This window comes from Clostridium sp. 10cd* (assembly GCF_044336395.1).
GTDB classification, from domain to species: domain Bacteria; phylum Bacillota_I; class Bacilli_A; order Erysipelotrichales; family Erysipelotrichaceae; genus Clostridium_AQ; species Clostridium_AQ innocuum.
On record NZ_CP172347.1, the window covers coordinates 1556175 to 2017547 of the forward strand.

The following is a 461373-nucleotide window of genomic DNA, read 5'->3' on the forward strand; positions in this document are numbered from 1 at the left end:
ATATGGGGATAAGCTTTATTATGTAGTAGAGGCTTTTAATAAAAAAGATCAATTAACAGAGACTATTATAAGAAGTAATTTTGATGGAACCGAGGAAGAACAGCTTCTTTCTGTCACAAAAAGTGATGATGGTGAGGATGTTTCCTTTGCCTTTACAATACATAAGAATATTTTATATTATGCAGACAGCAACAAGGTACATGCTTATGACCTGTCTGATAACGAGGATGAAATATGCTTTGAATTAGAACCTGATACAAATATTGTAAATATGTTTTTTGAAGATGATAGTGTATATATAACTACAGAAATCTATAAGGATAAACAAGAAGTCATAAAGAATGCTATATTGAAAGGATCACTTACAGATTACAGTATGAAGCTCTGGCAGAAGGAGAAAAATGTTTATTATGCAAACAGCCAGTTTTTAATTGAAGTAGGTAATGGGGAAAAAGAAGGTGTCTTTTACTATGATGTTGCATCAAATAAGAAAAAGAAATTATTGGATACCTATTCTTTTAGTGCCTTTGTAAATGATGACTATATCGTATTATGCGATATTGACATGAAAAATCTTTATCTGTTTAACAGAAAAGGTGAATTGCTTGATAAGACAGCTTTAGAACATATGGAAGGATTGCCACAGGGAATCATCCATCACTCATTTTATTTTGCAAATGGAAATAAATTTTATAGGTATCCGATCAAAGAAGATAAATTCCAAAAGTATGTACAAATTGAATTAACATAAGGGGGTGCCTCATGTTATCGTTAAATGTTCAAAAGGTGACGAAGAATTATGGGAAAACGGTAGCCGTACGTGATATGAGCTTTGTGCTGCAACCGGGGGTTTATGGTATTATTGGACCGAATGGCGCAGGGAAAAGTACGCTATTACAAATGATTACAACGAATTTAACGCAATATGAAGGTACAATTTCTTATTGTGGAGATGAAATAAAAAAGATGGGCTCTACCTATCGCAATATTCTTGGCTATATGCCGCAAATAACAACGGGATACGGCGATTTTACTGCGAAGCAGTTTTTGTATTATATGGCAGCACTAAAAGGAATAAAGAAAGAGGAAGCGGAACAAAAGATAAAGGCATTAAGCAGTATACTTAACCTTGATACTTATCTGAACCGGAAAATTAAGGCCTACTCCGGAGGGATGAAGCAACGGTTATTTTTCCTGCAGGCGTTATTAAATGATCCAAAGGTACTGGTCCTCGATGAACCGACGGCAGGCTTGGATCCATTGGAGAGAATACGGTTGCGGAATTATATTTCTACGATTGCAAAAGATAAGATAGTTTTAATAGCAACGCATGTTATGCAGGATATTGAGACGATTGCAAAAGAAATTTTATTCATAAAGGAAGGGAATCTGTTATTCGAAGGTAGTATAACGGAGTTGATTGAACGCTTAAAGGGTAGGGTACAGGAAACATTGATTGCTGAAGATGTATGGGAGGAATTTCAGAGAACACATAAAATTACAAGGTCATTGCGTTTGGATACTGTATTTCATGTACGCTATATAGTTGATGAAGTCGGTGAAAGCTCTGTTCTCCCCTCACTTGAAGATGCTTATCTGTATTATATGGGATAATTTTTATGCAGCTTATACGATATGAGATAAGGAAGCTTACATCAAAGCGCAATCTGATCGTTGCCATCCTTCTTCTTCTTTTTGCGACATTCACCTTTCTGTATATGGAACAATTACAGAGCAATGATGTAATGGCGAAATATAAAGATGTTTATTTCAGCATAAATAAACAATTAAATGGCAAAAATCTGCAGGATAAAAAAGCATGGATAGAAAAAAAGCATACATTCTTCACACAAGTGAAGCAATATGAAGAGCAGCTTCATTTAACGGAGGCCTTTCAGGATGATACGGAAGCACAGAAGGCTGATGCAGATTTTCTATCAGAATATCAAAAATTACTGCAAACGGATATCTATACGGATTTGAATGCTCATTTACAGATATACCAGTATCTCCATACCTATTACAATCGTATAACAGAGTATCAAACATATCTGGATGGTATTCTGAAGAAAACGGATTTTCTCAAAAATAATCCCATGCATATTACGATATCGGATGAAAAGCTACAACAGTTGGAATTCACAAAAAGTACCTACGAAAGGCTTCGTAATACAAGCTTCAGTGACGAAGGCTTCCTTGTTTTTGAACGTTATGTGACAAGTTCTGTCTCTATCATGATTTGTTTTGCCTGGTTATTTATAGCGATTATCGTATTACAGAGCGATGAAAGTGCAGATATGACATCCTTGATAACAACTACGAAATATGGAAGGGTCGCATCACGCTTTTCTAAATGCATTGTTATCTTCATTACAGGTATTTTGCTTACGATCCTAATTGAAGGGGGATATCTGCTTCTCCTGCAGGGATTGTATGGCGGCATAAATTGGGAAGCATCCATTCAAAGCATACCTTCTCTGTATACAAGCGCATTTCAAGGAAATGTAGGTATGTGGTATGGTATAACATTTGCCATAAAAATCATTACAGGATTCACTTTAGCTATGATATTTGCATGTTTGTATCAATGCTTTCAGAAATTCTCTATTCTTTTAATGAGTGCATTGCTGGCCCTCTCTTATCTGCTTTTCCAGACTATTTCAGTCAACTCTATACTGCGTATCTTTCATTACCTCAATTTATATGAAATCAGTAATACACATACGTTTTATCAGGATTATATAGTATTTACATTTCGTTCTATTACAATATCATTAGCTGAACTCCTATGTATATGTATCATCATATGTATGTTACTTTTTACAGCGTTATTCCTGTTTTTACATAAAAAGGTCAGGATACCCAAATGGAATGCTCATTCGATTGCGTTTGTACAGCATACCAGTCTGTTGATACATGAAATTCAAAAAATCATTGTTAATAATAAATTCTTTATCATATGTGTCCTGCTGTGTGTTTATCAGGGGAATTATAGTTATACAATTGCCAGTCAGCGACAGGACTCTGTCATTGAGGATAAGGTGATAGAACTATATAAAGAATATGGCGGTGTACTGAATCCTGTTAAGAAGCGTAAAATTGAAAAACAATATAAGATGTATGAGGAGCAGGAAACAGAACTGGAAAAGCTAGCTGCAGAGAAAGATAGGGGAATGGCGGCATCGGAAGCAGATTACCAGGCTTTATTAAAAAAGAGTATGGATCAAATAAAAGACAAAGCGGCGTTCAAGATTTTTTATAAGGATTATCAGGATGGTGAGGTACTCGTTTATAAAAAGGGATATCAGGCTATTTTTGCTATGAATACACAAGAGCGGGATATTCAAATGAGTATTCTGCTGATTGCCTCCCTTATATTTGCTTTACATGGAATCTATACATTTGATCAGCAGAAAAAGGAGTATATACTGTATGAGACTACAAAAAAAGGCAGAAGGTCGAGGAATAGAGCTAAATTCATAGTTGTACTAATGGTGTCGGTATTCATGTATTTATTTTACAATCTTAGTGACGCACTTGCATTTCATCAACTATATCCGATGTTTCAATGGGATGCCCCATTACAAGCTGTAGTACCTGATGATTGGAGTATTGCATCTTCATTACCGCTTGAAATTTCATGTTTGCAGTATGCTTGTTTGCTGTATTTCATCCGGTGCTCGGGTGTAGTGCTCAGTGGTTGTATCGTAGCCCTAATATCTAAAAAGTGTGAAAATCCTCTTGTTAGCTGCTTTTTGAGTTTATTTATATTATTGTTTCCAATGATTCTTTATTATAACGGTGCTGATTTTATCTTGTATGTCACTGTCTTTGACTTGGTTCAGGGAAATCTCTTTCTATATCATAATTTCAATTTCATTAAGTATTTGGTGATTATACTATTTCTAGCGGGCTCATCTGTGAGGCGATTTTCATTGATACATTCAAAAAGGAAGCTTTAATATCGAGCAATATTCATCCATATGGATTTCCTGCACAGGCTTGTTTTGTGAAAGGTATATAAAATGCAATAAAAAATTCTTCCTGCAATATCGGCAGAAGGATTTTTTTTCGTATAGAAATTTTATAATAGAAGATTGATTTTCCAGAATGCTTTGGTTAACTGTGGTGTCGAAAAAACTTGATTATCGTGCATTTAAATCCACAATTTATTGATTTTTCGCCATAAAGCGATGAATTCATGCTATGATACAGATATCTAGTGATACATTGAAAAGAGCAAAACTAAAAAGCTTTCGCAGTATGTTGATTTATGTATCCTTTTTCTCAATTCGTATGTCTGAATTATGAAATTAAGGTATAATATATATAGAAGGCGGTGATATTTTGAAAAAAGCCATACCAATAGGAGTTAACGGTTATCAGAAATTACGGGTTGAAGATTATTACACAGTTGATAAAAGCAGGCACTGCCCGCCTGAGGCGTGATGATTGCGGAGTTTCTGGAAAGGAAAACAACTGTTACTCTGATTACACGACCAAGACGCTTTCACCGAAATATTGCCGATACCTTTGGTATCCGACAAAAGGCGCGCTAGTAGCGGGGAAGACAATCAATATGAGCAGGCGCTGCCCACCCATGGCGTGCTTTCAGATTTTTTCGATGTTACCAAGAATTCAGCTAGCATTTTTGAAGCTTCAGCAATTATGAAAACAGAGTATGCTTCCTATATAAATACGTATCCAACAATATTTTTATCTTTTGCGGATGCAAAAGAATCTAAGAGGAGGATAGTAAAATCTATAAAGGAGCAATTATTAAATGTTTATGATGAATATGCATGTGTTTTAGAAAAACTCAGTATGTTTGAAAAGCCTAAATTTGATTTGATTTTACGGGGATTATCTGATCTTGAAGACGAAAACTTGGAGCCAGTTGACCATGCAATCAGCTTTTTAATGAAAAAATGTCATCAATATTACAAAAAACGCGTTATGTTGTTTATAGACGAATAGGCGCTGCCCGCCCAAGGCGTGACACACCGTTTATTGAAGCCCATACACAGGGATTTTATAAAGAAGTGAGCGGTGCCTTATCAGCACTCCTGCATACGGCTTTGAAAACAAGTGATGATTTACAATTTGCTATGTTGACAGGCATACAGCGCGTTGCGAAAGAGAATACGCCTAAGGCGGGCAGAGGCCTCTTTTCTGATTTAAATAATCTGCTTGTATGTACAGTAAAGGATAAAGAATATGCAGAATACTTTGGATTTACAAAGAATGAGGTAAAAGACTTGTTAGCATATTATGATTTGAAGTATACGGATGAAGTACGCGCATTATATGACGGTTATAATATGGGAGGCGTAGACATTTTTAATCCCTGGTCCATTATCAATTACGCGGAACGTAAAGTATTGATGCCTTACTGGGTGAATACCAGTTCTAATAAAATGATAAAAGTGGCAATGAAAGATTGTGATGCTTCATTTAAAGAGGGATATGAAGAATTAATAAGGATCGGAACAGTTAGAACACTTGTAAATTTCGAAACATCTTTTTATGAGCTAAAGGAAACAAGCAGTTTATGGGGGTTGTTTGCGCCTCAGGCGGGCAGTGCCTGAATGCCGGATATCTAACCGTACAGGATACGCTTGATTCATTACTCGGAAGATATGAATTAAGAATTCCTAATAAAGAAATCATGAGTGAATTTAGTGCAATCACAGCACATTATCTTCATGTAGATGAGAATAGTATCGATGTTTTAACAGATAAACTCCCTCAAAAAGACTGGAAAGGGTTTTTGCGTGGATATCGTAAAATTCTGATGGATACTATAAGTTATTTTGATTTAATCAATGAGAATTCTTACCAGACGCTTCTATTAGGTCTTCTTATGCGGTTGGGAAATGCTTATGAAATTTCGAGCAATCGGGAGCATGGGGAAGGTAGGCATGACATTTTGTTAAGCAACAAAACCAGTGGAGAACCCTCACTGTTATTTGAATTGAAATATACAAAGGACGAAAATATTGACCTTACAAAATTGGCGAAGCTTGCATGTGATCAAATCATAGACAAGAAATATGATCACGATATGCAAAATGTTATTAAAGTAGGACTTGCGCATCGGGGAAAGCAGGTTGAGATGTACGTTCATGCGTGATATCAATAAAATACAGTATATACATGCATATCCTGTTTACTGAAGTCTTCCTGTGCGGCTTGCAGGAGGATTTTTACATATTAAGGAAATCATAGGCACTAAAGATAAGAATCAGCAATAAAACATCGTCTATGGAAACTATTCATATCTGAGCACCGCCTGCACAGTGCCGATCTTATCCTTTTTAGCATTTCCCATTTTACATGAAATATGGTAGAATAACCTATACCTGAGGTGATATTATGAAAACTTGGAAAGACTTTCTTTCATTTACCAATATAAGAGAACGCATTGCCAGTCTGCTGATTATGCTGATGCTGCTCAGCATTCTGTACTGCTCGATTTACAGTATGGGAATTTCGGTTGTCAGCCGGGCAGGCAGTATGCTGGTATCCTACCTGTTTCTCTATCTGATTGTTGTTGTGGCTGCCTATGTATATCTGATTGTCATGTTTCAGTTTATCCGTACCAAGCGAGAAGATATACGTACGCTTACGATGAAGGACTATATGTTTCCTCTCATTGGGGTGCAGACCCTGCTGTTTGTCGTAATGGTGGGGAGCAGCTGGCTTTCCTTTCAGCTGATGCTTGCGGATATGAGCAGTATCAATACCATACTGACTCCAATCATGCTTGTGCTGATGATGTTTTATATTCCGGTGCAGGTATTTGCCTGCTTTGCCATTTATGACGGGGCGCGGAATCCGTTTCTCATCATAAAGGATGCCTTTGTTAAGATCATTCGGCATTACCGTTCTTCCTTTTACAGTATGCTGGTCATCTTTTTAATTGCTTTTGCCTATACCTCGTTCATGAATGCCTTTTTCCAATATGGAACCCTGTTTGCTGTAAACAGCGGCGTCGTTGATATCATGACCCGCAGCAATCCATTCATGGATGCGATGGAGCTGGGACTTTCCCTGTTTGATAATATGCAGCTTCTTCCTGCCTTTCTTGTATCTGTTGTCTATGGTGTTGTCATGTGTCTGGTGCTGGTATTCTACTATACCTTTATGGTGTGCATATACGATGAGGATGTACACGTTTAAGCTTTTTACATACGATAAAGCAGGTGATTGTAATGCATAATGAATATGATATCCCATTTGTTGTAACACTGCACATGAAGAATACCTATGCTGTACTGCGTGTACATGTAATCAAAATTGAGGGGCAGCCCTATGTGCTGCTGCAGCTGGAACCGTTGATGAATTAACGGTTCTTTTATTTTGTAGAACAATTTCCATGTGGGCTCATATACTAGAATGTATAAGAAATGAATCGCTTATATGAAGAAGGAGGATAAAGATGAGCAAACGCTTATGGAACGTCTTTTACCGCATGCTGCCTGTCAGCCTTCTGGAAACGGCACAGCCGTGCATAGAAAATGCGAGCATGGATATTGTCATAGAAGAGAGGATGCGTGACGGTAGTGCCAGAGACATACGCAGAATGCGTCATGTCAAGGTCTGTCACTCTCAGAACGAATGCTGTTATTATGATGTACCCATCGATCCGGCTACCGGTATTGGAAAAATCACGATTTCCGATATCCAGGCAGTACAGCATGTCATCGTACAGACGGATGAAAGCGGACAGCAGATGATCAACGGAGATGAGGTGGATATCACCTATCTGGTGGATGAGGAAATTCAGCAGGAGGACTACGCCACAGTGATCTACACGAGTACGACCTCTCACCGCACAGTCCGCATCATCAATCAGCAGCTGGGTGAGACACAGCTGCATGTCGTAAAGAAATTAGTAGATATGAACGGGAACCCGCTGGAATTTCAGAGGGACATGGCATTTACCCTGCATGTCATGCAGAATGGGCAGGAGCAGTGTGTTACCCTGGATGCATCCAATGACTTTCAGGAAACCATCTGTGACCTGCTGCCAGGCTATACTATGGTTGAGGAAAGCGGATGTACAGGGTATCTGACCCGCTGGAGATTCAATGATGAGGGAGAAACCTCGGATGGCCGCTTTGATCTGCTACCGCAGGAAAATGAACTCGTCATGATCAATGAACTGCGTGCAGACACTGTATTGAAAATTGAAAAGTATATTCGTATGGAAAACGGACACCTGTACAAGCCGGGCTGTGGTGAGGTTTATCAGGTTCGCGTTATCTCTGACAGCGATGATCGTCTGATTGAGCTGAGCGAGGATAATGACTACTGTGCCATGCTTTGCGGACTGCTGCCGGGCTATTACGATATCAATGAGCTGAGTGATCCGATGGAAGCGAATCCGGTTTATATCGTAAATGGCCGTGAGGAGCAGTGCTATGCCAATGTAGAGCTGAATGACTGTGAGCAGGCATCGGTTATGATTATCAATTCACAGCAGAATATGGGACTTTGTGAAGGTATGACCTCACCGCTTCGTATCTGCAAGTTTATTCGCAGCTGTGACGGCAGTGTTTCCAAGCCGTCGAAGGATCTGCAGTTCATGGTCATGGTCAGCGGCTGCGGTATGAATGAAACCTTTAATCTGAATGCCAGCAACAACTTCTGCGTGGATATCGCGAATTTGTGCAATGGGGAATATGTCATTGAGGAAGTGAGCTGTAATACCGATTATACGACAAGCTATGTTATCAACGGGGGAAGAGAGAGTACTAGCGCCTGTATCCGCATCAATGGTGACAATGCCTTCTGTGTGTCCGTCATCAATGAGGAACGCAATGCAGGTACGGTCAGCATCTGCAAATATGTGCGCAATGAATTCGGTGATTTGATTAAGCCGCAGAAGCATCAGTGCTTTCATGTAACCCTCAGCTCCTACTTCTGTAAACGCTGCTTCGAGCTGAATGCGGATAACGACTGGTGCATGTGCTTCGATGATCTGCGCTTCGGCAGCTATGAGGTGCGTGAGGATGCACCGTGTGAGTATGAGGTCAGCTATCAGGTCAACTGCGGACGGGAGTGCCGTCATGCCCGCTTTGTTGTCGATGACTGCTGTGAAAATGAAATCCGCATCATCAACAGTGTTGCGAAGAGCAGCTGCGGTGTTTTGAAAATCTGTAAATTTGAAGAAACACGAAGCGGTGAGCTGGTCAAGCCGGGGCGTGATGAGGAATTTGAAGTCTGTGTGGAAAGTGCCTGCTTCAAGGAAACGTATCTGTTAAAGGCCGGAAACAACTGGTGTGTCATGCTGGAGGGTCTTGCGGCAGGAGAATACCGGATTACCGAGCTGGACAGCTATGATTATGATGTTTCCTATATCGTCAATCAGCAGGATGAATGCGATGCCATCGTGTATATGGATGGGTCCAATCAGGAGGTCAGCATCATCAACCGCCGCCGCAACAGCGGTATGCTGAAGCTGCGTGGTGTTGTTCGCTGCTGCAACGGGGACATGCAGCGTCCATCCAGAGGCATGCTTCTGGATATCCTGGTCGAAGGTAGAGAGTGCAGTGAGCACGTCTGTCTGCGTGCGGAAAACAACTGGTGTGTGATTCTGGATCAGCTGCCGCAGGGACGCTATCGTATTGTGCAGAAGGATAATCTGGGCTATCGCGTCAGCTACGTCATAGACGGCAACGAGGAAAGCTTCGGCAATGTCGAGCTGGGACAGTGCGATGTGGAGGTTCTGATTGTCAATCAGGAAAGCGACTGCACAGGAAGTGTCCGCGTTACCAAGTATATCGAGGATGCGCATGGAGAGCTGTTCATGCCGTGTCCGCAGGATGAATTCCGCTTCCTGTTACAGGGACAGGGCTTCAGCCGCACCTACCGCCTGTGTGCACGCAATGACTTCTGTGTATATTTCGATGATCTGATGGAGGGAAGCTATGAAATCAGTGAGGTCGATGAAAACTGGAATGTCCGCTACCGCGTCAACGGGGAAAGCTGCGAGCGTGCCTGCTTTACACTGGGACGTGATGATGAATATATCGACATCATCAACAGTGAACAGCGGCAGGGCGTTGTAACAATTGAAAAACGCATACGGGATGGAAACCGTATCGTGATGCCGGATGAGGATGCCGTATACCGTGTGCTGCTCAAGGGCAAGAACTGTCATGAGGTATATGAACTGCATGCCGGCAATGATTTCTGCATCTGCCTGAGCAATCTGGCCAACCAGCATTATGAGCTGCGTGAGCTGGGCGGCGGTAAGCATGTATATGACATCAACGGGGAATTGCATGAGAGCTGCTACTTCCTGTTCGAGGGAGAAAGCATGCATGTTACGATCATCAACGAAGAGGAGCGCTGCGGCTGTATGCTGCTGGAGAAGCGTATCGCGGATGCAGACGGTAACCTGGTCATGCCATCCTATGGTGAGTCCTTCTGTGCCATCGTGGAAAGCGATATGTGCACACAGAAAATCGAGCTGAACAGCGAAAATGATTTCTGTGTCCGCCTGTATGATTTGCCGCAGGGACATTATGAGGTACGTGAGGTTCCATGCGAGGGCTATGAGGTCAGCTGGCTGATCAATGATCTGCCGTGTGCGTCTGCCGTCGTGGATGTGTGTGATGAGGATGTCTGCATCACCATGGTAAATACACCGTGTCCAAAGGGCTGCATCCGTGTTGGTGCACTCATGGAGGAGGACGGCGTTCGCCGTGATCTGTGTCCGGGCGAAGAGGTACGTGTGGAAATCGTCAGCGAGCATTGCAAGGAAACACTCTGCCTGAACAGCCGCAATAGCTTCTGCGATGAATTGAAGAATCTGCAGCCGGGCTCTTATACACTGCGTGTGCTTGATGCCGGTGCGGTTCGCTTTGAAATTGAGGAGTGTGTATTCGAGGATGTTGTCTGCATTGAATTAAACGGGGAATGTGTAAGCGTCTGTGCTGTGATCAAGCAGCCGCGCCGCGCCGACATCACCGTTACCAAATGCATGGAAAACGGATTCAAAGAACGCTTTAAGCCGGAACGAAACGACACCTTCCGTATCCAGCTCCTGCATGATAAGGAAAAACAGGAATGTGTTCTGGACAGAAGCAATGACTGGACAGCGACCTTTTGCAGGCAGCCAAACGGCGCCTATGAAATCCGTGAGCTGGGGGATCATGAGGTCCGTTATCAGATCAATGAGGAGTGTCCGAAGGATAGCGGATACTTTGAGGTCAGGGATGAAGCTGTAAACATTACCGTGCTGAATGCAAGCGAGGCTATGGCGAAGCTGCATCTGGAGGCAGTCGTCAAGAATTGTGAGGATGATCTTACAGCGCCGTCAAAGGACATGGTGTTCCATATGCAGGTCAAGGGGAAGCATATGGATAAGACCTTCGTGCTGAATGAGCGCAATCACTGGCATCAGGCGGTGGAGCTTCCGCAGGCGGAATATCAGGTTATTCAGAAGGAGGATCCGCAATTCAAGGAGCTGTATTATCTGGTGGATGATGCACGCGAGTGCGATGGTACAATCGTGTTATGCAGTGATGTGCATGTACAGTCTGTCAATGTAATGAAATGTGCATTGGGAAGCATCACGCTTTCCAAGTACATGCGCGATGCATCCTGCGGCTGTCTGAAGAAACCGCAGCAGGAAGAGGAGTTTGAGGTGGACGTCAGGGGAGAAGCGTTCCATCAGATCATTACGCTGAACTCCTGCAACCGCTGGAAGGAAACGCTGGAGCATCTTCCGATGGGGGTATATGAGCTGCGTGAGCTGAATACAACGCATGATGTCAGCTATATCATCAACGGGGGTAAGGAAGCAGAGAGTGCTGTCATCAATGTGGAAGCGGAGAACGTGGATGTCAAGGTAATCAATGAGGAGAAGCAGCCGCATGAGGGAAGCATTGAGCTGTGCAAGCTCATTCGTGACACTGAGGGGTGTTACCGCTATCCATCCGAGCAGGACAGCTTCTGGGTACGCATCAAGGGAGAAGAGGAAACAAGCAGAGTTCTTCTGAATTACGCAAATCACTTCTATGCCAGCCTGCGCAATTTAAAGGACGGCTGGTATGAAATCATCGAAGAGAGTGGACAGGAGGGTGTTCGCTATGTCGTCAATAATGCGGCACCGCTTGCAAGGGGAATCGTTCATGTCATGCAGAATGCCAATACGGTGAATATCATCAATCCGCAGGGGACAGGAAACACCGGCAGCATCACGTTGAGCAAATATGTAGAGGATGCACAGGGACTGCTGAGCAAGCCGCAATCAGGCAGCTATCGCATCCATGTTTCCTCACCGGGCTATAACGAAATCTTCACATTATCCTCCAGAAACAGCTTTACGGAGACGATTGGACCGTTACCAAGCGCAACCTATGTCATCGATGAGCTGGATCATGAGGATGTCAGCTATATTATCGACGGCGGTTCTCAGGTGGATCGCGCCATTGTGGCAGTGAATGGCACTGCGCATCAGGTACAGGTCATCAATCGGGAGCAGGTAGCGGAAAGCGGCAGCATCACCATGGCCAAATATATCCGTCAGGATGGTATGCTGATGCGCCCGCAAAAGGATGCGTCCTATGTCTTCCTGGTATCCGGGCCTTCCTATAATGAGCTGATCACACTGGATGCCTCCAACCGCTGGATGCGCGTGCTTTCGGATTTGGCAGCAGGGGATTATGTCATCAGCGAAACGACGACGATGGATGCTGTCAGCTTCATCATCAACGGGGGGAATGAAGTGGACCGCGGTATCATCCATGTGGCAGGTACCAGCAATACCGTTCAGATTATCGATACACCGCAGGCATCCGGCAGGGGCAGTATACAGCTGGATAAATATATGCGCCGCAATCAGAATCTGGTGCGTCCGGATGAGGATTTTGTTTCCACCATTCATATCTCACGACCGGGGTACAATGAGGTCTTTACATTGAATCGTGAAAACAACTGGTCGCTGCTGGTAGATGCTCTGGAGGATGGCGTGTACGTCGTGGATGAGGTCGATGACCGCTATGATGTGAGCTACATTGTCAACGGTGCAAGTGAGGTTAACAGCGCTATTGTCAATGTGGAGGGCAACGTCAGTACCGTGCAGATCATCAATACGGTGAAGGAAGTCTTCGGCAGTATCCGCATCGAGAAGTTCATGCGGGTAAATGGCAAGCTGGAACAGCCGGCACAGGATTTTGTGACCCGGGTACATGTATCCAAGCCGGGCTACAATGAGGTATTTACCCTGAATGCAGCCAATCACTGGAGCATCCTTGTCAAGGATCTGATGGATGGCTGGTATGTGATCGATGAAGTGGACAGTGATGATCAGGTCACATATATTATCAACGGCGGCAGCGAGGTCGCAAACGGCATCGTGCATGTTGAGAAAAATTCCAATGAGGTGGCAATGATTGATGTAGCTGGGGGAAGCGGGGGCTCCATCACGCTCTCAAAGCTTATCCGCAACGCCAGCGGACAGCTCGTTTTGCCGAATGATACCCAGCGCTTTGTTGTTGCGGTAAGCGGTGCGGGAATGCAGACAAGCGTCGTTCTGCAGAAAAGCAACAGCTGGAAGACCACACTGCGTGATCTGGCAGCGGGAACCTATCAGATTTCTGAACAGAAGCCGGGCGGCTATGAGGTGACGTATATTGTAGATGATGCGCAGGAAAGCTCCACTGCTACGGTGGAGGTCGGCCGTGATGCGCACAATGTCAGCATCATCAACGCCCAGCGCAGCAGCTATGGAAAGCTGGAAATCACAAAATTCATCAAGCAGGCAAACGGTACGCTGATCCGCCCGGCGGATGGCGACCAGTATGTTGTGGAAATCTATAATATGACGACGATGCGCCGTGTGGAATTGAACTTCGGTAATTCCTTCACCTATGTGGTCAACGATCTGCCGAAGGGGACCTACAGCATCCGGGAAATCAATAATGATCAGTTCATCACAACCTATCGGGTAAACGGGGGAGCGGAAACCGATAGTGCTACCATCACCATGGGGGATGCTGTCAGCAATGTTGTGGAGGTTATCAATGAGCTGATTGTCAACCGCAGTACGATTGAAGTATTCAAGTATATGCTGGACGATGACGGCAACTATCTGCCGCCAAGTGCTCCGGACACGTTTAGATTCCGCATTCGCGGGGAAGGAATCGATCAGGTGTATGACCTGAATGTGGATAACAGCTGGCATCAGTCACTGACAACGTATCCAAGCGGTGCCTATGAGGTGCAGGAGCTGGATTCCTCCTATCCGGTACAGTATCTGATCAATTCGCCGGAGCTTGTGGATGAGGCGAAATTTACCGTACTGCCGGGAACAACCGTAGTGGTTGGTATTATCAACCGTACCAGTGGTGTACAGAACGGTTCCATGGAGCTGACCAAGCGGGTTCGCAACGCACAGGGGGAATTGCAGCGTCCGGCGGATTCCCAGTCCTATGTCATGCAGGTGTCCTCCGATTCCTTCAACCGTTTTGTGACGCTGTATAAGGACAATGATTTTACGGCGCTGCTGGAAAATCTGCCGTATGAGACTTATCAGATTCAGGAAACCAGTGGAAATGGAAGCGTCAGCTTTCTTATCAACAATGAAACGGAAACGACACAGGGCATACTGGAAATCATCAGCGATACAAGGAATGAAGTGACAATAATCAATACAGAAACACAGGCGTTTTATCGCAGCAATGCGGCAAATACCGTGAAAATTGTAATTGAATAAGAAGGGGAAAAGACCTTGAAAACAGGTCTTTTCTTTCATTTTGTATACATTTTCTTTCATGTAGTGAAAATAAGCGGTGCAAACTTTTCAATTCCCAAAATAATTACAAAATTCCCTTGAAATCCAACGAAAAATTGCTTAAAAATCCTAGTAAAATCAAAGATAAAGTTTTATAATAGAGAAGTAAGTTATGCAAGGAGGAAAACAAATGACTAAGAAATTTATGTCAATGGACGGTAATACTGCAGCCGCACATTGTGCGTATGCATTTACCGAACTATCTGCGATCTACCCGATCACTCCATCTTCACCAATGGCTGAGGTTGTTGATCAGTGGGCTACACAGGGTCGCAAGAATATTTTTGACAGTGTTGTAAAAGTTGCTGAACTTCAGTCCGAAGGTGGAGCAGCTGGTGCAGTACATGGTGCTTTACAGGCAGGATCTCTGGCTACAACCTTCACGGCTTCCCAGGGTCTGCTGCTGATGATTCCAAACATCTACAAGATGGTTGGTGAGTGTCTGCCAGGCGTTATCCACGTTGCAGCTCGTGCACTTGCTACAAGAGCACTGAACATCTTCGGTGACCATGAAGACATATATGCATGCCGCCAGAGCGGTGTATGTATGCTGGCTTCCCATTCTGTACAGGAAGCTATGGATCTGGCTGGTGTAGCTCATTTGGCTGCAATCAAGGGGTCCGTACCATTCATGCACTTCTTCGATGGATTCCGTACATCTCACGAAATTCAGAAAATCGAAGTTATGGATACAGATGTATTCAAGGAACTGGTTGACAAGGAAGCTCTTGCTAAATTCCGCAAGAACGCTTTAAATCCTCACACAAACCCGGTAACACGCGGTGGTGCTGAGAACGACGACATCTTCTTCCAGGGTGTGGAAGCAAGAAACAAACACTTCGATGCAATTCCTGACATCGTTGCTGACTACATGAAGAAAATCAGTGAAATCACTGGTCGTGAATATGCACCGTTTACTTACTATGGTGCAAGTGATGCAGAACGTGTAATCGTTGCTATGGGTTCTGTAACAGAGGCTGCTAAAGAAACAATTGATGCACTGACTGCTGCCGGAGAAAAGGTTGGTATGATCAAGGTTCACCTGTACCGTCCGTTCTCTGTAAAATACCTGCTGGCTGTACTGCCGGAAACAGTTAAGAAAATTGCTGTACTGGATCGTACAAAGGAAACAGGATCCATGGGAGAGCCTCTGTATCTTGACATCCTGTCTGCACTGAAGGATAAAGACATCGAAATCATCGGTGGACGTTACGGTATGGGGTCCAAGGATACACAGCCTTACCACATCAAAGCTGTCTTTGATGAACTGAAGAAGGATGAAATGAAGAACAGCTTTACCATCGGTATCGTTGATGACGTTACCAACCTGAGCCTGGAAGCAGATTCCAACTTCCACGTTCCAGCTGACTACACTTCTTGCTTATTCTGGGGACTGGGATCAGACGGTACGGTTTCTGCAAACAAATCCACTGTCAAGATCATCGGTGACAATACAGATCAGTATGCACAGGCTTACTTTGCATATGACTCTAAAAAAGCCGGTGGTGTTACCCGTTCTCACCTGCGTTTTGGAAACTCTCCAATCCGTTCCACTTACTATATCGGTAACGCAGACTTCATTTCCTGCTCACTGGATGCTTACATGTTCAAATATGACATGGCGAAAGATATCAAGGAAGGCGGAAGCTTCCTGTTGAATACTACCTTCTCCAAAGAAGAAATCGTTGAGCATATGCCGAACCGTATGAAGGCGCAGCTTGCTAAAAAGCATGCAAAATTCTACATCATCAACGCAACTAAAATCGCTCAGGAAATCGGTATGGGACGTAGAACCAACACGATTCTGCAGTCTGCATTCTTCGCACTGAATGAGCAGATCATGCCATACGATACAGCTGTTGAGCTGATGAAGGCAGCAGCGAAGAAATCCTACTCCAAGAAGGGTGATGCTGTTGTACAGCTGAACTACAAGGCAATCGATGCCGGTAAAGCCGGAATCGAAGAAATTACGGTGGATGCAGCTTGGGCTGATCTTCCATTTGATTCCAGCCGTAAGCTGACTGGTGACGAATATTTCGATAACCATGTTGCAGTAATCAACGGTCTGGAGGGCTATGATATGCCTGTCAGCGCATTCACAGGAGACTTCCTGCTGGATGGCTCTATCCGTAACAACGTAGCATTTGAAGAAAAACGTACCATTGCAGTACAGGTACCTACATGGCACCCGGAAAACTGTATCCAGTGCGGTATCTGTAGCTTTGTATGTCCGCATGCAACAATTCGTCCGTTCCTGTTAACAGAGGAAGAGGTTGCTGCAGCACCTATGGAATTTGAAACAATTACACCAATGGGTAAGGGTGTTGAAAACCTGAAATATCGTATCCAGGTTACTCCTGCAAACTGTGTAGGCTGTGGTCTGTGTGCGGTTGAGTGTCCTGGTAAAGCCGGTAACAAGGCTCTGGAAATGGTTGACATCAACGAAAAGCTTGGTGAAGAACCACTGGCAGATTACCTGTTCAAGCATACAGAATACAAGACTGAATTCTTCCCGGCTGATACCGTTAAGGGATCTCAGTTCATGATGCCTTACTTCGAAGTAAGCGGAGCTTGCCCTGGCTGTGGTGAAACTCCATACTATAAGCTGGTATCTCAGTTGTTCGGTCATGACATGCTGGTTGCGAATGCAACAGGATGCTCTATGATCTACTGTTCTTCCACTCCTTCCACTCCATTCGTAAATGACAGCAATGGTGAGGGTGTTGCATGGGCGAACTCTCTGTTCGAAGACAATGCGGAATTCGGATATGGTATGGCTCTGGCACAGAACTATAAGGAATCAAGAATCCTGAAGACAATGGAAGACAACATGGAAAATGTTGAGCCTGCTCTGAAGGAAGCATTTGCTAAATATCTGGAAGTACACGGTGACCGTGATGCGGAAAGAGAAATCGCTCCGACAATCAAGGAACTGGCTGCTAAATCTGATATCGCTATGGTAAAAGAACTGGCAGACGTTGACCTGGTTTCCAAATCTATCTGGATCGTCGGTGGTGACGGATGGGCTTATGACATCGGTTACGGCGGATTAGACCACGTACTGGCAAACAACCTGAACGTGAATGTTCTGGTTCTGGATACTGAGGTTTACTCCAACACTGGTGGACAGTCCTCCAAATCCAGCCAGGCTGCATCTATCGCCAAGTTCGCTGCAGGTGGTAAGACAACTGCGAAGAAGGACCTGGGACAGATCGCTATGGCATACGGACACGTATATGTAGCTGCAATCTCTATGGGAGCAAATAAAAACCAGACACTGAAAGCACTGAAGGAAGCAGAAAGCTATGATGGACCATCTCTGATCCTGGCTTACTCTCCATGTGCGGAGCACGGTATCAAGGGCGGACTTGCTAACCACCAGAGAACACAGGCAAAAGCTGTTGAGTGCGGATACTTCGATCTGTATCGTTATGACCCAAGAAAAGAAACTCCTCTGACAATCGACTCCAAGGAGCCTGATTACGAGAAGATGCTGGACTTCATGATGACAGAAACTCGTTACAGCCAGCTGCCTAAGGTAAAAGGTGAAACAGCGTACGAAATGTTTGAGAAAACAAAGAAAGACGCTATGAAACGTCATAAGAGATTACTTGCAATCGCAAAAGAAGAAATGTAAGAAATCATAAAAAGGATTGGATACGTCCAGTCCTTTTTTTCAAAAGAAAGAGGGGATGCACATGAAACTGCCTTTTCGTGATAAAGACGTTATACGATCCATACGACCCTGGATTTACCTGAGTACCTATATTCTTCTGCTTGGATTTCTCCTTGTGCATCTGCAGGACTTGAAAAACGGCTTTGATTTTGTATTATCCGTGTTTAAATCCCTGCTGTATGCCATTGTCTTTGCCTATGTTTTAAATCTGCCAATGAAGCATATTGAGGGCTTTCTGCTTCGCCATACAAAGCAGGATTCCTTTCTCCAAAAGAAAAAACGTGTCATTTCCATGATACTCACGTTTCTGCTTGCTCTGATTTTAATCATTCTTATCGGCAGTATCATCCTGCCTAGCATTATCGATTCTCTCATATCCCTTATGGAAAATCTAACCTCCTTCTTTACGAATATTGTGAAGAATATCGATGAGGTGCTGGCATATTTCCATATTGATTATCGAATCGAGAATATTACACAGGTTGAGCAGTTCATTCAGATGCCATGGGAGAAAATCGTTACCAACGTAATCAATCTGCTGTCCGGCAGTGCCAGCGGGATTTTATCAAGCGCTACCGGCTTTGTTTCCAGCTTTGCTGTCGGCTTTACGGGCTTTATGTTTTCCTTGTATCTGCTTAGCGGGAAAGAAAACTTCATACGCCAGATGCGCAAGGTGACAGCGGCCTTTCTCGGATATGGAAATTCAAAGATTGTTTTCCGCTATGCTGCACGTGTAAACCGGATATTTTCCAGCTTTATCGGCGGGCAGCTGACGGAGGCCTGTATTTTGTGGGTTTTGTATTATATCTTCATGCGGCTGTTTCAATTCCCGTATCCGGAGCTCATCTGTACACTGATTGCCGTTTGTTCCATGGTTCCGGTATTCGGCTCCATGTTTGCGATGAGTGTCGGAGCGATTATGATGCTGTCCAAGGATCCCTTACAGAGTGTATGGTTTATCATATTCTATCAGATACTCAGCTACTTTGAGGATAATGTCATTTATCCCCGTGTGGTTGGCAATTCCGTGGGACTCCCCGGTCTCTGGGTGCTGCTTAGTATTTTTGTTTTCGGGGATCTGTGGGGTGTCTTCGGTATGATTATGGCAGTACCGACTACAGCATGTCTGTATGTTTTCTTTACGGAATATGTGAATCACCGTTTGCGGAAGCAGAGGCTGATTGTAACAGAGGAAACCGTGTATCAGGAGGATGAAGAGGAGCATTCTGCATAAGATAAGGTTTGTGGAATCGGTATGCAAATCATCTCATTTCCGTCACGCAAAAGGTAGGAATTTCCTGATTTATCTGCTATAATTACATCAGTTTGAAAGTCAGGTGACACGGTGGCAAAGCAAAGAAAGAAAAAAAGAGGAATCAATCCGATTCGACTGCTGATCGTGGTTGCGATGGAGTTTCTGGTCATCCTGGGGCTGCTGATCATATGCGTGAAGGTTTTTCCGGACAATCCTATCCTTGCGCCCTTATTCAGTAAAAAGGCAGAGACACCCGTTGTTGTTCTTGATGCCGGACATGGCGGCTATGATGCGGGAAGTACCTTTGAAGAGCTGTATGAAAAGGATGTTACACTTGCCTTTGTAAAGGATATCGGTGCACGTCTGGAGGCAAACGGCTATCCGGTTCTGTATACAAGAAAGAGTGATGATGTATCCTGGCCGGCTAATGAAGTAGAGGATCTCAGTGAACGTGTTCGTATATCCAATGAGAGTGATGCCCGCCTGTTTGTTTCTATACATACCAATGCCGCAGAAGTCATAAATGGCTCCTATGGTTATGAAATTTGGGGGAAAATGAAGGAGCCGAGGGTGGAGGCTCTGTCGGAAAATATTTTAAAGGAGCTGGATTCTCTGGGCTATTCTCAGAATCGGGGTATGAAGGACCAGGATCTGTCTCCGATTCAGGTGCTGCAAAATAATAAGCTGCCCTCCATTCTGATAGAAGCCGGTTTTCTCGCCAGTGAGAACGACCGTCTGTATCTGATCGATGATGCAAAACGGAAGGTTTTTGCGGATAAAATAGCGGATGGCATTATCAAGACATTGGAGGATGAAAAGAAATCAAACAGCAATCCATGAAGCGTGGAGTGATTCCCGCAATCATGGATTGCTGTTTATATGGAATTTCGTCATACTATAGATAGAGGAGGGATGGAGTATGAACAAAGAACAGTTTGCGGAGAAAATCATCAGACTGCGCAAAAAGAAAGGGTATACGCAGGCGCAGCTTGCAGAGCTGTTGAATGTCAGCAATAAGGCGGTATCACGATGGGAGACGGCAGAGGGTTATCCCGACATCACACTGCTGAAGCCGTTGAGTGAGGCGTTGGGAATCAGCTGTGATGAGCTGCTGGGTGATACAAAGGGCTACAGTGATTTATCCCGCTATGATCTGCAGCGCTATCTTCCCTATGGCCTGACCCTGCTTGCACTGCTTCTGTATTATGTGTTTTTAAAGCTTCAGATTTCTCAGCTGCTGTCCTTTGCGGCGTTTCTGGGCATGATGGTATTCAGCAATGTGCTGATGATACAGCATACGGATAAAAGGGCTCTGCCATCACTGACACGCTGGAATCTGCTGCTTGCTTATTTTCCGCTTGTTTCCTTTCTGCAATATCTGTATATCCTGTATCTGTTTCTGCAATTGGGCTTTTCCAATATACTGGAGATTTTGGCAATGCAGACAGAGGAATTCCACCCATACAGCTTTTTTGTGAGCGGTTATGAAACCGGTGTTACCATATATCTACTGATGTATGTGGCAGCCCTGCTTGTGCTTGCGGTAGTGTATGGCTGCTTACGGCATACGTTCATTATGCGCTATGATATCAGCTGGAACGGCTTGCATAAAGGTGTCCATGGAAAAGAACAGGAGGAAAAGAATATCCTGTTTCGAAAATGGTCAGATAAAGGAGAAGCCGTTTTACGCATTGTGATGCCGCTGGCAGCTGGTTTGACACTCCTTGCTTTCGGTATCCTGCTGTTTCAGGAATATCGTTCTCTGATAACACAGTTTCATAATTCTGTTCCACCGGATTTCTCCGGTAATGATTATGCTTTAACAGTTTCCAATGAAGTGCTGGGCGCATGTCGCGGAAAGCTGCTTTTGCTTCTGTGCGGCTCCTGCCTGTTACAGCTGCTTGCGATTATGAAAAGCAAAAGAGTGCTGTATTACATTTCCAATGTCAGTGTGTTGTTCCTATACGGCGTGATTACACTTTTATTCACAACGATTGTGGATCGTTTCTATATAAAGCTTCCATTTGCATTTGCAATACCGGCGGGCATCGGTATGATCATGTGGTATTGCCGTGATATCCTGCAGAAAAAAGGAAAACATGGGACAGGGAATAAAAAAACATAGAAAAACATAATATCCAGCGGCTACTCACTTGCGGTGGCTTGGAAATAAAAGAAATTAAAACGATCAATCTCACTGTTTTCAGTTGTCATTGATCGTTTTACGTTTGTACAGTCTATTGATACTGATTAAGAATCCGAGTCACCTTGATCTGTTCTTCTCTCCTTGATGAGGAAAGAAATCTGATAGCCTTCTCCAATCAGAAGCAGCCCATAGATGATTGTGAGAAATAGCTGCTCATTTTGAAAAACACTGTAGGCAATCGGACTGAGGAACGCAAATACATCTGGCAGCCAGATCAAAAGGGTATAGACAATAACTGCAATTGTATTCAAAAGCAATACGATTCCGTCATATTTCTCCATAATATTGCGTATATAAAAGAATAAAAATAGCGTACAGATGACAGCTGTCAGCGTAAGCATATCCGTATACGTATCATACTGCATGAGGGATGCAGCCTGTATTCTCCAGCGTTCCTCCAGTATGCATACCGCAAGTATCAAATAAGGAAACAGAAACAGAATTGCTCGTTTAAGGGTAGACATAATATCGCCTCTTTCTGATTGTTTTATACAGTATAACATACTTTTCTCTTATATGGTATACGGAAGAAATTCATTAAAAGCTATCACAGTGCAGCAAAAGATAGCGCTACCACTGGAAAAAAGGGGCTAAATAAGGTACAATGAACATAAGAAAACAGGGGAGTGAAGCCGTAATGAAAGACGTTGTTCATATTATCGGGCACAAGAATCCGGATACGGATTCCATTGTATCGGCAATTGCATATGCACAGCTGAAGCAGAAGCTGGGAATCAATGCCATTGCCTGCCGTTTGGGAGAATTGAACCCGGAAACGGATTTTGTTTTGAAAAAGTTTCAGGTGCCGGAGCCGGTGTATATTCAAAATGCAAGAGTGAAGCTGTATGATGTGCCGTTTGATGAGCCGCTGCTGCTGAAAAAGGATGATACGATAAAGGAGGCGTGGGACCGCATGGGGATGCGTTCCACCAGTGCATTGTTCGTTGTGGATGAAGCACAGAAGCTGATTGGTGTTGTTTCTCTGTCGGATATGACAAATATTTTGATGAGTGACAAGGGGGAAAAGCCGATTTCCCTTATGAAGAACACCTCCTGCGAGAATATCCGCAAGGTTTTGCAGGGCGAGTTTCTGTATGAATGCGATGCATATCGGACGAATGGAAGAATCCATATACTATGCAGCCGCAATGCGGAATACAGCGATATCAGCTATCGGGATAGCATCGTCGTTGTAAATGATGATTTGAAGCTGCAAAAGCGCGCGTTGAGTGATGGGGCCGGCTGTATGATCCTGGTGGATGTGGATATCATTTCCCAGGGAATTATACGCATGGCGAAGGAAGCAAACTGTACGATTATCAAAACACCGCTGAATATGTTTCAGGTAGCCCGCAGCATGTATCGCTCACCAAGTGTGAAGCTGATTATGAAGCGTAAAATCATCAGCTTTAACAACCATGCCTATATTGATGATGTATACAAACAGATGTCGAAATCCAGATTTCGTTCCTATCCGGTTGTTAACAATCAGGGCGTGGTGCTGGGCTCGATTTCCCGCTATCACCTGTTGAATTATCAGAAGAAAAAATTCATCCTGGTCGATCATAACGAGCTTTCTCAAAGTATTGATGATTTGAAGGAGGCGGAGATTCTGGAGGTTGTGGATCATCATCGCATCGGTGATGTGGAAACGACAACACCGATTCGTTTCCGTAATGAAATCATTGGCAGTACAGTTTCCATTATTGCCCGTATGTACAAGGAAGCGGGTCTTGTTCCAGAGGTTAAAACAGCAGCGATTATGTGCTGTGCCATTATCAGTGATACAATGAATTTCAATTCACCGACAACGACACCGATCGATAAGGAGCTGGCAAGGGAGCTGGCTGCGATTGCCGGAATTGAGTTGGATGCCATGGCAAAGGAAATGTTCGGAGCTGTAGCGACGATTAAAGGCAGAACCATGTCTGAAATCCTGTACAATGATTTCAAGGAATATAATATTGATGGAAAGCGGATTGCCATCGGTCAGATCAATATTGCGGATGAGCAGGAAATCGTGAATGTACAGGATGAAATCCGTGCCTATATGGAAAAAATAAATGAAATCAATAAATTTGATCTGCTTATGATGTGCTTTACGGCCGCTGATGGCAGTGGAAGCAATCTGGTGTTCATCGGTACTCTGAGCTATCTTGTGGATGAGGCATTCAAGGAGGATATCATGGATGAGCTGTATTTTGTGGATGGCGTCATTTCACGAAAGAAGCAGATAATTCCAACGCTGTCCAAATGTCTGGAAAGCATGTAGGAATGCGGGAGGGCGTCCTTTTGGGAAAGGAACTCTCCTTTTTCTTCATAAGGGCTGCAGCGTTTACGATTTATACGAGAGCCGTGCAGCTTTGTGCAGTACGCGGATAGCTTGGGGACTTGCACGCAGGATAGCACAGAAAGACAGCGATACAAGGGAATACAAAAAAATTCCCAGTCCTCAAAAAGAAACAGACGCTTCTGATTCCAAACAGAAAGCAGTCGTCTTTTCTGTGCAAAAAAACAAATAGAGCTTGTGCGAACCTAGGGTTGATTGCTCTATTTGCTTTCATTACATCTGGACGCAGTTTTTACCGTTTCGTTTTGCAATATACAGTCGCTGGTCCGCCTCATTAAACAGCTCCTTCAAAGTGGCATGAACCTGGTTCTGATAGCAGCAGCCGATGCTGATGGTAAAGTGAATGGTGCCGGTATCTGCCGGTATTGTGCAGGCTTCACACGCATAGCGGATTTCCTCAGCCAGCTCATACAGCGTATGCTTGCTTAAAGAATCGATCAGAAGGATAAACTCCTCTCCCCCGAAGCGTGCTATGATACCATGGCGCTGCATCTGTTTCATTAGTACGGTTACCTGTTTGATAACAGCATCCCCCTGCATATGTCCGAAGGTGTCATTGATCTGTTTGAAATCATCGATATCCATCATCAGCACACCGATGGAATGGCCGGATTTCTTTGCATTTTCCAGCATATCCTCACCTAATTGCATCAAGGCACTGCGATTATAGATGCCGGTGAGATAATCGTAGCTGGATTTTTCCAGTGCATCCTCAAACTGACGGACATTATGCAGCGCAATGGCAATGTAATCTGCGAACACCTGTAATAAGCGTTGGTCTGTGCGGCTGAAATTCTCTATCTGATCTGATTTCATGCAGAACAGTGCAAGCATATCCCCCTGATAGGTGATAGGCTGTAAAAGCATGGAACGGGTATGTGCCTCATACAGGGAACCGAGACTAACGGCTGTCTCTTCGTCTGCGGAAAGGTTTAACAGCTTATGCGAAGTATATTCACGTGTGCAGGCTTCGAGAATGGGGTGTTCGGACAGCGGATAACAAATGTTGGAAAAAGAGCGGAACCGCTTCTGAGGCTCTTCATACAGCAGAATATCCCAATCATCAAAGGAGAAGATACGGGCGGCATGCTGTTCGATGACCTCAATGAGCTGCTTCCTGTTTAAACAGGAGGTTACCGTCTTTCCGAATTCAGTCATATCCAGCAATCGATCATACAGCACCTCATAGGAAAGCATACGGTTCTTTTCCCAGACATCTTCAATTTCCTGCCGGTACATATCATCAATAAATGCGGTATAGGTAATCATCAGCTCATGCGCTTTCTTTTGATACGCATAAGCTTTATCATATTCCTTCAGTCCTTCAAAAACGAGCGCGGTTTCTTCCAGTATCTGCCGCTTATAGCCGAGTACCTCATCCTTGTGACTGAGCAGATGCAGATAAGTTTCCTTTGCCTTCTGATAATCCTTTTGATACAGGTGATAGCGGGCCAAGGACAGGTGGACCTCATTGTTATCCAGATGGTCATTTTTTGAAAAATCATAGGTTTGAATCAGGTGTTCATACCACTGTCTGGCTTCTTCACGGCGATCATCGAGTAGGGCTGCTTCCATAAACTGCTTGTTATAGATGTCGGAATCATAATATTCACTTTTTTTCAGCTCCGGCATATAGGTTTGCAGCAGCTTGCGCATCTTATCGGTTTCTCTTGCACTTAAATATAGATTGGAGAGCAGATAAATGGTTACAATGAAATTACTGCTTCCGATGAAATCGCGCTTTTCGAGTGTTTCCTCTACCTGCTGAATGGCTTTTTTATAAAGGCCGAATTCGCGCAGAATGATAGCACCGTTATTCAGAAAGGCTGCATAATAAGACATGCGGCCGCCTTTTTCCGCCATGGGCATCGCGGTAGCGATTTCCCGATAGGCGGCTCCGTAATCCTCCTTCAGAATATTGGCAAGAACAGCATTGTTGGCCACGGTAAGGATACCGTCGCGCTCCTTGTAATCCGGCATTTTCATAAACAGCTCTCTGGCTTTCTCATTATAGGAAATCGCCAGGTCGATATCCTTGGAGTAGGTTGCATAAAACAGCATGGCATAGCCCAGAGGAACGGCATATGCATACTTCTGCTCCTTTGCAATATCCAGAAAGCGAAACAGGATAGGGTCCAGCTCTGTTCCCAGTCCCAGCTGCTCCAGCACCAGCTTTTTGAAATTTTCACAGATGCTTTCATCCTGCTTCAGGCGTTGTAAATAATTATCAAATGTTCTTTGGATTTCCTCTTTCATGCGATCACCCTCATATTATTTTGAAATGTTATATATATAATACAACATTCCTATTCCTTCGCATATGATTTTTTAAAAGAATTGTAAACATTCTGTAAATTCCTTTAACAAGGTTTACAGAAGTGCCACTTCCATGGTAAACTTATATGCAATAAGGGAGTAGTCAGCACAGAGCTTCTGTGTGAAGCCGGTCAACAAACCCGAAGAGTGTATCTCTTCTGGCCTGCATTCAGCGATTGACGAGACTTATAGAAATTTTCTATAGTCTCGTTTTTATTTTGAAAAAATGTCAAGACTATAGAAAAGAATCATAAACAGGAAAGTAGAGGTCTTGAGATTGAAACAGATGTATGAGAAAGACGTCGCCCAGGTAATGGAAGAGCTGGGGGCAGTAGAAACAGGTCTGCGCTGCGAGGAAGTCGCAGAGCGTCAAAACACCTATGGAAGAAATGAGCTGGAGGAAGTAAAGCCGGTGCATCCGTTTATCGTCTTCCTTTCTCAGTTTAAGGACCTGCTGGTTATCATTCTGATTGCCGCAGCTATCATTTCCATGGTAAGCGGAGAATTGGAGAGCACGATCGTTATTCTGGCGGTTATCACCATGAATGCTATTCTGGGGACCGTGCAGAGCATCAAGGCACAGAAATCACTGGATGCCTTAAAGCAGCTGTCCACACCGCATAGCCGCGTCCTGCGTGACGGCACGCTGATGGAGGTGTCCAGTCAGGAATTGACAGTGGGAGATATCCTGTTTCTGGAAGCCGGAGATGTTGTAGGCGCAGATGGACGGATCATTGAAAATCATTCCCTGCAGGTCAATGAAAGTGCACTGACCGGTGAGGTTGAGAGTGTGCATAAGGCCGTTGATACCATAACGGGGGAATGCGGTCTTGGAGATCAGAAAAACATGGTGTTCTCCAGCGGGCTGGTAACCTATGGACGTGCCCGCGTCGTTGTTACAGCGGTAGGAATGAAGTCGGAAATCGGTAAGATTGCGACACTGATGAATACAGCACAGGATCGTAAGACACCGCTGCAGAAGACACTGGATGATTTCAGTAAAAAGCTGAGTATTGCGATTATCGCCATCTGCATTCTTGTATTCGCCTTAAATGTATGGCAGGGGAATGCAGTTATGGATGCACTGATGTTTGCCGTTGCACTGGCTGTTGCCGCAATTCCGGAAGCACTGGCAAGCATAGTGACGATCGTGCTTGCCATGGGGACAAGCCAGATGGCAAAAGAGAATGCGATCATCAAGAACATCAATTCCGTGGAAAGTCTGGGCTGTGTGTCTGTTATCTGTTCCGATAAGACAGGAACCCTAACCCAGAATAAAATGACAGCACAGCAGGTATATCGAAATCATGAGCTGCTGCACGCAAACAATTTAAAGGAATCCTCACCGCTGGATCGTCTGCTGCTGCTTGGCTTTGCGCTGTGCTGTGATGCCACGACTAATGAACATCAGCGAATCGGAGACCCCACGGAGCTTGCTTTGGTAGATTTGCTGGAGCTGTATCGTATCGATGAACTGAAAACCAGAGAGAAATATCCGCGTATCGATGAGAATCCGTTTGATTCCGAACGGAAGCTGATGTCCACCCTTCATGTAATCGATGGGGAAAACAGATTGCTGCTGAAGGGGGCCTGTGATGAAATTCTGAAAAAAGCAACATATATACAGACGGAACAGGGCATCCGTGATATCACGGAGGACGATCGTGAACGTATCCTGAAAATGAATCATACCTTTGCGGATAACGGTCTTCGTGTACTGGGCTTTGCGACACGGCTTGTCGAAAAGGACCATATCGAGGTGGAGGATGAGAATCAGCTTATTTTCCTGGGACTGATTTCTTTAATGGATCCTCCGCGTGAGGAAAGCAGGGCCGCTGTTGAAAACTGTCAGCGTGCCGGTATCATTCCGGTAATGATTACCGGGGATCACAAGGTGACAGCACGCAGTATTGCCAAGGCACTTGGAATCTATAAGAACGGGGATCAGTGTGTGGATGGTACGGAGCTGAATGCCATGAGTGAAGAAGAACTGATGAATCGTCTGGAGCACATCCGTGTCTATGCCCGTGTTGCTCCGGAGCATAAGATTCGCATCGTCAACGCATGGCAGAAAAAAGGAAAGATTGCGGCAATGACCGGAGATGGTGTCAATGATGCTCCAGCCTTAAAGCAGGCGGATATCGGTATTGCAATGGGAATCACCGGTACCGAGGTCAGCAAGGATGCCGCCAGCATGATTCTGACGGATGATAACTTTGCGACTATCGTCAAGGCTGTTGCGACGGGAAGAAATATTTATGCCAATATCAAGAATGCGATCATCTATCTGCTGTCCGGTAACCTGTCCGGCATTATCTGTGTACTGGCAGCCTCCCTGTTATCTCTGCAGGTACCGTTTTTGCCGGTGCATCTGCTGTTTATCAATCTGGTGACAGACTCCCTTCCTGCTATCGCCATTGGAATGGAGCGCAGCACCAAGGATATACTGAAAGAGAAGCCTCGCAATCCATCCGTTGGTATTCTGACGCCGGCAACGATGAAGCAGCTGGGAATCCAGGGAATACTGATTGCCGTTGTGACAATGAGCGCGTATTTTCTGGGTCTGAAGGAAAGCTGGGCAATCGCAACGACCATGGCCTTCTCAACCCTGTGCCTGTCCAGATTGTTCCATGGCTTTAACTGTCGTTCTCAGCGTTCTCTGTATCGCATCGGTCTGTTTACAAATAAATATTCCATTCTGGCCTTTGTGATCGGATTCTGCTTTCTGAATGCAATTCTGCTGTGGCAGCCGCTGCATTCCTTATTCTCGGTAACGACGATAACCATGACACAGCTGTTTACAATTTATGGACTTGCCCTGATACCAACAGCGCTTATTCAGCTTGGCAGAATGCTGAGACACCGCTAATGATAGATATGCAACCAAGCTCTAAGGCAGTGACCGTCCGGTCACTGTCTTTTTACTAGACCTGCTTCATAGCACAGAATGAAAAGGAGCGCAGCTGTTTACACAATTTATAAAAACATGAGATTCCCGACTTTAAACATGTAGTATTCCTGATTCAGTTACGTGCAACACATAGGCAATGCCGTCGTACAAAAGAAAAGGAATCCTTTGAGGGAGCCGGACATAGAAGCTATGCTGATAACGATCTCTGGGAACATGTCAGGTTCGGATACCCTAGGAAATATCTGGAGAAACTGATGGGAAGCCGGCATTTTATCTTTGCCAAATTCAGACATGGCTGTCTGGAAAGCGTGAATGTGAGAAAAGCCGTTGTATTCTTCGTACTTTTGAGCATTGAGCCCGCCTATGCATAGCAGGATACTGGTATGTATGAAACGCTAGAGGGGAATGCCAGTATAGGGCTACTTACGTTCCATATAACATGTCATATGGACTGCTTTATCATCGGTAAAAGAAGAACAGCTTGACAACATGTTTTCTGTTCCCTTTGCCGTCTGCTATTTACATTTGTAAAAACGGCGCTATAATTATAACCATTGGAGGAATGGTATTATGCCTAGAATTGGTAAACGAATCCTGAAATCTTCACTGGCAGTATTTTTATGCTTTCTTATTTATCTGCTGCGAAATGAGGAGGGGATAGTATTTTATTCCTGTATTGCGGCTGTGTTATGCATGCAGCAGGATACATCCAATACACAGCGTGTTGCGGCCAACCGTGTTGTCGGTACTTTGGTCGGCGGATTCTGCGGAATGCTTGTGCTGCTGTTTGAAAAGCATATCCTGCCGGGGAATACGCAGCTTATGCAATATGCTCTCATATCCTTTATGATCATTCCGGTGATTTATATTACCGTGCTGCTGAAGAAAACCTCAGCCTCGTATATTTCCTGCGTGGTGTTCATGAGTGTTACCGTATCGCACGGTGCCGATGTGAATCCCTATCTGTTCGCGATCAATCGTATGATTGATACTCTGATTGGTATTGCGGTTGCCTATGGTATCAACTGCATCCACCTTCCTGTACATTTGCAGAAGGAGACGCTGTATGTATCCACACTGGATCACACGCTGCTGCAGGAAAATGAACAGCTTTCTCCCTATGCAAGGGTGAAGCTGCGTCAGCTGCTGGAGCAGGGGGCTGCCATCACTCTGGCGACGTCCCGTACACCGGCAACGCTGCTGCCCATACTGGAAGGCATTCCCTTGACACTTCCGGTTGTCGTCATGAATGGAGCTGCTCTATATGATTGCCGTACGCAGACCTATTCGCACAGTCGCTGCATGAAAAAGGAACAGGTGGCGCAGCTGCTGCAGCTGTTGGACGAGGAGGGAATGAATTGCTTTCAGCATGTCATCCTGCATCATATTCTGCATGTGTATTACAGTGATTTCCGCAATCCTCTGGAGGAGGAATATTATCATGAAATGCGCAGGCTGCCGTATAAGAGCTATGTGTACGAGCAAAAAGCACAGGCACATGCCTGTGTGTGTATAACGATTATGGATACCATACCACGCATACAGCAGCTGTATACGCGGATGCAGCAACAAAGCTATGCGGCTGATTTACAAATCCATATCCGGTTCAGTGAAGAGCATCAGGGATATAAGGTATTGGATATATACAGTGTGGATGCTACAAAGCAGGCTGCCGTCCACATTATACAAAGAGAGAGCGGTTTTGAGCGTCTCTGCGTGTTTGCCTCTCATCAACGGGATGCGGCACTGATCAGCAGTGCAGATGAGGCTTATACCGTATCTGAGGGGGATGCGGATATGCAGGAGCTCTGCTGTGTGCTGGGAAGCAGGGAAAGGGACAGTGTGATACGTGAGATAGAACGAAGCTATCACGGCCGTCGAAAAAGAAAATAAAAAGCAGAAACGACAATGCCTTCCCTTCCGTATCCATAACAGGAAATGGGAGGCGATGTAAGCTTTCTGTTTTTCTTTTTACAGGAAAGGCTATCGACGAAGACTGAAAGAGAGGACTTTTCAGAGGTTGTTTTCAAGCTCTACACAGAAGCGGTATGCATTTTCTGGAAACAGCAGAATATCGCGCCCGTCGTAACAGTGAATGCAAACCTTATCCTTCGCATATCCCACATTGAAGGTATCCTGCTGCTTGACGCTTTCAATCTCATCATAGCGCAGAAATCCGCCCCTTCCATTCCACAGCGATTTATGATAAATCAATCCGCTTTCATTCAGGATATATTCATTGTGCGGCGTATAAAATCCATAATAGCAGATCATAAAGAGGATCAGCAGCGTCCCTGCGACGATACCGATTTGAAACAACGCGTCAAAGGATATCGGCAGTATGGATATGAAAATAATGGTAATGATGATAAAATTCACAATCTGCTTACGGGAGCGAAAGTGAATTTCCCCCTGATATATCTCCTGTTCCATGGCCTGCCTGCCCCTTTGGTAAACTCTGTTTGCCCCCAGATAAAATATAATGAAATACAAGGGCCATAAAAATGTCGTAATGCGGAAAAAGAGTACATCCGCATCTAACAGCAGCCCGCATACGTGCAGGGCATTCATAAGCAGTGATGGAGTGAATCCGAGTGCCGGAATGACAAGAATTTCAAAATTGACATCAATGCCGATAACCTGCTGATAACAGGAGCGAAGCAGATAATAATAGGTGACGGCTCCAAGCAGACTCATTGCGAGGCTCATATAATTAAAGGTGCTTTCCTTCTGATACATTTCCTTATAGCCGTAAACGATCATGAATACCATAAACGCGAGGATTACGGATTTTGCAAGCTCCATATACAAGTCCTTCAGGGTATCCATCTGGCGTTCATCCAGCGGTGCCTTACCCTTGGTTTTCGCATATCGGATAATGTCGCGAAGCAGTGAAGTCTTCATCCTACAATTCCTCCTTGTCATAGTCGTCTTCCCAGAACAGATCATCCAGATGCTTATGCAGGGCAATGCAGATTTTAATGCACAGCTTGATGGTTGGATTGTAGCGTCCTGCTTCAATCAGTCCGATGGTCTGCCGTGTTGCGCCTACCTTGCCGGCAAGCTCCTCCTGGGACATATTCAGCTCCATGCGCGCCATTTTGATTTTTAGATTTTTCATAGCTGCACTCACCTGTTCCTTCTTCTACGTATATTATTATAGGAAAATCAGGCTGGAAAAGCAAGGAGATATGAAAAATATATCTTACAAATGCAAAATATATATTGCATTGAATGGTGATCTGTACTATAATGCAAATAGATTAAGGAGGGAAACAGTATGGAACTGCAAGTGCATGATCTGCATAAGAGCTTTGACGGAAGAGAAGTCCTGCATGGAATTTCCTTTTCCATATCAAGCGGCAAGGCATTGGGACTGCTGGGACGCAACGGTGCCGGTAAGTCTACGACGATTCGCATTCTAATGGATGTGTTCAAGGCAGATCAGGGAAATATGAGTATGAATGGCAAGACCTTTCATGCAAAGGATTACAATATCGGGTATCTGCCGGAGGAGCGCGGTCTCTATCCGAAGAAAAAGGTTTCCGAGCAGCTGATTTATCTGGCAACGCTGCGCGGCTTGTCTCACGGTGAGGCAAAGGCCAATCTGAAGAAGTGGCTGAAGCGGCTGGGAATCGAGGAATATGAAAACCGTGTTCTGGATACCTTAAGCAAAGGAAATCAGCAGAAGGTACAGCTGGCACAGACACTCATGTGCGATCCGGATATCGTCATTCTGGATGAGCCGTTTTCCGGACTGGATCCGGTCAATTCCCAGACGCTGAAGGAAGTCGTTCAGGAACAGATTCAGGATGGAAAGCTTGTGATTTTCTCCTCCCATCAAATGAATTATGTGGAGGAATTCTGTGAGGATATCGTTATCCTGCATCATGGAGATGTGGTGCTGCAGGGAAATCTGAAGCAGATCAAAAAGGAATACGGAAAGAACCGTATCGTAATTCGTGCATTATATCCAAAAAAGCAGGAGTTTCGTGAGCTGCTGGAAACACAGTGTCAGGAGCTGCTGCATATTTATGAGGAAAAGGACGGCGGCTTTATTATCGAGCTGCAGCCGAACGTCAATAAACGTGACGTGCTTACAAGAATGCTGGAGCTGGAGGTTGACCTTGAGGCATTCCAGCTGTATGAGGCGTCCTTAACTGATATTTTTGTATCAAAGGCAGGTGATGAGGAATGAGAGATTTCTTACTGGTTCTGAAATTTGAATTACAGACAATGGTACGCAAGAAGTCATTTCTGATTTCGACGGTGCTGGTAGCGGCTGCGGCTTTTGTCCTGTTGTCCATTCCACGTGTTTTCTCGGATGATAAGGGAACGGATGATACGGCATCAGAAAAGGATAAAACGATGCTGATTTATGATGGAAGCGGTATTTTGAAAAACCGTGAGCTGGCGGAAAAGAATTTCCCTGAATTTCAGATTTCCTATGCCAATTCCTTGTCCGAGGTAGAGGAAAAAGTGAAGAAAAGTGAGGCAGATGCCGGCTTTGAGGTGAAAACGCCGACCAGCTTCCAATATTATGTGAATAATTCCTCCCTGAATGATGCGAATTCCTCACGCTTTAAAACACTGCTTCAGCAGCAGTATCAGGCAAGTGAGCTGGCAAAGCTGAAGTATGATGCAGGTAAGGTTCAGGCGATTTATCAAACAGAGGTCATTTCGGATACGACGGTATTGGGAACGGACGGTATGAACAATTATTTCTATACCTATGTGCTGATTCTGGTGCTGTACATGATGATTCTGATTTACGGCAATCAGATCGGTGTCGGTGTGGCCAGTGAAAAAAGCAACCGTGCAATTGAAATACTGACAACGAGCTGTTCACCGAATGCTTTGATTTTCGGTAAGGTTATTGCGGGGGCGATTGCCGGTGTCGTACAGACAGCCATTATGCTTGGCTCCTTCCTGATTGCCTATCAGCTGAATGCGGATGTATGGGATCATATGCTGGATAAATTCCTGGATATCCCTGGTCTGGTGCTGGTTACCTTTGCCCTGTTTGGTATTCTGGGCTATCTGCTGTTCAGCTTCCTGTTTGGCGCAATCGGAGCTTTGTGCTCCAAGGTGGAAGAGGTCAACGGTGCCACTATGCCGATTCAGCTTCTGATAATCGCAGTCTTCATCATCAGCTTTATCACGCTGCAGAATCCGGATACGCTGCTTGCCAAAATCATGTGCTATGTGCCGTTCTCTTCCTGGATGTGCATGTTTATCAATGTGGCGATGGGAAGTGTATCCACAATGGAAATCGTGATATCTCTGGCTCTGCTAGCGGCTACTACGGTCGCAATGGGACTGCTTGGTGCCAGACTGTATCGCAGAGGTACGCTGTCCTACGGTAATTCCGTGAAGCTTAAAAATATCATGAAAATGGTAAAGCAAAAAGATTAGAGGCGTTGTCATTGGAATATATCATGTATGCCTTTCTGGCGATGGTGCTTTTGATGCTGCTGTGGGCACTGCGCCTATGGTACCGTATGCATCAGGAAGAGACAGTGTATGCTGTTTATAAGAAATCGGATTATATTTTCTGTGCTGCCTTTCTGTTACTTGGCATTTTAAATCTGTACGATGAGAGGCGGCTGCAGTATGGGAGCATCCTGATGGCACTTGGTATTCTGTATGGAATGAGAAGAAGCGGCATCTCACAGCATAACCTGTATGTGGACGGAAGAAGAATTCCTTTGCAGCCGGGGAAGCTCATCACACAGAAGGAACAAGATGGCTGTCTGCAGCTGTATTATGAGCTGGGTGTTCATTACGGCACACTGAATTTTTCAATCGATAAAAAAGAACAGATAACTCAGATTCTGAAGAATCAGGGATATTGAACATCATTGTATAGCGGCTGTGAACAGGAGGTTTCTCTTTCTATCATATAGGAAGAAGGCCTCTTTTTTCTGCTTGTATCTATAGAGCACATTCCGGCTTGAAATAGGAGCTTTTAGAGTTCGTAATCAGACTTATCAAAGCATTTTGTTTTTCTTCTGTTTGCATAGGGTTAAGATTTTGTAAAATGATGATGTTTGCACTGATGCCATGATAAACTATCAGGGAGGTGAAGTTATGATGACAAGCTGGGAACCGGTGGTGGATTACCTTCTGGAGAACATGCAGAAGCAGACATATAAAAAGGATGAGCGTCTTCCAAGCGAGCATGAGCTGGCACAGCGTTTTGAGCTGACAAGAATCGAAGTGCGAAAGGCCTATGACCGCTTAAAGGAAATGGGCTATGTATACTCTCGGCAGGGAAAGGGCAATTACTATGCGGGATATCTGGAAAAGGTGGAGCTTGTACTGTCCTCCACAGACAGCTTTTCCATGAAGATGAGTCCATTGGCAGGCCGTTTTTCTACACGCCTGCTAAGCTGTGAGCGCATCGCCTGGCACAAGGATATTCATGAGCGCTTAGCGGTGGTGCAGGGAGAGCCTGTCCTCTGTGTGAAACGGCTTAGATATCTGGATCATATGCCAGCGGCAATGCATATTTCCTATGTGCGGGAAAAAAGCTTTCCAAACATCAGGGAATGTCTTCAGAAAAATCCGAGCCTGTATGCATATTTTCAAGGCAGGGGTATTCAGGATATCGCCGCTGAGGATACACAGCTAACCATTTCCACACTGAATACGGAGGAGCGTCTCTACATGAAGGTCAGCGGTATCGTACCCTGTCTCATGCTGAAGGGCGTAAGTAGAGATTGTAAAACAAAGGAGATACTGGAGCTATCCACCATTATCTATCGGGGAGATAAGTTCATTTTCCGTCTGTGATTGTTGGAAATATAACAATTTGTTTACCCGGCATTCACAAATTTACCGCAAAAAAGCTTTATCATATGCATGTGCTGAGAAAGCATGAACAAATGATAAAAGGAGAAGAATCAGTGATGAAAAAGATGGTGAATCTATGCATGGCAGCGCTCTTATCCTGCAGTATGCTGGCAGGCTGCAGCTCTGGAAAGGATAACAGCGGTACCGGGGAGAAAAAGGATATTACGATTGCCTTTTTGCCGAATGAGGATGAAAATGCAGAACGTAGCAGTGAGGCTTTTCATATGCTGAAGGAAGAGGTACAGGCGGCTTTGGGCGATAACTACAATGTGAAAATCGCAAAGCTGGACAATTACAATGCGGTTATGGAGGCAATGGTATCCGGAACTGCACAGATTGCATGGGAAAGCGGGGCAACGTTTGCGGCTTCCTATATGAAGGATGATAAAATCCAGCCGATACTGTCCTATGGACCAAACGGCGATCCGGAAAAGAGTGGTTATAATGCCTATATTGCGACAAACAAAAAGCATGCGGCTGATTTTCAGGGAATGAGTCGGGATGAAAAGCTGAAATCACTGAAGGGAAAATCCTTCGGATTTGTATCTCCGACCTCTACCTCCGGATGTCTGGTACCAACAACGGCGTTCTGGAAGCTGTTTGGCCCGGATGGTGATAAAACCGTGTCCAAAAAAGAACAGATCAATATTAAGAATGCGGCTGATGGAGGTGTTTTCTCCGAGGTGCAAAACGGAGGAGATCATCAGGGGGCAGTTCAGCTGCTGGTGAATGACAAGGTATATGCCGGTGCTTTCTGCTGTACGTATGGCGACAGCTTTAAGGATCAGCTGGATATACTGGATACGACCTTTGTTCCAAACGGACCGCTCTGGGTAAATACCTCGGCACTGAATAAAGAGGAAATCAGTAAGCTGACGGATCACTTTGTAAACCTGACAGCGGATACCGCAAAAAACAAGGATTTCTTCGATCAGGAAAAGGGCTTCTTCTTTGAGGCAGAAGAGGATCCTGCGACCTTCAAATTCTTCAAAACCGATGTTTCCCGCTATCAGTTTATTCTGGATATGTATAAGGATCAGTAGGCGTACACAAAAGGTATGCTCCTTATGGGGGATATGAAATCAAATTGAAAAAAGGGAATCCAATGCTATTGTTTACGTCAATCGCACCGGATTCTCTTTTTCATACACCGCAGCTGTCAATGCTGTTTTACAGATGAAGGAAATGCATACAACAGACAGTATGGGAAAAGGAAACACGATGCCTTTCTTCGTTAAAGGAAGGATTACGAAGGCTTAACAGCCGCTTAACACACAACAGGCAAACCCGGGGTACAATAACCATGTGGTATAAAAAAGAAAAGGTGGTATCGTGAATGAGTGATATATTACGTGTTCAAAATGTTTCAAAGACATATGAAGACAATGCGGTTCAGGCCCTGCGTCATGCCAGCTTTGAAGTGCATGAGGGAGAGCTGATCTCGGTAATCGGACCAAGCGGCTCAGGGAAAAGTACATTGCTGCGCTGTATCAACCGGATGATTGATGTGAGTGAGGGCAGCATTCAGTTTCTCGATTAGAGGTAACGTGTGCAAATAAACGGCAGATCAAGGATATCCGCCGGAATATCGGTATGATTTTTCAGCACTACAATCTGGTCTATCGGTTGAATGTTCTGGAGAATGTACTTCATGGAAGACTTGGCTATTATCCGACATGGAAAAGTACGCTGGGAATGTATTCGCAAAAGGATATCGAGCAGGCCGCAAAGCTCTTGGAAATGCTGGGACTGGGAGATAAGCTGTATGATAAATGCTGTGATCTTTCCGGCGGACAGAAGCAGCGTGTCGGGATTGCGCGGGCTTTGCTTCAGAATCCGAAAATTATGCTTTGCGATGAACCGATTGCTTCTCTGGACCCGCAGTCAAGCAAGGTGATTATGGAGCATTTAAAGGCGATTACCACAAACATGAGGATTCCCTGCATTGTGAATCTGCATCAGGTGGATGTTGCCCTGCATTATTCGGACCGCATTATCGGTATGCATCAGGGAAGCATTGTTTTCAATGGAAAACCGCAGGAGCTGGGAAGTGATGTAATTGAAAAGATTTACGGAGTCCCTATGAATGAGCTGATCAGTAAGGTGGAGGAGGTGAAGGCATGAGCTATTTTACGAAAAAAAGACGGTCCCTGGGCATGTATGCTGCTGTCACCATTGCTTTGCTGGCACTGTGTACCTGGCGTCTGGAAATTGACTGGGGTCTCATTCTTGCGAACTTTCAGGTATCCGTTGTGCGCTTTACAAAAACGTATCTTCCAATGGACTTTTCACAGCTGCGGGAACAGCTGTATCAGCTTTGGATTACCGTTGTGATATCCATTGCCGGAGCGTTTGTCGGCATGCTTCTTGCCTTCTTCTCCTCTCTGGCTATCTCCAGCAAAACCTCCCGTTACCGGGTGCTGAAATATCTGGTCCGCGCTCTTGCGTCATTGACCAGAAATATTCCGGAGGCTGTCTGGGCGGTTCTGCTTCTGCCACTGCTGTGGTACGGTGATTTTCTCGGCTTCCTTGTCTTGTGTATTATCTCCTATGGCTTTTTAACCCGTTCCTTTGCGGATTCCATCGATGAAACAAATGCCAGCTGTATCAAGGCTCTGGAGGCAACCGGTGCCAATTACTGGCAGATTGTCGTTCATGCTGTGATTCCGGAAACCATGCCGTCTTTAATTTCCTGGACACTGTACGCGGCGGAAAACAATATCCGTAGTGCTACGGTCGTCGGAATGCTTGCGGGGGGCGGTATCGGGTATCTGATGAGTATTTATCAGGGAGGACTGTATATCGGCTATACGGGGTATCAGCTGATGGCATCCTGCATTCTGTTTATTATAATCACGGTGATTATCACGGATCAAATATCTGCACAGATTAGAAAGAGGATTATCTAATGGAAACATATACGCTGACCTCTCCTGCCGCCCCGACGCTGAAAAAAAAGAAAAAGGGACGCTATATCCTGCGCAGAAAAGATACCTCGCGCCTGTTGTCACGGAGTGTGGTGCTTATCTTTGCGTTTGTCTTTCTCTATTTTATCCTGTTCATCTGCCCCTATCGATGGGATCAGGTACGGCCGCAGCTGATTGCCACGTATCTAAGCAGCTTTCTGGATTTCACTGCCGTTACACAGAAAACGGCGATTGAGGTATTCACCAGTCTGATCAATACAATAGCACTTGCCTTTGTCACGACGATTATCGGAGCATGTATTGGATTCCTGCTGGGACTTATGGCAGCCCGGAATCTTTCACACCCATGGGTTTGCAGTATGGTACGCGGTTTTGCAGGGCTGATTCGTGCCGTGCCGACAATTATCTGGGTGCTGATCTTTATTTCCGGCTTCGGATTAACAGCTACCACAGCCATTGTGGGGATGAGCTTTCACAGTGTCGCCTACTTCATCAAATCGTATTCCGAAGCCTTTGAGGAGGTTGATCCTGGTGCGATGGAGGCGATGAAGGCAAGTGGAGGAAGCTGGTGGCAGATCGTATGGAGTGCTGTCATCCCGGTATCCTTTACAAAGCTTTTATCCTGGATTGCCATGCGCAGTGAAATGAATTTCGCAGCTGCGGTGATCATCGGTCCTGCTGTAGGTGTTCCGGGGACGATTGGCTCCATTTTGAATTCCTATCAACGAAGCGGCGGTTATGGTACCGTGGGGCTGTGTGTACTGGCAATCTTTATGACAGCGCTGCTGTTTGAAATCATCATCACCCTGTATAAACAGAAAAGTATCGTAAACGACTAGAAGCCGATACGTTCTGCAGAAGCATTATCAGGGAAAGAAATAAATCTGTATAGAAAAAAGAAGCTCTTTCGCTGCAGATTGCGACGCAGCTGAAAGCTTCTGATTTCAGAAAATCATGGCAGCACCGCACCGATTGCATGTCGGACATGCTGCCATTCTTTTTGTGTGATTGTACAATGCTCAGAGTCAGTCCTGCACTGCCTGCGGATGCTTTTTGATCCAGCGGCGATGGGAGGTATTTCGCTTGACCTCCAGAAATTTTTCTCCGGGGAAATGCAGTGGATTCTCTTTTGTTTCGGCATAGATTTTCAGAATATCCTCTGCATCCTCACGCAGGTATTCCAAATTCATGGAACCATACAGACGTGCAGGGATTACATACATGGGAAGCTGGATTTCATTTTTTCTTGCCATTTCCTGAGCATGGTGCATGGTATGCGGACAGAGCATCGCAATATCAAATTCCTCCTGGTGCTTTACGAGAAACAAGAGTGGCATGAAGGCCACCGATATTTCATCCTCCCACCCCTTGTCCTCAATGGCTTTTTTGATTTGTACAGAAATTACACTGGAAGACATGCCCCCACCGCAACAGATAACCATTCGTAACATAAGCTCCTCCTTTGTGTCGCTATCTAGCGACACAATTGTATCACGATATTTGAAAAAAGGAAAGCGTATTCAGTCAATATATACAAGCCCCTGAATTTATCGTATAATAGGAAAAGACAAAGATGAAGACGGATATTTCTGTAGCAAAGTAAGCAGGCAGTGTAGATATGCAAGTTGATAGGAGTGAAGGTATGATCAATCTGGATGAGGTGCTGACATTTACAGAGGCAGCGGATAAATGGGGACTGGCGGATGGAAAAACCATTCGCAAGGCAGTGGAGCGCGGACGGTTTGAGCCGCACGAAATTAAAAAGAGCGGGAATGTCTGGCTGACAACCTATGCGGCCATGCAGCGTGTGTTTGGAAGTCCGAGAACCTCTCCCTCCGTGTTGTATTATACAGAGCTTTACGAGAATACAAGAGAGCGTCTGGAGCGTTTTTTTGAAGAAGCTGGTCTTGCCCTGCAAAGAGGGGATATGATTTCCATCGTGGAAAGCAGGGAGCATCCTGAGCGGATATTCTGTATTTTAAAGACAGAAGAGGAGCTGGAGGGCTTGCAGCGGCGATTGAAGTATTTTATGAAGTCGTAGTGCTGATAGGTGAGAAAGAAAGGAAGGTCTGCAAGTGAGGATTCTTTCTCGATTGTGGATAAACATAAAACAGGGAGATTCAACATGATTGGTTTTATCAATAGAAACTGAATTCTCCCTTTTTCATATACCCTAAAGTAAGAAAGAGACCAAGTGAGCCTTTCTTTTTTTTGAATCAGCTTTGAAAATATCTGGTAATAAAGCAAGGTTTTATCCGAATTTTCGTTTCATAAGTATTCGTACCTGCACGATTGCATAAACAGCAGCATAAAGCAGCATCTGCAATGTGTATATGCCTGTTTCCCTCATGGGCACCTGTGTCCATTTTGCACTTTGGATACTGATATCGGAAACCGGAGGAAATACACAGGCAAATATTTCTGGCAGCTGCATATCCTGCAGCAGTGCGGAAAACGTCATGGCTGCTATGATGAGCATACAGGCAAGGGGCAGCGCCAGCTTCTGGTTGGAAACAATACGCGGGTGCAGCAGCGTAATCATCATCCCACCGCACAGGCCGGCACTGACATGCAGGTTGAAATATCCGAACAGCATATCCGCACGGATGGGATACAGTGTAAAGGCTGCCCCGTTGATCAGATAAAACAGACAGGGGATAAGGAGGATGAGGAAGCTGAAAAACAAATCGCACAGCAAAAAGAAAAACAGACGGCTGACGTAATACAGCAGTTCATTTCCCCTGCTTTGTAAAATCAATATCTGTTCCTCCAGGGCTTCCTGCTTCTGCATGGAATGTACGCTCCAGCCCATGATGGCGAAGGACAGCATGATGGTTGCCGCAAAGCTGCTGTAGGGATTGATTCCGTTCTCATTATAAAAGATACCGCAGAAGACAACGGTAACCACCAGCGGCATAACCAGCCTGGTTGAGGTCAGGGTTCTGCGTATATAGTATTGGTTTAATTCAAAGATTGTTTTCATGCCGAAGCTCATCCAGATGCCAGCCCTGCATCAGATACTGCTGAATGCAGGCATCGCTTTCCTCTTTTGCACAGACAAGCTTCTTTTCCTCCTGCTGTCTGCTGAAATGCATATAGACCTGTTCCATGACAGGAAGTGAAGCCATCGGCCGCAACACACCATCCTGCAGCTCATATACGATATCTGCCACCTCCTTGATCAGGCGCTGCTCATGCACGGCCATTAGGATACATACATCTTTTTTCTTCAGTGCCTCCATCAGTTCGATGAAGACCCTCTGAGAAGCGATATCCTGTCCGTTAAGTGGTTCATCCATCAACAGAATATCAGGGGTCTGCAGCAGTGCCTGTATCACTGCCACCTTTTGCAGGCTTCCCTTTGAAAGATACTGCATCGGTGTTTTCAACAGGTCATCCATAAAAAATTTATGCGTATATTCCCGAATGACAGCCAGTGCTGCATCAGCATCCATTCCCTGTATGGCACCCATATGCATCAGAAAATCACGGGCATTCATGCGGGTCGTGAAAAAATGATCCGGTATATACTGCAGAACAGCGTTTTTAAGCTGCAGCTCACCGCTGTCGATTCGTAAAAAGCCTGCCACAGCATTCAAAAGGGTGCTTTTTCCGCAGCCGTTGTGTCCGCAGATTGCAATGCATTTTCCGGGTATCAGCTGCAGCGAAACGTCCTGCAGAACCACATTGCTTCCAAAGGACTTGCTTATATGTATTATCTCCATCGTATCACTCTTTTCCATATACTGTTATGATAGCACAAAGGATAGGACTTGTCTGAAAAATACAGAAGCAAAATAAAAAAAGAACAGCAGCTGCCGTCCTGTATAAGCTTATTTCTCACTGATATCCTTCATTTTCTGAAGTCCGAAGATGATGGCACCGCCGATGATGAACCAGAGAATTTCAAAGGTTTCAAGGCTGAGGGGAGCCTGTGGAGTTTCCAGTGTCTGCGGTCCCATGATAATTGCATAGAAGGAGCCGAGCATCATTCCGATAATCAGAAAGACCATGATACTGCGGTGCTTTTCCAGCGCAAACTTAATCAGCCGCACAACGGTAATCACGCCGGTTATGATTCCCAATCCGAAGACAAACAAAATCGGTACATAGGAGAAATCAAATCCCATCAAGGCTTTGATTGCAGAAATAATAGGAACATACAGCCCAAAAATCAGCAGCAGTGTGGAACCGCTGATCCCTGGCAGAACCATTGCGGAGATCGCAAACATCGCAGAAATAAAGACGTAGACGATCAAACCGATATCCAGCTGAGCCAGATTGACACTGGAGCCGCTGCCTGCGACCGGATTGAAATAGGTGATCAATGCAACGACGGCGATACCGACAAGAAGCGCTATCATGCTTGCTGCATTGAGTCTCATGTTTTTCTTTTCTTCCCGAATCACGATTGGAATCGCGAACAGAATAAATCCCATAAACAGAGAGGATATGGCATAGATCTGTGTATGAAAGATGCTGGCGAGCACAGATACCGCCATCAGGAAGCCGACAATCCAGCCGATTCCCAGCTTCAGCAGAAAAATGACCGCCTCTTTTTTCTGCTGCATATTACCGCTCATCAGTGCATCCAGTGAACCGATGAATTTATCATAAAAGCCGAGCAGAAATGCAATCGTTCCTCCGGAAACTCCGGGAACACTATCTGCCAGCGCCATACAGAAGCCTCGAATAAAGTTTAATACCACTATGAAGTACCTTCCTTTCGTATCAAGGTTTATTATACTGTATATTTTGTAAAAGCCAACCGCTTTTTTATTAAATTTTCCTAAACAAAGGAAGGGAAAATATTTACCTGTGAGGAACCCTGTACGTTTTTTTACATAGTATGTCCAAAAAGGAGGTAGTTTCATGGCGGTAAGAATCTATGTGGATCAGGGGCATAACCCGGGGAATATCAATGCGGGGGCTAGTGGTAACGGGGTTGTGGAATCGGAGGTCACCTATTGGGTGGGAATCTATCTTGCAGGCTTTCTCTATGCAGATCAGCGCTTTGAAGTAAAGGTATCCAGACCGTTTCCGGATACAGTGCTTGGCTATGATCAGGCGAGCAGTCTGCGAGCAAGAGTAGATGAGGCGAATGCATGGCCGGCAGATTATTTTGTCAGTATTCATGTCAACTCCAATCCAAATCCTGCAATCAACGGCTCGGAGGTGTATGTATACCGGGAAAATTCCACTGCTTACGATCTGGGCGTCAATGTTTTGGAATCCATTGTCGATCTGGTGGGAACACGCTACAATCAGGTGCGGACCAATCCATCCCTTTATGTTCTGCGGCGTACAAGCATGCCGGCAATTCTGGTGGAGCTGGCGTATCTTTCCAATCTTCAGGATGCCGAAAAGCTGTTGAATGACCAGTATCTGTTTGCTTTTTCCATCTATATCGGAATTCTGAATTATCTGGGTTATTCCTATGATCCCTTTCCCAGACGCTGATGGAAGGAATTGAAAAAAAGAGTGCATTTCTCTTGCGTAAAAGTGGAGTTTCTGCTCACTGTGGAGTGTAAGAGGTTACAAGGTAAATAATGTAAATAAAGTAGGAAAAAGTTTTAAAAAGGTTAGTATTTGGGGAGAATTTAAGGTATAATTATGAATCGTTGAGAAGTGAGTGGTGAATGTATGGATATGAATGAATTACTGAAGGAATATAACGTAGAACTGGATGAAAAAAAGCAGGAGCTGTGTTGTGAGCTGCAGCATCCTCTTCTGATTAATGGAACAACAGGGAGTGGTAAAACATTCCTTTTATTAGCCCGTAATGCGTATCTAATGAAGGTTGAAGAGGTGGAACCGTCAGCTATTTTGAATATTGTGCATGATCCTGCCATTGCAAAGAGAATGGCGAAGGATTACCGCTATCTATACTGTGATGATGAACGGATGCCTTCCTTTGTGGATATGCACAGCTTTGCTTATCGGATTATCCGCTTCCATGATAAAATGATACAGCGGGAATCCTGTAAGGCGTATCGTGATATGGAGAAGGTGGTTCGCCGTCTGATTAAGGATATGTTTGCAATGGAGCTTACCGGTGTACAGCTGCGCCGTTTGATGCGGCAGATCAGCACCTGCCGTACTATGATGATGAGTGAGCGTGAAATTGCTTCTATCAGCTTTGAGGGAATTGATTTTCCGGCTTTTCTAAAGGCTTATGATAAATTTAAGAATGAGCGCAATATTTATGATCAGGATGATATTCTGTGTGAATGCGCCCGTATTTTAATGAGTACACCGGCCGTTTTGCAGACCTTTTCCTCCCGGTATCAGTATGTGCATATCGATGATGCACAGGAGCTCTCCTTTGTTGCCCATGTCATCATCAAGTTGCTGTTTTCGTCGAATTGTCAGATGATGATGCTGGCAGATCGTGATCAGTGTCTGGATTTTGATAAGGCGGCGTATCCGCAGGCACTGGACAGCTTTTCGGAAGCATATGTGCAGGCGCGCATTGAACAGCTGGAGGGAAACTGGCGCAATAATCAGACCATCAACGCTCTGGCAAATGAGTTTTATTATAAGAATGAGACAGCTATGAGCTGCAGCAGTGAGGAAACCTGCGAGGTGAAATTCAAGGGCTTTGCACAGCTGGAGCGGATGTATGAGTATGCGATGCGCATGGTGGTAGAGGATGAAAGTGATATTGCCTTCCTGTATCGTGACGGCGCAATGGCGATGCCTCTTGTGGAGCTGTTCATGCAGCATCAGGTGCCGTTTCACCTGCATGGAAGCGTAAAAAAGTTTTTGCAGGAGCCGGTTGTCAAGGATCTATGTAATATCATTGAGCTTCTGATCGATCCAAAGGATATGCGTGCCTTTTATGAGGTATATGAGAAGCTTGGCTTTGATATTTCAAAAAAGGTGCTGCTGGAGGTTGCGCAGCGTCTGCGGGATGATGAGCATGTGGATGTCTACCAGGCGATGATGGAAAGCAGCTATCGAGCTGCCGGAAAGAAAAAGCTGGCGGCTTCCATGGAGAATATCCGAACTGCCTCCACATTGGAAACACACACGATGATTACCTTTATTCTGGACAAGCTGGGGTATCGGGCACGTCTGCTGAAGGCGAATATCCTGATGAACGATTCCAATCTGCTGGCTCTGCGCGTGATTGCTGCTCGCTACAGTGATCCGGCACAGTTCCTGAATCGTCTGCGGGAAATGGGGGAATTCCTGTGTGAGCCAATCAGCCGTATCCAGATTCGCAGTGTAGCTTCTGCCAGAGGTATGGAATTCAGTCGTGTGGCACTGCTGGATTGTCTGGGATCGACTTTTCCAAAAGCCGGTCTGCAGGAGGAAGAGCTTCAACTGGAACGCCGTTTGTTTTTTACTGGGATCACCAGAGCCAAGCATCAGCTGGAGTTTTTTACAAGCAAGCGCTGTGATGTAACACGTCTGGAAATATCTCCATTCATATATGAGCTGCATGCGCCAAAGGAAGAAGAAGCAAAGGTGGCAGGGGAGCGACCTGTAGCACAGCCGAAAAAGCTGCGAGAGGGTGGCTTGCGTCGCGGTATGCGGATTACACATGCCACGCTTGGAGAAGGCCGCATTATGAAAATCAGCGAAGGCATGATGCAGGTACAGTTTCAAACAGAAAGCAAAACACTGAATATTCACCACTGTATCATGAATGAGCTGATTGATCTGGTATAAAAGAAGTACTGCTTAGCAGCTATGTTGAAAGCTAAAATAGGGAAGTCCTGCAAATGTCGTTGGCAGTAACGCAGGTCTTCCCTTTTCTGTACTTTTTACTCCAGATATTCAGAATAAGAATGTATATGCATGTGAGGGTCCTGCTGTTTTGAACAAAGGATTCTGCATACTGTAAAGGAATGGCTGTTTAAGCTTATAAGTAGGCGGTAACATGACCTTTTTTCAGCCTCTGCAGAAGAAAGATATACACTTTCAATGTGATATTTGTTCATGATTTGAGGCATTATAAAACATTCATTTCTTACAGGCAATCATCGATTGTGAAGATGCAGAGAGCTGTTTAGTTATCGTATCCAATAGGAATATGGAAGCTATTGTCAGGAAAGGACAGCCCTTTTTAGGTCAACAGGGTGTTGTATGCAAGAGGAAGCTGACAAAAAAGGGTTGTCAGTTATTACTGAAAGTAAAAAAAACCCATTATTCATGGGGTTACCTGTTATCATGGCGCCTTAAACAGGACTTGAACCTGTGACCTGCCGGTTAACAGCCGGATGCTCTACCAACTGAGCTATTAAGGCATTTCTTAAATGCTTAATTATAATACCATAGGTGTTTTGTTTTTGCAAGCTATAAAATCAATTTTCATGCAATTAAAGTCATAAAAAAAGGATGGAAACCGAAAATGATATTTCGGTTTCCAGTAACAGGAAGTCTTAACCCTTCAAGCCTCTGGACTGACGATCCATGTCCTCAATTACAATATCATAGATTTCCCCAAGGGTAGCGCAATATTTTAGCACATCCCAAGGTGCATTTGTATGAAAATGGATTTTGATGAGCTCAGCATCTCCAACAGCAAGCAGGCAATCTCCCTGAAAATTCTCCATGAAATAATCGTGTATGGAATCCTCACATAAATCATTTCCTTCAATCAGCAGCTGTGTGTCATAACGGTATTCCAGCATATGCAAATCTCCTTTCCTAAGCATGATTATATCATATCATAATGAGATGCAAAGCTGTGTAGTTTTTATTTTGAATGCAACAGGTGCTTCAAAATTCTTGGCATTTATGTTTATAATATAATATTTAATGATAAACGATAAAAATATATTGTAAAATATTAAAACTATGCTAGAATGTAATTATGGAGGTGTTCCTATGAAATTGAAACAACCTGTAAACTGGAAGCATACGACGTTTCTCTGGATACTGAGATTCATGCTGAGTGGTGTGGCTGTATCCATTGTTTTTCAATGCCTGAAGATAATTGAACTCTTTCAAATGCCGGAACAAAGTCTGCGGTTTATTCCATGGGAGGTCAACAATGTTGTGACGCTGGCTCGTCTATTGGCAGAAAGCGGACTCTTTTCCAGCAGATTTTATGCCGTTTTTGACTCCCTGCTTGCAATTACAAATGCCAGCATATATGCTCTTTTGCTTCTGTGGGGCATACAGGCAGTAAAGGAAGCCGCAAAGACAACACCGTTTTTAACAGATATATTGAAAAAATTAAAGATCAGTATACTGCTGCTGGCAGGCTTTCGTTTCCTTTTAGTCTTCCTGGAATTTCTTCTGGCTCTGATATACCAGCCGCCAATTGATTGGTCTAGCCTATTTTTCGATGTTGTTCGTAATCTTTTTGAAAGCCTGATCATGCTGGGAGCATTATGGTGTCTGATACATGTCTGGATGTATGGGGCAGCTTTGCAGCATGAGCTTGATGAAACAATATAAGGGGTCAGGATTATGAGAAAAAATAAGAATAGACTTATGAAGATATTGCTGTACTGTCTCGTCGTATGCGGGATCATCGTAATCAGCTTAAGACTATATACGATTTATACGATCTGCATATCTCCGGACTCCTTTTTCGAGCCTAATCTGCCGCGGGAGGAGCTTATTCTTGTTACTGGAAAAAGTCTGAGCAATGTACTTATGAGCGTGGAGCTTACCTCAGATAAAGCCGCCGCCCTGCTGGAAGCTATTGTCGGTTTACTTGCAGAGATTATACAAATTGTTATTTTAGCTCTTGCCCTACGCATCTTCCAGAGAAACTCTATTCATCGACCTTTTCAGGTGAATATGATAATCTGGTTACAGGGCTTCGCTATTCTCTATTGTATTCTTCCTATTGTGCAGGGACTGTTTATCATCTGCGTTCTGGGTTTGAATCAGGCAAATTTATATCCGAGGCTCATACTGTTTCAATTCCTTGATATCGGGTTACAGGTGTTACCGGGTTTAGCGATTATTGGTATTGCAAAGGTGTTCCGGTATGGATATAGCTTACAAAATGAAGTGGATCAGATTCTCTAGGAGGTGAATTATGGCAATTATATTAAGACTCGATCGTGTCATGGCAGATCGTAAGATATCGCTGAATGAGCTGGCAGATCAGGTAGGCATCTCCAATGTTAATCTTTCAAATTTAAAGCGCGGAAAGGTAAAAGCCATACGGTTTTCAACCCTCGATAAAATATGTGAGGTACTGGATTGCCAGCCAAGTGATATTCTGGAATATCAGCGAACAGAAGAGCAATAAATACAGATATGAAAAAGGAAATCCATCATGTCACCTTCTCAGCATCTGCGAATGTATGTGAATCGCAGATACTGTACCTGATAATGTGGACTTCCCTTTTTATTATTTCGTAGGCAGTTTGTGCATATGCCTGCTTTTATCGTGAGCAAGCAATAGCAGCACCATGCTCACCTCAAACAGTGTCATGAGGATATAAGGAAATTCATTTCCTGCATTATCCGCAGGATTGATGGCAAACAGGTGGATGCAGAGATTCCATGAGAAATGATATGTCATCGAGGATAAAAGATTTCCCTCACTCCACTGAAGCAGATACTCATATACAAAGCTTTCTGCGATACAGCCGATGAAGAAGGAAAGCAGAGGGACCTCTATGCCATTTTGATAGAAATAATGATAATGCCAGAGAAACCAGATGATACCGATACTGACAGGGACATGCCATTCCTTTTCCATACGTTCTCTCAAATAAGATCGTAAGTATCCACGCCATCCGATTTCCTCTGCAAAAAATGCCCATACAATGACAATAAACTGCAGATCATAATTCAGAAAATGTCCAGATGAAGAAGAACCTGCGAACAGCCTTGCGAGCAGCATGGGGGCAAGGGAAAACACGCAGGGGAACAGGAGTGCGGTGCCAGATTTCCAGCCTTTGAAATTCTTCTTAAAAAAACTCAGGAGCTGTCTGTTCTTCGATAGAACGAGAAGAGCGGCGATACTGGGAGAGGCTGCTTCCAGTCCGTAAAACAGAAGCTGTAATACAGGAAGCCCGGTATATCGCTGACACAATACAAAAAAGAAGGGCATGAGAAAAGTCAGTAAGAGAAACATGCATATGTCGTTTGTTTTCGTCTTCATCAGCACTCAGCCCTTCATGTTCGAATATCAGTAACTATTTTTAAACAATCTGGAAAATATAAAACTTCAGATACGAGGTTTCTTCCATTGTCCATAGGATAGGATGGTCATGATTCTGCTGTGTAACGGATACCTGCTTCAGGGTGACTCCTGCTTCCTGTGCAGATTCACGCAGCATCTTTTCAAAATTTTCTATTTCCATAAAACGGGAACAGCTGCAGGTGATGAGATAGCCGCCTCTTCCCAACAGCATCATAGCCTGTTTGTTAATGCGTTTATAGCCGCTGTAAGCATGGTCTATCGTTCTTCTGGATTTTGTGAAGGCAGGGGGATCCAGCACAATAATGTCGAACTGTCCCTCTTTACAGGTATCCAGGTATTTGAACACATCCGCTTTCACAAAAGAAATCCTGTTTTCGAGATGATTCAGCTTTGCATTGGCATATGCCTGATCCAATGCAGTCTGCGATACATCGACAGCGACAACCTGACAGGCATTTCCATACGCCGCATTTAATGCAAAGCCGCCGGTATGCGAAAAGCAATCCATGACACGTTTTCCATGTGCCATTTCACGAAGCAGAACACGGTTGGCTTTCTGATCCAGAAAATATCCGGTCTTCTGTCCGTTTTCAACATCCACATGAAGCTTTAATCCGTTTTCATCAATGATGGTTGTGGTTGGCAGCTTCATCTGCTTCCAGTATCCCTTTTCCAGAGGCAGACCTTCCTTGGCACGCACCCTGATATCATTGCGTTCGTAAATTCCTTTTACATCCTGTCCGTCTTCTCTTAATACTTCCAGCAGCACCTCATACAGCATATCCTTTCGCTGTTCCAGTCCATAGGAGCTGATCTGTGATACCAGAATATCATTATAGCGATCCACTGTAAGACCGGGAAGCTGATCGGCTTCTCCGAAAATCAGGCGGCAGTTGGTTATATTCTTACTTTCCAGCGTTTTGCGATACGCATACGCAAATTGGATTCTTTCTTTGAAAAATGCTCTGTCAAATGTATCTGCTGTATCCTTTGACAGTATTCTTACAGTGATATGACTGTTTCTGGACAGAAAGCCGGTTCCAAGATAGCGATCCTTGGTTGTTACGATGTCAACAAGTGCACCGTTTTCTATTTCCTCAGCAAGCTTAACAACATTATTCTTATACATCCACATCTGTCCGTTGTCCAGCCACTTTTCTCCTTCTTCGCTTATTGTAATCTTTGGATAATTTCTATTCATATAAATACCTCACTATTTCAATTCCCCTGTATTATATCATACATTCCGTTTCTGCTGTATGCTAAGCCGGCAGGTATTACCGTGTATGGTCATTTCTCTGTTTAAAAAGCCAGAGAGACATTGGAGGTTTCCGTATCATAAGATAACAGCATCCTCTTGCATGCTTTATTTGAAGGGAAAAGGATATAATCCTTGCAATTGAAAGGTAAAAACATTTAATCATGCTCGTTATGGATATAGCCATTTTTTATATAACGATCCTTGTTCTGCTTTTTGCAATACACAAAATAACTGCTTACAATGAAAAATATCTGCGCAAGGGTCATTGCAATACCGGTTCTTAAAATGTTGGATGGATGAAACATACTGCATAGTACAATACCGGTCACAAGCAGCCCCACGTATGCAACATAATCCTTTAAGACAATCTTTCTTTTCATGAGCAAATAGTAGAAAAGACATATGATAAATAAATCCATCAGACCGAATGAAGCTTTTACATCATACAGCAGCATATATATTTGTGAACATATTAAAATCACAGCGCATATAAATTTTTGATAGACATTTTTCATGCACAACTCCCTCGCTTTTCACTCATTCATATCGTATTCAAATAATTATAAGGATACTTCTTTGTGTATCTTTATTATAGCATAGCTATGATAAGGTATAGAAGGCAAATAAGCTTCACTTTTATTATTTGATTGAGATAGATAATTCATGACAGCTTAAAGGTATTATTAACGCTTAGAAAAATATGCAAATTTATGCGTGATATAGGGTACATTGATGACGCTGTCAATAGAGATGCTTAAATCAAGTTTTATAACGCTTAATCGAACGAAAGAAAGGTTAAATTTATGGGCTTGGTAAACACACTTTCAGGACTTCTGACTAAAAATAAAAATACTGAAATTTCAAAACAATCGTCAAAAACTCGTCAATCGTGTTATAAGCACTAAAAAAGCCCTTGTTTAGGGCTTTATCTGTCTATTGGTGACGCGTACGGGATTCGAACCCGTGAATGCTTGCGTGAAAGGCAAGTGAGTTAACCGTTTCTCCAACGCGCCATCATTTAATCGCGAATGCCAGTTAATAATACCACAAGAAGAATTAGTACGCAAGACTTTTTTTGAAAAAAACAAAAAAATTGAATGCTTACATAAAAAGCAGAATACCGTAGAAACTAATCAGATAAGGAGTAAGATTTATAAAGAAATAAAGCTTTTCAATATACCAGTATAACGCGTATAATATATGCGGTTAGATAAATGAGGTAGGAAGATGAAAAAGATATTATTTTTAACAACCGGTGGAACCATCGCATCCAGTTCCAGTGAAGAAGGTCTGGTGCCATCCCTGACAAGCGAGGAAATTTTGCATTATCTCGGTGAGCATCATGGTGATATTGAAATAACCTGTGAGGATTTGCTGCGGCTGGACTCCAGTAACATGCAGCCGGAGGAATGGCAGCTGATTGCAAGGCGCATTGCAGAGGCGAAAAGCGGGTATGACGGTATTGTTCTGAGCCATGGTACAGATACGATGGCGTATACAGCCGGGGCGCTTTCCTTTATGCTGCGCAATCTGGACATCCCCCTGATCATGACAGGAAGTCAGCTGCCGCTGCTTCATCCGCTGAGTGACGGTGTGGAAAATATTCGTGTGGCATTTACCGCTGTATGTGAGGATATTCAAGGTGTGTATGTATGCTTTAACAGAAAAATTATGCTGGCAACACGTGTTGTTAAGGTTCGTACGATGAATTTCGACGCCTTTGAGAGTGTAAACATAGAGCCGTGCGGACGGGTGGATGCCAGAGGTCTGCGTATAAACAGGCAGCTGCTGATTCATCCAACGAATGCGTTTGCTTTAGAGGATGAGCTGTGTAAGGAGGTCGTGCTGATCAAGCTGATACCGGGCATGAACCCGCTGCTGTTCGACAAGCTGGCGGAAATGGATATCCGCGGTATCGTCATCGAAGCCTTTGGTGCCGGTGGAATCAATTTTGTGCGTCGTGATTTGATCAGCAAGCTGGAAGAAATCGTCGCCCGCGGAATCAGTGTGGTCGTATGCAGTCAGTGTCTTTACGAATACAGTGACTTCTCTATCTATCAGACCGGTCAGAAGGTATTGCAGCACGGCGTGATTCAGGGCTATGATATGACAAGCGAGGCCTGTGTTACCAAGCTGATGTGGGCATTGGGAAAAAGTACGGATACAAAGGAAGTAAAGCGGATATTTGAAACCAATTATGTCAATGAGATAACATTGCCATAGGCCTGTGTGCTGTTTTGCTTAAGGATTCATGTTAAACAGAAGCTGTTATCAATCGATGACCCGTAGCTGGTTGAAGGCTTCTGTTTTCTTATGTCTGGCAAACAACATGAAAGCAGAGGCCGGCCTTTTATATTGCTTCTTTCTGTTTGATAAAAGGATGGCTGTCGCAGGGGAGTATGAGCTGAATTTCCCTTATTTTATCGGTTTTCAGCTATAGTAAGCTAAAATATAAGGATTGGTATCATTTAGTATTGAAAAACATATAAACTGGTACAATATATTAGTTGACAATTCATTGACAGAATGCTACGATATGCTTGGTGATAATGATGATAGAGAAAAGAAAAGCACCGGCGTTTCATTGCCCCCGCTGGGAAGAACTGCCGGATATGGATTTATATATGGATCAGGTCGTAACCCTGTTAAATGAATATCTGAAGCCGTTTCATGCGAAGGATCAGGAAAAGATGGTAACCTCCACCATGATCAATAATTATGTGAAGCACGGAATCGTTTCCCCGCCCGTCAAAAAGAAATATACGAAGAACCACGTTGCCTATCTGATGGTGGTCTGTATCTTAAAGATGGTGTATCGCATGGATGAAATCAGCAAGCTGATTCGTGTGCAGATTTACAAATATCCCATTGATCAGGCTTATAACTATTTCTGTGCTGAGCTGGAATGCTGTCTGAAATGCATTTTCGCCCATAAAAAAGTGCATCATGCGCCAAGTGATGATGAGGGAAGTCTTGTGGTCGACCTGATCCGTAATACCGTGCAGGCTGTGGCTTACACGATTTATGTACGGCACGAGCTGGAGCATCCCCAGATTATGATACAGGAGGAATCCGATACATAGGCGGCTTTCACAGTAATATGTGGAAGCTTTTTTCTTTTTTGTTTATTTCCTTCCATCAGCCGCATATAGTATAGCAAGAGGGATACCAAATGAACGAACTGCTTGTGATTGCCTGGCTGCTGCTTCCTGCTTCCGCTTTGCTGATACAATATTATCTGATACAAAAACGACAGAATTTGCTGTGGATCCTGCCGCTTTTGAGTCTGGCCGTCACCTTTTTTATCGGACTGGCGGCTGTATTGTATGCTTTTTTCCTGATTATATTTACAAAGGTTCTGATGGCAGAAGATCCGCATCAAAGCTGATGACCTCACTCGTTTTCATATCGAGAATATATTCATGGGAAACGATCCAGCGCCGGTTTTTATAATCCCGTGTCCGCAGATACAGAAAATCCGCATAAAAACGAAGATTGAAACCGATCTGATCCTGTGAATCCCCGTGCTCTATACGTACGAAGGAAGGCAGATTGATTAAAAACAGATTGCGTCTTGCCAGAACCTCGCATAGGGCGAAGCTGTTGTGCAGATGTCCGCTGATGAAAATGATATGCGGATGTACATCCTTCAGCATGTCCACCTGCAGGTGCTGCTGCGTACCGGTATGATCTTCACTCATCACATGAGTATCCTGCAGCGGCTGGTGTGCGATGATGCATACCGGCTTGTTTTTATCATCCTGCTTTAATCCGTTTAACAGCCAGTCCACCTGCTTTTTGGTGAGAATCATATCGTTCTTGCTTGGCCGCTCACTATTCAAAATATAAAAATGGATGCCTTCTACAAACCGGTCAAAATAAATACTTTCCGCATGCCGCGGCAGCAGCTTCCGGTATTCCGGATGAATGCGGTTTTGTGTGCGTGAAAACAGATTATAGAGATCGTGGTTACCCAATGCAGGCAGAATATGAATCGGGAATTCCTGCAGCTGCGTAAGCACCTGTTTCATCTGAAACGGATAGCCGTTATTTGTCAGATCACCGCAAATTGCCACATGGCGAACCTTGCGCTTCCATATATCCTCCAATGCGGCTTCCAGCTTCGCATTCTGTCTGGGGAAAGCGATGTGCAAATCTGACAGCAGCTCCATTTGCAGATAGCTTTTTTCGTTGCAGATCCGATTGGCAAAGGCCGTTCTTTTTTTATCCATAGCAAATCTCCTCCTGCTGTATATTGTGGACAGAAAACGCTCTTCTATAACGCATAGAGAAAAAGAATTACAGCTGTTGAACAGCTTTTCCACCGCTGAAAAATTACAATTTCTGTTTATATCTTTTTTCGCTTGTGATACTATAATACTGAACGAAAAAGAAAGTTGAGGTATGCGAAGATGGATTATGCAAAAGAAGCGCTGCGTCTGCATGCAGAGTGGAAAGGAAAGCTGGATGTCAATCCCAAAATGGAAATCAACACCAAGGATGATCTGAGTCTGGCGTATACACCGGGAGTTGCTGCTCCCTGTCTGGAAATCGAAAAGGACATCAACAAAAGCTATGAGCTGACCGGACGTGGAAATCTGGTAGCGGTTGTAACTGACGGGACGGCGGTTCTCGGCTTGGGAGATATCGGACCGGAGGCAGGGATGCCGGTCATGGAGGGGAAATGTGTTCTGTTTAAGGAGTTTGGCGGTGTGAACGCAATCCCTTTATGCATTAAAAGCAAGGATGTGGATGAAATCGTACATACAATTGCCCTTTTATCCGGCAGCTTTGGCGGCATCAATCTGGAAGATATCGCAGCACCGCGCTGTTTTGAAATCGAGGCGAAGCTGAAGAAGCTGTGTGATATTCCGGTATTCCATGATGATCAGCATGGAACTGCCATCGTTACCGCAGCTGCTTTGTTAAATGCGGTAAAGCTGACAGGCAAAAACATGGGGGATCTGCGCATCGTCATTAACGGTGCAGGCTCTGCAGGTATTGCGATTGCCCGCTTGCTGCTGAAAATGAATTTCGGTGATGTTATCCTGTGCGATTCCAAGGGGAGTGTATATAAGGGAAGAGAAGGCATGAATGCCGGCAAGAAGGAGATTGCTGAGCTGACGAACAAGGGACTGTTGAAGGGAAGTCTTGCGGATGCCATGAAGGGAAGCGATATCTTCATCGGGGTATCCGCTCCGGATGTGGTCAGTGAGGCTATGGTAGCCAGCATGAATGAAAAATCCATCGTCCTGCCAATGGCAAATCCAGTGCCGGAAATCATGCCGGACAAGGCTAAGCATGCCGGTGCCTTCGTGGTAGGAACCGGGCGCAGTGATTTTGCTAATCAGATCAACAATGTTCTGGCATTCCCTGGTATCTTCCGTGGTGCCCTGGATGTTCACGCAAGCGATATCAATGAGGAAATGAAGGTTGCCGCTGCATATGCGATTGCTTCCTTGGTACGTGATGAAGAGCTGAGCGTAGATTATATTATCCCAAGTGCTTTGAATAAAGAGGTGGGTGCTGTTGTAGCAGAAGCTGTTGCACAGGCGGCAAGGGAAAGCGGTGTAGCGCGCATATAATTGAATAGAGAATACGGTGACCAGTATGAAGTATAGAAATCGCCGTATTTTTTTTGGTAAGCAGGTGGAGGGAGCGTGCCGTCCGACGGATATGGGAGAATAAGCCTTCATCTGTAAAGCTCAGCCTGCGTTTTCTATTTCTATCATAAAAAAAGAGCTCCTATCAACCTGATGCGGAGTTCTTTTTCTATCTGTATGTTATGTAAAAAATATTATAGGAAATCGTGCCGATTTCCTATAATGGGTTAGAGCTGCGCTACTATGTTAAATCGTCCCGATTCCCATAATAGCATTATCACCCTATATAGTAGAATTGAAATATTTCATATTTCATTCTCCGGGTGTCATAAATCTCTAACCCATTATACCATGTTTTCTGCTATGACGTAGGCATCAAATTCTTCCGCACTCAAAAAGCCGAGTGCCACACAGGCTTCTTTTAAGGATATCCCATCCTGATAGGCTTTTTTTGCTGTTTTTGCGGCATTTTCATAGCCGATATGCGGATTCAGAGCAGTAACGAGCATCAGTGAATGCTGCAGATATTCCGCCATTTTTTCTTCGTTTGCCCGGATACCCTCTACACAGTGGATGCGGAAGCTGCGCAGACCGTCACTGAGCAGGGTGACGGATTGCAGGAAGTTATAAATAATCACCGGCATGAAGACATTCAGCTCAAAATTACCCTGACTGGCCGCAAAGCCGATGGCCGCATCATTTCCCATGACCTGTACGGCTACCATGGTCATCGCTTCACATTGTGTCGGATTCACCTTTCCCGGCATAATGCTGCTTCCTGGCTCATTTTCCGGTATCCGAATTTCCTGCAAACCACAACGCGGCCCGCTTGCCAGCCAGCGTACATCATTTGCCATCTTCATACAGTTTGCCGCCAGTGCCTTCAGCGCACCATGGGCAAAGCAGATATCATCCTTCGCAGACAGAGCGTGGAATTTGTTCGGGTCGCTGATAAATTGAGTAGCCAGCTGATCGCTCAGCCTTTCACAGACGAGATCGCCGAATCCCTGCGGGGTATTCAGTCCGGTACCGACTGCCGTCCCTCCAATGGCAAGCTTACGCAGGGAATCGATTGCCTTCTGCAGCATATCGATATTGTTCTCCAGCATGCCTCTCCATCCGCTGATTTCCTGTGAAAAGCGCAGTGGTGTCGCATCCTGCAGGTGTGTACGTCCGATTTTGATGATATGCTGATTCTCTTTTTCCAGACGCTTTAAAGCATGAATCATTTCCTCCAGCTGGGGCATCAGCTGTTTACGTAGTGCTTCAATCGCTGCGATATGCATAGCAGTAGGGAACGTGTCATTGGAACTTTGTCCCTTATTCACATCGTCATTTGGATGCAGCAGCTGTTCCCTTGCAATTTCATTTCCGCGATTGGCAATGACCTCATTCACATTCATATTGCTCTGTGTTCCGCTTCCTGTCTGCCAGACAGAAAGTGGGAAGTGAGCATCCAGTCTGCCGCATAAAATCTCATCACAGGCAGTGGCAATCGCATCCAGCTTACGCTCCTCCATACGGCCAAGCTCATAGTTGACCTTTGCGCAGGCCAGCTTCAGATGTGCAAAGGCACATATCATGCTCAGAGGGATTTTCTCATCCCCGATTTTGAAATTCTCATAGCTGCGCTGTGTCTGGGCTCCCCAGTATTTATCTTCCTCCACAGCGATTTCACCCATGGAATCATGTTCCATTCGTGTTTTCATAAGACGCACTCTCCTTTTTATCTCTACACTGATTTTATCATGTTCCGGTATGAAAAAAAGAGCCGGACAGGAAAGAGCGGCTCAGAAAGCTATGCACAAAAGTAAAAGACAGAGAAGCAGAAGTCCCGAAATACTGGTACCGATGATGCCCAGCACCAGACCGGCGATCGCTCTGCCTGCCGGACGTAGCACTCTGGCTCTGGCTCCCATGACAATAGCCAGAATTCCGCAAGCCAGAGAAACAAGCACAATCAGCATTCCCGGCAGCCACCGGAAAAAGGAAAACAGGATAGCAGGCACACAGAATGATACAGAAACAATGCCGAGAACCATGGATGCAATCGCTGTACGGATTGTCGCGCTGTTCATATCAAATCCATCCTTTCAATATAAAACGGGCCGTAGCCCGTTTAACCGCCAATCTGATAATCGTCATCCAGTACCTTGATTTGACTGTCACCGATAATGAAATAATGCGGATAATGATACAGCAGATTCTTATTCACAAAGGAAATGCTGCCCAGCAGAATATCCACAGCCTCAATGGATGTACGTGTCATAAGATCGGAAATAAAATTGAAATCTGTTTTCATGTCCTTGTAATGTGCATCGGAGAATGTGTAGATGGTGTTTTCCGGAATAAAGCCGGTTGCTCTACTCAGCGGTTTCACAATATTTCTTGCATAAGCCGGAGCACTGATTTCATAGCCGTTCATACTCAATGGGGTACCATATTCCACGATAGCCTTTAGAATACGCGCATTACCAATTACCTTTTCCAGAGAATCATCCTTGACATTGATGACAAATTTACGACCTTCGGCAAACTGATTGATATGATATTCGTTCTGAAAGAACAGATACATGTGATGATTCAGTGTCTTTGCGACATCCTCTCTCACCGGCTCATATCCAACCCAGCCTCCAAAATCATTTACATCTGCAATTTCGATTCCATACATAACCTGTTTCATATGAATTCTCCTCTCGTGTGTAGTTCTTATCTATATTATATACTGAAATGAATGTAAAAAACAGATTTTACGTACAAATTCTCCATGCTTTTCCTTATACAGAAGTGTTTACAGTCGCAAAGGTATGCCATCATATGCGAATTCCTTCGAAAAATACGGACTGCGTGGCATACAAAGCAGTATCCTACAGATACCCGGAAGTGGTCTTCCCAAACTGAATGTAACAGGTAGTAAATATTCCGCTAATAGTGCTCTCTGATTTTTTTACAAATTTCTATTATTTCCTATCCACATATGATAAAATTATACAAAGTAATACCAGTGCTTTTACAGAGTCTGCGTGCTGTATGCACAAGCGATAGCATAGGCTTTTGATAGAGAGAGAGGATATCGGGGATGAGTAGAAAACGGATTTGTGAGGATTGCGGAAATAAGTGCAATGATGAATATTGTCCGATTTGCGGAAGGAAAACAAAGGTATACAACGAAGCTTCCCGTCAGGAGGATACGCTGTATGATGCCGCAAAGTATCGTACCACGGCTGATACGAAAAAAGCGGAGAGTGGCGTGTTTGAAGAAAAGAAGGAGCGCATCGATGACAGTGAGCGTGTAAGGGAGCACCGCTATAATCATCCCAATGCGAAGAATTTGCGCCTGCGCATGGAAAAGGGCGGACATCCGTATTATGAGCATATCAAGGGAGGGGGGGCGCAGAAAAATATCCGTTTGGTTCAGCTGTTCAGCCTGCTGCTGATTATCGGTATCGTGGTTGCGGTTGCTGTGGTCGCTATGACCTCCTTTCGCGATGAGCCTTCGGCATTCACAGACAATGAGGACATTGGTGACAGCTTTGTGAGTGGAAATATTTCCAAGCATGAGGTGGAAGAGAAGGTTTCCCTGACCTGTATGGTAAAGGATTATGAATATGCCGAAGGTGTCCAGACGGTCATTGTGGAAAATAACAGTCCGTATTTTGTGAAAACGGATTTGATAAAGAACGGGGAACCGGTGGGATATTTGAATCTGCCTTCCCATTCAAAAACGGAGAATCTGATTTATGATGAAAATCTGTCCTCCTGTGAGAATAAAATCTACGGGGTGTATGAAATGGATATCGAAAAGCCGCAGGTAGCCTACACATTTACGGATACGTATGTGGAAGACTATACGCTGCAGGCAAGGATAGATGTAAAGGAAGCCATTGATGAAAAGCAGCTTGCCGTTCTCATGCGTTATCTGTATGCACAGGCCAGTGAATCCTTTCTGTATGAGCTGTATGAGGTGAACATCTATCAGGGCAATCGATACCTGTTCGATTCCTATTTTGACTTTACACGAGGAACCATCAAATTCAATTCCGTGGAGGCATCTTTTACTATGGAGGACATCGTTATCGAAAATTAGGACTTTTTCTAATAATGAAAACGTGGTAAGATAGTAAGGAATATGAAGGAGAAATAGGTTATGAAACATACAGTGCGTTTACAGGAAGAGATTTCAAAACATGTGTCCGCAAGAAAACATATTACAACACAGATCGAATACTTCTGCGACAGCGAAGAGGATACGAAGCATCTGACACAGAATATCACAGAGGTGCTGACAAAGCATCTTGGTGACAGCAGACTTGCCAAAATCACCTACGACTATCATCCGGCTGAGAAAAAAGTGGAAGTTGTGATTATCGAACACCAGTAAGAAGCTTTGCGATGTCTTGATGGCATCGTTTTTTTCTTTTCCTGGTGAATGCCATGGAAAGAAAAGGATCAAAAAAGCATTTCTTATGCACATTCCTACACGCAGTGGGATTCAAGCGAAAAGGAAGAGTGAATTCTATGAGGAAGAAGATTATCCGCTCCTTCATTTTATTGCGGCTTTACGGATTTTCCATTACCATATAGCATCCTTATACGAATTGTGCACCTGTTATCAATGATACACAATGTGCAATCGATGTTCCCTTATAAGCAGGTGGTTATATTGCTGAAATCGGTTGAAAGGAAGAATCCGGATAGGATGAAAAAAGTCGGTAAACTATACTGTTCCTTCATATCGGGGATGTATAGCCTATTAGCTATAAAAAAGAAGCTGTCATACAATTGAGAACCGATTTGATCTCTCCTGTAATCCAGCTTTCATGCTGTCGTATATTCCCAACACGGATAAGAAGCAGGAAGGAAAAGAGGCTGTTTCTCTTTTTATACTTTCTGCTTTTTATTACTGTTATTTTTGATAGACGTGCTCAATTTCTGCGACATACATGGTATGATAATCCTTCTGCGGATAATTCTTTTCAATCAAGGCGGCATCCAGGAAGCAGTCCTCCCGCATTTCCTGCGCATACAGCTTGCGGCATACAAGCACCGTGTTTGCTTCTGTGAAATAAGGTGCATCGTTTATGAATGCGGTATGCAGACCGGCTTTTTCTATCTTTTGCTCATCTCTGCCACTGACCGTGCCAAGATAGGAAAGTGTTTTGCGGTATTCCTCATCGTAAAAGGAAAGGGTAAAGCAGTCTTTCTGATCAATAAATTCCTTGGTATAGCGCTGCGGACGCAGAAATACGAAAGCAACCTTCTTGTTCCATAAAATTCCCATGCCTCCCCAGGAGGCTGTCATCGTATTGACAACACCGTCCCTTTCGGCACTGACCAGCATCCATTCCTTTCCGATCATCGTAAACGCATCACTGTGCAGCTGACTTGTCTGTATCTCTTTAAGCTCCATAATATCAGATCCTTTCTTTTCCATTATTATAGTGTATGCAGATTCCGTTTACAAGTTGAATATAGCGGGGAATCACTTGCAAAGCTGCGCTGTGTGCATTATGATAGCCTTATGAAAAGAGGGAATCTGTTTATGAACATAAGCTATATTACACACAGCTGCTTTCTGGTGGAGCTGGATAGCTGTTATCTGCTGTTTGACTATTACAGGGGCACGCTGCCGAGGATGAAAGAGGACAAGCCCCTGTATGTGTTTGCCAGTCATGCGCATGCCGATCACTACAGCACCAGGATTTTTAAGCTGAAGCACCCGTCTATTACATGGATTTTATCCAGTGATATCGCAGCTGCGCATCCCCATATACAGGTGGAAGCAGGGAAGTGCTATACAGTGAATGATCTGCAGGTGCGCACGCTTGCTTCTACGGATGAGGGTGTTGCCTTTCTGGTGACAGCTGAGGACAATTGCATCTATCACGCCGGTGATCTCAACTGGTGGGACTGGGGCGATGAAAATACGCCGCAGGAACATGCAGAGATGAAGGAGCGCTATTTCCGGGAGCTGCAAAGCATCAAAGGGATGCATTTTGACGTTGCCTTCCTACCGGTGGATCCCAGATTGAAGGAGCGTGCGCTGAAAGGAGCCCGGGCTTTTCTTCAATATGCCTCCTGCGATCTTCTGGTACCGATGCATTTTTGGAAGGATACTGCCGTCTTTACATGGCTGCGGCATTCAGAAATCCAGAACATAGAAGCCATGCAGCTCTGGCTGGGATTCCAGGAACTGGAAACGTTTACAAAAGTATAAGGTTTCTTCACCTTCCTGTGGAAGTTTTTTCTGAAGTATGCTACTATTGTACTATATAAACAATAGAAAAGGGAGTATGGATAATGGAAACAAAAGAAATCATCAAACATGCCTTAAAGGATTATCAGAATATTACCGGACTGCGCAGCTATGTGGTATATGACAATACGGTAATTCAGAGTGCTTCGGAGAAAAATTATTTCTGCAAGTGTTTGAAATCCAGCAGTAAGGCTTTGAAAAAGTGTGAGGAATGTACAGAGGAAACATATGAGAATGCGAGAAAAATCGATCATGAATGTGTGTATTCCTGTCATGCAGGTCTCATCAAATGGGCGGTACCGGTACAGCGTGGAGATTTCCACTGTGTTATCGTCAGTGAAGGTGTTCTCGCCATGAAACAGATGGAGGATGCTGATAAATGGGCAAAATATCTAAGCAGGGAGTATCAGCTGGATGAGAGTATGCTGCTGAAGAATTTTAAGGTCATTCAGACGATGGATGAGGATCAGATGAATGCTTCGATTGAGCTGTTAAAGGATTTGTTGTCCTATCACTTTGCCATGGCGGAAAAGCAGGCGTAGCGTTTCATTTTCATACAATGGAAGCGTGTATGTTCAGTCAGGGAATCGCTGAAGGGATAAACATACATGCAAAAGGGATCGATACCGTTTTCGATGATATCGATTCCTTTTTTGACTTTATGAGATGTATCCTGTCCATTTCCGGATAAGAAATTACGCATCCTTCAAGCTTGGCTGTTTTATTGCTTCGTGTCAATAGCTCTATGGAATATACGGAAAATATGGCATAAGAAATCATTTTGATATGAATCGCAGGATTCCCGAGACATATGAATGGCGAAAAGAAAGTGTATCCTTTATAATAAAGACAGCTACAATAATAGAGAAGAGGGTGATTTTATGACAATTACAAATCCATATATACTGGCAGCGATTGGAACCGGGTTCACATTTTTGATGACTGCCCTGGGCGCTGCGACAATCTTTTTGATCCGCAAGGAGATGAAGCAGGGAATGCAGTCTGCCTTTCTCGGCTTTGCGGCAGGTGTGATGATTGCGGCTTCTGTCTGGAGTCTTTTGATTCCCAGCATGGAACAGGCAAAGGAGCTGGGAATGCCGGAATGGCTTCCGGCAGGCGGCGGCTTTGTGTTAGGCGGTCTGTTTCTGCTGGCACTGGATAAGGCGCTGCCGCATCTGCATCCGGGAAGCGATGAACCCGAGGGACCGAAAAGCTCCCTGAAGAGGACGACGATGCTGGTATTTGCCGTTACGCTGCATAACATTCCCGAGGGCATGGCAGTCGGTCTGTCCTTTGCCTTATCCACATCGGCGGGGGCCTCTACAACACTGGCTGCCGCTATCGCATTGGCGATCGGAATCGGCCTGCAGAATTTTCCGGAGGGTGCCGCCATCTCCTTACCGCTGTACAAGGAGGGCTGCTCGCGTGCGAAAGCATTTCTTTACGGCGCATTGAGCGGTATCGTGGAGCCGATTGCAGGAATCGCCACGGTTGCTATCGTCGGCGGGGCCACCATCGCCATGCCATGGCTGCTGTCCTTTGCGGCAGGGGCAATGATTTATGTGGTGGTGGAGGAGCTGATTCCGGAAGCAAATCTGGATGCGCACTCCCATGCCGGGACCTACGGTGTCATGATCGGGTTTCTGATTATGATGATCATGGATGTTGCCTTGGGATAAAACGATTTCTAAATTATCGTAGGGTCCTGAAAAAAAAACAGCAAAAACGGGTCGCACTGACCCGTTTTTCTTTGTACTGTATCAGATATTTCTTGCAAGCTCGTAGGCATCCCAGATCGCATACATGATATTATGTACCCGGTTGGAATCTCCGATATTGTATACCGGGATATCCATATCCTTCAGTTCCTCATAAATCCTGTTGTTTGCGATATAGCCGATAGAGGTGATGATGCCGTCCGCAGGCAGCAGCTTTTCACCCTGCGGTGTAGAAATGACAACACCCTCATCGCTAGATTTCACTACGCTGGATTTGGTGTGCACATCGATCCTGTGGTAGGTAATCAGATCCTCCAGCATGAAATGATTCATATGCGGCAGAGCACCGGCTCCTCCCAGAATTTCATCCGCTATTTCCACAACTGTGACATGGCTGCCCTGCTGTGTCAGCCAGATTCCTGTTTCACAGCCGACAAGTCCGCCGCCGATGATGACAACATTGCCACTGATGTTTTTCTGTCCCAGCAGCACCTCGTCCGCGCTCGCAACTGGCAGAGGTCCTTCAACCTCCATATGTCTCGGTGTTGAACCGCTGGCACATACGATGACATCCGCATGATAGCTGTCGATTGTATCCGGAGTAACCTCATGATGATAGCGGACATCAACCTTCAGCAGCTCCAGCTGACGCTTGTAATAGGAAATCAGCTTGCGGTCATAGCGTTTAAAATGCGGAACACCGCCGGGAATCAGGTTACCTCCCAGCTGATCGCTTTTTTCACACAGAATGACAGAATGACCTCTGAGTGCACACACCCGTGCTGTTTCCAGTCCTGCAACACCGCCGCCGATAACGAGTACGGTTTTCTTTGTACAGGCTGCAGTAATGCCGTAAATTTCCTCACGTCCGCACGCCGGATTTACTGCACAGCAAATCGGACCATTGGCAATTCTTCCCAGACAGCCCTCATGACAGCCCAGACATGGCCGGATTTCATCCGTTCTTCCCGTTCTGACCTTTTCTGCGAACTCCGCATCCGCCAGCAGCGGACGTCCGTAGCTGATAATATCACAGCAATCCTTCAATGCCTCCACTGCCATATCCGGATCATCCATCCGCCCGGCTAAGATAATCGGTACGTCGACCTCTTTTTTCAGAATTCTTCCGAATTCGCGGTACATGCCGTCTTCAAAATACATCGGCGGGTGATTCCAGTACCAGGAATCATAGGTTCCAGCATCCACATTCAATGCATCATAGCCGGCATTAACCAGGATCTTCGCAGCTGCAATGCCTTCCTCGATATCCTTTCCGACCTCCGTGTATTCCTCCTGCGGCAGACCTCCCTGCCGAAGACCCTTCATACAGCTCTTCAGACTGTAGCGCAGCGATACAGGAAAGTCAGGTCCGCAGACCTTTTTGATTCCCCTGACAATCTCTGTGGCAACACGCAGACGGTTTTCCAGAGAGCCGCCGAATTCATCACTGCGTTTATTAAACAAAGCAATGGCGAACTGATCCAGCAGGTAGCCTTCATGCACCGCATGGATTTCCACACCGTCAAAGCCTGCCTTTTTCGCAATCGCCGCAGATTCGATGAAGCGCCTGATCAGATTCATGATTTCCTCTTTGGTCATTTCACGATGTGTGATACGCGGATCAAAGCGGTTGGTGTTTTCACTTGGAGCGATATGCTTTGCCGTAAAGCCGGGCAGGGCACTGCGTCCCAGACCGCCGGTCAGCTGTAGAAAAATCTTGGAGCCGTATGCATGAATGCGGTCATTCATGCTATAGGTACTGTGAATGAAAGCAAGCGGATTGCTTGTCGGGCATGGCAGACCGTTTGCGGGGATGCCCTCGATACTCATATCGACGGAGCAGATACCCGTGATGATCAAACCAACGTTGTTTTTTGCGCGCTCTACGTAATAATCCTGCAGGCGCTGGTTGAAGCCGCCGAAGGAATCCGCATACCCGACAGGCCCCATGGGTGCCATGGAAATCCTGTTTTTCAATGTACAGGAGCCAATGCCTGTTGGTTGAAACAACTCTCGATGATGTGTCATAAAGTCCTCCTTACCGAATACGTTCGGTCAATATCTAGTTTCATTCTAACAGGCAATGTAAGCGTTGTCAACACTTACCGAATACATTCGCTGAAAGGATTTGTATGTCTGTGTCAGGTATGATATAATCAACTGGAAATCGGGTGAAGAGGATACCGGAGAAAGCTTTTGAGGCGAATCGTCGTTACGGCATTTTCAGAATCTTGCTTTACCCACAGGAGGTCAGTTGGATGGAAAAAAAACAAACGCGGAAGGAACAGGCATTGCAGACGCGCTCCAATATACTTACTGTATGCACCGGACTGCTGCGTGAGCATACCTTTGATGAGCTTAGCATATCCATGATCTGCAGAGAAGCGGACATATCCGTGGGTGCCTTCTATCATCATTTTAAAACGAAATCCGACATCATTGTGGAGCTGTACCGCGATGTGGATGATGTCTTCGTGAACGATATTCTGCCTGTCTGCAGGCAGCTGCCGCCGCTGGAAGCGATTTTGCAGTATCTGTGTGAGCAATGCGGCTATGCGGAAACGATGGGGATTGACAGTATCAAAAATGTGTACAAGGCGCAAATCGACAATGGAAATACCTTTTTTGCGTCCAATGCACGCGGTCTGCCCGACGGTCTGCGCTGTCTTTTGCAGCGTGCGGTGAGGGAGTGCTGTCTGAAAACGGATACGGATATCGAAAAGCTTTTGGAGGAGCTGCTGATTATGAGCAGGGGGGTAATCTATTACTGGTGTATCCGAAACGGAGAAATCAATGTACGGGACTATATCTATCATATGGCAGAGGGATATTTGCAGGCATATCTTGCGAATCCGTCCATTTCTTTGTGATTATCATACAAAACAGGTATACATACGATGCGGATAGCACGAAATTCACAGAAAAATGAATAAAAAGTACAGAAATTTGAAAAAACTGTACTTTTTTTAAATTCTTCACGTATTCCTTAGTGATTTGTGTTAAAATATTGATAAATGATAAACGCTTACATATTTGTGTGAAGGAGGCAATTTATGACGTTCATGAGACAGGAACTGATTCAGGATATACGAAATGCAGCGGGATGCAAGCCAACTGCCGGGACACTTTACAAGGCAATCAACCGTGCGGTGCGCAAGCAGATGGCAAAGCTGGAGCCTGTTGTATCAAAGCGGAAGCTGTACTATATCTCCGCAGAGTTTTTGCTGGGAAAAATGCTGACAAGCAATCTGATTCATCTGCATGCTCTGGAGGATGTAAAGACTCTTGTCGGGGAATATGGCTGTACATGGAAGGAAATACAGGATATTGAGCAGGAGCCAAGTCTTGGTAACGGCGGTCTGGGAAGACTGGCCGCATGCTTTCTGGATTCCATTGCAGAGCTGAATCTGTGCGGGGACGGGATCGGTCTGTATTATCACTTCGGCCTGTTTGAACAGCGCTTTCTAAATCATAAGCAGACAGAGCTGCCAAACGCATGGATCGACACGGTCAGCTGGTTTGAAAGGGTGCCGGTTGATTTTCAGGTTAAGCTTCCATGCTGTACCCTGCAGCCCGTGCGCTATGATATGGATGTTATCGGCTTTGACGGGAAAAAGAACCGTCTGCATCTGTTTGATGTGGAAAGTGTTGAGGAGGGCATCGTTAAAGAGGGCATTCAGTTCGATAAAACAGATATCCGACGGAATCTGACGCTGTTTCTGTATCCGGATGACAGTGATGAGCAGGGCAGACTGCTTCGCATTTACCAGCAGTATTTCATGGTAGCCTGCGGTGCGCATATGATTCTGGAGGAACAGAAGCAGTTGGGGCATGATCTGCACAGACTGTATGAGCATGCCGTGATTCAAATCAATGATACCCATCCATCTCTGATCATACCGGAACTGATATATCAGCTGATGCAGGAGGGAATCCGTATGAAGGAGGCGGTGCGCATTGTTGAAAAAACGTGTGCATACACCAATCATACGATTCTGGCGGAGGCTCTGGAAACCTGGCCGATGTCCTATCTGGAAACCGTAGTTCCGCATTTGTGCGGCATTCTGCAGGCACTGGATACCGCAGCAGATCAGCGCTGCAGTGCAGCTGGTGTGGCATTGATCGATGCGGACAATCGCATGCATATGGCACATATGGATATTCATTTTGGAAAAAGCGTCAACGGGGTTGCGGCTTTGCACACAGAGATACTGAAGCAAAGCGAGCTGCATGCCTTTTATGAGCTGTATCCTAAAAAATTTAACAATAAAACCAATGGTATCACCTTTACACGCTGGCTGCATGCCTGCAATACACAGCTGTATACGTATCTGATGGAGCTGCTGCATATGGATTCCTGGCAGGATGAGCGCCTTGCAGAGCTGCATGCCTATGCACAGGATGCGGACGTCATTGCACATCTGCAGGACATTAAGCAGGAAAAGAAACGGGAATGGTGTACACATATCCGCAACAAGCAGAGGGTGGCAATCAATCCCAACAGTATCTTCGATACGCAGGTCAAACGGCTGCATGAATACAAGCGCCAGCAGATGAATGCGCTGTGGATTATTTATAAACTGAAGGAAATTCGCAAAGGAAATCTGCCAAAGCGGCCGATCACCTGTATTTTCGGAGCCAAGGCGGCACCTGCATATACGATTGCCAAGGATATCATTCATGTGCTGCTCTGTCTGCAGGATATCATTGAACACGATGCCAGGGTATCTCCGTATCTGCAGGTCTGCTTCATTGAAAATTACAATGTGAGCGAAGCGGAGCTGATTATTCCGGCAAGCGACATATCCGAGCAGATCTCACTGGCAAGCAAGGAAGCCAGCGGGACAGGAAACATGAAGTTTATGCTGAACGGTGCGCTGACGCTGGGAACCCGGGACGGTGCCAATATGGAGATTGCCGATCTGGTTGAGGAAGACAATATTTATATCTTTGGAAAAAGCAGTGAAGAGGTCATTGCGCATTATGAAAAGGCAGATTACTGTTCACGGGATTATTATGAACAGGATGCTCTGCTGCAGGAGCTGGTGGATTATCTGATCGGAGAGGAAATGCTTGCGACAGGAGATCGAAAATCGCTGCATCGCTTTTATCAGGAGCTGCTGAACAAGGACTGGTTCATGACGCTGCTGGATACCAGAGAGTATATAGCATGTAAGGAACAGATGCTGAAGGATTATGAGAACCGCAAGCTTTGGGGACGGAAAATGCTGCACAATATCGCATGCAGCTCCTTCTTCTCCAGCAAACGTACGATTGAGGATTATGACCGTGATATCTGGAACTTAGGATAGGAGGAATTATGGAGAGACAAACTGGAATTTTAATGCCTATTTCGTCATTGCCGGGAAATCAGGGAATCGGTGATTTCGGCAAACACACCTATCGGCTCATAGATGCCATCAGTAAACAGCATATCCGCATCTGGCAGATTCTGCCACTGAACCCTGTAGGCTATGGGAATTCGCCCTACCAGCCGTTTTCATCGTACGCAGGGGATGAAATCTACATCAGTGTGGATACACTGGCAGATTACGGACTGCTTAAGCAAAGCTCTATCCGCAATTATAATAAATTTTCAGAAAAGGTGGATTATGACGGGGTTCGTGCTTTCAAGGCACCGTATCTGAAAAAGGCATACAAGACCTTTTTGAAGATGCAGGATACCTTTGCTCAGGAATACCAGCTGTTTTGTTCCACTGCTCCATGGCTGTATCCATACGCTGTTTTCATAACGCTGAAAAAGCATAATCAGATGGCAAGCTGGACACAGTGGCCAAAGGAGCAGCGTGAATGGATTCGCAACCGCCGCTTTTCGTTGAAGGAGTTTGAAGAGGAAATCCGTTATGAACAGTTTCTGCAGTTCATCTTCTATAAGCAGTGGAATCAGGTAAAAGCATATGCGAACGCACATGGTGTGGAAATCATGGGCGATCTTCCGTTTTATGTCGGACTGGACAGTGCGGATGTCTGGCAGAATCAGGAGGATTTCCTGCTGGATCCGCAGGGAAATCCAAGTCATATCGCAGGAGTACCGCCGGATTATTTCAGTGACGACGGACAACGCTGGGGAAATCCAATCTATAACTGGAAGCAGATGAAAAAGGATCACTATGATTTCTGGATGGAACGGCTCGCCTGGAATCAGCAGCAGTATGATATCATCCGTCTGGATCATTTCCGTGCCTTTGATACCTATTGGAAAATACCGGCATCCTGTCCGACTGCAAAGGATGGAGAATGGATCATGGGACCATCCTATGAGTTTTTTGATGAGGTGTTCCGCCGATTCCCGGAAATCCGTCTAATTGCAGAGGATTTGGGCGATCTGCGCAGACAGGTTGGCAAGCTGCGTGATCATTACAACCTGATGGGCATGAATGTCATATCCTTTGAGCTGCAGCCTAAGCTTTTGAAGAAGCCGCGGAAAGAGCATATCGTTTTATATACGGGAACGCATGATAATGATACACTGGAGGGCTTTTATCAGCTATTGACACAGAATCGGCGTATCGCCTTGCGCAGATTTTTCCATAACTGCGGCTATGATAACCGAATGTTTCACGAACTGGTGATTCGCTATTGTCTGGATAGTGCCGCCGATGTGGTCATCCTGCCAATGAGTGATATTCTTGGCTTAAAGAGTGAGGGGCGCCTCAATACACCGGGAACGATCGGCAGTCCGAACTGGGAGTGGAAGGTGAAAAACCTCAAGGAATTTTATGCACTGCTGCCAAAGCTGGGAGAATGGATGCAAGCAGGCGGGCGCAGCTGATTGAGATAATCAATATATTGAACATGGAAGCTGAAAAAAGGGTATCCTGTCTGTCGTATGGATAGAACCGGATTGCCCTTTTCGTTATGATGATAGATATCTTCACTGTTTTTCTGTTTTCAATTCGTTTTACATACATACTGAATTCCTTTGAACAGGCTGTAGATCAGGAACCAAAAACGATACAGCATAAAAAGCTTTTTCATACATTTTAGATTTCATGGATGAAAAAGCTTTTTGTTTTATTGCTGCGTTAGGAAAAATATGCGAGCTGATAAGTATCAGCGATTCTGGTTTGGCGTCTGCCGGGAAGTGCCCTCATCCGAGGAGGAAGTGGTATTGTCAGCTTCTCCAAGTGTGACTGTAAAGGTCTTAGTGGAACGATCCCGCAGGACGGTAATTTTCATAGTTTCTCCAGCCTTGTGGGAATTTACCACGGTTTTAACATCGGAAATACTTTCTACGTCCTTGTCATCTACTTTTAAAATCTGATCGCCGGCCTGCAGTCCTGCTTTATCAGCTGCCTTACCTTCCACGACACTTGCGATATAGACCTGTGTGCTGGTATCGGAGCTGAATGGATTGTTGCTGGTACCCAGGGTCAGTGTAACTCCCAGAGATGCGCGTCCCTTTACATAACCGTTTTCAATCAGATTTGTGATAACATCCTTTGCACGGTCGATAGGAATTGCAAAACCAAGACCTTCGATATTGGAACCACTGGATTTGGCATTAACAATACCGATCAGTTCACCCTGATCATTGAACAAACCGCCACCGGAATTTCCCGGATTGATAGCAGCATTTGTCTGTAGAAGATGCATTGTCTGATTATCTATCGTCACTTCCCGGTCCAGTGCGGAAATGATGCCGCTTGTCACGGTGCCGCCAAGTTCACCAAGTGGGTTTCCAATCGCAACTGCGGTATCCCCGACTTCCAGCTTGGAGCTGTTGCCCAGTACAGCAGGCTTTAGGTTGCTTGCCTCGACCTTTATAACAGCCAGATCGGTGGAGGAATCATTGCCTATCAGTTTGGCATCGTAAGACTTTCCATCCTTGGTTGTTACCTTGATTTTGCTTGCACCGTCAATTACATGATTGTTTGTCACGATGTATCCATCCTTGCTAAGAATGACACCGCTGCCGGCACCTGACTGAACTGCCTGTTGGAAAAACTCATTCGTGGAAACGGATTCTGTTTTTATCTCCACAACGCTTTCCATGGCCTCATTCGCGATATCCTTGACTGACATACTGGTCGCGTTTGCTGTATTGCTTTTGGAAGAATTCGTTTTCTCAACTGCCTGATAAAGCACGGTTCCGTTTCCATTCGATTTGCTCAGCTGATATGCCAGTGTTGCTCCTCCAAATCCGCCTCCGATGGAAATCAGCAGACATCCGCTGATGATGCAGGCATTTTTGTGACGCTTCATAAACGATGGCTTTTTTTCCTTCTGCAAAGGTGCCCCTGCAGCTGCATCATCCATGTTCATTTCCGTGTTTTCTGATTTTTCATTGAACGAATTTTGTTTAACATCTTCCTCATTATGTTCTTCATATACTTCAAAGTCTTCCATATGTGTGTCCTCCTTTTATGCATAAGACTACAAGTGACATAGTCATTTTACGAGTCTTATTTTACAAAAACATTATCTCAGAAAAATATAGTAAATGTGTGAATTTCTTATGAATTCTGGATGGAATGTGTGAAAACATGCCGGAAAAAATCGAAAATAAAAGATTTTACAAAGAAAAACACGGAAACTTCCTTAACCATACAGACATGTTGTGCTATAATGAAAAGGGATTTTCTGAAAAGAAATGAATATCGTCTGTATTATGCGATTAACATAAGATAAGAAAAGTGAAAATGTCGGAGGGTAAAAACACATGGCTAAAACTACAAAAAAGAAAACATTAACAAAGAAAACAGCCAAGGCTGCAGCTAAGACAGAATCAAAGACAGCACAGGAACAGCTGAAGCTGACAGCGGAACCGGAAGCGAAGAAAATAACAGCAGAGAAGGAACCGGAAAAACTAACAACGAAAAAGATTGAAAAAATCACGACTGCGAAGGAAGCAGAAAAGCTGACTACAGCACCTGCACCAGAGAAAATCGAAACAAAGGAAACTGTGAAGCTGGAAACAAGTGCAGCAAAAACTACAGAAAAGGCTGAGGAAAAGAAGCCGACAGAAGCAAAAGCGGAGACTAAGAAAAAGCCGGCAGCGAAAAAAACTGCGGCAAAGAAAACAACGAAAAAAGAAGAAAGCAAAGAGGAAGCAGTAAAGGCAGAGGATAAACCGGTAAAGAAAGTTGCAAAGAAAACAGCAGCAGCGAAAAAAGCAGAGCCGACAGCGAAAAAGGCTGTGAAGAAGACTGAGGAAAAGAAGGCAGCAGCGAAAAAAGCAGCACCGAAAAAGGTAGATAAGGAAAAGCTGGAGGCTTATGCAGCACTGTCCCTGGATGAAGCAATTCAAAAGGCACAGGCAATGGGTGTGCAGCATGTATACGAGGACTATACAAGATTCCTGCTTGATGAGGCAGACAGTAAACAAATTGCGAAAAACATCATCGATGGAAATGCTCTTTCGGAAAAGGGCTTCACATTTGATAAGGACGGCTTTGATACGGATTTGATTTCTGTCGTTCTGGAAAAGGTAGCGGATACCATGGATGTAAAGGCTATGGATTATAAAGAACTGAAAAAGGATATCACGGCATGTCTGAAGGCTGAGATGACAGCAGATGCGGAAGCAAATGCTGCGGAATACCTGAAGGAGTTCAAGGTGTGTGAGAAGCTGCTGATGATCGGGCAGCGCAAAAACATTACAGATGCAGCGATCGTCAGTGATTTGATCGGTGCGGATGTGGATGCGTTTGTAGCACACTTCTTCCAGTTTGCATATGCAATTCTACCAGGCTGGCAGTATGATGATGTAAAATTCTATGAGGACTTTGCTTTTGCCGTGCTTTCCCAGTACAGTGATCTGTATGAGAAATATCAGTTGAATATCCTGCTGGATGTTGCGGACCTTTACATCAAGCATGGTGATTTCGGTCATGGTGATGAATGCTATGGCTATATCCTGCGTGACAACCAGATTAAGGACTATATTTATTACCGTTTTGCTTCTGTGTATGAAGACATCGACTTCAACAAGGCGAAGGCACTTGCCTATGAGTCCTTGCAGTATGTTGACGGACGTTATACGTACTACCAGAACATCATGGATATCATTAACAAATAAATGAAAGCTAAGACCGGGAATCGTATGATCTACCGGTCTTTCTTTATGCTGCTTTGCTGAAATCCGATGCAGATAGTGATTGCAGGATTTACGTTACGATATGGAGCTTACAAAACATGATAACATAATAGGTCATTTATAAATTTGGTGGGTGTTTCTCATGAGAGACGTTATACATGGATTTTCTGAGAGAATCCTGATGGGGAATATTTTTTTCTAAAAAATGAAGAAAATGCTTGACGTAAGGGAATATTATTTGTTATACTATACAGGCAGTTAGAAGTATGGCGCGTTGGAGAAACGGTTAACTCACTTGCCTTTCACGCAAGCATTCACGGGTTCGAATCCCGTACGCGTCACCATTTAAACCATACCTCACACATGAATTTGTGTGAGTTTTTATTTGTTGCATATAAAAGGCACACTCTGTATGGATGATTAAGAACCATCTTTTGCGTAGTGTGCTTTTTTATGTGCTTGCGTACGGGTTGGGATAATACATGATTTCTATTCTTTACTTTTTTAAACATAAAAACACAATAAAAATCTGATTATCCGCTAAAACACAGTATCTATCAGCATTTTCAAGGAAACAAACACATCAATTTACTACTTATTTACTACTAACGAATGAGCCTTGATACGCAAGTTTTCCTAGATATGCAAAGATATGGTACAGCATATCAGTATTGAAACAAGAAAAAATTGAATAACTCATAGATTATGGAACGCCTAAAATGACGTTCCTTTTCTATTTTCAGCCGTTCTTATTGGACGGCTTTTTTATTACCCAAAATGAAAGGAGCATTAGATTTATGAAAAAGACATTGAAACGATTGTGTACGGGCTTCTTAGCTCTTGCAACTGTCGTTACTGCTTTACCGACTACACCCGTTCATGCAGAAAGCAAGCAATACTGGACGGAAAGTGCAGAGCGTGTCGGTATCATTGAAAAAGTAATGAATGACGGTTCTATCGGTTCTACATTTAATGAGGGCATGATGAAAGTTGAGGGCGAAACTGCCTATTGTATTGACATTAACACAGATTTTAAGAATGGCTACAAGACCAGAGCTGACGCAAGCTCACGCATGAGTGCCGACCAGATTTCAGATGTGGCGTTATCCTTAGAGTATGTCAAACAGTATAGCGAAGCTCACAAGGAACTGAACTACAAACAAGTCTATCTGTTGGAACAATGTGTAGTCTGGCAGAGATTGAGCGTACATCTTGGCTGGCAATGTGATAACGTGCGAGCTTCTTATGATGAAATTCCAAAGGCAACGCAGGACGAAGTTTTCGCTGGTGCAAGAGCCTTTGTCAAAGAAAATAAAGGACGCTATGAATGTGGCGGTTATATCTACTCTGGCGAGGGGCAGGAATTGGGACAATTCTGGGCGAAGCTGAATGTCGGAAATGCGAAACTGCAAAAGACTTCCAGTAATACCAGCATTACAGACGGTAACGGGAATTACTCTATTGCAGGTGCGACCTATGGTGTCTTTTCTGATAAGGACTGCACGAAACAGCTTGCCACCCTTACGACTGATGAAAACGGAAATACAGATGTTGCAGAGGTAAAGGCTGGCACAGTTTATATCAAGGAACTATCCGCACCAGCAGGATATAAAGTGGATAAAACAATCTATCCATTAACAATCAAAGCTGGCGAAACAGCGACCTTGAAAGTATCAGATACACCCAAAGTAACAGACACTTTGATTGAGCTTTTCAAGATTGATATGGAAACACAGAAAGACAATCCGCAGGGAAACGCTTCTTTAGCAGGTGCGGAATTTACATGGAAGTATTATGCTGGCTTCTATAACAAAGACAATCTCCCTGCCGAAGCTACTCGTACATGGGTTACAAAGACAATCGCTGAAACAGACAGCGACGGAACAACCCACTACATCACAAAATTAGCGGACGCATACAAGGTATCTGGCGACAGTTTCTATATGCAGGACGGCAAGGCGGTTCTTCCACTTGGGACGCTAACCATAGAAGAAACAAAAGCTCCAAACGGCTACTTATTAGAGGGTGCATATATGCAGGCTGGCGATAAGTCCGAACAGATAAAAGGCTTATACCTTACACAGATTACCGAGGACGGCGACCTTGCCGTACTATCTGGAAGTAACCAGTTTTCCGTATCAGACAAGGTTATCCGTGGCGGTGTGGAAATTCAGAAACGAGATTTAGAAACGGGCGATACGAAGCCACAAGGAAGTGCCACTTTGAAAGATACTGCTTTTGACATCATTTCCTTAAATGACAATTCTGTTTTGGTTGAGGGCAAGCTATACAAGAAAAATGAAGTGGTAAAGACAATTCGTACCGATATTGAGGGTATCGCTTCTACTTCTGCCGACCTTTTACCTTATGGAAATTTCCGTATCGTTGAGAGTGAAGCTCCAAACGGATATTTGACAGACGGTGCAAAACCGATTGATTTTGCAATCACAGAAAACGGGAAAATCGTGGACTTAACCGACGAAGCCCACTCTATCTACAATCAGATTAAGCGTGGGGATATTGAGGGCGTGAAAATCGGAACAGGCACACACAAACGTCTTGCTGATGTTCCCTTTAGGATCACAAGCAAGACAACGGGCGAAAGTCATATTGTGGTAACTGATGATAACGGGCAGTTCTCCACTTCTTCTGAATGGGCTTCTCACAAGCACAATACCAACGCAGGAAAGACCAGCGAGGACGGTGTGTGGTTTGGAACTTCTGAACCAGACGATAGCAAGGGTGCATTACCTTATGATACTTATATCATTGAAGAAATGCGTTGTGATAGTAACAAAGGCTTTGAACTTATCCCACCTTTTGAAATTGTGGTATCAAGAAATAATCTTGTGATTGATTTAGGAACGCTGACTGATGAATACGAAAAAGAAATCTCTATCCATACCACAGCAACCAGCAAGGACGGCGAAAAGACTATCCTTGCAGGAAAAGAAGTAACAATCGTTGATACTATAAAATTGGACGGACTTACAAAAGGCACAAAATACCAGCTCAAAGGCTGGCAGATGTTAAAAGAAGAAAATGCCGAGCTTATCATTGATGGGAAACGTGTAGAAAATGATTATACCTTTGTTGCTGATGATGAAGAAATGAAAGTGGAAATTTCCTATACATTCAATACGTCTGCTTTAGGTGGCAAGAACCTTGTTACCTTTGAAGAATTGTATGATTTGAGCAATCCAGACGAACCCGTGAAAGTTGCGGAACACAAGGACATTGAGGACGACGGACAGACTGTATTGATTACAGAGCGTATCATCAAGATACATACAACTGCTACCGATAAGGACGGCAACAAAGAGCTTGAAGCTGGAAAAGAGGTAACAATCATTGATACCGTAACCTTAGAGGGCTTAGAAGTCGGTACACAGTACAAACTTGTGGGCTGGCAGATGTTGAAAGAAGAAAATGCAGAACTTCTTATCAACGGAAAGCGTGTGGAAAGTGATTATACGTTTACCGCTGACAGCGAAGCTATGAAAGTGGAAGTTGCTTTTATGTTTGACGCTACTTCTCTTGACGGCAAACAGCTTGTAACTTTTGAAGAATTATACGATTTCAGCAATCCAAACGAGCCGAAGAAAGTTACCGAGCATAAGGATATTGAGGATAAGGGACAGACGATTACTTTTAAGGAAAAGCCAGAAGAACCAGAAAAACCCGAAACACCACCGACACCAGAAAAGCCTAGCAGACCTAGCGACAGTCCAAAAACGGGCGATAACACAAACCTTTACGGACTGCTTGCACTTCTTTTGACTTCTGGTGCTGGACTGGCAGGTATCTTCTTCTACAAACGCCGTAAAATGAAGAAATCATAAGGCGGTAACGATATGATGAAAGAAAAATCACGCTCTCCGCCGAAGTGGTCAAACGGCAGACTTCCGCTTATTCTGGCTTGTCTACCAACAATCTGCAAGAACACGGATAGTCAAGGGTGCGAAAGCATTGATTTTACCCTTTACTATCTGTGGGATTGCTGGTACTTCCCGAACCGCCAGAATAAGAAATCACAATCAATTAACTTATCAAAATAGAAAGAAATGAGGTAAAACATTATGGAAATGAAATATGTCGTGCCAGATATGGCACAGTCTTTTGGAACTTTTGAATTTGCAGGCGAAAGTGAGCCAGTCTTTGAAAGAGATAAAAATAACCGCAGGGTCTTAGCCAGACGAAGCTATAACCTTTATTCTGACGTACAGAAAGGCGAAAATGTTGTAGTGGAAATTCCCGTGCAGGCAGGCGAAAAGCATTTCAAGTATGAGCAGAAAGTAAAACTTGTCAATCCGAAGTTATACGGCAGAGGTTACGCTATCGGGGATATGGGACATACCGATTATGTGTTAGTTGCTGATGATATTGTAGCAGTTGAAGAAAAGTAAAGGAGTGAAGAATTTATGAGATTATCAAACGGTTTTGTTATTGACAAAGAGAAAACATTTGGAGAATTAAAATTTACAGCGGTGCGTGATGTTTTCTTACAGAATGAGGACGGGACACCGAGTACCCAGCTTAAAAAGCGTATCTATGATTTGAAGTGCAGTCTGCATGGTGGAATTATCCCCGTATCTGTACCGCCAGAAGTACCGTTAAAGGACTTTCCGTACAATGCAGTTGTGGAACTTGTCAATCCAGTAGCCGATACGGTATCAAGAAAGACCTATACGGGTGCAGATGTGGACTGGTATGTAAAGGCAGAGGATATTGTGTTGAAGAATAAAGGTAACCAGAACGCAGGCAATCCACAGAACCATACACCGCAGGGACAGACGAAGAAATAGAATGATACAATCAGCTTTTTACTTTGAATAAAGTGTAAAGAAAAGTTATAATCTATGTATATTTTTATAATGTCAAAGCAGGTTGACAAATTGCCAACAAAGATTGGTTGAAGAAAACTCTTATTTTTGTAATACTATTCTTGCGGTCGCAAATAAAGAATACTATTAGGAGGCAATATATGAATTTTAATGAAAAGCTGATAAACCTTAGAAAATCAAAGGGACTTTCTCAAGAAGAATTAGGAAATGAGTTAAAAGTTTCCAGACAAACAATTTCAAAATGGGAGTCATGTCAATCTTATCCAGATTTTCAACGCTTAGTATTGTTAAGCGATTATTTTGGATTAACATTAGACGAATTAGTAAGAGATATTGATGTACAAGAGGTAAGAGAAAAAAACTTGAATAACGAAAAACTATCTTCAATATACAGCGATATGAATGAAGCAAAAAATTTTATTAGAGTTTGTCTTGTTATTGGTGTAGTAATTCTTATCTTTTTTGCAATGATTGTTACGTATGGAATATTCTTTGTAAAATAAAATGTAAATTCTTGTATATCAATCAAAGCAGTTAGTTTTAGGATTGACTGCTTTTTTCGTACCCAGAAAGGAGTGATTGATTTATGCAAAAGATTTGGAATAAAGGACACCGTATTAGAGCCAGCGACAAGCACTACGCTCCGCAGGGACAGCCGAAAAAATAGGATTGCTAACTAGATTTTCATTGTAGAGGATATATGGAACTGTTATAATATGGGTATGGTGAAAGCGACAAATTAGTAGTTTTGGAGGTAATACGGTATGAAATATATAGGTGGTATTATAACGGCATATATTGTTTTACTCGTTTTGGATATAATACAAAGCAGAAATCACAAACGAACTCAATCTATAAAAAAATTCACTATAAGAACAATAACTGATGTATCATTTATATGTGCAATAGGTGCTTTGTTTGTACTTGTTGTCTTTATTTGGGGATTTTGGAGTGAACCTGAAAATTTTTGTTCTAAAAGATATTTGATGATCATTATCCCATTTTCTATTATTTGGTTTGGAGTTACTTTTTTTGGTATGATTGCTCCGTTAAAAGGAGTGTGGGAGATAAAAGTTGAAGAAGATAATATCACGGTTATTAAAATGTTTATTTTTAGAAGACATTGGAAAATATCAGACATATCCTATTGTAAAATGAAACGCGGTGGTATGAATGTGTATGTCAATGGAAGAAAGAAAAAAGCATTTTTTGTTGATGGTATGACAGACCATTTTGATAACTTTATAAAACGGATGGAAAAAGAGGGAAAAGAGATTATTATTCCAGAGCCAAAAGAAAAGAACTAAGTGTATTAAAAAAAGTGAATTTTAGTTTTGCAACTTTATATCCATACATACAAAGCAGTTAGTCTTAGGATTGACTGCTTTTTTCATACCCAGAAAGGAGTGATTGATTTATGCGTAAGATTTGGAATAAAGGACATCGTATCAGAGCCAGCGACAAACACCTTGTTTACCATTATTGTATAGGAACGCTTCTGCTTGTATTCGTGGCGGTTCTCTTGCTACTCAATATCAAACAGCTCATGCGTACCGATTGGGAGCATTTCAGCTTGTTAGAAAATGGCTTGACGCTTTCCTCTTACAACTTGATAACCATACTGATAGCGACTGGTGTTTGTGCATTGGTCGCTTTTCTATATTACCGCTTCTGTTACGACAGTTTCAAGAAGCTCCTGCACCGTCAAAAGCTGGCAAGAATGATACTGGAAAATAAGTGGTATGAAGCCGATACCGTACAAGACAGCGGTTTTTTTACTGACCTGCAAAGCAGATCAAGGGAAAAAATCGTCTGGTTTCCGAAGATTTATTATCAAATGGAAAAAGGCTTGCTTCATATCCGCTGTGAAATTACGCTGGGGAAATATCAAGACCAGCTTTTACGGTTAGAGGATAAATTGGAAAGTGGCTTGTATTGTGAGCTGACCGACAAAACTCTGCATGACGGCTATATCGAATACACTCTGCTTTATGATATGATAGCAAACCGCATTACCATTGATGAAGTACGGGCAGAAAACGGCTGTCTTAGACTGATGAAAAATCTTGTCTGGGAATATGACACACTCCCTCACGCTCTGATTGCTGGTGGGACTGGTGGCGGTAAAACCTATTTTCTGCTGACGCTCATTGAAGCCTTACTGCATACCGACGCTGTCCTTTATATCTTAGACCCGAAGAACGCTGACCTTGCAGACTTAGGGACAGTTATGGGAAATGTGTATCACACCAAAGAAGAAATGATAGATTGCGTCAATGCCTTTTATGAGGGTATGGTACAGCGAAGTGAGGAAATGAAGCGACACCCGAACTATAAGACGGGCGAAAACTACGCCTATCTGGGACTGCCACCCTACTTTCTTATCTTTGATGAATATGTGGCGTTTTTTGAAATGCTGGGGACGAAAGAAAGCGTGGGATTACTTAGCCAGTTAAAGAAAATCGTTATGTTAGGACGACAAGCAGGTTATTTCCTTATCGTTGCCTGCCAGCGTCCAGACGCAAAGTATTTCTCGGACGGTATCAGAGATAACTTCAATTTTCGTGTGGGACTTGGGCGTATCAGCGAATTAGGTTACGGTATGCTGTTCGGTTCAGATGTGAAAAAGCAGTTTTTCCAGAAGCGTATCAAAGGGCGTGGCTATTGTGATGTAGGAACAAGCGTCATCAGTGAATTTTACACGCCTTTAGTCCCAAAAGGACATGATTTTTTACAAACTATCGGCTCTCTTACACAAGCAAGGCAGGACGGGACGGCGACGTGCGAAGCGAAAGGCGACGGCTCGGACTAGCCGTTGCTGGTGTGGCGTAAGCCACGCCAGCAGGTAAAACCCCTCGGTATCTAACAGAGGGGTACGTTTGCAAATAGACAATAGACAAAAAACATAGGAAATATAAGGGTTCTGGCATGGTTTTCTAGCAAAAATCGGCTGTGAAGTCGTCTTAAAAAACTTCACACTTTACAGATTGGGGGTATGGTTCTGAATGAAGAACAATGGATAAAAGAATTACGGGAGAAACGGATTGCTTACGGTATCTCACAAGGCAGGCTGGCGGTGGCTTCTGGTATCACAAGGGAATATCTCAACAAGATAGAAAGCGGAAAAATGAAGCCGTCAAAGGAACTTCTGGAAACTCTGCATAAGGAACTGGCAAGGTTCAATCCAGAAGCACCGCTTACCATGCTGTTTGATTATGTGAAAATTCGTTTTCCCACGTTGGATATACAGCATATCATCAAAGACATATTAAAACTGAATATCAACTATATGCTCCATGAAGATTACGGACATTACAGTTATACGGAGCATTACTCTTTAGGGGACATCTTTATCTATACGTCGGCTGACGAAGAAAAAGGTGTCCTTTTAGAGTTAAAGGGGCGTGGTTGCAGACAGTTTGAAAGTTACCTGCTGGCACAGCAAAGAAGCTGGTATGACTTTCTTATGGACGCACTTGTAGACGGTGGCGTGATGAAGCGTATCGACCTTGCTATCAACGACCATACGGGCATTTTGGATATTCCAGAGCTTGCGGAAAAATGCAGGAAACGGGAATATATCGGAAAGTCCAGAAGCTATAAGTTTTACCAGTCGGGCGAGCTTATCAAGCACAGAGAGGACGACAGAGAATATATGGGACGTACCCTTTATCTTGGTTCGCTGAAATCAGATGTGTATTTCTGTATTTATGAAAAGGACTATGAGCAGTACGTCAAGTTAGGGACACCTATGGAAGAAGCCGACATTATCAACCGTTTTGAGATACGGCTTCGGAATGAACGTGCCTATTATGCAGTACGAGATTTGCTGACGTATTATGACGCAGAGCAGACCGCATTTTCTATCATCAACCAGTATGTGCGGTTTGTTGATGAAGAACCCGACAAGCGAAAAAATGACTGGAAACTCAATGACCGCTGGGCTTGGTTTATCGGAGATAACAGACAAAGCTTGAAGCTGACGACAAAGCCAGAGCCTTACACCTTAGACCGTACATTGCGGTGGGTACAAAGGCAGGTAGCACCGACCTTGAAAATGCTGAAAAAGATTGATAAGGGAAACGGTACAGACTACATGGAAACAATCGAACAGCAGGCAAAGCTCACAGAAAAGCATGAAATGATAATCAAACAGCAGACGACCCCTGCAAAAGATTTGGTGGAAAGTTAGGAGTGATAAAAAATGTGGGTATTATTAAAAGACTTCCTGCTGGTATCTATGGGAATGGGTATCGGCGTAGTCTTGATGTGTATTTTGAATGTCGGCAAAGAAGCTGACTATGAAATGAAACAATCAGAAGAAAGCGAGGACAATTAAATGAATTTCGGACAAAATTTGTGTGCGACTCGTTCCTTAGTGAAAAGCTAAGGCACTAATAAAAGAACGAAAAAGTTTGATTATTAGGAGAACTGATAATCTGACAGGTGGAATGATGAAGTAACGCTCTGAAACGCCTGCCCTGAGCCTCCGACAAGCATTGAATGAGGAAACTCAGAATGTTTGAAGCTCGGTAAAGACGGCTGAAAGATACCGTAATAGTTGATGAACATATATCTTCTATCGAAAACTATCCAGAGGTGGGTAGCGTATCCAACAGGTCGGGGGTCTATAAAATATCTATGGTTAGAATGTTCCACAAGGGACTGACGAAACAGCGAATGTACGGGTCTAAATTTGTACTTTGTAGAAATGCAAAGGTACGAGAAATCGTAGCTGGTGTGGCAAAGTAAGAATATAGGTTATGAAATGCCATATACCGTTACAGGCGGTATCAAGCCAGCAGGCTTATAGCTAGTGACCTAAGGATATATATGTATAGATAAGATTATCGGAACGAGGAAAGGTATTGGGTTCTCATCAAGAGAATAAGCTGACGAAGAACAATAAGCAGTTGAACCAATGCTGAAAAGCAGAGGGCGAACCTAAGAAATTCTTGTAATGGGAATGGAGGAATACCCTCAAGTCGTGTATATATTAGAAAAGTATTATGTTGCTTTAATAAGGATTACGAGTAAGATAAAAAAGCTCACTCAATTTCAAGCAAAGGAGTGAAGCCTTATGCCTAAAAATAAAAATGAAACATTGTGTGTAGAAGATTTAAGACACGCTGAATATTACGAAATGCAAAACACCTTTGATGATTTATATGCCAAAAGTAAGAATGGAGATATTTTCACTCATCTTATGGATATTATCCTATCGAGAGAAAATATATTACTGGCATATCGAAATATCAAAGCAAATGCAGGCAGTAAGACAGCAGGAACAGACGGTACAATAATTAAAGATATTGGCAAATTGCCAGCAGAAACAGTTGTCAAAAAGGTAAGATATATTGTCGCAGGCACTCCGCACGGGTATCGACCTAAGCCAGTAAGGCGAAAAGAAATACCAAAACCAAATGGGAAAACCAGACCTCTAGGCATTCCTTGTATGTGGGACAGGCTTATACAACAATGTATCAAACAAGTATTAGAACCAATCTGCGAAGCTAAATTTAGTGAAAACAGCTACGGTTTCAGACCTAATAGGTCGGTTGAAAATGCAATAAAAGCAACCTATAACCGCCTACAAATCAGCCAGCTACATTATGTGATTGAATTTGATATTAAGGGTTTCTTTGACAACGTGAACCATTCCAAACTGATAAAACAGATATGGGCTATGGGAATACGGGACAAGCACTTGATATTCATTTTAAAAAGGATATTAAAAGCTCCAATTAAAATGCCTGACGGCACAATAACATATCCAGAGAAAGGAACTCCACAGGGGGGAATTATATCCCCACTACTAGCCAACATTGTTCTTAATGAGTTAGACCATTGGGTAGAAAGTCAATGGCATGAAAATCCTGTTACAAAAAACTATGTGGTTCATATCAATAAAAGCGGTAGCCCATGTAAAAGCAACGCTTACAAAGAAATGAAGAAAACAAAGTTAAAGGAAATGTATATGGTTCGTTATGCAGATGATTTTAGAGTTTTCTGTCGCTACAAAGAAAGTGCTGAAAAAACCAAAATAGCAATTACTCAATGGATCGAGCAACGACTAAAATTGGAAGTATCACAAGAAAAAACAAGAATTGTAAATGTTAGAAAAAGATACTCCGACTTTCTTGGTTTCAAGATTAAAATGATACCGAGAAGAAAGAAGTTAGTTGTTAAATCACATATAAGTGATAAACAATTCAAGACCCAAAAAGACAAGCTGGTATCACAGGCAAAGAAAATTGCTTCTCCCTCAAAGGGAAAAACAGAATTAGAGGAAATAAGACTTTATAATTCAATGGTATTAGGTATGCAAAATTATTATCAGATTGCAACAAATGTAAATCTGGATTGTATGAAACTTAATAGAGCTGTAATGGCTATCTTCACTAACAGATTAGGTGCAAGCAAAAAGGGCAGATTGAGAAAAACAGGCAGACAACTTACAACAAAAGAAGCAACAAGATATGGTAAATCTAAAATGCTTCGATATGTTGCTGGCGAGGGCGAACCTATATTCCCTGTTGGATATATCCAACACAGAAAACCAATGGCAAAAGTGTATTCAGCAAACTGCTATACTCCAGAGGGAAGAAAATTTATCCATACCAATCTAAGTGTTGATAAATTACTGATGTATCAGTTGATGAAATTATCTTTGGAAAATCGCACAATAGAATACGCAGACAATCGAATTTCGCTATTTTCTGCCCAACATGGAAAATGTGCTATAACTCTGGAAGAATTTCAACAAGCTAATGAAATACACTGTCATCATATTGTACCAACTAGGGCTGGTGGTAATGACGATTATAAAAATCTTATTTTGGTAAAAGAGGCGGTACATCGTCTAATACACGCAAAAACAGAAGAAACAATACAAAAATATATAGCTCTATTGAAACTAAATAAAGTCCAGCTCATAAGACTAAATAAATATAGAGTATTAGCTGGCAATCAAGAATTAAACTTGATATAGGTCTACTACATAAATACTTTTCAATATAAACACGATGGAACGCGGAGTGCGGTGAAAGTCGCACGCTCCGTGTGAATGGGGGGAAAAGTTTGAGATATTTATAATATCAGGAACTTACCTATCCATATATCAATGGTTTTTATCAAACGCACAGAGCTTAGTGCTTATGGCGATTGTGGTTATCGGTATCTACTTAGGGTTCAAGCGTGAGTTTTCCAAACTTATCGGCTTCTTGGTAGTCGCTTTGATTGCTGTCGGCTTGGTATTCAATGCTGGCGGTGTGAAAGATGTACTGTTAGAGCTGTTCAATAAGATTATCGGTGCATAAAATTTTATTGTTGTGCTGATATGCGAATGGTATAATGTGGATATGAAACACAGTATCTAGGAGTGATGAAATGAAATATATAATGCTTCATGGTTTGGGACAATCTTCTGAAAGTTGGAGTGATACCGTAAAAGTATTCAATGATGATTTTGAAGTTTTATGCCCTAATTTATCAGATTGGCTTTCTGGGAAAACACCATGTTATGATACATTGTATCGGACATTGGAAACATACTGTGAACAGTTTGAAGAACCGCTAAATATTTGTGGACTTTCTTTAGGTGGTATTCTTGCTATGCAGTATGCGATAGAACACCCAGAAAAAGTGAACTCATTAGTGTTAATAGGAACACAATATGAAATGCCAAAGTATCTGTTAAAAATGCAAAATCTGATATTTCGTATTATGCCTTGTTCAGCGTTTGAAAAAATGGGCTTTCGGAAAACAGATTTTATCAATCTATGCAAATCTATGATGGAACTTAATTTTAAACATGAACTGAAAAAAATATCATGTTCGGTACTTGTTGTCTGTGGCGATAAGGATAAGATAAATAAAAAAGCTTCTTTAGAATTGCAACAACAGATAGAAAACGCAGAAATAGCTATTATTGAAAATGCAGGACATGAAGTAAATACAGACAATCCAACACTATTAGGGCAAAAGTTAAATGTATTTTTCAAACAATATGTCTGATAAACAATTTCATATCCATACACACAAAGCAGTTAGTCTTAGGATTGACTGCTTTTTTCTTACCAAAATTTCAGATTGGAGTGATGAAATGAACGATATTTTTAAGGATATGCAGGCAAACGTCGACTGTGAATACATTTCCGACCTGCCCTCTTACAAGCGTAAGGTGTGGCAGGAAATGAAACGACTGAACCCTGCCAACTATGAAGAAAGACAGTTAGAAGATTTTTCAAAGTATGTGTTTGGTATGTCGTACCAGACCTTAAAAGATGTGATGAAACAACAGAAAGGACGTGAGGAACAATGCAGGAAACAAGGGTGCTGGTGGAAACGAAAGGAACAACTGGCGAAGAAACAACATCATACTGGTTCGACCTGCCGATAGATGTTGCAGAGTTTGAAGAAAAGTTAGGTATCGGTGCAGAAAGTGGGGATTACCGCATTATCGAAAAGGTGTTGCCTTATGCTGATGAAGTTCACGAACATACCAGCGTGTATCAGCTCAACGAATTAGAATTTATGTACCGCCAGCTTTCAAGTGATATGCAGGAAGAATATGTATCACTACTTACGGTGTTTGAGAATTTAGAAGCACTTTATATTTGCAGGAACGTGATTACGGTTTATCCCGACTGCAAAAGCATGATTGATGTTGCAAGGCAAAAGCTGATGAACGACCCGACATTTAAGCATTTATCCGAGGACTGTCAAGCATATTACTTTGATTTTGAAGCCTATGCTTCTCACTTGCAGGAAAATGGAAAATTCCTGCAAACAGAACACGGTATTTATGAACTTCCATAGGAAAGGGGGATATTATGGACGATATGAAAATCTTTCTTATCAATCTGGACAGGCAGGAACAAGATACGGGAAGTGCATGGTTTACGCTCCCTTGTGATATAGAGGAAATGAAAGAAACAATCGGATTGTCTGTGGATAGTGAACGCTATCTGATTAGTGACTTTTCCTTACCTTTTGAAATTGCGGAAAATGCTGATTTATCTACTATCAATGAAGTCTGTATGAGCATAGCTGGAAATGATTTTCCTTATGAAGATATTCGGTTTCTGCAAAAGGCTTGGTTTCCTACTTTATCGGAATTATACAACGGGCTTGATGAAATTACCCGTTATGAAAAGTGTTCTACAATGGAAGAAGTATCAGCGTATCTTATCAACGAATGTGCGGAATTAGGGGAAGTATCGCCCCAGTTATATCCATACATCAATTACAAAGGATATGCGGATACATTGGAAACACTTGGGACTTTTCTATGTGTGAACGGTAGCGTTTATGAATATCATCAGCTATGAAATGAGGTGGTGCTTATGATTGATGATATGGCGGTTTATATTGCTAATCTCGGCAAATACAATGAGGGATATTTAGTCGGAGCTTGGTTTACATTTCCCATTGACGAGGAAGATGTAAAAGAAAAAATCGGATTGAATGAACAGTATGAGGAATACGCTATCCATGATACCGACAACTTTCCTATTGCGATTGGCGAGTATGTTTCCATTGAAGAACTCAACGAGATGTATGAAATGATAGAGGAACTTCCCGACTATATCGTAGATTGTCTGGACGAATTTATCAGCCACTACGGGACGCTGGAAGAAGTCGTGGAACATAAGGACGATATTTATTATTATCCCGACTGTGAAACCATGACAGACGTTGCCTACTACTACATAGACGAATTGCAGGCACTTGGGGATATTCCACCCAGCTTGCAGAACTACATTGACTATGAAGCCTACGGGCGAGATTTGGATATGGGCGGTTGCTTCATTGAAACAAGCCGAGGTATGTGCGAGATACCATATTAACGCTGGAAGATCAGCAACAAGCATGGTTGCTACTGACAGCGTATTTCTCTTTTAAGGGACAGTCTGAAACATGGCTGTCCTTTTCTATTTTGAAAGGAGCTGAAAGAACTTGAAAAAGATTAAATCTTATACGGGTATCTGGAACGTGGAAAAAGTCTTGTATGCAATCAATGACTTTAACTTACCCTTTCCCGTTACCTTTACACAGATTACATGGTTTGTGCTTACAGAATTTATCATCATTCTGTTTGGGGATATTCCCCCACTTTCCATGATTGAGGGAGCATTTCTCAAATATTTTGGTATTCCCGTTGCTCTCACTTGGTTTATGTCGCAGAAAACTTTTGACGGAAAGAAGCCGTACAGCTTTTTGAAATCACAGATAACCTATGCCCTGCGACCTAAAATCACTTATGCAGGAAAAGCCGTAAAACTGCATAAACAGATACTCAATGAAACAATCACGGCAGTAAGGAGTGTGAACTATGTTCCCGATAAAATATATTGACAATAACCTTGTCTGGAACAAGGACAATGAGGTGTTCGCTTACTATGAGCTGATACCGTACAACTATTCTTTCTTATCCGCAGAGCAGAAATTTATCGTGCATGACAGTTTCCGACAGCTAATCGCACAGTCCCGTGAGGGTAAAATTCATGCCTTGCAGATTGCCACAGAAAGCTCCATACGAAGTATGCAGGAGCAGTCAAAGAAGCTGGTAACTGGAAAATTAAAGGAAGTTGCCTATCAGAAGATAGACGAACAGACCGAAGCGTTAGTATCTATGATTGGGGACAATCAAGTGGACTACCGCTTTTTTCTTGGCTTTAAGCTCATGGTTACGGAAGAACAGCTCAATCTGAAGAACATTAAAAAATCGGCGTGGCTGACGTTCACGGAATTTCTCCATGAAGTAAACCATACGCTGATGAATGATTTTGTTTCCATGCCGAATGATGAAATCAACCGTTACATGAAAATGGAAAAGTTACTGGAAAATAAAATCTCACGTCGTTTTAAGGTGCGTCGCTTGGAAATCAACGATTTTGGGTATCTCATGGAACATCTTTACGGCAGGGACGGTATCGCCTATGAAGATTATGAGTACCAGCTACCAAAGAAGAAATTGCAGAAAGAAACGCGGATAAAATACTACGACTTTATCCGCCCGACAAGGTGTGTGATTGAGGAAAGCCAACGGTATTTACGCTTGGAACATGAGGACAAGGAAAGTTATGTGTCCTATTTTACCGTCAATGCGATTGTCGGCGAGCTTGATTTTCCGTCGTCTGAAATCTTCTATTTCCAGCAACAGCAATTCACATTCCCCGTTGATACTTCTATGAATGTAGAAATCGTGGAGAACAGAAAGGCTCTTACCACAGTAAGAAATAAGAAAAAGGAATTGAAAGATTTGGATAATCACGCTTATCAAGCAGGAAGTGAAACCAGCTCAAATGTGGTGGACGCATTAGACAGCGTGGACGAGCTGGAAACAGACTTAGACCAGAGCAAAGAAAGTATGTATAAGCTCTCTTATGTAGTGCGTGTATCGGCTGATGATTTGGACGAATTAAAACGCCGTTGTGATGAAGTCAAGGACTTTTACGACGACCTCAATGTAAAGCTGGTGCGTCCTGCTGGGGATATGCTGGGGCTTCATTCTGAATTTCTTCCTGCAAGCAAGCGATATATCAATGATTATGTGCAGTATGTAAAATCAGATTTTCTAGCTGGGCTGGGCTTCGGTGCGACACAGCAGTTAGGAGAAAACACGGGTATCTATATGGGCTATTCCGTTGATACGGGAAGAAATGTGTACCTGCAACCGTCCCTTGCCAGTCAAGGTATAAAAGGTACAGTTACCAACGCTTTAGCTTCTGCTTTTGTCGGTTCGCTTGGCGGTGGGAAGTCGTTCTGTAACAATCTTCTGGTGTATTATTCGGTTCTCTTTGGGGGACAAGCGGTTATCTTAGACCCAAAATCAGAGCGTGGCAACTGGAAAGAAACACTTCCAGAAATCGCACATGAAATCAATATCGTAAATCTTACCAGCGACAAGGACAATGCAGGACTTCTTGACCCATTCGTGATTATGAAGAATGTAAAAGACGCTGAAAGTCTGGCAATCGACATCTTGACATTCCTTACTGGTATTTCCTCTAGGGACGGCGAAAAATTCCCCGTGCTACGAAAAGCGGTGCGTTCCGTTACCCAGAGCGACAGTCGGGGCTTGCTCCATGTGATAGACGAGCTACGCCGTGAAGATACACCCATATCAAGAAATATCGCAGACCATATCGACAGCTTCACGGACTACGACTTTGCACACCTGCTGTTTTCAGACGGTACGGTGGAAAATGCTATCAGTCTGGATAACCAGCTCAATATCATTCAAGTAGCGGACTTAGTATTACCAGATAAGGACACAACCTTTGAGGAATACACGACTATTGAATTATTGTCGGTGTCTATGCTGATTGTGATTAGTACCTTTGCCCTTGATTTTATCCATTCTGACAGAAGTATTTTTAAGATTGTAGACCTTGACGAAGCGTGGGCGTTCTTAAATGTGGCACAAGGCGAAACCTTATCAAACAAGCTGGTTCGTGCTGGACGAGCTATGCAGGCAGGCGTTTATTTCGTTACACAATCTTCTGGGGACGTGGCAAAGGAAAGTCTGAAAAACAATATCGGCTTGAAGTTTGCCTTTCGTTCTACTGACATCAACGAGATAAAGCAAACCTTAGAATTTTTCGGTATCGACAAGGACGACGAAAATAACCAGAAACGCTTGCGTGATTTGGAGAACGGACAATGTTTATTACAGGATTTATATGGGCGTGTCGGTGTGGTGCAGATACACCCAGTCTTTGAAGAATTACTACACGCCTTTGATACCAGACCGCCCGTACAGAGAAATGAGGTGGAGTGATGAAAGAAAGGATAAAAGGTGCGTTCACAAAAAGGAAGATACTTCACTTTCTCAAAATGGCTCTGTTCGTGGTGGCATTCTCCCTTATCCTGCTTTCACTTCTGGGAACGGTGGCTCATGCGACGGGGCTTGTGGACGATACCATAAACGCAGAAAATCTATATTCAAAATATCCCCTTTCCAACTACCAGCTTGATTTTTATGTGGATAATAGCTGGTCGTGGCTTCCGTGGAACTGGCTGGACGGGATTGGAAAATCAGTACAGTACGGGCTTTACTGCATTACCAACTTTGTCTGGACGATAAGCCTTTATTTAAGCAATGCCACGGGCTATGTGGTGCAGGAAGCCTACAAACTTGATTTTATTAACGATATGGCAGACAGTATCGGAAAGAGCATACAGACCCTTGCAGGTGTTACCGAGAATGGCTTTTCCAGCTCTGGCTTCTATGTTGGTTTCCTGCTTCTCATTATCTTAGTGGTGGGACTTTATGTTGCATATACGGGACTTATCAAACGGGAAACCAGCAAGGCACTTCACGCCGTTATCAACTTTGTGGTGGTGTTCGTATTATCGGCTTCATTTATTGCCTATGCTCCCGATTACATCAAGAAGATAAATGAATTTTCATCAGACATCAGTACCGCTTCACTTGACTTGGGAACAAAAATCATGCTCCCTAACTCTGACAGCGAGGGCAAGGATAGCGTGGACTTGATACGGGACAGCTTATTTTCTATTCAAGTGGAACAGCCGTGGCTCTTACTTCAATTCGGTAACAGCAACGCAGAGGAAATCGGGACAAACCGTGTAGAAGCTCTTGTATCGGCAAGTCCAGAGGACGAGGACGGAAAGACCAGAGAGGAAGTCGTGAAAACAGAAATCGAGGACAACGACAACAACAATCTGACGATACCGCAGGTCGTGAACCGCTTGGGTATGGTGTTCTTCCTACTGTTCTTCAACTTAGGTATCACGATATTTGTATTCTTGCTTACGGGTATGATGTTGTTTAGCCAGATACTTTTTATTATCTTTGCAATGTTTTTACCTATCAGTTTTCTGCTTTCCATGATACCGAGCTATGAAAGCATGGCAAAGCAGGCAATCGTAAGGGTGTTTAATACCATAATGACACGGGCAGGGATAACGCTCATTGTAACGGTGGCATTCAGCATTTCCAGTATGTTTTATAACATTTCCACGGACTATCCGTTTTTCATGGTGGCGTTCTTACAGATAGTGTGTTTCGCTGGTATCTACATGAAGCTGGGCGACTTAATGAGTATGTTCTCTTTGAACGCTAATGACAGTCAAAGCATGGGACGCAGGATATTCCGCAGACCATATCTATACTTGGCACATAGGGCTAGGCGTATGGAAAGACGGCTTGCTGGTGCGGTTACTGCTGGCGGTGTTGCTGGTGCGGTGGCAGGTAGCACGATTTCAAACAGAAAACCGACAAGGAACACAGCTACAAAAGACAGTCGGGGTAATACCTCTACTTCCAGCATGGGACAACGTGCAGGTTCAAAGGTGGGGGCTGTCTTAGATACGAAAAATAAAGTGAAAGACAAGGCAAATGCTGTCAAAGAAAATATCAAGGATATGCCGACACAGACCGCTTATGCGGTGTATTCCGCAAAGGAAAAGGCAAAGTCCAGCGTGTCCGACTTCAAGCGTGGCATGGTGCAGGAACAGCAGTCCAGACAGACGGGACGCTTGGAAAAGCAGGAACAGCATAGACAGAATATCGCTGATAAGCGTATGGAGCTTCAAAAGGCACAAGAAGCAAGGCAGGCACAGCGAAAGGCTGACGGATCAGCGACAACGGGAGCTACCCGTCCCCATGAGCGACCAGTTACAGCTTCAACCATTCCAAAGCCGAGTGCGGAAAAAATGCAGGAAGTCAAACGCCCTGCCACAGCTCCGACTTCTAAAGGTAGTGAGCCAGTCAAGACAAATGTTATCAAAGAGCGTCCGTTATCTTCTGGTGCTTCTGATAGAAAAGCGACCCAGATAAACCATAGGAATGTAGAAAAAATGGTATCGCAGGAAACACGCCAGAATTACACGAAAGACCACAGAACAAAGGTTCAGCAGACGCAGACCACAGAGAAGAACCGTAACCTTGTAACGAAGAAAGGACAGAAGAAAAAATGAAACTGAAACATATCGCTCTTATTGGCAGTCTGTTTCCTATCCTCTTTTCCGTAGTTCTTTTCTTTGGTGTCTTGATTAGTGCGGAAAGCGACGACGAGAATAGCAATTTTTCTTCTGGCATTACGGGTATGAACCTATCCGCAGAAGTTTTGAAACATCAGCCTATGGTGGAAAAATACGCCAGAGAAAACGGTATCTCCGAGTATGTCAATGTGTTACTTGCTATCATTCAAGTAGAAAGTGGCGGTACGGCAGAAGATGTCATGCAGTCCAGCGAAAGTCTGGGACTACCGCCCAACTCTTTAGATACAGAAAGTTCAATCAAGCAGGGGTGTAAGTATTTTGCGTCCCTGCTTTCTTCCTGCAAAAATCAAGGTATCGACGATTTGAATGTAGCGATACAGTCCTATAACTATGGCGGTGGTTATGTGGGATATGTGGCAGGAAAAGGAAAGAAACACACCTTTAACCTTGCAGAGAACTTCGCCCGTGAAAAATCGGGTGGAAAGAAAGTAACCTACACCAACCCGATAGCCGTTGCGAAGAATGGGGGCTGGCGGTACAGTTACGGCAATCAATTTTACGTCGAATTAGTCAATCAATATCTGACCGTGGCACACTTTGATAATGCGACGGCACAAGCGATTATGAATGAAGCGTTGAAATATCAAGGCTGGAAGTATGTGTATGGTGGCAGTAACCCGAACACTTCCTTTGATTGTAGCGGACTTGTGCAATGGTGTTATGGAAAAGCTGGTATCTCCTTACCGAGAACAGCACAAGCCCAGTATGACGCAACCCAACATCTTCCACTCTCGCAGGCAAAGGCTGGGGACTTGGTATTTTTCCATTCTACCTATAACGCTGGTTCGTATGTAACCCACGTCGGCATTTATGTAGGAAATAACCAGATGTACCATGCAGGCGACCCGATAGGATATGCAGACCTAAGCAGTAGTTACTGGCAACAGCACTTAATCGGTGCAGGACGAGTAAAACAATAGAAAGGACTTGAAAATATGTTTAAGAAGAATAAGAAACAGACAGAAACTCTCAAAGAACCAAAAGAAAAAAAGGTGCGTACTGTTAAGGTAGGCACACATAAGAAAACCGTGATTGCGTTGTGGGTGGTGCTTATCGCAAGCGTGAGCTTTGGAGTGTATAAGAATTTTACGGCTATCGACCAGCACACCACCCATGAAAAAGAAATCATTGAACTTCGCTTGCAGGACACCAACGGGATTGAAAATTTCGTGAAGAATTTTGCAAAGTCCTATTACACATGGAGTAACAGCAAAGAAGCGATTGAAGCAAGGACGCAGGCAATCAACGGTTATCTGACAAAGGAATTACAGGACTTGAATGTTGATACCATTAGAACGGATATACCGACCAGCTCCACGGTTACAGATGTGATTGTATGGAGTATTGAACAGTCGGGAACGGACACTTTTTCTGCTACCTACGAAGTAGATCAGCAGATAAAAGAGGGAGAACAGACAAGCAATGTGAAAGCGACCTATACTGTAAAAGTCCATGTAGACGCTGGCGGGGATATGGTAATCATTCAGAACCCTACCCTTGCACCAGCAGTTGAAAAATCAGACTATGAGCCTAAGACACCAGAAGCAAACGCAAGTGTAGACGCTGATACTGTCAATGACGCTACCGCATTTCTGGAAACATTCTTTAAGCTCTATCCAACAGCCACAGAAAAAGAGCTTGCCTACTATGTATCTGGAAATGTGATTGAACCTATCGGCAGGGACTACCTTTATTCTGAATTGGTAAACCCTATCTTTACAAAGGACGGGGACAATGTGAAAGTTAAGGTTGCCGTGAAATTCCTTGATAATCAGACAAAGGCGTCGCAGGTATCGCAGTATGAGCTTGTGCTACATAAGGATAGCAACTGGAAGATTGTTGGATAAAAGAAAAAGGCTTGCAGTTCTGTATTGATTTGCAAGCCTAAATATATTATTTATACTTCTGGAAAATCCCGACTAATAAAGTATCTATCGCTTCAGCTAATTCAAATCTAACTTTATCTGAGGCAGAAAAAGCGTTTCCTAATTGCAAAGTTGTATAACCGTGAATTATTCCAGTAAGCATATTTAATATTTCAAGTGTTTTGTCTTTGTTAAGACTGCACGATTGGATAAGAGTAGTTAATAATGAAAGATAGTTGTTAAAAATGGTTGCTGTTTCCTCTGTTCCGTGCCACACAGCCCATTGAATTGTTTCATAAACTCCGGGGTGTTCAATCATATAGTTTAGGTATTCGATAGAAACTAACTTAATTGCTTCTTTCCCTATTTTTCCAACGGCAATTTTCATCATTCTTTCATTCATGTCACGCATACCATTATGAGCAACTTCTAAAAGAAGATTATCTAAACTTTCTATGTGATTATATAAAGATGGTGTACGAATGTTTAATTTTTGAGCAACAGCTTTTAACGAAACGTTATTTAATCCTTTTTCATCTGCTAAGTCTGATGTTGCTTTTATTACTGCTTCTTTAGTGGTTTTCATAGTTATGCACCTCATTCAAAATATCATACAAACACAATTCTAGCTAATTGAATTAGTGTAGTCAATAACACAATTAGAAAATTATGATTATTTATTGACTTTCCTACAAAAACATTTTAAAATACTAATTAGATTAGTTAAATGACTATTTGAAATAGTATTTTGAGGAGTGATTATATGTGTACAAGATTTGTTTACAATGGTATAGATAAAATTGTTGGTTTTAATTTTGATATTGACCTTTCTGTATGGGATCATACTGTAATTACCGAAGAAAATAGATTTTATATTGGTATTAAAATGCCTGACGGTCTGTATCATTCATTTCATGGGATAAATAAAAATGGTAATGTAGGAACACTTCTTTATGTTCATGGTAATGAAAATGCAAGGTATATAGAAAGCGAGGATTGTATTACAATATCTGAATTAACAGAAAAATTCATTAAGGCAGAGATTTCTTTTGATAAAGCCTTGGACATTGTTAAAAAGAAAAAAATTATTTATGCACCAGATGCTACTATGCAAGCTATGCTTTCTGATAAAAAAGGACGAGTTTTAATTATTGAACCCGGAATTGGGTATAGATATGAACAAGAAAATTTTTCACTTATTACAAATTATTCTATTCTAAAACCAGATATAACAAAGCCGTACATTGTTTCTGGGGATACAAGATACGAAGTGGCTAAAGAGTTATTGGCAGGATATGATAAAGATTTTTCAGTAAATGACGCATTTAAAGTATTAAAATCTGTTTCTCAAAAAGACTTGTGGGCAACTAGGGTTTCATTTGTATATTCTACAGAAAAAAATAAAGTTTATTATGTCTTGAACAATGATTTTAGTAATGTATTTGAATTTCAGTTTTAATACTAATGAATTTATAAATTTGCAATTATGATAAGAAAGGTTATTATGATAGGACTAAAAAAGCGAGATATAAAAAAAGCGTTGAAAGCTGGTGCAAAAGCTGGCGGTGTATCATTGGCTGATGTTCGGGCAAATATTGAAGCAACGATTGATGAAGCCATGAACAGCCCAGACCCAGAGGTGCAGGCAAATTTCAAAAAATATTTTGGTAATAAACGCCCTACCCCAGAAGAATATATTTACAAGATTACCAAAAAGACAAAGATTTGAAAAAAGGCTTGCTCCATACATTTTGTATGATCTGCAAGCCTTAATCTATTTCAGAGGAAATTTAACAGTAAAGGTAGCACCGCCACCAACAGTATCATTAATAGTGATAGTACCGTTCAGCATTTGGGTTAATTCTTTGGCGATACTTAGTCCCAGTCCAAAATTCGCTTTGTTAGCATGGGACTTGTCGCCACTATAAAATCGGTCAAAGATATACTGCTTATCTTCATCAGAAATGCCTTGCCCGTGGTCTACCACAGAAAAAGCAATATTCTTTTCGGTGGCGATTACTTCTATCTCTATCAAAGAATTATTCTTGGAATGTTGAATGGCATTATCCATAAAGATACACAAGATTTGAAATAATCGGTCTTTGTCGGTAAGCATGGCAGGATAACTTTCCTCGGATAAATGCAGTTTTAGTTCTAAATTCTGCTTCATGCAGACGGGTTCGTATGTTTCATATAACGTAATGAGCAAGGTATCTACATTGATTGTACTTTTATGCAATGTCCATGTTTTAGCGTCGGAAGAAGCCAGAAGCAACATATCTTTGACTAAACGGGATAACCGCATACATTCAAAATCTATGGTCTGTAAGGCTTGCTTTGCCTGCTCGTTTAAGGAAACATCATCAAGAAGCATATCCGTGTTGGAAATCATAACAGCTAGTGGAGATTTTAATTCATGGGAAGCTGTTGCAACAAAATCTTTTTGGCTTTGCAATATTCGTTCTGTTGGGGCAAAAGACTTTTTCAGCAGATAACGGGTTAGTATGATAACAACGATACAAGCCAAAAGCCAGATAAGAAGATATATCGGTAATGTCTTTTGTAAAATATCCGTTAAGTTGGCTGTCTGATAAAAAAAAGTCCCATGATATACGGTATCATTTGCTGTCATAATTGTAGCAGGAATAACAAAATAAGTATCGTGATGTTTTCCTTTTATTTCCAGAAAACCGCCTTGTGAAGTTGTGGTGCTTTCTGTTTGTGATAATAGCTGTGTAGAAATCTGTTTTTCTACATCATGCAACAGCTTGTCCGCAGAAGTTGGAAATGGAAAATCACTTTGATAAATGGTATTCCCTTTTGTATCGCTAATCAAGGAAAAAATATGATAACTTTCTTCGTAGGCTTTGAGTGCTTTATCCATATCCGAAGAAGCACTTTCCACTTGATAAATCAGCAAGGTTGTTAATCTTTGAAACAAGGTACTTTCGTTGATTTTCTCCGTATAAACCGTATTCGCAACAACAAAGAAAATCACAAGGGTAATAATCAGCATAACAGAACTTGCAAACAGAATATGAAGTTTTCGGTATAAGTTATTTAACATGTTTCTTTCTCCAGTTTGTACCCTGCACCGTAGACCGTTGTTATTTTACAGGAACTTTTTAACTCCTTTAGACGTTTTCGCAGAAAAGAAATGTAGCTGTCTACATTGCCAGTTTCTACTTCGGAAGAACTACCCCAGATTTTAAGGATTAGCTGTTCACGGGAAAATAGTGTTTCTGGGTTCTGCATAAATACAAAAGTCAACTCGGTTTCTTTTGAAGTTAATAAAAGAGAGTTATTTGGTGTGGATAAGGTTCTGCTGTCTTTATCGAAAGTTAAATCTCCATATTGTAATTTGGGAGATAATTGGATATTGGCAGGTCGCCTTGTCAACGCCCGAACCCTTGCAAGCAATTCTTTGATATGAAATGGTTTTACTAAGTAATCATCAGCACCACCGTCTAAACCCTCAACCCGATTATCAAGGGTACTCATGGCAGTAATGATAAGGATAGGGATAGATATTCCTTTTTTACGCATAGATTTTATGATTGTTAAACCGTCAATAATCGGTAACATACGGTCTACAATGGCAAGGTCATAAGCATAGTCTGTATTTAAGGCATACAGCATAGCAGTTTCCCCGTCATTGCAACAATCAACCATATAGTTTTCTTTTTCCAGCGAAATTTTTATATTTTTACATAACTCTAAATCATCTTCCAGAAGAAGTATTTTCATAATGTATCAATCCTTTTCTATATATCATCTTGGACATTAGCAGTCCAAGAAGCTTTAATTATAGACAGTATAACAGAAAAGTCTGTAAAAATCCTCTAAAAAATGATGATGATTTTCTTGCTTTTTTACAGGATTTTTAGAATGGTTTGCTTTTACAATAGTGGCATATCGAATAAGAAAGGTGGAATACAAAATGAAAAAAACAAACATCAGTAAATTTGTAGCAGTTGGATTATGTATCTGTGCATTGACGGGGTGTGGTGCAAGTCCAGATGAGAAGCCAGATATGTCTAATCCTATTGTCAATTCTAATACGAATGAAGAAAATGCAAATGGCTCTTCAGAAAATAAAGAAAACGACATATTAGAGTCTGCTAATTTGATAGGAAGTGTTTTGGAATTTACAGACAATGGTTGTTCCGTAAGTCAAGCAAAAGAAATTGAGGGGGGAGCAGGGATAAAATCAGAAGCACCGGGACTGGAAAATAAAGACAATGCTGTTTCTGTAACCTATAACCCAGATTGTGAATTTGTCATTGCCACAGTAAGTGCCCACTCTGGTGTTACGAATGTAACGACGGGTTCTATCTCCGATGTAAAGAAACAATCAAATGTATATCTCTATGGAGAATTTGCAGACACAAATCATTTCAATGCAACAAAGGTTGTCATAGCCCATTGGGAATAGAGGTGTGAAGTATGAAGTTTTATCAACTTGGTTTTCGCTATTTACAGCGAAAAAAAGGGAAAACTATTCTTTTGTTGATTGTTCTGATACTTGTAAACAGTATGATTTTAGGTACAAGCATGATTTTAAGAACTACAAATGAGTCTAAACAAGCTATGCAGGAAAAAACAAACTCTAAAATAGTGGCTGAAATTACAAGTAAGGACAGCAAAATAACCGAGAATGAAGTAAACAAGATTGAAACGCTGGAAGATGTTTCAGCTATCAACCGTATAGGTAGGCAAGAGGTATTTCCAGATAATTTTGATCCCGTTACTCTCAATACCTCTACAAATGAGGATAATTTGAAAATAGCGTTGCTCTCCTATGATGATTTGGAAAAGGACAGTCCTTTTTCAGAAATGCAGTACCGCTTATCTTCTGGTGATTATATCAATCAAGAGAAAAAAGGTGCTGTTATCAATACAAACCTTGCAAATCAGAATGGGCTAAAGATTGGAGATACCATTGAACTAAGTACAAAAAGCGGAACAAAAGTATCTGTTCAGATTATTGGAATGTTCAAGTCCGCAGGAAATGTGGAAAAAGACCAGCCAGCAGAAACTACGGCGGTCAATCGAATAGAAAATCAAATCTTTATTGACAACAGCGCTTATAAAGAATTGTTAAAAGAACCTGCATTTGAAAAAATCTGCATTTACTCAAAAAGACCAGAAAATTTAGATGTGCTGGAAACCAGTCTGCAAAAAATATTTGGAAATGACATAGCACTTAGCACGTCTGATACCCTTTATCAACAGATGTCTGCTCCATTAGAGCAAATCAGCAAGGTGGCAAACCTTATGCTGATACTTACCTTGATAACTGGTACTGTCGTTGTTTCCCTGCTGTTATGTATGTGGATGAGGACAAGACAAAAGGAAGTGGCAATCTTTATGAGCCTAGGTAAAGCAAAAAGTGAAATTTTCCTGCAAACTTTATTAGAAGCAGGTAGTGTATTTACGCTTTCGGTTTTAGGAGCAACAGCGATTGGTAAATTGTTCTCTGGCGTTTTGCAAAACGTCATTACCGGTTCAGAAACAGTAACAGAAAATCTGAAAGTGGTTTTGCAGATACAAGATATTGGAATGTTGTTCCTTTTAGGCGGTGCAGTTATTTTGGTGGCATTGTGCTGTTCCATTCTTCCGATATTACGAGCAAACCCAAAAGATATATTAGCAAAAATGGAGGGATAGTACATGAATTTTTTTGGATTGGCAAGGCGTTCTGTGTTCAGAAAGCCCGTAAAAAGTATTCTCTTATTGTTGATTGTTTTTGCAATCAGTACCTTGCTTCTTGCAGGTGTGGCGAGCAAAAATGCCAGTATTGAGGTGCAGGACAAAACCAGACAAGCCATAGGTGCAGGCTTTCTTTTAGAAAGAAATGCAGAGTACCGAACAAAGCGAGTTCGTGAATACTCAGAAAAGATTGGTAATGATAAGGAAGGTAGTTTTGGTGGCTACCATCAGGAAAAAGAGATTATCAATGGTGTGGAGACTTGGACAGGCTGGACAACAAATGAATTTGAAAGCTTAGATATAAAAGACATTGAGAAATTGGCAAAAGCAAAAGGAATTGCTGATTACAATATTACAACAGTAACAACTCCCGTAAACCCTGTAAATTTCAAAAGGATTGAAGATAAAGATGTAGACCAGAATGCAGATGTTGGCGGTGTAAGTTTAATTGGAAACAAAGATATGAAACTAGACAGAAATGTTTTATCTGGAAACCTGCATATCAAAGAGGGACGAATGATAACCCCAGAGGATAAAGATATGTGTGTCATTTCAGAGGAACTGGCAAAGCAAAATAATCTGAAAATCGGCGATAAGATTTCTTTTAATGATTACCACGATACTGAAAATTCAAAGGTATCAGAAGCTGAGATTGTTGGAATTTATCAAGTGGATCAAAAGATGTCCCCACTTATGCAGGGAGATACTTACCGTTCGGAAAATGTAATATTTACAGATTTGAGATTTCCAGAAAAGGCAGAGGGTGAAACAAGTCCATTATATGAAAGAGCCTATTTCAAAGTGGAAGATGTGGAAGCTTACGACGAAGTAAAAGAAAATCTGCAAAAAGTAGACATCAATTGGGAGCAATATGATTTGATTGACAATAACGGAAATTCCGAAACCATGTCCTCAAACTTCAATGATTTAGCAAAAGTAAGCGAAATGATGATATTGGTAATCTCTGTTGCAAGTTTTGTTATCCTTGTTTTAGTATTTCTGTTCTGGCTGAAAAATCGAGTGCAGGAAGTCGGTATTTTCTTATCTCTCGGTGTTCCGAAATTTAGAATTATCGGACAAATTTGGAGCGAAGCGATTATGATTACTGTTCTTTCCCTTATGTTATCCTTTGCTGTCGCTCCTGCTGTTTCCAAAGTAACGGCAAATTATCTGGTATCACAGCAGGTTCAGCAAATGCAAGAGGAAGAAAAGAATAATGAGGGAAAAGTATCCACAGAATACGTTGCACCAAAGCAGGACGTGCAGAGTATCAGCGTAGAGGTTACACCAGAAATGTATCTGTTGGACGGTGTAAGTGTTCTTGTGTTGATAACGGCTTCTGTTCTGGTATCTGGAATTGTAATACTAAAGAGAAACCCGAAAGATATTTTATCGGAAATGAGTTAGGAGGACGACGAAAATGTTAGAAGTAAAGAATGTAAGCTATGCTTACAAAACAAAAAAAGATAAAACCATTTTGAATAATGTATCTGCTACTTTCGAGGAGGGTATCTTTTATACCATTATCGGTCCGAGTGGTGCAGGAAAAACAACACTCTTATCGTTGTTAGCAGGCTTAGATACAGCAGTAAAAGGGACTGTCCTTTGCAATGGCGAGGATATTACAAAAAAAGGGCTGAATTACCACAGAAAGCATAATATCTCATTGGTATTTCAAAATTATAATCTGATTGATTATTTGACAACGGTTGAAAATGTCAAACTAGGTGGTAGTGGAAATGCTGAAAAATTATTGGAAGAAGTCGGTATTGGAAAAGAATACTGGCAGAGAAATGTATTGCAACTATCTGGCGGACAGCAACAGCGTGTAGCGATTGCAAGAGCATTAGCCAGCGACGCTCATGTACTTTTGGCAGATGAACCGACGGGAAATCTTGATGAAACTACCGCTGATGAAATCATTGCTTTGCTGAAAAAGACTGCACATGAATTAGGAAAATGTGTTGTTGTGGTTACACACAGTAAGCATTTGGCAGAAGAAGCCGACGAAATCTTAGAAATTAAAAACGGTGCAATTTCTTTTCTGTCTGAATAAACAAGAATAGTGCCGTAAAGGAGCTGTCATTATGGAATATTTTAGATATACCTCGACACAATCAATTTGACCCTAACGGCATTGTTATAAGAACTAAATACAATACAGTTTCAAAGGCTCGTACAGACTATATGTTTTGTGCGGGCTTTTTTCATGCCAGAAAAAAATTTTTTAAGTTTTTTTTGATTTTGGTTACGCTGTACCCCACTTTCAACGCGGTATATATGAAAAGGGGCAGACACCTCTTTTCGACTAGCGAAAGGAGGTGAGGAAAATAAAACCGTCAGAACTACAAGAAAAAACCTGTCATCAATTCGATTGTGCTATTAAAACAGTTATACGTCATAGAGCGATTGACTTCTATCGAGCGATACGTCGTTCAGAGAAAAAAGAAATGCCATTCGCCGAAATTATGGACGACCTCTTAAATTCCATAGGCACAGAAGATACATATTCTACGGATTATGTTGCAGTATTTGAAGTCTGTGGCGAAAAAGTGTCAATCGAAGATGAACAACTGGCTCGTGCATTGAAAGCTATTGAAGAACGAAAGCGTAATATCGTTTTACAGTATTTTTTCATTGGGGACACGGACACTTATATTGGAAAAATGCTTGACTGTTCCAGAGCTAATGTAACAAAATGCAGAATACAAGCACTCGACAAGCTAAAGCAACTGATTGAGGAGGAAAAAGAGAAATGCCAAAAGAGCTGACACCGACTTTCACGGTTATTTCCAAAGCATGCGACGGCGACGAAACAGCTATTTCAAAAATCTTGGAGTTTTACGACCCATTTATCAATCAGTGCTGTATGCGTCCGTTTTACGATGATAACAACAACTTGCGTCTTGCGGTAGATTTGGAAATGAAAGGTTTTATCAAAGAAGCGATTATTCGTAAAATCTTAAACTTTGATATTAAACGCTTCTAATTCATATCGGGATTGATTATGCCCGTCTGGTCTTTGACAACTGAATAAAGCAGACAGATACGTTTGTGAGATAGCAAGCCACGGGGACTGTACGCCATGACCTTTCCAAAAGAAAGCGAGCGACCCATGCAGTGATCCGAGAGCGACCGTTGGAAAAGTCGCTTTGCCACGACCTATCCTCACAGAATAATGATACGTCCGCATGGTGCGGTTCTGCCCACAGGAATGGGAATGGTTGAGATACCAACGGAGCTTTCCAAAGCCGTCTGCCTGCTTGTAAAAAATGACACACAGTAAAGGGGGTGCATAGATTATGAACAATACTGATGTGCCTATCTGGGAAAAATATACTCTGACGATTGAAGAAGCGTCTAAATACTTCCGCATTGGCGAAAAGAAATTGCGTAAATTAGCCGAAGAAAATATTGACGCTGGCTGGGTTATCGTGAACGGTAATCGTATTCAGATTAAGCGAAAACAATTTGAAAAAATCATAGATACATTGGACGAAATCTAATGTCATTGAGCCGTAGATATGGTATAATAAGATATAGCGTATCACGGCTCATTCCATGACGGAAAGGAGCTTTACACTATGTCTAATGTAAAACGAAAAGACAGTAAAAATCGCAATTTGCGTAATGGAGAGAGCCAGCGAAAAGACGGAAGATACGTTTATAAATATACCGATATATACGGAAAGCCACAATTTATCTATTCTTGGAAACTTGTACCGACAGACAAGACACCTGCTGGAAAGCGTGATGATATTTCATTGAGGGAAAAAGAAGCACAGATAAAAAAAGACCTTAACGACGGTATCGACACAGTCGGCGGTAAAATGACAGTCTGCCAGCTCTACGACAAGAAAAACAGCCAAAGAAAGAACATCAAAAGGGCTACTGAAAAGGGACGACAGTATCTTATGAATGCTCTGAAAAATGACCCATTGGGTATGAGGGCGATTGATACTGTTAAGCAGTCGGACGCTAAAGAATGGGCTATCAGAATGAGCGAAAAAGGATATGCCTATAAAACGATTGATAACTATAAGCGTTCCTTGAAAGCTTCATTTTACATGGCGATACAAGACGACTGTATCAGAAAGAACCCATTTGACTTTAAGCTAAGTGATGTTCTGGAAGATGATACGGAGCAGAAAGTTATCCTTACACCAGAGCAGGAAGAACGCCTGCTTGCCTTTATGGAAAAGGACAAGATTTACAGCAAGTATTATGATGAGGTTGTGCTTCTGCTGGAAACGGGACTTCGTATTTCTGAATTTTGCGGATTGACGACGCATATTGATATGCAGAACAGAATACTCAATATAGACCACCAGCTATTGAAAGATAGCGAAATGGGCTACTATATTGAAACACCAAAGACCAAAAACGGAAAACGGGAACTTCCATTGACAGAACGGGCTTATCAAGCAATCCAAAGAATACTAAAGAACAGAGGAAAAGCACAACCGCTGATTGTAGGTGGTTACAGCAATTTTCTATTCTTAAACCGTGAGGGCTTGCCTAAAGTTGCAGGAAACTATGAGGGCATGGTGCGAGGACTAATTAAGAAGTATAACAAGTATCATACGGATAAGTTACCGAACATCACACCACATTCATTCAGACATACTTATTGTACGAATATGGCAAATAGAGGAATGAACCCAAACACCCTGCAATATCTCATGGGACACGCCAACATAACCATGACACTTGGCTATTACGCACACGGTACATTTCAATCTGCAAAAGCGGAACTGGAAAGACTGGCTTGTTAATATCGGAGCTTATATTTACTACTCATTTACTACTTTTGGTTGCATTTTCATGCTGGTAAATGCCAGCTTATGCAAGGTATCTTCCGAAAAGAAAATACCGATAAAGCCCTAAAATACGGGATATATCGGCATTTACCAACTTATGAAAAGATAATCAGAAATTTAGTAAGTTTTTTCTTCTAAAAAACGAGCCTTATGATGTTACTTTGACCCTGGGAAATAAGAGTCACAATATCCCGTCGCAATTACTGTATGTTTGTTTTCAAAAGCGGAAATATATATCACCCATATTATTATACAAAATCCTTCTTTATTTATCTATCTTTGCTTTTTGTCTTTCGGAATGTCCTTGGACATTTTTCTTCCATGTACACCGCGGATACATCATGGTCATCAACGGTATGAAAAGCGGTTTTTTGTTTGAAATAGATGTTTTCCCTACCTTTTCTGTACAGAATATATTATAATAAAAAGCAGTGTTAGCGGTGCCTTCGTGCACTCGACACATAAAGGAAAGGTGACGTTATGGTTGATTTCATCGCAACACCATTTGCGTTTGGTGATATAGAAAAATTAAAGACGGCAGGTGCGCAGAGTGTACAGATTGCGGTACCGTTTTTCTCGGCGAGAGGAGCTGCCTGTTTTCCAATAGAAGAGCTGCCGGATATCAAAGCGGAATGTGTCCGTTGTCAAATCAGCATGTATGTTCTGGTCAACCGCATTTTTGTGGAGGAAGAGCTGGAGAGGCTGCGTGACTTTCTGAAGCTTTTGAAGGAGCTGGATGTGGAAGGCATCTATTACGGGGACGAGGGTGTTCTTTATGAGGCAGCGCGTCTTGATATGAAGGACCGGCTTATTTACAATCCGGACACCCTGATTACCAATGCCATGGATATGCAGTATTATCTGGATGAGGGAATCCGCATGGCAACCATATCCAAGGAAATCACCCTGCAGGAAATGTGTACAGTGGCACGGGATGTACAGGGGGAATGTGAAGTCGTTCTGCATGGCAGATTGAATATGATGCATTCCAAGCGGAAGCTGCTGAGTGCCTATATGGAGTTTCTGGGGAAAGAGGAAGCGGTAACGGACAATCATCAGCTGTATCTGATGGAGGAAACACGGGATGATCATATGCCGATTGTTGAGGATGCGCTTGGAACCCATGTGTTTACCGGATTTACACTTGTCTCCTTTGAAGAAATACGGGAGCTGTATGAAGCGGGTGTACGGCATTTTCGCATTGACGGTATCTTCCATGATATCGAGTATGTATGTGAAGCGCTTCGTCTGTATCAGGATGTGTTAAAGGGCGTGCGGGACGGCCGTCAGACCTATCAGGAATATGAAAAGAAATACAAAGAGGATCATGTGAGTCATGGCTTCTATTATACGAAAACAAGCAAGGTAAAGTAGGTGAGAGCTTGAAGAAGATAGAATTGCTCGCTCCGGCAGGTGATCTGGAGCGTTTGAAAATCGCGGTATTGTACGGTGCGGATGCCGTATATCTGGGAGGCAAGCAGTTTTCCCTGCGCTCCCGTGCCAGCAATTTCGGATTAAAGGAGATTGCAGAGGGGGTTGCTTTTGCGAAGGAGCATGGCGCCCATGTGCATGTGACCGTGAACATGCTGCCCCATGAAGAGGATTTACACGGCTTAAAGGAATATCTGATAGAGCTGGAGCGAATCGGTGTAACGGCGATCATCGCTGCCTCTCCCGGCATCATGATGTGTGCCAAAAAATGGGCACCGAAGCTGGAGGTTCATGTTAGCACCCAGCATTCCTCCACCAATTCCAGCGCCGCAAATTACTGGCAGGAGAAAGGCATGGATCGTGTCGTTCTCGGCCGTGAGGTTACGCTGGAGGAAATCAAAGCAAGTGCCGCTCATACGCAGGTACCTTTGGAGGTCTTCATCCATGGCGGTATGTGTATCTCCTATTCAGGACGCTGTGTACTCAGCAACAATATGACGGGCCGTGATGCCAATCGCGGTGGGTGTGCGCAGAGCTGCCGTTGGAAATATCGTCTGTATGAGGGAGATCGTGCACTGCATGATGAACAGGATCTGTTTTCCATGTCCAGCAAGGATCTGATGGCTGCCAAATATATTCCGGATTTGATTACGGCGGGTATCGCCAGTCTGAAAATCGAAGGACGTATGAAAAGCGCGTATTACATCGCCACCCTGATCAAAACCTACCGCATGCTGATTGATGAAATTTATGCGGAAGGCGGAAGACTGAGTGACAAACGGATGGAATGGTATTATAATGAACTGGCAAAGGCGGAAAACCGACCCACCGGGTGCGGCTTCTATGAGGGTATGCCGAGCTTTCACGGGCATTTGTACGGTGTCAACGGAGCCGGTGTGACACAGGAATTTATCGCCTATGTTCTGGATTATGAGGAAGAAAGCGGCATGGCAACGCTGGAGGTGCGCAATAACTTTCGCGGACATATCGCTGCGGAGGTTTTTGGACCGACGATATCCGCCACACGTTTTGAGCTGCAGGAGCTCTATGATATGGATGGAAATCTCTTGGACGTTGCCAAAACACCAATGCAGAAAATCAGAACCCATGTACCCCTGCGTCTGGAAAAGGACGCCATGATTCGCAAGGTTGTGACAAGGAATCGCTCCGGTATATACTGAACGGTGTGTGGATATGTGGGTATACGGTATTGCGGCATAACGAAGGTGTCGGATATCGCAGTGCTTTATAAAGGATACTAAGGAGAGAAGATTATGAAACTGAGTAAGTCGTATTTTTATACATTGCGGGAAAACGTGAAGGATGAAGACAGTACAAGCGGAAATCTGCTGGTGCGTGCGGGAATGATCAAAAAGAGCAGCAGTGGATTTTATATGATTATGCCTATGGGGAAACGCGTACTGAAAAAGATTGAGGAAATCGTACGTGAGGAAATGGATGCCGCTGGTGCACAGGAGCTGCTCATGCCTGCCATGATACCGGAAGAAATTTATGAGAAAAGCGGACGCCGTGAGGCTTTTGGCTCCAATATGTTTGCATTAAAGGACCGCTATCAGAAAAATTATGTGCTGGGACCGACCCATGAAGAGCTGTTTACCATGGCAGCGATGATGAAGGGAAGCTCCTATAAGGATTTTCCATATAACCTGTATCAGATTCAGACAAAATTCCGTGATGAGACAAGACCGCGCTATGGACTGATCCGTGTGCGTGAATTCATCATGAAGGACGCGTATTCCTTTGATATTGATGAAGCCGGTCTGCAGGAATCCTATATGAAGATGTTTCAAGCATATAAGAATATCATGGATCGCTGCAATCTGAACTATAAGATCGTCAAGGCGGATACCGGAGCTATGGGCGGTTCTCTGTCTGAGGAATTTCAGGCAATCACCGAAATCGGGGAGGATGTCGTGGTGACCTGTGAGGGCTGTGACTTCTCCAGTAATCTGGAAATCACCGAGGTTATCGATACCGGCAGGCCATCCGATGAAGAGGCGCTGGATATGGAAATCGTGGAAACTCCGGATGCGAAAACAATTGAGGATGTTGCGGCATTCTTCCAGAAATCCGTAAATGATTTTGTGAAAACACTGATTTATTCCGTTGATGGGAAAACGATGGCCTTCCTGTTGAAGGGGGATCGGGAGCTGAATGAAACCAAGGTGCTGAAGCTGCTGCAGGCAAATGAAATGGAGCTTGCGTCCTTTGATGAGGTGGAACGTGTTACTCATGCAAGGGTTGGCTTTGCAGGTCCGGTTGGACTGGAGTGTCCGATTATCATGGATCGTGAAGTGGCAAATATGAAAAACTTTATCGTCGGAGCAAACAAAACCGATCATCATATCAAAAATGTAAACCTGAAGGATTTCACAGTGGAAACCGTTGCGGATATCGCGCAGGTTCATGAAGGGGATATTTGTCCGAAATGCGGAAAACCGCTGAAGTTCTGTAAGGGCATTGAGGTCGGCAACACCTTCAAGCTGGGAACCAAATATGCAAAGGCACTCGGTCTGGAATATCAGGATGTCAACAATAAGCTGCATCCTGTGGAAATGGGATGCTATGGCTTTGGTCTGGAGCGCTGCATGGCGGCAATCGTGGAACAGCATAACGATGCATCCGGTATCATCTGGCCAACAAGCGTGGCACCGTTTGAGGTCGCTGTGGTGGTTGTGTCCAGCAAGGATGATGAACAGATGCGCATTGGAAATGAACTGTATGAGGCACTGAAAAAAGAAGGCATTGATGTTCTGCTGGATGATCGCAAGGAACGTCCGGGCGTGAAGTTCAAGGATATGGAGCTGATCGGTATTCCATACCGCATCACCGTCGGCAGAGGAATCAAGGACGGCAATGTGGAATTCCGTGCCAGAACAGCTGATGAAAGCAGTGATGTTTCCCTGCATGAGATTGTTGACATGGTCAAGAAGGAATTACAGAAATAAGTCTGCGTGAGATTTTCAGGCAGTCTGAATATGCTGTGAAAAAGTTCGAAGGGGATTCGGACTTTTTTCTAAAGCTTAGAGCGCGAAGTGATGCATGCGAAGAGCAGGCTGCCTATGCAAGTGCTGAAGCTTTTAATAACTGCTGTAAGGTACATGGGAAAGGTACCTTACAGCTACAGGTGAAATACGGTTGGATCATTTGATGATGAGAATCCCCATCATCGCTTTCTATATTATATGGAAGACCGAAGTGCTTCAGGATTTCAAAAAAATACGGTCTTTTTACGATCGTGTGACAAAATTGCGGTATACTTTTCCCGGCTCTCGCATATCATGTAATCGTTACCAGTATGCTGTGCGACAGGTGAGCACAGCTGCGAAACAGAAATTGGAATTGAAAAAGTTTTCATAAAATGAAAATATTACAAAAACTACTTTCTTATTTTTTCTTTTTATTGTATAATATAACCCGATAGGGTTATTTAACTTTATTTTCCAACTTCATTTTTGAATTTGAAAGGAGCAGATTATGAAAGAGACATTGTATTTAACAAAAGAACTTGCAATACTGAACTACAGCGCAGGATACGCACATTCCGGTGACCAGCTGCTGAATTCTTCCACGTTCAGTAATTATGTTCATAACTACCTGGATTACTTAAAAGCTGATAACGAGGCTTTATACTTCTACGCATTGAACGGCAAAACAACCAGAGAGGCAACCTTTGAAATTCTGAAGCTGTTCCGCATGCTGCGTGTATTCAAAGCGGAAGAGGTGGATTCTCCATATCTGAACGATAAAGCGAAGCTTCTGGAGTTCGTGGAGGAGATGTACAACTTCTGGAAAAAGCATCAGCGATTCTCCGTGATGTCGATCGGACAGGGGAATGCATTGCAGGATCTGACCTTTGTAGGCGCAGATTCCAGCTTTACCAGTCTGATTCTTGGATTGTACCGTAACATCGAGGAACAGATCATGGGAAGAAAAAACCGTGTATACCGTCAGCTGCAGGCTGGTACCAATGCATCGATTGCAGTGAAAAACATTGATAATCCAAAGCTGAGCCCTAAATACGATGCATTAAAGGATATCGAATTCATTCAGTCCGTTATGCTGCGGACACCGATGATCCTTCATCCGAAGTCAAACAAGCGTACCGGGATGTTTACAGAACGGGATACCAATCCGATTACGGAATTTACCGGAACACCGGATGAATGGTTCTGTTACCCATGCAAGGTCGGAAGCCTGCTTGCCTTTATCTACTTCCACCGTGACTTTATTTCCTCTGCCGTATCTCTGGCAAATCTGTTTGAGCTGGCGAATGAGGATGAGTGCCGCAAAAAACCGGATCTGATTTGTTTATTCGGTAATCAGGATGACAAGGAACAGACAACCTTCCATTATGATGCCGAGGATGATGTATGGATCGGATGTGTCAGCTATCATGAACGTATTGAATACTTCGGTTATCTGAAGAAAATGACACTGACACTGCACAACGTAAGAAAAATGCAGAAGGGCTGGCTGCCGATTCACGGAGCATTCGTCAATATTACCTTAAAGAGCGGAAAACGCAAGGGTATTATGCTGATGGGGGATTCCGGAGCAGGTAAGTCCGAATCCATTGAAGCCTTGAAAATTGCTGGTGCGGATGTCATTAAGGACATTGAGGTTGTCTTTGATGATATGGGTACCATTCATCTGGAGGACGGTGTTCCTTATGGACAGGGTACGGAAATCGGTGCCTTTATCCGTCTGGATGATCTTGATCCGGGAACCCCGTACCGTGATATGGACCGCTCCATTTTCATGAATCCGGAATCCAGCAACAATGCCCGTGTTATCACACCGGCTGCACCATATGAAATCGTAGCGATGAATCATAGAATTGACTTATTTGCCTATGCAAATAACTATGATGATAAGCTGGGGCTGCATCGTTTTGATACTCTTGAGGATGCGAAGGCAACCTGCAAGGAGGGAAAACGTATGGCCAAGGGAACGACACAGGAGGTCGGTATTTCCACAACCTACTTTGCGAACCCGTTTGGACCGATGCAGCAGCAGGAGGTTTGTGAGCCTCTGATTGACCAGATGTTTGTCGCACTGCGCGACAGCGGCTGCTTCGTCGGAGAAATTTACACCCACCTGGGACTTGATAAAGAAAACCGTGACGGTATCAATATTGCGGCCAAGGAGCTGCTGGACTTCATCGAAAAAGACTAAGTCTGTAAAGCTGCTGTTCTCCAACTGGAGACGGCAGTTTTTTTACGGTTATACTTCCATAAGGAGAATGGCTGCGGACGGACGCGGCTATTGGTATGAAGGAACATCGGCGGGGAATACTGAAACAGATACGATATACAGGATTCTACGATATATATACGATGAAACAAATATGTATGCATAACATAGATGATTGTATGCAATATAAAAACAATGTGAATAAAATGTATCCAAATTGTAGAAAAACACTCTTTTCGAACGGTGATATTCATAGTACAATACAGATAAGGATACAGGAGGAAATCGTATGGATATTTCAAATATTTATGATGCCAAGGAAGTATTGAAGGATGTTATTTCCAAAACACCGCTGGTGCATGCGGATAAGCTGCATGAAAATCTGTGGATCAAGGCGGAAAATCTGCAGGGAACCGGTGCCTTTAAGCTGCGTGGAGCTTACCATAAGCTGCATTCTCTGACACAAAAGGAGCGCGAGAAGGGCGTGATAGCCGCAAGTGCCGGAAACCATGCACAGGGAGTCGCTTATTCCTGCATGAAGATGGGAATCAAGGGAACGATCGTTATGCCGAAAACCGCTCCGCTGTCTAAAATTGAAGCAACGCGAAGCTATGGTGTTGCGGTGGAGCTGCAGGGAGATACCTTCAATGATGCCTATGAGTATGCGAAGAATCTGCAGGAAATCACAGGCGCAGTATTCGTGGAGCCCTTTGATGATGAATATGTCATTGCCGGACAGGGAACGATCGGTCTGGAAATTCTGGATAAGCTCAGTGATGTGGATACGGTAATCGTACCGATTGGCGGGGGCGGTCTGATCAGCGGGATCGCCGTTGCAATCAAGGCAATGCGTCCCAGCTGCCGTATTATCGGCGTACAGTCCGAGCATGCGCCGAGCATGAAGCAGTCGCTGGAAAAGAAGGAGATTATCAAGCTGCAGAATGTAAGTACGATCGCGGATGGAATCGCTGTAAAAACTCCGGGAAAGCTGACCTATAAGCTGTGCAGCAAGTACGTGGATGAGGTGGTAACCGTCAGTGAGGAGGAAATTGCGGCTGCCATACTGACACTGCTAGAGAAAATGAAGATGGTCGCTGAGGGAGCCGGAGCCACCAGTGTTGCGGCGGCGATGTTCGGTAAGGTGGATCTAAAGCATCACAAATGCGTTGCAGTTCTTTCCGGAGGAAATATCGATGTCAATCTGCTGTCTAAAATAATCGACCTCGGCTTGATGAAGACCGGACGCAAGGCAGTCATCAATATGAACGTTATGGATAAGCCGGGGAATCTGTCCCGTATGATTGAGCTGATATCCAGAACCGGAGCCAATATCATTTCTGTAAATCATAACCGTATTCAGAATGCCATGCTGTTTAATCAGTGCAGAGTCGGCGTTATTATTGAAACCAATGATAACAAGCATATCGCAGATGTGCTTGCAATTCTGAAAAACAACGGCTATGACCCGCATCTGGTCGAGCATGTCTGATATTTATATCGATGCGGACGGCTGTCCGGTGATTGAGGAAACCCTGCAGGCAGGAGAGGATTTCGGTTTTCCTGTAACACTGGTATGTGATACCTCCCATGTCTTTCCCTATGAGCATGTCGTTATCCTTATGGCGGATAAAGGAAGAGACAGTACGGATTTTCTGTTGCTGTCGCATGTAAAAAAGGGAGATATTGTTGTTACGCAGGATTACGGTCTGGCTGCACTGGTTCTCAGTAAGGAAGGATATCCGATCTCCTGCAATGGAGTCCCCTATACAACGGAAAATATCAATCGCCTTCTCACAATGCGTCATGTCGGCAGTGTGGAGCGTAAGCATGGCAATTACGGAAATCATGCGAAAAAGCGGACACAGCAGGACAATGAACGGTTTCTGGATGGTCTGTATGCATTGTGTGAAAGTCTGCAGGATAAATAAAAACGGATATACCGGCTGTTTTCCCCATTTGTTTGAATGGGGTATACCATAATAGAAAGCACAGAACCATTTCACAGTCCAGTGGAAGCGATTCTGTGTTTTTGCATTCAGACTCATAGTGAATCACTGTTTTGTATAAGTCGCTGTCAAGACCGGGTGTTTGGATGCCTGAACAATCAAGGAAATTGCAAGCTGTCTGCGCACTGCATACACTTCACCAGCAATATTTTTCATAAAGAACACCATCCACGGTATGGTAAGCTGTCAGCTGTGTCAGTCATTCGGAGAAAGGCCTTTCAAAAGATGGCAGAGAGAACATGGGTTGCAAATTTGTAAAAAAAATGATATCGTTATGACTCGGGATTTGAAAATTCCAAAGATAAGCAGCATCGGACAATCAAGCCCGGTACCACCCCGGGAAGCTGCAGGAACGAGAAATGGAGTGAATCTTATGAAAGAGCTGTATCTGCAAAAGGTTACGTCGCAGGACATGGTGAACAAAATCAGAGGTATGCGCAGTGAAGAAATCAATACGTATCTTACGGAGCTTGGGTGTACGCTTACCTGTGAGGGTATTCGGGGGCGTCTGGAAGCCACCTACAACGATCTTGCAGTCGCGGATGCTATCTTTGAAACACAGAAGATTGACGATACCCATGCAACGTTCCCCAAAGCCTTCATCGATGAAGCGGTGCTGGAGATTGCAAGAAGAGAGGACTTCGGCTTTACCCATTACGGTCTTATATCCGATGCGATTCTGGATTTGATGGAACAGGGCAGTGAACAGGTTGCGGCGGATTTGCTGGAACAGTTCCGGTTGCTGTTTAAAACTGCGAAAAGATTTCATATTGACAGCCTGGAAGCTATGATGTATCAGGTTAACGATGGCTTGGATATGATTGGTGTGGTTACCTTTCTGCTGGATCTATTGATGGAGCAGGGACAAGGAACAGTACCGCGTACTTATCGCATTTGTCGATAAGTTTCTGCATGTATTTTCCAAAACGAGCGATTTCTTCCGTGTCGGGATGCAGTATGAGCAGGCAAAGGCATATATCGCACTTAAATCAAAAAAAGGAGAACAGATGTTTCAAAAGCTGTTAGCCACACACTGTGATGTAACCGACGTGGTGTTGCATTATGCTCTGGCATATCTGGATGATGATGAAAAACGTACACGCAGGCTTCTGGAGCGTTATGCCTCACGGCTGGATAAGGAAAGTCCGGCATATGAGGAGATTCAGGAGCTGAAAAAAGATTTATATAACTAACATGAGGTGATTTCATGCAAAAGAATTTTGTACAGCGACATGCTTTGTTCTTTTCTGTCATTGTATTCTGTTTCGTAATCGTACCCTTTATACGAAATGCCTATGCACAGGAAAAAGCAGATAAAAAGCAGCAGGCAGAAACACTGGTTATCCGTACACAGAAGCAGGCTGAAGAAAAGAAGGTCACAAAGCGACGGGTTGTTCTGGATGCCGGTCACGGCGGCTATGATGACGGCAGTGTTGCGGCGGATGGCACAAAGGAAAAAAACATTACACTGCAGCTGACGAAAAAAATCGGAAAGCTGCTGGAGAAGCAGGATGTGGATGTTGTGTATACACGAGTGCAGGACAAGGTGTCCTGGCCGTCGGATAATGAAAAGGATTTGCTGGAGCGTTCCCGCATTGCCAACACATCAAAAGCGGATTATTTTATATCGATTCATATGAATTTTTCGGATACAGCGCAGGATTCCGCAAGAGGTGCGGAAATCTGGGTAAGAGAGAGTGATGCGAAAAGCAGGGCACTGGCAAAGCAGGTAAATAAACAGCTCACGGGTCTGAAGGGGATGAAAAGCAGAGGGCTGAAGGATGAGGCGGACGCCCCGCTTTCTCTGATGGAATATACCGATATTCCGACAATTTTAGTGGAGGCAGGCTTTTTATCCAATGATGGTGACCTGTCCTATCTGAAATCAGAGAAGAATCAGGAGGCAATGGCTAAGGCGATTGCGGATGGTATTGTGCATGCATTTGACAAAGAATCATAAAATACCGCAAAATCTTTCTATTTTACTGTAAAAATGATACAATATGACTTATACTATAGGAAAAGGAGGAATATTTATGTTTGAACGCAATGAAGATTATTTTGAGCCGCAATATGCAGCAACCAGCCTGCAGAAGCATGCTGTACGTACATTTGGATGGATGACATTGGGTCTTCTGGTGACTACGGCTACTGCCTTTGCTGTATACTCCACAGATTTGATTTATTATATTTATACGATGCGATTTGCGCCACTGATTCTGATTGCCGCACAATTCGGTGTGGTCATCGCTCTGGGGGCACGTCTGATGAAGATGTCCGCCACAAGTGCCAAGATTTTATTCCTGGCGTACTCTATGCTGACCGGTATCACCTTCTCAACGCTTGCTCTTGTATACCTGCCGGGTACACTGGCTATGGCGTTTTTGATGACGACTGTGTATTTCGGAAGTCTGGCTGTCATCGGATATACGACGAAAATGAATCTGCTCCGCTTTGGACCGATTCTCTTTGGCAGCTTGCTTGCTTTGATCATCACTGAGGTTATTATGATGTTCATGGGGGCTGATACCAGCACAATGCTGATGAGTGCCATCGGTCTGTTGATTTTTACCGGACTGACTGCCTATGATGCACAGAAGATGAAGGCACTGTATGCAAGCTATGAAGGGGATGAAGAAATGCTGAAAAAGCTTTCGATCTATTCTGCTTTTGAGCTGTATTTGGATTTCATCAATATCTTTCTGTATATTCTGCGTTTTGTAGGAAACAGAGACTAGCTGTATAGGTTAATAGAATGCTTCCCGCCGTCATGAGAACGGTATGGAAGCATTTTTTTGTGTACAGTATACAAAATAGCCAACATTTCATAAGGCATGAGGGTACTCGTCGTATGAAATCATAATCTTCTCTGAATAGGCAGGTGTATACAGTAGGCGTATATGTGTATCCTATATGGCGGTTTTCTGCAATCCGCTTTTGATTTAGATGGTTCATCGATGATACCGGCATATGAAAACAGCCGCAGCACATATCCAATATGCTGCAGCTGGTATAGTTATTTTATATGCAGATAGTTTGCGATATTCGCGTTTGGATCCAGAATCGGCTCAATGCTTCCGCACCGACTGCTCATAATCACAGCCAGTCCGGGGCCGTGTCCGCTTGTATAGGAATCCGCATGCACAACAATACCGACAGATACCGCTCCCCTGCGATAGTGCGGACCGTTGTGGTTATCATGATCCTTAATCATGACCAGATCACCAAAGCGCAGCTCATTGATTCCGAATTCCTTATTTGCCTGTGCATCCTGCGTCATAATGTCGTAATCTCCCAGCATGGTGGTCGCACTTCCCAAACCGCTTCCCATGAGATAGGCCGGAACACAGGTCACAACCGGTATTTTGATTCCCTGCTCCTCCTCCACGATTCCCAGTCCTTCAAACAGCGCTGGATCGATGTTCATCAGCTGTATCTCTTCATGATCAATCAGTTTAAGTCCCTGTCCGCAGGCTTTGATCAGCACCTTATCCTCTGTTGTCATCAGCTCCAGCGTTTCTTCATCGAAATAAACCATTACATGATCAATACCGCCATGCTTCCCGGTCACATAGCCCTCTTTGCCCTTTGCATCGCCGCTGATGACCTTCGCTTTGTTTCCGATACAGGCAAAGGCCTGCAGTGCATTGTTTTCTTTTTCTACAGGATTCTTCAGACTAACGCCCGGCTCTATGTGATCTCCTGCAATACCCATGCAGGAATCACCGATTTTATAGTTGTAAATAATACCGCCTGTCGCCATCGGGATTCTGCCATATCCGTCATAACCGACACGATATCCGTTTCCGCTCATGATGGGATGATCCACCTTTCCCTGAACACTCATCACAGGCAGTGAAGCTTTATTTGTCTGCATATCAATCACTCCTTTTCCATGTTTTTACCATGCATCCATTTTACTATACCATGAAGAACTCTTCAACATGAAAACGTAATCTGTGGGTATTCTTTCCAACCTTTCATTATTTTATGCCAGGATGCGTGTACAGCAGGCTGTACCGGAATTGCTTGAACAGGCAGCTGCAATCGAAAAACTTGAGAAATTGATAAAAATCCGCACCATAAGGAAAGTAACCCACAATTCTCACATATGCTTATGATATAATCGAACACAAAAGACAGGAGGTGATGGCATGCATAGCTGTAAGGTACAAAGTCATCCTGCCGCTCATGTGCAGCCGTCAGAATATGAGGAACAGAGGAAACGGATATCCCTTGGTCTGTTTCCGAGTGCATTATTAAAAGCGCAGGAGCAGGTGATGGGGAAGGAACATGCATGGGAGCTGCGCTATTATCAGCGTGAATTTTCCCTTCCGCTTTCCCGCAATATCTTCGGACTGTTTACAATTCCAGTCTATATCAATCATGTACGGGCTGTTTTTGTTGTGGATACAGGAGCACAGATCAGCGGCATCAAGAGTGAAAAAATTGCACAGCTGAAGCTGAAAAAAACAGGAGGTAAACTGCAGATTGGAAGTATCGGCGGAACCCGGCGGGATATGCAGGGGCTGGTGGCGGACTCCGTCCAGCTGGGGGGACTGGAGGTTTTAAACATGGCGATGATTGCACTGGATTCCTCAGATTTTTCCCTGCGCTTCGGTAACATCGATCTGTTCGGCTTTGACGGAATTCTTGGCTGGGATATTTTGCATCAGCTTGACTTTGAGCTGGATGATGTCGCAAAGCAGTTCATCGTTTTGAAAAACAGGTTTCGGATCCCCTATCCCAATATGCTGAAGGGAAGCTTTCCCTGCTTTCTGGTAAAACGAGCCGATCAGGAGATTTCGCTGTTTGGCTTTGACAGCGGCTCCCGTGTCAGCTGGATTGGGGAACAGGCGATTCAGGAGCATGCGCTCACGGTTGTACATGAAGGCAGTGCCATGGGTTTTGGCGTGCATGGACTGGAAAGGATGGATTTAAAGATTATCAAGCAATGGACGCTTTATCTGGATAAGGCTGAAATCACCCTTAAGGATACGATGACAGGGCGGGTCAGGCTGTTTGATGATTTTGCATTTGACGGAGTATTCGGAAACGAAATCTTCAGAAAGCGCAGAATACGCATCCTGAACAGTGCCAATATGGTACTGCTGGCATAACCCTTTTCCTTTTGGAGGGCTGAAAGTCAGGGAACTGCAGGAGTTTGAACCGACGCTTCCGTTTGTATGCTTTTCACCGCCTCAGCTTCCCGGCGGTTGTTTTTTTTGTCGGATTATAGTATATTTATAGAATGAAATAGGAGGAATGAACATGATATACCATGGAACAATAACAATGGAGAACGGGGCAGAGCTTCCCTTTGAGCTGTATCCGGAGGATGCTCCGCGCACCGTTGAGAATTTCGTCAAGCTGGTGAAGGAGGGCTATTACGATGGCAAAACCTTTCACCGTGTCATTAAAAACTTTGTATCGCAGGGCGGCTGCCCATATGGAACCGGTGCCGGGGATCTGGGCTATACGATACCCTGTGAAACGGCAAACAACCCGCATAAGCATGAGGATGGAAGCCTGTCTATGGCACATCGCGGTAAGGATACCGGCTGTTGTCAGTTCTTTATCTGCCACTGTCCGCAGCCGCATCTGGATGGGGTACATACCGTATTCGGCAAGGTGACAGACAATCTGGGCGCTGTACGCAATATGCGCAACGGCGATGTTATGAAAAAAGTGGTCATCGAGGAAGTATAAAATGGATGATGTCAAACGACTGGGAACACCGCTGCTGATCATCGTACTTTCAGCCTTTCTTACCAAGCTGGTGGAAACCTGGCTGAAGGGCGGCTTTGTGCATACGCTGCTGATCATCATCATGGTTGCTTCTCTGTTTATGTTCGGTGTTTCACTGAATCGTAAAAAGCGAAGCAATGCTGTTTTTCGCAAGGTGGTCGCAATCGTTATCGTTCTGCTGCTGCTCTTTATGCAGCTGGGTTATCTGGATCTTGCCATTGTGAACCGCTGGTTTGCATACCTTGGCATGGGGTCCTTTTACATCAATATGCTATATATATTCTGCGGCTATCTGTTCGTGGATTAGGAGGCGGCTATGTTTGGATTTTCTTTTGATAAAACAATGGAGGAAGTAAAGCAGGAGCTGGATGCAGGGAAAGACATCCAGCTGATCGACGTGCGGGAAACGGATGAATATCGGGATGGTCATATTCCCGGAGCGGATCACCTTGCCCTGAGTGAGCTGGAAGACAGGGCAGCTGCTGTTGTGGCGAAAGGGAAGCCGCATTATCTGTACTGCCGCAGCGGGCAGCGTTCCAGGACGGCATTGAAGAAGCTGCGGGCTCTTGGTTATGATGAGCTGTATAACATCGGCGGTATCGTTCACTGGCCCTATGAACAAAAAACGGGGAGTCAGAAATGAGGACAGCACGCCGTATGCGTTTGCAGGGAGCCGGCAATGTACGGGATCTCGGCGGCTATCCCTGTGGGGAAACGATAACGGCATGGCAGTGCTGCTATCGCAGTGATATGCTGAATAACCTGACACAGGAGGACTGGAAAAAGCTGCAGGAAGCTGATATTCAGCTGATTCTGGATCTTCGCAGTAAAACGGAACAGATACAGGCACCCTATGACAGCGAGCGCTATGGAATTGCGCGGGTATCGCTTCCCTTTATGAAGGAGGAGGTGCCGCTTGCGGATTCATTGGATGAGCAGGCTCAAAAGAGGTTTCTTGACAGTATGAAGCTGGATTATGTGGATATGGTGAGAGCCGTACCGGAGGCGGTATGTGCAGCACTTCGCCATATACGAAATACAAGGAAAGCGGGACATGCAGTCTTGTTTCACTGTACGGCAGGCAAGGATCGCACCGGCATACTGGCAGCACTCCTGCTGAAGCTGTGCGGTGTATGCAATGAGGATATCCTTGCGGATTATCAGGTGTCCGACACCTATAATGCATTGGGTGTAAACCGGATGCTTCCGGCGGATGTAATGGCGATCCCGGCAGTGCGCGCATTGCTTGACAGCACACCGGACATGCTGCAGCCGCTGCTCACCATGCTGGATGAAGCAGGCTGTTTTTCCTATCTGAAATCCATCGGCATGCGTCAGGATGAGCTGGAAGAGCTGTCTGCACTGCTGCAGGAGCCGTAACGGGGCAGTGCATGCAGGAACCTCACGCTTACGGACAGCTACGCAAATACCACTGTATGTGCAGGTCTGAAATGTCATTGCGACATTCTCCTGCAGATACAGTTTTTTTGTATCGGCGCATATGAAAAAGAAAAACCATACAGCCGAAGCTGCATGGTTTGGATGGTTAGTCTGCTGTTTTCTGACGGACAAGCTCAAAGGCGAAGATTGCCGTAGATGCCGCTGCCGTCATGGCATTGCGGAAATCCTGACGATAGGGAATAAACAGATTCTGGTCGCTGTGATTTTGCACATGCTTACTCAACCCGCGCATTTCACCGCCGATTGCCAGACACAGCTTTAAAGGAAAGGCATAGTCATACAGGGAGATTGCATCCTTGCGCTGTGCACATATAAGCTGTATGTCTGCCTGCTTCATTTCCTGAAGCAGAGCCTCCATATCCGTTGCGACAATCAGATTCAGATATTCACTGGCGCCTGCACTGGCTTTGGTAACAACTCCTGCAGCAGTTGTCCAGTTCCGCGGTGGAATGATGACGCCGTCGCAGCCTGCCGCATACAGCGTACGCAGTATGTAGCCGAAATTAAAGGGATCCTCCACCCCCTCGATCAGTGCCAGAAAAACTGAATCCTTTTCAGCGACAGCCTGCAGTGTCTGAAAGCGGCGCTCGCCGCAAAGTGCCAGCAGCCCGCCATGCGTTTTTCCCTGTGCAAGCTCATCAATAGCTTGACGGCTGTTTTGTTCGATCGGGATATTGCGCTGTGCTGCCTGACGAAGAATAAAGGCGGTATCGCGATCCTTTTTCTTCTCATCGACGATGATTTTTATAATGTCCCGCTTCTGAGCGAGTAAAACGGCTTTTACAGAGATATTCCCCTCTACGATATATTGTTCCATACAACAAACCTCACTTTTCCTGTTTCTATATTATATAGGAGATGCCGCAACTTTAAAAGGGAATTCTTCAATTCTCGTACGATTCATGGTATGATACTCATGTTGAAGATGAGGAGGGATATCATGAAGGTTGCCGTTGTGACCATGCATGTCAAACAGGGAAAATGTGAGGAAAACGTTTCCTATATGAAACAGATGATTCAGAAGGCCAGAGAGGAACAGGCGGATATGATTGTATTTCCGCAGAATGCCGTCAGCGGATATCTGCTCGGTGATCTGTGGCTGGATGATGACTGGTGCCGCTATGTGGACAGCTTCAATGAAGCACTGCTTGCGGAAAGTGAGGATATTGCCATTGTCTGGGGAAATATCCGCTATCGCAATCGCAGAAGATTCAATGCGGCATTTTTTGCGTATCGCAAGCAGACACATATGCGGGTTAAGCGGAATACGCCCTTTACGGATGATGCGCGCTATTTCGAGGAAAACCCGATCAACAGCGCCATTGAATTTAAGGGACACGTCTTTGCATTGAATTTTGGACGTGAGGTTCAGCTAACAGATATCAATATCAATCTGGATGCCGCAATGTACGAGCTTGATCAGACATACAGCTTAAAGGGCAATGTCATTTATGCCAATGCCCTCGGAATGCAGAACAGTGGCAAGGATGTTGTGGTCATGGCCGGAGGCAGCGGTGTCCGCATGCAGAAGAATACCATTTATCAGGCTGCTTGGTTTCATGAGGAAATGCAGATTGTAGACCTTGCGGAAACAAGGGAAGTGGAATCCACACAGCCGCAGCTGCTGGATGCGCTGCTTCTGGGAATCCGGGATTTTGATGCGCAGATATTCAATCGTGCAATTCCCTGGATCGTCGGTATGAGCGGTGGGTTGGACAGCAGTGTGACGGCTGCACTGCTGGTTGCCGCCCTGGGGCCAAAGCGTGTTTACGGCTATAACATAGCAACACGCCACAACAGTAGGACGACCATTTCCAATGCTGCTGCGGAGGCGAAGGCTCTGGGCATTGCATATCAGGAGGGAAACATGGAAACACTCGTGCAGGCAAGTGTTGAGCTGTTTCATAAGGAATACGGCTACGCGGTGGAAGCAATGCCTTCGCTGGTAATGGAAAATGTACAGGCACGCTCCCGCGGTTATCTGTTAAGCGGCTTTGCAGGTATTCTTGGCGGTGTTGTTGTGAATAATGGGAATAAGGTGGAAACCGCTCTGGGCTATTGTACCCTCTACGGGGACAGCATCGGGGCATTGTCGCTCATCGGTGATTTGACCAAGGTGCAGCTGTTTGATTTGTCAAAAGCATTGAATGCGCACTTCGGCAAAGAGGTGGTGCCGCTGAATCTGCTGCCGTGCGTGCATGAGCATGGGATGGATTGGACAATGCCGCCGAGTGCGGAATTGAAGGATGCACAGTTTGATCCGATGAAATGGTTCTATCATGATTATCTCATCGAGCATCTGGGTACAGACCTCAGCCTTCGCTCATTTATGGAGAGCTATGCAGACGGCAGTATCTGGAAGCAGGACATTGCACGCTGGATGAAATATTATCATCTCGATGACCCGGATACCTTTTTAAAGGATTTGGAGTGGCTGCTGACCACCAGGGCAAAAAACGCTTTCAAGCGTCTTCAGCTGCCACCGCTGTTAAGTGTGCATAAACGAACACTGGCCAATACGAGGGAAGCGCAGATGCGTGAGGACCGCTATGTGTTTGAAGAGCTGAAGCAGAGGATCCTGAATGACTAATACTTTCGAATTTGTAAGAAATGAAACAGAATTTTCATGATAGAATAGATAGGGATGGAGGCGATTTATATGAAATTTAGATTAACCGAGGACATGAGAAAGAAAATATGGCTGTATGTGATTGTGATCGCCATAGGAATCAGCATATATTTCGCTTTCGATAAAATTGATTTCATCATTCGCTCACTCAGACGCGTCTGTTCTCTGACAACACCGTTTATCCTTGGATTTGCGATAGCATTTCTGTTAAATAAACCGATGGAGCTGATTGAAGTAAAGCTGCTTGGAAGGCTCCGCATGAAGCCGCAGCATAAACGAAGCATTGCCGCCGTACTGGCGGTTCTGCTTGGAATCATCATTGTATGTGCCTTTCTGGCACTGCTGCTGCCGCAGCTGTTTGACAGCATCTTTTCCCTGGTGAAGGCATTTCCGGGCTATGTGGAGGATTTCCAGAAATTTGCATTGGATTTTGTTGAAAAGTATGCCATTGATACCCAGCAGGTCACCAATTACATTACGGATACCGATTTCTTCGAAAAGCTTACCGGCTTTGTAACGGATGCACTACCGCAGATGGCAAAGGCCACCTATGCCTTTGGAAGCACACTGCTGAACATCCTGCTGAGTATTATGGCTGGTCTGTATATGCTGATCGACAAGGAACGTCTGTCCGGCTATGCAAAAAAAATCAACTATGCACTGTTTCCGAAGGAAATCAGCGAGTATCTGCATCGTATGGTACTGGCAAGCGGTGATATCTTCAATAACTTTATCGTGGGAAAGGCGATCGATTCTCTGATCATCGGAATCCTCTGCTATATCGGATCTCTGATTTTTCAGTTTCCGTATGCACTGCTGTTATCGGTGATCGTCGGTGTTACCAATATGATTCCGGTATTCGGACCGTTTATCGGTGCTGTACCGGGGATTGTAATTCTCTTCATCATACATCCGATTACCGCATTATACTTTGCACTCTTTGTCTTCGCCCTGCAGCAGTTTGACGGCAATATTCTGGGACCGCTGATTCTGGGGGATAAGCTGGGACTGCCAAGTATCGGTATTCTGTTCTCCGTCTGTGTAGGGGGCGGACTGTTTGGTATCATCGGTATGTTTATCGGTGTACCATGCTTTGCTGTGATTTATATGGCGGTGAAGGAATTTGTAAATTACCGTTTAAAGAAAAAAGAAATTGATCTGGAGAGTATTTCCAGAGAAATGAAGAAGGAAGCGCTGGAGATTGAAGAGCGTATGGAGCAATTGGAAGAATAAAGGCAAGCGGGGATACTGTGTTCAACAGGCACCGCTTTTCTTTTGGGAGGATCATATGCTGAAAACAGATAGATGCAGTATATATGAAATAAAGGAATCGGATTTGGCGGATGTACGAATTCTTTTTACAGATGATGAGGTACGTACCTATCTTGGTGGTGCTTATGATAAGGCCAGGGCAGAGGAAAAGCTCCGCAATATAATGATGGGGATAGACAATCAGGGCTTTACAGTGCGTAGGACAAGTGATTCTACCTTACTGGGACTGATTGAAATCGGACCTTATCATAATGGCATGGAGCAGGAGATTTCCTATCAGTTTGCACCGGAGGTTTGGGGACAGGGCTATGCGAAAGAGGCAATCCACGCTGTTCTTGTATTTCTTTCAGAACAGGGAACGCTGGAAAGCATCCTAGCAGAAACGCAAAAGAAGAACATTCGCTCATGCAGACTGCTGGAGGCTCTGGGCTTCAAAATGCGGGAGTCTTTGATACGCTTCCGCCAGCCGCAGGTGGTATATATGAAGCGGTTATGCAAAAGTATCAAAGCGTCTAAGGCATTCAATGAAATGCTTGAATAGAAGTAAGCGGGTAGTGCCTGTATGCAGTATAGGATAGTGAATGGGGAATCTCCTGAATCGGATAAGAAAAAGAGGCTTCTAAAGCATTGCTGTACGCAATGGTTTAAGAAGCCTTTTATCATCTGTTACGATGAGACTCTATAAAGGTTTTGAACATCCTGATTTAGCGGATAGCGTGGTTCCATGCGCCGCCTTACTTTGCACTGGATATTTCCAGTGTCTTTTCATAGGCGAAGATACCCTTTAGATGGTGCATCCGGAACTGTTCGCAGAAGTAGTCGCATTTGCATAAAAGCAGATAATAGATTGGCAGGCCACAGCCATACAGGGATTCAAAGTTTGCCTGTCCCTTGGCGATAATCATATCGCTGGATGCAAGTAGTGCTCGTGCGTCTTCACCAATATGACGCAAATCGCAGCCGGCAAGCGGTACCTGGCTGCTTGTACATGGACACACCTCATCCAGATGTATCTGCCGGACATCACGCATCGTCGCGTCATTGAGCACCTCGCCGCCGCGTACCATGACCGTGATCTGTAAATGCGGAAAGTGCTTTTGCAGCTGCAGTATGAGTAGCTTATCCAGTACGATTTCTCCGCAGTTATCACAAAGATAGAGCACTGCTGCTATTTGCCGCCTGTGATAGGAAGCGTTGATAGACACTTGCATCCAGTGTTTCCTCTTTTACCTGCTTCAACAGGGAGCGCAGAATGTCCTCATCCACATGATCCATAGCACCAAAATCGATGTAATTGCCGCAGCGGGAAAGCCGCAGAGCATAGGAAAGAGGATCAACCTCCTGCTCAATGGCATTTTTCAGCATCGGCTCCATTTCCAGCAGGATGGTATTGAAATACGTTTTTATTTTCGCATAATCCGGAAGACTTCTTGGAACAGGTGGCTGTAGCTGACGAATCTGATCGGAAATCCAAGGCATTGTATCTGCGGGGTCTGCCTCCAGCATGATTCGCATGACGTCCTTGAGATACTCTGCTTTCTGATGCTCATCCAAACAGGCCCGTATGCCTGCCTCCTCTTTATTTAAAAGACATAGAATACAGCGGGAACTGATATTCATAACATCACCTCTGTCTCTAAGTATAGCATGCTCCTGCGCAAAAAGACACCTTGTATTCCTTATCCTGTGAAGGGTTTATCATAACTGCAGGCTGTATCAGAAAGTAAAGTGTTCATTTGAAGCACTTCCTGCAGATTGCTGTGAATTTGATATCAGCCGGTATGCATAGGATGCGCATACCGGTTCAGCATTTGACTGTATACATAAGTAGGACCCTATAAACGGATATATCAGACACAGCTGAAAAAGGAAGGGATGAAAAAAGACACCATTCGGTGTCTCAGGCTGCAGACAGGGCAGGGTCGCTTTGTATAGCCTCATCACTCAGTGTGAAGTTACAGCGCTTGGCTTCCTGAATGATGTTCATGATATGATCGGATACACGCTCCACATCTGTAAGTATTTCAGAATAGATGACACAATCCAAGGCATTGACCTTTTTCTCCATCAGTCGCTCAATCTGTGCTTGTCGATAGCTTGCGGTCAGCTCGTCAATGCGATCCTCGATCCGTTCGATTTTTTCAAAGCATTCATCCTGAGAATCCAGGCTGTAGGTTGACAGCAGTGAGAAGCTCTTGGAAAGAAGGGAAGCCAGCTGATGCAATTCATCCTCTATGTATTTTGAGCTTGAAAGCTTATTATCCTCATCGGTGGAATACTGTATGATATTGATTGCATGATCGCCGATCCGCTCGATGTCGGAAAAGCATTTGTATAAGGCGTTGCAGGTCGTGGAATCAGACTCATTCATTTTCAGAGAGCTGACCAGCGTCATATAATTGGTGATTTCGTAATTGATATAATCAATGCGTTTCTCGCGCTTTTTAATTTTCTCCAGACTGAAGGCATTCCCGCATAAGGCATCCATGGATTCCGCAAGATTTGTTTCTGCCAGCTGGAGCATTGCCATTGCTTCCTTACGTAAAGAGGAAATGGCGATCGGCACGGAACCGATATTGTCCTCATCTACAAAGGTGAGCGGTATGTTGTAGCCTGCATCCTCAATTTCCTCCTGCTTCACAGGAAGGATTACCTGCGCAAGCTTGGCAAGACGGGAACCGAACGGTATCAGCAGCAGCGTGGTGGCGATATTGAATATCGTATGTGTATTGGCAATCTGTGCCGCAGGATTGGAGGTAACACTTTCCATCCAGGATACAAACGGAACAAGAGCCGCAAACGCCATGAAGACAATTGTACCGATAATGTTAAAGGACAGGTGAATAATGGTTGCCCGCTTGGCATTTCGATTGGCGCCAAGTGATGCCAGCACCGATGTGATGCAGGTACCGATATTCTGTCCGAAAATGATATAGATGGCACTGCTTAACGGAATCAGACCGCTGACAGCCAGTGCCTGCAGGATACCGACGGAAGCAGAGGAGCTCTGAATCAGAGCAGTGAAGCCAGCGCCCAGCAGAATTGCCAGAACAGGGTTGGAAATTGTTGTCATGGCATGAATGAATGCCTCACTTTGCTGTAACGGAACCATGGCATCCTTCATCATATCCATACCGATGAATAAGATACCAAGACCGGCAAAGATCTCGCCGAAGGCATTGACCTTCTTGCCTTTGAGAAACGTGACCAGTACAACACCGAAGATAGCCACAAGCGGTGCGATCTTGGATGCATCCAGGGCAATCAGCTGTCCGGTGATCGTCGTACCGATATTGGCACCCATGATGATCCAGACTGCCTGATTCAATGTCATCAGCTGTGAATTCACAAAGCCGACAACCATAACGGTAGTGGCAGAAGAGCTCTGGATTACTGCTGTGATGGCCGCTCCCACGATAATGCCCAGAAAACGGTTGCTGGTCAGTCTTTCCAGAATGGTTTTCATACGATCTCCCGCAGCTCCCTCCAGACCGGAGCTCATCATATGCATACCATACAGGAACAGGGCAAGGCCCCCAAATAATTTCAGAATACTATCAAATGTCATGAATACATAACCTCCTGTTCGAGTATTGTTACGAACATAGTTTTAGTATATCGGGAAACAGATATTCATACAATATAGGTTTTGTTAAGACTCTGTTAATAATTAACACAAAATATTTATAAACCTCATTTGAAACCGTTTTCCAGTCGAAAATGTAATATAACGGTTAAGATTTGCAGTGAAATGACTGCATGAGTCGATGTCTTCGCTATCGCTGTAAACAGTAAGCAGGCTGTGATGGAAATACGGAAAATCAAAAAGCCTGCATCTATATCGAGGTAACATAAGCAGGTGCTGGAAAGATGCCCTGCAAACAGAATTGGCACAGCTGGAGCTGGATGCCCTGGATATCGTTGAATTCTTCCAGCATAGAAAATTGGTTCTTTCTTACTTTGGGGTGTATGCAAAAGGGAGACTTCAGCTTCTATTGATACATACAATAGTGTTGAAGTCTCCCTGTTTTATATTACCCTACAATCGAGAAAGAACCGCTGTATTGCCTGCATGTGGAAAATGCGGTATCTGTGCACGATAAGAGCTGGTGTCTGTTTATGAAATATCGAAGGGATATTTGAATACGGCTGAAATTGAATTTAGGAAAGAACTGCAGATGCAGTTGTGAAGTATGTGGTTTTCCTGTTCATAAGGATGGTGTTGTGATGCACATGCAAAGTAAATGCCAATAGCTTCCGAAAAAATAAAGCTACACACTGTTTTTTACCCAATGCTGACGCGTTCATCAGCTTTCCATACAAACAGTCTCTGGATACAGCGTTCCTGTTTTACTACCGTTGTAAGTTTTATTATGCAGCACATTCCTGAATCAGCGGCATATCCTTTAATTCCTCGTCATTCAAGGTAAAGCTGCAGCGGCGGCATTCTTCAATAATATTCATGATATGGTCGCTGACACGTTCGATATCTGTCATGATTTCCGAGTAGATAACACAATCTCTTGCATGTATCTGCTTATGCACCATGCGTTCGATCTGCCGGTTTCTGAATTCTGCCGTTAATTCATCAATACGGGCCTCTATGCGTTCTATTTTCAAAAGACTTTCATCCTGTGATTCCAAACGGTTTGTATACAACAGCTGGAAGCTTTTATCCAGCAGCTCCTCCAGCTGCATCAGCTCCTCACGAATCACACCGACATCCTGCAGACGCTCCTTTTCATTTTTAGTGTATTGCAGAATATTGATTGCATGATCTCCGATGCGTTCGATATCCGCATAGCATTTAAACAGTGCATTGATTGTATTGGATGCAGTGGGATTCATAGGTAGGGTGGATACAGAGGTCATATAATCGGAAATCTGATAATTGATGGAATCGATCCGCTTTTCACGCTTTTCGATATCCTGTATGCTACATGCTTCTTGACAAACGCCGTGCAGTGCTTCGATCAAATTGGTCTGTGCCATTTTCAGCATCGCCAGCGCTTCCTTGCGCAGGGAGGAGATGGCAATCGGAACACTGCCAATATTATTGACATCAACAAAGGCAAGCGGCAGATTTGCTTCATCCCTTTGATACTCTTCTTTGCGTATCGGCATCAGCAGCTGTGCGAGATGAGCCAGACGGTTTCCAAACGGCAATAGAATCAGGGTCGTTACGATATTGAAAATCGTATGGGTATTGGCGATCTGTGCCGCCGGGTTTGCAGTGATTTCACACATCCAGTCCACAAACGGAAAGATATGGATAAAGCAGAAGAACAGCATGGTTCCGATAATATTAAAGGATAAGTGAATAATGGTTGTCCGCTTGGCATTTCGGTTCGCACTCAGGGATGCCAGCACGGCGGTAATGCAGGTACCGATATTCTGTCCGAAGATGATATAAATCGAGCTGGACAGTGGAATCAGTCCGCTCAAAGCCAGAGCCTGTAATATTCCCACGGATGCGGAGGAGCTTTGAATCAGTGCAGTAAAACCGGCTCCCAGAGCAATCGCAAGCAGCGGATTGGAAATGGAGGTCATGGCATTCAGGAATACAGGAGAGTCCTGCAGCGGTGTCATGGAATTGGACATCATATCCATACCGATAAACAATATTCCAAGCCCTGCGAGAATGTCTCCAATGGAATTGATGCGCTTTCCTTTCAGGAAGGTCACCATGACAACACCGATGATGGCAACCAGCGGGGCAATGCGGGAGGCATCCAGGGCAATCAGCTGCCCGGTAATCGTCGTGCCGATATTGGCCCCCATAATAATCCAGACTGCCTGATTCAGCGTCATCAGTCCGCTGTTCACAAAGCCGACAACCATAACGGTTGTGGCAGAGGAGCTTTGGATAACGGCAGTGATGCCGGCTCCTACGGCAACACCGAGCAGGCGGTTGCTGGTCAGCTTTTCCAGAATGGCTTTCATGCGGTCCCCGGCAGCCGTTTCCAGACCGACACTCATCATATGCATTCCATATAGGAACAGTGCCAGACCTCCCAACAGAGATAATACATTTTGAATGGTCATACATCATCGCTTCCTTTCCTTATCAAGTCGGCTTTAGTATAAATAACGAAGGAAAAAGAAACAAGCAGGTTTTGTTAACATTTTGTTAAAACAGAGAAATACGCTTACGAAATCTTAACAAATTCCACCGTTTATGAATTTGCTGTTTCAAAAGTATAAATAAATTATTAACACAGACAAAGCGAATAAAAAAAGCCGCCTGTCACTGACAGACGACGCAATGCTATTGCATGGAGATAAACATATCATCATAGGTTGGAAACGGGTAATTATCCGAGGATACCGCTTCCTCAATCGCATCAATCACTGCGCGCAGCTCCTCCATTTTCGGAACGATCACCTGATTGAGATACTGTGCCTTTTCCATATTATCCGGATACTGCTGACGCTCAATCATATGCTTCTTCAAATCATGATAGCGTTCATCAAAGGTGGCTAACAGATCACACAAATGCTTGATTTTCCGCTGATAATAGCTGTTCTCTGTACCAAGAGAATTCTGTGCATCTGTATAAAATTTGATTTCACGAACGAGAGCAGGGAGGATATCCTTTTTACTGATATCCAGCAGCGTCAGCACCTCCGCTTTGACGGATTTACGGTATTCCTCTGTCAGAATATCAACGCGGGCCTCCAGCTCCAGCCGGTCATATACCTTGTTTCGCTCAAACATTTCCACTGCCTTGTCATCCAGCATGGAATAGATGCTGTCCACATAATGCTTAATGTTCGGCAATCCGCGTTCCTGTGCCTCCTGAAGCCATTCCTCGCTGTAGCCATCCTTGGAAAACAGAATACGGGAATGCTTGCGCAGAATATCACGGCAGATGTCCAGGGACTTCTTGCGGATATCGTCAATGTATTTATACTGCTGCAAAGTGTCGGCAATACTGCGCAGTGAATCCGCAACAATGGAATTCAAGATAATGTTTGTCGTTGATGCACTGCGACTGCTTCCTACCATACGGAATTCAAATTTATTACCGGTAAAGGCGAAGGGAGAGGTGCGGTTTCGATCACTGGTATCCTTTGGTACATACGACAGATTCGCAATCGCATATGGCTGTGTCTCCACATCCGGTTTGATTTCATGTTCACCGTTACGCAGCTTTTCCAGAATGATTTCCAGCTCATCACCCATACAGATGGAAACAACAGCCGGCGGTGCTTCATCAGCTCCCAGCCGGTAATCATTCCCATAGCAGCTTGCCGCCATACGAAGCAGCTCCGGATATGTATCCACAGCCTCGATGATTGCACAGACAAACAACAGGAAACGAATGTTTTCATGCGGGCGGTCCCCCGGCTCCAGAAGATTCTGTCCATCATCGGTAACCAGTGACCAGTTGTTGTGCTTTCCGCTTCCGTTCACGCCTTGAAACGGTTTCTCGTGAAGCAGGCATGCCATACCGTGCTTATCCGCCTTTTTCTTCAACACATCCATGATGATCAGATTTTGATCCACCGCAACATTGGCATCGATAAACAGCGGTGCGATTTCAAACTGACAGGGAGCTACCTCGTTGTGCTCGGTCTTTGCATAGATTCCAAGCTTCCACAGCTCCTCATCCACCTCTGTCATGAAGGCCTGTACACGGGAAGGGATGCTTCCAAAGTAATGACCGCGAATATCCATACTCTTTGGCGGCATGGAACCAAACAGCGTGCGTCCGGTATGCACCAGATCCTTCCGCTCCAGATACATCCTTTTATCAATCAAAAAGTATTCCTGCTCCAGACCGACCATAGCATTGACATGCTTGATATCCTTATCCTTAAACAGATTGACAATGCGGGTGGCCTGCTTGCTGATCGCTTCCGCTGATTTTAAAAGAGGTGCCTTTTTATCCAGGGTTTCTCCGTTGTATGAAACAAAGATGGTAGGGATACAGAGAACGTTATCCCGCAGAAAGGCCGGGGAGGTACAATCCCAATACGTATACCCGCGTGCCTCAAAGGTTGCCCGTAAACCGCCGCTTGGAAAAGAGGAGGCATCCCCCTCGCCCTTGATCAGGGACTTCCCGCTGAATCTGGAAATCGGCTGATCGTGATCCCCAGGCTCGATAAAGCTGTCATGCTTTTCGGCAGTGGAGCCGGTCAGCGGCTGGAACCAGTGCGTAAAATGCGTCGCTCCCTTGTCCATTGCCCATGTCTTCATTGCATGCGCAATCGCATCTGCCGTCGGACGATCCAGCGCATCCTCCTTGCGGGTTGCGGTTTTCCATTTTTTATAAATCGGATGAGGGAGACATTCCTTCATCACACATTCACTAAAGAGATTGATTCCAAAATCATCAAAAGGGTGTTTTTCTGCCATGATAGATTCCTCCTATAGTGGAATTTTACTGCAAAATGAATTTTTTGTATATAAAAACATGAAAAAATTTAAAAATCAAAAAGAAAATAGAAAAAAATTGGAGAAATGCGAATAAAAATTCTATTTTTGTCATAAACTGTGAAAAATTTCTGTATTGTGGGAAATGATGGGTTCATAGAAAAAAGAATGAAATAATTGGAAAAGTAGAGTATAATATAAATATCGGTAAAGAGGCTGTCAACGCTTTCTATTTCCTGCAGTTCGGCGGTTGAACGCATAAGGACAGCAGGATTTACATACAATGGGGCGAAGACTGCTTAAAAGGAGGAAAAAATATGAACTTAAAAGGAACAAAGACAGAAAAGAACCTGAATGAGGCATTTGCCGGAGAATCCATGGCAAGAAACAAGTATACGTATTATGCTTCCAAGGCGAAGAAAGACGGTTATGTTCAAATTTCCAATATTTTCGAACAGACAGCAAACAATGAAAAGGAGCATGCAAAATTGTGGTTTAAGCTGCTGCATGACGGTATGCCGGATACGGTTACCAATCTGAAGGATGCTGCTGCCGGTGAAAACTTCGAGTGGACAGACATGTATGCACGTATGGCAAAGGAAGCACGCGAGGAAGGCTTTGATGACATCGCTGATACGATGGAAGGCGTTCTGGCTATTGAGAAAACACATGAACAGCGCTATGTTGCTCTGCTGAACAATATCGAGGATGGTACTGTGTTTGAAAAAGCAGAGGAAACCCTGTGGGAATGTCTGAACTGCGGACACCTGCACACTGGAAAAACGGCTCCAGAGGTATGTCCGGTATGCAATCACCCGCGTTCTTACTTCGAGGTTCGCAAAGAGAATTACTAATTCATAGCATAGAAAAGGCTTTTTTCGATAGGAAAGGAGCCTTTTTTTGCGGCATTAGAAAAAGTATTGGGAAAGTTTATATGTTTTTTAGAAAAGCGTATTGTAAAAAAATATAATATGTGTAGAATATATTTGATACATCTTTCAGCGGCCGCTGTCTGTTCTGTATAAATAAAAGGTGAAGACTGCATAGGATTATGTCAGTTTCCTGCGAACAAATAGAAAGAAAGTCTGGTTAAATTGATATGACAAATTTTATTCATTCGGTGCTGGGATTCAAAAAACTATCTCCTGCACAGAAGATTGCATCGAGCTTCCTGCTTGTGATTCTCAGCGGAACACTGCTGCTGATGCTGCCGATTTCCAATAAGAATTTTCAGTTTTTGAACTGGCTGGATGCTTTGTTTACGGCAACCAGTGCTACCTGCGTAACCGGATTGAGTGTATTTACGGTTGCTGATCAGCTTAACTGGTTTGGTCAGCTGATTCTGCTTCTGCTGATTCAGGTAGGCGGTCTTGGACTGATGACATTTATGGCGGTCTTTATTCTGATTGTGAAAAACCGTCTCTCTATGAATGAGAAAATCGCTATGAAGGAAATGCTGAATCAGGACAGGGTCGTAAATATGCGGAAGTTTCTGCTGGACATCCTGTACTATACCTTGTTTTTTGAGGCTGTGGGTGCGATTCTGATATCGTTTCGCATGATACCGCGCTTCGGACTTGTGGATGGCAGCTTTAAAGCGGTATTTCTGGCTGTTTCAGCTTTCTGTAACGCCGGGTTCGATACGCTTGGATCGGTGAGTCTTCAGGAATATGTGCATGATCCGCTGATGTGTCTGACAATTATGGCGCTGATTGTACTGGGTGGTCTGGGTTTTGCTGTCTGGTTTGATATTCGGGATAAGGTGGGACCGCTGCTGCATCGTCGGATCACATTCAAGAAGTTCAGACATTCTCTGTCTCTGCATACCAAAATCGTATTGAGTGTCAGTCTGTTTCTGATTATCATACCCGGACTGCTGATTATGCTGGTGGAGTTCACAAATTCCAGAACGCTGGGAGATTTCAATATATTCGAGAAGCTGATGACTGCAATGTTTGAATCCATAGCACTTCGAACGGCAGGCTTTACAACAATTAACTATGCTGGCTTGAAGCCTGCAACCGATTTGCTGATGATGGTTGTCATGTTTATCGGTGGTTCTCCGGGAGGTACGGCAGGTGGTATCAAAACGACGACGATTGCGGTGCTTGTCATCTATATTATCTCCTCTTTGAAGGGGAGGGAGCACACCGTTGTTCTTCACAGGAAAATCGGAAGAGGAATCATCATTCGAGCAATGGGAATTTTCTTCATCAATCTGGTTGTGTTGTTTACCGGGATTTTCCTGTTGAATATCGTTGAGCAAAAGCCGTTTTTGAGTCTTTCCTTTGAAGCGGTGAGCGCAATGGCGACCGTAGGCTCGAGTCTTGGAATCACTACCTCTCTTGGTGTGGGAGGCAAGCTGATCATCATCTTCCTCATGTATGTCGGACGTATCGGTATTTCCACACTGATATTGTCATTGACACGTAATAAGCCAAATAGAAATTCAGCCAATAAGGTATCATTCCCAAATGGAAACATAATTGTGGGATAAGGAGATAGAAAAATGAAAAAGATTTCAAACAGACAGTATGTTGTACTCGGATTAGGGATTTTCGGTTCAACAGTAGCGAAGACATTGAGCAGCTATAATTGCGAGGTGATTGCTCTGGATAATGACGAAAAATGCGTAGATCGCATGGCGGATATCGTTACGCAGAGTATGATGTGTGATATTACCGATATCAATCAGCTGCGCGAGGCGGGTGTACAGGATTGTGATATTGCGATTGTAAGTATGGGGAGCCACCTTGAGGAGAGTGTGATGGGCATTATCAATCTGAAGGAGCTGGGTGTTCCGTATATCGTGGCAAAGGCAAAAAACAAGCGCTATATGCAGATATTCACGGAGCTTGGAGCCAATAAGGTTGTACGCCCGGAGAAGGAAATGGGCGAACAGGTTGCCAAGGGCGTATTAGGGAAAAATATTATCGATGTTGTGGATCTGGATAAGGAGTACAGTATCGTGGAAATACCTACGCCGCCACAGTGGGTAGGAAAATCTCTGATTGAACTTGATCTGCGCCGAAGATTCGGTATCAATGTTGTGGGCATTCGTTCTTATTTGCAGGAGCATTTGAATGTGTGCCCGGATGCAGAGTATAAAATACAGAAGGAGGATCATCTGGTTGTGATTGCGGATTGCAAGACACTGGATCGATTCGACGTGCTGGATCAGCTGTAAGATGCGAAAACTGCATCTTTTTTTTGTGCATAATGGATACACATGTTTTCAGGTATGCTTTCATATACTGTTTTAATGGAGGATGCTTTTATTGTTAATAGAGGCAGGATGCTCAATGAGAAAAGTCAAAAGCAGGAAATATAAAAAGCAGAAGCTGATTCTTCTGCTGGTCGCGATCGTTCTTGGATTTGGATGTGTTGTCCGTTCATTTAATACGTATATGGAGCCGCAGCTTCAGGCGATTGCCAAGCAGCATACAGGGTTTGCAATCAATAATATTGTGAAGGAAGTGCTGGCGGATATTGAATATGATACCGATGCGCTGTTTAAAATAAATCGCACAAAGAACGGGGATATAACCAGTATTGAATATGATTCGTATAAATTAAATCAGCTGTTGTATTCGGCATTGAATACGATTGATAAATCACTGCTGGCTGCACAGGATGGTAAAAAGGATCCTACGACGAAGGATGTCTTCTATGAGGATGGAGTTTTGTATGAAGTACCGGCAGGTTATCTGAGTCATATTTTCTTTTTATATGATAAGGGGCCGAAAATCAGAGTGCGTATGCGGATGCTGAATGATGTTACAGGAGAGATAAAAACGGAATCAAAGCCATATGGAATCAACAACACCATGATTAAAATATCACTTGTTGTTAAGGTGAATGCGCAGGTTATAACTTTTTTGAGTACGTCAGAGCTGGAGACGAAAACGGAGATACCGTTGGTTGTACAGATTGTGAATGGACAGGTGCCTGATTTTACTCCATATAGCAATCCTTCTGGTAAGTGATGAGAAAGTATTACTGGAGTATTGTTTATTATTTGGTTTGTGAGCCTAAGGAGAGACTAGGGGGTATCGCTTAGTGAGCACCTGATTAGAAGGATTATTTAGATCCACTAGCCTCAGGAGAGGCTAGACTCTATAGCGGAGCAAGAAGCGGTATCAAGAGAACATTTAGATCCACTAGCCTCAGGAGAGGCTAGACCGGATATAACTATATCTTGCACCTTACCAAACAGATTTAGATCCACTAGCCTCAGGAGAGGCTAGACTGTGTTCGACCAGAACGATAGCATCGCCGTTTTGAATTTAGATCCACTAGCCTCAGGAGAGGCTAGACGTAAAGCTGCGAAAGAAAGGAAAAGAAGTGTTAATATTTAGATCCACTAGCCTCAGGAGAGGCTAGACTGCAGGGACGCATTCCGCAAGCTCTCTGTGTATGGTATTTAGATCCACTAGCCTCAGGAGAGGCTAGACATTGATGGTCTTGAAATGATGCTTGATATGTATATTTAGATCCACTAGCCTCAGGAGAGGCTAGACTTGGAATGATGCTTTAACTGCCTTAGGAATTGAATTTAGATCCACTAGCCTCAGGAGAGGCTAGACCTCTGGCATGGCTGTTTGTAGCTGTGTGTAGAGGGATTTAGATCCACTAGCCTCAGGAGAGGCTAGACAGACAGGCGATGTCTATACAGCTTTCCACACATTATTTAGATCCACTAGCCTCAGGAGAGGCTAGACCGTGTCGTGCTTCGATTTCCGCTTTGTCCATGTTATTTAGATCCACTAGCCTCAGGAGAGGCTAGACGCCGCTGTAACTGCTGGAATCTGTGTTGAGTTGATATTTAGATCCACTAGCCTCAGGAGAGGCTAGACAGCAAACGCAAAAAGCGACAACACAGAAACGTATATTTAGATCCACTAGCCTCAGGAGAGGCTAGACGAGGGTCACCCCTGTACTGCCACATACCACAAGATTTAGATCCACTAGCCTCAGGAGAGGCTAGACTGGATGTCTGGTCAGTGTACATCATTGCATTGTTATTTAGATCCACTAGCCTCAGGAGAGGCTAGACATGTGGTTACAGATGGGGGCGCAGACCCTACTGATTTAGATCCACTAGCCTCAGGAGAGGCTAGACTGTAAAATCTCATACAGTAGTTAGTTTCAATCATATTTAGATCCACTAGCCTCAGGAGAGGCTAGACTGGATCTAAATACATAAGGACATTATCATAATTATTTAGATCCACTAGCCTCAGGAGAGGCTAGACCTATAACTGGGATGTCTGCGACGAAAATTTAAAATTTAGATCCACTAGCCTCAGGAGAGGCTAGACGAAGTGAGTATCGCCCATAACAGCTCCGTTATGATTATTTAGATCCACTAGCCTCAGGAGAGGCTAGACAGAAACAAGAGCGCCTGCCGCACCACCTAGCAATATTTAGATCCACTAGCCTCAGGAGAGGCTAGACGGCGCTTGGCTTAATCGAAAACTTATAAAAAAGGCTATTTAGATCCACTAGCCTCAGGAGAGGCTAGACGAGCGTAAAGCTTTGTCGCGCCCATAGCTGGTAATATTTAGATCCACTAGCCTCAGGAGAGGCTAGACCGTGAAAAATCCCATGAAATCCCCTAAATGAAACAAATTTACACAAATATAAAACTTTGGTTAATGAAAATTTTGTTGAAATTGTTACATTTGTGTGAATTTGAACAAAATGATGCGCGAACCTCCCAGGGAATTCATGTGAGCTTATGGTTCGCGCTGGATTATTTAGCGGGATAACCATCTACTATTATTATAACAGAAAAAATTCCAAATACATAAAAAGGATACATTCCAGTATGAAATATATCCTCTTATTTGCTTATGCTTTCTGCATCATATCAATGTACTTACGAATGTTGGATGCATTACTGTATGTTTCACAGCTTCCATCTCTGCATACGACCAGCGTTGGTGCCTGCATAATTGAGAATTTTTTTGTTAATTCAGCCTGTTCCTCGGCATCCACTTTTTCATAGGATATTCCAGCGCTTTTCAGCCAGGTGTCAGCTATTTTACAATTTGGGCAGGTCTTCGTTGTGAACAGAAAAACACCTTCTTCATTTGCAGCCCTGACGGTATCAGCTTCCTTCTCAACATGTGGAAGGGCATCCTTTCCTTTTAACACAGAATGTCCGATATCATAAACCTTACGTTCTTTGAATTCCTGACTCTTTCCTTCATTCCAATTCTGTACAGGTCGATAGTATCCCGTAATTCGGCTCCATACCTCAGTCGCACCACCACATTGCGGACATGTATAATGCTCCCCGTTAATATATCCGTGATTTCGACAGATGGAATAGGTGGGAGAAAGGGTGTAATAAGGCAGGCGGTAGTTCTCGGCAATTTTTCTTACCAGCGCTGCTGCTGCTTTCCAATCCGGAAGTTTTTCTCCCAAGAACGCATGGAACACAGTTCCGGAAGTATACAAGGTCTGTAGCTCATCCTGTACATCCAGTGCTTCAAAAATATCCTCTGTATAGCCAACAGGTAAGTGAGAGCTGTTCGTATAATATGGTGTATTTCCTTCTTCTGTAGCAGTGATGATATCCGGATAGCGTTCCTTGTCATGCTTTGCCAGACGATATGTTGTTGATTCCGCAGGCGTAGCCTCCAGATTATACAGATCCCCATATTCCTCCTGATAAATTACCAGACGCTCACGCATATGATTCAGAACCTCTTTTGTGAATTTCTGAGCTTCCTTTTGTGTCAGATCCATGCCAAGCCATTTGGCATTTAACGCGACTTCATTCATACCGATCAGCCCCAATGTGGAGAAGTGGTTCGCAAAGGTTCCAAGATACCGTTTGGTATATGGATATAAGCCTTCCTCCAGCAGCTTGGAAATGACCGTGCGCTTTACCTTTAAGGAGCGTGCAGCGATATCCATCAGATGATCGAGTCGCTTATAGAAATCCTCTTTATCTGTTGAAAGGTAAGCAATTCGCGGCATGTTGATCGTGACTACACCAACAGAGCCGGTGCTTTCGCCGCTTCCAAAGTATCCACCGCTTTTTTTACGCAGTTCTCGAAGATCCAGACGAAGACGGCAGCACATGCTTCGTACATCGCTTGGCTCCATATCAGAATTTACATAGTTTGAGAAATAAGGTGTCCCATACTTTGCAGTCATTTCAAACAGCAGCTTGTTGTTTTCTGTTTCCGACCAGTCAAAGTCACGGGTAATGGAATAGGTGGGAATCGGATACTGGAAACCACGTCCATTGGCATCTCCCTCAATCATGATTTCAATAAATGCCTTGTTCACCATATCCATTTCCTTTTTACAATCCTTATATTTAAAATCTACTTCCTTACCTCCAATTATGCAATTCAGCTCAGCAAGATCGGCAGGAACCGTCCAATCCAAGGTGATATTGGAGAAGGGAGCCTGTGTACCCCAGCGACTTGGTGTATTGACACCATATATGAAGGACTCCACACATTTTTTAACCTGATCATAGTTCAGATTATCCGCTTTTACAAAAGGTGCCAGATACGTATCGAAAGAAGAGAAGGCCTGTGCACCGGCCCACTCATTCTGCATAATGCCGAGAAAGTTTACCATCTGATTGCAGAGTGTCGCAAGATGACTTGCCGGTTTGGAGGTGATTTTTCCTCCGACACCGCCCAGGCCTTCCTGAATCAGCTGCTTCAGACTCCAGCCGGCACAATAACCTGTCAGCATGCTCAAATCATGAATATGCATATCACCGGACTTATGGGCATTTCCGATTTCCTCATCATAGATTTCACTCAGCCAGTAATTGGCAGTGATTGCTCCGGAGTTATTCAAAATCAGTCCGCCTACGGAATAGGTGACCGTTGAATTTTCTTTTACGCGCCAGTCGGTGGCTTTCACATAGCTGTCGACAAGCTCCTTGTAATCCAGAATTGTGGATTTCATATTCCGGATTTTTTCCCGCTGCTTCCGATAGAGGATATAGCATTTTGCTACATCACCGTAACCGGATTGAATCAGGATGGACTCCACGCTGTCCTGAATATCCTCCACCTGAATGCGGTCATGTCTGATTTTTGGCTCAAAATCGGATGTGACACGCAAAGCGAGCATATCGATAATGCTTGGATGATACTGGCGTTCCACCGCATCAAATGCCTTTTGAATGGCATTGCTGATCTTGGCAATGTCAAACTCTGAAATCTTTCCATCTCTTTTAATAACCTGATACATATCGTTCTTCCTTTCCTTCTATATACCACGAAGCTCTGTATTTGGAACCTTCGCTTTCGCCAATTTCTGAAACTGCTGCAGGGTTTCTTCATCCCACGCATGCAATCCCTTCTGAATAACACGGTCGCTGTCTTCAAAATTTTGCAGATACCAGGCGGCTGCACCTTGGAGCCAGTCTGCCATATCCTGAATATCCTGAGCTGTATGAAGCTCCTTTACAATGGTTGTACGAAACTCATAAGCAACATGTCCTTCCTTTAGATAGGTGATGCTCTCCTGTATGCCGCTGAGATCAAGATTGCGGATGCCGGCAGTTTCACTGTATTTTTGCGGAGCATTTTTGATGTCCATTGCCACATAATTAACAAGTCCCTCTTCAACAAGGTGCTTCAGCTGATCCGGACTGCTGCCGTTTGTATCCAGCTTGACTGCATAGCCCATGTCCTTGATTTTTTTCAGAAATCCTGCCAGCTCCGGATTTAGCAGAGGCTCTCCGCCGCTGATGCAGACACCATCCAAAATTCCTTTTCGCTTTTCCAGAAAGCTAAGCACATCCTCTTCCTGAAGCTCCGGCATGTTTTCCGGCAGAAAGACAAGGTCACTGTTCTGGCAGAAGGGGCATCGGAAATTGCAGCCGCCTGTGAAAATCGTGCTCGCCATTTTCTGCGGGTAATCCAGCAGAGTCAGCTTTTGAATACCGAACAGCTTGATGCCTGCTTCTTCCTGCTGCTCGTATTTGCGTGCGTTTTCACTCAGACGGCTGAGCGTTGCTTCAAACTGCTGCAGCTCCTGTGCACCGATATCCTTGGATAAAAGCTCCCACCACTGCTGACGAATCATATAGATATCACGGATGATGTCCTTTGTTTTATCAGTCGTATATAGCGATCGGATACGTTTGTCCTGGGGACTGCTCTGTGTAGTCACATAACCAAGCTCCTCCAGACGGGAAATGCTTTTCGTGATAGTCCCTTTATCAAAACAGCCCTTTTGCGCAAGCTGCTGCATGTTCAGCCCCTCCTGCTCATAAATAAGAATCAGAAAGAGAATCTGTGCTGCATTGATATCGTGTCCGCTCAATTTCTTATCATAATATTTCTGACCGCAGCGGTACAGAATCGAGGTGTTTAAATACAAATAGTTGCTGTTATCCATGTCTTCCCTCCAATGGTTGACCACTCAACTATAAGAATGATAGCATACAAAAGTTGAACATTCAACCTTTGTAAAGAATGTAACAAATGAAAAGCAAAGTCATTACAAATTTTTATAATTGTATAAATCGGATAGGTAATCTTTTATCAAAAATAAAAAAGGTTTTGCAAAAATTTTGATACGGGGTAGAGAGCAGCCTCGTTCTGTGCTAGGATAATAGGGAAGGTGAAATTCATGAGAATGCAGTTGTTTTTACTTTTGTGTCTGTTGCTTCTTATCCTTATGCAGCTGTTTTTCTGGCATATGATAAAGAAGCTGTATAAGAAAAAGCAGATCCGTTATGCTTTATCGATATTATCTCTGCTAGGCAGCGTTTTTCTGATTTATCGCTTTACACCGTTTTTTGCGATGTACAAGGATGCGATGCCGATGCGGGGGGCACTTGTTTTGGTACTGAACAGTGTATATGTAGCGCAGATGACAGGCTTTTGTCTACTTGCTTTGCTGCACAAGCTGTACTGCAGAAGGTATTCCAAGGAGTTTCATTCAAGGCTCTATGTGCTTGTTTCTGTTGTCATGCTTTTGTTTTCCGTATATGGAATCGGGTGTGCAGCCCGTGTAAAGGTGCGTCAGGAAATTGTTGAATTAAAGGGAGTGAAACAGGAACAACAGCTTCTGTATATCACTGACCTGCATGCAGGTACAACGCTTTCTTCACCTTATAATACTATAAAGCGTCTGGCTGGGAAATGTGATATAGTGCTGCTTGGCGGAGATTTATTTGATGAATCAACTTCACAAAAGGATATGGAAGCTCTTTGTACAATGCTTTCCGATTTGCATAAAGATGTTTACTATGCAGGCGGGAATCATGAGCTGTTACAGAAGCGGCGCAGGGAATATGAGGCAATGCTGCGCTCTGCAGGTGTGCATATTTTGCAGGATGAATCTGCAGTGGTGAACGGTGTTAGAATAATCGGACGAAGGGATCGGGGAGAAGAAAGACGCTCCTGGTCTTCCCTTACGAAGGAATATCAGGGGAATGAGCCTGTGATTTTACTGGAGCATCGCCCGGAATCTGTAGAAGAGTACTTGGATGCACAGTTGCTGCAGCTATCCGGACACACGCATAACGGTCAGATTTTCCCGAATACTGTGCTGACCAGAATCCCGTACCCAAGAGCATATGGCAACTATGATGTCGGCTATCGCATGCTGGTATCGTCAGGAGCAGGCACATGGGGCTTTCCGATGCGGGTCGCATCCCATAATGAAATTTTGTTCGTTACGATACGGCCAAAGTGATGCATGCAGGATACAAAAAAAGAGAATGCAATTTCAGTATCGTTCACTGGAATTTGATATTCTCTTTTTACTCGCTTGTGCATGGGATTGAAGAACACGTAATCAGTCTGTAGGCTTTCCGTTTTCAAGATTTGTCTCGATGGCACTTTTCGCACTGGACAACAGCTTCAGGATGATATCGGAAAGCATCTTTTTAGTCTGCTTGTCCGTGCGGTTTAATGCTTTCAAAATCAGAGCAGTGCTATGCATCCGGTTTTCATTCATTTCCTTAAAGGAGGCGGCATTGGTGTTGCTGAGTATCTGAAACACAGCATCCGTGAAGGCTTCTCTCTGGGAGCGGTCCAGCTCACTGATCCAGTGCTTGATGGTGCTGTCCAGAACGATGCTCTGGCGATCTAACGCATCCAGTCGTACGAAATCAGGACCAAGCACCTCCCAGGAATAGGGGTCATGCTGCCATAGGGAAATCTGTGTACTGGAAATCACAGTATAATGCTCCTCATGCTCCATCAGCATACCGACAACGCTGGATTGTGGAACAAAGGTTTCTATACGCTGTGCAATAGAGCGATAGCCTGCTGCTTGCAGCGTTTCTGCGGAAAAACCCGGGCCGTCGTGATTGTATACCCGCTGTATCCGATTCTGTATAGCGAAAGAACAAAATGCAGCTGCATAGACCGCAAGGTTTCCACCCTTGGAATGCCCGCATAGGATTATACGCCGATCGGGATATGCAATTGCCATCGCCTCCAAATACTGTACCGCTTCCTTTTGGGAGGGAATGGTGTCCAGAAAGGTCATATTAAAATCCTCTTTCCATCCAACAAGTGTATTATCTGTTCCGCGATAGGTTATCAGCATGACATCATCCTCCAGCAGACAGGTGAGGGCATAAAACTGTTTTTCCATAGAGGGATCCAGATGGTCGACATATCCGCATAGTATTACATTCCCATATCGGTTGCCTTCTGCCATTTTATGCAGCAGCTGCAGGTCTTCCTTTACGCGGAAGTGAATTTCCTCCGGATTTATCGCCCTTATAATTTCAGAAGCACGCTTGACATAGAGCATATCCTGTTTGGCAAACACCGGCTGCAGTCGCAGATAGGATAGACAGCTGCATATGAGGGTATCCACTGCACAGCAGGGAACTTTTGAAAACGTTAAATCATTTCTCCATGTAAGATAATCAAACAGATTGCTCATACTATCATTCTCCTATATTTTTTCAGGTGTATCCATTACCACTTTGAAGGTGGTCTGCTCTGGAAGCAGGTGCTTATTGTTTTCATGAGGGAGGACCTGCATGTAAGATACCTCCATAAAACGCTGTGTCGCTTTTTCCTTCATTCACATTTTCAGTCAGCACAATAAGGTGAAAGAGGTTGTATGCGGTGAAGACTGTATAAGACAGGTTTCTTGCTGAATCGTCCACCGTTCCCTGAAAATAGTTCACATAGCACTTCCATAGTATTTATATAAAAAAAGTCCTTTTTCAAGGACTGTTTTTCTGAATGGTGGGAACGGTGGGACTTGAACCCACACGGGATTAACTCCCAACGGATTTTAAGTCCGTTGCGTCTGCCTATTTCGCCACGATCCCAACAAAAATGGAGGTTCCGATCGGATTTGAACCGATGATCACAGAGTTGCAGTCTATTGCCTTACCACTTGGCTACGGAACCATCTGACATATTCTTTTTGAAACATGTTGCTTTAATATTATACAATAATTTTTAGAAATTGCAATAGGCATTTTGCCTTTTTATAGCTTTTTTTGGAAGATTTGTCACTATTCACGGATCTAATTGCAGATAATAGCATAGATAAGGGCAAAAACGAAATTACGTAGGGCAGTAAACTCATACAGAAAGGAGCACACGCTATCATATCACTGATTGATTTGTTATACCTACATGAATCATAACCTCCCATGTTTATGAAGAAACAGGAGATTAAAACAAGAATATCGAGATTGGCGCAAGCACTATAAAATATTGTAGAAAACAGCAAGCAGGGATTTTCACAGGCTTTTACTTTAGGTTCGTTGCAAAAGGGAGAATTCAAATTTTATTGATAAATTACGATAGGATTGCATTCTCCTTTAGTTAAAATTAACCACAATCGAGTAAGAACCTTTCCACAATATGGCTTTTTAACATACTCATAGAACACAGGCCAATCAAGCTGACGGACCACAGCTGATAAAAGTAGCTGATTACAGTCCTATACATATGATTAAATAGACACCGCGCTTTTCTTTCTGTACATGTACCATAGAATCAAAATATCCAAAGGATGGGAATGAAAAAGAATCTGTCCAAATCTTTTTGTTCGTTTCAAAATGAGAAATACATTTTAGAATATGAACAAAATATGATTAAAAATTCAGTTGTATTTTTCTTATTTGCATAATATAATCTAAAATATGAACAAACAACTGGAGATGATACTATGAAATTGTTCACAGTGGGACCTGTTGAGATGTATCCTGAAACATTACAGGTCAGCGGTACACAGCTGCCATACTTTCGCAATGATGAATTCTCATCCATCATGAAGGAAAACGAACAGCAGCTGCTGACCTTATGCGGCTGTCGTAAAGGAAGAGCATTATTTCTGTGCGGCAGCGGAAGTGCAGCAATGGAGGCGGTTGTTGCCTGCAGCTTTCGCAGACAGGACAAGGTACTGATACTTCGCGGAGGGAGCTTTGGCGAGCGCTTTGTGCAGCTGTGCAGAATTTACGGGATACCCTATGATGAGCTGTGTCTGCAGGAGCTGGAGGCATTGCGAAAGGAACACCTGGACGCTTTTTTTCAAAATGAATATTGTGCCCTGCTTGTCAATCTGCATGAAACAAGCACCGGACAGCTTTATGATATTCAGCTGCTTTCTGCATTTACGAAAGCAAAGAATATGTATCTGATTGTGGATGCCATCAGCAGCTTTATGGCTGATCCGCTGGATATGGACCAAATGGGAATCGATGTCTTGATTCTTTCCTCTCAGAAAGCACTGGCATTGTCCTGTGGATTGTCGATGGTGGTTTTGCAGGAATCCTTCTATCGCGATATGGTCGAGCCCAAAGATGATATCTGCCTGTATTTGAGCTTAAAGGAGCATGCACGCAATATGGAGAGGGGACAGACTCCCAACACACCGGCAGTGGGTATCCTTATGGAGCTTCATGAGCGATTGCAGCACTTACAGGGGGATGGCTTTGTCCTTGAACAGCAGCGGATCGCAACGCGTGCTGCCTACTTTCGAAGCAGAGTTCAAAAGCTGGAAATACAGCTTCCACACTTTCCTCTCAGCAACGCCCTGACTCCACTGCTGTTTGACGGTGATGCGCAGAAGGTTTATCAGTTTCTGAAAAAGAGCTGTGCCATCACACTGACCCCGAGCGGAGGAGCAATGAGGGAGCGTATGCTGCGTGTGGGGCATCTGGGAAATCTGAAGCTGTGTGATTATGATGCCCTGTGCGACGGGCTGAGGGAGTATGGAAAATGAAAGCAATTCTAATGGCAGCCGGTATGGGTACCCGTATCGCCACGAAAACAAATGAACCGAAGTGTTTGCTGGATATCGGCAACGGGCCTCTGATCCGCCATACGGTCGAGCTGCTGCTGAACAATCATATGGAGGTATGCATCTGTCTGGGCTTTAAAGGATATCTGATCAGGGAAGCACTCCGTGATTATCCAATCACGTTTTATGAAAATCCGTTTTATAGGGTTACCAACAGCATCGCATCCCTCTGGTTTTCCAGAGAACAGCTGGATGAAACACAGGATCTTCTGCTTGCGAATGCGGATGTTTTCTGGCAGCAGGATATTCTTGACCTTCTGCTTGCGGATCAGCGTGGAATCGTTTTACTGGCAGACAGCTCCCGCAGATTGAGCGGAGATTATTTCTTCCATTGTGAAAACGGAATCCTGACAGATTATGGAAAGGATATGCCGGAGGCTGAGCGTACCAGTGAGTATGTCGGCATTGCCCGGATACAGAAGCAGGAGATCGCCTGCTTTCGCAAACAGCTGGAGCTGCTCGTCCATGAAGGTGATTGTCAGCTTTGGTGGGAGAATACACTGTATTCCATGATACCGCAGAAGCAGATTCCGGTACAGGATATCGCAGGGCACTACTGGTCGGAAATCGATGTTCTGCAGGATTATGAAAATATACTGGACTATGTGCACCGGCATCCACAGTGTCTGTAACCTGCGCAGCCAATGCGGAGGTAAGCACATAAAAATAAAATTAGACTTATCACAGCCAGGCATGAGGTCTGGTCTTGATAAGTCTTTTTTGTGCCGTATACCGGCAGTCTGATTTGAATATCGTGTACATGCTGGAAAGGCTTCTTTCAACGGCATGCTTATTTCTTTCGCACATGAAGCTGATTATCCATAGGGATCGAGGCATCCTCCATATCCATATAATTCATATATGCGTAGGTGATGCTCAGCTTTTTTCCATGCAGTCTGCGATAGTATCGGATATAATCCATCGCGGACAGATCACTGGTAATATAATTCTTATAATGAAACAGCATCGACATTTCCAGCTTATCGCTTGCCTTATGCATGAAATCCACCAGCTCGCCACTTGTTTTCAATCCGGTATCCGGCAGTGTCAGCCCCACATCCCTGCTGAATGTCTTCATATGCAGATAGATGCTGTGATCATAATCGACATGCAGGAAATTACCGACACTCTCTGTGATACATTCCCGGTTTGTCTCCATTTTTACATTGGACAGCGGTGCAGCATAGCCTTGTGCACAGGCGATCGGTACGAGCAGATCCGCAGGCAGAAAGCCGATTTGCAGACTGTCATCCTCTTTGATGCGTACATCAATCAGCCACGCCAGATCATCACTCATCAATAGCAGCCGTTCTTCTTTTTCGGCAGCCTGTACGCCGCTTAGCTGCAGCAGCATGCAGAATACCAGCAGAATCGGCAGTTTATGCTTCATAGAACTCCTCCTTTCCTTTTTCTAGTATACGTCAGGTGAAAAAGGGTTATACAAAACTTGCGATATGTTCAAATAGCATCGGAATTGTTGCAAAATTGTAATAATGAAATGCGAAAATAAGATTGAAATGTTTTCTTAATGTGATAAAATGGGTACTACATGAACAAAGATAGGGTTGAGGTGTATGAAAAAGCTGATTCTTGCCATGGTTGTGATCACCATGGCTTTACTCGTGAGCATATCCAATGAACAGAATACGATTATCGTCTACTCCTCCATGGAGCAATTCCGTGGAGAGGAGCTGCAGCAGCAGCTGAATGAAAAATTTCCGGATTTGCATGTCATGGTCATGTATGTATCCACCGCCAAGGCTGCGGCAAAAATATCTGTGGAGCAGGAGCAAAGCGATGCGGATATCGTCGTTGGTCTGGAAACCTCCTACATGGAGAAGATTAAGGATCAGCTGGCGGATATCAAGGGAAAGAGCCGTCTGCAGTATCTGGATGGTCTGGCACCTAAGGATCACGGCAATGCGTATGTGACCTGGGAACGACAGGCAGGTGCCTTCATCATCAATACGGATGTATTGAAAAAGCATAAGCTCAGCGAACCGAAAACCTATGAGGATCTGCTGGATCGCAAATATTATAATCTGATTGCCATGCCAGACCCGAAATCGAGCGGCACCGGCTATTTCTTCTACAAGAATCTGGTGAATACCATGGGAGAAGCAAAGGCTCTGGCATATATCGATCAGCTGGAATTCAATGTCAAGCAGTTTACGGAATCCGGCAGCGGACCGATCAAGCTGCTCATTCAGGGCGAGGTCGGCATCGGCTTGGGACTGACCTTTCAGGCGGTCAATCAGATCAACACCGGCTCTCCCTTTAAAATCATCTATCCCAAGGAAGGCTCGCCCTATTCTCTGACGGGCACCGGTCTGATGAAGCGTCATGCGGATGATCCCGATGTACAAAGGGTGTTTGATTTCATCATCAACGATTTCCTGTTGTATGATAAGGAGCACTTCTCACCGGAGGCTATCCTGAAGGATCAAAAGAATACGATACAAAATTATCCGACACACATTCCGTATGCCGATATGAACGGCATCGAGGACATACATGAAAAAGAAAGGCTGCTGGACTTATGGAAGTATTAGAAAAAGAAAAGCTGATCGTTCGCGATCTGTATAAAAATTTTGATGGCAAGGATGTACTGAAAACGATATCCTTTACTGTGCATGAAGGGGAATTTCTAAGTGTGCTGGGACCCAGCGGCTGCGGCAAGACAACGCTTCTGCGAATCCTGATCGGACTGGAACAGCAAACCAAAGGGCAAATCCTAATGGATGGAGAGGATATCTCCCACTTGAAGCCGAGTGAGCGAAATATGGGAATCATATTCCAAAACTATGCACTGTTCCCCAATATGACCGTACTGGAAAACGTGGAATATGCATTGAAGCTGCGTTCGGATAAAAAAGCGGAAAGCCGAAAGATCGCCTTACAGACACTGGAAGCGATCGGTATGAGCGATCAGATTAAAAAACGCCCCTCCCAGCTATCCGGCGGACAGCAGCAGCGTGTGGCAATCGCCAGAACACTGGCGCTGAATCCGAAAATCATTTTGCTGGATGAGCCGATCAGTGCACTTGATGTCAGCATGCGCGAGGTCATGAAAAAGGAGCTGAAGGACATTCAGAAGCGCTTTAATTCCACCATGATCTTTATCACCCATGAACAGGAGGAGGCATTTTATCTGTCCGATCGCATCATGGTTATGAGTGAGGGAAACATCGAGCAGATTGATACACCGCAGAATATTTATCACCATCCGGCAAACCAGTATATCATCGACTTCGTCAATGCGCATCTGGACGGCAAGCTGGAAAGTCTGTGTAAATGTACGGGGAAACAGGTCTATGAACAATAAACGCTATCAGGCCTCCCGTGTCCTCGTTGCCCTTTTTCTGTTTTTCTTTGTCATCTGTCCGCTGATTGCCCTGCTGGTAAACATCGATGCCAAGGATATTCATAAGGTACTCACATCCCCGCAGTTTCAGCCAATGGTGATCAACTCGCTGTGCACCACCATTCTGGCAACCCTGTTATCCGTATCCCTGGCCTTTGCACTTGCCTGGTTTATGAACCGTTCCCATATCCGGCATCGCTCTGTTTACACCATGCTGTTCACACTGCCGATGCTTATCCCCTCCATCTCCCATGGGATGGGGCTGGTACTGCTGTTCGGTGATAACGGCATCATATCCAATCTGCTGCATATGAAATTTTTCCTGTACGGGTATGTCGGTATCATTCTTGGCTCCATCCTGTATTCCTTTCCGGTTGCCTTTTTGATGCTGAACGATACCTTTCAATATGAGGATTACACGACCTATGAGGCTGCCAGTGTGCTTGGCTTATCCAAGCGCCAGCAGTTCTTCACCATCACGCTGCCCAATATCAAGGGGCCTTTGATCAGTGTTGTTTTCTCAGTCTTTACGATGATTTTTACCGATTACGGCGTACCGCTTGTCGTCGGCGGGAAATCCATCACCCTTCCGGTATATATGTATCGTGAGGTCATTGGACTTCTGGATTTTTCAAAGGGAGCCATTATCGGAATCCTGCTGCTGATTCCTGCAGTTATCGCTTTTGTCCTTGATTTGAAAAATGAAAATAAGGGCAGCAGCTCCACGGTAACGCGTTCCTATCAGATTGCGCCGAATGCGAAGCGTGATCGTATTGCCCATATTGTTTGTATCGCCACGGTTGTCTTTCTCTCTTTGCCGCTGATCACCTTTGCCGTGCTTTCCTTTGTCAATCACTATCCAACCGATCTTTCTTTGACACTGGATAATATTATACAGGCGATGGATCTCGGCGTTCGTATGTATTTGAAAAATTCGCTGGCGATTGCAATGCTGACGTCCATGGTCGGCGTCTGTCTGACCTATTTAACAGCCTTTATGACAGCCCGTAATGCATCGCAGCTATCCAGCCGCGTTTTGCATCTGGTGTCCATGATATCGCTAGCCATACCCGGTGTCGTCCTCGGTCTGAGCTATGTGCTCTTTTACAAGGGAAGCTTTCTGTATGGCGGCATTGCGATTCTGGTGCTTGTCAACATTACGCATTTCTTTGCCAATCCTTATCTGATGGCATACAATTCGCTTCAGCAGTTTCACAGCAATCTGGAGGATATCTCCGCAGCAATGGGGATTTCCCGCTTCCGTATGCTGAAGGATGTCTATATTCCCTGTACGAAGGGAACCATTGTAGAGATGTTCAGCTATCTGTTTGTCAATTCCATGGTGACGATATCCGCAGTATCCTTTCTGGCGAATTTCCGCAATATGCCGCTGTCGCTGCTGATACCGCAGTTTGATTCGCAGTCACTGATTGAGGCGACCGCCTTTATCTCTGTTGTGATTTTGCTTGTCAATCTGATTGTGAAGCTGCTTGTATATGTGGTGAAAAGGAAGCTGATCAAGGATCATGAGGCTTAGCAGGAGGCTTCCTCCTATGTATTTCGATATTTGCAAAACCGCTGTACTCTGCTATAATGATAAAAGCGCTGTAAAGAGGAGATAAATATATGAACCTTACATTAAATCAGTTTGAAACCCTTGTGTATATCGAACGCCATCAAAACGACAAATGCACCCAGAGAAGACTGGCAAAAAAGCTGGATCTTTCTCTCGGTGTCATCAATAAAACCCTGACGGAGCTGCAGGACAGCGAGGTGATCAAAACCAGAGGCAGCTCTATGTACGATGTTACCCTCAAGGGCTACGAGGTACTGGAGCCCTATCGCGTGAAGAAGGCGATCTTTCTTGCGGCCGGCTTTGGATCCCGCATGGTTCCGATCACCTTGAATACACCCAAGCCGCTTGTTCTGGTACATGGAAAGCGCATCATAGAAACCCTGCTGGATGCTGTCGTGGCTGCAGGGATCGAGGATATCACAATTGTGCGCGGCTATCTGGGAGAGCAGTTTGACGTACTCCTGCACAAATATCCGAAAATCAAATTCATTGAGAATCCGCTGTTTAACGAAACCAATAATATTTCCAGTGCCTATCTGATTAAGGATATGATGTGCAATGCCTATGTGCTGGAAAGCGATCTGTTGCTGTACAATCCGGAAATTATTCGCAAATATGAATATACGACGAATTACTGCGGTATTAAAATGGACGTTACCGATGACTGGTGCTTCTATACCCGAAAGGGCTATATCAGCAGACTTGCCGTAGGTGGCAAGGACTGTCATCAGATGGTGGGAATCTCCTTCTGGAATAAGGAGGATGGAGAGAAAATGGCGAAGGATATCGAAGAGGTGTTTAAAATGCCGGGCGGTAAGGAAAAGTATTGGGATGAGGTGGCATTGCGTGAAAAGCTGTCCAATCACAAGGTCATTGTAAAGCCTGTCCGTCAGGAGGATATCGTGGAAATCGATACGTTCAAGGAATTGAAGCAGATCGATCCTATCTATAATGTTTAACGAGAGGAATTTCACCAGGTAAAAAGCTTTCATTACGGTAAGGGATGCAGGAGGCTATTCCATGCATTGCATGCATCTGGAATAAGATGGAGCCACAATCGTCTTATGCGTAAAAAAGCCTTACCGAGGAACTTCCTTTTTCTCTGTTTCGGATAGAACAAGGAATATCCTGTGTATGGGCGCTGTAAAGCTGTACAGGATATGAAAGAGGAAAGGCTGTGTGCAAAATGAATCCTAAAATCTATGAATTTGATGCCGTGCTGCAGAAGGTTGATGGTATCGATGGTGCCTATATCGAGTTTCCGTGGGATGTAAAAGAAGAATTTCAAAAGGGGAGGGTCTGCGTACATGCGACATTTGACAATGTGGCGTATGATGGCTCCCTTGTCCGCATGCAGACTGTCCGCCATATATTAGGTGTGCGCAAGGATATTCGCGCTAAAATAGGGAAGCAGCCGGGAGACAGCATTCATGTTACCATACAGGAAAGAAGCCGCTGAGGAAGCAGATTCCAAAGCGGCTTTTATACGAATTCATCTACCGGAGCATAGCGTATCCGCTGCTGTGCTGTGGGGATACCTCCGTATACAGTGTGCCATTGTCCGTTTTCCAACACCTCATATTGGGTAAAGGCGCAGGGAAGCCCGTTCGCATGCAGAAAATCAGCACTGTCCATGAGCTGGAAATGAAGATGGGGGAACATGGAATTGCCACTGTGTCCGATGCTGCCGATAAAATCTCCTGCTTTGACATACTGTCCAACAGCCACCGCAATCGAATTCGGCTGCAGGTGACAGAAGGCGGCATAGACCGTATCCGTATACTGGATTATTACGGCATTTCCGCTGATTTCACATATTTCTTGGTCCTGCCTACGACGACTGTTTTTAAAAGCCATCAGGGCATCAGAGAAAAACCAGGCGCGTTTTCTTTCTCGGCAGCCATCCATCACATATACCACCCTTCCATCACATGGGGCATACACAGGCAATCCATAGCAATAGCACGAAGATAATGCGACACCGAATAACAGATACGAAAGGACATGGGAGCGATAGCAGGGATGTCCTCTTTTTTTCCAGTTCAGCTGCAGAAAGTCATAGGCGTATCTGGTACCCAGCGCATTTGTGCCATGACTGGGGATGCGGCTTCCCGGTGTATTGGGCGTATTCCATTCGCCAATTAACGGAAAACGCATAAGAATCGGCTTATTCATTGCAGGCATGGGGAGCTTCGGCTGCACTGTCCTTATACATAAGTCTGCGCAGACCCTCGAAAAATACATGTAAATCCTCTTCGACGGAAGAAAAGCTGAGCTCTTCCTTTTGCATTGTTCTGATTTTATCCAGCATCAGATCACCAAACCCTTTACAGGAGCAATAGAGAATCTGCATACATGCGGCTTCCTCCAGCTGCGATATAAACAGACTGTGATCATATTGTTCAAACAAATCGGTACAGTCCTTCGTCCTGCACTTTTTCAGCCTTTGTTGCAGGTCTTCATCAAATATCCGGATATCCATGCCCGCATACATTTTGAAAAAATCGAATACCCATGGATATGCATACAGCAGGCGCAGCTGTAACCGATATGCACCATGAAGCCGTTTGATTACATCCGGCTCTGTACAATCCAGCTGTCTGTAATACTCCTTATTGAGCAGATCGAAGAAGTATTCATAAACGAAGAGAAACAGCTGCTGTTTATTACCAACATAGTGAAACATAAGCGGCTTGGAAAGTCCGGCTTCCTTTGCGATTCTGTTTGTAGAAGCCTGCTCATAGCCGTACTCTGCGAATTCTCTCAATGCAGCGTTCAACAGTGCTGCTTTTCGCTGTTCCTGAAGCTGTGGCGTTATTGCGGACATATATATCCTCCTTATCTGTTTTTACCTGATAGGTCAATAACAGTATACCATCGTTTACCTAATAGGTCAATGCATGCTGCTTTATCCTACAAAATACGTGTTGCTTTATATAATTAAAATCACTATAAAAAAAACGTTTCAACACGGGTTCTTTCTCACTTTAGGGTGTATGCGAAAGGAAGACTTTCTTCTATTGATAACTTCAATAGTATGGAAGTCTCCCTGTTTTAAGTTTGCCTACCATCGAGTAGAACCTCGACACGAAATACTGTGGAAAAGCTTCTGTCACCTTGCTTTTAAAAAAATATAAACAATATCATGCTTCATCGAAATAAAACAGGTCTTCAAATTTCTGCTCGAGGGCAATACACAGGATGAGAGCAAGCTTGGCGGTCGGATTGAACTGGCCTGTCTCAATGGAGCTGATGGTGTTGCGCGAAACACCGACAAGCTCTGCCAGCTGTGTCTGGGATAGGTGCATAGCGGTACGGGCCTGCTTCAGCCGGTTGCGTAGAATCAGTTCTTCCTTCAGCATAACAGCTTCCACAGAAACAGAACGAGGAACATGAGAAACAGTGCAGTATAAAAAATGGAAAGAAATAGCTCATGCCGTTTTTTCATGAGGCGGTATTTTATAAGGAACAGTGTGCTTAGTATGCCGAAATAGATCAGCCAGCTTTCCATACTGACCTGTCCGGTTACAGCGACCTCCATGACTGCGACAAAGCAGCATAGCAGCATGCCGACCTGTGCTGCGATTCTGCTTGCTTTTTCAAGACTTTGCAGCTCCATAATATCCATGCCTTTGTTTTCATTTCTGCTCCTTGCGAGGATCTCTTCTTTATTCATAGGGTATTCCGCCTTTCTTGCCAAGTATACTTGGTAACTTAAGTATATCATACCAAGTGTACTTGTCAATATGAATGACAAGTTTTCTTGGTATTTTATATCTTCATTGTTTTTCTGCAATAATTCTGCTAGAATGCAGATAGAGAATTCATGTTGTTTTTACGATAAGGAATATACATGAATAAGGAGGCACCTATGAACTATTACGATCAGCATGTCCATTCCAGTTTTTCCTTTGATTCACAAACAGAGCTGTCTGACTATCTGAAGCATGCGGATGGCTGCTTTGTGACTACCGAGCACGTGGATTTGGAAAATTCCGCCAACCATTTCATGGATAGCTGGATGGACTATGACCGCTATTCTTTATATCTTGAGAATTTGCAGAAAAATACAGACATCCGACTTCTGAAAGGTGTGGAAATCGGCTGGCTCAGAAAACATCATGGACGGCTTATGGCCTGGCTGCAATGCAAGCAATTTGATATTATCCTGCTCAGTATACATCAGAACGGAATCTTTGATTATATGGATGAGGAAGCTAAAAAGCATGATATCATCTATATTCTGCGTTCTTATTTCCAGCAGATGCTCGATGCGCTGCGCAGTGGTATTCCAGCCAATGTTCTCAGTCATTTCGATTATGTCAGTCGCATACAGGATGTTGATACCGATACATTTCTCACCATTGCACATCCGTATATGGAGAAAATATTTCCGGAAATGATTAAGCGTGGCATTGCCCTGGAGCTGAATACCCGCAGTATGTTTCAGTATGGACAGCTGCCTTTATATGAAATCGTGGTGGACTGGTATATACAGATGGGAGGAAGGATGTTTACCATGAGCTCGGATGCGCACAAAGCGCAAGCCTATGCCTACCATTTTGATGAGGGAAAGGAATTTCTGCGGCGGCATGATATTTCAAAGCTGACAGTCTTTCAGGAAGGAAAGCCGATTGAAATTGCGTGGGAATAAGACCGCTATGATATGGAAGGTAACACATGCGTTCTTATATCATAAGGGATGTATCTTTGTGTAGTGTTCACGCATGCAGCAAATCATGAATACGTATTGATTGACTTTTTGGGTAGGGAAGCATGCGATTCTCATCCTATCAGGATGATAGTACGAATGCGGTATAGTAGGAAATGATGAAAACAGGCGATTTCATGCGGTTAAAAGAATCAGCATGAGAAATCTGTGTTAGCTGAAGAATCCCGTAGTTGTTTGGGTCAAACATAAGCAGGGTATAAGGAGAGCGGCAAAAATCAGTATAGTGCCGGCTCTTTTTTTAAACATATCCGATTCCTTGTTATTGCATTCTGGAGAGATGCAGAGTACTCATGTATAGCAAAAATGTAAACGACAGTTTCTAGGATAACTGGAAAAGACATGATATGATAGATCTATCAGGGAGGCGAGTTCATGTTTCATTTAAAAATGATAGAGTATAGAAAAAAGAATATGATGACACAAGAAGAATTAGCTGATAGATTAGGTGTCTCCAGACAAACGATTACAAAATGGGAGAAGGGAACGATTCTGCCGAGTTTGGAATATCTGATTGATTTGTCTCGGTTATTTGGAGTAACGATTGATCATTTGATTAAGGATGATGATTGTATATGTGAAAGTTCACATCAGGTTCACACAACAGCCCTTGCGGAATTTTTAGTAACTGCCAAGCGATCAACCTATGCGGCGCGGAAAAATAAAACAGAAGGGACAAGACAAGGCTCCCATGATTATATGTTTTCCAGAAATCCATATACATACCGAGACTCATTCTTTGGCGCTTCCTGTTTTTCCGGTCAGGAGCTGGTTTACAGGGATGCTCAGGCCTGCTGGAGTATGAATTATTACGGAACAGTTTTACATGAAGCCTTTCATGGTGATTTTTTGAAAGAGGCACTTATGCTTGTCGATACGCAAAGACCCTATAGGGGACCTGCTATGTACAGAAAAGGAGAATATACCTATATTTCAGAAGTAGAAGGAGACATCTGTTTATTTCAAGGTCATGAAAGCATATTTTATCAGACGCAGAAAATATATGAGGGCTGTTTTCACGGCGGAGTGATTCGATAGGGAAAGGCGTGATAAGCTGATTATATTAAATAATCTGATCCGGTATGATCTGTATCAAAATCAGTGACTGCACGCAGTTGGAAACGGAGGCAATTATGCAGAATAAATATCAGCAGAAATACACAGAGATATTTCAACAAATCGGAGACCACGCCAAACTGGTACTTGCGACTTCTCTTAACAACAAGGTTTCCGCTAGAACAATGAGTTTCGTCATTCTGGAGGGAAGCCTTTACTTTCAAACGGATAAAGGGATGCGTAAATATCAGGATATAAAGGGAAATCCAAATGTTGCATTATGCTTCTCCAATATTCAGCTTGAAGGAATTTGTGAGGAAATCGGACGACCTATCGAGCATGAGGACTTTTGCAGACTGTTTCAACAACACTTTCCATCGTCCTTTGAAGCCTATAGCCAGCTTCCAAATGAAAGGTTATTTGTAGTGAGGCCAACGTTCATTCAAAGATGGAGCTATATCAATGGATCGCCAATGATAGAAAGACTCTATCTTCATGAAAAGCAGTATCATGAAGAAGTCTATCTGAACGATGATTGAACGTATATGATTTGTAATAGTTACTGGGATATGAGCATACGGATATCATCTGTATGTCTGCCATAAGCCCTGCAGATAAAAAAACGCAGACTGTGGATTACGTTACTGTGATGTAATCTGTTTTCTACGGTTTTTTGTATATGTTCATATAGAGCCTGATGCAGAGGCTTATATAAGAGAACTGCCATAGCCGCCAAATGCATGACCTGATTGTGAGAAAGTGCAGTTTCAATGGCTCGTATTAAAACTGCAGCTCCGTAATAGAGCTTGTCTGGAATGCCTGATTACATTGACTATACCAGTGTAATTTCGATCCACCAGCGCTGAAATATGCAATTAGTGCTTTCTTCATCCTAACTCCTCCTTTATGATTGATATAAAGATTCATACGCCTTTACTATACAACTTAAAGTTCACTATAAGTCAAGTGTAAAATATAAAAACCTACACTGTAAAGAAGTTGATACGCGTTTGTAGCGATAGGATGAAGGTATTTTTACTATAAGAAAGAAATATGATACCCTATCTTTTCACGAATGTAGAAGCACGGACAGCTATGCTTTGAAGGTAAGTGATGCATATCCATGTACTGCTTTTTCATCATACTTGCTCCATGGCAGTATGTTTGCAGAGAAACTGTGTTGTACAAACAATCAAGAGTTAGAGGTTACGCTAGATCTCCTGCATTTTTCACTATGCTTCAGCACCATGCCTTCCTTCTTGGAAGTTGCTTCTACTTTCAGCGTTGTTTGAAGAACAGCATGCTATTCCCCAATCCAGGATTTGATTTGTCCCAGGCTGTGATAGCCGCTGACACTTCCCTGTATGGAGCCATTCTGCATATATACTAGTGTGGGAATGCTCATAACCTGAAACATGTCGGCCAGCTGAGGCTCTTCATCAATGTTGATTTTCACGATTTTCGTATGTTCCGCCTCCTCGCTGATCTGTTCGATGACCGGCTTCAGCATCTGACAGGGACCGCACCAGTCTGCATAGAAATCAATGAGGACAGGCTCTGTGCTGTCCAGTATTTCCTCTTCATAATTCTCGCTTGTTACATGTATTGTCATAATCATGACCTCCTTGCTTTATCTTACGCATAAAGCATACTACCGGCGAACAAAAACTTCAGTGACTTTATCACATTCCTGAAATATACAGCCTGTCCTACAGCTCCTGTACTAGGATAAGCGTGTAATCATACAAGGTGGGAAAAACAGTTTTTGAGGAGGCAGGTTTTTTATGCATTGACTTTTTCCGGCAGTGAAGGAAAAACGGCAGGGCGTATTGAATCACACTGTCCATCGTTCTATAATGGAGAAAGATACAAAAGGGTTCAGGTATGCATGCTTATACCAAGATTGTGAAGGCTTGCTTCCGAATGCATCTGTATACCTGAAAGGAGAGGAGATTTTATCATGGCATTTTATACGATTCTATTCAGTCCCTGCGGCGGAACAAGGCGCATTGCTGAAATACTGGAGCGTGAATGGAAGGAAGAACAACGTATCTGTATCGACCTTTGTGATCCACAGGTAACAAAAAGTCTTCCTTATTTTAAAGAGGATGATACCTGCATCATAGCTATGCCTTCCTATGGAGGAAGAGCACCACAAACAGCATTGCAGCGACTGCGTGTCATACAGGGAAATCATGCTTCTGCTATTCTGGTATGCAGCTATGGCAACCGTGCCTATGAGGATACTCTGCTGGAGATGAAGGAATGTGCACAGGAAAGCGGCTTTGTGTGCCGTGCCGCGATCGCGGCTGTTGCCGAGCATTCCATCATGCATCAGTATGGAGCCGGACGTCCAGATGCACAGGATACACAGGAGCTTACTGTATTTGCCCGTCAGATACGGGAGCATTTGGAAAAGGATGCGGCATGTGAGCTGCAAGTAACGGGAAACCATCCGTATAAGCCCTATAACGGAGTTCCGTTGAAGCCTTCTGCAAATCAATCGTGTATGCAGTGTGGGCAGTGCGCCGCACAATGCCCTGTACAGGCGATCCCGATAAAGCATCCGGAAAAAACAGACACAGACCGTTGTATATCCTGTATGCGCTGCATCGCTGTTTGTCCTGTACATGCCCGCAGCTTGAATAAGCTGTTGCTGGCGGTTTCTGTTAGAAAGCTGCATAAGGCCTGTGTGACAAGAAAGAGTAACGATTTGTTTCTGTGACAAAGTCACGGTAAAACGGCAGCTTCTTCTGTATACTGAATACAGGCAGAAGGAGGAGCTGTTTTGAAAAAAGCTTTTGTAGAAGAAAAAGAGTGTGTTGCCTGTGGAACCTGTCTTGTCACATGTCCCCGTCAGGCGATACACATTGCGCATGGCTGTTACGCAGTCATTGATTCTGTGCGCTGTGTAGGCTGCGGTCTTTGCAGTAAGGCCTGTCCTGCAAGCGTTATTGAGGTGCATTCATGAAAAAGAAAAGGTCAGATTATTTATGGATTGCATCCCTGCTGTATTTGTTTCTCGGTTTGTTTCATATTCTGTTTGCCTGGCTGGGACTCATTTGTTTTCTGGTACCGCTGCTGCTGGCTGTTGGAAAAGGAGAAAAGAGCTACTGTAATCATTACTGCGGCCGGGGACAGCTCATGCAGCGTCTGGGAAATCGGTTTTCTGCACAGCGAGCCTGTCCTGGATGGCTGAGAAGCAGATGGTTTCGCTATGGTTTCCTGCTGTTCTTTCTATCAATGTTTGCCAGTATGCTGTATATGAGCTATGCTGTTCTGCAGGGAAAGCCGCTATCCGCTTCCATCACACTTTTATGGACTGTGCGGATTCCATGGTTTGTAAAGTCCGGTGCACAGGACTGGATACTGCAGTTTGCATACGGCTTTTACAGTCTGATGCTGACAAGCACGATGCTGGGCATCCTCACCATGCTGGTGTATAAACCCCGGACATGGTGTGTATACTGTCCAATGGGTACCATGACACAGATGGTATGCAGAGTAAAAAAAAGGAAATTCTGATAAAAGTATGCTATGATAACGGTAATGATAGGAGTGAGTTTATGAAAAAAGCATTTCAGGTTGAAGGTATGATGTGCCAGCACTGTGAACAGCGTGTAAATAAGGCACTGCAAGGCATGGAAGGTGTTAGCGCCTGTTCGGCAAGTGCAAAAGACGGTATTGTCAATGTGGAGTATGATGCGCAGAAAATCAATGATGCCGCTATTATACAGGCAATCACAGACACCGGATATGATGTAAAAGGGTAAGGAGTGCAGCCTGCAGCTGTTGTCTGAATGGCTGCTGACTGCGTGTTCCTCCATATGATTTAGAAGACAGCGTCTTGTTTCAAAGACGTTTTTTTGTGCGTCTGCGTTTTGAAATTCGCAGTAGCGGTGGCGACACTGTCGTTTTCAATACTCGTATCAAACCGACGCTCACGGTTCCTTGCGTTTTTCGAATAGATGTAATAGCAGGTACCTCCCCATTTCATTACAGGATGCAGCATTTCTTCTATTGGAACATAATATTATGATTGCAGCCTTTTTCAGGATGTTGACCCTTTGTTTTATGGCCAGGCACGTATGGTATATATGTGGTAGAGGAGCAGAAGCAGGATGCATAGGATTATCCTTATAGTGTTTCTAGGGCATGGATATATCGGTCGCTTGGAAGCCTTACCTGCAGCTGTTGCGAATTACAGGCATCCTTATGTCTGTATGAATGGAGAAGAAAATCCAAATGCAATGGGTGAATATAGAAGCGCGGATACCTGACTTCAGAAGCAAGCTGGCGCAGACAGATGTTGAACAGTCATAATCATCATCAGAGCAGAAAAAAACTGTGCTGGCATTTGATGGTTTTCTGTTAGCTGAAATTTCATCATTTTGCGATGCACAGTCCTTTTGTGAGAGTGTATTTGTCGTATGGTTTATAGATGAGAAGAACCGCAGGAATGTCCACGTCCCTCATGGCTTCCGCAGGTATGTCCCTCACCGTGGTGAGAACACTGGATATTCGGATTGTATTGCAGATTGCCGTTCAGAAAGGAGGTAACCTGTGCATCTGCATCACCACATGCGCCACCATACAGCTCGATACCGGCTTCCGCAAGTGCATTCTTCGCACCGCCTCCGATACCGCCGCAGATCAGTGTATCCACCTGATTTGCTTTCAGCAGGGTGACCAGCGCACTGTGGCCGTTACCATTGGTGTCCAGGAGTCTGGTTGCTGTGACTTCCTGATTTGTAACCTCATAAAGCTTAAACATCTGTGTGTGTCCAAAGTGCTGGAACACCTGTCCGTTATCATACGTAACTGCAATTTTCATACTATCATCTCCTGTTGGTTTCTGTGCAAGGTTCAGCTGATAATTGCCGCCGGCTATCACCATTGCACTGCCTTCCATGAGAAAGCGGGAAAGCTTGCGTCTTGCCTCATTATACAGGGATTGTACGCTGCCTCTGCTGGTCTGCATCTGCTTTGCACATTCCTCCTGATTCCATCCCAGATAATCAATTAGACGAATGGTCTCATATTCCTCTACACTCATTTGGATATGACTTGCGGGAATCGGCTCATCTGTATGGATGAAAGCAGTATAGCTCGGTATGGAGGACACGCATTTTTTCTTGCAAGGTCGTGGCATTTTATCAGCTCCTTCTATGTTATCATACGTCAATTATTTGCATATGTCAATAATAATGCTGAAAATCAGCTCTGTTGTTATTTTGTATAAATAGCTGTAGCGTATCGGCAGATGCAGCTGTCAAAGCATTGCTGTTATTCGCACAGCATTTCTATGCATTTTTGTAAGCAGCTGCCAATGCCGCTTCTGAAATTAGTGCTGCCGATTTTGACATATACGGGATTCTGTATATGGAAGCGTAAGGAAGGCAGCGTTAAAATGAAGACAGGATAGGAGGAATGCCAAATGAAAAAGGGTTGGAAATGTATCTGTACCATTGGTGGAGTTGCTGCTCTATGTGCCGGGGCTTCCTTTGTGAAGGATTATCGCAATATGAAAAGGATGGAAAAGAGCCTGGATTCTCTGCCTCTGCATAAGCTCAAGGAAAAGCTTTCCGATATTCAGGAGGATAAAGAGAAAACCGTCCTGACAATACCGAAGGATATGCCAATGCTTGAGCGCTTGCGTGTGTGCAGACACGTACTGCATGGGAATGTCGGGAATCGGGATGCATGTAAATGATGAAGCAATCCAGAGATTTTGCACGTGTATTTAGTGAGAACTGGAACCGCAAGCTGAAATCGGTTAGGCTGCTTGGTGCTGTTGTAAGTCTTTGCATGCTGGTTTGCGCAGTTTTGTGTATGCATTCCGCAGTACCGATGCACCAGGCATTAAAGACGGCTGCCGCACTTGTGATAATTGCACTGGGAATGTATCAGCTGGTGGATTATTACTATATGCCGGTTCTTTTACGGGATGGGGGAACGCTGATTGGTGCTGTGCTGAATACGGTGATCGGTATGCTTCTGCTGTTCTCACCGGTGGAAATCACAGTATCAGTTTTTGCCTATATGTTTGGATTTCTATTGATGATTTTTGGTGTGAATAAAATCACCTTTGCCAATAAGCTGCATTTTTTTGGTATCTTTGATTACAGCTGGGTGATAGCAAGCGGAGTTATGAATATACTTGCTGCTGCTGTTTTTCTGATAATCCCGCTCATATCCATTGTGATGCTGAATACGGCACTTGCAGGCTACTTGGCTGTGGGTGGAATCACATTGCTTGTGGAAGTGGTTACCATGAAAAATATGAAGATAGAGGATGCTCAGGAATGAATGGGGACAGCCGCATATAAAGCATGACTGCATGCTTTAGGTCCTATTAACACAGATGCAGATACGGATAAAATCAGATTAGTAAATGATTCGCAGTGACTTCCACTTGCTGAAAATTAAACAAGGGATATAACAGGCGAAAAAGGAAAGGAATCAAGTACATTGTAAAAAATGAGCTTGATTCCTTTTGTTTATCGTATAGGCGGCAATGTGGATAGCTTTGCATATGCTGTGTGCTAGGCAGCGTATCATTTCCCACCTTTTCTGTAATATTGATACAGGCATCATGTCCAATGCAGAGGGGGGAGTCAAGATCACAGCTTTAAAATCTTTCCAATCTGCATGATGCAGCAGCACTGCTTCAACGGACATTTGTGATTTCGTCAACTGATTGTTATCAGACAATGCGGACTTCCACAGATGAATCTATTTAATGTTTTTTCAAATGCTTATATGCAGTTTTGTCATCTGTTCCAGCACAATCAAAATAAAGCCTTGTAAATAGAGTGAATTTCATCTCTTGAAAGAGGTATTGCACTATTGGAAAGCAGGCGCTGCTGGGATTCGATTACACTGTCTGTGAATCCTTTGATTTCACTTTCCTTCATACCGTATTCATGCAGCGGCTTTCGTGCAAGAAGCGTGGAAAACAGTGTTTCCATACAGGTAAAGGCATCCTCCATGGAACAGGAAAGAGCTTCTGAAAACAGTTTCTTTATATCATATACACTATATTTTTCCCGTGCTTCATATGTTTGGAATACAGCTGTGAAAAACTGATAGTTGGCTTCCCCGTGTGTTACATGGTAGATTCCCGATAACGGATAGCTGAGGGCATGTACTGCACCTGTACCGGTATTGCCAAATGCGATGCCCGCAAAGTTGCTGGCCTGCATGAAATCCCCTAACAGTCGCATGCGTGCATCTTCACCCTCTTTTGCAATAACTTGAAACCCATGTAGCAGCAGGCGAATAGCCTCCGCACTGAACATGCGGGTATAGGCATTGGATTTAGGGGATACAAAGGATTCACTCGCATGAATCAAAGCGTCAATGCCGCTTGTTACAAAATAGAAGAACGGCAGCTTGGACAGCAGCTCCGGAATCAGAACTGCCTGATCCGGATACAGTGCATCGACGGCCAGTCCCAGCTTGGTATGCAGTGATGTAAGCTCACAGATGGAAATCCGACTGACCTCAGAGCCAGAGCCGCAGGTTGTCGGTATGGCGATCAGCTCCCTGCTTTTTTCCGGTGTACATCTGTGCAGAAACATATCCTCAGCACTGGCAGTTCCTTCCAATACAAACAGCTTGGCACAGTCAATCACACTGCCGCCGCCGATTGCAATAATACGCTCAGGCTGTTTTTCCCGCATATCTTTCAGCATCGCATCCAGCATGCGATCATCGGGTTCTCCCTGACCATAATCACTGTGAAAGGCGATAGAAGCCCTACCGGTGGAATCGCGAAAGAATGCTTCGTAAATACTGCGGCTTGCTAAAATGTAATCCTTCTTTTGAAAGGTGAAATCCCTCAGAAACTCCTGTACCGTTTCATATTGCAGAATCTTTGTTTTTTGTTGAAATACGTCCATAATCTTCTCCTTTTTTCTCTTGCTATTATTGTAACAGCTTCTTAAAAAAAGCATTGAAAACTTCACTTAATTTTCAAGGCACCATCATGAAATATCCGTTCACCTTTGCTAAACTATGACCGAGGTGATATCTATGAAGCAGGTTATACAGAGATTTGAAAAAAAATATTTGCTGGATGCAGATCAGTGCCGCAGCTTTGTAATGCGCATCCAACCATATATTACAGAGGACATTTATCCGGCAAGCACCATATACAATCTTTATCTGGATACGGAGCAGTTTGATCTTATCCACCGTTCCATTGAAAAGCCGCCCTTTAAGGAGAAGCTGCGCATCCGCAGCTATACACCGGTATGCAGTGAAGAGGAACCCATATATCTGGAAATCAAACGCAAATATGCACAGATAGTCTGCAAGCGCAGAATGCAGCTGAGCTATGGTGAATGCCGCAGGTTCCTGAACAATCCCAATCTGAGTGCCAGTCAGATTGAAAAGGAACTATCCTATACGCTGTACCATTATCAGGTGCAGCCTAGAATCTTTCTGGCATATGATCGTATTTCCTATGTCGGAAAACAGGAACAGCAGCTGCGCATCACGATGGACAGCCATATTCGAAGCAGGTTTGACCATCTGTCCTTAAACGATCACGAAAGCAATGAAGAGTTGTTTCACAGAGATATGATTTTGCTGGAAATCAAGGCTGAAAGGAGTTATCCGCTGTGGCTGAGCAGCGTACTTTCGGATATGCGGCTGTACCCAACATCCTTTTCCAAGGTGGGACAGGTATTTTATAAAAAAGAAAAAGGAGAACTGTTATGTTTACAAGCATCTTAAATCTGGAACAGGGTCTGACGATCCTAAACGGCGTGGTGTGCTGCATGAGTGCACTTGGTCTGGGACTGATCATTGCATGGTTTTATCGAAGACTTGGGTATTGCTCTCACAGCTTTACTGTCACACTGGCACTGCTGCCCGCTCTTGTGCAGTTTGTCATCATGATGGTCAATGGTAATCTGGGAACCGGAATTGCCGTTGTCGGGGCCTTTAGTCTTGTTCGGTTTCGCTCACTTCCAGGCAGCAGTAAGGAGATACTGTTCATCTTTTTCTCCATGGCAATCGGACTGGCAATCGGCATGGGCTATGTCAGCTTTGCGGCATTTATGACGATTGTTATCAGTATGAGTGCATGGCTGCTGTTTACTCTTTTGCAGCCGAACAATCTGCAGCTGTATAAGGAACTGAAAATCGTAATTCCCGAGGATCTGGATTATACAGAGGTATTTGACGATATCCTGCAAAGCTACTGTAAACGTGCGGAGCTTGTCCGCGTAAAAACGATACAGCTTGGCGCCATGCTGGAAATGACCTATCATGTGGAGTTGAAGGAAGTAAAACAGGAAAAGCATATGGTAGATGACATTCGCTGCCGCAATGGCAATCTGAATGTAATTGTAGCAAAAAGGCAGGCGATGCAGAATGAATTATAAAAAAGCCGCATGGATGTCCGCCTTTCTGGCCGGAGCACTTGTATTGGCAGGCTGTCAAAGTGATTCGGATACTGAGGACACCACGTTTGCCGTGAACACAAATACTTCTGCGGTGAAGCAAAGCAGCACTCTTTCTCTGGAGGCAGAGGACTACGATACGGAAATCAATGATGCACAAAAAATTTCACTGGATGAGCAAAGCGGTGATGTGAAGATAACAAAGGCCGGCACGTATCAGCTGAGCGGCACACTGAAGAACGGTTCTGTTGTCGTGGATGCCAAGGCTGCCGTTGTTCGCATTGTATTGGATAATGCTCATATCAGGAGTAAAAACAGTGCACCGATATATGTGAAGCAGGCAGATAAGGTCATCATCACACTGCCTAAGGGCACTGCCAGCTCCCTGAAGGATACAGCCTCCTATACTGTGGATGAAAAAGAAGAACCAAGTGCGGCATTGTTTTCCAAGGATGATTTAACGATCAACGGCAGCGGTACACTGAACATCACAGCTTCTTATAAAAACGGTATCCAGTGCAAGGATACGCTGAAGCTGGTAGATACAAATTTGAACATCACGGCAGAGAACGATGGAATCAAGGCCAGGGACGCTTTACTTATTTATAAAGGCAGTTACATGGTGCAGGCTCAGGGAGACGGCATTGTGACAACCAATGAAAAGGAACAGGGAAATCTGTGCATTGATCAGGGAACCTTTGCTATTGAAGCACAGCAGGACGGTTTACAGAGTGCCGGAGATCTTACGATTTACGACGGGGTCTTTACGGTTACCAGCGGCGGGGGATGCGTTAATAAGGTTGGCACCGGCTCCGCATTACAGCCTTGGGGAGAATTTGATGATCATGATGAAGCAGTCCAAAAGAGCCAGAAGGGAATCAAGGCCGCTAAGAATATGGTACTGTATAAGGGAAGCTATACCATCAGCTCTCATGATGATGCCCTGCATGCCAATGGAAGTATGGATATCAAAGGCGGTACCTATACCCTGTCAAGTGATGATGACGGTGTGCACGCGGATGATACGCTGACGATTCACAATGGCACAATACAGGTCAAACAGTCCTATGAAGGAATGGAGGCGAATACCATTCAAATCAAGGGTGGAGCACTTCAGATAAAAGCGAGTGATGACGGCATCAATGCGGCCGGTGATTTGGGGAATCCATTGCTTACCATAGACGGAGGAACCATTTATGTAGACGCTGATGGAGATGGGGTGGACAGCAATCAGGATATTGTGATGAATGATGGTACCCTGATTGTCATGGGGCCTGAAAGCGGCGGCAACGGGGCACTGGATTATGATGGCAGCTTTGCGATGAACGGGGGAACGCTGGTTGCAGTGGGAAGCAGTGATATGGCGATGGCTCCTTCGACCTCCAGTACACAGCCCTCTCTTATGATTCGTACAGACAGTACACAACCTGCGGAAACGATTTTGTATGTGCAGGATGAAGATGGCGAAATCATACTGGGTGTGTCTTCGGTGAAGGCATGGCAGAATGTGGTCATCAGTACGGGGACATTGAAGAAAGGGAGTACCTATGATATCTATGTAGGCGGCAGTGCATCCTCCGTGAAAAATGGTGTCTTTACAAACGCAAAGAGCGGTACGTTGCTGGCATCCATGACGCTGAATGATGTGGTGTCCACGTATGGAAATGCAGGTATGCTGCAGGGGCCGCAGGGAGACGGTAGGCATCCATAAATAACAAGCGAAGAACGCATCGTATTGCATAAGTACAGATAGTTAATCCTATGTATAGCTTATAAGTCTGTAAATAACAGCGCTGAGCTGTTCTGAAGAGAGCTTGTATTCATTTACTATGAAAAAAGAGCTGCTCAAACAGAGATTCATCTGATTAGGATATAAGTATAACAAAACAGGAAGGAGTATCGTTTCTAAGAATGTTAGGAACGATAGTTCTTCTTTTATGTTACAGTCCCTGTTAGCGAAGAAGAATCAAAAAGGAATACAGTCACCTTTTTTCATGTGCTACCTGTCTGTAAAAGACAAGATTTACCAGTTTTGATAAAAAATGAGATTTCCTTTCATCAGATGGACAAATTTCAGTTGTATATGCCGGAAAATGACTTTATAATAAGAATGTAACAAAAAAAGGGAATTTATACTCTTCATAAAAATATAATATACATAAACTTAGTAGAAGGGAGGAAGCTGAATATGAAAAAACACGGATCCATTAAACAGGCGATTGTTCTTGCAGCACTCAGTCTTCTGTTTTTTGCCTGTATTGCAGGATTTTATATCGATCGCATTCGGAACAGTCTGATTACAGATCTGAAGCATAATGTTCAGGAAATCTCCGCTTCTACTACAACCGCGATTGAAATACGGATTCATGATCATATGTCAACCTTGGAGAACATATCCTATATGCTCCAGAATGAGCATACCACCGATACGGAAAAGCTGCTTCAGGCACTGATGAGTGCCAGTGCAAACAGTGAATTTATGCGTTACGGCATTACCGATGAAAAGGGAAACTGTCTGACAACGGACGGAATGCAGTTTTATGTGGGAGACCGGGAATATTTCAAAGAAGCCCTGAAGGGGAAATCCTCCTTCTCCAATACCCTGCATGATAAAATCGGGGGGTATGATCTCAATGTGTTTGCCACACCGGTTCGCGCAGAGGATGGCAGTATCCGCAATGTATTGTTTGCGGCAAGCAGGACAAAGGATGTGGCAGATAAGCTGCTGATGGAAATTTATGACGGCAAGGGCTTCAGCTCCATCTGGGATGAGGAAGGAAATATCGTCCTTAATTCGAACAGTGAAACCGCCAGCAGGGCCGTACACAATCTCAAGCAGCTGAGCTTTTACGATGATTTCGGTACGGAGAAGCTGAAAAAACAGGAAAGCGGTATTGTAAAATTCAAGTCGATGAACAATGAAGACCGCTATCTCGCCTATGAACCGCTGGGCTATAACAACTGGTATGTGTTTTCCGTTGTTCCGGTGAGCGTTGTGACCAGTCAGATCAATAATGTCATTGTCATAGCGGCGGCTACCTGGTTTCTGGTAGCTCTGGTTCTCAGCGGCATCATATGCTATCTGTATATGTCAAGGGTGCGCAATGAGAAGAAAATTGACAAGGTGGTATTCTATGACGATCTGACTTCCCATTATAATTACAATAAATTTCGCATGGACGTTCAGATGCTGCTGGATAAAGGGCAGGCCGACAGCTATGCACTGATTGAGTTTGATGTCAGTGACTTCAAGCTGTTAAATGAATTGTATGGCTATCAGGGCGGGGATCAGCTGCTGATTACCACCATGCGGCTGTGTGAGGAAAACTGCAGTGCGGATGAGCGTTGTGCACGGATTTCCGCAGACCGTTTTATCGTCTTGTGGGAAATGCGTGATACGGATAGCATTGCGAGTCGTTATGCTGCTTTGATGGAAGCGGTTCAGGAGGATATGCGAAAGCAGCGCGAACAGTTTAAGGCTGATTTTTATGCCGGTGTATATCTGCTCCAGAATACGGATCGTGAGTTCTCTCCATGTCATGACCGCTGTATGCATGCAAAGATGCTTGGCAAGGCAGAAAAGAAACAGCGCTGTACCTTCTTCAGTGAAAAGATGTACGATACGATGCTGTATCAGAAGCGGCTGGAGGGGCAGATGGAGCAGGCATTGCAGCATAAGGAATTTAAGGTCTTTCTGCAGCCGAAGGTTACACTGCGTGATGATATTGTCCACAGTGCGGAGGCACTGGTGCGCTGGGATTCTCCGATATTCGGCATGATTCCGCCGATGGCCTTTATCCCGCTGTTTGAAAAAAACGGTTTTCTGGAACAGCTGGACATGTATATGATGGATGAAGTCTGTCAGCTCTTAAAGAAGTGGGAGCAAACGTATCCCTCGCTGCGTATTTCCATCAATGTTTCCAGAATGTATATCTTCCGCCCCGGCTTTGCCCGGCGTGTACTCGAAATTGTTGAGCGCAACGGCGTTTCCACAAAGCAGCTGGAAATAGAAATAACGGAAAGTGTGATTTTTGACCGCAGCTTGGAGCTGTTCGCCATTATTCAGGAGCTGCGTTCCTATGGGTTCCGTATTTCCATGGATGATTTTGGAAGCGGCTATTCCTCATTGAATATGCTGAAGGATATCCCCATCGATACCATCAAGCTGGATCAGGTGTTCTTTCAGACTAACCACGGCAATACGCAGCGTGCCAGAGATATTGTCGGCGGCGTTTTGAGTCTTGCGAAGACGCTTGGTATTCACAGTGTGGCAGAAGGAATTGAAGAGGCGGATGAGGTTGTGTTCCTAAAGGAGCATGGCTGTGATGAAATTCAGGGCTATTATTATTCCAAGCCACTGTGTGTGGAGGATTTCGAGGCCTATATATGCAGGCAGAATGCAGATAGATGATGTGTTACAGCAGGATTGTGAAAAAGGTTCAAGGCTGTCCGTGAATGGATTGCTTTGAACCTTTTTATGGTATGGCATTTTTTTAAATACCATATCACTGCGAATTGCAAATATCTGATCATACGGGGTCTATTGCAGGTCATTCACCTGCCTGATCCACGCCGCTGCACTGGCATCACTCGGCATGCGCCAGTCACCGCGCGGGGAAAGACAGATGGAACCTACCTTAACGCCGTCCGGCATTGCGTTTCGCTTGAATTGCTGTGTAAAGAAGCGACGGTAGAATATCCGCATGGTATCAAGGATAACCTTACGTTCTTCCTGTGGAAAGGCGAGCACTGCAAGCTTTAGTATCTTGGCAGGGGCATAGTGATTTCTCAGCATGTGGTAGAGGAAAAAGTCGTGATATGCATAGGAGCCGATGGCATCCTCCGTTATCTGTGCGATTTCATCATCTGCCTTCGGTGGCAGAAGCTCCGGCGAAACCGGTGTCGCACAAATATCATCCAATACATCCGCGATATCTGTTTTCTCTGTTTTTCGCATTTCCTGTGCATATGTTTTTACGAGATGGCGTACCAGTGTTTTGGGAATGGATGCATTGACACCATACATGGACATATGATCTCCGTTATAGGTACACCATCCCAGAGCAAGCTCGCTCAGATCACCGGTACCCAAGACAATGCCGTTGTATGTATTGGCTAAATCCATCAGAATCTGCGTTCTTTCTCTTGCCTGTGTATTCTCATAGGTGATGTCCAGTTGTTTCGGGTCATGCCCGATATCGTGGAAATGCTGCTCGCATGCATCATGTATGGAAATTTCTTTCACACTTGTATGCAGGGCAGCCATCAGCTTATGGGAATTGCCGCGTGTTCGCCTTGTGGTGCCAAATCCCGGCATGGTTACTGCAAGGATACCCTTGCTGTTGAGACCGAGCCTTTCAAACGCCATATGTGCTACGAGCAGCGCCAGCGTGGAATCCAGACCTCCGGATATACCGATAATCAGCTGTGTACAATTGATTTTCTTCAATCGCTGTGCAAGTCCGGCAGCCTGCATATGCAAAATCTGCATACAGCGTTTGCTGCGCTGTGCTTCCTCTCCTGGTACAAACGGATAAGGAGAGATGTCACGCATCAGCTGCAGCGGCTGCGTGATCGGGGCAGTTCGTATCGTAACCTCTGTATAGGTGCAGCTGTCCTGAATCTGCATCGCTGTATGAAATTTCAGCCGCTCACTGCGGCATTTTTCCAGGTCGATTTCCCCATAGAGAATGTGTTCCTCTTCCAGTATTTCGGATTCTGAAATGATGGTGCCGTTATCTGCGATGATGTCATGTCCGCTGAATACCAGATCGCTTGTACTTTCACTGACACCTGCCGAGGTATAGACATAGCCGCACATGTTTTTGGCGCTGTGCGTTGTGATTATCGCCTTGCGGTATTCGCTTTTTCCGACTGTTTCATTACTGGCAGACAGATTGACGATTACATTGGCTCCATGCCCGGCATGTCTGGTAGATGGGGGAATAGGCACCCAGAGGTCCTCGCACACCTCGGCGGCAATTACAGCGCCGCTTGTTTCATCATGAATCAAAAGATTCGGTGTGAAGGGTACAGACTTTCCAAACAGACTGATCGTATCCAGCATGCGCTGCTCACTGTCTGAAAACCACCGCTTCTCATAAAATTCATTATAATTCGGGACATAGGTTTTGGGAACGATGCCGAGAATATCATGCTTATATAGAAACGCTGCACAGTTAAACAGATGATTCCCCTGTCGAAGGGGAAGACCGACTGCAAGGATGGCTTCACTTTCATTCTCATCCCGCAGTGCTTTCAAGGCTGCCAGACAATCATCCAGCAACAGATTTTGATACAGCAGATCCTGACAGGTGTAAGCACACAGCGACAATTCAGGAAACACCGCAAGCCGTATATCGGGGCGCAGGGTATGCAGCAGTCTCTGCATGGTCTTTCGATTGGTCTCCACATCCGCAATCTGAACAGCAGGCGTAATACACGCAACATGAAAGTATCCGTAATTTTCCATAATATCTGACCTCACTTTCCTGTTTAGTATAAGCAAAAAGTAAGCAAAATACAATAAATTCATATATGGAAGGTGAATGCATACCTTGTAATGCAGTACAAAAAGCGATACAATGGAAACAGGAAAGGATTGTGAAACTATGCTTGTCCATTCGGACAAAAGAAAAAAGCGTACATCCAAACAATATATACAGCCGGGCCCGTTTCAATAGAGAAGGGTATTTCTTTATGGAAAAGTGAGGCTGAATAAACAATGAATAAAGAAAAAATGAATTATGAACAGCGTCTTCTGCATGTGACGGTCGCTGCGGGAATTCTGTTTTCCGTAATCGAGGTCATGATGGCAATCTATACAAATTCTCAGGCGGTGCTGATGGACAGTATCTATGACGGTGCGGAGGCTGTTGTCCTTGCGCTGATGGTCTTTCTTGTACCGCTGCTGTACCGCCCGTATTCGGAGCGCAAGCCATATGGCTACTCCCAGCTGGAGTCCTTCTTTTTGTTGATGAAGGGAGGTTTTCTGGCAGCTGTAACTATTGGATTGATCGTTGGTAATGTACAGATGATCGTTAATGGCGGTAATCATGTGGATCAGGGAATGATTGGCTGGTTTGAGCTGTTTCTGGCAGTGCTGTCCGCTGTCATACTCATCGCCTTACTGGTGATGAATCGCCGTGTCGATTCTCCTTTGATAAAAGCGGAGCTGCTGGGCTGGAAAATTGATGTGTGCAGCAGCATCGGTGTTGCCGCTGCGTTTCTGTGTGCCGGCCTGTTGGCCGATACCTCGCTTGCATGGCTGTCTCCCTATGTGGATCAGATTATCGCCATCGTCATTGCGATGATCATGCTGCCGCAGCCATGGCGTATGATGAAGGATGCATTTCGCAGTCTGATTCTGTTTGCGCCTGAGGAGGATGTAACACAGCGGATTCGAAGGCTGGCGGATCATGAATTCGAACGGTATTCCTATGAACCAACCTTTTATAATATCATACAGACCGGACGAAAGCTTTGGGTGGAAATATACATCCGCAACGATACCAATATGATCAATGTGACGCAGCTTGCGGCTATACAGAAGCAGCTGAGCAGCTCCCTGCAGGATATTTATGATGATGTCTATGTGGAAATCACACCGGATATCAAAGAAGCGGCAGGCTGATTCTCAGGTATATGTAATTTGAAAAACGGCTTACAGCATCCTCGCAGAAAGGTCAAGTGCAGGACAGCCTGAAAGTCCATCACTTTAGCTTATTCTAAAGGTGAACAGTATACTATCGTCAGAAAAGGAAGCCCCTGTACACAAGGACTTCCTTTTTCAAAAGACATCCTGTAGCGAATTGGGTTCTTTCTCGATTGCAGGTAAACGTAAAATAGGGAGACTTCCAACTATTGCAGTTATCAATACAAGTTGAAGTCTCCCCTTTTGCAAACACCCTAAAGTAAGAAAGAACCGCGAATTGCTGTACAGGATGTCTGTTTTATTTTTTTATGTGTTTATTCTTTGGTCAGTAAATCCAGATTATCCAGATATTCACTTTCGAATGCAAGCTTTTTTTCTGCATCATTTGTATATTTCTTAACCAGAGCACTGGATTTGATTACCGGCTGCAATGTTCCGGCACCGGCTACACAGCCACCCGGACATGCCATACCCTCCAGCAGATAGCCGTTTCTTTTTCCAGCCTTTGCCATCATCAGCATGGTGCGGCAGTTTTTCAGACCTTCAGCGGAATCGATCAGAACCTCCTTGTCCGGATGCTCCTTCTGAATACACTGCTTCACCGCATTGGCAACGCCTCCGCTTACTGCAAAGCCACGACCATTGGCAGTGCCTTCCTCAAATGGAGCGTCTGCCTCGACCTGCGGCAGGTTGATTCCCTTTGCTTCAAACATCCCCATTACCTCTTCAAAGGTCAAGACAAAATCCACATCACTTCTCACACTTTTCCGGCTGGCTTCCAGCTTCTTTGCGGCGCAAGGTCCGATGAAGACAACCTTTGCGTCCGGCTTCTGCTTTTTGATCAGCCGTCCGGTCAGTACCATCGGAGTCAAAGCCATGGAAATATACGGCTTGAAGTCCGGGAACAGCTTTTTCGCCATAACAGACCATGCAGGACAGCAGGAGGTCGCCATGAACGGCTGCTCAGCCGGTACCTTGCTCAGGAAATCCTCAGCTTCCTCCACTGTACAAAGGTCAGCACCGATTGCAACTTCAACAACATCCGCAAAGCCAAGCTCCTTTAATGCTCCTTTTACCTTTTCCGGGGTGACAGTCGGTCCAAATTGGCCGACAAAGGCAGGGGCAATCGCGGCAATCACCTCCTTACCGGACTTCATCGCATGAATGGTTTGGAAAATCTGTCCCTTATCGACAATGGCACCGAATGGACAATTCACCAGACACATACCGCAGGATACACACTTATCATAGTCGATTTCCGCCCGACCCAGCTCATCGGAGGTAATGGCATCCATACCGCAGCTTCTTGCACAAGGACGCTCCAGCTTATTGATTGCACCATATGGACACACATCCATACAGCGTCCGCATTTGATGCATTTTTCCTGATCGATGTAGGATTTTCCGTTCACCATAGAGATCGCATCCTTTGGACATACCTCCTTGCATGGATGTGCCAGACAGCCCTGACACGTATCGGTTACCACAACCGTCTTTTCCGGACATGCATTGCAGGCAAACTTGATAACGTTTACCAGTGGGTCATCGTAATATTTTTCGGCGATGGCACTCTCTTCAATACCATCACTCAAGGAAGAATGCTCATCCATTCTTCTTACAGGAAGACCGATTCCAAGACGCAGGCGCTCACCAACAATGGCACGCTCCAGAAAAATAGAATCACGGTAAGTAGCACGTTCTCCCGGGATAATTTTAAATGGCAGCTTTTCAATACTGCTTGCATAATCTCCGCCTTCATAGGCAAGGCGGGCGATTTCTGTAAAGACATTTCTTCTTATATCAGTTACTGAATTGTAAATACCTCTCATAACGTTTCACCTCGATTCCATTATACTGTATTTATTTCTATTTGTAAGCAGGAAATGTAAATTTGTGAAATTTTTCGTTACCTCTATAATCAATCGCTTTTTCAGTGAATGACAGCGAGAAGCTATGAGACAAAGGAAATGAATAAGACACATGGTAGACAAAAATTCCAAGCAGCAGGAACGAAAGCATCGTGTTCCAGCAGGGTGGCCTGCGGTATGTATCCCTTATAAATACTTATAGAGGAAAAAATTTGATATGCTTTATGCATACGATACTGCGGCAATGCATATCGCGGTGTATGTTTCGATTTGAATGGAAATCCGGTGATGAAAAGCAGCAGAGGTTTTTCAGCCGTAAGGTACACAAGCAGACAGAATTCTGCTATAATTTCAGAAACAAAGGAAACAGGTGATGGTATGGAAATCGAAGGATTGGTAAAGAAACAGCGTGCATATTTTCGCACGCAGGCAACAAAGGATTTGGAAATACGCCGAAATGCATTGAAGAAGCTGCGTTCAGCAATTCGCGACATGGAAGCGGAAATTCATGCGGCTCTGCGCGCAGACCTCAATAAATCCGATATGGAAGCGTATATGAGCGAAACCGGTATGGTGCTGAGTGAGCTGACCTATCAGCTTCGCCATATGGAGCAGTGGGCAAAGCCAAAGCGCGTACATACACCACTTGCACAGTTTTCAGCAAAAAGCTGGACGCAGTTTGAGCCTTATGGGGTAGTTCTGGTAATAGCGCCGTGGAATTATCCGTTCCAGCTTTCACTGGAGCCGGCGATTGGCGCGATAGCGGCAGGGAATACGGTCATCATCAAGCCGAGTGCCTATGCGAGCGCAACCTCTGCCATCATCGCAAAGCTGATTCGCCGTTGCTTTCCCAGTGAATATGTGGCAGTGGTTGAGGGAGGCCGCCGTGAAAATACAGAGCTGCTGGAGCAGCGCTTTGATTATATCTTTTTTACCGGCGGAGTAGAGGTCGGCCGTCTGGTCATGGAAAAGGCCAGCAGATATCTGACACCGATCACGCTGGAGCTTGGCGGTAAAAGTCCATGCATTGTAGATAGGAGCGCAAATTTGAAGCTGGCTGCCCGCCGTATTGCGTTTGGGAAGTTCCTGAATGCGGGACAGACCTGTGTTGCCCCGGATTATGTATATGTAGAGGCATCGGTGAAAAATGAGTTTCTGGCTTATCTGCAGGACAGTCTGCATACCTTTTTTCAGGGAAGTGCCATGGATTGTGCAACCTATCCGAAAATCATAAATAAAAAGCATTTTGCCCGCCTTTGTGCACTCATGCAGGAGGGAAGCATCTGTATGGGCGGAGCCATCCGTGAAGAAACGTGTCAAATCGAGCCAACGGTAATTGAGAATATCTCATGGGACAATGCCATCATGCAGGAGGAAATTTTTGGTCCGCTGCTTCCGATACTGACCTTTACGGATCTGGATGAGGTTGTACAGACACTTCTGGATAAGGAAAAACCTCTGGCATTGTATCTGTTCAGCGAGCAGAAGCAGAATCAGCACAGGGTGTTGTCACCTCTGAGCTATGGGGGCGGCTGCATCAACGATACGATTATTCATCTGGCAACGAGTGCGATGGGCTTTGGCGGTGTTGGTCAAAGCGGGATGGGAAGCTATCACGGCTATGACAGCTTTCAAACCTTCTCTCACCGCAAGAGTATCGTAAAAAAAGCGAACTGGATCGATCTGCCTTTTCGCTATCACCCCTATACAACATGCAAGCAGCGCCTGGTGCGTCTGTTTCTGAAGTAGGTGTTTATGCGTCAGAGAAAGCTAACGGTCATTCTGCTTTGCATCCTGCTATTGCTATATGCGGGAAATGCGCTTGTGCAGGCGTTTAACAGCGAGGACGGCATACCGATTATCGGCTATCACCATATTGTTCCGGATGCTGATAAACAGGCCTTCTTCCCGAACAACATGTGGGTGATCTCCCTCTCTGATTTTGAACGGCAGATGCAGCTGTTAAAGGAAGATGGCTACCATAGTGTGACACTGGAGGATGTATATGCCTGGAAGATGGGGAAGAAAGATTTGGATGAGAAAAGTATTGCCATCACCTTTGATGACGGATTTTATTCAACGACGAAATTTGCACAGCCGGTATTGAAGCGCTATGGCTTTACCGGCTCGGTATTCGTGATTGGCTCGGTTATTGATGAACAGCACGGTCCCTATGATCCTAAGCTTCGCCAGCATGCTTCCCATGCGGATATGCAGGATGAACGTGTGCTGCAGTATTTCTCACATTCCTATGATCTTCATCATAAGAATGCGGATGGCTTTCGCATCGATCAGCTGAACGATGAACAGCTGCAAAGGGATACGGAGCAGGCCGCAAAGCAGGGCTCTATCACCTATTACGCATATCCGTATGGGAAATATAATAAAAGAATACAGAAAATTCTGAATGATAACGGCACGCGCCTTGCCTTTGGATACAATGAGAACTGCAAAGCAAAACGCAGTGATGATTCCTATGCACTGCCGCGGTTTAATGTAAACGCCTATACCAGACTGGATGTATTCCGCGCCATGCTGGAAAGCAGGTAAGAAAAAAACACAGATTTTCCCTCCACCATTGTGATACGCCTATGTTGGGCATCGGACATTTGCATATAGTGGATTGAGATGGATGAAATCTCATATAAAGGAGGAAATCTTACATGTATAACTCAAGATGCAATTGTTCTTCCAACAGCGGACGCGGGTCTTCCTGCGCACGCAATGGAGAAAGAATTCTGGTAAACCAGTCCGGCTGCAATACGGAAAGCCGTTCCCGCTGTTCCTGTGTCAACACCTACCGTCCGGGCTGCGGTGGTAATCATGGCAGCTGCGGCTGTCATCACCATGACAATGACTGCGGTTGTGGAAGCAATGGAAACTCTCATGGCTGTGGCTGCGGCAATCACCGTCCGTGTCCGCCAAGACCATGTCCACCAAGACCATGCCCGCCAAAACCGTGTCCGCCAAAACCATGTCCACCGAGACCATGCCCGCCAAGACCGTGTCCGCCACGCCCTAGCTGTGAGGACCGCTGCCGTGAGCAGTATCGCCGCTGCATGAGAAACTGCCGACTGCGTGATGATGATCTGCGTGAGGATTATGCGGAAGCATTCGACTATGATGAAACAGATAGAAAATACGAAGAGTACGAAGAATACGAAGATTAACAGCTGATTCCTTTTTCAGGCGATTCATATAACAAACGGACTCCTGCATGTATTGCAGGGGTCTTTACTATTGTGGGAATTTGCATATTTGGCGAATTAGAATTATTTACAGTTATAGTTCATTTCTGCAGTTTTTCTAAAATACTTTCCGGATACATGATATGTTCACATTATATACAGTATCCATATATCCATCTTTGCGATTTGTCTTTCAGAATTTCCTTGGACATTTTTATTTGATAGAGGAGTTGAGAATGGTTTGAATATTCTGTTGTATTTCGATCGGCATCTGTGATACACTGGTAAAACGAAAAAAAGGAGGAGCAGTCACATGAAAAAACATGAGCAAACCATAATGATGATGTATGCATCTCAATCACAAAAGCCCCGGCCTTTCTGCATGTCAGTCTGAGCGATATTTTTTTTTGGCGTTCCTATAGAATTTCAACACAAGGCACCTTTTTCTATATCATAATGTACAAGTCTGTCAATTATCGGCGGACATTGTAACGGCTACTTCATAAATCATAAAAATAACAGTGACAGAGGACCACCTGATCATATTCCTGAAGCAAAACATGAAAAAAGGAAAGAAGGGATATGACCATGCGTGAAACAATAAATTGATATATTCAAAATAAAAACAGTCAGCATAGTGAGATATACCAATTATATGCCCATTTGCAATAACTTCGTTCTTTATTTTTCAATGCAGTTTAAACAGGATAGTATACTTCGGCTTAACTGGGAATGTAGCAAAATTGTGTAAACAAGCTGAAATGAATCTGCTTTAAGCCAAAAAATACCTGCCCTTTCTTATGAAGATGCTTATGAAGATTTATACAGAGGTATTGCGTAAAAGCGTTAAATATACTATAATTGCGTTATATCGCATTCAGAAAGATACCTAGGCAATATCAAAGCGATAGAAATAGAAGTGGAGTCTTTTATAGAATTCACTTCTTTTTGTATTCACTATTCTTAAAATAGCAGTTCCATCATATATTCCGAAAGGATATAAGTATTGAGTAAGCTCGATTATGTCAATAAGTGGTAAATAGGTGACTGCTTTTATTTTTTACTCATGAAGAAATCCAGCTTGCAACTCGGGAGTTTATTCATTCATGACAATTTCATTTCACTGTGTTAGAATGAAGCTAGTCATAGGAGGAATGAATTATGGATAGAGCAGTAACCACCTTGTTTATGCTGATGTCAGTAGATGGGAAAATCAGTACCGGGTCATCGGATGAATTGGATGTCGATAAAGACTTTCCTAATATAACCGGCGTTAAGGAGGGACTTCATCAATATTATGAATTTGAACAAATGGGTGATCTATGGTCCTTTAATACCGGTCGAGTTCAGCAGAAAATGGGAGTAAATGAAGAGGATTTCCCGGCAAAATCGCCTGTATCCTTTGTGTTGCTGGATAATCATCATCTAACGGAGCACGGCATTCGGTATTTCTGTCAGTTGTCCAAGGAATTTGTGTTGATTACACAAAACCCCGCACATCCGGCATTTTTAGTAAAGGAAGATAATTTACACATCATCATGCAGGATACATTGGATCTGGCAGGCGCTTTGGAAATTTTAAAAGAGGATTATGGATGCAGTCGATTAACGGTACAGTCAGGAGGTACCTTGAACGGACTTTTTTTGAGGAAGAAATTGCTGGACTATATAGATATTGTTGTTGCCCCGATATTGATTGGCGGAAAAGATACTGCAACACTGATTGACGGAGCTTCCATCACATCTGTAGATGATTTGCATGCATTGGGAGTACTGAAGCTGGAAGCGTGTGATGTACTGAAAAATTCGTATATTCGCCTAAGATATAAAGTGATCAATTGAAAAGCTGGTCGGTTTAAAATGTCAGTATTTTAGTATATAGGCGCTAAGGCGATAAGACGGCACACTTTCTTTTATGGATACTGTAACAGCATATGCAATAGGAGGGCTGTTTCACTTGGCTGTATTGGTTAGGCAGTGCTTGTTGTTGATGGTACTTTGACAGCATAAAATATTTTAGAATTACGGAGGATAACAAAATGAAAATCATGGAAGCAATAGATAGAAATCCAACACTGACAGGGCAGCTGCTAGAGGTGTGGGAAAGCTCTGTAAAAGCAACCCATCTCTTCCTGTCAGAGGAAGAAATAGAAAATATTAAGAACTATGTGCCACAGGCAATACAGGAAATACCGTATTTGATTATCGCGGTAAATGAACATCAGGTTCCTGTAGGATTCATGGGAATTGCAGAGCAGCATCTTGAAATGCTCTTCATTTCTGACGAAGAAAGAGGAAAAGGCTTGGGCAGAGAATTGCTTACATTCGGAATAGAAAAATATTCAGTGAATGATCTGGCAGTAAATGAACAAAATCCTCTAGCAAAAGGGTTTTATGAATACATGGGATTTAAAGTGTATAAAAGGACAGAGTGTGATGAACAAGGCAATCCATACCCACTTTTATATATGAAATTGAATTGATCTGTCCGAATACACAAACGAAGCTGCTAGAATATTCACAGGGTATGGAAAGGCTGTATGTATGGGTCTGAGCCTGCTGATCAAAGATATGGTTCATTCTTACATATAATAGAAAAGGCAACAGAAGAAGATTATGTGCAATCAAGCTTTTGTAGATACCATTGGACATCTGAATTTTCTGAAACAGGCTTGTAATATGAATGTTTATCAAAGGTAGGTGTACAGTTCTCACTGGAGAATCCATTACCTACCCATTTGTTGGAATCAGGACTACAAGGGACTCATAGATAAGCATGAATAGATTACTATAAGCAGAATATGCGCAGGAGGATGATGGTGAAAAACAGGAAAAACAGAAAATCCAGTTCTAATGATAAAATCGCATGGGGCCTGATTTTGGGATTTATGGGCGGACTATTATTGGATAATATAGCTCTTGGTTTCGTGGTTGGGTTGCTGATTGGCAGCTTGCCTGAATGTATAGAGAAGGGAAAGAAATAAATTAGAATAAAGGAGGATAACATGGATGAATTTACGATCAATGAAATGAAAGAAATGCAGCTGATTTTGCAAGAAAAATATAAAGATAAATGGGAAGGTATTTCTGTTCTAGCAGGCAGGAACAAGCTGCTTTGGATGATTGGAGAAATAGGCGAAGTAATAGACATCGTAAAAAAGCATGGGGATTTTGAAGCGGCTCATCAGGAAGATATAAGAAAAGATCTAATTGAAGAATTAGCTGATGTTCTAATGTATTATAACGATATTTTGTTGTGCTATGATATATCTTCCGAAGAATTAAAGACAGCATATAAAGAAAAATTCGAAAGAAACATGAAACGCTGGTAAAGGTATGTACTGCACGGCCTCTATACAAGTGCTGTGATAAAGCTAAACAGGAGGAGCAATTTGAAAACACGTATGGAATACACCTGTCCTCTGGAGCTGACGCATGATGTTACAAAAGGTAAATGGAAACCGATTATCCTGTGGCAGCTTGGAAAAGGGCGTCGCTCATTATCTTCCTTGAAAAAAGAAATACTGGGCATCACACAGAAAATGCTGATGGAACAGCTGAAGGAGCTTTTGGAATACGGTATGGTTGAAAAGCATACGTATGCCGGTTATCCGCTGCATGTTGAATATTATCTTACCAAGCGCGGAGAGCATATGCTGGAGGCGATTGCAATCATGCAGGAAATCGGAGTGGAAATGATGCTGGAGGATAACCGTGAGGAATTTTTGAAGGAAAAGGGACTTATATAGTCACAAAAAAGTGGGTAATGTACAAATGCTGCCAATCAGACTACAATGGAGGAAAGGTTGGTGAGTGATATGATGAAAGATTGTGAAGCAACGATTGGCAGGCTGATAGATAAACAGACAACAGCATTTATCAGCTCCGTGGATCCGGACGGCTTTCCAAACACGAAGGCAATGCTTTCTCCGAGAAAGAGGATCGGTATTCAAACATTTTATTTTACGACAAACACATCCTCCATGCGGTCAGCACAGTATCGAGAAAACCCGAAGGCATGTATTTATTTCTGTGATAAACGCTATTTTCGAGGTGTTATGCTGATAGGAACTGCAGAAATTCTGGAGGATACTAAAAGCAGGGAAATGATATGGAGAGAAGGGGATACCATGTATTATCCTGAGGGAGTAACGGATCCGGATTATTGTGTTTTAAAGATTACTGTAACAAAGGGCAGATATTATTCCAACTTTCATTCGGAAACGTTTGCTGTACCTGCTGTGAAACCGATAACTCCTGAATAATCGATTTCCTGCTGAAATGCAATGGATAAAAGCATATGCCCAGGGAAATGAAATTCATGGTCGGAAAAGCAGAAGGATATTGCAGGCTGTTACCTACATATGCCTTCAAAGAGCAGAAGCTTCTGTTTCTTCAGCATCAGTAAATGTAATTGCTTTATGTGGATATATTGATTAGGAGGTGGGCTGCCTGCTGGAAACCGGACAAGCGAAATAAAAGGAAAAACCATGTAATGCGTTCGGATTTTATGTATGTCTTTCACAGGAATCGGATATCCGCAGACAATTATGGAAAGGGCTTTGTGCAGATTAGACTGTATATTCCCTTTTTTGTTAAGTATAATCTACATAACAGGCTTTATTGACACAATCTTTTGAGGCTAGTGGATCTAAATGATGAGTCTTGATATTCATATGAGAAATCGTATTCGGTCTAGCCTCTCCCTGAGGTTAATGGATCTTAATTCAAGGTCGGTACATCTAAATATGAATACAAAGCTTTGTGTTTGCAGTAGCTTTACATAGAATCACCATCTTTGTACCACCCTGATCCGTGGGATGACCAGCTACATCTATTTTATATCCATAACAAAAAGTCATGGATGAGTTACACAAAGAGCTGTTAAAGGTTGCAGGAAGTTCTGGAAAGCTTTTGCTTCAGCTGAAAAAACGGTATAGAACGATATGCGTTGAATATAACTCAGCGTAAACTTGTGAAAGTGATTGTTCTTCATGGAAGGGGAAATGGACATGGAGCAGAATTCAAAAGACAGTATAGAGAAAACAAAACAAGGATTCGAAGAAAGCTTCAAAAAAGCAGCATATTATGATATGCAAACACAGGACGCATCACACCTAGAAGCAATCCTGAGTTTTCTACCGATACGTCCGGGCATGAAAATATTGGATCTGGGAACAGGAACAGGTTATCTTTCCTTTGCAATTGCGAAGCGATATCCGGACTGTGAAATATATGGGCTGGATATCGTTGCGGAAACATTATGCAGGAATCGTGATAAAGCAAATGCTTTACATAGGAGGAATCTGCATTTTATATGCTATGAAGGTATAGACTTTCCATTCGAAGCTGTAACCTTTGATATGGTCATAACCCGCTATGCTCTGCATCATTTTCCCGCAATTACGCAAACATTTCAGGAAGTATATCGTGTATTGCGGCAAAAAGGCTGTTTCTTTCTCTGTGATCCAGCACCCAATGAAGATGATGAAAAACGATTTGTCGATGCTTATATGCAGATGAAAAAGGATGGACATATCAAATTTTATACGCTGGATGAATGGCGGCAGCTTGCAGAGACTGCCGGTTTTACATACCATGATTCTTTTGAAACACAGATCAGATTTCCCAGAAAAATGGATGCTGCGTTCGGATTTGAATGCATTATGAAATCCTTTGCTGAAAAGACGGTCAGCGGATATGATATTGAAATACTGCAGGATGAAATCTGGATTACAGAAAAGGTTCAGAATGTGATGTTTTTGAAATAGTGCGCATGCAAAACGCAAGGCGCATTGTATAGCAGGCAGTAGGGAAGATCATAAACAGGAGGCGATAACGATGGCAACTGAAAATAACATAGATTATGATGGAAAAAGCTTCATTCCAAAGCTTAACAGTGTGAATGGTGAGGTCAGTGAGCAGACTGTATTTCATTACCATCAAAAGGATACTGTCATATGGGCAGAATATGCAGGCGGAGATATCATGAAGGGATTTCTGATTGGAACTGTGGATGAAGCAGGAATGCTGGACTTTACCTATCAGCACCTGAATATAAAGAAAGAAATCAAAATCGGGAAGTGCCACAGCATACCAGTTGTTCTAAAGGATAACTGCATAGAATTACATGAGCAGTGGCAGTGGCTCAATGGTGACCACAGTAAGGGAACCTCCATTCTCATAGAAATATAAGAAGCATATGGATAACAGGACGAAAAGGAGAAGGTGAATTATGAATTACGAAAATACGGAGGGCTGCAGAATCATTCAGGCAGGATTCCAAGAACAGACATTGCAGGTGGTACGTACGATCACCAGAGAAACGATACAGGAAATCTATCCTCACTATTATCCGAAGGGCGCAGTAGATTTTTTTCTCTCACACCATAATGACACAGGAATTCGTCAGGATTTGAAAGCCGGCAGTGTTTATCTTTTATTGAATGAGAAGCAGCTTGCCGTCGGTACTGTCACGCTGAAAAATCATGAGATATGCAGGCTGTTTGTTCTGCCGGCACACCAGAAAAAGGGATATGGCCGCAGGCTAATGGATTTTGCAGAGCAGAAAATATTCAAATGTACAGATATCTGTAGACTCGATGCATCGCTGCCGGCAAAGGCAATCTATATCAAACGCGGCTACAGGGAAAGTGCATATCATATCATACCGACAGAAAACGGTGATTTCCTATGCTATGATGTGATGCAGAAAACAAAGAATAAAGATAAATAAACAGGTGTCGATCGGCATCCTCCACACAATCGTACAGCATGTCATGCAGAAAGCGAATGTGTGGATATACAATTCTGGAATGTATGCAGAACAGATGTGCTGGCACTGGTACATATGGGGAATGCGACTCCATATAGATGCGGCCGTTTAAAAGAAGAACCGCAAAATGCATAAAACTGTCTCTTATACAAACCCCCTTTGATTCATATTACAGAACAACTCTGATTTCGTATATTCGTAGAAAGGATACATAAAACAGATACAAAACAGAGAACATATGCAAATGTTAAAAATCTTTGACAGACTTCCAAACAGCTTTGCTGGAGTAGAAGAAGCCCATATCGTATAATCATTCATGAAAGGAGTCAACATGGAATTAGGAACAAATATATGGAGAGCAAGAAAACAGCTTCAGCTGTCACAGGAGCAGCTTGGCGCGATAGTTGGTGTCACCAGACAGACAATATCAAACTGGGAATTAAATGAAACCGTACCGGATGCGAAACAGCTGCTGGCAAGAATCGCTGTACAGCTGCGTAAAACAGAAATTTCAGAAGCTGCTTCCTGTCTTATTTATGATGATATCCGGCTGGATCCAAAAACGCATACAACGCATGTGCAGGATAAGGTGGTTTCGCTGACAAGAACGGAATATGCAATTTTGAAGCTGCTGATGCAGCGCCCCGATCAGGTCATTACAAAATCGTTACTGCTGGAACAGATTAGTGAGGATACACCGGACGTACAGAAAGCTCATTGAAAATGCATATCAGTAATCTGAGGAGAAAGCTGCGTGATGTAAGCAACAAGGATTATATCGAGGCAGTATGGGGCATTGGCTTTAAGATATCCGCAACCGTGTGGATCAGATGATACAGCTAAGCGAGGAACTGTTTCAATACTCGCTCACAGAAATAACGGAACATGACGATAGACTGGAACCGGTTGCTTTGAATGATGTTCTGGAGGAAAGCATAGCTGGCTTTTATGCTGTTTTAAAAAGACGAGGCATTGAACCGGTTGTTCATATGCCGCAAAGAAAGATTGTGCGCAGCTTGAATGCAGCAATGCTCACTCGCGTACTGGCGAATCTTATGAACAATGCTTTAAAATACAGTGATGGTGATTTGGAAATCTGTTTGAAGGATACGGGGGATATTCTGTTTATCAATACGGCATCCGGATTGGATCAGGTACAGGTTGCCCGTCTATTTGACCGCTTTTACACGGTGCATCATGCGGATAACGCAACAGGCCTCGGCTTGGAAATTGCACGGAGTCTACTGGAGCGCATGCATGGCAGCATCTCTGCAGAATATGTGCAAAACAGGCTGTGCATCTGTATACGGCTGCCAAATACTGCAGAGAAAACACATACTGTGTGAGAGTTTAGCAACAGGGGAAAGCACATGCCGCGGATTCCAAAAAAGGTGCTGTAAGACTTGATAAAGACAACGCGTATGGCAGTAAGGCTTACCGTCAAACAGATAGTGACTGTCATCATGCCTCACAGCTGCATGACGACAGCAGAAGCTGGAATGGTGGAAAGGTCTGTGCTTAACAGATTTTGAATGCAGCATATTTACAGCGGGGCTTCTCTCATCCGCCATGCGTCCAAGCGTTAAAGCCTGTAGCATACGAAATATAACAGGAAAAGGTGGTAATGCAGCGTATTTGCTGTACATTACCTCTTTTGTTTACTATAATTTAGATTAAGGTAGGAATAAACGAGAGCGGTGGATATCATACCGGCAAATGGTGGAAAAGGATTCGGTGTCAAAAAGGTTCTGGACTATGTTCCGTTCACCAAAGAGGAAGCCATCGCCTTTGGAGATGATACCAATGACATTGAAATGCTGCAGGCAGTTGGAACCGGCATCGCCATGGACAATGCCAGTCAGAATGTAAAGGCCGTGGCGGATGTAATCTGCGGCAGTGTCAGGGAGGAAGAAATCTACCGGTATTGTAAGGAAAATCACCTAATCTGACAGGCCATCTGCATGATGATTGATTGAATATCAAGGAAAAAAGGAAGTGAAGCTTATGGATGCTTATATACGTGTAGGAATCGGTGTTTTGATTCTTCAAAACGGAAGGCTGCTACTGGGACACCGCGTATGCAGTGCAGCGGATACCGGTGGGATTTATGAACCGGATTCCTGGTGTCTTCCGGGTGGAAAGCAGGAGTATGGGGAGACGATTTTAGAGGGTGCCGTAAGGGAAACAAAAGAGGAAACCAATCTGGATATCAATGACTTACAGGTGTATAGTGCCGTTGATGATCTGCAGCCGGGTAAGCATTATGTCACCATTCAGGTGATAGCCCGTGCCTGCAGCGGGACGCTTTGTGTTATGGAGCCGGAAAAGCAGGATGAATGGAAATGGTTTCCAGTCGATCAGCTTCCAAAGAACATATACACGCCTTCAAAAAAATTCATTGATGCTTATTTTAGGACACAGAAACAAGACTATTTACAAGAGGTTCGCAGGAAGGAGACCCTATGAAACAATATGAATATGGTAATGTTGCTTACATAATGAAGGATGTGGTTTTGGCAGTCACGATGGAGCATCGCGATATCATAAATGACTATGCCGTAAAGGGTTACCGGTATGCTGGAATGATACCGACAGAAATCAGTGCAAACGGCTGTATCCGCATAATGGATCTGATATTTGAAAAGGATGGGATCTTATGAGTGTATACTTTTCGATATGCGTCAGTTTATCCGTAGGTCTGATCCTAGGTGCCGTGGGCGGCGGTGTAAAAAAGAAGCTGATAAAAAAGGACTATACGCAGAAACAAATCGCAAGAAATATCAAATTCATCAGTAAAGCGGCAGGTCTGCTCAAGTATGTCACCTGCCTTGTTCTTTTGCTGGGGCTGCTCTGGTGCAGCTATTATCTCATACTTGGCATTATGGAGCCAAAGATGGCAGAATATGCAAACAACATGTCGGAGTTGATTGTTGCTGTTCTGAGCGTTATTTCCATCATGTTTGCCTTTGTGGAATTTATCAGAAGAAAAGAGTGAGGGTGTTACTGACAGCCTGTAAAGAAAGGAAGAAGATGTGTGCAGCTACTGTGGGGGCAGGGATGCATATCGGAAGGTAAGGTTTATGATAAAGCAGATTAGAATGCTTCTGGTTGCTCTGTCGGTCATATTTTTTATGACGGCATGTAAGGATACTGCCGGATATACTGCAGTACAAAGCATGTGGCATAAGGATATGCTGCTCTCTTTGAAGCAGGCATTGCTTGAAAAGGCGATAGCTTCGTATTACGGGGGAGATGGTACGGCAGCGGCTATGGCATTTATGAAGCATAAGAGTGTGCAGCGATTCATGGCGATGTGGGTTCACGAAGAAACAAAGGATATCGATCAGCCGATTTGGAATTATGACAGCTTTGCCAGAGTTTCTATACGCAATCATGAGCTGAAGGAGTTGTACACAGATAAGCAATTCTACTCCTGTACATTTACGGATGGACACGGCCGCTGGGGGTACTGTATTTTCCAGTATGACGAAAAGGAATCCGCAGTATCAAACTGGGAGGTGAAGGAAACCACACCGTATCAATATGATTTGCGGGTGAATATGAAAGAGATTGTTGATCGTATTATGAAAACCGACTTGGACATCCTCACCACTTCCGCATCAAGTGTTTATTTATATGATGAAGAAAAGAAACAGGCGGAGCAGGTTATCTTGTTTCATGATGAAAATGCTGCCTATATCTGTTATTATGGGGATGCTGTCCTTCGTATGGAAAAGGTGTAAGGGACAGTAAAGGAATCTCCTATATAGGAATGAAAGCAGCAAGCTTTGATTGAATTTATAAGTGGTCGCTGTGTGCGTTTAAATTCAACAAACTATCATGGAATGATTCATCAAAATATACTGTATAATTGAAAACGCAGCTGCAAAGACAGCTCTTTTTCATGTTTTATTCTTATCTCAAAAACCCACGGTATCCAATTTGGTTCTTTCTCGATTGTAGGGAAACTCAAAACAGGGAGACTTCAACACGATTGTATTTATCAATAGAAGTTGAAGTCTTCCTTTTGCAAACACCTTAAAGTAAGAAAGACCCTTCAATATATGCGCAGCTTTCGATATTGAATGCCATTCTGTGTATAGCAAAGCTGCAGCACTGCTATGTTCCGGTTTGAAAAGGACGTTAAGCAAAAAACAAGCATCCGGTTATCATGAGATGCTTTAGAAGCGGGAGTGCGAAAGATTGAAATACGAAGGGTAGGTCTTTTCCTGTTTTGTGTATAATTTCTTTGGTAACGAGTTTCTTTACGGATACTGCAATTTTGCAGAAGTTTGTTATAATGGTTAAAGAATGTTAACGAAAGGAGTCCGTTATGAACAGACATGAAATACAAATAAATCCTTCCTTGTGCATCGGTTGTGGTCAGTGTGCGAAAGACTGCCCCACCAGCAATATACAACTAAAAGATAAAAAGGCAGAGATACTGGAAGCAGAGTGTATCATGTGCGGACACTGTGCTGCAATCTGTCCGAAGAAAGCCGTCACGATCAGCGGCTACAGTGAAGCTGCCGTTGAGCAGGCATCCAGCGTACGCCTTGATCCTCAAAAGGTGCTGGAGGTGATTCGTTTCCGTCGAACCATCCGTCAGTTTCAGGAAACGGAAATCCCTGCCGAAGTGATTTCTCAGATTCTGGAAGCCGGCAGACTGACACATACAGCAGAAAACAAACAGGATGTGACATATATCGTTATCGATAAAGAAAAGGCTTCTTTGGAGCAGCAGGCAGTGAAATTCTTTCGAAGATTGAAGCCGGTTGCAAATCTGTTCAGCTCCATGGCCAGGAGAACCGTCATTGATGATCACTTTTTCTTTTTTCAGGCACCGGTTGCCATCGTTATAGCAGCAAAAGAGGAAATTAACGGGGCACTGGCTGCACAGAATATGGAATTTGTTGCGGAGGCAAACGGCTTAGGGGTACTGTACAGCGGATTCTTCACCATGGTGGTGAACCATTCGCGAAGCTTGCGGGCGGCATTGCACATACCAAAAGGAAAAAAAGCGGTCACAACGCTGGTTCTGGGGTATCCTAAGATACGATATCAGAGAAGTGCACAGCGGGATACAGCCGATATCCGCTATATGTAGGGAGGGACTTTCATGGATAAGGAATGTCAGAAGCGCATTGCGCATATCACCAGCGGCTTTCATACATGTAAAACGGCATTCACTGCCATTGGTGATGAAACAAGGCAGGTCATTTTGTTGATACTGATCCAAAGCGAGCGATCGGGAATCCGTGTCAATGAAATAGCTGAAAGGGCTCATTTGACCAGACCCTCTGTATCGCATCATCTGCAGATTCTAAAGGAAGCAGGTATTGTTGATATGCGGAAGGAGGGGACAAAAAACTATTATTATATCAGTGCGGACAACACCCAGTGGAAACAGGTCAAGCAGCTGATTGACCTCATCTATGACAGTGTGATTCATTTACAGAAGGAAGAGGAGGAGAGACATCTATGATTGTATATTTTTCAGGAACCGGAAACAGTGCCTATGTGGCAAAACGATTACAGAGGGAGTTGCAGGATGAAGGCTTTGATCTGTTTTCTTCCATACGACAGAGGAAGAAGGACACGTTGTATGCAAAGCAGCCCTGGGTGATTGTTGCTCCAACCTATGCATGGCGGATTCCGCGTGTTGTTCAAGAATGGCTGAAAGCAGTGGAGCTGACGGGAAGCAGGGAACTGTATTTTGTAATGACCTGCGGCGGATCGATTGGAAATGCCGGTGCTTATCTTGAACGGCTCTGCAAAGAAAAAGGATGGAGCTATCAGGGATGCATGCAAATCGTCATGCCGGAAAACTATATCGCACTCTATGATGCTCCCAAAAAGCAGGAGGCTTTAACCATCATCCATAACGCAGAAAAGCAGATTGCAGAGGCAGCTGAGTATATACGGACAAATCGCAGAATACCAAAACCGGAAATAAGTGTGAGGGATTTTGTGAACAGTGCCTGGATCAATCCTTTATTTTATCCTTTGATCGTACATGCGGATAAATTTTACGCAACGGATGCATGTATTTCCTGCGGAAAATGTGAACAGGTCTGTCCGCTGGGCAATATTCAACTGAAGCAGGGGGTACCGGACTGGGGGAAAAGCTGCACCCACTGCATGGCATGTATCTGCAGCTGTCCGAAAGAAGCGATTGAATATGGAAACAGCAGTAAGGGGAAGGTTCGCTATCTCTGCTCACATGTGGTTTCAAAGGAAGAATGATGATATACAGGCAGAAAAGTAAGGACAGCTTTTCTGCCTTTACGCTATGCAATCCAAAGAATCATCAGTATGATGAAGGATAGCTGACTGAACATCAAGACAGTGCTCGGTGATACAGCCTTCCATCAGATAGAAGCAGGCTGTATGTAAACAGAGGTGATGCAGAAACGGTATAGGAATCATCTTTGCTTTAACAACTCACCTGCTTTTGGATGTTATGATTGTGCATCATGCTTTTTTTTATGCAACAGGTGTTCTTCAACATGCAGATAAACCCTACAGTCTGATAAGAGACAGCGAAGCTATGGAGGAAAATCTGCGCTTCGTATATTTTCAGTAGACAATTACAGAAGAAGCCTTGTTTTGATTATGAAAATATGCAGTGATGTAGTATTTTTTTATCTTTTATCGCCAAATTATGATAATCAGCGCAATTTCTATACAAAAATGAAAGAAATGAATGACTTTTTAGCGTATTTGAGATAGAATTTAAGTTGATAGCAGGCGATTGTGGTGGAATCGCCCTTACTGGAGGAATACATATGTACAATGATCATGATGATTTTGAAGTAAATGACTATGATGAGGACATTCGGCGCAGAGAGGCGTTGATTGAAGAAGCGAAGAATATTGAAATATCTTCCGACTGGAACACGGTGTTCCGTGAAATTTCAGATTTAAAGAGGAGATGGAAACGCATTTCTTATTGGGACAGTGCCTATGAAGAAACGCTGAACGAAGAATTTGACAGCTATATGGATGCCTTTTATGCGAAGCGTAGAGAGGGGTATCAGAGCAATCAGGCCATTAAGCAGGAGCTGATTGACCGTGCGGAAAAGGTTGCTGCTTCCGATGACTGGAATCAGGCAACAGAGGAAATGAATGAGCTGATGCAGCAATGGAAGGCATCGGGAACAGCAGGAAAAGAAACAGATGATGAATTATGGGATGCCTTCAATGCGGCTCGTCAGAAATTTTTTGACCGCAAGCATGAGCACTGGGAAAATCTGCAGACGAAATTCTCGAATGCAAAAGAAATAAAGGAAGGGCTGATCAAAGAGGCAGCAGCACTGGCGGATTCTGTTGAATGGAACAAGACAGGAGAAAAATTCCGTGCGATGATGGATCAGTGGAAGGCGGCAGGAAGTGCGGGCCGTGAGCATGAGGATCGTCTGTGGAATGCCTTTAATGAAAGCCGTCAGAAATTCTATGATCGAAGAGGCGAATACTATGATCAGCTGCACGAACAGCAGGATGGGAAATACGAGGAAAAACGCAGGCTGGTAGAGCAGGCAAATGAAATTGCACAGCGTGGGGAATATACCCGGGAGCATACGGATGTTATGAAAAATCTAAGCAAGGAATGGAAAAGCATCGGTTCCTGCGGCAGAGAAAGAGAAGATGACATCTGGAAGGAATTCCGTACGGCAATGGATTCCTATTTTGAAGGGCTGCGCAACTGGAATGAACAGCGGCATGCGCAGTGGCGTCAGAGAATGCAGGAGGCACGTGCACGCAAGCAGGAGCTGATTCTGGATCAGCAGCGTCAGATCAAGCGTATGCAGAATGATATTATCGGATTGATTGGAGAACGGGCAATCAATGATATGGAGGAACAGATAGCGGATAAGAAGGAATTTATCCGTGAGCTGGAAGAAGAGCTGGCGGATATCGATAAAACGCTGGCAAAATAGAAGCAGATATCAAATGATAAAAAAAGAGTGATTTTGTCGATGTCACTCTTTTTTCATTTTTAAGTATCCGTATTCACAGGAAGCTTACTTCATGTTCAACGAGTCAAATGCTTTGGTGATGCTGCCGGAAACAGCGCCTCCAGACTGGTACGCTTGAGAATCGTGATCTTTCCATAGGAAGCTGTCACAATGCCTTTTTTCTTCCACTCACTGAGTACCCGGTTTACCGTTACCCGGTTGAGATTCAGGATCAGTGCCAGGTCCTCCTGGGTATAGGGGATGCTGGAAGAAGTGATACCGCGGTCATAATCAGGTGCAGCTGTTTCCGACAGCAGCAGGCTGGCAATACGCTGATAGCGGTCATACAGCGTGATACGGCGCAGCTGTGCGGTCAAATGATTACAGGTATTGGACAGCAGCTGCAGCATGATCTACATAAGTCCGGGGGATTGCTCCATATACACATACAGCTGATTCAGATCGCAGGCCATCAGCTCAACCTGTGTAACTGCTGCCACGCAGACCGGTCTGGCACATTGTGAAAGAAAGGAGGATTCACCGAATATCCTGCCCTTTTCAATAATTTCATACGTTAATTCACGCCCCTGAGAGGTCACATAATAGGCACGTACACGTCCTTTCCTGATAAAGTAAATACGTCCCGCATCATCTCCCTGCATATAGATATCCTCATTGGCCTCATAGTGCTGCCGATAGCCTGCCGCTTCAAAGCAGTGGTACAGCTCCTCTGGAATTTTAATCTGACGCATATCCATCTCCCCTTAAAATTTTTCTCTCTGAATTGTAACATAGGCTACAGAATATGGGAAGAGCTGCCTTTACAATAAGAACAAGAAAAATGAGGAGAGATTTTATGAAACACACCGCATCACTTACACAGGGAAATATTTTGCAGGTACTGCTGCGCTTTTCGATACCGTTTCTGCTTGCCAATCTGCTGCAGGCACTGTACGGGGCGGCTGACCTGATGATTATCGGAGCTTATTGTCCGGCGGAAAGCATTGCGGCGGTATCCACCGGCACACAGGTCACACAGATAATCACAAGCGTGATTTCCGGACTGACACTGGGAGCTACCATTCTTGTCGCAAAATATGCAGGCAGGCAGCAGCCTGATAAAATCGAAAAGACGATCGGTACCACGATTACCTTTTTTGCACTGTTCTCTATTATCCTGAGCCTGATACTGGCCTTCAGCACAGGGATGATTCTTCAGCTGCTGCAGGTACCGCAGGCATCTATGGCACAGGCCTATCAGTATGTCTTTATCTGCATAACCGGTATTTTCTTCATTTGTGAATATAATGCTTTCAGCGCACTCCTGCGCGGCTATGGGGATTCCATAAGCCCGTTGTTGTTTGTGGCTGCTGCCTGTGTCTGCAATATTGCAGGCGATCTGTTTACTGTGGGTGTTCTTCATATGGGAGTAGCAGGAACGGCGATATCCACGGTTGCCTCACAGGGAATCAGCATGCTGATCGCGATATGGTATATGCGACGTCAGGGTTCAGCCCTTCACTTTTCAAGACGCTGTCTGAAGCTGGATACAGCAGTGCTGAAGGAATTGATTGCCATTGGTATTCCTGTTTCCTTTCAGGAATGCATGGTGCGCTTCTCCTTTCTGTATCTGACTGCCATCACAAATGGTTTTGGAGTGTATGCAGCTTCCGCCGTTGGGATTGCCAGTAAATTTGATATTTTTGCCATGCTTCCGGCAACCTCTGTCTCCAATGCCCTGACAGCGTTGACTGCACAGAATCTGGCAGCCGGTAAAAAAGAGCGTGCTGTCGGCTTCGTCCGCTATGGAATCTGCGTATCCATGCTTTGTTCCTCTCTGTTCTTTTTATGGGCACAGCTGTCCCCGCAATCCATGATTTCTCTGTTTTCCAGGGATGCAGCAGTCATCCGTGCAGGAATCCCCTTTTTAAGAGGCTGCAGTCTGGATTATCTTGCTGTTTCCATCCTGTTCTGTATGAACGGATATCTGAATGGAAGTGAAAAAACCGTATTTACCATGCTGAACTGCTGTGGTGGCGCATTGGTGATCCGCGTACCGCTGCTCTTTGCATTGATGCATTACAGGGTGGAGGTTCTTGCCGTTTACGGACTGGTATCTCCGCTGTCCTCCACTGCCATGCTTGCTGTCATCTGGTTCTATATGAAAAAGCATGCGGTCACTCATAATACCTTCATAAGCCAAAATAGTATAAACACCTCCCTGCAGAAGGAATAGGATATGGATACAAATTCACATATCTGATTCAGAATCCTATAGGATGCTTACCGTATTCGGGTATTTTGATATTGCGTATGGTTGGTTATGCCTGTGGCAATTGATTTACCGGCATGTAATAAGGGATGCAATCATGGCTTTTGTACAGGAGTGTACATGTCAGCTGTATCCGCTTTCTGCCGGTTAACCTGACCTGAATGCGGTCTTATCCGTACCTTTTGTTTGTCTTTTGGGATGGCTGTGCGAATACAGCATTATGATTTACAAGAGTAAGCTTTCATTCCTTCAAAGGTATAAATAGCATCGTAGTGACAAAAAGCGCTCTTTCCGGCTGGAACAATAGATTGAAATAGCAGGGAACATCGGAATCTTCATTGAGGTTTTATCTGGAAAATAGTACAATAAAGGAAAGTATTGTAATCTTCCTGTCGTAAAGGAGCACGCCTATGGATAAAAAGCTGAACAATGAAGAAATCGAAAAGGGTGTTTTTGTTATCAATCAGCATTATGAAATCGTTTATATGGATGAAACCGCAAAACAGACCTTTCCCGGATGTGAACAGCATGCATTCTGCTATCAAATGCTGCAGGAGAGCAAAACGCCCTGTTTTGACTGCCCGCTGAAAAAGACAGGACACCAAAAGATAGAAAACAGGCTGCTATACAATCAAAAGCTGGAAATCTGGATGGAGTATGTCGCGATTCAGGTGGAATGGCCGAAGGAAGGGCTGTGTACCCTGATATCCATGCATGCGGCAGCTCCTGGGAAAGCCGGCAGTGTGATCCATGCACAAACTGATGGGCTGCTGTATGCCATTGTGGAGCTTCATATACAAAGGGATTCCTTTACCATGCTTTATGAGAATCTCAGGCAGCAGCCACGGCTTTCACAAAACGGCTCGCTGTGTAAGCTGCTACAGAAGCTGTGTACACGGTATGTATATAAGGAAGACCGTGCAGATTTTGAAGATTTCTGGAATCTGGACACCCTGGAAAAACGCATTGCCGTATATTCTCATGTCAGCTGCAGCTTCCGCATCCTGCTGCATGGTGCATATCGCTGGATGAAATTCCAAATCACTGCTTCCTCCAATGAAGAGCTGACGGATACCTGTCTCTGTATGATAGATACGATGTCAGAGGAGTTCCAAATCCCGCAGCCGGACAGGATTACAAGCCTCATTACGATGAGCTTACCAGGCTGTATGGGAAAACGACCTTTGAACGACTTGCTCAGGAACGCCTTATGCAGGATGTTCATCAGGAGTATGGTCTTGTAGATATCGATATCGAGCATTTTAAGCTGTTCAATGACTGGTATGGTATACAGGAGGGGGATCATCTGCTGATGTATATCTCCTATCAGATACGTAAAAAGGTGCAGGAGTTAAATGGCATTGCAACACGCATAGGCGGCGATGAGTTCGTCATGCTGCTGCCGCAGGCTGCCTGTGATGTAAAAAAGCTGGAGCCCGAGATCATCGGCTGGATACAGAACTACGATGCTTCCATCAAATTTCTTCCCACGGTAGGTATTTATATGATTCAGGATAAAACGCTTCCGATTGCTCAGATGTGTGATCGGGCGGCAATTGCCGCAGCCAGCAGAAAAGGCAATTATGCGAGCCGCGTTGCTGTGTATCAGGATTCGATGAAAAAACTGATTGAAAACCGTCAGGAGGTACTGTTCGGTGTGAAAAACGGACTGGATAACCGGGAATTCGTTGTCTATTATCAGCCGCAGGTCAGTGCCAGAACGAATCGTATACTCGCAGCCGAGGCACTGGTGCGATGGCAGCATCCCCAGCGCGGTCTGCTGCCGCCGGGAGAATTTATTCCCATTCTGGAGACAAGCGGCTTTATTTATAAGCTGGATTCCTATGTATGGGAGGAGGTCTGCCGCTTCCTGCATGACAGATTGATGAAAAAGCTGCGGTGGTACCGGTCAGTGTGAATGTTTCAAGGGTGGATATGCTTCAGTTCCGCCTGTGTGAAGTCTTTACTGCACTAATAAAAAAATACGAAATACCATCCCGGCTTTTGGAAATAGAGATAACGGAAAGTGCCTACGCTGAGAATTTCGATCAATTGATTGCCACTGTAAATGAACTGCGGGCATGCGGCTTCACCGTTTTGATGGATGATTTTGGCAGTGGATATTCCTCCCTGAACATGCTGTCGAACATTGAACTGGATATTCTGAAAATCGATATGAAATTTCTGGATACATCCAATCATCAGAATACGAGAAATTCCAGTATCCTGGAGTCCATAACCTCGATGGGACGCTGGCTTGGCCTGCGGATGATTGCAGAGGGTGTGGAAACCCATGAACAGGCGGACCGCCTGTTAAACCTCGATTGTGAATATATGCAGGGTTATTATTTTTATAAGCCGATGAGCCGGGACCACTTCTGTGAGCTTCTTGCGGATGCCGGGCGTATTGATGTTCGCGGCATGCAGGCGAAACGCCTGCCCAGTATAGATCTGGAGGATTTATTTCACAAGGATATTACAAGTGAAGCGATGCTTTCCAATATTCTGGGAGGAATCGCATTGTATGAAATCGAGGATGATACGCATTTACAGATTCTGATGGTAAATGACCGCTACTACCGTATTACAGGCTGCAATGCTGTGGATTTACAGGAGCGCAGCAGACTCATCACCCGTCAGATTCATCCGGAGGATATGCCGCTTGTATGGGATATCTTCCATAAGGCACAGGAAGCGGAATCCATGGGGGCAAGTGGAACCTTTCGGCGGTACCGTCTGAACGGAGAGCTTATGTGGATGCATATGCAGGCCTTTTTCCTGCATAAACAGGGAAATCGCAAGCTGTTCTACGGATCAGTCAGCGATGTGAGCACCACGATGAGTCTGCAGAAGGAGCTGCTGGCAATCCTACAGACGATGCCCGGAGATATATTTGAATATCAGGTGTACCCCGATGAGCGGCTCAGCTGTCGTGTAATCAGTGCAGGTCTATCCCTTTTGCACGGCTATACGACACAGGAGCTGCAGGATATTCTGGAAAACGGAATGCTGGAGTACATTGATGAGCGTGATCATGATGAGGTGATGCGTATCTGGTCGAATCCAAAGCAGTGGAAAACGGATTGCAGCGTGGAATTCCGGCTGTTTACAAAAACCGGTGAAACCATATGGGTGGAACAGCATATCCGCTATATCCGCGAAGAGGAGGGTGTGCGCATTTATAACAGCCTGTTAACGGATATCACAAAGATAAAGAAGCAGGAGGATGAATTGCTGGAATCGCAGCGCCTATTGCATCATTTGCTGGGAATTGCCAATCAGAGGGATTCACCGCGGCAGCTGACCAAAAGAAACAAGGAGCATGCCGCAAAGCTGTATGCAGAATCTTTTCCGGGAGGTATGATTGGAGGGTTTTGCGAGAAAGGCTTTCCACTCTACTTTGCCAATGAGGAGATGATTCATTTTCTGGGCTATGACAGCTATCAGGATCTCTATCAGGGAATCAACGGAATGGTGGAGAATACGATTTATCAGGAAGACAGGGCACAGGTGGAGCTTGATCTCGGCACGACTTTCCGCGAAGGTATGGAATATACAACACGCTATCGTATGGTGCAGAAGGACGGCAGTCTTATATGGGGTCAGGACAGAGGACGTGTAATATGTGAGGAACAGGGACGCCTTGCCATCATCAGCACCTGTATGAATATTGATGAAATCGTGAAAGCCCGTCAGCTGCTTCAGAAGGTCCGCTAGAATCGGCAGTTTCTCAGATAAGCAAGCGGTAGCAGCTGTTATCCGCTCCAAGTTTGTAAGGGATTTCCGCTGCACCATACAAGTTTTTCCATCGGCTGCATCTTAGAGTGGCCGTCACGGCTGTTATATCAGAAAGAGACAGTTGCAGATTCTTACATAAGGTCTAATTTCCTGTACATCTGTACATGCGCAGGAAGCATGACAATCAAGCAGCTGAAAAAAACGACAGAAACACCTTCTGCCGTTTTTTGACTTTGTATATCTGATGTAAAAGCATCATGTCGGTGAAGCAGTTTGCATGCGTGTAACGAAATGCCATACAGCAGAATATGATGTTTAGTGAACTACTGCCAGCTATAGAGCAAGCGTTCATCGACCACTGAGGCGGGGGTATTCTGCCCGCTTTTTATAAACAACTTTATAGGCGGGTAAGCCGCTGCTCATCAAGTATGGTGATACAGCCTCTGGATTGCTGAAGCAGACCATCCCTTTGAAATTGCTTCAAGAGGCGGGATACAACCTCACGGGCAGTCCCCAGCTCATGTGCCAGCGTATCATGTGTGAGCTGAAGGGAAGCGGCTTCCTGAAGCTGCATCTGTGTTAAAAGCGCCTGGGCAAGTCGGTGCTCGTTGCTGGAAAACATGACATCGTGCATGGTGTTCATCACGGAGGAAAAGCGATCCGCAACCAGCTCCATCGTAAAATCCTTTACCCGGCAGTTTTGTGATGAAACGATCTGCAGAATCTGCTTGGGAATGAGCAGGATCACGGCATCCGTTTCAAACTCCATGCTGACCGTGAAGGTCAGAGAATGAATCATACAGGCTGCCGACAATACACAGACATCCTGTTCCAATAAACGGTACAGCGTAATTTCATTCCCCTGCGGTGACATCATGAAAATACGTGCCTGTCCTTTTACCATCATTTCCAGACCGGTGCATTCCTGACTGCCGTGATTGAGAATGTCCCCCTTTTGAAAGCTGCGCTCTATGATATGGGTAGATAACAGCTGCTTTTGGTCATCTGTAAGCTCCTTCCAGAAGGGAAGTGTTTCAAGGTAATTATGCATATTTCCATCCTTTCAGTAATAGTATAGCAGAAATATGAAATTTGCGTTGTCCTTTTGCATGCTTCCTGTATAGTATACACAGAATGTACAGGAAAGGTAACGGCAGGAGAGAGCATGAGTTATACCTTTAAACCTTACAGGGGTTATCATGTACAGGATGTCGTCGTTGATGGTAAATCTATGGGACAGCTGGATAGCTATACATTTTCTTCTGTCAGTGAAAATCATACCATTCATGTTATTTTTGAAAAGGATGAGGTAAAAGCAGAACATACGAAGCTTGAACACGCTGATTCTGCTGGAGTACAGAAAAGCAGTCCTGAAAAATCACAGACTGCTGTGAAGCATACAGCGGCGGATACCTTTGATTCTACTGGAAATGAAATCTGGCTGCTGGCTGGAGTTGTATCCATATTTGCAATGCTTTGTACCGGCATTTATCGGTTTAAAAGAAGATGAAGGAAAAACGGTCTGTGTGATGGACAGATCGTTTTTAAGTTTACAATGTTTGGTTCATGAGCTAGCGCTTTGTAGCACACTGAAAAAAACAGTAAATGCTGATGCAGGTATAGAAAGCGATGACGGACAGTAAAGAGTATACTTGCAAACTGAAAGTTATTTCAATATTTAATGACTAGTCCTGTATGAAGCTTTCATCAGGTAGTGATAAGCGGATACGATTCTTTCAGCCTGTGTCTGCGGCATATGCGCGGTATGAATCCGGGATATGCAGATCTGTTTTTTTCAGTGTGATATTGTTCCTATATAAATATGGTATGCAGCATAGGATTCTGCTTTGGTTTGTGATAAAATAATACCATTCGAACAGGAGGCGGCATATGAAAATAGCACAGGTATTTGTTGAACATCCCATCATGCATCTGGACCATACCTTTACCTATGCCTGCGACGGCTTTTCTGTACAGCGGGGAGTTCGTGTACAGGTGCCATTCGGGAAAACCTCGATTATCGGCTTTGTTATGCAGGTAGAAACGATCACGGAGCAGCAGGCTGCCGGATACGGCTTCACCATACGTCCGATTGACAAGGTGATTGATGAGGAACCGCTGCTGAATGAGGAGCTGTTTGCTCTCGGTGAATGGATGGCGAAAACCTGTATCGTACCGATGATCAGCTGCTTCCAGTGCATGCTTCCGGCAAAGCTGAAACCAAAATCAACGCATGGACATGCAAAGAGGGAAGCCTGGATACGTTATGTGAAAGATGGGGATGGGCTGACGGTAAAGCAGCGTGCCGCATTACAGGCACTGCAGGAAGAAAAGGAAATGCTTCGCTCACAGTTTTATCAGATTTATAAAACACCTGGTAAAAAGCTGGTAGAGCTCGGGCTGGCACAGGTATATGAAAAAGAAGTGCAGGCACGACTTTTGTCAAAGGAAATCACACAGCAGGATCTGCCCCTTCACCCGGAGCAGCAACAGGCGCTGCATATCCTGCAGAAGGTAAGCGGGCATGAGGTTGTTTTACTGCATGGTGCGACCGGCAGTGGGAAAACAGAGGTGTTTCTGCAGCTGGCAAGGTCTGTCATGCAGCAGGGAAAGCAGGTTCTGATTCTGGTACCGGAAATCTCTTTGACTCCGCAGATGGTAAACCGGGTAACGGCGCGCTTTGGAAGTCATGTGGCAATTTATCATTCCGGATTGAATGCACAGGAGAAATACGAGCAGTATCAGCTTGTCCGCCGGCATCAGGTGCAGATCGTGGTCGGTACACGCAGTGCGGTTTTTATGCCGTTTGATAATCTGGGTGTCATCATCATGGATGAAGAGCACGATACCAGCTATAAGCAGGATTCCTCTCCACGCTATCATTGTCGCGATATCGCTTTGCAAAGAGGAAGACATCATCATGCGCTGGTCGTTTTGGCAAGTGCCACGCCTTCTCTGGAAACCTATGCTAGAGCAATTAAGGGGGTTTATCGGCTGATTGAAATGCCAAGCCGCATCAATGGCAGCTTTCCGGATGTAAAGCTGGTGGAAATGCGCAAGGCGGTCGGTCGGGGAGAGAGCTATCTGCTGAGCAATGAGCTGCTGGCTGCAATGTATGAGCGGCTGCAAAGAAAGGAACAGATACTTCTGCTTCTGAATCGCAGAGGCTATACACCGATCCTTCGCTGTATCGGCTGCGGCCATGTCGTAATGTGTCCGCACTGTGAGGTGGCGATGTCCTATCACAAGGATGATAAACAGCTGAAATGCCATACCTGCGGATATACGATGCCGGTACCGAATTACTGTCCCGAATGCGGCAGTGATACCTGGCGGTATCTCGGGCTGGGTACGCAAAAGCTGGAGGAGCTTGTTCAGATCAAATTTCCGGATGCCAGGATTATTCGCATGGATGCGGATACGACAGGGAAAAAAAATGCCCACGAGGAGCTGCTGGCTGCCTTTGGTGAGCACAGGGCGGATATTCTTATGGGAACACAGATGATTGCAAAGGGGCTGGATTTTGAAAATGTGACACTGGTTGGTATCATCAACGGGGATGCCATGCTGAATCGCAGTGATTATCGCAGTGCAGAGCTGACCTACGATCTGCTGGAGCAGGCGGTGGGAAGAAGCGGGCGCGGTGCCAAGGCGGGGGAGGTCATTATTCAGGCATACGATACAACACATTATGCCATACAGTGTGCGGCGCACCATGATTATCGAGCCTTTTTTCAGAACGAAATGAAATACCGGCATATTGCAGGCTATCCACCGTATACCTATCTGGCCTCCATGATTTTTTCCCATACCTCACCGGAGGAGGTCGCAAAGGCTGCCGCCAGAGCAAAAAAGCTGCTGGAAGCGCATGCGGGATATCGAATTCTGGGACCGGCACAGCTGACAAAGCGCAAGGATGAGATGCGTATGCGCATCCTGCTGAAGGGAAAACAGCAGGAGCTGCTGGGGCAATGTGTCCGAGAGGTTTATGATGCACATCTCGCCGCAAAGGAAAAGGCCAGACTGGATATCGATGTATCTCCGGTCGCGCTGGATTAAGGAGGCTGTTATGCAGAAAAAAGAATGGATACCGGTGGGAGCGGCCCTGCTTCTGTTAGCTTTCGGTGCAGTTTATGATTATCAGATCACGGATACCTTGTACCAGACGCTTCCAATGACAGGTATGATATTTGAACGCTTTTTACTACTACCTGTACAAATGATGACCGTGCTTGCCATGGCGATGCTGTTTCGTGTAAAGAAAAATGCTTTTTATCTTTTAATCGGCTATGCGGCATCCTACTATATGCTGCAGGATGCCTTACATTACTGGGTTTCCCTGCAGAACAGTGGTGTACAACTGCTCCTGCTTGCAGGAAGCGGTGGACTAATCGCTGTTGTGCAGCTAGTGATACAGCGTATTCCCTATAACTGGATACAGAAGCATCTTTCATTTTTTGTGTTTTATACACTTGTACTGCTGAGTGCGGTGCTGATTACGACGATTCTCAAGCTGGCGTGGGGACGTATCCGCTATCGCGATATGCAGGATGCCGCACAGTTTTGTGTATGGTATAAGCCATGCGGATCGATTGGCAGCAATTCCTTTCCAAGCGGTCACACAACAGCCTTTACAACCCTTATGTGCTGGCTGCAATGGAAAAAGAATCCGTATGAGAAACCGTCCGTTTGGCGTTATCTGCTGATTGGAACGGCAATTCTTTTCATGCCGCTGACACGCATGATTATGGGTGCTCATTTTTTGAGTGATACAGCGATGGGCTTTCTGATCACCTATGGCTGCTATCTGTATTATCGACAATTTTTCAGGAAGAGGGGATATTTATGAACGCAAGAGGAATCGCTTATACGATGCTGAGGGATATCTGTTTACATAAGACCTACAGTAATCTGCTGCTGCGCAAGGGACTGAATCAGGCCAAGCCGCAGGATAAGGGGCTGATCACGCAGATTGTTTACGGTACTCTGCAAAACTACCGGCTGTGCCGCTATCAGTGGGAAGATTGTGTGAAAAAGCTGCCCAGTGATGAGGTTTGTGTTTTACTGGATATGAGTGTGTATCAGCTGTTTTACATGGACAAGCTGCCCGCCTATGCGATTATCAATGATGCTGTAGAAATCACGAAGAAGCAGATTCATGGGAACATGGCAAAGCTTGTCAATGCTGTACTGCACGCTGTACAGCGCAGAGGAAAGCGGGAAATCACAGGCAAAGAGGAGGAAGCTCTGGCAATCAGGACCTCTCATCCAACCTGGCTTGTACAGATGTGGAAGGCACAGTACGGCTGGGATAACGCACAAAAGATTTGTGAAGCGGATATGGAAACAAAGCCAAACGCTGCCCGCGTAAATACATGGAAAATAACAAGAGATGAGCTGATGAAGCAGGATTCCTCCTTTCAAAAGGGATATCTGAGTGAGGATGCTTTGCTGTATGATGCATCGCTGGCCGCAACACCATGGTATGCGCAGGGACTGCTTTCCATACAGGATGAAGCGAGTCAGCTGATTGCACGTATCGTGGATCCGCAAAAAGGAGAACAGATTCTTGATGTGTGCAGTGCACCGGGTACAAAGGCGAACCATATGGCTGAGCTGATGCAGAATGATGGCAGCATTGTATGCGGCGATATTCATGAGCATAGAGTAGAACTGATCAGGGAGGGTGCTGCGCGTCTTGGTATCACGATTTTAAAACCGCAGGTTATGGATGCGACAGAGCTCAAGGAAGTCGAAGGAATTCTGTTTGATCGTGTATTATGCGATGTGCCATGCAGCGGATATGGGGTATTAGCCAGAAAAAGTGATATCAAGGTTCATATGCAAAGCGGTGATATGGATACGCTGATTCCGATTCAAAAGGCGATCCTTGCAAAGAGTGCCGAGCATGTAAAGGAACATGGGATTCTTGTATATTCCACCTGTACGCTGAATAAAAAAGAAAACGAAAAGCAGGTGCAGGCGTTTTTAAAGGAGCATGAGAACTTCACCCTGATAGAGGAACGAACAATATTTCCGTATACTGCACATACGGATGGGTTTTATATGGCGAAGCTGCAGAGGATTTCATGAAGTAAATTATGGTATCGCCTAATAAAATAATGAAAGCTTAACAGCATTAAATATAGTATTAATAGAGTAAGGCAGAAAATTCTGTCTTTTTTTTATATATGCTATATGTTATATTTAGCTTGGGGAAAGGGATGATGCTATATGAAATTAACGGATTCATATAAACAGAAATTAAATATATTGATACCCTATTATAGGAATCAGAATTTGAAGGAAACAGGGGAAGGTATTTGGCAACAGTCAGCATTTTATACAAATAGCGATACAAAGCTTCCTGTATGTTCTTCAAAGCTATACTGCGGTTTGGAAAAACAACGTATGTTGGTACGGGATGTTATATACGAATTTGCTGCAGAAAAACTAAACAAACGAGTGATGGAAGACGATGAATGGAATCAGATTATAGATAAAACAGCGCATCAGGTATGTAAACTCATGGATTTTAGAAAAGAAAAGGAAAGCATAAATGTGTTGGAAAAAGCATGTAGAAGGCTTGAAATTTGTAGAGGGGTTCTCTACTATGAAGAAATCTTATGGCTGTTTGAAATTTTAAAAGCATATTTCAGTGCTATGGATCAAGTCATCACTGAAAGTGAATTCTATCATCTTGATGCGATTACTACCGTATTTCATAATGATTTGAAGCAATTGGCAATGTATTATCTATATGTATATGCGAATCATAATGAAGATGAAAAAATAGGATATGTGTTGAATAAATATGAGTATCATGCATCGCAACTGTTATCCAATCAGTTGTTTGCAATGAATGCAGATTTACGAAAGGGCAAAATACTGAATTTTTTAGATACTGGAAAAGAATTGGAGAAACTGTTTCAGGAAACAAATAATAAGATTCAATTGTATTATTTATATATGAAGTTAATAGCAGCTTATATTGATATTGATATCAGTATGGCATGTAAATATATAGAGAAAATTAAAAATTTTCTATTGACCAATGATGAACTATCTTTGCGTCAAAAAAGTACCGGTTATATGAATATGGGGACACTTTTGTTATATGCAGGTAGATATGAGGATAGTATTGAATATCTGGAGGAAGCTATTAAGCTTTCTGACAGGAAGCTTGTGCGTTGCGAAATCTGTATCTCTCATGCATATCGCATGTTGAGGCTTCCAATACCGCATCAATACTTGATAACGGATGATGTTGCAAAGGGCGATATGGTTGATTGGTTATTATATGTGTTCTTTTATAATCTTGAAACAGTTAATAATGAAGAACAAAAGAAATATCTAATAAAAAAGGTTTTACCATTTCTTGAAATAAATGATAAACTCTATCTTAAAATTTTAGAGGAGGAGCTTGAGTTATTGTGTGATAACGGGAAAGGATATAAAGCAATCTATGATTATCATGTATATGTACGGAAAAAATCGATGAGAATCATGAATAAACGAGGAAAATAAGAAGATTTTTTATGATTAGCTGCATGTCTTGTATGTCGTTAAGGAGTAATTTATAATAATTATATAAAATAAGGAGGAAAATAAAATGATAGCTGTGAAAAAACTTATTTTACCGTTTGTATGCCCGGCGTTTCTGTATTCAGATGCAGGAATAATAACAAGGCCAGGCATACAACCTAGAGGTGGAGGTATTATTATAGAGGAATAAAAAGGAGGAAAGGGCAGCCTTCATCCAGAGTAAGCACTTAAAAATTTATGAAAAAATTATACGTATTGATATTTACAGGTATGTTATTTTTCACAACAATAGGTGTCGGTGCAGCATCTGCTCAATATTATCAAGGTAGACTGTCTATTCCTGGTGGCGGAAGTTCAGATATGACCGGTTCAAGAATGAAGGTAAATGCTACGAATAATGGAAAGATGAGTGGTGTTACCAGTGCCTGGCTTGGTGCTTATGGAAGAATTTGTCACAGTGATGGAAATCCTGCTGCGAGACAGGGACAAAAAAAATTAAATAGTAGTCTCCAACCTCTGGATATTGATCAGGGCGTCTATTTAACAGGTAGTTTGTTCAGAGGAAGAGTTTTCTCACAGGGCGCTGAACCAAATAATATTACTGTCGATGTACAATTTACACCATGGTAAAATAAATGAGACAGAGGAATTCTGTCTCATTTATTGAGAGAGAAGGTTAATTATGATGTGGGGAAAAACGAGATATTTTAAAAAAAATATATTGCTAGCATTTTTTTATCTGCTGAGTATTGTATATTATATTTGCGCATATACAAGAGATATATCAATTGATGATTATCTTATGAGAATCCATTACATCACATTGATATCAAATAATATCATCATCTATTATTTATATAGAAAATATTCAATATATAAATCTATACATAAATCCATAATTGTTCGATTAATGAAGCACAAATTTGAAAGGATATTATGGAGAAATGCAGCTGCAGATGCAAGCCTGTTTGTTGTCTCAAACTATATCGTTCTCTGTTCGTTTAATGTTCAGTATATTCAGAATACAGTTTTAGTGATACTGTTTCTATTTGCAAATTTCATTCTGTTTCTTCTATTGGAAGGAATTGTTATCTATAGCATTACAGAAGATATTCATAAAATAATGTTATTATTGCTTGTTGTCTTAAATCTTTTTTTTCATTATATATTCATACCAGTCGCATTTTTATAGAAAGGGGCAAACATGATGCTTTCTAAAAATAAATATTGTTTTAGAGTAGCGACGATATTGGTTATCCTTACCATATTGCAATGGGTGATAACCTATATGGAGGCTTACCAAGAAGCGACACCGCTGAATCAGTTTTATTTCACAACATCATTTCCGAGAAGTATATGGTTTGAAATGCTTTTGATGCTGTTATTTCCTTATGTAATATTGATGGATTATCATAAAGCTGTAAGTAGTGGTTACATCCATCAAATGATGATTAGAGTGGGAATAAAACAGATGTTTTTCTATTCCATTAAGCAAATCACAAAATATACATTAATTTTCTCGATATTGTTATATGCAGTGGTTTTATTCAACAGCTATGTAATTGCATTCATACAGCCGAACGGTATTCCATCTGGACAAGAGCTTTTATCTTATTTTCTGGGAACATATGATATTCCGGATTTTCTCATTTATTTTATTACGACTGTTATAGGAATATGCATATATTCTATTTTCATGTTTTCTCTTTGTTATGTCATACGCAATCGATATCTATATGTTTTCTTTACGCCTCTACTGTTATTTATTGGTATATTTTCCATATCCAGTTTCTTACACCCATTTCTGTTACAATTCTCATGGTATGCTCAAAATTCGGAGATTATGGCTATGCCATCCTGCATATTGCCGATTGCTTTATTTGCGCCGGGTAGTTTAATGGAAGCTATTGGATTTTATAATTTTATTATCGGAACCATTGTGTATTTTGGAGGTGGAATCAGTATTTTAATTATTGCCTGCAGAAAAATGAAAAAGGAGGCTTTCTTATGAAAAAGGCGATTTTGGAAATATGTCATGTCTCAAAATCATTTAGACACCAAAGCATTTTATCAGATGGCAATATGACGTTTTATGAAGGTGAGCTTCTTTATTTGTGTGGGAAGAATGGAAGTGGTAAATCTACAATATTTAAAATCATAGCCGGTTTACTAGAACCGGACACTGGTACATTGAATTGGATGAAAAAGGTGAAAATAGGTGCGTTAATTGAGAATCCTGAGTATATGGGAAGTGAAACATTATTTGATAATCTTCGTTTTTTATATCAGTTAACTTCACCCTTTCATAAACAGGAAGTAGAGATGCTGGTTAATAGATTTAATCTTGCTCTGTACAATAAAAAACCTTTAAAAAAGTATAGCGTAGGGATGCTTCAGAAAGTGGGAATCATTCAGGCCATCATGGAACATCAAGATTTTATTATGCTTGATGAACCGATGCGTGGATTGGATAAAGAGGCGCAGCAAACGTTTTATGAAATAATACAGGAACTCCATGAGGAAGGGAAAACCGTAATCATTGCATCACATGATGTTATGGATGAAATTGAATTTGATAGAAAACTATGTGTAGAAAATGGAAAGATAATGGAATTATAAAGAAAGGAAGATTCCTGTATATAAAAGTTATTTTGCTAATAGTGTTTTCTGCTCTTGAGGCTGAAGATATCATGATGATTTTGTTTGGTATACCAAAAATACAGCTCATGTATGCCATGTTATTATGGCTTATCTGTGATATGCTTTTCTATAGTGATATGTTACTCCCTTATTTTCGTATGAAATATGGAATGGCAATTCGACTTCAAAAGCATGGGATGTATACATGGTATGTAAAATACAGCGGTATGTCTTGCATGATTTTATGTTTATTTAGAATCTTTTTGCAATATAATAGCAAAGCTATTCGTGTATCTATCGCAGTTATTATGCTATATACAATCGGAGAATGGCTCATTTTTACGCTTGTAATGATACTTTTTCAGCGACTTTCACAAGAAAAACAGCTGATGATTCAATTTGTTTTATTAATTATGACGCGATATGCTTTCTATTATTTTTGTATATAGAATATAAGAAGTCAAAGGGAAGGACTTTAATCCGTAAGCATTGGATTTCCTATAGCGTTAATGGCAGAATTAAGGTCAAATCAACAATTAAAGTTACAAATCGCACAGTAGAAACAAATATAGATATCCAATATTTAAAGCTTGTTTCTAGATTATGATTCTCATACGCATGGAGGTGGACAAGCATAGATGAGTGACGGTACAAATATATACCGTTTTTCTTGCTACGATATGAAAAAAATAATATGCATATTGGTCTGTATTTCTCAAATTCTTGTTGTTTATTGCGTGAAGTTTGCATTTTATGAACGCGATATTTCCGATATCCAGGGCTTCTTTGGATTGGAAAGAGAAAAGGAAGCGACTTTTTTCGAAATAACCCCGCAAAGCAATGAATTCGATCATAAACAAATGATAAATACCATGGAGGCCTTATCTCAAAAATTTAATTGTACGGTGATAAGAACAGAACAGCATGATTCTGATTATATCTGGTATCTCTATAGTCCCTATGATATTTTTCAATACATGGATATTTCCAAGATTAGTGAGCATGATCTTGTATATGAGAATCAGTTGCGCTATGATACAAAACAAAACAGCCTGCGCTTATTCAATCAGGACATTCGTCTGGTTATTCAGCCATTTCAAAATCTGAATCAGAGATTTCAAAATCTCGCAGGAGATTATATCCTGTATTTTGATCAGGATACAGATAAAGATGCCTTTCTTACCGATATCTCTCAGCAGTATCCAGGTGCAATACAGGATATGGGAGCTTTTGAACGACATGCATTTACGCTTTCATCCTATCTGAAAGAGAACATAATTCCGATGGGAATCATAACATTCCTATTGCTGGGGCTGCTTCTCATCATGCTGGTGAATCAGAAATTAAAAACCATCGGCATATTGAAAAGTATGGGAATGTCAGGGCTGCGCATTGGAAGGTTACTGTATCAGAGGCTGTTTTTTCAAATCCTGGCTGTATCGTTACTCAGTATTGTTCTTGCTTATATCTGGATGATAGGCTTTGTCGCCAGACAGACCTATGAGGCGATCCTTTTGCTTTCTTTCTTCTGGATTGGGTTTTCGATCGGTATGTTTCTTGCATTTGCAGGTACGGTTCTGTTGATTCTGCGCTGTCCTGTCTATGCATTTATAAAAAACAGAAGCTTTACCAGATGGTTTATGAATCTGAATTATCTATATGGCATTCTCGCCCTTCTTATTCTGATGCCGCTTTGCTCGACTGCATGGGAACAGATGCAGTTGAATCTGCCTACCTTTCAAGCGCTATTGCGCCAACAGGATATGCTGGAATCGTATGTGTATGCGTTTGATTATCAGGACGGATATCGCTTTGACGGCTATGATGAGGAGTCCGTAGAGGAGGATTACAGAAATAAAAAGCTTATTCAGAATAAAATGTATCAGGTACATCTGAAAGAATACGAAAAGATAAATAGAGAAGGAGGTATCTATTATCGAAAGGATGTTATCCCAAAAGGAGAGGAGCTGCAGCCGTATGCGGAAGTGAATCTGAATTATACAAAGCGCTTTCCTCTTAGAAAACGGGATGGCAGCCTTATTGAATTAACGGACAAAAAGGATACGGTGTATATCCTGCTTCCTGAATCGCTTAATACTGTGGATGTCAGCTATCTTGAAACATACGGCAATCGGATTGAGAGGCTGTATATTCAGGATGAGCAGGTGGATGCTGTGGATTTTTCTTTGCTGGACAGTATGCTGGATACAGATTCCCCGATGTTTTATGTTGTATATAGTGATGATGCCTTTCGTCTGGGGAAGAAGGTAACAAATTATGTATATATGGATATGGATAAGCTGAGCACTTTGACCTCAGTTCATAACGGGGAGCATTTTGTTCCCTCCGCATTGCTGATTCTGCTGGTTATGGCAGAGTATACACATTTGTATCTGCTTTCCTTTCAACAGCGTATTTTTGTCAGACGAGTACAGGGAACCTCCTTTTTCAGGGTATATCTACGGTTGTTTACTGAGCTGTCAGCACCCTTTGTGTTTGTAATCGCATTGTTTCATCAACAGGAGGAATGGAAAATCACAGGTGTATTTCTGATGATCAGTCTGATTGCGTCGATGCTGTTTGTCTATGTAAAAGATAAGGGTGTACGAAATCAAAGCAGGGAGGTGCATATCGGATGAAGTCGATCACGTTAAAGAATATTACACACACATACGGAAAACATACGGTTCTACATGATGTCACCCTATCATTGCCCATAGGAAAAATGATTGCGATATGCGGTCCAAGCGGCTGTGGAAAGACAACGCTTCTCAATATTATCGGCTTGCTGGAGCGTCCGAGCAGGGGAAGTGTGCAGTATGATGAAATGGAGGTTTGCGCAAACAGCAGCAGAGCGGTGAAAAAGCTCCGCTACACAATCGGCTTCCTGTTTCAAAATTACGGATTGTCGGATAATGATACGGTTTTGTGGAATATGATGAGTGCCATGGAATATGTGAAGACCGGTAAGGAAGAGAAAAAGAAATGCATTGCGCAGGTGCTGGAAAAGGTGGGACTGTACGGTATCGAACAACAGAAAATCTGTCAGCTGTCTGGTGGAGAGCAGCAGCGTGTAGCACTGGCAAAGCTGATGGTAAAGCCCTGTGAACTGATCCTTGCGGATGAGCCTACGGGAAATCTGGATGAGGAAAATCGGGATATGGTATTTTCGATTCTGCGTGATTTGAATCAGAAAGGAAAGACGGTTGTTATGGTTACGCATGATCCTGTGCTTGCGAAGCGTTGTGATGAGGTCATTTTATTGGAAAAACACATATAAAAAGCTGGAGGCAGTGATTTTGAAAATCGGAATATGCCTCCAGTTTTCGTATATTCTATTGTTATGGTGAAAAGAGATGCTTATCGTGTGTGAGAATTTATTTTCCGAAACACAGATAAATGCATTGGCTATGATAAAATCTTCAAATTTCATGAAAAGTATATATGCAGCAATAAAAATACGATATACTGTACATAACAAATGGAGGGATTTTATGGTAAAGGAAGAGGTAAGAAATCTGTCGTTTCTGTTTACGGAAACAGGGTTTGTGTTGGATACCGTTGATAGAGAGCAGCAAGATTCTAAATGGTTTCAACGATTTCAGGAGGATAAATACAGTGCCTTGTATGATTTCGGCTTTCAGGAACGCATTCATCAACTGCATGCTTCCACCGGTTTCCTGCATCGTACAGCAGAATTGTATATCCATGTTTTAACATCCCTAAGCGAGCTGGAAATCGCCAGAGAGCAGGTGCAAATCACATTGCCAGTTGACATATGGGAACAATTGCAGAAGGAGCTGCCTTTTGCTATTGGCAGTGAGTTCATTACCTATAAATGGGTACAGAATATCTTTGTTCACCTGCACGAGGTATTTTGCAGGGAAATCAGCAGGTATGAGGGAAGTGCAAAGCTGTATCTTGCTGAGAAAAATCAGAATCTAAAGGTGGCAGAGCGTATTTTCTTTCATTTGGTTGAGAGCAAGGATGAGGAATATCCATTTGCCTTTCTTGCAACCTATGCGACGAAGGATCAGGAAGGCAGGATCCGGCACATGCCGCTTCGTTACGCTTTGGAAGAATTCAAGCAGGAGCGTGACCGTCTGCTGACTCTGTTATCCTGTCTGAACAAGGCTGCAAAGACATGTGACTTACTGGATTCCTTTATTGCGCATGGAGAGCTGTTTCATCCTTTGCGCCTGCAGACACAGGAGGCCTATGAAATCCTGAAGCATACAGAAGAAATTGAAGCCTGTGGAATCTTATGCAGAATCCCGAACTGGTGGCGGAAAAAATATGCCAGTGTTTCTGTAACCATGAAGATGGGGGAGAAAAAGCCTTCCCTGCTCGGTTTTGATTCTCTATTGTCAATACAACCGGAATTCAGTGTGGACGGTGTTGCTTTAACCAAGGAAGATATCGAACAGCTGCTTCTGCAAAGTGAGGGTCTTGCCTTTTTAAAGGGGAAATGGGTTGAGGTCAACCATAAAAAGCTGCAGGCTCTTTTAAAGCAGATGGAAAATTCAGAAAATGAAAGTATTACGTTAATGGAAGCTTTAAGAACCAATCTAAAAGAAAAAGAGCAAGCAGAGGATGATATAAGCATATGCAATGGGGAATGGCTCCAGTCTTTTCTCCAAAGTCTTCACAAGCCTGCTGAACATCAGAGCGATCATGTGCCTGCGACACTTCAGGCAGTGCTTCGCCCTTATCAAAAGGCAGGCTACAGCTGGCTGCGGCAGATGCAGCAGGTTCATTTCGGAGCCTGTCTTGCAGATGACATGGGGCTTGGTAAAACGCTTCAGGTATTGAGCTTTCTGGAGGAGCTGCGTCTGGAGAAGCCGGATAGCAAAGTTCTACTCATTGTCCCTGCTTCTTTGCTGGGGAACTGGAGCAGTGAGGGTAAGCATTTCCTTTACACCAAAGATGGATTTTCATATATTGCATGGCAAAACAAGTGATAAGCTCAGTATGGATTATGCAGACTTGCGTGTGTTCCTTACCATCACAACCTATGGAATGGCCGCAAAGCTGAGCTGCCTGAAGGATGAGGAATGGGACTGTATCATTCTGGATGAGGCGCAGGCAATCAAAAATCCACTGACCAAGCAGACCAGGGCACTCAAAGAGCTTAAGGGTGCGATGCGAATTGCCATGACCGGTACACCGATTGAAAATGATTTGTCAAATTTATGGTCCTTGTTTGACTTTCTGAATAAGGGACTGCTGGGCACAGCCACGGAATTTAAAGCCTTTGTAAAACGTCTGGAGGAACATCCGGAAGGATATCAGAAACTGAAGGCAATGATTGCTCCGTTTATGCTTCGGCGTTTGAAAACGGATAAAACCATTATATCGGATCCGCCTGAAAAGCTGGAATCCGATGAGTATGTCACACTCAGCAAACAACAGGTTGTCTTATATCGGAAGCTGATTGCCGATATGGAAGAGAAAATCAAAGAGTCTGAAGGAATGGAACGCCGTGGCCTAGTGCTGTCCACCATCACAAAGCTGAAGCAGATATGCAATCATCCGGATCAGTATCTTGGAGAGGAATCGTACCGGATAAAGGATAGCGGAAAGCTGGAAATGCTGAAAGAAATCTGTGAAACGATATATGAAAAAAGAGAACGGGTTCTGGTATTTACACAATATAAAGAAATCATTCCGTACCTGCATGCTACTCTGGCCAAAATTTTCCATCAGGAGGGCTATATTCTGCACGGCGGTACACCGGTGAAAAAACGTTCAGAGATTGTTGCCGCATTTCAACAGGAAGCCTATGTTCCCTATATCGTTCTTTCCTTAAAAGCAGCTGGAACCGGATTGAATCTGACAGCCGCAAATCATGTGATTCATTTTGACCGCTGGTGGAATCCGGCTGTTGAGAATCAGGCAACGGACAGGGCATTTCGCATCGGTCAGAAAAAGAATGTAATTGTACATAAGCTGATCAGTAAGGGAACGGTGGAAGAAAAAATTGACGAACTGATAAAATCCAAGGTGGAGCTTTCACAGCAGGTAATCGGAGATGGTAAAGAAACATGGATTACGGAGATGAACAATGAGGAACTGATGAATCTTCTTCGTCTGGATGCGAGGTGAGCATATGAGCAGATATTGGAAAACAGCAGAATATTCTCAGCTATCGGCAGAGGAGCTGCGATATAAGGCTGAAGAAAGTATGAGGAAAGCAGAAAGTAAGGGCCGCAGCATGGAGCCGGTCACGATAGAAGGAAGGGCAATCACCGTCAGCTGGTGGGGAAAGGCATGGTGTGAGAATCTTGAAAAATATGCAGATTTCGCATCACGGCTGGAGCGTGGAAAGCGATATGTGCGTACGGGAACTGTGATTGATCTACAGATTCGCGCGGGAAGAATTCAAGCTCGGGTTCAGGGACGGCGGAAGGCACCGTACAAGGTGGAAATTCACATATCACCATTAAAGGAAGAAGACTGCCAGCGCATAATGCAGGCTTGTGCCAATCAGATTGAAAATCTGGAAGCACTGCTCAGCGGTGAATTCCCACAGAGTCTGCAGGAGCTGTTTACCGGTGAAAGCGGCCTCTTCCCAAGTCCAAGAGAAATCAGCTTTCAATGCAGCTGCCCTGACTGGGCGATTATGTGCAAGCATGTTGCGGCAGTATTGTATGGAGTAGGAAACCGTCTGGATGAAAATCCGTTTTTGTTTTTTACACTGCGTGGAATTGATTTAGCTAAATTTATCGACATTGCGATTGGGAATAAAGTGGAAATGATGCTGGAGCATGCAAATGAAAAAAGTGCACGTATTATGGATAATGCGGCAATTCACGATGTATTTGGATTATAAGGAGACGTTATGGAAAAAAGAAAAAGTGTGTCCATGGATGCGTTCATGGGGAAGTATGCGGGTGTATATTACATAAAGCTGCTGCTGAAGGAGCCGGTTGAAAGTCGTGCTCTTGCAATCAGGGAGCGACTGCTAAAGAGGTTTAACGAGGTAGATGATGTTATAGAGCAGGAGGGTATGTATTCCTATGCACTCTGTAATCATAAAGTAACCTATAAGGATGATGTGAAGGTGCCATCGCAGCTGTTTATAACGCAGATGATTGCGTTTGATAAAACGACGATACCGGAACTGGTTTTGCAACAATGCTGGAGCTGTGAAAATGTTGAGGAGCTGCTCAAAGACTGTCAATATGAAATCATGTTTTCCGATTTTATGGCAAGTGGGCTTCCTGTGCGGGAGCGTTGTGAAATACTTGCAGCATTTGCGGATATTATGATGGAGGTTTATCCGGAGGCAGTGGCGATGTACTGGCCGCATGCAGGAAAGATTGTACCAAGAGCTGACTGGTTAAACAGCAGCTGGAGCAATCCTGCGCTGCATTTTCTTGATGGCGGTGTCAATGTGCGATTGTTCAATATTGCGGAGAGTTCGGAAAAGATTGTGGATACGACCGGTTTGACAGCGATAGGATTGTGTGATTTGCAGTGTCACTTTCATGATTTGGATATAGATTTTATCATTCGCTATATGTTTAATTTTACATCTTATCTCTATGCACAGGGAGAAGATATTATCAAAGACGGAGATACTATGGATGGTAGGAATGCACAGGAGCGATGGCGTTGTCAGTACGAGGATGCATTAGTTTCTCCAAGTCGGGTGGTTATTGATGTGAATCCCGGTGAATTTGGTGCTGGAAAGCGTGTTGAGCAAATGGAAGCATAAACGAGGCAGCAAAAGATTATGTGAGATTCAGCTGCTATGGTAATTGTTAGTAAGTCATGCTATTCTAATCCTATGGATCTAATTTTATTATGGATGAATGCTGTTTTTGGCCTTTGGTCTAGCCTCTCCTGAGGCTAGTGGATCTAAATGAAAAATTAAAAGGCTTATATGACAAAGAATATATCGTCTAGCCTCTCCTGAGACTAGCGTATCTAAATTCTGGCAGCTCCTTTTTCAATTGTATCTGACAAATGTCTAGCCTCTCCTCGAGGATTATATATCTAAATTTATGTATGATAATTTGAAGATAAAAGGAATGATTGAGCTAGACTTCTCTTGAGGCTATCAAACAAAATCGCCTATAAATAAGAAAAGACGAGTATATACCGCTCGTCTTTTTACAATTGTTAAAGGTTATTCCTGGGTTTAAAAAATAGCACAACATTGCTTCCGGTATTACATGATTCCTGATGACATAGAGATACGGAACATGCATACATAAGTAATCACACTATCCTCAGCTACAAATTTGTCTTTTTTTCCAGCTGCCGGCACGCCCATAAAAAGCTGAGGCTTCCCATAAGGATAAACAGCAGCAAAACAGCTGTCAGATTCCCTGTGTCTATTCTGCCATATAGAATCAGAGAACGCAATGCCTGGATCATATGGGTAAACGGATTGAGATTGATTGCAGTATGTAAGAAACCGGTAATACCTGTCATGGGAAACAGTGCATTGCTGAGAAAAAACACCGGAAGTACAATCGCGTTCATAACAGTTTCGTATATCACCTCATTCGGAAGGAGCATGCTGATTCCATAAGACAGCCCTGCCATAAAAAATGAGGTCAGAAAAATCAGTGAAATAAAGATGAGATATCCAGAGAGTGGCAGGGAAAATCTGACAGAAAACAGAAGACTGAGAGCTATCATAATTCCTACCTCCAGAAAGGTACACAATACGGCTTCAAAAAGCTGTGCAAGCACAATGGAGCTGCGTGTGAGCGGAGCAATCAGTATCCGATCGAAGCTGCCATCCGATTTCATCAGATAATTCATAATTCCACTGCTGCTGCAGGTCGAGAAGCTGATTAGGACAATCAGTCCCGGAAGCATGAACGCCGTATAATTTTCGATGCCGGAATGCTGCATCGTTGAAGAAGCGATTGCACTATAAAGTATCAGCCACAGAATCGGCTGCAAAGCTGTCATAACAATGGTGAATTTGTTGTGGAATCTCCATTTTATATTCCTGTATAAAAGGGTAAAAACACTCATACACATTCCTTCCTTTCACTCTGTGTCAGTCTCAGATACACATCCTCCAATGTCGGCTGCGCGATTTCTATTCCCTGAAATGCCGCATGCCTTTTCAATAATACTGCCGCTGCTGCTTCTATATCGCTTTGCGGGGTCTGCGTATAAATCAGAAGCTTTTCAGCACGTAGAAGGATTTCCTTTGACATCTGCTCCTTTAGGATGCCACAGCCTTTTCTTGCCTCTGCTTCAGAGGAAAAGGTGATTTCTATCGAATTCTGCCGCAGTAAAGAGCGCAGCTGTGCGGGGGATCCCTGTGTTACTTCCTTGCCATCCTTCATAATGCAGACGGTATTGCTGAGCTGATCAGCTTCCTCCAGATAATGTGTCGTAAGAAAAATCGTGACACCAAAATCATCTCTGATTTTTCTCATCATTCCCCACATCGCAATACGGGACTGTACATCCATTCCCACCGTAGGCTCATCCAGAAACAGAATTTTCGGATTCGTCATCATATTCAGGGCAATATCCAGACGCCGTTTCACACCGCCGGAATAAGAGGATACTGGATAACGCCGATACGGCTTCAGACCGAAATCAACAATGAGCGTTTCCATCCGTTTTTCGGCATCCCTTTTGGGGATTCTGTACAAACGGCTTTGAAGCAGCATATTTTCTTCCAGAGATAAATACGTATCAATGGAGGTTTGCTGGGCAACGCAGGCAATTTGCGAGCGCAGAGAGGCTGCATCCCTACACAAATCCTTCTCCAGCATTGTTATTCTACCGGATGTCGGCTGCAAATAGGTTGTCAGTATTCTGAGCAGTGTGGATTTACCGGCACCGTTTTGTCCAAGCAAAGAGAAAATCTCTCCCTGTTCAACGCAAAGAGATATACCATTCAGTGCCTGTACGCCGTTTTTATACTGCTTGACTACCTGCTTTACCTGTATGGCGCTCATGCTTCCTCCAGAATCGGAAATTGTATTTCCGTGATATATTTTTTCGGATTTCCCTTGAACAGCATTCCCGGCCCCTTGATGAAAACCTCCCGAAAGGGTGCAGAAATCTTTAGGCTGTGTTTGACCGCATACTGATCAATTGCGGCATAGGCAAGCGGCAGTGTCGCATAGGAGCCGATATGGGTAACACATACCGCTTTGATGCGGGGCATTTGCTTTACTTCAATATCCTGAGTGCATGGCACTTCATCCGTTGGAACACAGAGCTCCAGTGCTCCCTGCTTTGTTTCCGGATTCATAGACAGATAGTTGAAAAACGGTGCCCCGTTTGTTTTCCCGTGTATTGATTGAAACACCTTGGGAAATACCCGGTTTGCTTTTGTGACATCTCCTTCATAACTCATGTATGCCACACAAAGCGGCTCAATCTCTCGTATTTCGATTTTATATTCCATGTTTCTTCTCCTCTTCTTTCTGAATGGCAATCCATACATTGCATTGGTTGTCGTATGGTGCCTGCGTCTGCACAGGATATGCTTCGATATCGGGAAGCCGTGCATATTCATAACCGGAAAACAGCAGCCATTCGGAATAAAACCGGCGGAAAATATCCTGTACATTTTCCTTGAAATTCCCCTTGTTTTCAAACACAGCCCAGGTCGCGGCAGGAATGCGCAGCTCATGAAACCGGGATGGAATCTTTTTGCTTGTGGCAACTGCTATATAGTAGAAAATGTGATCGGGATCCTCATATACGCTGATGCCGAAGATTGCATTCGTACCGGTATCGGATAGCTGACAGAGCTCTGTGTATTGCGGACTTTGCATTGTTTCCTTCCAGAAATGGGGGACAATTTTATGATTCTCCTCCATCTCCTCGCATAGGCGTATCCGGATGCCCGCAAAGCGCAGCTCCCTTTTCTCTGCTATATGATAGGCCATAGGACTTCCTCCTGTGATATTGACAGAAAACTGTATCGGCGGATATGCATGCAGTGTTTTGCCGATATTTTTTGCGGCTGTCGGAGGGATACCGTGAACCTTTTGAAAGGCTCTGTTAAATGCGGTTGGTGAGGTATAGCCATACTTGAGGGCAACATCCAGCACCCTGGCATCACAGCGCTGCAAATCGAAGGCAGCCTGCGACATTCTTCGTCTTCGGATATAATCTGACAGCGATATGCCGGCGACATAGGAAAACATTCTTTGAAAATAATAGGGTGAGCAGCATGCGATACGGGCTGCCTCCTCGTACGATATCTCTGCATCAAGATTTTGCTCTATGTATGCGATGGCATCACTAAGCTTTCTTAACCATTCCATTTCTTTAACTCCCTTGCGTATAGGATATTCCAATACGTTTTTTTAATCCTCGCTTTTCCTGCGCTCTTTTGTAAACTATACGCTATATAAAAATTGTGTGCAAGTATCCCTAATTTTCATACCAGGAATACCGTAAGTGCATGGAAAGGCATATATGCAGGCTCTTTTGTTTGCAATCTCTCTTTGAGATGGCGTATAATGATGAACAGATGAGAGGTGACGTTATGTTAGAGAAAAACATATTGGAAGATGTACTGGAAATCGCCTGCAGTACGACGGGTGATTTTGCAGAAATTTTTGAAGAAGTCAATTACAGTACCAGAATATCCATGCTGAATGACGAGGTTGAAAGCACCAACAGTGGTATTCGCTGCGGGCTGGGTCTGCGGATTTATCATGGACTGGAATCCGTGTACGGCTATACCAATGATACAGATGAAAAAAATCTGAAGGAATTTGCGAAAAAGCTGGCGGACAGTCTGGGGGAACAGGGAAAGCATATTCCTGTGCAATTAAAGGAAATAACGTATGAAAATGCTCATATCATACGGCGCATACCGCGCGAAACTGCGCTAAAGGATAAAGTGGCGCTCATGAGGCGTGCTAGCGAAGCTGCACAGTCCTATGATGCGCATATAACGAAGGCGATTGTGAATTATCAGGATGATGAGCAGCATGTCGCAATATCCAATTCGGAAGGAAAATATATTCGTGATGTCCGGATTCGGACTAGAATGGCGGTATCTGCCGTTGCACAGGATGGAGCATTGCGGGAAACCGGAAGCTGTTCTCCCGGAGGCAGTGAAGGAATGGAGTTTTATGATACACACAAACCGGAGGATATTGGAAAAGAGGCGGCGCGCATTGCGATGACGATGCTGTATGCACAGCCGTGTCCTAGCGGTGTTATGCCGGTTATTATCGACAACGGCTTTGGCGGTGTCATCTTCCATGAGGCCTGCGGACACTCTCTGGAGGCACGCGGAGTTGCGAAAAATCAATCCAATTTTGCAGGAAAGCTGGGACAGAGAATTGCGAGTGAATGTGTAACGGCTGTGGATGACGGTACGATTCCCAATGCCTGGGGAAGTACAAATATCGATGATGAGGGAAATTTCACACGACGCACGGTACTGATTGAAAAGGGAATACTGAAGAGCTATCTGGTGGATACATTGAATGGGCGCCGGTTGAACATGCCTTCCACGGCATCCAGCAGACGGCAGTCCTATAAATATGAAACAACGTCCCGAATGACCAATACCTTCCTGTTGAACGGTACGGATCAGCTGGAGGATATGATAAAGGAAACCTCGTATGGACTATATGCAAAGACAATGGCTGGTGGCAGTGTGCAGGCAACCGGTGATTTCAATTTCGCTGTCAGAGAAGCATATTTGATCGAGGACGGAAAGATAACAACACCTGTCAAGGGCGCAACACTGATTGGAAACGGCTCGGATACATTGCTGAAAATTGACCGAGTCGCAGGTAATCTTGCGCGTGCACAGGGAATGTGCGGATCCAGCAGCGGAAGCATACCTACAGATGTCGGTCAGCCGGCAATACGAGTTAGTGAAATGACGGTTGGTGGCAGTAAGGGAGGCAAGGAACATGCATAAGCAACGTTGGCTTGACGCGGCAAAGGCTGCGGGTATCGAACAGTTGGAAATCTATGAACAGAAAAGCAGATCCACATCCATACGGCTGTTTGAAGGAAGTGTGGACGGCTACACCATCAGTGAGTGTAACGGATTTGCGATTCGTGGTATATATAAAGGAAATATGGGTATCTGTTTTCTGGAACAGGATGATGATGCCTTACTGGAGGACACGCTCTGCAGGATAAAGGAAAATGCGGAGGTGATTACAAGCAGGGATGAAGTGGAAATTTATGCGGGTGATTCTGCGTATCCCCAGCTGCAGCTGCGCAGCTGTACATGGAATGCACATCCGGATGCAGAAAAGATCGAAATGCTGAAGACGGTGGAGCAGTATATAAAGGAATCGGATGCCAGAATCGCTCAGGTTATGAATACCAGCTATGGCGAAGTCGATGTGGAAATTGCCATTGATAATACATTGGGTGTTCATCTGCATGATGCACAGCATGCGGCGTATATCAGTACAGCAGTTATGGCGAAGGATCAAGAGGATACAAAGATTGCAGGTGACTGGCAGTATCTGTATGATGATGTTTGCTTCGACGCGAAAAAATTTGCAGCAGGTGTGAGCCGTAAGGTGCTGGATAAGCTGTCTGCTGAAAGTGTGCAGAGTGCACAGTATCCGGTTCTGATTGAAAATGAGGCAATGGCAGATTTGCTGGCGGCCTTTAGCGGTATGTTTGACGGAGAAAATGCTTACAAAGGTATTTCATTATTGAATGACAGTATTGAGAAACAGATTTTCAGTGATAAAATTACAATTGTGGATGATCCGTTGTTGAAGAACGGCTATAACTCGAGAAGCTTTGATGATGAGGGGGTTGCCTGCAGGAATAAGATACTGGTTGATAAAGGCGTTTTAAAGACCTATCTGCACAATCTGAAATCCGCAAAGCTTATGAATTGTGAAACGACGGGCAATGGATTTAAGGCGGGATATGCATCCAATGTCGGTATAGCTCCAAGCAATCTGTTTATTGAAAATGGAAGTACATCTATGGATGAAATGATTGCATCGATGGAGGAAGGAATCATTGTTACGGAAATAACAGGTCTGCATGCCGGACTGAATGCCATGACAGGTGAATTTTCACTGCAATCTCAGGGCTGGTATGTGAAGGACGGAAAAAAGGTCAAGCCGGTCAATCTGATCACGATCGCTGGTAATTTTCTGGAGGCAATGAAGCAGGTGGAGATGCTGGGGAATGATGGAAAGCTGAATGCTGGATCTATTGGTTCACCGAGTATTTTGTTTACATCGTTTTCTGTCAGTGGTTTATAATGTGATACAGGCATTGTATGGCTGGTGTAACAGCTGCGTAAAAGTCTGCGTAAAAGCATGAATTTTACATTGAAAATGGCATGAAAATATTCTATAATATAGGTGCCAAATCCAAAGACCGAAAGGTCAAAAGAAAGGGACAGAGTTACGTGGAGATACTCTGTCCCTTTTGACGCAGTAAGAGGCACCAAATCCAGGAGTAATGAAAACGGCGAGTTCACCTCCTTTCCGTAGCAAGATCATCCCAGTTAATATAAAACTGAGCTTATTTGCTTACTAATGCCGCCGCTTGTATTTCAGGACGATGTACAGGATGATTCCAAGCTCTCGCAGCACTTTTGGTATGATGCCAATCAGCGCAATGAGAATCCAGATTATGTAATTCATCCTTCCTCCTATCACCTGGTGCATGAGTAAGAATTTCTGCATACCGATGAACCTCCTACACATATACATACGAATGGAAGATGCAGAACTCCTAAAAGAAATAAAAATATTTTTATATAAAAGGATAAAAATGGTTGAAGTGGATGCAGGAATATTCTATAATAAAGATGCCAAATCCAAAGACCGAAAGGTCAAAAGAAAGGGACAGAGTTACGTGGAGATACTCTGTCCCTTTTGACGCAGTAAGAGGCACCAAATCCAGGAGTAATGAAAACGGCGAGTTCACCTCCTTTCCGTAGCAGTATCATCTCAGTTAACAGAACACTGAGATTATCTGCTTACTAATGCCGCCGTTTGTATTTCAGGACGATGTACAGGATGATTCCAAGCTCCCGCAGCACTTTCGGTGTGATACCAATCAGTGCGATGAGAAACCAGAATATGTAATCCATCCTTCCTCCTTTCACCTGGTGCATTTCTAAGGTATAGTGTATGCATACCGATGAACCTCCTACATATATACATACGAATGCAATATACAAAACTCCTAAAAGAAATAAAAATATTTTTTAAAATAATGGTTGAAGTGGATACAGGAATATTTTATAATAAAAGTGCCAAATCCAAAGACCGAAAGGTCGCAAGAAAGGGACAGAGTTACGAGCAAGATACTCTGTCCCTTTTGAAGTAGTAAGAGGCACCAAATCCAGGAGTAATGAAAAGCGGCGAGTTCACCTCCTTTCCGTAGCAGTATCATCCCAGTTAATCCAACACTGAGATTATCTGTTTACTAATGCCGCCGTTTGTATTTCAGGACGATGTACAGGATGATCCCAAGCTCCCGCAGCACTTTCGGTGTGATACCAATCAGTGCGATGAGAAACCAGAATATGTAATCCATCCTTCCTCCTTTCACCTGGTGCATTTCTAAGGTATAGTGTATGCATACCGATGAACCTCCTACATATATACATACGAATGCAATATACAAAACTCCTAAAAGAAATAAAAATATTTTTTAAAATAATGGTTGAAGTGGATGCAGGAATATTTTATAATAAAAGTGCCAAATCCAAAGGTCGAAAGGCCAAAAGAAAGGGACAGAGTTACGTTGTGGTTACTCTGTCCCTTTTGACGCAGTAAGAGGCACCAAATCCAGGAGTAATGAAAACGGCGAGTTCACCTCCTTTCCGTAGCAGTATCATCTCAGTTAATCCAACACTGAGATTATCTGCTTACTAATGCCGCCGTTTGTATTTCAGGACGATGTACAGGATGATCCCAAGCTCCCGCAGCACTTTCGGTGTGATACCAATCAGTGCGACGAGAAACCAGAATATGTAATCCATCCTTCCTCCTTTCACCTGGCGCATTCCTAAGGTATTGTATATGCATACCGATGAACCTCCTACACATATACATACGAATGCGATATGTAAAACTCCTAAAGGAAATAAATTTTTTTTGTAAAATTTGATAAACTGTATCTCATAGAAAGAAGTGTCTTATGTTTCTTTCTAGTTTTGTGTGTTTGCGAAAAGACAGATTCAAATTCTATTGATAAGTACAATCGTGTTGCATTCTTCAGATTTTGAATTTAACCACAATTGGGTAAGCCCCTATACACGCTATTCATTTTCTTCTTTCTGCCTTCCATGTGGATTTCATTCCGATAATATCGTAAGTTTCTGAAAACTTTATTAAGAAATGGAAACTCCTTGGTCCCTGCAAGGATTCTATGGTAAAATAGGATACGGTGATAAAATGAAAAGTTTATATGATTTTACATACGATCAGATGGGCGATATGGCTCTGGAGCAGGGCTGGAAAAAATTTCGTGCACATCAGATCTTTCAATGGCTGTATCGCAAACGTGCAGTCAGCATAGATGACATGAGTGATCTTTCCAAGGATACCAGAGAGACCCTGAAGCAGCAGTTTTCTCTCACGCCGCTAAAGCTGCGTGATAAGCAGGTGGCAAGCGATGGGACGACGAAATATCTGTTTGCTTTGGAGGACGGCTCCCTGATTGAAAGTGTGCTGATGCAGTTTGATTATGGTAAGAGTATCTGTGTTACCTCACAGGTAGGCTGCAATATGGCCTGTGCCTTTTGTGCCAGTGGTCTGACAAAAAAGAAACGCAACCTGACAAGTGGAGAAATGGTGGCCCAGGTGCTGTATGTGCAGCGTGATCTGGATAAGCAGGAGGATCGGCTGAGTCATATTGTGGTAATGGGAACGGGGGAACCGTTTGACAATTACGAGCATGTGATGAATTTCCTTTCTACTGTCAATCATGATCGCGGACTGGGAATCGGTGCGCGTCATATTACGATATCCACCTGCGGTGTCGTTCCGAAAATTTATGAATTTGCCAAGGAGCACACACAATACAATCTGGCAATCTCTCTGCATGCGCCAAACAATGAACTCCGCGATCGTCTGATGCCGGTCAACCGTGCCTATCCACTGGAGGAACTGATGGAGGCAATCCAGTATTATGCACGGGAGAACAATCGCCGTCTGACGTTTGAATATATTCTTCTGCGCGGGGTCAATGACCAGAAGGAGCATGTGGCACAGCTGGCAAAGCTGTTAAAGGGTCTGAATGCCTATGTGAATCTGATTCCCTACAACGCTGTGGATGAAAACGGCTTTCAGGGAGTGGATCATGCCCATGCCATGGTATTCTATGATGCACTCATGAAGCAGGGAGTGCGTTGTACGATTCGTAAGGAGCATGGTGCGGATATCGACGCGGCATGCGGACAGCTGCGTGTTAAGCATCTGAAGAAGGAACAGGAAGGGAGCCGTTCATGAGTATTCAATATTATGGAGCGAGTCATGTCGGACTTCGAAGAAGAAATAATCAGGACAGCATCTGTTTTCTGGAAAACGGAGAGCATGCTCTGTTAGCTGTAGTCTGTGACGGCATTGGCGGCGGTCTTGCAGGAGATGTTGCGAGTCGTATGGCTATTGAGCATATGAAGGAAAGCTTTTTGAAAATGGAAAAATGCAGCTCGGATGTTCAGGTCAAGCACTGGCTGCAGGATACCATACAGGAAGCAAATGATCTGATTTTTACGCAGTCAACACGCAATACAGAACAAAAGGGAATGGGAACCACACTAGTTGGTATTCTGAAATGTGAAACGACGACCTACATTTTCAATGTCGGAGATTCCCGTACCTATGGGCTGTATGCGGATGATTTTCTGGCATTGACAGAGGATCATTCCTATATTGCGGATATGCTGAAGCGCGGAGAATTGAGCGAAGAGGAGGCAGCGGTGCATCCGAATCGCAACATGCTGACCAATGCCCTCGGCATATGGGATTCTGTACGCATCGATATCAATAAAATTAAAAATGATTACAAGGCGCTGCTGATTTGCAGTGATGGTTTACACGGCTATGTCAGTGAAGCGATTATTCGCGAGATTCTGGAAAGTAAGCGCAGCGTGGAGGATAAGGTTCGCATGCTGATTGACAAGGCTCTTCTTGCGGGCGGCTATGACAATGTGAGTGTCATCATCGTGGAACAGGCAGGTGATCTCCATGAATAACAACAACAAAATGATTGCCGAGCGCTATATGATCGTTTCCTCATTGGGGGAAGGCGGTATGGCGGATGTCTATCTGGCAATCGATACCATACTGAACCGTGAGGTGGCGATCAAGGTGCTGCGTGGGGAGCTCAGCAAGGATCCGGTGACACTGCTGCGCTTTCAGCGGGAGGCCAATGCGGTCAGCAAGCTGAACCATCCCAATGTAGTGGATGTATACGATGTCGGAGAGTTTGAGGGACGTCACTATATCGTAATGGAATATGTACGCGGCCGTACACTGAAGCAGCTGATTTCCCAGCGTGGGGCACTACATCAGGAAGAGGCTGTAAACATCATGATTCAGCTGACCAGCGCTGTACAGCATGCCCATGAAAACGATATTATTCACCGGGATATCAAGCCTCAGAATGTTCTGGTTAAGGATGATGGTACGGTAAAGATTACCGATTTCGGAATTGCGCTGGCGCACGATACGGTACAGCTGACGCAAAGTGATGCGGTACTGGGCAGTGCGCACTATCTGGCTCCGGAAACAACACGGGGAGAAACACCAAGCAATCAGGTGGACATCTATGCGCTTGGTATCGTGTTTTATGAGCTTTTGACCGGGAATGTTCCCTTCCATGGAGACAACCCCGTCCAGATTGCAATGAAGCATCTGCGTGAGGAGATACCAAGTGTTCGTGATTTCAATCCGACACTGCCGCAGTCCGTGGAGAACATCATCATCAAGGCAACCGTGAAAAACCGCAAGCTGCGCTATCAGAGTGCGAAGGATATGCTGTATGACCTGCACCGCTGCCTGCTTCCGGAATATGCACATGTCGAAAAGCTGGTGTTTGAGGAAGAGCATCCGCAGCCGACAATGGTCATGGAGCAGCGCAAGCAGAAGCAGACTAAGAAAACTGAGGTGCGCAAAAAGCATGTGGAGCCGATTGAAGAGGATGAAGAGGATGATTCCGGTAATCGGAAAATCACAACAATCATCATTGCTATGATTGTCGGGCTGTGTGTGATCGGTGTTGCGGCCTTTGTACTGATGAGCGGAATTTTTGATAAAGAAAAGATGATTAAGGTCCCGGAGCTGTCCACATCACAGACGCAGCAGGAGGCAATTCAGACGCTGACCTCCAGCGGGTTTAAAAAGGATAATATTACGATTAAGCAGGAGCTGAGTGATGATGTGGAAAAAGGTCATGTCATCCGTGTATCACCGGATACCGGAGAGGAAATTGGTGAAAAATCCAAGCTGACGCTGACTGTTTCCAGAGGAACCTGGTTTGTGGTAAAGGATTACCGCCATCGTTTACCGGAGGAAGTGGAAAAGGAACTGAATGAACAGAATCCAAACATCAAGCTGGAAATCAGCTATGAGCAAAGGGCGAATACGTGGCCCGGATATATAGCGGAACAAAGCGGCTTGGAAATCGGAGAAAAGCTGGATCCGGATAAAGAATATACATTAAAAATAACTGTCAGTCAGCTGATGAGCTGGAAGATAGAGGGCGTTGTAGGAAAAACGGCAGAAGAGGCCATTGCTTTAATTAAAGAAAAGACGGGAATACTTCCGGTATCGGATGAGCGTTCCTATGATGACCTGAGTGAAGAGGAACAAAAGACCATTAAAAAAGGAGTCGTTACAGATGTGGATCCCGCAGAGGGAACGGAATATGTCCAGCAGATGGAGAATCCGAATGTTATAACGATAAGGTTTTACAAATGACAGAAACAGGAAGAATTATCAAGATCGTATCCAGCCGCTATGAGGTGCTGGCAGCCAATCAGGAGCGGGTGCTGTGTGTTGCCATGGGAAAGCTGCGTAAGGCGCACTCTCCGGTTGTCGGCGATCTGGTGGAATTTGAACGCTTTGCGGATCAAAACGGTATTCAGAAAATTCTGCCCCGTAAAAATGCCCTCGTCCGCCCATCCATTGCCAACGTGGATCAGGCGATCATCGTCATGTCCTGCAAGGATCCGGATTTTTCAACAACCCTGATTGACCGCTTGATTTTCAGTGTATGCTATGCGGGAATCCGTCCTGTTTTATGCATCACCAAGCTGGATCTCATCGCTGAAAATGATGCAATCCATGAGGAAATCCAGCATTATATCGACAGCGGTTATGAGGTGTATCAGAGTGGGAAAGGCTATGCAAGTGAGGATCTGATACAGGCCTTGAAGGGAAATATCAGTGTGCTGACAGGGCAGAGCGGCGCAGGTAAAAGCTCCCTGTTAAACCGGATTGACCCTACCTTTCATCTTCAAACACAGGAAATCAGCAAGGCTTTGGGTAGAGGAAAGCATACAACACGGCATTGTGAGCTGCATGAGATTGCCGGCGGCTGGGTGGCGGATACCCCCGGTTTTTCCTCACTGGATTTTACTGCGATGAATATCACGCAGCTGGCCGAATGCATACCTGATTTTCAAAATGTTCAGGATGCATGCAGATTCCGCGATTGTATTCATGTCAATGAACCGGATTGTGCCATACGTGCTGCTGTTGAGGATGGGACGATACGCAGGGAACGCTATGCGCATTATCTGGAAATTGTGGATATGATACAAAAAGCAAAGCCGCGGTATTGAAACAGCATACAGAAAATACAATACAATTATGAAGGAGGACACACGTTATGAAAGAATTAGTAATCGCTCCGTCCATTCTGTCACTGGACTATTCCAGAACGAGTGAACAGCTGAAGGAGCTGGATGAAAGCAATGCGAAATGGATGCATTTTGATGTTATGGATGGCCATTTTGTACCGAATCTGACCTTTGGACCGGACCTTCTCAAGGGCTTTAAAAAAGCAGTGGATATGGTAATGGATGTTCATATCATGGTAGATAATCCGGATATGGTTGCGGAAATCTTCGCCAAGGCAGGTGCAGATGTTATCACCTTCCATCTGGAAGCTGTGAAGGATGTGGATGCCTGCATTCAGCTGTGCAGAAAAATCCGTGAAATGGGTGTACAGGCAGGTGTATCTGTGAAGCCGAAAACCGGTGTGGACGCACTGCTGACACATCTGAAGGAAATGGATCTGGTTTTGATCATGTCGGTGGAGCCGGGCTTTGGCGGACAGTCCTTTATGGAGGATACGCTGGAAAAGGTGCGCATACTGCGTGAGCGGATTGAAAAGGAAGGTCTGAATACACGTATTGAAATCGATGGCGGTATCAATGGGGAAACGGCAAAGCTGGCCGTAGCTGCCGGAGTGGATACGCTGGTTGCCGGAAGCTATGTGTTCAAAAACGGTATTGCGGAATCCGTAGATAAGCTGCTGGCATGTCAAAGGTAGTTCTCGTTGCCGGCATGTGTGAGACTGCGCCGGTCATTGCACATGCCGATTATATCGGCGTAGATCATGGAGCTGTCTGCTGCATGCGGCAGGGTATTGCCATGCGCAAGGCCGTAGGGGACTTTGACAGCATAACAAGGGAGGAGCTTGCACAGCTCAAGCAGTATTGTGAGGTGGAAAAGCTCCCCTCCCATAAAAATGAAACCGATACTGAGGTTGCAATCGAAGCAGCACTGCAGCTGGGCTATGATGACATTATCCTATACGGCGGCCTGGGTGGACGTCTGGATCATGAAATGGCCAATCTGCATCTGATGATCTATCGTGAGCTTCCGCTGACCCTGATGAATGATACCAATATCATCAAGGTATTGCATCCGGGAATCTATGAGGTCGAAAAGCTGCATACCTACTTGTCCTTTCTGCCGCTGGAGGATTCCTGCATCAGTGAGGAGGGGGTTGCCTATCCCTTGAAGGAACGCGTTTTGAAGGTTACGGATATTTATCCGCTTTCCAATGAAATCAATGGCAATATTGCGAGGATCACCATACATTACGGGCGTGTGCTGATGATGCAGTGCAGGGACGCATAACAAACCGGAATCAACATATAGGAAGCTTAAAAATGCTTTCTTTGGAGCATGTCTATACGGCGTGTTCCTTTTTCTTTTGTTTTTACCGGGAAGCGGGTATAATGAAGGGGAATATAAACGACAGCTGTATGAAGCAGGGCTGTCTGACATATACTGATGAAAAAGGAGGGCTGATTATGCTGGAGTTGAAGCTGAAAAGCGGTGAGGTGAAGCAGTGTGAAGCAGGTGCCTATGTTCATGAGCTGCTGGAAGCATGGAACGTAAAGGAGGCGGTTTATGCAGTTACGCTGGATGGAAAGCTGCATGATCTGAATTATCGAATCAAAAAAAGCGGTGCACTGGATTATATTTATGCGGATAGTGAAACCGGGAAGCTTATCTATGAGCGCAGCTTGAATTTTCTGTTTATTGTAGCGGTGCGCAGTCTGTTTCCCGATGCCCGTGTCCGCATGGAGCATGCCCTCAGTGGCGGTCAGTATTGCGAAATCGATAAGGAAGGATACTGCAAGCCGCAGGATGTACGTAAAATTGAAAAGCGGATGAAGGAGCTCATTGCCGCAAACGAGGTGATTCACCGACGTGTTGTGGCCACAGCAGAGGCACAGGCCTATTTTGACCGTCTGGGAATGAAAAACAAGGCAAATCTTTTGGCATGCAGGAAAAGTGCGACCAGCAGTATTTATACATTGTGCGGATATGATGATTATTTTTACGGCATCATGCTGCCGGATACCTCCTATCTCACACATTTTTCCATTCGTTTTTATGCACCGGGTGTCTGGCTGTCTGCAGGAAACGGATTTCAGAATCAGGCAAAGCTGTTTCATGTGTTTCAGGAGTTTGAAACCTGGGGCAGGCTGATTGGTGTATCCAATATTGCAGAGCTGAATGCACAGATTCAGCAGGGCTATATGGATGATCTGGTGCTGATGAGCGAAACGATGGTAGAAAAGAAGCTGGCAGAGCTTGCGGCGTCCATTGTACAGGGGCATCCGCATACGAAATTCATTCTGATTGCAGGACCGAGCTCTGCAGGAAAGACAACCTTTTCCAGACGTCTGGCAATTCACCTTAAGATTCTTGGGAAAAAACCGATGCCGATCTCAATGGATGATTTCTATAAAAACCGCGAGGACTGTCCAAGGCTGCCGGATGGAAGCTATGATTTTGAAGGATTGGAGGCACTGGATCTGGAGCTGTTTAATGACACCATGCTGAAGCTGCTGCATAAGGAAGCAGTGCATATGCCGTTGTTCAACTTCAAAACGGGGCAGCGCGAGTGGAAGGAAAGGGAAACAGTGCTGGAGGATGATCATATTCTGATAATAGAAGGTATCCACGGATTGAATCCTAAGACCTCTGCCGATTTGCCGGAAGAGGCGAAGTTTCGTATCTATATCAATGCACTGACGCACTTGAATCTGGACGAGCATAACCGTATACCGACAAGTGATTACCGCCTGATCCGCCGCATTGCCAGAGATTATCAGTTTCGCAGCTGGAGTGCGCAGAATACCATTCATTTCTGGAAGAATGTAAAGCAGGGAGAGGATCATAACATCTATCCGTATCAGGAGGAGGCCGATGCTATTTTCAATTCCTCCATGGTATATGAAATGTCTATTCTTAAGAAAATTGTGATTCCGCTGCTGGATCAGGTGCATCCACATGAAGCGCAGTATCTGGAGGCCAACCGTTTGAAAAAGCTGCTTGCCTATTTTGTGGACGGCAGTGAGGAGGCAGTGCCAAGAAGCAGTATTCTTGCGGAATTTATTGGAAACAGTGTTTTTGATGTCTGATTCCTATCCTCCCTCACAGAGCGTTTTATAAAAAAACAGCATGGGAATAGGAGCCGTAACGAATCCAGATTCGTATTAACGAATATATATACCGAATTCAATTATGAATTAGGTAGTTATAAGCAGGATATCGGCAATGATAGAAAATAATCATCGGAATACAAAAAGCAGATCATCTGTACAGTTAAGGATGATCTGCTTTCTTTATGGCTTGTCCTGCTTCCTGAAGTAAGAAAAAAACAGGTTACCCTGTTTCATATCCACTCTTAGATAGCTTTTTTGTTTTTCAGCGTTTTTAATGCACGAGCACTAATACGGATCGTTTGAGGTTTTCCATCAACAACGACTTTAACTTTCTGTAAGTTTACATTCCAGTTACGACGACTAGCACGCATAGAGTGAGAGCGTTTATTACCTGATAAAGGTCCTTTACCTGTAATTGCACAAACTTTTGACATACCGTTTACCTCCTTCCGTACAATACTTTAAAACACAATTTGCTTAGATATCATACCATCTTATAATGTAAAATGCAACAATAATTTTCAAAAATTGTACAGGGGCTGAAGTGAAAAGTTAAATTCCACTTTCAAAGTAGCTAAGTAGAAAAGACTCTTACACAACAATCTAGTTGAATTTACACTTACAATTGCATTTAGTCTTTCATATATCCTTTTTTATATCTATGATGAAGGTAACCGCTGGTTATTATCATACACATTACAAAGGGTGATGAATATGGCAACGAACAAAAACAAACATCTGACTCAGGACGATCGCAATGTCATCGCGATCGGCATCGTTAATGGTTCTTCTAAAAAAGCTATTGCTGATAATCTAGGCAAAGATAAATCTACGATAGGTAAGGAAATCCGTGCTCACCGTTATCTCTCTCATAAATCTACACTTTCTCTAGAATGTGAGAACTATGCTCACTGTAAGTTTAAGAGAAAGAATTGTACTGTCAACTGCCCTGATTATTCTAAGTTCCGCTGCAAACGCAGAGATCGTACTCCGGGAGCTTGTAATGGCTGTGAGAAACTGAAAAGCTGCCGCTTTGATAAATACCTCTATAAACCTACGATCGCCTATGAGGAATACCGTAGCGAACTCGTTGAGTCTCGAACCGGAATCAATCTGACCTCATCAGAAGCTGTAGAGCTAGGCAATACCATCAAGCCTCTTCTATTAAAAGGTCATTCACCTTATCAGATCATAGCTGCACATCCCGAACTTGGAATCAGTGAGAAGACACTCTACAACTATATTGAACAAGGTGTATTCGAATGTGTTGGCATTGCTAATATTGACCTTCGTATAAAAGTCAAAAGAAAAATGACCGCTAAGAAGAAGACGATCTATAAAAAACGACAAGACCGTAAATTCCTTGTTGGACGGCTTTACACAGATTACCAATCCTATGTTGAGTCTGAGGAAATCACTCACATTTTACAAATGGATACAGTCTACAATGACATTTCCAATGGACCGTTTATCCAGACTTTCAAATTCATCAAATATGGGCTCCTGTTTGCTGTATATCACGACACGAAGACTGCTGCAGATATGGTTGACGGACTAGCTGTTCTTGATTCCATCCTTGGAAAAAGCCTGTTTGAACAGGAAGCTCATATAACACTCACCGATCGCGGAGGTGAATTTACTGATGCTGAGCATATGGAAAAAAGAGACGATGGTACCAGAAGGACACGAGTCTTCTATTGCGACCCTATGCAGTCCGGGCAGAAAGGAAGCCTGGAAAATATGCATCGTGAATTACGTTATATATTACCTAACGAAGTAGACTTACGCAGTATCGGCCTGACCGATCAGACTTCCTTGAATGTAGCCATCTCACATATCAATTCCAGTGCCAAGGAACATTTGAATGGAAAATCCCCATTTGAGCTATGTGAGTTCATGTGTCCGGAATTAGCGCAGAAACTTTATGAATTTGGTCTACAGAAAATAGATAAGGACGAAGTGATACTTCGTCCAAGCGTATTGACTCATAAGTAACAAACAGATGATATAAAGAATGATAAGAGCAGCGGCAAAGAACAGTTATTTATAGTGTAACTATAAAATAGAAGTGGAATTTAGTTATACATAGGCATAATGGAGCCTATTTTCAGTGCGCTTATTCATTTTATCTATCATTCGCACAATGACCACTTTCTTCACATTTTTACTTACTTCTACCTATTTGAAACCCTTTCTAACGCTATATTTATGCTCTGTATAGACTTTTGTAGAAGAAAGTTCCACATTTTTTATTCGCCTTTTGAAAGTGGAATTTAACTTTTCACTTCAGCAAATTGTACAGGGAATACAGTATAAATAAAAATTGCTTACTACCTGAAGCAAAGACCTTTTGCCGTATGGATGTAAATGCTTCATAACAAAGCGGTTTCATGGTGTCCTCACAAGCAGGACATGCAATAGTTGCCTGTGACAGCTGTATGATGAGAAGATGCGCCAGGTAAAATATTCCAGAATATTCGATGTTTTTCCGTCTTCTATAAAAACTTAAGAATTTCATGTGGAAATAAAATTGCATGTTCTCCTACTTTCTTATATAATTAAGCTGACAAACTTTGTATGAAAAGGGAATGTGATGATATGAAGAAGAAAATTATAGTAGGTATAGCAGCTCTTCTATGTGGCGGCATACTGCTTCAGCAGGGCTACATAGGAGCGCAGAATAGTGCAGAAAAAGAACCGGAGGCTGTTTCCTCCAGACTTCCGGAGAATCATGTGTTTAAAAGAATTGATGAAAACGGTAAAATCATCATCGAGGATACTGCCAAGCTGGAGGCTGAAACGAAAAAGGAACAGGCGGCCAGAGAAAACATGGCAAAGGTAAAGGGAATCGGCGGTGCCAGAGATATTAAATATGGTGTCGTCAATTTCAAGACGAAGTCAGATTCCGGAAAAAACACCAGCTATACCGAGGTAGGTACCGGTTATAGCGGATATACCAACGGATATTATGCTGCCGACGGGGCATTTCTTGGATATGAAAACAATGGTACCAAGGTGAAGTTCATGTTGGCCGGTGTTGTCGGTCTGGTGGATGCCGATGAGGTGGAGATTCTGAATTATGAGGATGAGGATACGGTACAGTCCGTAAACTACTACATATGTAAGAATGGAAATATCTACCATTCCATCACACTGAATATCCGCCAGCCGTATTATACGAGTACAGCGATGGTCGGCAAGCAGCAAAGCTATATGAAGAGCAATACGGTATACTACAGCTATGATGGTCATTATTTCTATACGACCTATCAGAAGATGATTGATGATTACAAGGCCAATACAAGAAAGAATTCAATCAATGCATCAAAGCCGTATTATAATTATTATCAGTATGTTTCATCACGTACAAAAACAAGCTTTACTGCCAGTGATTTAAATGGATATGTGAAGAGCTATCTGGATGACTTGTATAATAGCAAGGATACAAAGATGTACAATATGGGAAAATATTTTATTGATTATCAGAATACATACGGCGCCTATGCACTGGCATCCTTTGGCGTTGCCGTCAATGAGAGTGCATTCGGTACCAGCTCCATCGCGTTAAGCAAGAACAATCTGTTCGGGCACAATGCGGTGGACTCCGATCCCGGATTGGCGAACGGCTATTCATCGCCGCAAAACAGTATTCTGGATCATGATAAATACTATGTGAATCTGTGGTATTCCACGCCGAAATATTCAACCTATCACGGGGCATTCCTTGGAGACAAGGCAAGTGGTATGAATGTATCCTATGCTTCGGATCCATACTGGGGTGAAAGTGCAGCACACTGGATGTGGCAGCTGGATGAATATGTCAGTGGAAAAAGTGATGCGGGCTCCAAAAAGCTGGTCTTCAAGGATCAGGGAGCAATCAATATCCGCAAGGAAGCGACAACCTCCTCAGCAAGCCTGTATACCACACCGAAAAATGGAAATATGTCCTTTAACATTCTCGGAAAGGTAAAGGGAGAATCCGTAAGCGGAAGTACAGACTGGTATAAAATACAGCTGGATGTACCATTGAACAGTGCGAGAACGGCGATTGATTATTCCGGAAACAGCTATAATTTCGGGAATAGCTACGGCTATGTACACAGCTCTCTGCTGTCTGAAAACGGCTATACAAGCGACTCCTCCGGCGGAAGTGACTCAAGCAACAGCAGTACTGCCTATAAGCTGGGGGATGTCAATAACGATGGGAAAATTACCCCTGCCGATTATGTCAAGGTGAAGAACCATATTATGAAGAAATCCACGTTGAGCGGCAAATCATTAACGGCCGCAGATGTGAATAAGGATGGGAAAATCACCCCTGCGGATTATGTGAAAATCAAGAACCATATTATGGGAAAGAGTACAATAAAGGAGTAATTTGATGAAGAAATTCAAACTGAAATTTATAAAAATGGCAGCTGTGTTCATCGTAGCAGCCGGAATATGGAACCTTTCCGGTTTTATACATGCAGCCAGTCTGAGTGTTACGGCCAGTGCAAGCACGATTTATGTCGGTGACAGTGTAACCTTTACGGTAAGTGCATCCGGCGGTGCGGGAAATGTAAGTGTCAGCGGGGCGGCTAATGGAACCTACTGGCTGGAAAACAGCTCGCAGTCCTTCACGGTAACTGCCTCCGCAGAAGGAACACTGACTGTATCTGCATCGGGTACACTGGGAGATTTCAATACGGAAGAAGATGTGACGGTATCCGGCTCTGCATCCGTACAGGTTGTCGCAAGACCGACAGAGACTCCGAAAAACGAGACACCTCAGAAACAGGAGACACAAAAGCCGGAGGAAAAAAAGCAGGAAGAAAAGAAGCTGTCCAGCAATGCCAATCTGGCAAGTCTTAGTATCTCACAGGGAACTCTGAGTCCAAAATTTTCCGCCTCTAAAACACAGTATACCGTAAATCTGAACGGGGATGTTTCCAGTATCAAGGTGAATGCAACAGCTGCCGACAGCAAGGCTGTGGTATATGGAACAGGCACAAAGAGCCTGAAGCCCGGAAAAAACACGATATCCGTCAGTGTTGCGGCAGAGGATGGAAGCACAAAGGAATACACGATTACAGTCAATGTCGATGAAACACCGCTTGTATACGTAAGCTACAATGGAGCGAAGCTCGGCTTTGTCCGCAGTCTGGATGGCGTCGATAAGCCTGCGAAATCCTTTGAAGCTGTGAAAATCAAGGTGGACGGCAAGGAAGTAAAGGCATGGAAAAGCAACCTGCTGAAGAAGACGGTTGTCTATCTGCAGGATGATAAAACAAAGGAAAAGAATTACTATATCTATAATACGGATACCAATACAGTCGAGACTATGCTGCGTCCGATGGCTCTGCTGGGAAACAATGTGTTTGTCGTTGATGTGCCGAAGAATCTCCAGACGCGTGAAGGGATGAATTTCACAACGGTGAAAATCGATAACTATGAACTCAACGGCTGGACCTTCAAGGATACGGCTTTTGAGAATTACGCTTTGATCTATGTCATGGATGAAAAAGGCAACATGGTGTATTACCAGTACGAAGCTACGGAAAAAACGCTGCAGCTGTATTCCGGTGCCGCAACGATACCGCAGAGTGCCTATGATCAGTATCGTAAGGATGTAGATGCGTCGCTGAAGAAGCATAAGTGGGTCATCTATGGCTTGGCCGGCGGCTGTGTGGTACTTGCGGGATTGAGTGCATTTCTCTTCTTCCGCAGGAAAAAGACGGTGAAATATCAGAAGCGGACAATCTCTGATTCAAGAAGAGATGCGGAGGCGGACGCTTTGAGAAACATATCCGATGACAATTAAGAGAGGGAAAACCTCTCTTTATTTTAACCTTTGTGCACCTCTTTGAAAAAAAAGAAAAAATTTATGAGAAATCCTTGGAAATGGTTTTTAAACCGCTTAAATTATGATATCATATATGAGTATAAATGTACGCCGAAGGCTGGCTTAGCCAGTGTGGGTAAGGAGGTAACCTTATGAACAAAAAGGAAATATATGCCTCGATAGAAGTAGCGGATCATGAAGTTCGACTGGTTGTCGGTGAATTTTATGAAACGCGGTTTAATATTCTAAGAGTGGAAAAAGCTCCCATACAGGGAATTGAAAAACAGAAAATCATGGATGAACAGAATGTTGTAAACGGCATTATCAAGGCCAAGAAGCAGGCTGAGGATGCACTTGGATATCACATTGAGCGGGTTCTTGCGGCAATCCCTTCCGTCAACGTACAGCGTCATAACAAAAAGGTAAGCGTTGTTCCGGAAGCAAGCAGTAAACGCATTCGTTTAAGTGACATTCAAAAGGGGTTGAATGAAGCGGTCAGCTTTAAACCGGATCCACAGCTGGAACTGGTAAATATCGGCTGCGTCAAATACATAACAAACGGTATCACTTCCAGAAAAATGCCAATTGATGAAACAGCAGAGGTTCTGATCATGAATGTGGATCTGCTGTATGCGGATAAAGAGGTAGTATATGCCTATGCACGCTGCATTGAGAAGGCCGGACTGGAAATTCTGGATGTATGTCTGGATTCCTATGCCATGGCCAATGAAGCAGCGGTATTTGAACAAACAGTTGATAAATATGTCATACAGATTGACCTTGCGAGAGATCATACAACGCTTTCCCTGTTTACACATGGCAAGCTCGTGAATTGTGAAGTTATTGAAGATGGATATGGGGTATGGCTGCAGGATTTGATCGAACAGTATCATCTGAGCAGCAATGTGAGCTATCGGCTGGCACAGAATACCTGTACCTTTGATGCGGACTCCGCAAAGGATCAGATTATCTATATCTGGTCAAAATCGGGTGAGCAGAAGCAGATCAGCGAGAAGCAGGCATGTGAAGCCATTGTTCCTTATGTGAAAAGCTGGCTGAATATGATCAATGAAACCTGTGCTCCGATTATTGAGAGTGGAGATGTGCGCTACCTGTTGAGCGGAGAGGGCTGTGAAATACCTTCCCTGCAGGAGCTGCTGCGCTATCTAAATGCACCTGCACAGATTTATGTTCCGCAGACCATTGGTGTCCGCGACTGTTCCTATGTAACCTGTCTGGGTCTGTTTTACAGCTGGAGAGAGCAGATGGCAATCCGCAGGGATGAGCGTGTATGCTGCAATCCACAGGAAGTGGAAGAAACCATGGATACGGTTACGAAGAAAAGCTCCGTCGATGAAGAGGGCGGATTTACAAGAAAACTGAAAAGCATTCTGTTAAGCGATAAATAAAAAGAGAGAGCGAGGAATAACGATGAGCGATTTACAGTTTGAACAGGTAGCAAATATTAAAGTGTTTGGTATTGGCGGAGGCGGCTGCAATGCCGTAAACCGCATGGTTTCCGAAGGTGTCAAGGGTGTGGAGTTTTATGTTGCCAACACAGATCTTCAGGCACTGAATATTTCTCCTGTTGAAAATAAAATTGTCCTTGGACGGGAAGTGACCAAGGGGCTGGGTGCCGGGGCGAATCCGGAAATGGGAAGACGTGCTGCCCAGGAAAATGAAAATGAAATCCGGGAAGCGATTAAGGGAAGCGATATGGTGTTTATCACCACAGGACTTGGCGGCGGAACCGGAACCGGTGCTGCACCGATGTTTGCAAAAATTGCAAAGGAAGAAGGGGCATTGACGGTAGGTATCGTTACAAAGCCGTTCACCTTTGAAGGAAAGAAGAGAATGAAATCCGCAGAGGACGGTCTTGCCGAGCTGAAGCAATATGTGGATTCCCTGATTATCGTATCCAACAATAATCTGATTGAAGTCATCGGCCGTCGTCCGCTGACAGAGGCATTCCAGGCGGCGGACAATGTGCTGCGGCAGGGTGTACAGACGATTACCGATCTGATTGCTGTTCCTGCACTGATCAACCTGGACTTCGCGGATGTGCGCACCATCATGGAAAATCAGGGCTCTGCACTGATTGGAATCGGTATGGCAGAGGGCGAAGACAAAGCCCGTGCTGCAGCCGAAAAAGCAATACAGTCTCCACTGCTGGAAGCGCAGATTACCGGAGCGAGCAATGCCATCGTTAATATCACCGGTGGAGAATCGATTACACTGTTTGACGCAGAGGATGCCATGGCGCTTGTACGGGAAGCTGCAGGCAATGACATCGATGCGATTTTCGGTGTTGCTATCAATGAAAAGCTTGGAGACTCCATCATCGTAACCGTTATTGCGACCGGTTTTGACAAGGAAGAGGAAGAAGAGGAAGAAATTCCAGCGGCATCCGCATTTACTCAGCCGGTTTCCCGGCCAAGTGCAAGAGTGCAGACAGAGGAAAAGCCGCGGTATCAGGAACTGGAAGAAGATGACCGTGAAGGTATTCCATCCTTTTTCTCCCGTCGTTAACCATCATGATATTTTATTATATTGATGACAGTATGCTGGCAAGAAATGAGTTTGCTACAGCTGTTCTGCATCGTTTTGAATGCTGGATGGAGCATCATCCGGCAGACCTTGTGCTGGTAAGTACAGCACAAAAGAATCATCCGCAGTTAGAGCACTTTGTGGATGCCATGAAGCGTACGACCGTGCTTGCCAGCCCGGCTCAGTTTGAATTTCAGGGTGTTCGCGGAGATCTTCGCAACGGCTTTCTCTGCGTAGAGGGCTTTCCCGAAATGCAGAGCTTCAGCGGTTCCTTTGTAGCCTATGATACCAAGCGTGCTGCCTGCGAGCGTATCTATCTGGAGCTGTTTATGGAGCATGATGCATCCGATATGGACAGCTTTGTAGAGGAGCTGGAAGAGATGCTCAGTGAGAAGCTGCAGATGCTGCAGAAAAAGAAATCAATCCTGAGCTGAATACGAGGACATGTCATTGCGGCTGTCCTTTTTTTCTTATGCAGAAGCTTTCAGGGCAGATAAAGCTAGTGGTGAGTACAATCGAAGGCCTATAAGCCAAATGGCTTTCTGCTTTCGGATATGAACATAGGATAAAGCAGACTGGTTTAGATGATGCTCGTATCCCTTCTTGAAAAGTCCCAAAGCTATGAGCTTACTTTTTTCTGTCTGTTTCACGGAGGTTTTGTCGAAGCACACATATATCCTGTACGGGCACATACATTGTGGTAGTGAAGGAGGGTGTATATGCCTTATCGAATGAACATACAGGAGGTAGTTCAGGAAACCTACAGTGATCTGGATAAGGGGCTGAGTGAACAGGAAGCTGCCGCCAGACTCCGGGATCAGGGAAAAAATGAGCTGCTGAAGAAGAAAAAGGAAACTGTCTTCCAGATGTTTCTGGAACAATTTCAGGATCCGATGGTAATTATATTGATTATCGGAGCAATCGTATCCATATTTTTAAAGGAGTATATTGATGCATCCATCATTCTGACTGTGATTATCCTGAATGCCATCATCGGCGTTGTACAGGAATTCAAGGCGGAGAAAGCAATTGATGCACTGGAAAAGCTGTCTACACCGAAGGCTTTTGTTGTCAGAGAGGGTTTTCTCAAGGAAATCGACTCCAAGGAGCTGGTTGTTGGCGATCTGGTGGAGCTGGAAGTGGGGGGATACATACCGGCCGATATGCGTCTGGTGTCATCCGTCAATCTGAAGGTGGAGGAAAGTACACTGACTGGAGAAAGTGAAGCGGTGGAAAAGGATGCGGCCCTTGTATATGATGAGGAAATCAATATCTCCGATCAGAGAAACATGGTCTTTATGTCCACCTATGTTACATATGGAAAGGCCAGAGGCATTGTTGTACGCACCGGCATGAGCAGTGAGGTCGGTAAAATTGCGCGGATGCTGGATGAAACCAAAGAGGACATGACACCGCTGCAGGTGCGTCTTGCCCATCTGTCTAAAATATTGGGAATCGGTTCCGTCGGTATCTGTATTGCGATGTTTGTAGTTGCTGTATTGCAGGGACGAGACCTCTTTGATATGCTGCTGCTTTCAATTTCTCTCGCTGTCGCTGCCATACCGGAGGGACTTCCTGCAGTCGTTACCATTGTACTTGCACTGGGTGTTCAGGTCATGAGCCGCAACAATGCTATTATCCGTAAGCTGCATGCTGTGGAAACACTTGGTTCCGTAAGTGTCATCTGTTCCGATAAGACAGGAACATTGACACAGAATAAAATGCATGTGGTTTCCTCCTATGCAAACGGTGCCTTGCAGAACCGCAGTGAGGAGCTGCTGCGCGGCTTCTGTTTATGCAACAATGCAACCGTGCAGAAGGAGGAAATCCTCGGAGAGCCTACCGAAGCCGCTTTGATGGCGTTCTGTGAAGAAAACGGGATGCATAAGGACGCAGAAGACCTGTCCTACGTGAGAGTGAATGAGATCAGCTTCGATTCCACACGTAAGCTCATGACAACGATTCATCAGCATGGAAAAGAGTATGTGGCATTCACCAAGGGAGCCCTGGAAAAGGTGCTGGATTTGTGCACACAGGTTCGTATGGATGGCACAACCGTGCGGATGAGCAGCTATGAGAAAAACCGCATACTGGAAGCAAGCAAAAAGGTAAGCAGTGATGCGCAGCGTGTTCTCGCTTTAGCAATGCGCTCCCTGAAAAGTCCGCATGAAAGTGCTGTGGAGAGTAAAATGACGTTTATCGGCTTTGCCGGCTTAATCGATCCGCCTCGCGAGGAGGTACGGGATTCCATCAGGCTGTGCCACAAGGCTGGAATACAGGTTGTTATGATTACAGGAGATCATCCGCTCACTGCATTTGCCATTGCCCGCAATCTGGGAATTGCAAAAACGGAGCAGCAGGTGATCACCGGAAAAGAGCTGGATGAAATGAATGAGGAAACACTGGCGCAGCATGTACAAAGCTATTGTGTATATGCCCGTGTAACACCGGAGCATAAGGTGCGAATCGTCAACGCATTTAAAAAGCATCAGCTTGTCGTTGCCATGTCAGGAGACGGCGTGAACGATGCACCGAGTTTAAAGAATGCCGATATCGGTATCGCTATGGGAAAGACGGGAACTGATGTATGCAAGCAGGCCTCCGATATGATTCTTGCGGATGATAACTTCGCAACGATCGTTGAGGCAGTGGAGCAGGGAAGAAATATATATCTGAATATTCAGAAGGCTGTGCTTTATCTTCTAAGCTGCAATCTCGGTGAAATCATGTCGCTGTTTCTTGCCATTGTCTTTATGCCGCATGTTGTCTCCACCCTATCTGCCATACAGATACTGTGGGTCAATCTTGTGACAGATGCCTTTCCGGCACTGGCGCTTGGCGTGGATCCGATGGATAAATTCATCATGGAAGAAAAACCGCGGGATCGAAGAGAAAGTCTGTTTGCGCACGGCGGTATGATATTCACGATTATGAACGGTATGTTCATCGGTACCATTACTCTGGTTGCCTTCCGTAACGGTCTGGATGTCAGCCCTGCCAAGGCACAGACCATGGCCTTCATGGTATTATCGATTTCCCAGCTGTTCCATGCATTGAACCTGCGCTCCCGTACACATTCCATACTGGAGGTTGGAATCATGCGCAATAAGTGGCTGATTCTGACAATGGTGTTTGGAATCACACTGCAGATTGCAGTCTGCCAGCTGCCAATCTTCAATATGCTGCTGAAAACCGTTCCGCTGGATATGTCCTCGTGGACAATGGTTCTCGGCATGTCCTTCAGTATTATCCTTATCAATGAAATCAGTAAATGGATAGCCAAAGAGAGGTAGCATGTAGCCATAAAAATATGGTATACTACTCCTGTTGACCATTGGCAGGTACATATGACTCTGGTCCTGTGTGCCTGCTTTTTCTATGGTCTTTTTGAAAAGGAGTAGATGTATGAAGCATTTTGAAGAACATGTTGAGGATGTTTCTCTCATACTGGATGAAGAGGAATGTTCTGATACAAAACAAACGGATATGATTCTGGATGTCGGGGATCGCCCGCCGCTTCTGCAATGGCTGTTTCTGAGCTTTCAGCACGTATTTGCAATGTTTGGGGCAACGATCCTGGTGCCTACCCTGACGGGCTTACCCGTTTCGGTGGCACTTTTTGCAAGCGGTGTGGGAACGCTGATTTATACGTTTGTGACAAAGCGCAAAGTACCCGTATATCTGGGAAGCTCATTTGCCTATATCAGCGCAGTGGTAATTGCAATCAAGGCGATGGGTGGCAGTGTGGATGCTGCACAGACAGGACTGATGCTGGTTGGTGTGATCTATGTAGTTGTTGCATTGATTGTACGTGTTATCGGAAAGGAATGGATCGATAAGCTCCTTCCACCCATCGTAATCGGACCGATGATAGCGGTTATCGGATTGGGTCTTGCCGCGAATGCTGTCAGCAATGCCCAGTTCATTAAGGATGGAGATCCCCGTGCCATGATCGTCGCTATCGTCACCTTTCTGATTGCGGCCCTGATTTCCACAAAAGCAAAGGGATTTTTCAAAATTATTCCCTTTCTGATTGCCATTCTTGGCGGTTATGTGTTGTCACTATGCCTGGGACTGGTTGATTTTCAGGCGGTTGTGAATGCCAAATGGCTGTCCTTTCCTGATTTTATCCTGCCCTTTAAAATTGGAAATTTCCGCACCTATAACCTGTATTTCGGTCCGGAAACGCTTGCGATTTTACCGGTTGCACTGGTTACGATTTCCGAGCATATCGGCGATCATACGGTACTTGGAAAAATCTGCGGACGCAATTTCTTAAAGGATCCCGGTCTGGAGCGTACGCTGATGGGAGATGGTATTGCAACCGCAGTTTCTGCCTTCCTTGGAGGTCCGGCGAATACGACCTATGGAGAAAATACCGGTGTGATCGGTATGACAAAAATAAGCAGTGTTTATGTAACAGGCGGTGCTGCGTGCATTGCCATTCTGCTATCCTGCGTTGGAAAGATTTCCGCCTTTATCTCAACGATTCCCGCCTGTGTACTGGGAGGCATGAGTATTCTTTTATACGGGGTCATTGCCAGCAACGGCCTGCGTGTACTTGTCGATAACAAGATTGATTTTGGAAAGCAGCGTAATCTGGTCATCGCCTCTGCCATGCTCGTCATCGGTCTTGGCGGTGCCATACTTCCTGTAGGAAGCTTCATGACCCTATCGGGAACCGCGTTATCCGCGCTTGTCGGTATCATCTTGAATCTGATTCTTCCCAAAGCGTCTTAATACCTGAAAACAACGTAGCATATGAAAATGGATGAATTCCTGCAGATACCGGGTGTTCATCTGTTTTTATTATAGATTGAAACCAGTAAATTTTCTTATTTGCTATACAGATATAACGTGAATTACGTTATAATTAGGCTATGAACGAGGAAATAAAAAAGACTTTGACACCAAAGGAAGCAAAAAAAGAGAAGATGAGAAGAAAACGGCAGCTGCGAAAGGAACGGGAAATATGAAAATTGTGCAGGGATACAACAAAAGAGGATCTGCTGTTTCGCTTTATGAAAACATATTCCGTGAAGGAAGCAATGGCGCTGAAGACACTGAACGAATACCATATTAAAATAACCCGGCAACAGATTGACTTTGCAAGGAACAGGATGAAAGGAATCCGGGCGAACAATAAAAGAAAGAGAGTACATAGGAAAGAGCGAAAGCAACGCCTGCTGGAGGAAAAGGAATATCAGGCATATAAAGAGGATGTCTGTCTGCGTTTTATGGAGACGGGGCAGGTATACACGCTGGAGGAATATGCGATTATCAAAGAAGAATTTTTTTAAAGGAGAAGAGAATGCAGTTTAAACGAATATATGTGGAAATAACGAATACATGCAATCTGTCCTGCAGCTTCTGCATACAAAATCAAAGAAAACCCCGCAGGATGTCAGTTGCACAGTTTTCACATGTCATCAGAGAAATCAAGCCATACACCGGGCATGTATATCTTCATGTGCTGGGAGAACCGCTGTCCCATCCAGATCTGAAAACGTTTTTGCAGATTTGTGATGAGCAGGAAATGCAGGTGAATCTGACAACGAACGGCACCCTGCTGAACGCATGTCGTGATGTTCTTATGAACAGCAGACTGCGGCAGGTCAATGTATCCCTGCATAGCTTTCCCGAGCATGAGCAGCCGCAGTATCTGGAGCATGTCTTCTCCGTGTGTGAGGAGCTTGCCCAGAAAGGCGTACATATCAGCTATCGCCTGTGGAGTGTACAAAACGGACAGCTATCCGGTGAAAGCACAAGGTTACTGCAGCAGCTGACACAGCATTATCATATATCGCATCCGCAGGAATTTGAAAAGCGTATGCGTCTGGATGTGGGAGATCATCTGCATCTGAATCTGGAATCGGTATTTCAATGGCCGTCCCTGCAGCATCCGTATGTATCTGATTACGGGCGCTGCCTTGGGATGATGCAGATGTGTGCTATTCTAAGTGATGGAACTGTCGTACCCTGCTGTCTGGATTCCAGAGGAGATGCAGCACTTGGAAATATATTCACACGCTCGTTTTCCTCTATTCTTAACAGTGAGCGTGCCGTACAGATGAAAGCGGGCTTTGCACAGCATAACATCGTGGAGGAGCTGTGTAAGCATTGCAGCTACCGCCTGCGCTTCACAGAACATAAGAGAGGAGAAAAAAGTGTATGAAAGAAGAAAGCATTAGAGAATTATCATGTTTTCAGCAGTATGCTACGAAATTGAGCGAGCAGGGTATTTGGATGAAGGCTGCTGAAGCCTGTATTGTAAAGGAGCTGCTGGAAGCGGATAAACAGCTTCCGGAATTAGAGCTTTTGACCAATTCTTCGGTAGTGGAATTCATTATGATGAACATTGTTAAAGATGCAGCACATGAGGAAAAGGACATCACCCTTTCCCGGGTAATGGAAATCATAAAGGAACTGGCATCTGCAAACACCGAAGAAGAAGCACTTCCGTTGATGACAGAATTTGTCAATAATCTCAGAAGGCTTTTAAAGAAAAAGAGAACACGGGATATCCGCAAGCTTACAACTACAGATAAAAACTATTATGAGATTGAAAATCTGTTAAATGAATTGGATATGCATCTGATGAATGCAAGCTCCTATCCATGGTCACAGGCACTACTTGTGGATGTTTTGAGAAGTGTGGATCTGGATTCCATAACGAAAGGAAATTATGAACGCGCCTATGCGGATATTTATGAAATGCATGAGGATCAGGAAGCCTGTGATGCGTGTTATAATCGTTTAATAAAACACTCTCCTGAAGATGCCAACATTTTATATGGATGGCTGACACAGTTGTGGCAGCGCAGGGACTATGATGCCTGTTATGATATGATTATACGTGGACTACAGCTGCAGGACAGCTTTTTTCAGGAGATGTTTTTGGATATTGCACGGGATATCGCTGAACAAACCGGTGATGACAGTGCCTATGTGCAATGGAAAAAGCAATATGGGAAGAGGGATACATATAAACAGAATTTGACGGATACCCGGGTAAACAAAGTTCAGCTGCCACTGGATACCAGCGCCTATACGGACGCAAAGCCCAATAAGCCGTGTCCCTGCGGCAGCGGGAAGAAATTCAAGGCGTGCTGTAAAAAAATACTGGATAAAACAGAGGCACAGGGTGTATGAATATACTGGTAGGAACAACCAACAGAAACAAGGTACGCTCTGTACAGCGTTATCTGCAGGCATATGATGTGCAGCTTGTGACACCGCAGGATGTACAGCTTCATGTAAGGATTGAAGAGGATGGTGCGACACCAATTGAAAATGCAAGGATCAAGGCGCTTGCCTATTATCGCTCTGCCCGGATACCGACCGTTGCCTTTGACAGTGGTCTGTATTTCCTCGATTTGAAAGAGGATGACCCGCTGCAGCCGAAAACACATGTTCGCCGTGTACAGGGCAGAGAATTGAACGATGAGGAAATGATCAGCTATTATCGCAGAATAGCCGCAGATTTCGGTGGACGCCTGCTTTCCGCCTACCGTAACGGAGTTTGCGTTGTGTACGATGAACAGCACATCTATACGTATATGGAGGATATGGAAACGGCAAGAGACTTCGCCTTTTATCTCTGTGACACGCCGCATGAGCAGCGCACACCGGGATGGCCGCTTGATTCTATTTCCATCGATGCAAAAACGATGAAGTATTTTCATGATATGGCAGATACAGAGTATGCAGCTGCAGGGGAGGATGAAAAACGCCTTACCTCGTATAGAAATATGCTGGCATTTTATCGCAGGGCATTCCATCTGGAAGAGACATCATAACACCAGTTTTCCAAAGGAAGGCTGTTTATCGCGTTGGAAAAGGATTTTGTTCATCCTTTTTGCTTTCCGGTTATAAAGAATGCCGGATTCATGATATAATAACACTCGAAAAGGATGCGTGGACATGGAATTAAAAGCATTGCGTATATCAGAAAAAAAGGCAGAGGTTCTTCATAGTATGCAGATTATGCGGGCAGAGGATCTTTTGACCTGTTATCCGTTCCGGTATGAACATCTGGAGGCGAAGCCCCGGGATACATGGGAAAAGGAAGACAGGATCATCTTCGAGGCGGTTATTGTGAACCGGGCAAGGGTGATCCGTTTCAGGGGAAAACAGAGTGTTACCCGCTTTAAGGTGATGCTGGAGGATGAGGAGCTTGATGTTTCGCTGTTTAACCGCCCCTGGGTGTCGGCTTTTACGATGGGGAAGGTAATCACGATTATTGGCAAATATGACGGAGGAAGCCGTGTCACGGCGCTGCAGTATAATTTTAAGCCTATGAAAGAGCAGCTGGGGATCCATCCGGTATACAATGTTCGTGAGGGGATCACACAGAAGGAGCTGGTTCGCTATATTGATAAGGCATGGCAGGCCCTGCAGAATCAGATTCCGGATGTGATTCCAAAGCCGTATCTGGAGAAATATCGTCTGATTCCCAGAAAGCAGGCCTTGTATTTCATTCATCATCCGTCCAGTATGGAGGCGGTGAAGCAGAGCCTTCGGCATTTGAAATATGAGGAATTCCTGAAATTTCAGCTGAGCATGCAGGCGTTAAAGGCCAGGGATACGGAAATGGTCCAGGGGAGTGCCAAGCAGTTCTCCATGGAGGACGTTATGGATTTAAAGCATTCCTTGAGCTTTTCCCTGACAAATGACCAGAACAGGGTGGTTGAGGAAATTTTACAGGATTTATCCAGTGACAAGGTGATGTATCGCATGGTGCAGGGGGATGTCGGCTGTGGAAAGACGATGGTGGCAGCCTTTGGCCTGTATGCCTGTGTGTTGGCACATAAGCAGGCGGTTTTCATGGCACCCACGGAAATTCTTGCCAAGCAGCATCTTACAAATCTGAAGCGGCTGTTTTCGGACTTTGACATTACCGTTGACGTGCTGTATTCGAGCCTGAAGCCGGCACAGAAAAAGGATGTACTGGAGCGCTTGAAGCATAATGAAATTGATATTCTGGTCGGTACGCACGCACTGTTTCAGGATGATGTGGAATATTATGATCTGGGTATGGTGGTTGCGGATGAGCAGCACCGTTTTGGTGTTACCCAGCGAAAGAAAATGCTGGAAAAAGGGGAAAAGGTTGATTTTCTGTTGATGAGTGCAACACCGATCCCCCGTACGCTGGCGATTTCCCTGTATGGCGATATGGATGTGTCCACAATTCAGGAGCTTCCCAAGGGGCGCTCTACGGTTACGACAAAGCTGATATCCAGCCGTTCCATGAGTCCGATTCTGGAAGCTGTGCTGGAAAAAATAGATGAAGGGGATCAGTGCTATGTGGTCTGCCCTGCGATTGAGAAAAATGAGGATATGGATATGCGCAACGTGACGGAAATTTATGACGGGATGTGTGCCTCTCTGGGACGGCGGTATCGCATAGCACTGCTTCATGGAAAAATGAATACGCAGGAAAAGGATGCGGTCATGGAGCGCTTCCTTCACAGGGAGGTTGATATCCTCGTATCCACAACGGTGATTGAGGTCGGTGTGGATGTGAAGGCTGCCAATATCATGGTCATATATGATGCGCACCGCTTCGGACTCTCACAGATTCATCAGCTGCGGGGCCGGGTCGGAAGAGGAACGCGTCCGGGATATTGTTATCTGTTAAGCAGCACGAAGGATCCGGATTCCCTGCAGCGGTTGAAAATCTGCGAACAGACAAGAGACGGCTTTGCGATAGCCCGTGCGGATCTGCAGCTTAGAGGCCCCGGCGATATTCTTGGAACCAGACAAAGCGGTGTTCCGGGCTTTATTCTGGGAGATGTGATTCAGGATGCCAATATTCTGGAGGTCGCGCGTGAGGATGCAGCGGAAATTCTTGCACATCTCGACACAATCGGCTATGAGGAGATAAAAATGTATGTTGAGCATGCAGTTGGGAGTGCCACATATCTGGATTAGTGGTATAATATACAGGAAAACAAGAGGAGATACTAGGTAATGGATACAATATTTGAATGGTTAAAGAATCAGAATATCGCTTATTCCGATAAAAAGCTGATTACACAGGCACTTGTGCATTCCTCCTATGTGAATGAGCATAAGTCCTATGCGCATGATAATGAACGTCTGGAATTTATGGGAGATGCCGTACTGCAGCTATGGACGACGAAGAAGCTGTTTCTGCTGGAGCCGGAGCTGAGCGAAGGGCAGATGACAACCCTGCGTGCACAGCTTGTCTGTGAGGAGGCACTGGCGGAATACAACCGGCAGCTGGGCCTTGGAAAATATCTAATGCTTGGCGTTGGTGAGGAAAAGACGGGTGGAAGACAGCGGGATTCCATTCTGGCGGATATGTTTGAGGCACTGCTTGGCGCGGTCTTTCTGGATCAGGGTATGGAGGCAATCGACAGTATTCTGTCTGCAGTTGTTACACCTGCCATCAGTCGCCCGAAAAGTGAAAAGGTGATCGATTATAAGACGAAGCTGCAGGAGTACATACAGTCGGATTCCCGTAAGACGGTGCATTATGAAACTGTAAACGTTTCCGGACCAAGCAATAAGCCGGAATTTGAGGTTATCGTTATGCTGGATGATATCAACCTGGGACGCGGCAAGGGCTTTTCGAAAAAGCGGGCGGAACAGATGGCAGCCAAGGATGCATTTGAAAAAATGGTAAAATAACAGAAAAGAGCCGTAACAGGTTCTTTTTTTACGGTATAACGGACATGATAAAGTCATAAATGTCTGTGTATAAGCAGAGATAATAGGGGAGTATCAGGAAGCTATGAGACAATCGCTGCAGACATGTGTGAGCATATGAAACCGTAAAACGAAGTGTACCGTCGTTTCAATTCTCATACGACTGTAGAGCACCTCGTTATTGTTTACATGAACCCGACTTTTGCCCCCCAAAAGCAGGAGCTTGTAAAATATTCAAAAAATATCATGTTAAATTTAGGAGTTTTGCCCTTTCCATACGTATATAAGAGTGTATATAGAAAAAAGGAGGATGAGACATATGCAAAAATCGAAGGAAAGGGAGTATCCGATTCCCTTTCACAATGATGTATTTTTCAAGTATATGCTGATTGGTGAGGATGCAGGCTCTGCCATGCTGAGAAGCAGGATCATTGAAGAAATTTACGGATTGAAGGTTCAAAAGACACAGGTGCTGAATCCGGAGCTGCTGCCGGAAGCCTTTTTCGGAAAACGAGCGGTTCTGGATGTTGTATTGGAGGATGAAACAGGTCACCTCTATGATTTGGAAATGCAGGTATCCGGTTATACGAAGGAGGAACAGCTGCGTTTTCAGCAGTATGGTTACCGCCTGGTCGGAAGACAGCTGAAGCAGGGGGATGATTACACAAAGCTGAAGCCGTTTTATCAGATTATTTTCATGTTTGCAATGCCAAAGGATACAGGGCGCATGATTCGACACTACACGGTAAAGGATGAGGATAATCGGGAGGAGCCCAACGGTACACTGCATCGCGCGATTGTGTTTTTACCGATGATCAGGCAGCGTGTAAAGGAGGTCGGAGGCATAGAGAACCTGACGGAATTTGAAACCTTCTGCTATGTGCTTGCATATAATCCGGATGATGCTATACTAAACATGAAGAGAAGGATGGTGAATGTGGCTATGGAAAAATATAATGAGATGCGCGAGGATGGCTCATTATTCAGCTGGGCGGAATCCATTGAATTTGCAGAGCGAGCAGTACAGGCCAATTTGAGAGAGCAGACAGCAGAGGCTGAAAGGCTCGGACTTGAGAAGGGGTTTCAGAAAGGTCTTGAACAGGGCATTGAAAAAGGTATCGTGAAAGGATTGGAAAAAGGCATCGAAAAAGGTATCGAAAAAGGAATGGAAAAGGGTCTGGAAAAAGGGAAAAGAGCATTGTTGAAATCACAAATAGCACACAAATACGGCAAGGAGGATGACTGGATAGATACACTGCCAGATCATCAGGTTGAGGATGCAATTCTTCATATTCTGGAATGTGATACATATGATGCTTTGAAAGACAGGCTGAAGGGTAAAGAAGTGAAATAAGTATACACATCGAGCTGATAGGAAAATCTGGAGCATAACAAACGTAAGGGAGCGATCGTAATCGATAAGCTTCCTTTTTATATTGCAGGGCATGGAAAAGAACAGCTGCTTTTACAGGCGGTTCATTCTTACTTCAGGATGTATATTCAACTTCTATTGATCAATACAATCGTGTTGCGTCTGTATGCTTTAAAGCTACCTGCAATTGAACAGGAACCTTACAAACGGATACGTTTCTGTATAGAAATAACACTTTCGCAAAATAAGCGATATAGAAATGAAAACGGTATCTTTTTTCATTTACGGATGGGGAATCTCATGTTATAATGCTTTTGCAGTGGTATATACCACTAAGGAGGACGAGATGAAGAAAGATCTTGTGAAAATCGTGACGATAGGAGGCGGCTCCTCTTATACGCCCGAGCTTGTCGAAGGATTTATTCGACGTTACGACGAATTGCCGGTCGGTGAATTATGGCTGGTTGATATCGAAGAAGGACGAGAAAAGCTGGAAATCGTCGGTGCTCTCGCTCAGCGCATGGTGAAAAAGGCAGGATTGCCGATGAAGGTGATTCTTTCCTATGATCGAAGAGAAGCATTAAAGGATGCGGATTTTGTGACTACACAAATGCGTATCGGTCGTTTACCGGCACGTGTTCTGGATGAACGGATTCCCTTATCCCACGGGATGATTGGACAGGAAACCAACGGGGCCGGGGGAATGTTTAAAGCATTCCGTACGATTCCGGTCATACTGGATATTGTAAAGGATATGCAGGAGCTTTGTCCGAATGCATGGATGATTAACTTTACAAATCCGGCAGGTATGGTTACGGAAGCTGTTCTGCGTTATACGGATTTCAAAAAAGTGATCGGCTTGTGCAATGTCCCTGTCAATATGGTTGCCGGTATCGCCAATATCCTCGGGGTAGAGGAACATCGTGTGACCATGCAGCTGCAGGGAGTGAATCACCATATCTTTGCGACAGATGTGTTTCTTGACGGCATGAGTGTGATGGATGAGGTTGTAGAGCGCTATGCGAATGTAAAGCCGGAGGATGTGCTGGCAATGAAAAACTTCATATCCCTGCCATATTCCCCTGCCTTTATTCGCGGGTTGCATGCAATACCATGCCCATATCATAATTACTATTTTTTCACAAAGGAACAGCTGGAGGAAGAACAGGAACAATTCGCAAAGGGCAATGTGCGCGGTGAGGTCGTTTCCCGTGTGGAAGAGGAGCTGTTTGAACTGTATAAGGATGAGCAGCTGGATGTCAAACCAAAGCAGCTGGAGATGCGCGGGGGTGCAAAATACAGCGATGCGGCATGCAATCTGATTGCGTCCATCTATACGGATAAGCGTGGTGGATGTACAGAATAACGGCTGTATCAGTGATCTGCCGGATGAAAGCGCCGTTGAGGTTGCGTGCATGATTACTGCGGATGGGCCTAAGCCGCTGGCTACCGGGGAAATGAAGCCGACGATTTCCGGAACGATTCATATGATCAAGGCATTTGAGCGTATGGTTGTTGAGGCTGCGGTTACAGGAAACCGCGATTTGGCAGTAACGGCATTGAATATGAACCCATTGTGTCCAAGTGATCATCTGGCAAATATCGTAGTAGACGAGCTGATTGAGGCACATAAGGAATATCTGCCTCAGTTTCGTGGGAAGTAGCCATGAGACTGCAGGGGAAGGATATTTATGTTCGCAATCAGACTGCGAGCAGAATTACGGATCTATGCTTTCTGTATCCGGGGGGAACCGCACCGCATACCGTAAAGAAGATTCCACCGCATCAGCACCAGCTGGAATTTATTTATGATTTCAGCATAGCAGGCGCAAAGGATCTGGCATTTTATTTTCTTGATGATGAGGATACGAAGTTCATTTTTCATAAGGAGCTTGACGCTGAGCATCAGAATCAGCCGCTGTATGTTTACATAACCATACAGGATGGCAGACGCTGTGTGCGAAGGGATCCTCATGGTAAGGAATTGTATCAGGAATAAGGTGAGTACCTGAAAGCTAAACGAAAAGAACACGCATCTGTTTCGGAGTTCTTTCTCGACGGTGGGTAAACATAAAACAGGGAGAATGCAACACGATTGTATTTATCAATAGAAGTTGAATTCTCTCTGTTTGCAGACACCCTAAAGTAAGAAAGAATCTGGTTTCGGTAGACGTGTTCTTTTTTAGTGGATGAAAAGCATATCGGTTACATGGAATGGCACAGAAACGGTGGATATTATATATGCTGTCGGAAGAGGCACTGCAGAGCCTGTGCAGGAAGGTAGCAGGCAGAGCAACTAGCCTGTAAGCCTTTGTTTATCATGTTAGTTAAGATTTAAAACTCCGGCCTTTGAAAAGGCAAGGTATGACCTTTTCTACATATGGAAACTAAGAAATGTTTAGATTCCCTAGCCTCCAGAGGTGTCATAAATAGATTATGATACAGGGGGTGAAAAGAGTGATATGCAATAAAACAAAAGATATCCTCTTTATAATGCGGTATGAACCACCTTGTGACAATACTTTTGTATGTCTGCATTTTCCATAAGGAATGTGGTTCATGGCTGCTTCCATGTTCAAAAGGCTTACAGTCTGCTTTAGCCAGATGCTGTGACCTGCGAATTTTGGCTATCGAAATATTCATAGCTTATTTACTGAATCTGTTCCTGCGGCTGAAAGAGCTGTTGACAGTATACAAATAAAGCGACATAGTCATTGGAAAGCATATTTCAAGCAGTGTCGATACACCGCCATTTAACAGATAAAGCAAAAGCTCGAATACGACGAGCATGGCATAAGGTCCTGCCACCTTTTGAAAAGCAGCTATATCTCTGGTGAGCAGCTCACACAGTATATGAAAAATCAAAAGCACATACAGGATGGTGGATCCCATCGCAAGGCGAGTATGCCATTTTGACAGTGTTGCATGTACATAGGGGGCATAGGGAAGCAGTACGGAAAATACCATACCGAGACAGCTGAGTGAAAGTACAAGCCAACCCAGCCTGTTGCGGTATTCAAGGGAAGCCATCCATTTTCTCGTATACACATAAAAGTATAAGGCAGCGCTGGCCGCCCATAGCATCAGATACCAGCGCATATGCAGTGCATTTCCCAGATGGGAAAGATTTTGTGAAAGTGGTTTGACAAACCACAGGGTATTGAGATTGATGATCCAGATTCCCGCAATGCATAATGTTTGATTTGGGCGCATGAGCATTCTCCTTTACAGCAATCTATTATACCATTTGAAAAATGTGAAAAAATGTGAAATCATGAAATTTTTAGGAGTTTCATGTTTTTTTTACGTATTTACTAGTGTAAAAAGCAAGTCGAGGTGATAAAAATGGATGCTATGTTAAAGCATATGGAGCTTCGTGATGATGGTTTTCTGGAGGTGGTGTTAAAGCGGACAAAGGATTTTGATGAGTATATCTTTCAACAGATTCATAAGGATGAGCGCTGTCTGCTCTGTGTGCGTGATCCCCGCAGCAAAACCAGGCTGTATTATGATACGAAGGGGTATCTGACATTGAAGGAGTATTTACAGGCGCATCTGTTTGCGGAAAGAGAGCTGTTGCCGTTTCTGCTGTATGTACTCGAGGATATGGTGCAGGTAAATGCCGGAAAGCCGGTATCCATGCGGCTGGAGCATGTATTTCTCAGCTATGACGGAGGTCTTTTGCGCTTTCTTGTATTTCCGCTGGTTGTGGACAACTGGCTGTTTCAAAAGGAGGAGCTGAAGCAGTTTTTAAAGGATTTACTGGATTGTGTCCGTGTAACACAGGATTTTGCGGCACTGGGATTTCTAGGCTATTGCCTGCGCAGCGAAGATCTGACGCTGCCTCAGGTTTTACAGGGGCTGCATGATTTGCAAGCTGCACAGGCTAAGCCTTTGGGATTATTGGAAAAGCTGTTTCATATCACAAGGGAAGAACCGTTTCAGGTACGCGATCTGCCCGCTCCCAAGACGATGGCTGTACCTTCCTTTGCAATCGCAGAGGAGAGTGGCGGCTATGCGGTACAAAAGGAATTGGAGAGTCCGACGCAGGAGCTGCTTGCACAGGATTGCAGCTGTCTGGTGGATCTGAAGTCATGGAACAGCATACGTGTGGATAAGGCGCAGTTTACAATCGGTCGGGCAAAGGACAATGATCTGGTGCTGAGTGGGAAAACGATATCCCAGCATCACGCCTGCATCGAGGAGGGTGTGCTGAAGGACTGCGGCAGTGCCAATGGCACATATATCAACGGTGAAAGAATAACATCCCGTGAACTGAAGGATCAGGATGTCATACGGTTTGCGAATCTGCAGTTTCGCTGGCAGAAGGAGGAAATCGTATGAATCTGCGCTACCAGATCTGTGCCTGCCTGTATCAGGGAACGGCCTGTGAGGTGTTTCTGGTACGGGATATCGTGACATCACAGCTGTATGCATTGAAACGCATTGTACGGCATCATGCAAAATTTTCAGATGCTTATCTGCGGGCGGTATATCAAAGAGAGGCATGTATGCTGGGATGGCTGCAGCATGAGCGTATCCCGCACCTGATATCAGCATTTGAGGAGGAACAGTACCGCTGTATTCTGATGGAATATATTCCCGGTGTTTCCTTATCGCGTATACAGGGCTGCAGCAGCGAGCAAAAGCGTCTGCAGTGGTGCCTGCAGCTGGGAGAACTTCTCCAGTATCTCCATGAGCAGCAGATTGTACATCTGGATATCAAGCCGTCCAATCTGCAGTACTGGAAGGGAAATGTCTATCTACTGGATTTTGCGACCAGCCGTTTTCTGCAGGAACAGGATGTCGCAGCCGCGGTGTCTCCCCGGCTATTCTCCCAAAGAGGCTGGTACGCTGAACTGTGATGAGCGAAGTGATATTTACAGCTTTGGAAGAACCTGCTATGTCCTGCGTCATGGACAGTTTCCTGCAGATGGTGCATGCAGGGATGCATTGGATGCGTTGCTTCTGCACTGCTGTCAGGAAGAAAGGAATCAGCGCTTTGGCAGCATGCAGGCTGTTATGAAAGAGCTCGTAAGGCTATGCAAAGGATAAAGCTCTGTGTGTTGCAGGACAAGGGCATACAAACGGTTCTGCTGATAAACCAGCGAAAGACGGTGCCTGTTTATCAGTATCGGGATGTTGCGGTGCAGGCAGTATGGAGAATAGGCGGATGGAGCTTTCATGTTACGCAGTCTGCTTCTCCTCTGTATCAGCTGCATAAGAAGGAAATAGAACCGGGCTTTCATTGCGTGATTGCACTAGAGGGGCAGCGGATACGCTTTTATGCAGAAGAACTGTGTGCAAACGCTCTGCGCTTTCATGGCTATGCCCTGGTGGGCATTGTGCATATCGGGCGTTCCTCCACACAGGAGCTGTGTCTGAAAAGTGCTGGAATATCTCTATGTCATGCGCTTTTACAAGCGAAGGATACGGAGTGGGAGCTGGTGGATCAGGCGAGCACCAATGGCTGCTATGTCAACGGGGATCGCATTACAAGGCATACAGTAGTGCCGGGCGATGTCATTTATCTTGGGAATGTGATGCTGCTGATGGGAAAGGACAGTATCTTCGTTCCAGAGCAAATAGCGGATACAAGGCTTTCTGAAATTTCCTATTGCAAAACTGTCATAGAGGAAAAGGAAGCAGGCACAGCCATATGCCTGACACCGGAGCCTGTGCAGAAATTAACGATGGAAATCGAGCTGCCTCTGGCCAAAGGCACACAGGAAAATCTTCCTGCAATCTTTGTACTGGGACCCTCCATTACCATGGGGCTTTCCTCCACCGCAATGGGATTGTTTTCCTTCTGGCTGGCAGCAGAGCGAAAGCAGGATTTGCTTTCTGTGGTACCGACACTGCTCATGTCCCTCAGCATGGCGCTGGGAACAATCCTTTGGCCGCTGCTCTCCAAGCGTTATGAGCGAAAGCAGCAGCGTAGAAAGGAAGAAAAACGATGCTATGTGTACTCCTGCTATCTGCTGGAGGTGAAACAGCGTATTCAACAGGCAATGCAGGAGGAGACTGCATATCTACAGCACTGGTATCCGCCGGTTTCCAAGCTCTGTGTCGATTTTCTTGCTCAAAAGCCGTATCGTCTTCGCTGTGTGAATCATGCGGACTGGCTGCATGTGGTGCTGGGACAGGGCAGCTGTCCAGCGGGCGTTGATCTGCAGATTCCTCATGTATCCTCCATGACGCAGGATGTGCTACTGGATAAGCTGCACGGATTGCAGGCTGGTCAGTTCAGATTGGAAAATGTCCCCATCGTGGCAGATCTTCGCGAGTGTCAGTCTCTGTGTCTGGAGGGCGAACGATCCGTATGCATCGACACGCTGCTGAATATCCTGCTGCAGCTGGTCATACAGCAGCCGGAAAAGGAAACCCGTATCTGTATCGCTGCGGATAAAGCGCTGATTTCAAGGGAAAAGCTGTTCTGTCTGCCACACCTGTTTGTGGACAGGCAGCGACTGCTTGTATGGGATGAGACAAGCGCAGGCCGCTGCAGGCGTCTTTTGGAAGCAGTGGTGGACGATGAAGGTATCAAGGATGTCATCGTTTGTATTCTGGAGCCGTGTCTTACCGATTCTCTGCAGCTGCCTGCGCATGAAAAAATTCACCAACTGCGCTGGAGCGATACGCTGAACAACGCTGCTGATCTTCAGCTGCAGATAAACGGCCGCAGCGTGCGATGGCCGCAGCGTCATGCGGACTTTACAATCGATACATGCACAGAAAGGCAAAGACGTGCTGCCTTTGTTCAACGCTCAGCGTATCCAAAGGATAGTGCACGGGGTAAGAAAATGCTGAGCTTTCTAAAGCTGTTTCACTGTCACAGTGTTGAGGAGCTTCAGATAGCCTCCCGCTATCAGGGGAGTGATGCTGCGAAAAGTCTGCGCGTGATCATCGGACAAAGTGCAGACGGCGGTGAGCTGTATCTGGATGCGCATGAACACAGCCACGGACCGCATGGATTGCTTGCGGGAATGACCGGCTCCGGCAAAAGTGAATGTCTTCTAACCTATCTGCTGTCGCTGGCTGTTACGTTTTCCTGTCAGGATGTCAGCTTTCTGCTGATTGATTTCAAGGGGGGGACAATGGCCAATGCTCTGGCAAAGCTGCCGCATACCGCTGGTATCATTACGAATCTGGATAAGGGCATTCTGATGCGCTGTATGTGTGCAATAGAAGGCGAGCTTACCCGCAGACAGCAGCAGCTGGCGGATACAGGGGAGCGGTATGGAATCAGCAGTATGGATATCGATAAATACATGCAGCTCAGAAAGCAGCATCCCTCCCTTACGGCGATGCCCCACCTGTTTCTGGTAGCAGATGAGTTTGCCGAGCTGAAGCAGCTCTTTCCGGCGGTTCTTGATCATCTGCGTCAGTGTGCCAGAATCGGAAGAAGCCTGGGTATCCATCTGCTGCTGGCAACACAGAAGCCCTTCGGTGTTGTGGATGAACAGATTTGGAGCAATGCACGCTTTCGTCTCTGTTTAAAGGTTGCCGATCGCAATGACAGTATGGATATGCTGAAAAAGGACTCCGCTGTCCATCTGCAGCATCCCGGTCAGCTGTTTTTACAGGTAGGACATGATGAGGTCTTTGTGCAGGGGCAAAGCGCCTGGACACAGGCACCCTATGATCCCTGCGGAAAGGAGGCATCGGATCTGTATCTTTCCTATTATGACAGTGACGGGAATATGCAGGATTTACCGATGGCAGGCGGTACGGTGGCAAAAACCGAGCTGGAGGCGGTTTGTGATGCACTGTGTGCTATCAGCACAGAGCGTGCCGCTCCTTTGTGGATGCCGCCATTAAAGCCGAATCTGCAACAGGAGGAGCTTCCGGCTAAGGAAACTGCATTGACCCTTGGTTTGCTGGATGATCTTGCCCATCAGCAGCAGATTCCCTTTTCCATGTCCGTGTGGGACGGACGCAACCTCGCTGTGTGCGGCATGGTGGGGAGCGGGAAAAGCATGTTTGTGGAAACGCTGATTCAAAGCTGTCTTGTGAAGTCTGAGAACATACTCTATCTGTTTGATTTCGATAAGCCGCTGTTCATGAAATATGCGCAGTACCAGCAGGTTGCCGCTGTATTTCAAAGAGAGGATGCAGAGGGAATTCAAAGCTTTTTCAGCTTCATGAGGCGCATGATAAAACAGCGCAGAGCACAGAGAAGCGAACAGGGAATCCTTTGTATTCTTCATAATTATGAAGTGTTTCATGAACTGTATCAGGAGCTGGAGGAGGAACTGCTTTATCTGCTGCGCGAAGGAAAAAAATACGGCATTGTATGCTGTATCACAACGGCTGTTCTGCAGCAGATTCCCATGCGTATACAGGCCTGTCTGGAAGACTGGTATGCCCTGCAGTGTGCACAGCATGAGGATTACAGCTATCTCTTCTCCTGTGAACAAAGCTGTATTCCGCTGACACAGCCGGGCTGTGGTCTAATGAAATATAACGATACTCTCTGTATGTTTCAGATTGCCGTCTATCGCAAGGAGGCATGGATGAAGGCATCCCGTTCGCAAACACCGCCGGCTTATGCTGTTCCACGTATGCCGGCACATGTTTCCCATCCTCTTGCAATGCAATGTGACAGCAGCTTTTTGGGCAGGGAAATCAAAACGCAGGAGGAAATTTATACAGCCTATCCCACAGGGCGCTGTCTGTTTCTTCTGGCTGCCTACCGTCTGAATGACAGCTTCATTTCCCTCTATCTGAAGCAGCTGGAAACAGGAGGCAGTGTCCATATATTCAGCCCGCATCCGCTTGCGAAACGAAAGCCGTCCTCCTTGGATACGCTTGATCGACTGCTGAAGCAGCCGCAAAAGCAATATATCGTATGGCATCAGCTGGATGAGCTGACTCTGGATACAGCCTTCATGAAGAAACTGCTGGAGGCAGAGCAGCTGCATCATATTTTTATTGAAACCATACCTCATCTAAGTGCGTATTCCCTATGGGACTGGTATGCACCGGTATGGCTTGATGCCGCTGTTCTCTGGATGGGAAAAGGATTTCAGGAGCATTCCTATACGTTAAAAAGGAATGTGCAGACAGATAAAATACTGAAAAGCAAGGAAGCGATTTACTGGGAGGAGGATACATGCAGAATACTGCAGCTATGGGAGGTCGAGGAAAATGGATGAAAGAATACTGGTGGAGGTGTATGTACCAGCGGTGCAGCAGGGTATGGAGGTGCTGCTTCCCGCACAGGCAAAACTGGGTGTTGTACACCGCTTTGTATCACGATTACTGGAGGCTGCCTGGCATTTGGAAAAGGGCAGTCTAAAGGATGCTATATGGTATCTGGAGCAGCAGGACAGCATGCCGGATTTCGCATTGTGTGTTAAGGATGCCGGCATTCGCAACGCAGAACGCATCATCATCTTATAGGAGGAATGAAATGAGTATAAAAATACAAGTGGATCCTGCCAGACTGGACAGTGCGGCAGGACAGATTGAGCAGCAGACCCTGTCCTACGAAAAGAATTACCGCCGTTTATTTCAAGAGGTGGCGGCGATGGGCAGCGGCTGGCAGGGAAAGGATAATCAGGCCTTTGTATCACAGATTCAGGGGTTTGAAAAAGACTTTCAGCAGATGGCGGCACTCATGCGCGAGTATGCGGCTTTTCTCAAGCTGAGTGCCAAGACCTATCGACAGACACAGGATGAACGAGCACAGATGGCCCGCCGTCTGGTCAATTAGGAGGTGTATCATGGATCAGCTACAAATTACACTGGCACAGGTAACCCAGACAGCTGCCAGTATCCGTTCACAGAATCAACAGCTGAATTCCTGTCTGCAGGAAATCGGTACTTCAATGAATCAGCTTGCTGCCTATTGGCAGTCTCCGGCTTCAGAAAAAATAAGATCCCGCTTTCACGGAATGCTGCCGGTTTTTGACAATTATCGGTCAATTGTCGAATCCTATGCAAAATTCCTTGATCAGACGGTATCTACCTATCAAAGCATGGAGGCACAGCTGAATGCCAGTGCCGAAGGCTTCTAGGATTCTTATCCAGACCATGGCAAACGGCTACTTGCAGCAGCTGTATGCATTGCAGACACAGCTGCGCCAGCAAACCGTCATGCTGCCAAGTGCAGCACAGGGCGCAGAGCTTCCCCTGCTGCAGCGACAGTATCGCAATGTCCTGCATAATGTGCAGGAACAGATTCGGATATGTGAGGGTCTGCGTATGCTGTAGGCAATAGCCGAATGATAAAGATACATACCGGAAAACTGCTGCAGCTTCAGCAAAGCACACAGCAAACCTGGAAACAAAGCAGCCGCCTGAGTGCCTCTGTTTACCAGCTCCAGAATATTCTGGGACAAACAACGCAGCTAAACCGTTTATCTGTCCTGCAGCGACAGCTGTCTGCACAGCTGTATCAGCTGCAAGCCTTTTTCCATGAGTCACAAATGCAATATGAATCGATGGAGCAGCGTCTTCTGAAGCAGGCTGGACAGCTGCGAACAGCAGCATCCCTATCCAGTGACAGCGATTGGTCGGATGCCTGGTATACACGAAAGGACAGCTGGAAAACCACCCATCGCACACATACGACCTTCGGCAATGGCAGATCCCTTGTCGATTATGCGAAAAACGGTATCTGTGCCGGAATTTTCGGCGGCTTTGATGCCTTTCGCTATGCAGTGGGAAAAAACAGCAAATATACATCGGCAAATGCCCAGTTTACACTTGGCAGTGCCCACATGTCTGTGGATGGGAAGGGGCTGCTGTATGATGACGGCACCTGGAATCCGCAGCTGCAATTGGAGGCGGAAGCAGAAGCTGCGCTCGCACAGCTGAAAGCCGGTTTTGATATCGGAACCTCGTATGTGCATGCCGGGATTGAGGCTTCTGTAGGAGTCGGTGTTGCCAAAGGAGCCGCAAAGGCAGTGATTAAGAAGGATGAGGTTACGCTGAAGGGCGAAATCGGAGTGGCGGCCGTACAGGGGGAGGTAAAGGGCAAATTCTCTTTGTTTGGCGCAGACATAACGCTGAGTGGTACCGGTGAGCTTGGTGCTGCCGGCGTTGGTGCAGAGTTTTCCAGTAAAACAGGGGAAGTGGAGTTTGGCGGAAAGGCTTCACTGCTTGCAGGTCTGGGATTTAAAGTTAAAATCAATTACTGATGGGAAGGTATAAGGAATGAAAAAGGAAGCATTACGAAATATTCTGCCTCTTGGCAGTGTAATCACCCTGAAGAAAGGGCGAAAAAAACTAATGATTATCGGTAGAATTCAGGAGGAGCGTTCCAGCGGTATCCTGTATGATTATGCTGCGGTGCTGTATCCGGAAGGCATACTGGATGCCTCCGAGCTGTATATGTTTCAGGGAGAGGACATTGACCGCATCTATCATGTCGGGCTGCAGGAGGAAGAGGAATTCGCCTTTCGCAGCTATATGGAACAAAAGCTTAAGGAATTGAAGCTGCTGGAATAAGCTGTTGGATGCCCTGTAGAATCAAAACACGTCCGCATCTCTTAACAGAGAAAGGACGTGTTTTATATAGGATAGGCGACTGACGGAAATTCAAGCAGCATGTTCATTCGATAAAAGAAAAAAGCTGTGCCCGGAAATGAATCCCAAACACAGCATTATCTGTATATAAGTGCTATCGAATGCTGAAGGAAAGCAGTGCAGCCAGTGAAATAGCAAGTCTGGAATATCGCACTCTTCTTCCACCCTGCAAAAGAATTTCGCTGATGGCGCAGTATTTATCAACAGCCTGCAGAACCCAGCCCTCCTTTGTTTTGGGGCAGCGCAGAGTCATCGGCCACATATGGTGTACGATGGCATCTTCGATAATCGTATTAACGAAGGTTGCCTTACGTGCATTTTCCAAAGCAATCTGCGGATGTACGGCACAGTGTCTTCCTTCTATGGGACGCTCCTCCTTATCCAGATTTCTCCAGTCATAGTGATACAGATCATGAAGAAGGCCGGCTCTTGCGGCGCTGCAGGAATCCAGATGGAATCGCCGTGCTATCAGAAAAGTATAATAAGAGACATTCAGCGAGTGCTGAAATCTTGATGTATTCATATGCTGTGTAAATGCTTTGAGGTCCTGTACATCATGCAGATGCAGCAGATCCCGGATACAGCTCAGATACTCCTGAGCCAGATCATTGTCGGCGTTATTCAAATCAATTCTGGAAAAAATTGCTTTTTGCATTCCATGACCACCTTTTTTACATTGACATTACTATAGCACTACTCTGTGAATAAATCATGTGAACATTTTGTGATTTTTATTTTCACAGACAATTCATACTATGCAAAGACTGCAAAATGGGGTATCATAAACAGGCAAAGACATGGAATGAACAGGAATGTCTATCAAAAGGAAAGAGGGAGCTTATGCCGGATTTTGAAAAGGTGATTGTCCACGTTTTGGACTGTGAACAGAATACATGTATTATGAGTACCGCCTGTATGCAGGAGCTGCAGCCGGAGGTTGAAAAAATGATGCAGACCAAGGCATCCAAGGTTTTTTCAAGCTCCTCCAAAAAAAGCGGAAAATTCAAGGAAAGCTCGCAGGTTAAGCAGTGGCTGGACAGCTATAAGCTGCAGGAACAAAGTTTTGAACAGCTCAGTGAGCTGCTTGCACGCCATATATTCGATGCGAAGCTGCGATGTGCCTTATACTATCCAAGCGATCTGCTGATTGCACAGGTGATGGAAGAGGGAAGGCGCTATCTGCTGGTTATCGACAATGCGTACAGTGAGGGAATTACACATACGCTTGTACAGGAGGAAGCCGGTATGCGGAATGAAATCATCCCCTATCGCACGCTGTTATCCTCCTCTCTGGTCAAGGCGGATAAGGCATTTCTCGTAGAGCTGAGTGATTATGCGCTGCATTGTGTGGAAAGCAAGGTTGAAATCGAAGCGGAGAAGGTGAATTTCTTTGCGGATATCATACTGGAAAGCACAACCTCCCCATCGTATAAGGAAGCGGTATCCTCACTGGCGAAAATCACAGAGGAAATCAGCGATAAATACGATTTGAATCAGATGGAGGTCGTTCCGAAAATGAAAAGCATCATCAAGGAGAATATTGAGCAGCAGACACCGATTGAAATTGAGGAGGTCGCAGAGCTGCTATTTGCAGAGAAGCCGCTTGCCCGTGATGATTTTCGCGAAGAACTGCGCAAGCAGGGCGTTGAAAAGCCGATTGAGGTGGAATATGTGAAGCCGGCACGCTCGGACAAGGTACAGAAGATAAAAACAGACAAGGGAATCGAAATCATTATTCCGGTGGATTATATGAATTCCCGTGATTTTGTGGAATTTAAAAATCAGCCGGATGGAACGATTTCCATACAGCTGAAAAACATCACCCGAATCACAAGTAAATAGTTGCATCGATAATAAGGATAGTACGTTTGAGGATATGAAAAAACACATGACAGCAGGATTTAGAAATATAAACTGCAGCATGTGTTTTTTTGTCTTATAACTACTCGATCAGCGCAACGCCACTGACACCTTCCACCTCATCCAGAAGAATCGCCTCAATACCTCCCTGAATGGTATCGTCGATGGACATGCAGCCGACGCATGCTCCCAGAAGACGCACACCGACAATGCCGTCCTCAAAGGATACGAATTCAACATCGCCGCCGTCTCTTTGTATGTATGGACGTATTTTTTCAATGGTTTGCTTGATTTCATCTATCTTAGTCTGCATCCTATTCCTTCTTTCTCTAATGGATAAGCTGATACATGGACAGGGATACCAGTATGCCCAGCAGGATACCTCCAAGTATTTCAATGAATTTATGGCCGAGAACGCTTTTGATCTTCTCGTGATAGATCGGATCGTTGAATTTCAAACCCTTCAATGTTTCCAAATCGCTGATCAGCTGCTTTGTCAGCTGGATATTTCTGCCTGCGTAGTAGCGGACATTGGCTGCATCGTAAATAACGATGAAGCTGAATACACAGGTAATCGCGAAGAGGGCGGAATCAAAGCCTTCATTCATGCCGATCGCAATCGTCAGGGCTGTTACCGTAGAGCTGTGTGAGCTTGGAAAGCCTCCGCAGGCGATGCACTGATGCACATCCAGTTCCTTGGTACGGAAATAAAGCACGATCGGCTTTAGAACCTGGGCGATGACATTTGCCAGAAGGGCAGCCACCAGGGGGTAAATCGAACTCATGTCTGTATCACCTCATATAGTCCAGAGTGCTGTATGTATAACGTTTCGCTGCTGTTTATGCAGATATATGGAACTAGAAACACGGTGGAATCATACCCATCGGTATTGCATGGGAATCTGTGTATTCCGCATCCATTATCAGCAGTTACCGGCGAATCATCAGCCTTTTACGCTCTCTGCCATATTATTATAACACAAAATCAGAAAAGATATGATATAATAAGCATGATGAAATGAGGTGAGTGGATGCATTATATGGTTGGAGAGGTCGTGGAAGGTGTCGTTACCGGAATCAAGCCCTACGGCGCATTTGTTTATCTGGACAGCAAGCACAACGGATTGATTCATATTTCTGAAATCAGTGAGCGCTTCGTGCGGGATGTGCATACGTATGTCAAGGTCAATGAACGTGTAAAGGTGAAAATTCTGGATGTCGATGAAGACGGCATGCATTTCAAGCTGTCCTTGAAAGCTGTAGAAGCAAATAAAGCTCGTTCCATGCGAAAACGCAGATTCGTCCACGAATTGCCGCAGATGAATATCGGGTTTACTTCACTGGCGGAGCATCTGGATCAGTGGATCGAAGAGGCAACAAAGTAAAAGGAGAAAACGCATATGATGAAATTAGACACAAAGCATGCATTTTTGAAGGAAGACATTGCAGGTTATCAGGACATCGTTACCAAATGCCATGAGGATCTCCACAACAAGACCGGCAAGGGAAACGACTATGTCGGCTGGGTGGAATGGCCAAACAATTATGACAAGGAAGAGTATGCAAGATTAAAGAGCGTTGCGGCTGACATCCGCGAAAAATGCGATGTACTGATGGTTTGTGGTATCGGTGGTTCTTATCTGGGAGCCAGAGCTGCCGTTGAAATGATCAATGGAATGTACAGTGATAAAAAACCGGAAATCATTTTCTTCGGTAATACATTCTCATCCACGTATATTGCGCAGGTTATGGAGTACATCAAGGATAAGGAAGTCGCAGTCAATGTAATTTCCAAATCCGGTACAACAACGGAAACCGCGCTGGCATTCCGTCTGCTGAAGCAGTTTATGGAAGAAAAATACGGAAAAGAGGAAGCCGCAAAGAGAATTGTTGCGACAACGGATAAGGCAAGAGGCACGCTGAAAACGATTGCCGATAAGGAAGGCTATGAAACCTTTGTAATTCCGGATGATATTGGTGGACGTTTCTCCGTCATCACACCGGTTGGACTGTTTCCAATCGCTGTGGCAGGTATTGATACCGATGCTATCATGACCGGTTTGAAAAAGGCTTATGAAGATTTAAAGGATCCGGATTTAAGCAAAAACGATGCCTATGCCTATGCAGTAAGCCGCCGTATTCTGGAAAATCAGGGAAAAGATGTGGAAATGCTGGTAAGCTATGAAACACAGATGACGATGGTTGCGGAATGGTGGAAGCAGCTGTTCGGAGAAAGTGAAGGAAAGGAATGCAAGGGAAATCTGCCGACAAGCGCAAACTTCTCTACCGATCTGCATTCTCTGGGACAGTTTGTACAGGACGGAAAGAAGGTTCTGTATGAAACACTGCTGCTGATTGACAAGCCAACGCTGGATCTGAACTTCCCGGAAGATGCGGATAATCTGGATGGCATGAATTATCTGGCAGGAAAATCCGTTGACTGGGTAAACAAAATGGCGTGTCAGGGAACTTTGGAAGCACACGAGGAAACAGGCGGTGTTCCAAATCTGATTCTGACACTGGACGATATGAGTGCGGAAAGCTTTGGCTATATGTGCTATTTCTTCTTCAAGGCATGTGCCATTACCTGCTATATGCTGGATATCAACCCGTTCAATCAGCCTGGCGTAGAGGTCTATAAGAAGAATATGTTCCGTCTGTTGGGGAAAAAATAGGACGGGCAAAGATAAAACGTTTGCTGAGCTTGTGAAACGAAAGGGTATATAGGAAGTACGGAAATAAGAACAGGTCAAGCTCTATTGGTATCATTTGTGTATAACGGGATGTTTCCAAACTGGAAATATCCCGTTTTCAGAAGAAAGGGAGAGCTGCAATGTGGAAGGAACGAACAGAAAAAAAGAAATTTGAGGAAGGCTTTGCGGAAGAGATCAAGGAAATCTATGCACTGACACAGGATGATGCAGGCTCCTGCCGCATGAAAGGGGAACGCTGTTGGACAGTCAGTATGCGGCTGCTTGCCCACATAGATGGTAAAACTGCAGAGCTGAAGCAGGAGAAAAAGGTACTGCAGTGGATGCTGAGTGAAAAGGAAAATAAAAAACCGGGAAAAGTGTTTCGTTTGAAAAAGGAAACGATTTATCGTTTAAAGGTGCGGGAATCCCTGCCGAAAAAAACGATATGGTCAAATCAGGAGATTCCTGCCGGTGCCTGTCTGCTGCTGGTGGATGTACTGGAGCGAAATGTAAAACAGCCGCAGCTGCAGGAACTGCTGAAGGAATATCAGAAGCCTGTCTTTTTATCTCTGTCAGATACCTGTCAACTGCAGCTGAACCGTTCCCTGTCCATGTTTCAGGGGGAGGGGGATTGGAATGCGCAAAAGGCAGAGATTTTACTGGATACAGATGAGCATGATGATAAGCGTGCGGATAAGGCATTAACTGTTTTTCGCAGGCTGCAGGAGGATGCCGCTGCATGGGATAAAAAAGCCCGCCGGTACGCTGCCGAGCAATTACTCAGCTGTGCAATTGAGTGGCAGGATGAAGACGAAGATGAGCTGTGTGCTGATGAATTTATACGTCGTATCCGGATAGAGTCTGTCAACGTGTCACAGGATGGGGAGTTTGAATTGTATTATGATGACGGCGATATATTTGCAGGACATGTTATCATTGTCAGCGGAAATATGGAAAAGGGGTTGTATGACGCCCAGTTTGCGGGTTAGTTATATAGAAAACGGACAGACTGCTCTGTTCGTTTTTCTGACTGGGAAGGCTCTTATAATGGCAAAAGAAAAAGCAAATCGTTATCATAAAGGCGATTTGCTTTTTTCTGAAATACCGGTATTTCAGAATGGATGCATCTATTTACAAATGACTACACAGGTAAGGATAGGGAAGATCTCTTGCAGTTCGCTATCCGGTTAAGGCTGTCATTATTTCTTGCGCATACTGATACCGCTGACGATGCCGTAGGTCACAAGCCATGTGACGGCGATAAGTATCCAGCCGGTTCGCCATGCCTCTTTACCAAACAGCATTCCCAAGCCGACATAGAGAATGGAAGCACAGCCAATGGTGACATAATACAGCCAGGAAAAGCGTTCTCCATGCTTTTTTTTACGATATGTCTCGTTATCAACAAGCAGTTCATATGTGTCCATAGAGCAGCCTGCATAAATAAACAGGAAGACAGCAGTGGAAATCAGCAGCAGATAGACAGCATCCAGCAATCCTTCCTCCATATGCAAAACATCCTCACTGATCATCGCGATGATACAGCTGAGAAAAATCAGCAGCAGTCCGCCGATAATAAGACGCTTGAATTTTTTCTGCAGTCCGTCATGTTCACCCTTCAGCTCCTGCAGATAATCGTGATCAAAATACAGTGGCTCCTGTTTGAGTATCTTGTATTCATCCTTATCGAAGGAAAGGGATACAAACACGGCGATACCCAGGGCGATGATGAGCATTGAAAAGACACTCATGACATCCTCCAGCTGTGGGAAAATAAGAATCGGCAGCCCGGAAAGAATGCAGAGCAGCGTCCCGACAGCAATCCGCAGCGTAATTCTTTTCTCCTGCTGCAGATAGCCCTGTACACATTCCCGACTCGCATAAAAGCCCTGTTCCTGCGGCTGGTCTCCTCCCTCGTCCTTTAACAGATAATCCATAGTTACGGAAAAGATGTTTCCAATCATCAGCATTTTCTCCGTTTCGGGATAGCCCTGATCATTCTCCCATTTGCTGACAGCCTGTCTGGATACGTGCAGACGAGCGGCAAGCTCCTCCTGTGACATTCCCTTCTCTTTTCTTAGCTTCTGTAGTTTTTCTCCAAATTTCATAGTAGTTCACCTCACACCTATATCCTAGCAAAAGGGCTGCAGCTGTGCTACCAAGCTCCTCTTGCGTTTTGTCAACCTGCGGTTGCAGCTGCTGCCATATCCCTGAAAGTATAGCATGATTCCAAAGATTTGACATCATGACAAATGTATGGGAAAGAAAAAGCCGACAGGAAGACAGCAGCATATTCTGCCATGCTGTGCATATAGTGAATGGAGCACTTTGTGAATTGCATAACTTTTTAACTAATACTAGGAAAATATATGAAAATGCTGTATAATATAAGATATCCAATGTAAACGATTACATAAGAGGAGGAATGCTTAATGGGCAAAAAGTATGTTTACCTGTTTTCAGAAGGAAACGGGCAGATGAGAGAGCTGCTCGGCGGTAAGGGCGCAAACCTGGCAGAAATGATGAACCTCGGTATGCCTGTACCTTTTGGTTTCACTGTTACCACTGAGGCATGTAACCAGTATTATGCGGACGGTGAGGCAATCAATGAAGCAATTCGCAAGGAAATTTTTGATTATTTAATGAAATTGGAAGAACTGTCTAAAAAGCAGTTTGGGGATCCGAAAAATCCGTTGTTAGTATCCGTAAGATCTGGTGCGCGTGCGTCTATGCCAGGCATGATGGATACCATTTTAAATTTGGGACTCAACGATGAGGTTGTGGAGGGCGTTGCCAGACTGACGGATAATCCGCGGTTTGCATATGATTCCTACCGTCGTTTCATCCAGATGTTTGCTGATGTTGTCATGGGACTGAACAAAGCGAAGTTTGAAGACATTATTGATGAAATGAAGGAGAAAAAAGGCGTAGAGCAGGATACTGATCTGGATGCGGACGACATGAAGGAAATGGTGAAGCGCTTTAAGAAATTCTATAAGGATTCCTTGGAGGAAGATTTCCCATCCGATCCGAAAGAGCAGCTGTACCGCTCTATTGAAGCAGTTTTCCGTTCCTGGAACAACCAGCGTGCGATTTTCTATCGTAAAATGAATGATATTCCGGGAGACTGGGGAACAGCTGTCAACGTACAGATGATGGTTTTCGGCAACATGGGAAATGACTGCGGTACCGGCGTTGCCTTTACGCGTAATCCAAGTACCGGTGAAAACAAGCTGTATGGTGAATTCCTGATGAATGCACAGGGCGAGGATGTCGTTGCAGGTATCCGTACCCCGCAGACCATCGATCAGCTGAAGGAAATCGCGCCGGCTGCTTATCAGAAATTTACAGAAATCTGTGCAGCACTGGAAAGTCATTATAAGAATATGCAGGATATGGAATTTACCATTGAAAAGGGAAATCTGTTCATGCTGCAGACACGTAACGGTAAACGTACGGCTGCATCTGCACTGAAAATCGCCTGTGATATGGTGGATGAGGGCATGATTACCAAAGAGGAAGCCATGATGATGGTGGAGCCGAAGCAGTTGGATTCCCTGCTGCATCCGCGTTTTGACGATGCGGATTTGAAGAGCGCAAAGCCGATTGCCAGTGCATTGCCGGCATCTCCTGGTGCTGCCTGCGGACAAATCGTATTCTCTGCAGAGGAAGCTATTGAAGAAACTGCACTCGGACACAAGGTGATTCTTGTCCGTCTGGAAACCTCACCGGAGGATATTGAAGGGATGCATGTATCGGAAGGTATCCTGACCGTGCGCGGCGGTATGACTTCCCATGCGGCAGTAGTTGCCCGCGGTATGGGGGCATGCTGTGTTTCCGGCTGCGGTGATATTAAAATCAATGAAGAGGAAAAATATTTCATAGTGAATGAAGAACGCTATAATAAGGGTGATTATATTTCTCTGGATGGCTCAACAGGTAATATTTACGGACGTAAAATCAAAACGGTTCCGGCAGAGATTTCCGGTGATTTTGAACGCTTTATGAAATGGGCGGATGAGATTCGTACGCTGAAGGTCAGAACGAATGCTGACACACCGAAGGATGCAGCACAGGCAGTAGCCTTCGGGGCTGAGGGAATCGGTCTGGTGCGTACCGAGCATATGTTCTTTGAGGGTGACCGCATCAAGGCTGTGCGCGAAATGATCGTATCCAAAACCGAAGGACAGAGAAGAAAAGCACTTTCCAAGCTGCTGCCGATGCAGCGTGGTGACTTTGAGGGCATTTATGAGGCAATGCACGGACTGCCGGTAACCATCCGTTATCTCGATCCGCCTCTGCATGAATTCCTGCCGACAAGCTCTTATGATATTGCACAGCTGGCTAAGGATATGAATATTGATCTGGATGAGCTTAAGAGCGTTATTTCCGGATTGCATGAATTTAACCCGATGATGGGTCATCGCGGGTGCCGTCTTGCGATTTCTTATCCTGAAATCGCAGAAATGCAGACAACCGCAGTTATAGAGGCAGCAATCAACGTCAACCGCAAGCATCCGGAATGGAAGATTGAACCGGAAATTATGATTCCACTTGTTGGCGATAAGGCCGAATTGAAATTTGTCAAGGATGTTGTCGTACGTACGGCAGATGAAATTCTGAAGCGTGAGGCTTTTGATATGAAATATCATGTAGGTACGATGATTGAAATTCCGCGTGCCGCTCTGCTGGCGGATGAAATTGCAGAGGAGGCTGAATTCTTCAGCTTCGGAACCAATGACCTGACACAGATGACCTTTGGATTCTCTCGTGATGATGCTGGTGGATTCCTGAACGATTACTATGAAAAGAAAATCTTTGAACAGGATCCGTTCGCAAGAGTTGATCAGAAGGGTGTCGGAAAGCTGATTGAAATGGCAGTTGCAGGCGGAAGAAAGACACGCCCTGAAATCAAGCTGGGAATCTGCGGAGAGCATGGAGGCGATCCTAGCAGTATTGATTTCTGTCACCGTATGGGACTGAGCTATGTATCCTGCAGTCCGTTCCGTGTACCGATTGCCAGACTGGCTGCAGCACAGGCTGCTATTAGACAAAGATAGGCGAAAACCATTTTGGACTTTTACCATAACTTTTGAGGAAGCTCAGGCTTTCCGAAAGGCAAATGGAGGCTATCTTAGAAAGAATCAATGGGAAGATTTAACTGTTGATGTTTATATCTAAATAATTATAGGCGTATCATTAAAACGATGGTACGTCTATTTTTTTACCTAAAAGTAAATATGAAGTTTACATAGAGCGTTTGCTTATCCATTTAGGATTTGTAGACGCTCTATTTTTTGTTCCAAAAATCGAAAAGGAATTGGAGGTGGTAAACAAATGGCTGGAACAAAACATGAGCATTTCTATGGTTTACAAAGTGAGCAATTTACTTTCTATAAAGTGCCTAAGCAATTATTCGTAGATGAAGAATTTTGGAATGTATCAGCAGAAGCGAAACTGTTATATGGAATTTTGTTAGATCGTATGAGCTTATCAGCAATAAATAATTGGCGTGATGAAGATGGAAAGATTTATATCATCTTCACAATAGATGAAATTAAAGCTAGTTTAGGCTGTGCAGATAAGAAAGCTGTTAAATTACTCAATGAGCTTGAAACTAAGTGCGGATTAATTGATAGAGTACGACAAGGACTTGGAAAACCAAATATTATTTATGTCAGAAATTTCTTGCCTAGCGGTGTGGATAATCTTGTGGAAAGACAAGTCTTGAATTGTCAAAAGGACAATTCTGGAGATGTCAAAAATACAATTCAAGAAAGGTCAAAAGTACAAGGTAATAATACTAATATTAATAAGACTGATAATAATTATACTGATCAATCTATCTATCCGGAAAATCCCGAAATGACAGACGAAGATGAGGTGAGTTATGAGCAATACAAAAACTTCATCAAAGAAAAACTAGACTATGATTATTTAGCAATTGATTTTAAAACTCATGTAGGTGTTTTAGATGAAGTCTTTGAAATATTGGTAGATACGCTTAAAAGTAAAAGAAAAGAGATTCGTATTGGTAGAGAAGATATTCCAAGTGCTACTGTAAAAAATAAACTTTCGAGAATAAATGCAGAGCATATTCGCTATGTAATGAATTGTATTTTAGAGAATACTGGACAGATATCAAATATCTATCAATACGTGCTTACAATGCTTTATAACTCGACAAGAACCATAGATAGCTATTATACAACTTTAGTTAATTATCACATGAATGGTGGCTATTAGACGAAAGGGAGTGAATGAATGGCTAAAGAACCAACGGTAATTGCAGTAGTCAATCAAAAAGGTGGTACTGGAAAAACTACCACTTGTGAGAATCTTGGTGTTGGAATTGCTTTAGAGGGAAAGCGTGTATTGTTAGTCGATACAGATCCTCAGGCTAGTTTAACAATAAGTTTGGGATACCCTGCACCAGATGATTTATATCCAACACTTTCAACATTGATGACAAAAATCATTGAAGAAGAAACAATTAAACCAAAAGAAGGAGTGTTGAAACATTCAGAGGGAGTTGATTTAATTCCTTCCAACATTGAGTTATCAGGACTTGAAGTATCACTTGTTAATGCGATGAGCAGAGAAACGATTTTAAAACAATATCTTGACACTGTGAAAAGAGAATATGACTATGTACTTCTAGATTGCATGCCAAGTTTAGGAATGCTGACAATCAATGCTCTTGCAGCAGCAGACAATGTTTTGATTCCTGTTCAAGCTCAGTATTTACCGGCTAAAGGTTTAGAACAGCTACTTCAAACAATCAATAAAGTAAGACGACAAATCAATCCTAAATTAAAGATTGAGGGAGTATTACTCACAATGGTTGATAGTAGAACAAATTATGCTAAAGATATCAGTTCATTAATTCGAGAAACTTATGGAGATAAGCTAAAAGTTTTTAAAACGGATATTCCTCGTTCTGTTCGTGCAGAAGAAATTAGCGCTGAAGGAAAAAGTATTTTTGCTCATGATCCTAAAGGAAAAGTAGCTGAAGCATATAAAGTGCTGACAAAGGAGGTGCTAAAAGATGGCGAAAAAAGGCGCAAACATCAAATTGACCAGTTACGATGAAATTTTTTCAACGGAGGAAAGTCGTACTGATGAAAAATTAGAGAAAGTACAGAACATTCCATTAGCAGAGTTACACCCTTTTAAAAATCATCCATTCAAAGTTGTAGATGATGAAGCAATGCTTAGAACAGTAGAAAGTGTAGCTCAATATGGTGTACTAGCACCAGCTATTGCAAGACCTAGAGAAGATGGAGGTTATGAACTTGTTTCAGGACATAGAAGACATCATGCTTCAGAGCTTGCAGGACTTCAAACAATGCCTGTTATCGTTAGAAATTTAGATGATGATGAAGCAGTAATTCTTATGGTTGATTCCAATCTTCAAAGAGAAACGATATTACCAAGTGAACGAGCTTTTGCTTACAAAATGAAATTAGAAGCTATAAAACATCAAGGCGAAAGGGCAGATTTAACTTGTGGACAAGTTGGCCACAAGTCAAGAGATAGTCTTTCAAATGATGATAGTGGAAGACAGGTGCAAAGATATATTCGTTTAACCAAGTTAATTCCAGAGCTTTTATCTATGGTTGATGAAAAGAAAATTGCTTTTAATCCGGCAGTAGAGCTTTCTTATCTAAGCAAAGATGAGCAAATCAATTTCTTAGAAGCAATGGATATGGAACAGACAACACCATCATTATCACAAGCTCAAAGATTAAAGAAATTTAGCCAAGAGGGTAATTGCTCCTTAGATGTAATGGTTGGTGTGATGTCGGAAGTCAAAAAAGATGAACTTGATAAAGTAACAATTAAAAATGATGTTTTGAAAAAGTACTTTCCTAAGTCATATACTCCAAAGCAAATGCAAGATATCATCATTAAGCTTTTAGAGGGATGGCACAAGAAAAGAACAAAACAGATGGAAAGATAGCGATGATTTATGAGCTTTAAGTTTGTAGATGATCGCTTTTATTATGCAATAAAGACGGAGGCAAGTGATGAAAGAATATGAAGTGAAGATTACGGAAACTTTAGAAAAAGTTGTTATCGTAGAAGCTTCAAGCAGATTTGAAGCTGAAGAAAAAGTTAAAGAAGCATGGAACAATTCAGAATATGTTCTGGATAGTGAAAATTTTGTTGGTGCTGCATTTGATACGCAAAGCGACCGAGCATTAGAACAAAATAAAATTGATGTGCTTTTAGTAGAACCGGGACAGTATCCTAAACCATTTCGTGTCGGAAATGAATTAGATGATTTAAGAGCAGTTGTTGATGGTGATATTGAGTGTGTTTATCCATTTGATGAAGAAGTAGGAATTATCCTAAATGAAGAAGGAAAAATATTAGGTTTACCACTTAATAGAGCTATTCGAGATGAAGATGGCAATATGTATGATGTCTTTGCTGGAACGTTTATGGTCGTTGGTTTAACAGAAGATGACTTTGGATCTTTATCGCCCGAGTTGATGGAGAAGTTTGAAGCAATATTTCATCAACCGGAAATGTTTGTACGCATGGGAAAAGGCATAATGGCAGTTCCCATTCCAGATGAAGCAATCAGACCAAAAGAAACAACAAAAGGACTTGAACCAAAAGTAAAGAATTCACCGGAGCTTAACGAAATTTAAAAGGAGGAAATAAAAATGGCAAGACCGTTAGCATATATCACTTCAGTTTGGAGTGAAGAGCCACATGAAGCAAAAGAAGAAGCATTAAGATTTTCAAGACAGGTGTATGAAGCTGGATATTCACCTATTTGTCCAATGTTGATGTACGCAGGCTTATTAAAGGACAATATTCCGACGGAATATAAAGATAAACAAGAAATGTCGCTTGAATTACTCAGAAGATCACGCATTTTAGTTGTGTGTGGTACTGCAATTGATGAACCAGTAAAAACAGATATTGTAATGGCAAAGAAATATCACATCGCTGCTACAACACTTGAGGGAATACTAACGGTCGATGGTAAAAGTAAGAAAAAAGAGTAATCAAGACTTTTTAGAAAGGGGTGATAATCGTGCAGGAAGATGTAGAAAATAGGTCGTTTAATTTAGTTGTCAGTACTTCTAAACTTACTGCTAGATCATTAGCCAGAGCATTTCAAATGTATCTAAGACATCGTAAAGAAGTGAAGATGAATAAAGGCGTTAAACTAAAGCTTGAGAAAAAATCTGTTGCTAATCTCTTAAAAGACAGTAAGCAATTAACGAGTATGGAAATCTCTGATACCGATATTGCAGGATTTGAAAAATTCGCTAAAAAGTATCGTGTTGATTATGAAATTAAGATGGATGATAGTGTTACACCGCCTAAGTATCTTGTGTTCTTTAAAGCCAATGATGGCAAAGATATGACAAAAGCATTTAAAGCATATTTAGCTTCTGTTATACAAAAGGAAAAGAAACAAAGTGTCTTAAAAGAACTTAAGAAAATGAAAGATAAAGTAATGGCAATGCCTAAAAAGGTTAGAAACAAAGATAAGGAGCATAGCTTATGAAAATGACATCAAAAGACATTAAGCGATTGATTCTTTTAAATTTACCTTATCTATTCATCGGATTATTCGCTACAAATATTGGTGAAGCTTGGCGATTAGCGGAAGGATTTAATTCATCAGAGAAGATTTTATCTTTTATGATAACACTTGGAGTTGCTTTTCAAAATCCCTTGCCCTCGCTATATCCATTAGATTTATTAGTGGGTATCGGTATTGGTGCAATTGTTCGATTAGCAGTATATCTTAAAGGTAAAAATGCGAAAAAATATCGTCATAAAGTAGAATATGGTTCTGCTCGTTGGGGAAATGCAAAAGATATTGAACCATTTGTAGCACCAAAGTTTGAAGATAATATTATTCTTACAAAAACTGAAAAGCTGATGATGAGTAACCGACCGAAAGAACCAAAAAATGCAAGAAATAAGAATGTGCTGATTGTTGGTGGTTCAGGTTCCGGTAAAACAAGGTTTTGGATCAAGCCAAATTTACTTCAATGTAACTCTAAAAATTATCCGACTTCATTCGTGGTTACCGATCCAAACAGATAAGTATAATAAGGTTATAGGGAAGCGCGCACCCTCAAAGAAAGGAGGTTACACACCATGAAAAAGCAGACAGAGAAAGACAAACTCACCGCCCTATACGAAAGGCTCTCCCATGACGATGAGCGAGCCGGGGAATCCGTAAGCATTGAGAACCAGAAGCGGATTTTGGAGGACTACGCAAGGAAAAACGGCTTTATCAATATCCGGCACTTTACAGATGACGGAATCCGTGGAACTACGTTCAAGCGTCCGGGGCTGGACGCTATGTTGGACGAAATCCGGGCGGGGAACGTGGCAACGGTTATCATCAAAGACCAAAGCCGAATCGGGCGTGACGTGGTTGAAGTGGGGCTTTTAAAGCGCACCTTTGATGAATACCATGTGCGTTTTATCGCCGCAAATGACAACCTTGACACTGCCAACGGCTTTGATATTATGTCTATCTTCCGTGACGTGATAAACGAGTGGTATGTTGCCGACACCAGCCGCAAAATCAAAGCTGTTTTCAAGTCCAGAATGGAAAAAGGCTTGCGCTGTTCTGGCAGTGTCTGCTATGGCTACCGCGCTTCCAAAGAAGAAAAAGGAGAATGGATAATTGACGAGGAAGCCGCCGCCGTTGTGCGCCGCATCTTCCAGAGTGTCCTTGCCGGGGAAACCATAGCCAGCATAGCAAAGGCACTCCGCACCGAGAAAATCCCTATCCCGTCCGAGCATTGGAAACGGACAGGCGAGCCAGTCCGGGCAGCAAAATACACAGACCCCTACGCATGGTCAGCGACCACTATCGGCTACATACTGAAACGCCCGGAATACACAGGACGCAAAGTATTAGGGAAAACCGTATGCGAGAACTACAAGACCAAGAGCAGCCGCAAGACCGCGCCGGAAGAACAGTATATCTTCGAGGGCGCAATCCCCGCCATTGTGGACGTGGAAACGTGGCAGACCGTACAGAAGATACGGGAAACCGTGCGCCGCGCACCTAAGCGGCAGAACGCCCCGAACCGCTTGACCGGGCTTCTCTACTGCGCCGACTGCGGCTCAAAACTCACACACCGCTATACCCTTGTGCAAGGGAAATGGATTGAGGACGCTTTCATCTGCTCCGGCTACCGCCATTTAATCCATGACTGCACCATGCACCATATCCCCACGGCAAAGATTGAAGCCGCTATCCTTGCCGTTATCCAGCGGGTAAGCTGGTATGTGCGGCACAATGAAAAAGAGTTTACCGAGCGTGTCCGGGAAGCGTCCGACCAGAACCAAGAAAAGACCGTCAAGGAATGTAAGCAGAAAATCAATAAGGCACAGAAACGGCACAAAGAGCTTGACGGGCTTGTGAAAAAGCTGTACGAGGGCAACGCCACGGGCAAGATACCCGACAAGCATTTTACCCGTCTGCTGAATGAGTATGACGAGGAACAGACCGGGCTGGAAGCGTCCATAGCGGAATGGCAACGGCAGATAGAGAGCTGGAACGCCGACAAGCTGAAAACAGACCAGTTTATCCAGCTTGTGAAACGCTATACCGACTTCTCCGAACTCACAACGCCCATGCTCAACGAGTTTATCGAGAAAGTGATTGTGCATGAGGGCGAGGGGCGGGGGAATGACCGCCGCCAGCGGATAGACATTTATTTAAACTTTATCGGCGCATTTGAAGTACCCGCCCATATCGTCACCCCGGCAGAGGTGGAGGAACAACGTCGCCAGCAGGAGGAACAGGCGGCAAAGGAAGCCCGTTCAAAGGAGCTGGAAAAGGCGCGGTATGAGAAGCGCAAGGCAGAGAAACGGGAATTTACCGCAAGGAAAAAAGCGGGGCTTCTCACGCTGGAGGAACAGGAAGCGGAGGAAAAGCGGCTTGCACATAACCGGGAGTGGCAAAAGGAATGGAGGGAGAAACGCAAAGCCACAGAACCGCCCAAGCCGCCTAAGAAAAAATCCATAAAGGAACTTATGGAACTGGAAAAGACCGGGGCAGAGCTTACGCCGGAGGAAACGGAACGGCTTGCAGAACACCGCCGGAAAAAAGCCGCACAGCATAAGGCGTGGCGCGAAAGGCAGAAAGCCGGACAGCCAAAGGCAAGGACGCTCAAAGAGCTTGCCGCCGCCCAAAAAGAGGGGGAAGCCTTAACGCCGGAGGAATCGGAACGTCTGGAAGTCCACAAGAGCCGGAAAAAGATAGCAAGGGAAAAGCTGGTACGGCAAGCCGAAACCGACCCGGCAGCGGCGGCAGAGCTTGCGAAAAAGCGGGCGTATGCTTCCGAAGCCACCAAGAAATCCCGGCAGAAAATGTATGAGGAAGCCGCTACTGGAAACCCCGAAGCGGTGGAACGCTATGAGAATTATCTTGCCGCAAGGAGGGAAGCATACCACAAGAAAAAGCAGGAAGCAGAGAAAACCGCATAGCTGCCCCCTCTGAACTTCAAGAGCCGGAAAAGCAAGGGCGCATTGTGGAAATGTGCATAACAGGCTATGGAATCATGGATAACTCTGTTCACAGCACATGGAAAAGCAAAGAGCAGCTTTCCCACGTCCTGCAAACAGAGTTACCCACAATTCCATAAGACAGCCAGTTATACACATTACGGCACAATGCCGACTACTACGGAATCCATCTCATACCTATTTTCCCATATATCATTTATAATTATGAGTTGCACTTATAGGTTGCGAAAAAGAACGAGAAAGTTGATAGTCTTAATTATTTATATTTGTTATAATCTACAAGAAAGCAAGGAGGTGTTTCTATGAAACTGTCTGAAAAAATCCAGTTACTTAGAAAAGAAAATAGTTACTCACAGGAAGAACTAGCGGCTATCTGTAATGTGAGCCGACAATCTATTTCTAAATGGGAAGCTGATATTGCGCTTCCAGAAACAGAAAAATTGATTATATTGAGCAATTTGTTTCAAGTAACAGTTGATGTCTTGCTAAAAGATGAACTTTCAATCAATGGAACAAGAGAAGTCTATACTTGTGGGAATAATGCTATCAGAAAAGAGAGAGCAAAATTATATGAGGGTGCGTTGATTAAAGAAAGCATAAATGATGAAACCCTTTTGGATTATATTCGGGTTCATAAAGTTGAATTATGGAATACTGGTGGAGTACCCAAATATTGGACTGTTATTTTTTTTACATCCAGCGTTCCAAATTTCCCGGAATTAGCTTCCAGAGCTTTAATAGCAGACCATGAAAAAGGTGTAAATTGGTTTGTTGACTTCAAATGCAATAATACAAAATATATCGTTTTCAAAAACAAAATATTGAAATATACCATTGGAAATGAAGAAGAAAAAGCTATTGTTTGTAATGAATGTAGAATACAAGGAATTTCAGATAATGAAATGAATTGGAGTGAATAAAACAGTTTAATATGAGGGAAAAAATATGTCACGCTATTATGGAGAAGTAATCAATCTAAGCCTTAGAGATATTTCTATGCTCAAAAAGTTTAAAATAGTTGATATAAAAAAGCGTTTCTTAGGGTTAGTTAAAATTTATACTGTAGAACTTCCAAGTAAAAAAATTGAGGAAATAGCAAAGGATTTTCAATCTAATATGAGTACAAGTCTAAAAAAAGAATGGTATATTACCTTTCACAATAGGGAAAGGGTTATTGTCATTTTCCGTACAAGAATATTTGACTTATCTGGAAAAGGTATTACACCTATTCATGGAAAAATGCTTGATATATCCCATGCAGAAGATAAAGAAAATTGGAATGAACTGATTAGCTATGCAAAAAAATTAGGTGTTCCCAATAGTCAATGCGATTTTTTACCAGAAGATTTTTCCAAGAGAACATATTAGGTATTGCAAGCAATGCGTTTGATATATTCAAAAGTAATCCTAAGACCATAAATTTGTGAGATTTTACAAATAAGCGTAGAGGGAGGTAATAGTTCAATGAGAGTTTTACAGTGGATATGTTGTCCTGTTTGTGGAAATAAAACACGATTGCAGATACAAGCAGATACAGAATTAAAAAATTTTCCTCTTTATTGCCCTAAGTGCAAGCAAGAAAGTTTAATTGACGCAAAGAACTTTTAGATAACAGTTATTAGAGGGTTAAATGTTAAGGGGAAGAATTTATTAACAGAGTACCCTGTTTGAATTATTCAATCAAGACAGTATATCATTAAAGAGCCAGACGCACAGACGCAGAGCCGACAGATTTGTGAGAAATCACAGTTTGTCGGCTATTTTTCTTGAAAATGAAATACCAAAAGTATGCCAGAAGATAATCATAGGGTAGCAGTCTAAAGTGCTGTCCTTTGTATTATATAAAGCAACTGTAAACCATGCACCGCCCTTTGTGGGAGAAAGGGGGAATTTCTATGGCTTGTACAGAAGCATACAAGGAACACATCATGTATTCTTTCAATGGCTTTTGCAAAGTCGTCATACGCTATGCTGCTATCAACGCATGGCGCGACAGGAACAGGCGGCGGCAAAGAGAAATATCCTTTGAATACCTCACAGAAGAAAAGTTCTACCCTCTAAGCACATCAGACGAATTTCTCAAATCACCTTACGAACAATACCCCGTTACAATCTGTGGTCAGACAATTATCCTCACCAATGGGGAACTTGCCGCCGCCCTGTTATCCCTGCCAGAGAAAAAGAGGGAAATCATTTACCTTTACTTTTTCGGGAATTACACACAGCAGGAAATCGCGGATTTATACGGGCATTGTAAGAGTACGGCATGGCATTACATACACAGCGCATTACAGATGTTGCAGAAAGAAATGGAGGGATTTTCACATGGGGAATACTAACCTTGTGCCATATGAAACCATTGTCCGGGCGACAAACGGCGAGCCGGAAGCCGTGGACGAGGTTTTACGGCATTACAGCAAACGAATACGCTTTGCCGCCCTTGAAAACGGGCACGTCAACACAGACACCGAGGACAGCATAAGACAACGGCTTATCACTGCCCTGTTCCAGTTCCGCTTTGACTGAAAAGGCAGCATGACAGGAGGTGAGGTTTGTCGGGAAAATAGCCATGCTGATATTCAATGATACCGAGGAAAAAGCGGTTGAGAAAGCCATAGCCGCCCTTGCCGATATGATACCGCTGGAAGCCATACAGCCGCCCCACTCCCCGGCACTTATTTTTCCGGGATTGGAAATAAGGCTGCACCAACGTCGGGTACTGAAAGACGGGATTGACGTTTCCCTCACCCGTCTGGAATACGGCGCACTCTGCTACCTTGCCGCCAGTCCGGGGAGGGTATTCACAAAGGCGCAAATCTTTGAAGCCGTGTGGAGCATGGAGAGTGAAAGCTGCCAGTCAAACGTGGCAAATGTGATATGCAATCTACGGAAAAAGATAGAGCCGGACAGCCGCCGCCCCACCTACATAAAGACCGTTTTAGGCATAGGCTACAAGTTTACTTCCGGGGAATAACAACAGGATAACCGCCGCTATTGGCGAAGATACGAAACAGGAAATCAAGGAAAAAGGTTTCCTGTTTTTTTACGCCCATTTTGTCTGTTTCCGGCTTTTCTGCATGGGAAAATACCGCCGCAAAATTGGCAGAATCCACCCCGCGCAAGCCGGGGGAAATCGGAAAAAGCCAGCACAGCGGAATCCGTCAGTTACTAAGAGCAAGATTCTACCACAGTACCAAATTTCGCCTACCGGCTCATTTTGTCCTATGGGAATCTTGTTGGGGTTGCCACCCCAAGCCCGCCTTTTTGCGGCTTGCGCCGCTTATAATTACCGCCGCTTTTGCAGCGAGTGAAAGGAGGTTCACAGCCATGAAAAGATACAACACGCCACACCGAAGCCGGGTAATCAAGACACGCTTGACCGAGGAAGAATACGCCGAATTTTCCGAGCGTGTTTCCCTCTGCAAAATGAGCCAAGCCGAGTTTATCCGGCAAGCCCTAATCAAATCAAGTATACGCCCGGTCATTACCGTTTCCCCGGTCAATGATGAACTGCTTTCTGCCGTTGGGAAGCTAACCGCCGAGTATGGAAAAATCGGCGGCAACTTGAACCAGATTGCCCGCTGTCTGAACGAGTACGGCGCACCCTATAACGCCCTCTCCCAAGAGGTACGAGCCGCCACAGCGGAGCTTGCCGCCTTGAAGTTTGAAGTCTTGCTGAAAGTAGGTGAAGCCGTTGGCAACATTCAAACATATCAGCTCTAAAAATGCCGACTATGGGGCGGCTGAACAGTACCTAACTTTTGAGCATGACGAGTTTACCATGAAGCCCACACTGGACGGAAACGGGCGGCTTGTTCTCCGTGACGATTACCGCATATCTTCCCTTAATTGCGGTGATGAAGATTTTGCAATCGCCTGTATACGTTCCAATCTGAAATACGGAAAGAACCAAAAGCGGGAGGACGTAAAGAGCCACCATTATATTATCAGTTTTGACCCCCGTGACGCACCAGACAACGGCTTGACCGTAGACCGGGCGCAAGCGTTGGGCGAGCAGTTCTGTAAAGAGCATTTCCCCGGACATCAAGCGTTGGTATGCACCCACCCGGACGGGCATAACCACAGCGGAAATATCCATGTGCATATCGTCATAAACAGCTTGCGGATTGCCGAAGTTCCGCTGTTGCCGTACATGGAAAGACCAGCCGACACAAGGGAGGGCTGCAAGCACCGCTGTACAGACGCAGCTATGGAATACTTCAAAGCGGAAGTCATGGAGATGTGCCACCGGGAAAACCTCTATCAGATTGACTTGCTGAACGGGAGCAAGAACCGCATTACCGAGCGTGAGTATTGGGCGAAACGGAAAGGACAAGCCGCACTGGATAAAGGGAACGCTTCCCAAGCCGTCACAGGAGAGCCGCCCAAGCAGACCAAGTTTGAAACCGACAAGGAGAAGCTACGGCGCACAATCCGAGCCGCCCTGTCCTCTGCCGTTTCCTTTGAGGATTTTTCCGGGAAGCTGCTACAACAGGGCGTGACCGTCAAGGAGAGCCGGGGGCGGCTATCTTATCTCACGCCGGACAGGACGAAGCCCATCACCGCCCGGAAATTAGGTGATGATTTTGACCGTGCCGCCGTGCTGGAAGCACTCACCATAAACGCACAGAACGCCGCCAGAGCTGCCGAAAAGCCCATATCCAAACAGGAATACCCCCGCAGCATAAAAGACCGCTTACAGCATGGCAAAGCCGCTATAAACGCACCGAAACAGGACAGCGTACAGCGCATGGTAGACCGGGAAGCCAAGCTAGCCAAGGGCAAGGGCATAGGATATGACCGCTGGGCGGCTGTCCACAATCTAAAGCAAATGGCGGCTACCATGAGCGTTTACGAGGAATCCGGCTTTTCTTCCCCGGAAGAACTGGAAGCCGCCCTTGCCGCCGCCAGCGCGGAGCTGTCAAACGTCCATGCGGAACTGAAAGCCGTGGAAAGCACTTTGCGGGAGAAAAAGGACTTACAGAAACAGCTATTGGCGTACATCAAGACCAAACCCGCCCGTGACGGACTGAAAGCACAGAAAACAGAAAAAGCCCGCAGGAACTACCGGGAGCAGCACGAAAGCGATTTTATCATAGCCAAAGCTGCCACCCGGTTTTTTAAGGCACAGGGAATCCAAAAGCTGCCAGCGTCCAAGACCTTACAAGCGGAGATTGAGCAGCTAATGAGGGAGAAGAACAGCCTTTACAACGAGTACCGGGAAAAGAGGGAACGCACAAAGGAATTGCAGACTGTAAAAAGCAATATCGACCAAATCTTACACCGTGAGCCGGAACGGGGAAAGGGGCGGGAAAATGAACGGTAAACGCCCCTGCATGGACTACCCACAGTACAGAGCCGCCCGCCGCCTTGTGCATGAGTGCTGTAACTACGATAACGGCAACTGTATTGTGCTGGATAACGGCGAGCCTTGTGTATGCGTCCAGAGTATCAGCTATTCGCTTCTCTGCCGCTGGTTCATTGCCGCCGTGCTTCCCCTTGACTGGTAACTGGAAGCCGCCCTACTCCACCGGGCAGAACTGAAACGCTGTACCGAGTGCGGCGGTCAGTTTCTCCCAAAATCCAACCGGGGGAAATACTGCCCCGATTGTGCCGGACGCATGAAAAGAGCCAGAGCCGCACAGCGCAAGCGGAAACAGAGGGGGAAATGTCACGCTTTAGAAAATACAGAACCCCCGTAAATCAAGGCTTCCCGGCTACTGCTCAATGGGTATGTGATACATTTATCCTTTAACCACGGAAAAGCCGTTTTAAATGCGTAACAGAAGCCACAGACAGGAGGTGAAAACCATAACCGAATACATTACAGCCAACACCACAATGCCGCCCTTTTTCCCCTATCCCCGATTTCTGCTGAAAATGGACTTGTCACAGACTGCAAAGCTGCTCTATGCGCTGCTCCTTGACCGTTCCACCCTCTCACAGAAGAACGGCTGGCAGGACAATGAGGGCAGGACGTATATTGTCTACCCCATAGCAGAGATAGCGGAAATACTGGATAAAAGCACCATGACAATACAGAACTCCCTAAAAGAACTGGATATTGCCGGGCTTTTGGAGAGGGAACGCCGGGGATTTTCCGCGCCGAACCGCCTTTATGTGAAAGTGCCGGAAGTAGTAAAGGTTTCTTTAGATATGACACAAAGAAATCTTGATGTCAGCCCTAAAGAAAACTGTACATCAGACACAAAGAAAACTTTACCTATGATACAAAGAAAACTTTACCCTAACCAACTAAATATAAACAAACTAAAAGAGAGCCAACGAATGGGAGCGAGTGGAGAGCCGCCCGCGCCCTATGGCAAATACCAGAATGTTTTCCTCACTGAAAGCGAATATGCGGAGCTGAAGCAGGAATACCCGGACTGCCTTGAACGGCTTATCGAGGAAATGAGCCGGTATATTGCTTCCAGCGGGAATGATTATGTGAGCCATGCCGCCACGCTTTACAGGTGGGCGGACAGGGAGAAAAAGGAGAACCCGAAAAAGGGAATCCCCGATTATTCCTACAAGGAGGGCGAGAGCCTTTGACAGCAGAGATACAACGCCCTGTAAACAGGGCGTGGAAAAGACCATGAACAAGGAGGACGATTTTATGAGCGATTATGACAACGCTATTTTCCGGCTTGCCAGAGAAACAGAACCAGAGCCGGAGGACTACACGGGCGAGGACGGTCTTTTATACTGCGGGAGCTGCCGCCAGCCCAAAGAAGCCTACTTCACCGAGGGAAAAGGGCTTTTCGGACGTGACCGCCACCCCAAAGAATGTGACTGCCAGCGCAAACGCCGGGAAAAGCAGGAAGCTATCGACCGGGAACGCAAGCACCGCGACACCGTGGAGGAATTAAAACGCCGGGGATTTTCCAGCGCCGCCATGCGCCAGTGGACTTTCGAAAATGACAACGGCAAATGCCCCCAAATGGATAAGGCTTTATTCTATACGGCGAACTGGGAGGAAATGAAAGCGGAAAATATCGGCTATCTGCTATGGGGCAAGGTAGGCACAGGCAAGAGCTATTTCGCCGGGTGTATCGCCAACGCCCTTATGGAGCGTGAGATTTCCGTGTGCATGACAAATTTTGCCTTGATACTCAATGACCTTGCCGCCAGCTACAAGGGCAGGAACGAATACATAGACCGCCTTTGCCGCTTCCCTCTGCTTATCCTTGACGATTTCGGCATGGAGCGCGGCACGGAATACGGGCTTGAACAGGTTTACAACGTGGTTGACAGCCGATACCGAAGCCGGAAGCCGCTAATTGTCACAACGAATTTGACGCTGGAGGTATTACAGCACCCGGAGGACACCGCCCATGCCCGGATTTATGACCGTCTGCTTGAAATGTGCTGCCCTGTCTGCATTACCGGGGAGAACATCAGGAAAGCCACGGCACAGGGGAAAATGGAACGGTTAAGGGGGTTGATGAACGGAAAGGAGAGCCTATGAACCATGACACCAGCAAGACCAGCCGCACCGCCGCCCCTCTGGACGCGAAGCCCGACCTTGTGAAGCGGATAGGGAATACCACCTTTGACATACATATCCATTTCAGCGAAACGAGCCGGGAAACCTTTACGGACAAGGTAGTGCGGCTTATTGAGAATGACAAGGACAGTGTAACCAACTGAAAAGAAGATACACTTTTTCTTATTCCCTACTTGACATTACCAAAAGGAAGTATCGTGGTTGAGTGTGGAAATGCTTTGATAAAGCATAAATATCGCATTAAGATTTTCAATACAATCAATTTTAAGAAGTCTATGCACTACAATCCATTTGCTTATATTCATTCGGAAAAAGATATTTTAAAGCTTGTTACAGCTCTTATTGCCAATACAAAAGGCGATGGAAAAGCCGGTGATGAGTTTTGGACGAAAGCTGAAACACTTCTTTATTGTGCTTTGATAGGATATATCCATTATGAAGCACCGATTGAAGAACAAAACTTTTCTACGCTGATTGAATTTATCAATGCCATGGAAGTAAGAGAAGATGATGAGGACTTCCAAAATCCTGTGGATTTAATGTTTGAAGCATTGGAAAAAGCAAAGCCAAATCACTTTGCAGTCAGGCAGTATAAGAAATTTAAATTAGCTGCCGGAAAAACTTCAAAATCTATATTGATTTCTTGTGGGGCAAGACTTGCTCCCTTTGATATTGAAGAATTAAGAGAAATAACCGCTTATGATGAACTTGAACTTGATACTTTAGGAGATCAAAAAACAGCTCTGTTTTTGATTATGTCAGATACAGACGGAACTTTTAATTTCTTAATTTCAATGATTTATACGCAGCTTTTCAATCTGCTTTGTGAAAAGGCAGATGATAAATATGGCGGTAGATTACCAGTTCATGTAAGGTGTTTGATTGATGAAGCTGCTAACATTGGTCAGATACCAAACTTAGAAAAATTAGTAGCAACAATACGAAGCCGAGAAATATCTGCTTGTCTTGTATTACAGGCACAATCGCAGTTAAAAGCAATTTATAAAGATAACGCAGATACGATTATCGGTAATATGGATTCAAGAGTGTTTTTAGGTGGTGCTGAACCTACCACATTAAAGGAGTTAAACCAAGCACTTGGTAAAGAAACGATCGATATGTATAATACCTCAGATACAAGAGGAAACAGTCCATCATACGGAACAAATTATCAAAAGTTAGGAAAAGACTTGATGACCGTTGATGAATTATCGGTTCTTGATGGTGCGAAATGTATTTTGCAATTAAGAGGTGTGCGTCCTTTTCTTTCAGATAAATACGATTTAACACAGCACCCAAATTATAAATTAACTGCTGATTATGATAAGAAAAACATATTCGACATTGAGAAATTCTTGAATCGCAAATTAAAACTGAAAAAAGATGATGTCTATGAAGTTATAGACGTTGATAAAGAAAGCTAAACCTATCCGCTTAAATAAGCAATCACGATAGGTTTATTTTTATGCCTACTTGCACAAGACAAACTGACATGGTTAATGAAGAAAAGATAAGGTTAATTTGTGCAACTGGCGAACACAAAAAGAAAATAGTTATAAAAATGGAGGAAAAGAAACTATGGAATTTTTTACTAGCGCAGTTACAGTATTACAAACATTAGTAGTAGCACTTGGTGCAGGTCTTGGTATCTGGGGAGCAATCAACTTGCTTGAAGGTTATGGTAATGATAATCCGGGTGCAAAATCACAAGGAATGAAACAGCTTATGGCTGGCGGTGGTGTAGCACTTATCGGTACTGCATTAGTACCACTTCTTTCAGGATTGTTCTAAGAGAAGGAGGTATAGCGTTTGGATGGCATACTCGAACAGATAACAAATTGGCTAAAAGAAATGCTTGTTGGTGGCATTATGGATAATCTGTCGGGGATGTTTGATTCAGTCAACCAACAGGTTGGCGAAATAGCAGTAGAAGTGGGAATGACTCCAGATGCTTTTTCACCTGGAGTCTTTTCCATGATTCGTAATGTATCCGAATCAGTCATTATCCCGATTGCAGGATTGATCCTAACCTTTATTGCTTGCTATGAGCTGATACAGATGATTATTGACCACAATAATCTTGCCAATTTTGAAACATGGATATTCTTTAAATGGATATTCAAAACTTTTGTAGCTGTCATGCTGATAACTAACACATTTAATATCACGATGGCAGTATTTGATGTAGCACAACATGTAATTGAATCAAGTGGAGCGATTATATCTGGAGATACCGCAATAGATCTGGGAACACTCGACGCATTAGAAGAAACACTTATGGAGATGGAACTTGGACCGTTACTTGGATTATTCTTACAATCCTTTATCGTACAGATTACCATGTCTATTTTATCTATCATTATTTTCATTATCGTTTATGGAAGAATGATTGAAATTTATTTAATGACTAGCTTAGCTCCTATTCCGCTATCAACATTTGGAAACAGAGAACAAAGTCAGATAGGACAGAATTATTTGAGGTCGCTTTTTGCTTTAGGTTTTCAGGGATTTTTAATCATGATATGCGTAGGTATTTATGCAGTACTCATTAGTGAACTTACCTTTAGCGATGACATTATCATGTCAATCTGGGGAATCATGGGATACACTGTGCTTCTTTGTTTTACGCTATTTAAGACAGGAAGTTTATCAAAGAGTGTATTTAATGCCCATTAAGATGGTGCATGATGAAGAAATACAAAGTGATTTATGCAGATTTACCATGGAACTATCGAGTTAGGAGCAAAAAAGGAAATGGACGCAAAGATTGTGCTTTATTTATGTGGATCACATTTCCACATCTTGAAAAGGAGGTAGTATAACTTGGGAGTAAGAGTACAAGTTCCTCGTGATTTAACACGAGTGAAATCAAAGATTTTATTCAATCTGACAAAGCGACAATTACTCTGTTTTGGTTCGGCGGCTCTTATAGGACTGCCGACTTTCTTTTTACTCAAAGAAACAGGAAATGTAAGTTTAGCGGTAGTAGGTATGATGATTATCATGCTGCCATTATTCTTTCTTGCGATGTATGAAAAAGATGGTCAGCCATTAGAGATAATTGCCAAACATTATATTGAAACGAAGTTTATTAAACCCAAAATTAGACCTTATAAAACGGATAATTATTATTCTGCTTTGATGAGGCAAAAAAGACTGGAACAGGAGGTAGAGGCGATTGTTTTCAATATTTCAAAAAAAGAAAAAGGCAGAAGAAATAAATCTGCCAAACAATCTCACAAAAGCACAGCAAAGAGAGATTAAAAAGCTAATTGAAAAAGCAAAAAAAGATGATGGAGTTCCTAAAACTGCACAACAGTCAATTCCATTTCAAAGAATGTTTCCCGATGGAATTTGCAGGGTTAAAGATAACTACTATACAAAAACTTTGCAGTTTCAGGACATCAACTATCAGCTTGCTCAGCAAGAAGATCAAGAAGCTATCTTCTTTGAATGGTGTAGTTTTCTTAATTTCTTTGATAGCTCTATTCACTTTGAACTTTCATTTATGAATATGAGTACAGACGCTGAAAGCTTTGAAAAGAATTTATCCATTCCCCCACAGGACGATGATTTTAATTCTGTAAGAAATGAATATTCACAGATGTTGAAATCAAGACTTGCTCAAGGAAACAATGGATTAACTAAAACAAAATATTTAACATTCGGTATTGAAGCAAAATCCATGAAGCAGGCAAAACCAAAGCTTGAGCATATTCAAATGGATTTACTCAATAATTTTAGAAGGCTTGGTGTAAGTGCCAGAATGCTTGATGGTAAAGAAAGATTACAGCTTATGCATTCAATTTTTCACATGGGAGAAATGGAACCGTTTATATTTGATTGGGATATGCTTGTTCCATCTGGTTTATCTGTTAAAGATTTTATCGCACCAACTTCCTTTGCATTTGAAGGAAATCGTGAATTTAGAATGGGTGAATTATATGGTTCGGTATCTTTTTTAGCAATTACTGCTTCAGAATTATCCGATACAGTCTTAAAAGAGTTTCTAGATATTGAATCTTCACAGATTGTATCCATTCACTTACAGTCAGTCGATCAAACAGAAGCCATTAAAAAGATTAAGCATACGATTACAGAACTAGACCGTTCTAAGATTGAAGAACAGAAAAAAGCAGTTCGCTCAGGTTATGACATGGATATCATTCCATCGGATTTAGCCACTTATGGTAAAGATGCAAAAGCATTGCTTCGAGAACTTCAAAGTCAAAACGAGCGTATGTTTTTAATCACATTTCTAATCTTAAATACAGGAAAAACAAAGCAAGAGCTTGATACAACTATCTTTCAGATGAAATCATTAGCTCAAAAGCATAACTGCATTTTAAGAAGGTTAGATTATCAGCAAGAAAATGGACTTATGAGCAGCTTGCCACTTGCTAATAACTTGATTGAAATTGAAAGAGGACTTACCACATCAAGTACAGCAATCTTTGTTCCTTTTACAACACAAGAATTATTTCAAACAGGAAATGAAGCTTTGTATTATGGATTGAATGCGTTATCCAATAATTTGATAATGGTAGATCGTAAAAAGCTGAAGAATCCTAATGGCTTGATACTTGGAACGCCGGGTTCGGGTAAATCATTTAGTGCAAAAAGAGAAATTGCCAATGCATTTCTTGTAACGGACGATGACATTATAGTGTGCGATCCCGAATCAGAATATACAGCTTTGGTACAACGATTTAAGGGACAGGTTATTAAAATTAGTCCTAGCAGTACGCAATATATCAATCCAATGGATATTAATGCTAACTATTCAGAAGAAGATAATCCGATTGCTTTAAAAGCTGATTTTATCTTATCACTATGTGAACTCATTGTTGGTGGTAAAGAGGGATTACAGCCGATTGAAAAGACAGTAATTGATAGATGTGTTCATCAGATTTATCAAAGGTACTTTGAAAATCCTGTACCAGAGAATATGCCACTTCTTGAAGATTTATATCATGCTTTATTAAAACAAGAAGAAAAAGAAGCTCATCATGTTGCAACAGCACTAGAAATCTATGTAAAAGGTTCACTGAACTTGTTTAACCATAGAACCAATGTCGATATCAATAATCGTTTGGTATGTTATGACATCAAAGAACTTGGAAAACAGCTTAAGAAAATTGGAATGTTAGTTGTACAAGATCAGGTATGGGGACGAGTTACTGCAAATCGTAGTGCTGGTAAAGCAACACGATACTATATGGACGAGTTTCACTTGCTTCTAAAAGAAGAACAAACAGCAGCTTATTCCATCGAAATTTGGAAAAGGTTTCGTAAATGGGGTGGAATACCAACGGGAATCACGCAAAATGTCAAAGACTTGTTATCGAGTCGAGAAATAGAAAACATCTTTGAAAACTCAGATTTTATCTATATGTTAAATCAGGCTTCAGGTGATAGAGATATCTTAGCTAAACAATTAAATATCTCCAATCATCAATTATCCTTTGTATCTCAATCTGGCGAGGGAGAAGGTTTATTGTTTTATGGAAATGTCATTTTACCATTTGTCGATAGATTCCCTACGGATTTAGAGTTGTATCGCATTATGACAACAAAATTATCTGAGGTAACACAGAAGCCGGAGGTGTAGCTGATGAAAGTAAAAACTACACGAGTGAAATTTAGCGATGATGATCTAAATAACAGTAAAGTTAAAAAGTCTTATCAAACCGCAGAAAAATATGCTGATAAATCCGATAAGATGAAGAGAAAAATCATTACAGATGAAGATAAGTTTACGCAAAGAAAAGCAAAACTTCGTCATGGAACACTTGAAATAGCCAATGAAAATATCAAGACACCATCTAAGATGAAACGAGTTATTAAGACAGGTGCTGTAACTGCTGTTTCTAGTAGCGTTAAAAAAGGTTTATCTCAAAATAAAGATGAAAATGTAGGTGTTGATTCTGCAAGACAAAGTGAAAGTATGGCTGATTCTGCTTTAAGGGGTGCAGAGCATATTCATCATAATCACAAAATTAAAAAATATGTGAAAGCTGAAAAGTTAGAGAAAAAGGCAGATAAAGCCAATATCAATGCTTTGTTTGAAAAACAAAAAGCAGATGATTTAACTTCAACCAATCCATTTTCAAGATGGCAACAAAAACATGCTATTAAAAAAGAGTATGCAGCAGCTAAAGCCGGTAAAGGTGCAACAACTACAAAAGAAGCTGCCAGTACAGCGAAAAAAGGTACAAAGAAGATTACAGATAAAGTAAGCAGTTTTGTATCGAAACATTCGCATACAATTTGGATAATACTTGCTTTTGGTTTGATATTTATGATTTTATCTGGAGCATTATCTTCTTGCTCAGTAATGTTTCAAGGTGGATCTAATATGGTGGTGGCAACTTCTTATACTGCTGAAGATGAAGATATTATCGGAGCTAATGATGATTACAAAGCAATGGAGGCGAATCTGCAATCAAAAATCAATAACATTGAAAGTACGAAACCCAGATATGATGAATACCAATATCACTTAGATGAAATCAATCATAATCCGTATGAGTTGACATCGTATCTAACAGTAAAGTTTGAAGATTATACAAGAGCTGAAGTACAAGATACTTTAAAAACCTTGTTTAATAGGCAGTATGACTTTAGTACCAGAGAAGAAATTCAAATTAAAACAAGAAAAGAAACTAGAACCGGCACAAGAGATGTTATTGATGAAGAAACTGGCGAAGTAAGACAAGAAGAATATGAGTATGAAGTAGAAGTTGAATATGAGTATCGTATTCTTCATGTGAATTTAAAAAACAATGGACTTGGTGTTGTTATTACAGGTATGGGAATGAGTGAAGATGAAGCTGAGCGATATGCGGTTTTGTTACAAATAAAAGGCAATCGCTCTTATTTATTTGAAGATGACATCTATTCTAATTCAACCGGACCTTATACCGATTATGACATTCCGGGTGAAGCATTAACAGATGAGAAATTTGCCAAGATGATTAAGGAAGCTGAAAAGTATTTAGGTTACCCGTATGTATGGGGCGGTTCATCGCCATCAACGAGTTTTGATTGTTCTGGTTTTGTATCATGGGTTATTAATAATTCAAATAATGGTTGGAGTGTAGGCAGATTAACAGCTAATGGCCTAATGAATATCTGCGACATTATTCCACCAAGTGAAGCAAAACCGGGAGATCTAATCTTCTTTCAAGGAACTTATGATACAGCAGGAGCTTCGCATGTTGGTATTTATGTAGGAAATGGCATGATGATTCATTGTGGCAATCCGATTTCTTATGCTTCGATTGAAGTAGATTACTGGCAACAACATTTTTATTGTTTTGGACGATTACCTTAAAGGAGGACATGATGATAACGAAATTAGATAAGATTAAACAAGATTTAGAAAAAGCTTGTAAGAAGCGTGATGAATGGGATTTAAAAGCAAAAGAGCTTGAGAAAAAATATAAGGAAACTGAAAATACTATGATTCACGATATGGTTCATGCAGCAAATATTACACCGGAACAGTTAGCAAAGCTTATTGAAAAAGCCAATACAACTGTTCCTCATCATATTACGGAGGGAAATACAGATGACAATTAAAAAGAGATTTTTAGCACCACTGATGGTTATCTTTATTGCGATGGGAATGTTAATTCCTACAACAGCTTATGCGTATGCAAGTGATTCGCCACCTGCTGAAGAAGTAAAAAAAGAAGAAACTACTGAAGAAGAAAAGAAAGAAGAAGCAAAACCTGAAAATGCTTTAACACCAGAGGGTAATTTGACACTTGTAGATGATGTAGATCCAAGCTCAAGCACAGGAAAACAGTTTGTAACGCTTGTGTCAAAAAATGGGAATTACTTTTATTTAATCATTGATAGAGATGATAAGGGTAATAGTACAGTCCATTTCTTAAATCAGGTTGATGAAGCTGATTTGATGTCTTTAATGGAAAAAGATGATGTAGATAAACTACAAGCTGAACTTGAAAAAGAGAAAGAGCCAGCTCCTACAGAGCCAGTAGAAGAAAAGGTTGAAATCATTGAAAAACATGAAGAACCGGAAACGATAAATTTATTTCCGATTGTTTTACTTGCAGTTGTAATTATCGGTGGTGGAGTATTTGCATTTATTAAATTTAAGCAGAAGAAAAAGGCTGAGGAAACAAAACCGGATCCTGACGCTGATTATGTAGATGATGAATACGATGAAGAAGATGATGAATTAGAATACTTCGATATTGAAGATGAAGAAGAATCAAAGGAGGAAAACAAAGAATAAAAAATATGGCAGTCTTAATGGCTGCCGGTACATAAAAAAATATAAAAAGTATTGACTGCACGACTCGTGCAAGCTTAAGATAAAGTTGTAAGGGAGGAATTAGTATATGAAAACATTATCTGAAGTATCTAAATTAGTAGGATTGAGTCGCAGAATGATTCAAGAATACGAAAGTAGTGGTCTTGCTAAAACTCCTACTACAAAGAATAAATATGGTCATTTATTATATTCTGATGATGATATTGATAAATTATGGCAACTTAGGTTTTATAAAGAACTTGGATATAAAAAGGGCGATATAGAAAAAATTTTTACAGATAAAAATTTTAATCGACAAGAGTCATTGCATAATCAAATATCTTTGTTAGAAAAGAAGAAAGAAGAATTAGAAAACCTTATAAATATAGCAAAGGCAATGTCTAATATTGGCATAGTTGAATTTTCAAGAAATTTGAATAATAGCCTATTAAACGATATTCCATATGATCTTGCTATGTCGATGTTAGGCTCAAGTTTGAAAATAATCAACACTGAGAATGACATAGAAAATCTGATTGATCAAGTAATAACTGAAGAAGATGTAGATAAATGGATGTCCAATTTGGAAAAAATAATGGAATTAGCAGATCAAGGTTTCTTACCGGACTCACTAAATACGCAAGCAATAGTTCGTGATATGTATGAATTAACAGTTCCAGTTTTATCTCCTTCAATTACGATGTTTGGATATGCCTATATAGGTTTTATGCCGGGGAGTGATTTATCAAAAGAAATAGATGATGTTTTTGGAAAAAACAAATCACAATATTTATATGAATCAATTCAAATATTTATAAAGAATAATCAAGATAATATATTTGATGAGGAACTGTATGAGTCAGTTGATAATATTTTATCATTGGGATTAAAAAAATACAAAACAACATCTTTAGAAGTTCAAAGTGAAGTAAGAAAATTACATAATTCACTGAAAAAAATTAGGCTATTTAACTTTGAAGGACAAATACAATTACTAAATGCATTTGTTGAATTATATGGAAGTTCAACATATAAGAAAATTTTTGACAAAGGAAAAGAACGAGGAATTTCATGGTTCATTTCTCGCTCGATTCAAATATATGTAGAAAATATTGAAAAGGAGGCAAAAATAAATGACTGACTATAGCAAGGAAATTTTTAAATTATTAAATGAAAAAGGTAAGAATGCTCCTAATATGACTAGTGCGTTAAAAAAGATTGGTAATGGGGATATGCAAAAAGGATTAAATACTTTAGCTAATTATTGTAAAAATTCAGGTATAACTATCGGTGAAAAATCAGGATGGTTAAAAGGTTCTGCAACAACATTGGGAGTTACACTTGCGATTGGCAGTGGATTATACCTTGCTGATAGATATAAAAAGTATAAAGCAAAAAAAGAGATAGAGTCTGAAGGTGAAAAAATTTATGAAGCTTTAAAAGAAACTATTGATGAAGAAGAAAACGAAGGAGGTGAAAAAATGACAAGAGAGGAACTGAAAGAGCAGATTGATGAGTTAATGAGACAGTATGCAGACGAAGAAATTGATGGAGATACTTACGCAGAAAAAATGATGGAGTTAACTACATCTGCCCAAAATGAAACCAACGAAGATTAATAGACTAGTTTGTTTTTGAAATGAAAATTGCCAAAGAAGAATCGGATAAAGATGGTTTATTGATAGCAAGGAGGAAAGGAGGTCTTGGTTATGCAGATGTGTCCATATTGCGATAAGGTTTATGATGAATCAGAATATGCTCAATGTCCTTATTGTTCAGGTGAATTATATGATGATGACGAAGAAATTCGTCCTTGTCCTGAATGTGGTGGGTGCTTACATTTTGATGGTTATGATCGTTGGGAATGTTCTAATTGCGATTATTCAGAAGAAGATTAAAACAAATGTAGGGTATATTAAAAAATACTCTATTTGAGTTTACATTTTTAAAAATAATATTTTATTTTTGGAAAGCGAGGTTTGAAGAATGAGTAGAGTAACATATTCGGAAATTTATGAAAAATCATTAGAAAAGAAAAATGGAATGTGTTGTCCAGAATGTGAAAGTGAAGGTTCATTAAAATATGCAGATGATGAAGTATTAGTTTGTGATGTTTGTCAATATTCTATTGAGGCTGAAGAATTACAACCTGTATGGCAAGATAAATTAGAAGACGAAATGGGTTTTTATGATTATGAAGAAAGTGATTTTGACGATGAATAGGAGTTGATAATATGCCATATAATTGTTTAGGGGACCTTACAAAGTCTGAAATTATAGAAGCACTTAGAAAGAAAGGGTGTAATATAAAAAATGTTCATGAATTAAATGTGATTATGGAGAAGATGGGACTTCTAATTCATTATGGTAATAATTGGCTTACAGCTAAAGACGCTGTAAAATATACAATTTTCAATACTCAAGTATATGATGCGAAAGCTTGGAAGCCAGTAGTAGTTGATCTCATTTATAAATTTTTGAAAAAATGATTACATAGCAGTCTTGTACAAAGTGTATGAGGCTGCTTTTATTTTCCCTAAAACGAAAGGAGACGATGAAGATGAAACTAGTATTAGCGGAAAAGCCTTCTGTGGCACAAAGCATAGCTAAAGTTATCGGTGCTACAAATCGTGAAGATGGATATCTTGAGGGTAATGGATATGTAGTAAGTTGGTGTGTCGGTCATTTAGTTGAATTAGCTGAACCTGAAAGCTATGGCGAAAAGTATAAGAAATGGAATTATGATGACTTACCAATTGTGCCGACAAGCTGGAACTACCAAGTATCATCAGGTACAAAAAAGCAATTTGGTATCTTAAAAAAATTAATGAAACGAAACGATATTACAAGTCTTATCTGTGCAACAGACGCAGGACGAGAGGGAGAGTTAATCTTCAGACTTGTTTATCAAGAATGTTATTGCAAGAAACCGTTTGAAAGATTATGGATCTCATCAATGGAAGATGGTGCAATTAAGAAAGGATTTGAAAATTTAAGACCATCTGAAACATACGATTTATTATATGAAGCTGCATTATGTCGAGAGCGAGCTGACTGGTTAGTTGGTATCAATGCTACTCGACTATTTTCATGCCTATATAATCAGCCATTTAGTGTTGGTCGAGTTATGACACCTACTCTTGCAATGACAGTTATGCGTGAAGCAGCAATCTCAGCATTTAAACAAGAACCGTTCTATACCGTAGAAGTTGATTGTGGTGGATTTACTGCAAGTAGTGAACGATTTAAAGAAAAAGATAAAGCGGTTGAAGCGAAAAATCTATGTGAGTCAGTTGATAAAGCGAAAGTTGTTGCTGTTGGAAAGAAAGAGAAAACAGAAAAAGCACCGGCGTTATACGATTTAACAAGTCTTCAAAGAGATTCCAATAGACTTCATGGCTATACTGCAAAGCAAACACTTGATTATGCTCAAAGCTTATATGAAAAGAAGCTAATCACTTATCCTCGAACGGATAGTCGTTATTTAACTGAAGATATGAAAGATGGTGTTGATGAGTTATTAAATGTATCAAAGTCTTTACTTGATTTACCTTTAGGTCAATATGATGTATATCAAATCATTAACAACAAAAAAGTCAGCGATCATCATGCCATTATCCCAACGAAAGAAGTAAGTAATTTCAATTTAAAAGAATTACCAAGTGGAGAATTTGCTGTATTGAAAATGATTGCACTAAGACTTTTGATATCAGTAAGTGAAGCTCATATTTTTGAAGAAACAACAGCAGAACTTAGTTGTGATGACTTGATGTTAAAGGCAAAAGGTAAAGTTATTTTAAATGATGGTTGGAAAGCTTTTAGTCCAAAAGATAAGAAAGAACAAAATGATTTGCCTAACTTAAAAGAGAATGAGGATTTAGGAATTAAATCTGTAAAAGTAAAAGAGGGTAAAACTTCTCCACCAAAGCATTTTACGGAAGATACGCTTTTATCTGCTATGGAAAACGCTAGTGCAGATGAAATGCCAAAAGAAGCAGAAAGAAAAGGTATTGGTACACCGGCAACAAGAGCTGGAATAATCGAAAAGTTAGTTCAAAAAGGATATCTCAAGCGAATTGGAGATAAGAAAGTAAAGAATTTAATTCCAACAGATAAAGGTGTAGCACTGATAACAGTTATGCCAGAACAGATTCAATCTCCATCAATGACAGCAGAATGGGAAGAAAAATTGTTGGGAATTGAAAAAGCTGAATATCCTAGTGAAGCGTTTATGGAAGATATCGAAGTGATGGTAACTAATTTAATAAACACATACGAAGTTGTGAAAGGAGCAAATGTAATTATGCCAAATAGAAATCATGTCGTGGGAAATTGCCCACATTGTGGAAGTGAAGTTATTGAAAGAAGTAAAGGATGGTTCTGTGATAACAGAGCTTGTCGTTTTGTTTTATGGAAAGACAATGCGTTTTTTAACTATATTGGAAAGCAATTAAACCCACATGTTGTAGATCAGTTATTAAGAGATGGAAAAGCAAGATTAAAAGATTGTAAATCAAAGAAAACCGGAAAGAGCTATACCGCTATGGTGCATTTAAGCACAGAGGGTGATGGTAAAGCAAAATTCCAGTTATCTTTTGAAAATGGAGGCAAGAGATGAGCAAAGAAATTCGTTTTATAAACAGTAATTATGATGATTTGTTTCGGATAGTTGATGGTTCAACTATCCAGATAGAATTTCCTAAAGAAACGATTATTAAGGCTTGTAAGTATGTAGATGATTACCATACAAAAGTTGGTAATGAACTTTTTCATATCTGCCAGTTTGCAGAAATGATGGAACGTGTCGGTGCTAAATATACACCTGAAGTAGAACCAGATGATTTTCAAGTTGCATATAAAGTCGGTAGAAATCATTACTTGGCATTGCAGACATCTGATGAAGGTTATGATTACACACTTTATGATAAAAATTTCAATGAGATTGATGGAGGGCAGCTTGATGATCCAGAACTATCCATGATTGAAGCAAGAAAAGATATTTTAAGTGATTTTAAGTTAGGTAATAAAGATTTAGTGGTGGCTGATTATGATGATTTATTAGAAAAGGTTGAGGAAGTAGAAACAAAAGCAGTTTCTTCTGTGCTTGAAAAACTCAATATTCATAAACAAGCAATCCTAGAAAATAAACATTCGGATTTACCACTTTTTGATGATGAAAGATAAGGAGCATAGCTTATGAAAATTGAAAAATGGGACGAAATCAATGGCAGTAGTCCCGAACAAAAGTTAGAAGCATTTTTAGAATCAACAAGTGATTGTTATGCCATCATGCAGCTTAAAAGAATCGATGAAACAATTGCCGAAAGATTTATGTCAAAGCTTGAATTAGAGCGTATGGGTAAAGAACCAAATATTGATCATTATGAGGTAGTCTATGTAGCACCTATGGAATCAGGGGAATCGCAGATAGTATTACTGGAAAGCTTATATGAGAAATTCAATTTATATCATCCGGAAGATTTTAGAGGCCATAGTTTATCGGTCAGCGACATCATAGCCTTAAAGCAAAATGATGTGGTATCTTGCCATTATGTAGATTCAATCGGTTATAAGGAATTGCCACAATTCCTAAAGCCTGAGAATTATTTAAAAAATACAGAAATGGCAATGGAAGATGATTATGGAATGATTGATGGTGTGATAAATAATGGAAAGAATAAAGATGTTGAAACAAGAACTTCAGTATTAGAAAAGTTAAAAGAGCCACCTATCTTAAATGAAATAAAGAAATCTTCCAAAGGTCATTTGGAAAGAGAGTTGGAATGATGGAATTTAACTATGATGAAAAAATGTTAATTATGCTGTATCAATCAGGTTCGAAAAAGGACTTAATTAAGACATTAAAAGAGATGAAAGCAGAGCTTACTGATGAAGAGTTTGAGCTAAAAAGTATGAGCGAAATACTCATTGATAAGCTGAATAAAATATCTGAAACAGAATTTAAGAATCTGCTTTCTTCTTTAGAATTTTAAAGACAGGAGGATAGTCGATGAACGACAAAGAAAGATATTATGCAAGTGTTGCTGCTAATACTATTCATGACATAACAAGAAGTCGAAATACTTGGACTTCTTTTCTTTTGACTATGGGTAGAAACTATGTTTTTAACTATCCGGATCAGATAATGATTCACGCTCAAAGACCAAATGCTACGCTTTGTATGGAATTTGACGCTTGGAAAGAAGAAAAGTTTCGTTATGTGAAACGTGGTTCTAAAGGTATTGCTTTATTTGTAACCGATAGCGAAAGACCATATTTAAGATATGTATTTGATGTTGCTGATACAGGTAGCCGCAGAAATTCAAAAGAACTTGAAAAGCTATGGAGCTTTGAAAATACTCATCGTATTCCAATTCAAGAAGCTATTGAAAAAAGATTTGGTGTTTCTAAAGAATGGACAATGGAAAATCAGCTAGAAACATTAGCTGAAAAGTTGGCAGAAGATTATTGGGATACACATAAAAGTGAGATGGCTGACATCATTGCCGAAAGTTTGTTAGAAGGGTATGATGAACTTAACCTAGAAGAAGTAGTAAAAAGGACAGTCGCAACTAGTACGATTTACACCTTGTTATCTCGAATGACAGAGAATGTAGAAGCTTACTTCGATGAGGAAGATTTCAGAAATGTCTTGGAGTTTAATACACGAAAAAGTGTCAATGCATTAGGAACAGCAGTAAGTAATATTACTACCGAGATATTTGAAGAAATCGAAAAAACAGTTATTGCAGTAGAAAAAAGCAGAGAAGCTGAAAGGAGCAAAGACTATGGAAATAACTTACAATCAGATTGGGGAATATTTGATTCCAGATATCGAGTTACAGACAACAGAAACGAAATCTCTAGGGAAATACGCACGAATGAGACGAGCATTCCTGAAAGAGAACAAGCCGATGACTTACAACGACATGATCTTGACGGAAACACTATTTCCACACCTTTGGGAAGTGGACGAAACAGCGAACAAGAGAATGGAATTGTTGATGAACCAGTTATTAGAAAAAAATCCAGCACCAAACAAGAAAGAAAATCAGATGGATTGGGTAAAACACATGAACATGCTAAAAGCACAAGCCGAAGAAGTCGTGATGTCGGAGTTAATCAACAGCTAAGTTTTGACTTCTTCTTAAATGAAGATGAACAAATTAAATGGATAGATGAAGCGGAGAGCGTAGATGAAAAAGCGTCCTTCGCTTTTTCTTTTGCTCAAGAAGATATTGATTGCTTACTTGTGCATGGCAGTAACACCAACAATGCTCGCATGATGATTGCTACTGAATTTATGAAAGGCAAATCAGATGAAGAAATAGTAAGCAAATTACAGGATATTTATAAAGGTGGTTTTGGTTTAAAAACAGATAAAGGAGCTATTTCTACTTGGTATGACGATGATGGAATTCATTTAGCAAAAGGAAATACTGCACGATATGAATCTTCAGCTAAAGTTATTACTTGGATTGAAGTAAGTAATCGCATTCGAGAATTATTAGAACAAGGGAAATTTGCTACTAATGTTGAGTTAGTAGAAGCACCTAGTTTTGAAAGAAAACAGATAGCAGAAAAGCTTTGGTATTTATATCATGATTTTAGCGATGATGGAAAAGCATTGAATCTATTGTCTTGTTTAAATGATATTACAGGAACTGGATTTCCTGATGAAACAAAGGCACTTGCTGAAAAGCTAAAAGATACTAGCTTTTATGAGACTTTAAAAGAACAGTATGCTGACTTTTTAGAAAGCTATTTAGATAATCCTGATGTATTGCGTTTTCATTACCACAAAGTAATTGCATTAGAAAAAGACATCAATGAGCTTTATTTAGATAGAAAAGAATTTGATACAGAACTGTTTGCTTTGCCGGAAGTATCTACTTTTATTACTGATGATGAGATCAATGCTGATTTATCAAGAGGTAGTGGTTTTGCTCAAGGAAAAGGAAGAATCTTTGATTATTTTAACGAAAATCATTCTACTAAGGATAGAGCTGACTTTTTGAAAAATGAATTTGGTACCGGTGGTCATTCTCATGCATTATCCGGTGCAAATCATAGTGGACAGAACCATGACGCAAAGGGTATTTCCTATGAAAAACAAGGCTGTGAAACTGTTAAATTAAACTGGACGCAAGTAGCTCATCGCTATGCAGATATGATTGAAAACGAGCGATATTATGCAAAAGATGAGCTTCAAAAAGAAACAGTTATTGAGCCAATCGAAGAATCAGTAGAAATCGTAGATCCAGAGATTATTGAAGAACCGATAATCGAAGAAAATGATGAACTTGTTGATGATACTGAAGAAATTATCGAAGCTGAATTTCCTTATGAAGTAGGACAACGAGTATTTATTGAAGATACGGAATTTGAAATTACAGAAATAAGAAATCACGATGTGCAGCTTCGTGATCTATCACTTTACTATCCGATTTTTAGAGTTGAAAGCAAAGAAAACTTTGAAAATTTAGTTAGATTAGATTCAAGAAATGAAAAAGTAAAAGCTGAAGTCAAAGAAGTGCCACCAATTAACTTTACCATCACCGATGAACATTTAGGTGAAGGCGGTCCGAAACAAAAGTTTGCAAGAAATATTGAAGCAATTAAGTTATTAAATACTTTAGAAAGTGAAAATAGAAATGCCACAAGTGAAGAACAGGAAATCTTATCTCAATATGTTGGGTGGGGCGGACTTTCTGACGCATTTGACAGCAGTAAAGATAACTGGAGAAATGAATACCAAGAATTAAAAGGCCTACTTTCTGAATCAGAATATGAAATGGCAAGAGCTTCAACATTAAATGCTCATTATACAAGTCCTACAGTCATTAAAGGAATGTATGAAGCATTAGAGCAAATGGGATTTAAAACAGGAAATATCTTAGAACCATCAATGGGCGTAGGTAACTTCTTTGGACTTATGCCTGAAAGTATGCGTGGCAGTAATTTATATGGTGTTGAACTTGATTCTATCAGTGGTCGCATTGCTAAGAAGTTATATCCAAATGCTGATATTAAAGTAGCGGGTTTTGAAACAACGGACAGACGAGATTTTTATGATATTTCTATCGGTAATGTGCCTTTTGGAAATTATAAGGTAAGTGATAGACCTTATGATAAATTTGGCTTTTCTATTCACAATTATTTCTTTGCCAAAGCATTAGATCAAGTAAGACCGGGTGGTATTGTAGCCTTTGTAACAAGTCGTTATACCATGGATCAACAGACTCCTGATGTAAGAAAGTATTTAGCCCAAAGAGCAGAACTGTTAGGTGCAATTAGACTTCCTAACACAGCTTTTAAAGCAAATGCTGGTACAGATGTAGTATCTGATATTATCTTCTTACAGAAAAGAGATCATCCGATTGATATTGAACCGGACTGGGTTCATTTAGGACAAAACGATGATGGCTTTACTATCAATAATTACTTTGTAGAACACCCTGAAATGCTACTTGGTACTTTAGAAAGTCGAAGCACACAATATGGAAAAGAAGAATGTACTGTTGTTTCAATTGAGGGAGCAGATTTATCAAGTCAGCTAGGTGAAGCAATAAAAAATATTCATGGTAAATATGAAGAAGCAGAGATTGACGAAATTTCTATCATTGGTGCAGTTGAAACAATACCGGCAAGACCTGATGTTAAAAACTTCTCTTATACGATTGTTGATGATGAAGTGTATTTTAGAGAAAACTCACTTATGCGATTATGCGATTTTAATGAAACTGCTAAAGGCAGAATCAAAGGCATGGTAGAGCTTAGAGGAATTGTAAATGACTTGATTGATTATCAGTTAAATGATTATGCTGATGAAGATATTAAAGCCAAACAAAAAGAATTAGATACTGCTTATGATGAATTTACAGATAAATATGGACTTCTTAATTCAAGAGCCAATGCAATGGCATTTTCAGATGACTCATCGTATTACCTTTTATGTTCATTAGAAAATATTGATGAAAATGGTAATCTTGAAAGCAAGGCAGATATGTTCACTAAAAGAACAATCCGACCTGAAACTAATATCACAAGTGTTGATACACCAAGCGAAGCTTTAGCAATCTCTATTGGAGAAAGAGGAAAAGTTGATTTACCATATATGGCTGAGCTTATCGGCACACCGAATGAATATGATGAAATCATAGGCCAATTAAAAGGTGTTATTTTCAAAGAACCCTTGGGCTCAGAACTGCCTTATGAGGACTGGAAAATTGCAGATGAGTATTTATCTGGCAATGTGAGAGATAAGCTTAGAATCGCTCGTTTAGCAGCGAAAAACAACCCGAATTTTAACATCAATGTAGAAGCATTAGAAAAGGCTCAGCCTAAAGAGTTGGACGCTTCAGAGATTGATGTAAGACTTGGTGCAACATGGATTGATAAGTCCTATATCCAACAATTCATGGAAGAAACTTTTGAAACACCATTTTATTTAAGAAGAAGCATTGAAGTAAAATATGCTCCTTTAACTGCTGAGTGGCAAATAGCTGGCAAGTCTGCTCCGGGACATCATGATGTCAATGCTTATGTAACTTATGGCACAGATAGAGCTAATGCATATCGTATTTTAGAAGATACTTTAAATCTAAAAGATGTTCGTATTTATGACACCTTTGAAGATTCAGATGGTAAACAAAAGAGAGTGCTAAATAAAAAAGAAACCACTCTTGCTCAACAAAAGCAACAAGCAATCAAAGACGCATTTCAAGATTGGATATGGAAAGATCCAGTTAGAAGAAAAGAGTTAGTAACAAAATACAATGAGATGTTTAATTCTACTCGTCCTCGTGAATTTGATGGTTCACATATTCGTTTTGGAGGTATGAATCCTGATATTAAGCTTAGAGAACATCAAAAGAATGCGATTGCTCATGTATTATATGGTGGCAATACACTCTTGGCACACGAGGTTGGTGCGGGGAAGACGTTTGAAATGGCAGCTTCTGCAATGGAAGCTAAACGCTTAGGTTTATGTCAAAAGTCATTATTTGTTGTTCCAAACCATTTAACACTTCAATGGGCAAATGAATTTTTAAGACTTTATCCAAGTGCTAAATTATTAGTGGCGAGTAAGAAAGATTTTGAAACAAAGAATCGTAAGAAATTCTGTGCAAGAATAGCTACAGGAGATTATGATGCAGTTATTATCGGTCATTCTCAATTTGAAAAGATTCCTATTTCAGCAGAAAGACAGGAAAAATTATTAAGAGAACAGATTGATGATATTGAAAATGCTTTAGCTGAAATGAAGTATAAGATTGGCGAAAGATTCTCTGTCAAACAGATGGAGAAAACAAGAAAATTATTACAAACAAGACTTGATAAGTTATTAGCCAATGAAAGAAAAGATGATGTTATTACCTTTGAACAACTTGGTGTAGATCGCTTGTTTGTAGATGAGAGCCATGCGTTTAAGAACTTGTTCCTTTATACGAAAATGCGAAATGTAGGTGGTTTATCAACTTCTGAAGCACAAAAATCGTCTGATATGTTTATGAAATGCCGCTATATGGACGAATTAACCGGTGGGAAAGGTGTAATCTTTGCGACAGGTACTCCAGTCAGCAACTCAATGACAGAGCTTTATACAGTTATGCGATATTTGCAGTATTCAACTTTACAGCAAAAAGATTTAACGCACTTTGATTGTTGGGCTTCGACATTTGGAGAAACTTCTACAGCCATTGAGCTTGCTCCGGAAGGAACAGGATATAGGGCAAGAACAAGATTTGCTAAATTCTTTAATCTTCCAGAGTTGATGAATATGTTTAAAGAAGTGGCTGATATCAAAACATCAGATCAATTAAATCTACCGGTTCCTGAAGCTGAGTTTGAAACAGTCGTTGTTAAACCATCAGAAATTCAAAAAGAGATGGTAGCTGCATTATCGGAAAGAGCTGCACTTGTGCATAGTGGGACAGTAGATCCATCACAAGATAATATGCTTAAAATTACTTCAGATGGAAGAAAGATAGGTTTAGACCAAAGACTTATGAATGAATTACTTCCTGATGATCCAAACAGTAAGCTTAATGCTTGCGTAAATAATGTGTTTGATATTTGGGAGAAAGGACAAGTCGATAAGCTAACGCAGTTATTATTCTGTGATTTATCGACTCCTAAAAATGATGGAACATTTAATGTATATGATGATATTAAAAATAAATTAATTGGAAAAGGTGTTCCTGAAAGTGAAATTGCATTTATTCATGACGCTGATTCAGAAGCAAAGAAAAAAGAATTATTTTTAAAAGTCAGAAGTGGTCAAGTAAGAGTATTACTTGGAAGTACGCAAAAAATGGGTGCAGGAACTAATGTGCAAGATAGATTAGTTGCAGTTCATCATTTAGATGTCGGTTGGCGTCCATCGGATATGACACAAAGAAATGGTCGTATCATCAGACAAGGTAATCAGAATAAAAAAGTCCATGTATTTCAATATGTAACGGAAGGGACATTTGATGCTTACCTCTATCAAACACTTGAGAATAAGCAAAAATTCATTTCTCAGATTATGACAAGTAAATCGCCTGTTAGATCATGTGATGATGTTGATGAACAAGCATTATCTTATGCGGAAATCAAAGCTTTATGTGCAGGTAATCCAATGATAAAAGAAAAGATGGACTTAGATATTGAAGTTGCAAGATTAAAGGTATTAAAATCAGACCATCAAAGTAAACAATATCGCTTAGAGGATCAGTTACTCACTTATTACCCTGCTGAAATTGAAAAGTATCAAGGCTTCATCAAGGGATTTGAAAAGGATATTGAAGCAGTAGAAAACAATCCTCTTCCCAAAGATGATTTTATTGGAATGAAGATTGGTACGAAAACAATAACTGAAAAAGAATTAGCCGGTGAAGCTATCCTTGCCACTTGTAAGAATTTAAAGGGCACAGATCCAATAAATATTGGTGAGTATCGTGGCTTTAAAATGGAATTGTCCTTTGATTCATTTAAACAAGAATATGAATTGACTTTAAAAGGAAAAATGAGCCATCGTCTTACTCTTGGTACTGATGCAAGAGGTAATATCACAAGAATTGATAATGCACTTGTTAATATCATCAATCGTTTAGAAAAAGCAAAAACACAGCTTGATAATTTATATCATCAAGAAGAAGCTGCGAAACAAGAAGTTGGAAAACCATTCCCACAAGAAACTGAGCTTACTCAAAAGAGTAGTAGGCTTGCAGAACTTGACGCATTACTCAATATGGATGACAAACAAACCCATGAAGAATTGAAAGAAGAAAAGCCCTCAGTTTTAGCTGAGCTCAAGAAACATTCAGATTCAATACTTCCGGATAAAAATAAACCGACTACGGAGGTGACGCTATGATTGAAAAACGTGATAAGCAATTAAATGTTCTTGTAACTGATAGTGAAATGAAGCGCATTCGATTAAAGATGGAAGAATTAGAAATTACTCATCTTAGTGCTTATGTTCGCAAAATGACTCTTGATGGTTATTGTGTAAAGCTTGATCTTCAAGATGTAAAAGAAATGATATCTCTATTAAGAAGATGTAGTAATAACTTGAATCAGTATGCTAAAAGAGCTAACGAAACTAACAATATCTATGCTGAAGATATCAAAGATTTGCAAGTTAGGTTTGAAGAAATATGGGACGTGGCAAAGGAAATTTTGGCTAGATTATCAACCATCTAATTAAAAAAGATACAGTCGTTATGGCTGTATCGGTACATAATCAAGAAATTTTAAGTAGTTTTCTTACTTTACTACTCTTATATATCGTGGGAGGTAAAGCAAGTGAGTGCAATGAATGAAATTCAAAATATCCTATTAGATTATGGATTAAATCTTATAGAAATAGATGAGCTGATAGGGCGTTTTTAAATGAAAAAGCTTTTAGTTATGTTGAATTTATTTTGATAGCTGAAATGGTTGAAGCTGATTTATTTCAAGAATAGCCAATATGTTTTCGTAAAAATTGACATCATTGTGCGTTTATACATAGTCATTTATAATGTGATTAGGAAATAAGAAATGGAGGTACAGACAATGATGTTAGTGAAATTCTTACTTAAAATTTTAGCGATATTAGTGATTGTTCCGGTATTTATTTTGATGATGGCAGTAAAACTACTGGTTAATTTATCTTCTTATATACTTGGACCGTTAATGTTATTTTTGATAGGCTGTGCGATTTATACAATCATTCAAAGTGCATGGAGCCAATTACTCATCTTAGGTATTATGCTTATGGCTTGTGTGCTTGCATTGTTTGGTGCTTCGTGGGTAATTGTAACTTTAGAAGATGTAAATAATAGACTAAAAACTTTTGTGAAAGCTTAAAATTGAATAAGAAATGCAAAGCGAAGCTGTTCCTTTATTGGTTCAGCTTTTTTCTTTTGTCATAAATACGGAAGTGGGGTGGAAGTATGGCAGCAACAAAATTGATTGCATTACACATAAATAAAGGAAAGACTTTATCAAAAACATTGCAGGATAGATTGGACTATGTTCAAAATCCTGAAAAGACAGAGAACGGAAATTATGTAAGTGCTTATGAATGTGATCCTAAAACTGTGCATGAAGAATTTCTTTTAACGAAGCGTGAATACCATCATAAAGTAGGCAGACAACAAAGAAATGATGTAATTGCTTATATGATAAGGCAATCATTTAAGCCCGGAGAGATTACACCGGAAGAAGCGAATCGGATTGGATACGAATTGGGTATGCGATTTACTAAAGGAAAGCATGCTTTTATTGTTGATACGCATACGGATAAAGCTCATATCCATAACCATATTATTTTTAATTCAACCAATCTTGAAGCAACAAAAAAATATAATAACTTTTGGTTCTCTGGATTAGCAATTCAAAGACTGAGCGATATTATATGCTTAGAAAATGGATTGTCTGTTATTGAAAAGAAATCTTATAAAGATAGAGTTAAACGAACAGAGTATCCTAAAAAGGCTTCATTTAGAAAAGAGATCTGCATTGTAATTGATGAATGTTTGGCAAAAAAGCCAAAAGATTTTGATGAGTTTCTATCTTTACTTGAACAATCAAATTATGAAATTAAAAGAGGAAAATATGTTTCCGCAAAAGGTAAAGGGCAAAAACGATTTATACGATTACGCTCATTAGGAGATGGTTATCGTGAAGAAGATATTAAAGATATCATTGCCGGTAAAGTTAAAGAATCTGATGATATAAGTAAACCTGAAAAGCTCAATCTTCTTATTGATATCCAAGATAAAATCATCAATAAGGGTGCTGCGTATGAAAGATGGGTAACGAATTTTAATTTGAAATCTATGTCAAAGACTCTGTTATTTTTAAGAGATCATCAGGTGGAAAGTATTGAAGAATTAAAAGTTAAAGAAGATGAAGCAACTTCAAAATTTAATCAGTTATCAAGTGATATCAAAACAAAAGAAGCTAAGATTGCTGAGCTGACTGCGTTAAAAAAACATATTTTCAATTATGTAGATACAAGAGATGTTTATATTCAGTATCGTAAGTCCGGTTATAACAAACAATTCTTTGAACAACATCGTGAAGCAATTACTCTGCATAAAGCGGCTAAGCAAGCATTTAATGATGGCGGTTTTGAAAAAATACCAAAGGTAAAAGAGTTAAATTCTCAAATTTATGAGTTAATGAATGAGAAAAAGGAACTGTATGCAGACTATCGAAAGTTGAAAAATGATATGCAGGAGCTGATGAAAGCTCGTAAAAATGTAGAACGTTTCTTGACTGATGAAGTTAAAAATGAAGGAAATGAAAAAGAAGCAGAAAGAAAAAATGACAGGGTTCACTAATGAGAATCCTGTCAAAATTCTTTTCGTTGAAAAGACACAAGCGTTCGGAACGAATGCGTAGCCATCAACTGTAAGTTGGTGTTTTAGGGGATTGGGGTATTCCCCAACAAGCAAAAAATAGTAAACCACTAGTGGTTTACACTGCTTGCCAATTTGTGAGCTTGAAACCTTTGAGATATTGATTTTATTCGCATTTGAGACTATAATAAACTTTGTATGATGGAATAGTTGTGTTTATACAACGGAGGCGAAAATGGAATATTTATCTATTAGTCAAACAGCGGAAAAATGGGGCGTATCAAGAAGGAGAGTTCAAGTGTTGTGTTCGGAAAATAGAATACAAGGTGCAGTTAGAATTGGTTTTGCGTGGGCAGTTCCAAGTGATGCTAAAAAACCTACTGATGCGAGAATAAGAAGTGGCAAATACATTAAAAAGACAAGTGCAGATAAATAATATGATTAAAAAAGTAAGATTGAAGTTGGATGAAGCAGTTATTTTATGTGATATCTATATTGAGTAATACAATCATTATAAGAGGGAGAACGAAAATATGGCAAAGATGATGGATATTAAAGATGAAACTTATGCTGGCGAACAAAAGGTATACGAATGTATAGAGTCAAATTTGCCTGATGAAGTAATCTGTTATTATAATCGTGAAATTAATGGTAAACAATTCGACTTTTGTTTACTTATTGAACATATGGGAATGCTTATTATTGAAGTGAAAGGATGGAATGCTTCAAATATTATTAGAGTGATTAATCCTGATACTATTGAAACTAATTTATATCAAAATCCAGTTAGTTCTCCCAAAAAACAGGCTCGAAGTTATAAATTTGCTTTAGTAAATACTTGTAACAATAAGTATTGTATAAATCCTTTAGTTATGGATATGGTTTGTTATCCATTTTTGTCTGAGAACGAATATAAAAATTGTGGACTAAATATAGTTTCAGAACCTGAGTTCACATTGTTCAAAGAAGACATAGAAAACCCAACAAAATTCGCTAAGAAAATTGCGGTTGTATACCAAAAATCAAATCAAACAGTATATGACAAAATGGTTGGTGATGTATATATAACATGTAGAAAACACTTTGAGGTCATAGAAGAAGCAAGGAGTGAAGCAAGTTTACCTTACTCAGAATTGAGAGTATATTCAAATGACATTTCGATTTCTGATATTAGTAGTATTGTGTCCTCATATTTTTCTGGGACTAAACAATTGATTTTTGTTTCAAAAGAAGATGAAGTTAAACAGATTGTTCGAAATATTCTTAATAAATTCGATGAAGATGGGCTTTATTTAAAAGGACGTAATTTTATAATTAATTCAAATAAGAAAAATGAAGTAAAGATTAAAGATGGGAAAGTTAGTTTTTTCAATTTTGAAGTATATACCATAAGCGATTTACCCCAAAGAATAGGTTCTAATTTTGTTATTTATAACGGATTAGTTGACGAAAATAGAGAAAGTGATCTGCAATATATAGCTGCTAGCTCTAAATTTAATCTACAACAATATATGGTTGAACATGCCCCTATTGATAAAGATATAGTTGTAAAAGCTGGAGCAGGAACAGGAAAAACATTCTCGATGATTTCGAGAATATCGTTTATTTGTCATCAAGCTAGTAATGCTAATATTCTTGATGTAAAAAATGAAATTGCTATGCTTACATTTACAACAGAAGCAGCTATAAATATGAAAAGCAGATTAAAACAAGCTTTTATGAACTATTTTGTTCTGACTCGTAATAAAAAGTATTTGGATATGATATCAGGCATAGAAAATATGAGAATATCTACAATACATAGCTTTTCAGGTTTAGTTATTAAAGATACATCATTACCTTTAGGAATAGGTGTTGATTTTTCGACGGTTAGTGGTACTTACAATAAACAAAAAATATTTGACCAATATTTTAATGAATATTTAAAAAAGAAAAATGAAGAAGAGCCAATGTTTTTCGGTAATATTCCCGGTAGCATTTATGATTTTAGAAAGATGTTGCTGCGATTTGCGGATATGTTATATAACAAGGGCTTTGACATAAAAGAAGCAACAGAAGATGTCTTTGGTCAACCTATTGCTAAAATGCCATACATGAAAGAAATCATCCAAGAGGTTATTATAAAAACGGAAAAGACGTTTTCTAGCTTTTTATATGAAAATAATTCAGTTAGCTTAGCTGAATATATGTTGTATTTAAATAAATGTGTTAATGATGAATCATTCAATAAAAATCTATATCAGTATAAATATATTTTCATTGATGAATTTCAAGATGTTGACGATTCACAAATAGCAGCTTTTTTATCTATGCAAAAGAAATTAGGTTTTAAGTTTTTTATAGTTGGCGATTTGAAACAGAGCATTTATCGATTTAGAGGAGCCACTATGGATGCATTTAATAAAATGGGGTGTAGTGGGAATGAGTGGAAAGAATATACGTTGAATATTAATTACCGTACAGATATGCGTTTGCTTGAAGAATTTTCTGAGCTATTTAATTATATGGGAGAAAGAAATTTAATACCGTATATTGAAAATAAAGATAAACTTATAGGATCTACTAGTAATCAACTCTTATCATCTGATGAATTGATAGAAAAAATTACATACAGCAAAGAAGATGAAGAAGACGATATTTATAGAACATTATTCGAAAAAATAAAACAGAGAAAAGCAGAAATAGAATCGAATCCTTCTTTCTCTAAATTATCGCCATCTGAGAAAACCATTGCAATTTTAGTAAGGACAAATTTTCAGATATCAAAAATATTAAGACAAGCGAAGAACCAAGATATTGTTTTGGTTGAGAGTGATTCAAATGGAGATTTATATCGAATACAGTCAAGTATTGATTTGTGTAAGTTAACGGCTGCATTATCAAATCCGAGAAATCCTGTTTATTTATTTGATTTGTTACTTTCAAATAATATTAATATAAAATTTCCTGTTGAAAAACTAATTAAAATGCAAGAGAGTGAAAAACTCCAATTTTTAATCAAATGTCTCGATGAATTTTACTTAAATGTTTTAAATTTAAGTTGGAACGAATTGGTTTTTGAAGTTCAAAGTAAACCAGTTTTAATGGTTTTAAGAAAAATATATGAGGCTTCAAAACCATGGAAGACATATTCTCTTGATGAAACTAAACAACAATATTATAGGACGAATTATGATTTGGTATTTGAAGACTTATCAAAAGAAGGAAAATATAGTTATTTAACATTAGATTCTATAAACGAATCTCTTCATATTTTAATCAATACAGGGTCAGAAAAAGCTTCTAGATCTATTACTGATGGTGCTGATTATGTTCGTATTGTATGCACTACTGTTCATAAATCTAAAGGATTGGAATATGATACCGTAGTAATTCCTTTTACTACAGATTCTATTGATACAATGCATAGAAATGGATTGGATATTACATATGTAAATGGAAAAGTTGGATATTGTTTTAGCGTGAATGGTGAGTCAATGAGTAATGAATATTTTATTACAGACGATGAAATTAGAGAAAATGAGATGGAGGAATCTCGAATTTTATATGTAGCTTTGACAAGAGCAATTAATAAGATTGTGTGGTTAAATAAAATTGATTCAACTGGACATACTTGGGGAAAACTACTGGAGGAAATATAGAATGGGACTAAAAATATATACATATTCAAATCCATATGAAATAGATTGTGAATTATTTTGGAACGAAATAAAAGATTGTGCTCATTTTTGTGTTTCACAAACAATGGTTAATGGTATGAATCAAACTTATCCAATTTTTAAAACTACGCAGTCAACTGCAACAATTAAAAGTCTTGTAAATGCACTTTATGAAGATTGGGAAAGTATTAATACCAATATACGTCAGATTATGGAGGTTGACAATGCAATCAGTGAATTAGATTATAAAACTGCTTGCCTTGAGAATGTTAAGAGATCTTTATTGTTCAATACAAAATCTATTGTTGAGTGTTTTAGAATATTTAAGGAGCTAGAACTTGATTCACATTTAATGAACAAAAAAGAACTTAATATTGAACAACAATATCTTGTAGAATTATATAAAATTGTAGATAAAAAACAAAATTCTGCTTTTTCTTTTGAAAGAGCCTCTTCGAAAGCGTTTATTGAAAAAGCTATTGATAATGCATTGCTTTATCATAAAAAGGATGTAGACTTAAACGCTATTAATAGAAATAAAATTGTTATTCACGGTATTCATCAATTTACACCGGCAATGTTAGTGGCAATAGAAGATATTAGTAAGTATAAAGATGTAATATTGCTTTTCAATTATCAGAAACAGTATTCCTCAGTATATGATACATGGATGAATATATATTCTATTTTTGATTTACCTATTAATAATCAAAGCGTTAATCAATTTGTTCCGCTACCTTTGCTAATTAATTCGTATCAATCGAATGTTTTGGCAGATTATATTGGACATTTATCAAATGGAGAATTTATAGAAAAAAACAAGGTTTTAAATAACTTAGAAGTAATTGAATTTGATAATACAACTGAATTTGCAAATTATGTTGCTATGCTTTTTGATAAAGCAAAGAAAACTAACAGACAAAATTCAAATATAAATAATCCATTAGCTTTTATGGAAGAACAATTATATTCTGCTTCCGGAAAAGTTAATGATATATTAAGAGCTTATTTTCCAGAACAATTTGGAGAGAGACATTTTTTAGATTATCCAATTGGACACTTCTTTGTATCAACTACTAATATGTGGAACTATGAAACCAAGTCTGTTAAAATCGAAAACTTTTCAGATATAAAAGAGTGTTTGAATTCTGGAATTATATATGAAAGAAATTCTGGTCAGCTTGTAAGTACATTCAACATGGTAGAACCATACGTAGAAAAGGAAAATACAATAACCGGTATTAATAAAAAAATAAACCAATTAATAAAAAATGCTAACAAAAAACACGAAGATAAAGATAAGGTAGGATATTTTAATGTTAGTTTGGATTCTTTACAGGAATTGAAAAATGCATTAATAGAATTAGAACAAATAATTAATTCGTTTTTTTGTGATTTTGATAATGAAGGAGATAATTTTAGACGATTCTATAAAAGAATTCGTTCTTTTATCATTTCTCGAATTGGAGATATTAATGAATTAGATGAAGAAATGCATGCCGTTATTGAAAAATTATTAGCTAGATTAGAGGAGTCTGATTTACCAGAGAATGGAACATTCAATTCCTTAAAACACACTATGAGCTATTATCTGAGCCAGAATGAGAATACTGCAAGAGGAGCACATTGGATTGTAAGAAATTTTGACCAAATTGATGGAGATATACTTAGAAGTGCAACTCAAATCCAGAACAAACATGCTATCATTTTTGTTGTTTAAGCGATAAGGATATCTGCACAGGAAAAGACGAAAGACTACCTTGGCCTCTAGATATTAAATTTTTCGAATATAGTTATCAGCCTCTCGATTTAAAGTATCAGATATTTCTAAAGTCTAAAATGGAATATCGCAATTTTAAAAGATATGCATTGTTGTATGGATTAGAATTTAATCGAGTTGGTTGTAAACTTAGTTACGTTAAAACGGAAGACAATAAAGAAAATGATTTATTTTATATGCTTACTTTATTGGGTGTAAATATTAGAAAATATTCATCCTACAATTCAAATAATTATTTAGGACATCTGCTTATTGAATCTAAAGAAGAAGATATAGAAGATGTGATACCGTTGATTTCAACTGAGGATAAGATGAAATTGAAGTTATGTCCATATCGTTTTGCATTAGAAAGCATTGAACAAGGTCGAACTATTTTCCGAGACAGATTTTTAATTCATTCTTATTTAAAAATATTAATTGGCAATAGTGTAAAGAAAAAACTAAATGGAAAACCCTATAGTGATGAAATTATTAAAAAAACTATTCAAGAAGAGTTTGAAGTAATTGAAGTTAGATTTCGTATATCTGATGAGTTAGAAAAAACACAGATAATATCTTCTGTTTATAAAGAAATTTATGGATATCTTTCTTCAATGAAAAAACATAATAAGAATAAAAATACGTTTCCGATTATATCAAGTCAAGTAGATAGAGAAATGCATTTAAAAGAACATTTTTTGAATATTTCTTTGAAAGAAATGTTAGATATTCCAAAAGATGAAGAAGTTAAGCAAGCTTTGATAGACAAGAAATTCTATTGTAAACATGGGAAGCATTGTTTGTATTGTGCAAGTAAAGATATTTGCCTGGAATATGGTGCAAATACAGGAGGTGAATAGCATTGATTAAAAGTGGAATGTTTGTAAGGTGTCCGATTGATGATGAAAAGTATTCCCGCGATTATGCTATTGGAAAAGTTAAGTCAATAGATGAGTTTTCTGAGTTGGTTGAGCTTCAGTTTTTTGATGTTACAGGAATAGGAGAGTTTTATCCGAAACCAGAAAATAAACAATACAGATTACATAACGTATCTCATTGTAAAATCAGAAATGGCGCAATGGTGAAGTATAAAAAAGCAAAATATACGGTAAAAGCTTCTGCTTTGAAAAAAGAAGATGGTTTGTATTACTATTATCTACAATCCGAATCGGATAAGATAGAGTGCTTATCAGAAACAGTTTTGGAATGTTCATATAATGATGGTGATGTTAAACCATTAGAACAATTAAAACATTATGAGTTCCAAAATCCAATGTGGTTTTTTGGAAGAAGCGTCGTAAGTAAAACTATGCATATCATCAATAACTCTTTATATGGTTTTGATGAAATTGCGGGGTGTAAAATATTTTTGAAAACGCATCAGTTAAAAACAATTGTTAGATGTCTTCAAGATGGTACTTGTAGAAATATGATTGCCGATGAGGTAGGAATGGGAAAAACTATTGAAGCTTTAGCAATTTTAAAAGTATTTTTAAAAGACAATCATAACTCTAAAGTTTTAATTCTTGTTCCAGATGCATTAATTGAACAATGGAGAATAGAAATGGCATACAAATTTCATATTCTTATTGGCAGAGATGTTAATGACAATGACATTTATTTAGTCGGAATGAATAAGTATTGTAAAAATATATCGCCATATACTATTTTTGGTTCTGAAGAATCGTATGATTTTGTAATTGCCGATGAAGTACATAAATATTTACAAGATGATATTCAGTACAGGATATTGCTGAATCTTAGTAAACGAGCAAAAAATATACTAATGTTAAGTGCAACACCAGTGCAAAGAAGGAAAGATGAGTATAAGAAATTACTTCAACTAATTCAACCTAAGAAATACGAGCAAATGTCAACTGAAAAATTTGAAGAATTACTTGAACTTCAAAGTGATGTTGTACGAAGAGTACATGAAGTTTTAGAAGATCTAGATTCATATATAGAAGAAATAGAAGAGAGTTCCAATGAACATACAGAGGAAACAGAGGAATTGTTTGAAGATATTATGGAAGGATTAAGCAAAATCCAGAAATTAATCAACGACGAAATGTTTCAGAGCTTATGCAATAAAATTGACTATTCAAATGCTGATTTTGGGATAGAAAGAATTCAATCAGTTATATCTTATGTGTGTGAAAATTATCAATTTGAAAAATCGATTATTAGAAATAGACGAGATGAAAATGAAGATTATAACTCGAGAGAATTGATAGAAATATCATATGATATGCAGACAAATTTTAATAATACGGAGTATAACATTTACAAAGAATTAGCTCTTTGGATAGAAAGAAGTAATTTAGATTATGATGTTTTTTTAAAACATTACAAAAGTATTGTATCCTCGTTTTTTAGCTCGGCAGCTGCATTTCAAAATGAACTTAAAAATACAATTCTTAACGTTCCGGAAGAATTATTAACGTTGGCTGATGAATGGAAAATCGAAGAAGCCAAAAATTTGATAAATATAAATAAGTATATGGAAGATCCGACTGGTTATGAATCTAGAATTAATAATATTATAGATTTTATTGATCAGGAATTGAATGAACAGAAGGTTTTAGTTTTTACAAACTTTGATAAGACATTTTCTTTGTATAAGGAAGCATTTATAAATTATTTTGGCAAAGAACACTGTGCTTTTTTCTCAAAAAATATGGACTCAGATGAGCGAGAACTTGGTGCATATAGATTTGAAACTGATGAAGATTATTGGATTTTATTATCTGATGAATCTGGAGGTGAAGGTAGAAACTTTCAAAATGCTGATGTTTTAGTTCATATTGATCTTCCGTGGAACGCAAATGATTTGGAACAACGAATAGGACGATTAGATAGAATTGGAAGAGAGCGAAACAAACCAGTAATTTCTGTTGCTTGTTATTCTCAAGAAACTTTAGAAGAAGATTTATTTTCATTTTGGAATGAAGGTATCGGTATTTTTACAAAATCGCAAAGTGGCTTAGAGATAATAATGAATTCCATGGATGAAAGGATTATTAGAGCTTTAAGTTCAGATTTCAAATATGGTTTAGTAAATATTATTGAAGAAGTAAAAAAGGAATTGGACGGTTTAAAGGAGATAGTAAAAAAAGAACGATATTTTGATATTGCTGAGTATAAATATCAAGCAATAAATCGAATTATGGATAACACGAGAGAAATGTATGCTGCAAATGAAAAACAATTATTTGGAGATTCAATGATGAAATGGTCATCATTGTCGGGATTTAGAGGACATGAATTGGGAAATACAATGGTGAGATTTGATGCATCATCTTTTTCTCTAAAATCTGCTTATAATTCATTATTTGTTCCACCTGATATTAGGCTAATGATTAGTGATAAGATAAATCAGTTGCAAAATAAGGTTCGTAGTATGAATGGGGATAGAGCTATTCATGTGGATAATAATTATATCCAAGGAACATTTGATAGACAAATAGCACTTGATAATGACTATATTCATTTTTTTGCACCGGGCGATCCAATTTTTGATAGCATTGTTAACAATGCACTGAATTCTTATAAAGGCACATGTGCGGCATTTGCGTGTAAAACAAATATTAATTGGGAAGGCTTTATTTTTACATGGAATTTATATCCAGATGAAGTCAAAATATTAAATAAAGGACTTTCAACACATCTTATTGATAAATATAGAGGATTTATGCCTATTGAACAATTTCAATGTGCAGTTTCTATTTCTGATAGTCATTCAGTAGAAGAATCTGAAATTTTAAAACTTTTTAATTATTTAATGACATCAGATAATGTTAACCGTAAAAAATTCCAACATCTTGGAAAAAGGTCGGGGCCTAATTCAAATATGGATATGTTTGCTAGCATTTATCCAGCTGAGAGATGGGAAGAATTGGTAGATGAAAACTATAAGAAAGCATTAGAAATAGTGAAGAAAAAAATTTCTGAAAAACTGAATAAACAATTAGGTATCTTAAGAGCAGAATTATTAAAAAATAGCGGAGCTAAAAAAGCAACATCAAATTTTTATTTGGAAACAGGTTTATCAACGGATGATGGAATAAATGAAATTATTTTCAAGTGTTTCTCAAACCCAAGATTAGTGTTAGATTCCGCTTGTTACGTGAGGTTAATCAATGAAGGATAAGGAAATTCATGAATATGTTGAGAATGTTATAAATAAGAACCAAATAATTCAACTCAATGATTCTCTTTGTTTTAATAATTCTAGAGAAGAATATGTCTTTAATACGGCAAAAAGGCTTTTGAAAATTTGGTTTAAATTACTAGAAAATAAAATTTATAAGGTGGATTTTGAATGTTCTTTACGCAATTATTTGATGGTAGTAAAAATGCCAATTAACATTTCAAACTACCAGCCTTCATCACAATTTGAAGATTTGGGATTACGATATGATGGTGAGTCTGGGAAAATATGGGCAAATTTGACTATCCCTTCTTTTCTTAATGGCACTCTTATAAAGCAATTATATATGCAAAATTATGTGGAAGAAAAACAAGATTCAATACATTCGTTACATACAAATGGTTTTATTAGAAAAATAACAGGCTTTAATTACTTTAAGAGTAATGAACAAAAATTAGCTGTAACTGGTTCTTTAAGAGTTCCAAATGGCTATTCTTGTCTTGTTTCCATGACAACTGGTGGTGGAAAAAGTTTAATTACACAAACGATAGCTTATCAAAAGCCAGGACTAACTATAGTAATTGTTCCTACAATTTCTTTAATGTTAGACCAATATTATAATGCTAAAGAAATTATAAAGTCAGATGTAGATAATGAAATATTTTACTATCACAGTGATTCGTCGTTAGATGAGTTTTATTCAGCTTTAAAGAATAAAACAGCCAGGTTGCTGTTTGTTTCCCCGGAAAGTTTAATTAAAAATAAGTTATTAAGAGAAAAAATTGAGGAAGCAAATTCTAATCATTATTTAAAAAATCTTGTAGTCGATGAAGCACATATAATTATTGAATGGGGTTCATCGTTTCGAATTGATTTTCAATGTTTAGATGCGTTAAGAAGAAACTTCATTAATGCAAATAGTGAGTTGAGAACATTTTTGCTTTCAGCGACATATAGTGATGAAACAATAAGGCAACTGAAAATGTTTTATTCAACTATGGGTAAATGGATCGAAATACGTTGCGAAAGATTGCGACATGAAACAAGATTTGATGTTATAAAATGTGATAATTATGGAGAAAAACTTAATAAAATCTATTCTGCGATTGATTTTTTACCTAGACCAATGATTGTATATGTCAAATCACCAGATGATGCTGAAAATCTTAAGATAAAATTGGAGGAAAGAGGTTACAATAACACAAAAACTTTTACTGGTGCAACTAGGAATGAAGAAAGACTTCAGATAATTGAAGAATGGAAAGATTGTGAGTTTGATTTAATGATTGCTACATGTGCATTTGGAGTTGGAGTTGATAAAAAGGATGTTAGAACTGTATTGCATACTTATATTCCTGAAAATCCAAATAAATATTATCAAGAGGCAGGAAGAGGCGGAAGAGACGGACTTCCTTGTTTGAGTACAATCATTTATACTAATCAAGATATTGATTCAGCGTTTAATTTTGTAAGCAAGGTAATTACAACTGAAAAATTAGTAGGAAGATGGTTTAGTATGCTTTTAAGTAGTAAAACGCAGCCACTCCATAATTCACAATATATGATCGATACTTATGTAAAGCCAAATTACAATTCTGATGAAGAGTTTATTGATTCAATAAGCAGTCAAGATATCAATTGGAATGTATATGTAATTTTATTTTTGAGGCGTAATGGTTTTATAACAATTGATGATATACAATACATAAATCATAAATATGTATTTTATATTACAGTTCTTGAACGAAAGATTTTATCAAATAATGAAGAAACATTTTCTATGATAGACAATGTTAGAAATAGTGAATGGAAAAATACGGAGCATGAGTTTGCGTTAATGAGGAATAATTTAAATAAAGTAGGCAAATGTTGCTGGTCGGACATGTTTACAAAGATTTATAGAAAAACAAGTGACTATTGTGCCGGATGCAATGCGCATACTGATATTATAAATTTTGAAGATTTAAAAACATTAAAAGTCGATATTAAAAAACCTTTATCTCCTATAAGCGAAGATATCAATAACTACATGTTTGGTACAAAATGTATGTTAATTACAAGTGAATTTATTGAAAATGAAATTTTTAACGCAATAGGATTTGGAATTAACGCCTTCGTTTCTGATAAATATATGATGGAGAAAGTGGTTTTATCTACAGAAAACTTAAAGGATAACTTCTCAAGCTTATTTACTTGTAATTACGTCGAATTTATTGAATTGATTTCATCAAATAGATATTACCTATCCGGAGTGATTGGTATTTGTTTACCAGCAGATGTATCTATGCAAAATAGACTTATTAATATAGTTGAAAGATGTATTAATGAAGAAAACATGAAGTTTATATTATTTGCTACAGATGATCCATTTATAGCAAACAAAAATAAACGATTATCAGAATTAGCGGTTATTCAGCACTATAAACAATCTTAAAAATGAATGGAGATGAAAAAGATATGTTTGACAACAACATTAAAACTGAACCAATACCAGAGAGAGTTTTTGAATTGTGTAAGTTAGTATCAAAATCTGATATAGAAGATTCTGTTTTAAGAGAAAAAATGGAACCTAAAGGATTAAATTCTAGCTCGACATCATATTATCCATCTATTAGAGAAGTATGCGTTCAAGAATTGAAGTTGATTGAAAAAGACAATGATAAACTAAAATTTGTTGGTGATAAAAAAGTATTAAAAAATTACAAAACTTTCCGTTTATATTGCAATTCAATAGTATTTAAGAATCAGGATTCTTATTTTTTTAAAATTGTAAAATCTTTCTTAGAATCAAATGAGAAGTGGTTAAAATATAAAACTTTGACAGATGTTAATATAAGACGTGAAATACAAGAAAAAGAAGATATTTCTTTGGTTAGTGAGCAGATGATGTTAGGAAGTAGATTTTGGGTTTCATTTTTAGGATTTGGTTATATTCAAGAAGGAACAGCAATGTTTTTCTTGCCTAATATGCATATAGCATTACAAGATTTTTGTGTTATGTCTGATTTAGAAAAAAATAAAGAATATTCTGTTAAAGAATTTGTTGAGAAGATTTATCCATATGCGTCAGTGGCTTTACAAAATGCTATAGATACAAAAGAATTAAATTTGGCGTTGTCTAATGCTTTGAGGCAAATGCACGATGAAAAAGAAATTGTGCTTAAAAAGAATTTGGATAGTAAAGAAAAATGGAGATTGTTTTGTGATAATACGCACGAATTCACAGATGAAATCACCCATATAGTTTATAAAGGAGTGAGAAGATCATGAATAAAGAAGTTGTATTAACAAGACTGAAAGATGTGTTGAATGTTGATTCAATCAATAGTTCGCAAGCAGATTTTTTATCAACACATGTTCCATTTAGAAAAATTACTGTAACAAATGATTTATCAGGTACACCTGTTTCAGAACATATTTCAGAAGATGAAATATTTAATAAATACTTTGAAGATTCTTCAAAGTATAACCAACATCAACTAATTGTAGTTGATGGTTCGAGTGGTTCGGGAAAATCGCATTTTATTCGTTGGATAGAAGCTAAATTATCTACTGATGAAACAAAAAATGATGTGGTTTTAATGATTCGTAGAAGTGACAATACTTTAAAAGGCACAATTAAACAATTTCTAAACATTGAAGAAGTTAAAAATATTCGTAATAAGGATATATATGAAAGGCTAGTAAAAGCTAATCAAAATGTAAGTGAACAAAAATTTAAATATGAAATTTATCATAAGTTTTTAGTTGAAATCGCTGATGATGATTCAATTTTATCTTCAAGTGATAGAAAAAATTTTAGGGAATTATTATCAAGCTCAGAGTTTGAAGAAAAAATGCTTATGGCCGGCGGTCCCATAGAGCGTATTTATAGCAAAATAGTTGATAATAATAACGAATTAGGCGAAGACGTCCTTGCTTTATTCAATGTAGAGGATTTTATACTGGACTATGATTTCAATATAAAGTTGAGAAATAATGCTAGTAAAAGAGCTGTAAAAATGGCTAATAAACTATTACCAGAAGTAGATGGAAGTTTTCCTGATGAGGACTGTAATCCTAAAATTTTAGCTGAATATATGAACTCGAAAGTTGAACCAGTCATTAAAGCATGTGCTGGTTTAGAACCAGGTGATTTTCAACAAATATTTAAAGAGATTAGACAAGAATTATATGCTCAAGGAAAAAATCTGACACTTTTGATTGAAGACATAACTTCATGCACAGGAATAAACAGAGACTTACTGGATGCATTAATTGTAGAGCATACTGGTTCGAATGAAATAGATAAAATGTGTCGATTAACTTCTGTTATAGGAACTACAACGGAATATTTTCGAGAGTTTCGTTCAAATTATTTAGACCGAATTACCACGATGATAACAATTGAGGATGGCGCTATCGGAAATGTTCAAGATGATTTAATTCAATTTGTTGCTAAGTATCTTAATGTAATGTCTCTTAATACAGAAATCATTACTAAATGGTATCAAGATGGTGCAATTGATACTGAATATCCAGTACATGAAGAAACGGAGGTTGAAAAGTGGGATTCATATACTTATCTCGGTAAAAAAATAAGTTTGTACCCATTTACAAAAAAAGCTATTATCAATCTTTATAATAATATTGATGTTCACAAAACTCCTAGATATGTCATAAGAAAAATCATTGAACCCGCGGTAGAAAGTATAATTCAAGATAAAGTTTCATTCCCTAAATTTTTACTTTCTAAGAAACCAAATTTGAATTTTGATGTTATTGATAGGATCAAAAATACTGTTGTGAATATGCAGTTAAAAGAAGATGAAAAAGATATAATAACAAAAAAAATATTTGCAATTATAGGCTACTGGGGCGATGGGAACTTAGACACTAGTATCGATGGATATATTGGTGGAGTTAGTACGGCAGTTTTTAAAGAATTCGGTTTAACTTCATTTGCCGAAAGATTGTTGGGAACTTCATTGGATAATATAACTTATGAAAGTGATTCGGTTGATGAAACTACATCAGAAGATGTTCTTACTCAAACTACTCTGCCTCTAGAATCTAAGCAACATATTAAAAAGCCGTTAGTAAATAAAGGATTTGAAGATTTTGCAAAGATATTATCTGAGTGGCATTATGATAAAAAAAGTTTTACAAAAGCATATCAAGTAAGGGATGAAATCAGCAAATTTATTTTTGCCAATATTGCTTGGCAACAAGAAGGTGTTCCGCTTTTATCAGTTCAGATGGTTGAAAAGTCAAATTACGACTTAGTAGAAATCGAAAGGCAGGATAAAAAAGTCGGAAAAGGACTTGTGCTTTTAAAAGATGATGATGAAACGTATCAGCTATTATTGGCAATTGGCAAAAGTTTTCATCTAGGAAAAAAACGAGTTGGTAATATTGAATATGCTTCATGGGATTTTGAAGGAGCTGCATCAAGTCTTAGGATCGCAACTAGTTGGTTAGAGAGAAATAAGAAACGATTTGTTGATGTGGTAAAGGCGTATGATGATCCCAAAAAATATCCTGATTATCTAAAATGTTCTATCATTGCAGAAGTGTATAGAGGTTTACTAAGCGGAGATTATCATGCAAATAAAATGAGCGATTTAAAAACAGATCTTTTGCTAAATAATGATATTTCTTCTAAAAAACTATCTTTAGATGGGCATTCAAGAGAATGGATTGATTTAGTAAATTTTATGTATACGTCAGATACTGCTTTAAAGAACATTGAAATAACTCATAGATATTTCAATCTAATTCAAGGTAATGATAAAAATGCTAGAAGGAAAATTATTAATTATAATTACTTGGATAATGTATTCAAAGAGTTGAAAAATGAAAACTTTGAGATTGCTATTGACGAAATTGATTCTGATGTAATAAATGGAAGAAATGAATCTAAAGAATATTTGAAGAAAATATTATCTAAAGTAGATAAGGCAGTTTCGACAGAGATAGCAGAAGGTAAAGAACTCTATAAAAATGTTTTGAAATATTTTGGCTTTCCAGAAGATGCAGAAATAGAAACAGAAGACATAAAAGATTTGTTGAATGAAGTTATAGAGTTTTATAGGGATACGGAAACATATGGAATTAATATTCCTTTAAGAACTAATGATGCTAATTTATTTAAAAATAGAAGTGCTGAAATCACAAAGTCAATGGCAGCTCTTAATACTAATTTAAATGGAATGGCAATTATGGAAAAGATAATGTATTATTCTTCGAACCCCATGAAAATAGTGAAAGAATTTCTGCACTTTTTGGAATTAGTAGATAAAGATAATTCTTCCGTATATTCAGAAATGAATATTGCTAAAGAAAATTTAACTAGAAGCGGTGTTTGGTCGGATGATGTTGACCCGAGATTTGAACAAAATAGAACTGAATTCGAAAGAATGATGGAATTAATGGAGGGTTAATATGTTGCAGGAAAAATTAAATATAAGTAGAGTTTTAATGGCGGAAGTATCGCAAAATAAACAAAAAGATAACGAGCATCAAATTGTTGTAAGAAAAAACAATACATTTTTTGATGCTTATGCAAAGCATTTTATTCCGATTATTAAAGGGTATGTAATCTGTAATAGATATAAGCATATAAATTTTTCTGACAAAACTGAAAAAGAACTTGAAAAAGTAATCGAAGATACGAAATCTGTTTTTGATAATAAAGTGGTTACTGGTGCTGAGCGTTATCGCGATCATGTTAAGAAATTACGAGAACAAATGGAAACGGAATGGAAACTCCAAACAGATGAGTTTCTAGCGGGAATAAAAGAAGAACTTGGAATTTTAAAGTTAATAAGCAATGAAAAACAAGAAATCAATAGAATACTACAGTATATGAACAACTTTTCAAGTTGGCCAACAGATGAAAATGCTTCTAAGGCATTTGATGAGGCAAAAAGAAAGGCTGACGACATTCTATCTCAAATGGAATTTGATTCTGAAATTGCTGACTTTCTGAGAAAAGTTAAAGACAGAAATGCTTCGTTGTTAGATTTGACGGATTCAATTATTGATTGGATTCGAAAAGAAAATTTATCTTCTAATATCATGTTAAGTATTAAAAATTAGATTTAGATAATTGACTTGTGATGTTAAAAGCAATATACTTAAGTAGTGATAAAAAACTACTTAAGTATATTTTTGTTTAAGGAGGAAAAATGAATTACTGTTTTAAATTTCCGGTAGTCAGAGGAGTGCAAGCAAATAGAGAATACTATATTGCTATGATTCCTTTAAAAATGCTTAAACGATTATTTCCTGAGGATGATGAATATATTTTGCCGGAGTATAGAGCACAAAGACGTGTAAATGAATCGAGAATACCTGTTATTTCAAAATACATTTTAGAAAATGAAAACTCCTATGTTTTTTCAGCACTAGCTGCTTCTATTGATGGGGAGTTTAATTTTATTTCTTATGGTGAAACAGATTTAGGAATGTTAGAGATTTCTTTAGATGCAAAATTTTTGCTTAATGACGGGCAACACCGAAAAGCAGCGATAGAACAGGCATTACTTGAGAAGCCTGATTTAGGTGATGAAACAATTTCTATAGTTTTTTATAAAGACCTTGGTTTAAAGCACAGTCAACAGATATTTACTGATCTTAATAAACATGCGGTTAAGACATCAAATTCCATTGCTGAATTATATGATTCTCGTGATGAATTGGCTGTAGCAACAAGAAAAATTGTAGAAAGTGTTTCTTTTTTTAATGAGTATGTTGATAAAGAAAAGGATATGTTAGGAAAGTATTCATCATCATTATTTACATTAAATACAATATATACAGCTAATAAGAGAATTTTATCAAAAGGAAAATGCAATTATGAATTTGTGAATTTTTGTATAGAATATTGGAAGAATATTTCTAAAAATGTAGTACCGTGGATACATCTACAAAATAAGGAGCTTAGTAAAAAAGAACTACGAGAAAAACATTTAGCTGTTCAAGCTGTAATTATGCAGGCATTTGGTAAGCTAGGAAATTATTTTTATAGGAATAGAGATATTGATATGAACAATATTTTATGTGGTTTAAAAAAAATAAATTGGTCTAGAAATGCTGATTGTTGGTACCTTAGAGTAATTAAAGAAAATGGTAGAATGATTAACAATGAAAAAGCTATAGCACTTGCAACAAATATGTTGAAAATATCTCTTGAAATAGGGCTATCCGAAAATGAAGAAAACATTGAAAAAGAATTCAATGAGAATAGAGGACGAATATGAAAGATGAAAAAATAAATGATACAAGAATATCAAGAGAAGAAATTGAAAATCTAAAAGAAACAATAAGAGCATTATATTTAGCTGATGATATTCCATGGGTTATAGGATATTCTGGTGGTAAGGATAGTACCGCAACATTGCAATTAGTATGGATGTCCTTAAAAGAAATGAACCCTGGAAGATTAAAAAAACCGGTACATATTATAAATACGGATACGCTTGTTGAATCACCTGTTATTTCTAAGTGGGTAGAACACTCTTTAGAAATAATGCAAAACTCAGCTAATGAGCAAAGTTTGCCATTTATTACACATAGGTTAACACCTGAAACAAATAATACATTTTGGGTGAATTTAATAGGAAGAGGATACCCGTTTCCTAGAAAAAAATTAAGATGGTGTACTGATAGATTAAAGATTCAACCAGTCAATAATTTTATTAAAAATAAAATAGCAGAACATGGTGAAATTATTTTAGTTATAGGAACAAGAAAAGCGGAGAGTACAAATCGTGCAAGAACAATGGCAAAATATGAAAAATTAAGAGTTAGAGAATTGTTAAGTCCAAATCCTACTTTAGCTAATGAACTTGTTTTTTCTCCTTTAGAAAATTGGAAAGATGATGATGTTTGGATTTTTCTTATGCAATATAAAAACCCATGGGGATTATCGAACCATGAACTACAAACGTTGTATATGAGTGCTACAGAGGACAATGAATGTCCGATGATGGTTGACAAAGATCTTCCTAGTTGCGGTAAAAGTCGATTTGGATGTTGGGTTTGTACTATGGTTGAAAAAGATAAGTCAATGGAAGCTATGATTGCGAACGATGACGAAAAAGCTTGGATGACACCGTTATTAGAATTTAGAAACATGTTCGGCGATGAAGAAAATGATCGCGCTAGAAGAAGTTTTAGAAAAATGCAAGGTTATGTAACCGGAACATATGAAAGATTACATCATGGTCCATATCTTAAAGAAATTAGAGAACAATGGTTGAAAAAACTACTAGAAATTCAGTTAGATATTAATTGTAATGGTCCAGAAGAGTTTGCAGATTTAGAGCTTATATCAATTCCGGAATTAAGATGTATTAGGCGTATATGGGTAAAGGAAAAGCATGAATTTGATGATTCTTTACCACGTATTTATGAAGAAGTGATGGGAAAGAAATTTGATGACCCAGAATGGATTTCTAATGAGTCTTTTGGTAAAGATGAATGGGATATTTTGAAACAAGTATGTACAGACTTATATCCGGACGAGGAATTATCATTTGAAATGATGTACAGCTTGATAGATACTGAATCAAGCATAAATTCGGTTAATGAAAGAAAAGGTATTCTAAGCTCTTTAGAGTCTTGTATAAAAAAGACTTTTTACTCAAATGAAGAAGATGCAACATTATATTATAGAAAACAACTTGAAAGAAAGAAAACAATGGGTGGCAAATATAATGAAAAATTCTTTGTTGCTTTTAAGGATGAGTCTGAAGAGTTTGATGATGAACAAACTGAGGTGACGGGACAATGATAATTAAAGAATTAAAACTTTACAATTTTGGTGTATATGCTGGCGAAAATATTTTTGAATTTGTCTCAAATAAACCAATTGTTCTTGTGGGGGGCATGAATGGCCGAGGAAAAACCACTTTTTTAGAGGCAATATTACTTTCGTTATATGGACAAAATTCTTTTGCATATCAAGAAAGTAAATTCAAGTCATATGGTCAATATTTGAAATCATATATCAATCTTTCTGATGGTTCAAATGAAGCATCGATTGAATTATATTTTTCATTGGATTCATCGGAAAAAGAAACTTATCGAATTAAAAGATCTTGGAATGGTTTTGGATATAGAGTAAAAGAGGATATTACTGTATATAAAAACGAGATAGTAAATCCTTTTCTGACAGAAAATTGGCCGATGTTTATTGAAAATATACTTCCTAGCAGACTTTCGAATTTCTTCTTTTTTGATGGAGAAAAGATAGCAGAAGTGGCCGTAGAAGATACGGATACAAAAATGAAGGAATCAATTCGATCGTTATTAGGAATATCAGTTCTGGATGTTTTAAGTAATGATATGAGCCGGATTATTTCCAGAAGCACGAAAAAAAATACTGATGATAAAAGTGTTTTGGAACTACAAAAACTTAGATCTTATAAAGACGAAATGGCTAAAAAAATGAGTGATTTAGATGCTCGCATAAAAGAGAAGAAGCTGAAGCTAGATGAAAAAATAAAACATTTAGATTTAATGAAAAATGAATATAAAGCCAAGGGAGGAGATGTTGTTAAGCAAAGAGAGGATTTATATCAAAAGAAAATTTCTTTAGTAGCTTCGTTGAATCAATGCAATGAACTTTTAATAAACGATGCAGCCTCACAGCTACCATTAGTATTAGTAAGAAATCTTCTTTTAGATATAGAAGAACAGGCGATTTTAGAACAAGATAAAAAGACGTTAGCTATGACTTTATATCAAATGAAATATATGTTAAAAAGCTATAAAAAAGAATTTCCGGATAATGCGGAAAAAGCAAGTCATTTCATTAACTATATAGACGAAAATGCGGAATCTGGTGACATAGAAGAGATATACGGTTTGTCTGATAATGTCTTGTTTAGATTACAATCTTTATTAGATAAAGAGCTTTCAGAGAAAATTGAAAATGCTCGCAAACATCTAAAAATGCAAAATAGTAATCGTAAAGAAATAGATCAACTTGAGAATTATTTATCTGTTGATATAGATGAAAAAGCTTTGGCAAAATTATATAAAACTATAAAAACGCTAGAAGCAGAAATAACTGAAATAGAAGTTAAAATTAATTCTCTAGAAGGACAATACAAGAGTTTGAATGCGCAATTTTTATCAGTAAATGTCGAATTTAAAAAGAAAGTAGAATCATATTTACAGAAAGTTGAATTGAACGATGATATTGATCGTTTGCTTAAATACTCTCAAATTGCTAATAATATAATCGATGAATATAAAATTCGATTACAAAAAAGAAAAGTGTCAGTGGTAGCAGAAACAATGACGCAGTGCTATAAATTGTTGGCAAATAAAAAAACTCTTATCGATAAAATCCTCATGAATGAGGAAACTTTAGATTTGAAATATATAAATTTTGATGGAGAAGAAGTTGAAAAGGCCTCTTTATCTGCTGGAGAAAAACAGCTGATGGTTATTTCACTTTTATGGGCTTTGGCAAAATGCTCCAAAAGAAAACTTCCGGTAATAATAGATACTCCTCTGTCTAGACTGGACTCTAACCATAGAGAAACTTTGATAAATAGTTATTTTCCAAATGCAAGTGAGCAAACTATTATTTTATCTACAGATTCAGAAATAACAAAAGATTACTATAAAATGATGAAGGAAAATGTCGGTGATGAATTTACATTAGTTTACAATGACGATACAAAATCGACTTCTATACATTCTGGTTATTTTATGGAGGATAGAATATGATTATTAAACAAATAAAGCTATCAAATCAATCAAAAGATAAGTTATCTCGTTTAAAAGGAAAGACAGGGATAAAAAATTGGAATATTTTGTGCAGATGGGCACTATGCTATTCTTTAAAAGAAGATTCAATACCGACAGATATCCCAATCGTACAAGATAGTAATCTAGAAATGTCTTGGTTTACTTTTGGAGGAGAAGACAGTGATTTATATGAAGCACTTATAATTGCATGGTGTAAATCTAAAAATTTGCCAATAGATAATGGTACGGTATCTAAGTATTTTAAACTCCACTTAGAAAGAGGTATTTCTTATCTATCAGGTACAAATTTTATTAAAAATTTAGATGATTTATTGAGGCTGGCGTTGGAGGTGTAATTAAATATGATATATCTTGATTTTAACTCTACTACGCCTATTGATGAACGTGTACTTGATGAAATGATAAATGTATATCGAAGCATTCCTGGAAATGCTGATAGTAGAACTCATGTTTATGGAGATAGAGCAAGACAGGTTGTTGAACAAGCAAGATATGATGTTGCAAATTTGCTTAGTATTAATAAGGATGAGGTTTTCTTCACAAGTGGAGCAACCGAGAGCAATAATATAGTCCTTCAAGGATTAATTGAATATGCAAACAAAACTGGTAGAAAACATATAATCACAACAGAAATAGAACATAAAGCAATATTGGAAACATGCAAAGCTTTGGAAAAAATAGGCTTTAAAGTTTCATATTTAAAACCTGGAAATGATGGAAGAATATTATTTGATGATGTGAAAAAATACCTTCAGGACGATACATTAATTGTAAGTGTAATGCATGTTAATAATGAAACGGGCATTATTCAACCAGTAAAAGAGATTGGTGATTATCTTGCAGATAAAGAAGTGTATTTTCACATAGATGCAACGCAAAGTTTCGGAAAATTAGTGGATGAATTGAAACTAATAAAATATGATATGCTTTCTATGAGTGCACATAAAATAGGTGGGCCACAAGGTGTGGGAGCTTTGATTCTTAGAAAAAAACGTTATAAACTTCCTCCGGTAAAAGGAATTATGTATGGCGGACAACAAGAACATGGAATACGTCCAGGCACAATACCGGTAGCTCTAGTCAATGGATTAGGAACCGCATGTTCTATTGCTTCAGTCGAATACAAAAGAAATGTTAAAAAATGTGAGTTTATAAAACAATGTTTAATGGATGAATTAAAAGCCATGGAGATTGACTATGAAATAAATGGTAGTTCTGAGCATTGCATGCCTAATACAATAAATATTTGTTTTAATGGCGTTTCTTCAGAAGCATTAATGCTTTCTACTAAACAGTATTGTGGAATATCAAACGGATCAGCATGTAATTCTAAGTCTTATAAACCTAGTTATGTTTTAACAGCTATGGGGTTAACGACTGAAAGAATCGAAAATTCGGTGCGTATAAGTTGGGGCGCAAATTCTGATTTAAATGAAGTGCGACAGGCTTTTTATCAGTTATTATCTACTGTTAAAACAATTAAAATTTAATTAAGTTGTATTAAGTTATTAATATTTAAAATATCATGTAGACTATAGGCACTATTGAAGTTTCGTAAAGTATTATCAAAAAAATACAGACCCGCAGGCGGAATTAGATTTCGTTTATGGATCTGTATTTTTGAATAATTCCATATAATAGATGGATTTTCCCAATAATTTTCTCAAAATACAAGTGTTACTTAGAATATACAACTATTGCTTTGTTCTAATCACTTCCGATATTTTTTAAAATATATTTACAAAAATACGGATGGAGGTGATTACATGCAAGACATGGCGGGTATTACTGAAAAAGAAGTAGAAATCGATTTTGTTTCTGTTGGGAAGCGAATTAAAAAAGCTAGAAAACTTAGACGAATGACGCAAGATGATCTTGCATCTATATGTAATTGTTCAAGTAATCATCTAAGTGCAATAGAAAATGGAGTAAACAAACCATCACTTGAGATGATGATGAAAATAAGCGTAGCACTTGATAAATGTTTAGATTATTTTCTAACAGGTTCATCGCATGTAAGCAAAGCCTATTTAATTGATGATCAAATCATTGAAAAGCTTAATAAATGTGATATACCAACATTGAAGCTAGTAAATGACTTCATTGATAAAATACAATCATACCGAGAAAACTATATTCATAATGATTAAGCGTGCATATCAGTTTGATTGATATTTAGAAAATAGTATTATTAAGATTGCCAAACCATATAAGATTTGACAGTCATATTAAATCAAAAGTAGACCGTAAGGCTGTCGACGAATGTTGACTTTCTTGCGGTCTTTTTGGGTATTTAAGGAGATGAATGAAATGAACAAAAATGTCCCTCCACCGATGGAGGAAAACCAAGAGAAAACTATTGATTTGGAACAATTCAAGTATCTTAAACATTTAGTTAATGATCTTATGGAAGTAGAGAGCGTTTCTCATAATCAGGATAATCCGGAAATGCTAGCTAAAAATGCACTGAATTGTGCAGCAAAATTTCATGAAGCCGATTGGTGTGGTGTCGTAGAGGCTGATTTAATATTTAATGCTTGGAATCCAATATGGTGGACGAGCGGAGCTACTACAAATGATGTTGTACGTAAATTCTTTGACCAAGGACGAACTTCTCCATCAAAAGAATGGATGGATGCTTTACACAATGGTCAACCGATAATTATTGAAGATACAACAATTTATAAAGATCAAGATGATGAAGAATATAAAATGTATCATGAATTGAAAATCGATTCTTTGATTGCTTATCCATTTTGGAAAGAACCATCTGGTTTTATTATTGCTTTAAATCCAAGAAGATATAAGAACAAAGTAGAATTATTAAGGATTTTTTCGTATGTAATGTATTGCTCAATTAGTGAAGCAAGGCATTGTGCAGGAACGAACAAATCATTTACTATTGCTGAAATTAAAAGTATGAAAGATATTGTCATTAACTTATTTGGTAAATTTGAAATTCATACATTAAACAAAACCATTACAGAAGAAGATATTAGCTCACCTATGGTCATTAAAGTATTGACTTATTTGTTATTACATCCGGAAAGATGTCATTCATCACGAATGTTATGTGATGCGATATGGTCTGATGAAGTTATTGATAATCCGGGTAATAAGATTAAAACACTTAAATATAGACTGTTAAGTACTCTTGATGATGTACTTGATCATCAACTGATATCTTGTACTAATAAGGGATATCAAATTAATCCTGAACTTAACATAAGTACAGATTATGAGCAATTTAAAAATTATTGGCTTTTAGCACAAAGGGAAGTATGTGCTCCAGTCAAAATAGAAATGTTAAAAAAGATGATTGAAATATATCGTGGTCCGATACTTGCTTCAGCAACTGGAGAGCATTGGATCATGCATATTCAAAATGATTATCATCAAAAATATATTGGTGCTGTCAATGAGCTTTTAAGACTGCTTTATGAAAATCATAATTTTAATCTTGTTCAAGATTATGCTCAAAAAGTATTGGAACATGAGCATAACAATAAAGAGCTTTATTATTGGATGATTCGTGCTACTTATCAAATGGGTGCGAATGCCATGGCAAGAGCAGAATTAAAAAATGCTGAAAAAGCATTGCTTGAAGAAGAATACGAAGAATTAGTTAAAGCTCTTGAAAAATAAGAAAATTGACAAAACACCTTTGTAACACCGTTACGACACCGGCATAACACCTAAAAGTTTTCATAACACCATCGTAACACCGCTGCAACACCAACCACAACACCCTCGCTTAGTAAGTTTTTCGTGCAAGGACAAAAGCACGAGAAACAAGTGAGGGTTTTTATATGGACAAAAACCATAAATACAGAGCGACTGACTTTGCATTAGATTGTGAAGTTGGTCGCTCTTTTTCTGTATTTGCAGGCTTTGTTCGTAATCGTTCTCCACCTGAAAAGTTTTGATTCGCAAATGCAATTCAAGACAAAACAGGAGGAAATAAAGAATGTATTACGATCCAAAAGAATGTGGAAAAAGAATAAAAGAATTACGAGTTTTACATCAATTAACACAAGAGCAGTTATCTGAAAAATTAAATATTAGTACAAGTATGATGAGCAAGCTTGAGCAGGGAACAAAAAGCCTTTCTATTGATTTGGCAATAGAGGTATCGGAGTACTTTAGGGTATCACTTGATTATTTGTTGCTTGGTAAAGGAATGAGAACAGAAGAATATCGAAATAAGCTATTAGAAGCTGAATCACTTATTAGAAGTGTTAGTAATTCACTATAACTAGCACTATTGGTGTCAGTAACTAGCACTATCGGTCCCTCCTAAGGAGAAGCTGTAAAAGTTAAACTTTAGATGTGCTCAAGGAAATGGGCCAAATGATCTTTGAAAACTGAATATTCATTCATCAGATACGTTCCTATTGCAGGTGCTACCAAGTGCCAGCCACATCAGTGATACGCCATGACTGTACGAAGTAAATAAGCAAGGAAAGATTTAGTGTTTATGGGATTACACGAGCGAGTCTTATCAGCTAGTAAATATGAGGTTGCAACTCATAAGGCAATGAAAGCAATAAGGGATAATGATACTTCTCTACGGAGCTGGCGGAGTACCCGGCGGAGGGCAGAAACCCTATGGAGCTGTTTCGCAAACAGCCATCTGATGATTTCCCAATAAAGATTTCTTATCTTCTCCCTAGGGGTGTTTAGAACAAATTTAGGGTTCACATATACGCATGGAAAAGCTGTTATTCAATTTATTGATGGTGCAGCTTTTCGGTACATACCCAAGATAAAAGGAGGTTATTTTTATGATGAAAAAAGATTGGGTGTATCGTAGAGGCGATATATATTATGCTGATTTGAACCCTGTGTGTGGCTCTGAACAAGGCGGTTTACGACCAGTAGTGGTGATTCAGAATAATTCGGGTAATAAACATGCTCCAACTCTTATCGTCGCTATGGTTACGACAAAAACAAACAAGAAGCCAAGTTTACCTACGCATTATTTAATTAAGAATAATGATGCATTTACAGAACCATCTATTGTTTTATTAGAGCAAATTAGAACGATAGATAAAAAGCGTATCAAAACATACTTAGGAAAGACAACTGAAAAAGAATTATTGGGAATTGATAAAGCATTGCTTAGAAGTCTTTCATTAAATTATCTTGTACACGTTAGGATTGTAAATAAAGCAGGTGGTGAGTAATGGTAAAAATTCAAGTTGATAATTACTACGCTGCTATAAAACTTATTGAAATTTTATATGAAAAAGGTTTAGTAAATCAAACAACATATTTTAATATTATAAAAGCTTCAAATCCACAAACTTAACGAAATTTTTAATAAGAGGTAGAATGCTATTAAATTAAGGAGGTAGCATTATGAGAAATAAAGTAATAAATCAAAATCCATATTTATTTTTGGATAGAAATAGGGAAAGAACGGTAGTTTATTATGGGCGTGTTTCAACTGAACATGAAGCTCAGCTTGCTGCTCTTGAAAATCAGTTACAGTGGTATGATGATCAAACTTCAAGACATACAAATTGGAATGTTTTACAAAAATATATTGATGAGGGAATAACAGGAACTCAGGCAAAAAAACGTCCTGCATTTCTGAAAATGTTAGAAGATGCAAGGGCAGGAAAATTTGACTTAATTGTTACTCGTGAAGTATGTCGTTTTGCAAGGAATACAGTAGATACTTTAGTAACGACTAGGGAATTAAAAAATCTAGGAATAGAAGTTTATTTTGTTGAAGATAATATATGGACAATGGATGGAGATGGTGAACTAAGATTAACTATCATGGCAACTTTAGCTCAAGAAGAAAGTAGAAAAGTTTCTGAGAGGGTTCGAGCAGGGCAGAAAATCAGTAGAGATAAAGGTGTTCTGTACGGTAATGGTAATATTATAGGTTATGATCGTGTGGGTGGCACATACGTAATTAATGAAGAACAGGCTGAAACAGTAAGAATGATTTATGATTTATATTTACAAGGAAATGGCTTAACTAAAGTAGCAAAAGAAATTAGTAGACGTGGTAGAAAAGATGGTCATGGAAATGTGAGTTGGACATCTTCTAAGATAAGTAGAATTTTAAGAAACGCTACCTATATGGGTTATAAATGCTATTTAAAATCATTTAGTAATAACTATCTTGAACAAAAAAGGATAAATAATCTTGATGAAAGTTCCTATTTGTATGTGAAAGGTGACTTTGAACCAATTATTTCTGAAGAAGTATGGGAAAAGTGTAACGAGATACGAAAAACAAGAACAACAAAACTAAAAGTGAATAATGAAGAACGTGTATATGGTAAAAAAGCAACAGAAGATGTATGGTTAAGAAAACTTCGTTGTAGTTGTGGTTCGACATTTCGTAAAAATAAATGGCGAACTAACAAAAGAGGTGATGAGGTTTTTGGTTATCAGTGTTATAATCAAGTTAATAACGGAAGTAAAAAATTTCGAGAAAAAAATGGTTTAGACACAGAAGGATATTGTGATATTCGCATGGTTGGTGATTGGAAATTAGAAATCATGGCGAAGAAAGTACTTGAAGGTGTCTGGCTAGACCATAAAGAAGCTGTTTTAGAAGTTTATCGTCTTTTGAATGAACATTATCAAAGCGATGCAAAAACTAATCAAGCAGCACTTTCTGCTATAGAAGGTAAAATTACAAGAGCAAAACATAAGATTGATAATCTTATTGATATGCGTTCAGATGGTGAGATTACAAAAGAAGAGTTTAAATCGCAGAAAGAAGTAGTAGACGATCTTTTGCAAAAATATGCTGAAGAAAAGCAAAAAATGATGGATATGGCTGAAAATGACATTGGTATAGAATTAGATTTAGATAAGATTAAATCTGTACTTGATGAGTGTTTGGATTTTTCAAAACCAAAGCTTGATGACAGTATTGTAGATAAATTTGTTGCACAGATTATTCCAGTGGACAACTGTAGGTATCGTTGGGATTTGAATTTCCTTCCAGATGAAACACAATCTCTTATTTGTAGTGTTGAAGGGAGAAAAAATCATGCGAAAGCAAATATTGAGGACGCTGAAGAAAGTCCTCATACATATATTTTCAGTGCCGCTTATAGCAACATAAGTAAAACAGCTAAAAACGCCTATCAGAGTCACGTTCAGCACAGGCTGCTATCAATCATAAAAAGGGATAGCTGTCTTTAAACTACAGGGTAAGCACGTAGCTACAGAAATGTGCAGTAGGCTTTTCGTAAATAAAATGGCGAAAACATATAGGAAAGTAGAAAGGTGTGGAGTAAAATCCACATCTTTTCTTACTATCACAATAATGGGTTCAAGAGGCGTGTGCTGCAAAGCAAAGGGATGCAGCATAAGACCTTTTAAAATAATACTGGCAGATATATTTTTAGGAGTGCCATTCATAAATAAGGGAACTGCATTTATGGCGTACCGCTTGGAATAATCAAATCATAAGCGGTCTGTAAATAACCGCTTGAAGTGCTTCTGATCCATCGATTTCGTCTTGGTGTAATAACCGGATGATGATCTAAAATGGTGATAAATAAGGGGGCTTCAGATACCATATACGAATGTGCAATCACGGTATCACTTTGCCTGCCATTCGCGCTGCAGGAACAGGCAATATCGCTTTCTGCAGAAAAATCTGCTGTAGCCTGTAGGAAAGGAATGAAATTGGTGCATCAAATAACATTACATGATAAAATAGTAAATATAAATATAAGGACTGCGAATACACAGGAGGTTTTATCCAATGAAAAAAATATTATCCAACCATCTCGTTGGCATTATACCATTGCTTCTCTGTATAGCGATAATCACCATTGGATTTCTATCCATGGAGTCGAATGCAAAGCTTCAGGGGAACGCCCGTATTATAAACTATACCGGAATCATACGTGGAGCTACGCAAAGGCTGATCAAGCAGGAATTGAATCATGAACCCAATGATGCACTGATCGACGAGCTGGATCGAACTTTACATGGCTTGCTTTCCGGTGATGAAGATGCACATATCACCCGTTTGGATCAGATGGAGTATCAGGGACTTCTCGCTGAAATGGAAAAGGAATGGGCAGATATCAAAAAAGAAATCTCGCAATATCGCAGCAGCGGGGATAACAAAAACCGCTTATATGCATTAAGCGAGCAGTATTTTGCCAAGGCGGATGAGGCGGTGGACATTGCAGAGGTATATACGGAGGAAATCGTTCAGCAGTCAAGAACGTTTTTGATTATCGTTATCTGTGCATTTCTTGTGGTTGTGATGATGGTAACGATTTTCACATATCAGCAGGAAAAGCGGAGAAGGCGCTTATTGGAGGCAGAGGCTGAGAACAGAAGAAAAAGTGAGCAGCTTGCCAGACAAACACAGCAGATGCTCATGCCGATCAACGAGATGACAGAGCTGATGTATGTTGCGGATATTCATACCTATGACCTGTTGTTTGTGAATGATGCAGGGAAAAAGCTATTTGACATAGAGGAGTTCACAGGACTGAAATGCTATAAAGCACTGCAGGGATTTGATAAGCCCTGTGACTTCTGCCCCAATGCAAAGCTGTCAAAGGATGAGACTTATACATGGGAACACAGCAATCCTGTTATTCACGGACACTATCTGTTAAAGGATCGTCTCATTGACTGGGAAGGTCGTGAGGCAAGAATGGAAATCGCCTTTGATATTACCGAGAGTCTGCAAAAGAAAAAGGAATTGGAGCAGCGCATAAAAAGAGACAACATCCTGATTGACTGTATCCGCGAGCTGTATCAGAATCATCATACAGTGAATGCTATGAATCATGTCTTGAAATTGATTGGGGAGGTATTTGAAGCAGAGCGGGCCTATGTGTTCTATATGGAAAATGATGAGATGTCAAATATTGCAGAATGGTGCAGAGAAGGGATCACTCCTGAGATTGATAATTTGCAGCATTTATCCAGGCATGATTATAAATGGTGGTTCCAGCTATATGATGAGCAGGCCAGCATTATGATCAGGGATGTCAGGGAGCTTCAGGGAGACAGGCAGGCGGAATATGAACTGTTATCTGGTCAAAAGATAGAGCGGCTGATCCTTGTTCCATTTGAGCGATACGGTAATTTCGGAGGTATGATCGGATTGGATAATCTGTCAGTGGAAGTCTTTGAGGATGCAGAGAAATTTTTACGGACATTCAGTTACTTCATCATGCTGGCAATTCGTAGAAATGAGGATGAAAAAACATTGTATCGGTTAAGCTATATGGACACATTAACAAAATTTTATAATCACAACCGCTATATTCAGGATGTGGAGGAATTTTCAGAAAAAGAGACTACTGTGGGCGTGGCGTTTATTGATGTGAATGGTTTGAAGGAAATCAATGATCGTTTCGGGCATGAGGCCGGAGACCAGCTCCTGCAAACAGGAGCGGCCATTATGCAAAGCAGTGTGCCGGAAGGAAACCTCTACCGTGTAGGGGGCGATGAGTTTGTGATCATCTGTCCGGATGTGGAGGAAGCAGAATTCAGAGATATCATACAGAAGCTGAAGGATACATTTAACAGGGAGGAATGTAAAGCGGCTGTCGGTTATGAATGGACGCATTCCTGCCGCAATCTGAAGGCTATCATCCGTAGTGCAGATCAAAAAATGTATGAGGATAAGGAACAATTTTATCAGCAACATGCAGAAGCCGGAAGATACCGCCATTAAAGGAAGGAAAACTCGCTTCAAACGGCCTGTGCAGAAATGACAGCTATCTGTTATCGATATCATGAAGCAGATGCCGGGTAAGGAGAAGGGCAGATTGCCTGCCGTATAGATAAAGGCAGATGAGGAAATATGCAGCATCGTAATACATTTATAGGGGATGTGTGGAAAAAATCAAACGTGTTGTAAAATAAACAATTCCAAGCATTAAAATTTAATACTCGTGCGAAGCGGGAGAATGGAGAAGACAATGAAACGAATTATGAAAACAGGTGTTCTTATGCTGGCAGTAGCCGTGATGCTTACGCTTGGGGCATGCTCAGCCTCATCCAGCAAATCTTATACATTCAATGTGGAAACCGGCGATACCATTAAGGTGAAACTGGATACCTCGAACGGCTTGTCCTTATCGCAGAAGGATGGACAGTTTACAGTTAAAAAGGATGAAGAAAACATTTTACAAGGAATGTTTATCCATGAAACCGGATATAACAGTTATCTGGCTATCAAAGGTCAGCAGGGAATGCGTGTGCTGGAGGATACAGAAAAGGATGGAAATACCTATTATATGTATGAAATAGAAGGGGAATCAGGGACAGAGGAAAATTTTGTTGTATGGATCAGGGATTCAAAAACAGGAATGCTGATAGCCAGTCTTGCCGGACAGGAAAAGGCAAAGGAGGCATTTGAAAGTCTGACGATAACGAAGGAATGATTTTCCTTTATGTTCATAAGCTGCTGTTGCGCATTGGTTTTTATTGCGGCTGAGCTGCTGTATGAAGAAGATGGCCTGTGCCAATAAGGAGGAAAGTATGCGTACAAGGAAATGCTTTACGGTAACAAACCCTCCCATCGTCTTCTGGCTATGGGTATGTATCCTATGCTTCTTTATCATTCTGGTGGTATTGAATACGATCTTCTTGCCGCCACCTCATACGGCCATGTATATCTGTATAACGGTATTTGTGTTCATTCCTGTGACCTTCGTTATCTTATGGACAAAAATGTATAGAATCCGGGTGAACGGATCAAGGATAACGGTCAGAAAGGGGCTTGGTCTGGTGAAGTTCAGCTTTGCGATAACCGACATCCGCAATGTACAATGGAAGGTTCGAAAGAATACATTTGCGCAGAACGAGATGATCACTGTTTTCACTGCACAAGGGAAACGATTTAAAGTGGAAAGCCTTATGGTAAACGCGGATAAGATGCAGGCGTTCTTAACAGATCATGTAGAGGAAAACAAAATAAAGAGAATGTAGCCGTTCCTGATTAAGAAAATGGTCAATTGTGAAAAATGATACCGGAGCTGCAGTACTTCGTGTGCGGGATATTGATGAAAAGAGGATATAAAAAGCAAGTCATTGAACGAACTTGCTTTTTGTTATGTTATACAATTTGATTTGCAAACAGCGGCAATGCTGCTGAAGGAGCTTCTGCCTGTACGTTATTCTTCGAATGGCGAAGGCTTTTTCCTGATGCTTTGTGATTCTTGACGAGGTTCCTTTGACAGTGTATGCCAGGCCTTCTTCTGTTTACGTCCGATGTGAAATATTCTCTTGAAACACCCGCCGATTCCGTCAATTATCCCCACCCACAGATGAGCTGCAAGTAAAGAGAGACTCATACCGGCAAGAATGATTAAGATGAGAGTTATCGTATCCATACTTACTTACAGAATTTAGGCCAGAAGATATCCCATTGTGCTGCCTCTTCACTCTGTCGCATATAAGCGAACAGATTGTCATCATCATATTCGTCAGAAATATAAAACTGTGTATACCCGGCCATAAGACCGCCCTTGTGATAAATGGTGAAGCCGCCCTGAACAACCTTGGCTTTCTTGATTTCTCCCTTTCTGAAGATTTCCGGATCGCTGCAGCCCTCCAGCTCCGGTGTTGTCTGTAAAATGACGATACTCATATCAGCTTCCCGGAAACCGACGATCAGGCTCGTGTACGTATACGTTGTTTTTCTGGCGAGTATGTAATTGCTTGTTTTTACGCTGGAGGAATATGCGTAGACAAGCTGATAGCCTGCAGCATCCTCTACTACCTGTTCAAACAGTGCGCGCATTTTAGCCTTGTTTTCCTGAATACGTCCTTCATCCCAAGCCTTTTTCTTTTTACCAAATAAACCCATACAAATCCTCCTTTTTACTTACCGAAAATAATTTTGGTAATTATATTTTCATTATACATAGAGCAGGCCCGGAAAGCAAGAAAAAACATACGTTTACCGTATGCTTTGTAGCCGCAGGGATTCCAGATGGTCTATAAACAGACGTATTTGCAAAGCTGCTGTTTCGTCAAGATACTCATGAAATAAAAAGGGGAGAGAGGTTGGGGCATTGTTTCGTACAATAATGAGGGATAACAGATAATTGCCCATGATCTGCGGGGCAATCGCTGTCAGAGGAACCTCCCATGCAGCCAGAAGGTCTTCGTAAAATGCTATTTGTGATTTCTGAAAAGAATCAAAGCACTGCTTTGTCAGCCGCTGATACAGCCATACCTCCTCCTCCGGGGAAAGGATGAAAAAACGATGCTCCCTGTGATGCAGAAGCGGATACAGAAAGGCTTCTATTTTGCCTCTCCAATCCAGTGTCTCATCTGCCTGTGTCTTCTCAAGCAGCTTCATAATCGATATACGCTGCTCATCGATGATATCAATAATCAAATCGCCCAGAGATGGATAAAAGGTGTAAAAGAACGGCTTGGAAATTCCAGCCAGCTGTAAAATCTCCGGGAGCTTGACATTCTGGATGCCCTGTTTTAAATAAATATCCAGACCGATTTCATGCAGTCTTTTTTTCAATGCGGTTCGTTCCTGCTGACTATATGCTTTTCTGGACATATGCTTCCTCCCGACTTGCTTTGTGTGTCATATATGCATCATACCAATTTCTTTTCAAATGTGCTTCCATTATAGCATATTTGATGTAGCATTACGGCATTGCTTTTCGCTTTTTTGAATATATGCAGCAGCTCTTTATGCATGCGCAGTCTGCAAAACATCTCATCAGGAAAGGATTGCGTATGAAAAGTGTGCAGCTAGGACTGGCTGTGCTGATAAATATCATTCTTTTTCCAAAGACGCGAACAAGCATTTGTGATAAAATATAGAAACTTCAATAAGCAATCGGAGATGGCTTTCTATGTGCATCTTTCTGTGCAGGACAGATCATATTCTCATACCCGATTGCAGGGAAAGCAGATTACAGTTCGTGTATACATGGAATCCGTATGAGGATGGAGGAATATACAAATACTGTCTGTGTAGAATAAGGAGGCGGTGGCGTGGAACAGAAGAAACATATTTATATGGCGATAGATTTAAAGTCCTTTTATGCCTCCGTGGAGTGTATCAGCAGGCAGCTGGACCCGCTGACGACGAATCTGGTTGTTGCGGATACGGGGAAGACGGAGAAAACAATCTGCCTCGCGGTCACACCTTCCCTGAAAAAATACGGGATTTCCGGAAGAGCCAGGCTGTTTGAGGTCGTTCAAACCGTAAAGGAAATCAATGCAAAGAGAAGAAAGGCGGCCCCCGGCCATCAGCTTGTCGGGGAATCCTATGATGAACATGAGCTTACTACCCATCCGGAGCTTGCGATGACCTATATTGCGGCTCCTCCGCGTATGGCTTTTTATCTGGAACAAAGCACCCAAATCTATGATATCTATCTGAAGTATATCTCTGCGGAGGATATCCATGTGTATTCAATCGATGAGGTTTTTCTGGATGTGACAGGGTATCTGAAAGCCTATCAGACAACACCGCGACAGCTGGCAAAGCGTATCATTACCGATATTCTGAACACAACCGGTATTACGGCGGCAGCAGGTATCGGTACCAATTTATATCTGTGCAAGATCGCCATGGATATTGTGGCAAAGCATATTCCGGCAGACAGTGATGGAGTGCGGATTGCACAGCTGGATGAAATGCGGTATCGAAGGCTGCTCTGGAATCACAGACCGCTTACAGATTTCTGGCGCATTGGAAAAGGCTATGCGAAGAAGCTGGAACAGATTGGTCTGTATACCATGGGAGATATTGCAAGATGCTCACTTGGCACCGCGCAGGATGCATATAACGAGGATCGCCTGTATCAGCTGTTTGGTGTTAATGCAGAGCTGCTGATTGATCATGCCTGGGGATATGAACCGTGTACAATGGCAGATATCAAGGCATATCAGCCGGAAAATACAAGCATCGGTACCGGGCAGGTGCTGAGCTGCCCCTACGATACGGAAAAAACAAGGCTTGTTATTAAGGAGATGCTGGATCTTCTTGCTCTTTCTCTGGTTGACAAGGGGCAGGTCTGTGATCAGATCGTGCTGACGATCGGGTATGATATCGAGAATCTTGAAACCGCTGCACCGTATATCAAGGCTGTCACAACGGACCGCTATGGAAGAACGATTCCAAAGCATGCTCATGGCACAGCTAACCTAAAACGGCAGACAGCATCCTCCCAATGGATGATTAAGGAGGTCATGAAGCTCTTTGACAGAATTATAAATCCGCATTTGACAGTACGCAGAATCAATATATCCGCAAATCATGTTGTGGATGAGAAGCAGGTACAGCAAAAAGCAGAAGCAGAGCAGCTGGACCTGTTTGTGGATTATGATGCATTGCGGCAGCAGGAAGAAAAAGAACGCGCACAGCTGGATAAGGAAAAGGCGCTCCAGCAGGCAACATTGCAGATAAAGAAAAAGTATGGAAAGAATGCCGTTTTAAAGGGTATGAATCTGGAGGAGGGAGCCAATACCATCCGGCGAAACGAAACGATTGGCGGTCATAAGGCATAAAAGGAGATTTCTATGAAACAACAGCACACAGACAACTATGAGGATATTATCCATTTGCCTCATCCGGTATCCAAAAAGCATGCGCAGATGCCGATACGGGATCGCGCTGCCCAGTTTGCGCCATTTGCCGCTTTGACAGGGCATAAGGAGGCAATTCAGGAAGCACAGCGGCTGATCGACCAGCGAAAAGTTCTGGATGAAAACAGAAATATGCAGAATGATGAAAGCCTGCAGGAAATTCTGCAGCATATCACGGAGCAGCCGCGCATCCGGGTAACCTATTTCCAGCCGGATGAACGTAAGGACGGTGGAGCATACCGTACACTTATTATGAATTTGAAGAAAATGGATGAGTATAACCGCAGGCTCATATTCAGTGATCATTCCTGGATTCCACTGGAGGATATCTATGAAATAGAGCTGCTGCTTGAAAGATAGCAGGGATGCAGATAAGGGACGTATCTGTACGTATGTCCCTATATAAAAAAGCATGTGATGACGAGGAAGAAGAAAAGAGGGGCTGCGCTTGCTTATCCGCTGTTTCACAGGATTCATTGTAGTTCTGTCATATTGGATGTTATTTTTCCTATGTGTTTTACAGATAAATTATTTAAAATAATGCAAAAAATGAAATAAAGTTTCAGGTTGTGCTATAATGAAAGAAATGATATCTGCAGCGAAGTGTAGAATGGATTGCGTGCTTTTCTTTTTGATGAAAGCGACTTATGCATAGGTAAACGGGGTACGGATGCACATGGATGCAGTAGGATGCTTGTGTGGTGATGTAACTTCACTCACAGGATAAAGGGCAGATATAGTGGAGGATTACGAAATGGTACAGATGAAGCAATCAGCTGCAGGCAGTGCAGATATGGGAATGATGGAGGATTTGCAACTGGCAGTCAGTCTACATCGGCTGGATGATGCATTGACCGTGCTGTGGGCAAATACAGCGTTTTATCAAATGTTGGGGAAAAAGCAGGAAGATTTTAAGGAATCCGTTGTGTTTTCTTCGTGCTTTTCCGATTTTATTAAGGATTATCAAACGCTGTATTCCTTACTATGTGCGGCAGATCAGCATGGACAGCGTCAGGTGAAGCTGCGCAGCAGCATGATGATCGCAGGAGCTGACAGGATGGTTGAAATCGCAGGAACTATCCGGGCATTGGAAGGTGAAGGACAGGAGATACTGCTCTGTTATACGCCAATGCCAAAGCTGTTGGATGAGCGTGAACAGCTCCTGAGTGCCAAATAGGGACAGTTTTTTTATGCACGTAAGGTGAAAAATAGCTAGGCGGGGATGCAACCGTATCTCTTTAACCGTACGTAAATAAGACTGTGAGACGCTAATCCAAGCGATAATGGAAACAGCAGAAGAGTGAAAGCAGTCATAAAAAAAGGATTCCTCATAACATATGGCAGATTGCTTTGAATATGTCTGAGAAATCCTGTTGATAATTCAGAGAATCTGTGCTTTTCGTAGTGGCTTGATGTATAACTTCGGCATTTGAGCGCAATATGAGTGATACGCGCATGCTATTATTCCGAAAGTTCCATTCAGCTCCTTATTTTTGAAATTTTACATTGATATCGCCGTATTCTACATTGATTTGCAGCTTGCGCCGGGAGCTGTTTTCATATTTGGTCGGAAGCGTATTGTCCCCATGCTCTGCTTCGGAAAGAATGTTAAAATCGTCAATGCTTCCTTTTACAGTGGCGCTGAAGCTGCCACGCTCGCCTTCCATCAGAATACTATCGGCGTCCAGCTCTGGAATCATCGTGTCACCATAAGCATTTTCCATCGTCATGTCCTTTGCGGAAAGCTTCTGCAGGGTGACATCGGAGCGCTCCAGTGAGAAGTCTGCGTTTTCCGCGATGGTAAGACCTGTGCTGCGGATATCACCATAGGCGCTTTCTATCTGCAATGCCTGTGCCCTCAGCTTTCCAAGATTTACCGGAGCATGCTCATGATAAAGTGTCATATCCTTTGTAATTTCGGTATCATCCAGAGTGATATCGGAATAGGCGGTCGTTAGCACGGCACTGTCTGCCTTCAGATTTTTGGAAATGATATCGCCATGCTCACTGTTCAGCTGGAATGCCTGCCTGCTGTTTACATCATTCAGAACGACGCTGCCATAGGCGACATCGAGTGTTACTGCTTCCGCTTTTAGCTTGGAAAGGCTGACATTGCCATGATCATTGTTGATCGTGATATTCTGATATGCCATGTCATGTACAGTCACATTGCCGTACGAGGTATCGATATCCAGCTTGCCATGAAAGGCTTTCGGCAGCTCGATTGTGATCGGAATATTGAGCTCACGGTCAAAATCAAAGAAGTTGAATTGAAAACTCTTTGTCGCACGTTTCAGCTGTAAAGAGGTGGCATCCTTTGTGACATTCATCGGATACTCATCATTTTCCTCATACTGGATATGAATGTTATCATCCTTTGCAGGAAGAATATTGATTTCACTGTGATAGCTGTCAATCCGGATGGAGGAAATCTGATGCATGGTAATTGTTTTTTCTCTTTTCATATATGGCTTATGCTCGACCGTCTGCAGGTTCTCCATCTTGAAATCGGCCATCGCAAAGCCGCCGCCTATCAGCAGAAGACCAAGCAGAATACAGATGACCGGTACATATTTCAACAGCTGTTTTAATGTGACCTTCATTTAATTCACCGCCTTTACAAATAGATGCCGTATCGCCGCCAGCCAGATACCGGTTTGATTTTTCAGCCATGCAACACCTATGCGTAACAGCTTCCAGCACAGCGGCAAGAGACCGGAAAAAAGAAACATACAACCAAGCAGAACAACAGCTGCAGCGGCATTTGCTCTTACAACCGGTATCAGATTCCACAAAGCACCGACAAGGAAGCAGACAAATGTCAGCATTATGCAAAACAGGACGGCAAGCAGTGTCCACAGCAGCAGATAGATAACGAATGCCATACTGAGCAGGGTCATCCAGAATGGAAAAAGTAAAACAAAAGCAGCGATTTTCCATCCACGCCTCCTGTTTCCCCGTGCTGCAGGCTTTCCCTCTTCGATAGGCAGCTCGCGCTCTGCATAGACCTGCTTTACAATCATGTCGATGGAATCCAGACTAGCTACAGCCTCTGCTTCACTCATGCCGTCCTCCATGCGGTCCTCAATCGTTTCATTATAATAATTTAATAAATGCTCCTTCTCTACCTGTGGAAGCTGAAATAAACGCTTTTCCAGCAGACTGATAAATTCCTGTTTATTCAAATTCATCCCCTCCTTTGATAAATTCGTAAATATGCAGCATAGACTGCCATTCCATTAGAAAATCCTGAATGCGCGCAATGCCAATATCGGTGATTCTGTAATATTTTCTCAGACGTCCGTGATGCTCCACGGAATAAATACTGAGGCATTTGCTGTTTTCCAGCCGCCTGAGTATGGGATACAGGGTTGATTCAGAGATTTCTATATATGGAGAAATATCCTTTACGATTTTATAGCCATAGGAATCTTCTTTTTTCAATACTGCAAGAACGCAGATTTCCAGCAGTCCTTTTTTCAGCTGTGTATCCATGATGACACCTCCTGACACATTATACTATATAATACATAGTATAATGTGTCAACAGGTATTATGTGATATATGTAATCACGCAGAACTTTTATTGTATTGACATAGTATAGCAAGTGTTCTATTATAATATAGTAAATGAGATGTACTAAATACAAGGAGAGATCTATGGATACGATGATGAATGCAATGGAACAGGTATCGCTGTTCTGCCGTCTGAATATGAATACAAGGCGCAACCTGCCCATTCGATCCAGTGAAATGGGGATGCTGATTTATTTGGTTAAAGCAGACGGAGAGAAGACGGCAAAGGGAGTCGCAGACTTTTTCAAGGTGACAAAAGCGATGGCTACCAATATGAGCTCTGCGCTGCTGAAAAACGGCTTTCTTGAAAAGCAGCAGCAGGAAAATGATAAGCGCAGCTTTCTTTTGCGGCCGACAGAGAAAGCAGTGCAGCTGGTGAATGAAACCTATGATGAATATATGAAGCAGATGAATATTTTGAGAAATTCCATGGGTGAGGCGGCATTTCATACCCTGCTTGATTTACTGAACATGGCCAATGTTATCCTGCTGGAGGAAAAGAACAATGGGTAAAATACTGGTGATGGGAGCGTCCGGTAATGTGGGCAGGTATGTTGTGCAGTATGCTCTCGCTGCTGGACAAAAGGTCAAAGCAGCAGGTACGAATGTGAAACGTCTTACACAGCTGTTTCCAAATGCAGAGGCTGTCCTGTTTGATGTTACAAAGCCGTCTACATTTCCGGCTGCCCTGCAGGATGTGGACAGGGTGTTTCTCATGCGGCCGCCGCATCTTGGTGATCCAAAGGCTTTGAAGCCGCTGATCGATGCGTTGCAGAAGCAGAAGAGGATTCAGCTGGTAAGCTTTCTTTCCCTGCTGGGAGTAGAGAAAAATCCCATCCCTCCGCATCATAAAATTGAACAATATATCGAGCAGGCGGGATTGCCGTACTGCCATATACGCCCCGGTTTTTTTATGCAGAATATCAGTGGCGTGCATGCCTTTGAAATTCAGCATTTCAACAGAATTGTCGTACCCGTCAGGAATGCATTGACAAGCTTTATTGATGCTCAGGATATCGGTGAGCTGACAGCGAGGGTTCTTTGCGAGGCGCATATGCATCAAAACACAAGCTATTCCATAACAGGAGCAGAAGCGATTGATTATTGGGAAGTGGCTGAAATTTTATCGCAGGAGCTGGGAAGGAACATTGTGTATGCGAATCCAAAGCCGTCATTTGCAAAAAATTACTGGATCAGCGTTCGGGGGCTGGAGAAGGAGTATTGTAAGGTTATGGGGATGCTTTATATGATGACACGGTTTAAAGGTGCAGAGAAGGTCACGACTGATTTTGAAGCGGTTATGCACAAAAAGCCGAAGAGCTTTCGTCAGTTCGTAAGGGATAATGCGGCAGCGTGGCAGCTGTGAATCGTATGGGGTACTTATTTCATAGGTGAATAAGCACGTGACGGCATAAAGGATAAAGAATGATGCAGTAGAATGAATACAAGGTATGTAAGAAGGATGTAGATGATGAATGTGTCCGATACAGAAATAAAATCTGTACGCAGCATCCATAGAACATCTCAGCCGTCAGTTCATCTGTATTCGTTAAATGCATCAGGCATGCTGTATGGTTTAAATCCATAGTATCTTTTCCAAGGGGTTTTATCATGATACCGTTCGGAGGAATCGAAGCTTGCGAAGCGGATATGAATTGTTTTACAATTTCCAAATATTACAAATTTATTTATGATAACACATGCGATTCTTTCAGTATAATAGTGAAAGAAAGAGGAATGTGAGAAAAATGAAAAAGTATGTTAGAAAAACTGTAATAAAAGCGCTACAGGAAATTGATAAGTTTCATGTGACGATGGTGCAGGCACCTCCGGGCTTTGGGAAGACAGTGGCAGTCAGGCAGTATTTTAAAAGAAGTGGGGAAGATCATGTGTGGATGGATCTTAGGAAAAAGACGATAAAAGAGCTTGATACGGCTGATATCATAACACAGCCGTATGTTATTTTAGACCATGTAATGAAAGAGCATATGTATACGGGGATCCTCCATGGCTTTCTGCAAAAAAACATAGATAGACATAACATAGATAGAGATATCGTACTTATTTATGCAGATGAAGTGCCTTCTTTTTTTATATTGTAGGAATTAGCATATTATATGAATCTTAATTATAAATAATTATATATAAATAGTTATATGAAGAGGAAAGAAAACACAAAAATCCCCTTATAGGGGATAAGAGATATCGATGATAAAAAGTTTATTTCTCCAGTTTGTCTAAAATACTTTCCGGATACATGATATGTTCACATTTCATACAGTATCCATATAACACTCTTTTTCCTTTATACATCTTTGTACGCATGACTTCATAAGCAATATCAACATCCATAGGTATGACATAACCACATTTAATACATACCATATGGATCACAGACGGATCTCCAGTCATAGAATTTCCACGTTTCATTTATCTGTTCCTCCAATCCTCCAGGAAAAAAAAGCTTCAACAAACTGCATTTCATGACCGCATTTACACAAGAGAGGGTCAATGCGGAAAGTATCCATTAAATATTGACGATGCGCATAGTTCTTTTTCGCTAATCCTGCGTATTTACAGGATACCATTTTTTTAATCATTTTTGTTAACTTTTTTTTCTTCGCTGCATAACCTCCGATGTAGCGAACCATTTTGAAATGCTCGTCAGGGATATGACGAATAAGTTTCTTCATAAAAGCTAAGATAGAATCATATACTTCAACATACTCTTTCGTTTCATGATCTTCGTACCACCAAATGACATGATCCATATCAGAATTATAATCAATGATACGACTCTGAGCCATGACTGGACTGCCTATATAGCGAGTAACATACTCTATACAGTCCTTTAGATTTTTATGTTCACTGGGAGGGCAGTAAGCGTACACCGAAGGCGGAGTGCGTCAGTTAGGCGTCGAAAATATAATGGGTGGAAATCCCATCTAGTAAGATTTAGCCAATCGCTAGTATTGAGTCCTTGGAGTCGTAACGGTAACATTACGATTTAAGCGTAGGACAGAGAGTATGCGAGCCGTAATAGCCCAATGAAAAGTTGGGAGTGAAGAAATAGACCTTCGTTAAGGTGTAAACGTAAAAGTCGATATTGTCCCGCCAATAGCAGACAACATCATACAAACGATAAGGCATTCCATCGGAGGCGCAGAGCGCACGCTGCGGGCCCAGGCCTGGAGAGCATAACATGGATATTTTCGGGGTACCTGAGAGGTCCTACCGTTCCTGAAATAAGGTAATGCGATATACAAGCCTTAAAAAGCAAGATAGAGCAGAAGACGGTATGGAAGTCAGATTAGTACATAGTAGCAATGAAACCGTCAAAACCGGTGGAGCCAAAGGACTAATGCACAGTCAGTTTTTCAAGGGAAACATTTAGACCTACCCAAGAGGAGGTGAAAATCAAATGATAACAGGACTTGAAAGGATAGCACAAAATAAGTTGAAATATCCAGAGAGTAAACATCTGAATCTTATTCACTATGTCAATGTGGAAAATCTGAAAGGTGCTTATAAGCGCATAAACGGAAAGAAAGCAACTGGCACTGATAAGGTAAGCAAGGATGAATACGGAAAGGATTTGGAAGCAAATCTAAACCAGTTGGTGGCAAGGATGAAAACATTTTCATACAGACCACAACCCACTAAACGAGTATACATCCCTAAAGCAGGCAGTAATAAACTGCGACCTTTGGGTATACCGAGTTTTGAGGATAAACTGGTACAGAACATCATGGCAGATGTTTTGAGCGAGATATACGAACCGATATTTTATGACTTTTCCTATGGATTCAGAAAGGATCGAGATTGCCACAAAGCAATCGAACATCTTTCAGAGATGATCCAAAGAAATAAAGTCAACTATATTGTGGATGCGGACATCAAAGGTTTCTTTGATAATGTAGATCACAAGATATTGATGGAATTTCTGCGAAAGGAAATAGGTGATGACGTCTTTCTAAGATATATCATTAGATTTCTGAAAGCAGGTATTATGGAGCATGGGAAGAAAATAGAAAGTGATAAGAACATACCCCAAGGTGGCCTCATTTCACCAGTTTTGGGAAACGTATACATATATTATGCATTAGATATGTGGTTTGAAATCGTAGTAAAGAAATACTGTCAAGGATTCTGTGGAATAGTGCGCTATGCGGATGATTTTGTGTGCTGTTTTGAATACAAAGCAGAAGCACAGGAGTTCTTCGTAAAACTCCAAGAGAGACTAGCCAAATTCAAACTGGAAATAGAGGTAAACAAAAGCAAAATCATCCGCTTTGGCAGATATGCCGGAGAGGGTAAAGGCACATTTGATTTTCTGGGATTCACGTTTATCAGTGGTACCGACCGAAAAGGAAGATACCGAACGATAAAACTAACCAGTAAAAAGAAAATGAGTGCTAAAATGAAAGCAGCGAATGAATGGATACATGCCAATATGCACATGCCAGTAAATGAATTAATCAAGAAACTGAACACCAAACTTATAGGACACTACCGGTACTATGGTATCACAGGGAACTATGACAAGTTGGAAATGTTCAGATGGTATGTAATAGAAAGACTAAAAGCATGGCTCCACAGGCGCTCACAAAGGGCTAAAATGACATGGGAGAAATTCGATAAAATAATTGAATACAATCCAATCGTTAAGCCAAAAGTTTACCATTCAATTTAGGCGAAAGACTGTGTAAAGAGCTGTATGCCTTAATAGGGCACGTACAGTTCCGAGGGGATTGTCGCAAGATAAACCATCACTTGTAAATATAGTACATATTAAAACAAGATGTTAGAATAGGCAAGGTTTATTTTGTAAGACTTTTACCCAATCAGAGTCAAAGCCTTTTGAATAATCTTTATACAGCTTCCTCTTTAATTGCTTGAATTCGATCGTATCAATTTTTACTGATAAACGATCGAGAAGTGATCTTTGAAAGGAGCGGCGAAGAGATTCGTAATTGATGTGCTTCCAGCGTTTAAAAAGCCATCCTTTCGTACACCTCCTTTAGCTAGTAAAACGTGGATATGAGGTATCCAATTTAATCCTCTACCAAATGTGTGGAGAGTAAGGACAGCACAGGGGATAAGTTCATCCTTCTTTGTGCCAGCCTTACGAATGACAAAAGATAAGGTATCATTGACAGCTCCAAAGAGTTCGTTCAAAAGAAATCGATCTTTCAAAAAGTATTCACGTAAAGGGTCAGAAACCGTAAAAACACCATGCCTGTGTGGACAGTCAAAGACTTTATCCATAACAGCCGCAGAACGAATCTTCTGATATTTCATACCACATGATGTGCAGAATATCGATTTAAAGGTATGCCAGACAAAAGTGAAATTTTCGCAATTAGGGCACTCGTAAAGAGAATGACCTAAATTGTGAAGAAAGCATAAAATAATAAGGTTAATCACTTTTCATAACGCTGGAACGAAGACCTTTACGTGCAAGTTCAAAATCATAAAGGAGCCTACCTTTATTTTCATAGAAGATTCTAGCAATAGAGATTTTGTTTGACCCCTGAGAAATAAGAATCACAATGTCCCATCGCAATTACTGTATGTTTGTTTTCAAAAGCAGAAATATATATATCACCCATATTATTATACAAAATCAATCTTTATTTATCTATCTTTGCTTTTTGTCTTTCGGAATGTCCTTGGACATTTTTTTCATTCAAATAAGGAGAATGACAAATGAGGAAAAAAGAAAAGAGCAGAGGAAAGCGGAAGCTCACAGGGATCATCCTGAGCGTGCTGTTCACCCTGATCGTACCCATCGGATTCGTATTCCTTATGGGACTGCTGTCAGAAAGCTTTCCGGTACTGTATTTCTATACCAAACAGATCTTTCTTGCCTTCGTGGCACTCGTGATCGCGGGCATCTGTATGATCATCTATCAGATCGTACGCTATGTCAAAGGTGATAAGACCGATCCGAAGGAGGAAGAAAGAAAAGCACGCAGAGAGCGCAGAGAACAGCGCAGGGCAAACGCAGAAGGTACCATGAAACACGGAGTCGTATCCGAATAAGCGGGAAGCTTCTGTACATACAGGAAATCGTTTTCCTGTATGATCGTAGATATGAGGACATCACTTCTCATATCTATGCTCATATGAGAAAAAGGTCTACAGATAGAAAAAGGGATCGGAATTCAGGTGATGAGGATGGAAAGGCGGATCCGGCATGGGAAAAGGATGTCGTCGTATGAAGAAGCAGTCATGGATCTGATGGCCAGAGTGGAGGAAAGTGAACGGTATCTTCAAAGATATAGGAACAGTGACCATGCCGTCATCGTTGTGGGAAATGGAGAAGAGGAGCATTATCCTTCCTTTGCCATTGGGAAAAAGAAAAAAGAAGAGGCTGTACAAAGCATAGAATCCATATGGCAGGAAGAGGAAGATGACTGGGTACTGTGTGAAAAAACAGGGAGGAATACAGTAAAGCTTACCATGTGGTAGTGGATGGAAGCCAGAAGGAAGGAAAACGTCAATGTGCTCCTACTGTCTGCCGCTTTTTTTCTACAGATCTACATCGTATGGACGGATATGAATGCGATATCCTCTATGATCCTGAAGACCTTGAAAAACGCATGCATACTGGCACTGGTATTGAAATTCGTTCGCTGGATCATAAGCGGTGAGATGCATAGCTTTCTGAATGAAGACAGTTGAAAGGACAGGATGAGAAATGGTAAAGAAGATCGTGATCGTGGGGATCGTTTTACTGATGCTGGTGGGGATATTTGGATGTAGCTCAAAGGATAAGGAAGAAAGTAGAAAGGAACCGATTGTTGTAGAAAAAGAGACAAAGGAAACAGACGGTCTCAAACAGCTGGATCTGGATCAGACATTCAAAAAGATTGATGATAAGGAAAGCTTCATCTTCATGGTGACAAAGAGTACCTGTAGCTACTGTAATTCTTTCAAGAAGACGCTGGTACCCTTTTTAAAGGAATACATGGACATCCTGTTCTATGAACTGGAGGTCGATATGCTGGGAGAGATGAAATCAGATGTGGAGAAGAACTTTGCGAAGCTACAGAAAAAGATTCCGGAATTCGGAGGAGGAACACCGGAAATGTTCTGTTATGAGAAGGGGAAGCTCAAAAAGACCGCAAGCGGTGAGATCAGTGAGGCGGCATTATATAACTTTATGATCGACTGCGGATATATCAAAGGGGAAAAGAAGGAAAAAAAAGCAGAAGACTACAGCTTTCAAACAAGCAAGCGGATCAAAAATCAGAATCTCATAGAGGTTGCGAAGAAAATTGATAATAAGGATACCTTTTATCTGATGATCACCCAGAGCGACCGCTACAATCAGGCCTTCATCAAGAAGCTGATTCCGGTTCTGGAGGATAAAAAGATCGATGTGGCCGCACTTCATTTCCCGCTCGAACAAAAAGGGACAGATGATGAGATGAACAAGGCATATGAGACACTGATGAACTGTGTAAAGGATCTGAGTGTGTCACCGGCTGTATTTAAGATAACAAAGGGAAAGGCAGAGAAGCTGCTGGAGGATAATGTATCTGTAGGTGATATTGAAAAAGCATTTCAAAAATAGAGTGGATAAGGGATGGTGATGGAAGATGTACAGGAAAGAAGAAGAAAGCTATGGAGGTCAAAGAAGTATCGATCTGCAGATGATCAGGGATTATGAACAGACAGGATGCAGGCTGAAGGAATTTCTGGAGAACTGTAAGAAAAAGGATGTGAAGTTAGAGTTTCGAAACAAGACCGTAGAGCCGGACTGGATGATGGAAGTCTATCAGATGATCATGGAGCGAACACGGGAGGAGTTAAAGGCAGAACAGAGAGCAGGAATCAAGCGGGCACTGAAACGGCGGGAGGAAGGAAAGGGGACCTATGGGAGACCGCGTGTGGAGCTGCCTTCTGATTTTGAGAAACAGCTGAAGGAGCGAATCCGGAATCAGGAGAATTTGTCTACCTATTGTGAACAGCTCAAGATGAAAAAATCAACATTTTATAAGTGGGTCAAGGTATACAGGGATTCATGGGAGGAGGAAAAGAAACTGCTGTAAATGATCAACTGCATCTTTAAGGCTTCCAGTTTGTCAGAATCATTATTCCTGAAAAGAGGAAGTAGGATGAATGCATTAAAATGGATGAAAAGCTGAGCAAGCCTTCAATATTTGAGACTTTTTGATTTGATATTTATAACATTGTTTTCAAACACAGAATCCCATAGATAACAAAGTAAAAAATAGATACTTAAAATAAAGATGGATATTGAAAAAAATTTCGTAACCGATAACCTATTTCTTCTGGTTCTTTACCTTTATTTATTGCATACATGGATAACAGAATAAATAGTTTATATGAAAAATTAAACTGGCAGGCAGAAGATGAAAGGATTTGTTTAACCGCTGAAATACGGTATTTTCACAGATATGCAGCTGTCCTGTAAAGAAATTCCATTTGACTTGTGGATGGGGGTATGTAATAATTAGCCATGTATGACATCCAGCTAAACAGGCAGGACGTCGGTGAATCAATGATAACAAACTGTGAATACATGATGCAGGTGATGCAAAGGCTTTTGACCTTCTTCTGGTTTTGTATGATACGTTTGAACAACATTCACAAGCAAGAAGGAGAACCATCATATTCATGAAAACCATATCCATTGTATTAACAAATTATCCAAGTCATCTTTCCAGTTTCATGGAAACGGTGTACGGATATGAATATACACATGCATCCATTTGTCTCGATGCGATGAATGAAAAGATGTACAGCTTTAACTATAAGGGCTTTTGTATGGAAACGGTATCCAAATACAAACGCCACGGCGTGGAGAAAAGCATCAGCTTCCAGCTACAGGTAACGGATGCGGCCTTTGAGCGGCTGCAAAATAAAATCGAGCAGTTTGTGGAAAATCGCGAGGACTTCTGTTATTCCAGTATCGGAGTGGTATTCTGCTTTGTCCATATACCATTCAAACGAAAGAAGCATTATTTCTGTTCACAGTTTGTTGCAGAGATTCTTGCGGAATCCGGAGCATTGAAGCTGAAACGGCGTCCCTCCCTGTATCTGCCCAATCATTTTTACCGGGAATTAAAGGAAGCTGCGGAGCTGCAGGAAATTCAGTACGATATTTTGCCGGAGGCAGTTTAAACGAAGTAGAGCGAAGTCAGAGCAATTTCTTGTTCTGGCTTTTTTTAGAACATCATGCATTGAATACAAAGCTTTTTTTATCTGACAGTCATCACTATATACGCGTGGAATAGGAGGAAGTGCAATATGAAGGAAAACAGATATTTTCAAATGATTTATCTTTTATTGGATAAAGGACAAATGACTGCACCAGAGCTGGCAGATTATTTCGAGGTGTCGATCAGAACGATATACCGTGATATTGACATTCTGAGCTCAGCCGGGATTCCGATTTATGCTACGCAGGGAAAGGGAGGAGGCATAGCGATTCAGGACAGCTATGTTTTAAAGAAATTACTTCTCAGCGAGCAGGAACAGAAGCAGATTCTCATGGCCCTGCAGGGCATCCGTGTGCTGGAGGATGAGCAGATAAATATGCTGTTATCCAAACTGAGCGGCGTATTTCAAAGACAGCAGGGAAACTGGCTGGAAATCGATTTTTCAACATGGACAAAAAGTGGTGCGGGAAAACATAATTTTCAATTACTGCAAAGCGCCATATGGAAAAGCAGAATCGTTTCCTTTTCTTATTACAGCGGAAAAGGTGAACAAACCAAACGGATTATTGAACCGCATAAGCTTGTTTTCAAGACCTCTGACTGGTATTTGTATGGTTACTGCACGCTGCGTAAGGATTTTCGATTCTTCAAATTAACACGGATAAGAGATCTAAAGCTGCAGGATGCGGAATTTATGCGGGAAACACCGGAGCATATCTTTGAAAGATCGGACGAATTTGAGATGAAAACCGTGCAGGTTACCCTTTTGTTTGATGCGGGGATGTCCCATGAGGTATATGAAAAATTCGATGAGGAAGTAAGCGAGCAGGAGGATGGCAGCTTACTGGTGACTACGATTTTACCGGATAATGAGTTATTATACAGCTATGTCCTTTCCTGCCGGGAAAGGGTTGAAGTATTATCACCTCCGTATGTACGTGATAACGTTAGGAAAAGAGTTAGAAAAATGCTGGAAATATATAAAACATGACACCGTGTTGCAGGTTATGAATGGTATGATGATGGCAACATAGGGAGGCGAAATCATCTGCAGAGTCAGGGAATATACTGTGCCGAAGAAGCTGAAGGAGGATTGTATGTCAGGCCTTCAGCAGCAGGCCAGTCTGAGGATTTGTGCAGATTGAACAGCCGTATATGTTTGTTATCAGATACCTGTATGACGGGGCATACGATAACTCGAAAGGAGTACCATATGAATAAAGCTTTGATTGTAATTGATATTCAAAATGATATCACCAAAAATTATAAGGAGATCATTGATAATATCAACAGCGCTATCGACTGGGCGGTGGCGCATGAAATTCCGGTTGTTTATATACGGCATGAGAATTTATCACAGGGAACAAGAACCTTTAAGCCCAATACGCGTGGTTCTGAATTGGCCTGTGATTTAAAGATTGTATCCGATTGTATTTTCACAAAATACAAGGGGAATGCATTAACCAGTGAAGCATTTTCTGACTTTGTGCGCAAGCATGGAATTACTGATTTCTATTTAACCGGGGCGGATGCCTGCGCGTGTGTAAAATCAACCTGCTATAATTTGCTGAAGGATCACTATAAGGTCACGGTTCTGTCGGATTGTATCACAAGCTATGATAAAAGAAAGCTGGATGAAATGCTGCAATATTACGAGAAAAAAGGCAGTACGATTGCCACACTGCAGGAGCTGCAAAAAGAATAGGCAGATAAGTGCGGCTTTTCAGGAAGGATGTAATATATCTGTAAAAAGGTAGCGGACAATAGCTTCTATGTACATTGCCTCGCATGGGACAATAGTCATACAGCATACGGAGAGGGCATGAAGCCATTTTTGAGCTGCATCAGGCAAAGCGGGTCTAACAGTCTGAATTTTTAAAAAGCAACGAGAAAAGAAAACGCATCAATCAGGAGCACGTCTCTCATGTGATGCGTTTTTATTTCAGCTTAGCGGTAATGTCCCCTTAACACAGCCTGCTGCAGGATATGTTGTTCCATTGCTGCCAGCAGATGCTTCTTTCTCGCAGTAGGCGGCAGTGTCAGGACAGTATCCAGAACATATACGGTAAATTGATAGGTATGCGACCAGTGGAACGGCGGCTTTGGCCCTCTATAGGCATGCCTGCCATATCCAATCCCCTGTATTGCACCCGACAGGCTTGGCACCTGTGCCCCGCGGGGAATATTCCCCGGGATGATTGACATCACAGGAAGATTCCAGATTACCCAGTGATTATATGCCGGTATCGGATGATCCATATCATTCAGAATAACTGCCAGGGATACTGCCTCCTCGCAAAGTCCGTGCAGCACCAGCTCCGGCGATTGATCCGCGCCATATCCGGTATGTATAACAGGAATCAGCGCACCATCCGGAAAGCTGGGAGAAGATATTGTCAGTATTTGCATAAAAGACCTCCATTTTTAATGATATAAGGTTAACATAAACGCATTCTCAGTGCAACCGGTTGAATGACAGATGAACGAAGATTAAAAAGATTCCCCGAAGCAGCGTGCAATTGCTTGGGAATTGTTACATTTTATCTTGAAATATATGAAGGAACCCTCTAAAATAGAAGAGCTGTATAATTGAGGGAGGATTTATTTGTGCACAAAAACAGAGGAGAGTGATCTAACCACCTCGGATTTATCCTGGCAGCTGCCGGCTCGGCAGTAGGTCTGGGGAATATCTGGAAGTTTCCAGGAAAGCTTGGGGCAAACGGAGGCGGTTTGTTTCTGTTGATTTACATAGTGGTTGTAGCAGTGATCGGTCTGAGCATTATGCTGGCAGAGCTGGCGATTGGTAGAGCAACGCAGAAAAACGCTGTTGGAGCATTTCGCAAGCTGAATAAAAAGTGGATGTTTGCCGTTGTGATCGGCATGATCACCTTGTTTGTTATTTTATCCTATTACAGCATCGTTGGCGGCTGGATCATGAAATATATTGCCGTTTATTTCGGCGGTGCACATTTTTCAGGAGCTGCAACGCAGTATCAGGATTTCTTTACCGGCTTTATCACGGATTCGATAGAGCCAATTTTGTGGGGACTGCTGTTTCTTGGCTTGTGTATCTTCATTATTTTAAAGGGCGTTGCAGAGGGTATCGAGAAAATCAGTAAGGTTTTAATGCCAGCTCTCTTTCTTTTGCTGATTGCGACGGCGATTCGCTCGGTTACTTTGCCGGGCGCTATGGAAGGCGTGCGCTTCATGCTGCATATCGATTTCTCCGCCTTCCATACAGATATGCTGGTTGCGGCAGTAGGACAGGCCTTTTTCTCGCTCTCCGTGGGAATGGGCATCCTTATCACCTATGGCTCCTATGTGGGAAAGAAGGAAAATCTGATGAAAAGTGCGGTCTGGATTTGTGTGCTGGATACCCTGGTCGCCATTCTGGCAGCCTTTGCCATCATTCCGGCAGTCTTTGTGACCATGGGGGCTGAAGGACTTGGTATGGGTGGAGGATTTGCATTTATGGCACTGCCCAATGTGTTTGCTTCCATTCCCGGAGGTATTATCTTCGGGGCTGTCTTCTTCATTCTCTTGTTTCTGGCAGCATTGACAAGTGCCATCAGTATACTGGAGAGCATCATTGCCTGTATGAGTGAGGAATTTCATATCACGAGAAGAAAGGCTGTAGTCTGGCTGTTTCTGCCGCTCATGATTTTAGCCGCCGGCTATTCCCTGTCGCAGCTGGAGTCACGCGGATTGAACCTGCCCTGGTTTGATATGCGAAACGGGTTACAGCTGCTGCCCATGAATGCTGTGATGGAGAAATTTACAGATAATCTGATGATTCCGCTTGGTGCACTTTGCTTCTGTGTATTTACCGGATGGGTGTGGGGTGTCCAGAAAGCTACAGACGAATTCGAGAACGAAGGTACACTGCGGTTTCGCTGGAAAAGCTCTGGTCCCTTGCTATCCGCTATCTGGCACCGGCAGCGATTCTGATGATTCTCTATTTTACGATTTGTGAAGGAATGATTCTGTCCTGAAAATCAATTGCCTGTCTTAGTACAGGCTTTTTTTCTGCGAGTATTTAAATCAAATTTTCCTGGACAAACAGCATCTGCACAGCAGCACGGCATGGAGACTTATCAATATTTTTCAGCAAGGAGTGCAAAGTGATTGCTTACCTTATGGCAAAGAACATCCATACTGGAAATATTTAACCTCTATTTCCTGAAAACAAGGAATGTCGCTTTTGATAAATAGATGGTATAATTGAATACGAATTGTGAGTGCTGTATGGAAAAAATAAAATCAGTTTTACAGCAGGCCTTTGCAGTTGGCTGTCCCTGTGCGGTGCTGTACAGAAACTAAAATAGTAGAGAAATTCGTATTGTGATGGAAAGTGATTCTGCAGGGGTTATACAGGAGAATTCATCCTTTATTTTATATGTATTCCTCTGCCGGATGCTTATCAGGAGCTTACCACATGTTATTCACAGGAGGATATGGCGTGTAAGAAGAAGGTATTGCAGGGTGAACAAATCAAGGAAGTATTCTGCTGTTGATTGGAAAGGAGCGGCTATATGAAAAATAAACGTGTGCAAAAGCTGTCAGAACAAAAGCTGCTGCAGTATGGATGCAGTAAGGAAGGGATGACATACCGCTGTATCCGGAAGCTGAAGGCTCCGGATTTTTATGCGGTTATCACGTATGAAGGGCAGGAGCTGCATGCTGAAGTATACGATGCGCAGCTAAGGGAGCCCTATACACCATTTCACGTACCGGGGGCAAATGGCAGCTTTGTATCATCGATTCGTGAGGAGGTTGAGGAGCTGCTGGAGGACATGGTGCAGCAGTGTATCGATGGAAATCCATATCGTACGCGCATTCTGGATTATGTTGCTGAGCGTTATCAGAGCTATCCCCAATTTCCCTGGAAGAGTGCTCCGGAGCATGGAACCTTAAAGACAGCTAAGGGAAAGTGGTACGGTGTTATCATGCATATTCCCTATCGAAGTCTGGGTATTGATGTCGATGGTATGACGGATGTCTGTAACTTGAAAAATCGTCCGGAATTCATTCAGGAGTTGATCGATTATAAATGTTTTTATCCTGCGTATCATATGAATAAAACATACTGGTTTACGATTCTGCTTGATCAAAAGCTGTCCTGGAAGCAGCTTCAAAAGCTCATTGATGAAAGCTATCGGCTGGTGAGTGCTGGTAAATAGCGTTGGAATCAGTGAAAAAAGAGAAGTCATAGAAAAGGAGCTGTTATCAAATGGAATGGATGGAACGATTGAATGAGGCAATTGCATATATGGAGGAGCATATGCAGGAGGAAATCAGCTTTGAAGAGGTCGCAAAAATTGCGTGTACATCCTCCTATAATTTTCAGCGGATGTTCTCTTACATGACCGGTATCTCCCTGTCGGAGTACATACGCAGAAGAAGGATGAGTCTTGCAGCAGAGGAATTGCAGCAGGGGACGGATAAGATTATAGATATTGCATTGCGTTATCAATACGCATCTCCAACCGCTTTTAATCGGGCATTTCGCTCTGTCCATGGCATTGCACCATCTCAGGTGCGCAATGCCCAGGCTGCCGTAAAGCTGTATCCGCCGCTTCACTTTCAGCTTTCTATCGCAGGAAGCAGGGAATTGAATTACAGAATTGTAAAGAAGGATGCCTTTCGCGTTGTCGGAGTTTGCCATGAGCTGGAAAAGGAGCTGGAGAAAAATTATGAGGTGGTTCCCAATCTCTGGCGGACAGCGGCAGAAGATGGAACGATTGCAGACCTTTCTGCACATATCGACGCAAAGGAGCCAAGCGGTCTGTTGGGAATCAGTATGTGTCAGGACTTGAAGGACTGGAAGTTCTGGATTGGAGTGGTGAGCGAAGAACCGCTGAACGGATATGAAGAACTTCAGCTACCTAAGGCATCCTGGATCGTTTTCCAATGCGAAGGAACGCATGCGTCCATTCAGGAGCTGGAGCGCAGAATCTGGACGGAATGGTTTCCATCAACCGGCTATCAGTATGTAAACGGACCGGTGATGGAGGTCTATCTGGACCCTGATCCTAGCTCCTCAAGGCTTGAGATGTGGCTGATGATCACTGACATGTGAAAAGCACGCAGTATCGGACAGAGAAAGAGAGGATAGAAAGGACATAAATTTATATACTAATACCATACAAAGCAGGAGGAATCAAATATGAGCGAACCGTTTCATATCGTAGAAAGAGAAAGCTTTCGTGTTGCAGGCTATTGCATACATACGACAAATAAGAGAAAAGAAGGACAGATAGCAATACCACGGCAATGGGAGGAGCTTCAAACACAGGGACAGCAGAAGGAATTGATGTCCCATATGAATCAGGAGCCCTTTGGTCTGTTTGGTATCAGTGTTTATAATACAGCAGCAGATGACAGTCGTAAATTCGATCATTGGATTGCTGTTTCCAGCAATCATGCAGTTACAGGGGAGCTGGAAGAATATATCGTGCCCGCTGCAACCTGGGCAGTATTTCCCTGTACATTGGATACCATTGGAAAAACAGAGGTGCAGGCAATCATGAAATGGCTTCCGAAATCTGATTACAAGCCGCTGAATTCCGGATACATCACCGGAAGGATGAAAGCAAAGGCGCCGGATATCACATATTACGGAGAAAATGATCTGGTTGAGGTATGGGTGGCAGTGGAAAAGAGATAAAAAAACTGACAACTAACAGCTTATCGATGCATGAGGGATTCTTACTTTATGCATCTTTTTATTTAAGCCGGGGGGATGTTAGAGTGTTAGGAACGGTTAAGTCTATCATAATTCATACTAAAAATTTTCAATGATTGACGATGGTTTCAGCATCCGCTATAATCAAACCATAGAGAAGGCAGTCAAAGCATAATTAAACAAACAGATAAAAGCCAGTCATCTTCTTGTTACTTCTCATTGCAGCAATAGAATCACAGCGCTATTTGTCTGTTCAGGCTTTATATTGTGTTAAAATGAAGTGTGCGACAATTATGAAGATAAAACAGCCGATGTGATATGAAGGAGGTACTATGATGCATAAATTAGAAAAAAAGGTAATTCTGATCGATGTGGACGGAACGCTGGTGGATTATGAAAATCATCTTCCGCCTTCCGCAGTCAAAGCAATACGTATGGCCAGAGCACAAGGACATCTGGTTTATATCTGTACGGGTAGAAGCCGCAGCGAGGTGTATGACGAAATTTGGAATATCCGTCTGGATGGTATGATTGGTGCAAATGGCGGATATATTGAGCATCATGGGGAGGTATTGTTTCATGCACATTTAAAAAAAGAACAGTGCAGTGCAATCGTAGACTGGCTGCATAGCCGCAATCTGGAATTTTATCTGGAAAGCAATACGGGTTTGTATGCCAGTGAACATTTTGAAGAAGCGGGAGAACCCGTTATGCAGAAATATATGCAGCGCAAGGGAAACGGGCAGGAGAATATCCATATACGCGCACAGTATCCGGATATGGTGTTTGGAGAAAATCTGTATCGGGAGGATGTGAATAAAATCAGCTTTATTCTAAATTCCTATGCAGATGTGACTGCCGCAGCGCAATTCTTTCCGGATCTAAAAATCAGCACCTGGGGTGGCAAGGGAGAAACAGCTCTTTTTGGTGATATCGGAATACAGGATATTGACAAGGCAACAGCGATCTCTCTTCTGCTGAAGTATCTTCATATGGAACAAAAGGATACGATTGCTTTTGGAGATGCGGCGGTGGATATTCCTATGCTGGAATACTGCGCGTTGGGTATCGCAATGGCTAGTGGAGGTAAGGAAATTAAAGCCATGGCGGATGATATTACAGCTGCCGTGAATGAGGATGGATTATATAAGGCATTTTTAAAATACAATTTACTTTGATGCACTGATATTACAGAAAAGATACTGCACCTATCTGCTATCTGTTTGTTTGCACTGGAAACAAATCACTACAGTCTCTTCTGCAGACAAAAACAGAATGTCAATTTTTATACAGAGAGCTGCGGGTTTCATCTGTGTAGAAAAATAATGGATAGTGATATGGAAATGGCAAGCTTTTATAGAATTGATCCTTTGAGGTCTCCTCTTTCCGCGCGACGTTTGGCGGGAGTTGGAGCCTTTTTACGTCAGCGTGGGCAAATGCATTGACAGCACTCCTTTACATGCATATACTGTTATTAGTTAGATGGAGATAACTTTTAACATCAAAGGAGGAGTCACAAATGAAGCTTGTATTGATTCGTCACGGAGAGAGTGAATGGAATAAATTAAACCTGTTTACCGGGTGGACAGATGTTGATCTGAGTGAAAAAGGACATGAAGAGGCCAAAGCGGCAGGGAGACTGCTGAAGCAGGAGGGATTGGATTTTGATATCTGCTATACCTCCTATTTAAAAAGAGCTGTGCATACACTGGATCACATTCTGGATGAAATGGATCGCACATGGCTTCCTGTTGTAAAGTCCTGGAAGCTGAATGAGCGACATTACGGTGCTTTGCAGGGCTTAAATAAAGCGGAAACCGCTGAAAAATACGGAGAGGAGCAGGTCAGGGAGTGGCGGCGTTCCTACGATATCCTCCCACCGGCGCTGAACCAAAACGATGCGCGAAGTGCTGTTGCACAGAGTATGTATCGGGATGTGAATCCGAATGAGCTGCCGAGCAGTGAGAGCCTGGAAACGACGGTTGCACGAGTAGTGCCGTATTTCAACAAGGTCATTAAAAAGGATATGATGGCAGGAAAACGCGTCATCATCGCGGCACATGGAAATTCTCTGCGTGCATTGGTGAAATACTTTGATAAGCTCAGCGAGGAGGATATCGTAAATGTGAATATTCCAACAGGTGTTCCGCTCGTGTATGAATTTGATGCACAGGGCAATCCTTTGCACCATAGATACCTTGGTGATCCGCGGCTTTTAAAGCAGAAAATGGAGGCTGTTGCCAATCAGGGAAAAAAAGCAATCGGCGTGTAAAGGAAAACAACATGATCATATGCATAGGGAAAAGATATCCGCTTAATACCGTAGGGGTACAGAACCAATCATTTCATGTATGTCTTCTTTTTACAATTCACATCCCCTGCCCTCTGGTATAATAACTGCATTCACAGGGAGGTAGCTGTATGAAATACATGGGAAGCTTATATGCAGTAGATGATAAAGAACGCACGATCGCTTTTTATAAGGAGGTGTGCGGTCTGCGCGTGATACAGGATTTTGGTACAAACTTCACGATGACGGGAGGTATATCCTTTCAGACGAGAGAAAGCTGGAGTGGTTTTCTGGAGAAGCAGCCCTCGGATATTCATTACGGCGGCAATGATGCGGAGATTTATCTGGAATGTGAGGATCTGGACGCTTTTGTAAAGCTGTTAAACAGTCGAACGGATACCAAACTGCTTCATCCTGTAAAGGAGCATGACTGGGGACAAAGAGGCATTCGCTTTTACGATCCGGACATGCATATCATCGAAGTCAGTGAACCACTGCCTGTTGTCGTCAGCCGCTTCACACAGCAGGGGATGAGCCCCTCGCAGATATCTGAGAAAATGGGGTTGTCTGAACGCATGGTGAACCGCATGCTGAAAAGGCACGAAAAAAATTCATAATATGAAGGCTGTCCTGCGGCAGTCTTTTTTGCATAAGAAAATCAAAGCTCGTTCGAAAGCTCAGGATTGCGTATTGCTGATAACCCAAATGCAGGAAATAGAGCACAGGACATAGTGAATAGCTGAAAGAAAAAGGATACATAAACGCAGATACATAGGGGTCAGCTGCATGAGGGAAACAGAAGTGTATAAATAAATGAACGATGAAAATGACAAAAAAAGAAAACAAAAAGCCGATACCTGCAGGAAATATCACCTGCCGCACCGGCTTTTTCGTAACCTCTGTTACATAATCACAGGAATACAAGCGTTGGACCGCGGCAATCATTATCTGGCTAGAATATGCTTTTCCAGATACCAGGCTACACCGTCCTCTTCGTTGGAAATTGTCTGGGCGTCCGCATGGGCAAAGGTATCCATGGTGCCGTTGCTCATCCATACGCCGTGTCCGACTTCCTTTAACATTTCGTTGTCATTGCTTGTATCACCAAAGGCAAGCACCTCATCCATGGTAATCCCGATATCCGCACACAGGTGACGAAGCCCGCTGGCCTTATTCACCCGCTTATCCACGAATTCAAACAGGGTGGGATCGGAACGAAAGGCTGCACAGGTTGAAAGATTAAGCTTTCTTGCACGCTGTTCCACCATATCCATATCCTCCGGCTGACATTCCACAATCAGCTTCTGTCTAGGCTGATTACAGAGCGCATACAAATCTGTGATCTGTTCATCCTCGTGATATAAGGCAGCCTTTGCACGGGTTGCTTCAGTTCCCTTGTTCACATAGCGCTTTTCCTTTTCAAAAATCCAGAAGCGCACCGGCATATCCCGATATTGATCCATAATATGCTTTAACAGTTCTCCGTCTATGGTATAAAAGTTTTTCTGTGCATCCTTTGCTTTATCATAAATGCACCCGCCGTTCATACCGAGTACATAATCCACAAGCTCCTCCATTTCCCATTGCTTGATGAGGGAGAGAATCGGATACAGCGGCCTTCCACTGGCAATCGCAAAGGACATTCCCTGTTCCTTTGCTTTGCGAATGGCTTCCTTATTTATATTGCTTACAAACTTCTGCCCGTTTAACAGCGTTCCGTCCAAATCACTAACAATCAGTTTATATTTCATATCATCACCTGCGGGAATCATACCATAAAATAAGATAAAGGAAAAGATGACAAAGCAGGTCTATTGTTATATCCGCATGATGACTGTGTATTCTTTGTTATGTTCGGTTGACAAAATGCTACCCTGCATGGATAGCATTTCCTCCTGCATTCCTGTTTAGTATAGTCATACGATGAGGCGATGAGGATGAAGGATATCGTGATAACAAATGCAATGCAGGGAAACCTGAAATGGGCTTGATGCGTAAGCAATGCTTTTGTGCTCTTTACAAATCAAGAAGGATACATAATTTTTTTAAGTCAGAAATGAAATGACAATGCTTAAGGGAAATGATATAATGACAAAAATATAATTGAAAATGAGAGGAATTTAGAAATGAAATCAGTTTTACTAATAGGACAATCAAATATGGCAGGGCGTGGATTTTTAAACGAGGCTACGCCAATATATAATGAAAATATTTTCATGCTAAGAAATGGCAGATGGCAAATGATGGCAGAACCTATCCACTTTGACCGGTCAGTTTCCGGTGTTGGACCGGCGGCGTCATTTGCACAGGCATGGTGCAACGCAAATAAAAATGAACAAATCGGACTTATCCCTTGTGCGGAAGGAGGCAGTTCCATCGATGAATGGAATAAGGAAGGTGCTCTATTTCGCCATGCAGTCAGTGAGGCAAAATTCGCCATGGAAAACAGTGAGTTGATTGCAATTTTGTGGCATCAAGGAGAAAGCGACAGTCATAGCGGAAAATACAAAAATTATTATCAAAAACTTAATGTTTTAGTTAATTCGTTCAGAAAAGAACTGGAAGCTTTGGAAGTTCCGTTCATTGCTGGCGGTTTGGGAGATTATTTAGGTAAGTCTGGATTTGGAAGAAGCTGCGTAGAGTATGACTTGATTAACCAGGAATTACTCAAATACGCAGAATATAACAGAAATTGTTATTTTGTAACAGGGGAAAAATTATATCCTAATCCAGATGGTATCCATATCAATGCAGAGTCTCAGAGAATACTGGGTATTAGGTATTTCAAAGCTTACCAGACCAAATCAAATGTTGTAGAGCCATTAGATAATGAAGCGAACATGGTAAAGGAATTGTGTGAAAGAGAATACACTATAGCAGAAAAAAGATACATAACACTAGAACAATTTACATTAGGAAAAAGTTCCATGGAAGAAGTGTTGAAATTTTTAAAGTAGAGACATAACTTCCAGTTTATGTAGGAAATAAGCTGAAAACCTCACAAACCCACGATATGATCCGCCACGGAGGTGGCTGCAAGACATTAGATAAGCTGGCGTGAGGGGTGATTTCCTTTGTCGGTTCGGCGATTCCAGAAACAAAACGACTGAAACAGTTAAGCAGTCTTTGTGGTATTGGTGTAGAGTCTGCTGGGAGGAAACGTATAGCCAATTGCACAGCAGCCCTTTGATACTGCCAGTGATCTGATTGACTGGACTTCTGCCTGTTAATTGTTAAAGGATATGCGGTATCACAGCTATCTAAAAAAATGAGAAAATAAAGCAGGCAGGTAAAAGAAGGCGTTTCCTCTTTGAGATTGTCAAGGAACAAGCTTACATGCTATTTTATCTTTTGCTTTTCATGATGGTGTATCCTGTTCATTTTTGAATAAGGGGCAAACAGCAGCTATCAGCATTTTCAGGTTTGAAATACCGAAAAAGAAAAGAGCGATACTGATTTCTGATTCTAGTTGGATTGAACAGGCGGTGAAGGAATGAATTCAGCACTGTTTATGAAGGAATATATATAAAGGGAGGCTTATCGTGATGTGAAGAAACAATGTGGAAGGAAGGCGATAACATTATGAAACGGCTATGGGAAGCAGGTGCATTGTTGAATAAACGGTATTTTCTATTCATTATCCTACTGCATAGTGCTGTATGTGCGATCATCGTACAAAATGCCCTGGCTTTTGTCTTGAATCTCGGGCTTGCTTATTTAGTACGCGGTTTTCTGTCACTGCATTTCATCGTAAATGGTGTGGAGTCTTATAAACCAACGCGTAAAATTGGTCCCTTTTACATATTGGGTGATGATCATTATATTTTTTACGGTTATCCGTTTCGTCGCCGTATTTCTCCTGTAACCGGCTATCTTGTCAACTTTGGAATCGCGATTCTCCTATATCTGTTCTCCATGAGTCAGCTGCTTTTACGCAAATATGAGAATATCTGGCTGGCCTGTGCAACAGGTGTTTTACTGGGGACTGTCCTTGGCTTTTTAAAGATTTCAATGCAGGCAAATCATGCATATCAGGAAAATATGAAAACGGCCAAACAGATGTTTATGGAGCATTATGGTAATCTGAAAGAATTATCTAAAATTGAAAAATACCGTCAGCTGAATCCCTCCACCTATTATGAAACAAAATGGATGAAGGAAATGCTGCATACAGATCGTGAGGAGGGCAGGGAAGGTTAGCTTCTGCACACTGTCCTTTTTTTCTTAAGGCACTGGATGTGTGAAACATTATACTCTGCTTTTTATAAGAAGGTATTAAAAACGGTAAGCTGCTGTTTGGATTTCATAAAGATAAGTACCTGTTTCATAAATATGATATATATAGGCTAAAGTACCTCTGCAATCGCTGTTATACTGATTCAGGGTGATGGCAATGAAACAGGGTAAATTGAAAATATTCTTCGGATATTGTGCAGGCGTGGGAAAAACCTATGCCATGCTGGAGGCTGCTCATGAGCGGAGGCGGGAAGGCATGGATGTGGTTATCGGCTACATCGAAAAGCATGATCGATTAGATACGATTGCATTGATGCAGGGACTGGAGTGTATAGCGTTAAAAGCGATTATGTATCATGGGATTACGCTGGAGGAATTTGATTTGGATCAGGCATTGCAGCGGCATCCGCAGCTGATACTGGTTGACGAGCTTGCGCATACGAATGTACAGGGGGCCCGGCATCCCAAGCGCTACAGCGATATACAGGAGCTGCTGCATGCAGGAATTGATGTGTATACGACTGTGAATGTACAGCATTTGGAAAGTCTGCAGGATGTGGTTGCAGGTATCACCAGAGTACAGGTACAGGAGCGTATTCCGGATGCTGTATTTGATGAAGCAGATCAGGTGGAGCTGGTGGATATTGAACCGGATGAGCTGCTTGAACGTCTGAAAAGGGGGAAAATCTACCATAAGACTGCCGCACAGAAGGCGATGCATAATTTTTTTGTGAGAGATAATCTTATCGCACTGCGTGAAATAGCCTTGCGCCGTTGTGCAGACCGGGTGAATAAGCGGGTCAGTTTAAAGGATCGCAAGTCCACACGGGAGCATATCCTTCTCTGTCTTAGCCCGTCCCGCAGCAATGCATTGGTCATCCGTACCGCCGCACGCATGGCAAGTGCTTTTTTCGCAGAGTTCACGGCACTGTATGTTGAAAATGTAAACGAGGAGCCGCTTTGTCGCGAGGATTTGGAACAGCTGGAACAAAACCGCCGTCTGGCGCAGCATTTTCATGCAAATATCGTATCTGTTGCAGGAGAGAATATTGCACAGCAAATCAGTGAATATGCCAAAATCAGCGGAGTTTCCAAGATTGTTATCGGCCGTTCCTCCCCCCGTCCGCACTCCCGTGCGAGAACCCTGATCGATCAGCTCACTCTGCTGGCTCCCGACCTTGAAATCTATATCATTCCGGACGCAAATGTGGAGCCTGTGAAAAGGAAACGGCATAGGCTTACACATGCCCATGTATTCCGTCATCGCGACTTCATGTTTACGGTACTCCTGTTTCTGGGAGCGACCGGGATCAATTTGCTCATGTACCATTTTCAGCTTCCGGAAGCAAACATCATCATGGTCTATCTTTTGGCAATCGTTCTGATTTCCTATAACACCAGCTCCCGTGTTTACGGACTGGGTGTTTCTCTGCTGATTGTTGCCGTATTCAATTTCTTTTTCACAGCACCCCGCTTTTCCATGGAGGCATATGATCCGGCATATGCAATGACCTTCGCCGTCCTGTTTATCGTTTCCTTTATCATTAGTACCCTGACTCGGACAATGCGCATGCAGCTCAAGGTAAATGCCATGCAGGCACATCGCATGGAGCTGCTGCTGGAGACCTCCCAGCAGCTGCAGCTGGCAGAGAATATGGCACAGCTGGGTGAGGAGGCAGTCCGGCAGCTGTATAAGCTGCTGAACCGTACCATCATCATTTACAGTGTAAGGAATAAAACCCTGCAGGAGCCGATCATTTATCATGAACATTTAAATGAAGAAGAGGAACAGAAATATCTAACTGAGAATGAGCGGGCAGTTGCACAATGGGTGTTAAAAAACAATCGCAAGGCCGGTGTTTCAACCAGTACGCTGCCGTATGCAAAGGCCCTGTATTATTCGATCCGGAAGAAAGATCGGATTTATGCTGTGGTCGGAATCGCCCTGCAGCAAAAGGAGGTATTGTCACCGTTTGAGCGCAGTATGCTGGCAACCATGCTGAATGAGATTGCTTTGGCAATGGATTCCATGCGCAAGCAGAATCACAGAAGAGTGAATCGCTAATATGTAATTAACAGGGCAACAGAACGAAAAATCGGTTGTCGGTTTATCGCTTTTGGAAGGCAGGAAAGAGGAGGTTTAAAAAAAACTTCCTTTTTTATATCCGGGATTTTGCTGAATTCCTGCACATAAGTCCTTGCTTTGCTTTGAACTTGCGGAAAGCATGGAAAACGCATGACGCAGCTTGCCTTGAATGATATAATAGGCATGGAATGCCGCTATATTGCATAGGAGGCGGTAGCTGTACATGTGATCCGTGTTGATACCGATGTGCATAATAAGGGGATGCAGTATATTTTACAGTGAGATGAATGTCTATATTGCGGCACTGTGATTTTCCAAAATGGTCCCAAGCTTGCCTAGGGGCTTATGTTTTCGGAAGATTGTATCTTACAGACATGACATTGCATGAAAAGCAGCAGGGGGGGCAGCTTATAGAATTGATGCGAAAGTATGCGAAAAAAAATCCGTAAGCTGTATGCTTGCGTTCGGGTGTGCTGAGCGCTGAATGAGTCAGGATTTGATACGCAAAGGTTTACAGGCAGTAGGAGTACTGTGGAGGTAATCACGAAGAAGTGTAAGGCAGGGTGAAGGATATTGAAAGAGAATTCGTTACGCATGATTTTGAAAAAAAGGGCAAGACAGCTGAAGCAGGATTTGCCGATTATCTATCTGGTATGGAAGGATAGGGATACGCCGGTGTTAGCGAAGGCACTTGCGGCTATGACGGCGGTTTATGCACTTTCTCCGATTGATTTGATACCTGATTTTATACCGGTGCTTGGCTTGCTGGATGATGTGATCCTGTTACCGGCACTGATTGTATTGACCTGTAAACTGATCCCCGATGAAATCTGGGAGCGAAATCGTTGGCTATGCGAAGAAATACAGGAGAAGAAGCAAAGAAAATGGTATTATGCGGTTCCGATTGTCGTCATATGGCTGCTGATGATCTGCCTAATTGTTAAAGCGGTGCTCTAGGATGGCTTCTGGCCTTGATATAGAAATATATCGGTTACCTGTAAATGAAAAAGGAGAAGTGAAGGATGTACACTAGGTTTGAGGATACACAGGAAGCGGTGATCAACCCGTGGGATATTGTAAAAAGAAGAGCGGATTGTCCAAAGGTAGCTGTAACCTGCTTCGCACATAATCTGATTGCATATGCAATAGAAAAATACCAAGCGCAGGTTTATGATTATCTGCATACAACCAATGGTGATAAACCAATTTATGTGTGCAAAATTGAAAGTCATCGTATTGCGCTGTTTATGAGTGGAACTGGAGCCAGTGCTGCAGTGAATGAATATGAGGAATTATTTGCCCTCGGAATAGAAAGTATCGTTGTTTTTGGTACCTGTGGTGTGCTGGATTCATCAATCAAGGACTGTGTAATCCTCCTTCCAACGCTTGCCTATCGTGATGAAGGAACAAGCTTTCATTATGCACAGGCAAGTCAGACGATCGCAGTCAATGTAAATACGCATACTCAGATGAAGCAATTCTTTCAAACACATGCGATCGCTTATCGGGAAGCAAAGATATGGACTACAGATGGGTTTTATCGTGAAACGAGGAATAAGGTTGAACGGATGAAGGCGGCCGGTTATACCTGTGTGGATATGGAGTGCTCGGCATTGGCTGCCCTTGCTCAATTTCGCAGGAAAAGGATAGCACAGTTTTTTTATACAGCAGATAATCTCGATCAAAAGCAATGGGATAAACGAAGTCTGGGAAATGCTGAAAACATCGAAGTAAAGAAGAATATTGTCGATATCGCAATGCAGCTGTCTCTGCAGCTTGCAAGTGAGTAAACGTGGTTGTTATATGGAATGTAATAATGACTAATTGCTGTACATCATATTTACATATCCTAGCGGTCAACACTCTTTCATAGCTTTCATCATTTAGCTGTCAGATAGATATGCAGTTATCTGTTTTTCCTTCGATTGATGATGTTTGTGAGAAAGGCGTGGCAAAGATAACTGCGGCGTCCTCCTTTTAAAGGCAGTAGCTGTTATTGATGTAGAATTCATAAAACACGTATACATAACACTGTTAATGAAGCAAAAACAGTATGAGAAAAAGGGTGGTCATTTTTACAATTTATGAAAAATGTTACAGAAAACTTTGTGATTCAGGAAGACTGAGCATGGAAACCTTTACCAAAAAGTGTTATAATGAAGCACATAAGGAGTGTGAATCATTATGAAGATTGGAATCCCTAAAGAAATAAAAAACAATGAAAATCGTGTATCCTGTACACCTGCGGGTGTATTTGCATTGTGCAAGGCAGGACATGAGGTGTATGTGGAAACAAATGCCGGAGCAGGAAGCGGCTTTTTGGATAAGGAATATGAAGAGGCCGGTGCACAGATCAAAGCGGCCGATGAAGTATTTGCTTTGGCTGATCTGATTGTGAAGGTCAAGGAATATCTGCCACAGGAATATCATTATCTGCGTAAGGATCAGCTGGTTTTCACGTATCTGCATATCGCGAATGATGAAGCCTTTGCGAATGCATTGCTGGAATCAAAGACAACCTCCATTGCCTATGAAACAGTACGTGACAGAAAAGGCGGACTTCCGCTGCTGACACCGATGAGTGAGGTAGCGGGGCGCATGGCGGTTCAGGTCGGAGCAACAATGCTGCAGAAAAACAACGGCGGACGCGGGTTGCTGCTGGGGGGAGTTCCCGGTGTATTCCCTGCCGAGGTTGTGGTGATCGGCGGAGGTACCGTTGGTCTCAACGCGGCAAAGATTGCCTGCGGCCTAGGCGCAATCGTAACAATCTTCGATATCAGTGCCGATCGTATGGGCTATATTGATGATATTTCTGGAGGAACGATTCATACAGCCTACAATAATGAATATAATCTGCGCAGAGCGCTGCGCACAGCGGACCTCGTTATCGGGGCAGTGCTTGTACCGGGCGCAAAGGCACCGAAAATCGTGACCGAGGATATGGTCAAAACAATGAAGCCGGGAAGTGCGATCGTCGATGTGGCGATTGATCAGGGTGGATGCATTGAAACAAGCGATCATATTACAACACATGATGATCCGTATTTTGAACGCTATGGTGTTATGCATTATTCTGTGGCTAATATGCCGGGTGCGGTACCTCGTACCTCAACGATGGCTCTTTCCAATGCAACGCTGCCGTATATCTTAAAGCTTGCGGAAAAGGGTGTGGATGCTTTGAAGGAGGATGCAGGCTTCCTTGCTGGATTGAATACATGCAAGGGGCATATCACCTGTCAGGGAGTCAGTGATGCTCTGCAGCTGCCGTATGCTGATCCCATGGAGCTGCTGTAGGCACAGAAAGGATAAAACAAGTATCATGCATGTTGAGAATGGCTTTGCTTAAGGCTGTTCGTCAGCCTTCCTTATCAGATACAGATAGCATAAGAATTCAAATCAGGTGGGATTTGGATTCTTTTTTTATTTGGGGAGGAAAGGACAGTATGTATTGTTTCATGAATTTCTATCGTAAATTGCATTGCACTTCTTTAAAAAAGTTAACAATTTTCATATGTATGCTGTTCTCTATATGATTCCTTAACAGAAAAGCTGCAAAATCTTTATATTCTTAACGGAAATACCATCACTCTTAATGCAGTCTTTATACGTTCTTAACATTGGCTGTGATTTGCTTACACTGTCTTTATATGCAACCTGTTACTATAGGGGTGGGAAGAAAAAGGTAAGAGGTGTTTACTATGTTTACAAGAAATCAATTTAGAAATCAGAAGGTGCTGGTTGCAGGCTGTGGAAGATTTGGAGCCTGCCTGGCTGCGGCATTGAGTGAGGCGGGGTATGATATACTGGTGATAGATAAACAAAAAAGTGCCTTCAGGCGTCTTTCTGACAGCTTTCAGGGGTTTGAAATCGAAGGGGATGCTGCGGATGTGAATGTGCTGGAAGCCTGTGATATCAGCCATTGCAATATTGTGCTGGTGGCAACGGACAATGACAATACCAACTGCATGATTGCCCAGATTGCCGCAACAATTTATCATATTGAGCAGGTGTATATCCGATTGAATGATCCCGACAAGGAAAAGCTGCTGGAGCAGACCTCCATTCGAGCAATTTATCCTGCACGGCTTTCCGTACAGGAATTTGAACAAATCAGCCATATTGCATTAAAAGGAGCAGCTGTTTTATGAAAATCGTTGTAGCCGGAGGACGCAGCAAGGCGGATTTTTTAATCGGATCTTTGCTGGAAAAGAAGCACGAGGTAACAGTAATCAACGATGAGGAAGCATATTGCCGGTATCTTTCTGAAAAATATAATATCCCGGTCGTTGTGGGAAATCCCTGCAAGCGGTATGTGCTGGAGGAGGCGGAAATCGATCATGCGGACATTCTCATAGCACTTCGCCCCGGTGATCCGGATAATCTGGCAATCTGTCAGACTGCAAAAAAAATATTCCATGTGAAACGGGCAGTGGCAACCGTTTCCAATCCCAGAAATGTTTCTGTCTTCAAAAAGCTCGGTGTAAATACGGCCATATCCGCAACGTATACGATTGCAAAGATTATTGAACAGGCAAGCACCATCGAGAATCTGGTCAACTCACTGTCTATAGAGCAGGAAAATATCGTGTTGAGCGAGCTGCTGCTGACCGGAAAGTGTGCGGTAGTAAACAAAAAGCTGAAGGAGCTGTCCCTGCCAAAAAACGTTATCATCTGCTGTATCCTGCGCAATGTGGATATGATCGTACCAAATGGAGAAACCGTGCTGCAGGAGCATGACAAGCTGCTGCTTCTTTGCCCCACTGCTTTGCAGGAGTGTGTGCTCGATATGTTGACAGCGCAAGGGTTGGCATCATGAAAGAAAGGCTGCTACTGAAACAGCATGAGGTAACCGGATTTGGGCTGATGCTGGGCTATATCGGGGTTCTGCTGATGCTGATTGGAGGCATTGTACTGCTGCCGCTGCTCACGTTATTATGGTATCCAGAGGAGGCGTACGAGGCGAAGTACTTCATTCTGCCCGGTATCGGAAGCATTCTGCTTGGCTATCTGCTATTCTATAATATCCGGGGAAGAGAAACAGGACGGCTCCAGCGCAATCAGGACGCCGTTATCGTTGTGACCTGCTGGATTCTGGCAATCATGATCTGTGCATTGCCCTTTCTGTTGAGTGGTAACTATACGTTCACGCAGGCGGTTTTTGAAACAACCAGTGCCTGGAGCACCACGGGGTTGAGCGTTGTTGATGTGGAGCATACCTCTCACCTGTTTCTGATGCACCGCAGCACCATTCTGTTTTTCGGAGGTATCGGACTTGTGCTGGTCATGCTTTCCGTCTTATCCGACACGTATGGCATGCGCCTGTATGCGGCTGAGGGTCACAATGACCACCTTCTTCCCAACCTGTTAAAATCCGCACGCATCATACTGACGATGTATCTGTGTTACATCCTGTCCGGAGTCGCATTGTATTGTCTGTTTGGTATGCCGCTGTTTGATGCACTGATTCATTCCATCGGAGCCTTATCAACGGGCGGCTTCTCCTCACATGCACAGAGTATCGGATATTATGATAATATCTGGATTGAAATGATTACAATCGTATTGATGCTGCTTGGCAATATCAATTTTCTGGCGCATTTGTTTCTGATTCGCGGTAAGCTGAGAAATTTCTTTCAGTATTGTGAAATTCGTTTTTCCTTTCTTGTGATTGCACTGGCTGTACCGGTTTTGGGATTCCTGTTATGCGCGGGTATGGGGACCGCCCTGCCGCATGCGCTGCGAACTGCATTGTTTCAAGTCGTATCCGCATTAACGACAACCGGCTTTCAAACGGTGGACACGTTTGTGACGCTGCCCTCCGCAGCTCTGCTTTTATTGATTGTACTGCAGCTGATCGGTGGAGGCATCGGATCAACTGCAGGCGGAATCAAGCAGTATCGCATCTATGCGCTATGCAAGGGCATCTGGTGGAATATAGAAAGTCAACTGCGTTGCGGAAATGTGATTCGTTCCCATAAAATCAACCGTGTTGATAAAAAGGAGGCTATCAGTCCTACCGAGCTTTCGCAAATGGGGCTGTATGTAGTACTGTATTTCTGTTTGTTTCTTCTGGGAAGCTTTATCCTGTGCTGCTATGGTCATCCGCTTGCATACAGCATGTTTGAATTCTCCAGTGCACTTGGCACCGTTGGACTTTCCGCTGGCATCATGACCTGTGATGCACCTTCTCTTGTCCTGTGGACAGGAACGATTGGAATGTTTATCGGCAGGCTGGAAATCTATGTTGTACTGCTTGCGGCAGCTAGGCTGGGAAAAGATATCCGCAGCTGTGTAAGGCGTAGGAAAACGGCATGAAATCTGCTATAATTGGAACGGAAAAGAGGGGTCTGATGAAAAACAGTCATATATGGAAAAATCTGTGTATTACGACAGTGATACTGTTTCTCTGCACACTGGTATCCTTTGTCTTTGATGATATAGAAATACGCACCGAAAACATCATGCTGATCTATCTGATCGGGGTACTGCTGATCGTTGTGGAAACCGGAAGCTTTCTGTGGGGCATCACCTCCAGCCTGCTGAGTATTCTTACCTTTAATTACCTGTTTACCAATCCGACATTTTCATTGCAAATTGATGATTTCAATTATATTATCACGATTATCGTGTTCCTGATCGTATCCTTTGTGACGGGCTCTCTTGTCAATAAGCTGCAGCAGCATGCCCATAAGGCCAGAAGCAGTGCACGTCAAACCAGTGCCTTATATGAAATTACGAGAGCCTATCTAACCCTGTCCGGTGTGGATACGATTCTGCAGCATACGATTCGCTCACTGTATACTGCCCAGCAGACCATCTGTACCGTTTACTATACAGATGGGGAAGCCTTAAAGAAAATACAGGAGCCAATGGATACAGCTGCTGAGCCGGATGACGGTATGGCGGCGTGGTGTATGGAAAAAGACTGCGACTGCGGCAGGGGAACCTCCTTTTATGAAGAACAGGCCTGGACCTATCATCCCATGCACTGCAACAACCAGCTGCTAGGTGTGTATGCGCTGTATGAGGAAACCTCCCTGCGTGAGGAACAGCGTCTGTTTGTTCATACGCTGATTTCACAGATGATGATGGCAGTGGAACGGGAGATGCTGTATGCGGAGCAGGAGCAAAGCAGGGTCGAAATAGAAAAGGAAAAGCTTCGCAACAATCTTCTGCGCAGTATCTCCCATGATCTTCGCACCCCCCTGACCGGTATTGCAGGAAGCAGTACGCTGATCTGTGAAAATTATCAGGATCTGGATGATGATACCATCTATCATCTGGTGAAATCCATCAGCAGTGATGCCCTGTGGCTCAATCAGCTGGTGGAGAATCTATTGAATATGACAAGGATTCAGGATGGAAAGCTGCTGCTGAAACAGCAGGAGGAGGTTGTGGATGATATCATCTGTGAGGCCGTATCACGATGTGAAAACAGAAAGCGGGAGCATACGCTGAAGGTGACGCTTCCGGATGAGGTTTTGCTTGTGGAAATGGACGGACGGCTGATCATACAGGTGCTGGTCAATATGATTGATAACGCCATCAAGCATACACCGGATGCGACAATGATCGATATTCGCTGCTATAAGGACCACGGCTGGGCGGTGTTTGAAGTCATTGATCAGGGAGAAGGCATTGATGAATCCATCCGCGAGCATCTGTTTGAAAGCTTTGTGACCACCAAGAGTGAGTGCAGCGATTCCAGACGCGGAGTGGGTCTTGGCTTGACCATATGCAAAAGCATTGTAGAGGCACACCACGGTGAAATCTTTGCCTATAACCGTAAGGATGTGCAGGGTGCAGTGTTCGGCTTTCAGCTGAAGCTGGCCACAGAAAGGAAGGAATACCATGCATGATAAAATATTGCTGATTGAGGATGATGCCAGCATTATCCGATTTCTAAGCCTGTCTCTGGATAAGAACGGATATAAGGTGATAGAGGCACGAAACGGCATTGAGGGAATTTCATTATTCATGAGCGATAATCCGGATTTGATTCTGTTGGATCTGGGACTGCCGGATATTGACGGCAGCGAGGTGCTGCGTCAGATTCGTTCCCAAAGCGAGGTGCCGATTCTGGTAGTATCTGCCAGAGGGCAGGAAAGGGAAAAGGTGGAGGCACTGGATCTGGGGGCGGATGATTATGTTACCAAGCCCTTTCATATCAATGAGCTGCTTGCCAGAGTACGGGTGGCACTGCGCAAGAAAACACCGCGTGTTGTTAAGGAAAAGGTGTTTGTGCTGGATGGTCTGCGGGTGGATTTTGAAAAATACAAGGTCTATGTGGAGGACCGGGAGGTGCATCTGACACCAATCGAGTTTAAGCTTCTGGTGTTACTGATTGAGCATGCAGGCAAGGTGCTGACCCACAGCTTTATCATCCGTAATATCTGGGGGTACAGCTCCTGTGAGGATTCACAATCCCTGCGTGTCTTTATGGCAAATATCCGCAGAAAAATTGAAAAGGACAGCTCACATCCCCGCTATATACTGACAGAGGTAGGCGTAGGATATCGTTTTGTCGATGAATGACCGGTACAAACCGGTTTTTTCATTTCATTAGCATCCCGCTAAAACAGATGGCAATGTGCCATGTCAGAGGACGTTGTAAAACTGCATGCACATGTTCGGGTTGTGCAATTACCTATTGATGCAGGGACTATGTAAACTCATAAAAAAACGTATTGCGCAATGAAATATGCAAAGCAATGACTATACGGAGGGCCGCACAGAGCAAACGCTGTATCATTATGCACCTTACAGCAGTATGCAGCACACGAAACTGCATGGCATATAAAGACCATTTCTAAACCGCCTTCTTATCTGTGAGGGTATGTACCACACATCTTCCACATCATGATGAGGGATTGCATTTACAGCAAGGTTCTTTCTCGATTGTGGGGAAACCTAACATAGGGAGACTTCCATACGATTGTAGTTATCAATAGAAGTTGAAGTCTCCCTTTTGCAAACACCCTAAAGTAAGAAAGAACCTACAGCAAGCAACCCTCTTTTTATCTATCTTTCTCCCATCGCATCCCCTCTTGTTCCTGCCCTTTTCATTTTGCTTGAGCGGATTGTCAGGCGCAATCGCTTTCATAAAAAATCCTTACAGCTTCTTAACATTCGCCCTTAGTTCTTTACACCTGCTTTATACGGGATTCGCTATAATGGAACTCGTTAAGAAAGGAAGGGTTTGGATATGGAAATGATCGTTATCTTGTTTTATGGCGTTGCCATTGTCCTGTTAGCATATTTGTTTTACATGCTGTTTAAGGGTGAATCCATATGAACAGCGCATTGATTTTGCAGGATGTCGTTTATGTCGTGGCACTGCTTGCCATCGGATATCCGCTTGGCTGTTATATCTACAAGATTTATAACGGGGAGCGTGTAGCTCTCATGCGGATTTTTGCACCGCTGGAGCAGCTGCTGTACCGTGTGATGGGAGTCGATGAAGAACAGCAGATGCATGCGAAAAAATACGCATCCAGCGTTCTGTGGTTTTCGCTTTTCGGTTTTCTGATCGTTATGGGGCTGCATCTGGTACAGGCATGGCTGCCGCTGAATCCGGAGCAGCTGGAAAACACCAGTGTGCATCTTGCCTACAACACAGCCGCAAGCTTTGTATCCAATACAAACTGGCAGGCATATTCGGGAGAAACCACACTGTCCTATCTGACGCAGATGGCAGGACTTACCGTACAGAACTTTGTATCTGCGGCTACCGGAATCGCTGTTTTGTTTGTCCTGTGCAGAGGCTTTGTGCGCAGGGAAACAAAAAATCTTGGAAACTTCTGGAGTGATCTTGTAAAGATTACACTGTACATTCTGCTGCCGCTGTCTGTCGTGGTATGCCTGATCCTGGTCAGTCAGGGGGTTGTACAGACACTGGATCCGTATGCATCCTATACGACACTGGAAGGAACACAGGGCGTGTTGCCGCTGGGACCTGCGGCCAGTCAGATTGCCATCAAGCAGCTGGGCACCAACGGCGGCGGCTTCTTCGGTGTCAATTCGGCATTCCCGTATGAAAATGCAACACCGCTGTCCAATATTATTGAAGCGCTCTGCTTACTGCTGATACCGGCTGCTCTGTGCTTCACCTTTGGAAAAGCGGTCAAGGATACCCGGCAGGGAAAGACGATTCTTGTTGTTATGACGGTAATCTTTGTCGCTGCACTGGTGGGCCTGAGCTGTGCGGAAATCTTCGGTGCCCCATCCTGGGATAGCGTAGCATCTCTTGGCGGAAGCATGGAGGGAAAGGAAACCCGCTTCGGTGTCGGCGGAAGCTCTTTGTGGGCTGCGGCAACAACTGCCGCAAGCAATGGCTCGGTCAATGCAATGCATGATTCTCTGACTCCCCTTGGCGGCATGATCACCATGTTTCTAATGCAGCTGGGCGAGGTCGTTTTTGGCGGTGTGGGCTGCGGCTTGTACGGCATGCTGGCCTTTGCCCTTTTAACGGTGTTCATGGCCGGGCTGATGGTCGGACGCACACCGGAATACATCGGCAAGAAGATCAATGCCTTCGACATGAAGATGGTCTGCATCATCATTCTGGTACCGCCGCTGTGTCTGCTGCTGGCGACCGCAATCACCACCCTTTTCCCAGCAGCACAGCAGCTGCAGGCTGACGGCGGGTGGCTGAGCAACACCGGAAGTCACGGCTTCTCTGAAATTCTTTATGCCTACACCTCCATGGCGGGGAACAACGGAAGTGCCTTTGCCGGCTTCCAAGCCAATACGGTGCTCACCAATGTGATGGGTGGTACGGTGATGCTGCTGGTACGCTTTCTTCCCATGGTTGCGGTTATCTATCTGGCGCAGAGTCTGGCCAGCAAGAAATATGTACCGGCCGGTTCGGGTACACTTGCGACAACATCCCCGCTGTTTGTCGGATTTCTGATTGTGATTGTGCTGATTGTCGGAGCGCTGACATTTTTACCGGTGTTGGCGCTTGGGCCGCTTGCGGAATTCTTTACGCAGCTGCATGTACTCGGTTGAAAGGGCAGGTGATATGCTATGAAGCAGGTAAATAAACAGGCAGTATACAGGGATTCCATACTGCAGGCATTGAAAAAGCTGGCACCCGCTGTTCAGGTGCATAATCCGGTTATGTTCATCGTATATATCGGGGCAATCTTTACTACCATATTGTTCATTGCCAATATCGCGGGGATAACGGATGAACCGTCCTGGTATGTATTCGTTATCGCGCTGATTTTATGGTTCACCGTGCTGTTTGCCAATTTTGCGGAGGCAATCGCAGAGGGCAGAGGACGGGCACAGGCGGAAAGCTTGAAAAAGTCAAGGAAGCAGGTAATTGCACATAAGCTCTCAAGCATTGCAGAGAAAGAAGCATATACCGATGTATCCTCCTCTGAATTGCAGGTGGGTGATATCTGCTATGTAAAAACAGGAGAAATAATACCGATGGACGGGGAAGTGATAGAAGGGATTGCTTCTGTCGATGAATCGGCAATTACCGGAGAAAGCGCACCGGTAATACGGGAATCCGGAGGTGATCGCAGTGCGGTGACAGGAGGCACGACCGTTGTCAGTGACTGGATCGTACTGCGGGTTACTGCCGCAAGCGGTGCGTCCTTTCTGGATAAGATGATTGCCATGGTTGAGGGAGCGGCACGAAAAAAGACGCCCAACGAAATCGCTTTGCAGATTCTGTTGATCACTTTGACCATCATCTTTCTGATGGTTTGCGCAACGCTGCTTCCGATTTCCCGGTATGTGAGAGATATGGTGGGACAGGGATCGGCAGTATCCCTGAGCAATGTGGTTGCCCTGCTGGTGTGTCTTGCCCCGACAACGATCGGTGCCCTGCTGTCCAGTATCGGCATTGCCGGCATGTCCAGACTGAATCAGGCAAATGTACTGGCAATGAGCGGACGTGCCATTGAAGCAGCCGGTGATGTGGATGTACTGCTGCTGGATAAAACCGGTACGATAACGCTGGGAAACCGGCAGGCAGTTGCCTTTCAGCCCGTACAGGGGGTGCAGGAGCAGGAGCTTGCGGAAGCAGCTCAGCTTTCCTCTCTGGCGGATGAAACTGCCGAGGGAAGAAGTATCGTTGTACTCGCAAAAAAGAAATTCAATATCCGTGAGCATTCCATGCAGCAGCTTCATGCCAGATTTATCGAATTCTCCGCAAGAACCCGCATGTCCGGCATTGATATGGACGGCGGTATGGAAATTCGCAAGGGTGCGGCAGATGCGATCAGAAGATACGTGGAGGCCGGTGGGAACACATATCCGAAGGAGTGTGAAGAAGCGGTTCAATCCATAGCTGAGCAGGGGGGGACACCGTTGGTTGTCGCTAAAAACCATAGGGTGCTCGGTGTTATCTATCTGAAGGATATCGTAAAGGACGGTATACAGGAAAATTTTGAAGCGCTGCGCAAAAGCGGTATCAAAACGATTATGATAACCGGGGATAATCCGATGACCGCCGCAGCCATTGCAGCGGAAGCAGGCGTGGACGATTTTGTCGCTGAGGCAACACCGGAAACCAAGCTGGAGCTGATTCGGGAATACCAAAGAAAGGGGCACTTAGTTGCTATGACCGGGGATGGGACAAATGATGCACCGGCCCTTGCACAGGCGGATGTCGCTGTGGCGATGAATTCCGGTACACAGGCAGCGAAGGAAGCAGGCAATATGGTGGATCTTGACTCCAGCCCGACCAAGCTGATTGAGGTTGTTCGCATCGGAAAACAGCTGCTGATGACACGCGGGGCACTGACCACATTTTCCATTGCCAACGATGTAGCGAAGTATTTCGCCATCATACCGGTGCTGTTTATGGGAATCTTTCCAAATTTGGCCGCTCTGAATATCATGCATCTGACAAGCACGACCACGGCAATTCTTTCCGCGGTTATCTACAATGCCTTTATCATTATCGCATTGATTCCCTTATCCCTGCGCGGCGTGAAATATCGGGAGCTTCCGGCGGATAAACAGCTGCGGCACAATCTGATGATATATGGTGTCGGAGGAATCATCCTGCCATTTATCGTTATCAAGCTGATTGACATGGCACTTACCATGTGCGGCATTGCTTAGGAGGTAGAAAGATGAAAAAAGGAAAAAAGACATGGATCGCGGCATTGCTCTGTATGTTGTCGATGACGCTCATTTGCGGATTGCTCTATCCGCTGGTTATGACTGTCTCGGCATCGCTGCTCTTTCCTGAACAGGCCAATGGCAGCCAGCTTACGGTGACAAGGAATGGCAAAACACAGAATGTGGGATCTGCCCTGATCGGACAGTCCTGGACAAAGCCGGAGTATCTGATCGGACGACCAAACAGCGGCGCACCGACAAACCGCAGTGCTGTTTCCGACGAGCAGCAGCAGGCGGTTGCTGATTCTGTGGCATGGTGGCATGCATTTGATCCTCAAACCAGGGGAAAGGATATACCGGAGGATCTGGTAACGGCATCCGGCAGCGGTGTCGATCCGGAAATCAGTCCGCAGGCTGCCTATTTTCAGGTGGAGCGCATTGCCCGTGTACGAAAGATATCACAACAGAGTGTTCGCAAGATTATCGACAAATACACCACAGGCAAAACCTTCGGATTTCTGGGAGAGGAACGCGTCAATGTGTTAAAGGTCAATCTGGAGCTGGATGGTTATACAATCAGTGAGTAAAGGTATTTGCATCATCTTAACATCACCTCCTATCTGCTAACGGCACATTAACCTGACCGCTGTTAGAATATAGGTGTAAGGAAGGTGATGGATATGTTGAGTACCATCGATATCGTAATCAGTGCGGGAGGTATTCTGCTTGCGGCTGGTCTGCTGTATGCAGCCTACCGTCTTATGAAATCTGCCGTTGATACCAAGCAGTGCCATATGCACTGAAGTAAGACATTTTAAACAAAGCAACAACGATGTAAAGGAACCCTCGCGGTACCTGTAAAAGTAGCGTGTAAGCACACAGTGTCCTACATGCTCTAGCAGGTACCTTTTTTTATAGAAATCTGCTGCAGCTGAAAAACAGCACGGATAAAAGAAAGCGCCCGTATCTTGTCGAGGAACAGAGAGAACCCTACTTGTTCATTTCATTTTATACTGAAAAAAGCACCTGATCATATCGGTGCGTTCATTCACCGTACGTACAGGTGCTGATTGAAAACAGTGCTGCGGTTTCCCTGTTTTTTGGATGATCATCTGCCATGGCGGTATGCACGCTCCAGCGCTGTATACGCTGCACCTTGCGCGCTGTACCTGCGAGCATGTAAATCACGATCACGATCACGATACCCAATACAAGGCAGAACAACCGGTTTTCGATGGCTGTTTTGGTGTCCAGAATGACAAGGGATGCATTCAAGGCTGAAATGGCATTGATCACCTGCTTGTATTTGTATTCCGGTAGAAAGAAACCGATATAACCCAGAAGCATGATGACCAGCATTGCATACTGCTGAGGAATCAGCAGCTGGAAGAAAACGAAGAACAGCATGATACCGGCTAGTGTACCGATGAAACGGTGGCGTATCCTTTCCAGTGTTTCGGAAAATTCCAGCTGTGTCAGGGACATCACGACGATGCTGATCCATAACGGCTTGGAAAGCTGGAGGATGGAGGCGATGAGCATGGCAAGCGATATTCCCAGCGACATGCGAAGAATATAGCTGCGATGCACCCTACTGCGCTGAAACTGCTCTTTCAGGGTACAGCCGTTTCTGCCGATGCCCTTTCGTTTCCAGTTCAGGACGATACAGCCGCAGATCAGCAGTGCTCCAAAGCTCACGCATGCCAGGCGTGCAGGAAACTGCGTCCAGGGAACATAGGTGGATTGTGAAAATACAAAGCAGAGCAGAAAGGAGATGTTCGCCTTCATTTCCATTGGCTCACTGATGAGTGCCAGCAACAAAACGAGAAACCAGAAATTGATGAGGAAAGCGAGAGCGGGGTGCAGCAATGCACTCTGCGCAGCGATTCCCCCGCCGATATACAGCAGCAGAACAATGCAGCACATAGCGCCGGGGCGTATATGCAGCTCGCTGTTGGGAAGCATGGTGAAGCCTACGGACAGTGCTACGGCAGTCAGCGTATTCTCCGCATGAAACATCATTTGAAACAAAAAGATAAAGCCGACATTGATAACAAACCGAAAAGCATTGTAGAGCGCTTCTTTAACAAAGGACATACTGATTTTGCGCATGATATCACTCCTTTTTTAACCTTTTCTTGCTTTTTTACAAAGTTTCCGTTATGATGTGCATATAGTAAATATCAATGAATAGTACATAATTATGTACTAATTGTATTGTATCCGTTTTTGAAAATATGTCAATACCAAATGAAGGAGGATATTCACCATGAACCACACGACTTCCATGCAGGAACTGATTCGATTGCTGCCGCACTGGCACTATAAAGTAGAGCGCAGCATCCGCCGGCAACAGAAATCAAGACAGATCAGCTATGAAACTTATTTCTGTCTGATGACGCTGAAAAACTGCGGACAAATGAAAATGGGAGAGCTCGCAAAGGCAATGCGTCTCAGCAAGCAGCAGGCTACCCACATGATTGACAGTCTGCATCGCTATGGTCTTGTGGAACGAAGTGAAAATCCCGGCGACCGGCGAAGCATCTATATAGGAATCACAGCACAGGGCTTTCGCTTTCTAAAGGAAAATGCGCTGGATGCCACAGCATTATATGAACAGATGCTGCAGAAGCTCAGCGACAGGGAAATCGCAGCTTTTGAACAAGCCGTCCATACCATGCTGGAGGTACTTACAAAGCTGGATTAGCAGGTAAGTGCTGAATACAAATAGTTGCAGCGCAGCATTACCATATAGAATAGAAACCGGTTACTTTATGAAGCTATATCAAAATGGGGAAAGGAAGCTGATCACCGGTGTAAACCATCATTCGCTTCCTTCTGCATGGGCTGAGGCATTTCAAGTAAGAAGCCTTTAGCCACAATGAAAAGTAAAATGCTGTTTCAGAGCTGGAAAAAAAGCGTGTAAAACGCAGGCGATCGTTAAAGCAAAAGAAAAAAGACGCTTCATGATTTCAAGTTCTTTCTAATTTAGGGTGTTTGCGGACAGAGTAAATTCAGCTTCCATTGATAAAAGTGTTGAATCTCCTGTTTAAAGTTACCCAAATCGATTAAGAACCGATAGTAGATGAAACGCCTTTTTTTAATGCTGCTTGATAAATCGAAGTCCTATGAAATCCACCCGAATTTCAGGCATGCCTTATAGATACCGTCATCGACATTGCGCTCGGTAACGTAATCCGCCTTTTTCTTCAGCGCATCGCAGGCATTGCCCATAGCAATACTGAACCATGCATCATCAAACATAACCAGATCGTTATAATCATCCCCGAATACGACAACATCCTCCACAGGGCCGCCAAGGCGCTCCATCATATCCAGAATGCCTTCCTTCTTGCGGTCATGCTGAAACATCAGATACGTCTCGACAAAGCGAAGATTCCCCAGCGTATCCTTTTTCGTAAGTCTGTGCTCCTCCTCTTTGGGAACGGATATGTAAAGCTTATAAATATCCTTTACCTGATCAATGTCAAAGTCCGCATGGAATATGTAATTGGTTGGTTCCTTCCGCTCTCCGCACTGCCGCAAGAAACGATCATCCACATCGTATACATCGATCGAATCATCCAGCATCACCAGTGCACCATAGCCCAGAGCGCGTGCTTCCTTATAAACTGCGATTGCCTTCTGCCGGTCTAGCGGTGTATTCATGATCAGCTCATCATTGATCACCAGACCGTTCCCTCCGCAGCATACCATGTTATGCAAACCCGAAGCTTCCATAAAGCCCCTTGCTTTATAGTGAGCTCTTCCTGTGGCGATTGCGACAAAATGTCCTGCCTCCTGCAGTCTGTCCAGCGTCTTTTGGGCACTGGGAACAATTTTTTTCGTCGCATTATCCGTCAGCGTACCGTCAATATCGAAAAACATATACTTTTTCTTCATGTAATCCATCCTCCTTTATCGTCTTTATCATAACGGCTAGGAGGGAAATTGACAAGAAAAAAACGATGCTGGGCAGCGATTGCAGGCTGTTGTCTTTCCCTTACCGACAGCTGTAGGCATCCTGTTTTTCAGCGTTTGCTCATAATTTTTCAGCTTATGCACAAGCTAAGTAAAGAGAAAAGGAGTTGTGTTTATGAAAATCGGATACGCCTGTATATGCCTTGATGCGCAATTTCATTTTGAAACCTGCATCCAGAAATTTGCGACAGAGGACCGTCTGCGCAGTATTATCCGTGCTAATCTGGAAACACTGCAAAAGCTGCTGGAGTATAATGCAGGGCACAACATCCGTATGTATCGTCTGTCCTTCGACCTGATTCCCTTTGGCTCCAGTCCGGTCAATACCATACCCTGGCTGGATGAATTTGCTGCGCAGTTTCAAAGCCTGGGGGACTATGTACGAAAAAACAATATGCGTGTATCCCTGCATCCCGGTCAGTACTGTGTGATCAATTCACCGCGAGAGGATGTCGTAGAGCGCAGTATCGATGAGCTACTGTATCATGCGTCCATTCTGGAGGCGATGGGATTGGATGCAACACATAAAATGGTGCTGCATGTCGGTGGCATCTATGGCGATAAGCAGCAGGCGATGCAGCGCTTTGCAAGGGTATACCGGCGTTTGGATCCCATCATTCAAAAGCATCTCATAATAGAAAATGACGACCGCTACTATACAGTAGAGGATGTCTTGTATTTGTCAGCGCAGCTTTCGATTCCGGTGGTATTCGATAATCTGCATCATGCCATACTTCCTCCACCAGTAGAGCGCACACAGCTGGAATGGCTCCGTCTGGTATCCGGCACATGGAAAAAAGAGGATGGCATCATGAAAATACATTTCTGCCAGCAGGATGTGAAAAAGCGTAAGGGAGCACATGCGATGCACATTGATGCCGATACATTTCTGGAGTTTATCCGCGAGCGGGAAGGGCTGGATATGGATATCATGCTGGAGGTAAAGGATAAAAACATATCCGCAATCAAATGCAGGAATCTGTTAGAGAAAACGCTGCAGGATGCACAAGCGGAGTGGAAGCGATACCGGCTGTTGTTTTTACTCGACAGTACCCGCCTGTATGAGGTCTGGAATACGCTTATGCACAGCAGCTGTGGGATTCAAAGTCTTGATTTTTATCATGTATGCGAGGATATCGGCAGAAGAGTGCACACCGCTTCGGATGTTTCGCGTATGCTGCAGCATGTAATACAGAATACGGACTGGACACAGCGTACAGCTAATCTGCTGCTACGTGCTGTAACGGCATATGAAGCCCGGGAAAAAAGCCTGGAGCAGCTGCTGGACACCCTGCTTCGAGCGTGTGAGCGTGAACAACGGTATGACCTGTATGATGCGGTGCTGCTTCTGAAAACCTATGAGGTATAAAACCGTAAGGATGAGACATACTACCTATGACAGGAGGCTGGAATATGAATAAACTAGTACAGAAAGCAGCGTGTATCGCGCTTTTGGCAGCACTGATGGGCGGCTGCAGTATGAATGACAAGAAGGATGCAAATACGAAAACAAACGAGACCAAGGAAGCTGCGGAAAAAAGCGTAAAGGACGCCAAGAACAAGACGGAAGACAGCATTGATAATGTCATGAATTATTTCAAGGATAAAGGTCTGAAATATGAAAATTCCAAGGCGATCACCGATATTGACTTTGCGGCTTATGAGGGCAGAAGCTTTGATTACAACGGAAGCACCGGATATTTGTATCGCGTGAAATCCGATGATGACAATATGAAAAAGGTCCTGAAGGAAGCAAAGGATAACGGCAAGGTGAAGGTCAGCATCAATAATAAGGAACAGGAATACGGTGCCAAGGTAAACGGTGATTTCCTATTCCTCTACGATACCAATGCAGATTGGAATGATGTTGTCACGGCATTCCCGAATTATACCTATGCAGGTACGGGGACAACCGGAACCAACGGAACAAATGGTGTAAGCGAGCCCTCCAATCCGGGGACTACGAAGAATGCGAATGAGCAGAACAGCAATGTCAATACACCAAATGATGCCAAAAACGGAATGGAAGACTAAATAGCTTACATAGAAAAGCGGATGCACCTCATTGTGAATCTGCTTTTTTTATACAGCCATCGTATGAATCTTTCAAATATAGGGTAGGGAAGCTCACTTGCAGTAATAGCATGCATTTTTTTATATAGGACAGCGTATAGGGTAAGCCGCTATGCTGATGATATTGCTGTGTTCCCATATTTTTATAGATAAATTGCATTGTTACATGTATAATGTAACAATAGGGCATATCATAAAGACATCAAGAAAGGATGTGCCTTATGATGAGTGATAGAAAACTGGCAACAATGATGTTGAATGCTGTATGGAATGAGGATGTCAGAGGTCTGCGTCGCGTACTTCGCATGGGAGCGGATCCAAACTGGATATTCAATGGATATCCGATTCTGATTCATGCTGTTTTCACAAGAAATGAAAAAATTATGATGCTGCTGATCAAGGCAGGGGCCGTGCAGGTTGAGGAGGCACTGGGCTTTGCACTGGATCGCTGTGTGGGAGAGATGATATTTCCGCTGGCATTTCTGGGAATCGTGCCAAAGGAGGAAGAGGTCAAGGAGGAATTCGGACCTTACCCGTCCCGGTACTGTCCGCTCGATTATCCGCTTCCTGCACGAGCATAGACGGGAGGAATTATGAAACGATGTGCTGCCTGTATCCGTATGCTTCAGCTTTTGCGTTCCCGCGGGTTTATGACGCGCGAGGAGCTGGCACAGGAGCTGAATACCAATGTTAGAAATATTCTGGAATATCGCAAGGAGCTGGAGGAAGTGGGGTATGTGATTGAAGGGACGACCGGAAAATACGGCGGTTATCAGCTGAAATCCGGAACGCTTCTTCCCGTGGCGGGGCTGTATGAGGAGGAGCTGCGCTCCCTTCAGGAATCCAGACGCTATCTGGAAAGCCACCGTGATTTTCTGCCTTATGCAACATATTGCAGAGCAATTGATAAATTTCTGGCAACAACCACGCTGCAGGTGCGGGAAAGCGGCGTGTATGTGGAAGAGAGCGCGGATGTAACCGGTGCAATGATATCGATGATACGCATCTGTGAGCAGGGAAGAGATGCCCTTTTTGCAGTGGAGCTGCAATATAAAAGTCTTCATGCTTCTGATTTTGAAACCATCGTCATTCAGCCCTATGAAATCATCAATGTAAAGGGCAGCTATTATTGTCTTGCATATTCGCTGAAGGCCAGAGCTTATCGAAACTTCAAATTCAGTGAGGAGCGTATGCGGAATGTGCGGCTGACCAGACGTCCGTTTGTACGGGATGCGGACTTTCATATCCGTGATTATATCGGGAAGACAGGACTGATCCGTGATGAAATCATCGAGCTGAAGCTGTATGTCTATGGAGAAAGCGCCCGCCTGATCAGTGAAAAAAAGCCCGGTATTTCTCCGGTGCTGGAATGGGTGGATGAGCAGACACTGTATCTGACCACCATGATGGAGGGAAGAATCAGTGCGCGTAATTTTCTGCTGTCGCTGGGAAACCAGTGCCAACTTGTCAGTCCGCAGGACCTGAAGCAGGAAATCCATGCGATTGCAAAAGATATGCTCGCTTTATATTCCTAATTTCTCTTACATCTGGTATAATTTTACCTGGAGAGTGAGTTGATACGCAATGCTGCATCTTACAGATATAAAGAAATATGAGCGCTGTCCCAGAGCCTTCTGGCTGTCACGGCGCCAAAAAAAGGAATTTGTTCCCTTTGTAAATTATAATGAAAGCATGAGCGAGCTGGTAAAGCAGCTGCTGATGATCCGCGAAGAGGATGCGTTCGTCGGACAGGCGAATGACAGTGGGGAACTTGCATTACAGGCGCTGCATGAGAAAAAAGTGCTCATCCACGCCCGCTTTGTCTATGAAGATTTAAGAATCAACGTACCGTTTCTGGTACAGGAGGATGGCAGGCGTATTCTTTATTTCACCTATCGCAGCTGTTTTCCCAAGGAGCATGAGGCTGTCCGTATGGCACAGTATCTGGCGGTGCTGGAAAAGCTGGGGGTCTCGATTGATGCAGTGTATGCCATTCATCTGAATGCGGCGTATGTCCGAGGAAAAGAGCTGGATGTCAGACAGCTGCTGATCGTTGATGAATATTTATACAACGGTAAGAACAAGGCGCACAAAACGATTCGGGAATTGCTGGATAAGCAGGAAATCGATTTGGATGCCATGCTGGAAAAGCTGCATGCCTGTGAGGCTATGGACGATATCCCCGTCAAGCGAAGTCATGTGTGTACACGCGGCGGCAAGTGTATGTATTATGACGACTGCTTCCCGGAAGTGCCGGCGGATGATTCCATTTTGAATCTGGTGCAGGCTGCTCAAAAATATGAAATGCATGAGGAGGGGATCACCACCCTGCGGGATGCGGATATCGATCGAATCGAGGGAACACGTCATCAGTATGCGCAGATCATGGCGGCCCGCAATCACGGACTGTATGTGGATAAGGGAGCGCTGCGCTGCTGGAAGAAGGCACATATCCAGACACCGGTTTCCTATCTGGATTTTGAATGGGAAACCTATGCGTTTCCTCCGTATGAGGGTATGAAGCCCTTTGATGTCCTGGTTTTCCAGTATAGTCTGCATATTGAGGAGCAGCAAAAGCTGCGTCATGTCGGCTTTATCGGAGAGGGGGACTGCCGCAGGGCTTTCCTTGAGCATCTGCTTGCCCATATTCCGAAGACGGGAACGATTCTCGTCTATAATATGGATGGGGCGGAAAAGCTGCGTCTGGTACAGCTGGCACAGCAGTTTCCGGAATATGAGGAGCGTTTACGTGCTGTGTGGGAGCGTATGGTTGATCTGTCACTTCCGTTTTCAACCGGAAATGTCTATGATATCCGGATGGCAGGCTTTTACTCGCTGAAGAGGCTGGTACCTGTATTCTCTGATTACAGCTATCAGGATCTGGAAATTTCCTATGGTATGGATGCGGTTGAAAAATGGAGGGAATACTGTACGGCTGACGCAGAAAAAAAGCAGGAAATCTATGGGCAGCTGGAGCAATACTGTGCCATGGATACCTATGCTGAATATATCGTGTATCATGCCCTGGAGGATATGATGCGTGACTAAGCGACATATGGGAGCCTATTTGTGTGCTCTGCTGTTATTTGGCACACTGGGTCTGTTTGTACGGCAGGCGCATGTCGCAGGTGATGTGCTGGCCTTTCTGCGAACGCTCATCGGTGCCGCGTTTCTGGGTGTTCTTCTTTTGCTTCAAAGACATCGCATACAGAAAATCGGTGGCAGGCAGCTGCTGTATGTACTGCTGTCTGCCGCCTTTCTGGGCTTTAACTGGGTCTTTCTGTTTGAAGCCTATGTCGCAGCTACGATTTCCATTGCAACGGTGATATATTATACAGCACCGCTGCTGGCGCTTCTGGCGGCGGTCTTCCTCTTTCATGAGTCTGTAACTTTGCGTATTGTATTGGGCATCGTACTGACGATGGGAGGCCTTTTGTGCATAACGCAGGTAACGGGCACTGCTGTGCAGCTCAAGGGAATACTGTTTGCGGCTGCCGCTGCACTGTGCTATGCGGGTGTGTTGCTTACAAACCGGTTCCTTCATGATATCGACGGTCTGTACTTTACCTTTTTGCAGCTGCTGTGCTCTGCAGGTATTCTGTTTGTTTATCTGCTGCTGGAAGGACGCATTCAGCTGATACCAGAGCTTCCGGCAGCCTCATGGCCCTGGATCATGTGTATCGCCGTGGTGCATACCGGAGTCGCCTATGCGCTGTATTTTACTTCACTGCATCATCTTACCAGCTCGCAGGCAGCCGTTGGCAGCTACCTTGATCCCTGTATAGCGCTTCTATTGTCGATTTTTCTTCTGCGTGAGCCGTCCACCCTGATGCAGGGAATCGGAATTGCTGCCATAGTAGGCGGTATTATAATCAGTGATTCACCAGCATGAACCGTGTCTGGTGAATTTTTTTGTCAGCAGTCTTTCTGCCACTGCAGTTTCTTTGACAAAGGCTGTACAGCGGGTGAAGACTGCCTGTGCTGTTCATAAGGGGGTTCATCAAAGAGCTGTCAGTACAGCTGCACAGTGAATACGGGCGGTACTGCCGTAACTTCAGGCAGATGTATCACCTGCAGAAGCAGGGACTCCCATGGACATAAGAGCCTTGTTTCCTATGAATGCTGGAATCATCCGGACAAAGGCGGGTAAGGGTCACAGGGATACTCTTTCAAATTCCGCCAAAGCTGTGGTACAATAAGCAAAAGGAAGTGAGCATATGCTGTATGATCTTTACCGGAAGCAAAAGACTTCCCCACAGAAAGCAATGGAAGGTCAGTTTCTGTTTGGCATATACAGGCTGGAGGAATGGAAGGGTCTTGTAGAAGCCTTCGGGTTTTCACCGGGGACCCTTGTGGAGCTGGATCACATGGATCAAAGCCGCACGCTGCATAAGCTGGACAGCTATTACGGCTACTGCTTTGGCTTTGTACATCCGCTGAAAGTCCGTAAGGAAGCCGCAGCAGGTATTGGTTTATACTGCCGGCAAAGGGAAGTGATTCTAATCAGTGAGAATACGGATCAGCTGCTGGATTTTTTTCGGCTGCTTCAGCAGCTTCCGGCAGCACAGCTCAGTGCTGAGCATATTCTTTCGCTGTTCTTTGAATTCCTTTTGAAGAAGCATAAGGAGGAGCACGATCAGCTCGAGGATTTGATTGAGGAGCTGGATAATGATGTTCTGAATGATAATCTGCAAAATTTCAATCAGCGGATTACCGGAATCCGAAACAGGATTCGCTACCTGCTGCAATATGATGAGCAGTTCAGCGATGTATGCGAGGAGCTGCTGGAGGATGAAAACGACCTGTTTGCCCGAGAGCAGCTGCACCATCTTCGCATCTGTTCCGATCGGGTGGAACGACTGGGACAGCATACCCGCACCCTGCGCGATTACAGTGTGCAGGTTCGTGAATCCTATCAGGCGCAGGTGGATATCCGCTTGAATCGCATGATGTATATATTTACGATCGTTACGGTGATTTTCCTTCCGCTGACACTGATTGTCGGCTGGTATGGCATGAATTTCACAGGAATGCCGGAGCTGCATTGGAGGTATGGATATCCCTTTGTCATCATTCTTTCTCTTGTTTCCATCGGTATCTGTGTATGGTCTATTTACCGAAAACGGATACGAAAATAAGAGGGAGGAAGACTTCACGGATAGCGTATGCGCGTCACTCTGGCTGTATTGCATAGGGGAAACGTATGAGATGGAGCGGTATGTGTAAGGATTTAGACAGGCTTTGCAGAGGACAGGTCATGGATACTCATCGGTTGTCTGTTATAGACCTTGTGGGACATCGGTAGAAACAACGATATAGAAATTACTGCCACGCATATATTTGTTTTCGCCCTTATTCAAGCTGTTTTAAAGATATAAAGCGGTGAATGGTAACGAAACATAGGAAGGAATGTGTAAAAAATAGCGGAAATAAGTTGACAAAGGCTAACAAATTGCATATACTAAAGGAGAAGTTAGACAAATATAACAAGATTGTGGTACATTCCTTCTCACGTACTGTATTCTTTTTCCTCTATAACTTTACAACCCAATGATAATCAGCTCTGACTTCTATTTATAAAGGACGGTTCCTCGACCGTCCTTTTATCTGGAAGACGTGGAATTCAAATGGTGAAATCCACAATGCAACGCCCAATCAAATGCTTAACTAGACTCGTGAACTGTCTTTTGGACGCAGGACTCTATATTTCATTGTAAGATAGATACGCCTGCTTACCGGAAGAGGTGGTGTAATTTTTAAAATAAAAGTTGACAAAGGCTAACACATGGTGTATTCTATAGGAGAAGTTAGATAAAACTAACAAGACTGCAGAGCGTTCCTTTCTCACGTGCTGCTGTATTGTATCCTCTATAACTTTACAACCAATACTATCATCTGACTTCTTTTCTGAAAGGCGGTTTCCTCGACCGTCTTTTTTTAGTCCCTTTAAGAAGCCATGCAGGCAGCCAGACGGGATTAGCATCCTGTCTTATCTCTGGGACAGGCAAGTGTAAGGGCTATCTTAAAAAACATCATCAAAAACACGTAAAATCCGATGGGAGAAGCCGGAAAAGTATGGTAAGATTATAGCGCAAGTGAGGAGTGTGTATTGCTATGGCTTTTTTACCAACGACCAGAGAGGAAATGCTGGAGCAGGGATTCGAGAGTGTTGATTTTGTTTATGTGAGCGGAGATGCCTATGTGGATCATCCGTCCTTCGGCTGTGCAATTATAACGAGAACATTGCAGGCATACGGCTACAGCTGTGCTATTCTGCCGCAGCCCGACTGGCACAACGATGAGGAATTTACACAATTCGGTGAGCCGCGTCTGGGGTTTCTTGTATCTGCCGGAAATATTGATTCCATGGTGAATCATTATTCTGTCAATAAGCGAAGAAGAGATAAGGATTCCTACAGTGATGAGGGAGTTATGGGAAAGCGGCCGGATCGCCCGACCATTGTCTATACGCAGATATTAAAGCGTCTGTTTCCGCATAAGCCGGTTCTGATTGGCGGTATTGAGGCAAGTCTGCGGCGTCTTTCCCATTATGATTACTGGGATGATAAGGTGCGCAGAAGCATCCTCATCGATTCACAGGCTGATTTATTGATGTATGGGATGGGAGAAAACACCATCATCGAGGTTGCCGATGCATTAAACAGCGGATTGCGGGCAGAGGATCTCTGCTATATCCGGGGAACCTGCTGGAAAACCAAAGCTCTGGAATACCTGAGCGATTATGTGCTGCTGCCCTCCTATGAAGAGGTGTGTGCAGATAAGCATACGTATGCAAAGAGCTTTCACATACAGCATGAAAACATTGATGCCATTGCAGCCAGTGTGCTGGTGGAGCCATATGACGGCTGGTATGTCGTACAGAATCAGCCTCCGCTGCCGCTGACGCAGGAGGAAATGGATTTCACCTATTCGCTGCCCTACGAGCGCACCTATCATCCTCGCTATACATATATTCCTGCGATTGAAGAGGTACAGTTTTCCATTGTCAGTAACCGCGGCTGTTTCGGCTCCTGCGCTTTCTGTGCCATTACGCATCATCAGGGACGCGTGATTTCCACAAGAAGCAGGGATTCCATCGTCGATGAAGCGAAGCGTATTACGGAAATGCCGAATTTCAAGGGCTATATTCATGATGTCGGAGGACCGACTGCCAATTTTTCAAGAGAAGCCTGCGATAAGCAGCGGGAATACGGCGCGTGTAAGAATCGGGAGTGTCTGTTTCCCAAGGGCTGTGCAAATTTGAAGGTGGACCACAGCCGCTATCTGGAAATTCTTCGGGCAGTGCGCGCACTTCCAAGAGTGAAAAAGGTGTTTATCCGTTCCGGTATCCGCTATGATTACCTGATGTATGATAAAAATGATGAGTTCTTCGATGAGCTTGTACAGCATCATATCAGCGGACAGCTGAAGGTCGCTCCTGAGCATATCAATGCGGCAGTGCTGGATAAAATGGGGAAGCCGAGAAAAGAGCTGTATCTGAAATTTGTGGATAAATTCAAGCAGAAGAATGAGCAGTTCAACAGGAATCAGTTCATTGTTCCCTATCTTATGAGCTCTCATCCCGGCAGTGATCTGCAGGCGGCGATCGAGCTTGCCTGCTATCTGAAAAAAATCCACTATACGCCGAAGCAGGTTCAGGATTTCTATCCGACTCCGGGGACACCGGCAACCTGTATGTATTATACCGGTCTGGATCCGAAGACGATGCGTCCGGTTTATGTTGCACGAAGCTATGAGGAAAAAGCGATGCAGCGGGCACTGATGCAGTTTACCTATCCGCAAAATTATGATCTTGTCTACAAGGCGCTGAAGACAGCCGGCCGTATGGATCTGGTGGGGAATTCACCGAAATGTCTGATACCGTATCGCAAGGGGCATACCGGAAATAAGTTTGCAGGAGGAAGACAGAAGGAGCAGCACAGAAAGCCCTATGCAAATAAAGCTTCGAAACCGCAGCGAAGGGGGAAACGCTCATGAAAATCTTTCGTGAGGTGCTCGTGATCTTCGGACTGTATTATGTCGGAGAGCTGATCAGTACGACGTTGTCCCTGCCGCTTCCCGGAAGTCTGATCGGTATGATTCTGCTGTTTGTGCTGCTGCAGCTGCATATTGTTGAGCTGGAGCAGATTGCGACGGTTTCCGATTTTCTACTGGGACATCTGCCGTTTTTCTTCCTTCCTGCCGGTGTGGCGCTGATGGCCAGCTTTTCTGCGATGAAGGGCTTATGGATCTGGATGCTGGTCATCTGTCTTGTGACAACGATCATCACGATGGGCTGCAGCGGGCGTATCATCCAGCATATGATGGAAAGGAAATCAAAGCCATGAAAGAGCTGCTGAAAAATCCGATGTTCGGCATCCTGCTTTCGCTGGCAGCCTTTGAGGCAGGACTCTTACTGCAAAAGAAGACAAAGCTGATTTTCCTCAATCCGCTGCTTACCGCCATCATGATGGTCATCGCTGTGCTCATGCTGAGTGGAATCGGGCTGGAAACGTATCAGCTGGGTGGTGATATCATTTCCTTGTTTCTTGGTCCTGCCACCGTGGTTCTGGCTGTTCCGCTGTATCAGCAGGTGCACAGCCTGAAAAACTATTTTGTTCCGATCATGGTAGGGATCGTCTGCGGAATTGCTGTCGGACTGGTATCCACGCTGCTGTGTGCCTGGCTTGTACAGATGGAGCCTGCCATCATCGCCAGTCTCGTGCCGAAATCCATTACAACGCCGATCGGCATGGAGCTGAGTGTTGAACTGGGCGGTATTCAGGCAATTACCGTACTTGCTATTCTGGTCACCGGCATCATCGGTGCCGTTGTGGCTGAATTTGTTTTCCGTGTTTTTCGCATCGAGCATCCGATTGCGCGGGGAATTGCACTGGGCTGCAGTGCCCATGCGATCGGAACCAGCAAGGCTTTGCAGCTGGGGCATGTGGAAGGCGCAATGAGCTCTCTTGCGATCGGTGTATGCGGAATTCTCACGGTTTTTCTCGCACCGCCGGTATGGAGTCTGGTATCTGCTTTACTATAATTCCATAACTGCATTGCATATGTATAAAAGGCAGGCACACGCATAGTTCGCGAGCCTGTCTTTTTCGTATCGGTATGCTTATATGGGAGGAATATTCAGCTCTTCACTGATTTCAAGCAGTAATCTGCAGTCACGATTATGCAGTGTGCCATCAATGGTAAGTGCAAGCAGCCTTTGGAATGCACATACATTTTCTGTAAAGGAGGCATTGCTTTGGCTCTTGTTATAGGCCTTCAATACCTTCCTTAGCAGCATCTCCATGTCCGATTCCTTCAACTGTTCACATAAGGCAGGGGGCTCACGCTTCAGAATATCAGCATCCTGCAGGCTGTGGTACAGGTGTTTTGCTTCCTTTTTCAATACCTGCTGCCATTCTGCTTTGGAAGCAGTTGTCCTGCTGCTTTGGCACTGGGCGAGCCAGGCATACAGAAGCGATTTTCCAAGAAACAGCTTCAGTATTTCATAGCTGCCATTTGTCTCTTGCAGCAGCAGCTCCCATGCATCCCATGGCAGAAGCTGTGAAGGCTCCTTTGGCAAAGCATTTACAAGCGCCTGCAGTGCGCGCTTCCTGCTGTTGATTTTATCCTTGGCTGCGGCACTGTCTGCACCGCCGGCTTCTATATGAAGCTGGTTGTACAGCGCAGCTTCGCTTATCTCCTGCTCATCTGTTGCACATACGGGAACACAGGTCTGAAGAAAACGCTGCCACTGTTCTTGCTCGTGTGTCGTGGAAGAGGCTGTCCCGCAGGCAGCAATCGACACAGAGCAGGACATATGCTTCTCAAAAACCTCCTCAGCGATTTTATATACGCGCTGATGAAGGAGAAGCCAGGGCGGCAGGAACGCCGGATTCGTCTCCCTTGAAAGCTGCATCCAGATATCCTCCGCGCGCTGACGGAGCAGCTCCGCCGGCAAGGTAGGATTCAGATAGCGCAGAGCATACAGGAAGGCTTCAAAGGAAAACGACGGTTTGTTTTTTTCATGCAGCTTGTGCAATGATTGTAGCATTGGCTGAGTCTGTATATGCAGCTTTGGCATCATATAAACGATGAGCTCACTGTGTACACCCGGATACAGGGGCAGGACGATATGAGCGGCATGGAAGTGCTTTGCACGGATATCGATTTCATATCCGGCAGTCTGTGTTTCGTCCACATACAATGGGATTTCAGGTGTTCTTCCATCCTCTTTTGTCATGAAGAAATCTTCATAGACAAGAACGCTGTTGTGCTTCATTGTAATGCGGAGCATGGCATTCGGTATATTGAAAAGTCCCAGACCACAGGTGGCATGGATCTGTAACGTACCTGTTGCGATAGTATCACCCCCTACTTTACGGTATGTGAATGCAAAGAAACGGCATGGTGGTTTCGCCTACATCTTTATGTGAATTATGGGATGATTGCATGGAATTATGGATTTCAAAGTACAGCTGTTGACCATCCAGGGCTTCCGTATTATAGTATGTGTAAATATTTCATGCAGGGAATATGAAAGGCAAAGGTACGTGCTTTTATAAGAAATGAGGAAGTGATTGCTCATGTACTTCGCTGCAAAATAGCAGTCCGATGGATACGATAAATCCTTTGTGCACAAAGGAACTGCGCATGAAAGAAAAGGCGAAGCACAGGATGATGAAGCACTCGATCATCCGTTTTTATAAAGCGTATGGTGTTACACAGCCTACATTTGAAGAAGACACAGCCGGCAGGCTGAGCGACTTGTTTATCGAACAGGCAGGAAGCTCCACCAGACTCTTTATTTCAAAAGCTCAAAGAACGCCGGATTACGGAATTGCGGATTCCTGGCGGCTGCCGGGGTCCTGCATCAGGAGGTGCAAACATGAATAAACAAAAGAAACCCTTATATTTTTATTATCTGCTGATACTGATTGTCATTGTTGCGGGAAATATGCTGTTTTCCGCAATGGAACAGAGTCGAATCAAGGATGTCAGCTACAATACCTTTATTAAACAGACAGAACAGAAAAAGATCGACAAGGTGGAAATCGGTGATCAAAGCATCAGCTATACGCTGAAAAAGGATGAAAAGACGATTTATCAGACGGAAACGATGGAAACGGATACCGCGCTGTCTCAGCGGCTGTATGATGCCGGGGCAACCTTTACAAGAGTACACACGAAGGAAATGAATCCCTGGCTGTCCTTCCTGATAACGGGTATCCTGCCGATTATTCTGCTGTTCTGGTTCGGTAACCACATGTTTAAGAAGATGCAGAAGAAAATGGGCGGTGATGCCATGAGCTTTGGGGGAGGCGGCTTAGGCGGCTTTGGAAAGAGCGATGCGAAAATATATGTAAAATCACAGACAGGGAAAACCTTTCTGGATGTGGCTGGACAGGAGGAAGCCAAGGCTGCGCTGCAGGAAATGGTGGAATTTCTCAAAAGTCCCCAGCGCTATACCCAGATCGGTGCACAGATGCCAAAGGGAGCTCTGCTTGTCGGGCCTCCGGGTACCGGGAAGACACTGCTTGCGAAAGCGGTGGCAGGGGAAGCAAATGTACCGTTTTTCTCAATCAGCGGTTCGGAATTTGTCGAGATGTTTGTCGGGCGCGGAGCTGCCAGAGTCCGTGATCTGTTCAAACAAGCCAGAGAAAAGGCACCGTGTATCGTGTTTATTGATGAAATCGACACCATAGGAAAGAAGCGGGATGGTGCAGGTGTGGGTGGTAATGATGAACGGGAACAGACGCTGAATCAGCTGCTGGCGGAAATGGACGGCTTTGACGGAAGTACCGGCGTCATCCTTCTAGCTGCTACCAATCGCCCGGAATCTCTGGATCAGGCACTGCTTCGTCCGGGACGCTTTGACCGGCGCATACCGGTGGATTTACCGGATCTTGCCGGGCGTCAGGCCATTTTGCAGGTACACGCCAAGGATGTTCGCATGGGCAAGAATATTGACTTTCGTGCAATCGCAAGAGCGACTGCCGGTGCGAGCGGTGCGGAGCTGGCCAATATTATCAATGAAGCTGCCCTGCTTGCGGTCAAGGATAACCGGACACAGGTCATCCAAAAGGATTTGGAGGACAGCGTGGAAACGGTGATCGCCGGATATGAACGTAAAAACGCTGTCATATCAACCAAGGAAAAGCTGATTGTATCCTATCATGAAATCGGCCACGCACTGGTTGCGGCCAAAGCGAAAAACAGTATGCCGGTAACGAAAATCACGATCGTACCGCGAACAAGCGGTGCACTTGGCTATACCCTGCAGGTTCCGGAGGAGGAAAGTAACCTGATCACCAAGGAGGAGGCATTCACCAAAATCATGACCTGCTGCAGAGGATCTGGTGTTCCATTCCATCACCAGTGGAGCCAGCAATGATATCGAGCAGGCAACCAAGATTGCCAGAAGCATGATCACGCGTCTGGGAATGAGTGAAACCTTCGGGATGACAGCTCTGGAAACTGTGAATAATAAATATCTGGGCGGCGATACCTCGCTTGCCTGCAGCGATCAGACAGCAACCCATGTCGATGAAGAGGTCGTCAGGCTGATACAGCAGGACTATGAGGAAGCACGCCGCATTCTGGAGGAGAACAAGGAGAAGCTGCATGAGCTGGCAAAATTCCTGTATGAGCGTGAAACGATAACAGGAGAGCAGTTTATGGAAATCGTCAATCGCGTTCCTCAGCTCGAAACAGCACAGAATTTGTAGAAAGAAAGCGAAAAGCATCGCTTTCTTTTGCGTTATGAAAGGCGTGCTGTGCTATAATAGAGTATGTAAATACGTGAAGCAAGCACAAGGAGGGTTCTATGCCAAATATTATTACACATAAGATTTTTGCGGAAGAAGTGCTGAAGAGCATGACCAAGCACGATATCCGTTCCATGATAGAGCGTCATCCGCAGATATTCTATATCGGCAGCAATGGTCCTGATTTCCTGTTCTTTTCTCATATCAAACCATGGGAATCCTATAAAAGTCATGCGCTGAACAGGCTGGGCAGTGCCATGCATGCACATGGTATCAATGCGTTTTATGAAACAGCAATCGAATGCATCCGTGCACAGAAGCATGAGGATGTAAAGGAGCTGATGAGTGTTTATCTGTTTGGTCACCTGTGTCACTGGGCGCTGGATAAGACGACACATCCCTATATTTTCTATCGTACAGGGAACTGCCGGGATGTCAGTGCAGGTCTGCATCACCGCTTTGAGTCTATGATGGATACCATGATGCTGAAAAAATACCGCGGCTTGAGTATCCGGGATTATCCGTGCTATGAAATCTGTGCATATGATGAGGATATTCTGAAGGCGATCGCCCGCATATACGTACCAGCTGCACGCAAGGTTTATCACCATGAGGTTAAGGTACACGATATCAGGGAAACCCTGAACTCCTGGTATGATGTACAGAAGCTGCTGTATGATCCTGCAAATATCAAATATCCGCTGTTAAAGGGCTTTGAGACGCTTGCACGCAAGCCCTGGGCTGTCAGCGGCAACGTTGTCCGTCCGTCTGTGGATGAGCGCTATGATGTATTGAACGAAGAGCATGCGATCTGGAAGCATCCGTGTGATGATACGATCACATCCAACGCTTCTTTTATTGATATGTTCAACGAGGCAATTGAAACGGCTGTTCGTGTAGTTGACAAGGCATACGGCTGTATAGAATACGGAGCTGACAGTCAATCTGTGCTCGAGCTTCTGCAGGATGCCGCCTACGATACCGGAATGGACGGCAAGCGGGATATGAAGTATTTCGATATTATCTATGACTGATGTAATTGCTGGTAAGGGGCATGTCCATGGTGCTATACATACGACATGCTCTTTTCTATAGGAGAGCTGTCAAAGATTGTGCATATACTGAAGGAAGAGAGGAGAATGTACTATGAAGCTGTTTGATTTGCATGCGGACATCGGATACGATGTCATGCAGAAGAAGCACACGGAAACAGATATACTGAACCGCTTTCATCTGCAGAAGTTTTTAGAGGGTGAGGTTTCTTATATCGGTATGGCATCCTTTTTTGAGGGAAGTGAAACGTGGGACTATATGCAGGATATGGTTTTGTCCCTGAAAAAGGAAATCGAGCATTGCGAGATGATCGATTTGGTGCTTTGTGGTGAGGATTTAATTGAAAACGGACATATCAAGGCAATACTGACTGTGGAGGGAATGTGCGGTATCAAGGAGCATGCCAGAGAAAAAATCGAGTGGCTGTATGCGCAGGGTGTACGCATTGCCTCCTTTTGCTGGAACGAGGAAAATCTGCTGGCAACCGGCGTAAAGGGGAATCCGGAGCATGGCCTTCATCCGCTTGGGAAAGAGGCACTGCAGGCAATGATTGACTGCAATATGCTGGTGGATGTATCCCATGCCAATGAGCGAACCTTCTGGGATATTATGGCACATCCCTCAGCACGCGTTATCGCCACGCATTCCAATGCGAGAGCGTTGTGTGATCATCCACGGAATCTTTGGGACGATCAGATTATCGCTATCGCAAAGCGGGGGGAATCATCGGTATGAACAGTGCACCGGCGTTTGTCCATGAGCGTCCTGAAAAACGCGATATCCCTCATCTGGTTGCTCATATGCACTATATAAAGCAGCTGGCAGGAATCGAAGCACTGGCACTGGGGCTTGATTATATGGATTTCTATGAGGGCTGTGAGGAGCTGCATACAAAAAATCTGGAGGATTGTTCAAAGAGCCAGCGTTTGATTGAGGGAATGCTGACCCGGAATTTCAGTGAGGAAGAGGTAAGATTGATTGCCAGTGAGAATGCTCTGCGTAAGCTGAAAGAGGTTTTGTAAAGAAAGTTAAAAAAAGTTTTGGGCGCCCCTGAGCGCTTTTTTTTATCCTTTTAACTGCTTGAAGTCCTTTGTTTCTCATTGTATGCAAGGTTTGCATCACATAAGAATAACACGATAAATACCATGCTTGCTCGTAATGGTACTTGTTTTTATATAAGAGAAAAAGTATAATAAACACGACTTTTGTAAAATATTGTATTTGCGGTTGGAATGCCGTTTAACATTATGCAAAGGGAATGATGGAAATCGTGAAAATGGCGGGATAAGGGATTTCAGGAGGATGATGGTTATGGTTAGAGGTATGAAACGTCTGATGGCATTTTTCGTAGTATTTACACTTTTGTTTCAAATGACAGATATGCCGCTGCATGCGGAAAACAGCAGGGATGTCAGTGCTTTACTGACAGTTAAGGAAGCGTATATTGAACAAAATCATAAGGATGTTGTGGAAAACAGCATGTTGACAGATACCGATCCGGTATCTGTATCTGTTAATTTTAAGGTGCCCGTTTTAGGAGACGGATTGACAGAAGAGGATTCTTATGTAAGAAAAGGAGATACTGCTGTAATTGAGCTTGCAACGAAGTATAAGCTGGCAGATACAGCTTCTCCAAGCTTTGCTCTGACAAGAAAGGTTGAGGAAAACGGCGGCAGCAGAGAAGTTAAAATCGGATCGCTTCGCATTGTTACAGACACGGATGCGAATAAAGTATATGCCCATATCGTTTTTGACGGTGATGATGAGGTGTTTGATGGACAGCCCATAGCCGGGGGAGGCGCCTGGTCAAATGTCAATTGTAAATTCTCAACAACTCTGGAATATAACGGTACAGGAGATGGCGCCAAGCCTGGAGAACATGCTGTAACCATTTTGGGAAAAAGCTTTTCTGTAAAGGTGCCGGAACCGCCTGTTATTATGACTATGGAAAAAAGCGGAGCTGTTGAAGGAAAGTTTGTCAGCTGGAAGGTCAAAATAGATGCGCAACAGGCAGGAGCAGCTGCAGATTTTGGCGGCTATGTATTTCAGGATAATCTGAAAAGCGTTGGAAGCTATGTGGACAGATCCTTTAAAATCGGAACGGCAGAGGATGGCAGTGATGCTGTAGAAAGAGAGGTTTCCTATGAAGCTTCACTGCTGCAGCACACATTTCCGGAATCGGCAAAAGGGATTTGCTATGTGTTTTTCAAAACGGAAATCCCGGATGCAATTTATTATGCAAACAGCGAAAAAACGATAAGAAATACCGCTGTCATCCTAAAGGATAAGGAGCAGGTCAGTACATCCAGTGCCAGTGTGAACTATGATGGAACCTGGATAAAAAAGGAATTGAATGGAATTAACCATAAGGATGGAACGATATCATGGACGATTACAGCAAATCAGCCTGCTGCATCGTTAACGAATGCAGTCATTACGGACAAGCTGGATAGTAAATTGAACTGGCAGTCTGCAGCTTTGGAAATATATAATGGAACCTCCTGGGACGCAGGATCTGCTTCTTTTTCCAATGAACCGGCGGATGGAAAATATGAAATTGGTACTATAAATGCCAAGGTTCGACTGACAATCACGGCACAGCTCAAGGATAAATCGGAAATAGAGCATACCGTGGTATCGGTAAATAATAAAGCAACACTCAGCTGGGAAGGGAATACAGGAGTTGGCAGCAATTCTGTCTACAGCAGCATCGGATTCAATCCAATCACCAAGACGAAAGGAGCCTATGATGCGTCTGCACATACGGCGACCTGGAATGTGAACGTGGAGCAGTCCGATGTGAATGATGATTTACGTGTGCTGGAGCTGCTTGTGTATGATGCATCCTTTACCTGGGATGATGCTTATGAAATCACAGACAATACTGGAGCAGACTTAACGACAGTAAGCAAAGAGGTTGTAAAGAGCTTGACTCCCAGCTGTAATCAGCGGTATGTAAAGGATTCCTTTGCTACGGAAGCTGACAGTGCTGCTGTTCCTACACTTCATCATATCAAAAAGAATGGTACGGTGATTGCGGATGTTCTGGTCGTCACAGGGACAGATGTTAACGGGCTGGCTGTGGATGGTGCAAAGGATTTGACGAATGCTGACAATGTTAATAAACAGGTCTCAGCTGCTGATAAGCTGTATAATTATAAAGATGGCTCTGCTGTTTTCCGCCTTCAGGTCAATGCAAGCGATTTGAAGGATATGACCAATGATGTAACAACTGTCGACGGCGAACAACTGGGAGATGTTACCGTGAAGGATATCCTTCCGAAGGGATGGGAGTTTCAGAATATCATAGCGGATAAAAAGTTTTTGATATATGAAGGGGTATCCGCGAACGGAAAGGTTACGGCGAAAACACTTGTTGAACCGGATTATATTACCAGTGATTTCACGAAAGCAGGAGAAGCTGCATTCACCTTTTCCTCATTGCAGAAGCCATATGTGATCCTGTTGAAGGCAGGACCGAATGAGCAGACGGCAAAGGGATATTTCGATAAGAATCAAAAGATTAGTCTTGAGAATGCTGCTTCCCTGACCGCAGAGCATATGACTGCGGAAAAGCATGTAAAGCAAAGCATACAGATAAAAAGCACCACAATATCCAAAACAAAGCAGCGACCTGACAATGGAATTCTGCAATGGAAAATCACCTACAATCCCTATATGCAGAAATATGGGAATGCGCTTATTCAGGATACCTTGTCTGAGGGAATCGAGCTGCGGATGAAATCTGATGGAGCTCTGGATATGGATGAACAAAACATAGCCATACAAGAGCTGGATATGGAAGCAGACGGTACCCTGAAGGCAGGGAAACCACTGAAGGATACAGCAAAATACATACGATATAATCCTGTAAACAGAACCTTGTATTTTACAATCCCTGATGAACAGAAAGTCTATCAGCTGATTTATCTGACCGATATAACAGGGGATTATCAAAGTACGCTATCCAATCACGCTATCCTTGCTTCCGGTCATACAGAAGAATCCGGAGTTACCGTGAATGACCAGGTTTATCGCTCAGATGCCCAATCTACAATGCAGCGCAGCGGCTGGCTGGAAATCACCAAGGTCAATGAGAAAAATATTCCTTTGGAAGGAGCGGAATTTACCGTATTCAGTAAGGAAAATGATGCTGTCATTCGAAAGGGAGTCACCCCGGTGAGTGGTGTTTTGACAATCCGGGGTCTGCCGATTGGAAGCTATTATATGAAAGAGACAAAAGCACCTGATAATTACCTGCTGTCACCGGTTGTTTATCAGATTGAGGTCATAAAGGAAGATGTATCCGTTCTTACAAAGATCAATGGAAGTAAAAACACGCTAACCCTGGTCAATACACAGGAGGGAACGAGCGGTGATTTAAAGATACGCAAGGAGCTGAAAGGAAATGATACTGATTCTGATTTGGAATTCAAATTCAGAATTCAGGCAGGTAAGCTAAACAAGGAAGTAGCCTATCTTGGAGAGGGAGGAAAAAAAGACGGCACGCTTGTCTTTACGGATGGTAAAGCGGAATTTACCTTATGCGGAGGGCAGAGTATACAGCTGGTGAATCTGCCAAAGGATACAGATTATACGATTGAGGAACAGGAATATCAGGAATTGGGGTATCAGATTGAAAAACAGAATGATAAAGGAACGATCAAAGCAGACGTGCTGCAGGAAGCGGTCTTTACCAATATTCGAAACAAGGTGTTATCGCCTGTATATTATCAGATGAATGTACATATTTCATTAGATGGACAAAAGCCGCAGAACGGGCAGTTCCGGTTTCAGCTGAAGGATGAGATGGGGGTAGTGCTGCAGACAGTGAAAAATGATGGCGGTGTGATTAAATTAAAGGAATTGAAATTCAGCAGTCCGGGTGTTTACACCTATCAAATTACACAGATGACCAATGCTGTGGATACGATTCGATACGATGAGGGCTTGTACACCGTTATCATCACCGTCATTGAGAAGGATGGTCTTCTTACAGTGGAGAGTGTTGTATGGGAAAAGGACGGGAAATCCTACGAATCAGATACACCGCTGTTTTCAAATACGACATCACAGGAGGAAACACCACAACAACCGATTGCACCGGATGAATCACAGAAAGATGCAACATTGGATACAGAAGAGAAGGAAACACTTCCTGAGAAAGAGCCGGTAAAGACAAAGGAGCAGCAAACAGGGGATAAGAACAAAGGAGCAGTAAAGCATGAAAAGAAAAAGGCGACAGCTGAAACCTATGACAGCACGCATATGACATTATGGCTTTTGACTGCTTCTGTATCTTTTGCCTTGCTGGGAATCATCAAACTGTATGGGATGCGGAAAAAAAGCTAGATTATATCCTGCAACCACACGAACTATCACCAGCATCAAAAAAGAGGAAACTATGATACGGAATCAATCAACGCTGTTATAGTATTTAGATTGATGATTTCCACAGAGGAACGACGCAGCAATCTGCATATGACTGCTGCAAAATGATATAATTTAGATTCATGCATCTGAAACGAGCGATTGCAGTAGCTTCGGGAATGAAATGGATATGGTTATTCAGCGTTTCCTGCTTCAATGAAGCAGCAGACACCTCTCTTATAAAGGAAAACAGAGTATATGTCTGATGATGTAATCTTTACGGAAATATAAAAAAAAGGGAGATTCTTCTGTTGATGTAAATCAACGGATGCGATATCTCCCTTTCCTTCCTGTTTGAATATTATACGTGCTGCTCTGCTTTCATGCTTTTCACCTTTGCATTAAGCAATCGCTGCGCAGCTGCCGGATCATTCACATCCATAACACACGCTTCCATCGGACACATACCGGTTTTGGTACGGTTGATGATATAGGGAACCTGTTCGTCATAGGTTACTGGTATGTTGTACAGCTGGAAAATTTCCAGAGCATGCGTGGAAATGACACAGGCATGTACCTGATGTACATCTCCGCGGACCATTAACAGCGCTGCTGCTTTGCCAATAACTTTGTCAACCAGCTGGGCACCCTGCAGATGTCCCTGATCCAGCAAATGCAGGATGGGAAGGATGCCGTTCGCATGTTCCTTGTACAGCCGCTGCTTCTGCAATACGACACAGGTAAGCTCCTCCGCTTTCAGAATTCTAATGAGTTCATCCATGATTTTCTCCTTTTGTTGTAAAAAAACAGGTCATTTTCCTTGCTTTTTCAATAAAATCGTGAAAATGAAACTGTATGAAAAAAGACGATATGCATCATCGCCCTTACAATACTAGTCTATCACAAATCCATGGAAAATGAAAGCCTGTTAAATCTAATTTTTTTGCGTATAATAAAGGTATACAAACAAGGAGGGATTTTATATGAAAGTCCAGATCTACGGAAAAAACATTACAGTAACTCCAGCGATTGCTGAAAAAATCGAGAAGAAATTAAACCATCTCGAAAAGTATTTCATAATTGATGAAAACGTAGTCGCTAATGTGGTGGTGCGGGTGTATCCGAATAAACAGAAAATCGAGGTTACGATCCCTACAAAATTTGCAGTATTGCGTGCAGAGGTTGTACAGGACGATTTATATGCAGCTATCGATTTGGCGATTGATAAATTAGAGGATCAGATTCGTCGTCAGAAAACAAGACTGACAAGAAAAAATAAAGAGAAACTGGCATATGCGTTCATTGAAGAAGAGGAAATTGAGGAAGAATTTGACGATACCGATAATGAACTGGTTCGTACAAAATCACTGGTTCCGGATACCATGGAGCTGGATGAGGCAATCATGCGTATGGAAATGCTGAACCACAGCTTCTTCATTTACCGTGATGATGAAACCAAGGAAATTGCGGTTGTCTATAAGCGTCATGACGGCGGTTACGGATTGATTGAAACAGAATAATAGAAATCAAAAGGCGATGTGCTACCGGCGCATCGCCTGTTTCTATGCTGAAGGAGATTATACACATAATTCACTGTTGTATCACAATGCATTTCACACGATGAGGCTTTCAATTGTAAACGTACCGGATCAGCGAGTGAGATGCTGATGGTGTTATCATTATCACTGGTCTGCGGTATTCATGGGAGGAACCGCTACCTACAGCTTTAAGAAAGAGACAATTACACGATAGAGAAAGTGTGTAACACATATTATGTACAGCGGATAGGGTAGATGTGAGCTCTGCATAAATCGATTGATAAGCTATGATACGCAACAAAAATATAAAATTAAGATGTAAGCCGGCTTTGACAGTTTGTGATAATGTTAACTCTTTTGCAACTTCGGGTTGATTTCATCCACTTTCTATCCATTGTTATCAACTGGCATTTTATTTATAATGGGAATGTAGAAAGGTTGTGATCATATGGAGATGACGCTTGGAGGCAGAATTCAGACACTGCGAAAGCAAAGAGGAATTACACAGGAGGAGCTGGCCAAGGCTATGCAGGTATCGACACAGGCAGTATCCAAATGCACCAAAGGCGCGCAGAGCGGGAATGCGTTGGAACACCGGATGCCATGCTGTTACCGCGGCTGACAGATTATTTCAATGTTTCAGTTGATTATTTGTTTGGAAGAGGAAAACAGGAGCCGGAAAGACTAAGTGATCTTGTCTTTCAGAAGCTGAAGGGGCTAAAGCGAAGCAAGCAGCTGGAGCTTGCGTTTGAAATCTGCTATATGATGGAAAATGCAATCGGTAAGATTCCGCATCATGAGGCACTTCCCAATCAGGAAAACTTTATGATGCAGGAGGGCGCAGACCCCCTGCTGTATCAGGTTTTGCATGATGATGTATATTCCTGCATGCGTCTGAATGAGGAATTTCATTATTTTTTATATGTACCGCAGCCGTCCTGTGGTTTTTTACATGCACTTCCCGCACAGGAGGAATTCGAGGAGCTTCTGGCCTTTTTGAATAAACCGCATTGCTTTGCGATGCTGTATCAGCTATCAAAATGTCCGCAGGGAAGAGGCTTTCAGGTAAAAGGGCTTGCGAAAAAGCTGAGCATTGAAGAAGCCGATGCCGCACAGATTTTACAAGATTTAAAAAAACGGCAGATTGTTCATGAAATTCAGCTTGAGAAGGAAAAGGGCTTGGAGCCGATTTATGTACTCAGTGAAAAGCCGGGCTTTCTGCCCATGCTGCTGTTTATGGCCGCCTACATACAGTCAGGTATATTATACGGATACTTCGCCATGGATCGTGAGCTGCCTATATTGAATGGGGAGGTGTCTCATGAATAGCATCAAATCTGCGGTATACAAAAAGAATCGGCTGAATTTTATCCTTGCCTTGCTGGGCTCGATTGGCAATGCAGGGATTGCTGTAGGGGTTGCCTTTTTACTGCGTGAATTTGTTGATATATCAATCAGCGGTTCCATGGATGCTCTTTACCGTATGCTCAAAATGTTTGTTCTGCTTTTGCTTGCAATGGTGCTTGTGGATGTCATCAGCTTTATATTTACCAACCGCTTTATCTGTCGTGGAATGCGTCAGTACAAGCATATACTTTTTAAAGGGCTGCTGCAGCGTAGTATTTCGTCCTTTCAAAAGGAAGCAGTTGCACAATGCATGTCCGCATTGTGCAATGATGCGACGGTGATCGAAAAAAATAATCTCGAGGCGATTTTTGAAATCTGCACGTATGGGATGATGCTTGCTGCAGGTCTTGGCTCTATGCTGTATCTGGACAGCTATCTAACAATCTGTGTGATTCTGGCAAGTATGGTGCCGCTGCTGGTATCTGTATTCTTTTCCGGCGCTTTGCAAAGAGCAGAGTGTTGTACATCGAAGCACCATGCGGACTTCATTGCTCTGCTGAAGGATTTGTTCAGTGGTTTTACGGTAATCAAAAGCTTTCAGGCGGAAGCTGTAGTGCTCGATGCTTTTGAGCAGGAAAATACAGCGCTGGAGAAATCCAAAAAACGTCGCAGGGATCTGATTTCCATACTGATGCTGCTGTCGCAGATATCTGGGTTTCTAGTGAATCTGGTCGTTTTCGGTCTAGGTGCCTGGTTGTGTATCCAAGGCAGAATTACTGCAGGGACGGTGATTGCATTCGTCCAGCTGCTGAATTATATTACACTGCCGATTGAAAAGCTCCCTGCACTGTACTCAAAAAGAAAGGCCAGTGCCGCCCTCATGGAAAAAGGGGAAGCTGTTTTGCATGTGAAGGAGGAATCGCTTCCTGAGAAAACAGTAACAAAGTTTCGGCAGGCTGTAGCACTGGAGCATGTGAGTTTCTCATATGAGGAAGGGAAAAAGGTTTTGTCTGATATCAACATTCGTTTTGAAAAGGGAAAGCGATATGCTGTTGTTGGAGCGAGCGGAAGCGGGAAATCCACTCTGCTGCAGCTGTTGCTGGGATATGATCGAGGCTATGAGGGAAGAATTTTTCTGGATGAAGTAGAGCTCAATGCATTAAGCAGAGAAAGTCTCTATCGTCTGGTATCCATGGTGGAGCAGAATGTTTTTGTATTCAATGCAACACTGCTGGATAATATCACAATGTTTCAAAGCTTTCCTCCGGCAGTCTGTGAACATGCCCTAAAGCGCAGTGGTCTGGATACATTTGTACGTGAAAAGGGTGCCGAGTATCTGTGCGGAGAGAACGGCTGTCTACTATCCGGTGGGGAAAAGCAGCGCATCAGTATAGCACGCGGTTTCATTCGCAATGCACAAATCCTTATGATGGATGAAGCAACGGCGGCACTGGATACTGCAACCGCCCGTTATGTAGAGGAGTCAATCCTGCACCTTGACGATGTAACCGCAATCGTGGTTACCCATAAGCTGCATGCCGATATTCTGAAGCAATACGATGAGATTCTCGTTATGAAGGATGGACGAATTGAGGAAGCAGGAACATTTGAGGAGCTGTATACAAGAAAGGGATGCTTCTATTCCCTGTATCGTCTAAGTGTCTGATATGAAAAAGGATCTCTTATAGAAGTTCTTTCGTGCGTTTTACATAAAAAAGCAAAAAATAGTTGAAATCCGAAAGAAAATTTGCTATTATTATTAGGCGTTGAGATGTCTACATAGCTCAGCTGGATAGAGCACACGCCTTCTAAGCGTGCGGTCGCAGGTTCGAATCCTGCTGTGGACGCCATTCGAAAATACAGGGCTTTCCTTTCATGTTAAGGAAAGCCTTTATTTATTGTAACAGTGTACACAAAGTGCCCCTTGCAGGAGGCATTTATCCTGCTAGGAAAGCGTTCGCGCCTGTAGATGCCCCAATAAAATCTGTTTCTGACAGCATCAAGTTTTTCGAAAATATGAAAACAGCGTGTAAAATTATAAAAAGCATTTATAATAGAAGCATAGCCGATGGGAGAGGATTTCTATGGATAAAAATTATGAAAGCTGTGGAGTCTGGAAGATATACAAGCTGAGATCATGCATGTACGCCTTATCGATTTGAAGCGGGAATATGAGCTGTGTATGATATTATCAGAAAAGGCAAAGCTGTCCAATGACGTTTATGCACTGGCCTTTGCCTATACCTTTATCAGCGATTTTTATCTGGCCTCAAAGAAAAATAAAGATTGCATCCGTTATCTGGAGCGTGCAAGAAAGCTGTGTGAAAGCACGGAATACACTGAGCTTCTAGCCAGAATATACAATTTCTATGGAATGTATTATAATTCGAATTATGAAGAAATCAAAGCCCTGGAGGCATATCTGAAATCAATGGAAGCAGCTGAAAAATGTCAGAATCTGACCCTGATGTTAAGCGCATATAACAATATTGCGACATGCTTTGAATTAAAACGCAATTATACAGAAGCAATTCATTATTATAAAAAATGCTATGAGCTCCTGCAGTCTATGGAAAAAAACAGCGCCTATTCCAAAGCTATCGTGTTATCAAATCTGTGCAACTGTGAGTATAGATTAAAGGACGCTGCAGCATTATGTGCTTACTTTTCCCGCTTTGAAGATCTGGACCGGCAGAGCTTTGAGGAATCGATGAATCTTTTGTATCTTTTCTGTAAGCTGATGTATCTGCGTCTTCATGAAGCTGTATCTGTGCAGGCTGTTATGGAAGAGCTGCTGCAGGCATATCGCGAGTTCTATACCATTATCCTTACGATTGAGGATACCGATATGGAGGATAACAGCAGTGGGCTTACCGCGGCTTTGGAGCTTTACCGTACGAAGGAACGACAGGTATCCCTGGAAAAAGAAAATGAGCAGCTAGAACGGCTCATGAATATCGATGATTTAACCAATATCTATAATCGTCGCTGCTTTAATGAGGATATTACAGCTACTGATTTACAAAAAGAGAAAATTGTGGCAGTGGCGATGCTGGATATTGATTATTTTAAGGAATATAACGATATTTACGGACATCAGATGGGGGATCAGGCATTGGTAAAAATCGGCCGCTGCATGAAGCAGTATGAAAAAAAGGGGGAGATTCAGTTTTATCGGTATGGAGGGGATGAGTTTTCTGCTATTTTCATCGGGCAGTCAGAGGAATCCGTACGGAAAACGATGGCGGCACTTACGCATGATATCCGTGAACAAAAGATTCCCCATAAGGGCTCAAGGACAGCACAGATTTTGACCCTGTCCTTTGGTTATGCGTTCAGCTCACAGGAGCCAGTGGATATGACAGTTCTGATCAGGCAGGCAGATGAACAGCTGTATCAGCATAAAAAGCTGCGTCGACAGCGGTGTAAACATGCAGATGCAGTTACAGGGAACGTACAGTAAACCAATGGAAAAGGAAGCAGAGCGTTAGTGTTATAAATAAAAAATTTAAAGCGATAGCGACGTTTGCTCAATATAAAGGATATAAGTATAAGTACATTTTACAGGAATGGAATATACTCCTGTAAGGGGAAATTTTCTGATATGTCAGATACAGAAGCAGAGACGCTCACATTTGATAGCTGCTTCTGTTTTTTTCTTCTGTCTCAAGGTCTGTACATTTATAACAGAAAAACGATACGTTTCTATTAAGAGTAGACATAACATGTATCTATTCCCATACCATTGAAATGATTTTAAACTGTATGTAAATGCGATACATCCTTAGAAAAGCTACATCTTGTATAAGCAAAGGTAAAAATTTCTTTTCATAATAAGTAGGAACGTTTTTTTTATTTGTGGATTTGTTTCCATGAAAAGAATATAATAAAGATATAACAATAATCGCCGTTAAATATGAATCCGTAAAATTGCAGATGGAAAGGAAGAGGACCATGTATCATGAACATGTAGCTGTAACTGTTTTAACGACCACCTCTGATATACAGGCCTGTCTGGAACAGGGTATTGCCCGTGATCTTATGCATTGCCATATTCAAACATCCGGTGTACATGGTGCCTGGAATAGCAGTGACATCATTCTTTGTGAGCTTTCTCTGTCCAGTCTGCAGCCGATTCGCAGCCGAATGAGGGAGGATGCCTATCTGCTGTATATCTGTGATGCTGATGCTGCTTCCTGTGCGGATTGCTGGGACGTTGCAGATGAGGTGATTTGCCGTCCGCTGTCTATGGCATATCTTGAAAAGCGTATCCGTTGTCTATATGAGTGCTATCGGCAGAAGGAGCGTGCATGGCTGCTGGATACATATCTCAATACCCTCATTGACAGTATGCCGGATCTGGTTTGGTTTAAGGATGAGGAAGGCTCTCATGTCAAGGTAAACAGCGCTTTCTGTCATACGGTGGGAAAAAGCAGAATGGAGATTGAGGGAAAGAATCACTGTGCAGTGTGGGATGTGGATGTTGATGACTGTGCCGAGACAGAGGATATCGTACGACGGGAAAAGAAAACCTGTCAATTCAACGAGCTGGTGAAAAGCCCGCATGGACTGCGGCAGTTTCGCACCTATAAATCGCCATTATTTGATAAACAGAACAGGATTATTGGCAGTGTTGGCATCGGGCATGATATCACCGATTTGGAAAATATGAGTACCGAGCTGGAAATCCTGTTAAACAGTATGCCATTTGCCATCCTCATTCGAGATCAGGCGGGGACTGTGCTTAATGTCAATGATAAATTTACTGAATTTTTTGCTGTATCCAGAGCTTCCATCCTCGATGTAGCATATGATGACTGGTTTTCGTCCCTGCTGAGGGAAGGCAAACAGCTGAAAAAGGAGTCGAATGGAAAGGCGATTCTGACATTTGAGGGGAATCGCAGAATTTTGGAAATCAGCAATGAAACAATTTATGATATATTCAAAAGTCGTGTCGGGGATTTGTGTATCTATCGTGATATGACGGAGGAATACCTTCTTGAACAGCAGTTGAGCAGTAATTCCAACACCGATTATCTGACTGGTCTATACAACCGCAGATATTTTTATGAGTATTATGCCGATTTACGGAAATTTAAGCAGATATCCATATTGTATGTGGATCTGGATTATTTTAAAACGGTGAATGATACCTATGGACATCAGGTAGGTGATGAAGCGCTGCGTATCAGTGCAGAGGTGCTGAAGAAAATGTTTCCAAAGGATCTGATTGCACGTCTGGGCGGTGATGAATTTCTGGTATCCATGACAGCAAGCATGAGTGCGCAGGAGCTGCTGCGGCAGGGGAACCGGCTCATTCATGAACTGCAGAAGCACTTTGAGAGGAATGCTTATTATATGAATCTGTCGGCCAGTGTCGGAATTTCGTATACTACAGATCCCGTAATGCGTATTGATGATTTGATCCGAGAGAGTGATACGGCATTGTATAAGGCGAAGCAGCAGGGCAGGTCAAAATGTCAGCTGTATGAACGGGCCGCAAGCAATACGCGATATTTGAAAAAAGCCATCCGCTGAGGTGGCTTTCATATGGAAAAAGAAGCTTAGACCGTCACTTATATAATATATAGGAAAGGCATCTGTTTTCAGAAGGTAAATTGCCGTGGACGCTCACTTGCTTTTGGGGTTAATCGTAAAAAACATCCCGGCTGCTTCCGCATGTTTCCTGGAATGTGTGCGCTGATACGGATACAGCGGGAATCAAGACGAGGCTTCATGACTGCTCAGGGACGGCAGGCGGAATCAAGCTGTATATGCTCACACAGCAAGGTGTGCTATCGATGTTATGCGAACGTGCGAAACGAATGAGTGTTTTCGAAGATTTTGTCAGGATTATGTGAAACTGTAGAGAAATGTTACGAAAATGGGTTCAGAAGCTACTTTATAATTGATAAAAACGAGCGATTATGCTATATTAGTGTATGTTTAGTCGTAAAGGAGAAACCATGGATACTTATTATGAGGATATTCTAAAAAAGGTGGAAACTCTGATGAAGGATGCGCAGTTTGCCGAAGCATATGCCATTCTGGATGAGGAACTCTCCATGCCGTATATTCCAAGGGAATATGAGGAACCATTGATCGCATACTATAACCAGTGTCGCAGTGAGTGTAAATGGAAAGATACCGCAGTTCGGGAAGAGGACATTGAAACTCTGCTGAAAGGTTCTCTGGAGGAAGCGTTTCTTGCGATTGAACAGCTGAAAAAAAGTAATATTCGTAATCACATGGATGCTGTGGCGGACTATCTGTCTCAAAACCCGCACTATCTGGTTCGTTCTCTGATGATCGAAGCCATGATGGAACAAAACATTACCGATGAGGTCAGTGTGGATATCGACGGTCTTGAGGTTACCTTCTCTCCGTGCAGTCTGGATGCGCCTATGGAAAGCGAGGGGGCACTGGAAGCGGTGAATTATCTGAAGGACTGGTTTGAAAACGACAATCCGACATTTACGATGATGTGTGTGGAAACTTTGGTGAAGGAGGCGTATCTGCGTCTGCCCTTCAATATTGAAGAGGATGAGGCACTGCCGCTGGCTGCTGCTGTGACTGCCTATGTGTTTCATGCCTATGAGGAACATAAGGCATGGATGCTCTTTGAGGAAGAAAAAGGTCTTGCACAATACAGGGGTTATGAATTATTATTAAGGAAGCATGAAATGTAATGCTGTGTGCGAAGAGATTGATACGTAGGAGGTATGAACAATGAGTTCAACATGGGAATTAAAAGAAAAATCAACAGGTGAATTAACAGCGACTGTCGAAGGTGATACCTGGAAGGATGCTCAGAAAAAAGCATTCAGAAAACTGGCAAAGAAAGTAAATCTGCCGGGATTCCGTCCGGGTCAGGCTCCTGAGAAACTGGTAAGAAAGCAAATCAGCTCTCAGAATATATTGATGGAAGCAATCGATGAGGTTGCAGGAGATGCATTAAGTGCAGGAATCAAGGAACATGATTTGTGGGTGATTTCCCGTCCGGCACTGGATATCGAAAGCATCGATGAGGATAAGGTAACATTCAAATTCAACGTAACAGTAAAGCCGGAGGTGAAGCTGGGAGCATACAAGGGCCTGGATATCACAAAGGAAGCTGTTGAAGTAAGCGATGCGGATGTTGAAGAGGAAATCACACGTCTGCAGGAGCGTTTTGCGGATCTCGTAGTGAAAGAAGAAGGCAAGGTTGAAAACGGAGATACTGCTGTGATTGACTTTGAAGGCTTCAAGGAAGGTGTTGCATTCGAAGGCGGTAAGGGAGAAGCATACCCGCTCGTAATTGGAAGCGGAAGCTTTATTCCGGGCTTTGAAGAACAGGTTCTGGGCATGGGAATTGAAGAAACAAAGGATATCAATGTAACCTTCCCGGAAGATTATCAGGCAGAGGAGCTTGCAGGTCAGCCGGTTGTCTTTAAGGTGACTGTTCACGAAATCAAATCCAAGGTACTTCCGGAAGCAGATGATGAACTGGTAAAACAGGCAGAAATCGAGAATGTGGAAACACTGGAAGCATTCAAGGAATATTCCCGTAAAAACCTTGAAGAAAGCAAGAAAAACCAGGCGGAGCAGAAATTTGAAAATGAAATTCTGACAGCCGTTACAGAAAATGCCGAGGTGGAAATTCCACAGGTTATGATCGAAGAGGAAACAGACAGCCTTGTGCGTGATTTCGAACAGCGTCTGCAGTCTCAGGGATTCGGTCTGGAGCAGTTCAAGCAGGTAACTGGGCAGACAGATGAAATGATTCGTGAGGAAATGGGCAAGGATGCCTTCAATAAAGTAAAAGTGCGTTTAGTTCTGGAAGCTATTGCAGCGGAAGAAAAGATTGAAATAAGTGAAGAGGATGTCAACAATGAGCTGGAAAATATCGCCAATATGTATCAAATGCCGGTTGAGCAGGTAAAACAGTTGATTTCCAACGATGCGGTGTCGTATGATTTACGTATCCGCAAAGCATTAGAGCTTGTCAAAGAAGCAACGGGCAAGTAATCATGCTGCAAAAGACGCTGGAGCGCGTCTTTTTTGCCTATGGAAAGGAGTGTAGGAATCATGAATGAAAACGATGCAAATCCAATTGTACAGCTTCCTTTGGTCTGTACGCGCGGTGTTGTAGTGTTTCCGAATCAGGAAGTCATCATCGATGTCGGTAGAGAAAAGTCTACGCGTGCAGTAGAAGAAGCACAGGAAAAATACGAAAGTCAGGTCATTCTGGTAGCACAGCGGGATCTGGCACTGGAAGAGCCTGATGTGAATGACGTATATTCCTATGGTACTCTTTGTCAGATCAAGCATATCCGCAGAATGGATGGTTATCTGCGTGTGAAGTTCAGAGGTATGCAGCGTGTGGAGCTGCATACGATCATCAACGATGATACACTGATGAGTGTAACGGCGGAAGTCAAAACCGATATTGCGCAGGATCCGATGGAAGAGGTTGCTCTGGTAAGAAAAATCGCCAAGCAGTTTGAGGAAATCGAGGCGGTTTCCCAGACCATTCCGAAAGAAATGATCAATGAACTGGCAAAGGGCGTTTCCGCACCTGTGCTTTCTGATCAGATAGCACAGCTGTTTCCTTTTACGCTTGAAAAGCGACAGGAGCTGCTGGAAACACTAGGTGTGAATGAGCGTCTGTACCTGATTCTTCAGGAAATCGAGAGTGAAAAGGAATTATCACAGATTGAGAATAAAATCAATGACAAGGTAAAAACAAGAATTGAGGAAAGTCAGAAGGAATACTACCTGCGGGAGAAGATGCGTGCCATCAAGGAAGAGCTTGGTGATGTGCCGGATACCGATAAGGATGTGGATGCGATTCGCAAGCGTCTGGAAGAAAATCCGTACCCTGACAGCATTAAGGATAAGATCAGAGATGAACTGTCCCGCTATGAAATGCTGCCAGCCGCAAGTGGAGAAACCGGTGTTATCAAAACGTATATCGACTGGATGATGGATCTGCCGTGGTGGCAGGAATCCAGGGATAACGAGGATCTGAATCTGGCAAGTGAGATTCTGGATGCGGATCATTACGGTCTGGAAAAAATCAAGGAGCGTATTCTGGAGTATCTGGCTGTCAAGCAGATGACGAATTCTCTTCGTGCACCGATCATCTGTCTGGTTGGTCCTCCCGGTGTCGGTAAAACATCCCTTGCGAAATCCGTCGCAAGAGCACTCGACCGCAAATTTGTGAAAATATCACTGGGTGGTGTGAAGGATGAATCTGAAATCAGAGGACACCGCAGAACCTATCTGGGAAGTATGCCGGGAAGATTTATCCAGGCAATGAAAAAAGCAGGGACGGTGAATCCTGTCTTCCTGATTGATGAAATCGACAAGATGGCAAGTGATTACAAGGGTGACCCTGCAAGTGCCATGCTGGAGGTATTGGATCCGGAACAGAATTCTCTGTTCTCCGATCACTATATCGAAGAGCCGTATGACTTAAGCAAGGTACTCTTTATCGCAACGGCAAATTATCTGGAGAATATACCAAATGCGTTGCGTGACCGTCTGGAAATCATCGAGCTCAGCTCCTATACCGAGCTGGAGAAAATCGAGATTGCCAAGCGTCATCTGGTGCCGAAGCAGATCAAGGAAAACGGTTTGAAAACATCGCAGCTGAAAATCGATGATGAAATGATCAGCTTCCTGATTCGATATTATACAAGAGAAAGCGGTGTTCGACAGCTGGAGCGTGTGATTGCAACCGTCTGCCGTAAGAGTGTGCTGGCAATCCTGAAGGACAATAAGCGCAGTATCAAGGTAACCAAAAAGCTGGTGAAGGAATGGCTCGGTCATGAGAAATTCGAATACGGCAAGCGGGAAACAAAGGATCAGATCGGTACGGTTACCGGCCTGGCATATACCTCCTTCGGAGGCGATGTGCTGCAGGTTGAGGTCAATCATTTTGAAGGTAAGGGAAAACTGGTCATCACTGGTCAGCTAGGGGATGTTATGAAGGAATCCGCAACCATTGCCTATGATTATGTACGCGCCAATGCCAAAAAATACAAAATCCAGCCGGAGGTGTTCGAAAAGAACGATATTCATATCCACGTACCGGAAGGGGCCGTTCCAAAGGATGGACCAAGCGCCGGTGTAACGCTGACAACCGCTCTGGTATCCTCTTTGAGCGATACGCCGGTCAAAGCCAATCTGGCAATGACCGGAGAGGTCACACTGCGTGGAAATGTCCTGCCAATCGGCGGTCTGAAGGAAAAATCCATGGCGGCACATCGTTGTGGAATTACGACAATCGTCATTCCCAAGGCCAATGTCAAGGATTTGGATGATGTACCGGCAACGGTAAAGGAAAGTGTCAACTTCGTACCTGTGGAACGTGTGTCTCAGGTGCTGGATGTTGCCCTGGTTAAATAGCATGATACAATTTCAGAAAGCGGAGCTGGTCATTTCCGCACCGGATAAGAAATCATGGCCGGATACGACACTGCCGGAAATTGTTCTGGCTGGCCGAAGCAATGTCGGCAAAAGCAGCTTCATCAATGCCATGTGCGGACGCAAAAAGCTGGCCTATGTCGGGAATACGCCCGGCAAGACCAGACTGCTGAATTTCTTCAATCTGGATGACAAGTATATGTTTGTAGATGTTCCCGGCTACGGCTATGCGAATATCTCGAAAACACAGCTGATCAAATTCGGACAGATGATGGAGGATTATTTCTCTGAACGAACGCAGAAAAAAGGTGTTGTGATTCTTGTGGATGCCAGACATAAGCCGACGGATGATGATATGACGATGCTGGAATTTGCCCGTTATTATGAAATCCCTGTTGCAGTTGTGGCAACCAAGTGCGATAAGGTGCCGCCGACCAAGCGCGCCCATCATTTCGCAAACATCCGTAAGACACTGAAGCTGAATGCGGATGAGCCCCTGTTTCCTTTCTCAGCTGTTGAAAAGCAGGGAATGGAGGAAATCTGGAGCTATCTCATACCGCTGTTCACTTCCTGATAAGAAGCACCGAGTCTTCTCTAACTAGAGGAGGCTCTTTTTTTAACAGCGTAAAAAAGGAAAGTAAGCGTTGGATATCGAAATTCGCGTAAGATGCGCAAAATCCTATAATAAGTTGTAACTGTAAAGGGAATGTCATATAATGAAGTTAACCATAAATAGGAGCGACCCATGGAGGACTGCTTATGTATACAGACGATAGCAAAATCTGTCATACTGCCTTGTGATGTGTATGCGGATGGGGAATATGCTGCCCTTCATAGAAGGTCCGGTATGCTCCTGCTTTGCTACTTTGAACAGGATAGCATACAGGTTGAACATTTCCTGCAGCAGCATAGAAATGAAAGCAGTCTGTGTATACCCTATTGTGACATTGATCATATTGATGTGCCAATTTCCCGAATACCTTACGGCAGTCTGTATGGAGTCCGATATCATATCACCCTGAATTTCATCGTATAGCAAACAGATGGGGGAAGCTGCGAGATAGAATCCACTGCATTTTCTTTAATCGACGATTTGCAAACGCTGCTGCGTGAAAAAGGAATACCTCTGTTCGATATCATTGCAATGACAGATATCCTACATGCTGTCTCTATTGAAGAACTTCAGGTATATCTGAATGAAAACTATGAACTGTATATGAAAAAGTATGGAATTGGCAATATGAGAATCACAAGGAAGCGGAAAGCCTGATACATGCAGATGTACGTTAAAAATATGAAGAAGGAGGAGATGCCATGGAAACGCTACTTGAAATTATTATGGAAATCGTAATGGAAGGAACGTTGTATACTGCAGGAAACAAGAAAGTTTCTCTCTGGATTCGCATACCGCTGATCTTGGTATTGCTGCTGTTTTTCGGCTTTATCATTGCGGGCAGCTTTCTGACAGGCATAATCATTGTGAAGAAAGAGGGGTTTTTCAAGGGTCTGATCATGCTTGGTATCTCCGTTCTGATGCTGGGAGTCCTGATAAAACTGATTGTTGATTATAGAAAAAATTGGAAGTAGTCTTTAAAACAGCCTAACAGGGGCAAGAAATGTTTTGAAATGCAAAGGCATGTGACAGCACGCTTTGCGCCTTTTTTGCAGGGATAGTATTTAAAAAATATGAATATATTTGTATATCCATGTAAGGGACATTTGCAGGCAGCTATGCTGCATGGACTTGATAGCCGAAGACAGGAAGCGGGATGTAAGTGTTTGCATGTGTTCGGGACATCCTTTTGTTGCTGTCACAGTATTTCGGAAAAAAGAAATATCGCATTTGTTAGAAAGCAGGTTCTTTACTTTAGGGTGTATGCATAAGGGAGACTTCAACTTCTATTGATAACTACAATCGTATGGATGTCTCCCTATGTTAAGTTTACCCACAATCGAGAAAGAACCAGAAAGCGATACGATACGTTCTTTTACATTTGCATCGTAGTCTGATTGTTAACAGGCGAATCTTACAGGTATGCACTTGCCGTGAATTGTGAGGACTCTGTATCGATTTAGATTTGTTCTGCCAGCTATTGACAGTTTACTGGAATCGTATTATTATATATTTAACTAATTGGTTAAATAAAGAAACAGGAGGAATTCTTATGGTGTTCTTGAAAAAATACGGTGCTTATGGTATTCCGGTGTGCTTACTGCTTGCTTCCCTGCTGTTGTATCCACGCCTGCCAAATGAGCTTCCGATGCAGTTCAGCTTGAGCGGTGAGGTAAATCGAACCATGAATAAGGAATTCGCAATTTGGTGTATTCCTGTACTGGAGGCTGTTATTCTTCTGTATACCGATTGCACGGATAACCGTATTGCAGGACTTGCGATTGCAATTCTGCTGACAATCATTCAGCTGGGCATTATGCTGCTGGTTATGAGGTGAGTATATGGATATGTTTAAAGCGATGGCAGATCCGACAAGACGGCGGATTCTGCAGCTGCTGAGTGAAAAAAATCTAAGTGCCGGAGAGATTGCTGAAGAATTCACAATGTCAAAGCCGGCCATATCCAAGCATCTGGATATATTGAAGACCAGTGAGCTAATCACCTGTGAAAAACAGGGACAGTATGTAATTTATGCGATCAACACATCTGCTGTGGAACAGATGTACTGCCGCTTTCTGGATGTGTTTGATGGAATGTCCTTTCATGGAAAGGCGCAGAAGCATGAAAAATGATCACTGGATGATGCTTTGCTGTAGAGGTATTCTGCTCTGCGTGTGTGCCTCACCATGGCTTCCCTATACGGAATGGGGAATTCTGCTGTTCTCTGTCCTCAGTGCTCTTCGGCTGTATTTTGCGAATGATGTGATAACCGGACTCGATCAGGCAAATCCGAAGAACCGTACCGTACAGGAAATGGCTGTGGTATGCATGTTTTTTATTATGATGATGGCGGTAATCGCTGCTTTATATGCATGCGGACAGCTACAGGAAGCTGTAAAAGATAAACTGCAGTTTTCCATGGTGCTGTTTCTGGTACTGGTATATGGAAACGCTGCACCAAAGCTTCCCTGTAATCGTCATCTTGGTCTTCGGCTGCCATGGACGACGGCAGATGAAAATACGTGGCGGTATGCACATCGCATCTGCGGCTATATGAGCTTTCCGACAGCTTTTTTCATGCTGTGCGGATTTGCAATGCACCATACCGGTGTTCAGGCAACTGCTTTTGGGTTTGGCTTTGTCGGGATTCCGGCATTCCTATCCTATCGTTATGATCAGAAACAGAAAAAAGACAGAATCTAAACGGTTTGCAGGTCGGCGAACTGTTTTAGGATTCTGTCATTTCTATATTATTTTTCTTCTACCGCAAGAATCAGCTCTTTCGCATAGGGCAGTGATGCGATCCAGTCGCACACGGTATGCCATTCATCCAGCTTGTGGTTTCTTCTTGCATAATAAATGTTCATCAGCGTTTCATAATTCAGCGTACAGGTACGCATCTGATGGTAGCTGCTCGGCAGCAGCTGAATCATACTGTACCAGGTTTCCTTATCCTTTGTTTCCAGATAGTCTTTCCGCAGATCCTCCAGGACGGAAACGGTATGTGCCAGCGCCTCCTGTGCCTGTGTATTCATACGCTCATGGGAAAAATCATCCAGCGTAAAGGGCTTACTGGCAATCTTGTGCATGGTGGAGGTGGAGTTGGCCACGGTTGCCACCTTGTATGTATCGTATTCCTTCCACCAGTACAGCGGAGCAGTAAAATCGACAGAAACAAATATCTGACGGATGAATTTACGGTGATCACTGCCTGCACGTGCCAGACGCTGTGCCAGATTCAGATCATTTGGTCCCATAATGAAGTTTCCCTGTTCATCATAAAAGCTATCCATGCGATTCCAGCTGTTCATCGGATTACGGGCACCGCGAATGGCATTTTCAAAATTCATTACACTTGTTCTTTCAATGGTAATCATGTTAACATCCTCATTTCTTTCCAATCCATTCTATCATATTTTGTCACTTGTGGACAGAAAAAGACCAAGAATTTAAAAACGGCAGTCAGGCTGGTGGAAGCAGTGCAGCCTGGCAAAGAGCAGACCAGCAGGGAATCTGTACAGGCAGGCATACTTTGTGTTTCTGCGGCATACATAATGATAGGAGGCTACGCTATGAAAACAATGAAAATAGAAAAAGAGCTGCAGTTCGCAGATCAGGTCAAGGAGCCGCGTTCCCTGCAGGTACGGGAATCACTGGAATACCATAAGGAAGCAGAGGGCATTCGTGCAGTAGGTCCCCTGCGTGTACAGGGAAGCTATGTGAATGATGAGGGTGAGCTGCAGGAATATGAGGAAGTATTGGATATGGATGTACTTGCACCGAATCACAAGCTGTCACAGGAGCGTTTTTATCTTGATATACAGGAATATCAGAGTGTTCCTGCCAATGGTGGTTTGAATTTGACGATTCTTATGGGAATTCACGGATTGCAGGAGCAGCCGGCACCTGTTCAACAGACGGTTGTTGAACAAGACAATGTGCAGCCGGAGTTTTCAGCATCCCGGCAGCCGGCACCTGCTCAGCCAGAGATGCAGGACAATACCCTGCATACACTTGAACAGCTGTCTGCTACAGGCTCGCAGGAAAATGAAGAAGTGGCACAGGAGGAAGAGACACCACAGGAATCGGACACCACAGCGATGTCGGAATTTGAAGATTTGTTCGAAGACGATGAAACAACGTATACATCCTACCGTATGGTCGTCGCCAGAGGGAATGACTCCTATGGAACCATAGCACAGCGCTATGATGTGAAGGAAGATGCTTTGCGTCTGGCCAATAACAATAAGGAAGTAAACGAACGTACGCTGGTGATTCTTCCCTCTGTCTGAATTTGGCGGACGCATGAGTATATGAAATATGCAAGCAGTTTATGCGGGGACAAAAGCATCAATATAAATGGTGCTTTTGTTTTTTTTTGTATATCTGCGGTTTTCACCAGATGTCTGCCTTCTTTCACGCTCAGGAATATGTGAGGGAATGACTTTGTCGCCGGAATCGTGTGTGCAGTTGGGATATATGGATAGCATAAGCAGCCCCTGTGTATAGGACTTGACAGATTTTCTGTACAGGTTGTGAATGTTTCATTATCGTTAACTCATCCCCATTTTGCGCGCGGAAACACACGGCATGAATGCTGTCTTAAATTTCTTGTTTTATCATAAATTGGATGTTCTTTCACACTACCTGTCACGACATGCCGGTCAAGAGCCTTTACAGGAAGGAAACAGCTCCTTGATCCGATAATCAGCAAGAGATGCCTGTGTGCGGTGTTAAAAGCCTCAGCTGCCCGCAAAACTAAAAAAGAGGTTGAAAACCGCTGGACTTTTGTTTATAATAGAAAAGTAAAATGCGTTAGAAAAGAAGGAGTACCACAGATTTTCAGGTAGAGAGAGCTTTCGGCTGGTGGAAGAAAGTGCTGAAGCTGCGGGAAGGTAGTCTTGGAGCAGATATTCTGAAAGAGAAGTAGGAGTATTCGTAAAGCACGGCGTTAACGTGGTCGAGGCACAGCACAGCTGTGTAAAATAAGGTGGTACCACGTGAAAACGTCCTTTGCGGGACGCTTTTTTTATATTCGGAGGTGATGGTATGCGCTTGGATATGCCCTGTGTGGAAACTGCACATCTGCTGCTTCGTCCTGTAGAAGAAGGGGATGTATGTGACATGTTTACCTATTACAGCGACCCTTTGGTCATGCGGTATTTATCTCTGCATCCTCATACGGATATAGAAGAGACACTGAACAGTATCCGCAGTTATTTTCTGACCTGGGAAAAGCGCGGTGTACCGCAGGCCTGGGTGATGGTACATAAGCATGATGACAAGGTGATCGGTAATCTGGATATCCATACCATTGATGGGGATATCGGCGAAATTGGTTATCTGATGCATCCGGATTACTGGAATCAGGGCTTGATGAGAGAAGCTGTCAGCGCGCTGGTGAAAGCTGGCTTTGCGCATGTCGGGCTGCGCCGCATGGAAGCCTATGTGGCTGTGGAGCATCCGGCGAGTGCAGCGGTTTTAAAGCATTGCGGCTTTGTACAGGAGGGAATCCTTCGCAAGCTGGCATTGCTGAGTGATGGACGATATCACGATATGGTGTTAATGAGCATTCTGAAAGAAGATATTCTTACAGAAAGCTTCCGTTTGGACAAGTAAAGGAGAAGTGCGTTATGAGAAAAACATTAGATACGAAATATGATCATCTTCACGTTGAGATGGACCACTACAAAAGCTGGATCGATCACGGCTATTTTACAGCAGGAGATAAGAGCAAGGACCCCTTCTGCATCGTAATACCTCCACCCAATGTAACCGGAAAGCTGCACTTGGGACATGCATGGGATACCACCCTGCAGGATATTGTTTCCCGCTACAAGCGTATGCAGGGCCATGACATGCTGTGGCTGCCGGGCATGGATCATGCCGGGATTGCGACCCAGGCCAAGGTTGACGAGCGTCTGAAATCCGAAGGTATTTCACGATATGATATCGGGCGTGAGAAGTTTCTTGAGCGTGCATGGGAATGGAAGGAGGAGTATGCCTCCACGATTCGCAAGCAGTGGGCAAAGATGGGACTGTCCCTTGACTATTCCAGAGAACGCTTTACGCTGGATGAGGGACTGAGTGATGCGGTACGCAGAGTATTTGTGGACTTATACAATGATGGTCTGATTTATCAGGGAGAGCGTATCATCAACTGGGATCCGCAGGCTAAAACAGCCCTTTCCAATATTGAGGTTATTCACAAGGAAATTGAAGGTGCGATGTACTATTTCAAATATAAGGTAGTGGAAACCGGAAAAGAGCTGGTGATTGCGACCACCCGTCCGGAAACCATGTTTGCGGATCAGGCGATTTTTGTACATCCGGAGGATGAACGTTATAAGAATATCGTCGGAATGCACGTTATTAACCCTGCCAATGGGGAAGAACTGCCAATCATGGCGGATGATTATATCGACATGTCCTTTGGTACGGCGGTTATGAAATGTACACCGGCACATGATCCGAATGACTTTGCTCTGGCGAAAAAATATCATCTGGCAATGCCGATCTGTATGCATCCGGATGGTACGATGAATGAAATGGCACACAAGTATGCAGGAATGGACCGTTTTGCCTGCCGTAAGGCACTGGTTGCCGATTTTGAAAAGGATGGTGTTGTGGATCATATCGAACAGCACATGCATCAGGTTGGACATTCGGAAAGAACCGGTGTCATTGTGGAGCCTTATCTTTCCAAGCAGTGGTTTGTCCGTATGGAGCCGCTGGCTGAAGAGGTATTAAAAAATCAGGAAATCGAAGAACAGAAAATTCACTTCTATCCGCAGCGCTTTGAAAAGACCTTCCATCAGTGGCTGGAAAATATCGAGGATTGGTGTATCTCCCGTCAGCTGTGGTGGGGACACCGCATTCCTGCCTGGTATCATAAGGAAACCGGTGAAATCTATGTAGGGATGGAGGATCCGCAGGATTTGGAAAACTGGATTCAGGATGAGGATGTTCTGGATACCTGGTTCTCCAGTGCACTGTGGCCGTTCTCCACGCTGGGCTGGCCGAAGGAGACGGATGATTTGAACCGTTACTTCCCGAATGACGTGCTTGTGACCGGCTATGATATCATTTTCTTCTGGGTTGCCCGTATGGCTTTCCAGACACGCTACTGCATGAAAAACCGTCCGTTTAAGGATGTATTGATTCACGGTCTGGTACGGGATGCGCAGGGACGTAAGATGAGTAAGTCGCTGGGCAACGGTATTGATCCGATGGATGTGATTGCGGATCACGGTGTCGATGCACTGCGCTTCTTTTTGACAACGAATTCCACACCAGGACAGGATTTGCGCTACATCGATGAAAAGGTCGAGGCAAGTGCGAACTTTATCAATAAAATATGGAATGCGAGCCGCTTTGTCCTCATGCAGATTCCAGAGGATATGGAGGTTTCCGACATTGATTTGAGCAATGCCTCCATGATCGACAAATGGATTTTGAAGCGCTTCAATGAGGTGCTGGAAAACGTGACGGCGAATATGGAAAAATATGAGTATGCGCTGGTTGGAAATGAATTGTACAGCTTTATCTGGGATGATTTCTGCAGCTGGTATATCGAGCTGAGCAAGGCAGGTCTTTCCAGCGATGATGAAACACTGCGCAGGGCAACACAGTCCACGCTGGTAACGGTGCTGAGCGGTATCGTACGTATGCTACATCCGTTCATGCCGTTTGTGACAGAGGAAATCTATCTGGCAATTCCGCATACTCAGGAAAGCATCAATCTGGAGGCCTGGCCATGTGCAGTGGATGCGGCGATGAGCGAAGAGGAAATGACAGCGATTCGTCAGCTGATTACAATGATCGAGGCAGTGCGCAGTCTGAAGGTGGATTACAACCTGAAGCCGAGCATGGACATCGAGGTCATCATACGGGACGAAAACGGTAAGAATATGCCAAGTGTTTCCTATATCAATGCCATCCTGCAGAAGATGTGTCATGCGACATGGATCGATGAGGACAGCGCTGTGGAAATGGCAGTGCGTCCGATTCTGAACGGTACGCTGAATGTTCCACTGGCCGCAATCATCAATGTGGAAGAGGAAATCGAAAAGCTGAGCAAGGAAATCAAACGTCTGCAGCAGGAAATCAAACGTGGAGAGGGCATGCTGAGCAATCCGAATTTCGTAAACAAGGCTCCCGAAGCAAAGGTCAACGCAGAGCGTGAAAAGCTGGAGGGTTACCGCTCCCAGTATGCGATCGTTGAAAAACAGCTGGAGGAAATGAAGAAGAAAGCATAGCTTTTCTATAAACGGGCATCTGCATATTATGATTCGTAAAAAAGCAGATGCCTTTTTCACATTTCTTACGGTACGTAAAGTCTTGCCGAGCGCTTGTTCCGCGCAAGGCTATTCCCTGTACCTTTCCAATGCATAAAAAAACCGGCAAATTTTGAAGTGCCGGTTTTTACTGTGACCTTATATCGAAATGGACAGTCGCTTTTCCCTTACCAGAATATGAAGTGCATGCAGAACATCCGAATCGTACAGCTGCTGCTCCTGTTCCATGATAGACAGAGCCTGTTCATAGCTGACGGGATTGTTGTAGGAGCGTTTACTCGTAATGGCATCAAACACATCCGCAACCGCAATGATGCGTGCATCCATCCGGATTGCATCTGCGTGCAGACCGCGGGGATATCCGCTTCCATCCATTCGTTCATGGTGCTGCAGGGCTATCTCTGCAATTATTTCTCCATGTGATTCCATCAGCAGCTGCCAGGAAGCCTGGGGATGCAGCTTGATAATGGAAAATTCCTCAGGAGTTAATCGTCCCGGCTTTTGCAGAATTTCAATTGGTGTATAATATTTACCAAGATCATGGAAGGTTGCGGCTGCGCCCAGTGTCAGAATATCATAGCCCGGATCCAGCTGCAATGCAATGGACATGGAAAGACTGCTGACCCGTCGGCTGTGTCCAATCGTATAGATATCCTTCAGTTCGACCTCCCGCAGCTTTTCAAAGCAGGCGTTGGTCGCATTCACCTTTTGATAGGAGCCGCTCGTACTGAACAGCATCAGACGGCAGGGTGTTTTGGAAATTCCGTGAATAGCAGTTGCTTCATAGCTAAACAGTGCGCTGTCATCCTTTTTTAAGGAAAAGACTTCACTGCTGGATTGAAACTGCATTTCTCCCTCCAGCATGTATAATACAAATACTGCATCCCGTTCGTTTTCCTCCCATGTGATACCAATATGGGTATCGCTGCGAATATTATACAGTCCGGTCTGCAGTTGCTGTACGGCATGGATTTCTTCAGCATTCTGGGGACCCTGCTCCCAGAAGCTTTGGTTATGCTTGATTTCTACTGTCATAATGTGCCCTCTTCCGTGTTTAGTAAAAGTATAGCATAAATTTATAAAAGTTAGTATTTTTGTCCGAAATACCTGTAGAAAATAATATTGCATCCCATACGCGGAAATATGGAATTCCATTACTATTACATTGCATAATCGTGGCTACTGAGTGTGTACGTAAATAAAGAAAAACAGAATATACATCAGATCATAACGATCACTTCGTATATGCCACAGAGATACCGATAAATGCACAACTGATGTTCTATCTGCGCTGGAGATGTTTAAGCCTGATATTCAGCCAGCATGCCGGCAGGCTTCTCATCGCTTTCGCAAATAGCTTTTTGCCGGAACAGAAGGTGTTCATCCGATCAGGAATCATCCAAAGACCCCGGCAGGGCAAAGGTACACTTATGAAGCATGCAATCCCGACACAATGGCTGTGTTGCTTCGGACGCTCCTTGACTCCCATAAAGGTCATCAAACTGGTATCTATCATTCGCCTTTGGTTATGAAACTATTCTGTGTCTCACTGCGGATTACGGATTGTCAACATTTGAATGTAAGGAGATGAAATACTCTTTGCTGATTTACATCTGTTACATTTTTACTTATTGCTATTACTATGCATGGGTTGATTGGAAGGGGAGCATCATAATATGGTACGGTAATAGAGAAATGCACAGTCTTTTGAAATAAAAATGAGAGAGAATGTAAAAATATGAAAGAATGTGGTTGACGAAATTGCAAAAAGGGTGTAACCTATGAAACATAGAAGTTGTGATTAGGGAGGATTCGTATATGAATATCGAAATTATAGAAGCATCACAGAAAAAAGAAAAACCGGACTGGAGCAGTGATCTGGGCTTTGGTAAAATCTTTACCGACCATATGTTTACCATGGATTGGACAGCAGAGCAGGGCTGGTGCAATGCCAAGATCGAGCCGTATGCGCCGATCTGCATGGATCCTGCAAGTCTGGTTCTGCATTATGCACAGGAAACCTTTGAGGGGCTGAAGGCCTATAAGACAAAGGATGGCCGGGTGCTGCTGTTTCGCCCGGAAATGAATGCGCGCCGCTTCGCCAATTCCAACCGTCGTCTGTGTATGCCGGAAATGGATGAGGAGATGTTTGTAGAGGCGGTAGCTGCGGTTGTAAATTATGAAAAGGACTGGATTCCGACTGCCGAGGGTACCTCACTTTATATCCGCCCGTTTATGTTTGCGACGGAAGCTGCGGTTGGGGTACATCCAAGCAATGCCTACAAATTCATGATTCTGCTTTCTCCGGTTGGAGCGTATTATCCGGAGGGTGTAAATCCTGTGAAAATCTATGTAGAGGATGAATATGTGCGGGCTACCAAGGGAGGCACCGGATTTACAAAGTGCGGCGGCAACTATGCGGCCAGCATTGCTGCGCAGGTCAAGGCGGAAAAGCTGGGGTATACCCAGGTGCTCTGGCTGGATGGTGTGGAGCGAAAGTATGTCGAGGAAGTCGGAACGATGAACGTCATGTTCAAAATTGATAATAAAATCGTTACGGCACCCTGTGATGGAACAGTATTGCCGGGTGTTACCAGAGATTCCATTCTGCAGCTGTTAACCTCCTGGGGCTATGAGGTGGAGGAACGCCATCTCGCTATTGATGAGCTGATGCAGGCTGGTAAGGAGGGCCGTCTGGAGGAAGCGTTTGGTACCGGAACTGCAGCGGTTATTTCTCCTGTCGGAGAGCTGAATTTCAAAGGGGAAATCACGGTGATCAATGATTTCAAGACCGGAGAGCTGACACAGAAGCTGTACGATACACTGACCGGTATCCAGTGGGGCGATGTTGCGGATACCTATGGCTGGACACGGGAAGTAAAATAATCATACCAGGAATCATCCCAACGGTTGATTCCTTTTTTTGCGCCTTCTTATACAATAGGGATGTTCAAGGATGGATGAGGAGGAGTTTAGAAGGAAGTATTACGTATACATGCAGTCACTGGTCTATATGATGCAGTATGGTGAGGATAAGTAGCTGTGGCGTATGAAGCGGATACTGCAGTCTCTGGTATCCTTTTTCTCTTATCTGGGTGGTATGATTGCATTTACCATGCTGTCTGTGATTCTGTCGGCCTTTATGACGCTTGCCGTGTGCCGGCTGTTTGGTGCTCAAATCGGCTTTTCCCTGCCGGTTTATGCCGGTCTGCTGTTTGTTTTAGCTTTGTTTGCGACAGCCTTCGCCCTGTTTTTGAATATGCTGTTTGCACAGAAGGTTACAGCCAATATGCTGGGAAGTGCACTTGCTGTTTTGGCATCCATTATCTCGGGTGGCTTTTATGAGGTGGCTCATGAAGGAGGAATTCTGGATACCATTGCATCCATGCTGATGACCAAGGCTGTTTTACAGCTGAGTGAATCACTGGAGGCAGGGCTGACAGCACAGGCTGTGGAGCATCTGGGTTTTGTTTTGCTGTGGGCAAGTGCCTTGTTTATCGCGACACTCCTTGTGCAGTGGATGCATAAAACAGCCGCAGATTGATTCTTTAACTTAATGACATTGAGACTTAACCTTTTATTTTCCTGTAATTCAATTGTATTACAGGCCACATGTGAAAAATCACAAAAGCACTATACTTATGTGGTATTTAATGTAAACACATACAATATTGTTATTTGCATTGACAAATAGGTATATTAAATATAATAATCTATTTGATAAGATATATTCGATACTCATAATTCGGTGGAGGTGAAAGAAAAATTATAATGTTAATGATATATTATCTTGATGGAGGGAAAATATGAAAAAAATTCTATCAGTTGTATTCTGTTCATTATTAGCATTCTCAATGAATAGTTTTACAGGGGCAAAAGCTGAAGAAAACGACATGTTGTATTACAAAACTATTAAATCAGAAGTTGCTGATACATATGCAAAGGAAACAGTTTATGATTTTTTGATTGCTGAAAACACAAATTAAGCCAATCTTAAATGAGAATATAACTATGGGACAGGGTATTTATGTTCAGGAGACGAGCAATGATAGCATCCCAACTTATTATTATCCTATTTATATTGATAATAAGTTAACTTATGTTTATAGAATTTTTCGATGATGGAACAGGAAATTATACAGGTATTTTTAGTGAAAATTTTGTAGATGATTTAACTAAATATGCTGGAAATACCCCTGAAGATGCTCCTATTATATCTTTAGACCCACAAAATAACCAGGAGTTATTTATAAGTGATAATGGAACAACGATTGTAAACAGTAAAACTGGAAGTGTAGAAGCATTTCGAACAAAAGCAGAATTTAGAAGTGCTTCTGCTTTCAAGCCAGTTGATATTTCAGACAAAACCAGCTTTTTCGTCAAACCACAAACTAGAGCTACAAGTTATAATTATATGCTAAATATAAATATTCTTGAAACGCAGGGAAGTACAAACTGGTATTTTGCTTATGTTACTGCTACAGCCTTGCGCTATAAGGATAAGAATGTGCGAGCCTCAACAATAACTAATTATTTTAATTTCGGCACACAGACAGCCTTATCAGTTGACAATGCGAAGAAGTATCGTAAAACAAAGGGTGTTACATATGATGGAAGGTACTCAGGCTCTATTATGAATTCTTCTCTTCATGGTTATTTAAGGGGGGGCAATCCGGTACATTGGTCTATGGATGTATCAGGAGGAGGTAATCATGCTTTACTTATTCATGGTATAGAGGGAAGCAGAAGAAGGGTATGGAACCCTTGGTATTCGTACTCTGAATGGTCTGTAGATGCAGTAACTTATAAATCTGCGGGTGGAACAACCATGAAAACACGTGGTTATGGCATGTATTTTTAAAATGAAATTAAAATATTTATTGACTTTCGCTTTCATGATTACATTCACTGGGTGTTCTACACCTCAGGAATCACCTCCGGTTGTTTATTCGGATGCAACTTTGCCATTTGTGTTGCCTGAAGGCATTTTCTATCAAGACAAGATTTATTGGAAAAGTGATGTAGACACTCAAGAAGAAATAAATGGACAAGAATTGGGTGTAATAAAAGAAAGTGTATCACGATAAGAATTTCCAACAAGTAACCTAAATGTAACAAAATCTGCTAAGAAATATATAGGGGACAAAGTAATAAAAAATGACAACTCATTATTCGTTAAACATGATAATAAAATACTACATTTTATCTATACAGACAAGATGGAACTTGGCGAAGAGATGAATGTATTTGACAGCAATAATTCTGAGGATGCCTCGTATCCACCACATTTTATTTATAATGGTATGCGTTATTTACCAGCAACAGTAACTGAACCAGATATCTTTGAAGCGATTCCAGATTCATTTCAGTATGTTGGTAAGATGAAAGAAGAGATTGCTGTATATGCTAGCAGAAACTATACAGGGGTTCACATTAAGAAAAATACAAAAATGTATATCGGAAAGAACCAAAATCGGTTTATGCTTTTACAACATCCGAATGGATTTATTGAACTTTATGAATGTATTGCATATAGGGAATAGAATAATCAAAGAATTTACTAAAAAACTCACGGCTCTATCGTGAGTTTTTTAGTAAATTAAAAGGAAATTAACATTATGATAGAAAGCAATAGCAATTTTCACCTAAGCTTATCTATATACCATATGTCATAAGAAACAATACTATGTAAAATGTTTATACCTTTTATTTAAAAAGTTTCTGCTTTTTATGGCATTTTATGAATGCTTCGAAATCAATAAAATCAACAGACTCTAATCATAAAGAGCAATTCAATGTAGAATGCAGAAAATCAGTATTGGATAAACGAGACTGTTTTCTCCATGCAGTTCAAATCACTGGAACAGGGTGATTTTTTTGACTTTAACCAATCCTACAGGTAACGGTCCATCAGCTCTCCTTGATTTTATCCTTTAAACCGTCGCTAAAGACAATTTGATACCCCTTAACACTGATGGCATCCGTACCATTCTCCGGTTTCTGGATATCATCGTACACCCAGATGGCATTGACCTGAATGTTTTCTTCCTTCTGCAGGCGGTTGATCAGCTTTACGCCTTCCTCATGGCTCATCGTATACAGCGTTGTGGAAAGGATGTCCGCTATGCCGCTGTTGTCTGTGATTACCGTAACAGAACGGCTGTGCCGAGCCGGCATCAATGTATCAGGGTCAATGATATGATGCATGATCTTACCCTTATACGTATAATAGCGCTGGTAATCACCGCTGGTCACAAAGGATGTGTCGCCCTTGGATTTTACAGAGATTAAAGAATCGGTGGACTGTGCTTTCAGATTTGGAATCTGGATGCCGACGGACCAGGCTTCGTTATCCGGTTTATCGCCAATCAGACGGATATTACCACCGCCGTTGATAATGGCATGCTGAAGCCCGTCCTTTTGCAGCTGATCGGCAATAAGCTCCACGGCATAACCCTTGGCAACACCGCCGACATCCAGAGATACATCACGATCGTCGATATATACCGTGCTGTTTTTTTCGTCGATCTGTACATGCTTCCAGCCGCTGTGCTTTGCGGCTGTCTGCAGCTCCTTCATGGAGGGGATACTGCTTTCCTTATTCTTCTGGTTTGCCAGCGTTCCCGCCTCACGGTAATCATGCCAGATGTTTAAAACACTGCCCATCGTGATATCAAACTGATGATTGCTGATCGTATCGTAGGCTTTTGCCAGCTTTAAAAGATCCAGGATGACAGGCTCGACCTTGACCGGCTGTCTGCCGGCATTGTCATTGATGGTTTTGATGTTATTCACACCGTCGTAGCTGTTGTATTTGTCAAACAGACGGTCGTAATAGCGAAACTGCTTTTTCAGCTCGGCACTATAGCTGTTGAAGGCAGCTTCATTCTCCGTATAGGCGGTAAAGCTCACCACGGTATCAAAGCCGATATCCGTTGCCGTCATGGAATATTTATGGAGTGCCTTTTCACTGCAGCCGCTCAGCAGCAGCGCACCCAGCAGAATGCTTAGTATTTTTTTCATGTTATCACCGTTTGACATTATACCATTATTTCCACGAATTTAAACCGGGATGCATAAGAAAACTTTATCATTTCCTACAAGAGCGAAGCATTCGTTTTCAGTAACAATTTAACATTTTTACAAAAGTCCTTACCTGTATGGAAAGCGAAGGAAACCGGAGGGAAACTACCAGAAAAATCCTTAAGAAAATGTTAAATTTCCGCTTTTTATCATGGTATGAAAATGCTATAATAAAACCGGTATGTAAAATGTGTCAGCACATTCACATATGATATGGAAGAAGTAAGAGAAAGGTAAGGTGACTGTGATGTCATTGTTTAAAGGACCGATGCGTCAGCACATTCCGGGCCATAAGGAACTCAGCGACCATGTAGACATCATGGAAGTGAAAGCCGGCAGCAAGGTATTTATCCCTTTGATCTGCGGGCCTTCTGTGAATCTGGAAATACTGGTTAAGGAAGGTGACCATGTTTCCATTGGTACAAAAGTTGCCCAGTGCAATGAACGTAATGTTGTTCCTATTTTTGCAAGTGTTTCCGGTACTGTGGCAGGTACGCAGAAGCTTATGCATTCTTCCCTGAAGCCGGTGGAGCATCTTGTTATTGAAAACGATGGATTGTATGAGCGTGTACGTTCGTTTGAACCGCTTGATTATAAGAGCGCGGATCGTACAGCGCTGATCGATTTCATGATGAATGCGGGAATCATCGGTCTGGGTGGTGCAGGCTTCCCTGCATATATCAAGTACAAATTTGCAAAGGATGTAAAGAAGCTGATCATCAATGCGGTGGAATGTGAACCGTTCATCACTGCGGATTATAAGATGATTCAGGCGCACAAGGAAGAATTTGTTACCGGTGTGGCAGCCATGAAGAAAATGGCGATGGCACCGGAGGCAGTAATCGCAATCAAGAAGACGCATCCGGATCTGATTCAGTTTGTGGAAGAAGCAGTCAAGGGCATGGAGGGCTTCAGCGTAGCGGCTGTGCCGGATGTGTACCCGATGGGCTGGGAGCGTGTTTTGGTGCGTGAAATCATGCATGCGGAATATGAAAAGCTGCCGGGTGAGGTTGGTGCCATTGTCAATAATGCGACAACGGCGATTGCATTTGGCGATGCACTGCTAACAGGAACGCCAATCGTATCCAAGACGCTGACCGTATCCGGAAATGCGATAAAGAAGCCGGTCAACGTACAGGTTCCGGTCGGTGTACCGGTATCTGAAATCGTAGCGGCATGCGGCGGCTATACCTGTGAGGACGTAAGGCTGATTGCCGGAGGTCCGATGATGGGGAAAACGATTGTCAACGACAAATTCGTGATCGACCGCAATATGAATGCATTGACCATTCTGGAAAACAAGCCGTTTGACAGCATTGCCTGTCTGCGCTGCGGGAAATGCTCCGACCACTGTCCTGCAGGACTGCAGCCGGTGCGTATTGCACAGGCGGTAAAAACAAACGATAAGAAAGCCATGGAAAAGCTATGTGCCATGGATTGCATCGAGTGCGGTCTTTGTACATACATCTGTCCGTCCCGTCTGGATGTGACGGAGAATGTTCGCCGTGCAAAGCGTCAGCTGATGCTGGCTAAGAAGTAAGGGAGGGTATTTTATGAAATTTACATTCCATGCATCACCGAACTTACGTCAGAAGCAGAGCACACAGCAGATTATGCTGGAGCTGATGATCGGGTTACTTGTGGTGTTTGCATTTTCACTAATTTATTATAATCAGGCATATAGCTTTGATCATATGCTGCAGGCAATCAAGCTGCTTGCGGTATCCCTGCTTGTCGCATTTGTGACTGAGCTTGCCTGGGCATTCTTTATGAAGAAGGATCAGAAATTTGATCTGCCGTATATCAGGAAGTTTATGGGAGGCTCCTTTGGATGGATCACAGCGATCATCTTAACGCTGATGTGTCCCATCAGTATCCGCCCCTATGCGCTGGGAGTCTCCACCTTCTTCGCTATCTTCTTTGCGAAGCTGTTGTTTGGAGGCTTTGGAAACAATATCTTCAATCCGGCTGCTGTGGGAAGAGCCATCGTCTTTGCGACCTTCATGGGGGCAACGACGGATGTCATCACCTCAGCAACACCGACAACCGTTATCGCGAGCGAGTTTAACTGGCTGGTGACAAATCCGGAAATGATCAAGGATATGATGAGTGAAATCGGCGGTATCGGAAAGCTGCTTACCGGCTGGTATCCGGGTGCGATCGGTGAAACAAGCGCAATCATCATTCTACTGGTCGGTGTTGTATTGTCCATTCGCCGCGTTATTGACTGGAGAGTTCCTGCTGTGTATCTGGGAAGCATCTTTGTTCTGGCGGCCGGTATCGCACTGCTGCGCGGTGTAGGAAGCTATGACGGCATTCCGGGCTTTATCTGGTATCCGCTGGTTCATGTATTGACCGGTGGTGTTGTCTTTGGGGCAGTGTTTATGCTGACCGATCCGGTGACCTCTCCAACGAGTGCACAGGGGCGCTGCATCTTTGCGCTTGGAGCTGCCATCATCACCGTGCTGATCCGTGTAAAGGCAAATCTGCCGGAGGGATGTCTGTATTCCATTCTGATGATGAATATGCTGACACCGATGATTGAAAAAGGGCTGGAAGGAAAACAGCTGGCTCTGCGCAAAAAAGCGACGATCATCTTCAGTATTGTTGCAGTTGTCGGTATGGGAAGCGTACTGCTTGCCGGAAGCGTTATTGAAGCAAAGGAGCCGGCTCCTGCTGTTATGCTGAATACTGCGGACAAGGATGTCAATAAATTTGAAGCCAAGCTGAGTGGAAAGACAGAAAACAGTGATGGCACCGTGACCTATCATGTGGAATCACAGGGGTACGCATCCACAGAGGATCCAACCATCTATAACAAGTTCGATATCACCGTGAAGGATGATAAAATCGTCACGGTTGTACCGACGGAAATCAATGATACACCGTATCAGGGTGATAAAATTGACAATCCTGCATTCCTGGATCAGTTTATCGGACAGGATTTGAAAAAGGATGTCGAGGTAGAAAAAAATGATGCGGTAACAGAAGCTACGTTCTCTTCCAAATCAACGGTACGCGCCGTTGAAGAGGTACGTAAGGCTCTGGGATATTAGGAGGTAAGAATATGAAAAAGATACTACATCTGACTGTCTTCTTAGCTCTGATTGCTGCCCTGGCCGGAGGAGCGCTGGCGTTTGCCAATAACATGACGGCTCCTGTCATCGCTGCCAATGAGCTGGCTGCGGAAAAGGAGACACTGAAGGAGATCTATCCGGATGTGAGTGATGATGCATTTGTAAAGGTGAAAGACAATGCTTCCAAAACCATTGAGAAAATATTCGAGGTGGAAGGAAAGGGCTATATCTTCAAAATGAAGGTAACCGGATATAAGGACGGTACCAGCTATTTGGTGGCTCTGAACAAGGATGGAAGCGTGTATGACTATGTTGCGATTTCCAATGGAGATACACAGGGGCTCGGCTCCAAGGTAACGGAGAAGCCGTTTCGTGAATCTTTAAAGGGAAAGGATGCAGCAGGTGAAGAGATTCTGGATGATACGATTACCGGAGCAACGGTTTCCAGTAAGCCGGTTATTGAAGGAATCCGTGAAGCAGCCAAATATCAGGCTGAGAATCTGAAGTAGGAGGTGGATGAAGAATGAACCGTAAAGAGAATTTTACAGCAGGATTCATCCGTGAAAATCCTGTATTCTCCCTGTATCTGGGACTTTGTTCCACCCTGGCCATTACGACCACGCTGAACAATGCCATCGGTATGGGAGTTGCTGTTATCGTAGTATTGATCATGTCCAATGTGATCATTTCCCTGATTCGTAATATTACACCATCGGAAATCCGTATTCCGGTGTATATCGTTATCATTGCAACACTTGTAAAAATCATCCAGATGCTGATTAAGGCATATGCGCCGAGTCTGGATTCTGCGCTGGGTGTCTTCATCCCGCTGATTGTTGTAAACTGTATTATTCTGGGCCGTGCGGAAGCCTTTGCCAGCAAAAACGGTGTGTTTGATTCTGCACTTGACGGACTTGGCATGGGACTTGGGTACACCGTATCCATCATCCTGATGTCCGCAATCCGTCAGATTATCGCAACGGGAATCCTGTCCTTTGACAATCCGTTCGATGCTGCACAGAATATTTTCTCAATCCGTATTATTCCGGAAGACTTTGCAATCTCCATGTTCTCTCAGCCGTTTGGTGCATTCTGTACGTTTGCATGTCTGGCTGCGGGACTGGCTGCCTATAAGTCTCACCAGCAGAATAAGGCGAAGAAGCTGGAAAAGGAGGCGAAATAAACGATGAACTGGAGCAATTTATTTGTGATGCTGATTACGTTTGTCTTCATTAACAACGTCGTCCTGAATCAGTTCCTTGGTATGTGCCCGTTTATGGGGGTATCCAAGAAGAGCAGCTCTGCCATCGGTATGGGTGCTGCCGTTACCTTTGTAATCGTAGCTGCATCATTAGTTACCTATGGTTTGTATTATATGGTACTGGATCCGCTGGGACTTCAGTATATGGATTTGATCACGTTCATTCTGGTCATTGCCGCACTGGTTCAGCTGGTCGAAATGATCATTAAGAAGCTGAGTCCTTCCCTGTATAAGGCACTTGGTGTCTACCTGCCGCTGATCACGACAAACTGTGTCGTATTGAATGTGACACTGAATAACATCACCAGCGGTTATAACTTCGCGGAGATGCTGACATATTCCATTGCGATTCCTGTTGGTTTCACGATGGTGCTGTACATCTTCTCTACAATACGTGAGCGTCTGGATGCCTGTGATACGCCGCTTTCCTGGAAAGGAAATCCGATTGCCCTGATCGTTGCAGCAATCATGGCACTTGCCTTCAGCGGACTGATGGGTCTGGTTTAATATGAAGGCATTACTTCCCGTCCTGTATCTGGGGGCACTCGGTGCAGTTTATGCGCTGGTGTTTTACTTCAATCACAAAACACCGCTTCCCAAGGGATGTGAGGATTTGAAAGCACAGTGCAAGGGCTGTCATGATCATTCCTGCTGCAACAACCCTGCACATGAGGAATAGAAAGGGGTCGTCACATGGTAACTGCAATCGTTATGATGCTTGTTCTGGGGGCAATTCTTGGTCTTGGGCTGGGAATTGCGGATAGATTCTTAAGCGTTGAAGTCGATGAGCGTATTGAAAAGGTCAGCAGCATGCTGCCAAACTACAACTGCGGCAGCTGCGGGTATGCGGGCTGCAGCGGACTTGCCGAGGCACTGGTAGAGGGTGAAGTCACTGTTGTCGGTACCTGCAAGCCTTGTAAACCGGATCAGAAAGCAGCCATCGCTGAATATCTGAACACAACACCGGGACCGGATGGTACCTGTGTTAAGGTAAAAGCTTAATCAATGAAGTCAAGGAGTATTCTTTCGCAATGAAGGATGCTCCTTTCATATTTTAAGGAAAATACGGTGAACAGAGAATTACATATGGTTGAAAGTGTGCTATAATGAAAAAAACAATCGAATGGCAGGAGATCGGTTTATGTATGAAAGAATGTTGAATAAGCAGGAACAGCCTCAGTATAACGAAATGTGTATGCACTGCAAGGAATGTGGGGAGCTGTTTGCCGGTTTGAATACATGGCTCATGGAAACATTTGCAACGCATCAGGACATTACCTTTCCCTATGGTAACCATTACGGCTGGGGAATTGCGCATCGTAAGCGTAACAAGCTGATGTGCAATGTGTTTCCGGAAGCGGGTGCTTTTACCGTCATGCTGCGGTTATCGGATACACAATTTGCATCGGTATATGAGCAGCTGCAGCCTTATGCAAAGGAATATGTTGATAACAGATATCCCTGTGGCAACGGCGGCTGGATACACTATCGTGTATGTGAGGAAGCTCATATGGAAGATATTCAGCGACTGCTCTTTCTTCGCTGTGACTAAAGATGCAGTAGTATGGAAGTAAGGAGTGAGAAAGTTGAAAACATGGGGATATATGGTTCTTCTGTTTAGTATCTGTATCCTTGGCGGCTGCAAGGATACAGAGGCTGAGACCGTCCAGGGGAAAATAGTGAAAGCGGAAAGCAGTGAGCAGCTGCTTATGGTAAACGGACAGCTGTATTACAATACGAAGAAAACCGATAATGAAAGTCTGCGCTGCGGTATGATGGATGGAGAAATCGACAGCATGGTAGGGCGGACAGAAATACCGAAAAAGGATAATCAATCCAACTTCGCTATCGGTATCAGCTATCAGATAGGGGATCAGGAGATAGAGCTGGCTATGGATGGGGGCTGGGTCATATTCAAACCATGGAAGCCAGTTGTTCCATTGGATATAGAGGAATAAAAAGCGAACGTATACACCACTGGGCAGAAGGACTGCCAAGCTTCTATAGTTTCACATCTGCCGAAATAGGAGGAATGAAAATGCTTCGTCCATATTGCGGTAAGGAAATGAAAGCAGGGTTTGTACAGGCCGCTTCCAATAGTATTTTCTCTGAAAAAAAGCACCTTGTGAGGATGCAGCCTGCAAATGATCAGGAGGTGCTGCTGGCAGAGCAAACCTTGTATCCCGCTGCTATAGCTGCATATTACTGCACAGTCTGTCACCGGGTTATTATGAATGGCGAAGAAAGATTATAATACAAAAATAAGTGAATTACAATGTAGTCAGTTACGTTTATAGAGAGGAGTGTGAGAAATGTTATCCTTAAAAAAAGTGCTGTTAACGGCAATTGCATCCTTTCTGGCATTTGCAATCCTTGCAGGTATATTTGCCGATTTATTACTGCTTATGCTTGGTCTGACAGGAGTGAGTTTTGATATGTATAGAATTCAGATCTGCCTTGCATTTTTATGTTCCGTAATGGTAACATGTACCTATATCATTATCCGTAAAATTTATGAGCTTTCTCTGGATTTCAGCCGATGGAAGAATAAGGATAAGATGCCGTTTTAGCACGATATGAAAACATTACTCTTTTTCCATGTCTAGTCATAATGAAGACAGATAGGATACTATACGAATGTTAAAGAGGTGATGACGGCATGGAAAGCTTTCAGGAATGGCTGGATTTTGTATTGGACATGCCATTACCTGACGATAGCGCTGCAGTGAATTTCAATTTATTTGAACAGGAAGAAAAAATCTAATCGATCGAATTTGCAGGTACAGGAGGCTTTGATCCACAGGATGATGACTAGTAAGGAGATTTTTGTAACACGTGAGGCATTGTCCGGCTGAAAACAGGTCCTTACGGAAATGATTATAAGGCTTTAAGCATATCTATCCTGCGGCTGATATACGGAAACACTGAAGGCATATACCGGAATCGGTATCGGTTTTGTGGTTGGAGATATCTACATACTGTATCAAAATGAAGCTCAATGTCATATAACAACAGGTAATAGAGTTTACACCATGCAGAAAGGTGCATACTATATCATGGTGATGAATATGACAGTTATGGTACGTCCCTGGGATGTAGAGGATGCGATGGAGCTGCACAGCTTGTCCATGCATCCGTATTATTTAAAAAAAAGAGTCTGGAAATTCCTGTATCCGGATACCTTTCTTAATGCCGTATCAACGATTCATTTTTATCAGCATGCAGATCCGCAGCGGTATTTATTTCGTGCGGTGGAGCTGGACGGCAGTGTTTGCGGCTTTCTGGAATGTGAAAAAAAGACCAGCAGCAGTGCGGAGCTGTCCTATTGGCTGGGTGTACATTACTGGCATAAGGGAATCATGCAGCAGGCGGTTCGTGCTTTGTGCGAGGAGGCCTTTGATACGCTGCAGGTGCTCTCCATTTATGCACTGGTTGAAAAACGCAACACCGCTTCCATGCATGTGCTGGAGGCAAATGGATTTCAAAGAGAGGAATTCGGAAAGCTGTACATGTTTAAAAAGTATAAGTAGGACATGTGTGTTGTATTCTTTTACAGGCTGTGTATGAGAAAATGTAAACGGATGAAATAGTGTAGGCAAGAGGATAAAGAACGTTTGAATTTCCAAGCGTGTGACATCCTCTTTTCTTGTATCTCTCCGATATGCGAAAAGCTGATTGAATCGTGTGCTTCCTTCTGTATATATCGAAATGAAAGGAATTGTAAATTAGTTAAGGATATTGAAAAATATTTCAAAAAAAGATATATTTTGGAAATAAAATCATGTATAATAAGAAGGTATATGAAAGAGGAGTGAAGCTATGGCAGTTGAAGATCTGATCATACCAAAATATTATGAAAACAAGCTGGATATCATATCCACGGAAATCGCCATCAAATATGTCAAGGACCTGTTTGAACGTCGTCTGGCGCATCATTTGAATCTGATGCGTATATCCGCACCCCTGTATGTTTCCAAAAGCAGCGGATTGAATGATGATTTGAACGGTACTGAGCGTCCGGTAGCGTTTGATATCATGGAAATTGAGGGTGAGGACTATCAGATTGTTCATTCTCTTGCGAAATGGAAGCGTATGGCTTTGAAGCGGTACAATCTGAATGTAGGTAAAGGAATTTATACCGATATGAATGCAATCCGACGGGATGAGGTGCTGGATAATCTGCATTCCTGCTATGTCGATCAGTGGGACTGGGAAAAGATAATCAGTCGGGAGAATCGGACGATGGAGTTTCTGAAAATGACTGTACGTAATATTATGAAGGCATTGAAGGAAACGGAGAAGGAGCTGGATATCGTTTATGAAAATCTCATGCCGTTTATTCAGGAGGATGTGTATTTCATCACTGCACAGGAGCTGGAGGACCGCTTTCCTGATCTGACACCAAAAGAGCGCGAGTATGAGATTGTAAAGCAGCATAGAACTGTCTTCCTGATGAAAATCGGAGATACCCTGAACAGCGGGGAAAAGCATGACGGACGTGCCCCGGATTATGATGACTGGGCATTAAACGGTGATATCCTTCTGTATTATCCGGTGCTGGATACCGTACTGGAAATAAGCAGTATGGGGATCCGCGTGGATGCTAAAGCATTGGCAGAGCAGTTGAAAAAAGCAGGCTGTGAGGAGCGTAAGAATCTGCCGTTTCACAAAATGCTGTTGCAGGATGAGCTGCCGTTAACCATTGGCGGAGGTATTGGTCAGTCCAGAATTTGTTTGATTTTATTAAACAAAGCACATATCGGAGAAGTACAGGTTTCCCAGTGGAGCGATGCCATGCGGGAGGAATGTGAAAAGCATAATATCGTATTGTTATAGGACATGAAGGTGTCCTATTTTTTATTCTGCAAGGAATGCTGTCTTCACGACATGAAAAAAACATTGTATAATGAATATAGACATAAGAAATTGGGAATTTCTTGATAGGGAATATATAATATTTTGATTGCGAAAGGAGAATGACGGGCATACAGTTGTCTGTCGTAGTTGGGGTATGGAAAAGAGATTGGAAAAAAGGCTTGATGAAATATCAAACTATTTACTATCGCATGGGAAGGCAAGTGTTAAGGAACTATCCGACTGCTTTGGAGTGACAATGGAAACCATTCGTAAAGATTTGGAGTTCTTACAGAGAAAAGGCATTTTATTTCGTACGCACGGCGGTGCTGTTTTACGTAATTCATTTACCGATGTACCGATCGATGTTCGAACACAGGAAAAAATTGAGATAAAAAAGGCAATCTGTATGGAAGTAATCAACTTTATTCACGATGACGATGTTGTTTTCGTTGACCCCAGCTCTACAGCACTTCCGCTTGGGAAGCTCTTTAGCTTTCGCAAGAATTTACTGATTATCACGAACTGTTTTGAAATGATGAATGAATTAAAGGAAAGCAGAAATGAGGTAGTCTTTCTCGGTGGGAAGTATTCACGAAGCGGAAATCGTACAGAGGGGCAGTTTGTATCCGATATGGCGAGTCGGTTTTCTTATGATGCTGCGATTTTTGGAACGGATGGCTGTCTTGGATTTGATGGTCCCGGGACACAGACAGAAGATGCAATGTTTTTAAATGAAATCATATTGCGAAGAAGTAAATGTAAAATCTTGATTACGCTGGCAGTTAAGTTTGAACGAACATCACGTTATCAATATGGCGTGTTTCAGGATTTCGATGCTCTGGTTACAGATAAGATTGATCGTGATCTTAATCATAAGTTAAAGATTGGTAAGATCATAGAAGTTAACCGTTTTGATACTGAATAAAGAAATACGGGCATGTCTGATGATATGTCTTTTTTTTATGTGCTTGTAAATTTTTGAAACAAAACAATTCGGAAGTGATATAAATTTTGAATCAATAGTAAAAAGATTTGATTTCAGAATTAAAAAGAAATCTATTGACTAATATACTGTAAAATATACAATGTAATTGTAAATGGAAACGATTTCATAAAAACAGATTTAATTAAAAACTTTTGAAACAAAAAGGAGGAGTCAAAATGAAACATATCGTTATTGGAGCGCATGGGAATCTGGCAGAGGCCTTTTTAGAAACTGTTCGGATGATAGCCGGAACAGAACAGACGTCCTGTATTCATGCCATCGGAATGAAGGAGAATATGGATCCGCAGGCATTTATCAAAAAGGCAGAGGAGCTGATCGATGAGGATCGAGATGGTGAATATTTGCTGTTGGCGGATTTATTCGGAGCAAGTCCCTGCAACAGTCTGCTTATGGCATTTCAGCATTGCCGCTACCGTCTGGTAACCGGCTTGAATCTGGGAATGGTCTTAGAAGTATTATTTCAATTCGATGATATGTCTTTGGAAGAAGCGGCAGAGCACATGGTAGAAATAGGGAAAGGAGGTATTCAGAATGTGATTTTGCCTGCATAAGGGATGGAAGACGTATGCATACATTAGAAAAAAGGAGAGGAAAAAATGACATTATTACAAGCAATCTTACTTGCGATGCTGTATTGGCTGGCAGCAGGTGAAATCTTTGTACCGTTCACCTACTGCTTCTGTGATTTAATGCTTATCTCACTGCTTACCGGTGTTATTTTGGGGGATCCGGTAAAGGGCTGTATTGTTGGTGGAACTATTCAGCCGCTGTATCTGGCACTCACTGCCGTTGGAGGCGCTATGCCGGTGGACAAAGAAGCGGCCGGTATTGTGACGACGGCCATGGTCATAACGGCAGGCATATCGCTGGATCAGGGTCTGGTGATTTCTTCGGCAGCTGCACTGATCATGGCGCAGCTGCACACAGTAAAGCGTTTGGCTATGGTTTGGACGGTACATCATGCGGATAAAGCAGTGGAAACCGGAAATGTAAAAGAGCTTACCCGTACCTCACTGCTTTACGGACCACTCATTCGTGCGGTGATTTTCCTGGTGCCGATGACCATCGTATTGAAATACGGCGTAAACAGTCTGGGTGTTCTGATGAACGGCCTTCCGGATTGGGCAAACAACATGTTCTCTCTGGCAGGCGGACTGCTGCCTGCACTCGGATTTGCCATGGTCATTCTGGTCATCGGAAAGGGACAGCTAATACCGT

The 461373-nt window shown here is 42.9% G+C and carries 421 protein-coding genes, 6 tRNA genes, 10 pseudogenes, 1 CRISPR repeat array and 1 other annotated feature (2 of these 439 running past the window's edge); of the genes and pseudogenes, 362 read left to right on the forward strand and 75 right to left on the reverse strand.

What is annotated here, in order from left to right; translation table 11 throughout:
- The 13 genes from ACG3M1_RS07715 to ACG3M1_RS07775 form a co-directional block, all read left to right on the forward strand.
- Positions 1-751, forward strand: the 3' portion of a protein-coding gene (locus ACG3M1_RS07715; RefSeq protein ID WP_002608262.1) for a hypothetical protein. Its footprint begins 347 nt before the window's first position; the window shows 751 of its 1098 coding nt (coding positions 348-1098); the start codon falls outside the window, past its left edge; the stop codon is at positions 749-751.
- Positions 752-762: 11 nt separating this feature from the next.
- A complete protein-coding gene (locus ACG3M1_RS07720; RefSeq protein WP_002608263.1) occupies positions 763-1614 on the forward strand; it encodes an ATP-binding cassette domain-containing protein in 852 nt (283 codons plus the stop codon).
- A gap of 131 nt (positions 1615-1745) precedes the next feature.
- Positions 1746-3962: a hypothetical protein gene (locus ACG3M1_RS07725; protein ID WP_233105093.1), complete on the forward strand. Its 2217-nt coding sequence runs from the start codon at positions 1746-1748 to the stop codon at positions 3960-3962.
- A gap of 571 nt (positions 3963-4533) precedes the next feature.
- Positions 4534-4977, forward strand: coding sequence for an AAA family ATPase (locus tag ACG3M1_RS07730; protein ID WP_244343711.1), 444 nt, complete (start codon positions 4534-4536; stop codon positions 4975-4977).
- Complete coding sequence (locus ACG3M1_RS07735; protein WP_008819150.1) at positions 4929-5588, forward strand: AAA family ATPase; 660 nt, start codon at positions 4929-4931, stop codon at positions 5586-5588. Before ACG3M1_RS07730 ends, ACG3M1_RS07735 begins: the two co-directional genes overlap by 49 nt.
- Entirely contained in the window at positions 5552-6133 is a 582-nt protein-coding gene (locus ACG3M1_RS07740; RefSeq protein ID WP_055201382.1) for a PD-(D/E)XK nuclease domain-containing protein, read from the forward strand. The genes ACG3M1_RS07735 and ACG3M1_RS07740 overlap by 37 nt, the downstream gene beginning before the upstream one ends.
- 242 nt (positions 6134-6375) lie before the next feature.
- Positions 6376-7182, forward strand: a complete 807-nt coding sequence (locus ACG3M1_RS07745; protein WP_008819148.1) for a hypothetical protein — start codon at positions 6376-6378, stop codon at positions 7180-7182.
- Positions 7183-7214: 32 nt separating this feature from the next.
- Positions 7215-7349: a hypothetical protein gene (locus ACG3M1_RS07750; protein ID WP_008819147.1), complete on the forward strand. Its 135-nt coding sequence runs from the start codon at positions 7215-7217 to the stop codon at positions 7347-7349.
- A gap of 92 nt (positions 7350-7441) precedes the next feature.
- Positions 7442-14731 carry an MSCRAMM family protein gene (locus ACG3M1_RS07755; protein WP_100933891.1) on the forward strand — a complete coding sequence of 2430 codons (7290 nt, stop codon included), beginning with the start codon at positions 7442-7444 and terminating at the stop codon, positions 14729-14731.
- Between the two features lie 208 nt (positions 14732-14939).
- Entirely contained in the window at positions 14940-18446 is a 3507-nt protein-coding gene (nifJ, locus tag ACG3M1_RS07760) for a pyruvate:ferredoxin (flavodoxin) oxidoreductase (RefSeq protein ID WP_002608271.1), read from the forward strand.
- A 61-nt stretch (positions 18447-18507) separates the two neighbouring features.
- Positions 18508-19719, forward strand: coding sequence for an AI-2E family transporter (locus ACG3M1_RS07765; protein ID WP_008819144.1), 1212 nt, complete (start codon positions 18508-18510; stop codon positions 19717-19719).
- Between the two features lie 111 nt (positions 19720-19830).
- The gene (locus ACG3M1_RS07770; protein ID WP_008819143.1) at positions 19831-20580 is read left to right on the forward strand and encodes an N-acetylmuramoyl-L-alanine amidase; all 750 of its coding nucleotides are present in this window, start codon (positions 19831-19833) and stop codon (positions 20578-20580) included.
- A gap of 79 nt (positions 20581-20659) precedes the next feature.
- Positions 20660-21865, forward strand: a complete 1206-nt coding sequence (locus tag ACG3M1_RS07775) for a helix-turn-helix domain-containing protein (RefSeq protein ID WP_009269475.1) — start codon at positions 20660-20662, stop codon at positions 21863-21865.
- A gap of 125 nt (positions 21866-21990) precedes the next feature.
- Here ACG3M1_RS07775 and ACG3M1_RS07780 read toward each other — a convergent pair whose 3' ends face one another.
- Positions 21991-22410 carry a hypothetical protein gene (locus tag ACG3M1_RS07780; RefSeq protein ID WP_008819141.1) on the reverse strand — a complete coding sequence of 140 codons (420 nt, stop codon included), beginning with the start codon at positions 22408-22410 and terminating at the stop codon, positions 21991-21993.
- A 173-nt stretch (positions 22411-22583) separates the two neighbouring features.
- Here ACG3M1_RS07780 and ACG3M1_RS07785 point away from each other — a divergent pair, with 173 nt between their 5' ends.
- Positions 22584-24218 (forward strand): putative manganese-dependent inorganic diphosphatase, encoded by a 1635-nt coding sequence (locus ACG3M1_RS07785; protein WP_055201090.1) that lies wholly within the window; start codon positions 22584-22586, stop codon positions 24216-24218.
- A gap of 291 nt (positions 24219-24509) precedes the next feature.
- On the opposite strand, the gene ACG3M1_RS07790 is transcribed toward ACG3M1_RS07785, so the two are convergent.
- Positions 24510-26552, reverse strand: a complete 2043-nt coding sequence (locus tag ACG3M1_RS07790; RefSeq protein WP_395815158.1) for a diguanylate cyclase — start codon at positions 26550-26552, stop codon at positions 24510-24512.
- Positions 26553-26898: 346 nt separating this feature from the next.
- Between ACG3M1_RS07790 and ACG3M1_RS07795 the strand changes: the two genes are divergently transcribed.
- Complete coding sequence (locus ACG3M1_RS07795; RefSeq protein WP_008819138.1) at positions 26899-29481, forward strand: cation-translocating P-type ATPase; 2583 nt, start codon at positions 26899-26901, stop codon at positions 29479-29481.
- 612 nt (positions 29482-30093) lie between these two features.
- Positions 30094-31416, forward strand: a complete 1323-nt coding sequence (locus ACG3M1_RS07800) for an HAD hydrolase family protein (protein WP_008819136.1) — start codon at positions 30094-30096, stop codon at positions 31414-31416.
- A 120-nt stretch (positions 31417-31536) separates the two neighbouring features.
- Here the strand turns inward: ACG3M1_RS07800 and ACG3M1_RS07805 are convergent, their stop codons facing one another.
- Both ACG3M1_RS07805 and ACG3M1_RS07810 read right to left on the reverse strand, forming a co-directional pair.
- A complete protein-coding gene (locus ACG3M1_RS07805; protein ID WP_008819135.1) occupies positions 31537-32427 on the reverse strand; it encodes a hypothetical protein in 891 nt (296 codons plus the stop codon).
- A 1-nt stretch (position 32428) separates the two neighbouring features.
- Positions 32429-32644 (reverse strand): helix-turn-helix transcriptional regulator, encoded by a 216-nt coding sequence (locus ACG3M1_RS07810; RefSeq protein WP_002608291.1) that lies wholly within the window; start codon positions 32642-32644, stop codon positions 32429-32431.
- A 159-nt stretch (positions 32645-32803) separates the two neighbouring features.
- Here ACG3M1_RS07810 and ACG3M1_RS07815 point away from each other — a divergent pair, with 159 nt between their 5' ends.
- The 8 genes and pseudogenes from ACG3M1_RS07815 to ACG3M1_RS07850 all read left to right on the forward strand — a co-directional run bounded on the left by ACG3M1_RS07815 (position 32804) and on the right by ACG3M1_RS07850 (position 40144).
- Complete coding sequence (locus ACG3M1_RS07815; RefSeq protein ID WP_008819134.1) at positions 32804-33721, forward strand: ABC transporter ATP-binding protein; 918 nt, start codon at positions 32804-32806, stop codon at positions 33719-33721.
- Entirely contained in the window at positions 33718-34938 is a 1221-nt protein-coding gene (locus ACG3M1_RS07820; RefSeq protein WP_008819133.1) for an ABC transporter permease, read from the forward strand. The genes ACG3M1_RS07815 and ACG3M1_RS07820 overlap by 4 nt, the downstream gene beginning before the upstream one ends.
- Positions 34939-34949: 11 nt before the next feature.
- Positions 34950-35378, forward strand: coding sequence for a hypothetical protein (locus ACG3M1_RS07825; RefSeq protein WP_009587925.1), 429 nt, complete (start codon positions 34950-34952; stop codon positions 35376-35378).
- Positions 35379-35613: 235 nt separating this feature from the next.
- Positions 35614-36318, forward strand: coding sequence for a GntR family transcriptional regulator (locus ACG3M1_RS07830; protein WP_009269470.1), 705 nt, complete (start codon positions 35614-35616; stop codon positions 36316-36318).
- A 116-nt stretch (positions 36319-36434) separates the two neighbouring features.
- Positions 36435-37421, forward strand: coding sequence for a phosphate/phosphite/phosphonate ABC transporter substrate-binding protein (locus ACG3M1_RS07835; protein WP_002608296.1), 987 nt, complete (start codon positions 36435-36437; stop codon positions 37419-37421).
- A 293-nt stretch (positions 37422-37714) separates the two neighbouring features.
- Positions 37715-38502: pseudogene (gene phnC, locus ACG3M1_RS07840) on the forward strand (phosphonate ABC transporter ATP-binding protein).
- On the forward strand, positions 38499-39287 hold the full coding sequence (locus ACG3M1_RS07845) for a PhnE/PtxC family ABC transporter permease (RefSeq protein ID WP_008819129.1): 789 nt from the start codon (positions 38499-38501) through the stop codon (positions 39285-39287). Before phnC ends, ACG3M1_RS07845 begins: the two are co-directional and overlap by 4 nt.
- Positions 39287-40144 carry a PhnE/PtxC family ABC transporter permease gene (locus ACG3M1_RS07850; protein ID WP_008819128.1) on the forward strand — a complete coding sequence of 286 codons (858 nt, stop codon included), beginning with the start codon at positions 39287-39289 and terminating at the stop codon, positions 40142-40144. The genes ACG3M1_RS07845 and ACG3M1_RS07850 overlap by 1 nt, the downstream gene beginning before the upstream one ends.
- Positions 40145-40330: 186 nt before the next feature.
- On the opposite strand, the gene ACG3M1_RS07855 is transcribed toward ACG3M1_RS07850, so the two are convergent.
- A complete protein-coding gene (locus ACG3M1_RS07855; protein WP_002608300.1) occupies positions 40331-40756 on the reverse strand; it encodes a hypothetical protein in 426 nt (141 codons plus the stop codon).
- Between the two features lie 167 nt (positions 40757-40923).
- Here ACG3M1_RS07855 and ACG3M1_RS07860 point away from each other — a divergent pair, with 167 nt between their 5' ends.
- On the forward strand, positions 40924-41346 hold the full coding sequence (locus tag ACG3M1_RS07860; protein ID WP_008819127.1) for a helix-turn-helix domain-containing protein: 423 nt from the start codon (positions 40924-40926) through the stop codon (positions 41344-41346).
- A 210-nt stretch (positions 41347-41556) separates the two neighbouring features.
- Here the strand turns inward: ACG3M1_RS07860 and ACG3M1_RS07865 are convergent, their stop codons facing one another.
- From ACG3M1_RS07865 to ACG3M1_RS07875, 3 genes are all read right to left on the reverse strand, one after another.
- Positions 41557-42288 (reverse strand): hypothetical protein, encoded by a 732-nt coding sequence (locus ACG3M1_RS07865; RefSeq protein WP_008819126.1) that lies wholly within the window; start codon positions 42286-42288, stop codon positions 41557-41559.
- Entirely contained in the window at positions 42272-43030 is a 759-nt protein-coding gene (locus ACG3M1_RS07870; RefSeq protein ID WP_009269465.1) for an ABC transporter ATP-binding protein, read from the reverse strand. The genes ACG3M1_RS07865 and ACG3M1_RS07870 overlap by 17 nt, the downstream gene beginning before the upstream one ends.
- Before the next feature lie 108 nt (positions 43031-43138).
- Positions 43139-44017 carry a DUF368 domain-containing protein gene (locus tag ACG3M1_RS07875; RefSeq protein ID WP_395815432.1) on the reverse strand — a complete coding sequence of 293 codons (879 nt, stop codon included), beginning with the start codon at positions 44015-44017 and terminating at the stop codon, positions 43139-43141.
- A gap of 160 nt (positions 44018-44177) precedes the next feature.
- Here ACG3M1_RS07875 and ACG3M1_RS07880 point away from each other — a divergent pair, with 160 nt between their 5' ends.
- Both ACG3M1_RS07880 and ACG3M1_RS07885 read left to right on the forward strand, forming a co-directional pair.
- Positions 44178-44765: an N-acetylmuramoyl-L-alanine amidase family protein gene (locus ACG3M1_RS07880; RefSeq protein ID WP_002608305.1), complete on the forward strand. Its 588-nt coding sequence runs from the start codon at positions 44178-44180 to the stop codon at positions 44763-44765.
- Positions 44766-44948: 183 nt separating this feature from the next.
- Positions 44949-46982, forward strand: coding sequence for a UvrD-helicase domain-containing protein (locus tag ACG3M1_RS07885; RefSeq protein ID WP_009269464.1), 2034 nt, complete (start codon positions 44949-44951; stop codon positions 46980-46982).
- A gap of 502 nt (positions 46983-47484) precedes the next feature.
- Here ACG3M1_RS07885 and ACG3M1_RS07890 read toward each other — a convergent pair.
- Positions 47485-47560: transfer RNA gene (locus ACG3M1_RS07890), tRNA-Asn, on the reverse strand.
- A 135-nt stretch (positions 47561-47695) separates the two neighbouring features.
- Entirely contained in the window at positions 47696-47947 is a 252-nt protein-coding gene (locus ACG3M1_RS07895; RefSeq protein ID WP_008819117.1) for a hypothetical protein, read from the reverse strand.
- Between the two features lie 196 nt (positions 47948-48143).
- Here ACG3M1_RS07895 and ACG3M1_RS07900 point away from each other — a divergent pair, with 196 nt between their 5' ends.
- The 3 genes from ACG3M1_RS07900 to ACG3M1_RS07910 are packed head-to-tail and all read left to right on the forward strand — an operon-like array spanning position 48144 to position 49527.
- The gene (locus ACG3M1_RS07900) at positions 48144-48719 is read left to right on the forward strand and encodes a hypothetical protein (protein WP_009269463.1); all 576 of its coding nucleotides are present in this window, start codon (positions 48144-48146) and stop codon (positions 48717-48719) included.
- A 12-nt stretch (positions 48720-48731) separates the two neighbouring features.
- Positions 48732-49301: a hypothetical protein gene (locus ACG3M1_RS07905; RefSeq protein WP_008819115.1), complete on the forward strand. Its 570-nt coding sequence runs from the start codon at positions 48732-48734 to the stop codon at positions 49299-49301.
- A 10-nt stretch (positions 49302-49311) separates the two neighbouring features.
- Positions 49312-49527 carry a helix-turn-helix domain-containing protein gene (locus tag ACG3M1_RS07910; protein WP_009269461.1) on the forward strand — a complete coding sequence of 72 codons (216 nt, stop codon included), beginning with the start codon at positions 49312-49314 and terminating at the stop codon, positions 49525-49527.
- 102 nt (positions 49528-49629) lie between these two features.
- On the opposite strand, the gene ACG3M1_RS07915 is transcribed toward ACG3M1_RS07910, so the two are convergent.
- The 3 genes from ACG3M1_RS07915 to ACG3M1_RS07925 form a co-directional block, all read right to left on the reverse strand.
- A complete protein-coding gene (locus tag ACG3M1_RS07915; RefSeq protein ID WP_002608311.1) occupies positions 49630-50388 on the reverse strand; it encodes a CPBP family intramembrane glutamic endopeptidase in 759 nt (252 codons plus the stop codon).
- Between the two features lie 40 nt (positions 50389-50428).
- The gene (locus ACG3M1_RS07920; protein ID WP_257323443.1) at positions 50429-51631 is read right to left on the reverse strand and encodes a class I SAM-dependent rRNA methyltransferase; all 1203 of its coding nucleotides are present in this window, start codon (positions 51629-51631) and stop codon (positions 50429-50431) included.
- Positions 51632-52628: 997 nt separating this feature from the next.
- Positions 52629-52704, reverse strand: a tRNA-Glu gene (locus ACG3M1_RS07925).
- A 214-nt stretch (positions 52705-52918) separates the two neighbouring features.
- Here ACG3M1_RS07925 and ACG3M1_RS07930 point away from each other — a divergent pair.
- The 3 genes from ACG3M1_RS07930 to ACG3M1_RS07940 all read left to right on the forward strand — a co-directional run bounded on the left by ACG3M1_RS07930 (position 52919) and on the right by ACG3M1_RS07940 (position 55079).
- Positions 52919-53914 carry an asparaginase gene (locus ACG3M1_RS07930; protein WP_008819111.1) on the forward strand — a complete coding sequence of 332 codons (996 nt, stop codon included), beginning with the start codon at positions 52919-52921 and terminating at the stop codon, positions 53912-53914.
- A 329-nt stretch (positions 53915-54243) separates the two neighbouring features.
- Positions 54244-54774 carry a DUF1836 domain-containing protein gene (locus ACG3M1_RS07935; RefSeq protein WP_009587840.1) on the forward strand — a complete coding sequence of 177 codons (531 nt, stop codon included), beginning with the start codon at positions 54244-54246 and terminating at the stop codon, positions 54772-54774.
- A gap of 89 nt (positions 54775-54863) precedes the next feature.
- Positions 54864-55079 carry a hypothetical protein gene (locus ACG3M1_RS07940; protein WP_002608317.1) on the forward strand — a complete coding sequence of 72 codons (216 nt, stop codon included), beginning with the start codon at positions 54864-54866 and terminating at the stop codon, positions 55077-55079.
- On the opposite strand, the gene ACG3M1_RS07945 is transcribed toward ACG3M1_RS07940, so the two are convergent.
- Positions 55039-55923 (reverse strand): metallophosphoesterase family protein, encoded by an 885-nt coding sequence (locus ACG3M1_RS07945; protein ID WP_009269459.1) that lies wholly within the window; start codon positions 55921-55923, stop codon positions 55039-55041. The two genes, ACG3M1_RS07940 and ACG3M1_RS07945, sit on opposite strands and share 41 nt — an antisense overlap.
- Positions 55924-56103: 180 nt before the next feature.
- Here ACG3M1_RS07945 and ACG3M1_RS07950 point away from each other — a divergent pair, with 180 nt between their 5' ends.
- Entirely contained in the window at positions 56104-57276 is a 1173-nt protein-coding gene (locus tag ACG3M1_RS07950; protein WP_009269458.1) for an NAD(P)-dependent malic enzyme, read from the forward strand.
- Positions 57277-57638: 362 nt separating this feature from the next.
- On the opposite strand, the gene fumC is transcribed toward ACG3M1_RS07950, so the two are convergent.
- The 3 genes from fumC to ACG3M1_RS07965 all read right to left on the reverse strand — a co-directional run bounded on the left by fumC (position 57639) and on the right by ACG3M1_RS07965 (position 59977).
- Positions 57639-59003: a class II fumarate hydratase gene (gene fumC, locus ACG3M1_RS07955; RefSeq protein WP_008819108.1), complete on the reverse strand. Its 1365-nt coding sequence runs from the start codon at positions 59001-59003 to the stop codon at positions 57639-57641.
- A gap of 81 nt (positions 59004-59084) precedes the next feature.
- Complete coding sequence (locus ACG3M1_RS07960; RefSeq protein ID WP_002608321.1) at positions 59085-59372, reverse strand: hypothetical protein; 288 nt, start codon at positions 59370-59372, stop codon at positions 59085-59087.
- A 41-nt stretch (positions 59373-59413) separates the two neighbouring features.
- Positions 59414-59977: a hypothetical protein gene (locus ACG3M1_RS07965; RefSeq protein ID WP_002608322.1), complete on the reverse strand. Its 564-nt coding sequence runs from the start codon at positions 59975-59977 to the stop codon at positions 59414-59416.
- Between the two features lie 396 nt (positions 59978-60373).
- Here ACG3M1_RS07965 and ACG3M1_RS07970 point away from each other — a divergent pair, with 396 nt between their 5' ends.
- Together ACG3M1_RS07970 and ACG3M1_RS07975 are read left to right on the forward strand one after the other, a co-directional pair.
- Positions 60374-61381, forward strand: coding sequence for a hypothetical protein (locus tag ACG3M1_RS07970; RefSeq protein WP_008819106.1), 1008 nt, complete (start codon positions 60374-60376; stop codon positions 61379-61381).
- A gap of 60 nt (positions 61382-61441) precedes the next feature.
- Positions 61442-61675, forward strand: a complete 234-nt coding sequence (locus tag ACG3M1_RS07975) for a hypothetical protein (protein ID WP_002608324.1) — start codon at positions 61442-61444, stop codon at positions 61673-61675.
- Between the two features lie 525 nt (positions 61676-62200).
- Here the strand turns inward: ACG3M1_RS07975 and ACG3M1_RS07980 are convergent.
- Positions 62201-62704 carry a flavin reductase family protein gene (locus ACG3M1_RS07980; protein WP_008819105.1) on the reverse strand — a complete coding sequence of 168 codons (504 nt, stop codon included), beginning with the start codon at positions 62702-62704 and terminating at the stop codon, positions 62201-62203.
- Between the two features lie 132 nt (positions 62705-62836).
- Between ACG3M1_RS07980 and ACG3M1_RS07985 the strand changes: the two genes are divergently transcribed.
- The 3 genes from ACG3M1_RS07985 (at position 62837) to ACG3M1_RS07995 (ending at position 65229) form a co-directional block, all read left to right on the forward strand.
- Complete coding sequence (locus ACG3M1_RS07985; RefSeq protein ID WP_008819104.1) at positions 62837-63511, forward strand: MBL fold metallo-hydrolase; 675 nt, start codon at positions 62837-62839, stop codon at positions 63509-63511.
- 83 nt (positions 63512-63594) lie between these two features.
- Positions 63595-64092, forward strand: a complete 498-nt coding sequence (locus ACG3M1_RS07990) for a PocR ligand-binding domain-containing protein (RefSeq protein WP_002608327.1) — start codon at positions 63595-63597, stop codon at positions 64090-64092.
- A 339-nt stretch (positions 64093-64431) separates the two neighbouring features.
- Positions 64432-65229, forward strand: coding sequence for a ZIP family metal transporter (locus ACG3M1_RS07995; RefSeq protein WP_008819103.1), 798 nt, complete (start codon positions 64432-64434; stop codon positions 65227-65229).
- 81 nt (positions 65230-65310) lie between these two features.
- Here the strand turns inward: ACG3M1_RS07995 and ACG3M1_RS08000 are convergent, their stop codons facing one another.
- Positions 65311-67296: an FAD-dependent oxidoreductase gene (locus tag ACG3M1_RS08000; RefSeq protein ID WP_009269457.1), complete on the reverse strand. Its 1986-nt coding sequence runs from the start codon at positions 67294-67296 to the stop codon at positions 65311-65313.
- 230 nt (positions 67297-67526) lie between these two features.
- Here ACG3M1_RS08000 and ACG3M1_RS08005 point away from each other — a divergent pair, with 230 nt between their 5' ends.
- From ACG3M1_RS08005 to malQ, 3 genes are all read left to right on the forward strand, one after another.
- Complete coding sequence (locus tag ACG3M1_RS08005) at positions 67527-68138, forward strand: TetR/AcrR family transcriptional regulator (RefSeq protein WP_009269456.1); 612 nt, start codon at positions 67527-67529, stop codon at positions 68136-68138.
- 183 nt (positions 68139-68321) lie between these two features.
- A complete protein-coding gene (glgP, locus tag ACG3M1_RS08010) occupies positions 68322-70580 on the forward strand; it encodes a glycogen/starch/alpha-glucan family phosphorylase (RefSeq protein ID WP_008819099.1) in 2259 nt (752 codons plus the stop codon).
- A gap of 8 nt (positions 70581-70588) precedes the next feature.
- On the forward strand, positions 70589-72061 hold the full coding sequence (malQ, locus tag ACG3M1_RS08015) for a 4-alpha-glucanotransferase (protein ID WP_008819098.1): 1473 nt from the start codon (positions 70589-70591) through the stop codon (positions 72059-72061).
- Between the two features lie 281 nt (positions 72062-72342).
- Here the strand turns inward: malQ and ACG3M1_RS08020 are convergent, their stop codons facing one another.
- Positions 72343-73638 carry a S1C family serine protease gene (locus ACG3M1_RS08020; protein ID WP_002608333.1) on the reverse strand — a complete coding sequence of 432 codons (1296 nt, stop codon included), beginning with the start codon at positions 73636-73638 and terminating at the stop codon, positions 72343-72345.
- A gap of 313 nt (positions 73639-73951) precedes the next feature.
- On the opposite strand from ACG3M1_RS08020, the gene ACG3M1_RS08025 reads away from it, so the two are divergent.
- The 23 genes and pseudogenes from ACG3M1_RS08025 to ACG3M1_RS08135 all read left to right on the forward strand — a co-directional run bounded on the left by ACG3M1_RS08025 (position 73952) and on the right by ACG3M1_RS08135 (position 97055).
- Entirely contained in the window at positions 73952-75310 is a 1359-nt protein-coding gene (locus ACG3M1_RS08025; RefSeq protein WP_009269455.1) for a hypothetical protein, read from the forward strand.
- 286 nt (positions 75311-75596) lie between these two features.
- Positions 75597-75672 (forward strand) — tRNA-Glu (locus ACG3M1_RS08030).
- A gap of 453 nt (positions 75673-76125) precedes the next feature.
- Entirely contained in the window at positions 76126-79170 is a 3045-nt protein-coding gene (locus ACG3M1_RS08035; RefSeq protein WP_070117060.1) for an SrtB-anchored collagen-binding adhesin, read from the forward strand.
- A gap of 12 nt (positions 79171-79182) precedes the next feature.
- The gene (locus tag ACG3M1_RS08040; protein WP_070117063.1) at positions 79183-79386 is read left to right on the forward strand and encodes a hypothetical protein; all 204 of its coding nucleotides are present in this window, start codon (positions 79183-79185) and stop codon (positions 79384-79386) included.
- Between the two features lie 21 nt (positions 79387-79407).
- Positions 79408-79734, forward strand: a complete 327-nt coding sequence (locus tag ACG3M1_RS08045; RefSeq protein ID WP_055261573.1) for a YdcP family protein — start codon at positions 79408-79410, stop codon at positions 79732-79734.
- Between the two features lie 15 nt (positions 79735-79749).
- A complete protein-coding gene (locus tag ACG3M1_RS08050) occupies positions 79750-80133 on the forward strand; it encodes a YdcP family protein (RefSeq protein ID WP_055261575.1) in 384 nt (127 codons plus the stop codon).
- Positions 80134-80312: 179 nt separating this feature from the next.
- Positions 80313-80675: a helix-turn-helix domain-containing protein gene (locus ACG3M1_RS08055; protein WP_055261577.1), complete on the forward strand. Its 363-nt coding sequence runs from the start codon at positions 80313-80315 to the stop codon at positions 80673-80675.
- A 261-nt stretch (positions 80676-80936) separates the two neighbouring features.
- A complete protein-coding gene (locus ACG3M1_RS08060; RefSeq protein ID WP_055261579.1) occupies positions 80937-81479 on the forward strand; it encodes a DUF6560 family protein in 543 nt (180 codons plus the stop codon).
- Between the two features lie 110 nt (positions 81480-81589).
- A complete protein-coding gene (locus ACG3M1_RS08065; protein ID WP_070117065.1) occupies positions 81590-82984 on the forward strand; it encodes an FtsK/SpoIIIE domain-containing protein in 1395 nt (464 codons plus the stop codon).
- 183 nt (positions 82985-83167) lie between these two features.
- Entirely contained in the window at positions 83168-84364 is a 1197-nt protein-coding gene (gene mobT / locus ACG3M1_RS08070) for a MobT family relaxase (RefSeq protein WP_390554221.1), read from the forward strand.
- Positions 84365-84397: 33 nt separating this feature from the next.
- A pseudogene (locus ACG3M1_RS08075) lies at positions 84398-84511 on the forward strand (DUF3789 domain-containing protein); the annotation flags it as partial.
- A gap of 741 nt (positions 84512-85252) precedes the next feature.
- The gene (gene ltrA, locus ACG3M1_RS08080; protein WP_003436850.1) at positions 85253-87163 is read left to right on the forward strand and encodes a group II intron reverse transcriptase/maturase; all 1911 of its coding nucleotides are present in this window, start codon (positions 85253-85255) and stop codon (positions 87161-87163) included.
- A gap of 103 nt (positions 87164-87266) precedes the next feature.
- Positions 87267-87491, forward strand: coding sequence for a hypothetical protein (locus ACG3M1_RS08085; RefSeq protein WP_032548346.1), 225 nt, complete (start codon positions 87267-87269; stop codon positions 87489-87491).
- 70 nt (positions 87492-87561) lie between these two features.
- Positions 87562-88188: an alpha/beta fold hydrolase gene (locus tag ACG3M1_RS08090; protein ID WP_021379651.1), complete on the forward strand. Its 627-nt coding sequence runs from the start codon at positions 87562-87564 to the stop codon at positions 88186-88188.
- A gap of 88 nt (positions 88189-88276) precedes the next feature.
- Positions 88277-88573, forward strand: a complete 297-nt coding sequence (locus ACG3M1_RS08095) for a conjugal transfer protein (protein WP_077726442.1) — start codon at positions 88277-88279, stop codon at positions 88571-88573.
- On the forward strand, positions 88492-88992 hold the full coding sequence (locus ACG3M1_RS08100; protein WP_077726435.1) for an antirestriction protein ArdA: 501 nt from the start codon (positions 88492-88494) through the stop codon (positions 88990-88992). The genes ACG3M1_RS08095 and ACG3M1_RS08100 overlap by 82 nt, the downstream gene beginning before the upstream one ends.
- A gap of 14 nt (positions 88993-89006) precedes the next feature.
- Complete coding sequence (locus tag ACG3M1_RS08105) at positions 89007-89504, forward strand: antirestriction protein ArdA (protein WP_077726434.1); 498 nt, start codon at positions 89007-89009, stop codon at positions 89502-89504.
- A 15-nt stretch (positions 89505-89519) separates the two neighbouring features.
- The gene (locus ACG3M1_RS08110) at positions 89520-90023 is read left to right on the forward strand and encodes an antirestriction protein ArdA (RefSeq protein WP_379688065.1); all 504 of its coding nucleotides are present in this window, start codon (positions 89520-89522) and stop codon (positions 90021-90023) included.
- Positions 90024-90132: 109 nt separating this feature from the next.
- Positions 90133-90531 carry a conjugal transfer protein gene (locus ACG3M1_RS08115; RefSeq protein WP_059026958.1) on the forward strand — a complete coding sequence of 133 codons (399 nt, stop codon included), beginning with the start codon at positions 90133-90135 and terminating at the stop codon, positions 90529-90531.
- Positions 90509-92959 carry an ATP-binding protein gene (locus ACG3M1_RS08120; protein WP_390554225.1) on the forward strand — a complete coding sequence of 817 codons (2451 nt, stop codon included), beginning with the start codon at positions 90509-90511 and terminating at the stop codon, positions 92957-92959. The genes ACG3M1_RS08115 and ACG3M1_RS08120 overlap by 23 nt, the downstream gene beginning before the upstream one ends.
- Positions 92959-95124: a CD3337/EF1877 family mobilome membrane protein gene (locus tag ACG3M1_RS08125; RefSeq protein WP_390554227.1), complete on the forward strand. Its 2166-nt coding sequence runs from the start codon at positions 92959-92961 to the stop codon at positions 95122-95124. The genes ACG3M1_RS08120 and ACG3M1_RS08125 overlap by 1 nt, the downstream gene beginning before the upstream one ends.
- Positions 95121-96128 carry a lysozyme family protein gene (locus tag ACG3M1_RS08130; RefSeq protein WP_390554229.1) on the forward strand — a complete coding sequence of 336 codons (1008 nt, stop codon included), beginning with the start codon at positions 95121-95123 and terminating at the stop codon, positions 96126-96128. The genes ACG3M1_RS08125 and ACG3M1_RS08130 overlap by 4 nt, the downstream gene beginning before the upstream one ends.
- 15 nt (positions 96129-96143) lie before the next feature.
- Complete coding sequence (locus ACG3M1_RS08135; RefSeq protein WP_009905038.1) at positions 96144-97055, forward strand: conjugal transfer protein; 912 nt, start codon at positions 96144-96146, stop codon at positions 97053-97055.
- A gap of 46 nt (positions 97056-97101) precedes the next feature.
- Here the strand turns inward: ACG3M1_RS08135 and ACG3M1_RS08140 are convergent, their stop codons facing one another.
- The gene (locus ACG3M1_RS08140; RefSeq protein ID WP_005946872.1) at positions 97102-97659 is read right to left on the reverse strand and encodes a TetR/AcrR family transcriptional regulator; all 558 of its coding nucleotides are present in this window, start codon (positions 97657-97659) and stop codon (positions 97102-97104) included.
- Between the two features lie 177 nt (positions 97660-97836).
- On the opposite strand from ACG3M1_RS08140, the gene ACG3M1_RS08145 reads away from it, so the two are divergent.
- Together ACG3M1_RS08145 and ACG3M1_RS08150 are read left to right on the forward strand one after the other, a co-directional pair.
- Positions 97837-98532 (forward strand): hypothetical protein, encoded by a 696-nt coding sequence (locus ACG3M1_RS08145; RefSeq protein ID WP_009905043.1) that lies wholly within the window; start codon positions 97837-97839, stop codon positions 98530-98532.
- Between the two features lie 45 nt (positions 98533-98577).
- Positions 98578-98802 carry a hypothetical protein gene (locus ACG3M1_RS08150; protein WP_390554232.1) on the forward strand — a complete coding sequence of 75 codons (225 nt, stop codon included), beginning with the start codon at positions 98578-98580 and terminating at the stop codon, positions 98800-98802.
- Between the two features lie 45 nt (positions 98803-98847).
- On the opposite strand, the gene ACG3M1_RS08155 is transcribed toward ACG3M1_RS08150, so the two are convergent.
- Both ACG3M1_RS08155 and ACG3M1_RS08160 read right to left on the reverse strand, forming a co-directional pair.
- Positions 98848-100140, reverse strand: coding sequence for a sensor histidine kinase (locus tag ACG3M1_RS08155; protein WP_074034324.1), 1293 nt, complete (start codon positions 100138-100140; stop codon positions 98848-98850).
- Positions 100134-100820 carry a response regulator transcription factor gene (locus ACG3M1_RS08160; RefSeq protein ID WP_117580019.1) on the reverse strand — a complete coding sequence of 229 codons (687 nt, stop codon included), beginning with the start codon at positions 100818-100820 and terminating at the stop codon, positions 100134-100136. Before ACG3M1_RS08160 ends, ACG3M1_RS08155 begins: the two co-directional genes overlap by 7 nt.
- 193 nt (positions 100821-101013) lie before the next feature.
- Between ACG3M1_RS08160 and ACG3M1_RS08165 the strand changes: the two genes are divergently transcribed.
- From ACG3M1_RS08165 to ACG3M1_RS08250, 18 genes are all read left to right on the forward strand, one after another.
- Positions 101014-101508 carry a chitinase gene (locus ACG3M1_RS08165; protein WP_118437789.1) on the forward strand — a complete coding sequence of 165 codons (495 nt, stop codon included), beginning with the start codon at positions 101014-101016 and terminating at the stop codon, positions 101506-101508.
- Positions 101509-101519: 11 nt separating this feature from the next.
- Complete coding sequence (locus ACG3M1_RS08170) at positions 101520-102743, forward strand: ABC transporter permease (RefSeq protein WP_390554235.1); 1224 nt, start codon at positions 101520-101522, stop codon at positions 102741-102743.
- A gap of 3 nt (positions 102744-102746) precedes the next feature.
- The gene (locus ACG3M1_RS08175; protein WP_021423053.1) at positions 102747-104192 is read left to right on the forward strand and encodes an ABC transporter permease; all 1446 of its coding nucleotides are present in this window, start codon (positions 102747-102749) and stop codon (positions 104190-104192) included.
- 13 nt (positions 104193-104205) lie between these two features.
- Positions 104206-104841 carry an ABC transporter ATP-binding protein gene (locus tag ACG3M1_RS08180; RefSeq protein ID WP_021423054.1) on the forward strand — a complete coding sequence of 212 codons (636 nt, stop codon included), beginning with the start codon at positions 104206-104208 and terminating at the stop codon, positions 104839-104841.
- Positions 104842-105106: 265 nt separating this feature from the next.
- The gene (locus tag ACG3M1_RS08185) at positions 105107-105556 is read left to right on the forward strand and encodes an RNA polymerase sigma factor (RefSeq protein WP_021423055.1); all 450 of its coding nucleotides are present in this window, start codon (positions 105107-105109) and stop codon (positions 105554-105556) included.
- Positions 105541-105774 (forward strand): helix-turn-helix domain-containing protein, encoded by a 234-nt coding sequence (locus ACG3M1_RS08190; protein ID WP_032509628.1) that lies wholly within the window; start codon positions 105541-105543, stop codon positions 105772-105774. Before ACG3M1_RS08185 ends, ACG3M1_RS08190 begins: the two co-directional genes overlap by 16 nt.
- 313 nt (positions 105775-106087) lie before the next feature.
- Positions 106088-106291: an excisionase gene (locus ACG3M1_RS08195; protein ID WP_004613735.1), complete on the forward strand. Its 204-nt coding sequence runs from the start codon at positions 106088-106090 to the stop codon at positions 106289-106291.
- Between the two features lie 78 nt (positions 106292-106369).
- Positions 106370-107560: a tyrosine-type recombinase/integrase gene (locus tag ACG3M1_RS08200; protein WP_077726429.1), complete on the forward strand. Its 1191-nt coding sequence runs from the start codon at positions 106370-106372 to the stop codon at positions 107558-107560.
- Between the two features lie 525 nt (positions 107561-108085).
- Positions 108086-108979 (forward strand): peptidase U32 family protein, encoded by an 894-nt coding sequence (locus ACG3M1_RS08205; RefSeq protein ID WP_008819041.1) that lies wholly within the window; start codon positions 108086-108088, stop codon positions 108977-108979.
- Positions 108980-108987: 8 nt separating this feature from the next.
- Positions 108988-110217: a peptidase U32 family protein gene (locus ACG3M1_RS08210; RefSeq protein ID WP_009587870.1), complete on the forward strand. Its 1230-nt coding sequence runs from the start codon at positions 108988-108990 to the stop codon at positions 110215-110217.
- A gap of 93 nt (positions 110218-110310) precedes the next feature.
- Positions 110311-112005 (forward strand): proline--tRNA ligase, encoded by a 1695-nt coding sequence (locus ACG3M1_RS08215; protein ID WP_395815162.1) that lies wholly within the window; start codon positions 110311-110313, stop codon positions 112003-112005.
- A gap of 529 nt (positions 112006-112534) precedes the next feature.
- The gene (locus ACG3M1_RS08220) at positions 112535-114235 is read left to right on the forward strand and encodes a hypothetical protein (RefSeq protein WP_002608338.1); all 1701 of its coding nucleotides are present in this window, start codon (positions 112535-112537) and stop codon (positions 114233-114235) included.
- A 307-nt stretch (positions 114236-114542) separates the two neighbouring features.
- On the forward strand, positions 114543-115742 hold the full coding sequence (gene ilvA / locus ACG3M1_RS08225; protein WP_009269454.1) for a threonine ammonia-lyase: 1200 nt from the start codon (positions 114543-114545) through the stop codon (positions 115740-115742).
- Positions 115735-116181 carry a YaiI/YqxD family protein gene (locus tag ACG3M1_RS08230; RefSeq protein ID WP_009269453.1) on the forward strand — a complete coding sequence of 149 codons (447 nt, stop codon included), beginning with the start codon at positions 115735-115737 and terminating at the stop codon, positions 116179-116181. Before ilvA ends, ACG3M1_RS08230 begins: the two co-directional genes overlap by 8 nt.
- A 451-nt stretch (positions 116182-116632) precedes the next feature.
- Positions 116633-117163 (forward strand): hypothetical protein, encoded by a 531-nt coding sequence (locus tag ACG3M1_RS08235; protein ID WP_395815165.1) that lies wholly within the window; start codon positions 116633-116635, stop codon positions 117161-117163.
- Between the two features lie 103 nt (positions 117164-117266).
- The gene (locus ACG3M1_RS08240) at positions 117267-117452 is read left to right on the forward strand and encodes a hypothetical protein (RefSeq protein WP_395815168.1); all 186 of its coding nucleotides are present in this window, start codon (positions 117267-117269) and stop codon (positions 117450-117452) included.
- A 14-nt stretch (positions 117453-117466) separates the two neighbouring features.
- The gene (locus ACG3M1_RS08245) at positions 117467-118219 is read left to right on the forward strand and encodes an N-acetylmuramoyl-L-alanine amidase family protein (protein ID WP_009269451.1); all 753 of its coding nucleotides are present in this window, start codon (positions 117467-117469) and stop codon (positions 118217-118219) included.
- Between the two features lie 76 nt (positions 118220-118295).
- Positions 118296-118997: a Bax inhibitor-1/YccA family protein gene (locus ACG3M1_RS08250; protein WP_008819033.1), complete on the forward strand. Its 702-nt coding sequence runs from the start codon at positions 118296-118298 to the stop codon at positions 118995-118997.
- 278 nt (positions 118998-119275) lie between these two features.
- Here ACG3M1_RS08250 and ACG3M1_RS08255 read toward each other — a convergent pair whose 3' ends face one another.
- Entirely contained in the window at positions 119276-120136 is an 861-nt protein-coding gene (locus tag ACG3M1_RS08255) for a DUF4438 domain-containing protein (RefSeq protein WP_009269450.1), read from the reverse strand.
- A 277-nt stretch (positions 120137-120413) separates the two neighbouring features.
- Between ACG3M1_RS08255 and ACG3M1_RS08260 the strand changes: the two genes are divergently transcribed.
- From ACG3M1_RS08260 to ACG3M1_RS08280, 5 genes are all read left to right on the forward strand, one after another.
- Positions 120414-121379: a retropepsin-like aspartic protease gene (locus tag ACG3M1_RS08260; RefSeq protein WP_009269449.1), complete on the forward strand. Its 966-nt coding sequence runs from the start codon at positions 120414-120416 to the stop codon at positions 121377-121379.
- Positions 121380-121530: 151 nt separating this feature from the next.
- Positions 121531-121968 (forward strand): peptidylprolyl isomerase, encoded by a 438-nt coding sequence (locus tag ACG3M1_RS08265; protein ID WP_008819030.1) that lies wholly within the window; start codon positions 121531-121533, stop codon positions 121966-121968.
- Between the two features lies 1 nt (position 121969).
- Positions 121970-122314, forward strand: coding sequence for a hypothetical protein (locus tag ACG3M1_RS08270; RefSeq protein WP_002608347.1), 345 nt, complete (start codon positions 121970-121972; stop codon positions 122312-122314).
- A gap of 9 nt (positions 122315-122323) precedes the next feature.
- The gene (locus tag ACG3M1_RS08275; protein ID WP_002608348.1) at positions 122324-122650 is read left to right on the forward strand and encodes a rhodanese-like domain-containing protein; all 327 of its coding nucleotides are present in this window, start codon (positions 122324-122326) and stop codon (positions 122648-122650) included.
- Positions 122647-123387: a tyrosine-protein phosphatase gene (locus ACG3M1_RS08280; protein WP_009269448.1), complete on the forward strand. Its 741-nt coding sequence runs from the start codon at positions 122647-122649 to the stop codon at positions 123385-123387. Before ACG3M1_RS08275 ends, ACG3M1_RS08280 begins: the two co-directional genes overlap by 4 nt.
- A gap of 166 nt (positions 123388-123553) precedes the next feature.
- Here the strand turns inward: ACG3M1_RS08280 and ACG3M1_RS08285 are convergent, their stop codons facing one another.
- Positions 123554-124285, reverse strand: coding sequence for a TrmH family RNA methyltransferase (locus ACG3M1_RS08285; RefSeq protein WP_008819028.1), 732 nt, complete (start codon positions 124283-124285; stop codon positions 123554-123556).
- Between the two features lie 123 nt (positions 124286-124408).
- On the opposite strand from ACG3M1_RS08285, the gene nadE reads away from it, so the two are divergent.
- The 3 genes from nadE (at position 124409) to ACG3M1_RS08300 (ending at position 127910) form a co-directional block, all read left to right on the forward strand.
- Complete coding sequence (gene nadE / locus ACG3M1_RS08290) at positions 124409-126058, forward strand: NAD(+) synthase (protein WP_009269447.1); 1650 nt, start codon at positions 124409-124411, stop codon at positions 126056-126058.
- Between the two features lie 69 nt (positions 126059-126127).
- The gene (locus tag ACG3M1_RS08295) at positions 126128-127330 is read left to right on the forward strand and encodes an AI-2E family transporter (RefSeq protein WP_002608352.1); all 1203 of its coding nucleotides are present in this window, start codon (positions 126128-126130) and stop codon (positions 127328-127330) included.
- A 55-nt stretch (positions 127331-127385) separates the two neighbouring features.
- Positions 127386-127910: a GNAT family N-acetyltransferase gene (locus tag ACG3M1_RS08300; RefSeq protein ID WP_008819025.1), complete on the forward strand. Its 525-nt coding sequence runs from the start codon at positions 127386-127388 to the stop codon at positions 127908-127910.
- Positions 127911-128103: 193 nt separating this feature from the next.
- On the opposite strand, the gene ACG3M1_RS08305 is transcribed toward ACG3M1_RS08300, so the two are convergent.
- The 5 genes from ACG3M1_RS08305 to ACG3M1_RS08325 form a co-directional block, all read right to left on the reverse strand.
- Positions 128104-128580, reverse strand: coding sequence for an ARMT1-like domain-containing protein (locus ACG3M1_RS08305; RefSeq protein ID WP_009587856.1), 477 nt, complete (start codon positions 128578-128580; stop codon positions 128104-128106).
- The gene (locus ACG3M1_RS08310; RefSeq protein WP_008819023.1) at positions 128516-128989 is read right to left on the reverse strand and encodes an ARMT1-like domain-containing protein; all 474 of its coding nucleotides are present in this window, start codon (positions 128987-128989) and stop codon (positions 128516-128518) included. Before ACG3M1_RS08310 ends, ACG3M1_RS08305 begins: the two co-directional genes overlap by 65 nt.
- Positions 128990-129269: 280 nt before the next feature.
- Entirely contained in the window at positions 129270-130937 is a 1668-nt protein-coding gene (locus tag ACG3M1_RS08315) for a Na/Pi cotransporter family protein (RefSeq protein ID WP_009269444.1), read from the reverse strand.
- Between the two features lie 803 nt (positions 130938-131740).
- Positions 131741-133414: a Na/Pi cotransporter family protein gene (locus tag ACG3M1_RS08320; protein ID WP_008819021.1), complete on the reverse strand. Its 1674-nt coding sequence runs from the start codon at positions 133412-133414 to the stop codon at positions 131741-131743.
- Positions 133415-133637: 223 nt separating this feature from the next.
- Positions 133638-135731 (reverse strand): glutamine synthetase III, encoded by a 2094-nt coding sequence (locus ACG3M1_RS08325; protein WP_009269443.1) that lies wholly within the window; start codon positions 135729-135731, stop codon positions 133638-133640.
- A 335-nt stretch (positions 135732-136066) separates the two neighbouring features.
- Here ACG3M1_RS08325 and rbr point away from each other — a divergent pair, with 335 nt between their 5' ends.
- From rbr to yunB, 4 genes are all read left to right on the forward strand, one after another.
- On the forward strand, positions 136067-136603 hold the full coding sequence (gene rbr, locus ACG3M1_RS08330) for a rubrerythrin (protein WP_002608358.1): 537 nt from the start codon (positions 136067-136069) through the stop codon (positions 136601-136603).
- A gap of 245 nt (positions 136604-136848) precedes the next feature.
- Complete coding sequence (locus ACG3M1_RS08335; protein WP_009269442.1) at positions 136849-138246, forward strand: TrkH family potassium uptake protein; 1398 nt, start codon at positions 136849-136851, stop codon at positions 138244-138246.
- A 12-nt stretch (positions 138247-138258) separates the two neighbouring features.
- Positions 138259-138936, forward strand: a complete 678-nt coding sequence (locus ACG3M1_RS08340) for a potassium channel family protein (RefSeq protein WP_002608360.1) — start codon at positions 138259-138261, stop codon at positions 138934-138936.
- Positions 138937-139051: 115 nt separating this feature from the next.
- Positions 139052-139735 carry a sporulation protein YunB gene (yunB, locus tag ACG3M1_RS08345; protein ID WP_008819018.1) on the forward strand — a complete coding sequence of 228 codons (684 nt, stop codon included), beginning with the start codon at positions 139052-139054 and terminating at the stop codon, positions 139733-139735.
- A gap of 96 nt (positions 139736-139831) precedes the next feature.
- Positions 139832-141343: a CRISPR direct-repeat array (repeat unit 33 nt; unit sequence ATTTAGATCCACTAGCCTCAGGAGAGGCTAGAC).
- 259 nt (positions 141344-141602) lie between these two features.
- On the opposite strand, the gene ACG3M1_RS08350 is transcribed toward yunB, so the two are convergent.
- Entirely contained in the window at positions 141603-143981 is a 2379-nt protein-coding gene (locus ACG3M1_RS08350; RefSeq protein WP_009269441.1) for a ribonucleoside triphosphate reductase, read from the reverse strand.
- 18 nt (positions 143982-143999) lie between these two features.
- Positions 144000-145136: an anaerobic ribonucleoside-triphosphate reductase activating protein gene (locus ACG3M1_RS08355; RefSeq protein ID WP_395815171.1), complete on the reverse strand. Its 1137-nt coding sequence runs from the start codon at positions 145134-145136 to the stop codon at positions 144000-144002.
- Positions 145137-145370: 234 nt separating this feature from the next.
- Here ACG3M1_RS08355 and ACG3M1_RS08360 point away from each other — a divergent pair, with 234 nt between their 5' ends.
- On the forward strand, positions 145371-146441 hold the full coding sequence (locus ACG3M1_RS08360) for a metallophosphoesterase (protein ID WP_008819015.1): 1071 nt from the start codon (positions 145371-145373) through the stop codon (positions 146439-146441).
- 102 nt (positions 146442-146543) lie between these two features.
- On the opposite strand, the gene ACG3M1_RS08365 is transcribed toward ACG3M1_RS08360, so the two are convergent.
- The 3 genes from ACG3M1_RS08365 to ACG3M1_RS08375 form a co-directional block, all read right to left on the reverse strand.
- On the reverse strand, positions 146544-147647 hold the full coding sequence (locus ACG3M1_RS08365; RefSeq protein ID WP_009269439.1) for a DUF2974 domain-containing protein: 1104 nt from the start codon (positions 147645-147647) through the stop codon (positions 146544-146546).
- 309 nt (positions 147648-147956) lie between these two features.
- Positions 147957-148044: transfer RNA gene (locus ACG3M1_RS08370), tRNA-Leu, on the reverse strand.
- A gap of 8 nt (positions 148045-148052) precedes the next feature.
- Positions 148053-148126 (reverse strand) — tRNA-Cys (locus tag ACG3M1_RS08375).
- 769 nt (positions 148127-148895) lie between these two features.
- Between ACG3M1_RS08375 and ACG3M1_RS08380 the strand changes: the two genes are divergently transcribed.
- The gene (locus ACG3M1_RS08380; protein ID WP_009269438.1) at positions 148896-149951 is read left to right on the forward strand and encodes a pyridoxal-phosphate-dependent aminotransferase family protein; all 1056 of its coding nucleotides are present in this window, start codon (positions 148896-148898) and stop codon (positions 149949-149951) included.
- Entirely contained in the window at positions 149948-150661 is a 714-nt protein-coding gene (locus ACG3M1_RS08385; protein ID WP_008819012.1) for an NTP transferase domain-containing protein, read from the forward strand. The genes ACG3M1_RS08380 and ACG3M1_RS08385 overlap by 4 nt, the downstream gene beginning before the upstream one ends.
- Positions 150662-150819: 158 nt before the next feature.
- Here the strand turns inward: ACG3M1_RS08385 and ACG3M1_RS08390 are convergent, their stop codons facing one another.
- Positions 150820-151419: a hypothetical protein gene (locus ACG3M1_RS08390; RefSeq protein ID WP_395815174.1), complete on the reverse strand. Its 600-nt coding sequence runs from the start codon at positions 151417-151419 to the stop codon at positions 150820-150822.
- Between the two features lie 184 nt (positions 151420-151603).
- Here ACG3M1_RS08390 and ACG3M1_RS08395 point away from each other — a divergent pair, with 184 nt between their 5' ends.
- The 5 genes from ACG3M1_RS08395 to ACG3M1_RS08415 all read left to right on the forward strand — a co-directional run bounded on the left by ACG3M1_RS08395 (position 151604) and on the right by ACG3M1_RS08415 (position 156428).
- Positions 151604-152581: an extracellular solute-binding protein gene (locus tag ACG3M1_RS08395; RefSeq protein ID WP_009269436.1), complete on the forward strand. Its 978-nt coding sequence runs from the start codon at positions 151604-151606 to the stop codon at positions 152579-152581.
- On the forward strand, positions 152569-153354 hold the full coding sequence (locus ACG3M1_RS08400) for an ABC transporter ATP-binding protein (protein ID WP_008819009.1): 786 nt from the start codon (positions 152569-152571) through the stop codon (positions 153352-153354). The genes ACG3M1_RS08395 and ACG3M1_RS08400 overlap by 13 nt, the downstream gene beginning before the upstream one ends.
- Complete coding sequence (locus ACG3M1_RS08405; protein ID WP_009269435.1) at positions 153344-154930, forward strand: ABC transporter permease subunit; 1587 nt, start codon at positions 153344-153346, stop codon at positions 154928-154930. Before ACG3M1_RS08400 ends, ACG3M1_RS08405 begins: the two co-directional genes overlap by 11 nt.
- 89 nt (positions 154931-155019) lie before the next feature.
- The gene (locus ACG3M1_RS08410) at positions 155020-155928 is read left to right on the forward strand and encodes a phosphocholine cytidylyltransferase family protein (protein ID WP_008819007.1); all 909 of its coding nucleotides are present in this window, start codon (positions 155020-155022) and stop codon (positions 155926-155928) included.
- A gap of 227 nt (positions 155929-156155) precedes the next feature.
- On the forward strand, positions 156156-156428 hold the full coding sequence (locus ACG3M1_RS08415) for a DUF1905 domain-containing protein (protein ID WP_009587848.1): 273 nt from the start codon (positions 156156-156158) through the stop codon (positions 156426-156428).
- A gap of 23 nt (positions 156429-156451) precedes the next feature.
- Here ACG3M1_RS08415 and ACG3M1_RS08420 read toward each other — a convergent pair whose 3' ends face one another.
- The 4 genes from ACG3M1_RS08420 to ACG3M1_RS08435 all read right to left on the reverse strand — a co-directional run bounded on the left by ACG3M1_RS08420 (position 156452) and on the right by ACG3M1_RS08435 (position 158645).
- The gene (locus tag ACG3M1_RS08420) at positions 156452-157144 is read right to left on the reverse strand and encodes a M23 family metallopeptidase (protein WP_009269434.1); all 693 of its coding nucleotides are present in this window, start codon (positions 157142-157144) and stop codon (positions 156452-156454) included.
- Positions 157137-157796, reverse strand: coding sequence for a TetR/AcrR family transcriptional regulator (locus tag ACG3M1_RS08425; protein WP_008819004.1), 660 nt, complete (start codon positions 157794-157796; stop codon positions 157137-157139). Before ACG3M1_RS08425 ends, ACG3M1_RS08420 begins: the two co-directional genes overlap by 8 nt.
- A gap of 316 nt (positions 157797-158112) precedes the next feature.
- Positions 158113-158328: a helix-turn-helix transcriptional regulator gene (locus ACG3M1_RS08430; protein WP_035303272.1), complete on the reverse strand. Its 216-nt coding sequence runs from the start codon at positions 158326-158328 to the stop codon at positions 158113-158115.
- Positions 158325-158645 (reverse strand): DUF6442 family protein, encoded by a 321-nt coding sequence (locus ACG3M1_RS08435; protein ID WP_009269433.1) that lies wholly within the window; start codon positions 158643-158645, stop codon positions 158325-158327. Before ACG3M1_RS08435 ends, ACG3M1_RS08430 begins: the two co-directional genes overlap by 4 nt.
- A gap of 195 nt (positions 158646-158840) precedes the next feature.
- Between ACG3M1_RS08435 and ACG3M1_RS08440 the strand changes: the two genes are divergently transcribed.
- The 3 genes from ACG3M1_RS08440 (at position 158841) to ACG3M1_RS08450 (ending at position 161293) form a co-directional block, all read left to right on the forward strand.
- Positions 158841-159623 (forward strand): PHP domain-containing protein, encoded by a 783-nt coding sequence (locus ACG3M1_RS08440; RefSeq protein WP_002608378.1) that lies wholly within the window; start codon positions 158841-158843, stop codon positions 159621-159623.
- A gap of 450 nt (positions 159624-160073) precedes the next feature.
- Complete coding sequence (locus tag ACG3M1_RS08445; protein ID WP_009269432.1) at positions 160074-160736, forward strand: DUF5680 domain-containing protein; 663 nt, start codon at positions 160074-160076, stop codon at positions 160734-160736.
- A gap of 95 nt (positions 160737-160831) precedes the next feature.
- Positions 160832-161293, forward strand: a complete 462-nt coding sequence (locus tag ACG3M1_RS08450; RefSeq protein ID WP_009269431.1) for a pyridoxamine 5'-phosphate oxidase family protein — start codon at positions 160832-160834, stop codon at positions 161291-161293.
- 764 nt (positions 161294-162057) lie between these two features.
- Here the strand turns inward: ACG3M1_RS08450 and trxA are convergent.
- Positions 162058-162366 carry a thioredoxin gene (gene trxA, locus ACG3M1_RS08455; RefSeq protein ID WP_009269430.1) on the reverse strand — a complete coding sequence of 103 codons (309 nt, stop codon included), beginning with the start codon at positions 162364-162366 and terminating at the stop codon, positions 162058-162060.
- Positions 162367-162714: 348 nt separating this feature from the next.
- Between trxA and ACG3M1_RS08460 the strand changes: the two genes are divergently transcribed.
- From ACG3M1_RS08460 to ACG3M1_RS08475, 4 genes are all read left to right on the forward strand, one after another.
- Positions 162715-163479, forward strand: coding sequence for a 4Fe-4S binding protein (locus tag ACG3M1_RS08460; RefSeq protein WP_009269429.1), 765 nt, complete (start codon positions 162715-162717; stop codon positions 163477-163479).
- Between the two features lie 63 nt (positions 163480-163542).
- Complete coding sequence (locus ACG3M1_RS08465; RefSeq protein ID WP_009587885.1) at positions 163543-163725, forward strand: 4Fe-4S binding protein; 183 nt, start codon at positions 163543-163545, stop codon at positions 163723-163725.
- A complete protein-coding gene (locus ACG3M1_RS08470; RefSeq protein WP_395815177.1) occupies positions 163722-164279 on the forward strand; it encodes a 4Fe-4S binding protein in 558 nt (185 codons plus the stop codon). The genes ACG3M1_RS08465 and ACG3M1_RS08470 overlap by 4 nt, the downstream gene beginning before the upstream one ends.
- A 41-nt stretch (positions 164280-164320) precedes the next feature.
- Positions 164321-164527: a heavy-metal-associated domain-containing protein gene (locus tag ACG3M1_RS08475; RefSeq protein ID WP_009269427.1), complete on the forward strand. Its 207-nt coding sequence runs from the start codon at positions 164321-164323 to the stop codon at positions 164525-164527.
- A gap of 662 nt (positions 164528-165189) precedes the next feature.
- Here ACG3M1_RS08475 and ACG3M1_RS08480 read toward each other — a convergent pair.
- Positions 165190-165906 carry a NifB/NifX family molybdenum-iron cluster-binding protein gene (locus ACG3M1_RS08480; protein WP_008818993.1) on the reverse strand — a complete coding sequence of 239 codons (717 nt, stop codon included), beginning with the start codon at positions 165904-165906 and terminating at the stop codon, positions 165190-165192.
- A gap of 285 nt (positions 165907-166191) precedes the next feature.
- Between ACG3M1_RS08480 and ACG3M1_RS08485 the strand changes: the two genes are divergently transcribed.
- Both ACG3M1_RS08485 and ACG3M1_RS08490 read left to right on the forward strand, forming a co-directional pair.
- Positions 166192-166467: a hypothetical protein gene (locus ACG3M1_RS08485; protein ID WP_008818992.1), complete on the forward strand. Its 276-nt coding sequence runs from the start codon at positions 166192-166194 to the stop codon at positions 166465-166467.
- Positions 166464-167063, forward strand: a complete 600-nt coding sequence (locus ACG3M1_RS08490) for an HdeD family acid-resistance protein (RefSeq protein ID WP_009269425.1) — start codon at positions 166464-166466, stop codon at positions 167061-167063. Before ACG3M1_RS08485 ends, ACG3M1_RS08490 begins: the two co-directional genes overlap by 4 nt.
- Positions 167064-167545: 482 nt before the next feature.
- On the opposite strand, the gene ACG3M1_RS08495 is transcribed toward ACG3M1_RS08490, so the two are convergent.
- Positions 167546-168658: a 4-hydroxybutyrate dehydrogenase gene (locus tag ACG3M1_RS08495; RefSeq protein ID WP_009269424.1), complete on the reverse strand. Its 1113-nt coding sequence runs from the start codon at positions 168656-168658 to the stop codon at positions 167546-167548.
- A gap of 133 nt (positions 168659-168791) precedes the next feature.
- On the opposite strand from ACG3M1_RS08495, the gene ACG3M1_RS08500 reads away from it, so the two are divergent.
- The 4 genes from ACG3M1_RS08500 (at position 168792) to ACG3M1_RS08515 (ending at position 174578) form a co-directional block, all read left to right on the forward strand.
- A complete protein-coding gene (locus tag ACG3M1_RS08500) occupies positions 168792-169496 on the forward strand; it encodes a polyphosphate polymerase domain-containing protein (protein ID WP_009269423.1) in 705 nt (234 codons plus the stop codon).
- The gene (locus ACG3M1_RS08505) at positions 169478-170149 is read left to right on the forward strand and encodes a DUF4956 domain-containing protein (RefSeq protein WP_008818988.1); all 672 of its coding nucleotides are present in this window, start codon (positions 169478-169480) and stop codon (positions 170147-170149) included. Before ACG3M1_RS08500 ends, ACG3M1_RS08505 begins: the two co-directional genes overlap by 19 nt.
- Positions 170139-171878 carry a carbohydrate-binding domain-containing protein gene (locus ACG3M1_RS08510; protein ID WP_009269422.1) on the forward strand — a complete coding sequence of 580 codons (1740 nt, stop codon included), beginning with the start codon at positions 170139-170141 and terminating at the stop codon, positions 171876-171878. The genes ACG3M1_RS08505 and ACG3M1_RS08510 overlap by 11 nt, the downstream gene beginning before the upstream one ends.
- A gap of 477 nt (positions 171879-172355) precedes the next feature.
- A complete protein-coding gene (locus ACG3M1_RS08515; protein WP_008818986.1) occupies positions 172356-174578 on the forward strand; it encodes a bifunctional diguanylate cyclase/phosphodiesterase in 2223 nt (740 codons plus the stop codon).
- 129 nt (positions 174579-174707) lie between these two features.
- Here ACG3M1_RS08515 and ACG3M1_RS08520 read toward each other — a convergent pair whose 3' ends face one another.
- On the reverse strand, positions 174708-176639 hold the full coding sequence (locus ACG3M1_RS08520; RefSeq protein WP_008818985.1) for an NAD(+) synthase: 1932 nt from the start codon (positions 176637-176639) through the stop codon (positions 174708-174710).
- 252 nt (positions 176640-176891) lie between these two features.
- Between ACG3M1_RS08520 and ACG3M1_RS08525 the strand changes: the two genes are divergently transcribed.
- Positions 176892-177800, forward strand: coding sequence for a cation diffusion facilitator family transporter (locus ACG3M1_RS08525; protein WP_008818984.1), 909 nt, complete (start codon positions 176892-176894; stop codon positions 177798-177800).
- A gap of 335 nt (positions 177801-178135) precedes the next feature.
- Here the strand turns inward: ACG3M1_RS08525 and ACG3M1_RS08530 are convergent, their stop codons facing one another.
- Positions 178136-179650, reverse strand: a complete 1515-nt coding sequence (locus tag ACG3M1_RS08530) for a 4Fe-4S dicluster domain-containing protein (RefSeq protein WP_002608396.1) — start codon at positions 179648-179650, stop codon at positions 178136-178138.
- Positions 179651-179977: 327 nt separating this feature from the next.
- Between ACG3M1_RS08530 and ACG3M1_RS08535 the strand changes: the two genes are divergently transcribed.
- The 23 genes and pseudogenes from ACG3M1_RS08535 (at position 179978) to ACG3M1_RS08645 (ending at position 197592) form a co-directional block, all read left to right on the forward strand.
- Positions 179978-181438 (forward strand): aldehyde dehydrogenase, encoded by a 1461-nt coding sequence (locus ACG3M1_RS08535; protein ID WP_224721036.1) that lies wholly within the window; start codon positions 179978-179980, stop codon positions 181436-181438.
- 6 nt (positions 181439-181444) lie between these two features.
- A complete protein-coding gene (locus ACG3M1_RS08540) occupies positions 181445-182239 on the forward strand; it encodes a polysaccharide deacetylase family protein (protein ID WP_395815180.1) in 795 nt (264 codons plus the stop codon).
- Between the two features lie 113 nt (positions 182240-182352).
- Positions 182353-182859 carry a hypothetical protein gene (locus tag ACG3M1_RS08545; RefSeq protein ID WP_044905376.1) on the forward strand — a complete coding sequence of 169 codons (507 nt, stop codon included), beginning with the start codon at positions 182353-182355 and terminating at the stop codon, positions 182857-182859.
- Between the two features lie 1179 nt (positions 182860-184038).
- A complete protein-coding gene (locus ACG3M1_RS08550; protein WP_257362389.1) occupies positions 184039-184719 on the forward strand; it encodes a dihydrofolate reductase family protein in 681 nt (226 codons plus the stop codon).
- Between the two features lie 197 nt (positions 184720-184916).
- Positions 184917-185360 carry a GNAT family N-acetyltransferase gene (locus tag ACG3M1_RS08555; RefSeq protein ID WP_100933518.1) on the forward strand — a complete coding sequence of 148 codons (444 nt, stop codon included), beginning with the start codon at positions 184917-184919 and terminating at the stop codon, positions 185358-185360.
- 336 nt (positions 185361-185696) lie between these two features.
- Entirely contained in the window at positions 185697-185861 is a 165-nt protein-coding gene (locus ACG3M1_RS08560; RefSeq protein WP_172953798.1) for a hypothetical protein, read from the forward strand.
- Between the two features lie 21 nt (positions 185862-185882).
- Positions 185883-186209 (forward strand): MazG nucleotide pyrophosphohydrolase domain-containing protein, encoded by a 327-nt coding sequence (locus ACG3M1_RS08565; RefSeq protein WP_002608404.1) that lies wholly within the window; start codon positions 185883-185885, stop codon positions 186207-186209.
- A gap of 60 nt (positions 186210-186269) precedes the next feature.
- Positions 186270-186626, forward strand: coding sequence for a winged helix-turn-helix transcriptional regulator (locus tag ACG3M1_RS08570; RefSeq protein WP_002608405.1), 357 nt, complete (start codon positions 186270-186272; stop codon positions 186624-186626).
- A gap of 69 nt (positions 186627-186695) precedes the next feature.
- Entirely contained in the window at positions 186696-187142 is a 447-nt protein-coding gene (locus tag ACG3M1_RS08575; RefSeq protein ID WP_170316693.1) for a pyridoxamine 5'-phosphate oxidase family protein, read from the forward strand.
- Positions 187143-187889: 747 nt separating this feature from the next.
- Positions 187890-188648 carry a class I SAM-dependent methyltransferase gene (locus tag ACG3M1_RS08580; RefSeq protein WP_009269414.1) on the forward strand — a complete coding sequence of 253 codons (759 nt, stop codon included), beginning with the start codon at positions 187890-187892 and terminating at the stop codon, positions 188646-188648.
- Positions 188649-188718: 70 nt separating this feature from the next.
- Positions 188719-189072: a hypothetical protein gene (locus tag ACG3M1_RS08585; RefSeq protein WP_008818975.1), complete on the forward strand. Its 354-nt coding sequence runs from the start codon at positions 188719-188721 to the stop codon at positions 189070-189072.
- A 40-nt stretch (positions 189073-189112) separates the two neighbouring features.
- Positions 189113-189613: a GNAT family N-acetyltransferase gene (locus ACG3M1_RS08590; protein ID WP_217792873.1), complete on the forward strand. Its 501-nt coding sequence runs from the start codon at positions 189113-189115 to the stop codon at positions 189611-189613.
- Between the two features lie 370 nt (positions 189614-189983).
- A pseudogene (locus ACG3M1_RS08595) lies at positions 189984-190486 on the forward strand (winged helix-turn-helix domain-containing protein).
- Positions 190483-190998: a sensor histidine kinase gene (locus tag ACG3M1_RS08600; RefSeq protein ID WP_021420913.1), complete on the forward strand. Its 516-nt coding sequence runs from the start codon at positions 190483-190485 to the stop codon at positions 190996-190998. Before ACG3M1_RS08595 ends, ACG3M1_RS08600 begins: the two are co-directional and overlap by 4 nt.
- A 351-nt stretch (positions 190999-191349) precedes the next feature.
- Entirely contained in the window at positions 191350-191601 is a 252-nt protein-coding gene (locus ACG3M1_RS08605; RefSeq protein WP_008818973.1) for an HAD family hydrolase, read from the forward strand.
- A 55-nt stretch (positions 191602-191656) separates the two neighbouring features.
- Positions 191657-192118, forward strand: coding sequence for a nucleotide triphosphate diphosphatase NUDT15 (locus tag ACG3M1_RS08610; RefSeq protein ID WP_021420912.1), 462 nt, complete (start codon positions 191657-191659; stop codon positions 192116-192118).
- Positions 192115-192312, forward strand: a complete 198-nt coding sequence (locus ACG3M1_RS08615; protein ID WP_217792875.1) for a DUF4177 domain-containing protein — start codon at positions 192115-192117, stop codon at positions 192310-192312. Before ACG3M1_RS08610 ends, ACG3M1_RS08615 begins: the two co-directional genes overlap by 4 nt.
- On the forward strand, positions 192309-192647 hold the full coding sequence (locus tag ACG3M1_RS08620) for a hypothetical protein (protein WP_002608415.1): 339 nt from the start codon (positions 192309-192311) through the stop codon (positions 192645-192647). Before ACG3M1_RS08615 ends, ACG3M1_RS08620 begins: the two co-directional genes overlap by 4 nt.
- A gap of 85 nt (positions 192648-192732) precedes the next feature.
- Complete coding sequence (locus ACG3M1_RS08625; protein WP_008818970.1) at positions 192733-193395, forward strand: hypothetical protein; 663 nt, start codon at positions 192733-192735, stop codon at positions 193393-193395.
- 590 nt (positions 193396-193985) lie between these two features.
- Positions 193986-194759 carry a nitroreductase family protein gene (locus tag ACG3M1_RS08630; RefSeq protein ID WP_008818969.1) on the forward strand — a complete coding sequence of 258 codons (774 nt, stop codon included), beginning with the start codon at positions 193986-193988 and terminating at the stop codon, positions 194757-194759.
- A 12-nt stretch (positions 194760-194771) separates the two neighbouring features.
- Entirely contained in the window at positions 194772-195137 is a 366-nt protein-coding gene (locus ACG3M1_RS08635) for an ArsR/SmtB family transcription factor (protein ID WP_008818968.1), read from the forward strand.
- Positions 195134-195898, forward strand: coding sequence for an EFR1 family ferrodoxin (locus ACG3M1_RS08640; protein WP_008818967.1), 765 nt, complete (start codon positions 195134-195136; stop codon positions 195896-195898). The genes ACG3M1_RS08635 and ACG3M1_RS08640 overlap by 4 nt, the downstream gene beginning before the upstream one ends.
- A gap of 542 nt (positions 195899-196440) precedes the next feature.
- On the forward strand, positions 196441-197592 hold the full coding sequence (locus ACG3M1_RS08645; protein ID WP_002608420.1) for a DUF349 domain-containing protein: 1152 nt from the start codon (positions 196441-196443) through the stop codon (positions 197590-197592).
- A 95-nt stretch (positions 197593-197687) separates the two neighbouring features.
- Here ACG3M1_RS08645 and ACG3M1_RS08650 read toward each other — a convergent pair whose 3' ends face one another.
- Both ACG3M1_RS08650 and ACG3M1_RS08655 read right to left on the reverse strand, forming a co-directional pair.
- Positions 197688-198020, reverse strand: a complete 333-nt coding sequence (locus ACG3M1_RS08650; RefSeq protein WP_254225297.1) for a Crp/Fnr family transcriptional regulator — start codon at positions 198018-198020, stop codon at positions 197688-197690.
- A 3-nt stretch (positions 198021-198023) separates the two neighbouring features.
- On the reverse strand, positions 198024-198362 hold the full coding sequence (locus tag ACG3M1_RS08655; protein ID WP_254879644.1) for a Crp/Fnr family transcriptional regulator: 339 nt from the start codon (positions 198360-198362) through the stop codon (positions 198024-198026).
- Between the two features lie 104 nt (positions 198363-198466).
- On the opposite strand from ACG3M1_RS08655, the gene ACG3M1_RS08660 reads away from it, so the two are divergent.
- From ACG3M1_RS08660 to ACG3M1_RS08675, 4 genes are all read left to right on the forward strand, one after another.
- A complete protein-coding gene (locus ACG3M1_RS08660; protein ID WP_009269411.1) occupies positions 198467-199846 on the forward strand; it encodes an MATE family efflux transporter in 1380 nt (459 codons plus the stop codon).
- Between the two features lie 446 nt (positions 199847-200292).
- A complete protein-coding gene (locus tag ACG3M1_RS08665; RefSeq protein WP_227761304.1) occupies positions 200293-201126 on the forward strand; it encodes a hypothetical protein in 834 nt (277 codons plus the stop codon).
- Positions 201048-201800, forward strand: coding sequence for an EAL domain-containing protein (locus ACG3M1_RS08670; RefSeq protein WP_257318521.1), 753 nt, complete (start codon positions 201048-201050; stop codon positions 201798-201800). Before ACG3M1_RS08665 ends, ACG3M1_RS08670 begins: the two co-directional genes overlap by 79 nt.
- Positions 201797-203599 (forward strand): EAL domain-containing protein, encoded by a 1803-nt coding sequence (locus ACG3M1_RS08675; protein WP_257330784.1) that lies wholly within the window; start codon positions 201797-201799, stop codon positions 203597-203599. Before ACG3M1_RS08670 ends, ACG3M1_RS08675 begins: the two co-directional genes overlap by 4 nt.
- A gap of 418 nt (positions 203600-204017) precedes the next feature.
- On the opposite strand, the gene ACG3M1_RS08680 is transcribed toward ACG3M1_RS08675, so the two are convergent.
- Positions 204018-204671 carry a Crp/Fnr family transcriptional regulator gene (locus ACG3M1_RS08680; RefSeq protein ID WP_009269408.1) on the reverse strand — a complete coding sequence of 218 codons (654 nt, stop codon included), beginning with the start codon at positions 204669-204671 and terminating at the stop codon, positions 204018-204020.
- A 114-nt stretch (positions 204672-204785) separates the two neighbouring features.
- Between ACG3M1_RS08680 and ACG3M1_RS08685 the strand changes: the two genes are divergently transcribed.
- The 15 genes from ACG3M1_RS08685 (at position 204786) to ACG3M1_RS08755 (ending at position 221525) form a co-directional block, all read left to right on the forward strand.
- Positions 204786-205130, forward strand: coding sequence for a hypothetical protein (locus ACG3M1_RS08685; RefSeq protein ID WP_008818960.1), 345 nt, complete (start codon positions 204786-204788; stop codon positions 205128-205130).
- 380 nt (positions 205131-205510) lie between these two features.
- Positions 205511-207679 (forward strand): replication restart helicase PriA, encoded by a 2169-nt coding sequence (priA, locus tag ACG3M1_RS08690; protein WP_008818959.1) that lies wholly within the window; start codon positions 205511-205513, stop codon positions 207677-207679.
- A gap of 10 nt (positions 207680-207689) precedes the next feature.
- Positions 207690-208469, forward strand: a complete 780-nt coding sequence (locus ACG3M1_RS08695; protein WP_002608427.1) for a phosphatase PAP2 family protein — start codon at positions 207690-207692, stop codon at positions 208467-208469.
- A complete protein-coding gene (rsmB, locus tag ACG3M1_RS08700) occupies positions 208466-209713 on the forward strand; it encodes a 16S rRNA (cytosine(967)-C(5))-methyltransferase RsmB (RefSeq protein WP_008818957.1) in 1248 nt (415 codons plus the stop codon). The genes ACG3M1_RS08695 and rsmB overlap by 4 nt, the downstream gene beginning before the upstream one ends.
- 141 nt (positions 209714-209854) lie before the next feature.
- Positions 209855-211147 (forward strand): hypothetical protein, encoded by a 1293-nt coding sequence (locus ACG3M1_RS08705; RefSeq protein ID WP_009269407.1) that lies wholly within the window; start codon positions 209855-209857, stop codon positions 211145-211147.
- Between the two features lie 85 nt (positions 211148-211232).
- Positions 211233-211355, forward strand: coding sequence for a hypothetical protein (locus ACG3M1_RS08710; RefSeq protein ID WP_021421135.1), 123 nt, complete (start codon positions 211233-211235; stop codon positions 211353-211355).
- A gap of 47 nt (positions 211356-211402) precedes the next feature.
- On the forward strand, positions 211403-211795 hold the full coding sequence (locus ACG3M1_RS08715; RefSeq protein WP_224721058.1) for a hypothetical protein: 393 nt from the start codon (positions 211403-211405) through the stop codon (positions 211793-211795).
- 658 nt (positions 211796-212453) lie between these two features.
- Positions 212454-213176, forward strand: coding sequence for a hypothetical protein (locus tag ACG3M1_RS08720; RefSeq protein ID WP_009587813.1), 723 nt, complete (start codon positions 212454-212456; stop codon positions 213174-213176).
- Positions 213173-213784, forward strand: coding sequence for an ATP-binding cassette domain-containing protein (locus ACG3M1_RS08725; RefSeq protein ID WP_009269404.1), 612 nt, complete (start codon positions 213173-213175; stop codon positions 213782-213784). The genes ACG3M1_RS08720 and ACG3M1_RS08725 overlap by 4 nt, the downstream gene beginning before the upstream one ends.
- A gap of 758 nt (positions 213785-214542) precedes the next feature.
- Entirely contained in the window at positions 214543-216444 is a 1902-nt protein-coding gene (locus ACG3M1_RS08730; protein WP_227761306.1) for a DUF1430 domain-containing protein, read from the forward strand.
- A complete protein-coding gene (locus ACG3M1_RS08735; protein ID WP_008818950.1) occupies positions 216441-217085 on the forward strand; it encodes an ABC transporter ATP-binding protein in 645 nt (214 codons plus the stop codon). The genes ACG3M1_RS08730 and ACG3M1_RS08735 overlap by 4 nt, the downstream gene beginning before the upstream one ends.
- A gap of 214 nt (positions 217086-217299) precedes the next feature.
- Positions 217300-218766 carry an SNF2 helicase-associated domain-containing protein gene (locus ACG3M1_RS08740; protein ID WP_257360883.1) on the forward strand — a complete coding sequence of 489 codons (1467 nt, stop codon included), beginning with the start codon at positions 217300-217302 and terminating at the stop codon, positions 218764-218766.
- 10 nt (positions 218767-218776) lie between these two features.
- A complete protein-coding gene (locus ACG3M1_RS08745; RefSeq protein WP_009587842.1) occupies positions 218777-219910 on the forward strand; it encodes a DEAD/DEAH box helicase in 1134 nt (377 codons plus the stop codon).
- Positions 219911-219914: 4 nt separating this feature from the next.
- Positions 219915-220637: an SWIM zinc finger family protein gene (locus ACG3M1_RS08750; RefSeq protein WP_008818947.1), complete on the forward strand. Its 723-nt coding sequence runs from the start codon at positions 219915-219917 to the stop codon at positions 220635-220637.
- A gap of 9 nt (positions 220638-220646) precedes the next feature.
- A complete protein-coding gene (locus tag ACG3M1_RS08755) occupies positions 220647-221525 on the forward strand; it encodes a DUF4261 domain-containing protein (RefSeq protein WP_257360884.1) in 879 nt (292 codons plus the stop codon).
- A 521-nt stretch (positions 221526-222046) separates the two neighbouring features.
- Here the strand turns inward: ACG3M1_RS08755 and ACG3M1_RS08760 are convergent.
- Genes ACG3M1_RS08760 through ACG3M1_RS08775 form a run of 4 tightly spaced genes read right to left on the reverse strand, consistent with a single transcriptional unit; the run spans position 222047 to position 225069 of the window.
- The gene (locus ACG3M1_RS08760; RefSeq protein ID WP_009269400.1) at positions 222047-222802 is read right to left on the reverse strand and encodes an ABC transporter permease; all 756 of its coding nucleotides are present in this window, start codon (positions 222800-222802) and stop codon (positions 222047-222049) included.
- Positions 222799-223746 (reverse strand): ABC transporter ATP-binding protein, encoded by a 948-nt coding sequence (locus ACG3M1_RS08765; protein ID WP_021421141.1) that lies wholly within the window; start codon positions 223744-223746, stop codon positions 222799-222801. The genes ACG3M1_RS08760 and ACG3M1_RS08765 overlap by 4 nt, the downstream gene beginning before the upstream one ends.
- A complete protein-coding gene (locus ACG3M1_RS08770) occupies positions 223743-224201 on the reverse strand; it encodes a GyrI-like domain-containing protein (protein WP_008818942.1) in 459 nt (152 codons plus the stop codon). The genes ACG3M1_RS08765 and ACG3M1_RS08770 overlap by 4 nt, the downstream gene beginning before the upstream one ends.
- Positions 224191-225069 carry an AraC family transcriptional regulator gene (locus tag ACG3M1_RS08775; RefSeq protein WP_395815183.1) on the reverse strand — a complete coding sequence of 293 codons (879 nt, stop codon included), beginning with the start codon at positions 225067-225069 and terminating at the stop codon, positions 224191-224193. Before ACG3M1_RS08775 ends, ACG3M1_RS08770 begins: the two co-directional genes overlap by 11 nt.
- Before the next feature lie 224 nt (positions 225070-225293).
- Between ACG3M1_RS08775 and ACG3M1_RS08780 the strand changes: the two genes are divergently transcribed.
- From ACG3M1_RS08780 to ACG3M1_RS08820, 9 genes are all read left to right on the forward strand, one after another.
- Positions 225294-226691 (forward strand): TldD/PmbA family protein, encoded by a 1398-nt coding sequence (locus ACG3M1_RS08780; RefSeq protein ID WP_009269398.1) that lies wholly within the window; start codon positions 225294-225296, stop codon positions 226689-226691.
- Positions 226684-228015 (forward strand): TldD/PmbA family protein, encoded by a 1332-nt coding sequence (locus tag ACG3M1_RS08785; protein ID WP_009269397.1) that lies wholly within the window; start codon positions 226684-226686, stop codon positions 228013-228015. The genes ACG3M1_RS08780 and ACG3M1_RS08785 overlap by 8 nt, the downstream gene beginning before the upstream one ends.
- A gap of 2151 nt (positions 228016-230166) precedes the next feature.
- Complete coding sequence (rlmN, locus tag ACG3M1_RS08790; RefSeq protein WP_002608449.1) at positions 230167-231222, forward strand: 23S rRNA (adenine(2503)-C(2))-methyltransferase RlmN; 1056 nt, start codon at positions 230167-230169, stop codon at positions 231220-231222.
- The gene (locus ACG3M1_RS08795; protein ID WP_008818935.1) at positions 231219-231968 is read left to right on the forward strand and encodes a Stp1/IreP family PP2C-type Ser/Thr phosphatase; all 750 of its coding nucleotides are present in this window, start codon (positions 231219-231221) and stop codon (positions 231966-231968) included. Before rlmN ends, ACG3M1_RS08795 begins: the two co-directional genes overlap by 4 nt.
- The gene (gene pknB / locus ACG3M1_RS08800) at positions 231961-233694 is read left to right on the forward strand and encodes a Stk1 family PASTA domain-containing Ser/Thr kinase (protein WP_008818934.1); all 1734 of its coding nucleotides are present in this window, start codon (positions 231961-231963) and stop codon (positions 233692-233694) included. The genes ACG3M1_RS08795 and pknB overlap by 8 nt, the downstream gene beginning before the upstream one ends.
- Positions 233691-234560 carry a ribosome small subunit-dependent GTPase A gene (rsgA, locus tag ACG3M1_RS08805; RefSeq protein ID WP_008818933.1) on the forward strand — a complete coding sequence of 290 codons (870 nt, stop codon included), beginning with the start codon at positions 233691-233693 and terminating at the stop codon, positions 234558-234560. The genes pknB and rsgA overlap by 4 nt, the downstream gene beginning before the upstream one ends.
- Positions 234561-234607: 47 nt before the next feature.
- Complete coding sequence (gene rpe, locus ACG3M1_RS08810; RefSeq protein ID WP_009269395.1) at positions 234608-235273, forward strand: ribulose-phosphate 3-epimerase; 666 nt, start codon at positions 234608-234610, stop codon at positions 235271-235273.
- Entirely contained in the window at positions 235261-235866 is a 606-nt protein-coding gene (locus tag ACG3M1_RS08815; RefSeq protein WP_008818931.1) for a thiamine diphosphokinase, read from the forward strand. The genes rpe and ACG3M1_RS08815 overlap by 13 nt, the downstream gene beginning before the upstream one ends.
- A 101-nt stretch (positions 235867-235967) precedes the next feature.
- Positions 235968-237665 (forward strand): nucleoside kinase, encoded by a 1698-nt coding sequence (locus ACG3M1_RS08820; RefSeq protein WP_224721045.1) that lies wholly within the window; start codon positions 235968-235970, stop codon positions 237663-237665.
- 266 nt (positions 237666-237931) lie between these two features.
- On the opposite strand, the gene rpmB is transcribed toward ACG3M1_RS08820, so the two are convergent.
- Entirely contained in the window at positions 237932-238123 is a 192-nt protein-coding gene (gene rpmB / locus ACG3M1_RS08825) for a 50S ribosomal protein L28 (RefSeq protein WP_002608456.1), read from the reverse strand.
- 280 nt (positions 238124-238403) lie between these two features.
- Between rpmB and ACG3M1_RS08830 the strand changes: the two genes are divergently transcribed.
- The 17 genes and pseudogenes from ACG3M1_RS08830 (at position 238404) to ACG3M1_RS08910 (ending at position 260105) form a co-directional block, all read left to right on the forward strand.
- Complete coding sequence (locus ACG3M1_RS08830) at positions 238404-239684, forward strand: helix-turn-helix domain-containing protein (RefSeq protein ID WP_008729262.1); 1281 nt, start codon at positions 238404-238406, stop codon at positions 239682-239684.
- A gap of 603 nt (positions 239685-240287) precedes the next feature.
- Entirely contained in the window at positions 240288-242066 is a 1779-nt protein-coding gene (locus tag ACG3M1_RS08835; RefSeq protein WP_008818927.1) for a dockerin type I domain-containing protein, read from the forward strand.
- 4 nt (positions 242067-242070) lie between these two features.
- A complete protein-coding gene (locus ACG3M1_RS08840) occupies positions 242071-243492 on the forward strand; it encodes a cadherin-like beta sandwich domain-containing protein (RefSeq protein WP_009587484.1) in 1422 nt (473 codons plus the stop codon).
- A 173-nt stretch (positions 243493-243665) separates the two neighbouring features.
- Positions 243666-244922: a cell division protein FtsA gene (locus ACG3M1_RS08845; protein WP_009587460.1), complete on the forward strand. Its 1257-nt coding sequence runs from the start codon at positions 243666-243668 to the stop codon at positions 244920-244922.
- 22 nt (positions 244923-244944) lie between these two features.
- Positions 244945-246042 (forward strand): cell division protein FtsZ, encoded by a 1098-nt coding sequence (ftsZ, locus tag ACG3M1_RS08850; RefSeq protein WP_002608460.1) that lies wholly within the window; start codon positions 244945-244947, stop codon positions 246040-246042.
- A gap of 5 nt (positions 246043-246047) precedes the next feature.
- Positions 246048-246494, forward strand: a complete 447-nt coding sequence (locus tag ACG3M1_RS08855; RefSeq protein WP_002608461.1) for a hypothetical protein — start codon at positions 246048-246050, stop codon at positions 246492-246494.
- 285 nt (positions 246495-246779) lie between these two features.
- A complete protein-coding gene (locus tag ACG3M1_RS08860; RefSeq protein WP_008818923.1) occupies positions 246780-249353 on the forward strand; it encodes a cation-translocating P-type ATPase in 2574 nt (857 codons plus the stop codon).
- A 112-nt stretch (positions 249354-249465) separates the two neighbouring features.
- Positions 249466-250800: a uracil-xanthine permease family protein gene (locus ACG3M1_RS08865; protein WP_008818922.1), complete on the forward strand. Its 1335-nt coding sequence runs from the start codon at positions 249466-249468 to the stop codon at positions 250798-250800.
- A 239-nt stretch (positions 250801-251039) separates the two neighbouring features.
- Positions 251040-251360, forward strand: a complete 321-nt coding sequence (locus ACG3M1_RS08870) for a hypothetical protein (RefSeq protein WP_008818921.1) — start codon at positions 251040-251042, stop codon at positions 251358-251360.
- An 11-nt stretch (positions 251361-251371) separates the two neighbouring features.
- On the forward strand, positions 251372-252235 hold the full coding sequence (locus ACG3M1_RS08875) for a radical SAM/SPASM domain-containing protein (RefSeq protein ID WP_008818920.1): 864 nt from the start codon (positions 251372-251374) through the stop codon (positions 252233-252235).
- Complete coding sequence (locus ACG3M1_RS08880; RefSeq protein ID WP_395815186.1) at positions 252232-253212, forward strand: SEC-C domain-containing protein; 981 nt, start codon at positions 252232-252234, stop codon at positions 253210-253212. The genes ACG3M1_RS08875 and ACG3M1_RS08880 overlap by 4 nt, the downstream gene beginning before the upstream one ends.
- A complete protein-coding gene (locus ACG3M1_RS08885; protein WP_008818918.1) occupies positions 253209-253859 on the forward strand; it encodes a non-canonical purine NTP pyrophosphatase in 651 nt (216 codons plus the stop codon). The genes ACG3M1_RS08880 and ACG3M1_RS08885 overlap by 4 nt, the downstream gene beginning before the upstream one ends.
- A gap of 124 nt (positions 253860-253983) precedes the next feature.
- Positions 253984-255993, forward strand: coding sequence for an ATP-dependent DNA helicase RecG (gene recG, locus ACG3M1_RS08890; RefSeq protein ID WP_242408228.1), 2010 nt, complete (start codon positions 253984-253986; stop codon positions 255991-255993).
- Positions 255994-256032: 39 nt separating this feature from the next.
- Entirely contained in the window at positions 256033-256716 is a 684-nt protein-coding gene (gene rnc / locus ACG3M1_RS08895; RefSeq protein WP_008818916.1) for a ribonuclease III, read from the forward strand.
- Between the two features lie 337 nt (positions 256717-257053).
- Positions 257054-258088 (forward strand): PD-(D/E)XK nuclease family transposase, encoded by a 1035-nt coding sequence (locus tag ACG3M1_RS08900; protein WP_008818915.1) that lies wholly within the window; start codon positions 257054-257056, stop codon positions 258086-258088.
- A gap of 364 nt (positions 258089-258452) precedes the next feature.
- Positions 258453-259770 (forward strand): annotated as a pseudogene (locus ACG3M1_RS08905) (6-phospho-beta-glucosidase).
- 2 nt (positions 259771-259772) lie between these two features.
- Entirely contained in the window at positions 259773-260105 is a 333-nt protein-coding gene (locus ACG3M1_RS08910) for a hypothetical protein (RefSeq protein WP_002608474.1), read from the forward strand.
- Between the two features lie 647 nt (positions 260106-260752).
- Here ACG3M1_RS08910 and ACG3M1_RS08915 read toward each other — a convergent pair.
- Positions 260753-261319 (reverse strand): hypothetical protein, encoded by a 567-nt coding sequence (locus tag ACG3M1_RS08915; RefSeq protein WP_008818913.1) that lies wholly within the window; start codon positions 261317-261319, stop codon positions 260753-260755.
- A 132-nt stretch (positions 261320-261451) separates the two neighbouring features.
- Here ACG3M1_RS08915 and ACG3M1_RS08920 point away from each other — a divergent pair, with 132 nt between their 5' ends.
- The 10 genes from ACG3M1_RS08920 to ACG3M1_RS08965 are packed head-to-tail and all read left to right on the forward strand — an operon-like array spanning position 261452 to position 269563.
- Positions 261452-262450 carry an FHA domain-containing protein gene (locus tag ACG3M1_RS08920; RefSeq protein WP_395815189.1) on the forward strand — a complete coding sequence of 333 codons (999 nt, stop codon included), beginning with the start codon at positions 261452-261454 and terminating at the stop codon, positions 262448-262450.
- Positions 262447-262971: a serine/threonine protein kinase gene (locus ACG3M1_RS08925; protein WP_008818911.1), complete on the forward strand. Its 525-nt coding sequence runs from the start codon at positions 262447-262449 to the stop codon at positions 262969-262971. The genes ACG3M1_RS08920 and ACG3M1_RS08925 overlap by 4 nt, the downstream gene beginning before the upstream one ends.
- Positions 262910-263161 (forward strand): hypothetical protein, encoded by a 252-nt coding sequence (locus ACG3M1_RS08930; protein WP_008818910.1) that lies wholly within the window; start codon positions 262910-262912, stop codon positions 263159-263161. Before ACG3M1_RS08925 ends, ACG3M1_RS08930 begins: the two co-directional genes overlap by 62 nt.
- Positions 263149-267264 (forward strand): FtsK/SpoIIIE domain-containing protein, encoded by a 4116-nt coding sequence (locus ACG3M1_RS08935; protein WP_207636069.1) that lies wholly within the window; start codon positions 263149-263151, stop codon positions 267262-267264. The genes ACG3M1_RS08930 and ACG3M1_RS08935 overlap by 13 nt, the downstream gene beginning before the upstream one ends.
- Entirely contained in the window at positions 267257-267511 is a 255-nt protein-coding gene (locus tag ACG3M1_RS08940; RefSeq protein ID WP_008818907.1) for a hypothetical protein, read from the forward strand. The genes ACG3M1_RS08935 and ACG3M1_RS08940 overlap by 8 nt, the downstream gene beginning before the upstream one ends.
- A 10-nt stretch (positions 267512-267521) precedes the next feature.
- Complete coding sequence (locus ACG3M1_RS08945) at positions 267522-267824, forward strand: WXG100 family type VII secretion target (RefSeq protein WP_002608481.1); 303 nt, start codon at positions 267522-267524, stop codon at positions 267822-267824.
- A 10-nt stretch (positions 267825-267834) separates the two neighbouring features.
- On the forward strand, positions 267835-268128 hold the full coding sequence (locus ACG3M1_RS08950) for a pore-forming ESAT-6 family protein (RefSeq protein WP_002608482.1): 294 nt from the start codon (positions 267835-267837) through the stop codon (positions 268126-268128).
- On the forward strand, positions 268106-268324 hold the full coding sequence (locus tag ACG3M1_RS08955) for a hypothetical protein (RefSeq protein ID WP_008818906.1): 219 nt from the start codon (positions 268106-268108) through the stop codon (positions 268322-268324). The genes ACG3M1_RS08950 and ACG3M1_RS08955 overlap by 23 nt, the downstream gene beginning before the upstream one ends.
- Positions 268325-268335: 11 nt before the next feature.
- Positions 268336-269253 (forward strand): hypothetical protein, encoded by a 918-nt coding sequence (locus ACG3M1_RS08960; protein WP_009587481.1) that lies wholly within the window; start codon positions 268336-268338, stop codon positions 269251-269253.
- 16 nt (positions 269254-269269) lie between these two features.
- Positions 269270-269563, forward strand: a complete 294-nt coding sequence (locus tag ACG3M1_RS08965) for a DUF4176 domain-containing protein (protein WP_002608485.1) — start codon at positions 269270-269272, stop codon at positions 269561-269563.
- A 172-nt stretch (positions 269564-269735) separates the two neighbouring features.
- Here ACG3M1_RS08965 and ACG3M1_RS08970 read toward each other — a convergent pair whose 3' ends face one another.
- A complete protein-coding gene (locus ACG3M1_RS08970) occupies positions 269736-270296 on the reverse strand; it encodes an HD domain-containing protein (protein WP_008818903.1) in 561 nt (186 codons plus the stop codon).
- Positions 270297-270481: 185 nt separating this feature from the next.
- Here ACG3M1_RS08970 and ACG3M1_RS08975 point away from each other — a divergent pair, with 185 nt between their 5' ends.
- Positions 270482-271483: a nucleoid-associated protein gene (locus ACG3M1_RS08975; RefSeq protein ID WP_021420293.1), complete on the forward strand. Its 1002-nt coding sequence runs from the start codon at positions 270482-270484 to the stop codon at positions 271481-271483.
- A 100-nt stretch (positions 271484-271583) separates the two neighbouring features.
- On the opposite strand, the gene ACG3M1_RS08980 is transcribed toward ACG3M1_RS08975, so the two are convergent.
- Positions 271584-271814: a NifU family protein gene (locus tag ACG3M1_RS08980; RefSeq protein ID WP_002608488.1), complete on the reverse strand. Its 231-nt coding sequence runs from the start codon at positions 271812-271814 to the stop codon at positions 271584-271586.
- 16 nt (positions 271815-271830) lie between these two features.
- Positions 271831-272286, reverse strand: a complete 456-nt coding sequence (locus tag ACG3M1_RS08985; RefSeq protein WP_002608489.1) for a divergent PAP2 family protein — start codon at positions 272284-272286, stop codon at positions 271831-271833.
- Between the two features lie 246 nt (positions 272287-272532).
- Between ACG3M1_RS08985 and ACG3M1_RS08990 the strand changes: the two genes are divergently transcribed.
- From ACG3M1_RS08990 to ACG3M1_RS09000, 3 genes are all read left to right on the forward strand, one after another.
- The gene (locus ACG3M1_RS08990) at positions 272533-272886 is read left to right on the forward strand and encodes a CvfD/Ygs/GSP13 family RNA-binding post-transcriptional regulator (protein WP_008818901.1); all 354 of its coding nucleotides are present in this window, start codon (positions 272533-272535) and stop codon (positions 272884-272886) included.
- A gap of 15 nt (positions 272887-272901) precedes the next feature.
- Entirely contained in the window at positions 272902-274176 is a 1275-nt protein-coding gene (locus tag ACG3M1_RS08995) for a glucose-6-phosphate isomerase (RefSeq protein WP_008818900.1), read from the forward strand.
- Positions 274177-274334: 158 nt separating this feature from the next.
- The gene (locus ACG3M1_RS09000) at positions 274335-275183 is read left to right on the forward strand and encodes a DUF2262 domain-containing protein (RefSeq protein ID WP_008818899.1); all 849 of its coding nucleotides are present in this window, start codon (positions 274335-274337) and stop codon (positions 275181-275183) included.
- Between the two features lie 210 nt (positions 275184-275393).
- Here the strand turns inward: ACG3M1_RS09000 and ACG3M1_RS09005 are convergent, their stop codons facing one another.
- Positions 275394-276302 (reverse strand): helix-turn-helix domain-containing protein, encoded by a 909-nt coding sequence (locus ACG3M1_RS09005; protein ID WP_008819752.1) that lies wholly within the window; start codon positions 276300-276302, stop codon positions 275394-275396.
- Between the two features lie 324 nt (positions 276303-276626).
- On the opposite strand from ACG3M1_RS09005, the gene ppdK reads away from it, so the two are divergent.
- The 67 genes and pseudogenes from ppdK to ACG3M1_RS09340 all read left to right on the forward strand — a co-directional run bounded on the left by ppdK (position 276627) and on the right by ACG3M1_RS09340 (position 350633).
- Complete coding sequence (gene ppdK / locus ACG3M1_RS09010) at positions 276627-279254, forward strand: pyruvate, phosphate dikinase (protein WP_395815192.1); 2628 nt, start codon at positions 276627-276629, stop codon at positions 279252-279254.
- A 277-nt stretch (positions 279255-279531) separates the two neighbouring features.
- Positions 279532-280440, forward strand: coding sequence for a DUF6017 domain-containing protein (locus ACG3M1_RS09015; RefSeq protein WP_395815196.1), 909 nt, complete (start codon positions 279532-279534; stop codon positions 280438-280440).
- An 18-nt stretch (positions 280441-280458) separates the two neighbouring features.
- A complete protein-coding gene (locus ACG3M1_RS09020) occupies positions 280459-281286 on the forward strand; it encodes a ParA family protein (RefSeq protein WP_395815199.1) in 828 nt (275 codons plus the stop codon).
- Positions 281243-282157, forward strand: coding sequence for a ParB/RepB/Spo0J family partition protein (locus tag ACG3M1_RS09025; RefSeq protein ID WP_395815202.1), 915 nt, complete (start codon positions 281243-281245; stop codon positions 282155-282157). Before ACG3M1_RS09020 ends, ACG3M1_RS09025 begins: the two co-directional genes overlap by 44 nt.
- A gap of 67 nt (positions 282158-282224) precedes the next feature.
- A complete protein-coding gene (locus ACG3M1_RS09030) occupies positions 282225-282854 on the forward strand; it encodes a DUF3846 domain-containing protein (RefSeq protein ID WP_395815206.1) in 630 nt (209 codons plus the stop codon).
- Positions 282855-282869: 15 nt separating this feature from the next.
- The gene (locus ACG3M1_RS09035) at positions 282870-283217 is read left to right on the forward strand and encodes a hypothetical protein (RefSeq protein WP_395815209.1); all 348 of its coding nucleotides are present in this window, start codon (positions 282870-282872) and stop codon (positions 283215-283217) included.
- Between the two features lie 29 nt (positions 283218-283246).
- Positions 283247-283726 (forward strand): PcfB family protein, encoded by a 480-nt coding sequence (locus ACG3M1_RS09040; RefSeq protein WP_395815212.1) that lies wholly within the window; start codon positions 283247-283249, stop codon positions 283724-283726.
- A 2-nt stretch (positions 283727-283728) separates the two neighbouring features.
- Positions 283729-284265: pseudogene (locus tag ACG3M1_RS09045) on the forward strand (type IV secretory system conjugative DNA transfer family protein); the annotation flags it as partial.
- A 63-nt stretch (positions 284266-284328) separates the two neighbouring features.
- Entirely contained in the window at positions 284329-286680 is a 2352-nt protein-coding gene (locus ACG3M1_RS09050; protein ID WP_120436715.1) for a recombinase family protein, read from the forward strand.
- Between the two features lie 341 nt (positions 286681-287021).
- A complete protein-coding gene (locus ACG3M1_RS09055; protein WP_120436717.1) occupies positions 287022-287639 on the forward strand; it encodes a helix-turn-helix domain-containing protein in 618 nt (205 codons plus the stop codon).
- A 25-nt stretch (positions 287640-287664) separates the two neighbouring features.
- Positions 287665-288087, forward strand: coding sequence for a hypothetical protein (locus ACG3M1_RS09060; protein ID WP_016219458.1), 423 nt, complete (start codon positions 287665-287667; stop codon positions 288085-288087).
- 96 nt (positions 288088-288183) lie between these two features.
- Positions 288184-288327, forward strand: coding sequence for a cysteine-rich KTR domain-containing protein (locus ACG3M1_RS09065; protein WP_395815215.1), 144 nt, complete (start codon positions 288184-288186; stop codon positions 288325-288327).
- Positions 288328-288614: 287 nt separating this feature from the next.
- The gene (locus ACG3M1_RS09070; protein ID WP_251353684.1) at positions 288615-289058 is read left to right on the forward strand and encodes an RNA polymerase sigma factor; all 444 of its coding nucleotides are present in this window, start codon (positions 288615-288617) and stop codon (positions 289056-289058) included.
- Complete coding sequence (locus ACG3M1_RS09075; RefSeq protein ID WP_395815218.1) at positions 289045-289245, forward strand: helix-turn-helix domain-containing protein; 201 nt, start codon at positions 289045-289047, stop codon at positions 289243-289245. The genes ACG3M1_RS09070 and ACG3M1_RS09075 overlap by 14 nt, the downstream gene beginning before the upstream one ends.
- Positions 289246-289288: 43 nt before the next feature.
- The gene (locus ACG3M1_RS09080; RefSeq protein WP_120389322.1) at positions 289289-289693 is read left to right on the forward strand and encodes a winged helix-turn-helix domain-containing protein; all 405 of its coding nucleotides are present in this window, start codon (positions 289289-289291) and stop codon (positions 289691-289693) included.
- 353 nt (positions 289694-290046) lie between these two features.
- Entirely contained in the window at positions 290047-290442 is a 396-nt protein-coding gene (locus tag ACG3M1_RS09085) for a plasmid mobilization protein (RefSeq protein ID WP_395815221.1), read from the forward strand.
- On the forward strand, positions 290414-292045 hold the full coding sequence (locus tag ACG3M1_RS09090) for a relaxase/mobilization nuclease domain-containing protein (protein WP_395815225.1): 1632 nt from the start codon (positions 290414-290416) through the stop codon (positions 292043-292045). Before ACG3M1_RS09085 ends, ACG3M1_RS09090 begins: the two co-directional genes overlap by 29 nt.
- Positions 292035-292421 (forward strand): annotated as a pseudogene (locus ACG3M1_RS09095) (cysteine-rich VLP domain-containing protein). Before ACG3M1_RS09090 ends, ACG3M1_RS09095 begins: the two are co-directional and overlap by 11 nt.
- A gap of 73 nt (positions 292422-292494) precedes the next feature.
- Positions 292495-293271 (forward strand): replication initiator protein A, encoded by a 777-nt coding sequence (locus ACG3M1_RS09100; RefSeq protein WP_395815228.1) that lies wholly within the window; start codon positions 292495-292497, stop codon positions 293269-293271.
- 64 nt (positions 293272-293335) lie between these two features.
- Positions 293336-294187: an ATP-binding protein gene (locus ACG3M1_RS09105; RefSeq protein ID WP_395815435.1), complete on the forward strand. Its 852-nt coding sequence runs from the start codon at positions 293336-293338 to the stop codon at positions 294185-294187.
- Positions 294184-294369, forward strand: coding sequence for a transposon-encoded TnpW family protein (locus ACG3M1_RS09110; protein WP_016303740.1), 186 nt, complete (start codon positions 294184-294186; stop codon positions 294367-294369). The genes ACG3M1_RS09105 and ACG3M1_RS09110 overlap by 4 nt, the downstream gene beginning before the upstream one ends.
- A 30-nt stretch (positions 294370-294399) precedes the next feature.
- Positions 294400-295650, forward strand: a pseudogene (locus tag ACG3M1_RS09115) (VirD4-like conjugal transfer protein, CD1115 family); the annotation flags it as partial.
- A gap of 154 nt (positions 295651-295804) precedes the next feature.
- A complete protein-coding gene (locus tag ACG3M1_RS09120; RefSeq protein ID WP_395815231.1) occupies positions 295805-296017 on the forward strand; it encodes a Maff2 family mobile element protein in 213 nt (70 codons plus the stop codon).
- Positions 296018-296035: 18 nt separating this feature from the next.
- Positions 296036-296902: a VirB6/TrbL-like conjugal transfer protein, CD1112 family gene (locus tag ACG3M1_RS09125; RefSeq protein ID WP_395815234.1), complete on the forward strand. Its 867-nt coding sequence runs from the start codon at positions 296036-296038 to the stop codon at positions 296900-296902.
- 11 nt (positions 296903-296913) lie between these two features.
- Positions 296914-297030: pseudogene (locus tag ACG3M1_RS09130) on the forward strand (adenine methyltransferase); the annotation flags it as partial.
- 19 nt (positions 297031-297049) lie between these two features.
- Positions 297050-297490 (forward strand): PrgI family protein, encoded by a 441-nt coding sequence (locus tag ACG3M1_RS09135; protein ID WP_395815237.1) that lies wholly within the window; start codon positions 297050-297052, stop codon positions 297488-297490.
- Positions 297450-299837 carry a VirB4-like conjugal transfer ATPase, CD1110 family gene (locus tag ACG3M1_RS09140; RefSeq protein ID WP_395815438.1) on the forward strand — a complete coding sequence of 796 codons (2388 nt, stop codon included), beginning with the start codon at positions 297450-297452 and terminating at the stop codon, positions 299835-299837. The genes ACG3M1_RS09135 and ACG3M1_RS09140 overlap by 41 nt, the downstream gene beginning before the upstream one ends.
- Before the next feature lie 3 nt (positions 299838-299840).
- Positions 299841-301562 carry a C40 family peptidase gene (locus ACG3M1_RS09145; RefSeq protein WP_395815240.1) on the forward strand — a complete coding sequence of 574 codons (1722 nt, stop codon included), beginning with the start codon at positions 299841-299843 and terminating at the stop codon, positions 301560-301562.
- Between the two features lie 11 nt (positions 301563-301573).
- Positions 301574-301810: a DUF4315 family protein gene (locus ACG3M1_RS09150; protein WP_395815243.1), complete on the forward strand. Its 237-nt coding sequence runs from the start codon at positions 301574-301576 to the stop codon at positions 301808-301810.
- Entirely contained in the window at positions 301800-302492 is a 693-nt protein-coding gene (locus ACG3M1_RS09155; RefSeq protein WP_395815246.1) for a DUF4366 domain-containing protein, read from the forward strand. Before ACG3M1_RS09150 ends, ACG3M1_RS09155 begins: the two co-directional genes overlap by 11 nt.
- Before the next feature lie 106 nt (positions 302493-302598).
- Positions 302599-303651: a MerR family transcriptional regulator gene (locus ACG3M1_RS09160; protein ID WP_395815249.1), complete on the forward strand. Its 1053-nt coding sequence runs from the start codon at positions 302599-302601 to the stop codon at positions 303649-303651.
- Positions 303644-304129, forward strand: coding sequence for a hypothetical protein (locus ACG3M1_RS09165; protein WP_395815252.1), 486 nt, complete (start codon positions 303644-303646; stop codon positions 304127-304129). The genes ACG3M1_RS09160 and ACG3M1_RS09165 overlap by 8 nt, the downstream gene beginning before the upstream one ends.
- Before the next feature lie 90 nt (positions 304130-304219).
- Entirely contained in the window at positions 304220-304408 is a 189-nt protein-coding gene (locus ACG3M1_RS09170; RefSeq protein ID WP_395815255.1) for a hypothetical protein, read from the forward strand.
- 88 nt (positions 304409-304496) lie between these two features.
- Positions 304497-304733, forward strand: a complete 237-nt coding sequence (locus tag ACG3M1_RS09175) for a hypothetical protein (RefSeq protein ID WP_395815257.1) — start codon at positions 304497-304499, stop codon at positions 304731-304733.
- Between the two features lie 11 nt (positions 304734-304744).
- Positions 304745-304999, forward strand: a complete 255-nt coding sequence (locus tag ACG3M1_RS09180) for a hypothetical protein (RefSeq protein WP_395815260.1) — start codon at positions 304745-304747, stop codon at positions 304997-304999.
- Positions 305000-305070: 71 nt separating this feature from the next.
- Positions 305071-307128, forward strand: a complete 2058-nt coding sequence (locus tag ACG3M1_RS09185; RefSeq protein WP_395815262.1) for a type IA DNA topoisomerase — start codon at positions 305071-305073, stop codon at positions 307126-307128.
- Positions 307125-307694 (forward strand): LPD16 domain-containing protein, encoded by a 570-nt coding sequence (locus tag ACG3M1_RS09190; RefSeq protein ID WP_395815267.1) that lies wholly within the window; start codon positions 307125-307127, stop codon positions 307692-307694. Before ACG3M1_RS09185 ends, ACG3M1_RS09190 begins: the two co-directional genes overlap by 4 nt.
- Before the next feature lie 12 nt (positions 307695-307706).
- Complete coding sequence (locus ACG3M1_RS09195; protein WP_395815270.1) at positions 307707-308297, forward strand: YodL domain-containing protein; 591 nt, start codon at positions 307707-307709, stop codon at positions 308295-308297.
- Positions 308294-308503: a transposon-transfer assisting family protein gene (locus ACG3M1_RS09200; protein WP_395815273.1), complete on the forward strand. Its 210-nt coding sequence runs from the start codon at positions 308294-308296 to the stop codon at positions 308501-308503. Before ACG3M1_RS09195 ends, ACG3M1_RS09200 begins: the two co-directional genes overlap by 4 nt.
- 795 nt (positions 308504-309298) lie before the next feature.
- Positions 309299-309643 carry a TnpV protein gene (locus tag ACG3M1_RS09205; RefSeq protein WP_395815276.1) on the forward strand — a complete coding sequence of 115 codons (345 nt, stop codon included), beginning with the start codon at positions 309299-309301 and terminating at the stop codon, positions 309641-309643.
- A 170-nt stretch (positions 309644-309813) separates the two neighbouring features.
- A complete protein-coding gene (locus ACG3M1_RS09210) occupies positions 309814-315873 on the forward strand; it encodes an SNF2-related protein (protein WP_395815441.1) in 6060 nt (2019 codons plus the stop codon).
- Positions 315873-316202 carry a plasmid mobilization protein gene (locus ACG3M1_RS09215; RefSeq protein WP_395815444.1) on the forward strand — a complete coding sequence of 110 codons (330 nt, stop codon included), beginning with the start codon at positions 315873-315875 and terminating at the stop codon, positions 316200-316202. Before ACG3M1_RS09210 ends, ACG3M1_RS09215 begins: the two co-directional genes overlap by 1 nt.
- A 354-nt stretch (positions 316203-316556) precedes the next feature.
- Entirely contained in the window at positions 316557-316850 is a 294-nt protein-coding gene (locus ACG3M1_RS09220; protein WP_395815279.1) for a hypothetical protein, read from the forward strand.
- A gap of 86 nt (positions 316851-316936) precedes the next feature.
- Positions 316937-318331, forward strand: a complete 1395-nt coding sequence (locus tag ACG3M1_RS09225) for a relaxase/mobilization nuclease domain-containing protein (protein WP_395815282.1) — start codon at positions 316937-316939, stop codon at positions 318329-318331.
- A 253-nt stretch (positions 318332-318584) separates the two neighbouring features.
- Entirely contained in the window at positions 318585-318785 is a 201-nt protein-coding gene (locus ACG3M1_RS09230) for a DNA-binding protein (RefSeq protein ID WP_395815285.1), read from the forward strand.
- A gap of 97 nt (positions 318786-318882) precedes the next feature.
- Positions 318883-321990, forward strand: coding sequence for a UvrD-helicase domain-containing protein (locus ACG3M1_RS09235; RefSeq protein WP_395815288.1), 3108 nt, complete (start codon positions 318883-318885; stop codon positions 321988-321990).
- A 1-nt stretch (position 321991) separates the two neighbouring features.
- On the forward strand, positions 321992-323728 hold the full coding sequence (locus tag ACG3M1_RS09240) for a hypothetical protein (protein WP_395815291.1): 1737 nt from the start codon (positions 321992-321994) through the stop codon (positions 323726-323728).
- A 119-nt stretch (positions 323729-323847) separates the two neighbouring features.
- Entirely contained in the window at positions 323848-324627 is a 780-nt protein-coding gene (locus ACG3M1_RS09245; RefSeq protein WP_395815293.1) for a hypothetical protein, read from the forward strand.
- 2 nt (positions 324628-324629) lie between these two features.
- Entirely contained in the window at positions 324630-327917 is a 3288-nt protein-coding gene (locus ACG3M1_RS09250; RefSeq protein WP_395815296.1) for a helicase-related protein, read from the forward strand.
- Positions 327907-330351, forward strand: coding sequence for a DEAD/DEAH box helicase (locus tag ACG3M1_RS09255; RefSeq protein WP_395815299.1), 2445 nt, complete (start codon positions 327907-327909; stop codon positions 330349-330351). The genes ACG3M1_RS09250 and ACG3M1_RS09255 overlap by 11 nt, the downstream gene beginning before the upstream one ends.
- 23 nt (positions 330352-330374) lie before the next feature.
- A complete protein-coding gene (locus ACG3M1_RS09260) occupies positions 330375-331187 on the forward strand; it encodes a hypothetical protein (protein ID WP_395815302.1) in 813 nt (270 codons plus the stop codon).
- Positions 331184-334339, forward strand: coding sequence for a hypothetical protein (locus ACG3M1_RS09265; RefSeq protein WP_395815305.1), 3156 nt, complete (start codon positions 331184-331186; stop codon positions 334337-334339). Before ACG3M1_RS09260 ends, ACG3M1_RS09265 begins: the two co-directional genes overlap by 4 nt.
- 1 nt (position 334340) lies before the next feature.
- A complete protein-coding gene (locus ACG3M1_RS09270; protein ID WP_395815308.1) occupies positions 334341-334997 on the forward strand; it encodes a hypothetical protein in 657 nt (218 codons plus the stop codon).
- Positions 334998-335086: 89 nt separating this feature from the next.
- The gene (gene dndB, locus ACG3M1_RS09275) at positions 335087-336160 is read left to right on the forward strand and encodes a DNA sulfur modification protein DndB (protein WP_395815311.1); all 1074 of its coding nucleotides are present in this window, start codon (positions 335087-335089) and stop codon (positions 336158-336160) included.
- On the forward strand, positions 336157-337695 hold the full coding sequence (gene dndC, locus ACG3M1_RS09280; protein ID WP_395815313.1) for a DNA phosphorothioation system sulfurtransferase DndC: 1539 nt from the start codon (positions 336157-336159) through the stop codon (positions 337693-337695). The genes dndB and dndC overlap by 4 nt, the downstream gene beginning before the upstream one ends.
- Positions 337692-339644 (forward strand): DNA sulfur modification protein DndD, encoded by a 1953-nt coding sequence (gene dndD / locus ACG3M1_RS09285; RefSeq protein ID WP_395815317.1) that lies wholly within the window; start codon positions 337692-337694, stop codon positions 339642-339644. The genes dndC and dndD overlap by 4 nt, the downstream gene beginning before the upstream one ends.
- Positions 339641-340021 carry a DNA sulfur modification protein DndE gene (dndE, locus tag ACG3M1_RS09290; RefSeq protein WP_395815320.1) on the forward strand — a complete coding sequence of 127 codons (381 nt, stop codon included), beginning with the start codon at positions 339641-339643 and terminating at the stop codon, positions 340019-340021. The genes dndD and dndE overlap by 4 nt, the downstream gene beginning before the upstream one ends.
- Positions 340022-340027: 6 nt before the next feature.
- Positions 340028-341176 (forward strand): cysteine desulfurase family protein, encoded by a 1149-nt coding sequence (locus tag ACG3M1_RS09295; RefSeq protein ID WP_395815323.1) that lies wholly within the window; start codon positions 340028-340030, stop codon positions 341174-341176.
- Positions 341177-341452: 276 nt separating this feature from the next.
- Positions 341453-341836 carry a helix-turn-helix domain-containing protein gene (locus tag ACG3M1_RS09300; protein ID WP_395815326.1) on the forward strand — a complete coding sequence of 128 codons (384 nt, stop codon included), beginning with the start codon at positions 341453-341455 and terminating at the stop codon, positions 341834-341836.
- Positions 341837-341996: 160 nt separating this feature from the next.
- Positions 341997-343331, forward strand: a complete 1335-nt coding sequence (locus tag ACG3M1_RS09305) for a hypothetical protein (RefSeq protein ID WP_395815329.1) — start codon at positions 341997-341999, stop codon at positions 343329-343331.
- A gap of 322 nt (positions 343332-343653) precedes the next feature.
- Positions 343654-343941, forward strand: coding sequence for a helix-turn-helix domain-containing protein (locus tag ACG3M1_RS09310; RefSeq protein WP_395815333.1), 288 nt, complete (start codon positions 343654-343656; stop codon positions 343939-343941).
- A gap of 529 nt (positions 343942-344470) precedes the next feature.
- Positions 344471-344872 (forward strand): type II toxin-antitoxin system PemK/MazF family toxin, encoded by a 402-nt coding sequence (locus ACG3M1_RS09315; protein ID WP_395815336.1) that lies wholly within the window; start codon positions 344471-344473, stop codon positions 344870-344872.
- On the forward strand, positions 344872-344997 hold the full coding sequence (locus ACG3M1_RS09320; RefSeq protein ID WP_395815339.1) for a hypothetical protein: 126 nt from the start codon (positions 344872-344874) through the stop codon (positions 344995-344997). The genes ACG3M1_RS09315 and ACG3M1_RS09320 overlap by 1 nt, the downstream gene beginning before the upstream one ends.
- Before the next feature lie 50 nt (positions 344998-345047).
- Entirely contained in the window at positions 345048-346862 is a 1815-nt protein-coding gene (locus tag ACG3M1_RS09325; protein ID WP_395815342.1) for a recombinase family protein, read from the forward strand.
- Positions 346863-347430: 568 nt separating this feature from the next.
- Entirely contained in the window at positions 347431-349374 is a 1944-nt protein-coding gene (locus ACG3M1_RS09330) for a GTP cyclohydrolase IIa (RefSeq protein WP_395815345.1), read from the forward strand.
- Positions 349375-349621: 247 nt separating this feature from the next.
- Complete coding sequence (locus tag ACG3M1_RS09335; RefSeq protein WP_008819545.1) at positions 349622-350086, forward strand: hypothetical protein; 465 nt, start codon at positions 349622-349624, stop codon at positions 350084-350086.
- Positions 350087-350183: 97 nt separating this feature from the next.
- A complete protein-coding gene (locus tag ACG3M1_RS09340) occupies positions 350184-350633 on the forward strand; it encodes a hypothetical protein (RefSeq protein WP_257330769.1) in 450 nt (149 codons plus the stop codon).
- A 406-nt stretch (positions 350634-351039) separates the two neighbouring features.
- On the opposite strand, the gene ACG3M1_RS09345 is transcribed toward ACG3M1_RS09340, so the two are convergent.
- Together ACG3M1_RS09345 and ACG3M1_RS09350 are read right to left on the reverse strand one after the other, a co-directional pair.
- Positions 351040-351513 (reverse strand): hypothetical protein, encoded by a 474-nt coding sequence (locus tag ACG3M1_RS09345; protein ID WP_009269377.1) that lies wholly within the window; start codon positions 351511-351513, stop codon positions 351040-351042.
- A gap of 93 nt (positions 351514-351606) precedes the next feature.
- Complete coding sequence (locus ACG3M1_RS09350) at positions 351607-352227, reverse strand: TetR/AcrR family transcriptional regulator (RefSeq protein ID WP_009587542.1); 621 nt, start codon at positions 352225-352227, stop codon at positions 351607-351609.
- 467 nt (positions 352228-352694) lie between these two features.
- Between ACG3M1_RS09350 and ACG3M1_RS09355 the strand changes: the two genes are divergently transcribed.
- From ACG3M1_RS09355 to ACG3M1_RS09365, 3 genes are all read left to right on the forward strand, one after another.
- Positions 352695-354191 (forward strand): DNA methylase, encoded by a 1497-nt coding sequence (locus tag ACG3M1_RS09355; protein WP_395815447.1) that lies wholly within the window; start codon positions 352695-352697, stop codon positions 354189-354191.
- Positions 354192-354203: 12 nt separating this feature from the next.
- Positions 354204-354629, forward strand: a complete 426-nt coding sequence (locus ACG3M1_RS09360) for a YolD-like family protein (RefSeq protein ID WP_008819539.1) — start codon at positions 354204-354206, stop codon at positions 354627-354629.
- 394 nt (positions 354630-355023) lie between these two features.
- Positions 355024-355446: a PAS domain-containing protein gene (locus ACG3M1_RS09365; RefSeq protein ID WP_065531042.1), complete on the forward strand. Its 423-nt coding sequence runs from the start codon at positions 355024-355026 to the stop codon at positions 355444-355446.
- Positions 355447-355756: 310 nt separating this feature from the next.
- Here the strand turns inward: ACG3M1_RS09365 and ACG3M1_RS09370 are convergent, their stop codons facing one another.
- From ACG3M1_RS09370 to ACG3M1_RS09380, 3 genes are read right to left on the reverse strand one after another with little or no spacing between them, the layout of a single operon-like run.
- Entirely contained in the window at positions 355757-356872 is a 1116-nt protein-coding gene (locus tag ACG3M1_RS09370; protein WP_054343908.1) for a DUF4097 family beta strand repeat-containing protein, read from the reverse strand.
- Complete coding sequence (locus ACG3M1_RS09375; protein WP_008819535.1) at positions 356873-357454, reverse strand: DUF1700 domain-containing protein; 582 nt, start codon at positions 357452-357454, stop codon at positions 356873-356875.
- The gene (locus ACG3M1_RS09380) at positions 357447-357764 is read right to left on the reverse strand and encodes a PadR family transcriptional regulator (protein WP_008819534.1); all 318 of its coding nucleotides are present in this window, start codon (positions 357762-357764) and stop codon (positions 357447-357449) included. The genes ACG3M1_RS09375 and ACG3M1_RS09380 overlap by 8 nt, the downstream gene beginning before the upstream one ends.
- 165 nt (positions 357765-357929) lie before the next feature.
- On the opposite strand from ACG3M1_RS09380, the gene ACG3M1_RS09385 reads away from it, so the two are divergent.
- From ACG3M1_RS09385 to ACG3M1_RS09395, 3 genes are all read left to right on the forward strand, one after another.
- On the forward strand, positions 357930-358358 hold the full coding sequence (locus ACG3M1_RS09385) for a MarR family winged helix-turn-helix transcriptional regulator (RefSeq protein WP_008819533.1): 429 nt from the start codon (positions 357930-357932) through the stop codon (positions 358356-358358).
- A complete protein-coding gene (locus ACG3M1_RS09390; RefSeq protein WP_008819532.1) occupies positions 358351-359211 on the forward strand; it encodes an NmrA family NAD(P)-binding protein in 861 nt (286 codons plus the stop codon). The genes ACG3M1_RS09385 and ACG3M1_RS09390 overlap by 8 nt, the downstream gene beginning before the upstream one ends.
- Positions 359212-359593: 382 nt before the next feature.
- Positions 359594-359947, forward strand: a complete 354-nt coding sequence (locus tag ACG3M1_RS09395; protein ID WP_224727317.1) for a hypothetical protein — start codon at positions 359594-359596, stop codon at positions 359945-359947.
- Positions 359948-360065: 118 nt separating this feature from the next.
- Here the strand turns inward: ACG3M1_RS09395 and ACG3M1_RS09400 are convergent, their stop codons facing one another.
- Together ACG3M1_RS09400 and ACG3M1_RS09405 are read right to left on the reverse strand one after the other, a co-directional pair.
- Complete coding sequence (locus ACG3M1_RS09400) at positions 360066-360275, reverse strand: hypothetical protein (protein ID WP_008819527.1); 210 nt, start codon at positions 360273-360275, stop codon at positions 360066-360068.
- Positions 360272-360652, reverse strand: a complete 381-nt coding sequence (locus tag ACG3M1_RS09405; protein ID WP_257364788.1) for a transposase — start codon at positions 360650-360652, stop codon at positions 360272-360274. The genes ACG3M1_RS09400 and ACG3M1_RS09405 overlap by 4 nt, the downstream gene beginning before the upstream one ends.
- A 614-nt stretch (positions 360653-361266) precedes the next feature.
- Here ACG3M1_RS09405 and ltrA (ACG3M1_RS09410) point away from each other — a divergent pair.
- Positions 361267-362538 carry a group II intron reverse transcriptase/maturase gene (ltrA, locus tag ACG3M1_RS09410; protein WP_008819525.1) on the forward strand — a complete coding sequence of 424 codons (1272 nt, stop codon included), beginning with the start codon at positions 361267-361269 and terminating at the stop codon, positions 362536-362538.
- 224 nt (positions 362539-362762) lie between these two features.
- On the opposite strand, the gene ACG3M1_RS09415 is transcribed toward ltrA (ACG3M1_RS09410), so the two are convergent.
- Positions 362763-363272 (reverse strand): transposase zinc-binding domain-containing protein, encoded by a 510-nt coding sequence (locus ACG3M1_RS09415; protein ID WP_074747960.1) that lies wholly within the window; start codon positions 363270-363272, stop codon positions 362763-362765.
- Positions 363273-363554: 282 nt separating this feature from the next.
- Here ACG3M1_RS09415 and ACG3M1_RS09420 point away from each other — a divergent pair, with 282 nt between their 5' ends.
- From ACG3M1_RS09420 to ACG3M1_RS09455, 8 genes are all read left to right on the forward strand, one after another.
- Positions 363555-363890 carry a hypothetical protein gene (locus tag ACG3M1_RS09420; RefSeq protein ID WP_008819524.1) on the forward strand — a complete coding sequence of 112 codons (336 nt, stop codon included), beginning with the start codon at positions 363555-363557 and terminating at the stop codon, positions 363888-363890.
- A gap of 135 nt (positions 363891-364025) precedes the next feature.
- Positions 364026-364319: a hypothetical protein gene (locus ACG3M1_RS09425; protein WP_395815350.1), complete on the forward strand. Its 294-nt coding sequence runs from the start codon at positions 364026-364028 to the stop codon at positions 364317-364319.
- 3 nt (positions 364320-364322) lie between these two features.
- Positions 364323-364532: a hypothetical protein gene (locus tag ACG3M1_RS09430; protein ID WP_009587453.1), complete on the forward strand. Its 210-nt coding sequence runs from the start codon at positions 364323-364325 to the stop codon at positions 364530-364532.
- 16 nt (positions 364533-364548) lie between these two features.
- Entirely contained in the window at positions 364549-365427 is an 879-nt protein-coding gene (locus ACG3M1_RS09435; RefSeq protein ID WP_009587507.1) for a bacteriocin transporter, read from the forward strand.
- 25 nt (positions 365428-365452) lie between these two features.
- Positions 365453-365905, forward strand: coding sequence for a hypothetical protein (locus ACG3M1_RS09440; RefSeq protein WP_009269365.1), 453 nt, complete (start codon positions 365453-365455; stop codon positions 365903-365905).
- A gap of 589 nt (positions 365906-366494) precedes the next feature.
- Positions 366495-367001 (forward strand): hypothetical protein, encoded by a 507-nt coding sequence (locus tag ACG3M1_RS09445; RefSeq protein ID WP_002608508.1) that lies wholly within the window; start codon positions 366495-366497, stop codon positions 366999-367001.
- 126 nt (positions 367002-367127) lie between these two features.
- The gene (locus ACG3M1_RS09450; RefSeq protein WP_100933534.1) at positions 367128-368030 is read left to right on the forward strand and encodes a helix-turn-helix transcriptional regulator; all 903 of its coding nucleotides are present in this window, start codon (positions 367128-367130) and stop codon (positions 368028-368030) included.
- A 222-nt stretch (positions 368031-368252) separates the two neighbouring features.
- Entirely contained in the window at positions 368253-368744 is a 492-nt protein-coding gene (locus ACG3M1_RS09455; protein WP_008819518.1) for a cysteine hydrolase family protein, read from the forward strand.
- 242 nt (positions 368745-368986) lie between these two features.
- Here ACG3M1_RS09455 and ACG3M1_RS09460 read toward each other — a convergent pair whose 3' ends face one another.
- Positions 368987-369448 carry a YbhB/YbcL family Raf kinase inhibitor-like protein gene (locus ACG3M1_RS09460; RefSeq protein WP_008819517.1) on the reverse strand — a complete coding sequence of 154 codons (462 nt, stop codon included), beginning with the start codon at positions 369446-369448 and terminating at the stop codon, positions 368987-368989.
- 279 nt (positions 369449-369727) lie between these two features.
- Here ACG3M1_RS09460 and ACG3M1_RS09465 point away from each other — a divergent pair, with 279 nt between their 5' ends.
- The 7 genes from ACG3M1_RS09465 to ACG3M1_RS09495 all read left to right on the forward strand — a co-directional run bounded on the left by ACG3M1_RS09465 (position 369728) and on the right by ACG3M1_RS09495 (position 376631).
- Positions 369728-370987 (forward strand): sodium-dependent transporter, encoded by a 1260-nt coding sequence (locus ACG3M1_RS09465; RefSeq protein WP_242409170.1) that lies wholly within the window; start codon positions 369728-369730, stop codon positions 370985-370987.
- A gap of 584 nt (positions 370988-371571) precedes the next feature.
- Positions 371572-372219, forward strand: a complete 648-nt coding sequence (locus ACG3M1_RS09470; protein ID WP_008819515.1) for an MmcQ/YjbR family DNA-binding protein — start codon at positions 371572-371574, stop codon at positions 372217-372219.
- A 50-nt stretch (positions 372220-372269) separates the two neighbouring features.
- Complete coding sequence (locus ACG3M1_RS09475) at positions 372270-373118, forward strand: AraC family transcriptional regulator (protein WP_009269361.1); 849 nt, start codon at positions 372270-372272, stop codon at positions 373116-373118.
- Between the two features lie 87 nt (positions 373119-373205).
- Complete coding sequence (locus tag ACG3M1_RS09480) at positions 373206-373706, forward strand: GyrI-like domain-containing protein (protein ID WP_065531044.1); 501 nt, start codon at positions 373206-373208, stop codon at positions 373704-373706.
- A 353-nt stretch (positions 373707-374059) separates the two neighbouring features.
- On the forward strand, positions 374060-374902 hold the full coding sequence (locus ACG3M1_RS09485) for a Cof-type HAD-IIB family hydrolase (protein ID WP_009269360.1): 843 nt from the start codon (positions 374060-374062) through the stop codon (positions 374900-374902).
- A 341-nt stretch (positions 374903-375243) separates the two neighbouring features.
- On the forward strand, positions 375244-375996 hold the full coding sequence (gene gpmA, locus ACG3M1_RS09490; RefSeq protein WP_002608517.1) for a 2,3-diphosphoglycerate-dependent phosphoglycerate mutase: 753 nt from the start codon (positions 375244-375246) through the stop codon (positions 375994-375996).
- 149 nt (positions 375997-376145) lie between these two features.
- The gene (locus tag ACG3M1_RS09495) at positions 376146-376631 is read left to right on the forward strand and encodes a VOC family protein (protein ID WP_002608518.1); all 486 of its coding nucleotides are present in this window, start codon (positions 376146-376148) and stop codon (positions 376629-376631) included.
- 327 nt (positions 376632-376958) lie between these two features.
- Here ACG3M1_RS09495 and ACG3M1_RS09500 read toward each other — a convergent pair whose 3' ends face one another.
- Entirely contained in the window at positions 376959-377765 is an 807-nt protein-coding gene (locus ACG3M1_RS09500; RefSeq protein ID WP_009269356.1) for a Cof-type HAD-IIB family hydrolase, read from the reverse strand.
- Between the two features lie 375 nt (positions 377766-378140).
- Here ACG3M1_RS09500 and ACG3M1_RS09505 point away from each other — a divergent pair, with 375 nt between their 5' ends.
- The 15 genes from ACG3M1_RS09505 (at position 378141) to ACG3M1_RS09575 (ending at position 396225) form a co-directional block, all read left to right on the forward strand.
- Complete coding sequence (locus ACG3M1_RS09505) at positions 378141-378971, forward strand: sialate O-acetylesterase (RefSeq protein ID WP_009269355.1); 831 nt, start codon at positions 378141-378143, stop codon at positions 378969-378971.
- Positions 378972-379596: 625 nt separating this feature from the next.
- Complete coding sequence (locus ACG3M1_RS09510) at positions 379597-380214, forward strand: hypothetical protein (protein ID WP_065532445.1); 618 nt, start codon at positions 379597-379599, stop codon at positions 380212-380214.
- Positions 380215-380407: 193 nt separating this feature from the next.
- Positions 380408-382315 carry a DUF4118 domain-containing protein gene (locus tag ACG3M1_RS09515; RefSeq protein WP_008819506.1) on the forward strand — a complete coding sequence of 636 codons (1908 nt, stop codon included), beginning with the start codon at positions 380408-380410 and terminating at the stop codon, positions 382313-382315.
- A gap of 615 nt (positions 382316-382930) precedes the next feature.
- Complete coding sequence (locus ACG3M1_RS09520) at positions 382931-383293, forward strand: YkvA family protein (protein WP_009587490.1); 363 nt, start codon at positions 382931-382933, stop codon at positions 383291-383293.
- Between the two features lie 65 nt (positions 383294-383358).
- Positions 383359-384126, forward strand: coding sequence for a nucleoside phosphorylase (locus ACG3M1_RS09525; protein ID WP_074747963.1), 768 nt, complete (start codon positions 383359-383361; stop codon positions 384124-384126).
- A gap of 394 nt (positions 384127-384520) precedes the next feature.
- Positions 384521-385630 carry an alanine dehydrogenase gene (gene ald, locus ACG3M1_RS09530; RefSeq protein WP_074747966.1) on the forward strand — a complete coding sequence of 370 codons (1110 nt, stop codon included), beginning with the start codon at positions 384521-384523 and terminating at the stop codon, positions 385628-385630.
- Between the two features lie 404 nt (positions 385631-386034).
- Positions 386035-386484 (forward strand): potassium channel family protein, encoded by a 450-nt coding sequence (locus tag ACG3M1_RS09535; RefSeq protein WP_008819502.1) that lies wholly within the window; start codon positions 386035-386037, stop codon positions 386482-386484.
- Entirely contained in the window at positions 386481-387152 is a 672-nt protein-coding gene (locus ACG3M1_RS09540) for a potassium channel family protein (RefSeq protein ID WP_395815353.1), read from the forward strand. The genes ACG3M1_RS09535 and ACG3M1_RS09540 overlap by 4 nt, the downstream gene beginning before the upstream one ends.
- Positions 387149-388651 (forward strand): TrkH family potassium uptake protein, encoded by a 1503-nt coding sequence (locus ACG3M1_RS09545; RefSeq protein ID WP_395815355.1) that lies wholly within the window; start codon positions 387149-387151, stop codon positions 388649-388651. Before ACG3M1_RS09540 ends, ACG3M1_RS09545 begins: the two co-directional genes overlap by 4 nt.
- Before the next feature lie 35 nt (positions 388652-388686).
- On the forward strand, positions 388687-390195 hold the full coding sequence (locus ACG3M1_RS09550; RefSeq protein WP_395815358.1) for a DUF4118 domain-containing protein: 1509 nt from the start codon (positions 388687-388689) through the stop codon (positions 390193-390195).
- Positions 390188-390871: a response regulator gene (locus ACG3M1_RS09555; RefSeq protein ID WP_002608531.1), complete on the forward strand. Its 684-nt coding sequence runs from the start codon at positions 390188-390190 to the stop codon at positions 390869-390871. The genes ACG3M1_RS09550 and ACG3M1_RS09555 overlap by 8 nt, the downstream gene beginning before the upstream one ends.
- Before the next feature lie 756 nt (positions 390872-391627).
- A complete protein-coding gene (gene kdpA, locus ACG3M1_RS09560; protein ID WP_008819498.1) occupies positions 391628-393346 on the forward strand; it encodes a potassium-transporting ATPase subunit KdpA in 1719 nt (572 codons plus the stop codon).
- Positions 393347-393364: 18 nt separating this feature from the next.
- Positions 393365-395422, forward strand: coding sequence for a potassium-transporting ATPase subunit KdpB (gene kdpB, locus ACG3M1_RS09565; RefSeq protein WP_009269350.1), 2058 nt, complete (start codon positions 393365-393367; stop codon positions 395420-395422).
- A gap of 11 nt (positions 395423-395433) precedes the next feature.
- A complete protein-coding gene (locus ACG3M1_RS09570; protein WP_002608534.1) occupies positions 395434-396009 on the forward strand; it encodes a potassium-transporting ATPase subunit C in 576 nt (191 codons plus the stop codon).
- Positions 396010-396102: 93 nt separating this feature from the next.
- Entirely contained in the window at positions 396103-396225 is a 123-nt protein-coding gene (locus tag ACG3M1_RS09575) for a hypothetical protein (RefSeq protein ID WP_009587526.1), read from the forward strand.
- Positions 396226-396466: 241 nt separating this feature from the next.
- On the opposite strand, the gene ACG3M1_RS09580 is transcribed toward ACG3M1_RS09575, so the two are convergent.
- Positions 396467-397534, reverse strand: a complete 1068-nt coding sequence (locus tag ACG3M1_RS09580) for an FUSC family protein (protein ID WP_008819496.1) — start codon at positions 397532-397534, stop codon at positions 396467-396469.
- Positions 397535-397691: 157 nt separating this feature from the next.
- On the opposite strand from ACG3M1_RS09580, the gene ACG3M1_RS09585 reads away from it, so the two are divergent.
- On the forward strand, positions 397692-398129 hold the full coding sequence (locus tag ACG3M1_RS09585) for a MarR family winged helix-turn-helix transcriptional regulator (RefSeq protein WP_002608537.1): 438 nt from the start codon (positions 397692-397694) through the stop codon (positions 398127-398129).
- 419 nt (positions 398130-398548) lie between these two features.
- On the opposite strand, the gene ACG3M1_RS09590 is transcribed toward ACG3M1_RS09585, so the two are convergent.
- Complete coding sequence (locus ACG3M1_RS09590) at positions 398549-399325, reverse strand: HAD-IIB family hydrolase (protein ID WP_008819494.1); 777 nt, start codon at positions 399323-399325, stop codon at positions 398549-398551.
- Positions 399326-399518: 193 nt separating this feature from the next.
- Here ACG3M1_RS09590 and uvsE point away from each other — a divergent pair, with 193 nt between their 5' ends.
- From uvsE to ACG3M1_RS09640, 10 genes are all read left to right on the forward strand, one after another.
- A complete protein-coding gene (gene uvsE, locus ACG3M1_RS09595) occupies positions 399519-400772 on the forward strand; it encodes a UV DNA damage repair endonuclease UvsE (RefSeq protein WP_009587485.1) in 1254 nt (417 codons plus the stop codon).
- A gap of 44 nt (positions 400773-400816) precedes the next feature.
- The gene (locus ACG3M1_RS09600) at positions 400817-401437 is read left to right on the forward strand and encodes a hypothetical protein (RefSeq protein WP_008819492.1); all 621 of its coding nucleotides are present in this window, start codon (positions 400817-400819) and stop codon (positions 401435-401437) included.
- Positions 401438-401697: 260 nt separating this feature from the next.
- Positions 401698-402057: a hypothetical protein gene (locus tag ACG3M1_RS09605; RefSeq protein ID WP_002608541.1), complete on the forward strand. Its 360-nt coding sequence runs from the start codon at positions 401698-401700 to the stop codon at positions 402055-402057.
- A 12-nt stretch (positions 402058-402069) separates the two neighbouring features.
- A complete protein-coding gene (locus tag ACG3M1_RS09610) occupies positions 402070-403011 on the forward strand; it encodes a helix-turn-helix transcriptional regulator (protein ID WP_009269347.1) in 942 nt (313 codons plus the stop codon).
- A 49-nt stretch (positions 403012-403060) separates the two neighbouring features.
- Positions 403061-404524, forward strand: coding sequence for a DUF2779 domain-containing protein (locus ACG3M1_RS09615; RefSeq protein ID WP_008819490.1), 1464 nt, complete (start codon positions 403061-403063; stop codon positions 404522-404524).
- Positions 404517-405368, forward strand: coding sequence for a DMT family transporter (locus tag ACG3M1_RS09620; RefSeq protein WP_009269346.1), 852 nt, complete (start codon positions 404517-404519; stop codon positions 405366-405368). Before ACG3M1_RS09615 ends, ACG3M1_RS09620 begins: the two co-directional genes overlap by 8 nt.
- Positions 405369-405693: 325 nt before the next feature.
- The gene (locus ACG3M1_RS09625; RefSeq protein ID WP_009587502.1) at positions 405694-406614 is read left to right on the forward strand and encodes a CorA family divalent cation transporter; all 921 of its coding nucleotides are present in this window, start codon (positions 405694-405696) and stop codon (positions 406612-406614) included.
- A gap of 976 nt (positions 406615-407590) precedes the next feature.
- Complete coding sequence (locus ACG3M1_RS09630) at positions 407591-409474, forward strand: YgiQ family radical SAM protein (protein ID WP_217792773.1); 1884 nt, start codon at positions 407591-407593, stop codon at positions 409472-409474.
- Entirely contained in the window at positions 409471-409824 is a 354-nt protein-coding gene (locus ACG3M1_RS09635; protein ID WP_217792771.1) for a CidA/LrgA family protein, read from the forward strand. Before ACG3M1_RS09630 ends, ACG3M1_RS09635 begins: the two co-directional genes overlap by 4 nt.
- The gene (locus ACG3M1_RS09640; protein WP_008819485.1) at positions 409821-410522 is read left to right on the forward strand and encodes an LrgB family protein; all 702 of its coding nucleotides are present in this window, start codon (positions 409821-409823) and stop codon (positions 410520-410522) included. The genes ACG3M1_RS09635 and ACG3M1_RS09640 overlap by 4 nt, the downstream gene beginning before the upstream one ends.
- A 78-nt stretch (positions 410523-410600) precedes the next feature.
- On the opposite strand, the gene ACG3M1_RS09645 is transcribed toward ACG3M1_RS09640, so the two are convergent.
- On the reverse strand, positions 410601-411719 hold the full coding sequence (locus tag ACG3M1_RS09645; protein ID WP_242410511.1) for a hypothetical protein: 1119 nt from the start codon (positions 411717-411719) through the stop codon (positions 410601-410603).
- A gap of 410 nt (positions 411720-412129) precedes the next feature.
- Between ACG3M1_RS09645 and ACG3M1_RS09650 the strand changes: the two genes are divergently transcribed.
- The 5 genes and pseudogenes from ACG3M1_RS09650 to ACG3M1_RS09670 all read left to right on the forward strand — a co-directional run bounded on the left by ACG3M1_RS09650 (position 412130) and on the right by ACG3M1_RS09670 (position 420648).
- Entirely contained in the window at positions 412130-412372 is a 243-nt protein-coding gene (locus ACG3M1_RS09650; protein ID WP_065532447.1) for a hypothetical protein, read from the forward strand.
- Positions 412365-414204, forward strand: a pseudogene (ftsH, locus tag ACG3M1_RS09655) (ATP-dependent zinc metalloprotease FtsH). Before ACG3M1_RS09650 ends, ftsH begins: the two are co-directional and overlap by 8 nt.
- A gap of 98 nt (positions 414205-414302) precedes the next feature.
- Positions 414303-415277 (forward strand): zinc dependent phospholipase C family protein, encoded by a 975-nt coding sequence (locus ACG3M1_RS09660; protein WP_217792764.1) that lies wholly within the window; start codon positions 414303-414305, stop codon positions 415275-415277.
- A 154-nt stretch (positions 415278-415431) separates the two neighbouring features.
- A pseudogene (locus ACG3M1_RS09665) lies at positions 415432-416318 on the forward strand (dipeptidase).
- Positions 416319-416607: 289 nt separating this feature from the next.
- On the forward strand, positions 416608-420648 hold the full coding sequence (locus tag ACG3M1_RS09670; protein WP_217792762.1) for a DUF7601 domain-containing protein: 4041 nt from the start codon (positions 416608-416610) through the stop codon (positions 420646-420648).
- Positions 420649-421027: 379 nt separating this feature from the next.
- Here ACG3M1_RS09670 and ACG3M1_RS09675 read toward each other — a convergent pair whose 3' ends face one another.
- On the reverse strand, positions 421028-421447 hold the full coding sequence (locus ACG3M1_RS09675) for a DUF1893 domain-containing protein (RefSeq protein WP_002608555.1): 420 nt from the start codon (positions 421445-421447) through the stop codon (positions 421028-421030).
- A 202-nt stretch (positions 421448-421649) separates the two neighbouring features.
- Here ACG3M1_RS09675 and hpf point away from each other — a divergent pair, with 202 nt between their 5' ends.
- From hpf to ACG3M1_RS09755, 16 genes are all read left to right on the forward strand, one after another.
- Positions 421650-422186 carry a ribosome hibernation-promoting factor, HPF/YfiA family gene (hpf, locus tag ACG3M1_RS09680; RefSeq protein WP_002608556.1) on the forward strand — a complete coding sequence of 179 codons (537 nt, stop codon included), beginning with the start codon at positions 421650-421652 and terminating at the stop codon, positions 422184-422186.
- Positions 422187-422652: 466 nt separating this feature from the next.
- Complete coding sequence (locus ACG3M1_RS09685; RefSeq protein WP_217792761.1) at positions 422653-422826, forward strand: helix-turn-helix transcriptional regulator; 174 nt, start codon at positions 422653-422655, stop codon at positions 422824-422826.
- Positions 422760-423533, forward strand: coding sequence for a hypothetical protein (locus ACG3M1_RS09690; RefSeq protein WP_242410510.1), 774 nt, complete (start codon positions 422760-422762; stop codon positions 423531-423533). Before ACG3M1_RS09685 ends, ACG3M1_RS09690 begins: the two co-directional genes overlap by 67 nt.
- Entirely contained in the window at positions 423526-425217 is a 1692-nt protein-coding gene (locus ACG3M1_RS09695; RefSeq protein ID WP_217792639.1) for an ABC transporter ATP-binding protein, read from the forward strand. The genes ACG3M1_RS09690 and ACG3M1_RS09695 overlap by 8 nt, the downstream gene beginning before the upstream one ends.
- A 107-nt stretch (positions 425218-425324) precedes the next feature.
- Positions 425325-425401: transfer RNA gene (locus ACG3M1_RS09700), tRNA-Arg, on the forward strand.
- A 332-nt stretch (positions 425402-425733) separates the two neighbouring features.
- Entirely contained in the window at positions 425734-427014 is a 1281-nt protein-coding gene (locus ACG3M1_RS09705) for a GGDEF domain-containing protein (protein WP_257324989.1), read from the forward strand.
- Positions 427015-427505: 491 nt separating this feature from the next.
- Positions 427506-429089, forward strand: coding sequence for a sensor domain-containing diguanylate cyclase (locus tag ACG3M1_RS09710; RefSeq protein ID WP_395815361.1), 1584 nt, complete (start codon positions 427506-427508; stop codon positions 429087-429089).
- A gap of 428 nt (positions 429090-429517) precedes the next feature.
- Positions 429518-430240 (forward strand): DUF3196 family protein, encoded by a 723-nt coding sequence (locus ACG3M1_RS09715; RefSeq protein WP_044905203.1) that lies wholly within the window; start codon positions 429518-429520, stop codon positions 430238-430240.
- Positions 430241-430280: 40 nt separating this feature from the next.
- Positions 430281-431558, forward strand: coding sequence for a trigger factor (tig, locus tag ACG3M1_RS09720; protein ID WP_002608564.1), 1278 nt, complete (start codon positions 430281-430283; stop codon positions 431556-431558).
- A 60-nt stretch (positions 431559-431618) separates the two neighbouring features.
- Positions 431619-433943: an endopeptidase La gene (gene lon, locus ACG3M1_RS09725; protein ID WP_217793351.1), complete on the forward strand. Its 2325-nt coding sequence runs from the start codon at positions 431619-431621 to the stop codon at positions 433941-433943.
- A 1-nt stretch (position 433944) separates the two neighbouring features.
- Positions 433945-434535 carry a ribosome biogenesis GTP-binding protein YihA/YsxC gene (gene yihA, locus ACG3M1_RS09730; RefSeq protein ID WP_009587511.1) on the forward strand — a complete coding sequence of 197 codons (591 nt, stop codon included), beginning with the start codon at positions 433945-433947 and terminating at the stop codon, positions 434533-434535.
- Between the two features lie 171 nt (positions 434536-434706).
- Positions 434707-434997 (forward strand): hypothetical protein, encoded by a 291-nt coding sequence (locus tag ACG3M1_RS09735; RefSeq protein WP_008819472.1) that lies wholly within the window; start codon positions 434707-434709, stop codon positions 434995-434997.
- Positions 434998-435275: 278 nt separating this feature from the next.
- Positions 435276-435548 (forward strand): hypothetical protein, encoded by a 273-nt coding sequence (locus tag ACG3M1_RS09740; RefSeq protein WP_008819471.1) that lies wholly within the window; start codon positions 435276-435278, stop codon positions 435546-435548.
- 578 nt (positions 435549-436126) lie between these two features.
- The gene (locus ACG3M1_RS09745) at positions 436127-436411 is read left to right on the forward strand and encodes a DUF1648 domain-containing protein (RefSeq protein WP_055200630.1); all 285 of its coding nucleotides are present in this window, start codon (positions 436127-436129) and stop codon (positions 436409-436411) included.
- 4 nt (positions 436412-436415) lie between these two features.
- Positions 436416-436706, forward strand: a complete 291-nt coding sequence (locus ACG3M1_RS09750; RefSeq protein WP_008819468.1) for an autorepressor SdpR family transcription factor — start codon at positions 436416-436418, stop codon at positions 436704-436706.
- Entirely contained in the window at positions 436696-437277 is a 582-nt protein-coding gene (locus ACG3M1_RS09755; RefSeq protein ID WP_217793355.1) for an SdpI family protein, read from the forward strand. Before ACG3M1_RS09750 ends, ACG3M1_RS09755 begins: the two co-directional genes overlap by 11 nt.
- A gap of 47 nt (positions 437278-437324) precedes the next feature.
- Here the strand turns inward: ACG3M1_RS09755 and ACG3M1_RS09760 are convergent, their stop codons facing one another.
- Positions 437325-437951: a hypothetical protein gene (locus ACG3M1_RS09760; RefSeq protein ID WP_002608572.1), complete on the reverse strand. Its 627-nt coding sequence runs from the start codon at positions 437949-437951 to the stop codon at positions 437325-437327.
- 195 nt (positions 437952-438146) lie between these two features.
- Here ACG3M1_RS09760 and ACG3M1_RS09765 point away from each other — a divergent pair, with 195 nt between their 5' ends.
- From ACG3M1_RS09765 to ACG3M1_RS09775, 3 genes are all read left to right on the forward strand, one after another.
- Positions 438147-438866 carry a hypothetical protein gene (locus ACG3M1_RS09765; RefSeq protein ID WP_008819466.1) on the forward strand — a complete coding sequence of 240 codons (720 nt, stop codon included), beginning with the start codon at positions 438147-438149 and terminating at the stop codon, positions 438864-438866.
- A 514-nt stretch (positions 438867-439380) separates the two neighbouring features.
- Positions 439381-439591, forward strand: a binding site (T-box leader).
- Positions 439592-439623: 32 nt separating this feature from the next.
- The gene (locus ACG3M1_RS09770; protein ID WP_009269336.1) at positions 439624-440193 is read left to right on the forward strand and encodes a GNAT family N-acetyltransferase; all 570 of its coding nucleotides are present in this window, start codon (positions 439624-439626) and stop codon (positions 440191-440193) included.
- Positions 440194-440207: 14 nt separating this feature from the next.
- Positions 440208-442832, forward strand: a complete 2625-nt coding sequence (locus tag ACG3M1_RS09775; protein ID WP_217793357.1) for a valine--tRNA ligase — start codon at positions 440208-440210, stop codon at positions 442830-442832.
- 177 nt (positions 442833-443009) lie between these two features.
- Here the strand turns inward: ACG3M1_RS09775 and ACG3M1_RS09780 are convergent, their stop codons facing one another.
- On the reverse strand, positions 443010-443906 hold the full coding sequence (locus ACG3M1_RS09780) for an HD-GYP domain-containing protein (protein WP_008819463.1): 897 nt from the start codon (positions 443904-443906) through the stop codon (positions 443010-443012).
- 783 nt (positions 443907-444689) lie between these two features.
- On the opposite strand from ACG3M1_RS09780, the gene ACG3M1_RS09785 reads away from it, so the two are divergent.
- The 6 genes from ACG3M1_RS09785 (at position 444690) to ACG3M1_RS09810 (ending at position 448414) form a co-directional block, all read left to right on the forward strand.
- Positions 444690-445757, forward strand: coding sequence for a branched-chain amino acid aminotransferase (locus tag ACG3M1_RS09785; RefSeq protein WP_002608577.1), 1068 nt, complete (start codon positions 444690-444692; stop codon positions 445755-445757).
- A gap of 163 nt (positions 445758-445920) precedes the next feature.
- Positions 445921-446415, forward strand: coding sequence for a hypothetical protein (locus tag ACG3M1_RS09790; protein ID WP_009269335.1), 495 nt, complete (start codon positions 445921-445923; stop codon positions 446413-446415).
- 262 nt (positions 446416-446677) lie between these two features.
- Positions 446678-446857 carry a hypothetical protein gene (locus tag ACG3M1_RS09795; protein ID WP_008819460.1) on the forward strand — a complete coding sequence of 60 codons (180 nt, stop codon included), beginning with the start codon at positions 446678-446680 and terminating at the stop codon, positions 446855-446857.
- Between the two features lie 113 nt (positions 446858-446970).
- Positions 446971-447732: a hypothetical protein gene (locus tag ACG3M1_RS09800; protein ID WP_009269334.1), complete on the forward strand. Its 762-nt coding sequence runs from the start codon at positions 446971-446973 to the stop codon at positions 447730-447732.
- 1 nt (position 447733) lies between these two features.
- Positions 447734-447958: a hypothetical protein gene (locus ACG3M1_RS09805; protein ID WP_157813419.1), complete on the forward strand. Its 225-nt coding sequence runs from the start codon at positions 447734-447736 to the stop codon at positions 447956-447958.
- A gap of 132 nt (positions 447959-448090) precedes the next feature.
- Positions 448091-448414, forward strand: a complete 324-nt coding sequence (locus tag ACG3M1_RS09810) for a hypothetical protein (RefSeq protein WP_008819458.1) — start codon at positions 448091-448093, stop codon at positions 448412-448414.
- Between the two features lie 367 nt (positions 448415-448781).
- On the opposite strand, the gene ACG3M1_RS09815 is transcribed toward ACG3M1_RS09810, so the two are convergent.
- A complete protein-coding gene (locus ACG3M1_RS09815) occupies positions 448782-449894 on the reverse strand; it encodes an FAD:protein FMN transferase (RefSeq protein ID WP_156344268.1) in 1113 nt (370 codons plus the stop codon).
- Between the two features lie 307 nt (positions 449895-450201).
- Here ACG3M1_RS09815 and ACG3M1_RS09820 point away from each other — a divergent pair, with 307 nt between their 5' ends.
- From ACG3M1_RS09820 to ACG3M1_RS09895, 16 genes are all read left to right on the forward strand, one after another.
- Positions 450202-451494, forward strand: coding sequence for an RnfABCDGE type electron transport complex subunit C (locus ACG3M1_RS09820; RefSeq protein ID WP_002608582.1), 1293 nt, complete (start codon positions 450202-450204; stop codon positions 451492-451494).
- Between the two features lie 13 nt (positions 451495-451507).
- Positions 451508-453010: an RnfABCDGE type electron transport complex subunit D gene (locus tag ACG3M1_RS09825; protein WP_008819456.1), complete on the forward strand. Its 1503-nt coding sequence runs from the start codon at positions 451508-451510 to the stop codon at positions 453008-453010.
- 11 nt (positions 453011-453021) lie between these two features.
- Positions 453022-453540, forward strand: a complete 519-nt coding sequence (locus ACG3M1_RS09830; protein WP_002608584.1) for an FMN-binding protein — start codon at positions 453022-453024, stop codon at positions 453538-453540.
- A 14-nt stretch (positions 453541-453554) separates the two neighbouring features.
- Positions 453555-454214, forward strand: coding sequence for an electron transport complex subunit RsxE (gene rsxE / locus ACG3M1_RS09835; RefSeq protein WP_002608585.1), 660 nt, complete (start codon positions 453555-453557; stop codon positions 454212-454214).
- A gap of 3 nt (positions 454215-454217) precedes the next feature.
- A complete protein-coding gene (locus ACG3M1_RS09840; protein ID WP_002608586.1) occupies positions 454218-454799 on the forward strand; it encodes an electron transport complex protein RnfA in 582 nt (193 codons plus the stop codon).
- A gap of 1 nt (position 454800) precedes the next feature.
- Positions 454801-454971: a hypothetical protein gene (locus tag ACG3M1_RS09845; RefSeq protein WP_009272898.1), complete on the forward strand. Its 171-nt coding sequence runs from the start codon at positions 454801-454803 to the stop codon at positions 454969-454971.
- A gap of 14 nt (positions 454972-454985) precedes the next feature.
- Positions 454986-455294 carry a (Fe-S)-binding protein gene (locus ACG3M1_RS09850; protein WP_002608587.1) on the forward strand — a complete coding sequence of 103 codons (309 nt, stop codon included), beginning with the start codon at positions 454986-454988 and terminating at the stop codon, positions 455292-455294.
- A gap of 139 nt (positions 455295-455433) precedes the next feature.
- A complete protein-coding gene (locus tag ACG3M1_RS09855) occupies positions 455434-455844 on the forward strand; it encodes a DUF3788 family protein (protein WP_008819455.1) in 411 nt (136 codons plus the stop codon).
- 25 nt (positions 455845-455869) lie between these two features.
- Complete coding sequence (locus ACG3M1_RS09860; protein ID WP_224727324.1) at positions 455870-456250, forward strand: hypothetical protein; 381 nt, start codon at positions 455870-455872, stop codon at positions 456248-456250.
- Between the two features lie 80 nt (positions 456251-456330).
- Positions 456331-456546 (forward strand): PF20097 family protein, encoded by a 216-nt coding sequence (locus tag ACG3M1_RS09865; RefSeq protein WP_008819453.1) that lies wholly within the window; start codon positions 456331-456333, stop codon positions 456544-456546.
- A gap of 58 nt (positions 456547-456604) precedes the next feature.
- Positions 456605-456862, forward strand: coding sequence for a hypothetical protein (locus ACG3M1_RS09870; protein WP_008819452.1), 258 nt, complete (start codon positions 456605-456607; stop codon positions 456860-456862).
- Positions 456863-457324: 462 nt separating this feature from the next.
- The gene (locus ACG3M1_RS09875) at positions 457325-457822 is read left to right on the forward strand and encodes a GNAT family N-acetyltransferase (protein WP_002608593.1); all 498 of its coding nucleotides are present in this window, start codon (positions 457325-457327) and stop codon (positions 457820-457822) included.
- Between the two features lie 289 nt (positions 457823-458111).
- The gene (gene asnA, locus ACG3M1_RS09880; protein ID WP_008819451.1) at positions 458112-459128 is read left to right on the forward strand and encodes an aspartate--ammonia ligase; all 1017 of its coding nucleotides are present in this window, start codon (positions 458112-458114) and stop codon (positions 459126-459128) included.
- A 175-nt stretch (positions 459129-459303) separates the two neighbouring features.
- On the forward strand, positions 459304-460074 hold the full coding sequence (locus ACG3M1_RS09885; RefSeq protein ID WP_009587471.1) for a DeoR/GlpR family DNA-binding transcription regulator: 771 nt from the start codon (positions 459304-459306) through the stop codon (positions 460072-460074).
- 236 nt (positions 460075-460310) lie between these two features.
- Positions 460311-460706, forward strand: a complete 396-nt coding sequence (locus ACG3M1_RS09890; protein ID WP_008819449.1) for a PTS sugar transporter subunit IIA — start codon at positions 460311-460313, stop codon at positions 460704-460706.
- Between the two features lie 45 nt (positions 460707-460751).
- Positions 460752-461373 carry the 5' end (the start) of a PTS system mannose/fructose/sorbose family transporter subunit IID gene (locus ACG3M1_RS09895; RefSeq protein WP_008819448.1) on the forward strand. Its footprint extends 1013 nt past the window's final position, so only the first 622 of its 1635 coding nucleotides appear in the window; its start codon is at positions 460752-460754; its stop codon lies off the right edge, out of view.

Bases quoted from the DNA above. Each gene is read 5' to 3' on its own strand.
- ACG3M1_RS08940 (WP_008818907.1), top strand. From the start codon at position 267,257: ATGGATGAAAGAATACTGGTGGAGGTGTATGTACCAGCGGTGCAGCAG.
- ACG3M1_RS07930 (WP_008819111.1), top strand. From the start codon at position 52,919: ATGAAAAAGATATTATTTTTAACAACCGGTGGAACCATCGCATCCAGT.
- ACG3M1_RS08050 (WP_055261575.1), top strand. From the start codon at position 79,750: ATGAGATTATCAAACGGTTTTGTTATTGACAAAGAGAAAACATTTGGA.
- ACG3M1_RS08415 (WP_009587848.1), top strand. From the start codon at position 156,156: ATGAATCCTAAAATCTATGAATTTGATGCCGTGCTGCAGAAGGTTGAT.
- ACG3M1_RS08920 (WP_395815189.1), top strand. From the start codon at position 261,452: ATGGATGCTATGTTAAAGCATATGGAGCTTCGTGATGATGGTTTTCTG.
- ACG3M1_RS08780 (WP_009269398.1), top strand. From the start codon at position 225,294: ATGTTAGAGAAAAACATATTGGAAGATGTACTGGAAATCGCCTGCAGT.
- ACG3M1_RS09460 (WP_008819517.1), bottom strand. From the start codon at position 369,448: ATGCAAATACTGACAATATCTTCTCCCAGCTTTCCGGATGGTGCGCTG.
- ACG3M1_RS08155 (WP_074034324.1), bottom strand. From the start codon at position 100,140: ATGTTAAATAACTTATACCGAAAACTTCATATTCTGTTTGCAAGTTCT.
- ACG3M1_RS08865 (WP_008818922.1), top strand. From the start codon at position 249,466: ATGAAGCATTTTGAAGAACATGTTGAGGATGTTTCTCTCATACTGGAT.
- ACG3M1_RS09330 (WP_395815345.1), top strand. From the start codon at position 347,431: ATGAAAAAAATATTATCCAACCATCTCGTTGGCATTATACCATTGCTT.
- ACG3M1_RS08320 (WP_008819021.1), bottom strand. From the start codon at position 133,414: ATGACCATTCAAAATGTATTATCTCTGTTGGGAGGTCTGGCACTGTTC.
- ACG3M1_RS09205 (WP_395815276.1), top strand. From the start codon at position 309,299: ATGGAAATAACTTACAATCAGATTGGGGAATATTTGATTCCAGATATC.
- ACG3M1_RS09265 (WP_395815305.1), top strand. From the start codon at position 331,184: ATGAATAAAGAAGTTGTATTAACAAGACTGAAAGATGTGTTGAATGTT.
- ACG3M1_RS09305 (WP_395815329.1), top strand. From the start codon at position 341,997: ATGAACAAAAATGTCCCTCCACCGATGGAGGAAAACCAAGAGAAAACT.
- ACG3M1_RS07780 (WP_008819141.1), bottom strand. From the start codon at position 22,410: ATGTCTACCCTTAAACGAGCAATTCTGTTTCTGTTTCCTTATTTGATA.
- ACG3M1_RS07745 (WP_008819148.1), top strand. From the start codon at position 6,376: ATGAAAACTTGGAAAGACTTTCTTTCATTTACCAATATAAGAGAACGC.
- ACG3M1_RS08275 (WP_002608348.1), top strand. From the start codon at position 122,324: ATGTTTGGATTTTCTTTTGATAAAACAATGGAGGAAGTAAAGCAGGAG.
- ACG3M1_RS09515 (WP_008819506.1), top strand. From the start codon at position 380,408: ATGAAACAGGGTAAATTGAAAATATTCTTCGGATATTGTGCAGGCGTG.
- dndB (WP_395815311.1), top strand. From the start codon at position 335,087: ATGAATTACTGTTTTAAATTTCCGGTAGTCAGAGGAGTGCAAGCAAAT.
- ACG3M1_RS08055 (WP_055261577.1), top strand. From the start codon at position 80,313: ATGAATTTTAATGAAAAGCTGATAAACCTTAGAAAATCAAAGGGACTT.
- ACG3M1_RS08245 (WP_009269451.1), top strand. From the start codon at position 117,467: ATGCAAAAGAATTTTGTACAGCGACATGCTTTGTTCTTTTCTGTCATT.
- ACG3M1_RS07915 (WP_002608311.1), bottom strand. From the start codon at position 50,388: ATGAAGACGAAAACAAACGACATATGCATGTTTCTCTTACTGACTTTT.
- ACG3M1_RS09020 (WP_395815199.1), top strand. From the start codon at position 280,459: ATGGCTAAAGAACCAACGGTAATTGCAGTAGTCAATCAAAAAGGTGGT.
- ACG3M1_RS08470 (WP_395815177.1), top strand. From the start codon at position 163,722: ATGAAAAAGAAAAGGTCAGATTATTTATGGATTGCATCCCTGCTGTAT.
- ACG3M1_RS08915 (WP_008818913.1), bottom strand. From the start codon at position 261,319: ATGCGCCCAAATCAAACATTATGCATTGCGGGAATCTGGATCATCAAT.
- ACG3M1_RS09470 (WP_008819515.1), top strand. From the start codon at position 371,572: ATGAAAAATAAACGTGTGCAAAAGCTGTCAGAACAAAAGCTGCTGCAG.
- ACG3M1_RS09405 (WP_257364788.1), bottom strand. From the start codon at position 360,652: ATGGCTCAGAGTCGTATCATTGATTATAATTCTGATATGGATCATGTC.
- ACG3M1_RS08710 (WP_021421135.1), top strand. From the start codon at position 211,233: ATGATAGCTGTGAAAAAACTTATTTTACCGTTTGTATGCCCGGCGTTT.
- ACG3M1_RS08615 (WP_217792875.1), top strand. From the start codon at position 192,115: ATGAAACAATATGAATATGGTAATGTTGCTTACATAATGAAGGATGTG.
- ACG3M1_RS09210 (WP_395815441.1), top strand. From the start codon at position 309,814: ATGAAAGGCAAATCAGATGAAGAAATAGTAAGCAAATTACAGGATATT.
- ACG3M1_RS09445 (WP_002608508.1), top strand. From the start codon at position 366,495: ATGAAAACCATATCCATTGTATTAACAAATTATCCAAGTCATCTTTCC.
- ACG3M1_RS09545 (WP_395815355.1), top strand. From the start codon at position 387,149: ATGAAAGAAAGGCTGCTACTGAAACAGCATGAGGTAACCGGATTTGGG.
- ACG3M1_RS09570 (WP_002608534.1), top strand. From the start codon at position 395,434: ATGAAAAAAGGAAAAAAGACATGGATCGCGGCATTGCTCTGTATGTTG.
- ACG3M1_RS08435 (WP_009269433.1), bottom strand. From the start codon at position 158,645: ATGAATAAAGAAGAGATCCTCGCAAGGAGCAGAAATGAAAACAAAGGC.
- ACG3M1_RS08580 (WP_009269414.1), top strand. From the start codon at position 187,890: ATGGAGCAGAATTCAAAAGACAGTATAGAGAAAACAAAACAAGGATTC.
- ACG3M1_RS09485 (WP_009269360.1), top strand. From the start codon at position 374,060: ATGCATAAATTAGAAAAAAAGGTAATTCTGATCGATGTGGACGGAACG.
- ACG3M1_RS09110 (WP_016303740.1), top strand. From the start codon at position 294,184: ATGAACCATGACACCAGCAAGACCAGCCGCACCGCCGCCCCTCTGGAC.
- ACG3M1_RS09610 (WP_009269347.1), top strand. From the start codon at position 402,070: ATGAAACGATGTGCTGCCTGTATCCGTATGCTTCAGCTTTTGCGTTCC.
- ACG3M1_RS08100 (WP_077726435.1), top strand. From the start codon at position 88,492: ATGCAGGAAACAAGGGTGCTGGTGGAAACGAAAGGAACAACTGGCGAA.
- ACG3M1_RS08510 (WP_009269422.1), top strand. From the start codon at position 170,139: ATGAATTATAAAAAAGCCGCATGGATGTCCGCCTTTCTGGCCGGAGCA.
- ACG3M1_RS09450 (WP_100933534.1), top strand. From the start codon at position 367,128: ATGAAGGAAAACAGATATTTTCAAATGATTTATCTTTTATTGGATAAA.
- ACG3M1_RS09225 (WP_395815282.1), top strand. From the start codon at position 316,937: ATGGCAGCAACAAAATTGATTGCATTACACATAAATAAAGGAAAGACT.
- ACG3M1_RS08650 (WP_254225297.1), bottom strand. From the start codon at position 198,020: ATGCTGCAGCTGCTGTCCAATACCTGTAATCATTTGACCGCACAGCTG.
- ACG3M1_RS08785 (WP_009269397.1), top strand. From the start codon at position 226,684: ATGCATAAGCAACGTTGGCTTGACGCGGCAAAGGCTGCGGGTATCGAA.
- ACG3M1_RS08770 (WP_008818942.1), bottom strand. From the start codon at position 224,201: ATGGAATATAAAATCGAAATACGAGAGATTGAGCCGCTTTGTGTGGCA.
- ACG3M1_RS08300 (WP_008819025.1), top strand. From the start codon at position 127,386: ATGCTGAAAACAGATAGATGCAGTATATATGAAATAAAGGAATCGGAT.
- ACG3M1_RS08305 (WP_009587856.1), bottom strand. From the start codon at position 128,580: ATGCAAGTGTCTATCAACGCTTCCTATCACAGGCGGCAAATAGCAGCA.
- ACG3M1_RS08535 (WP_224721036.1), top strand. From the start codon at position 179,978: ATGAAAAGCAGCAGAGGTTTTTCAGCCGTAAGGTACACAAGCAGACAG.
- ACG3M1_RS08965 (WP_002608485.1), top strand. From the start codon at position 269,270: ATGAAAAAGGAAGCATTACGAAATATTCTGCCTCTTGGCAGTGTAATC.
- ACG3M1_RS09355 (WP_395815447.1), top strand. From the start codon at position 352,695: ATGGCGATAGATTTAAAGTCCTTTTATGCCTCCGTGGAGTGTATCAGC.
- ACG3M1_RS08990 (WP_008818901.1), top strand. From the start codon at position 272,533: ATGCATTATATGGTTGGAGAGGTCGTGGAAGGTGTCGTTACCGGAATC.
- ACG3M1_RS08165 (WP_118437789.1), top strand. From the start codon at position 101,014: ATGAAAAAAACAAACATCAGTAAATTTGTAGCAGTTGGATTATGTATC.
- ACG3M1_RS09870 (WP_008819452.1), top strand. From the start codon at position 456,605: ATGTTATCCTTAAAAAAAGTGCTGTTAACGGCAATTGCATCCTTTCTG.
- ACG3M1_RS09830 (WP_002608584.1), top strand. From the start codon at position 453,022: ATGAAAAAGATACTACATCTGACTGTCTTCTTAGCTCTGATTGCTGCC.
- ACG3M1_RS08220 (WP_002608338.1), top strand. From the start codon at position 112,535: ATGAAAGAGACATTGTATTTAACAAAAGAACTTGCAATACTGAACTAC.
- ACG3M1_RS08250 (WP_008819033.1), top strand. From the start codon at position 118,296: ATGTTTGAACGCAATGAAGATTATTTTGAGCCGCAATATGCAGCAACC.
- uvsE (WP_009587485.1), top strand. From the start codon at position 399,519: ATGAAAATCGGATACGCCTGTATATGCCTTGATGCGCAATTTCATTTT.
- ACG3M1_RS09315 (WP_395815336.1), top strand. From the start codon at position 344,471: ATGATGAAAAAAGATTGGGTGTATCGTAGAGGCGATATATATTATGCT.
- ACG3M1_RS08970 (WP_008818903.1), bottom strand. From the start codon at position 270,296: ATGCAAAAAGCAATTTTTTCCAGAATTGATTTGAATAACGCCGACAAT.
- ACG3M1_RS07795 (WP_008819138.1), top strand. From the start codon at position 26,899: ATGTATGAGAAAGACGTCGCCCAGGTAATGGAAGAGCTGGGGGCAGTA.
- ACG3M1_RS07750 (WP_008819147.1), top strand. From the start codon at position 7,215: ATGCATAATGAATATGATATCCCATTTGTTGTAACACTGCACATGAAG.
- ACG3M1_RS09755 (WP_217793355.1), top strand. From the start codon at position 436,696: ATGAAAAATGATCACTGGATGATGCTTTGCTGTAGAGGTATTCTGCTC.
- ACG3M1_RS07960 (WP_002608321.1), bottom strand. From the start codon at position 59,372: ATGAACAGCGCGACAATCCGTACAGCGATTGCATCCATGGTTCTCGGC.
- ACG3M1_RS09550 (WP_395815358.1), top strand. From the start codon at position 388,687: ATGAAAAACAGTCATATATGGAAAAATCTGTGTATTACGACAGTGATA.
- ACG3M1_RS09735 (WP_008819472.1), top strand. From the start codon at position 434,707: ATGGAGGACTGCTTATGTATACAGACGATAGCAAAATCTGTCATACTG.
- ACG3M1_RS09705 (WP_257324989.1), top strand. From the start codon at position 425,734: ATGATATTATCAGAAAAGGCAAAGCTGTCCAATGACGTTTATGCACTG.
- ftsZ (WP_002608460.1), top strand. From the start codon at position 244,945: ATGAGCGATTTACAGTTTGAACAGGTAGCAAATATTAAAGTGTTTGGT.
- ald (WP_074747966.1), top strand. From the start codon at position 384,521: ATGAAGATTGGAATCCCTAAAGAAATAAAAAACAATGAAAATCGTGTA.
- ACG3M1_RS08475 (WP_009269427.1), top strand. From the start codon at position 164,321: ATGAAAAAAGCATTTCAGGTTGAAGGTATGATGTGCCAGCACTGTGAA.
- ACG3M1_RS08295 (WP_002608352.1), top strand. From the start codon at position 126,128: ATGAAATTTAGATTAACCGAGGACATGAGAAAGAAAATATGGCTGTAT.
- ACG3M1_RS09335 (WP_008819545.1), top strand. From the start codon at position 349,622: ATGAAACGAATTATGAAAACAGGTGTTCTTATGCTGGCAGTAGCCGTG.
- ACG3M1_RS09455 (WP_008819518.1), top strand. From the start codon at position 368,253: ATGAATAAAGCTTTGATTGTAATTGATATTCAAAATGATATCACCAAA.
- ACG3M1_RS09190 (WP_395815267.1), top strand. From the start codon at position 307,125: ATGAGCAAAGAAATTCGTTTTATAAACAGTAATTATGATGATTTGTTT.
- ACG3M1_RS08720 (WP_009587813.1), top strand. From the start codon at position 212,454: ATGGAGGCTTACCAAGAAGCGACACCGCTGAATCAGTTTTATTTCACA.
- ACG3M1_RS08495 (WP_009269424.1), bottom strand. From the start codon at position 168,658: ATGGACGTATTTCAACAAAAAACAAAGATTCTGCAATATGAAACGGTA.
- ACG3M1_RS07860 (WP_008819127.1), top strand. From the start codon at position 40,924: ATGCAAGTTGATAGGAGTGAAGGTATGATCAATCTGGATGAGGTGCTG.
- ACG3M1_RS08960 (WP_009587481.1), top strand. From the start codon at position 268,336: ATGATAAAGATACATACCGGAAAACTGCTGCAGCTTCAGCAAAGCACA.
- ACG3M1_RS08900 (WP_008818915.1), top strand. From the start codon at position 257,054: ATGCAAAAATCGAAGGAAAGGGAGTATCCGATTCCCTTTCACAATGAT.
- ACG3M1_RS09170 (WP_395815255.1), top strand. From the start codon at position 304,220: ATGCAGATGTGTCCATATTGCGATAAGGTTTATGATGAATCAGAATAT.
- ACG3M1_RS09165 (WP_395815252.1), top strand. From the start codon at position 303,644: ATGACTGACTATAGCAAGGAAATTTTTAAATTATTAAATGAAAAAGGT.
- rsgA (WP_008818933.1), top strand. From the start codon at position 233,691: ATGACAGAAACAGGAAGAATTATCAAGATCGTATCCAGCCGCTATGAG.
- ACG3M1_RS08950 (WP_002608482.1), top strand. From the start codon at position 267,835: ATGGATCAGCTACAAATTACACTGGCACAGGTAACCCAGACAGCTGCC.
- ACG3M1_RS07980 (WP_008819105.1), bottom strand. From the start codon at position 62,704: ATGGAGCTTAAAGAGATACAGACAAGTCAGCTGCACAGTGATGCGTTT.
- ACG3M1_RS08755 (WP_257360884.1), top strand. From the start codon at position 220,647: ATGGAAAAAAGAAAAAGTGTGTCCATGGATGCGTTCATGGGGAAGTAT.
- ACG3M1_RS09230 (WP_395815285.1), top strand. From the start codon at position 318,585: ATGGAATATTTATCTATTAGTCAAACAGCGGAAAAATGGGGCGTATCA.
- ACG3M1_RS08590 (WP_217792873.1), top strand. From the start codon at position 189,113: ATGAATTACGAAAATACGGAGGGCTGCAGAATCATTCAGGCAGGATTC.
- ACG3M1_RS08640 (WP_008818967.1), top strand. From the start codon at position 195,134: ATGATTGTATATTTTTCAGGAACCGGAAACAGTGCCTATGTGGCAAAA.
- ACG3M1_RS08395 (WP_009269436.1), top strand. From the start codon at position 151,604: ATGAAAAAGCTGATTCTTGCCATGGTTGTGATCACCATGGCTTTACTC.
- ACG3M1_RS07995 (WP_008819103.1), top strand. From the start codon at position 64,432: ATGACAATTACAAATCCATATATACTGGCAGCGATTGGAACCGGGTTC.
- ACG3M1_RS09440 (WP_009269365.1), top strand. From the start codon at position 365,453: ATGTACAGGAAAGAAGAAGAAAGCTATGGAGGTCAAAGAAGTATCGAT.
- ACG3M1_RS08765 (WP_021421141.1), bottom strand. From the start codon at position 223,746: ATGAGCGCCATACAGGTAAAGCAGGTAGTCAAGCAGTATAAAAACGGC.
- ACG3M1_RS08215 (WP_395815162.1), top strand. From the start codon at position 110,311: ATGAAACTGAGTAAGTCGTATTTTTATACATTGCGGGAAAACGTGAAG.
- ACG3M1_RS08355 (WP_395815171.1), bottom strand. From the start codon at position 145,136: ATGGATAACAGCAACTATTTGTATTTAAACACCTCGATTCTGTACCGC.
- ACG3M1_RS09625 (WP_009587502.1), top strand. From the start codon at position 405,694: ATGCTGTATGATCTTTACCGGAAGCAAAAGACTTCCCCACAGAAAGCA.
- ACG3M1_RS09585 (WP_002608537.1), top strand. From the start codon at position 397,692: ATGAACCACACGACTTCCATGCAGGAACTGATTCGATTGCTGCCGCAC.
- ACG3M1_RS08930 (WP_008818910.1), top strand. From the start codon at position 262,910: ATGTCGCAGCCGCGGTGTCTCCCCGGCTATTCTCCCAAAGAGGCTGGT.
- ACG3M1_RS08405 (WP_009269435.1), top strand. From the start codon at position 153,344: ATGAACAATAAACGCTATCAGGCCTCCCGTGTCCTCGTTGCCCTTTTT.
- ACG3M1_RS09195 (WP_395815270.1), top strand. From the start codon at position 307,707: ATGAAAATTGAAAAATGGGACGAAATCAATGGCAGTAGTCCCGAACAA.
- yihA (WP_009587511.1), top strand. From the start codon at position 433,945: ATGATACAATTTCAGAAAGCGGAGCTGGTCATTTCCGCACCGGATAAG.
- ACG3M1_RS08745 (WP_009587842.1), top strand. From the start codon at position 218,777: ATGGATTATGCAGACTTGCGTGTGTTCCTTACCATCACAACCTATGGA.
- ltrA (WP_003436850.1), top strand. From the start codon at position 85,253: ATGCCTAAAAATAAAAATGAAACATTGTGTGTAGAAGATTTAAGACAC.
- ACG3M1_RS08695 (WP_002608427.1), top strand. From the start codon at position 207,690: ATGCAGAAAAAAGAATGGATACCGGTGGGAGCGGCCCTGCTTCTGTTA.
- ACG3M1_RS07805 (WP_008819135.1), bottom strand. From the start codon at position 32,427: ATGAAGACTTCACTGCTTCGCGACATTATCCGATATGCGAAAACCAAG.
- ACG3M1_RS09775 (WP_217793357.1), top strand. From the start codon at position 440,208: ATGAGAAAAACATTAGATACGAAATATGATCATCTTCACGTTGAGATG.
- ACG3M1_RS09390 (WP_008819532.1), top strand. From the start codon at position 358,351: ATGGGTAAAATACTGGTGATGGGAGCGTCCGGTAATGTGGGCAGGTAT.
- ACG3M1_RS09370 (WP_054343908.1), bottom strand. From the start codon at position 356,872: ATGAAGGTCACATTAAAACAGCTGTTGAAATATGTACCGGTCATCTGT.
- ACG3M1_RS09635 (WP_217792771.1), top strand. From the start codon at position 409,471: ATGAAAATCTTTCGTGAGGTGCTCGTGATCTTCGGACTGTATTATGTC.
- ACG3M1_RS09865 (WP_008819453.1), top strand. From the start codon at position 456,331: ATGCTTCGTCCATATTGCGGTAAGGAAATGAAAGCAGGGTTTGTACAG.
- ACG3M1_RS09815 (WP_156344268.1), bottom strand. From the start codon at position 449,894: ATGAAAAAAATACTAAGCATTCTGCTGGGTGCGCTGCTGCTGAGCGGC.
- ACG3M1_RS08365 (WP_009269439.1), bottom strand. From the start codon at position 147,647: ATGAGCAATCTGTTTGATTATCTTACATGGAGAAATGATTTAACGTTT.
- ACG3M1_RS07905 (WP_008819115.1), top strand. From the start codon at position 48,732: ATGAGAAAAAATAAGAATAGACTTATGAAGATATTGCTGTACTGTCTC.
- ACG3M1_RS09660 (WP_217792764.1), top strand. From the start codon at position 414,303: ATGCCAAATATTATTACACATAAGATTTTTGCGGAAGAAGTGCTGAAG.
- ACG3M1_RS09670 (WP_217792762.1), top strand. From the start codon at position 416,608: ATGGTTAGAGGTATGAAACGTCTGATGGCATTTTTCGTAGTATTTACA.
- ACG3M1_RS07940 (WP_002608317.1), top strand. From the start codon at position 54,864: ATGAACGAACTGCTTGTGATTGCCTGGCTGCTGCTTCCTGCTTCCGCT.
- ACG3M1_RS09605 (WP_002608541.1), top strand. From the start codon at position 401,698: ATGATGAGTGATAGAAAACTGGCAACAATGATGTTGAATGCTGTATGG.
- ACG3M1_RS09845 (WP_009272898.1), top strand. From the start codon at position 454,801: ATGAAGGCATTACTTCCCGTCCTGTATCTGGGGGCACTCGGTGCAGTT.
- ACG3M1_RS08230 (WP_009269453.1), top strand. From the start codon at position 115,735: ATGTCTGATATTTATATCGATGCGGACGGCTGTCCGGTGATTGAGGAA.
- ACG3M1_RS09425 (WP_395815350.1), top strand. From the start codon at position 364,026: ATGGAAAGGCGGATCCGGCATGGGAAAAGGATGTCGTCGTATGAAGAA.
- ACG3M1_RS08885 (WP_008818918.1), top strand. From the start codon at position 253,209: ATGAATATACTGGTAGGAACAACCAACAGAAACAAGGTACGCTCTGTA.
- ACG3M1_RS08460 (WP_009269429.1), top strand. From the start codon at position 162,715: ATGGCATTTTATACGATTCTATTCAGTCCCTGCGGCGGAACAAGGCGC.
- ACG3M1_RS07950 (WP_009269458.1), top strand. From the start codon at position 56,104: ATGGATTATGCAAAAGAAGCGCTGCGTCTGCATGCAGAGTGGAAAGGA.
- rpmB (WP_002608456.1), bottom strand. From the start codon at position 238,123: ATGTCAAAAGTTTGTGCAATTACAGGTAAAGGACCTTTATCAGGTAAT.
- ACG3M1_RS08955 (WP_008818906.1), top strand. From the start codon at position 268,106: ATGCCAGTGCCGAAGGCTTCTAGGATTCTTATCCAGACCATGGCAAAC.
- mobT (WP_390554221.1), top strand. From the start codon at position 83,168: ATGGTTCTGAATGAAGAACAATGGATAAAAGAATTACGGGAGAAACGG.
- ACG3M1_RS09005 (WP_008819752.1), bottom strand. From the start codon at position 276,302: ATGAAATTTGGAGAAAAACTACAGAAGCTAAGAAAAGAGAAGGGAATG.
- ACG3M1_RS08110 (WP_379688065.1), top strand. From the start codon at position 89,520: ATGATTGATGATATGGCGGTTTATATTGCTAATCTCGGCAAATACAAT.
- ACG3M1_RS07725 (WP_233105093.1), top strand. From the start codon at position 1,746: ATGGCGAAATATAAAGATGTTTATTTCAGCATAAATAAACAATTAAAT.
- ACG3M1_RS09030 (WP_395815206.1), top strand. From the start codon at position 282,225: ATGAAAGAATATGAAGTGAAGATTACGGAAACTTTAGAAAAAGTTGTT.
- ACG3M1_RS09025 (WP_395815202.1), top strand. From the start codon at position 281,243: ATGGCGAAAAAAGGCGCAAACATCAAATTGACCAGTTACGATGAAATT.
- ACG3M1_RS09480 (WP_065531044.1), top strand. From the start codon at position 373,206: ATGAGCGAACCGTTTCATATCGTAGAAAGAGAAAGCTTTCGTGTTGCA.
- ACG3M1_RS07850 (WP_008819128.1), top strand. From the start codon at position 39,287: ATGGAAACATATACGCTGACCTCTCCTGCCGCCCCGACGCTGAAAAAA.
- ACG3M1_RS09745 (WP_055200630.1), top strand. From the start codon at position 436,127: ATGGTGTTCTTGAAAAAATACGGTGCTTATGGTATTCCGGTGTGCTTA.
- ACG3M1_RS08420 (WP_009269434.1), bottom strand. From the start codon at position 157,144: ATGAATAAGCCGATTCTTATGCGTTTTCCGTTAATTGGCGAATGGAAT.
- fumC (WP_008819108.1), bottom strand. From the start codon at position 59,003: ATGAAAACACGAATGGAACATGATTCCATGGGTGAAATCGCTGTGGAG.
- ACG3M1_RS08325 (WP_009269443.1), bottom strand. From the start codon at position 135,731: ATGGCAGAAAAACACCCTTTTGATGATTTTGGAATCAATCTCTTTAGT.
- ACG3M1_RS09255 (WP_395815299.1), top strand. From the start codon at position 327,907: ATGAAGGATAAGGAAATTCATGAATATGTTGAGAATGTTATAAATAAG.
- ACG3M1_RS09180 (WP_395815260.1), top strand. From the start codon at position 304,745: ATGCCATATAATTGTTTAGGGGACCTTACAAAGTCTGAAATTATAGAA.
- ACG3M1_RS08935 (WP_207636069.1), top strand. From the start codon at position 263,149: ATGCAAAGGATAAAGCTCTGTGTGTTGCAGGACAAGGGCATACAAACG.
- ACG3M1_RS09785 (WP_002608577.1), top strand. From the start codon at position 444,690: ATGAATATCGAAATTATAGAAGCATCACAGAAAAAAGAAAAACCGGAC.
- ACG3M1_RS08175 (WP_021423053.1), top strand. From the start codon at position 102,747: ATGAATTTTTTTGGATTGGCAAGGCGTTCTGTGTTCAGAAAGCCCGTA.
- ACG3M1_RS08630 (WP_008818969.1), top strand. From the start codon at position 193,986: ATGAACAGACATGAAATACAAATAAATCCTTCCTTGTGCATCGGTTGT.
- ACG3M1_RS08450 (WP_009269431.1), top strand. From the start codon at position 160,832: ATGCAGAATAAATATCAGCAGAAATACACAGAGATATTTCAACAAATC.
- priA (WP_008818959.1), top strand. From the start codon at position 205,511: ATGAAAATAGCACAGGTATTTGTTGAACATCCCATCATGCATCTGGAC.
- ACG3M1_RS08240 (WP_395815168.1), top strand. From the start codon at position 117,267: ATGTTTCAAAAGCTGTTAGCCACACACTGTGATGTAACCGACGTGGTG.
- ACG3M1_RS09780 (WP_008819463.1), bottom strand. From the start codon at position 443,906: ATGACAGTAGAAATCAAGCATAACCAAAGCTTCTGGGAGCAGGGTCCC.
- ACG3M1_RS09240 (WP_395815291.1), top strand. From the start codon at position 321,992: ATGGGACTAAAAATATATACATATTCAAATCCATATGAAATAGATTGT.
- ACG3M1_RS08525 (WP_008818984.1), top strand. From the start codon at position 176,892: ATGAATAAAGAAAAAATGAATTATGAACAGCGTCTTCTGCATGTGACG.
- ACG3M1_RS09890 (WP_008819449.1), top strand. From the start codon at position 460,311: ATGAAACATATCGTTATTGGAGCGCATGGGAATCTGGCAGAGGCCTTT.
- ACG3M1_RS08760 (WP_009269400.1), bottom strand. From the start codon at position 222,802: ATGAGTGTTTTTACCCTTTTATACAGGAATATAAAATGGAGATTCCAC.
- ACG3M1_RS09615 (WP_008819490.1), top strand. From the start codon at position 403,061: ATGCTGCATCTTACAGATATAAAGAAATATGAGCGCTGTCCCAGAGCC.
- ACG3M1_RS09270 (WP_395815308.1), top strand. From the start codon at position 334,341: ATGTTGCAGGAAAAATTAAATATAAGTAGAGTTTTAATGGCGGAAGTA.
- ACG3M1_RS08855 (WP_002608461.1), top strand. From the start codon at position 246,048: ATGATATTTTATTATATTGATGACAGTATGCTGGCAAGAAATGAGTTT.
- ACG3M1_RS09580 (WP_008819496.1), bottom strand. From the start codon at position 397,534: ATGCGCAAAATCAGTATGTCCTTTGTTAAAGAAGCGCTCTACAATGCT.
- ACG3M1_RS07935 (WP_009587840.1), top strand. From the start codon at position 54,244: ATGATAGAGAAAAGAAAAGCACCGGCGTTTCATTGCCCCCGCTGGGAA.
- ACG3M1_RS08035 (WP_070117060.1), top strand. From the start codon at position 76,126: ATGAAAAAGACATTGAAACGATTGTGTACGGGCTTCTTAGCTCTTGCA.
- ACG3M1_RS08190 (WP_032509628.1), top strand. From the start codon at position 105,541: ATGCCAAAAGAGCTGACACCGACTTTCACGGTTATTTCCAAAGCATGC.
- ACG3M1_RS09770 (WP_009269336.1), top strand. From the start codon at position 439,624: ATGCGCTTGGATATGCCCTGTGTGGAAACTGCACATCTGCTGCTTCGT.
- ACG3M1_RS08530 (WP_002608396.1), bottom strand. From the start codon at position 179,650: ATGAGAGGTATTTACAATTCAGTAACTGATATAAGAAGAAATGTCTTT.
- ACG3M1_RS07895 (WP_008819117.1), bottom strand. From the start codon at position 47,947: ATGCTGGAATACCGTTATGACACACAGCTGCTGATTGAAGGAAATGAT.
- ACG3M1_RS09300 (WP_395815326.1), top strand. From the start codon at position 341,453: ATGCAAGACATGGCGGGTATTACTGAAAAAGAAGTAGAAATCGATTTT.
- ACG3M1_RS08875 (WP_008818920.1), top strand. From the start codon at position 251,372: ATGCAGTTTAAACGAATATATGTGGAAATAACGAATACATGCAATCTG.
- ACG3M1_RS09820 (WP_002608582.1), top strand. From the start codon at position 450,202: ATGTCATTGTTTAAAGGACCGATGCGTCAGCACATTCCGGGCCATAAG.
- ACG3M1_RS07880 (WP_002608305.1), top strand. From the start codon at position 44,178: ATGGCGGTAAGAATCTATGTGGATCAGGGGCATAACCCGGGGAATATC.
- ACG3M1_RS08090 (WP_021379651.1), top strand. From the start codon at position 87,562: ATGAAATATATAATGCTTCATGGTTTGGGACAATCTTCTGAAAGTTGG.
- ACG3M1_RS09175 (WP_395815257.1), top strand. From the start codon at position 304,497: ATGAGTAGAGTAACATATTCGGAAATTTATGAAAAATCATTAGAAAAG.
- ACG3M1_RS08065 (WP_070117065.1), top strand. From the start codon at position 81,590: ATGCGTAAGATTTGGAATAAAGGACATCGTATCAGAGCCAGCGACAAA.
- ACG3M1_RS08020 (WP_002608333.1), bottom strand. From the start codon at position 73,638: ATGGAAGACTTTGAAGTATATGAAGAACATAATGAGGAAGATGTTAAA.
- ACG3M1_RS08635 (WP_008818968.1), top strand. From the start codon at position 194,772: ATGGATAAGGAATGTCAGAAGCGCATTGCGCATATCACCAGCGGCTTT.
- ilvA (WP_009269454.1), top strand. From the start codon at position 114,543: ATGGATATTTCAAATATTTATGATGCCAAGGAAGTATTGAAGGATGTT.
- ACG3M1_RS09245 (WP_395815293.1), top strand. From the start codon at position 323,848: ATGGAATATCGCAATTTTAAAAGATATGCATTGTTGTATGGATTAGAA.
- ACG3M1_RS09160 (WP_395815249.1), top strand. From the start codon at position 302,599: ATGAAAACATTATCTGAAGTATCTAAATTAGTAGGATTGAGTCGCAGA.
- ACG3M1_RS08550 (WP_257362389.1), top strand. From the start codon at position 184,039: ATGGATAGAGCAGTAACCACCTTGTTTATGCTGATGTCAGTAGATGGG.
- ACG3M1_RS09075 (WP_395815218.1), top strand. From the start codon at position 289,045: ATGGGGAATACTAACCTTGTGCCATATGAAACCATTGTCCGGGCGACA.
- ACG3M1_RS08975 (WP_021420293.1), top strand. From the start codon at position 270,482: ATGCCGGATTTTGAAAAGGTGATTGTCCACGTTTTGGACTGTGAACAG.
- ACG3M1_RS07910 (WP_009269461.1), top strand. From the start codon at position 49,312: ATGGCAATTATATTAAGACTCGATCGTGTCATGGCAGATCGTAAGATA.
- ACG3M1_RS09600 (WP_008819492.1), top strand. From the start codon at position 400,817: ATGAATAAACTAGTACAGAAAGCAGCGTGTATCGCGCTTTTGGCAGCA.
- ACG3M1_RS08845 (WP_009587460.1), top strand. From the start codon at position 243,666: ATGAACAAAAAGGAAATATATGCCTCGATAGAAGTAGCGGATCATGAA.
- ACG3M1_RS08485 (WP_008818992.1), top strand. From the start codon at position 166,192: ATGAAAAAGGGTTGGAAATGTATCTGTACCATTGGTGGAGTTGCTGCT.
- ACG3M1_RS08440 (WP_002608378.1), top strand. From the start codon at position 158,841: ATGAACTATTACGATCAGCATGTCCATTCCAGTTTTTCCTTTGATTCA.
- ACG3M1_RS09200 (WP_395815273.1), top strand. From the start codon at position 308,294: ATGATGGAATTTAACTATGATGAAAAAATGTTAATTATGCTGTATCAA.
- ACG3M1_RS07865 (WP_008819126.1), bottom strand. From the start codon at position 42,288: ATGAAAACAATCTTTGAATTAAACCAATACTATATACGCAGAACCCTG.
- ACG3M1_RS08620 (WP_002608415.1), top strand. From the start codon at position 192,309: ATGAGTGTATACTTTTCGATATGCGTCAGTTTATCCGTAGGTCTGATC.
- asnA (WP_008819451.1), top strand. From the start codon at position 458,112: ATGGCAGTTGAAGATCTGATCATACCAAAATATTATGAAAACAAGCTG.
- ACG3M1_RS08520 (WP_008818985.1), bottom strand. From the start codon at position 176,639: ATGGAAAATTACGGATACTTTCATGTTGCGTGTATTACGCCTGCTGTT.
- ACG3M1_RS09120 (WP_395815231.1), top strand. From the start codon at position 295,805: ATGGAATTTTTTACTAGCGCAGTTACAGTATTACAAACATTAGTAGTA.
- ACG3M1_RS09810 (WP_008819458.1), top strand. From the start codon at position 448,091: ATGGAACTTGGCGAAGAGATGAATGTATTTGACAGCAATAATTCTGAG.
- ACG3M1_RS07970 (WP_008819106.1), top strand. From the start codon at position 60,374: ATGAGTAGAAAACGGATTTGTGAGGATTGCGGAAATAAGTGCAATGAT.
- ACG3M1_RS09260 (WP_395815302.1), top strand. From the start codon at position 330,375: ATGTTTGACAACAACATTAAAACTGAACCAATACCAGAGAGAGTTTTT.
- ACG3M1_RS08795 (WP_008818935.1), top strand. From the start codon at position 231,219: ATGAGTATTCAATATTATGGAGCGAGTCATGTCGGACTTCGAAGAAGA.
- ACG3M1_RS09675 (WP_002608555.1), bottom strand. From the start codon at position 421,447: ATGGATGAACTCATTAGAATTCTGAAAGCGGAGGAGCTTACCTGTGTC.
- ACG3M1_RS09155 (WP_395815246.1), top strand. From the start codon at position 301,800: ATGACAATTAAAAAGAGATTTTTAGCACCACTGATGGTTATCTTTATT.
- ACG3M1_RS09420 (WP_008819524.1), top strand. From the start codon at position 363,555: ATGAGGAAAAAAGAAAAGAGCAGAGGAAAGCGGAAGCTCACAGGGATC.
- ACG3M1_RS07975 (WP_002608324.1), top strand. From the start codon at position 61,442: ATGAAACATACAGTGCGTTTACAGGAAGAGATTTCAAAACATGTGTCC.
- recG (WP_242408228.1), top strand. From the start codon at position 253,984: ATGGAATTAAAAGCATTGCGTATATCAGAAAAAAAGGCAGAGGTTCTT.
- ACG3M1_RS08725 (WP_009269404.1), top strand. From the start codon at position 213,173: ATGAAAAAGGCGATTTTGGAAATATGTCATGTCTCAAAATCATTTAGA.
- ACG3M1_RS08195 (WP_004613735.1), top strand. From the start codon at position 106,088: ATGAACAATACTGATGTGCCTATCTGGGAAAAATATACTCTGACGATT.
- ACG3M1_RS08410 (WP_008819007.1), top strand. From the start codon at position 155,020: ATGAACCTTACATTAAATCAGTTTGAAACCCTTGTGTATATCGAACGC.
- ACG3M1_RS08500 (WP_009269423.1), top strand. From the start codon at position 168,792: ATGAAGCAGGTTATACAGAGATTTGAAAAAAAATATTTGCTGGATGCA.
- ACG3M1_RS09850 (WP_002608587.1), top strand. From the start codon at position 454,986: ATGGTAACTGCAATCGTTATGATGCTTGTTCTGGGGGCAATTCTTGGT.
- ACG3M1_RS08945 (WP_002608481.1), top strand. From the start codon at position 267,522: ATGAGTATAAAAATACAAGTGGATCCTGCCAGACTGGACAGTGCGGCA.
- yunB (WP_008819018.1), top strand. From the start codon at position 139,052: ATGAGAAAAGTCAAAAGCAGGAAATATAAAAAGCAGAAGCTGATTCTT.
- ACG3M1_RS09185 (WP_395815262.1), top strand. From the start codon at position 305,071: ATGAAACTAGTATTAGCGGAAAAGCCTTCTGTGGCACAAAGCATAGCT.
- ACG3M1_RS08480 (WP_008818993.1), bottom strand. From the start codon at position 165,906: ATGCCACGACCTTGCAAGAAAAAATGCGTGTCCTCCATACCGAGCTAT.
- ppdK (WP_395815192.1), top strand. From the start codon at position 276,627: ATGGGCAAAAAGTATGTTTACCTGTTTTCAGAAGGAAACGGGCAGATG.
- lon (WP_217793351.1), top strand. From the start codon at position 431,619: ATGAATGAAAACGATGCAAATCCAATTGTACAGCTTCCTTTGGTCTGT.
- ACG3M1_RS07855 (WP_002608300.1), bottom strand. From the start codon at position 40,756: ATGTTACGAATGGTTATCTGTTGCGGTGGGGGCATGTCTTCCAGTGTA.
- pknB (WP_008818934.1), top strand. From the start codon at position 231,961: ATGAATAACAACAACAAAATGATTGCCGAGCGCTATATGATCGTTTCC.
- ACG3M1_RS09055 (WP_120436717.1), top strand. From the start codon at position 287,022: ATGAAACTGTCTGAAAAAATCCAGTTACTTAGAAAAGAAAATAGTTAC.
- ACG3M1_RS08205 (WP_008819041.1), top strand. From the start codon at position 108,086: ATGGTTGATTTCATCGCAACACCATTTGCGTTTGGTGATATAGAAAAA.
- ACG3M1_RS08385 (WP_008819012.1), top strand. From the start codon at position 149,948: ATGAAAGCAATTCTAATGGCAGCCGGTATGGGTACCCGTATCGCCACG.
- ACG3M1_RS09325 (WP_395815342.1), top strand. From the start codon at position 345,048: ATGAGAAATAAAGTAATAAATCAAAATCCATATTTATTTTTGGATAGA.
- ACG3M1_RS09715 (WP_044905203.1), top strand. From the start codon at position 429,518: ATGGATACTTATTATGAGGATATTCTAAAAAAGGTGGAAACTCTGATG.
- ACG3M1_RS08000 (WP_009269457.1), bottom strand. From the start codon at position 67,296: ATGACACATCATCGAGAGTTGTTTCAACCAACAGGCATTGGCTCCTGT.
- ACG3M1_RS08130 (WP_390554229.1), top strand. From the start codon at position 95,121: ATGAAACTGAAACATATCGCTCTTATTGGCAGTCTGTTTCCTATCCTC.
- ACG3M1_RS09500 (WP_009269356.1), bottom strand. From the start codon at position 377,765: ATGAAATATAAACTGATTGTTAGTGATTTGGACGGAACGCTGTTAAAC.
- ACG3M1_RS09750 (WP_008819468.1), top strand. From the start codon at position 436,416: ATGGATATGTTTAAAGCGATGGCAGATCCGACAAGACGGCGGATTCTG.
- ACG3M1_RS07815 (WP_008819134.1), top strand. From the start codon at position 32,804: ATGGAACTGCAAGTGCATGATCTGCATAAGAGCTTTGACGGAAGAGAA.
- ACG3M1_RS09590 (WP_008819494.1), bottom strand. From the start codon at position 399,325: ATGAAGAAAAAGTATATGTTTTTCGATATTGACGGTACGCTGACGGAT.
- ACG3M1_RS08260 (WP_009269449.1), top strand. From the start codon at position 120,414: ATGCATAGCTGTAAGGTACAAAGTCATCCTGCCGCTCATGTGCAGCCG.
- ACG3M1_RS08265 (WP_008819030.1), top strand. From the start codon at position 121,531: ATGATATACCATGGAACAATAACAATGGAGAACGGGGCAGAGCTTCCC.
- malQ (WP_008819098.1), top strand. From the start codon at position 70,589: ATGGAGAGACAAACTGGAATTTTAATGCCTATTTCGTCATTGCCGGGA.
- ltrA (WP_008819525.1), top strand. From the start codon at position 361,267: ATGATAACAGGACTTGAAAGGATAGCACAAAATAAGTTGAAATATCCA.
- ACG3M1_RS08150 (WP_390554232.1), top strand. From the start codon at position 98,578: ATGATAGGACTAAAAAAGCGAGATATAAAAAAAGCGTTGAAAGCTGGT.
- ACG3M1_RS09690 (WP_242410510.1), top strand. From the start codon at position 422,760: ATGCACCAAAGGCGCGCAGAGCGGGAATGCGTTGGAACACCGGATGCC.
- ACG3M1_RS08910 (WP_002608474.1), top strand. From the start codon at position 259,773: ATGAGACTGCAGGGGAAGGATATTTATGTTCGCAATCAGACTGCGAGC.
- ACG3M1_RS09340 (WP_257330769.1), top strand. From the start codon at position 350,184: ATGCGTACAAGGAAATGCTTTACGGTAACAAACCCTCCCATCGTCTTC.
- ACG3M1_RS09540 (WP_395815353.1), top strand. From the start codon at position 386,481: ATGAAAATCGTTGTAGCCGGAGGACGCAGCAAGGCGGATTTTTTAATC.
- ACG3M1_RS09535 (WP_008819502.1), top strand. From the start codon at position 386,035: ATGTTTACAAGAAATCAATTTAGAAATCAGAAGGTGCTGGTTGCAGGC.
- ACG3M1_RS09805 (WP_157813419.1), top strand. From the start codon at position 447,734: ATGAAATTAAAATATTTATTGACTTTCGCTTTCATGATTACATTCACT.
- kdpA (WP_008819498.1), top strand. From the start codon at position 391,628: ATGAACAGCGCATTGATTTTGCAGGATGTCGTTTATGTCGTGGCACTG.
- ACG3M1_RS08680 (WP_009269408.1), bottom strand. From the start codon at position 204,671: ATGCATAATTACCTTGAAACACTTCCCTTCTGGAAGGAGCTTACAGAT.
- ACG3M1_RS07800 (WP_008819136.1), top strand. From the start codon at position 30,094: ATGCCTAGAATTGGTAAACGAATCCTGAAATCTTCACTGGCAGTATTT.
- ACG3M1_RS09065 (WP_395815215.1), top strand. From the start codon at position 288,184: ATGAGAGTTTTACAGTGGATATGTTGTCCTGTTTGTGGAAATAAAACA.
- ACG3M1_RS09510 (WP_065532445.1), top strand. From the start codon at position 379,597: ATGAAACGGCTATGGGAAGCAGGTGCATTGTTGAATAAACGGTATTTT.
- ACG3M1_RS08445 (WP_009269432.1), top strand. From the start codon at position 160,074: ATGTTTCATTTAAAAATGATAGAGTATAGAAAAAAGAATATGATGACA.
- ACG3M1_RS07885 (WP_009269464.1), top strand. From the start codon at position 44,949: ATGGATATGAATGAATTACTGAAGGAATATAACGTAGAACTGGATGAA.
- ACG3M1_RS09760 (WP_002608572.1), bottom strand. From the start codon at position 437,951: ATGATTACCATTGAAAGAACAAGTGTAATGAATTTTGAAAATGCCATT.
- dndE (WP_395815320.1), top strand. From the start codon at position 339,641: ATGATTATTAAACAAATAAAGCTATCAAATCAATCAAAAGATAAGTTA.
- ACG3M1_RS08160 (WP_117580019.1), bottom strand. From the start codon at position 100,820: ATGAAAATACTTCTTCTGGAAGATGATTTAGAGTTATGTAAAAATATA.
- ACG3M1_RS09875 (WP_002608593.1), top strand. From the start codon at position 457,325: ATGCAGAAAGGTGCATACTATATCATGGTGATGAATATGACAGTTATG.
- ACG3M1_RS09400 (WP_008819527.1), bottom strand. From the start codon at position 360,275: ATGAAACGTGGAAATTCTATGACTGGAGATCCGTCTGTGATCCATATG.
- ACG3M1_RS09840 (WP_002608586.1), top strand. From the start codon at position 454,218: ATGAACTGGAGCAATTTATTTGTGATGCTGATTACGTTTGTCTTCATT.
- ACG3M1_RS08105 (WP_077726434.1), top strand. From the start codon at position 89,007: ATGGACGATATGAAAATCTTTCTTATCAATCTGGACAGGCAGGAACAA.
- ACG3M1_RS09645 (WP_242410511.1), bottom strand. From the start codon at position 411,719: ATGACAAAAGAGGATGGAAGAACACCTGAAATCCCATTGTATGTGGAC.
- ACG3M1_RS08820 (WP_224721045.1), top strand. From the start codon at position 235,968: ATGAAGGGGAATATAAACGACAGCTGTATGAAGCAGGGCTGTCTGACA.
- ACG3M1_RS07870 (WP_009269465.1), bottom strand. From the start codon at position 43,030: ATGGAGATAATACATATAAGCAAGTCCTTTGGAAGCAATGTGGTTCTG.
- ACG3M1_RS08985 (WP_002608489.1), bottom strand. From the start codon at position 272,286: ATGAGTTCGATTTACCCCCTGGTGGCTGCCCTTCTGGCAAATGTCATC.
- ACG3M1_RS09790 (WP_009269335.1), top strand. From the start codon at position 445,921: ATGAAGCGGATACTGCAGTCTCTGGTATCCTTTTTCTCTTATCTGGGT.
- ACG3M1_RS07900 (WP_009269463.1), top strand. From the start codon at position 48,144: ATGAAATTGAAACAACCTGTAAACTGGAAGCATACGACGTTTCTCTGG.
- ACG3M1_RS07765 (WP_008819144.1), top strand. From the start codon at position 18,508: ATGAAACTGCCTTTTCGTGATAAAGACGTTATACGATCCATACGACCC.
- ACG3M1_RS08145 (WP_009905043.1), top strand. From the start codon at position 97,837: ATGTGTACAAGATTTGTTTACAATGGTATAGATAAAATTGTTGGTTTT.
- ACG3M1_RS08255 (WP_009269450.1), bottom strand. From the start codon at position 120,136: ATGCAGACAAATAAAGCTTCACTGCCTGTGATGAGTGTTCAGGGAAAG.
- ACG3M1_RS07720 (WP_002608263.1), top strand. From the start codon at position 763: ATGTTATCGTTAAATGTTCAAAAGGTGACGAAGAATTATGGGAAAACG.
- rnc (WP_008818916.1), top strand. From the start codon at position 256,033: ATGGATACAATATTTGAATGGTTAAAGAATCAGAATATCGCTTATTCC.
- ACG3M1_RS09555 (WP_002608531.1), top strand. From the start codon at position 390,188: ATGCATGATAAAATATTGCTGATTGAGGATGATGCCAGCATTATCCGA.
- ACG3M1_RS09795 (WP_008819460.1), top strand. From the start codon at position 446,678: ATGAAAAAAATTCTATCAGTTGTATTCTGTTCATTATTAGCATTCTCA.
- ACG3M1_RS09310 (WP_395815333.1), top strand. From the start codon at position 343,654: ATGTATTACGATCCAAAAGAATGTGGAAAAAGAATAAAAGAATTACGA.
- ACG3M1_RS08335 (WP_009269442.1), top strand. From the start codon at position 136,849: ATGACAAATTTTATTCATTCGGTGCTGGGATTCAAAAAACTATCTCCT.
- ACG3M1_RS07735 (WP_008819150.1), top strand. From the start codon at position 4,929: ATGTCATCAATATTACAAAAAACGCGTTATGTTGTTTATAGACGAATA.
- ACG3M1_RS09640 (WP_008819485.1), top strand. From the start codon at position 409,821: ATGAAAGAGCTGCTGAAAAATCCGATGTTCGGCATCCTGCTTTCGCTG.
- ACG3M1_RS08490 (WP_009269425.1), top strand. From the start codon at position 166,464: ATGATGAAGCAATCCAGAGATTTTGCACGTGTATTTAGTGAGAACTGG.
- nadE (WP_009269447.1), top strand. From the start codon at position 124,409: ATGAAGGTTGCCGTTGTGACCATGCATGTCAAACAGGGAAAATGTGAG.
- ACG3M1_RS08425 (WP_008819004.1), bottom strand. From the start codon at position 157,796: ATGTCCGCAATAACGCCACAGCTTCAGGAACAGCGAAAAGCAGCACTG.
- ACG3M1_RS07820 (WP_008819133.1), top strand. From the start codon at position 33,718: ATGAGAGATTTCTTACTGGTTCTGAAATTTGAATTACAGACAATGGTA.
- ACG3M1_RS09235 (WP_395815288.1), top strand. From the start codon at position 318,883: ATGGCAAAGATGATGGATATTAAAGATGAAACTTATGCTGGCGAACAA.
- ACG3M1_RS08235 (WP_395815165.1), top strand. From the start codon at position 116,633: ATGAAAGAGCTGTATCTGCAAAAGGTTACGTCGCAGGACATGGTGAAC.
- ACG3M1_RS09630 (WP_217792773.1), top strand. From the start codon at position 407,591: ATGGCTTTTTTACCAACGACCAGAGAGGAAATGCTGGAGCAGGGATTC.
- ACG3M1_RS09575 (WP_009587526.1), top strand. From the start codon at position 396,103: ATGTTGAGTACCATCGATATCGTAATCAGTGCGGGAGGTATTCTGCTT.
- ACG3M1_RS09520 (WP_009587490.1), top strand. From the start codon at position 382,931: ATGATTTTGAAAAAAAGGGCAAGACAGCTGAAGCAGGATTTGCCGATT.
- ACG3M1_RS08540 (WP_395815180.1), top strand. From the start codon at position 181,445: ATGCGTCAGAGAAAGCTAACGGTCATTCTGCTTTGCATCCTGCTATTG.
- ACG3M1_RS08310 (WP_008819023.1), bottom strand. From the start codon at position 128,989: ATGAATATCAGTTCCCGCTGTATTCTATGTCTTTTAAATAAAGAGGAG.
- dndD (WP_395815317.1), top strand. From the start codon at position 337,692: ATGATAATTAAAGAATTAAAACTTTACAATTTTGGTGTATATGCTGGC.
- ACG3M1_RS07945 (WP_009269459.1), bottom strand. From the start codon at position 55,923: ATGGATAAAAAAAGAACGGCCTTTGCCAATCGGATCTGCAACGAAAAA.
- rsxE (WP_002608585.1), top strand. From the start codon at position 453,555: ATGAACCGTAAAGAGAATTTTACAGCAGGATTCATCCGTGAAAATCCT.
- kdpB (WP_009269350.1), top strand. From the start codon at position 393,365: ATGAAGCAGGTAAATAAACAGGCAGTATACAGGGATTCCATACTGCAG.
- ACG3M1_RS09085 (WP_395815221.1), top strand. From the start codon at position 290,047: ATGAAAAGATACAACACGCCACACCGAAGCCGGGTAATCAAGACACGC.
- ACG3M1_RS08060 (WP_055261579.1), top strand. From the start codon at position 80,937: ATGAAATATATAGGTGGTATTATAACGGCATATATTGTTTTACTCGTT.
- ACG3M1_RS08285 (WP_008819028.1), bottom strand. From the start codon at position 124,285: ATGGAACAATATATCGTAGAGGGGAATATCTCTGTAAAAGCCGTTTTA.
- ACG3M1_RS09435 (WP_009587507.1), top strand. From the start codon at position 364,549: ATGGTAAAGAAGATCGTGATCGTGGGGATCGTTTTACTGATGCTGGTG.
- ACG3M1_RS08125 (WP_390554227.1), top strand. From the start codon at position 92,959: ATGAAAGAAAGGATAAAAGGTGCGTTCACAAAAAGGAAGATACTTCAC.
- ACG3M1_RS09080 (WP_120389322.1), top strand. From the start codon at position 289,289: ATGCTGATATTCAATGATACCGAGGAAAAAGCGGTTGAGAAAGCCATA.
- ACG3M1_RS09765 (WP_008819466.1), top strand. From the start codon at position 438,147: ATGAAAACAATGAAAATAGAAAAAGAGCTGCAGTTCGCAGATCAGGTC.
- ACG3M1_RS07775 (WP_009269475.1), top strand. From the start codon at position 20,660: ATGAACAAAGAACAGTTTGCGGAGAAAATCATCAGACTGCGCAAAAAG.
- ACG3M1_RS09050 (WP_120436715.1), top strand. From the start codon at position 284,329: ATGAAAAAGCAGACAGAGAAAGACAAACTCACCGCCCTATACGAAAGG.
- nifJ (WP_002608271.1), top strand. From the start codon at position 14,940: ATGACTAAGAAATTTATGTCAATGGACGGTAATACTGCAGCCGCACAT.
- ACG3M1_RS08545 (WP_044905376.1), top strand. From the start codon at position 182,353: ATGTATAACTCAAGATGCAATTGTTCTTCCAACAGCGGACGCGGGTCT.
- ACG3M1_RS09525 (WP_074747963.1), top strand. From the start codon at position 383,359: ATGTACACTAGGTTTGAGGATACACAGGAAGCGGTGATCAACCCGTGG.
- glgP (WP_008819099.1), top strand. From the start codon at position 68,322: ATGACGTTCATGAGACAGGAACTGATTCAGGATATACGAAATGCAGCG.
- ACG3M1_RS08095 (WP_077726442.1), top strand. From the start codon at position 88,277: ATGAACGATATTTTTAAGGATATGCAGGCAAACGTCGACTGTGAATAC.
- ACG3M1_RS09100 (WP_395815228.1), top strand. From the start codon at position 292,495: ATGCGTAACAGAAGCCACAGACAGGAGGTGAAAACCATAACCGAATAC.
- ACG3M1_RS08340 (WP_002608360.1), top strand. From the start codon at position 138,259: ATGAAAAAGATTTCAAACAGACAGTATGTTGTACTCGGATTAGGGATT.
- ACG3M1_RS09035 (WP_395815209.1), top strand. From the start codon at position 282,870: ATGGCAAGACCGTTAGCATATATCACTTCAGTTTGGAGTGAAGAGCCA.
- ACG3M1_RS08025 (WP_009269455.1), top strand. From the start codon at position 73,952: ATGGCTAAAACTACAAAAAAGAAAACATTAACAAAGAAAACAGCCAAG.
- ACG3M1_RS08400 (WP_008819009.1), top strand. From the start codon at position 152,569: ATGGAAGTATTAGAAAAAGAAAAGCTGATCGTTCGCGATCTGTATAAA.
- ACG3M1_RS09060 (WP_016219458.1), top strand. From the start codon at position 287,665: ATGTCACGCTATTATGGAGAAGTAATCAATCTAAGCCTTAGAGATATT.
- ACG3M1_RS08830 (WP_008729262.1), top strand. From the start codon at position 238,404: ATGGCAACGAACAAAAACAAACATCTGACTCAGGACGATCGCAATGTC.
- ACG3M1_RS09360 (WP_008819539.1), top strand. From the start codon at position 354,204: ATGAAACAACAGCACACAGACAACTATGAGGATATTATCCATTTGCCT.
- ACG3M1_RS08600 (WP_021420913.1), top strand. From the start codon at position 190,483: ATGATACAGCTAAGCGAGGAACTGTTTCAATACTCGCTCACAGAAATA.
- ACG3M1_RS08135 (WP_009905038.1), top strand. From the start codon at position 96,144: ATGTTTAAGAAGAATAAGAAACAGACAGAAACTCTCAAAGAACCAAAA.
- ACG3M1_RS09320 (WP_395815339.1), top strand. From the start codon at position 344,872: ATGGTAAAAATTCAAGTTGATAATTACTACGCTGCTATAAAACTTATT.
- ACG3M1_RS09885 (WP_009587471.1), top strand. From the start codon at position 459,304: ATGGAAAAGAGATTGGAAAAAAGGCTTGATGAAATATCAAACTATTTA.
- ACG3M1_RS07740 (WP_055201382.1), top strand. From the start codon at position 5,552: ATGGGGGTTGTTTGCGCCTCAGGCGGGCAGTGCCTGAATGCCGGATAT.
- hpf (WP_002608556.1), top strand. From the start codon at position 421,650: ATGAAAGTCCAGATCTACGGAAAAAACATTACAGTAACTCCAGCGATT.
- ACG3M1_RS09430 (WP_009587453.1), top strand. From the start codon at position 364,323: ATGGAAGCCAGAAGGAAGGAAAACGTCAATGTGCTCCTACTGTCTGCC.
- ACG3M1_RS09650 (WP_065532447.1), top strand. From the start codon at position 412,130: ATGAAAGAAAAGGCGAAGCACAGGATGATGAAGCACTCGATCATCCGT.
- ACG3M1_RS08140 (WP_005946872.1), bottom strand. From the start codon at position 97,659: ATGAAAACCACTAAAGAAGCAGTAATAAAAGCAACATCAGACTTAGCA.
- ACG3M1_RS08005 (WP_009269456.1), top strand. From the start codon at position 67,527: ATGGAAAAAAAACAAACGCGGAAGGAACAGGCATTGCAGACGCGCTCC.
- ACG3M1_RS08660 (WP_009269411.1), top strand. From the start codon at position 198,467: ATGAAACACACCGCATCACTTACACAGGGAAATATTTTGCAGGTACTG.
- ACG3M1_RS08200 (WP_077726429.1), top strand. From the start codon at position 106,370: ATGTCTAATGTAAAACGAAAAGACAGTAAAAATCGCAATTTGCGTAAT.
- ACG3M1_RS07845 (WP_008819129.1), top strand. From the start codon at position 38,499: ATGAGCTATTTTACGAAAAAAAGACGGTCCCTGGGCATGTATGCTGCT.
- ACG3M1_RS09220 (WP_395815279.1), top strand. From the start codon at position 316,557: ATGATGTTAGTGAAATTCTTACTTAAAATTTTAGCGATATTAGTGATT.
- ACG3M1_RS08655 (WP_254879644.1), bottom strand. From the start codon at position 198,362: ATGCGTCAGATTAAAATTCCAGAGGAGCTGTACCACTGCTTTGAAGCG.
- ACG3M1_RS08505 (WP_008818988.1), top strand. From the start codon at position 169,478: ATGTTTACAAGCATCTTAAATCTGGAACAGGGTCTGACGATCCTAAAC.
- ACG3M1_RS09825 (WP_008819456.1), top strand. From the start codon at position 451,508: ATGAAATTTACATTCCATGCATCACCGAACTTACGTCAGAAGCAGAGC.
- ACG3M1_RS09395 (WP_224727317.1), top strand. From the start codon at position 359,594: ATGAAAAAGTATGTTAGAAAAACTGTAATAAAAGCGCTACAGGAAATT.
- ACG3M1_RS09740 (WP_008819471.1), top strand. From the start codon at position 435,276: ATGGAAACGCTACTTGAAATTATTATGGAAATCGTAATGGAAGGAACG.
- ACG3M1_RS09150 (WP_395815243.1), top strand. From the start codon at position 301,574: ATGATAACGAAATTAGATAAGATTAAACAAGATTTAGAAAAAGCTTGT.
- ACG3M1_RS09385 (WP_008819533.1), top strand. From the start codon at position 357,930: ATGGATACGATGATGAATGCAATGGAACAGGTATCGCTGTTCTGCCGT.
- ACG3M1_RS09475 (WP_009269361.1), top strand. From the start codon at position 372,270: ATGGAATGGATGGAACGATTGAATGAGGCAATTGCATATATGGAGGAG.
- ACG3M1_RS08170 (WP_390554235.1), top strand. From the start codon at position 101,520: ATGAAGTTTTATCAACTTGGTTTTCGCTATTTACAGCGAAAAAAAGGG.
- ACG3M1_RS09350 (WP_009587542.1), bottom strand. From the start codon at position 352,227: ATGTCCAGAAAAGCATATAGTCAGCAGGAACGAACCGCATTGAAAAAA.
- ACG3M1_RS08575 (WP_170316693.1), top strand. From the start codon at position 186,696: ATGATGAAAGATTGTGAAGCAACGATTGGCAGGCTGATAGATAAACAG.
- ACG3M1_RS07830 (WP_009269470.1), top strand. From the start codon at position 35,614: ATGATGACAAGCTGGGAACCGGTGGTGGATTACCTTCTGGAGAACATG.
- ACG3M1_RS09345 (WP_009269377.1), bottom strand. From the start codon at position 351,513: ATGGGTTTATTTGGTAAAAAGAAAAAGGCTTGGGATGAAGGACGTATT.
- ACG3M1_RS08835 (WP_008818927.1), top strand. From the start codon at position 240,288: ATGAAGAAGAAAATTATAGTAGGTATAGCAGCTCTTCTATGTGGCGGC.
- ACG3M1_RS08980 (WP_002608488.1), bottom strand. From the start codon at position 271,814: ATGCAGACTAAGATAGATGAAATCAAGCAAACCATTGAAAAAATACGT.
- ACG3M1_RS08860 (WP_008818923.1), top strand. From the start codon at position 246,780: ATGCCTTATCGAATGAACATACAGGAGGTAGTTCAGGAAACCTACAGT.
- rsmB (WP_008818957.1), top strand. From the start codon at position 208,466: ATGAACGCAAGAGGAATCGCTTATACGATGCTGAGGGATATCTGTTTA.
- ACG3M1_RS09800 (WP_009269334.1), top strand. From the start codon at position 446,971: ATGTTTATAGAATTTTTCGATGATGGAACAGGAAATTATACAGGTATT.
- ACG3M1_RS08775 (WP_395815183.1), bottom strand. From the start codon at position 225,069: ATGGAATGGTTAAGAAAGCTTAGTGATGCCATCGCATACATAGAGCAA.
- ACG3M1_RS09505 (WP_009269355.1), top strand. From the start codon at position 378,141: ATGAAATCAGTTTTACTAATAGGACAATCAAATATGGCAGGGCGTGGA.
- ACG3M1_RS08565 (WP_002608404.1), top strand. From the start codon at position 185,883: ATGGATGAATTTACGATCAATGAAATGAAAGAAATGCAGCTGATTTTG.
- ACG3M1_RS08585 (WP_008818975.1), top strand. From the start codon at position 188,719: ATGGCAACTGAAAATAACATAGATTATGATGGAAAAAGCTTCATTCCA.
- ACG3M1_RS08925 (WP_008818911.1), top strand. From the start codon at position 262,447: ATGAATCTGCGCTACCAGATCTGTGCCTGCCTGTATCAGGGAACGGCC.
- ACG3M1_RS08555 (WP_100933518.1), top strand. From the start codon at position 184,917: ATGAAAATCATGGAAGCAATAGATAGAAATCCAACACTGACAGGGCAG.
- rpe (WP_009269395.1), top strand. From the start codon at position 234,608: ATGAAAGAATTAGTAATCGCTCCGTCCATTCTGTCACTGGACTATTCC.
- ACG3M1_RS08610 (WP_021420912.1), top strand. From the start codon at position 191,657: ATGGATGCTTATATACGTGTAGGAATCGGTGTTTTGATTCTTCAAAAC.
- ACG3M1_RS08815 (WP_008818931.1), top strand. From the start codon at position 235,261: ATGTCAAAGGTAGTTCTCGTTGCCGGCATGTGTGAGACTGCGCCGGTC.
- ACG3M1_RS07965 (WP_002608322.1), bottom strand. From the start codon at position 59,977: ATGAAACAGGTTATGTATGGAATCGAAATTGCAGATGTAAATGATTTT.
- ACG3M1_RS08380 (WP_009269438.1), top strand. From the start codon at position 148,896: ATGAAATTGTTCACAGTGGGACCTGTTGAGATGTATCCTGAAACATTA.
- tig (WP_002608564.1), top strand. From the start codon at position 430,281: ATGAGTTCAACATGGGAATTAAAAGAAAAATCAACAGGTGAATTAACA.
- ACG3M1_RS07785 (WP_055201090.1), top strand. From the start codon at position 22,584: ATGAAAGACGTTGTTCATATTATCGGGCACAAGAATCCGGATACGGAT.
- ACG3M1_RS09695 (WP_217792639.1), top strand. From the start codon at position 423,526: ATGAATAGCATCAAATCTGCGGTATACAAAAAGAATCGGCTGAATTTT.
- ACG3M1_RS09495 (WP_002608518.1), top strand. From the start codon at position 376,146: ATGAAATACATGGGAAGCTTATATGCAGTAGATGATAAAGAACGCACG.
- ACG3M1_RS09685 (WP_217792761.1), top strand. From the start codon at position 422,653: ATGGAGATGACGCTTGGAGGCAGAATTCAGACACTGCGAAAGCAAAGA.
- ACG3M1_RS08705 (WP_009269407.1), top strand. From the start codon at position 209,855: ATGAAATTAACGGATTCATATAAACAGAAATTAAATATATTGATACCC.
- ACG3M1_RS09145 (WP_395815240.1), top strand. From the start codon at position 299,841: ATGAAAGTAAAAACTACACGAGTGAAATTTAGCGATGATGATCTAAAT.
- ACG3M1_RS08515 (WP_008818986.1), top strand. From the start codon at position 172,356: ATGAAAAAACACGGATCCATTAAACAGGCGATTGTTCTTGCAGCACTC.
- ACG3M1_RS08180 (WP_021423054.1), top strand. From the start codon at position 104,206: ATGTTAGAAGTAAAGAATGTAAGCTATGCTTACAAAACAAAAAAAGAT.
- rlmN (WP_002608449.1), top strand. From the start codon at position 230,167: ATGAAAAGTTTATATGATTTTACATACGATCAGATGGGCGATATGGCT.
- ACG3M1_RS09015 (WP_395815196.1), top strand. From the start codon at position 279,532: ATGGCTGGAACAAAACATGAGCATTTCTATGGTTTACAAAGTGAGCAA.
- ACG3M1_RS09000 (WP_008818899.1), top strand. From the start codon at position 274,335: ATGTGGAAGGAACGAACAGAAAAAAAGAAATTTGAGGAAGGCTTTGCG.
- ACG3M1_RS08740 (WP_257360883.1), top strand. From the start codon at position 217,300: ATGGTAAAGGAAGAGGTAAGAAATCTGTCGTTTCTGTTTACGGAAACA.
- ACG3M1_RS08840 (WP_009587484.1), top strand. From the start codon at position 242,071: ATGAAGAAATTCAAACTGAAATTTATAAAAATGGCAGCTGTGTTCATC.
- ACG3M1_RS07755 (WP_100933891.1), top strand. From the start codon at position 7,442: ATGAGCAAACGCTTATGGAACGTCTTTTACCGCATGCTGCCTGTCAGC.
- ACG3M1_RS08995 (WP_008818900.1), top strand. From the start codon at position 272,902: ATGATGAAATTAGACACAAAGCATGCATTTTTGAAGGAAGACATTGCA.
- ACG3M1_RS07920 (WP_257323443.1), bottom strand. From the start codon at position 51,631: ATGAATAGAAATTATCCAAAGATTACAATAAGCGAAGAAGGAGAAAAG.
- ACG3M1_RS08270 (WP_002608347.1), top strand. From the start codon at position 121,970: ATGGATGATGTCAAACGACTGGGAACACCGCTGCTGATCATCGTACTT.
- ACG3M1_RS09855 (WP_008819455.1), top strand. From the start codon at position 455,434: ATGTATGAAAGAATGTTGAATAAGCAGGAACAGCCTCAGTATAACGAA.
- ACG3M1_RS09380 (WP_008819534.1), bottom strand. From the start codon at position 357,764: ATGGATACACAGCTGAAAAAAGGACTGCTGGAAATCTGCGTTCTTGCA.
- ACG3M1_RS08750 (WP_008818947.1), top strand. From the start codon at position 219,915: ATGAGCAGATATTGGAAAACAGCAGAATATTCTCAGCTATCGGCAGAG.
- ACG3M1_RS08045 (WP_055261573.1), top strand. From the start codon at position 79,408: ATGGAAATGAAATATGTCGTGCCAGATATGGCACAGTCTTTTGGAACT.
- trxA (WP_009269430.1), bottom strand. From the start codon at position 162,366: ATGACAATACATGTAACAAGCGAGAATTATGAAGAGGAAATACTGGAC.
- ACG3M1_RS08040 (WP_070117063.1), top strand. From the start codon at position 79,183: ATGATGAAAGAAAAATCACGCTCTCCGCCGAAGTGGTCAAACGGCAGA.
- ACG3M1_RS07835 (WP_002608296.1), top strand. From the start codon at position 36,435: ATGAAAAAGATGGTGAATCTATGCATGGCAGCGCTCTTATCCTGCAGT.
- ACG3M1_RS08735 (WP_008818950.1), top strand. From the start codon at position 216,441: ATGAAGTCGATCACGTTAAAGAATATTACACACACATACGGAAAACAT.
- ACG3M1_RS08390 (WP_395815174.1), bottom strand. From the start codon at position 151,419: ATGAAGCATAAACTGCCGATTCTGCTGGTATTCTGCATGCTGCTGCAG.
- ACG3M1_RS08120 (WP_390554225.1), top strand. From the start codon at position 90,509: ATGTTCCCGATAAAATATATTGACAATAACCTTGTCTGGAACAAGGAC.
- ACG3M1_RS07985 (WP_008819104.1), top strand. From the start codon at position 62,837: ATGAACATAAGCTATATTACACACAGCTGCTTTCTGGTGGAGCTGGAT.
- rbr (WP_002608358.1), top strand. From the start codon at position 136,067: ATGAACTTAAAAGGAACAAAGACAGAAAAGAACCTGAATGAGGCATTT.
- dndC (WP_395815313.1), top strand. From the start codon at position 336,157: ATGAAAGATGAAAAAATAAATGATACAAGAATATCAAGAGAAGAAATT.
- ACG3M1_RS08880 (WP_395815186.1), top strand. From the start codon at position 252,232: ATGAAAGAAGAAAGCATTAGAGAATTATCATGTTTTCAGCAGTATGCT.
- ACG3M1_RS08715 (WP_224721058.1), top strand. From the start codon at position 211,403: ATGAAAAAATTATACGTATTGATATTTACAGGTATGTTATTTTTCACA.
- ACG3M1_RS09365 (WP_065531042.1), top strand. From the start codon at position 355,024: ATGGTACAGATGAAGCAATCAGCTGCAGGCAGTGCAGATATGGGAATG.
- ACG3M1_RS09105 (WP_395815435.1), top strand. From the start codon at position 293,336: ATGAGCGATTATGACAACGCTATTTTCCGGCTTGCCAGAGAAACAGAA.
- ACG3M1_RS07990 (WP_002608327.1), top strand. From the start codon at position 63,595: ATGGAAACAAAAGAAATCATCAAACATGCCTTAAAGGATTATCAGAAT.
- ACG3M1_RS08315 (WP_009269444.1), bottom strand. From the start codon at position 130,937: ATGACATTTGATAGTATTCTGAAATTATTTGGGGGCCTTGCCCTGTTC.
- ACG3M1_RS09070 (WP_251353684.1), top strand. From the start codon at position 288,615: ATGGCTTGTACAGAAGCATACAAGGAACACATCATGTATTCTTTCAAT.
- ACG3M1_RS07790 (WP_395815158.1), bottom strand. From the start codon at position 26,552: ATGAAAGAGGAAATCCAAAGAACATTTGATAATTATTTACAACGCCTG.
- ACG3M1_RS07810 (WP_002608291.1), bottom strand. From the start codon at position 32,644: ATGAAAAATCTAAAAATCAAAATGGCGCGCATGGAGCTGAATATGTCC.
- ACG3M1_RS08360 (WP_008819015.1), top strand. From the start codon at position 145,371: ATGAGAATGCAGTTGTTTTTACTTTTGTGTCTGTTGCTTCTTATCCTT.
- ACG3M1_RS08280 (WP_009269448.1), top strand. From the start codon at position 122,647: ATGAGGACAGCACGCCGTATGCGTTTGCAGGGAGCCGGCAATGTACGG.
- ACG3M1_RS09295 (WP_395815323.1), top strand. From the start codon at position 340,028: ATGATATATCTTGATTTTAACTCTACTACGCCTATTGATGAACGTGTA.
- ACG3M1_RS09710 (WP_395815361.1), top strand. From the start codon at position 427,506: ATGTATCATGAACATGTAGCTGTAACTGTTTTAACGACCACCTCTGAT.
- ACG3M1_RS08625 (WP_008818970.1), top strand. From the start codon at position 192,733: ATGATAAAGCAGATTAGAATGCTTCTGGTTGCTCTGTCGGTCATATTT.
- ACG3M1_RS08645 (WP_002608420.1), top strand. From the start codon at position 196,441: ATGTACAATGATCATGATGATTTTGAAGTAAATGACTATGATGAGGAC.
- gpmA (WP_002608517.1), top strand. From the start codon at position 375,244: ATGAAGCTTGTATTGATTCGTCACGGAGAGAGTGAATGGAATAAATTA.
- ACG3M1_RS08350 (WP_009269441.1), bottom strand. From the start codon at position 143,981: ATGTATCAGGTTATTAAAAGAGATGGAAAGATTTCAGAGTTTGACATT.
- ACG3M1_RS08685 (WP_008818960.1), top strand. From the start codon at position 204,786: ATGAGTTATACCTTTAAACCTTACAGGGGTTATCATGTACAGGATGTC.
- ACG3M1_RS08665 (WP_227761304.1), top strand. From the start codon at position 200,293: ATGGATAAAAAGCTGAACAATGAAGAAATCGAAAAGGGTGTTTTTGTT.